Genomic DNA, 461,373 nt, shown 5'->3' with positions numbered 1-461,373 from the left:
CTTCTGCCTTTTTATTGAAGTGAGTGTAGAGTAAAGGTTTGGCCAATACTACGGTTATTTTCTCACCTGTATATCCATTATATGTTTGTACGGATACATACTCTATTTTCGGACCTACGCAAAGGGCCGTGTTAGAAGGCAACGTCCACGGAGTAGTGGTCCATGCCAAAAAGTAGGGAGTTCCCCACTCTGCCATTTCCGGTTTAGGCTGTTTAATCTTGAACTGTCCTACCACGGTGGTATCTTTTACATCACGATAGCATCCGGGTTGGTTCAACTCGTGCGAGCTAAGTCCCGTACCGGCAGCGGGCGAATAAGGCTGTATGGTATATCCTTTGTAGAGCAACCCTTTCTTATAGAGTTGTTTCAGCAGCCACCACAAAGTTTCTATGTAGCGGTTGTCATAAGTGATATAAGGGTCTTTCATATCCACCCAATATCCCATTTTGTGCGTCAGGTCTTCCCATTCTTTGGTGAATTTCATGACATCCTTGCGGCAAGCCTTGTTGTATTCGGCAACAGAGATACTTTTGCTGATATCTTCTTTTGTGATACCCAATGCTTTTTCCACACCCAGTTCCACCGGCAGGCCATGCGTATCCCATCCTGCTTTGCGTTTCACCAAGAATCCTTTCATGGTTTTGTAGCGGCAGAATATATCTTTGATGGAGCGAGCCATTACGTGATGAATTCCCGGCATACCGTTTGCCGAGGGAGGCCCTTCGTAGAAAACGAAAGAAGGGCAACCTTCACGTTCTGTCATACTTTTGGCGAAAACTCCGTTTTCGTCCCATTTTTTCAACACTTCCTTGTTTACCTCAGAGAGGTCGAATTGCGAATATTCGGCAAACTTTTTAGCCATTTTTACTTACTTGATTTTACGATTTTAAGGAGTAATCTTCCTTACATCAAAGAAACCTTTTTTATTTTGAAGGTGCAAAGTTACAAAAAACTTAGAGCCTGCTTAAATTTTCCTCAAAAAGTTTTTTTATTCAGCTTCTTTTGCGCTTCTTTTCAGCCTGTTTTTACTCTTCTGACTCGTTATAGCACGCTATCTTTTTCTTAAAACGGGAATGTCCCCAAAAAAAGAATGTTATCTGAATTCTAAGACCTCAGGTAGAATGTTCATAAGAATGCTGGTATGAACTTTACATACTCTTGAGAAGATAGAGTTTGGAGAGAAATAAAGAAAGGTGGGGTCAATCTTTATCAACCCCACCTTTCTTTATCAATTACACCGGATGAGTAATTACTGTTTCCGGCTTTTCCACAATTGGGTCATATCTTCCAGCGTTTTACCTTTTGTCTCAGGCACCAACTTCCAGACGAAGATGGCTGCCACCACACAGATGACGCCATAGAGCGCATAGGCAAACATGTGTCCGAATTTGTCGCCCATCTCTCCTAACCGCATGTTATACATAGGTACAAATGTGGATGAGACTATGAAATTGAAAATCCATTGAAATGCCACGGCAATGGCCACTGCCGCACCACGAATGGTGTTCGGGAAGATCTCTGCAATCAGCACCCAGCAAATGGGACCCCAGCTGAACATGAATGAAGCACTGTACACCATGATGCTGATGACCGGCAAAATGGACGGAAGTCCTGTGACAAGGTTGCAAAGAGCTACACCGCATGCTCCTATTGCCATACCGATGGAACCGGATATCAGCAAAGGCTTGCGTCCCCATTTTTCTACCGTGAAGACAGCCAGCAGTGTGAACAGAATATTGATGACGCCCATAATCACAGTCTGTATCATCGGGTTACCCATACCCATTGTATGGAAAATGCGCGGGGCGAAATAGAGCACGGCATTGATGCCGACGGCTTGTTGGAATACGCTGAGCATGATACCGATGAAAATAACCATCCATCCGTACGTGAAGAGCTTTTCGGTTTTTTCTTCGGCTGTTGCTTTGATTTCGAACAAGATGATTTTGGCCTGAGCAAGTCCGTTGATGCGGCTCAGTACATGCAACGCCTTCTCGTCCTTGCCGCACAGGGCAAGATAGCGGGGCGTTTCAGGTACAAACAACACCAACAAGGCAAAAAGTCCTGCGGGAACAGCCTCGCTGACAAACATCAGGCGCCATCCGGTTTCAATGGTCCATGCAGCTGCATCCGGGTTCATGATTTGGTTCACACCGTTTACTAAATCTATGACGGGATTGGCATGGCTGCCCAGAATCAAGAAATTCACGAAATAAACCACCAGCTGACCGAAGATGATGGCAAACTGGTTCCAGGAAACCAATGTTCCGCGAATATTGCTCGGAGCAATTTCCGCAATATACATGGGGCAAATAGCAGAAGCTAAACCGACACCGATACCACCTAAGACGCGATAAAGATTAAATGCAATCAGCAACGAGTAAGAAGGCACTCCCCGTTCGAAGAACAAGAACTCCGGATAATAAGAACCGAGCGCGGACAATAAGAACAGGAAACCTGCTACGAATAGGGAGCGTTTGCGACCAAGGCTGGAAGCAAGGAAACCTGAAATTGCGCTACCCAGAATGCAGCCTATCAGTGCACTGGAGGAAGTTATGCCGTGCATCGTGTCGGTATATTCAAAATCAGCTCCCATGAAGAAAGCCTGAAGTCCTTTTTCTGCACCGGAAATAACTGCCGTGTCGTATCCGAACAGTAGTCCGCCAATGACGGCAACAAGTACAATGGAAAAAAGGTAAACTTTGCTACCGTTTTCTGTATTGTTCATAATAAAAGGGATTAGGGATTAACTATAAACGACTAAACTACGAATAGCCGGATGTTCAAGGCAATGACGTAAGAGTCCGCGCAGATTATACGGGAAATCACGGATTTAGTGCCAAAAATGCGTAAACCCGTGAAGTCCGTATCCGAATATTGCATTACAACGCAAATAAGCTTTGTTTTCTTGACATCGCTTCAGCCATCATGTAATCTGCTATTCGTAATATGAATGAAGCTTAGCAATACATGTTTACGATTGCTTCATACAATTCTTGCTTGCCGCTGGTTTGTTTGGGTTCGCCGTTGGCCTTGGCATATGCCACAACTTCTTCCAGTGTCAGCTTGCCTTCCTCAAATTCTTTACCTTTGCCGGCATCGAAAGAAGCATAGCGGTCGGCCAGCATCTTCTTGTAAGGAGATTCCTCAAGTAGTTTGGCTGCACTTTCAAGAGCTCGTGCCATGGCATCCATACCTGCAATGTGTGCAATGAAGATGTCTTCCAAATCGGTAGAGTTACGACGGGTCTTGGCATCGAAATTCGTTCCACCATTGCCCAAACCGCCGTTACGGATGATTTGCATCATGGCTTGTATCAAATCGTAGTTATCGATGGGGAATTGGTCGGTATCCCAGCCGTTCTGATAGTCACCGCGGTTGGCATCGATAGAGCCCAACATGCCGTTGTCAACGGCTACGGCCAATTCGTGCTCGAAAGTGTGGCCTGCCAGTGTGGCGTGGTTCACCTCGATGTTCACTTTGAAATCCTTATCCAGATTGTGAGCCTTCAGGAAGCCGATAACAGTTTCGGTATCCACGTCATATTGATGCTTGGAGGGTTCCATCGGTTTAGGTTCAATCAGGAAAGTGCCGGTGAAGCCTTTGCTGCAGGCATAGTCGCGTGCCAGCTTCAACATCTGTGCAAGGTGTTCCTTTTCACGTTTCTGGTCGGTATTCAGCAATGACATATAGCCTTCGCGTCCGCCCCAGAATACATAGTTCGTACCGCCCAACTCGATAGTTGCATCGATGGCGTTCTTGATTTGAACGGCAGCACGTGCCACCACGTCGAAATCCGGATTGGTCGCGGCACCGTTCATGTAGCGTGCATGGCTGAATACGTTGGCAGTACCCCACAGCAGTTTGATGCCTGTTTCGGTTTGTTTCTGCTTGGCGTATGCCACAATAGCTTTCAGGTTGGCTTCGTATTCCTCGATGCTATCGGCTTCGTCGCAGAGGTCTATGTCGTGGAAACAATAATATTCGATACCCATTTTCTGCATGAATTCAAAACCGGCATCCATTTTGTTTTTGGCAGCCTGTACCTTGTCGGCCTCACCGTTCCAAGGAAACTTCTTCGTGCCACCGCCAAATTGGTCGGAACCTTCTGCGCAGAGGGTGTGCCACCATGCCATGGCAAACTTCAACCAGTCTTTCATCTTCTTTCCCATGACCATTTTCTCGGCATCGTAATAGCGGAATGCCATCGGGTTCATACTCTCTTTACCTTCGAATTTGATTTTTCCTATTCCGGGAAAATACTCTTTTGTTGTCATAATCTTAATTTGTTTTTAGGGTTTATTTTTATATTCTGTTTGTTTTATGAAAGAACGTTGAGCAAGCACTGTTTCCAGCGTCCGTATGCTTCTGCATACGCTTTACGGTCGGCCGGTTTCGGCTCAATGACCTCCAGCTTCTCTAATGTGGCAAAAGCCTCGTTATTGTCTTTGTAGATGCCGGCACCAATCCCCGCCCCTTTGGCTGCTCCTACGGAACCGTCGGTGTCGTACAACTCGATTACTGCGCCTGTTACCCCTGCCAGTGTTTCGCGGAATAGCGGGCTGAGGAACATATTAGCTTTTCCCGCATGGATTTTCTGTACGGGGATACCCATTTGTTCCATAATGTCGATGCCGTATTTAAAAGAGAAGACGATACCCTCTTGCGCCGCACGGACGATGTGTGATTTTCCATGCAGGTTGAAGTTGATTCCTTGTACAGAACAACCGGTTTCTTTGTTTTCGAGCATACGCTCCGCTCCGTTGCCAAAGGGCAGAATGCTCAAACCTGCGCTACCTATGGGAGCTTGCGCGGCCAATACATTCATGTCGTTGTACGAAATACCTTCGGGAGCGACGGTGCGCTTTACCCACGAATTGAGAATGCCTGTTCCGTTGATGCACAACAAGACGCCCAAGCGGGTTTGTTCGGCACTATGGTTGACGTGTGCAAATGTGTTGACACGCGATTTGGGGTCGTAGTTTACTTCTCCGTTCACACCATATACCACACCGGATGTACCTGCGGTAGAAGCTATTTCTCCGGGGTTGAATACATTTAGTGAAAGGGCGTTGTTGGGCTGGTCTCCGGCACGGTAAGCGATGGGGGTTCCCTCCTTTAAGCCCAATTCGCAGGCAGCGGCAGCATTGACGCGTCCTTGTTCGGAGAAAGTGGGCCTGATATCGGCTATCAGTGAAGAGTCAAAGCCATAATGCTCCATCAGGAAATCGGCAATCCGATCATTCTTGAAGTCCCAGAACATGCCTTCGGACAAGCCGGAAACGGTGGTGCAGATAGTACCAGTCAGCTTCATTGCAATGTAGTCGCCCGGAAGCATGATTTTATGAATTCGTTCGTATACGGCCGGTTCGTTTCTCTTAATCCACGCCAGCTTGGATGCGGTGAAGTTTCCCGGAGAATTCAGCAGGTGCGAAAGGCACCTCTCCTCTCCCAATGCTTCAAATGCTTTTTGGCCGTATGGAACGGCTCTTGAATCGCACCAGATGATGGCGTGACGCAGCACTTGCCCGTTCTTGTCCACACACACCAAGCCGTGCATCTGATATGAGATGCCGATAGCTTTGATGTCTCCGGCACTCACTCCGGACTCTGCCAATACGGCTTGTGTGGCCAGCTTCAGGTTTTCCCACCAAGATTCGGGATTTTGTTCTGCCCATCCCGGTTTCACGGCAATGATTTCCGCCTCTGTCTTGGGAAAGAATGCGGATGAAACGCATTTGCCGCTTTCCGCGTTTACCAAACTTGCTTTTACTGACGAGCTGCCAATGTCATAACCTAATAAATACATACTCTATTTTTATTTTTTTTGATTACTCATTCTTTATGCCTGCTAAAATCGGTTATCGTCTTGTTTTATTATATATTTTCTTATCGAACCGGTAGTAGCGTGCCGCCCGGTGGGCCACCCCCTGTTGCTTCTCTTCCAGCGGGACAACGTATTCCATCATCGCTATTTTCTTGTGGAAGTTGCGGACATCTAACTGTTTCCCATACACCAGCTCATACAAAGTGCGCAGTTGTGATGCTGTAAATTTTCGTGGCAACAGGTCGAATAAAGAAGAAGGGTTGAACTCTACATATTGGCGGATGTAGATTAAAGCTTCCTTGATGATCAGGTTGTGGTCGAAAGCCAGCGTCTTTACGTCTTGCATAGCGACCCAGTCGGCCTGATAATTGTCCAAATCCCGATTCAGCGCCCGATCTATCTTCACCAGCGACAGATATGCTATGGTGACGATGCGTTCCACCTTCAATTGCATGGCCCGTTCCAGCCAATGAACGTCTTTGGGGTCTTTCGTACGATTCTTCGAGCCGAATGCTTTGAACTGCATCAGGTTGACATTTTTCAATCCCGTAAGCTCTTTCAGCACTCGTTTAGCTGCCTCGTCCAAATCCTCGTCCATATAAATCAGGCTTCCCGGAAGTTTCATATCATGGAAAACTTCGCCTTTTTCTTCACCGACACGCTTTATCAGCAACACTTTCAGTTGCTCACCGTCGAACCCGATAACCACACAATCTACGGAGATGTGATTGTTTGCCAAGGGTATTTCATGTATCGTATTTTGCATATTTTTTATTTTGAACGCTGCAAATATAGAGAAGTTTTTATAAAAACAAATAAAAAATAATCGTTTTTATTTCATGTTATAAAGCACTATTTTTCAATAAGATACATATCATATATTTTACAATAACAAATCATATTGTTATCGTACTGCATACAATATTATGTAATTGTATCAATGACAATAAGAGGTAAATGCCTTGATTTAAAGTTTTTCCCTTGTTGGTTTCTTAGGATAGAAGGGGGATGCTTATTGTATGGAAACAATTGTTCCTTGCATCCGGATTTTTGCATAATCCCATTCGCCCCCTCAAATTAAAAAACAAGAAGTCGAGACTTGATACGGCAATTTCGAGTTTCCTTCTTCGTAAATCTCACCTCATCCATCGCTCCCGAAGAGGCTGGAAGAACAACTAATCTACTATCGGCCGACTCCAAGCCAACTCCAAACCAACTCCGAGCCGGCAAGCAATTCAAAAATGCCCAAAAACGCCCTTAATATACACTGAAACAATTAGTTAATTGTGGAACTCAGTATCGCGCGCGAGAGAAGATAAGATTAAGAATAAACCTCCCTATAAATACTCCCTCCTTCGGTGGAGGAGGCGGAGATGAAAATCAAAAGAATCGGAGAAAGTCCGATAGCGTCACATGTCGGCAATACAATGGCCGCACTTTGTCGGGGCAAAGCCCACGGCATAGCAGTTGCATTGCCACACCTTATGTCTCTTAAAGTGCGGGCATAAGGGCGGTAAAGTGCGGCATCACCCCTTCTGAAGTGCGGCAATGCGAACTTTCCGTTGCTTTCGTATGGTTTATGTGAAGAAAAAGCATACCTTTGCAGCAGTTTTTTCATTAAACACTAAAACAAGTAAAATTATGAAAGCATTTGTATTTCCGGGTCAAGGCGCTCAATTCGTGGGCATGGGAAAAGACCTGTACGAAAACTCGGCTTTGGCCAAAGAACTTTTTGAAAAAGCAAATGATATCCTCGGATATCGCATCACCGATATCATGTTCAACGGTACGGACGAAGATCTCCGCCAAACCAAGGTTACTCAACCTGCCGTATTCCTTCACTCCGTTATATCCGCCCTCTGCATGGGCGATGGCTTCAAACCCGAAATGACCGCCGGCCATTCGCTGGGCGAATTTTCGGCATTGGTTGCCGCCGGCGCTTTGAGCTTTGAAGACGGCCTGAAACTGGTTTACGCCCGCGCCATGGCCATGCAAAAAGCCTGTGAGGCACAACCTTCTACCATGGCAGCCATCATTGCCCTGCCCGATGAGAAAGTAGAGGAAATCTGCGCTCAGGTAAGCGCCGAAGGCGAAGTATGTGTGGCTGCCAACTACAACAGTCCGGGACAAATCGTTATTTCCGGCTCTATGGCGGGTATCGACAAAGCATGCGAACTGATGAAGGCCGCCGGTGCCAAGCGTGCATTGCCCCTGAAAGTGGGCGGCGCATTCCACTCTCCGCTGATGAACCCTGCCAAAGTAGAACTGGAAGCGGCCATCAACGCCACAGCCATTCATACCCCGAAATGTCCGGTATATCAGAATGTGGACGCATTGCCCCACACCGATCCGGAAGAAATCAAAAAGAATCTGGTGGCTCAGCTGACGGCTTCGGTACGCTGGACGCAAACCGTGAAAAACATGGTTGCCGATGGCGCTACGGACTTTACGGAATGTGGCCCCGGTACGGTTTTGCAAGGATTAATCAAGAAAATCGCTCCCGAAGCATCCGCTCACGGAATCGAATAATATTCAGTCTGATTTAGAGCCTGTTTAAATTTTACGCTGCATTGTCTTTGCAAGTGAAGTTTAAACAGGCTTTTATTCCTGACTTCTTTGTTATGTTCTTTTGTTCTTTTGCCTGAAATCCATACTTTTCAGGCAAAAGAATAAAAGAACTTTTTTTATCTCCCCTATTACTTGCTTTTGCCTCCTCTTTGTTGTATCTTTGCCAACGTAAAGACAAAGGGGTGCCCCTCGACGGGCTGAGATCATACCCTCGAACCTGATGCAGTTAGTACTGCCGTAGGAATTGGATATTTCTTTTCTTCTAAAAGCATCTGCCGTAACGGCGCGCTTCTTTGTGTTTACTTCCATTATTTTTTTAGAAACAGAAAAAATGAAAGTATCAGTCAACAGCAAAGAAGTGGAAACCGATGCCACCACCCTTGCGCAACTTATTGAAGAACTCTCCTTGCCGGCACAAGGCATTGCCGTTGCCGTAGACAACCGCATGGTGCCCCGTGCGGAATGGCCGGCGCATGTCCTGCATGAATCCCTGTCCGTCGTCATCATTAAAGCCGCCTGCGGAGGGTAACTGTCATGGCACAAATTCAGTTTATCACCCATCATACGGAACGGTATTCCCATCCGGATGCCGCACGCATGGCTCTTGAGGGCGGTTGCCGCTGGGTGCAACTGCGCATGAAAGACACACCGGTGGAAGAGATAGAGCCTGTGGCCCTGAAAGTACAAGCCCTTTGCCGACAATATGAAGCCACTTTCATCATTGACGACCATGTGGAGCTGGCTGGGAAACTGCATGCCGACGGTGTGCATCTTGGAAAAAACGATATGCCCATAGCCGAGGCACGCCGTATTTTGGGCGGAAATTTCATCATAGGCGGCACGGCCAATACGTTTGAGGATATACGGATGCACCATGCGGCAGGTGCCGACTACATAGGTTGCGGTCCTTTTCGCTACACCGCCACCAAGAAAAACTTGAGTCCGATATTGGGAATAGAGGGCTATATGGACATTCTCGGCCAAATGCGGAAAGCGGACATATACTTGCCGGTAGTGGCCATCGGAGGAATTACGGCGGAAGACATTCCGGCTGTCATGCAGACAGGCGTTGGCGGGATTGCCCTTTCGGGCGCGGTGCTGAGCGCCCATCAGCCGGTGGAAGAAATGAAAAAAATCATTAGGCTCGTGCAAGGAAGTCGTCAATAAACATGGAAATAGCCAACAACAAAACAACAAATACACCAATATGGAAAAATTAGTGATTGCGGGATGTGAATTCAATTCCCGCTTGTTTTTGGGAACGGGAAAGTTTTATTCCAACGATGTCATGGAACAGTCCGTTCTGGCATCCGGCGCAGAAATGGTGACGGTGGCCATGAAGCGTATCGACCTGAACGACAAAGAGGATGATATGCTGAAACACATCTGTCATCCTCACATCCGGTTGCTGCCCAATACCTCGGGAGTACGCAACGCCGAGGAGGCCGTTTTTGCCGCACAAATGGCACGTGAGGCTTTCGGTACAAATTGGCTGAAACTGGAGATACATCCCGACCCTCGTTATCTGCTGCCCGACTCCGTAGAGACCCTGAAGGCTACGGAAGAGTTGGTGAAGCTGGGATTTGTGGTGCTTCCTTACTGTCAGGCAGACCCGACTTTGTGCAAACGCCTCGAAGAAGCCGGCGCCGCCACCGTCATGCCGTTAGGTGCACCCATCGGAACGAATAAAGGACTGCAAACCCGCGACTTCTTGCGAATCATCATCGAACAGGCCAACATCCCCGTCGTGGTAGACGCCGGCATAGGTGCTCCGAGTCATGCTGCCGAAGCAATGGAGATGGGCGCTGCGGCTTGCCTCGTCAATACCGCCATCGCCGTAGCCGGCAATCCGGTAGCCATGGCAAGAGCATTCAAACAAGCCGTGGAAGCGGGCCGCATGGCTTATGAGGCAAAGCCGGGTGTGCAGGCCGATAATTTTGTGGCGGAGGCAAGTTCACCGTTGACGGCGTTCTTAGAAAACTCTTCTTCCGAGAAAAATGACATTTCTATGACTTTTTGACGTAAATTCTTTTGATTCATTCAATCCAATCATCATGAAAATAACATATCCCCGTTCCGAAAAAGTATATCTGCCGGGTAAGCTGTTTCCCGAATTGCGCGTAGCCATGCGCAAGGTAGAACAAGTGCCCGGCACTCATTTTGCAGATGGCAAGAAGGTAATCACCCCCAACCCCGATGTATATGTTTACGACACCAGCGGCCCGTTCAGCGACCCCGACATGGAAATCGACCTGAAAAAAGGACTTCCCCGGCTGCGCGAACCGTGGATATTGAGTCGAGGCGATGTGGAACAATTGCCCAGTATGACATCGGAATACGGACGCTTGCGCCGTGCCGACCGTGCGCTCGACCACCTTCGATTTGAGCATATCACACTGCCCTATCGTGCCAAAAGCGGAAAAAGCATCACCCAGATGGCTTATGCCAAACAGGGCATCATCACTCCCGAAATGGAGTATGTGGCTATCCGCGAGAACATGAATTGTGCCGAGTTGGGGATAGAGACCTACATCACTCCGGAGTTTGTGCGTCAGGAAATCGCCGCAGGACGTGCTTTGCTGCCCGCCAACATCAACCATCCGGAAGCGGAACCGATGATTATCGGCTGCAATTTCCTCGTGAAAATAAATACCAACATAGGCAATTCCGCTACGACATCGAGCATCGACGAAGAGGTGGAAAAAGCCGTTTGGAGCTGCAAATGGGGAGGAGATACGCTGATGGACCTTTCTACGGGCGAGAACATACACGAAACACGCGAATGGATTATACGCAACTGTCCCGTTCCCGTAGGTACAGTGCCCATTTATCAGGCTTTGGAGAAAGTGGGAGGAAAGGCGGAAAACCTCAGTTGGGAGATTTATCGCGACACCTTGATAGAACAGTGCGAGCAAGGGGTGGATTACTTCACCATTCACGCCGGCATCCGTCGCCACAATGTGCATTTGGCCGACAAACGCCTGTGCGGTATCGTGAGCCGTGGCGGCAGCATCATGAGCAAATGGTGCCTTGTGCACAACCGTGAGAGCTTCTTGTACGAACATTTTGACGATATCTGCAACATACTGGCGCAATACGATGTGGCAGTATCTTTGGGCGACGGACTGCGCCCCGGTTCCACATACGATGCCAACGACGAAGCCCAGTTTGCCGAGCTTGATACGATGGGCGAACTCGTGCTCCGGGCTTGGGAAAAGAATGTGCAGGCCTTTATTGAGGGGCCGGGCCATGTGCCCATGCACAAAATCAAGGAAAACATGGAACGCCAGATAGAAAAATGCCACAATGCCCCCTTCTATACCCTCGGCCCTATCGTGACGGATATAGCACCGGGATACGACCATATCACCTCCGCCATCGGTGCGGCACAGATAGGCTGGCAGGGTACGGCGATGCTGTGCTACGTCACTCCCAAAGAGCATCTGGCGCTGCCCGACAAGGAAGATGTACGCGTAGGGGTAATCACCTATAAGATAGCGGCGCATGCGGCCGATTTGGCCAAAGGGCATCCGGGAGCGCAAGTGCGCGACAATGCCCTGAGCAAAGCCCGGTATGAGTTCCGCTGGAAAGACCAGTTCGACCTCTCGCTCGACCCGGAACGTGCTTTCGGTTATTTCCATGCCGGCCGGCATACCGATGGAGAATATTGCACGATGTGCGGGCCGAACTTCTGCGCCATGCGCCTGTCCAGAGAGCTGAAAGGGCACAAAAATAAAATCGAAACAGTTTCTTAATCTTTTTTCTATCGGATAAATGTTTTCAGACGAATTAGCAAATATATCATGGGAAGAAACCACGAAGCGCATCCATGCCAAGACAGAGGCCGACGTGCGCCGTGCCCTTGCCAAGGAGCATTGTGATGTAAACGATTTCATGGCACTTGTTTCTCCTGCCGCCACTCCCTATCTGGAGACAATGGCACGCCTCAGTAAGAAGTACACCGAAGAACGTTTCGGAAAAACCATCTCCATGTTCATCCCTCTATACATCACCAATTCCTGCACCAACTCCTGCGTGTATTGCGGCTTTCATATCGGCAACCCGATGCCGCGCACCATCCTGACGGAAGAAGAGATTGTGAATGAATACAAAGCCATCAAGAGGCTGGCTCCCTTCGATAATCTGCTGTTGGTGACGGGAGAGAATCCCGCCCAAGCCGGCGTGCCCTACATAGCCCGTGCCCTCGACCTCGCAAAGCCCTATTTCAGCAACCTGAAAATAGAAGTGATGCCTCTGAAAGCCGAAGAGTATGCCGAACTGAAAGAGCATGGATTGAACGGCGTTATCTGTTTTCAGGAAACCTATAACAAGGCGCATTATCACATCTACCATCCACGCGGCATGAAATCGAAATTCGAGTGGCGGGTCAACGGATTCGATCGCATGGGACAGGCCGGCGTGCATTCCATAGGCATGGGGGTACTTATCGGGTTGGAGAAGGAATGGCGGACGGACATCACCCTGATGGCCTACCACCTGCGCTATCTTCAGAAGCACTATTGGAAGACGAAGTACAGTGTCAACTTTCCGCGCATGCGCCCTTCGGAGAATGGCGGTTTCCGCCCGAACGTCATCATGAGTGACCGAGAGCTGGCGCAAGTCACCTTTGCCATGCGCATCTTCGACCATGACGTAGATATCTCCTACTCCACCCGCGAACCTGCCGCCATACGCGACCACATGGCAACACTCGGCGTGACGACCATGAGCGCCGAGAGCAAAACCGAGCCGGGAGGATATTACAGTTATCCGCAAACGCTGGAGCAGTTTCATGTGAGCGACGAGCGCAAAGCTGTGGAAGTGGACAGGGCATTGAAGCGTTTGGGACGCGAACCGGTGTGGAAAGACTGGGATGCTTGTTTCGATTTGAACACCCCCTCCCGTAAAATCCATGCCTAAAAACAGAGGACGGACAATGAACAGATACGGCAGACAACTTGCTCTCCCCGAACTGGGAGAAACCGGACAGAAGAAACTGCGCAACGCCAAAGTGCTGATAGTGGGTGTAGGAGGATTGGGTTCGCCCATCGCCCTCTATCTGGCAGGTGCAGGGGTCGGCACACTGGGACTTGTGGATGATGATGCGGTAAACATCAGCAACCTGCAACGCCAGGTGCTCTACTCCGAAATCGAAGTGGGACAATCGAAGGTGGCCTGTGCCGCCCGAAGATTACACGCCCTGAACAGCGAAGTGGAGGTACGCCCCTTTCCTTTTCGCATCCATAGCGGAAATGCGGCAGATCTGATAGAAGGTTATGATTTAGTAGTGGATGGTTGCGACAATTTTGCCACACGCTACTTGATGAACGACACCTGCATTGCCTTGGGCAAACCTTACGTGTATGGAGCCATTCAGGGGTTTGAAGGACAAGTATCCGTATTCGGTTGCGGCAAACGTCCCAAAACCTACCGTGACCTTTATCCAGATGAGGAGAAAATGCGGCTTATGCCTCCCCCCGACAAATCGGTCATCGGTGTCACCCCCGCCGTTGTGGGCAGTGTGGAGGCGAGTGAAGCCTTGAAACTGATTTGCGGCTACGGCGAACCGTTAACCGGCAGGCTTTGGACCATTGATTTAAGAACCATGCAATCGTATATCCTTTCATTATAAGAAAACCATGAAACTGATTGTTATCACCCGCCCGCGCTTCTTTGAAGGAGAAGCCGCCATCATCACCGCTCTGTTTGAGAACGGTCTGGAAATTCTTCATCTGCGTAAGCCGGAAGCCTCTGCCGGGGAGCTGGACTGCTTTCTTCAGCAACTACCGGATGAATATATGTCGAGGATTGTGACGCATGAGCACTTTCAGATGGTATCTGTTTTCAACCTGAAGGGCATCCACCTGAACGGGCGCAACAAGCATGCACCGACGGGTTATTCGGGACATATCAGTTGCTCTTGCCATTCGTTCGACGAAGTCTCGCAACGCAAGCGTCTTTGCGATTATGTTTTTCTCAGTCCCGTTTACGACAGCATATCCAAAGAAGGATACACCTCAGCCTACCCTTATGACAGTTTGCTGAAAGCGTGTCAGGCAGGCATCATCAACGAAAAAGTCATCGCATTGGGAGGAGTCGGCATACAGCACTTGCCCGAAATCCATTCTTTAGGATTCGGAGGTGTTGCCGTGTTGGGCGATGTCTGGAAAAGAAAAGAGGAAGATATCCTTCCCCATTTCATCCGCTTACAAGCCTCCTGTGCACCTGTATAACTTCCCCATTAGTATGCTCAATTTTTAAAATATCGACTTTCTCTATGCCTTCCATCATTCTCTCTATTGCCGGTTCCGACTCCTCAGGCGGTGCAGGCATTCAAGCCGACATAAAGACGATTTCGGCTTTGGGTGGTTATGCCGCCTCTGTCATCACGGCTGTCACGGCACAGAATACGATCGGAGTACAGGCTGTGTATCCGATGCCTGCCGATGTGGTGCGAGCGCAAATCGTGTCCGTAATGGATGACCTCCGGCCGAATAGTGTCAAAATAGGTATGATACACGATGCCGAAACGGTATATTCCATTGTGAAGTGCCTTCAAAAATACCATCCCGCATTTGTGGTGTATGACCCCGTCATGGTATCAACCGGCGGACAACCCTTGATGACTGAAGGAACCATTCGAGCCATCAAGGAAGAGCTTTTCCCTTTATGCACCCTTATCACCCCGAATCTGCACGAAGCAGGCTTGCTGTGCGAACAGCCGATTTTTGATACGGACGAGATGAAACAGGCGGTCCGAGAATTATCATATAGGTTTCGTACCTCGGTACTGATCAAGGGCGGTCATCTGCAAGGTGCTGACATGTGCGATGTTCTTTACGAAAGACGCTCTTCCGACTATGCCGACACTGTTCCGCTCTCCGAATGGACAATCTACTCCCATACCAAAATAGAAAGCCGGAACCTGCACGGCACCGGCTGTACGCTTTCTTCCGCCATCGCCACAATTTTGGCCGACGGACACCGGCTCGATGAAGCCGTCTGCCGGAGCAAGGAGTACATCAGTCAAGCCATTGCCCGGGCAAAAGAGATGAAAATAGGACAAGGCAACGGACCTTTATGGCATTATTTCCCGTTATCGGAATGATTAACGGCGTATGCCCAGAATCTTCTTGGCGTCATCCCTCTTGAACAATGAATCGATGGCATCCAGAATCTCATCGTAGTTTTCAATGTCTTCAATGCCCGAAGCAAACATCTTTAGCACTTTTATCTTGTCGTCATCAAAAGGAAAGAGCGACATCAGTCTGGCGCATTGTTTACAACTAAGGTTATTATTGCGGGAAGCCACATGCAGCATCTCAGTCTGGTCGTCTTTGAAAGGACGGGATTTTACTTTTTCATACAGACGCTGGAACTCTCCGGGGTGCATTCCTTTGAAATAAAAGCCGACGGGAGGATTTATGACCATACCGTCGGGAGGTGTCGGCACTGAATAAGCATCTCTCCTGAAAGAATCCATGGCAACCACCTTACCCTCTTCAAAGCTTATCACGATCTGGGTTGTCGTGGCGATAGCGTCTTCGTTATAGAGTTTTCTTGTAAACTCCCACTCTTCGGTTTCCCTGTCGAAACGGCGAAATTCAGGAGAACCCAATATGTTGATTACCTCTTGCTTGCTCATTCCTTTTTGAATGCTGCTCAATACATTTGTACTGGAGTTGGAAGGGATAAGTGAAGCGCAACCGGAAAATGCCATGACGATTGTCGCCCCTGCAATAATTTGTCTGAAAGTTTTCATCTTGTCAAGTTTTTAGTTACCGCAAAGATAAACAGAATAACGGATATAGCTCAGGTTTTCTTCCTATTTGTGGAAAGGGATTTCCCTACGGATTTATCCGAATATCCATAAAAAACAGTAAGCTCCTGCAACATACGAACTTTTTTCGGCCGGAACCCTTTCTTCCTGCAATAAAATCACTAATTTCGTGCCGAACATTGCAATTTATTCTTTTTAGTATGGAGGCAGCAGCAAATAATTGGTTCACTCAAAAACATCCGGTAGGCTTTGCGTTAAGTGGTGGTTTCATCAAAGGTTTTGCCCATTTGGGGGTAATGCAATCTTTATTGGAACATGATATAAAGCCTGATATACTCTCCGGTGTGAGTGCAGGTGCTTTAGCTGGAGTATTTTACGCCGACGGTAATGAACCGCATAAAGTACTCGACTATTTCTCAGGACATAAATTTCAGGACTTGACAAAATTGGTGATACCTAAAGTCGGCCTGTTTGAGTTGGGAGAATTCGTTGATTTCCTAAAGAGTAACCTGAAGGCTAAAAAGCTGGAAGAACTGCAAATTCCTATGATTGTGACTGCTACCGACCTGGATCATGGGCGTTTGGTACATTTTCATAAAGGAGACATTGCCGAACGTGTGGCCGCGTCGTGCTGCATGCCGGTATTGTTTGCTCCGGTACAGATTGACGGAACTTATTATGTAGACGGTGGTGTACTGATGAATCTGCCTGTCACTACATTACGACGTATATGCGACAAGGTGGTGGCAGTAAATGTTAGTCCGCTGATGGCGACGGAATATAAGAAAAACATTGTCAGCATTGCGATGCGCTCATACAATTTCATGTTTCGTTCCAATACTTTTCCGGAGCGGGAAAAAGCAGACTTGTTGGTAGAACCTTATAATTTGGCAGGATACAGCAATACGGAGTTGGAGAAAGCTGAAGAAATATTCATGCAAGGATATAACACCGCCAACGATGTGCTGCAAGGCTTGCTTGCAGACAAAGGAAGTGTTTGGAAAGCGTGAAGTAAAAGATTATGATATGGAGTGCGAAAGATATGAAGGAAGAGAATAAATTGATTATTTACCAAGTATTTACCCGGCTATTTGGGAACAACAATAACCATTGTGTGAATAATGGTGGCATAGACGAGAACGGATGCGGCAAAATGGCAGATTTCTCAGCCAAGGCATTGGGAGAAATTAAGAAATTGGGGGCTACGCACATTTGGTACACAGGCATCATCGAGCATGCTACCCAGACAGATTACCGACGTTATAACATCCGTCCCGACCATCCGGCTATTGTGAAAGGGAAAGCGGGATCTCCGTATGCCATCAAAGACTATTATGATGTAGATCCGGATCTTGCTAAAAATGTTCCGGAACGTATGAAAGAGTTCGAGAATCTGGTGCAACGCACACATCGCAGTGGCTTGAAGGTTATCATCGACTTTGTGCCCAACCATGTAGCCCGTCAATATCATTCGGATGCTCAACCGGACGGAACCTCGCAATTGGGAACAAACGATGACGTGAATCATGCCTTTAGTCCGTACAATAATTTCTATTATATTCCGCAATCCGAATTGCGCGGCCGATTTGACATAAAAGGACCGGCATCTGAATCTTATAGGGAGTATCCGGCAAAAGCTACCGGGAATAATCGTTTTGATTCCTATCCCGATGCCACCGATTGGTATGAAACGGTAAAATTGAATTATGGAGTGGATTATCAGAACGGTGGGACTTGTCATTTTGACCCCATTCCCGACACTTGGCATAAGATGTTGGATATTCTGCTGTTCTGGGCAGGAAAAAACATTGATGGCTTTCGTTGCGATATGGCGGAAATGGTTCCCGTGGAGTTCTGGGAATGGGTCATCCCTCAAGTCAAGGCTGCCTATCCTTCCATTTTATTTATAGCCGAAGTCTACAATCCGGGAGAATACAAGAACTACTTGTTTAGAGGCAAATTTGATTATTTATATGATAAAGTGGGGCTTTATGATACCTTACGGGCTGTGACTTGTGGACAAGGCTCGGCAACGGATATCACACGCTCATGGCAGAGTCTGGGGGGAATAGAGACTCGTATGTTGAACTTTTTAGAGAACCATGACGAGCAGCGCATTGCTTCTGATTTCTTTGCAGGCAATTCGCGCAAGGCGATCCCGGCACTCATTGTATCCGCATGTATGAATACCAACCCGATGATGATTTATTTCGGACAGGAATTCGGCGAACCGGGCATGGATAGTGAGGGCTTCAGCGGAAGAGACGGGCGTACTACCATTTTTGATTATTGGAGCGTTGATACAATCCGCCGTTGGCGCAATGGAGGTAAGTTCGATGGCAAAATGCTTACAGAAAAACAGAAGTATATATATGACACTTACCAACGGATACTGACACTCTGCAACGAAGAAAAAGCCATCTCGCAAGGTGCTTTTTTCGATTTGATGTATGCTAATATCGGAGGATGGCGCTTCAACGAACATAGGCAATATACTTTTTTGCGCAAGTATGAAAGTGAGTTATTGCTGTTTGTCGTAAATTTCGATCACCTGTCAGTCGATCTTGCTATCAATATTCCCGCTCATGCTTTCAGCTTTCTGCAAATGCCACAAATCAATCAGTATGAAGCCACCGATTTGCTCAGTGGAAGAAAAGAGAGTATCAGCTTGCTTCCTTACAAGGCAACCAATGTTGCTGTTGAAGGATACGGAGGAAGAATTCTGAAGATTAGGTTATAAGGTTGGACAGATGACAAGATAAAGGTCCGGCGAAAAAAATGGAGGAAGCGTTTAAATGCTTTCCTCCATTTTTGCTTTCAAGCGAATCAAATGTGTGATGGCCGGATTGTAGAATGGGTCAGGATAGTGTGCCTCTATATCGCTTAAATTTGCTTTGACATAGCGCTTCACGTCCACAATGTTTTCGGCCTCACTCAATCTGATTTGTTGAGGAAAAGAGGCTGTTCTGGCCCATGCTATCAAATCATTGACTTCTGCTTCACTGTAATTCTTGTATTCAATCATCTTCCGTTCTTTTTTGCAAAGATAAAACAAATACCTCACAATCTCTTTGCCTGCTTTAAACAAAATATGGAGTTGCGATGTTGCCCAATGCTTTTTTTATCCTTCTTTGTGTTATGTTAGAAATATTATCTGTAAATTTGGCAGGTTAAAGGAATGAATATGATATGAATATACCCGCTATATTTCAATTTTTGAAGGAACTGTCTGCTAATAATAATCGTGAATGGTTCAATGCTCATCGGGAACTGTATGAATTGGTTCGTAACGAGTTTGAAGAATTGCTTACTGTTATCATTTCCCGTATTTCTTTGTTTGATGAAAGCATTCGTGGCATAGAGGCAAAAGATTGTACTTACCGTATTTATCGTGACATACGTTTTTCCGAAGACAAGACACCTTATAAAACTCATTTGGGAGGATACATCAACGCCAAAGGGAAGAAGTCCGACCATTGCGGCTATTATATCCATTTGGAACCTGGTAATTGTATGTTGGCAGGAGGAAGCTATTGCCCCCCTCCTCCCCTCTTGAAAGCTTTGCGACAGGCTGTTTATGATAATATCGATGAATTTCGTGGCATAGTAGAAGATCCGTCTTTCAAGCAATACTTTCCCGTTATAGGAGAAAATTTCCTGAAAACAGCTCCTAAGGGCTTCCCAAAAGATTACCCTTACCTGAAATATCTTCAATGTAAGGAATATACGGTTGCTTGCCAATTACCGGACAGTTTCTTCTTGCCCCCTGATTTTCTGGAGCGTACGGATGACATTCTTAAGCAGATGAAACGTTTTTCTGACTTTGTAAATTATACGATAGATGATTTTGAATAGTTTACCCATATAATAAACTTGCTAAAACATTAAATATTATGATTATAGACAAACTTGAAAATATAGAAAAATATGTTTCGTTGAATCCTCTGTTTGCACAAGCCTTTGACTTTTTGAAATCTCACGACTTGAATACCCTCGAAATCGGTAAGATTGAACTGAAAGGAAAAGACTTGATGGCCAATGTGACACAAACAAAATCTAAAACCAAGCAAGAGGCCAAGTTGGAAACTCACAGAGAATATATTGACATTCAAATACCGCTTTCGGGGACGGAAACAATGGGATATACCACTTCCAAAGATTGTGTTCCCGCCGATTCTGTCTACAATGCAGAGAAGGATATCACTTTCTATGAAGGATTGGCCGAAAGTTATATCGAAGTGAAACCAGGCATGTTTGCCATTTTCTTTCCTCAAGACGGACACGCTCCGGGCATCACTGCTGAAGGCGTGAAGAAAGTAATAATAAAAGTAAAAGCATAAATTTATCAAATATCCCCAAAACAATCCTTTATGGAGACACTGAATTTGATTAAAAACGACCCTTGGCTGGAGCCTTATGCCGAGGCCATCAACGGACGTCATCAGTATGCCGTCGACAAAGAAGCCGAATTGACCGACGAAGGAAAGCAGAGCTTATCTGATTTTGCAGACGGCTACATGTATTTTGGCCTGCATCGCACAGATGATGGTTGGGTGTTTCGTGAGTGGGCACCGAATGCAACCGAAATCTTTCTGGTAGGCACATTCAACGACTGGAAAGAAGATAAGAAATACAGTCTGAAGCGAAAAACGAATGGTAATTGGGAGATAAAACTTCCGGCCGATGCCATGAAACATGGTGACTTATATAAACTGATGGTACATTGGGACGGCGGTTACGGCGAACGTATTCCGGCATGGGCTACCCGTGTGGTGCAGGACGAACAGACCAAAATATTCAGTGCACAAGTCTGGACGCCGGAGAAAGCGTATAAGATGAAGAAACGTTCCTTTAAACCGACCACCGATCCTTTGCTGATATATGAATGCCATATCGGTATGGCTCAACAGGAAGAGAAGGTGGGAAGCTATCGGGAATTTCAGGAAAAAGTTCTTCCGCGCATAGCCAGGCAGGGTTATAACTGCATACAGATAATGGCCATTCAAGAGCACCCCTATTACGGTAGTTTCGGATATCATGTTTCCAGTTTCTTTGCGCCATCCTCCCGTTTCGGTACCCCGGAAGAACTGAAAGAATTGATTGATACGGCCCATAGTATGAATATTGCCGTCATCATGGATATTGTTCATTCTCATGCAGTGAAAAATGAAGTGGAGGGTTTGGGGAATTTTGCCGGTGATCCTAACCAATACTTCTATCCCGACGGGCGGCGTGAACATCCGGCTTGGGATTCTCTATGTTTTGATTATGGAAAAAATGAAGTTATACACTTCTTGTTATCCAACTGTAAGTACTGGCTGGAAGAATTTCATTTTGACGGCTTCCGTTTTGATGGTGTAACATCTATGTTGTATTACAGCCACGGTTTGGGCGAAGCGTTCTGTAACTATGAAGAGTACTTTAACGGTCATCAGGATGATAATGCCATTTGTTATCTGACCCTTGCCAACAGGCTTATCCACCAAGTAACCCCCAAAGCCATAACGATTGCCGAAGAAGTTTCGGGAATGCCCGGATTGGCAGCCAAGTACGAAGATGGCGGTTATGGATTTGACTATCGCATGGCAATGAACATTCCCGACTATTGGATTAAGACAATCAAAGAAAAAATAGATGAAGACTGGAAACCGTCAAGTATGTTTTGGGAAGTCACCAATCGTAGAAAAGATGAAAAGACAATCTCTTATACGGAGAGTCATGACCAGGCATTGGTGGGCGACAAAACCATCATTTTCCGTCTGGTGGATGCCGATATGTACTGGCACATGCAGAAGGGAGATGAGAATTATACGGTGAATCGCGGTATAGCTCTTCATAAAATGATACGTTTGTTGACAGCAACGACTATCAATGGCGGCTATCTGAACTTTATGGGCAATGAGTTCGGCCATCCTGAATGGATTGATTTTCCTCGTGAAGGTAACAGTTGGTCGTGCAAATATGCTCGCCGTCAATGGAATTTGGTGGACAATCCTCAATTGGCATATCATTACATGGGCGATTTTGATACGGCAATGCTCGAAGTGGTGAAAAGCGTGAAGAACTTCCAGGCTTCACCGGTTCAGGAAATATGGCATAATGACGGCGATCAGGTATTGGCTTATATGCGCAAGAATTTGGTTTTTGTGTTTAACTTCAACCCTAAACAGTCTTTCACAGACTATGGCTTCCTTGTTCCGGCAGGAACATACGAGGTCATTCTGAACACGGATAATCCTGCATTTGGCGGCAATGGTTTTGCAGATGATACAGTGAAACATTTCACCAATCACGATCCATTGTACAAAAAGGAAAAGAAAGAATGGCTGAAGCTCTATGTACCGGCACGTACAGCTGTCGTGTTGAGAAAAATCGAGTAATAAATATCAGACACGGAATCTCACATATTTACATGATGTTCGTATGTCTATCCGTAAATCTGGAAATTCCGTGTCTGAACCTGAAACCTTTTAATTCAATTGGGTATTAATGAAGTTTATCATTGTTTTTGCATTATCCAGCATTTTCTTTTGACCCGGATTGCCGGCAGAGAGTAATGGAATAAGCTTATCCAAATATTCTTTAGCTTCTTTAAACTCTACTTTAGCTTTTTCCTTATCTGTCTTCAAAGCAACGGCTCCCTTACTGTAATATAAAGTTCCCAGACCGTTAAGGGCATTTACATTATCTTCTTGAATCGTTATTGCTTGCTTATAGGCATCTACCGCAGCATCGGTCTTTTGGGCTTTCTGTGCCATGATTCCCTGATTTACATAATAAGTGGCATATAATCTCGTTAATGTTTGGTTATCCGGATTTGCTTCCAGTCCTTCTTTTAAAGTTGCTACATATTCGTCATTCTTCTTCAAATTTTTCAATGCCCCGGCTTTTCCTATATAAGCATTTGCCAAATTATATTTCTTTTGGATGGCGATATCGAAATATTTCAGAGCTTCGGCCGGTTTCTTTATCTTATCGGCACAAACGCCGCAGTTGTATGCGATTACAGAGTCTTGATTATTTGTTTGTGTCAAATAAGTGCTGAAATTCGTATAAGCTACCTGATAGTTTTTAGCCTCAAGAGCAGCTTTACCATCATTTACCAATTGTGCAGGATCAGCATTTTGTGCAAAGAAATTTGCGGCTACACAACATAGTGTAATAGATAAGATTAATTTTTTCATACGTTTTATATTAATTAAAAGTTGATTTTCAAAAATAGTCAGCTAAGATATAGTAGCAAAACCTTTTTAACTTTTTTGAGCTTTTTAGAAAGGCTGTAACAAGTGTTATTTTACGTGAACGCATATGAGGTTAATGCTTCCAATTCCAAATTGATTGACCCAATATAGTTTCTTTATCCATTTACAACAAACTGAGAAAAGCGTATCTATAAAAAACGGATTGGCAGACAAGCAGCACTATAACCCTAATGGTAAATCGCTGATGTACCATAGTATGAGCAAAACCGTCCAAAAGAATAAAATGGTAAGTGAATATTTCCATGTATATTTCAGAAGCGAGCCATAGGTTGCTTTTTTATCATATTGCTGCATATAAGTCAGAACGAGTGGCATGTAAAAGATAAAGGGGGTAATGGCATTGGTGGCACTGTCGCCAATGCGATAAGCACATTGGGTCATGTCCGGCGAAATGCCCATACCCGCCAATACCGGAACAAAGATGAATGACATGAAAGTCCATTTGGCGGTGGCCGATACCATAATCGTGTTGACCAAGGCAGTGAACAGAATGAACAATATCAGAATCCATATACTGCTTAAACGTACAGAAGAAAGCAAATTTGCTCCCATGATGGCTATGCATCTGTCCAGATGAGAATACTCGAAACATGCAAACATTTGTGCGGCAAAGAAAGTTATCACAAAGTACACACTTAGCAATTTCATGGGTTGCGTCAGTCCTTCTATCACATCACCGTCCGTGCGATAACGTCCCGAAGCAAAACCGTACACCATCCCTGTTAATCCTATGCCAAGAGATAACAAAAAGAGAATGCCCACGATGAAAGGAGAACGAATCAGTCCACCATTGACGCTCCGTAGTATGCCCCATGGAGAGAAAGTTGCCCATATGATAATACCGGTGTACAGCAAAGCCACCATAACGGCTCCTATCATAGCCCTTCGTTCTTTTCGGGATAATTGTTTGTATCCGCTGAAACGAATGTTGCCTCCGTACTCGCCTAAACCGGGTAACAAGCTCTTACGGGTTATATAATAAATGACAAATGTGAGCAGGAAAGTAGAAGCAAAGAAAAAATAATAATTGCACAGAGGTCCCGTTTGCCCGGAAGCAATGTTCGACATATCAGCTGCTTCTTGAGTAGAAGCGGCAAGCATCGGATCCAAAGTAGTCAAAAAGATATTAGCGCTATATCCGCAAGAGACAGAAACGTATGCTGTGATTATTCCCCCTATGGGATGCAAGCCAACGGATTGGAATAAAGTGGCTGCTATGGGGAGCAAAATGATATATCCTGCATCTCCCACCACATTGGAGAGCAAGCCTAAGATTATCACCCAAACAAGCGTACGCCAAGGAGCGAGTTTGCTCCGTACTCCTCTGCGGATACATGCATCAATGAATCCCGAATGTTGAGCCACACCGATTCCAAACATAGCTACAATCACCAAACCCAGAGGAGCAAATCCCGTAAAGTTGGTGATTACATGGCGCAATAGCCAGCGTATGCCTTCCGGACTCAGTAAGCTTTGCACGCGTATCTCCTCGCCCGTCTGCGGATGCAGCACGCTCAAACCATAGATGTCAAATATCCATGATAGGAGGATGACTGCCAGCGTCAACAGGAAGAACATCGTGGCGGGGTGTGGCATGCGCTGTCTACTCATCGTCGGCTTCCAGATTATCAATGTTCAAGATGCGGAGTTCTAATGCGCGTACTGCCAGTCGGGTGGCATTCACCCCCACTCGTTCGTCGGGAGAAAAAAGACGTCCCACCAAATCGTTCTGACGCTTCTCCAACGACTTCACTCCAAACGGCATACCTTTCAGGTTGGCTATCATCTCCTTGGTATATCCCAATGCCAGATGGCGAAGGAACCGCTCGTCGTACTCATCGATGTCGTAGCTGATAATAGCTTCCTGACGTTTAGCGTCATTCAATACCGATTTTTTAAATCGCTCTACAATCTTCTCTAAGATAGGATGATTGAAGACCATTTTTTTTCCATCCATCACGGCTTGCACATCGGTTTTGGTAAGCAGTTCTCCGGTTTTCAGAATAATACCGTCTGCTCCGGCCTCAAGTACATCTACCCATAACTTCTCGTTCAGGATTTCTCCGGTGAATATCAGGACATGCACGTCGGGGTAACGTTTGATAATGTTGCGGCAGATATCGACTCCGATGGTGGTAGAGCCTCCCAAACCTAAGTCCAGCAAGACGAGGTCAGGCACACCGTTTTCCATCAAAGTCCAAAACTCTTGTTCGGTCATAGCAGTGCCAATGACCTCTGCATTGGGTATTTCATGGCGGAAGATTTCTTCCGTGCCTTTCAGTTCGAGTTTGACATCTTCAACGATGATTACTTTGAAATTTTTGTTCATATCTTTATTTTTTCGGTAGCGTAAAATATACAGTAAAACCTCCATCTTTCTCCGGCTCGGCGTTGATTCTACATCCGCGACGTCCGGCAAACTCGTCATGATCGCGAATTATCTGTTTGCAAATCAGATATTCCGTTCCGTGGAGCTCTCCTCTTTCACTTGCTGTCATACGAGCCAGCTCCGGATAAAATAAATGATTCAACTCCTCTTGGCTTTTCTCCCTACGCATATCTGTAAACCGGAAACGTACGAAGTCGCCGTCTTCTTCAGCCGTCAGATGGATATTTCCGGTTGAAGAATGGGAAAATGCTTCATCAATCAAATTTTCAAGTAAGAAAAGCAGCAGATTCCAATCACCGATTATCCACTCTTCCAATGTCTCTATCTTGAAGTTGAGATGTGATTTACCAGCTTTGTTCTTTTTAAGGAAATACTTCTCGGCAGCATTCATTAATTTGGCTACGGCGATGGTGGAACGACGAAAAGTGACTTCTTCCAATTGCCGGGAGGCACAGGAACTGAGTATCGTGAAGATTCCTTTGTAATATTCTATCAATTCACGGATAGCAATAACGGTTTCTCTTTCCTCATCCTCTGCCATCTGTCCCGAGCGCAATTTTCCGATCAATTGTTTTATCTTATTGGGATAATAGATGGTTTCATGCTTAATTGTAGAAAGGCAGTTGTCTAAAACCATGTTCTGTACGTGCAACAGACAGTCTTCCCGCGATGCTCGTCGGGCTTCATCTTGCGCCGTCTCAATATCTCGGAATTTGACGATCAGTTTTACCACTGCATTAAAAAGTACGATGGCTATGTATTTGGCAATGAGTTCTAACAGCAGGTGATCTGTTTCTTGCTCTGTCCCTACCCTGCGTTCCAAGCACAGCACGCCAATACACAGTCCCGCACTTCCGGTATCTACCATAAGCGGCAAAGCATACGTGTTTCCTTCAGAGATGTAGGCATGTCGATCAAAACTTTGCTGCATTATATTTTTCCACAGCACTTCTTGTTCTGTTCCTATTTCTTCGGCAGGGTTGGAAGTGAACTCCAGTTGCCGGGTTGTTTCGTTATAAATGGCAAGAATCAATCTGTCAATACTTAACAACTCATTTACTGCATCGAAAGCAGAATTTACAATTTGCAGTGGTATTGCCTTCCAGATATTTTCTTCCTGCCGGAGCATCTCTTCACTCTTTGAAATAGATAATAAAGAGGAGGCAAACACTTTTTCGTTTATTTCCAACACTTGCTCCAGGTTCCAGCGGTTGACTAAACGTTTGCGGATATAAAGGACATAGTAACCCAACAACAAAGCAAATAATAAAATCAGGGTTAACAAGATGCCAACCATTCTGTTGGTAGTGGAACGTTCCAGCTGTCGGCAGTATTCTTCGAGAGACTGATCCTCACCCAATAGCTTATATAAAGCGGTGTAGGCCGCATTGTTATAATTATAATCATCCCAATGCTTCAATGCAAGAAATGAAACAGCAGCTTCGTTCCTGATATCCAAAATGACATGAAAATCGGAATTAAACATTCTGTTCCACCAATCCAATTCTGCCGGCGTACCGTTACCGGTCAAAGTCATGTAGCGGTGCGGATGCGGTGCATATCGTTTGTAATGTTCATTCAGGCAATACATGGCAGAATCTATATATAGCAGAGCCGCCTCATATTTTTCTTCCACATTGCAGTAGTAAGCCTCATTGGCATAATCCGAAGCTGCGTCGAGTAGTCTTTCGTACTCATTTCGGGCATTTAATGCCAATGAGTCGTTCCTTGTGTCTACAGATACTTCATCCCTTTCATAGCGGTGGCAGGAAGATATCCCTAAGGATAAAAACAGTAATAAAACAGATGTCGTTTTACGAGTGATTCCGGGCAGCCTAAAATAGAAACGGCTGCCTTGTCCCAAGGTGCTTTCCACATTGAATATACAGACCTTGAATAAATCATTGGTCTTGCGATATTTTTCAATAATGCCTTTGCAGTTCATCAGTCCGAAACCATTTCCTTTGTTCTTTTGTAATTCCTCCTTATCAAGGGTTTCGTTCATTCCGATGGCTTTCGAGTCGTAAACTTTTTCACCGACGATGCGTGCCACGTCTTCCGACGACAGTCCACAGCCGTTATCTTCTACTGAAATCTCCACGTAATCCGCTTCTTGCTTCGTATAAATTCTTACTGTTCCTCCCCGTGGAGTATATTTACGTGCATTTTCGGCCAATGTGTTAATCATGAACAAGGTCAATGCTTTATCGGCCTTCACCCAAGAATCCGTAGGTAGTACGTCCAACGTGAGTTGCTTCATTTCGAAAGCTCGGTTTCCTTTACGCACCAAGTCAAACAATTCATTCAATTCAAAGGTTTCCACATTCAGACTAAGTTTTCCTTGTTTCATCTTGATCCATAAAGCAAGAATATCGTTATACTCGTTGATTGTAGTCACCAGTTCATTCATGTATAGATACCTATCAGCCTTTATACTTTCATCTTCCACGGATTCTTTTCGGGTAAGCTTGTGTACTTCGTTGATGATACGGTCGATATATGGATGGATACCGTTCACAATAGCCATGCATGCCTTCTTTATCAGATTCTGCCGCTTGTTTCCTGCTATGTGTTGTTCGTGGATATAACGTTGTTTTTCCAGCCTTCGGCGCTCGTCACCCAAAGAAAGGGTGGTCATACCATTATCCAATGCCCATTGAATATAAGGAGATATCACTTTTACCATTGCCTGTTCGTCTTTTCCGATATGACATGGAAAGGTTAATTTACCATCTTTAATTCGGATATCTTTTACTCCAAAGAGTAACTCTAATTCCGGACAGACTGATTTTTGAATGGCTTCGACTATTTCTTCTTCGCTATGTGCATCGGCTGGAATGGATACTGTAATTTTTTGGCAAATATCCAACATCAGTTGCAGGCGATGAAGATGAAGGTTGCTTTTGGCTTTGGAACGTTTATTGAAAAGCCAGAAGAGGAAAAATAACAGCACGAAACCGATAAGCACCACTGAAAGTACGACATTCAATTGTTTCGATTCCTTCTCCAGTTCCTGATACCGGCTTTCCAATTCCTTGTCTTGGCGGGTATCCTCCAATATGTCCAAATAGATATTGCGGTTATAATTTAATTTCTCTTTCATTCCGAGGCCGGCATATGATACGGTCAGCTGTTCGCGAATACGTGAAATCCATTCGGGTACGGTCTTTAGTTTGTGATCTATCCATACTCTTTCCGTGCTGATTGTATCTCTGTGGTCAAACGCTTTCAGGTAATCCTCATTGTTATGGCTATCATAGAAACGACGGTGATGATTGTTTACGCATTCCAATGCTTGCTTCAGGGTGTCCAGCGCTTCGGCATATCTGCCATGTCCATTCAAGTACCTGCCAATAGATACATAGGCTCCTGCAATCTGATATAAGTCATTGTATTGGCGAAATTTAGTTAATGCCAACTGTCCAAGTTGCATAGGCAATAAAGAGTCCACAGGTATACCCAGTTGCATTAAATCATGCGATCGCCTGTTCTGAAAGAACTTATAACTATCAGGTGAAACCATTAAGTTGGCAAGGCCTTGCACACTGTTTCCTTCAAAATAGAGGTATCCCTTTCTCGAAGCTATCTGCCAGGTGGTATAAAGCTCGTCAAATTCTTGAAGCATACGTTCTTCCAGAGTTTCGCCTTCGCACAAAGCGGCAGAGCCTTTGATGTAATGATGATACAATAATTGGTTGGTGTCGGTTGCCAGTTCTTCGTTCGCAACTACCATGTTTATGGAAGTTATGGATTCGGGACGCTGTTGCAAATAATAATAGTATACGGCAGATACTATATGAAATTCCGAACGGGCGTAATTCAACCGCATACGTTCGTGTTTATCCACAAAAAGGTCATGGTCTTCCGCTATCCGCTTCATGCGGCGCAAAGCACTGTTTCTATAATCATAAAATTCCTTATTCAAAGCCGTCCGCTGATAAATCTTCATCAAACCGATGTCGGCGATCAGGAGTTCCAATTCGTTTTTAGTTATATTGTAGACATCCATGAACAGCTTCTCTGCTTGTTCAAAATCCATGCGCATAAAGGCACAGAACCCCAGGTTGTTAGAAGCCTCTGCCCGACCCTGTTTATACAGATTCACCTCTTGATAAGCTCGTAGGGCAGCATGATAGGAAGAGTCCAGGTTTTTATATCGATATAAATACGCTACTTGGTTCAAAGAGTCAATATGGCGCACTTCTTTGATGGGAGCTGCTCCCCCACACGAAACCATTACTGCGCATAAGTAAAGTAATCCGGCAAACCATATTGAAGAAAGTCGTTTCATAGAGCAAAACTACAAATAAATCCCTGAAAGAAAAATATTTTTTATACAATAACTCTTGTTTTATGTAATGGGAAATTCATACCTTTGCATACAAATTAACAAATAATGCGAATCAGTAGTTGGTCTCTGATTCTTGTTTTAAAAAATTAGATAAATGAATGCGATGGCAATTTTTCCCATCGTATGTACTAAAAGTCCGGATGTTGATCTGACTTTCATCGCTCTTTGAATATTTGTTTTCTCATTCAGCCAGTTGAAAAACGACTCTATGGGTTGTCTGACCTTTGAAACAGCAGTAGAGAACAGGTCTCTTCCGGCTTTCTCTCTTTGAGTAATAACCGGAGCCTCCCCTTTTATTGCTTTTACGGGAGTTAGCATAGTTACTCCTTGTTCTTGCTGCTTATTCCTCCAGTAAGAGAAATCCGAGTATATCTTATCAGCGAAGATTTTTCTTTTTATAAGGATGTCAGCAGCTTCTCTTTTAAGAACCGTCAGATCATTCTCTTCTGCCGATGATAAGATAATCATTTCAGGAAATGGAATAGTTCCTTCCCTACGAAAGGCTAAAGCATGGATTTTTAGACCGAAATAATAAATGTTCTTTGTAGAACAGTATCCTTTGGTTGCAATTTCAGTAGCTACCTTTCCTGTTTTATTCTTTCCTGCACAGGTAATAATGGGCATAGAGTCAATAAGTGATGTCATAGAATCGCAATCCTCCGGTTTAAAGAATGTAATGAGATGCTTTACAAGTTCACCAATTGCCTCACTCATCAGGTTTAACCGATAGTTGAATGTCTGATAAGAAGGTAGGTTGGGGAACCATGAGAGCAAATATTCTTCAGTGAATGTATGTATCTCTTTGATTTGGAAGTATCGCTGATAGGCTCCGCAAAACAGATATACGGTAAGCAGTTCCTGGTCTGTAAAGATAGGATTTGCATTATTACTGAATCTCTGGCAGTAAAACTTCAGTGAAGACTGGTAAATATCGCAGATGTACATATATATTTTTATAAGTTTTAGCTCTTTCTCCTTGGGAATCATAATTAGAACAATGAGTGGTTTTATTCTTCTAATATACTGATTTCCAAGGAGATTAAGAAACAAACAGACAAGATAATTAATTGAATAATAACATTTTAACTAACTGAATCAAGTAGGGATTTCAACTACTGATTCGCATAAATAGGTAATAGCTATTACACAAATGAGCGAAAAAAACCCCTTTATGGTATTCTCCGGAACAAATTCGAGATACCTTGCAGAAAAAATTTGCGCCAGTCTTAATTGTCCTTTGGGAAAGATGAACATTACCCACTTTGCAGACGGTGAGTTTGCCGTTTCTTATGAGGAGTCTATTCGTGGCGCGCACGTCTTTTTGGTTCAATCAACCTTTCCTAACTCTGACAATCTGATGGAACTTTTGCTGATGATCGATGCAGCTAAAAGAGCATCGGCCAAGAGTATTGTGGCAGTCATTCCCTACTTTGGCTGGGCACGGCAGGATAGAAAAGACAAGCCGCGTGTATCTATCGGTGCGAAACTTGTTGCCGACCTGCTTTCTGTTGCGGGGATTGATCGTCTGATAACGATGGACTTGCATGCCGATCAAATTCAAGGTTTTTTTGATATTCCGGTAGATCACCTGTATGCGTCAGCCGTATTCCTTCCCTACATCGAATCGTTGAAGCTGGAAAATTTAGTAATTGCCACTCCGGACGTAGGTGGTTCCAAACGTGCCAGCACGTTCTCCAAATATCTGGGTGTTCCTTTGGTATTGTGCAATAAAACACGTGAAAAAGCGAATGTAGTTGCCACTATGCAAATAATCGGCGATGTGCAAGACAAGAATGTTGTATTGGTAGATGATATTGTAGATACAGCCGGTACTATTACTAAGGCTGCCAACATCATGATAGATGCAGGAGCTAAGTCTGTTCGTGCCATTGCCAGCCATTGTGTAATGTCTGATCCTGCCTCTTTTAGAATCCAAGAATCATCTTTGACTGAGATGGTGTTTACTGACAGTATTCCCTACTCCAAGAAGTGCGCTAAAGTAAAACAATTAAGCATTGCCGATATGTTTGCCGAAACCATCAAGAGGGTAATGAACAATGAATCTATCAGTTCGCAATATATTATCTAAGAAATATTCGATTGATGAATAACGAAAAAGGGACTATCCGACTTTTTGGACAGCTCCTTTTTCATTATAATGTTTTCTCTTATTTACCTAGTTTTCAAAGGGATTGTTTCGGGAAGTCTGAAAGGTGTTTGATGAAAATACTCTGTGAGTGAAATATGGGGCAGTTCAGAAACTTGTTGACTTTCTATTGCTCGTTCAAAAGATTATTAAAAGAAAAGATAACCGGAGCAGTCAGGAAAATCAGTTGATAAGCCTCCCTTTTTAACTATAAGGATATCAGGATTTTACGCTTGTACAAGTATTGCCTCACACTTGTACAAGTGTAAACTTACATTCCATTTAGGGATAGCATCACCATTTCTACTGTCTTTTCTTTGTATTGCTATTTTTACAATTATGTAATAAAAAATCCTCATAAGCATTCGCTTACAAGGATTCTCTTTATTTTTCAATGCTTTTTAGCGGAGAGAGAGGGATTCGAACCCCGGGTGCCTTGCAGCACAACGGTTTTCAAGACCGCCGCAATCGACCACTCTGCCACCTCTCCAAAATTAAAAAAGAAGCACTTTTCTCTTAAAGCGTTGCAAAGGTACAACTCTTTTTTTATTTCGCAAATGTTATTAGGCAAAAAACAAATTTGTTATCTATGATTTTATATTAATCCAGCTACTAAAAAGGAGCTCATCAAGAGTAGACTATCATTTTACTACATTATTTCCCACTTTATTTTTTTTATGAAATAAAAAACCTTATTTTTACCACATTATTTATAGAAGTGATTTAAACTAATTGATCAAATGATAAACAGCGTACTAATAGCTAAAATTGTTATATTATGGGTGAGCAAACTCATTCATAACAACATCCTCATGTACGCTTTGTTGGACAAAGATACAATAAAAAGTGAAATATTGCCTCATTTATGTGTGGGCAAACGTGGTTTCGTAACTCAAAGTAGTCTTGTTGAAATCGTAAATGCCATTCTTTATAAACTGAAAACAGGGTGTCAGTGGAAATATTTACCTGTAGATTCCCTGTTCAGTGACAAGGTTCTGACCTATGGTGCGGTATTCCATCATTATAACAAATGGAGTAAAAAAGGTGAATGGAAGTCTCTTTGGCTTCATCTTTTGAATAAGCACCGTACAAAGTTTGATATGTCAAGTGTAGACCTTGACGGAAATCATACGGTAGCTATGCGTGGTGGAGAGGAGGTTGGTTATCAGGGTAGAAAAAAGCGCAAGACAACCAACGCTCTTTATATTACAGACCGGCAAGGCATACCGGTTATCATGTCTTCTCCTAAAAGCGGCGAACATCATGATACTCATGACATAAAAAACGTAATCCGCTCCATGATGCATGACCTTGGGATTGCAAAAGTCAGAACAGATGGTCTTTTCTTGAATGCGGATGCCGGATTTGACTGTAAAGCTCTTCGAAGTGTACTTGGCTGTCATGGAGTAGTCTCCAATATCTGCATCAATAAAAGAAACGGGACTCCCAATAATACCGTTGTGGACGAACTGTTGTATGCTGAACGTTATGCCATTGAGAGGACCAATGCATGGATGGACAGTTACAGGACTATTTTAAATCGATTTGAAACAACGGTTAGGAATTGCGAATCATGGAACTATATTGCATTTATGGTAATTCTGCTAAGGAAATATTTGAGAAAAAGAAAAGTTTAAATCACTTCATAATCATAACCTTTGTATGAAAACGAAAGATATCTTTTTTCTCTGTTTTTTAATGGTAATATTTCTACCTTTTTGGTTAAGTTCTTCTCTTTATGATTGGTATAAGTCATTCAATGCCGAACATGGCATGGTGATGAGTTTTCTCAAATTTGCAATACTATCTACCACAGGAGAAGTGCTAGGACTCCGAATTACAGTAGGCGCCTATAATAGGAAGAACTTTGGAGTGCTTCCCCGCATGGTGATCTGGGGATTTTTAGGTATGACCATCAATGCCGCAATGATTATTTTTTCAAGAGGAGTGCCTTATTTTATGGAGTACATGGGAATGGAAAACGCTTCTTTGATCATCAATGGAACATTCAGTTTGAACAAGGTTATAGTCGCTTTCTCTATCTCTGTAGCCATGAATATGATATTTGCTCCAGTCTTTATGACATTTCATAAAATTACAGACAAACACATCCTTGATTGTGGCGGCTCGATCCGCACCCTTATAACTCCTATTCCAATGACACATATTATTACTAATCTCAATTGGAAAACTCAATGGAACTTCGTTTTCAAAAAAACGATTCCTTTCTTTTGGTTTCCTGCCCATACCATCACTTTTCTTCTGCCAGGAGAAATACGGGTACTTTTTGCTGCTCTTTTAGGTGTAGTATTAGGGGTATTGTTGGCTGTAGCAGCTCGGATGAAATAGAGATGATTCCTACTGATATTGGCTATCAGCATTTTACTTTCTTATCGTACATACATCGTATATAAAGTGAAAAAAAGTTTGGTTTATATCAACAAAGTTTCTTATCTTTGCACTCGCTTAAAAAAATGAAGCACTCGGGGTGTAGCGCAGTCCGGTTAGCGCACCTGCTTTGGGAGCAGGGGGTCGTGGGTTCGAATCCCGCTACCCCGACTTCTTTTAGAATAAGTTGCTGTTTTTCCAGCAACTTTTTTGTTTATACGAGTTCCTCATTATATACCAAACTCATTACAGAACCTGAGACCGTAATCCTAACATCCAATGCTTTTCCTTTTAGATAGGTTACACTAAAATTTTACGCTTGCATAAAATACGGGATATCTTATACAAGCGCAAAACATAATTCTCATTTGAAAGAATATAATAAATCAACGAGCTTCAGCCTATCTTCCCGTCACTCTTTCTTCAGCGGGATAGAAAAGCTAAATGTAGAACCCTCTTTTTCTTTGGAAGTAAACCACAGTTTTCCACCATTCTTCATAACAAAATCCTTGCATAGCAGAAGTCCCAAACCAGACCCTTCTTCATTGTTCGTGCCAAACGTGCTGAAATGGGTATCGGTATGCAACAACTTCTTCTGCCCTTCTTCGCTGATTCCACAGCCATAGTCTTGAACGCTGACAACAGCCATGTCGTCCTCCTCTTTGATTGTCACCAAAACTTCGGAGTTCTCTTTGCTAAACTTGATGGCATTGCTCAATAAATTACGAACTACTGTCTTCAGCATATCGATGTCGGCATTCACCATTATCTTATCCGACTTCGTTTCTTTGATCGTTATCTTCTTCAGTTTAGCCACCATATTGAAGATATCAATCACGCTATCTGTCAATTCCACAAGATTCACATCCTGATAAACCACATTCAACTTACCTATCTGACTCTTAGTCCACTTCAGCAAGTTGTCCAGCAGTGAAAACACGTCTTCTGTGGTCTGATTGGCCATAATCAATAATTCGTACATCTCTTCGCCGATCTTCTCTGCCGGCAGATTCAGTATCAGCATGTTCAACACCATTTTGATGGATCCCATCGGAGATCTCAAATCGTGGGCAATGACTGAATATAGTTTATCCCGTCCGGCAATGGTACGTTGCAACTCTTCGGTCTTACTCAGGATAAGACGTTTAGCTGCCACCAACGATATCTGGTGTGTGACACGAATAATCAATTCTTCCTTATTGAAAGGTTTAGAAATAAAATCACTTCCTCCCACCTGAAATCCCTTCACAATATCTGCCGTACCATTCAATGCAGTCAGAAAGATTATTGGAATTTCAGCCGTATCGGGGTTTGCTTTCAATTGCTGGGCTACCTCGAAGCCACTTAAATCCGGCATCATCACATCCAGCAAGATTAAGTCAGGGCTTTCTTTTTTTACCTGCTCCAATGCCTGCCGCCCATTATTGGCCGTGGCAATTGTAAATTTCTCGTTTGTCAAGAGCACCCTCAACAATAACACGTTTGACATCACATCGTCAACGATTAGAATCTTGTACTCAGAAGGATTAATTTCCATATTCATCTTTCTATATAGTTTTCCCGTTATACAAATTACTGATTACCGGGTGTGATTTCTTTAAAATATTCTATCATATGCTGCAAACCTTCATCCAATTCAATGATTGGTTTCCAGTTTAACTTTTCCTTTGCTAAAGTGATATCCGGCTGACGCTGTTTAGGGTCATCGTGCGGCAAAGGTTCAAATATCAATTTTGATTTAGAACCGGACAGTTTAATGATTTTCTCCGCCAACTCCAAAATAGAAAATTCATTGGGGTTTCCCAAGTTCACCGGACCGATAAAATCATCTTCCGTATTCATCATGCGTACCATTCCCTCTATCAAATCGTCTATGTACTGAAAGCTACGAGTTTGATTACCAGAACCATATATCGTAATATCATGATTCTGCAAAGCCTGTACCACAAAGTTAGACACTACCCGACCGTCGTTTGGAAGCATTCGCGGTCCATACGTGTTGAAGATACGTATGATCTTAATCCGTATTCCATTTTGCCGATGATAATCCATAAACAGTGTTTCGGCGCATCGCTTACCTTCATCATAGCAGGAACGAATACCTATAGGATTTACATTTCCCCAATAGCTTTCCACTTGGGGATGGATTACCGGATCACCATATACTTCGCTGGTAGATGCCTGTAAAATCTTTGCTTTTGTTCTTTTGGCCAACCCCAACATATTAATGGCTCCCATCACCGAGGTCTTAATCGTCTTGATTGCATCATATTGGTAATGGATAGGAGAAGCAGGACAGGCCAAATTATATATTTCGTCTACCTCTGTTTCATACGGATTTTCCACATCATGCAACACAAATTCAAAACGAGGATTCCCCTTTAAATGGGCAATATTCTTTTCTGAACCGGTGAAAAGATTATCCAGGCATTGTACTTGATGCCCTTCATTTATCAGACGCGTACAAAGATGAGAGCCTATAAATCCGGCACCTCCACTAACAAGAATCTTCTTCATCCCACTTTATTTTATAATGCTTTGAACAAATCTTTTCTCTATTTATCTTTTGTTGATGACAAATGTAACTGATTTGGGCAAATTGTGCAAGTTTGGTATGAAATATTTCATTTACCTGTGCGAATCAACAATTAACACAATAATATATATGTGAAAAACGGCTTTTCCCGACATTCTTTTATCAAGAGGGCACCTGCTAAGTTGCCTTTGCCACAGATACTATCTTACGAGCATATGCCCATACCACACAATAAGCCACCAACGGCACAATGAATGCCATCACCATGGAGGTATGGTCAGCAACTACCCCCATTAGGAATGGCCCCACCACACCTCCCACCGGTGACATCATCAGGAAAGATGAAGCCTGCTTGGTGTGGCTGCCCAATCCTCTCAAGGAAAGGGCGAATATCGTAGGAAACATGATGGCTTCGAAAGCATAACCGAATAGAAGAGCAACAGGCGAAACTATGCCCACATCAAGCAGAACCAACGCAGTGGTAATCACGGTTCCTGTGGCACAAGCCAACAACATCTTTTCGGCACATACGCGACCCATTATCCAACTGCCGGCAAAACGTCCTAACATGAACAAACCCAATCCGCCGAAAGAGAGCACCACAGAGGCTTCACGGGCATTCATCCAGTTTTGCTCCACCACATAGTTGATAAAAAAACTGTTGACAGAAATCTCTCCGACCTCATAGGCAAACAGTGCCACCAATCCAAAAATGAAAAGTTTATACGACCACAAACTCACTTTATTACCCTCTTTATCCACTTCTACGCTATGTTCTATTTCGGGAAGTCTGACTTTGGAAAAAAGCAACGCCACCAACAACACCACAATGCCCATGCAGACATAAGGCAACGCTACGCTCCCCTCTCCGGCTTGTCCATCTTTTGAGAACAAAAGCAAGCCGGCCAATACAGGTGCACAGATACATCCCAATCCATTGAAAGACTGAGCAAAATTCAGACGACTGGCAGCTGTTTCTTTTGCTCCCAGTTCCGTGGCATAGGGATTGGCTGCTGTTTCAAGAAACGTCAACCCGCATCCTATCACAAATAGGGCAAACAAGAAAAGATTGAATGACAAATAATACTGTCCGGGGATAAACAGCAGCGAACCGACACCGTAAAGCAATAATCCGAATACCACACCCCTGCGATATCCGAAACGGCTGATGAACAATCCTGCAGGAACAGCCATGACAAAATAGCCCATATACATGGTCATCTGGATAAAGGCTGAATGGGTTTTCGTAATGTCTAATATTTCCTGAAAATGTTTATTCAGAACATTCAGAATGGCATGGGCAAATCCCCACAAGAAAAAGAGAGAAGTAATCAGGATAAAGGGAACAAGATATTGTTCTCCCACCAATGGTATCCGTTTCTGTTTCATCATATACTAATGTCAAAAAGCCATCTTAAAGTTGTTCAAATTGCAGCTGCAAAGATAAACAAAACTCTAAAGAAAAAGCCTATTGGTTATCTGATGTTTCCTCCTGCCTTGTCAGACACTTGCCTCTGACGGCTCAGACACTTGTGTCTGTCACGTCAAACACAAGTGTCTGTCGGCTTGAACACCTGCCTCTGTCACGACAAAGGATTGCAGCTGTCAAAACAGGACGAAGGCGGCCGGCCTGAAAGGCTCTCTTCTCTTCTGCCTGACCATTGTAAAACCGATGTATTCAAGAAATATCCGCCCGATAGGATGCAGCCCCTCATCTTTAGAAGAAGGAACCGCCTATCCCGAACTCTGATTAAATAATTATGAACAGCATCAATGGAACCATAAAAAAGTTTATCTTACCGAACGGCAACACTGCCCATTGAGAAACAGATTCCGGACATTACGAATATCCATCCATTATCGGATATGGCTTTGAAACAGGATTTTTTCTATCTGGATTTTGCAAGTGTCACAAAAAAAGATTAATTTTAAACTTTCAAATAAGTAAGCCTTTCGTCGCAACAAGGCACAAGCCTGATGCATAAGAAGGTTTCAACACTTATATAGACAGTCTGATGGACAGAACTTTTATTGAGGTTGATGCACATCAGAGGGAAAGGTCGATCTTGGTTACTCTTCGGCAGGGTTGTGAAAAAAAGGGAAGTACTCTCGGACTTGTCTTTTGCCAATGCACCAACCGTTTAAGGAGACTAAGCATTCATCCGGTAATTATTTGAGACATAATAGAACTAACTCTAAAATAATCATTATGAAAAACCTGTTTATCTTATTCATCCTCTCCTTCCTCGCAGGATGTGGAGCAAAAGACCAAATCACAGTTCCTCTCTACGTATGGCAGTCGTGGGAAGAAAGCACAACGGAAAATAGTCTGCGAAGCGACTTCGAACGTTGGAAAACATACGGTACGGTAGGTGTATGCTTCAACGCCCACCTTGATTCTGCCAAGATAGCTACCGCAGCGCGTATCGCCAAAGAATTGGGGTTGGAATACCACGCATGGATTCCTACCATGTTGCAAGAAGGACTCGATTCTACTTGTTATACGGTGAACCGCCTCGGTGAATCGGCCTACGACAAACAAGCCTACGTGCCTTACTACAAGACGCTTGACCCGCTTAATCCCCAAGTCCGACGCTTTCTGAAAGAACAATTCGAACGTATCGCCTCTATCAAGGAAGTGGATTATATCCAGCTGGATTATATCCGTTATGCAGATGTCATTCTGGCCCGCGGCCTGTGGGACAAGTATGGGCTGACGATGAACGAAGAGTATCCCAAGGCCGACTACTGTTATTGCGACAGTTGCGTAGCTGCTTTCCAACGAACCAGCGGCATCGACATAAGGCAAGTGACAAATCCTTCGACCAACCAAGAGTGGGCGCAATTCCGTTGTGATGCTATCACAAGCCTGGTGAACGAGTTAGTTGACGCCATTCATGCCAAAGGGAAAAAAATCAGTGCCGACGTCTTCCCCGGACCGCAGAGCTATGCCGTATGGATGGTGCGCCAAGAATGGAACAAATGGAACGTGGATGCCTACTTCCCGATGAACTACAATGACTTCTACAAGGAACCGGCCGAGTGGATAGGTAAAGTGACGGCTGAAGAAGTAAAAAGCGTAGCCGACAAGAAGACACCCGTTTACAGCGGACTTTTCATCTGCCGCGACTGGCAAAACAAAGCTAACCTGATCGACCCTGAGCACTCCGGTCTGCTGCCCTCCGAAATAGAAAAAGCCGTGGCCGGTTCAATGAAGGCCGGAGCCACCGGTGTATGCTTGTTTACGCCCAACGATATGACGCCCGAACATTGGGAAGCCTTGAGGAAAGCCATCAGAAAGACGTACTGATAACTATTGGCTGAACAAGCCATCCCAAGAGCCGCCTATCAAGCTGTTCTATAAGATCTGCCAAACACTTGTGCCCGACATGATCGGCACAAGTGTTTTTCATTTTAACACACAAGCAAGAACAAATTCGAGGAACGGAGCTATCCGAGAAGCATAGCAAACACAAGCCCACACTTTAGTGAACCTATGCCCACACTTAACGAACCGCAACCCCACACTTTAGAAGCCATATGCCCACACTTCAGAGGAGCTCTCCCCACACCTTAGGAGAGGTTAGACCACACTTTAGAGAAGACAAACTGAAAGGAAAGATAGATCATCGACTAACAATTCAGACTACGCCGGAAGCCAATTCCCCCTTCCTCATACGGTCAGAAGTGTTGAAACATCAGAACATCCGGCTGACACGTTCGATACCGGCTACCAACGCATCAATCTCCTCGCGCGTATTATATAGCCCGAACGAGGCACGCACGATACCTTCTATACCAAGGCGTTGCATCAATGGCTGGGCACAATGATGCCCGGTGCGCACGGCAATACCTAAACGGTCGAGCAGCGTCCCCATGTCAAAATGATGGATATCGCCCACCAAGAACGAAATGACACTCCCCTTCTCTTCCGCCTCCCCGAAAATGCGCATACCGGGAACTTCTTTCAGCCGTTGCATGCCGTAGAAGGTAAGTTCATGCTCGTAGGCAGCAATCTTATCCATGCCGATAAGCGAAACATAATCCAGCGCTTTGGCAAGTCCCGTCGTACCGATGTAATCGGGCGTTCCGGCTTCGAACTTGAAAGGCAGCTCGTTGAACGTGGTCTTCTCGAACGACACGCTTCGTATCATCTCGCCGCCACCCTGATAGGGAGGCAGCCTGTCCAGCCACTCCTCCTTGCCGTAGAGCACGCCTACACCGGTGGGGCCGTAGACCTTATGGCCGGAGAAGACAAAGAAGTCGACATCCAGCTCCTGCACATCTACGGGCATGTGTGGAACGGACTGCGCGCCGTCTATCAGCACGGGCACTCCCTGCTTGTGTGCAAAGGCAATCATCTCCTTTACGGGATTTATCGTGCCGAGCACATTGGATACATGCGCAAGGCTGACAATCTTCGTGCGTTCGGAAAACAGGTTCTTATACTCCTCCTGCAGCAGTTCGCCTTTGTCATTCATGGGGACTACCTTGATGGCAATTCCCTTCTTGGCTGCCAGCAGTTGCCAGGGAACGATGTTGCTATGATGCTCCATCACGGAGATAATCACCTCATCGCCCTCCTGCATAAACTCTTCGCCGAAACAAGAGACAAGCAGGTTGATACTTTCCGTCGTGCCACGCGTAAAGACAATTTCGTTCGTACTGCGCGCATTGACGAATTTACGCACCGTTTCGCGCGAAGCCTCATGCAGTTCCGTGGCCTGCTGCGAAAGGAAATGTACGCCTCGGTGCACGTTGGCGTTGACGGAGTAATACTCCTCGGAAATGGCATCTACCACCATGCGGGGCTTTTGAGTGGTGGCTCCATTGTCGAGATACACCAACGGCTTGCCATAAACCTCACGCGAGAGTATCGGGAAATCGGTTCTTATCTTCTGAATATCATACATAAACTATCTGATTTAATCAAGGCATGGATGGCACGGACTTCATGGATTCAGTCCATAAAAACCGTGTCAATCCATACAATCCGTGCCTTCTGAATTTCTTATTTGCAAATCGCGCATCCCTGACACTTGTTCAGTTCGCCTCGGAAACGCTTCTCCACCAACAGATGCAAGCGGTCTTTCAAAGCATCCAGACGGATGGTATCAATCACCTCGTTGACAAAAGCGAACATCAACAATAGGCGTGCCTCACGCATCGGAATGCCTCGCTGCCGCATATAGAACAAAGCACTCTCATCAAGCTGCCCTACCGTGGCGCCATGACTGCACTTCACATCGTCCGCATAGATTTCCAGCTGCGGCTGGGTGTACATACGTGCCTCACGAGTAGCGCAAAGGTTTCGGTTGGTCTGCTTTGAATTGGTGTGTTGCGCATCCGGACGCACCAGCACCAAACCTGCAAAAGCCCCTACGGACTGTTCATCAAGCACATACTTGTAAAGTTCGTTGCTGGTACAGTTTGGCACGGCATGGTCTATCTTGGTATGATTATCTACATGCTGGTTCTTATCGGCAATGGCCATACCGCAAAGATTCAAGTCGGCACCTTCGCCTGCAAGCGTCACCTGAGTGGTATTGCGGGTAGTTCCGTTGTGCAAGGTCATGCCGTTCAGCAAAACATTGCTGTGAGCTTTCTGTTCCACATACATGTTGCTGATGCGAACCGTACCCGTATGCGTTTCTTCCAACTCATAAAAGTCGAAAGAGGCATTTTCACCGACAAAGGCTTCCACCACTTGCGTCGTCAAGAAGTTTACATTGTCCATTGCATGGTCGCACACCAGAAAACGGGCTTGCGCACCCTCTTCCAAAACAATCAGCATACGTCGGTTCACCATGAAACTGACATCTCCACGCAGAATATTCACCAACTGAATGGGCTTCTCCACTACTACGTTCTTGGGCACATAAAGCAATACGCCGTCTTGCGCAAAAGCCGTATTGAAAGCTGTCACACCATCCTCGGCCGTATTGGCCAGCTTGCCATAATGCTTCCTCACCAGTTCGGGATGCTGTTCGGCCATCTCCTTCAGACTACCAAAGAGAACGCCTTCGGGCAGAAGAGACTTCGGCAAGTTCTTGCCGTAGAAAGAATCGTTCACCACGAAATAAAGGGCAGTGCTCATATTGGGAACGTCGCACTTAAACACCTCATAAGGGTTCACCGGAATATCCAGACGGTTCAAATTCAAGCCATAATCCGGCTCAAAGAACTTGCCGACATCGGTATATTTGTACTTCTCCTGCTTACGGGTGGGAAAGCCCAGCCGCTCAAAGTCGGCAAAAGCTGCTGCACGTGGCGCATTCATCACCTCGGCACTATGCCGGCATATCATCGCCTCCGTTTGGGAGAAAAGGTCTATATATTGTTGTTCAGGTTTCATAACTTCCTTTATTTTTTAAGCAAGAATTCAGGGATTTATCAATGATTGAAAGGCCTTTCAACTCAAGAAGTTCCACACAATCCGCGCCTAATTCTAAAAATCTCCCGCCTCTTTTTTTATCCAGTCGAAGCCGCGCAGCTCAATCTCCTTTGCCAGTTCAGGACCTCCGCTCTTCACGATACGTCCGCCAAGCAAAACGTGTACCTTATCGGGTTTGATATAGTCCAACAAGCGCTGATAGTGAGTAATCACTATTGCACTGGTTTCCGCCGTCTTCAGCTTGTTAAAGCCATCTGCCACGATGCGCAGGGCATCCACATCCAGACCGGAGTCCGTCTCGTCCAAAATGGCAAAAGCCGGCTCCAGCATGGCCATCTGAAAGATTTCATTACGCTTCTTCTCACCACCGCTGAACCCCTCGTTCACGCTACGGTTGGCAAGTTTATTATCCAACTCCACGATGGCGCGCTTCTCGCGCATCAGCTTCAGGAACTCGCCGGCCGACAAAGCCGGCAGATGCCGATACTTGCGCTGCTCGTTCACGGCAGCACGCATGAAGTTCACCATCGAGACTCCCGGAATCTCTACCGGCAACTGAAAAGAAAGGAAAATTCCCTCATGAGCACGGTCTTCGGCACTCATCTCAAGCAAATCCTTTCCGTTGAAAGTAATCGAGCCGCGCGTCACCTCATAAGCGGGATGGCCCACCAATACATTGCTCAATGTACTTTTACCGGCACCGTTCTGTCCCATCAAGGCGTGCACTTCACCGTCCCGTATGGTCAAATCGATGCCTTTTAATATCTCTTTGCCATTGATGCTGGCATGCAGGTCTTTTATCTCTAACATCTTTATCTTATTTATCTTAACTACTTTGACTTATTTACAAATTTCTGCCTTACTGTTCCAGTTGGTCATCCCACGCTTCCTTCCAGCGAGATGGCCAGCAGTTTCTGCGCCTCTACGGCAAACTCCATCGGAAGCTTGTTCAGCACCTCCTTGGCATAGCCGTTCACAATCAGGCCCACCGCATCCTCCGTAGAGATGCCGCGCTGGTTGCAATAGAAAATCTGGTCTTCGCTGATTTTGCTGGTTGTGGCTTCATGCTCCACAATGGCTGTTTCGTTGTGGATGTCCATGTAGGGGAAAGTATGCGCTCCGCATTTGTCGCCAAGCAGCAAAGAGTCGCACTGGCTATAGTTGCGGGCATTGTCCGCTTTGGCAGCGACACGCACCAGTCCGCGGTAAGAGTTCTCACTCTTTCCGGCAGAGATGCCTTTGCTGACAATGGTGCTGCGGGTGTTCTTGCCCAGATGTATCATCTTGGTTCCCGTGTCTGCCTGCTGATGGTTGTTGGTCACTGCCACGCTGTAGAACTCTGCCGTAGAATTATCGCCGGAGAGGATGCACGAGGGGTACTTCCAGGTAATGGCGGAGCCGGTCTCCACCTGTGTCCACGACAGTTTGCTGTCCGCGCCCTTGCAATGGCCGCGCTTGGTCACGAAGTTGTAAACGCCGCCCTTGCCGTCGGCATCACCCGGATACCAGTTTTGCACCGTGCTGTACTTCACCTCCGCACGGTCGTGCACCACAATCTCCACGATGGCGGCATGCAACTGGTTCTCATCGCGCATCGGGGCCGTGCAGCCTTCGAGATAGGATACATACGAATCATCGTCGGCCACAATGAGCGTCCTTTCAAACTGGCCTGTATTGCGGGCATTGATGCGGAAGTAGGTGGACAGCTCCATGGGGCAGCGCACTCCCTTGGGGATGTAGACGAAAGAGCCGTCGGAAAACACGGCCGAGTTGAGTGCGGCAAAGAAGTTGTCGCGATAAGGCACAACAGAGCCCAGATACTTCTGCACCAGGTCGGGATGTTCGCGCACGGCTTCGCTGAAAGAGCAGAATATGATGCCTTTTTCCATCAACGTCTCCTTGAAAGTGGTCTTTACGGACACCGAGTCCATCACGGCATCTACCGCCATACCGCTCAATGCCATTTGTTCTTCCAGGGGAATGCCCAATTTATTGAAGGTCTTCACCAGCTCCGGATCCACCTCGTCCATGCTTTTCGGTCCTTCCTTTTTCTTGGTAGGATCGGCATAGTAAGAGATGGATTGGTAGTCTATTTCCGGAATACGTAGATGCGCCCATGTGGGCATTTCCAACGTCAGCCAGTGCCGATACGCCTCCAGGCGGAACTTCAGCAGCCATTCCGGTTCATTTTTCTTTGCAGAGATAAGCTTCACTATCTCTTCGTTCAGGCCGCACTCGATGATGTCCGTGTGCACATCGGTGGTGAAGCCGTACTTGTATTTTTCTTCCGCAATCTTCCGGACGTACTCGTTCGAGGGTTTCTTCTCAGCATCCTTTCTCGCCTCGTCCGCAGCGGCTGTCTTATTCTTGTTGTTCAGATTCATCTGTCGCATGATTGTTCAATATATATTGTTCGGTGACATGCTTCGCCATGGGAAAAAATATCCCGCCGAAAGACTTTACCGGATAATATAACACTGATTCTTCCTTTTTTGTTTTGCTTATCAACCGGTTATCTTCATCCACAAACTCAATCACTCCAACCAGCAGGCTGACGAGCAAAAGGTATTTGAGTGCCCCCAATCCGCTTCCCAGCAAGCGGTTCAGCCATCCCAGCGATATGGCCTCCAGCGCCTTGGTAAGCAAAGAGGCTACCAAAGTAAAGCCCAATGGCACGGCTATCCAGATGATGAGAAAAGCCAGTATCTGTGCAACTGTCATGGAATCTGTCACTGCGGGACAAAGTCTCCCGGCCAGCCCCGCATACAAGGCCTTTGCCGCCAACAGGCCGACAATCAGCCCCAGGATAGAGGCCAGCTGCCTGATAAACCCTTTCATGAAGCCGATGACGGTACCCGCTCCGAAGGCTGCGATTATGAGAATATCTATCATTGTCATCTTTATTCAAGCTGAATTTTCTATATATCTATATATAATAAGGTGTAAAACGAGATACGTATGTCATCACCCATGAGATACGTATGTCATCACCTGCGAGATACGCATGTCGTCACCTGCGAGATACGCATGTCGTCACCTGCGAGATACGCATGTCGTCACCTGTGAGATACGCATGTCGTCACCTGTGAGATACGCATGTCGTCACCTGTGAGATACGCATGTCGTCACCTGTGAGATACGCATGTCGTCTCTATAGAGAGACAGGCAGCACCTCTATAGAGAGGCAAGCAACGTCTCTATAGAGAGACGACCGCCCCCTCTATAGGGGCGCTTCAAGGCATACGAAAATGTGCCAACCGGCCGCGTATAACGTTCCGCGGGGCAGTTGGCACATCGTCCTTATCGATTATTATAGGGTCTGCTTTACTTCCACTTCTTCGTAAGACTCGATGACGTCGTCCACCTTGATGTCGTTGCAGCCCGTCAGGCTGATGCCGCATTCAAAGTTTGTGCCCACTTCCTTCACGTCGTCCTTGAAACGCTTCAACGCGTTGATGGAACCGGTGAAGATGACGATGCCGTCGCGAATCAAACGGGCCTTGTCGGTGCGTTTCACCTTTCCGCTCTTCACCATGGCACCGGCCACGAGCCCCACCTTCGTGATGTTGAACACTTCGCGAACTTCGATAGTGGCAGTCACCTGCTCTTTCAGAGTCGGTGCCAACATGCCTTCCATGGCAGACTTCACTTCCTCGATGGCGTCGTAGATGACCGAGTACTTGCGGATGTCGACGCCTTCCTGCTCTGCCAGTTTTGCAGCAACACCCGAAGGACGTACCTGGAAACCGACGATGATAGCATCCGAAGCAGCAGCCAAAGAGACATCCGATTCGGAAATCTGTCCCACTCCCTTATGGATAACGTTGACTTGCACCTGATCAGTGGAAAGTTTGATCAACGAATCACTCAATGCTTCTACTGAACCGTCCACATCACCTTTGACAATCACGTTCAGTTCGTGGAAATCACCCAATGCCAGACGGCGACCGACTTCGTCGAGCGTCAACATCTTCTGTGTACGCAAGCCCTGTTCGCGCTGCAATTGTTCGCGCTTATTGGCAATTTCACGAGCTTCTTGCTCCGTTTCTATTACGTGGAATGTATCACCGGCAGCAGGCGCGCCATTCAGGCCCAGTATCAATGCAGGCTCGGAAGGACCTGCCTGCTTGATGCGCTGGTTGCGTTCGTTGAACATTGCCTTTACCTTACCGTAACTGGTACCGGCCAATACAATATCTCCCATCTTCAACGTGCCGTTAGAGACCAATACCGTAGCCACATAACCACGGCCTTTGTCCAACGAAGATTCTATGATGGAACCGGTGGCGCGACGGTCGGGATTGGCCTTCAGCTCAAGCAGTTCGGCCTCGAGCAAAACTTTTTCCATCAGTTCGGCCACGCCCAATCCTTTCTTGGCAGAGATGTCCTGCGACTGATATTTGCCGCCCCACTCTTCCACCAGGAAGTTCATGTTTGCCAGCTCTTCCTTAATCTTGTCGGGATTGGCAGTCGGCTTGTCAATCTTGTTGATTGCAAAAACGATGGGCACACCGGCAGCCGTGGCATGGTTGATGGCTTCCTTGGTCTGAGGCATCACGCTGTCGTCCGCGGCCACAATGATGATGGCGATGTCCGTCACCTTGGCTCCGCGAGCACGCATGGCGGTAAAGGCTTCGTGCCCCGGTGTGTCGAGGAACGTAATCTTACGCCCATCTTCCAACGATACGTGATAAGCACCGATGTGCTGCGTAATGCCACCGGCCTCACCGGCAATAACGTTCGCCTTACGTATGTAGTCGAGCAACGAAGTCTTGCCGTGGTCTACGTGCCCCATCACCGTTACGATCGGGGCACGAGGCCGAAGGTCTTCTTCCCTGTCTTCTTCTTCCACAATAGCCTGAGCCACCTCTGCGCTGACATATTCGGTCTTGAAGCCAAACTCCTCTGCCACCAGATTGATGGTTTCGGCATCCAAACGCTGATTGATAGACACCATTATACCGATGCTCATACAAGTGGCAATGACTTGCGTAACGGAAACATCCATCATGTTCGCCAACTCGTTGGCCGTCACAAATTCCGTAAGTTTCAGCACTTTGCTTTCTGCCATTTCCATGTCTTCCAGCTCTTGCATACGGTTGGACAACATGTCACGTTTTTCCTTGCGATATTTGGCCCCCTTGTTCTTGCCTTTGGAAGTCAGACGAGCCAAAGTTTCTTTTACCTGCTTAGCTACATCTTCTTCATTCACTTCTTGTTTTACAAGAGGCTTCTTGAAGCGGTCTTTATTGCGATTGCGGTTACCGCCGGCTTGTTGGTTTCCGCCGGGAGCGCCACCATAGGCATTTTTGGAACGATCGTTACCACCACGTTGGAAATTGGAAGCATTATTAATGTCCACCTTCTCTTTATTGATGCGGACGCGTTTCTTCTTGCCATTGACATCAACACCGGAGTCGCCCAACTTGCTATCCTCTCGTCGGATTTCCTTGATAATAGCTTCTTTGATCTGCTTTTTCTGGTCCTGACGGGTCTTTTCCTTTTCTTCCCGCTCCTTACGCTTCTCTTCCTTCGACTTCTTTTTCGGACGTGTAGATTGGTTCAGAGCGGCCAAGTCTATTTGTCCTATGACATTTATCTTCGAAACAAACTCTGGCTGGTGTATCTTAAAGATTTTATCTTCTGCCGGTTCTTCTTTTGCTTCCGGCTCTTCAGTGGCCGATACAGAAGAAGTTTCTACTCTTTTTTCCTCTTTAGACTCCAATTCCACCTGCGCAGCAATTTCCGGTTCTTTCTCTACAATCGGCGCCGCTTGTATTTCGGACGTAGCATTCGCTTCGGACTGAGATATAGGTTCCGGCTCGGGCTTTGCCTCCTCGCGCTCTTCCAAAACCGGACGGAAAGTTTCTACAGCTACCGGAGCAGTCTCTTCCACCTTCTTTTCCTCTATCACCTTTTCAGTTTCTTCCCTTTCTTTCTCCTTTTCCGGAGCAGTAACAGACCACTGACCCGGTTTGTCCAAATCTATCTTGCCAACAGGTTTAAACTTCGGGCGTACGTCTTCGGGGATAACGGTTTTTATCTCTTCAGGCTTTGCCTTCTCCTGCGCATTCTCCTCATAGCCATCAATGGCCACAGATGCCTTGTTCCGATCCTTGCTTTGACGCTCCTGACTGAAACGCTCCGATTTTATTTTAAGATCCTTATCCGTACTGAACTCCTTCTTAAGCAAATCAAACTGCTCGTCGGTAATTTTCGTGTTGGGGTTCGCCTCAACGGTAAATCCCTTCTTTTGCAGGAACTCGACAGCTGTCGTAATTCCTACATTCAAATCTCTTGTTACTTTGTTTAACCTTATCGTCATACTTAATTTTTCATGAATAATGGAGAAAGAAGAAGTTATCGCTAACCACTAATCGCTAATCGCTTACACTACTCACCCTTCTTCAAACTCCTGTTTCAAAATGCGCAATACCTCGTCCACCGTTTCTTCTTCGAGATCCGTCTTTTCAATCAACATCTCGCGGGGAGCATTCAACACAGCCTTTGCCGTATCAATACCGATAGCCTTGATGGAATCGATTACCCAACCATCTATCTCATCACGGAATTCATCCAGATAGATATCCTCATCTTCTACCGTTTCATCCAACTCGCGGAACACATCGATGGTGTACTCAGTCAACATACTGGCCAGTTTGATGTTCAAACCACCTTTACCGATAGCCAGCGACACCTCCTCCGGTTTCAAGAACACTTCTGCCTTATGTTCTTCTTCGTTCAAACGGATAGAAGAAATTTTGGCAGGGCTGAGAGCACGCTGTATAAACAACTGAATATTCGACGTATAGTTGATAACGTCAATATTCTCATTGCGAAGTTCGCGGACAATGCCATGAATACGGCTACCTTTCACACCCACACAGGCACCTACCGGGTCAATGCGATCATCGTAACTCTCAACGGCAATTTTGGCACGCTCACCGGGTATGCGGGCTATTTTCTTGATGGTAATCAGTCCGTCATTGATTTCGGGCACTTCCATCTCGAACAGACGTTGCAGGAACACAGGTGATGTACGGCTCAGAATAATCTTCGGATTATTATTCTTATTATCCACACGTGCCACTACGGCGCGCGCCGTCTCGCCCTTACGATAGAAATCGCTCGGAATCTGTTCGGTCTTGGGCAGCAACAACTCATTTCCTTCGTCGTCAAGCAGCAGCATCTCTTTCTTCCATATCTGATAAACTTCCGCATTGACAATGGTGCCCACCTTATCTATATATTTATTATAGAGGCTGTCCTTCTCCAATTCCAGAATCTTGGATGCCAATGTCTGACGCAGATTCAAGATGGCACGACGGCCAAAATTGGCAAAAATCACCTCGTCTGTCACTTCCTCGCCCACTTCATAGGAAGCATCGATTTTCTGTGCCTCGCTCAAGGATATTTGCAGGTTCGGATCTTCTACATCACCGTCTGCAACAACTTCACGATTACGCCATATCTCAAAATCCCCCTTGTCAGGGTTCACGATTACGTCGTAATTCTCATCGGTGCCAAACATCTTCGCAATCACACTGCGGAACGACTCTTCAAGCACACTCACCATTGTAGTGCGGTCAATGTTCTTCAGTTCCTTAAATTCCGAAAACGTATCTATCAAGCTGACAGTTTCTTCTTTTTTGGCCATAGTCTTATTTAAAACTGATTAAGTATTTAGTATATTTTATCTCCTCATACGTAAAATTCAGATCCTCGTCCACCATCTTAGGACGTTTAGCTCCTTCTTCTTTCACTTTCTTGCTGATGGTTACTACAAAGTGTTGTTCGTCCGCTTCCTTCAGCACACCACTGAGCTTACGGCCGTCCTTTGTCAACACTTCCACTTCGCAGCCCACATGATTGATGTATTGCTGCAATACCTTAAAAGGCTGCCCGATACCGGCCGAACCTACTTCCAGTTCATAGTCTTCCTCTTCGCGATTCAACCGAGACTCGATGTAGCGGCTCAGCTCCACACAATCCTCAATCCACACACCTTCCTTGTGGTCTATTTCCACCAGAATCTTGCCATCCGGGCCGATGGTTGCTTCCACCAGAAAATACTCTTTCCCTTCCAGCCACTCGTCTACAATCTGACAAATCGTTTTCTTTTCTATCATAAATTAACCTATAAGAACGAAAAAGAGGAGCTTGACTGCCCCTCCACCTTTCATCCGTTTCCGTTTGCAAAGATACAAATAATCTCTTCGACTACAAAATATTAGAAAAAAAAAGAATGATTTAACAAAAAAAGTGGACGAACAACCATATCACACCATAAAGAAGAGCCATCGTTCAGTATAAATATTCCGCACACACCTCATTTGTAACCGATAGAAATTCAAAGTTTTACACAGGTACAAGCATCGCCTTATATCTATAACAAGCGTAGGTTTATGCACATAAAAGCATAAATCGAGGAGATACCTAAACAACCAAACGTAACCTTAGGGCTTACCTTGACTTACCCAACCGCCTCATAATAAAGTGAATTATTCCGAATAGAACCACATTATACTACACAAAAAAATCCCGGTAACCTATTAGATTACCGAGATTTACCTTTTCTTATTTAAGAGATAATTACTTCACTTCTCATTAGTGTCCCGTTAAAATGGGACGAGTTAAACAATTAATCAAATAGCCCCGGAATCAGGGGTTCATTTAGATCTTTGACATCATTGAAATTAGTCTTGTCGAACAGGTCACGCAAGTGGGTTTTGTCAGTCAATGATATGCTGAGAATCTGCAAAACTTCATAGGTTGAGCGTTTCAACTTCATATCATGTTGGACAATAGCCACAAGACAGTATGTGATAATAGCCACACTGATTTGTATGCGAACAGCGTTCTCTGTTGTGCCCCAGAATTTCTTTATCTTGAGATGCTGCTTGAGCCATTTGAAGAACAGCTCGATCAACCATCTTTTCTTATAAAGATTGGCGACATCCAGTGCAGAAAGTTGTTTCGCATTCGTCAAAAAAGTGAACTCACGGTCATCTTCTTCATCGTGATATCGGACGAGTCTGAATGACTCAGGATATTTCTTCTCGGAGAGATATCCGGTCAGTTTCACTTCCGCATTTGTCATTATGTGCTTTGGTATTCTTCGCTTCCATTTGACTGTCTTATACTTTAAGTTCGTCTTGGCTCTGACAACAAAGAAAGAGTCTGTAAGATGTATCCTATAGAGTTCTTTAAAGGAGTCATAAGCCCTGTCGAATATATAATAAGCATTTGGCTCATAATGGATTGAAGACATTGCTGTAGAATCGTGCTTTGATGCAGTGGTTACAGTATAGAAGGCAGGAACTTGTGCTTCAATGTCGTATAAGACATGAGCTTTCACTCCTCCTTTCTTGCTTCGGAACTTTGCCCATGGGAATGTTGCAAGACATAACGGAATCGTTGTTGAATCAAACGCATATTTCTTTCCGGAAATGTCAAGGATGTTGGTCGTCCGCTTCTCGCAGGCTTCTTTCATCATATAGAATGCAAATTCTTCAAAAATTCTGTAATCACGGTTCTGGTTGGCTGTCGCAAGAGTTGTCTTGGCTATCGGTTCACGACCTAACCCAAGATGATATTGCTTGGCCCTATGCGCCTCGAAAGAAACGATTAAGTCTCGCAGGCTCTCACGGTTACTCAGTTGTCCAAACATCATCGCGAGCATCTGATTCCAGCAAGTGAAATGTTTCACATATCGGTTGCCATCATACTTGCGAACATAGTTGTTGAACTGAGTCCTGTTCAGAAAAGCGGTTAATTGAGAGAATACGTATTTGTCTTGGAACATAGCAGCCATTTGTATTAGACTGCAAAGTTGCAAAATCAAGTCCGTTTCATTTCAAAAAACGTGTAATTGACTATATTTCAATAATTTCAAAGAACTATTTATCCACTTTTACGGGACAGTAGTGATTCAGTAATTTTAATGATTGATACTGAATATGTAACGTGATTGAAAGAAAATGGAATACAAGTCAAAATATGGCACGGTTTTTGTTGATATATAAATAACGGAAGTTTCTGAACTTTTGTTTCAAATTTGGCTCATCTACTACGCCAACAAGTCCGTGAGGATATGTAGACAGGCTTTTATAGACTTCTTCCCCTGTAACCTGAAGATAAGAGATATTTTTCTTTATAGTAAACCAAAAGAGCAATTATGACATCTTTAGATTTAAGAAACATTGCTTCTGCTGGCGGAAACCTTGTTGTTAATGCGGATAAGTTCACTGCGTTGGATTTAAAAAACATTGCTTCAAGTGGAGTTGGCACTAAGTGCAAACTCACCATTAAAAAAGCAGGAAAACTTACTGGATTAGACTGTAGAAATATTGCATCTGCTAATCCGGGAAATGTGACATTTGATTTTAGTGAATAAATCCCAAACCTATTGGGAATGGGATGTATTCAAGTGTATAACGGCAACTTGAAACATGTTGCCACTAAAGACAGAAAGGAGGATATTATGGCGAAAAAAGTCACTTCAGCTAAAGTTGCCAGTCAAGCATCAAAAGCCTTGCAAGATGGACGTTCAAGTACCAGAACAAAAAGCCTTGCAGGTAGTGCTTTGTCTCAGCGTGAAAAGAAGAAATAATAATGTTTCTTTGTAGAGCAAGCCCTGACAGAGTTGCCGCTTTGTCAGGGTTAAATTTATGCCATAATGTCATTCCTTTCTGTAAAACAGCGCAAATATAATAACTTCTATTATACAAACAAAGCATATCATGGTTGGTTCGGGGATTTCCCGACTCCAGCCTTTCTAAGATTTTCCAGTGTAGATATGTATATCAGTACCTTTAAAATATATCTTTAAATTCTCCGAAGGACCCTCCGGAGGATTAAATATTATTAATATATATTATATATACCATCATGCAAATTGCCTGGCAAATTGCATGGTGTTTTTTTTGACAAATCGTCCGGTTCATCCGCCGGAGTCGTTTGGGGATTGTTCGTTTGCATCCATTTTCCGCTTGTACAAGCAGAAGGCAACACTTGTACAAGTGAAGGTCGACGCTTGTACAACTGAGAGGCAACGCTTGTACAAGTGTAAATCACTCATACTCAATAGGAGATACAATGAAACAGAAAAGCGATGAAGAGTTTGCATAAATTTAGAGGGTTAAGGCATCGTTCAACTCCGTGCCCCGTTTCCATTAGCGGGCACGAAGTCCGGCAAACCGGAGCACCATTGTCGGGCCACCGAAAAAGAGCAATCCGAATCACCGAGATATGAAAACAATTCACTATCTTTGTGGGAGTAAATGGCATCGCCTTATGAAAGGTGACAGACGTAGGATAAACGGATAACTTGCCGATAAAAACGAAGCCATGAACAGAAGAGATTATACTTATGATGAAAAAAAACGGAAATATTCTGATTGTCGACGATAACCAGGGCGTGCTTGCCGCCTTGCAACTTTTGCTGAAACCCTATTTTGAAGAGATTACCGCTCTTGCTTCGCCCGTCACCCTGCCGGGCGCGCTGCGCGAAAAGAAGTGGCAGGTCGTACTGCTTGACATGAACTTTGCTTCGGGCATCAATAGCGGCAATGAAGGTCTGTACTGGCTGCACGAGATAAAAAAACTGTACCCTTCCCTGCCGGTGGTTCTCTTCACGGCTTATGCCGACATCGATCTTGCCGTGAGAGGCATCAAGGAAGGTGCGGCCGACTTCATCGTGAAACCTTGGGATAACCGGAAGCTGATAGAGACATTGTTAAAAGCCGCTTCTGCTGCGGAACAGAAATCTTCCTCTTCATCAAACGGGAAACGCACGAAGGAAAGCAACGGATTTACATCGGCAGACGACCGTAGCATGTATTGGGGCAACAGCAGCGCCATGCAGCATCTGCGCCTTTTGGTGGAAAAAGTGGCTTCCACCGACGCCAACATCCTAATCACGGGCGAAAACGGCACGGGCAAGGAAATGCTGGCCCGCGAAATACATTCTCTTTCCGCACGCAACCGGCAAGAGATGGTAAGCGTGGATATGGGTGCAATCACCGAGAGCCTTTTTGAAAGTGAATTGTTCGGCCACGTGAAAGGTTCTTTCACCGATGCGCATGCCGACCGCCCCGGCAAGTTCGAGGCAGCCGGGCATAGTACTCTTTTCCTCGATGAGATAGGCAACCTGCCCTACCATCTGCAAGCCAAACTGCTTACTGCCATCCAGCGCCGCAGCATCGTCCGAGTGGGCAGCAACACCCCCATTCCCATAGATATCCGCCTTATATGCGCCACCAACCGCAATCTGCCCGACATGGTGGCAAAAGGAGAGTTTCGTGAAGATTTGCTATACCGCATCAATACGATACACCTCGAAATACCGTCGTTGCGCAAACGTCCCGAAGACATCATTCCGCTTGCCGAGCTCTTTATCCTCCGTTTTTGCAAGCAATATGACAAGCCACCCGTCGAACTGACGGACAGCGCTTGCGAAAAGCTGAAGCTCCACCCTTGGTACGGCAACATCCGCGAGTTGGAACACGTCATCGAGAAAGCCGTTATCATCTGCGACAATGCGTATCTTCCGGCCGAACTGTTCCAATTGACCCGATGGGTCGAGAAACCGGATGCCGCAGCGTCCACGCTCGAAGAAATGGAAATGCAGATGATACGAAAGACCCTCGACAAATGCAACGGAAACCTCTCGGCCGTGGCAACGCAACTGGGCATTACACGTCAGACGCTTTACAACAAAATGAAAAAGCACGGACTTTGAGTTAGAAATGATTTGCCACGCATGTATGAAATATAGAGATCCAAGACAATATTATTCGTTCCGCGTTGCCGTCAGCATATCAACGGCGCTCCTTGCAGGCATAATGTGGGCGTTTGTCTTCATTGACGCTCCGCCTCCGAAAGGATTGCACACCGCCTTGTTGTGGGCTGTGCTGTTCAGCGCGCTTCTTCCCGTAGCCATCTATTGGCAACGCAAGCTATATCGTCGTCATGTGCGGAAAGTGCTTTTCATGCTTGATGCCATCGAAAACAACGATAATGCCATTCATTTCTCCGAAAAAGAGGCATTGGCAGACACGCAGCTCATAAACCACGCCTTGAACCGGGTGGCACGCATGCTCTATAACGTAAAAAGCGAAACTGTTCAACAGGAAAAATACTATGAGCTGATTCTTGACTGTGTAAATACCGGTATTCTGGTTTTAAACGACAATGGCGCCGTATACCAAAAGAACAATGAAGCCCTGCGCTTGTTGGGTCTCAGCATATTTACCCATATCAGCCAACTGAACCGCATAGACCCGCGACTGTGCTCCATCCTGACGAACAGCCGTCCGGGAGAAAAATTACAGGTGGCTTTTACTAATGAACGGGGCACTGTGAACATATCCATCCGCGTCAGCGATATCACCGTGCGCAACGAACACCTGCGCATCCTTGCCCTCAACGACATCAACAACGAGCTGGACGAAAAGGAAATAGACTCATGGAGCAGACTCACCCGTGTGTTGACGCACGAAATAATGAATGCCGTCACCCCGATAACCTCATTGAGCGACACCCTGCTGGAACTGGCCGAAGAGCAAGCCTCGCACGAAGAAATCAGGAACGGCCTGCAAACCATCAGCAGTACGGGAAAAGGATTGTTGTCCTTTGTGGAGTCATACCGGAAATTCACGCGCATTCCTACTCCCGAACCCTCTTTGTTCTACCTCAAGAGCTTCATCGAGCGCATGGTTGGGCTTTCCCGCCACCAGCACCCTGACGCCCGGGTGAGTTTTCGTACGCACATTGCGCCGGACGACCTCATTCTGTATGCCGACGAAAATCTTATATCGCAAGTGGTCATCAACTTGCTGAAAAACGCCATACAAGCCATCGGGTCGGACACCGATACCGACAAAGAGGGACGCATCGATATCCGTGCCTACTGTAACGAGGCGGAGGAGATACTGATAGAAATATCCAACAATGGCCCTGCCATTCCCGAAGCCATTGCCGAACATGTTTTCATTCCGTTTTTCACGACCAAAGAGGGAGGAAACGGCATAGGCTTGAGCATTTCCCGGCAAATCATGCGGCTATCGGGAGGCAACCTGTCATTGCTGCCCGGCAAAGAGACCACTTTTGTGCTAAAGTTCAACTGAACCATTTTCAGAAGATATGTGTTTGGCACATTGCACGTTCCTTTGTTTTATGTATTGAATTTATCATAACTTTAAACCATGTAATAGCTCAATTATGTTGTTCACAGCAGGAAACATTCTACTTGTAGGCTCTATTTTACTTTTTGTCAGCATCATCGTCGGCAAAACCGGCTATCGTTTCGGCGTTCCCGCATTATTGCTTTTTCTCATTGTGGGCATGCTGTTTGGCAGTGACGGATTAGGTTTGCAATTTCACAATGCCGAAGAAGCACAATTCATAGGTATGGTTGCCCTCAGCATCATCCTGTTTTCCGGCGGCATGGATACTAAATTCTCCGATATAAAACCGATACTCACTCCCGGCATCGCCTTGTCCACCGTGGGAGTATTGCTTACGGCCTTATTCACCGGACTTTTCATCTGGTGGCTGTCGGGCATGGACTGGAGCAACATTCAATTTCCGCTTATCACCTCCCTTTTGCTTGCATCCACAATGTCATCTACCGATTCGGCTTCCGTATTTGCCATTCTGCGTTCGCAGAAGATGAATCTGAAACATAATCTGCGTCCGATGCTGGAGTTGGAAAGCGGCAGCAACGACCCGATGGCTTATATGCTTACCATTGTCCTGATTCAGCTTACCACCTCCTCCGAAATCGGTGTTTCCCAGGTTTTAGGCTCGTTTGCCATACAATTCATTGTCGGTGCTGCCACCGGCTACTTCCTCGGAAAACTGGCCATCTTAATGCTGAACCGGCTGAACATCGACAATCAGGCACTCTATCCTATCTTGTTGCTTTCTTTCGTATTCTTTATATTCTCCATTACCGACCTGTTGAAAGGAAACGGCTATTTGGCTGTTTATATAGCCGGAATGATGGTAGGTAACAACAAAATCATGTACCGGAAAGAAATCTATACGGTAATGGATGGGTTGACATGGCTTGTACAAATCATCATGTTCCTTTGCCTCGGTTTGCTTGTCAATCCCCATGAGATGTTGGAGGTTGCTGCCGTTGCATTGCTCATCGGCATATTCATGATTTTTATCGGGCGCCCGTTGAGTGTTTTCTTGTGCCTGTTGCCTTTCGGCAAGAAAATAACTTTCAAATCACGCCTGTTTGTTTCGTGGGTAGGACTGCGCGGTGCGGTTCCCATCATCTTTGCCACCTACCCCGTGGTGGCCGAAGTGCCCGGCGCAGATATCATCTTTAACATCGTATTCTTCATAACAATAGTTTCTTTGGTCATTCAAGGCACCACAGTTTCCCGCGCGGCCCGCATATTGGGACTCTCTACTCCATTGGAAAAAACCGGAAATGAGTTCGGAATAGAATTGCCAGAGGAGATAGGCTCCAGCTTGCACGACATGACGATTACACAAGAAATTCTTGACAAAGCCGACACGCTGAAAGACATGAATTTGCCTAAAGGAACATTGGTGATGATTGTAAAACGCGACAATGAGTACCTCATCCCTAACGGCACCCTGAAACTGCACCTCGGCGACAAGCTGCTGCTGATTTCGGAAAATGCGGAGAGAGAGGCTCTCATTTGATTTATCCAGCTAAAATGCCCACTAAAAAAAGCTTATAGAGCTTGCGTGGCATTACTATAAGTTCTATCTTTGCGCAGTTTTAACTAAAGTGTGCAGATTACGAATGAAACAAGAATACGGGTTCGTTGATTATATAGAACAAAGTATCATTAAAAACTGGGATAATAATGCCCTGACAGACTATAAAGGAATCACGCTGCAATACAAAGACGTAGCAAGAAAAATAGCAAAATTTCATATCGTACTGGAAAGTGCCGGCATACGGCCGGGAGACAAGATTGCCGTTTGCGGGCGTAATAGCGCACATTGGGCGGTGACTTTTCTGGCCACAGTAACCTACGGCGCCATCATTGTTCCCATCTTGCACGAATTCAAAGCCGACAACATTCATAATATCGTCAACCACTCCGAAGCCAAATTACTGTTTGTCGGCGATCAGGTATGGGAGAATCTCAATGAAGATGCAATGCCCCTGCTTATCGGCATCGCATTATTGACGGATTTCAATCTCGTGGTCTGCCGCAATAAACAGTTGCTGGATGCTTTTGAACACCGAAACGCCATATACGGCACATACTATCCCAGGAATTTCAGACCCGAACATGTGAACTACCGCAAAGAGCAATCACCCGAAGAATTGGCTGTAATCAACTACACTTCGGGCACTACGGGATATTCCAAAGGAGTGATGCTTCCTTGCCGCAGCCTTTGGTCCAATCTGGCCTATTGCCATGAGATGCTTCCGGTACGCCCCGGCGATCGCATCGTGTCCATGTTACCTTTAGGACATGTGTTCGGCATGGTGTACGACTTTCTATACGGTTTCTCGGCCGGCGCGCATCTGTTTTTTCTTACGCGCATGCCGTCACCCAAGATCATAGCCCAGTCGTTTTCGGAAATCAAACCACGTGTCATATCGTGTGTGCCGCTCATCGTAGAAAAGATTATCAAAAAGAACATTCTGCCGCGTGTGGACAACAAGATAGGCAAACTACTGTTGCGTGTGCCCATCATCAATGATAAAATAAAAGCAGCCGCCCGTAAAGAGGCTATGGAAATATTCGGAGGTAATTTTGACGAGATCATTGTAGGCGGCGCTCCATTCAATGCCGATGTAGAACGCTTCCTAAAACAAATAGGATTCCCCTACACCGTTGCATACGGCATGACGGAATGCGGTCCCATCATCAGCTCAAGCCGCTGGGACACGCTAAAGCTTGCCTCGTGCGGAAAAGCCGCCAGCCGCATGGAAGTCAGGATAGACTCCCCTGACCCTGAAAACATTGCCGGTGAAATTATTTGCAAAGGCACCAACCTGATGCTGGGTTACTACAAAAACGACGAAGCAACTTCCCAAATCATCGACAGCAACGGCTGGTTGCACACAGGCGACCTTGCAACAATGGATGCCGAAGGATACATCACCGTGCGAGGCCGCAGTAAAAACATGCTCCTCACCTCCAGCGGGCAGAATATCTACCCCGAAGAGATTGAAAGCAAGCTGAACAACATGCCCTATGTCTCCGAATCGCTCATCGTGCTTCAGAAAGAGAAACTGGTGGCGCTTATCTATCCGGACTTTGACGACGCATTTGCCCACAACATGAAACAGGAGGACATTGAAAAAGTGATGGAGGACAACCGCAAGGAACTGAACCTCCAATTACCGGCTTACAGCCAGATTGCCAAAGTCAAGATACACTTTGAGGAGTTTGAAAAGACAGCCAAGAAAAGCATCAAGCGCTTCATGTATCAGGAAGCGGCGAAACCGGTCCAACAACAGTAACAGGAATATCTTCCCTCGGTACGCATGGAGAGGGAAAGATTTTTATCTACATAGGTTTTTGCTCCTCCGCTCAATTTTCTACCTTTGTAATCTAAATCAAAATAAGGCAGTCATGAAGCATAAACCAGCGGTACGTACCACCGAAATCTCACTTGAGCAATGGAACGAGCAGGCAAGCCACGCATTAATGGGCAATCTGGGCATTCAATATACCTATGCCGATGAAACCCGCATAGAGGCCACAATGCCCGTAGACCACCGCACACGTCAGCCATTCGGGATGCTTCATGGGGGCGCTACCCTTGCGTTAGCCGAGACGATCGCCGGTCTGGGTTCCACAATCCTTTGCCAGCCTGATGAGGTTGCCGTAGGGATGCAGGTCAGTGGAAATCATATCTCATCTGCACAAGAAGGAGACACGGTACGTGCCGTAGGAACGATCATGCATAAGGGACGTTCGTCTCACGTGTGGAATGTGGACGTCTTTACCTCAACCGGCAAGTTGGTATCTTCCGTACGGGTGGTGAACAGTGTTATGAAAAAGAGATGACAGACAAAGATACAAGTAAATTGAAAACGATTGATGCACTTATTGAGCGTGAAGAGCCGTTCGCTGTTTTCCGCCTCCCGGAAGAGAAAGTTCCCCGTCTGTTGACGCTGGAGGGAGGCACGGTGCATCTGATATACGATTTGAAAGACCTGAATGGAGAGAAAGGGTTTGTCATCGCTCCGTTCCGGGTCAGTGAGACATGTCCGGTTGTGTTGATCCAACCCGGCCGGCAAGAGCCGTTACCTGACGAAAAAACGAGAGAAGACAAAGATAGGGCGCTGCAAATGCAAGAAAGGTTTCAGTCTTCGCCCACAGAAGAATATACCACCTGCTTTCAGTCCTTCATCCATGCTTTGTGCAATAGAACGTTTGACAAGTTAGTGCTTTCAAGGCGCTTCACCATCGACAGGACGCCGGAATTCTCTCCTTCATCGGCCTTTCAGGCTGCATGCAGACAATATATCCATTCGTATATCTACTTGTGCTATACTCCGCAGACCGGTATGTGGTTGGGAAGCACCCCTGAGATTATTTTATCGGGCAAGAGCGACCAATGGAGCACGGTTGCCCTGGCCGGAACGCAACCTTTGCGAAATGGCAAACTGCCACAGACATGGGACGAAAAAAACAAGAAGGAGCAGGAGTATGTCACCTCTTACATTCGTCAGCAGCTCCGTTCATTGGATATCCGGTCTACGGAAAACGGTCCTTATCCGGCCTATGCCGGCGCTTTGTCGCACCTGAAAACGGATTTCGGATTTTCTTTAAAAGACAACAAGGAGTTGGGCAACCTGCTGAAAGTGTTGCACCCCACCCCTGCCGTATGCGGATTGCCGAAAGAAGAGGCCTACCGGTTCATTTTGGAAAACGAAGGGTATGACCGGCGCTATTATTCCGGTTTCATCGGATGGCTGGATCCTGACGGCAAGACTGATCTATACGTGAATCTACGCTGCATGCATATCGAGGACAAGCAACTGACCCTGTATGCAGGCGGCGGACTGCTGGCTTCTTCGGAGTTGAACGACGAATGGCTGGAGACGGAAAAGAAGATGCAAACCATGAAACGGCTCACGGCAATGCCTCTTAATTCATAAACGACTAATCATTATCATCATGTACACAGACAAAAAGAACATACTTCAACTGGCGGCGTTGCTCAAAGCGCACGGAATAACAAAGGTTGTGCTGTGTCCGGGCAGTCGCAATGCTCCCATCGTGCATACGTTGTCCAATCATCCGCATTTCACCTGCTATGCAATGACGGATGAGCGCAGCGCGGGTTATTTTGCCATCGGCCTTGCCTTAAATGGAGGCAATCCCGTTGCTATTTGCTGTACTTCGGGAACCGCATTATTGAATCTTCATTCGGCTGTGGCTGAAGCCTTTTATCAGCATGTTCCCTTAGTGGTTATCTCCGCCGACCGCCCGGCGGCCTGGATCGGACAGATGGACGGACAGACCGTTCCGCAACCGGAGGCGTTCCGGACATTGGTCAAGAAATCGGTCAACCTTCCGGAGATTCATACGGACGAGGATGAATGGTATTGCAACCGCCTGATAAATGAGGCGTTGTTGGAGACGAATCATCATGGGAAAGGCCCCGTGCATATCAACATCCCGATATCCGAACCGCTGTTCCGGTTCACGACCGATGCCTTGCCTGAGGTACGCGTCATCACCCGTTATCACGGCTTGAACATCTACGACCGCGATTATAACGACCTGATTGACCGGATGAACAAGTATAGGAAACGGATGGTCATCGTGGGGCAAATGAACCTGATTTATCTGTTTGAAAAGAGATATACCAAGTTACTATACAAGCATTTTGTCTGGCTTACGGAGCATATCGGCAACCGGACAACGCCGGGGATTCCGGTAAAGAACTTCGACACGGCACTCCATGCCATGCCTGAAGAAAAGGCAGGCCAAATGGCGCCTGAATTGCTGATTACCTATGGCGGGCACATCGTTTCCAAACGGTTGAAACAGTTTCTCCGCCGGAATCCGCCCAAGGAGCATTGGCACATATCGCCCGACGGTGAGGTTGTCGACCTCTACGGCTCATTAACTACCGTGATTGAAATGGATCCGTTTGAATTCTTGGAAAAGATAGCCGGGCTGCTGGACAATCTGACTCCCGAGTATCCCCGTGTATGGGAGAATTATTGCAAAATGATTCCCGAACCGGTATTTGCCTATTCGGAAATGGCGGCTGTCGGTGCATTGATAAAGGCTTTGCCGGAATCTTGCTCATTGCATTTGGCAAACAGTTCGGTGATTCGTTATGCCCAACTCTATTCCATTCCTTCCACGATTGAGGTTTGTTGCAACCGTGGTACAAGCGGCATAGACGGTTCGCTTTCCACGGCTGTGGGCTATGCGGCGGCTTCGGACAAACTGAACTTCGTGGCCATCGGAGACTTGAGCTTTTTCTATGACATGAATGCATTGTGGAATGTCAATGTCCGTCCAAACCTGCGCATCCTATTGCTGAATAACGGCGGAGGGGAGATTTTCCGGACATTGCCTGGATTGGAACTGTCGGACACCTCACATGGGTATATTACGGGCGTTCATAAAACATCTGCCAAAGGTTGGGCGGAAGAGCGCGGTTTTCTTTATCTGCGTGTGGACAACGAAGCACAGCTACCGGAAGCGATGAAGACCCTTGCACAGCCGGAATCCGTGGAACAGTCCATCTTGCTGGAAGTATTTACCGACAAGGACGAAGATGTGCGAATATTGAAGGATTATTATCACCAATTAAAATAAAAACTATGTCAACAAAAAGAGAATGGACAACCATCAGAGAATATGAGGATATCCTGTTCGATTACTATAACGGGATTGCCCGCATCACAATTAACCGCGAACGGTATCGGAATGCGTTTACCCCGACCACTACCGCCGAAATGAGCGATGCCTTGCGCATTTGCCGTGAAGAAGCGGACATCGACGTGATTGTCATCACCGGAGCCGGAGATAAGGCTTTCTGTTCGGGTGGCGACCAGAATGTGAAAGGGCGTGGCGGTTATATCGGCAAAGACGGTGTGCCCCGCTTGAGCGTACTGGATGTGCAAAAGCAGATTCGCAGCATCCCGAAACCGGTGATTGCTGCCGTAAACGGTTATGCCATCGGTGGCGGACACGTGCTCCATGTGGTATGCGACTTGTCTATCGCTTCCACCAATGCCATTTTCGGTCAGACCGGACCTCGGGTAGGTAGTTTCGATGCCGGATTCGGCGCATCTTATCTGGCACGCGTGGTAGGCCAGAAGAAAGCACGCGAAATCTGGTTCCTTTGCCGCAAATACAATGCACAGGAGGCATTGGAGATGGGATTGGTGAACAAAGTAGTGGCACCGGAACAATTGGAGGATGAGTATGTGCAATGGGCGGAAGAAATGATGCAACTCAGTCCCTTGGCCCTGCGCATGATCAAGGCCGGGCTGAACGCCGAACTGGATGGGCAGGCCGGCATTCAGGAGCTGGCAGGAGACGCTACGCTGCTCTATTATCTGACAGACGAAGCGCAAGAAGGCAAGAATGCCTTTCTGGAGAAACGCAAGCCGAACTTCAAGCAGTATCCGAAGTTTCCTTAGAGGCTGTTCTGAATTTGCTTCAGCAGCTCAGAGGCTGCCGGTGTTCTGTCCGACAGTATTCAGGTGTTTCTTTTCAAGGCTGTTGTTCTGTTTCATCATTTACAAGTCATGGATTGCAGGATTAAAATAATCCCCCGGTTGCTTCATTTCAAAGAACCGGCCGGGACTTCGCGAGGTATCTATTCCACCCGGAAAGTCCGGTATCTTCATTTCACCTCTCCGGAGTTTCCGGGCCGGGTGGGAATGGGAGAATGCGCCCCACTGCCCCAACTCAGTTGCGACGATGTGCCGAACTACGAGGATGTGCTGCAAGCCGCCTGCCGCCAAGTGGAAGCACAAGGCGGCATCCTTGATGTTGATGCTTTGCGCAATTATCCATCCATTCTTTTCGGATTGGAGACGGCCATCCGCCACTATCATGCAGGCGATTGGGCTTTGTGGGACACCGCTTTCTCCCGTGGAGAAGCTGGAATACCGATTAACGGGCTTATCTGGATGGGAGATTATAATGAGATGCTCGTCCGGATAGAAGCAAAAATGAAGGCGGGCTTCCGATGTATCAAACTGAAAATAGGCGCCATAAACTTTGAAGAAGAGCTGGCTTTGCTTCGCCATATCCGCACTCATTTCTCATCCAAAGAGATGGAACTGCGTGTAGATGCCAATGGGGCTTTCTCTCCTGCCGATGCCATGGAGAAATTAAAACGCCTTTCGGAGTTGGATTTACATTCCATCGAACAGCCTATCCGGGCAGGACAATGGGAAGAGATGGCCCGCCTGACTTCCGAATCTCCTTTGCCGATAGCACTGGATGAAGAGTTGATTGGCTGCAACACCCTGGCAGAAAAACGGAAACTTCTTGCTGCCATTCAACCTCAATACATCATTCTCAAACCTTCCCTTCATGGTGGAATGAACGGTGGAAACGAATGGATTGAGGAGGCCGGAAGACAACAAATCGGTTGGTGGATTACGTCGGCTTTAGAATCTAATATCGGACTGAATGCTATTGCCCAATGGTGCGCGACTCACGATAATCCACTGCCGCAGGGATTAGGAACGGGATTACTTTTCACCGATAATGTGGAGGTGCCTCTTGAGATAAAAAAAGATAGTCTGTGGTTCTGCAAATAACCGGAAACTTTAAAACAATTCGATGATATACGACCGGAACAAACAGCATCTACTGATCGAAGGAACAGCATATACTCCTGAAGACATAAGCAAGTGTGTGGCAGAAGGGGCTGAGAAGTATCCTCCCGCTATATGGGACTTATTTCTTTTCCTGAGTGAATGGTTCAACGATTCTCCCGTCATCACCGTTCACACCTCCGGCTCTACGGGTATTCCCAAAGAATTGACCGTGCGCAAAGACCGGATGATGCAAAGCGCACGCCTGACTTGCGAATGCCTGAACCTGCAACACGGCGACACGGCATTGCTGTGCATGAACCTCCGCTACATAGGAGCCATGATGGTGGTGGTGCGCTCGTTGGCGGCCGGCTTGAATCTGATTGTGCGCCCGGCTTCCGGACACCCGTTGGCCACAGACGTAAAAGGTTCTTTGAGGTTTGCCGCCATGGTTCCCATGCAAGTCTACAATACGCTTCAGGTTGCCGAAGAAAAAGCACGATTGGAAAAGACCGATATTTTGATTATAGGAGGCGGTGCAGTCGACGAGGCGTTGGAAGCAGAACTCAAATTGCTCCCGACCGCAGTCTATTCCACTTATGGCATGACTGAAACATTATCACACATTGCCCTGCGCCGCCTGAACGGAGACACCGCTTCCGAACATTACCATCCTTTCCCATCGGTGAGACTCTCTCTCTCCACCGAAGGCACACTGGTGATTGAAGCTCCCTTGATTTGTGATGACATCTTGCAAACCAATGATATTGCCCATATCTATCCCGACGGAAGTTTCAGCATTCTGGGACGGAAAGACAATGTGATTAATAGCGGCGGAATCAAGATTCAGGCAGAGGAAATAGAAAAGAAGCTTCGCCCCATAATTTCTGCTCCATTTGCAGTTACTTCAATTCCCGACCGGCGTTTAGGACAAGCTTTGGTTTTATTGATTGCCGGCCGGCCGGACGTACAAGATATAAAGAATAAATTGCCGGCCATACTCGAACCTTATTACCGTCCTAAACATATCTTTGCAACAACCTCTATTCCGCAAACCGAAAATGGGAAAACAAACCGAACCGAATGTCGCGCTTTGGCACTACAATTGTTCAAGGTGACGGAAAATAAATAATACCTATGTGGGAATGAGACGAATTATCCGGATTACAGACATAAGAACAAAGGATTAAAGGATTGATTAAAGTGAACATGTGATGTCTAAAAATAATAAAAACTTGTCTATTATGGAAATGAACCAAGCCGCCCCCAAATTTCAGGATGCATCAATCGCCCCCATGCACACAACCGAACATATCATCAATCAAACCATGATAAGACAATTCGGTTGCGGACGTTCCGTATCGGCGCATATAGAACGAAGAAAAAGCAAACTGGATTATCACCTTGCCTCCTGCCCCACCGAAGAAGAAATAAAGAGGCTGGAAAAGGCAGTTAACGAGGTAATAGCCCGACATTTGCCTGTGACGACGGAATTTATTGCGCAAGAAGAAGCAGAAGGACGTTTCGACATGCAACGGTTGCCCGACGATGCCTCGGAAACAGTACGCGTTGTAAAGGTGGGTGATTACGACGAATGCCTTTGCATAGGTGTGCATGTGGCAAATACATCAGAAATCGGCACTTTTAAAATCATCAGCCACGATTGGGACGAAGAAGCCAAACGTTGGCGAATGCGTTTCAAATTAGTATAAACGGCATTGCGCCATCAGAAAGCAGCCTGAAGGCCTGTTGGATATTTTCATTTTCATCCCTGCGGTCGGCCTTCGTCAAGGTGTGGGATTGCCTTTCTTGAAGTGCGGGCATATCTCCTCTCAAGTGCGGGCAGAGCGAGTGTAAAGTGTGGGCTTACAGGCGGTGAAGTGCGGGCGGAGAAGAGCTTAGGTGTGGGTGTAAGCCTCCTAAAGTGTGGAGGCAGACTTGGTAAAGCCTCAACGAGATAAGAAGCACAAAGAGTATGCCCTCAAAAAGAACATTTTGTAGTCAAAAACATTCTTTTATCAACATTTTGTCTTGAAGAGAACTTCTTCCCACATTTTTAGCAAACAAATAAGGAGAAAAACCTCTTTGTGTCAACATGTTTTTATATCTTTGCAGCATAACAGACTTTTGCCACCTGCCGCATTGCTTTCGGCAGAGACATGGACGTGGAGCAACCAAGTAATCTTGCAACTTCGGCTACAATGGAATCATATAGTAAATAGAAAAAATAGTAGATAAACAAATGGAACAACTGAAGCACGAATGCGGCGTTGCCATGATACGCCTGCTGAAACCGTTGGAGTATTATGAAAAGAAGTACGGTACATGGATGTACGGACTGAACAAGCTCTATCTTCTGATGGAAAAGCAGCACAACCGAGGGCAAGAAGGCGCAGGGCTGGCCTGCGTCAAGCTGGAAGCCAATCCGGGCGAGGAATACATGTTTCGTGAGCGTGCTCTCGGTTCGAGTGCCATCACCGAAATATTCGGTACGGTGCAGAACAATTTCAAAGACTTGACAAAGGAACAGCTGCACGATGCGGAATATGCCAAGCGTATACTGCCTTTTGCCGGAGAGGTTTATATGGGGCACTTACGCTATTCCACTACCGGCAAGTCGGGCATCTCGTACGTGCATCCGTTCCTCAGAAGGAACAATTGGCGTGCCAAAAATCTGGCCTTATGCGGCAACTTCAACCTGACGAACGTCGACGAGATTTTTGCACGCATCACAGCCATCGGGCAACATCCGCGCAAGTATGCCGACACTTACATCATGCTGGAGCAAGTGGGACATCGGCTCGACCGCGAAGTGGAACGCCTTTTCAATCTTGCCGAAGCCGAAGGGCTGACGGGTATGGACGTGACCCACTATATTGAGAATCATATAGACCTTGCCAATGTGTTGCGCACTTCGAGCAAGGAATGGGACGGAGGATACGTCATGTGCGGACTGACCGGAAGCGGAGAAACATTTGCCGTGCGCGACCCTTGGGGCATCCGTCCCGCATTCTGGTATCAGGATGAGGAGATAGCCGTACTTGCCAGCGAACGCCCGGTGATACAAACCGCACTCAATGTTTCCGTCGAATCCATCAAGGAGTTGCAACCCGGACAAGCCTTGCTCATCAACAAGGCCGGCACAATCCGCACGGTGCAAATCAACAAGCCGCGCAAAATGCGCCCCTGTTCTTTCGAGCGTATCTACTTCAGCCGGGGCAGTGATGTCGATATTTATAAAGAACGCAAACTGCTGGGCGAGAAGCTCGTTCCCAACATCCTGAAAGCCGTGGACAACGACATAGACCATACGGTATTCTCCTTCATACCCAACACGGCGGAAGTAGCTTTCTATGGCATGTTGCAGGGATTGGACAAATATCTCAATGAAGAAAAAGTGCAGCAGATTGCCGCCCTCGGCCACAATCCCGGCTTGGAAGAACTGGAACACATCCTGTCTCGCCGAATCCGCAGTGAGAAAGTCGCCATCAAGGATATCAAGCTGCGCACTTTCATTGCCGAAGGCAACAGCCGCAACGACCTCGCCGCCCATGTGTACGACATCACCTATGGCAGTTTGGTTCCAAACGTCGACAACCTCGTCATCATCGACGACAGCATCGTGCGCGGCACAACCCTGAAGCAAAGCATCATCGGCATTCTCGACCGCCTCCATCCGAAAAAGATAGTGATTGTGAGCTCTTCCCCGCAGGTGCGCTATCCCGACTATTACGGCATCGATATGGCCAAAATGAGCGAATTCATCGCTTTCAAGGCAGCCATTGAACTGCTGAAAGAGCGGAACATGGAGGATGTGATTGCTTCCGCATACCACAAGTCGAAAAAACAGACGAACCTGCCCAAGGAGGAGATGGTGAACTATGTAAAAGAGATTTACGCTCCTTTCAGCGACGAAGAAATCTCTGCCAAGATGGTAGAGCTGCTCACTCCGAAAGGAACGAAAGCCGAGGTACAGATTGTCTACCAGCCCCTCGAAGGATTGCACGAGGCCTGTCCCAACCATCCGGGCGACTGGTATTTCAGTGGCGACTATCCCACGCCGGGCGGGGTGAAGCAACTGAACAAGGCTTTTGTGGAGTATATCGAGGAGAAAGAAGAAAAGAATAACTGAATCATAAGAAGAATACTATTTTATACATGAGCAACGAAAAGAATATCTCAAAAGAAGCTCCTTCCTCCCCTCTCTTTGAGCAAGTGAGCACAAGCAAGAGCGGAATGACCGGAGGCGTTTCGCTTCTTCTCGACGATGGAACATGCTTTCGCGGCAAGTCGTTCGGTTATGAAAAGCCGGTGGCGGGAGAAGTGGTCTTCAACACAGCCATGTCGGGCTATCCCGAAAGTCTGACCGACCCTTCGTATGCCGGACAACTGATGACGCTCACCTATCCGTTGGTGGGCAACTATGGCGTACCGCCGTTCACCATCGAGCCTGACGGCCTGCCCACTTTCATGGAGAGCGAACGCATCCACGCCGAAGCCATCATCGTAAGCGACTATTCCGAAAACTACAGCCACTGGAATGCCACCGAGAGCCTTGCCGACTGGCTGAAGCGCGAACAAGTGCCGGGCATTACGGGCATTGACACCCGCGAACTGACCAAAGTGCTGCGCGAACATGGCGTAATGATGGGTCGGATTATTTTCGACAACGAACCGGACAACGTGCCCGAAGCCGCCTATGCCGGTGTGAACTATGTGGACAAGGTGAGTTGCAAAGAGATAATCCGATATAATCAAGGAGCAGGCAAGAAGAGGGTTGTTCTCGTGGATTGCGGCGTAAAGGCCAATATCATCCGCTGCCTGTTGAAGCGTGACGTAGAAGTGATTCGTGTGCCGTGGAACTACGATTACAACGGACTGGAATTTGACGGCCTGTTCATATCCAACGGGCCGGGCGACCCGGACACCTGCGATGCCGCCGTACAAAACATCCGTAAGGCCATGCAGAATGAAAAGTTGCCTATCTTCGGCATCTGCATGGGCAACCAGTTGCTTTCAAAAGCCGGAGGAGCCCGGATTTACAAATTGAAGTACGGACACCGCAGCCATAACCAACCGGTGCGCATGGTGGGTACGGAACGTTGCTTCATCACTTCTCAGAATCACGGTTATGCAGTCGACAGCCATACGCTGGGCGACGATTGGGAACCGCTCTTCATCAATATGAACGACGGCTCCAACGAGGGTATCAGACACAAGCGCAACCCTTGGTTCTCGGCACAGTTTCATCCGGAAGCGGCCAGCGGCCCCACAGACACGGAATTTCTGTTCGACGAGTTCGTGAAACTGCTATAAGACCGATATCCGGCAAAGATTCATCATCGTAACCATTAACCCCAAAGACCCAATGAAAGAAAACAACATAAAGAAAGTGCTGCTGCTCGGCTCCGGCGCATTGAAAATCGGTGAAGCGGGAGAATTCGACTACTCCGGTTCGCAGGCACTGAAAGCGCTGAAGGAAGAAGGCATCCATACCGTCCTCATCAACCCCAATATTGCTACGGTGCAAACCTCCGAGGGAGTTGCCGACCAAATTTATTTCCTGCCCGTGACGCCCTATTTTGTAGAAAAGGTCATTCAGAAAGAGCGTCCTGACGGCATCATGCTTGCTTTTGGCGGACAAACGGCCTTGAACTGCGGAGTGTCTCTCTACAAAGAAGGTATTTTCGAGAAATACGGCGTAAAGGTGCTGGGTACCCCCGTACAGGCCATCATCGACACCGAAGACCGCGAAATTTTTGTGCGCAAGCTGAACGAGATCGACGTAAAGACCATCAAGAGCGAAGCTGTGGAGAATGCGGCCGATGCCCGCCGGGCCGCTGCCGAACTGGGCTATCCGGTAATCATACGTGCGGCCTATGCGCTGGGCGGTTTAGGCTCCGGCTTCTGCGACAATGAAGAAGAACTGAATGTATTGGTTGAAAAAGCTTTTGCCTTCTCTCCGCAAGTGCTGGTGGAAAAATCGTTGAGAGGCTGGAAAGAAGTGGAGTATGAAGTGGTGCGCGACCGCTTCGACAACTGCATCACGGTGTGCAACATGGAGAACTTCGACCCGTTGGGCATCCATACGGGCGAGTCGATCGTTATTGCTCCTTCGCAAACACTGAGCAACACGGATTATCATAAGCTGCGCGAACTGGCTATCCGCATCATCCGCCACATCGGCATTGTAGGAGAGTGTAACGTGCAGTATGCCTACGACCCCAATAGCGAGGATTATCGCGTAATCGAGGTAAACGCACGCTTGAGCCGTTCGTCTGCATTGGCCTCTAAAGCAACCGGTTATCCGCTTGCATTTGTGGCTGCGAAACTTGGTTTGGGTTATGGCTTGTTCGACCTGAAGAACTCCGTCACCAAAACCACCAGCGCATTCTTCGAACCGGCTCTGGATTATGTGGTGTGCAAGATTCCACGGTGGGATTTGGGCAAATTCCACGGTGTGGACAAGGAGCTTGGTTCTTCCATGAAGTCGGTAGGTGAGGTAATGGCCATCGGACGCACTTTCGAGGAAGCCATTCAGAAAGGCCTGAGAATGATAGGTCAAGGCATGCACGGGTTCGTGGAAAACAAAGAACTTGTCATCCCCGACATCGACAAGGCATTGCGCGAACCGACCGACAAGCGCATCTTCGTCATCTCGAAGGCTTTCCGTGCCGGATATACCGTAGACCAAGTGCACGAACTGACCAAAATAGATAAATGGTTTCTGGAGAAGTTAATGAATATCATGAACACTTCAAAGGAGTTGCAGCAACTTGGAAATAAGCATGCCCAAGCTTTTTCGTCCGACAAAAGCCTTCGCTCCGTCGAGAGCGACGCATCGGGACGGGAACTTCTGCGCAAAGCGAAAATACAAGGCTTCTCTGATTTCCAGATATCCCGCGCTCTTGGCTTGGAGCAGTATATGGAAAGTGAAAAAGGCAGTCTTGCCGTGCGCGCTTTCCGCAAGAATACAGGCCTTTTACCCGTTGTGAAGCAAATAGACACCCTTGCCGCCGAATATCCTGCGCAAACCAATTACTTGTATCTGACGTACAACGGCACGGCCAACGATGTCCACTATCTGGGCGACCGCAAGTCCATCGTCGTTCTCGGTTCCGGCGCTTACCGCATCGGCTCCTCGGTAGAGTTCGACTGGTGCGGCGTACAAGCGCTGAACACCATCCGCAAGGAGGGCTACCGCAGTGTGATGATTAACTATAACCCCGAAACCGTCTCCACGGACTATGACATGTGCGACCGTCTTTACTTTGACGAGCTGACCTTTGAACGGGTAATGGATATCATCGAACTGGAGAATCCGCACGGTGTGATAGTCTCTACCGGCGGACAAATACCGAATAACCTTGCCATACGCCTCGACGAACAACGAGTACCTATCCTCGGCACAAGCGCCAAAAGCATCGACAATGCCGAAGACCGCGACAAGTTCTCTGCCATGTTGGACCGCATCGGTGTGGATCAGCCCGAATGGAGTGCGCTGACCTCGATGGAGGATATCAACGCTTTCGTCGCCAAAGTGGGTTTTCCGGTGCTTGTGCGCCCCTCGTACGTGCTTAGCGGAGCAGCAATGAACGTCTGTTCCAACAAGGAAGAGCTGGAACGTTTCCTGCAACTGGCTGCCAATGTGTCGAAGAAACATCCGGTGGTGGTGAGCCAATTCATCGAACACGCCAAGGAAGTGGAAATGGATGCCGTGGCACGAAACGGCGAAATCATAGCGTATGCCATCAGTGAGCATATCGAGTTTGCCGGAGTACATTCGGGCGATGCCACTATCCAGTTCCCGCCGCAAAAGCTGTATGTGGAAACGGTGCGCCGCATCAAGCGCATCAGCCGCGAGATAGCCCGTGAACTGAATATCTCCGGGCCGTTCAACATCCAATATCTGGCACGTGAGAACGACATCAAGGTAATCGAGTGCAACCTGCGTGCATCGCGTTCGTTCCCGTTCGTCAGCAAGGTGCTGAAAATAAACTTTATCGAACTGGCCACGAAGGTAATGCTCGGCATTCCCGTAGAGAAGCCCGACAAGAATCTGTTCGATTTGGATTATGTGGGAATCAAAGCCAGCCAATTCTCCTTCAACCGCCTGCAAAAAGCAGATCCGGTGCTGGGTGTGGACATGGCTTCTACCGGCGAAGTGGGTTGCATAGGCAGCGACACTTCCTGTGCCATCCTGAAAGCCATGCTCTCCGTGGGCTATCGCATTCCGCAGAAGAACATCCTTCTCTCCACCGGTACGCCGAAACAGAAGGTGGAAATGCTTTCCGCCGCCCGCCTCTTGCAGCAGAAGGGCTACAAACTATTCGCTACGGGCGGCAGCAGCAACTTCCTTACGGAAAACGGCGTGGAGAACACACGCGTCTATTGGCCCAGCGAAGAAAACCAACAGCCGCAAGCTCTTGACATGCTCCGCAACAAGGATATAGACATGGTGGTGAACATCCCGAAAAACCTCACGGCAGGCGAGTTGAGCAATGGCTATAAGATACGTCGCGCAGCCATCGACCTCAACATTCCGCTGATAACGAATGCCCGTCTGGCAAGTGCGTTTATCAATGCCTTCTGCACGATGAGCGTAGACGACATTGCCATCAAGTCATGGGAAGAGTATAAGTAAGGCTATCGGGAAAAGATATTTATAATTCAAAGGCAATCAGCGTTTTACACTTGTACAAGTATCGCCCTGCGCTTGTACAAGTGTAAACGTTCGGTTGTACAAGCGCAGGCTTACGCACTTAGAAGTGTGAATCGGGGAAATCAGTCGATAATCTCGGCGTCCTCGATATCGGTCAGTTTCTTTACAGGACTCTCCGGTTCTTTGGGACGGCGGCGCATGAATTTGAACCAGTTCAGGAGTTCCGAGGCGGCATACACCAAACAGCCGATACCAATGATGACAAATGCCGTGGAACGCACTCCCGTGGGATTGAACAGCGCAATCAGTCCGGCAAGCAAAATCAATACGGGCACCACATAGAACCCTCCCGGCACCGGCATCCAGCGACGGGCGGCAGAAAGCGAGGCTATTTGCTGCACCCCGCCCATCACGAGGATGAATCCCAGCACAAAGGTCAGCAGATCTGCAAAGAAATCGGGCATGATGATGAGCCATGCACCAAACAACAGGCTGCCCACTCCCTCAATCGGAAAACGAAGACGCGCCTCGGCAGGCTGCACAAAATAACCTATGATACTGATTAGCGAAGGCACCAAAAAAACAACACCTATCGTAATCACAAGATAATCGCCGGCCTTATCGGGAAACATCACCAATATCAGGCCTATCACCAACGCGCATATAGAACGCAAAAAAGAATAACTTAATCCTCTCATGAGCCTCTGTTTTTTTGCGAAGATACATTTTATCCGAATAACCCGGAACGAAAACCGTGAAAATATATCGCCGTTTCTTCCGGATACCCTCTTATCATAGAACAGTGAATCAAGAAAAATGTTCTCCCGAAGAAAAAAAGTAAGTTTTATTTTGGAGGTAAAAACAAAGTGCTTATATTTGCCCCCGTAAAAACAAAAAAAAGACAATGAGAACAATATCGGTAAATACATATTGGTGGTGGCGTCCGTTACAACTCCGACAGTCGTAAGGGAGCAGCGCTCGTATGTATATATCCGATGTATATATAAGGAACAACAGAAAACAGAAAGAGTCCTGTCGCACCAAGCGACGGGGCTTTTTTCGTTTTACCGCCAAGATGATTTTAAACACAGCGAATATGAGTTTTTTAGTTGACAAAGATGGTTATTACGGAGATTTCGGCGGGGCATACATCCCCGAAATCCTCCACAAGTGTGTGGAAGAGTTGCAAAACACCTACCTCGACGTGCTTCAAAGCGAAGACTTCAAACGCGAATACGACCAGTTGCTGCGCGACTACGTAGGCCGCCCCTCCCCACTCTATCGGGCACACCGCCTATCGCGGAAGTACGGCTGCAAGATTTACCTCAAACGCGAGGACCTGAACCACACCGGCGCCCACAAAATAAACAACACCATCGGGCAGATTTTGCTGGCCCGCCGCATGGGCAAACGGCGCATCATTGCCGAAACCGGCGCCGGACAACACGGTGTGGCCACTGCCACCGTCTGCGCCCTGATGGATATGGAATGCGTCATCTATATGGGCAAGACCGATGTGGAACGCCAACACATCAACGTGGAGAAGATAAAGATGCTGGGGGCAACCGTGGTTCCCGTCACCGGAGGAAACATGACGCTGAAGGACGCCACCAACGAGGCCATCCGTGACTGGTGTTGCCATCCGTCGGACACTTTCTACATCATCGGCTCCACCGTAGGACCGCATCCATATCCCGATATGGTGTCGCGGTTGCAGTCAGTCATCAGCGAAGAGATAAAGAAACAACTTGCCGAACAGGAGGGACGCCACTGTCCCGACTACCTTATCGCCTGCGTAGGCGGAGGAAGCAACGCCGCCGGAACCATCTATCACTACATCAACGACAACCGCGTGAAGATTGTGCTGGCCGAGGCGGGCGGCAAAGGAACGGACACGGGCATGACGGCCGCCACCATCGCTTTGGGCAAACAGGGCATCATACACGGGGCACGCACCTACGTCATCCAGAACGAAGACGGACAGATTGAAGAACCCTACTCCATCTCGGCCGGGCTGGATTATCCGGGCATCGGCCCCATGCACGCCAACCTTGCCGCGCAGAAGCGGGCCATCGTCCTCTCCGTCAACGACGACGAGGCCGTCCGCGCCGCCTACGAGCTGACGCGTCTCGAAGGCATCATCCCTGCCCTTGAAAGCGCCCATGCACTCGGTGCGCTGGGAAAAATAAGCTTCAAGCCCGACGATGTGGTGGTGCTCACCGTTTCGGGGCGGGGAGACAAAGACATAGAAACGTATCTCGATTTTGAAAAATAACTTTCCGAAGAAAAACGAATGACAACAATGAAACAATATCGCTACACCACCCTCAGCCGCACACTGCTCGGCGACCTCCACACACCGGTGAGCACTTATCTGAAAGTGCGCGACATTTTTCCGCAGAGCGCGCTCATGGAGAGCTCGGACTATCACGGAAGCGAAAACAACCGCTCCTTCATCGGCCTGTGTCCGGTGGCAAGTTTCAGCATCAACCACGGCACGGCTGTGTTCCGCCTGCCCGATGCCGACCGCGAAGAGCATCCCGTAGACGACGGTTACCGCGCGGAGGATGCGCTGAAAGATTTTCTGAGCCGATTTCACGTAGAAGGCGAATATGGCAACTACTGCGGCCTGTATGGCTACACCTCGTTCAATGCCGTGCGCTATTTTGAGAACATCCCCGTGAAAGACAGCCGCGAAGCCACGAACGACGCACCCGATATGCTATACATATTATATAAGTATCTCATCGTCTTCAACGATTTCAAAAACGAGATGATGCTGCTCGAAATGCTGGCGCCCGGCGAAGAATCAAGGCTGGACGAGGTGCAGAAGGCCATCCGCAACCGCAACTATACGACGTATGATTTCCGGGCTGTGGGCGAAACCACCTCGCCGCTCACCGACGACGAGCACAAAGCCAACATCCGGCGGGGCATTGCCCACTGCATGCGCGGCGATGTGTTTCAGATTGTGCTTTCGCGCCGCTTCGAGCAACGGTTCACGGGCGACGACTTCAAACTCTACCGTGCCCTGCGCAGCATCAACCCCTCGCCCTACCTCTTCTATTTCGACTTCGGAGGTTTCCGTATCTTCGGCTCATCGCCCGAAACCCATTGCCGCATCGAGGGAAAACAGGTCTACATCGACCCCATTGCCGGAACCACGAAGCGCACCGGCAACGCCGAACAGGATGCCGCCGGTGCACGCTATCTGCGCGACGACCCGAAGGAGAACGCCGAACACGTCATGCTGGTGGACCTTGCCCGCAACGACCTCTCCCGCAACTGCCGCGACGTAAAGGTGGACTTCTACAAAGAGACGCAGTATTACAGCCACGTCATCCACCTCGTGAGCCGTGTCAGCGGAAGGCTGAACGACGACTCCGACCCCATCAAGACGTTTGTAGATACTTTTCCGGCCGGCACGCTGAGCGGCGCGCCGAAAGTACGGGCCATGCAGCTCATCAGCGAACTGGAACCGCATAATCGCGGCGCATACGGCGGTTGCATCGGTTTCATCGGGCTGAACGGCTCGCTGAATCAGGCCATCACCATACGCACCTTCGTCAGCCGCAACGGAACGCTCTGGTTTCAGGCGGGTGGCGGCATCGTGGCCCGGAGCAACGAGGAGTACGAGCTGCAAGAGGTGAACAACAAGCTCGGCGCACTGAAGAAAGCCATCGTCATGGCAGAGAAAATGTAAACAGAAAAAACGATAAACAACGAACAACATGAAAATAGCAATCATTGACAATTATGACTCTTTCACCTACAATCTGGCTCATTTGGTGAAAGAGCTCGGCGCAGAAACGGATGTGCTGCGCAACGACCGGTTCCGCCTCGAAGAATTGCAACCGTATGACAAAATCATACTCTCGCCCGGCCCCGGCATTCCCCGTGAAGCCAGACTGCTGCTTGACGTCATCCGCACATACGCCGGACAAAAACCGATACTCGGCGTCTGCTTGGGCGAGCAAGCCATCGGAGAAGCGTTCGGCGCAAAACTCATCAATCTGAGCGACGTCTTTCACGGCATACAGACCGAAATAACGGTCAGAGGAGAAGATGCCCCCGAAAAAGAAACAGCATTCGTCGCCCATCGTTCACCGCTGACTCCTCACCTCCCGCCGCTCTCTCCCGATTACCTCTTCAACGGCCTGCCCGCCACCATCTCCGTGGGACGTTACCATTCTTGGGTGGTCGACACCGAAGACTTTCCGGAAGAACTGGCCGTCACCGCCATCAGTCCCGAAGGGCAAATCATGGCGTTGAAGCACCGGAAACACGACGTCCGAGGCATCCAGTTCCATCCGGAATCCGTGCTGACCCCCGACGGGAAAAAAATCATGGAAAACTGGTTGAAAGCCTAAACGAAATGAGAGGTATAAGCACAATGTAAGTAAATAAAAGAAATATGAAAGCCATATTATCCCGCCTCTTCAATCACGAAGAGCTCAGCTCGGAGGAGACCAAACAAATCCTCCTCAACATCACCAAGGAGATGTATCCCGAAGCACAGATAGCTGCGCTGCTGACAGCCTTCCAAATGCGCGGTATCACGGTAGACGAACTTATCGGCTTCCGCGAAGCACTGATGCAGACGCGCATTCCGATAGACTTCGCACCCTATCGCCCCATCGACATCGTAGGTACGGGCGGCGACGGGAAGAATACGTTCAACATCTCCACCTGTGCCTGCTTCGTCGTTGCCGGAGCCGGCTACAAAGTGGCCAAGCACGGCAACTACGGAGCCACCTCCGTGAGCGGAGCCAGCAATGTCATCGAGCAGCACGGAGTGCGCTTCAGCAACGACCCCGACAGACTGAAACGCAGCATGGAGGAGTGCAACATCGCCTACCTGCATGCACAGCTTTTCAACCCCGCCATGAAGTCGGTAGGCCCCGTGCGCAAGGCATTGGGCATACGCACGCTGTTCAACCTGCTCGGACCGTTGGTGAATCCCTGCCGGCCGGCCTACCAGTTGCTCGGTGTTGCCGACCTTGCGCAAATGCGCCTCTACACCAACGTGTTCTATAAACTGGGCATCGACTTTGCCGTGGTCAACAGCCTCGACAGCTACGACGAGATTTCCCTGACCGACGAGTTCAAAGTGATGACCCGCAACTACGAGCGCATCTATCGTCCGCAAGCCCTCGGATTCAATGCCGCCCGTCCCGAAGAACTGTTCGGAGGCGCATGCAAGGAAGATGCCGCCCGCATCTTCGACAATATCCTCAAAGGAGAGGCCACCGCCGCCCAAACGCAATGCGTCGTCGTCAACGCCGCCTTTGCCATCCAGATTATGGAACCGCAGAAGGAGATAGAAGAGTGCATCGACATCGCGCGCCGCTCGTTGGAGAGCGGAAGTGCGTTGAGGACGCTGAAGAAGTTCATAGAAATTAATTGAAGTATGGCTTTAATTTTCAGGCGCAATAAAATCTTCTACAAACAACATTCAAAACCAATACTCCGTAACAAATAAAATGACAAACAAGAAAAAGTATGACATCCTATCGGCCATCATCGCCCACAAGAAGATGGAGATAGAGCAGCAAAAGCAGGCCATCTCGCCGGAACATCTGCGCGCGCAGGTAGAGTTTCTGATGCAAGAAGAGCCGACTCCCCGCCGCAGCATGAAGCACGCGTTGTCGGCATCGCCCACAGGCATCATCTCCGAGTTCAAACGGCGTTCTCCCTCCAAAGGTTGGATAAACGAAACTGCCCGGGCAGAGGTCGTCCCTGCGGCCTACGAAGCCGCCGGAGCCGCCGCACTCTCCATTCTGACGGATGAGAAATTCTTCGGCGGCTCCCTGCGCGACATCCGCACAGCCCGTCCGCTCGTAGACATCCCCATCCTGCGCAAGGACTTCATCATCGACGAGTACCAGCTTTTGCAAGCCCGCATCGTCGGAGCCGATGCCGTGCTGCTCATTGCAGCCTGCCTCACTCCGGAGCAAAGCAGCACACTCACCGCCCAAGCGCACACACTCGGTTTGGAGGTGCTGTTCGAGATTCACAGCCCCGCAGAAACAGCCCTCATAAACAAGGATGTGGACATGATCGGGATAAACAACCGCCACCTCGGCACTTTCGTCACCGACGTGCAAAACTCTTTCCGGATAGCAGAACAGCTCCGGCAAGCCGCAGAAGGTACGGGCACGCCCCTGCTTGTTTCCGAAAGCGGCATTTCGCATCCCGAAACCATCGCCCGCCTGCGTGCAACGGGTTTCCGGGGCTTTCTCATCGGCGAGACCTTCATGAAGACCGATGCTCCGGGCGACACACTGAAAGATATGATTGAAACCCTCTCCGCCCTATGAAGAAAATCGTGAAAGTATGCGGAATGACGGAAGCCCGCAACATCCGCAAAGTAGAACAACTGGGCGTGGACATGATGGGCTTTATCTTCTATCCCAAGTCTCCCCGTTGCTTGTGCCAGATGCCCGAATACCTGCCCGTAGCGGCCCGACGCGTGGGGATATTCGTGGATGAAAGCAAAGAGAACATCCTCATGTATGCCGACCGTTTCGGGTTGAACTACATTCAGCTGCACGGCAAGGAATCGCCCGCATACTGCCGTTCGCTGCGTCGCTGCGGACTGCACCTTATCAAGGCCTTCCCCGTTGCCCAACCTAAAGACCTGCGGGACGTTTCAGCCTACGACGGCCTGTGCGACTACTATCTGTTCGACACCAAGAGTCCGCAACACGGCGGTTCGGGCAACCTGTTCGACTGGAATCTCCTGCTGTGCTACAACGGTTCTACCGATTTCCTGCTCGGCGGGGGCATCAATCCATACAGTGCGGAGGCCATCAGGAAGTTCCGCCATCCGCGCTTTGCAGGCATCGACATCAACAGCCGTTTCGAGACCTCACCCGGCATCAAGGACACGGAGCGCATCAAGCGGTTTCTGAAGAAGCTGTTTTAGAAACCGGCTTCGCATGCTTCCGATGAAACGGCAAAGGCAAATCCCGGAACCGGAAGCCGAAAGTGAAAGGATAAATAGATCTATTGTAAAACGTCAAATATCAAGGCATTATGTTGAATCGAATCAATCAAACCTTTAAGGAGAATCCCAAGAACCTGCTCTCCATCTATTTCTGTGCCGGCTGCCCCACGCTCGACGGCACTGCCGACGTCATCCGCACCCTCGAGAAAAACAGAGTGGACATGATTGAAATCGGCATCCCTTTCAGCGACCCCATGGCCGACAGCATTGTCATTCAAGACGCAGCCGCCCGTGCCTTGCGCAACGGCATGTCTCTGCGCCTCCTCTTCGAGCAATTGCAAGGCATCCGCCGTGACGTGCGCATCCCCCTCATCCTCATGGGCTACCTCAACCCCATCATGCAATTCGGCTTCGAGGCTTTCTGCCGGAAATGCGCGGAATGCGGCATCGATGGCGTCATCATCCCCGACCTCCCTTTCCGCGATTACGAAAAAGACTACAAAGCCACCGCCCTGAAACACGGCATCCGCATCATCATGCTCATCACCCCCGAAACCGACGAAAACCGCATCAGGGAAATCGACAATCACACCGACGGCTTCATCTACATGGTGTCCGGCGCCTCCGTCACCGGCGCACAGCGAGATTTCGACGCCCGAAAGCAGGCCTATTTCAAGAAGATAGAAGACATGCATCTGCGCAATCCGCGTATGGTGGGCTTCGGCATCAGCAACAGGCAGACCTTCGACTCTGCTTGCACCAACGCTTCGGGCGCCATCATAGGCAGCCGTTTCGTCAGCCTGCTCAACGAAGCCGAAGGCGACGCGGAAAAGGCGATAACGCAACTGAAAGAAGATTTGAAAAGATGATGCGGGCCAGGCCTGCAACTCCCTCAGGCATGAGAAATCGCCAAGCAATAACCCCGGAAAGAGAGAACGCCGCAGACATATTTTACAACTTTCACATCATAGCGTGCATGCTTTTCACGCTCTACAAGGCCGAGGCACGCAAGGCTGCGCGAAAAGTCCGTGGAAAACCTATGCCCGCACTTTAAGAAGCGCATGCCCACACTTCAAGCCAGATATGCCCACACCTTACAGGGTATATGCTTGCATTTCAGGACAGATGCGCCCACACTTTAGGAAAGATATCCCCACACTTCGGAAAGAACAAAACGGCAAAGAAAACGCAAAACTCCCCGAAAGAGTTTTCTGAAAGAATCTTTCATAGAAATAGCATAAAAAACAAAATATACAACTACTAATTGAATATTTTATCCTACCTTTGCCCCGCAAAAAGTAAAATAGCTCCTAAACCGAAGAAGATTATAGATTAAAATAAACAACTTTTTAAATAAGAAGAGACATGAAAGAAATCCGGTATAATTGTCCATACCTGCAACAAACTTGATTTATCCACTCAAACAGAACGATTAAAAAAGGTTAACAAGAAAGCATTTGTGACCTATTGATAAGAATATTAACTTTATTAAATGTATTTTTGTTCGTAACAAGAAATAGCACAGCAACCCATGGAAAAGAAAAAGAAATACACATATACATTTTCAATCTTACTCGCTGTGGTAGGATTCCTTTTTCAAGGCTGTAAAGAAGATGTTTTCAATCCGGAAAAAGTAAAAGCTACTTATCAAGACCGGTTTCCGGTAAAAGACATCGACCCTGAAATGGATTGGAAAATGACACGCTCCATCCAAATCAATGTAACCGTCAATATGGATGCCGGAACAGATTACTCCCTCCGCATTTACGATGACAATCCTTTGACGGAAAACTCCAAAGCCCAACTGCTTGCCGAAGGAACAGCCAACAATAAGATGGCCTTCCTTTCAACGATGGACTGCCCCATCGACGTGACGGCGGTATATGTCTGCCTCACCGATGCTGCCAACCGCAGTGTAGTGAAATTCTGCTCCATCGAGAACGGAAGCTTGCAGGCATCATTCGGCGTATCTCCGTCCACCCGTGCCGCAACCCGCGCCACCAACAACGGCATTGCCACTTACTCCCCCGACCGCACGGAAGCCGAAATCAATACACTTCTTACAACGGCCAAAGAGCTGAAAGAAAATACCGTCATCGTAAAAAACGACGTTTATAAGATTCCTAAAGGCACCACTTATCAAGGAAAGATAACCACTTACGGAATCAACGACGGAACGGCCACCGTGATTGTCGGCGGCACTTGGAACCCCGGGAACAATATCGCCAAAATAGAATCCGGCATCGACCTGATTGTGACCGGTAGCGGCAAGATTATTCTTCCGAAGGACGGAAACCGAGATAAATCCTTATATCTTGTCGGCAGCAGCCGCTTCATCGTCTTTCCGGGAGGCTCTATCGCGGGTGAAACCGGCGGAACGGGCTACATCTACCTATCCAATGCTTCCGGCGGTCGGTTGAATTATAATGCGGGTTCCATTCAAGTCCATACCATTGAGATAAGCGGAGTCGGCCTCTTCTATAATAGTGGAAAAACAGAACTAAACACGCTGCAACTTTCCAATGCCGGCAGCAAGCTGGTGAACCAAGGTGAAGTCAATCTGGTGACGGTTTCCCACTCCAACAGCCTCATCGAGAATGGTTGCCGCCTCACCGTTTCCCAAGACTTTTACGGGAGTCTGACCATGGGCAGCAACTGCTCTGCAACCATAGGCAACTACGCCCCGAACGGGAGCTGGGGAAAAACAATCAGCATGGGCAGCAACTCCATGCTCACCATCAACGGCACGGTCAATTGGGGCGGTATCACCGCGAACGGCCCGCAAAACGGCAGCGCCCTGATAAAGATAGGCACACTGACCGACGTGAATGGTTTCGCACACAAGAGCGGGCATATTTACTATGAAGTCCAAAAAGACGAAATAACCGATGTATGGAAGCGTAACACTTTTCTGCGCTACCTTCTCAACACAAACGGCACACTGTCCAAATGGGGAGAAGCCCCCATCCATATTCCCGCCGGCGAATGCACCGGCAATGGAAACACTCCGGCTTCGGGCAGCGGGACTTCCGCAACAGACGAAGCCATCACCTACACCTATGCCTTTGAAGATAACTTCCCCATGGTGGGCGACTACGACTTCAACGACATCGTGCTCGACGTGAAGACCTCTTATAAACGCGAAAAGCAAACCAATGCGATAAAAGCCATACAAATCGACGTAACTCTGGCAGCCGCAGGCGCCAGCCATACCGTAGGTGCGGGGTTGCGTATTGTCAACATCCCCAAATCCGCCATCCGAAGCATCCGGACCGGTGGAGACGACCGCCGTTTCCAAGAAACACTGACCTCTCCACGCACGGGCAAACGTTTTTTCTCTTATAATTCCTCCACCCAAATGGAAGACGGAGACAACGACATCGTCATTCCCCTGTTCAACGACGAGCATCAAGTGTTCGGGGTAGAACAAGGCACCCATGTCAATACAGCCAGCACAGCCGGCCTGCATGCCGAAGGGAGAAAGAGCTATACTTACGAAATCATCATCGAGTTGGCCGACCAAACCAAGCAGACTCCGCTCTTCTCCAAAGACAACTTGGACTTCTTCATCTGCTATCAATACCAGTATATGCAGAAACGCGTGGAAGTGCATCTCTATGAATTCTGGAAGTACAAAGCCACCGCCGCCGGCATGACCATGGAAACCAACCTCGATTTGGCAGGGAACAACACTTGGGCTATCTGCGTACCCAATTTCCGTTATCCGAAAGAATTAGTCAATATTTCCATTACTTCCAACCCGTCGGCCGGGGCCTATCCGTTGTTCCTCGATTGGGCAAGAAACCGTAATGTCAATACAAACTGGTATCTGTCCCCCAACGAAAACAATGTATATAGATAAGAAAGAAAATGTAATCAATGTTTAACCTATCGCACGATTAAGAAAGAGTATGAAAAAGATATTGTTAGTAGACGATAAAGCCACCATCGGAAAGATACTTTCGACATATTTAGAGAAAGAGTACGACTTTACTTATGTTGAAGACCCTTTGAAAGCCATCGAGTGGCTGCACGAAGGCAACGAACCTGCTTTGATCATTTCGGACATCCGCATGCCCCACATGACCGGGGACGAATTTCTACACTACCTCAAAAGCAACGAATTGTTCAAACAGATACCTGTCATCATGCTTTCCAGTGAAGACAGCAGCAGCAACCGCATCAAACTGCTCGAAGACGGAGCGGCAGATTATATCCTGAAACCTTTCAACCCGATGGAGCTGAAAGTAAGAATCAAGAAGTTCATTTAAGATAGTCATTACATAAAGGAATGTTCTACTACATCTATATAGGTCAGAATCGCACTACCATCGATCATTTGCAACAAATGACCAATGGCATGTTCATCGTTGTATCCGAGGCTGCCAAAGCTCCAAAAATTCTCGATGGCATCCGCGAACGATACAGCACGACTATCCTTTATGAGAAAACTTCGGCAGAAGCAGACGCTCCCGCCATCACCCGTCTTCACCAACGCTTTCCAAGAGTATACATCACATTGGTTACCGACAAGATAACCCCCAAAGAACGCCCGCTTTACATCAAAGCCGGGGTGCAAAACAGTCTTCCACCTGAAACGTCCGAAGAAAGTATCCGGCAGATGTGCGACTACCTCAAGAAACGCGAGGCCAATAAACTGCAAGAATTCAAAGAGAGCCGAAGCCGGGACGACATCTTTCACCTTCCGTTATGGAAGCGACTTTTCGACCTGTTTTTTGCAGGTTTAGCCCTTATTGTGCTCTCCCCCCTGCTGATTATCACAGCCCTTGCCATCCGTCTGGAGAGTAAAGGAAACGTCATCTACAAGTCAAAGCGCGTAGGCACCAACTACAACATCTTCGACTTTCTGAAATTCCGCTCCATGTACACCGATGCCGACAAGCGCTTGAGGGAGTTGAGCAGTCTCAACCAATACCAAACCGAAGAGCCGGAACAACCGGCAACGGAAGAGACGAAAGACCTCATCGGCGACGATACCGACATATCCATTTCTGATAACTTAATCATCTCCGATGACTTCGTTCTGGCAGAACAGGACTTCCTCAAACAGAAAGAGAAGAAAAAAAAGAACGCCTTTGTCAAGATAGAAAACGATCCGCGCGTCACACGTGTAGGTCGCATCATCCGTAAATACAGCATTGACGAACTTCCACAGCTCATCAATGTGCTGAAGGGAGACATGAGCATCATAGGCAACCGCCCCCTCCCCCTCTACGAAGCCGAACTGCTGACCAGTGACGACGCCATCGACCGCTTCATGGGTCCCTCCGGGCTGACGGGACTTTGGCAGGTAGAAAAACGCGGTGATTCCGGTCGCATGTCTGCCGACGAGCGCAAACAACTGGACATCAAATATGCAAAAGAATTCTCCTTTACATTGGATATGAAGATACTTTTAAAAACTTTTACGGCATTTATTCAAAAAGAAAACGTATAATTAAGATAACAATAACTTAACATTGGATATGATAAAAACATACATTAAGTCCATCGTTTATTGCGCCATCCTGTTAGGGGCATTCGGGTTGCCCCTATCAGTCCTTGCACAACAGGAGATGTCGCGGGAAGAACGCATCAAGATATTGCAGAAATTAAACATGGAAGACCGGAAGCTGGAGGCAATAACAACCGAATTGGCTACCCAAAACATTCCTGAGAATCTTGACGAACTTCAGATTCCCCCACTTTCTGTATTCTTGGATGCCGTGGTTGAAAATGCGACCGTAAAAAAAGCCCGCTCACGAGTGGAACAATCAAAAAATGAATATCTGCTACAAAAACGTGATTGGATGAACTACTTCAGAATCAATGGGGCGTATGGTTACGGACGCTATAACATCATCGGTAATGCAAGTAACGAGTTCACTCCTATGTATCAAACATCCATGTCGAGCGCACAACATACTTTCAATATAGGTGCAAGCGTCAACATACCCATAGGAGACATCATAAACCGTCCACAAAAGTTGAAAAAATACAAGTACGACATAGAGCAGTTGCAATATGCGCAAGAAGAAGTAATGGAGGAACGCCGTCTCAGGATATTGGAAGCCTATAATGCCGTCACCGAACAGCTGGCCACCATTAAAGCCAAAGCCGAAACGGCAGCCTTATACAATGCGCAGATGAAAATATCCGAGAACAACTTCATTCAAGGAAAAATTGATATCATCACTCTCTCTTTGGAGCGTGGACGCCGTTCGGGAGCAGTTACCAATTATGAACAAAGTCGTGTAGCTTTGCATAATTCCATCATACTATTAGAGATGTTGACCAACGTAAAAATTATAAAGGATAAATAAAATACAAAAATGAATATAGCTCAGTTCATCACTCAATTTATCTATCGCATCCGATATTGGTTATTATGGGGTAGTCTGTTTGTTACGGGTTTGGTTGTCTACTTTACCCAATTCTTACCTTTCAACTACACAGTAGAAGGGAGTCTTTACGCAGGAATCACTAATGAGACGTCAATAGATGGAACTTATGTAAATAGTTTAACGATTAATAGCACATTCGATAACCTTATCAATCTTGCAAAATCGCGTGGTACTTTACAGAAAGTTTCAGTGAGACTACTTGCCAATGCCTTGACCTATGGTGAAGAGTGGAACGACAATCACTATATCCAGGCCAGACATTATCGCCAACTACTGCAATATACTCCCAAAGAGGTATTGGCTTTAGTGGACAGACAAGACGTAAACAAGACCACAGAAGCCCTCTACAACTATCGTAAAGAAGATGGTAGGAACTTTGTATACGCCATGTTTAACCGACCGGTACCATTCTACAGTGCCAAGGCTTTGGAAGAGATTATTGTGAAGCGCGCCGGTGCCAGCGACATTCTTAACCTGATTTACACCTCGGCCGACCCCGGAATAACCCAGCAAACGCTCATCATTATCATCGATGAATTGATGAAGGCTTACGAAATATTACGCTTTAAAGCGACCAAAGACGTAATAGCCTATTTTGAAGAGCAAGTGCGTTTGGCCAAAGAGCTGTTGAATGAGGAAGAAGATGATTTAATGCAATATTGTATAAAAGAACGGGTTATTAATTATGGCGAAGAAACCGAAGCATTAGCCAATACCCGCTACGGCGTTGACGACCGCAAAGAAAAAGCCTTACGTGAGTATGAGTCAGCTGTGGCACTGCGTAAAATGCTCGACAATAAAATGGATATCCGTGCGCAGATTATCCGTAACAACACAAACTTGTTGCAGGAGTTGAACAAAGTCAGCACCCTCAATCAGAACATCATGGAGCAGGAAATTTTCACATCCGATAAAGCCCAAGCCTCCCATGAGCAGTTGATAAAAGACAGAGAGGCACTTCGGAAGGCGGAAGCAAACATCAGTCACATCTCCGATAATTTAAATGAATTCAATTTCACAAAAGAAGGAGTAGGCATACAGGAAATGGTAAGCGAATGGCTTACCGCATTGGTAAATGAGGCCAAGGCAGGTGCCGAATTGAAAGTGTTGCAAGATCGCCAACAAGATATTTTCGACCAGTACAGCCAAATGTCTCCCGTGGGCACCCAAGTGACACGCAAACAACGCGCCATCGGCATTGCTGAAGACAATTACCGCAACCAGATCAGAGGGTTGGCCGAAGCAAATCTTCGCCTGAAGAACATTGAGATGAACACCAATAACCTGCAAGACGTTGCTCCTCCGGAATACCCTTTAACGGACAATGGGCGCAAACGTTCACTCTATATTCTCGTGGCATTCGTGGGAAGCCTCCTGTTTATTATCACATTCCACCTACTCATAGAGTTGCTTGACCATACATTGAGAGATCCGATACGCAGCAAGCGCCTGACGGGACTTCCTGTTATTGCGGCATTCAACGGTACGAACAACCTTAAATTCCGTGGTTTCCTCAAAGCTTGCAACCGTATAGCAGCGGCTTATAGTTGCCGACGGCTGAATAAGTATATACAGCCCGACCGACCAACCGTGATCAGCTTGTTGAGTATGGAAACGGGAGAAGGCAAAAGCTACCTCGGCAATTTCTTTGCAAGCTACTGGGAGACCGAAGGATTGAACATACGCATTGTGAAGGCAGAAGTAGATTTCGATCCCTCCTCAGCCGCTTACGTCAATGCACAGCAACTTTCTGATTTTTGGCAACCCAATCAAGCAGAACCCGTGCCTAACATTATTCTGGTAGAGTATCCGGCCATCAACACGGCTTCTATTCCTCTGCCGGTTCTGCATAAAGCGGACGTAAATGTTTTGGTGGCCAATGCTTGTCGTCTGTGGCGTAATAGTGACAATACAACATTGCAATATATAAAAACCGTGATCGACGATGCTCCGTTGTATTTATATCTGAACAATGCTGACCGTGAAGTAGTAGAGTCGTTCACCGGAGAATTGCCTCCTCAGACCCCGACGCATTCTCTCTTCAGTCGATTGGCGCAATTAGGATTGACGGCCAAACAAGCTGCCATCAAATAATTAACGATTAAAACAACGCGTGAATAATGGCATTTGCACTTAAAGACAACAATTTCAGACTGACAGCCTCCGGAATAAACTATTTGTTATTCTTTCTGGGATTGTTGGCCATGGCATATAGTCTCATCACGCAACATTGGTTCATCTTCGCGGCAGTCACGCTACTTCCATTGGTGGCAATAATCCTTATATATGCCATAGAAAAGCCTATGTTGAGCTATGTGCTATTTGCAACCGCCACATGCTATTTTTCTGCCATTTACCGTTATAGCGGAATAGAAGGATTAAGCGGGATATTGGATATCGCTTTGGCATTCTGCCTCTTCTCCATATCCATCAATATTATCAGTAACAGAGAAAGTTATTCTTGGACAAGAGGGTTCAATACGCTGACCATCACCTATCTCATCTGGTTGACTTATTGTTTCCTCATCCTTCTTACGCCGTATGCCAGAATAGCCGATTTGGTAAGTAACCGCAGTGTTTTCTTAACGCTTCCCCTCACCTACTTTATTTCAGGAGTCCTTTTATGCAGTACAAAACAATTACGTACCACTCTGTTCCTATTAGGATTGTTCATTATTACGGCAGTTTTTAAGGCCTATTGGCAAAAAAGAAGAGGGTTTGACGATACAGAAATGGAATGGTTGTTGGGAGGAGCATGGCACACTCATATCCTTCAAAGCGGTATACGCTATTTCTCCTTCTATACTGATGCAGGAAACTACGGTTCCTCCATGGGTATGTTTACCGTCACCTTTGGAATCATTGGTATAATAGCCCGTAAGAAGATGGCCCGTTATTTCTGCTTAGGCATTGCAATATTGGCATGGATTGGTATGATGATGTCCGGAACACGAGGAGCAATGGCCGTTCCCTTTGGCGGCATCGCCCTTTACTGCCTCATAAGCAAGAGCGTCAAAATGATGGTCACCAGTCTTCTTTTAGGCATATTTACATTCTCTTTTTTCTATTTCACCGACATTGGAAACGACAATGTCTTCATCAGGCGTATGCGTACCGCTTTCCGTCCCACAGAAGATGCCTCTTTCAATGTCAGAGTTGAGAATCAGAAACGTTTTGCCTATTATTTGGCCGACAAACCCTTTGGCGTGGGAGTAGGAGGAAAGATTGTAGACGTCAAAGGACTTATGGAATTAAACGAAGATTTTATCCCTACCGACTCCTATTATGTAGGGATTTGGGTAGAAGGCGGAGTGGTAGGCCTTGGGCTTTATCTCATTCTGCAAGCCATTGTCCTATTAAGGAGTTGCTACTTATTAATGTTCAGGATAAAGAACAAACAGCTCAGGCTGATACTTACTGCCCTGCTATGCAGTATCTTCGGAATATGGCTGAACGGTTATGCCGGACGAGGGATGGGATTTTTGCCCAGCAATTTTATCATTGCGATATTTTTCTCGTTCATCTTGAACGGCCCATATATGGACAAGCAACTCAAAAAAGATGAAATAATAATTTAGAAACAAAAGATACCAACAGATATGAACGATTTTTTTTCCATATTCAATCCCGAATGGTGGATGAATGAAAACAACAATGCGTTGCAAATGGCAGATGCTATTTTCTTTTTGCTGTTAGCTATCCCCGTGGCATATTTATTCGTATATGCCCTCGCTTCTTTACAGAAATACAGGAATCGCTACCCTGCTTCTAAAAAGCAGCACCGTTTTCTGGTCTTGTTCGTTGCGTTGAAGAACGGCGAGGAGGTTATTGAATCCATCAACCACTTTTTCGATACCCAGAATTATCCGCGCGACAAATACGACGTTGCCGTTGCAGCTACCCAACTACCCGAAGAAGATCTCAGTATACTGCTTCAAATGCCTGTCAACATTGTGGTGCCGGATAAAGAATACTGTACCAAGATCTATGCTATACAGCAGGTTATGGAGCGTTACTCCCACAACGAGTACGATGCCATTACGATTTTCAATTCGGACAATAAGATTGTACCCAAAGCTTTGGAGTACTTCAACAATGCCTATTATTCGGGTTGCGATGCCATCCAGGCACACCGCATGACAGAGAACCTGAATACCAACATAGCCATTTTGAGTGCCACCAGCGAAGAGATCAACAACCATCTCTTCCGTAAGGCGCATACAGCACTCGGATTTTCGTCGGCCCTCATAGGTTCGGGCATGATGTTCGATTTTGAGATGTTCCAGCGTCTTATGCCCAGATTGAAGGGCAGTGACTTTACCAAAGCCATGGAAATAGAGTTGCTGAAGGAAAACATATACACCGAGTATATGGAAGAGGTAGTTTGCTATTGCAAAAAGAAAGAAGAAACTTCCGAATACAGCAAAGAACGTCAACGTTGGCTGTCAGCAGAATATCAAAGCAAGGCTACCGCCATGATGCAATTTCCTTTGGCCTTCCTGCAAGGAAAATGGGATCTTTGCGAAAAGCTGTTTCAGTGGCTGATGCCATCCAGACTGTTGCTCATAGCCTATATTGTATTGGGTGCCGTTATCATGACATTGGCAAACTGGCCTCTCAGCATCAAGTGGTATGTATTATTAGGGATTTTGCTGTTTTCTTACCTCATGGCCTTGCCCGAAGGAGAAGTGAGCCGTCGTTTCCGTAAAGCTTTCTGGCCTTTACCTATTTTGATAGTAGCCTCGGCATTCAGTCATGTAGCACGACTTTTCAGAAAGAAAAAAGAAACAAAAAGCTAAAAGAATGAGGATAGGCATTGAAACCCAACGGATATTCCGTGCAGATAAACATGGCATGGATTTCGTCATCCTTGAAGTGTTGCACCGGTTACAGCAAGAGGATGACGGCAATGAGTACCTCGTATTCGTTGCCCCTGGGCCGGACCGCTGCCTGCAAAGTGGCAGGAACATGCAAGTGGTGGAGCTGAAATGCCCTGTATATCCGCTGTGGGAACAATGGGTTCTTCCGCGAGCCGTGCGCCGCATGCACATCGACATATTGCATTGCACATCGAACACGGCCCCACTATACAGCCCCGCTCCATTGCTGTTGACTTTGCACGACATTATTTTCCTGAATACACCCAAGAGCAAGAAGATGTCGCGCTACCAGCAATTAGGATGGTACTATCGGCGCTGGAACGTACCCCGCATCGTTGCACGTTGCCGACACATCATCACTGTGTCTGAAACAGAACAGGCCAATATCCTCGCCTATTTTCCACAATTAAAAGGGAAGCTCAGCGTAGTGCACAACGGTTACAGCGATTGCTACCGCCCCTTGACGGACGAGGAGACGAAACCCGTTACCCGTAAATACCTGGCAGACGAGAAATACCTGCTTTTCTTGGGCAACACCGATCCGAGAAAAAACACGGAAGGCGTGTTGCGTGCATATCATGCATACTTGCAACGGTCGAAACGAGCCCTGAAACTGGTTGTCACCGGTCTGAAGCGCGAATACGTGGAAGAGTTGCTGGGCAAGATGGGGATTGCATATTGCACTCCCGACATTGTCTATACGGGTTATGTGCCCGGCGAAGACCTGCCTGCGCTATACAACGGCGCCTTCGCTTTCTTGTATCCCTCTTTGCAAGAAGGGTTCGGCATACCGGTGCTGGAAAGCATGGCATGCGGCACACCCGTCATCACCAGCAATTGCTCTTCGTTGCCCGAAGTGGCCGGCGAAGGAGGGGTACTGGTAAATCCTTCTGATTTCAACGAAATAGCAAAAGCACTGCTAAGGCTGGAGAATGACACGGAATACTATCAGGCTCAATCGGCCTACGGATTGGCTCGCGTAAAACGATTCTCTTGGCAACAAACGACCGAGGATTACAGAAAAATATACAACGAAATCACTACACGCCTCTCTCGCACGGAGCAGTCAAGAATAAAAAGCTAACAAGTATGGCAGATTTCATCATTACCACTCTTCAGTCATGGGATATCGAAATAGGCAGTACTATCAAGAATACAGCCATAGAGATTTCGAGACAGAACAGAGTATTCTATATCAATACTCCTCCCGGTATTTTGCAATGGATGCGGAAAGGTGAGCGACCGAATAAGCCTGACGCTGTTTCAGTCAATGACAATCTTCACATTATTTATTGCCGCATTCCCGCATTACCCGCAGGCAACATGCCATTCAGGTGGTTGTTCAATTTGATGAATTATTGCAACAACTACACTATAGCCCGTACCATCAAGAAGACGATAAAAAAATATAAGATTCAGAACTATACCCATATCATTGATACGGATATTTTCCGAAGCCGCTACCTCAAGCAGTTGCTCCGTCCCAACATTTCTATATACTATCGCCGCGATTACGTTATCGGGGTGGATTATTGGAAAAAATACGGTGTGAGCTGCGAGCAGGCCATCGTGGCCCAATCTGATATCGTATTGACCAATTCGGACTATTTCACGGAAGAGCTGAAACCCCTGAATGGCAATATACATACAACCAACACCGGCGTTGACCTGGAACTTTACGATGCTCGCATCGAACACGAACGGCCTGCCGATATGGCAGGTATCTCCTCTCCTGTCATCGGCTATACGGGTGCCATCATCCAAAGCAGGATAGACGGAGAACTGCTGTATGCGGTGATACAACAGCTTGCCGAATACAACTTCGTTTTTGTGGGACCCGAAGACGAACATTTCAAGGGCCATGCGTTGCATCAACTCAAAAACGCTTTCTTCGTGGGGCGCAAGGATGTGGATATGCTTCCGCATTACATCCGGTATTTCGACGTCTGCATCAACCCTCAATACGTGAACCCTATTACAGAAGGAAACTATCCGTTGAAGATAGACGAGTACCTAGCCATGGGCAAACCGGTTGTTGCCACCGGCACGCACACCATGCGCGACGTGTTTGGCCGGCACACGCACTTGGCCAACGACACAGAATCGTGGATAAAAGCACTCAGGGTTGCCGTGGGCGAGACACATGACACGGCATTGTCGCAAGAGCGCATCCGTTTTGCCCACACCCACAGCTGGGAGAACAGCGTGAAAAAGATATACCAAGCCATTGAAGAATTTAAACGCAGATGAAGCCATGAAACAGATAGCAAAGCTGAAGAACAGCATCAAGCAATCGCCTGTATGGAAAAAACGCATCCATCGGCTGATGTTTTCCAATGCACGCCCGCGTTTATGGGTGAAATGGCTGGTGAATCCATTGGTGTTCCACCACGGCAAAGGGGCGGTGATCCGCCGTAATACGGTCATCAACGTTTCGCCGCTCAACCGATTCCGGTTGGGTGCGGACAGCACCATCGAAGAATATTGCGTAGTGGATAACGGGGTGGGCGATGTCATCATCGGCGACCATACGCGCATCGGACTGCGTTCCACCCTTATAGGCCCCGTGCAGATAGGGCATCATGTGATTCTGGCACAAAACACGGTGCTGTCGGGGTTGAACCACAACTACGAGAATCCCGGTTTGCCCATACACCGACAAGGCGTAAGTACCCGTGGCATCCGGATAGGCGATGGCTCGTGGATTGGCGCCAATGCCATCATCACGGCAGGCGTCGAGATAGGCGAGCACGTCATTGTAGGCGCGGGAAGCGTTGTAACCAAAGACATTCCGGCTTACAGCGTGGCTGTGGGCAATCCGGCCCGAATCATAAAAAAACTGGATGCCGCATCCGGACGGTGGGTGAAGACGGAATAACCTCCTCCTGCCCTGCACGGGTTCAGAGTTGATAGTTACGGTCGGCCAGAATCTTGCTTATCTTATCCACTCTGTCAAGCCATGACGCATTTTCCAAGGCCGTGGCATAGTTACGGTCCACCAATCCCTGGTAAGTGTGTATGTTTTTCAGCAGCTCTTCCATTTGCTCCCCGGGTTTTTCCCAATCGATATTCACCACCGGGTCATAGCCTATCAAATCAATCAGTTCCTTCGGAGCCCTGCCCACAATGAGGCACCGGCTCAACATCGCTTCCCAATAGCGTTGGGTCAACGTTTCAAGGTTTCCCGACTTTTGCGGGTCGGTGTCTGTGAGCGGGAAAGAGACAAGCACCTTTGTGTCCGACAGAACCTCCAGCAACTCCTCCGCCGTAGGGAAAGCCAGTTGCAAGAGTCTTCCATCCTCTGCATATCTGTTTCTGTAATAATGCGTTATGATGCCTGCCGCATGAAGTTTTTCCAATATGGCATGATATTCTTTTTTTTGCCGTCCAAGCTCGTACACCTCCACATGCCTTTCCGACAAGTCGTTTCCTTTGTCATAGTCGCCCAAGTCTATTCCTTCGGGAATCCAATGAGCCTCGATTCCCAGTTCTTCAGAAATTTTCCGGGCCATGTCTCTTGCCGTAACAAACACCATCTTGCATTCGAACAACTTCAGATCGCTAAACAAACTTTCCCACGTAGAAGGCCACACATCCCACAGCACCGGTATGATTTCATACCGATAGAAAAATGGAAACGCATTTCTGAAAAAAGTGGCTCCGGTGGTTGTCACGATAATGGCCTTTTTCTTTTCGGTCTTGTTGAGCCACGGATACAGCCGCATGCCTATTTTCCTCAAGGAATTTCCGCCGCTGGCCGGAACCACGGCACTGGTTGCTTTTGCAGCTCCTGCCGGCATTTTTTTCTTAAAGATGAAAGAACGCAATGAGGAAAGAGCCGACAGAACTTTTTTAAGACTGAAGGTCACGTCAAACAGCACATCTGCGCGAGGCGTAATTTTACGGGCAATAGCCGCCTCTACAAACTGATGCATATAAAACTGGAATTGTCCGGCTTTTCTTTTTCTATTCTTGATATATACTTTCATAGATTGCACATTACACGATTATTTACAGATTCATTCCTCGCCCTTTCAGATAAGAGGGAGCTCACGCATACACACCTCCTCCAGTCCCGTGTCAGCCCGACACCGAACGTTTCAGGAATCCGGCAAACGTGCCCCTCCATATGGCAGAGAGCAGGTCGAGCCGCTTTTCGACGGCGAACATCAGCATTTTCTTGGGCAGAACCACCAGCAGCAGATAGGCACAGGCCAACGGTTTGCGCCATCCACTGCAATTGCGGCGGGCGTATATCATCCGTGCGCGCGACAAGTAGTATTCCCTGAAAGGGGTGGACTTGGGAATGCTCATGCTCTCTTTGTGGTAGACCTCCGCTCCGGGTTCGTAATACAAGGTGTATCCAGCCTTGCGCATGCGGTGACTCCAATCGAACTCTTCGTAGAACAAGAAATATACCTCTGTCATCCGGCCAACGGCCTCCATCACATCACGGCGTACCATCATTGCGCCACCATGCAGCACCTCGGTCTCTTTGGGTTGCATGAAATCGGCCGCCCGCAAGGGGTCGAAAGGTTCGGTGGTATGCTTCAGCGTCAACGGTGTCATGTCGCGGTAGCCGTAATACTGCAACTCTTCGGGTTTGTAGAGGTAGTGGATGCAGGGCGACACCCCGCCTATTTTCAAGTCGGACAGCCGCGCCACCATGGGTTCCAGCATGGGATGCTTTACCACCATGTCGTTGTTCAGGAAAAACAAGTATTCGCCGCGCGCATACCTGTATCCCAGATTATTGCCTCCGGCAAAACCGAGGTTGTGCTCGCTGCGCACCACAACCGCATCGGGGTGTGCGGCACTGATACGCTCTGCGTCGTCACCTTTCGAGGCATTGTCCACCACGATCACTTCGTGAGGATAGGTCTCAAACTTTTTCAGCGAAGACAGCAGTTCGCATGTGTCTTGCCAACCATTATAATTTACAGTGATGATGGACACCATAGGCTTCTATCGTCTTAATGTTTAAAATGCACCCACCTGCTTATCCGCTTTTTCACTTGCAATGTCCTGCCTAAACCGACCATGCCGCACTTCAGTGTCATGGGCAGGGAGAAGAAAGCGCGGAGAAGCAGGTATTTGGCCGTTCGCTTTCCTCCGTGGTCGCGGGCGGGGGCGGTAAAATATACCGACAGGATCTGCCGCATCAGCTCTTTCCTCAAGGCGGCAGGCAGCAGACGTGAGTCGGCGATGCGATAGGCATGGTAGAGGCTCATCTGCATGATGTCCGCCAACAGCTTGCGATAGAATGTCTCGGCAGTGAGGGGGCGGATGTAGTTGCTCTTCAACTGCTGTATCTCAACGTATTGGCGCGCTATGTTCTCCGTATATCCTCGCGAGGCGGAGAGGCCTGAGACGGATTCGGGGTTGCAGGTGTAGTGCAGCGTACAATGGGGAATGAGGTGGCAGGAACGGGCGTTCAGGATGACTTGGTAGGTGAACCAAGGGTCTTCGTTGTAGTGTCCGGGGCGGCAGCGTATGTTATGTTTTTTCAGGAAGTCGAGCCGGTACAGCTTATTCCACGAGGCCACAAACAGCTCTTTGCCTTCGCCGTAGCGGTAGCGCGCCACGGGATAGGTGCCGCCTTCTACGAGGGTATCTTCGTAGCGGCAGCCTTTGTAGGTATTTCCGTTCATGTCCATGCGCACAAACGAGGCGGCCACGAAGTCCACGGGATGGCTCCGCATTTGGTTGTAAAGAATTTCTATGCAGTCGGGCACAATCACGTCGTCGCAGTCCATCGTGAAGAGATACTCACCTTGCGCATGGTCCAGAATGGCGTTGCGGGCCACGGCTATCCCTTGATTGCGCTGCTGGTCGATGATGCGTACGGCATGGCCGCGCGGATGCCCGTTCACCACACGGCGCACGATGTCCATGCTGTTGCCCTTGTCGTCCACAAAAAGGTATTCGATGTTCGGATAGGTTTGGTTCAGGGCAGACAGCAGGGTGCGCTCTATCAGGTCGGCGGCATTGTACACGGGTATTCCGAAGGATATCAAAGGGTGGTTGTTCTGCTCCATTTTTAGGGTGGTTACGTTTCTTGCTTATTATAATGATGGCGTTTTTTTTGAGGGAAAGAGATTATTTTTGTTGCATGAAGAGCCAATCTCTCACGGACTTCAGTTTATAGGCATAGTCGAAAGAGTACATGTGTCCGCCGCCCTTCCATGACCTTTTGTTTTCAGGCACCACTGTCTGCGGGGTGAATCGCACGAAGTTTATGGCAAAGCCTTCAGCTATGAGTTGCCGCACTTTTTCTTCCTGTTGTGCCTGCGGAAGTTGAGCCGAAAATTCCGTTTCGCCGTAAACCGCTCCGTTTTCGGAAAGCATTTGTCCCGGTTCTTTCATCCCTTTGTTCATTGTCTTGTTTTTTCCTTTATGTAATTGTTTCGACAGCATGGATTTTCACGGTTTCGTAAGAATCTTGCGTGCCGTAAAGTTACGGCATTTCATACCTGTATCCAAATTTTATGGCCGGTTTTTGTGGTAAAATCAGCGTTTCCGGCGAGGGAAAAACGCTTTTCCTCCTTTTGCACTCTTGCGCATCTGCAATCGGCTGTTTTCTTTTATACAAGAAAAGGGAATTTTGCTATCTTTGCGCCATTTTACTTAAAATTATGAATAAAAAGTAGACATCCGAATCGCATTCGACGAAAGAGAGATTTTTAATTATTCGTTCGAAACAGTTCACAGAGCGGAAACGCTCGCCGTGTTGGAAACCTTGAAGGAGACGCTGAACGCCTACATGGAGCAGCAGCCCGAAATCACCAAAGGTATGGCGGCCGCAATGGCGTCTATGAGGAAAGTGACCCGGAAGTACAAGCACACCCGCAAGCACTGAAAGAACGATGAGTGACAACAACGCACGCACGGCACATCCGCGCATCAGGCTGCCCTGCCCCCGCTTTATCCTTTCCGTTTTCTTGATAATTTATAGAGAGATTATTTTCTTTTTTCTTGACGGTTCAGGAGGGAATGGGTGTTCTTGACTTTTCAGACGCTGATTACGCAGATTTATTTTTTGAGGGAAGAGAAAATCTGTGTTATCCTGCGTCGTCAGCATCCTAAATCATAAAAAGAAAACCGGCTCCAATAAGGAGAATAAGTACGATAGATTCTATTGCAGGAAACCTCGATTTATGTGTAAAAAGCATAGCATTGTTAATCGAAATAACGTGTAAAGATCTTGCCGGCGCATCCGTCACCTCCTCCCCACCTCCGGCGAAGCGCTTCCATAACCCACTGACTAACAAGACATTTATAAAAACCATCAGAAAAAATATCAATATATCGATAATTTTATGAAAAACCGGGTTCGCGGCATTTTATCGGCCTCAGAACATGCTGTGAGGGCTATAAAATGCCGCGAACCCGGTTTTTGGTGCATTTGCATTTTGTCTTCGCAGGCCTTAACTTTGCAGCCACAACAGCATAACTCAGATACAAAACAAAAAATGGAAAGCTATAGTTGGTTTAAACATCGCTTCAACATGAGCCAAGACAGCAGGCTCTTCAAACTCATCGACGAAGAAGGAGCGCGCGGATATGGCAGCTACCTCTTCATCATCGAACAACTTTACAGCCAGAGTTCCGCCCGCCTTTTCCTCGGGCAACTGAAACTCATGCAGCAGAAAGGTTTCCCACAAGCCTATCTCGAAAAAATAGTCAGGAACTACGGCCTGTTCGTCATCGAAGGAGACATGTTTTCGTCGGCCATCGACTTCTACGAGCCGTGGCGGAAGGAGCAATCCGTGTCAAAGAAAAATACCACCGAAAAACGGAAAAGAACCGGGAGCCACGCCACGGAAACAAAAACGGAAAAGGCACAAACCATGCCCCGTGCCCGAAAAGCAACCTCCACCGCCACGGAAACAAAAACGGCAGCCAAAAAAACAACCGTCCCGGCGATGAACCGTGAAAAGTCGAAACCGACAGGCAACGGAATCCCCGAAAACAGAAACAAGGCGACAGCCGAACCGGTAAACGGAGAAGCAACAGCCATCGTTTCTTCTTCGGGCGAAGCACCCGCCAACCCCGTGCCGACCCGGAGCCAACTCCAAGCCGGCTCCGAGTCGGCAAGCAGTCGGGCGACGTCCGAAAACACAGATAAACCGCAGTGCGACAGCAACTTAACGCACAGCAAAAGCCTCGCGCGCGTAAGAGAAGAAAAGAACAGAGAAGAGAAGAATAGAGAATATCTCCCCCATATATCCCCCTCATCGGTGGTGGAGGTGGAGGTGGAGGTAGAAAACAAAGCCATCCTGCCCTGGAAGCATTACCTCGACGAAATGCAAAACGACAGTTCGTGGCTCGAAGTGGTCTTCATGAAAAGCGGCTACGGCGACCTGCTGAGCCGCCACCTGAAGGAGGCCGTAAAGGTGTTCGAGCAGCACATCATCTACCTTGGGAAAGGCGGTGAACTGCTGAAACTCAGCGACGTGAAGCGCTACTTCGCCTACTTCACCATGGCAGGACGAAACACCTCGCAGGTCTTGCGGCAAACCCTGCTCAGGCTGGAAGCCACGCCCGGCGTAGCGACCGCCATCCCTCCCGACCCCTACCGCTACGAGCAGTGCATCGACGGGAAACGCACCTATCTGGGCTGCCTCATACCGGCGAACGCTCCACCGCGCCCCTCGGCCACGGCCTATTGGGACGAGACCACGGCGACATGGAACACCTGACCGCACCTCATGTGCCCCGCAAACTGAGGGCGCAACAACCATGAAGTGCCGTCTTGCAGGCCTCAAAGTGGCGTCCTGCAAGCAGTAAGGTGCAGCCTTGCAGAGAACAAAATGCGGGCTTGCGGACAACCAAGTGCGGGCATGCAGGCCGCCAAATGCGGGCTTGCAGACGACACCCCTCCCCCGGAGTCCGCCCCGCACACCTACGAACCAAATCTTTTTTTTGTAAAAATAAAACGAAATTATTATGAGAAACTATCACAAGTATGGAATCGACACCCGCGGCCGCAACAGCGGCAAAGTGAAAACCGTCTGCCCGCAATGCAACGACACGCGCAGGCACAAAGGAGACAAATCGCTCTCCGTGAACTTAGACCTCGGACTGTGCAAATGCCACCACTGCGGCTGGAGCTTCTACGTGCCCGACGAAGCCGAAGAGCGCGCCCGCCGCGAGCACAGCCTCCGGTTGCAGCAACGCACGCAAGCCGTCCGCCCGCCGCAACACTTCCGCCGCCCCGTGTTCGACCCCTCGAAGATGCAGCTCAGCGAACGGCTGGAACGCTACTGGACCGAGACACGCTGCCTGCCCCAGAGCCTGCTGGCCGAACTGCGCATCACCGAAGAGCGCCGGCGCATGCCGGCCGACAACCGCGAGGAGAACTGCATCTGCTTCAACTACTTCGAGAACGGCACGCTGGTCAACACCAAGTACCGCAGCGCGCAGAAGCACTTCATGATGGTGAGCGGCGCCGAGCTTATCCCCTACAACATCGACGGCATACTGGGCACCCCGCAGTGCATCATCACCGAGGGCGAGTTCGACGCCGCCTCGTGCATGGCCGCCGGACGCAGGGACGTCATCTCCGTGCCATCGGGCGCCAACGCCAACCTGACGTGGCTCGACCGCTTCATCGACACCCACTTCGAGGACAAGCAGAGCATCTGCATCGCCGTGGACGAAGACGCCGCCGGAATGCTGCTGCGCCAAGAACTCATCCGCCGGCTCGGTGCCGAACGCTGCCGCACGGTGCACTTCGGCCCCGGCTGCAAGGATGCCAACGAACACCTCGTGAAGTACGGCGCCGAGAGCCTGCGCATCTGCCTCGAACAAGCCGAAGAAGTGCCTCTGGAGGGCATCTTCACCGCGCAAGAGTGCCACGACGACCTCCGCACCCTCTACGAAAACGGCCTGCAGCAAGGCGCCGACACGGGCTGGGACAACCTCGACCGCAACTGCACCTTCGAGCCGGGACGCCTCATGATCGTCACCGGACGCCCCGGCGACGGCAAGTCGGAGTTCATCGACGAACTGGCCCTGCGCCTCTGCCTGCGCCACGAGTGGAAAGTGGCCTACTTCAGCCCCGAAAACATGCCCATCGTCTACCACCAGTCCAAACTGATAGAAAAACTCACGGGCAAGCGCTTCCACATCGACGGAGGCCTCACCGAAGCCCTCTTCGACCACGCCGAACGCTGGCTGACGGACAACATCGTGCACATCCTGCCCGGCGACGAAAGCTACACCATCGACCACGTGCTGGAAAAAGCCCGTCAGGTGGTGCGCCGCAGGGGTGTGCGCATCGTCGTCATCGACCCCATGAACCGCCTCGAAACACCTCCCGCCTCCACGGGCGACTCCGAGCTGCTCAACATCCGCTCCACGCTGCGCAAGATAGGGCGGTTTGCCACGCAAAACAAATGCCTCGTCATCCTCGTGGTGCACCCCCGCAAGGTGAACCGCACCGACAACGGCCAACTGCGCCGCGTGGAGATGAACGACATCAACGGCTCGGCCGACTTCGGCAACATGGCCGACTACTGCCTGGCCGTAGACCGCAACGACGACAAGCAGATGGTCACCGTCTACGTCGACAAGGTGCGCTTCAAGCATCTGGGCAGGGCACACACCTCGGCCTCCTTCGTCTACAACCTGCTGAACGGCCGCTACTGGCCCTGCGAGGAAGACATCGTCCGCACCCCCGACGGCGACCGTCCGGGCCCCGTGAACACACGCTTCGACAACGAAAATTGGCTGAAAAATATTGCCGAAAACGGTAGGTTATTCAATGAATAATCACTACATTTGTATCAATAATAAATACAAAATAAAACAACAGACATGCAAACCGGAAAAACCGCAGAACTACTGTCCGAGTCCCCCTTCCCGATACACAGCTACGGGAAGGGCGAACTCGCCTCGCTCTACCTCCCCAACGTGTGCCAGCAGACGGCCGTCAACCGCTTCAACAAGTGGATACACACCTCTCCCGGACTGGAACAACGCCTCATGGCCACCGGCTTGCGCCCCACAAGCAGGCACTACACCCCGGCACAAGTGAAGCTCATCGTCGACGCGCTGGGCGAACCGTGAAGAGATGCAAGGAGACCCTAAAGTTTACCACAGAGCTCCCAAATGCCGATAGAAACAGCGATATTCCGAACACTAAAAGAACTTACTCTTCCTTTTCTGTTCAAATATCAGCCACCCACATGATATGTGTAGTGGTTAGATGCAACCATATCCTCCCTTATCCTCTCCGAACCTCCGCCAACCTCTCCGAACCTCCTTCCCTCCCCAAGCGGCTTCCTATCTTTGCACCAACGAAACGAAGCGGACAGATTCGCTGCAGAGACATCTCCCCCGCCCCGCCGTTTCGCACAGAGAAACCATTTATAACAAAACATTTAAGAAAACACTCAATTATCATGTCAACAGCATTAGTAGTACGCAGCATGCGTCGCAAAAAAATCGGAGATGCCCGGTCGCCCATGGTCTACACCCTGAAGCGCAAGCCCAAAGATGCTAAAATCTTCAACCTCAGCCGTCTGGCACAAGACATCGAAGCCCTCGGCGGCATGTCGGCCGAAGACGTGGAGCACGTGGGCAAAGCCATCATCCGCCAAATGCGCCAAACCCTGACCGACGGCAACAGTGTCCAGCTGGACGGCTTCGGCATCTTCCACACCACCTTCAGATGCCGTACCAGCGAAGCGGCCAAAGATTGCACGGTGAAAAACATCGAGCGCGTCAACATCCGCTTCCGCGTGGCCAACGCTTTCCGCCTGGTAAACGACAGCAATGCCACCACCAAAGGCGCACCCAACAACATCGTCTTCGAACTCGTGTCCGAAGAGCCCTCCAAACCCTCCGGCAACAACCCGTCCGCCGGCAGCGGAACCTCCGGTAATTCCGGCGAAACTTCCGGCGGCTCCGTTTCGGAAGGAGGCCAGAACGAAAACCCGTTAGGATGATGAAGAGCGATGAACGATTGGCGGTCAGTGCCCGGCAAGCCACTGACCGCCAATCACTAACCACTAACCACTAACCACAAACTAATTCTCTAAAAACCATGAAACAAAAATCTACTACTTGGGACAATGTGTTGAAACTGATCATTGCTTTGGCCTCCGCCTTGCTGGGTGCCTTCAGCACACACGCCATGACAGGCTCAAATTTGTAACGGCGATGAGACGCATTGATTTGATCGTGATACATTGCAGCGCCACGTGCGAGGACCGTCCCTTTACCGAGCAAGCTCTGGAGGCGGCACATCGTCGACGCGGATTTGACGGCACAGGCTATCACTTCTACATCCGTCGCGACGGCCGCATCCTTACCACACGCCCGGTCGAGAGGGTCGGCATCCACGCCCGTGGGCACAATGCCCACTCCATCGGCGTGTGCTATGAAGGCGGTCTGGACCACTACGGCAACCCCAAAGACACGCGAACCGAATGGCAACGCCACTCGCTACGCGTCCTCGTCAGGGTGCTGCTGTCCGACTATCCGGGTGCAAAAGTCGTAGGACACCGCGACCTCAGTCCCGACCTGAACCACAACGGCGAAATCGAACCGATGGAATGGACCAAGCAATGCCCTTGCTTCGAGGTGAAGAAAGAAAGATGGTGAAACACAAAACAAAAAAAACGCAGACCACGTCAGCTCTTTTACGCACTGGCGTCGGTCTGCGTCCTGCATTTCACAGAGTGCTGTTTCCTACCCTTTCTTTTGTTTATCTACCAAGTTATGCTCCATGTCTTCATACTTCTTGGCTGCAAAGAAAAAACCCTTGCCCTTGCTTAAGATTTGTTTTACCCGCAACCAGAAACGCTTCCACAACATTCCCTCTCCAATAGTGCCGTAACCTGTGACGGCACGTGCTTTGCTGCCATACAAAAAGGCTATCTTGCCGTATTTGCGCAGGCCGAAAGCCAGCGTCCCGTCTTCACCACGAATAATATCCACCCGGATGCCTACCTTACGGGCTTCCTCGGTCCGATAGGAGAAAACCAACCCGCGGACACTTAATTCCGGACGCTTGATAGCTTGCAAACGGAGGTATAAATTACGGAGCGCCTCATACAGCACCATGTCCAACCTCGAATAGTGCTCGCTGGGGATGTAACCCCAATTGGCACTCACCGCCACAACCTTTGGCGAGCGCTCCATCAAATCAATCACCGTATCAACATAACAGGGAGGGTAAAGCGTGTCTGCGTCTATATTTATATGATACTTGCCCTTGGCATGAGACATGCCGCACAAACGTGCATGGCCGCAACTGTGCTGAAACTCGGTATAGAAGGGAATGCCCGAAGCCTTGAATATCTCAGCCGTTCTGTCTTTCGAGTCATTGTTCACTCCTATAATTTCTATCGGATATTTGGTCTTCAGGTCGCTCAAAGCCCATAGGCATGCCAATAAGTGTTTCTCTTCATTATAAGCTATAACGGAAACCGTGACCAAAGGAGCCTCGCTCTGCAACTTCTGCAGGTTGCCTCTAACCTCGGAAACGATTCCTCTGAAAGCCTCTTCATCGTAGCTTTTTTCATAGACTTGCATGTATTTCTCATACCACCTCATAGCCGTTTTCTCCTTTCTTCCAATAATGATTCGAACAAATCAATCCACTGTTTCCCTATACTGTCTATATCATATTTTTCTGCTTTCACACGGGCGTTTTTACCCATTTCCATCCGAAGCCCCTCATCTTCTATCAACCTGCTCATCGCTTCTGCCAGCCCGTCGATATCGCCCTCGGGCACCAACAATCCGTCCACCTCCTCGGATATCACATCGCGCGGGCCGCAATGACAAGCATATGCCACCACCGGCAAGCCGCATGCCATTGCTTCCATCATCACAAGGGATACTCCCTCGAACCGGGAACTCAACACGAAAATAGAACTTTCCTGATATTTCGTAATGATATCAGATACCGGTTTTTCCAGTATGCAATGCTCGGACAACCCCAACTTCTCTATCTGATGTTGCAACTGGTTTCGCAGGCGACCGTCCCCATAAATCTTCAGCACCCAGTCAGGATGCTTGTCTATCACCTGTCGCCAAGCCGGAATAAGCCGGTCGAAACCTTTTTGCTCAACATATCGCCCTACGGCTATCACTTGCTTGTTACGGCAATCCGACACCCGGTCGGGGAAAAACGAAGCCGGATTTGGTATCACCATCACATTGTCCAGCTCCGTCCAATACGCGAGATCCTCATAGGTCAACACGACGAATTTAGAAAGTTTACGCAATTCGCGTACCAGATTGCCCATCCAACGCCGCTGTATATAAGAGTTTAGCACCGAAGGCAGCCACCGTGCATTGAAATACCTGTAATGCAAACGGTCGAAATGGATCTCACCTATTTTGATGCTGCCGTCTTTCATCCTATCAATAATATTTATGTCGCGGCGCAACAAGGAGATGGTGATGTCCGGTTGGATATGAGACAAACAAACACTCAGCCTTTCTTTCAGTTTATACATTCTCTGCCGGTAAAGCCATAAGCGGCAAAGAAGAAAATGCTTGTAAGGCTCCTCAAAATCAATGTTGAGCTGGTGCACTCTCACTGATTCGTCCAACGGGAAATATGGTTTCTTATCTCCCCCGTCGGTGATGATGATATGTATCTCATGTCCCTGACGAGCCAAATAATTAGCCTTCATGGTAAGCACCCGCTCCATCCCGCTGGGATAATAAAGCGCAGGTATACAATATGCTATCTTCATCTTCATAATCCTCTTTTTTTAGGTGGGACTATCAGTTTCTTTCATTACGATCTCCTTTCAGAAAGGATATCAGAAGCTTAAATTCTTGGAGTTTCAACAAATGAGCGGAAAGAAGATAAAAACCTAATCCGGCTCCTGCACCGACAAGCAACTTGCATGCGGCGGAATCTATAATGAATGTGACTCCATACACAAACCCTCCCATCACGAAGGACAAAATGAGCGAAGGGGCCAATATCCTGAACTGTTCCTTATAGCCCACTGAAGTCAGCCTACGCGAATAAGCTATAATAACCGACAAGTCGACGAAGGAATAAACCAGCATACCCCAACAAACAATTTCAATGCTGAATTGCAAAGTAAACAATAATATGAGTACTGCCAAGATTTTTTTTATAATTTCTGCTTGCAGATGATGATCGCTCCGCCCCTTGGCATCCAACACCGAGACATTGGCCTGCATCATCGGAAGCCACATCATCGACAGGCAGATAATCCGGAATAACGGCGCCGCAGGCAGCCACTTCTCCTTTAAGAGCAGCAGTATCATCGGTTCTGCCAAAACGGCAAAACCAACCATCAACGGGAATAACACAAATCCGGATATCCGCAAATAACTGACAAACAGCTGATTGAACTTCTCACGCTCATCCTGATAGCGGCACTGGATGGGATAAAGCACCTTATGCACAATGTTGCCAAAGTTCTGCACAGGAAACTGTCCCAACGTGTACGATCGGTTAAAATAGCCAAGCGTAGAGGCGTCGAACGCCTTACCCACTACCAACGAATACATGTGGGTATACAGCGAATGAAGCAGGCTTGAGAAAAGCAGCTTGGAGCCGAATGAAAAAAGCTCACGGAACGATGCCCATGAAAAACTCCTCTTAGGCACCCAACGGGTAAACAGCCACAAGGCCATGCCCCAAAACAGATTGCCCGATAGCAACTGAAAGACCAAGGTCCAAGCACCATAGCCATGATAGGCCATCCAAATGCCCAAAGAACCGCCAACAACAACGCCTATCAATGACGCAATAGCCAGCTTTTTAAAATCAAGCGCAATAGTGAGACGGGTCATTTGAACCACCCCCAACGAATTGGTAATCAATACAAGAGCCAAGATGCGAACAAGGTTTATCAATTCCGGCCGGTTATAAAATCCGGCAATCCACGGAGCGGAAGCAAAAAGCAAGCCGTACATTAATATCGAAACTACGATATTGAAATAGAACATTGTGCTGTAATCCGCTTCCGTCCGGTTTCTTTTCTGAATCAAGGCATTGCTGAATCCGCTATCGACAATGGTTTGTGTAATTGCCATAAAAATGCCCAGCATGGCCACAAGCCCATAATCGTCAGGCGACAATATACGGGCTATGATGATGGTAAGAATGAATTGAATGCCCTGAGATGAGAATCGTTCAATTGCATTCCAGATCAAACCTTTGGCAGCCAAGTTTTTTACGGACATCTGTTTCCTCTAAAGATTAATCTATTGACATCAATCAAATTTCACCTCTTTCTTTTCTATAAACTCTTCCCACCACGTGACAAGCGTCAGCAGATTGAAATATTGCAATGCCTTGTTTTGACGATGCCAGAACCAACTGTTTTCCTGTCCGGCCTCGCGGTCGTAGCCTGTAAGGAACTTCTCCACGGTGTCTTGACGAAGGTATTCGCAGTATATGCCGGAAGATAGGATGAACTCCTTGAAACGGGCACGCAGCGCATCGTTGCGGAAGAACAAAGGCATGGGAGCAAAACCACCTTGCTTCTTGCGCGAAGTGATGGCTTCGGGCAACAAGGGTTTGTAGTGATGCTTCAGCAGAAACTTAGACGTGCAACGCCCTCGCGCAATATCCAACACACTGTCGCCCTTACACTTCAACCCTACCGGCAACTCTTGCAAGAAACGGTAAAGTTCCAAGTCCATAAAAGGAAACGTCAGGTTATTATTGAACATACGGGCCATGCGGGAAGCCTTGAAGAGGATGATGCGGTTGATGACAATCTCCAAATCGGAGATTCTGGCATGTTGTGTGTACAGATGCTCGAAACTGCGGATATCCGACCGGGGAGGTACTGCCGGATGGAAATCTGTGGGACATTGCATAAAAGCACGCAATGCCGAATCGGAGAAGCCGAAACGCTCGCCCTCCAACACATGCAGTATCTTGTCCATGTGGAAACGAATGCGCGAAAGCTTGTCTCCCGTATCGAAAGAGTCACGGTCGAGCAAACGTCCCATTCCTTTCATCAATGGAAGCATACCTGTACGTGCGGCAAGATAGTGCAATGCCACTTCGCGACCCGAAGTGCCGAAATATTGGTCGCTGCCGTCGCCACCCAGAACGACGTCGGGCTTGTCATCGCCTATCATGCGCATGGCGCAATAGTTCACCATCAGCCCGCCTTCAACAAAAGGCTCGCCCAAGAAACGGACAATATCGGGCAAGGCAGTGATTTCCGTGCCGTCAATCTCGTACTCGTGGTGCCGGGTGCCAAAGGTTTCGGACATCAGGCGAGCCATGGGCAACTCCGTCCACGTGTCGCCTTTGAAGCCTACCGAATAGGAGTCGATCTGCCCATCATAAAAACTGCGCAGGGCGGCAAGGTTGGCCCCCGAATCGTAGCCTCCGCTTAAAAGGATGCCCACCCGGCGGCTGTCTCCGATGCGACGTTTGATGGCCTCTACATGCAATTCGCCATAGCGTCTGGAGAGGGATTCCAAATCCGGATTCCTATCCGTAACAACCCGGTAACCACCAGGAGAGACAGACTTCGCCATCAGCTTGCCGACCTTTTCTTTCGTTTCTTCATACACAGAAGGGAAGCTTTTCTTCAGCATCTCCAAAGTGGGAAGAGAAGAGTTTATGCCCTGGTCGTGTTTAGCCGGTACTATAAAAGATCTTATAACTCCGGCCTCTGTCATCATGCAGACTTTCTCGCCGGCAACCAAAGAGTATATCCCATGCCAACAACTTTCTCCATGCCCCAAAATGCCCCGCTGAAGAAAACCAATCAAAGCGGATTCATTATAGCATAAGTATTCCCCGGTTTTCATTCTCCAACGCTTTTTCAATTCCTGCCAGGAAGAGGAAAAGTCTCCATCAGCCATACAATATATAGGATAATGTGTGCCATGACGGTCGCGCACCACTCCGCATTCGTTTTCGGAGTAGTAGACGATGGTAAACGAACCGTCTAAAAGAGAAAAGCCCAATGCCGGATCGCGCAAATAAACATCGGCGGCAAGCTTGGCATTGGTGTCGTCGGGAGTTGCCTGAAGCATATCCCGATTATGCAGCGTGCCATAAAAGTAAACTTTCAGATTATAACTCTCAAAGGAAGATTCCGGCTCTTCGCCCTCTACGAGGGCTGTACGCCAATTCTCTAAAGTAATTTTTCCGTATATCATGATTCTCAATATACAAATTCGGTCTCTATTTCCCCGTCATGCCATGCTTGGTATGGATAAAATTTTTGTTGGCCCCACGTAGTTTGAAGAGATTGCCCGCCATCAACCAAAAGGTGTGGGGTAGTTTCTGAAGAGCCATGGCCAAACGACTGGTACACAGCCTGCGGGGAACGGCCAGCATCAATGCCACAAACAGCAACGTCAACAGCAGCCACCACTTCATCCCCCATTGCCAGCAGAAAAAGGTGACAAGTAGGGACAAAAGAAATGTGAAGCCCAACAACAATAAGCGGGGGATGGAAAGCTGTTGGAAGAATTTATCGCAAAAGTCCCAGTTACGGTCGATGATGGCCCTGCCCAGATGACCGGAAAATTTCCGACAATAATACCATTGGGCCGAAAGCCAACGGCGACGCTGGCGGGAAAAGTCGTCAACGTTCTGAATCTTTTCGTCGAACACAAACGTATCGGGCAAATAGTGAAAACGCTTGCCACCATAGAGCAAAGTCAGCTCCAGTTCACGGTCAAAGCCACCCACCGCCTTAATTCGGGTCATGGTGTCGCAAAATAAGTCGTAACGGAAAGCCATGCCCGACCCTATCAGAGCAGCAGAGAGCCCCAAATTGACGTGTCCGAGACGGAAGATGGAGTTATTTATCTCTTCACTGATAGCATCCAAAAAAGCCATGTCGCTATTCAAGTTCTTGGCGACACGGTGGGTCTGCACCACTTCCACACCCGGTTGGGCGAAAAAGTCGTTGATGTCGCTCAAATAGTTGTAAGGGATTACATTGTCGGCATCGAGCACAAGGGCAATGTCATATTCATTGCCAATGGCAGCCATACCGGCATTCAAGGCCTTGGACTTGGTGCTATGCTCGAAATTGACTTCAACCAAACGAATGGGCATCGAAGCGAGAGAGGCATTGGTTTCGGGCTGCATGCGGTCGGAAATAACCACGATATCGTAACTCTCAAGGGGATAGTCTTGCTCCAGACAGGAATGAACACAATCGTGTATCACAGCGTCTTCGCGATAAGCGGGAATGAGGATGGCAAAACGTTTCCGTAACGATGCTTTGGAAGATAAAGGAAGGGGGCGACGGCAAGAAGCCACGCTGTAGACTAATAAATACAATATGTTTATTCCAAAAACTATGTATAGAAGCCAATCTATTGTATGCAGAATGTGAGCCAATTTATATACTTGTTAAACTTTTTAGAGGAGATTAAGGCTCCTTGCCCATATATCAAGAAACAAATATAGGGAAAAGAACGTAAATACTACTCAAACAATAAAAAAAAACTTCATCTATATAATAAAAAAACGAGAAAATTCTCACGAACCCCTCGCCACTGTAAGAAAAGCCTTAAAGGCTTTTCTTTTTTAATTGCATCAAAAAAAATTGTTACCTAAAATCAATCTTTCTTTCTACCTAAAAAACAAACTAATCAACCTATTAAAAAAACAAAAGTCACTATCTTTTTACCTTAACTAATCAACCTATTACAAAACCGAAAATCGTTTGTCACAAACTTAAAAGCATTCCTTATGAAAGGAAAATATCTACAAATCTTTTTACCTATTACAAAAACTTATCTTATTCTAAAAAGCCTATCCATTTTTTCTTATCAGCACCCCTCTTTGGAGCATTGAATGCCGAATGAAACCTCAACAGGCTTTTTCTTCAAATCCAAATACAGTTTCTCAACTGCACTGCAAAGGTAAGATTATTTTTCGTGCGTAAAAACAACAAGTGTATTTTTCGCCCTTTTTATAACATTGTTTCACGCATGAGGAGTACAGTTTACACTTATAAACATTTTCAGCTTAAATAATACTTCCCCCCCCAAAAAAAAAGACGAACCATCGAAACGCCGAAGCACCTCGATGGTTGTCTCCTTTAAACACCTTTAAACAAAATGATTTCTCATCTAATCCCGAAGATTTCGCATCTCCGGATTATTTTCTTGCTTCCGCAATATATCCCAACGCTTCCTTGCATTTGTCTGTGACGTAGGCCCAGTCTTCGGCAGCCACCTTATCGTTCGGGAAGAGTTTAGAGCCCATACCTACACAGAACACGCCGGCCTTCACCCATGAAGTGAGGTTTTCCTGTGTGGGCTCTACACCGCCGGTCACCATCAGTTTGCTCCACGGCATCGGGGCCAGCAGACCTTTCACCAGTTTGGCGCCGAGCACATCGCCGGGAAAGACCTTGCAAAGGTCGCAGCCCGCTTCTTGAGCAAAACCCACTTCGGATACGCTGCCACATCCCGGAGTGTAGGCCACCAGACGACGGTTGCAAACCTTGGCTATCTCCGGATTGAACAACGGGCCTACAACGAAGCATGCTCCTAACTGCAAATACAAGGCTGCCGTTGCCGGATCGACAATGGATCCTACCCCCATGGCCATTTCGGGACACTCTTTTGCCGCGAACTTCACAACTTCTGCAAAGACTTCGTGAGCAAAATCGCCGCGATTGGTGAACTCGAAAGCACGAACGCCGCCATCGTAGCAAGCCTTCACCACTTTCTTTGCAACTTCCGCGTCTTTATGATAGAAAACGGGTACCATTCCGGTAGAGCCGATTTTATTCAACACTGCTATTTTATCAAATTTTGCCATCTTACTTTATTTACTATTTGACGAATTTACAACTTTCTATATTTTAAATGTTCGGGGTATGCGTTCTTCAAACTTTTTACTGTGTGCTTGATTTCCGAGTGACGATTTTCCCGGCAATCAAACAGCAAACTGTCTGACTGCCGGCATTTTATCTCTGCACGCGCCCGCTTGCATCGCCACCGGCCAACGCCTCTACCTCCTCTACGGAAACAAGGTTGAAGTCTCCGTTGATGGTATGCTTCAAGGCCGAAGCGGCCACAGCAAATTCGAGGGCCTCACCCTGATTGGACTTCGTCAGCAGCCCGTGGATGATTCCGCCGGAGAAAGAGTCGCCGCCGCCCACACGGTCGATAATGGGGTCGATATCATACCGTTTCGATTCATAAAATTCTTCGCCATTATATATCATTGCTTTCCAACCGTTGTGTGTGGCCGAGAACGACTCACGCAAGGTGGAGATGACATACTTGAAACCAAACTCCTTGGCCATCGCCTTGAAGATGCCTTTATAGCCTTCGGCGTCCGTCTTTCCACCCTCCACATCGGCATCGGGCTTGAAACCGAGGCAGAGTTCGGCATCTTCTTCATTGCCGATGCAAACGTCTACATATCGCATCAGGGGTCTCATGATGGATTGCGCCTTTTCTTTCGTCCAGAGTTTTTTGCGGAAATTGAGGTCGACAGAAACCGTGACACCGTGGCGCTTGGCGGCTTCGCAAGCCAAACGGGTCAGTTCGGCTGCTTTGTCGGAAATGGCGGGTGTGATGCCCGACCAGTGAAACCAGTCGGCGCCTTCCATGATGGCGTCGAAATCAAAATCCGTCGCCTCGGCTTCGGCAATGGCAGAGTGGGCACGGTCGTATATTACCTTGCTGGGACGCATGGAAGCTCCGGTTTCAAGATAATAGATGCCCACACGGTCGCCGCCGCGTGCAATGAAGTCCGTCTTTACGCCATACTTGCGCAACGCATTCACGGCCGACTGACCGATTTCATGTTTCGGCAACTTGGTTACAAAATAAGCGTCATGTCCGTAGTTGGCACAACTGACAGCCACGTTGGCCTCACCTCCGCCATATACCACATCAAAAGAATCGGACTGCACGAAACGGGTGTTGCCCGGAGTAGACAGTCTCAACATGATTTCACCCAATGTAACTACTTTCTTTCCCATAATCTTTTTATGTTTTTATTTTAATATGAATTTATTTCATTTCCTTTCAAATTATCATTCCAAAGCCATATAATGCCTTAAACTACTGTAAACATGAAGAATAAACCAAGAGTAAGACTTGCCGCACACGCCTTTCGTGTGCGAGCACAAAGATACAACAATTTTTGAAATACAAAAAATTATCATATATTTGTCTCCAAAATATCAAAATTATTATTGTGCGCGGACACAAATACCAAACCATCAAACAGAAAACGAGGAAACAGATGGAAAGAATCAGAATAAAAGATATAGCCAAACTGGCGGACGTATCGGTGGGAACCGTAGACCGTGTGATTCACGGGCGTAGCGGCGTTTCCGAAGCCAGCCGCAAACGGGTGGAGGAAATATTGAAGCAGCTGGATTATCAGCCCAACATGTATGCCAGCGCATTGGCCTCGAACAAGAAGTATGCCTTCGCCTGCCTGCTGCCACAGCACGAAAAAGGAGAGTACTGGACGGATGTGGAAACCGGAATATACAATGCGGTGGAGACTTATTCGGACTTCAACGTTGCCGTGCAGATATCCTACTACGACCCGTATGACTATCATTCGTTTGCGGAAGCATCGGGACGAATCATGGAACAGAAACCGGACGGTGTGATGTTTGCCCCCACCATTCCGCAATATACAAAGTCCTTCACCGAGGATTTGAACCTGCAAGGTATACCTTATATATATATAGACTCCAATATCAAGGAAGAACCAGCCCTCTCTTTCTTCGGGCAAGACTCGCACCAAAGCGGCTATTTCGCAGCCCGCATGCTGATGCTATTGGCCGGCGAAGATGCGGGGGAGGTGGTCATTTTCCGCAAGATCAACGAAGGTATCGTGGGGTCTAACCAACAGGAACGCCGCGAGATAGGATTCAGAGAGTACATGCAGAAACATCATCCCGCCTGCCGCATCCGGGAGCTGGACCTGCACGCCAAACGCGACAGCGAGGATACGCAGATGCTGGACGAGTTTTTCGTGAAGCATCCCACCGTGAAGAACGGAATCACTTTCAACTCCAAAGCCTACATCATCGGCGAATATCTGCTGAAGAAACACAAGCAGGACTTCAACCTCATGGGTTATGACTTGCTGCAACGCAATGTAGACTGCCTGAAGCAGGGAAGCATCTTCTTCCTCATTGCACAGCAGCCCACGCTGCAAGGGTTCGACGGCATCAGGGCGCTGTGCGAGCATCTCATCCTGAAAAAAGAAATTGCAAGAGAGCACTTCATGCCCATCGACCTGCTGACCAAAGAGAATATCGAATTTTACTATAACAAATAAACCGAATTTACAAACCGACAACGTACGATTCGGCCGCACGAATAAAAAACGGATGCACAGCACACAGACAAACGGCACGTTGTAAGTGGTGAAACGCAAAAAAAAGAAAATGACTGACATGTTGGAAACAAAGTACTTGAAAATCAACCCGGCCGACAATGTGGCGGTAGCCATCTCTGCCCTGTCGTCAGGCGAAGCAATCACCGTGGACGGTATGACAATCACACTGAACGAAGACATTCCTGCCGGACACAAATTTGCATTGAAAGATTTTGCAGCAGGCGAAGACATCATCAAATACGGTTATCCCATAGGACATGCGACGAAAGCGCAAAGAAAGGGCGACTGGATGAACGAGCACAACATCAAGACCAATCTCGCCGGACTGCTGGAATATACCTACCGACCCGTAAATGCGGATTTGGACATCCCGAAGAAGCACCTGACTTTCAAAGGCTACCGACGCAAGAACGGCGATGTGGGCGTGCGAAACGAGCTATGGATTATCCCCACGGTGGGTTGCGTAAACGGCATCATCAACCGACTTGCCGAAGACTTGCGCCGCGAAACGGGTGGCAAAGGAGTGGACGCAATCATGGCCTATCCGCACAACTACGGCTGTTCGCAGTTGGGCGAAGACCACGAAAACACCAAGAAAATCCTGCGCGACATGGTGTTGCACCCCAATGCGGGAGCCGTGCTCGTGGTGGGGTTAGGATGCGAGAACAACCAGCCGGACGTGTTCCGCGAGTTTTTGGGAGATTTTGACCCGGAGCGCGTAAAATTCATGGTGACCCAAAAAGTGGGCGACGAGTACGAGGAAGGCATGAAGCTGCTGCGCGAACTCTATGCCAAAGCCTGTCGGGACCAACGCGAAGACATCCCGTTGAGCGAGCTGCGGGTGGGTTTGAAGTGCGGCGGGTCGGACGGGTTCTCCGGCATCACGGCCAATCCGCTACTGGGCATGTTCTCCGATTTTCTGGTGGCTCAAGGTGGTACAAGCGTGCTGACGGAAGTACCCGAAATGTTCGGCGCGGAAACCATACTGATGAATCGCTGCCGCACCAAAGAATTATTTGAAGAGACCGTGAAGCTTATCAACGACTTCAAGGAATATTTCCTATCGCACGGCGAACCGGTAGGCGAAAACCCTTCGCCGGGCAATAAGGCGGGAGGCATCTCCACGCTGGAGGACAAAGCGCTGGGATGCACGCAGAAATGCGGAAAAAGCTACGTGGAAGGAGTGCTTCCGTACGGCGAACGCTTAAAGGTCAGAGGGTTGAACCTGCTGTCCGCTCCGGGCAACGATTTGGTGGCCGCCACCGCCCTCGCCTCGTGCGGTTGCCACATGGTGCTGTTCACCACCGGACGAGGCACACCGTTCGGAACCTACGTGCCCACCATGAAGATTTCCACCAACTCCACACTGGCAAAGAACAAGCCGGGATGGATTGATTTCAACGCCGGAGTAATCGTCGAAAACGAGCCGATGGAGAAAACCTGCGAACACTTCATCGACTACATCATCCGGGTGGCAAGCGGCGAATTCGTGAACAACGAAAAGAACGGGTACAAGGAAATAGCCATTTTCAAGACGGGTGTGACGTTGTAAAAATACTCCGGAAAACAGTCCGAAGAAAAAAAACGGAGGCATACCTTTGCAAATCAAAAGAAAAAGCGTACCTTTGCGCCGCTATTACGAGATAGTAGCATAATTCAAATCATTAACCAAAACATTATTAATTAAATGGCAACAAAAATCAGATTGCAAAGACATGGACGCAAAAGCTACGCTTTCTACTCCATCGTGATTGCAGATGTAAGAGCACCACGTGATGGTAAATTTATTGAAAAGATTGGTACTTATAATCCTAACACCAATCCTGCCACAGTAGATTTGAAATTCGACCGCGCACTCGACTGGGTGCTGAAAGGTGCACAACCCACCGACACCGTTCGCAACATCCTGTCCCGTGAAGGCGTCTACATGAAGAAACACCTCCTTGGCGGTGTGGCTAAAGGTGCATTCGGCGAAGCCGAAGCCGAAGCTAAATTCGAAGCTTGGAAGAACAACAAACAAAGCGGTCTGGCTGCCCTGAAAGCAAAAGAAGACGAAGCCAAGAAAGCTGATGCAAAAGCCCGTCTGGCAGCCGAGAAGAAAATAAACGAAGAAAAAGCCAAAGCATTGGCCGAAAAGAAAGCTGCCGAAGAAGCTGCCAAAGCCGCAGCCGAAGCACCCGCAGAAGAGGCTCCCGCAGCCGAAGAAGCCCCTGCTGAAGAAACTGCTGCTGAATAATAAGCAAAAGTTTATTCTAAAATAGGATTAAAACGATAAAATCCTCTCCGGTTCATGTCGGAGAGGATTTTTATTTATTATCTTTGTCGCTATATTATTTTTCAAAAAAAGAATAGCATGAAAAAGTTTACTTATCTACTGGCTGCTGCCGCTGTGTTTGCAGCTTGTAACGGCGAAAACAAAGGTTACACCGTAACCGGAACCGTAGATGGTGCAGCCGACGGCGACACCGTGTATCTGGGAAGTGTGGAAGGACGCCAATTCGTGAAACTGGACTCTACCACCATCAAAGGCGGAACGTTTACCTTCAAAGGTAAGCAAGACACTGCCGTAAACCGCTACATCTCTTATAAGGCAGAAGGCAAAGAAGGAGCAACCATCGACTTCTTCCTCGAAAACGGCAAAATCAACATCAAGCTGTCCGAAGGAAACAACTCGGCCACGGGTACGGTAAACAACGACACCTATCAGGAAATCAGGACGCAAGTCAACGGGCTGAGCAAACAGATGATGACCATCTACGAATCCATGTCGGACACCACCCTGACCGATGAACAGCGCGAAGCCAACAACAAGGAGATGGAAAGCTTGGAGGAGAAGATGATAGAAGCCATCAAAGCCGGAATCAACAAGAATATCGCCAACCCCGTAGGCGTGCAGATGCTCAAGCAGAACTATTACTACATGAGCGTGGAAGAGCTTGACCCGCTTATGCCGCAGATTCCCGCCGCTTTCGACAACGACGAAACCATCGTCAAAATCAAGAATAACGTAAAGAAAATGAAAGCCACGGCCGTAGGCCAGAAGTTTACGGACTTCGAAATGCAGACTCCGGAAGGCAAAACCGTGAAGCTGTCCGACTACGTGGGCAAAGGCAAAGTAGTGCTCGTTGATTTCTGGGCAAGCTGGTGCGGACCATGCCGTCGCGAAATGCCGAATCTGGTAGACGCTTATGCCAAATACAAGAAGAAGAACTTCGAAATCGTGGGTGTGTCTTTGGACCAAAGCGCCGATGCATGGAAAGACGCCATCAAGAAGCTGAACATCACTTGGCCGCAAATGTCCGACCTGAAATACTGGAACTGCGAAGGCGCTCAACTCTATGCCGTAAGCAGCATCCCCCACACCGTACTGATTGACGGTGAAGGAACCATCCTTGCACGCGGACTGCATGGCGACGAAATTCAGAAAAAACTGGCCGAGGTATTGAAATAAAAGCCCCTCCCACTCCGCTGTCCGAGAATAAGGACTGCGGAGTGGACAGATATTTTCAGGCGCGGATTGCGCGGATTTCACGGATTTTTCAATTCATAAAAACCGTGTCGATTCGCGCAATCCGCGCCTGTTGTACATCATGACGCAACGCGACGGATGAAATGTGCGGGATTGCAAGCCGTAAAGTGCGGGGTTACAGCCAACAAAGTGCGGGATTGAAGTCCGTAAAGTGTGGGATTGCGACCGACGAAGTGAGGGTTTACGACCGATGAAGTGAGGTATTGCGACCGATGAAGTGAGGAGGAAGGAGTTCACCATGCCCCACCCTCCGTCTTGCCTCCGGTTTCAAGAAAAAATACGTTCTACCATTATCATCCCAAGCCGCACGGTTTCCCACTGCTTCTCTTCATCGGCAAGCGACGGGGAAAGAAGCGCATTGGCGTCCGGCAGACACAATGTGAAACGTTTCAGGGGAATATAATTCAACACGCTTTCCGTCTTGGCCTGCAATTCGTCCAATTCGTCTTCATGCGGATAATGAGAGAGGACAAAACCGAAGACGGCCTCTTTCTCGTGTATGAACCAAAGCAGGCGGTTGCGGTCGCAGGCTCCGCAGTCGTAGTTCAAAAAATAAGCATCGGCGCCATGCAACTGCACCAGCATGTCGGTGGGTGCATGAAAAGCAACATACATTCCGGCAGGCCGTTCGCGCAACACACGGTTGTTCAGCCGGACGGTCTCCTCCATGATGACGGAATGCACGCCGTCGAACTGAATATAGCGGCAACCGGCATCATAAAGCAGGGTGAGCAGACTTTTGTAGCAAGAAGCAATGTCGTCCGTCAGCAGCCGGATGTCGGGATATACCATTTCCAATTGAGACCGCTCCACCCGTTGAAGAATCTGTGTCATGACTTCGGCCGGCGAAGGAACGTGCTGCTTCTTCATCACATCCTCTCCCGCTACGGACGCCAAAAAGGCAAATTCCTCCAGAACGGGATGCCGAAGCAGGCCGAGCCTTCCTGTAATCTCCAAAAGAGAGCCTTCGGAGAAAAGACGATTGTCCTTTGAGCGGATGCCTTCCCAACTTTCCAAAAAATCGCGGGTGCGAAAACCGCCATCAGACACCACTTTCATGCCTCCCTGCTTCAGACGCTCCACGAGACGACGCACTTCCGCGTCCTCAACCGCCTGCAAAGTTTGCCGGCCCATTTTTCCTTCGTAATACTGTTTGCGCGCATCCTTCAGCACAGAGGGCACACAGAACGCCCCGGCTATATCAATCTTGAGTGGAAGAGACACATTGGCCATATTCATCCTTTTTTTGATTATTGTAAAAAACGAACGGCGCTTTGCCCGGATTTCACAGGAAGCAAAGCCACACATCCGTGAAAGAGAACTCTCAAAAAAAACCGATTAGCCGCAAATATAACCAAAGAATTTGAAAATACACCATCTCATCAAAATATTTATCTTCATTTGACATTTCGAAATTCATCAGCCGTCAAAAAAGAGTCCAGTACACAATAATAAATATTTTAGAAAACCTTATTCCACCGAAAGTTTCCACATTTATAAACTAAAACGACTAATAATCAACTAATTAACACTTTTTAAAGTGATAAAAGTTTCCCAAAAACATAAACTTACAAATAAGAATGATAACTTTGTTTCCACAATTACTCTAAATAACCAATCCCGTTTTAAGCATAAAAAGTTATGATACAAACAGTACTAAAGCGTGATGGACGCATCGTCGGCTTCAACGAAGAAAAGATAGCCACGGCCATCCGTAAGGCCATGCTGCACACCGATAAGGGTGAAGATTTACAGCTGATACACCAGATTACAGACCACATCTCCTTCAAAGGAGACTCTCAGATGACAGTGGAAGCCATTCAGGACATGGTGGAACTGGAACTGATGAAGAGCAGCCGCAAAGACGTGGCCCAAAAGTACATAGCATACCGCAACCAGCGAAGCATCGCCCGCAAAGCAAAGACGCGCGACATGTTTCTGGAAATCATCAATATCAAATCCAACGACATCACGCGCGAGAACGCCAACATGAATGCCGACACCCCGGCCGGCATGATGATGAAGTTTGCCAGCGAAACCACCAAACCGTTTGTCGACGACTATTTGCTGAGCGAAGAAGCGCTGGAAGCCGTCAGCCACAACTACCTGCACATCCACGACAAGGATTACTACCCCACCAAGAGCCTGACCTGCGTGCAGCATCCGCTGGACCATATTCTGAAATACGGTTTCTCTGCCGGACACGGAGAATCGCGCCCGGCCAAACGCATCGAAACCGCCAGCATCCTTGGCTGCATTTCGCTGGAAACGGCCCAAAACGAGATGCACGGCGGACAAGCCATTCCTGCATTCGACTTCTATCTGGCGCCCTACGTCCGAAACAGCTACATCGAGGAAATCAAGAATCTGGAAGAGCTTAACTGCAAGGATTATTCACACCTCTACCAAAAGGAACTGACCGATTATTTGCAGCAGCCTCTGGACGGGCTGACTGACGAGAAACGCATCGTGCAGCATGCCGTCAACAACACGGTGGCACGCGTGCATCAGGCCATGGAAGCATTTATACACAACATGAACACCATCCACTCGCGCGGCGGTAATCAGGTGGTGTTCAGCTCCATCAACTACGGCACGGACACTTCGGCAGAGGGGCGCTGCATCATCCGCGAACTGCTGAAAAGCACCTATCAGGGCGTGGGAAACGGCGAAACCGCCATCTTCCCCATACAGATATGGAAGAAAAAACGGGGCGTCAGCTACCTGCCGGAAGACCGCAACCACGACCTCTACCAGTTGGCCTGCAAAGTCACGGCACGCCGTTTCTTCCCCAACTTCCTGAATTTGGACGCCACCTTCAACCAAAGCGAAGAGTGGAAAGCCAACGACCCGAAGCGCTATCAGCACGAGGTTGCCACAATGGGATGCCGCACCCGTGTCTTCGAGAACCGTTTCGGCCCGAAGACGTCCATCGGACGAGGAAACCTCTCCTTCTCCACCATCAACATTGTCCGTCTGGGCATCGAGTGCATAGAGATAGAAAATAAAGAACAACGCATCGCCCGTTTCTTTTCCCGGCTGGACTACATGCTCGAAGTCACCGCACGCCAACTGCACGAGCGCATGGAATTTCAAAAGACAGCTTTCGCCAAGCAATTCCCGTTGCTGATGTCCGCCTTGTGGATAGGCAGCGACAAACTGAAGCCCAATGACACCATTGCCCCCGTCATCAATCAGGGAACGCTGGGCATCGGCTTCATCGGATTGGCCGAGTGTCTCGTGGCTCTCCTCGGAAAGCACCACGGCGAATCGGAGGAAGCACAGGAACTCGGACTGAAAATCGTGACCTACATGCGCGACCGGGCCAATCAGTTCTCCGACCAATATCAGCACAATTACAGCATTCTGGGCACCCCGGCCGAAGGATTGTCGGGCAAGTTCACCCGCATAGACCGCAAAAAGTTCGGAGTGTTGCCGGGCATCACCGACCGCGAATATTACACCAACTCCAATCACGTGCCCGTGTATTACAAATGCAGCGCCCGCCACAAGGCCGAAGTCGAAGCCCCCTATCACGACCTCACCCGGGGCGGCCACATCTTCTATGTGGAGATCGACGGCGACGCCACCCACAATCCGGAAGTTATCATGCGCGTGGTGGACATGATGGACTGCTACAACATCGGGTACGGCTCGGTGAACCACAACCGCAACCGTTGTCTGGATTGCGGTTACGAAAACTCCGTTCCGAATCTGGAAGTATGTCCCAAATGCGGCAGCAAGCACATAGACAAGCTGCAGCGCATCACCGGCTATCTGGTAGGCACTACCGACCGGTGGAACAATGCTAAGCTGGCCGAACTGAACGATAGAACGATACACGAGTAAATACAGCCATGCTTTCCATTCTTGATATATTAGAAGATACCACAGTGGACGGTCCGGGATTCCGGACCGCCATTTATGCCGCCGGATGCCCCAACCGATGCCCCGGCTGCCACAACCCCGGTTCGTGGGACATCAACCGAGGACGCCGGATGAGCATCGACGAGATTCTGGAAAAGGTGTTTGCCGATAATTTTGCAGACGTCACCTTCAGTGGCGGCGACCCCATGTTCCAGCCCGAAGGCTTCGCCCAACTGGCATGCGCCATCAAAAAACAGAGCCGGAAAAACATCTGGTGCTATACGGGATATACTTTTGAGAAGCTGCTGAACAATCCGCGCCAAGCCAAGCTGCTGGAATACATCGACGTGTTGGTGGACGGAAAATTCAAAGAAGAGCTGCGGGATGAAGAGCTCTACTTCCGGGGAAGCCGCAACCAGCGTCTGATAGACGTGCAGGCTTCGCTGAAAAGGAACGAAACCGTGACCTACAACTACAATCCCAAGATTTAGAAGCTGTCTTGAAATTACCTTAGTTCCTGTTTAAATTCTCACAGAAAAGTTTTTTACCCGGCTTGCTTTAAGTCTATTTTCGGTCTATTTTCTGTTTTCAGGAAGGACAGAGCGGAACAATCCATACCTCTTCAACACTTGCACCTACCGACAACGCACACTTGTACAAGTGATAGCTTACACTCCTACAAGTGAAAGGCTACACTTGTACAAATAAAAAGCGATGCTTGTACAAGTGTGGCCTCTCACTTGTACAAGCGTAAGTCGCTTGTTATCAGCAATAATTATTTCCATCAGCCTGCGTCCTCCTCATTGCGCTCCGTCACCCGAAAATGTGTAAAGGGCATACAGCATCCCCATTAATAGGTAGGCCGAGAAACATCGCTACACAAAACAAGCTAACCAAAAATAGGGAGCTTCACACCGTGAAAAGCCCCACAAGTAGGTATTTCACATTCTCCGGCAAAGGCTTTACTTTGCAGCAGACAAATTAATTATTTTATTCACGATGAAGAAAACAGGTGTTTTTTATGGTTCCAGCACCGGAACCTGCGAAGAGTTGGCTACTCAGATAGCCGGGAAATTAGGCGTTTCCTCCGCCGACGTACACAGTGTGGACAAGATGACCGCCGAACTGGTTCAGGAATACGAGGTATTGGTATTGGGCACTTCGACTTGGGGCGACGGCGAATTGCAAGACGACTGGTACGACGGCATGAAAGTGCTGAAAAACTCAGACCTTTCCATGAAGTTTGTCGCTCTGTTCGGGTGTGGAGATTCAGAATCCTACTGCGACACATTCTGCGACGGTATCGGAATACTTTATGAAGACCTGAAAGACTCCGGATGCACGTTCTTGGGCAATAAAGTCAGTCCGGACGATTATTCTTTCTCTTCATCCATCGCTGTGGTGAACGGCGTTTTCGTAGGGCTTGCCCTCGACGAAGTGAACGAAAGCCACAAAACCGCCGGGCGTATCGATGCTTGGACGACCGAACTGAAGAGCAAGCTTTAAGGCTTGTTCAAAATATCCTTTTGATTTTTTCTTTGCATGTGTTTATTATATGACGATATCATCCGCCGACATTCTGCCCGCAGACCTGAAAGTTTTTCTGAACCACGTCTATGAGTTCAAGAAGGGAGTTCGCCAGATGGTGCTCTATACTGTCAACCGCAAATACGAAGAATTTGCCACAGCCCGTCTGAGAAATCAGAAGATAGAGTACCTTATCCAGCCGGTAGACAAAAATAAAATTAATCTATTCTTCGGAAGACCGGAGTGTATACACGCTATCCGTTGCATGGTGACCCGCCCGCTGAATCAACTGACACCCGAAGAAGACTTTATTCTCGGAGCCATGTTGGGTTATGATATCTGTGCCCAGTGCGAACGTTATTGTGCACGCAAAAACAAGAGTATGACAAGTGCATAATTTCCCCGAACGTTTCGGCACAAAAAATGAAGCCGCAAGGATGTCGTAAAGACATTTTTGTGGCTTTGTTTGAGGGCATCGCATCAAAACCGTGTAATCAGCACTTTTGTCATACCGTTCGAAGAGTACGTTCAGAAAAACGGTTTCTCTTTTGAATCACACAGGTGAATGATGTTTTTCGGGTTAACTTTACAGAAGCGAAAGAAGGCTGTCCCGTTTCTCTCCGAGGACAGCCTTCTTCTTTCAGCATCGCGTGCTCAAACTCAAATGAACCAGCGAACGTAGCAGAAATCCTGACGGTGAGGCAGGTCGGCATTCTTCGGGAACATACGGTAGGATACCTTGAAGCTGCCGGCATTCTCCAGCTTGTGCTTCACCCTGAACGTATATAGGTTGCCCTCCTTCTTCACCACCTCGAACGGCTCTACGGAGTAGACGTGCTGCTGACCGTCGTGAGCCATATAAGTAGTTACCAGTTCCAGACCGACAGCATCGTTCAATCCCTTCTCGTCGATGACGTAAGTAATGGTATATTCCTTACCGCTCTCGATGGAACCCTTCATCAAATCTTCCGTCATTTCGGAAGACACCACTTCGATGCTGTCCCACTTCCCGGCCACTTCTTCCTTCCAAGCTGCAATCTCTTTGGCTTTGGCATAACCATCGGCGGCCAGCGTCTTGAAACGTTCGGCCTGCTTGTTGTAGAACTTGCTGAAGTAATCGTCCAACTGGCGCTTCATGGTGTAATGAGGAGCAATCCGGGCGATGGAGTTCTTGATGGTTTTCACCCATCCTTCGGAATAACCTTTCTTGTTGCGCGCATAATACAGAGGCAGGATTTCCTGTTCGAGGATGCTGTAAATGGTGGCGGCATCCAGTTGGTCCTGATGCTCCTGATTTTGATAAGTACGCTTTTCGGTCAACGCCCAGCCTGCACCTTCGCGGTAGCCTTCCAGCCACCAGCCATCGAGTACGGAGAAGTTCAGCACACCGTTCATCAGCGCTTTCTCGCCGGAAGTTCCAGATGCTTCGAGCGGACGGGTCGGCGTGTTCAGCCAGATATCCACACCCGAAACCAGACGGCGAGCCAACTGCATATCGTAGTTCTCCAAGAAGATAATCTTGCCGAGGAATTCGGGACGACGGGAGATTTCAATGATGCGCTTAATCAATCCCTGACCTGCGCCATCGTGGGGATGAGCCTTGCCGGTGAACAGGAATTGTACCGGATAATCGGGGTTGTTCACAATCTTGGACAGACGCTCCAAGTCGGTAAACAGCAGGTGTGCACGCTTATAGGTGGCGAAACGACGGCCGAAACCTATCATCAACGCGTTCGGATTAATCTTGTCCAGCAAAGAAACGATGCGCGAAGGATCTCCCTGATTCTTCAGCCAGCTTTCACGGTATTGCTTGCGCACGTAGTCAATCAGTTTATTCTTCATCACCATGCGCGTCTTCCAGATTTCTTCGTCGGAAACATTGTAAATAGCTTCCCAAATCTTGGGATTGGACTGGTCGTACCAGAAGTTCTCATCGAAATGCGAAGCGTAGAGATGCTTCCACTCCGTTGCGCTCCATGTGGGGAAGTGAACGCCGTTGGTGACATAGCCCACGTGACTCTCTTCGGGGAAATAGCCCTTCCAGATGGAGGCGAACATCTCCTGCGAAACCTTTCCGTGCAGCCAGCTCACGCCGTTCACCTCCTGCGAAGTGTTGCATGCAAACACCGACATGCAGAAACGTTCGTTCTTGTCGCCCGGATTATTACGTCCGAGGTCCATCAAGTCGTCCCAACTGATGCCCATCTTAGAAGGATAGCCTCCCATGTACTTCCCGAACAGGCCTTCGTCAAAGTAATCGTGACCTGCAGGCACCGGTGTGTGTACCGTGTAAAGCGAAGAGGCGCGCACCAGCTCGATGGCCTGATCGTAGGTCAATCCTTCAGCCACATAGTCGCAAATACGCTGCACGTTTATCAAGGCGGCATGCCCTTCGTTGCAATGATAAATATCTTTCTTGATGCCCAGCTTCTTCAAGGTCAGCATACCTCCGATACCAAGCAGAATCTCTTGCTTCAGACGGTTCTCCCAGTCGCCGCCATAAAGCTGATGCGTGATGGGACGGTCGAACTCGCTGTTCATCTCGTTGTCCGTATCGAGCAGATAGAGGGCGATGCGTCCTACGTTCACTCTCCACACATAGGCATGCACGTAGTAGTCCATATAAGGCACATCCACCACCACTTGCTGGCCGTTTTCGTCCAACACACGGTCGATGGGTAACTGGCCGAAGTTCTGCGCTTCGTAATTGGCCACTTGCTGCCCGTCCATAGACAATGTTTGAGTGAAATAGCCGTAACGATACAGGAAACCGACCGCACACATATCGACGTTGCTGTCGGATGCTTCTTTCAGGTAGTCGCCGGCAAGCACACCCAAGCCGCCGGAGTATATTTTGAGTACATGGTTCAATCCATATTCCATACTGAAATATGCCACGGAAGGACGCTTGCTGTCGGGGGCCACATTCATATAAGTGTGGAACTTGGAATAAACATCTTCCATTCTGCGCAAAATGACTTTATCTTTGGCAAGTGCTTCGAGTTTAGCATAACTCATACGTTCCAACAGAAGTACCGGATTCTGTCCCACTTCTTTCCAAAGAGCAGGGTCAAGGTCACTGAACAGTTCGGTGGCCTCATAATTCCATGCCCACCAAATGTTGCGTGCAAGTTCCGACAGTTTCTCCAATTCGGCAGGAATGTGCGACTTGACATTCACGTCTTTCCAGTTCGGAGTGTTTACATTACTAACTTTAATCTTCATTGTATGATTACTAATTGATTAATATATCTTTCAAATTAACTGGCGCTTCATTGCATTGCGCAATGCAATGTCATACGCCTCATAATAATATTGTATGAAATGTTTCCACAAAGCCTGCTCGGCCACTCGAGCGGCACGCTTGCGTATTTCTTTGACTTCAGTTTCTGTTTTGGCAGAGAACAAGGAAATGGTGTCTTTGATGCCGTCGGCCACTTCAGAATCGTTGTAGTCCGAGCGATGCAACACCTCTACGCCATCGTCTATGCCGTGCCGGTTTTTCAGGCTGTTCACCCAAAGCCCGAAGCCGGCAAGGTCCGTAGTGATGGTAGGCACACGGAAGGCCACGCTTTCCAACGGAGTATATCCCCACGGCTCATAATAGGACGGATAGACGCTGAGGTCTTGGCCTAAAATGATGTCGTAGTAGTGTTTGTTGAATATGCCGTCCTTGCCATCGAGGTAGCAGGGCACGAAAACCACCTTCACCTTATCTTCGCGCGTGTTGCCCATGCCCAGATATTTCAGCATGTCGAGTACTTGGTCGTGCGTCATGTTGTGCAACCAATGGGTGATGAAAGGACATTCCAAGGCAGCGGAAAATTTGTCTTTACTCTTGAGGCGCTGCCGCAAATCTTCGCGGGGCTCCCCCACCCAGCCGGGCACATTGACGAAAGCCAGCACTTTCTTCTTCAGGTTTCTGTCGCGGTTCAGCCGGTTCAATGCTTCGAGGAAAAGATTGATGCCTTTGTTCTTGAACTCATATCGCCCGCTGGTGCCGACAATCAGCGTGTCGTCATCCAAATCCTCGCCCAGCAGACAGTTTGCCACCCGCAACATGGCGGAACGGGCACGCTTGCGCTTGCCTGTAAAAGTAGCGCCCTTCGGCACGAAATCGTCCTCAAATCCGTTCATCAGCACCACGTCGGCCGACTTGTCGAGCAGCTCCTTGCACTCATTGTTCGTAATTTCGCTCACGGTGGTGAAGCAATCCGCATAATGGGCGGTCTGTTTCTCGATAGAGTGCTTCGACTCCATGTTCAGTTCCTGAGCCATCTGGTCGCCGTTGTATGCAAAAAGATAGTCGTACAAAGGCTTGCCGTTACCTGCAATGGAACGGCCTATTGAGGTGGCGTGGGTAGTGAAGATGGTTGCTATTTCCGGCACTGCGGTCTGAAGATAGAGCGCGGCCATACCGGTCATCCACTCATGCGCCTGAAACACAACGCTGTCCGTCTCCAGCAGATTATAACGATAGAAGCTCTCAGTCACCCTTCCGGCGGCATAAGCAAACATGGACGCTTCGTCATAATCGCCGTAAGCATGCAGCGAATCCACTTGATAGCGGTTCCACATATCGGTATAGATTTCGTTTTTCTGCGCAAAAAACGAATTGAAATCAACCAAAATAACGATAGGCTCGCCCGGAATATTCCATCGCCCGACACGGACAGAAAGGTTTTCTTTCTCGGCAGCATGCTTCCTCCATGGTGTCCAAAGAGTATCGGACTCGATAAACAAAGGGTTTTCTTTTCCTTGCCAGACATCCGGCCCGATATAAAACAGCTTGTCGCGAAACTTTGTCTGCAAAGTACTCGCTTTGGTGGACAAAACTGTATAGATACCGCCTACTTTATTACATACTTCCCAACTTGCTTCGAAGATATAGTCGGGGGTAAGTAGTTCTTTAATCATATTTACGTTACAATCTCTTTTCTAAAAATAATATAGGGCAAAATTACGCATTATTCTTTGAAAAATAGCCTTTTAATCGATAAAACTAATGAAAGATGAATAAACAAACGTTTGCATGAACCGGAAGAAAGAGAGGAAGTATGGATACCGTTCACTCCTTTATGCCCGCCAAAGCAAGCAGCGACGGTTATCTCCCACCCCGTTTGTTTTGAATTCGATGCCACACTTTAACACTTCCAATACCACACTTCAGCACTCCCGATGCCGCACTTCAGCACTCCCAATGCCGCACTTGAAGCCTGACGAAATGAGGGAAGAAAGAGGGCGAAGTGGCTGTATAAGGAGGACGAAGTGTGGGGAAACAAGAAAGGCAGCAGATCATGAAAACAGCATCAGGCGCAGATTTCACTGACAAGCACGGTTTCGGAGAATCGAGACCCGTGAGGGTAAGCGTAATCTGCGCCTGAAAAAATGTGATAAAGGCAGCATGCGTTTCTTGACGCCCTTATGCCCTACTTAAAATCAAGGTTTATACCATCAATGCGGCAACCAATGCCAAGATGGCGTAAAACTCAGGAAGAGCAGCATAAATCATGGTGTTGGTCTGCACATCATGTCCTTGAGACATACCCACGATACCGTTTGCACAAACTTGCGCCTGACGGATGGACGAAATAAGACACACGAAGCCTACGGCAGCACCTACACCCAGCATAAGAGGACCTTCCGTAGCAAAATCCTTGCCCAACCACATGAGGAAAGCAACAAATCCGTACAATCCCTGTGTAGCGGGAAGAGCCGCCAAAATCATGTAGCCCGACGACTTAGAGGGGTCTTTCTTCAGAGCCCCTTCGGCTGCATTTCCTGCGATAGTCGTTCCGTAGCAACTTCCAATTCCGGCAAGAGCCAACATCAAGCCCAAACCGATGTAACCTAATAATTCATTCATAGTGTTCTTGTTTTTTATTTGTTATTTAATAATTGATTATTTATTGTTTACTTTTTTACAAAACCAAACGGTTTATAGGCCTCGCCGCGCCCCTCATAGCCGGAGTTCTTGAAATACTCGACGAAAGTCAGACGCAGCGGATGCACGAATGCACTCAAGCAAGACATGCCTATGTTCAAGGTATGACCGAAGACGAGAATCAACAGGCAGAAAAACCAGCCCAGAACCGGCCCGGCCGCGTCGTTCACCATAAAGGCAAGCTGGTTGAAGACGCCTCCCAGCATGCCACCTGCCAGACCAAGGGCATAGAGACGGATGTAGGAAAGAATGTCGCCCATAAGTCCCGTAGCCATGTTATACGTGTCCCACAATCCTGCACCAATGTTGACAAAAACATTGCGCCGCAAGTTGTTGAGCAAGTATATGCCCACGGCAGAAACGCCGCCGATGAGCAGGAATGCCCACGTAGACACGTGCTGTGGAATGAGCTGCAACGAAGTCAGCGCACCGGTGGCAATGAAGCCCACTACCAACAGCAGCCATGCCCATGCACTGAGCGAATCCTTGAAGCCGAAACGTACGGTTGACACGATAGCTTTCACCGTCATACCCACGATGACGTGCACCACGCCGATAATCAATGCCAGCAGCATGGTTTTGTCGTAGTTCGTGGCTCCTACCTTACCTGTAATCATGAATTGTTTCAGTTCTTCGGGCAGATTCATGTCGAATAGATTCGCGCCGAAGAATGTTCCGAACACCGCTCCGAGCAACATGGTGGCCACACCGAGGGTAATGACAAGGTTCATCATTCCCCGCATCGAGGCAGACAGTTTGCGTTTCAGGTAGAAGCCCAGCAGAATGAGGATGATGCCGTAACCCGCATCGCCCATGCAGTAAGCAAAGAACAGGGTGAAAAACGGGGCAATCATCGGCGTGGGGTCGAATTCGGCATATTCGGGCATGCCATACATGCGCGTCAGCACTTCGTACATACGGGTGAACGCATTGTTCTTCAACTTGATGGGAGCCGGATCGGCTTTCGAAGCCGACTTCAGCTCGTAGTACACACCCGAAGCATCCAACTCGTTGCGCACTTCGGCTTCGCTATCGACAGGAATCCACCCCTCAAGCAGCACGGCAGCACCTTCGAGAATGCGCTCACCGTTGAGCTTCACGGTCATCAAGTCGATGTCGTCCTGCAAAGCGTCGCAATGTGCTTCCATCGCTTCGCAATGGGTACGACAGAATGCCGACAATTCATACTTGGCTTGTGCCAGCCGGCTTTCGGCCTCGACTTTCCGAGCCTTCAACTCCGACAAGCGAACGGAAGGCAGGCGAACAGCCTCGGCAAAAAGTTCGACAGCACCCTGCGCCACTACCACGAAATAAACATAACCGCCTCGCTCTGCTACTTTGACTATGTCGTACTGTTCTTCCCATTCGGGAACATAATCCTTGTTCTGGCAAGTGTAGAACAGCATATTCCAACCGGCTTCCTGCAAACGATGCACCGCCTGCCAATCGAAATCGCCCCACACTTCCAGCTGGGCGGCATCGCGCTCGAGCGACTGCACACGCTGCGCACTCTTCTGTATGTTATCCTGCAACCGTTCGTAGCAGGAACGCAGCGTTTCCGCATCGGCTGCCGGCTGCATGGCCCCGAACATGTGTTGCACTGCCGATGAAGCTTGCACCGCTTGCTCCTTGCCGGCAGACACACCACTCTCGGGAGAGGGGTACATATCGGCAAGTTTACGCATATCGGCAAGCAGGTTGCGATAAACAGTGCGCTTTGCCAAAGAGGCATGCAACGCCTCGTCGGGTTCGCCCCGTTGCTTCTCCACGATGTGTACCACACCGAGTTCGCGCAAGCGATCCAAGAACGGTTCGTACTCCTTATGGTAAACCAAGAAAGTGAGTTTTTTCATCTTCGTAATCATAACTCTTCCTCCTTTCTGTTGTCTTGATGGGACTTCATGATTTTCTGCGACGACTTGGAGAGGTTTTCTTCGTCCTCCATGAATCGTTTGATTTTGCGCAGCGCATCCTGATAGCCCGGAATCTGTACTTTTTCAAAAAGATTCACCTTCTGGGTGGTCTTTTTACGCGCATGTTCCAGCAAGTTCAGCTTGGCAACGGTAAATTCGCGCTCGATGGCCGTATGCGCCAGCAACTTGAGCAAGTGCAACCCGTCTGCATACCATTTGGGAGCACTGAACAAGCTGTACGGGCGTACCTCGAAATCCACGTTTTCGAGCAACGGCACTCTCACGCCGGCAATCTTCTTCACGCCGAGATGAACATTGCTGACCTTTATCAATGAGGTATCGAACTCATTCCAAAGGGCGAACATGGCTTCGTAAGCTTGGATTTCCTTTTCCAACCTCGCATCCAGCGCGGCAGCATCGGTTTTGCAGCGCTTCACTTCCATGCGCAGGGCACTCTCCTTGTTCTTAATGATGGGGAGTGTACGCACGCGCACCTTCAGTTGCTTTTCCAACTGCTGGAGGGAGGTCTTGTTATATTGAAACTTGATAGCCACTTCTTTTAGTGATTAGTTGATTAGCGATTAGTTATTTGTTTCCGGCCAGAATTCGTCTACCAGTTCTTTCTTGATATTCACCTCTTCCGGACGGAAATACTTGCCGAATAAACTCCATGCCACATCGAGCATCTCTGTGGTATCGAGGTTGACGTCGATGGCCAACAGTTGGTTGGAGTAGTCTTTCGCAAAAGCAAGCGTACGTTCGTCGTAGTTCGTCAGGTCGAAACCGTTTTCAAGCTTGGTCTTGGCGTTGGCGGCATCGGCATACAGACGCACGGCGGCATTCATCACCTGCGGATGGTCTTTACGCGTCTTCTTGCCCGTAACCAACTGCTTCAGACGCGACAAGGAACGGAACGGGTCTACAATCACCTTACCGATGTCGCTGTCGCGGCGGAGGAACAACTGTCCTTCCGTGATATACCCCGTATTGTCGGGCACGGCGTGCGTGATATCGCCACCCGACAGGGTAGTCACCGCAATAATCGTTATGGAACCGCCGCTTGGGAACTGCACCGCCTTCTCGTATATCTTTGCCAAATCCGAATAGAGGGAGCCGGGCATGGAGTCCTTGGAAGGAATCTGATCCATACGGTTGGACACAATGGCCAAGGCATCGGCATAAGAGGTCATGTCCGTCAGCAGCACCAGCACCTTCTCGTTGTTGTTCACTGCGAAATATTCGGCAGCCGTCAGGGCCATGTCCGGAATCAGCAGACGTTCCACCGGAGGATTTTCGGTGGTGTTCATGAAGCTGACGATACGGTCGAGCGCACCCGCATTAGAGAACACATTCTTGAAATAGAGGTAGTCGTCATTTGTCATCCCCATGCCGCCCAGAATAATCTTGTCTGTCTCGGCACGCAGCGCCACATTGGCCATCACCTGATTGAAAGGTTGATCGGGGTCGGCAAAAAACGGAATCTTCTGTCCGGACACCAGCGTGTTGTTCAAGTCGATGCCGGCAATACCGGTTGCAATCAGCTCCGAAGGCTGTTTACGGCGCACCGGATTCACGGACGGACCGCCGATTTCCACCTCTTCGCCTTCAATGGCGGGACCGCCGTCGATGGGGTCGCCAAATGCGTTGAAGAAGCGTCCGGCAAGCTGCTCGCTCACCTTGATTGTAGGAGCCTTGCCCAAGAATACTACCTCTGCATTGGTAGGAATGCCTTCCGTACCCTCAAACACCTGCAAAGTCACTTCGTCGCCGGCAATCTTTACCACTTGGGCCAATTTGCCGTTCACGGTCGCCAACTCGTCATACCCCACTCCGGTTGCCTTGAGCGAACACGTGGCTTTCGTAATCTGAGTTATCTTGGTATATATTTTTTGAAATGCTTTTGTTGCCATCTATTTATTTTCTATTTGACAATTTACTATTTACCATTTTAAATCTCTCGTCGTTCTTCTCGCTATTTCCCCGTCCACTTCTTCTGCCGCAAAACCTGCATCGGCAAAGCCCGAACAGAAAGTCATAAACGTCAAAACAGCATTTTTTTTCAGGCTCTACGCTCTTCTATCAGTTCCGACAACTGTTTGTAAAAGCCATCGTATGCTTCAGACTTGAACTTCGAGTAGTTCATCTGCTTGCAGATGTTAATCATCCTCTTGAAGTATTCCATCACCTCATTGAAGTTATCAAACTTAAACTCAGTATGACAGATGTTTATCACCATATTCAGAATTTCTTCCTGACGATCCATCGGAGTCACGGCATCAATCTCGTCGAAAGCATCTTGCTGCAAGATAACGAAGTCTATCAGCTCTGATTTCCAGAACGTCACGTGATACTCTACGGGCACACCGTCATCACCCAGAATGTTGATTTGCTCTGCGATCTCCTTACCGCGTTGCAAACGGGTTTTGACTTCATTTACCTTTCCAATCCACTCGCCGTTGATGCGCTTGCCAATGTAGTCGGCAAATTCGGGATATTCGATGTATTTGGAATAAGAATCAATCGGATTAACGGCCGGATAGCGTTTTTTGTCGGCACGGTCTTGCTCAAGGGCATAGAAACAACGGGCCACTTTCTTCGTGTTTTCGGTTACCGGCTCTTTCAAGTTACCACCGGCGGGAGATACCGTACCGATGAATGTGATGGAGCCCGTCTCACCGTTATTCAGCTTCACATAGCCGGCACGACCATAGAAGTTGGATATGATGGATGACAAGTCCATCGGGAAGGCATCCGGTCCGGGAAGCTCTTCCATACGGTTGGACATCTCGCGCAATGCCTGTGCCCAACGCGATGTGGAGTCGGCCATCAGCAACACCTTCAAACCCATGCTGCGATAATATTCGGCAATCGTCATAGCCGTGTAGACCGACGCTTCACGCGCGGCAACCGGCATGTTCGAAGTATTGGCAATGATAATAGTACGTTCCATCAGCTTACGTCCGGTATGCGGGTCTACCAATTCGGGAAACTCCGTAAAGATTTCCACCACCTCGTTGGCACGCTCACCGCAAGCTGCAATGATTACGATATCTGCTTCCGCCTGCTTGGAAATGGCATGCTGAAGTACCGTCTTGCCTGTACCGAACGGACCGGGAATAAATCCCGTGCCCCCTTCTACAATCGGATTGACCGTATCGATGACACGTACCCCGGTTTCCAGCAATTTGAAAGGACGGGGCTTTTCCTTATAGTTCGTCATGGCACGCTTCACAGGCCATTTCTGTATCATGTTCACATGGATGTCGTTACCTTCTTCATCAGTCAGCACTGCAATGGTATCTTCAATGGTGTAGTCGCCTTCTGCTGCAATGGATTTCACGGTACATACACCTTTTTGTTCAAAAGGCACCATGATTTTCAACGGCTGGAAATTCTCATCCACTTGTCCCAGCCAAGCAGCGGCTTCTACTTTGTCGCCCACCTTCGCCAAAGGAGCAAAATGCCATTTGCTTCCCTTATCCAACGGATAGGTATATTGTCCGCGTTTCAGGAAAACGCCATCCATCTTATCGAGGTCGTTTTGCAGACCATCGTAGTTTTTTGAAAGCATACCCGGTCCCAGCGTCACTTCGAGCATGTGTCCGGTAAACTCGGCTTCGGCTCCCACCTTCAGTCCGCGGGTGCTCTCAAACACCTGTACATAGACCCGGGTGCCTACCACCTTAATCACCTCCGCCATCAACTTGTCGCCACCGGTCGAGATATAACAAATCTCGTTTTGCGCCACCGGTCCGTCAACGACGAGGGTCACCATGTTGGCTATTACGCCACTTACAGTTCCTTTTGTTGCCATATAATTATGTTATTTGTTTTATCTGAATTCTACGGGTATCTGCACCTCGTCTTTCAAGGCAGCGATCATGCTGCGAAACATCTGGCTACCCCTTTCTTTATCCAATGAAATCCATCGCTCAATCATCTCCAATTGTTGCAGGAATACAAACAGACGTTCTACCGTGAAATAGTCAAAGAACGTAGCTTCTTCCATCCAGTCCCAACGAAGTTGATCAATCTTCCTCTCCCGATCCAGCAACTCACTCGTTTCACTGATTTTCACCAGCTGCTCCAAATATTCCACCTCACTGCCCAAGCCGAAATCACGCGCATTGGAAGTTCTCAAAATCTCGCACACCTCCGTATCACCCACAATAAGCGGGGCAACCTCCATCTTGAACTTTCGCGCCGTAAGCGCTGCCAATATATTGTTCACGGTAAGATTGAAAGAAAACCATGAAGACACAAAACGATTCTTGCACTTCATTGCATAAGCATAATAAAGTGCTGTCAAACGGTTCTCATATAAGACATCATCGCCGGCAGACGTACTGAAATATTCAGAGATAAAAGCAGACAAATAAGAAGGGAATACGCTTTCAGACACCTCATCTCCCTCTTTCATCCGGGAAATATAGCCCATCAATTCCTCTGCCGAAAAATTTCCACGCAAATCAATGGAGGCATCCTTATCCTTCAACAGCTTCAAGACATTGGCATTGTCGAATTTCAGATAAAACAAATCCATCAGTTTTTTATCCTCACCCGACAAATAGGGATAGAATTCCGTCCTGAAATCTGCTACTGTATAGCTCAGCTTGCTATCTTCCAAAGAAAGTTCGGGCAAACCGGCTACCAAGTAATAGTATTTACTCATAATTCAGGGGTTAAAAGAGCATTTCCACTAACTGCGGACGCAGGAATTCCTTGAAGTAGTTCATAAATTCTTCTTCGCCGAAGTTCACTTTGTACGAACCGTCGGCAGGCGATACGGAGAACAAAGACTTGATACCGTTCACTTGTTCAATCTTCACTCCATTATCCAGCAAGGTTTTGGCTTTCGCCACAAAATACTTCGTCAAACCTTCTGCATCAGCAGTAGAGATGACAATCGCCTCATTTGCAGACCATTTAGAGGCCAATGCAACGATGAAAGAATGAAGGAATTCTTTATTCTCGGCAAATGCTTTTACATCGGCATTCACAATCTTATCCGTCACTAAAGTAGCAATTTCGGATTTCAGTGCATTAACAGCCTGACCGGCAAACAATTTTAATTCTGATTTTGTATTCTCTGCCAATTCGTCGGCAGACTTATGGGCGGTAGTCACAATAGAGTCGGCTTCCTTACGAGCATCCTCTACTATTTTTTTTGCTTCTTCCTGAGCCTTCGCGATAAGCCTCTGAGCTTCTTCGTTTCCTTTTTCTACCCCTTCACGGTAGATTTTATCGGTCAGCTCTTGAATCTTGTTTTCCATATTTATAGGAGTATTATTTGATTTATATTACAATATTAAATACGTATATTTTCCTTTTTATCAGATTGCTGCCAAAAATACGAAAATCAATTCAATATTAGATGGTAAGAAAGGAAGAAAAGTTTGTCGTTTTAAAAAAAAACAGCAAAAAGTCCAGAAACCCAAAGGCACAAAAACAGAAAGCCCCCCATCCGTTCCCGGATGGAGGGGCCACTTCAAAAAAAGACGGCGGCTACCTACTCTCCCACTGTTACGCAGTACCATCGGCGTGACCGGGCTTAACTTCTCTGTTCGGAATGGGAAGAGGTGGAACCCCGGTGCAATAGCCACCTGAATAAGGATGACATGACGGAAGAAAAAAGAAAAGAAAAAACAAACGGGGACAGGCTTCGCAACCAACCCCCTGAACTGAAGGTATATACCGCCCAAGCGCGGAAGACAAAAAAGCGGACGGGCAATTAGTAATGCTCGGCTGTGACATCCCTGCCTGTACACCTGCATCCTATCAACGTCATCGTCTGTGACGGCCCTGAAAAGAAATCTAATCTTGTGGCTGGCTTCGTACTTAGATGCTTTCAGCACTTATCCAATCCCGACTTAGATACCCGGCGATGCACCTGGCGGCACAACCGGTAAACCAGAGGTCAGTCCAACACGGTCCTCTCGTACTAGTGTCAGAGCCACGCAAATTTCATGCGCCCACGATAGATAGAGACCGAACTGTCTCACGACGTTCTGAACCCAGCTCGCGTGCCACTTTAATGGGCGAACAGCCCAACCCTTGGGACCTTCTCCAGCCCCAGGATGTGACGAGCCGACATCGAGGTGCCAAACCCCTCCGTCGATATGAGCTCTTGGGAGGGATCAGCCTGTTATCCCCGGAGTACCTTTTATCCTTTGAGCGATGTCCTTTCCATACAGAAACACCGGATCACTATGCTCTAGTTTCCTACCTGATCGACTTGTAAGTCTCCCAGTCAAGCGCCCTTATGCCATTACACTCTCCCGACGGTTACCAATCGTCGTGAGGGCACCTTTAGAAGCCTCCGTTACGCTTTTGGAGGCGACCACCCCAGTCAAACTACCCACCAAACAGTGTCCCCGAAAATCAACGGGTTAGAACTCAAATAACCAAAGGGCCGTATTTCAACAGCGGCTCCAACGGGACTGGCGTCCCGAATTCAATGCCTCCGGCCTATCCTACACATCAATTACCCAAATTCAATGTTAAGCTATAGTAAAGGTTCACGGGGTCTTTTCGTCCCATCGCGGGTAATCGGCATCTTCACCGATACTACAATTTCACTGAGCTCACGGTTGAGACAGCGTCCAGATCATTACACCATTCGTGCAGGTCGGAACTTACCCGACAAGGAATTTCGCTACCTTAGGACCGTTATAGTTACGGCCGCCGTTTACCGGGGCTTCAATTCAAGGCTTCTCTCATCGATGACCTCTCCTCTTAACCTTCCGGCACCGGGCAGGTGTCAGGCTGTATACTTCATCTTTCGATTTAGCACAGCCCTGTGTTTTTGTTAAACAGTTGCCTGGACCGATTCTCTGCGCCTCCGTCGCCGGAGGACCCTTTATCCCGAAGTTACAGGGTCAGTTTGCCTAGTTCCTTAACCGTGAATCACTCAAGCGCCTTAGTATATTCAACCCGACTACGTGTGTCCGTTTGCGGTACGGGTACCCACAGGATTAAGTTTAGCGGATTTTCTAGGGAGTATGATTACATGCGCTATTGGCTTGTCCAAAGGACGCGCCATACTGTCAGGTTCGGCTCGGGGAACGGATTTGCCTGAACCCCTCGGCACCTACACCATTCAACCGGCTATTCCGTCAGCCGGCGGCATTGTCACTGCTCCGTCACCACGTCACTCCTGAAGGTAGTACCGGAATATTAACCGGTTCTGCCATCGGCATCGCCATTCGGCTGAGCCTTAGGACCCGACTAACCCTGATCCGATTAGCGTTGATCAGGAAACCTTAGTCTTGCGGCGAGGGGGTTTCCCACCCCCTTTATCGTTACTTATACCTACATTTGCGTTTCCACACGCTCCAGGAAAGCTCGCGCTTACCCTTCGACGCAGAGTGGAATGCTCCCCTACCGATGATATGAATCATCCCAGAGCTTCGGTAGAATACTTATGCCCGATTATTATCCACGCCAAACTCCTCGACTAGTGAGCTGTTACGCACTCTTTAAATGAATGGCTGCTTCCAAGCCAACATCCTAGCTGTCTTAGCAATCTGACTTCGTTAGTTCAACTAAGTATTCATTTGGGGACCTTAGCTGCTGGTCCGGATTGTTCTCCTTTAGGACATGGACCTTAGCACCCATGCCCTCACTCCTGACATAGAACCGGCAAGCATTCGGAGTTTGTCAAGACTTGATAGGCGGCGAAGCCCTCGCATCTTATCAGTCGCTCTACCTCATGCCGGTATAAGTCAAGGCTGCACCTAAATGCATTTCGGGGAGTACGAGCTATCTCCAAGTTTGATTAGCCTTTCACCCCCACCCTCAGGTCATCCGGAAGCTTTTCAACGCTTATCGGTTCGGTCCTCCAGATGGTGTTACCCATCCTTCAACCTGCCCAAGGGTAGATCACTTGGTTTCGCGTCTACTCCTTCCGACTCGAACGCCCTATTAAGACTCGCTTTCGCTTCGGCTCCGGGGCTAAAGACCCTTAACCTCGCCGGAAAAAGTAACTCGTAGGTTCATTATGCAAAAGGCACGCCGTCACCGTGGAAACACGGCTCCGACCGCTTGTAGGCACATGGTTTCAGGAACTATTTCACTCTTCTGTTCGAAGTGCTTTTCACCTTTCCCTCACGGTACTGGTCCACTATCGGTCTCTCGGGAGTATTTAGCCTTACCGGATGGTCCCGGCAGATTCACGCAGGATTCCTCGTGCCCCGCGCTACTCAGGATACCACTAGGCTGGAAACGGCTTCGTGTACGGGGTTATCACCCTCTATGACCTGCCTTTCCAGGCAGTTCCACTCACCGTCACGCGTGCCACGACGTGGTCCTACAACCCCATGGATGCCGTAACACCCATGGTTTGGGCTATTCCCCGGTCGCTCGCCACTACTGGGGGAATCATTGTTTATTTTCTTTTCCTGCAGGTACTAAGATGTTTCAGTTCCCTGCGTTAGCCTCTGCCATAGGCAGATGCCACCCCTTCAAGGTGGCGGGTTGTCCCATTCGGAAATCCGCGGATCAAAGGTCATTTGCACCTACCCGCGGCTTATCGCAGCTTATCACGTCCTTCATCGCCTCCGAGAGCCAAGGCATCCGCCATGTGCCCTTAATTGCTTTTTTATCTTACCGACACATTTGAAAGGTCGATATATACTTTCAGCTTTAACTTTACTTTTTTCTTGTTCGCATCATGTCAAAGATCGTAATACCCGAAAACACGGGAATATGTGGAGAATAACGGATTCGAACCGTTGACCCCCTGCTTGCAAAGCAGGTGCTCTAGCCAGCTGAGCTAATCCCCCCCAAAAAAAGGGTAGTCCCAGGCAGAGTTGAACTGCCGACCTCTACATTATCAGTGTAGCGCTCTAACCAACTGAGCTATAGGACTGTCAGTCAAACCCCGGCCATGGAAAAAGGCCCGGCTTCTACTTTCTCTTTATTAGGATAAACAAAACAAGCAGCACAAAACAAAAGAACCGGACTCCTATAAATAAATTAAGGACATCACTCCAGAAAGGAGGTGTTCCAGCCGCACCTTCCGGTACGGCTACCTTGTTACGACTTAGCCCCAATCACCGGTTTTACCCTAGGGCGCTCCTGGACGGTTACGCACTTCAGGTACCCCCGGCTTTCATGGCTTGACGGGCGGTGTGTACAAGGCCCGGGAACGTATTCACCGCGCCGTGGCTGATGCGCGATTACTAGCGAATCCAGCTTCGTGGAGTCGGGTTGCAGACTCCAGTCCGAACTGAGAGGGGATTTAGGGATTGGCCGGGCGTCGCCGCCGAGCTGCCTGCTGTACCCCCCATTGTAACACGTGTGTAGCCCCGGACGTAAGGGCCGTGCTGATTTGACGTCATCCCCCCCTTCCTCGCATCTTACGACGGCAGTCTCCACAGAGTCCCCAGCATCACCTGATGGTAACTGTGGATAAGGGTTGCGCTCGTTATGGCACTTAAGCCGACACCTCACGGCACGAGCTGACGACAACCATGCAGCACCTTCACAACCGCCTTGCGGCTTACCCGTTTCCGGATAATTCGGTTGCAATTCAAGCCCGGGTAAGGTTCCTCGCGTATCATCGAATTAAACCACATGTTCCTCCGCTTGTGCGGGCCCCCGTCAATTCCTTTGAGTTTCACCGTTGCCGGCGTACTCCCCAGGTGGAATACTTAACGCTTTCGCTTGGCCGCTTGCCCTATATCGCAAACAGCGAGTATTCATCGTTTACTGTGTGGACTACCAGGGTATCTAATCCTGTTTGATACCCACACTTTCGAGCATCAGCGTCAGTTACACTCCAGCAAGCTGCCTTCGCAATAGGAGTTCTTCGTGATATCTAAGCATTTCACCGCTACACCACGAATTCCGCCTGCCTATACTGCACTCAAGGCACCCAGTATCAACTGCAATTTTAAGGTTGAGCCCCAAACTTTCACAGCTGACTTAAGCGCCCGCCTACGCTCCCTTTAAACCCAATAAATCCGGATAACGCTCGGATCCTCCGTATTACCGCGGCTGCTGGCACGGAGTTAGCCGATCCTTATTCATAAGGTACATGCAAATGGGTACGCGTACCCACAATTATTCCCTTATAAAAGAAGTTTACAACCCATAGGGCAGTCATCCTTCACGCTACTTGGCTGGTTCAGGCTTCCGCCCATTGACCAATATTCCTCACTGCTGCCTCCCGTAGGAGTTTGGACCGTGTCTCAGTTCCAATGTGGGGGACCTTCCTCTCAGAACCCCTATCCATCGTAGGTTTGGTGGGCCGTTACCCCGCCAACTGCCTAATGGAACGCATCCCCATCGGTAACCGGAATCCTTTAATGGAGAAACCATGCGGAATCACCATACTATCCGGGATTAATCTTTCTTTCGAAAGGCTATACCGGAGTTACCGGAAGGTTGGATACGTGTTACTCACCCGTGCGCCGGTCGCCATCGGGCTTAGCAAGCTAAGCCCATGCTGCCCCTCGACTTGCATGTGTTAAGCCTGTAGCTAGCGTTCATCCTGAGCCAGGATCAAACTCTTCATTGTAAAAGTATCGATTGGGATTCACATGACCCGACCCCTTGGTCAGGGGAAGGAAGGAATCCCGTTTGCTCTGTTCAGGACATCCGAAAATTTAAAGAAGTTACCAATGCGGACCCCATACGTATAAAATACATAAGGGACATTGACGGTTCTTCTGTTTTACCCAAGACCGATCCCCGCATTTTACGGGAAACAAGCCTTGCTCTTGTACTACTTGTATTGTTTATGTAAATCTATTCAAAGATCGATGGTGCCGACCCTAACGGGAAAGCGGATGCAAAGGTAAGGACTTTTATCGATATCTTCCAAATTATTGCGGAAGTTTTTTTCTTTTTTATTTCCCGCCGACGCTCTCTGTGCGAAAGGGGAGGAAAATAAAGGGAAACGAAAGCCGCTTGCGGCATCCTGCAAACCATCATGTCAAAGCACCCGTGCCCCCGTTGCCGAAAGCGGATGCAAAAGTAGAACTTAAGGGAAACATCGCAAAATATACAAGGAACTTTTTTTAAAAGAAAATACGGGGAACGGCTTAAAAGGCTGAATGACAAAGGAATCCAAGAGAAGAAAAAGAAAGGGGAGCAAAGGAAGGAAGGGGAAGGGACACATTATAATATATACGTGCGCGAGAAGGAAAGGGGGGAAGGGACGGCTTAAGGACGCTCCCCATGCAGGAGAAGGAAGGAACACGGAGAGGCGACGGGGATGATACAGGCTTAAATACGAAGGAAGAATGGAGACAATTAGAAATGGAGGATACCGGAAGGGACAGAAAAACATTTACCTCTTTAGAGAACTATCCTCCCCGCCACAGCCCACCATATAGATGCCCTCGGCTGAAAGTCTAGATACAGCACGGTGGAGATATATCCCCATCAAGGTCAGCCTGCAGGTATCCCTCGCAAGAAATATCTATAAACAAGTATCCGGCATTAATTATCAACAACAAAATGTTATGACGAAACGGAACATAGAAAAAATGAACGGTATTTTTAATTAAAGACGCCGGAAAAGAATGAAGATCAAAAACAAGAAAAAACCAAAGGTTAATAACACCAATAAATATACTAAAGCATGTTATAAATCAGACTACTATTACCTCAAAATTTGGAAATTAGAAAAAAGGACGTACCTTTGTAACGTGTTTTTCATAGTATTAGATTTAAGGTTAACAAAAGATTGGCTGTCTGTGATAGATAGCCTTTTTTTATGCCCCCCTCCCAGCCTACTCTTGAATATTTTTTTCTACATTTGCAACCTCAAAAAGAGAACCAATCATACAGAACGAATATGTTCTCTGCATATTTAAATGAAGAGTAGAACACCTATTATATCCACTATCCGCTTCCGCCGCTGGAGCAGAAAAAGTTATGCAGCGTTTGCCTGTATAAGGCGTTGTGTGACCATTGGTTGCCTGCGAAAAGATGTGGCAGACTGTTCATTGGCCAAGCAGAAAGTCACAGGAGCTGCCACTTATACAGGATGCAGCATGGAAAGCGTATGGAAAGGAGTTACTAAAAGAAAAGAAGATGATTACAGCACCTCACCGCAGATTGAGGCTTTTCTTTTCTTCGGAATGCCGGAAAATATAATACTCCTGAATATTCTTTCCGGCATACAAGGTGTCAACTTTATAAAAACGGGAAAGAAATATTCTTTTCCTCAAAGAAGCAATTCCACCGGCACGGTTTATCGGAATCTGTACGACCTATGCAGGTCATCAATCCTGATAAACCGTGCTTTTTATTAAATAGCCGGAAAAGGCACAACCAGATTAAAAAAAGATGACTGTACAAGAACTAAAAGCCCAAGTGCTGCAGGGCAATCCTATAAAAAAAGAAAAGGCCGAATGGCTGGCTGCACAACCTGATAAAGAAGCGTTGTATGATGCAGCACACGAAATAACCCAAGCTTTGGCTTCGGAAGAGTTCGACATGTGCTCCATAATCAACGCCAAGTCGGGAAAATGTCCGGAAAATTGCAAATGGTGTGCACAGTCGGCACACTATAAGACGCAAGCAGATGTATATGACTTGGTAGATAAAGAAGAATGCCTACGCCATGCCAAGTATAATGAAAGCCAAGGTGTGGCACGTTTCTCATTAGTGACCAGTGGGCGGAAGCCTTCGGGCAAACAAATGAAGAAACTGTGCGAGGCAGCTCGACACATGCGTCGTAATTCCTCGATACAACTATGCGCCTCGTTGGGATTGTTGAATGAAAACGAAATGCAAGCACTGCACGATGCAGGCGTCACGCGCTATCACTGTAATTTGGAAACAGCTCCCTCATACTTTCCGCAACTTTGCAGCACGCATACGCAAGAAGAAAAATTGCGCACCTTGCAAGCAGCCCGCAACGCCGGTATGGACATTTGTAGCGGCGGCATCATCGGCATGGGCGAAAGCATCGAACAACGCATAGAGTTTGCCTTCACGCTGAAAGAGCTGGAGGTGCAATCCATCCCCATCAATCTGCTGAGCCCTATTCCGGGAACTCCTTTGGAGCATCAGGCTTCGCTGACCGAAGAAGAGGTGTTGACTACCATCGCCTTGTTCCGTTTCATCAACCCGACGGCATTCCTGCGTTTTGCCGGAGGACGCTCCCAACTAAGTCAGGGGACCGTAAAAAAAGCACTCCACATCGGAATCAACTCGGCCATTGTGGGCGATTTGCTAACCACACTGGGCTCGAAGGTTTCGGAAGATAAGGTACTGATTGAAGATGCAGGATACCGTTTCAGCGATTCGCAATTCGACCGGGAGCATCTTTGGCATCCTTATACCTCTACCACTAGTCCCTTGCCTGTATATAAAGTTAAACGGGCAGATGGCGCTACCATTACGCTGGAAAACGGAGAAACATTGATAGAAGGCATGTCGTCGTGGTGGTGCGCTGTGCATGGATACAATCATCCGGCATTGAACCGGGCCGCCGAGGAGCAACTTAGCAAGATGTCGCACGTCATGTTCGGAGGTTTGACACACGCCCCCGCCATTGAGCTGGGACAACTATTGTTGCCGCTTGTTCCCCCATCCATGCAAAAGATTTTTTACGCCGATTCCGGTTCGGTGGCAGTAGAAGTTGCCATGAAAATGGCTGTACAATATTGGCATGGAAAATGGAAAAAGGAAAAAAGTAATTTTGTGACCATACATTCCGGTTATCACGGAGACACATGGAATGCCATGTCCGTCTGCGATCCGGTGACGGGAATGCACTCCCTGTTCGGTTCCGCGCTGCCAGTACGCTATTTCTGCCCCAAGCCTCATTCGCGCTACGATGGGGAATGGAATGCCCAAGATACCGAATATTTGCAGGAGATGGTGAAAAAGCACCACGAAGAACTGGCTGCGCTCATTCTTGAACCGATTGTTCAAGGAGCAGGCGGCATGTGGTTTTACCATCCGCAATATCTGCGCGAGGCTGCGCGAATATGCAAAGAATATAACCTTCTACTGATATTCGACGAAATAGCAACGGGATTCGGACGAACGGGCAAACTTTTTGCTTGGGAACATGCCGGCGTAGAGCCGGACATCATGTGCATAGGCAAGGCACTGACGGGCGGATATATGACGCTCTCTGCCGTATTGGCTACCAACGAAGTGGCCGATACCATCTCGAACCACTCGCCGGGAGTATTCATGCATGGGCCTACGTTCATGGGAAATCCGTTGGCTTGTGCCGTGGCATGCGCATCGGTCAAACTGCTGACCTCTCCGGAATATGACTGGCAAGGAAAAGTAAGGCGCATAGAAAACCAACTGAAAAAAGAATTGGAGCCTGCACGGAACTTACCGCTCGTACGGGATGTGCGTATATTGGGAGCCATCGGGGTCATTGAGCTGACCGTCGATGTGAATATGGCATGGATGCAGAAACGATTTGTGGAAGAGGGCATCTGGGTACGCCCGTTCGGGAAATTAGTCTATCTGATGCCGCCGTTTATCATCGAGCCCGAACAATTGACGAGACTGACAAGCGGATTGATAAAAATCATCGGAGAGATGAAATAACTTTTCATGAACCGAGTATATTAATAGTATGAACGCAACTAAATATATGCAGCAACACCTGCAAGATTTGAAAGAACAGAGCAACCTGCGTCGTCTGCCACGGATGATACACGACGGACGGCACGTTACGATAGACAACAGACGGATGCTGAACCTTTCGTCCAACGATTATTTGGGTTTGGCGACAGACCGAGGATTAAGAGAGGAGTTTCTTCGGACACTGACCGCAGAAACGTTTTTGCCCACCTCCTCTTCTTCCCGCCTGCTGACAGGAAACTTCAACATCTACGAAGAACTGGAGACAGAACTTGCCGGACTGTTCGACACGGAAGCCGCCTTGGTATTCAACAGCGGGTATCATGCCAATACCGGTATTCTGCCCGCCGTGAGCGATACGCAGACGCTTATCTTGGCCGACAAGCTGGTGCATGCCAGCATCATCGACGGCATCAGGCTGTCGACTGCACGATGCATACGCTATCGCCACAACGACACCAACCAACTGGAACGTTTGCTGAAAGAGAATCACGAAGCATACCGGCAAATCATCATCGCAACAGAAAGCATTTTCAGCATGGATGGCGATATGGCCGACCTGACGAAACTGGTAGAGTTGAAGCGTGCCTACAACAACGTAATGCTCTATGTAGACGAGGCACACGCTTTCGGAGTACGGGGTAAGTACGGCCTGGGATGCGCGGAAGAATCCGGATGCATCCGGGATATAGATTTTCTCGTAGGTACTTTCGGCAAAGCCGCCGCATCGGCAGGCGCATACATCGTTTGCAACCGTGTGACGCGCGAATACCTCGTCAACCGAATGCGTACACTGATTTTTACCACAGCCCTGCCCCCGATAAACATCGCATGGACATTGTTCATCGTACGAAAACTTCCCGCCATGCAGGAACGGCGGCAACATCTGGCCCGCATCAGCCGATTGCTGCGCGAGGCTTTGCAAACCAAAGGATACGACCATCCGAGCGTAAGCCACATTGTGCCCTTGATTATCGGTGCAAGTGCAGATGCCGTACGGTGTGCCGAAGAACTGCAACGCCATGGGTTTTATGCACTGCCTGTCCGTCCGCCCACGGTTCCCGAAGGAACATCGCGCATCCGTTTTTCGCTGACTGCGGAAATTAAGGAAGAAAAGATAAAAGAGTTGGCCCATCTCATAAGCCAATCTCATATTTGAAAGCACTAAAAGAAAATCTTATGCACCAAATCCATATCATACACGAACATCATCCCCGCCTGCTCCTGTTCTTTGCCGGTTGGGGGGCAGATGAGACTCCTTTCAAGGCGTACCGTCCTGCCGGAAGCGACTTGATGATTTGCTACGATTATCGTACGCTCGACTTTGACCAATCCGGCCTGAACGAATACCAAGAAATCAATGTAATCGGCTGGTCTATGGGAGTGTGGGTAGCTTCGCAAGTACTTCCACATCTCGCATTGCCCATAGCAAGCAGCACTGCCATCAACGGCACCCCCTACCCGATTGATGAATATCGGGGCATTCCGCCGGCTATTTTCCGCGGCACGCTGGATGGACTGACGGGAACTTCTTTGCACAAGTTCCTGCGACGGATGTGTGCTGATGGAGCGGCATTCAAAGCCTTTCTGCAAGTAACTCCCCGCCGTCCGTTGGAAGAGCTGTGTGAAGAACTTGCAAAGATAGAAGAGATGTATCAAGCGCTCCCTCCCTCCACATTTCATTGGCAGCAAGCCGTGATAGGAAGAAACGACCGAATCATTCCGCCCGCCAATCAGCTACAAGCGTGGAAAGAAACGAATACTGCCATCCGACAGACAGAAGACGCACACTACGAAGAAGAATTGTTCCGCCATTATCTGCAAGAGCTATGGACAAACAACTGATAGCCGAACGTTTTGCCCGGGCAAGAAACACCTATGCCCGCGAAGCCCGCGTGCAGCAACAGGTTGCCCTGAAGATGATGCGGATGCTTACGGAGTCTCTGCTCGCAGAAGACTGTCAACCCGACGAACTCTCTGCGCGTTTCCGCCATATCCTTGAGTTCGGCTGCGGTACAGGGAGCTATTCCCGCATTCTGCTACGGACACTGCAACCGGAAACGCTACTGCTGAACGACCTCTGCCGGGAAATGGAGGAATGTATCAAAGAACTGTGCTTGTTTCCCGGTGTCAGTTTCCTGCCCGGAGATGCCGAAGAACTGGACTTTCCAAAGAATATGGACCTGATAACCTCCTGCTCCACACTGCAATGGTTCAACGACCCGGCCGCATTCTTTACCCGTTGCCACCGTGCGCTGACAACAAACGGGGTTCTTGCCTTCAGTACCTTCGGCTCAAGAAACATGCACCAAATCCGCCAACTGACCGGACACGGGTTGAGCTATCTGCCTATTGAGGAGTTACAAGCATTGCTACGTCCGGCTTTCGACATCATTCATGCGGAGGAAGAGGTTGTATCGCTCTCTTTCGATACTCCTCTGCACGTTCTGAAGCATTTGAAAGAGACCGGAGTGACAGGTACGGAAAAGAAAATATGGACACGCAGCCGCCTGAAAAGTTTCTGTGAAGAATACACCCGACTATTCCACGAAGCAGATGACAAAGTGACCCTGACCTATCATCCGATTTACATCATAGCGAAAAAAAGAAACCAATCAAACGAATAAAGTTCAAACTGCAAAGAAGAATGGAATCAGAGATTTATTTTATCAGCGGCATCGATACGGATGCCGGAAAAAGTTACTGTACTGCCTGGTATGCTTGCCAACTGAATGGAAGCAAGCGGCGCGTCATCACTCAGAAATTCATCCAAACCGGCAATACCGGACATTCTGAAGACATCGACCTGCACCGCCGCATCATGGGCACCGGCTACCTGCCCGAAGACCATGAAGGACTCACCATGCCCGAAATATTCTCATATCCTTGCTCCCCTCATCTTGCCGCCCGCATAGACAAGCGTGCCATCGACTTCGACAAGATAGAACGCGCCACTAAAGAACTTGCCCGCCGCTACGATGTTGTCCTCGTTGAAGGTGCAGGCGGTCTCATGGTGCCACTGACAGACGATTTTCTGACCATAGATTATGTGGCGGAAAAGAAATACCCTCTGATTTTCGTCACCTCAGGCAAGCTGGGAAGTATCAACCACACCTTGCTGAGCTTGGAAGCAATAAGAAGCCGAAGCATTGCCCTGCACACCGTATTATATAATCTCTACCCTACCGTAGAAGATAAAACCATTCAGGACGATACGATGCAGTACATCCGTAATTATCTGGCCAAACACTTTCCCGAAACGAAATTCGAGATTGTTCCGGAGATCAAAGATGCATTTTAAGCGATGCTTAAATCCACTTCGCAAAGAAACAAACAGTTGTCCGGCACTATGTGGCACTCCATTGATTGTAAAGCCACACCGCATCAGGGATAAAGTGCCAGTATACGCATGGTAAAGTGCGGGCATACGGACGATAAAGTGTGGGCATACGGACGATGAAGTGCGGGCATACGGACGACGAAGTGCGGACATACGGACGACGAAGTAACACCTCTTTGTTGATAAAGCAATGCGGTGCAAACAAAAAATCAGAAAATTACACTACCTTTGTGATATGTCCGATATTATCTTGAGCGTTCTTCATGGAAGATGTTTTTCTGTTTTAGCAGAAGCATGGCAAGCTGTGCGGCAGACAACAAGAAGGGAAAACCGCTCGAAAAGATATTCACATAGAAGCTGAATAAAAAACTTTTTAAGGGAAAAATAAAAAACGGCTCTTACACTTGCAGCCCAAACAAATATGGAAATACAGAAGGTTAAACGATATATCGACCGCCATGAGCTCTTCTCTTCGAGCGACAAGATTCTTGTGGCATTGAGTGGTGGTGCCGACTCTGTGGCATTATTGCGCTTACTGCAGGCTATGGGATATACGTGCGACGCAGCGCATTGCAATTTTCATCTTCGGGACAAGGAATCTGAACGTGACGAGAATTTTGTCCGCCAACTGTGTAAAGAATTACAAGTCCAATTGCATATCACCCATTTCGAAACAGTAAAAGAAGCCAAGTCAAGGCATCTTTCCATCGAAATGGCTGCTAGGGAGTTGCGTTACAAATGGTTTGAAGAAATACGGAAAACATGCGGCGCCACGGTTATTGCCGTAGCCCACCACCAAGACGACAGCGTAGAGACACTGCTTCTTAATCTGATTCGTGGAACCGGTATCAACGGACTACGCGGTATACGCCCCCAAAACGGAAAGATAGTACGTCCTCTACTCTGCCTGAACAGAAAAGAAATCCTTGACTATTTATCAGACATCGGACAGGAATATGTGACAGACAGCACCAATCTGCAAGACGAGTACACCCGTAACAAAATACGGTTGAACCTACTTCCGCTCATGCAGGAAATAAATCCTTCGGTCAAAGAGAGCATTCTCAAAACAGCCGAACATCTGAATGATGCCGCCTCTGTATATAATATAGGTATAGAAGCTGCCAAACAGAGAATAATGACACCGGAAGGTGTACACATAAATGCCCTAAAGCAAGAACCCGCACCGGAAACCATCTTATTTGAAATACTCTATCCATTAGGATTCAATGCCGCCCAAGTAAAAGGCATATACCGCACATTGGACGGACAGCCGGGCAAGTCGTTTGCCAATGCCGACTGGCGCATTGTAAAAGATAGAGAACTTCTACTGATAGAGCCCCTGCATGGAACAAAGCGACCTGTTCTGGAAATGAAAAAGTATGCTTATACGCCTGACTTTATTATTCCAGGCGATAAGCACATCGGTTGCTTTGATGCCGACAAACTCCAACACCCTTTGTCGTTACGACTCTGGAAACATGGCGACGCATTTGTTCCTTTCGGCATGAAAGGATGGAAAAAAGTAAGCGATTATTTAACCGACCGTAAATTTTCCATTGTGCGCAAAGAGCAGCAATGGCTGCTTTGCTGCGGCGAAGATATAATTTGGCTGGTAGGAGAACGGACTGACAACCGTTTCCGAATAGATGAAAAAACCAAAAACATATTGATCATAACCTCCTCATTTCCGAAATAAATGTGTATATGACACAAAAAATAGAGGATTTATTCATAAAACCAAAAAAAAATATTACCTTTGCCCCGTTGAAACATCCGCAACTGCCTGCTGAAGCAAAAGTTGTTAATCGGATTTCCAATTCAACAACAACATCCCATACAAATAATATATACAAATAGATAGGCGAAATTGCACTGAAAGAGCAACTGCAATTGAGCAATACGCCCTTTTCGATAAGAATAAAACATTAAACCATTCACACATATACTGTATGTATAACATCATCCAACTCAACGACAAAAACTTGTCGGAATTGCAAACTATTGCCCAAGAACTGGGTATAAAAAAAACAGAATCATTAAAAAAAGAAGAGCTTGTTTACAAGATACTTGACGAACAAGCCATTGCCGGCGCTACTAAAAAGGTAGCAGCCGACAAACTGAAAGAAGAGCGCAAAGGAGATAAACGCTCTCGCGTAACTGTAAAAACAGTAAAAAAGGAAAGTGTAAACAAAGTATTTTCTGCTAATAAAAACGGAGAACTCACCAAATCAAAAAACGAAGGAACTCCGATTATCAAAGAACAAGCGAAAGTAGCCGAAGCAGCACCAACGACCAAACCAGCCAATACTGCTGCGACCGAAGCCTCCAAACCGGCCAATACCGTAGTCGCCACCTCTCCTAAGAATACGGAATCCTCGTCCAAGCGTAAACCCGGACGCCCCCGTAAAACACAGGAAGAAGCCGATGCAGCCTCCAAAGCCACAGAGAATGCAAAAGTAACCGAACCGGAACTGAACTTCGAGCCAAAGGCCACAAAAACAGAGCCGAATAAAGTGGCAAAGAATATAGTAGTAGACGAAAGTCCTATCTTGTCCGAAGCAGAAGATGATTTTATCCCTATTGAAGACCTCCCGACAGAGAAAACAGAACTTCCTTCCGAACTCATCGGCAAATTCGAAGCCACCAAAACAGAAGTTCCCGCAACTCCTGCTCCCATGCCTACAGAGCAACAACGCCCACACCTTCGCTCCAGAGACAATAACAATAATAATCGCGCCGGAGCTTACAACCAGCAGCGCCCGATGCAACAACGTCCCGCACAACAACATGGCGGCAATGAGAATAATCCGGCAGCAGCAGACAACAAACCCGCGGTAGAACGCGAAAAAGCCTACGAATTCGACGACATCCTCACCGGAACCGGTGTTTTGGAAATCATGCAGGATGGCTATGGCTTCTTGCGCTCTTCCGACTACAACTATCTCTCTTCACCGGATGACATCTACGTATCGCAATCGCAAATCAAGTTATTCGGTTTGAAAACCGGCGATGTGGTGGAAGGCGTAATTCGTCCTCCCAAAGAAGGTGAAAAATATTTCCCTCTGGTCAAAGTGTCCAAAATAAACGGACGCGACCCGGCTTTCGTGCGCGACCGCGTTCCGTTTGAACACCTCACTCCGCTTTTCCCGGACGAGAAATTCAAACTTTGCAAAGGCGGATATTCCGATTCCTTGTCTGCCCGTGTAGTCGACCTCTTTGCCCCGATAGGTAAAGGTCAGCGTGCCTTGATTGTGGCACAGCCCAAAACCGGTAAGACCATCTTGATGAAAGACATCGCCAACGCCATAGCAGCCAATCATCCTGAAGTCTATATGATAATGCTGCTCATTGACGAACGTCCGGAAGAAGTGACCGACATGGCACGTACGGTCAATGCGGAAGTGATTGCCTCTACCTTCGACGAACCGGCGGAACGCCACGTAAAGATAGCCGGAATTGTTCTTGAAAAGGCAAAACGCATGGTAGAATGCGGACACGACGTTGTCATCTTCCTCGACTCCATCACCCGTCTGGCCCGTGCATACAACACCGTGTCTCCGGCCTCCGGAAAAGTGCTGTCGGGTGGTGTAGATGCCAATGCACTGCACAAACCCAAACGTTTCTTCGGTGCGGCACGTAACATTGAAGGGGGCGGTTCGTTGACGATACTGGCCACCGCCCTGATTGATACCGGCTCCAAGATGGACGAAGTAATCTTCGAAGAATTCAAGGGTACGGGTAATATGGAATTACAACTCGACCGCAATTTGTCCAACAAACGTATTTTCCCGGCTGTCAACATTGTTGCCTCCAGCACCCGTCGCGACGACTTGCTGCAAGACAAACAAACGCTGGATCGCATGTGGATTCTTCGCAAATACCTTGCCGATATGAATCCTATGGAAGCGATGGATTTCGTGAAAGACCGTCTGGAGAAAACCAAAGACAACGACGAATTTCTGATGAGCATGAACAGCTAAAACGCGGTATCACATGCATGGATATATTTGTAATTTTAGTAATTGTAATTAAATACTATGTTCGATAATTTAAGCGAAAGACTCGAGAGATCATTTAAAATCTTGAAGGGTGAAGGCAAAATCACTGAAATCAATGTTGCAGAAACTCTGAAAGATGTACGTAAAGCTCTTTTAGATGCCGACGTAAACTATAAAGTAGCCAAGAACTTCACGGATACCGTCAAAGAAAAAGCTCTGGGACAGAATGTGCTGACAGCTGTCAAACCCAGTCAGTTGATGGTGAAGATTGTACACGATGAGCTGACCCAGCTCATGGGTGGCGAAACGGCCGAGGTTAATCTTGACTCCAAGCCTGCCATTATTCTGATGTCGGGTTTGCAGGGGTCGGGTAAAACAACCTTCTCAGGAAAGCTGGCACGTATGCTGAAGAGCAAAAAGAACAAGAAGCCCCTGCTCGTGGCTTGCGACGTATATCGCCCTGCCGCCATTGAGCAGTTACGTGTATTGGCAGAGCAGATTGGCGTTCCGATGTACTCCGAACCGGACAGCAAGAACCCCGTAGCCATCGCTCAAAATGCCATCCAGGAGGCCAAAGCCAAAGGCTACGACTTAGTAATTGTCGATACAGCCGGCCGTCTGGCAGTGGACGAGGAGATGATGAATGAAATTGCCGCCATCAAACAGGCCATCAACCCGAACGAAATCCTGTTCGTTGTGGACTCGATGACCGGTCAGGATGCTGTAAATACTGCCAAAGAGTTCAACGAACGTCTTGATTTCAACGGTGTGGTATTGACAAAGTTAGACGGTGACACGCGTGGCGGTGCAGCCCTCTCTATCCGTTCGGTAGTCAACAAGCCCATCAAGTTCGTAGGTACGGGCGAGAAGCTGGACGCCATCGACCAGTTCCACCCATCCCGTATGGCCGACCGCATACTTGGCATGGGAGATATCGTGTCATTGGTAGAGCGTGCGCAGGAACAATACGATGAGGAAGAAGCCAAACGCCTGCAAAAGAAGATTGCCAAGAATCAGTTCGATTTCAACGATTTCTTGGGACAGATTGCGCAAATCAAAAAAATGGGTAACTTGAAAGAGCTGGCATCCATGATACCGGGTGTAGGCAAGGCCATTAAAGATATCGACATCGACGACAATGCTTTCAAGAGCATAGAAGCCATTATTTACTCCATGACTCCGGAAGAGCGCAGTAATCCTGCCATTCTGAACGGTTCGCGCCGCCAACGCATAGCCAAAGGCAGCGGCACGAATATTCAGGAGGTAAACCGTCTGCTGAAACAGTTTGACCAGACCCGCAAAATGATGAAAATGGTCACCGGCAGCAAAATGGGAAAAATGATGCCCAAACTGAAAAGATAGAATAACCGCAAAGACATAAAATCCCGCTAATTTCATATCGTGAATGAAGTCAGCGGGATTATTGTTTTATTCGGTTATTTACTCTACATTTGCGAATCATGCAGAAAAATAATTATCCAAACAATAGATTGAATATGACACTGATTGATGGAAAAGCAATTTCAGAACAAGTAAAGCAGGAAATTGCAGCAGAAGTAGCCGAAATAGTGGCACGCGGAGGAAAGCGTCCCCATCTGGCGGCCATCCTCGTAGGACACGACGGAGGCAGCGAAACGTATGTAGCCGCCAAAGTAAAAGCTTGCGAAGCATGCGGATTCAAATCCACGCTGATCCGCTATGAGGCCGATGTAACGGAAGAGGAACTCCTCGCCAAAGTACGCGAGCTGAATGAGGATGCCGACGTGGATGGGTTCATCGTGCAGCTTCCATTGCCCAAACACATCTCCGAACAAAAAGTGATTGAAACCATTGATTATCGCAAAGACGTGGATGGCTTTCACCCAATCAATGTGGGGCGCATGTCCATCGGACTGCCTTGCTATATTTCCGCCACTCCTAACGGCATACTCGAATTGCTGAAACGCTATCACATAGAGACTTCGGGCAAGAAATGCGTCGTACTGGGACGTAGCAACATTGTGGGCAAGCCAATGGCGGCATTAATGATGCAAAAGGCTTATCCCGGCGACGCCACCGTAACTGTCTGCCACAGCCGGAGCAAGGATTTGGTAAAAGAGTGCCAAGAAGCTGATATCATCATCGCCGCTTTGGGGCAGCCCAACTTCGTAAAAGCAGAAATGGTAAAAGAAGGAGCTGTTGTCATTGATGTAGGTACAACCCGTGTGCCTGATGCTACCAAGAAATCGGGCTTCAAACTGACAGGAGACGTTCAATTCGACAAAGTGGCTCCCAAATGCTCATTCATCACTCCCGTACCCGGTGGTGTGGGGCCGATGACCATTGTTTCATTAATGAAGAATACGTTGCTGGCCGGTAAAAAAGCCATCCACCAATAAAAGCAAACAATGAGAGCAACCCTCTTTTGCATCACTTTATTATATAGCGTACTTCTCTCCGGACAGGAAAGGATTACGCTATTATTTGTAGGCGACCTGATGCAACACCAACCACAAATAGACGCTGCTTGTACTCCTGAAGGCAAGTATGATTATTCTCCTTGTTTCCGCCTCGTCCGAGAGCAAATTTCCCAAGCCGACCTTGCTATCGGGAATTTGGAAGCTACATTAGGCGGCAAGCCATATCGGGGATATCCGGCCTTCAGTGCCCCCGACGAATTTCTTCAAGCCATCAAAGATGCGGGATTCGATGTATTGCTGACCGCCAATAACCACTGTCTGGATCGGGGGAAAAAGGGTTTGGAACGCACACTGCTTATGCTCGATTCCTTACATATTCCTCATTTAGGAACTTACAAAGACATCAACCAGCGTAAAGAACATTATCCTCTATTTATTCGCAAGAAAGGCTTTCGCATTGCTTTGCTCAATTATACCTATGGCACCAACGGTATCAAAGTCACTCCGCCCAATATCGTAAACTACATTGACAAAGAGAGTATGGCGAAGGACATCAAGAGCGCCAAAGCACGTCAGCCTGATGCCATTATCGCCTGCATGCATTGGGGTGAGGAATACCGTTCCCTGCCCAATCGCGAACAACGTGAGCTGGCCGATTGGCTGATTCAGCAAGGTGTCACACACGTCATAGGGTCACATCCGCACGTCATCCAGCCCATGGAATTGCTCACCAAAGGAAGCAAGCAACATGTTGTGGTCTATTCTTTAGGAAATTTCATTTCTAATATGAGTGCGATAAATACCGATGGTGGGCTCATTTTTACCTTGCAATTAGAAAAATGGGATCTGCCCCAGCCCATCCGTCCCATATTTTTCAGTGAGAAGCACACAATCCAGCCAGATACGCTCGTTCCATTTCCCGATTGTCGTGTCTCTTCTTGTGGTTACAGTCTTGTATGGACTGCCCGCCCTACACTGTCGCAAGAGAAAAACTATATTCTTTATCCTATTCATTTTCCAACGAACAGTCTATCCCCCAAGATTCGTAAACGTCTGGAAATCTTCGCTAAAAACTCTCGCAGTCTTCTCCAGCAATATAATGTAGGAATCTGTGAAACAAAAAAATAGCACATCGAAAGAAAAAAAGTGTCTTATTCTTTGCAATATTAAAGATTATCCCTATCTTTGCACCGCATTTAAGAAATGCAATAACATGGTGGCTGTAGTTCAGTTGGTTAGAGCGTCAGATTGTGGTTCTGGATGTCGTGGGTTCGAGTCCCATCTGCCACCCGTAAAAAAAGAGGAAATTCAATACGAATATTCCTCTTTTTTATTATACCTGAGGGCATATACGAGGCTCTCGCGAGAATGATAGGTGCAGCAGAAAGCAGTGGGAGGCTATGCGTAAATGAAGATAATCTGAAAAGAGAGAACTTTATATCCACGGCCATTAATTAGGGAGAATTCTAAAACCCAATATGAACCGAAACCGAATAAGCATAAGGCAAGAATTTATTTACATAATTTCAAACCAAACGCCAAAAAATATTACAGATTTGGGGAATGAGAAGAGAGCGGAAAACGAGACTCGAACTCGCGACCCCAACCTTGGCAAGGTTGTGCTCTACCAACTGAGCTATTTCCGCATTTGATGACCCTCTTTTCACAAAGAGCAAGTGCCCAGAACAGGACTCGAACCTGCATGCCTCTCGACACACGCACCTGAAACGTGCGCGTCTACCAATTCCGCCACCTGGGCATTATAGTCATCCTAATAAAAAATACTATGAAAACAGAGCGGAAAACGAGACTCGAACTCGCGACCCCAACCTTGGCAAGGTTGTGCTCTACCAACTGAGCTATTTCCGCAAATATTAGGAAAGTGAAGAGAAGGAGACTCGAACTCCCACGACATGATGTCACTACCCCCTCAAAGTAGCGCGTCTACCAATTCCGCCATCTCTCCATCTTACTTCCAAAAAACAAAGAACCGCTTGTTTTACCTCTGTGCCCAGAACAGGACTCGAACCTGCATGCCTCTCGACACACGCACCTGAAACGTGCGCGTCTACCAATTCCGCCACCTGGGCATTTGGTAATCACAATCATGTTGAGCGGAAAACGAGACTCGAACTCGCGACCCCAACCTTGGCAAGGTTGTGCTCTACCAACTGAGCTATTTCCGCGTTTGCGGTTGCAAAGGTAGATATTTTCCTTAAACCTGCAAATATTCCACGTGTTTTTTCACACATAAAAATATGCTTCTCCGCCGAACATGCAAACAGTCTTTTGATAATCAACACATTCGATTGCGAAAGTCTTCATATGTGAAATGTTTGAATATTTCTGCTTTTTCCTCTTTCGTCCACATTGCAATGGCCGGATGATGAATCCCATTGAACATATTCGTCTTTACCATAGTGTAATGAATCATATCTTCAAAGATTATCCGCTCTCCTATCCGCAATTCATGATCGAAGCTCCACATACCCATATAATCGCCACTCAAACAAGAATTACCACCAAGACGATATACGTAAGGGCCACCATCTCCTTTTCTTGAGCCACGCACAGCAGGCTGATAGGGCATCTCCAAGCAATCGGGCATGTGACAGGTAAAACTCACGTTAAGAATAGCAGTGCGAATGCCACGGTTCTCTACAATATCTACAATTTCAGAAGTAAGTACACCGGTTTGCCATGTGAAAGCTGAACCAGGTTCGAGAATGACATGCAGGTGCGGATAACGCATTTTCAGCCCTTGCAACAAACGAATAAGATGCTCCACATCATAATCTTTGCGCGTCATCAAGTGTCCTCCACCTAAATTCAACCATTTGATTTGTGAGAACCAACGAGAGAATTTGGATTCTAATTGTGCCAAAGAGCGCTCCAATTCATACGAGGATGATTCACAATGGCAATGACAGTGAAATCCGTCCATACCTTCAGGAAGTATTTCCGGAAGCAAGTCTGCCACCACTCCAAAACGAGTACCAGGCGCACAAGGATTATAAAGTTCAGTCTCTACTTCGGAATATTCAGGGTTAATGCGAATGCCACAAGAAATTCCACTCTGCCCTGCCCTCACCTTCGGATAAAAGCGTTGAAACTGTTCCAATGAATTGAAAGTGATATGATTACTACAACGCATGATTTCAGGAAAATCGGCCTCGGTATATGCCGGAGAATAGGTATGTGCTTTACTACCGAACTCTTCAAATGCCAAACGGGCTTCATATACGGAACTTGCCGTAGAGTTGTATATGTATTCTCTAAAGATAGGAAAGGAACGCCACATGGCAAAAGCCTTAAAAGCAAGAATAATCTCCACTTCTGCACGTTCGGCAACACTTTTTATCAGCGTAAGGTTCTTCCTCAGAAGTTCTTCTTCCATGATGTAACACGGAGAAGGGAAACGGTCAAAATTTATCATATCATTTATAGTTTTACATCCAATCAGATTGACGCCTCTTTATCCGGATACGTCTTACGGTCACTATTCTATCCTATCACCTTGAAACGCGCAAAGTGCAACAAAAGTTGTTTATCTCCCGCATTTTTAAAGCGAATAGTGGCTTTAGCATTATCTCCCTCACCTTCCATTTTCAACACTTCTCCTATGCCGAAGCGTTCATGTTCAATCAGTTGTCCTTCCATAACTCCACTGATAGAAACACCGGATTGAGACGTTGTTCCTGCCGAATCAGAGGCAGGCATCACTCGTTTCAAATTACGAGGAACGGCCGGAGATATAACCTGTTGCTTCGGACGCATCATCCCTTCCTCTCTCTTTTTATAAGAGAAATCGTTATGCACATCTTCCCCCATTCTAAAGGAGAGATTTGTATTAGGCAAATGCAAAAATCGTACGTCTATATCTTTCAGGAAGCGACTGGGACTTCCAAATTCCATTTTACCAAACCTGAAACGAGTCTTTGCATAAGATAAAAAACAATGTTCCTCCGCACGTGTAATAGCCACATAGAACAGTCTGCGCTCTTCTTCCAATGCGCGGACAGATTCTCCAATCATTGCACTAGGGAAAAGATTCTCTTCCATTCCCACCACAAAAACATTCTTGAACTCCAGTCCCTTGGCAGAATGAACCGTCATTAAAGTTATCTTCTCATCATCGTTCTTATCCGAATCCTGATCTGTCAATAATGAAACTTCCGACAAGAAATCAGCCAAAAAGATATCCGGATTTCCTTCCTCTTGCCGCCGAGCACAAAAATCACTCATGCCATTCACCAATTCCTCTATGTTCTCCCTACGGCTCAAATTTTCCGGCGAGTTATCCTGACAGACATCATTGATGATACCCGACCGGCGAATAATATCGGAACCAATCTCGTAAGCATTCTTATCAGCCGCACATGCCATGAAGCCAGATATCAATTCGTGAAAGCCTTGCAACTTCCCTGTCGTACCTTTCGTGAAAGTCAGTCCATAGGTCAATGGTTCGCAAAGTATCGTCCATAAGCTGACATTGTGCGTCGTAGCAGCTGCAATGATTTTACCTACTGTAGTATCACCGATGCCACGTGCCGGATAATTGATAATACGCTTGAATGCCTCCTCATCATTAGGGTTTATGATCAATCGGAAATAGGAAATCACATCCTTGATTTCTTTACGCTGATAAAACGACAAGCCACCATATATACGATATGGCATTCCTCGCTTACGCATAGCTTCTTCAAAAATGCGACTCTGTGCATTAGTACGGTAAAGTATCGCAAAATCAGAATAAGCATACTGTTTTTCTCGACGCAATTCAGCAATTTTATTTACCACAATATCTCCTTCTTCCACATCACTGTAGGCTTGATAAACGCCAAGTGCCTCCCCCTTCTCTTTTTCAGAAAAGACCTCTTTGCGTATCTGCCGTTGATTCTTCTCTATCAAGCTATTGGCCGCACAAACAATGGTTTGAGTAGAACGATAATTCTGTTCTAATTTAAATACTTTGGCACTGGGATATATCTTGGTGAAAAACAAGATATTGTCGATATCGGCCCCACGAAAAGAGTAAATACTCTGCGCATCATCGCCTACTACACATACATGCTGATGGTTCTTGCCCAACTGTAGTACAATGCTATGTTGTGCGAAATTAGTGTCTTGATATTCATCTACCAAAATATAACGGAATTGTTCCTGATAACGGGCAAGTACTTCCGGATGATCTTGAAACAGTAAAAAGGTGTAGAAAAGTAAATCGTCAAAGTCCATGGCATCTGCCTGCTTGCAACGTGCCCAGTATCTTTGATATATGTCGCGAAGGGCAGGTACTTTTGCAGCACGATCTGCCTCATAGGCTTCTTTACTGTTTGCATACCCCGCAGGGGAAACCAAATGATTCTTGGCATTTGATATACGTGCTTGAACCAATCCGGGTTTGTATATCTTTTCATCCAATCCCATCTCTTTTATGATAGAACGTATCAAACTCTTACCATCTGCCGTGTCATATATGGTAAATTGCGAAGTAAAACCAAGATGAACAGCCTCAACATGCAAGATACGCAAAAATATGGAGTGAAAGGTTCCCATCCATAAATAACGCGCGCGGTCTGTGCCCACTTGACACGCTATGCGCTCTTTCATCTCACGTGCCGCTTTATTGGTAAAGGTCAATGCAAGAATATCCCAAGGCTGGTAACCATTCTCCAGCAGATAGGCTATTTTATATGTCAGTACACGCGTCTTTCCAGAACCGGCACCGGCTATCACCAATGACGGACCATCATTGTAAAGCACCGCTGCGCGCTGTCCTTCATTCAGTTCCTGTATATAATCGGGCATATTCCGTACAATCTTAAAATAGAGTAATTTTGCAGCAAAGATAAATAAAGCTTCTGAGACCTGCGAACATTTTTCATCTTATCGTGTTTAATACAATAAAGTTCCAAAATTTAATAATTGAACTTATGAATACATTATTAATGACTTTAATGCTAACAATTATGACGTATGAAATGCCAAAACTTCCTTATGCAAACAATGCATTGGAACCTGTAATCAGTCAGCAAACTATAGATTTCCACTATGGCAAGCATTTGCAAGCCTATGTCAATAACCTCAATAACCTTGTTCCAGGAACAGAATATGAAGGTAAAGATTTAGTGACCATTGTTTCCACAGCGCCGGATGGTGCCATCTTTAACAATGCAGGGCAAGTGCTGAACCACACTTTATATTTCTTGCAATTTTCTCCAAATCCGGAACAAAAAGAACCTACCGGCAAGTTGGCTGAAGCTATCCAACGCGATTTCGGCAGCTTTGAGAACTTCAAGAAAGAATTCAACGCAGCAGCTGTAGGTCTATTCGGTTCGGGATGGGCATGGCTTTCAGTGGACAAGAACGGTAAACTCCATATCACTAAAGAAGTGAATGGAAGCAATCCTGTACGTTCCGGTCTGACTCCGTTATTAGGATTCGACGTATGGGAGCATTCCTACTATCTTGATTATCAAAATCGCCGTGCAGACCATGTGAACGAGTTATGGAAGATTATCGACTGGAAAGTAGTAGGTGACAGATTGAAATAAATCATTTTAGAATTTATCAACTCTTGTTTAAAACGCATCTCTGAATATAATTTTGAGGTGCGTTTTTCTACCTAAAGCCTCTAACTAACATCTTTTAAAGAAAATCCTTAGTCCCGACGATAAGTAATCATTAATTTTGCTACACTAATTCGTTTAACAAACAAGATGAAGCTTATTGTAGTTACGGCCCCCACATTCTTTGTGGAAGAAGACAAGATTATCACTGCGCTTTTTGAAGAAGGATTGGATATCCTGCATCTAAGAAAGCCGGAAACCTCTGCCATGTATTCAGAACGTCTTCTGACACTGATACCCAAACAATACCATAAACGCATTGTCACCCATGAGCATTTTTACCTTCAGGAAGAATTTAATTTGATGGGAATTCATTTGAATGCCCGTAACCCGAAAGAACCGCACGATTTTTCCGGTCACATCAGTTGTACTTGCCATTCGCTGGACGAAGTAAAAAGCAAAAAGCATTTTTATGATTATTTATTTCTAAGTCCGATATTCGACTGTATCACCAAAGACGGGATATCTTCCGGTTTTGAAGCCGAAGAACTCAGACAGGCTGGAAAAGAAAAAATAATAGATCATAAAGTCATGGCTTTAGGAGGTATAACCCCTAACAATATATTAGAAATTAAGGATTATGGCTTTGGCGGTGCAGTTGTGGTGGGTGATTTATGGAATAAATTCAATGCTTGTACCGATTGTAACTATCTAGAGATTATCCGACATTTCAAAAAGCTTAAGGAAATGGCTGATTGAGTGAATAGCACTCAATCAGAATTTACCATATTCTTTGTACTCCATGCTGCCCGGTAAGGTAAAATAGAATGTTGATCCTTCTCCTTTTTTAGATTCTACACCAATACCCCCACCATAATGTTCTATAATAGACTTGGTGATGGAAAGCCCCAATCCGGTTCCCTTTATATTATAGTTCATTTTTACAAAACGTTCAAAAATGGCATGTCGTCCTTCGTCATCAATACCACATCCCGTATCTGCCACATAAAAATAGTAATTACCGTTACTCAGTCTTCTGCTTCCCACCGTCACGCTACCTTTCTCAGTGAATTTCAGAGCATTCTCCAATAGGTTCTCCATAACCTGAGCAAAACGTTTGCGGTCTGTCTTCAGCCTGCATTGCGACAACCTTTCCTGATATTCAACTTTTATTCCACTAGGATGCGAGCGTCTATTCTCTGCTGCACACACCTCATCAATAAGAGCATTTATATCTACCTCTTCATCATTATAGTCAAAAGTATTTGCTTCTATCTTAGAATAGTCCAACAAATCATTAACGATTCTCAGCAAAGATTCTTTATTGTCATTTATTTCTTTTAAGAAAGACATACGTGTCTCTTTATCTAATCCATCCATCTCGGCAAGCATAGTGGTGAATCCTACGATGGCATTTAAGGGAGTACGTATTTCGTGTGTCATATTAGCAATGAATGCCGTTTTCAACCGGTTAGCTTCTTCCGCGATATCATTTATTTTCTGAAGAGCCTTTACCTGCTTATTCTTACTGACATAAAACACAACCATAACTGTAAGCATCAGAAGAATAATCAAAGTAAAAGAAATCCATAAAGCTTCTTCCTTATGGATAGGCCCTATTCCCCAAGCAAAAATGGCAAGCATGTGTATCATAATTACGTCGTTCTCTCGTTATTTCTTTCAAGGAAGCAAAGATATAATTAAAACATTAAAGAATAAAAAAAGGGAAGTACAGTTTTTACACAAAATACGTTAACAGTAAGGCTTTAAAATCAATAAATCTTGCACTTTCAAAACTGCAATTTGATTGATAGCGTTCGAGAAAGATTTAGTATTCCTTTCCAGGGAACAAACATATCATGATTTTTATATACATTTGCAGATAAACTTGTTGCAAATTTACATGGAACTATTAGTATATAAAGCTTCCGCAGGATCAGGAAAGACCTTTACGCTGGCTGTGGAATACATCAAGCATCTGATAATCAATCCTCGCGCCTACCGCCAAATACTTGCCGTGACTTTCACCAACAAAGCTACGGCAGAAATGAAAGAACGAATCTTGCAACAACTCTACGGCATCTGGAAAAGTGTTCCGGAATCCGATGCTTATCTGAAACGTATCAAAGATGACATGGCAGCAACTCATTATTTGCAAGCTGCCACACCGGATAGAGAGATCGAAGAATTGCGACAACGTGCGGGGATGGCATTGCAATATATACTTCATGATTACAGCCGCTTCCGTGTAGAGACTATTGACTCTTTTTTCCAGTCTGTTATGCGCAACCTGGCCCGCGAGCTGGAACTAAGTCCTAATCTGAACATAGAACTAAGTATAAACGAAGTGCTGAGTGAAGCCGTAGACAGCCTTATCGAGAAACTTACTCCCACCTCACCTGTGCTGGCCTGGTTACTGGACTACATAGACGAACGCATCCGCAATGACAAACGCTGGAATGTATCAAACGAAATCAAAAGTTTCGGGTTCAATATATTCAATGAAAGCTATATCGAACGAGGTGAAGATGTGAGGGCATGCCTGCGCATACCTGACACGTTGAAACTCTATCGAAATGTGTTGCACGAAATGGAAACAGAAGCTTTGGAGCAGATGAAAGGTTTCTACGAACAGTTTGAAGGCAAATTGGAAGGACACGCACTCGTGCCGGAGGATTTGAAAGGAGGTTCTCGAGGTATAGGCAGTTACTTCCGAAAACTTCGCGACGGCAGACTGACAGACAAAGATGTGCTGACCGCCACGCTGCAAAACTGCCTGGCCGATGCCCGAAACTGGGCCGCAAAGACTTCTCCTCGGAGAGACGATATCATCCGGCTGGCAGAAAACAGCCTGCTACCGCTATTACAAGATGCCGAACGATTACGACCACAAAAAAACCGCACCATCAACAGTTGTCGCCTTTCATTACAACATCTCAACGAGTTACAACTGCTCAATCATATTGATGAAGAGGTGCGTACGCTGAACCACGAGCATAATCGTTTCTTACTGTCTGACACCAACGCTTTGTTGCACAAGTTGGTGCGCGAAGGAGACTCTTCTTTCGTTTTCGAGAAAATCGGCGCCAACATACGCAACGTAATGATTGACGAGTTTCAAGATACAAGCCGTATGCAATGGGACAACTTTCGCTTACTGCTACTCGAAGGCCTCTCGCAAGGAGCCGACAGCCTGATTGTTGGAGATGTGAAGCAATCCATCTATCGCTGGCGCAACGGAGACTGGAGCATTCTGAACGGTTTAGGACATACTAAATTAAACAATTTTCCCGTCCGTGTAGAGACTCTGAAGACAAACCGACGGAGCGAGACAAACATCATCCGTTTCAACAATCTGTTCTTCACCACCGCAGTGGAGTATCTCAACACCCTACATCTGAACGAACTGAATGAAGAGTGCTACCCTTTGAAACAGGCATATGCCGATGTGATGCAAGAATCCCCAAAAGCAGAAGCACACGGCTACGTAAAGGTCTCTTTTCTTGAACCGGACGAAGAACATGATTACACGGAACAGTCTCTTCTTGCTATGGGAACAGAAGTGCAAAGATTGCTTGAAGAAGGCATACAACCCAACGACATCACCATTCTTGTACGCAAAAACAAGAACATTCCTCTTATAGCCGATTATTTCGATAAGGAACTTCAGCTACCCGTTGTTTCAGACGAAGCTTTCCGACTGGATGCCTCTCTCGCCATCTGCATGCTGATAGACGCCTTGCGCTATCTGTCCAATCCGGAAGATAGAGTTTCAAGCGCTTCACTCATCGCTAATTACAAACTACAAATCCTTAAGGAAGAGAATAATCCTTCTTTCCATCTTGACACCCTATTGACAGAGCAACCCGAATTACAGCTTCCCAAGACCTTCATTTCTCGTCTAGAGACCTTGCGTCTGATGCCTCTGTACGAACTGCAGGAAGAATTATTCAGCATATTCGACATGGGACGTATCGAACAACAAGATGCTTATCTCTTCTTCTTTTTTGATGCTGTGACGGAGTATCTTCAAAGCAATTCGTCCGATTTGGACAGTTTCATCCGCTATTGGGAAGAGACGCTTTGCAGCAAGACCATCCCCGGCGGTGAGATGGACGGAATACGCATCCTTTCCATCCACAAATCAAAAGGGCTGGAGTTCCATACCGTACTCATCCCGTTCTGCGATTGGAAACTGGAGAACGAAACCAATAATCAGTTAGTATGGTGCACTCCTCCCGAAGCACCTTATAATGCCATCAGCCTTGTTCCGGTGAACTATTCAAGTACAATGGCAGAGTCCGTCTATCGGCAAGACTATCTGCACGAACGTCTGCAACTATGGGTAGACAACCTCAACCTTTTGTATGTAGCCTTTACCCGTGCGGGAAAGAATCTTATCCTTTGGAGCAAGAATGGGCAAAAAGGGACTGTATCCGAACTGCTTGCCAATACTTTGCCACATATTGCCAATAACGACGAAGGGAGTTGGGATGAAGAGACGGCTGTTTATGAAAACGGACGGATTTCTCCATCTACCCTCACAAAAGCAGATTCTCTTCATAATGTTCAGGACAGAAGTGTCATCAATAAATTCTCTCAAAAAGCCGTCAAACTCCCCATTCACATGGAAAGCATGCTTCATGACATCGAATTCAGGCAATCCAACCGCTCGGCCGACTTCATTGCAGGAATAGACGAAGCCGAATCCGACCGTCGTTTCATCAACCGCGGACGACTACTGCACACTCTGTTTTCTGCCATCGAAACAGAGAAAGATATCGACAATGCCATCAGCAGACTTGTGTTCGAAGGGATCATTGGCCAAACTGAAACAGAAAAGGAAATACGTGCATTGACCGCACGCGCTTTCTCCTTGCCTCAAATCAAGGACTGGTATTCGGGCACATGGCAACTCTTCAACGAGTGCGACATCATTTGGCAAGAGAACGGAACACTCCGAACCCGGCGTCCGGACCGCGTAATGATGCGCAATGAAGAAATTATCGTAGTGGATTTCAAATTTGGAAAGCCTAACAAAAAATACAACAAGCAGGTGAAAGATTATATGCAACTTCTTGCCCGCATGGGATATGCTTCTAACAAAATCGAAGGCTATCTGTGGTATGTGGAAGAAGAAATCATTGAGAAAGTATAACGCACTCCCCAATCAGCCAAATATTCAAAGAGCAATATAGAGAACATGAAACCATTCCTTCAATTAGTCGCCAAAGACCTCTATTCCAAAATAGGAAACGATTTGTCGCACACAGCCATCGTTTTTCCCAACAAACGTGCCGGCTTGTTTTTTAACGAATATCTGGCAGCAGAGACCGACCATCCTTTGTGGTCGCCTGCATACGTCAGCATCAGTGAACTCTTCCATCAACTATCATCCCTGAAGTTGGGCGACCCTATACGGCTGGTGTGCGAACTGTACAAAGTATTTCGGGAAGAAACACGCAGCGAAGAAACGCTTGATGATTTCTATTTTTGGGGCGAATTACTCATCAGCGACTTTGATGATGTAGACAAAAATCTTGTGGATGCAAGCAAGCTCTTCACCAATCTGCAAGAGTTGAAGAATATAATGGACGGATATGACTTCCTTGATAAAGAGCAAGAAGAAGCAATCCGGCAATTCTTTCTAAACTTTTCCATAGAAAAGCGTACAGAACTGAAAGCCAAGTTTATCTCACTTTGGGATAAATTAGGCGATATATACCGGCACTACCGTACCAACCTCTCTAAACTTGGCATTGCCTACGAAGGCATGATGTATCACAACGTCATGGAACAACTGGATACCAACCACCTGCGCTACGACCGCTATGTATTTGTTGGATTCAATGTGCTGAATAAAGTGGAAACCCAATTCTTCAAACTCCTACAAGATGCCGGGAAAGCGTTGTTCTATTGGGATTATGATGTATGCTATACCACCCTTCCCCGCTTACAAACGCCTCCCTACACCCACGAAGCCGGCGAATTCATTTTACGTAACCTGAGCAGCTTCCCCAACCAACTGCCGGAAACCGCTTTCGACGTGATGAGAAAACCTAAAAACATACGTTACATCTCTTCTCCCACAGAAAATGCACAGGCACGTTATCTGCCACAGTGGATTGAAGAAGTCACCCGCCATTACCCTACTGAAGAGAGCCAAAGCGAACAAGAAACGAAAGAAAAAGAAAATGCCGTTGTTCTCTGCAATGAAGCATTGTTGCTTCCTATTCTTCATTCCATTCCGCCCGAAGTAAAAAACGTAAACGTCACCATGGGATTTCCATTGGCGCAGACACCCGTGTACAGTTTTATCAACGCATTAACAGAACTGCAGACCACCGGTTATCAGGCAAAATCCGGACACTACACCTACAATGCCGTGCTTGCAGTCTTGAAGCATCCTTATGTTCGTCTTCTCTCTTCGTCAGCAGAGGGTTTGGAAAAGCAACTAATTAAAAACAATCGCTTCTACCCTCTGCCATCCGAACTGAAGCAGGACGTTTTTCTGGAGCAGGTTTTCACTCCGCAAAACGGCATTGCCGCTCTATGCGGTTATCTCACCGAGCTGCTTCGCGAAGTGGCCGTAGTCTATCGTCAGGAAAAAGAAACGGAAGATATCTTCAACCAACTCTATCGCGAATCTTTGTTCAAGAGTTACACCCTTGTCAATCGTCTGCTTAACCTGATTGAAACCGGCGAGTTGAGTGGCCTGAAACCGGATACATTGAAGCGCCTGCTGAATCGCCTGCTTACTTCCGCCAATATTCCTTTTCATGGCGAACCGGCCATTGGCATGCAGGTAATGGGGGTGCTGGAAACGCGTAACCTTGATTTTCGCAACCTCATCATACTCTCTCTCAACGAGAGACAGTTGCCCAAAACCGGTGGAGAATCCTCTTTTATTCCCTACAATCTGAGGAAAGCTTTCGGCATGACCACTATCGAACATAAAAATGCGGTTTATGCCTACTACTTCTACCGCCTCATCCAAAGAGCTGAAAATGTCACCTTATTATATAATTCTTCTTCCGACGGGCTGAATCGTGGAGAGATGTCCCGCTTCATGCTCCAGCTTTTGGCGGAATCACCCTATAATATTTCACAAGAATACCTTGAAGCCGGACAATCCCCTCAACAAAGCCGTCCCATCGATATTGCCAAAACTCCGGAAATGCTGCAACGGATGTACGATGCCTATGATGTCCGGCGTCATCCCAACAACTTCTTCTCTCCATCAGCTCTCAATGCCTATTTAGATTGTCGTTTGAAGTTTTATTACCGCTACGTGGCCGGCCTGAGAGTTCCCGATGAAGTGAGTGCGGAAATAGATTCCGCTCTGTTTGGAACCATCTTCCATCATGCTGCCGAATCCATCTATAAAGATTTGATTTCCCACAGTAAAGATATAAGAAAAGAGGATTTGGAATTATTGCTGAGAAATGAAGTCAAACTCCAAACATACGTGGACAATGCTTTCAAAGAAAAGTTTTTCCACGTGCCCCAAACAGAGCAACCGGAATACAACGGCACGCAACTGATCCATTCCAAGGTTATCGCCTCCTACCTGCGCCAACTTCTGCGCAACGACTTGCAATATGCCCCTTTCCGCATGGAAGGAATGGAAGAAGAAGTAAAGGAGATCGTAGAAATTGATACTCCGCAGGGAAAGCTTTCTTTGCAGATTGGAGGAACCATAGACCGGATGGACAGCAAGGAAGGAACATTACGCATCGTTGATTACAAGACAGGAGGGATGCCCAAAACTCCCGAAAACATTGAGCAACTGTTCACTCCTGCCGAGAATCGTCCCACTTATATTTTCCAGACGTTCATGTATGCAGCCATCATGTGTCGCCGACAATCCTTGAAAGTAGCCCCCTCACTACTCTATATACACCGTGCAGCCTCTGAAAGCTACTCACCGGTCATAGAGATGGGAGCACCTCGACAGCCTAAAATCCCGGTAAACAACTTTGCTTTCTTTGAAGAAGAATTCCGCGAACGCCTGCTCAACCTGCTGCAAGAGATATATGACCCGAAAGAAACTTTCAGTCAAACGAAAGACAACAAGAAATGTGAGTACTGCGATTTCCGAAGACTCTGTAAAAAATAATTAGCAACAATCTATGCTCAAAACACTGATATACATTTTTCTTGGTGGCGGCACGGGCAGCGTGCTGCGATATTCGATACAACTGGCACTGCACGAACGGATAGTGCCCTACTCTTTCCCGTGGGCTACTTTTGCAGTCAACGTCCTCGGCAGCTTCCTCATAGGTTTGTTCTACACGCTGTCGTCCCGTTTCAACCTCTCTGCCGAAACACGTATATTGCTCACAACCGGACTATGCGGAGGATTCACCACCTTTTCTACCTTCGGCCATGACGGACTTGTGCTGATAAGACAAGGATTCTACGTAATGTTTTTGCTATATACCTTATTGAGTATAACTTTGGGAATCTGTGCCGTATGGGGCGGTGGAGCTTTCGGATGTTGGCTCTGATTCAGGGAGATGCCATTCCCATTTCTCGTAAACACATCCGTAATGCCTATCTTTGTAAACGCTCTGAATACTAAATCAAGCCATTGGCGGATATCAATCATTAAGTTGTGTATTGCACTAATAGAATAAACTTCATGTATTCATAGAATAAAACCGTTTGTGACAAACAGTAAACTTGTTCGCAGCCTGAATAAATCTCTGTTCGCGCAGTGCGAACAGAAATCCGCAACCTGCGGACAGACGTTCGCAACGTGCGAACAGATATTCGCGCAGTGCGAACAAAGGTTCGAGAATAAAAGTGAAGGGAGACTCGTAAGTTGAACAGACTCTTATGGTATGCCTGGAGGCATTGAAACGCAGTCAGTGTGGACAACATAAAGTAGGACAACTACCGAATAGAAAAGTTTTAGCGGATAATAATCAGAAAGAGAGAAGTCTTAGAATTCAGGTAAGTTTTAGAATCAACTCGAATTCGGCCAACCCAAAGAAACATTATCTTGAACATTTTCGATTTTAGCTTGTTATTTAGAATGATTACATTTAAATACTTACTGAATATGAGAATAGAAAAAATTATCGGACGCGAAATCCTCGACTCAAGAGGAAACCCCACTGTGGAAGTAGACGTAACGCTGGAATCAGGCTTCATCAGCCGTGCTTCCGTTCCTTCGGGCGCATCCACAGGCGAGCATGAAGCTTTGGAGTTGCGTGACGGAGACAAAAAACGCTACTTAGGCAAAGGTGTGCTGAAGGCTGTAAACAACATCAATGAAATCATTGCTCCCAAACTGATAGGCATGTCCGCCCTCGACCAAGTGGCCATTGACCACGCCATGCTGGCACTAGATGGCACCAACACCAAATCCAATCTGGGTGCAAACGCTATTCTCGGCGTATCGCTGGCCGTGGCCAAAGCCGCTGCTGCCTATTTGGATGTACCTCTTTATCGTTATATCGGTGGAACGAACACGTATGTGATGCCCGTTCCGATGATGAACATCATCAATGGCGGTTCGCATAGCGATGCTCCCATTGCTTTTCAGGAATTCATGATCCGCCCCGTAGGCGCAAGTTCTTTCCGCGAAGGTTTGCGTATGGGTGCCGAAGTATTCCACGCCTTGAAGAAGGTATTGAAAGATCGCGGCCTCAGCACGGCTGTAGGCGATGAAGGCGGTTTTGCTCCCAACTTGGACGGTACGGAAGATGCGCTGAACTCTATCATTGCCGCCATCAAGGCTGCCGGCTACGAACCGGGCAAGGATGTGAAGATTGCCATGGACTGCGCTTCGTCGGAGTTCTACCACGACGGCATCTATGACTACACCAAGTTTGAAGGTGAAAAAGGCAAGAAACGCACCGCTGACGAACAAATTGACTATCTGGAGCAGCTGATCAATACATATCCCATCGACTCCATCGAAGATGGTATGAGCGAAAACGATTGGGAAGGCTGGAAAAAACTGACCGAACGCATCGGCAACCGTTGCCAGTTAGTGGGCGACGACTTGTTCGTGACCAATGTGGATTTCCTTGCCAAAGGCATCGAAAAAGGATGCGGCAACTCCATCCTTATCAAAGTCAACCAAATCGGCTCGCTGACCGAAACGCTGAATGCCATCGAAATGGCACATCGTCACGGATATACCACCGTCACTTCCCACCGTTCGGGCGAGACGGAAGACACTACCATTGCCGATATTGCCGTAGCCACCAACAGCGGGCAAATCAAAACCGGTTCGTTAAGCCGTTCGGACCGTATGGCCAAGTACAACCAGTTATTGCGCATTGAAGAAGAGCTGGGCGACAGAGCCGTGTACGGATACAGAAAGATTAAATGACAGATAATTAAGAGGAGTGTTTGGAAAGAGGTACTGAAAGAATTTTGAAAACCGCTTCTGAACAGTATCCGATTGTATCATAAAAAAGAGGGGACAAACCGGTATGGTCTGCCCTCTCTCTTCGATTAATCACTGAAAACAATCATCAGTCCACTACCTTAAATGCAACCTCTTCTCCACGCCGGCTGTCTGGAGCTACCCAAAGAGCAAAATCTCCCGGTTCCACCGTCTTCACCATGTCTATGTTCCAGAAAGCAAGTTCGCTTATCGGAAGTTCCAACGTCAGGTTTTTCCTCTCTCCCGGTTTCAGATTTACACGCATAAAGCGCTTCAACTCTTTCACCGGACGGGTAACAGAACCTACTTTGTCCTGCACGTAAAGCTGTACGATTTCAGTACCCTCATACTTTCCCGTATTCTCCAAATCGAAAGTAACCTTCAGCACATCATCCTTTTTCAAATTGGCAGATGCCAGCTTCACATTCTCATATTTGAAAGTGGTATAAGACAGTCCGTACCCGAAAGGATACAACGCATCAAACCCTGCATCCATATAGAAAGAAGTACAGCCCAGCGAGGTCTGTCCGGCTTCCAACGGAATATCATTCAGCAACACTTCATTCCTCGTAGCCGGACGCCCCGTATTGTTATGGGCATAGTAAAGTGGAATTTGTCCCACCATCTTCGGGAAAGTAACGGGAGTCTTTCCACTGGGCACAGCCTTTCCCCACAGCAAGTCGGCCAATGCCGGACCACCCATTGTTCCCGGATGGAACGAATAAAGCACAGCAGAAGATGCCTCCACTTCTTTGCCGATGGTCAACGGACGACCGGCCATCACTACCATGACCACCGGTTTACCGGTTTTGGCAAGGGCGGCAATCAGTTCGTTTTGTGCTCCCTGAAGATTCAGGTCGGCAAGGCAATGTGCTTCACCCGAAAGGATGGATTCCTCGCCCACAAAAGCAAGAATCACGTCTGCCCGTGCGGCAGAGGCAGCAGCTTTAGCCACACCGTCCATGTTCTTATCGCGACTATACGCCAATCCGGGTTCGTATATCACTTGCACTTTATCGCCCACCAACTCCTTGATGGCAGTCAGGGGTGTCACGGTACGCGTCTTTTCACCATCAAACACCCAAGTGCCCAATTGCTCATAAGGTGCATTAGCCATCGGACCAACCACGGCCACCGTTTTCACCGACGCTTGCAACGGCAACACTTCCTGGTCGTTCTTCAACAAGATAGCCGACTCTACCGCCGCTTGTTTGGCCGCTTCCAAATGGGCAGGAGCATACATCACCTCTTGCCTCTTTTCATCAACGTAAGGATTATCAAACAATCCCAGGCGATATTTTACTCGCAGAATGTTGCGCACAGCCTCGTCCACAACAGCCTCTTTCACCTTCCCTTCCTTTATCAGCCCTGGCAGTTCCTTAACAAATGTATAGCTGACCATCTCCATGTCCACTCCGGCATTCACCGCCTTCATGGCAGCCTCTTTTGAATCGGCAGCAAAACCATGGGCTACCATTTCAGCAGCCGAAGCCCAATCGGATATAACCAATCCGTCAAATCCCCATTCATCGCGAAGCACATCTTTCAGAATAAAAGTATTTCCAGTAGAAGGAACTCCGTCGTTGTCGTTGAACGAAGTCATGAACGTAGCGGCACCGGCTTTGGCGGCAGCCTCAAACGGAGGCAGGTAAACATTGCGCAGACGACGTTCAGGAATAAAAGTCGAGTTATAGTCACGACCACCCTCGGCAGCTCCATAGCCAACGAAATGCTTGGGGCATGCTGCAATGGATGTCGACTTATTCAATGAATCTCCCTGAAATCCCCTCACCATGGCGGCACCCATCACCGCAGTCAGGTAGGTATCCTCACCACATCCTTCGGCCATACGTCCCCAACGAGGGTCGCGCGCCACATCAATCATTGGTGCAAATGTCCAGCGGATGCCTGCGGCAGAAGCCTCTATAGCCGCTATCCGTGCACCGTCTTCCACCAACTGCGGATTGAAAGAAGCCGCCTGTCCCAATGGTATGGGAAAGATGGTTTTAAAGCCATGAATCACATCGCGTGCCACCAGCAAAGGAATGCCCAATCGGGACTCTTCCACAGCCACACGCTGCAATGCATTGACACGCACCGGATCTATCTCGTTTAAAATAGATCCCACTTCACCTTTCTTTATCAACCCGCTCATGTCTTCCATGTTACCATACGAAGAAATCTGGTTCATCTGACCAAGTTTCTCCTCCAAAATCATCCGGGACAATAAATTTTCAACTTTACGCTCCACATCGTCATCTTTCGTTTCTGTCTTGTGCATGCAGGACGCAAAGAAAAGCAACGACAACCCCATGGAGTAATAAACCCAACGTCTCATAATACTTATCTCAATTAATTATTTTTTCTGAAACACTCGTACATAGTCAATCTCGTAAGTCGCAGGAAGAGCAGCTTCGTCCACTCCTTCAGCACCTCCCCAATCGCCACCCCATGCCAGGTTAAGCTTCAAATAAAAAGGGACATTGAAAGGCCATGTCTTTTTATTTCCTGTTTTATCATTGTTGAATGTAAAATGACACTTACCATTTACAAACCCCTTTATATAATCTTCTGTCCACTCCACAGCATAAACATGGAAATCCGATTCGGCGGTAGGTATATACTGTTCACCGGTTTTCTGCGTACCAATGGAATGATAATAAGCCTTACAATGAATAGACGAAGATACCCAGTTAGGCCGATATCCCACTTCCTCCATAATATCTATCTCACCGTCATCGGGCCACGCAGAAGAATTCTTAGGCATCATCCAAAATGCTGGCCATGTGCCTTTTCCTTTAGGAAGTTTCAAACGCGCCTCAAAGTAACCATATTTCCATGCTTTCAGCGTGTTGATACGGGCAGAAACAACCTCACCTCCTTTTTTCCGAGCTATAATTTTCAATGTGCCATCCGAAATCATGGCACAAGTATCTTGGCCCAAGACTCCATCGGCAACATATCGTTGCAACTCATTATTCACCCAGCCCGGGGCTGCGACTTCATACCACCATTCCGTAGTATTAGGCAGCGCCGGTTTTCCACCGGATAATCTCGGCTCTTCAAATTCATCTTGCCAAACCAAAGAATACCCTTCGGGAACATAGTTTTCAGGTTCGCCCTTCATTTGCTTGAACCGATATTCCTTTTTAGCACCTTTGCCGGAAGTGAAAGAGAGCAATGCAGCACGTTCTATATCCAAGTTATTTCTTCCGGCAGATATCTTCACGGCAGTCTCACCCGTATATCCGGATGCAACAGACAAAGAATACCAAGTTTGTCCATCGGTTGTCACTTTCCACGGTGAGCCTGATTTTATTATCAATGTTTTCTCTTCACCGGCGGCCATAAATTCTAAATCTGCAGGAGAGACTTCTATCACGCCATCATTCGCCGATGGCACATCGACAGGTTGTTTATCATTACCACAGCCCACCAATAACATCCATGGCACTATCCATAAACCAATCATATTTTTCATCATAAAGCATAAAGAGGCAGTTACCTCTTGTAGATAACCGCCTCGTTCTTTTTATTTATTCACCAAAAGAAAAATCATCAAAGAAGAAAATACCAGGCGCAGCATGTCCTTCAGCACCAAATTGAATGACTATCTTATCATAATCTGTGCGGTCTTTCACTGCACTGAAGTCAAATTCAAGTTCCACCCACTTGTCTGTAGGAATATCTTTCTTCACAACCTCGGTCTGAGTTTCCCAGGCATTACCACCTGCCTCACTGTTCTGTAGCTTCACGGCCACCTGCTTTTGCAACTGATTAACAGGAATCCAATTCCCGGCTACGTTTGCCACCGTAGTGTAATCGTTGTATGAGGGGATATAAACCTTCATACGCACTTTATTCATAACAGACAAATCGAATTTATAATCAGTAACCGTATACGAGATATTAGAATAGAATTCCGTGCTCTTCTCGTATAAATAAACTTTTCTGGACAAATTTACCGGAACCGGTGCCGGATTCGAATAAATATAATCCAACTGTCCCATTGACTCACGAGTAAAGTTGATGGCCAATTTCTCTTTTTCAAAATCCTCATTTAACTTAACAGCCTTCAAAGGCACCACGGGTTTCACGTTCTTCTCTTTCGGCACAAAACGATACCACCAACCATTTCCACTCTCCACTCCACTGGCTGCTTCCAGATAAAGTTCATTTTCAGTCAGCGATATAATCGTGTAAGTAGACGTACCTGCATAATGCCCGAAGAACGCGCCGTCACTCAAAGTCAAGGTCTTGTTTGCCTCGTCCAATGTATAAGTATAGCTTTCTTTCGGAATATAGGTCACATCAAAATCACCGGCACCCGGTACTGTGGCAGTCCCACCCAGAGCATCCTTACCGGCCGCATTTGTATAAACATGTCCATTGTTCTTCCACACCATCTTTACACCTACTTGTATAAACGTAAATTCGTTGGTATAAAGGCTGGATTCCAATTTCCCGTTAGCCGGACAAGACCACCATTGGGGAGTTCCATTATATCCATCAGTTCCCTTTGCAGGTCCTACGCCGAAATGTCCCGTATGATATTGGTCGAATACCCACGTCTTACCGGCCAGATTGGCAGCACCACCTGTCAAAGCATTATACATAGGAGTATCGAGCAAGGACATGTCATCTTGCGCAATAGAAATAACCTTTGTAATTGTGGTAGAGCCACCGGTTGTATACAGGGTCATGGCTACCGTATAATCTCCTTTGAAAGGATACTCAGCTTTCGCGCTTTCTCCCTTTGCACGGTTTCCATTTCCCAAATCCCAAGTGACAACTCCTTTAATGGATGATTCATTCTTCAATTCTATCACATTCGCTTTCTCTGCTGTGGGATTAGCAGAAAATGCCAGTTGGCTTTCTTGAGGTTTGACACCCAAAGCGTGGTCGTCACTCTCTTGCGGATTGCAAGAAGTCATTGCAAAAACAACGATTAATGCAAACAGACCTAATTTAAATATATTATTCATATTCGATTTTTTTTTAAACGATTATACCTGATTAGTAACCGGGATTCTGTTTCAATTCAAATTCCGTACCTTTTGTCTTTTCCATTTCGCTCAGAGGAATAGGAATCAACTTCTTGTTGTCATCATATGTGCGAACTGAATTGTGCTCCACATCATTCTCCGTCAAAACAGTTACCGCATCTCCCCAACGCACCAGATCATAGAAACGCATTCCTTCGCCCAAGAACTCTTTACGACGCTCGGCCTTGATGTTCACCTCGACCGCAGCAAGCGGTTTGTCTGCACCAAAGGCACGCTTACGAATCAAGTTGAAAGATTCTTGTGCGTCTACTCCTTGTTGCTCGGCCACACCATGCATCTTCACCAGTTCCACATAGTTCAGCAAAGTCTCCGCATAACGGAAAATACGCAAGTTGTTGCAATAATTCAAATCAGTATCTCCGGGAGGAGGGTTATAGCCTATACGAGCCGCATATTTACGCTGAAACAGCCCGGTGTCTTGGAAACGCTTGCCATAGCTTGCTCCTCTCCAGTCGTTGATAGAAGCGTCACGGCGCAAGTCGCCTTCTTCATACATATCATAAGCCGCCTGGCGTACAGGTCCGAAGCCCCAACCTCCTTTGAAGACTCCATTCGGGTCATTCAACTCATTCGGAGAAATAAATGCAGGGAGATTGGTACCATACCCTTGCCAGCCACTTGACCACGTTTTACCTTCAGGCATTTGATTACTTTCAAAAATAGATTCGCTGCAAAACTCATTTTCATCGAGCCATATTGCATCAAAGCTATCCATCAAACTGAACTTGCCGCTCTTGATGATAGTGGCCATATCATTGGCAACCTCAGCATACCTGGCTTCTTCTTTCTGATACATGATGACGCGTGCCTTCAGCATCAAAGCAGCAGCACGGCAAGCACGTCCCCGATCTGCTCCCGAATTATTACTCATAGCCATAGCACCTTCTTCACAAGCCACTTCCAAATCGGCCATGATTTTGGCATATACTTCATCAGCAGAGAGTTGCTTTGTCATATAGGGGTCTTGCAAAGGTGTGTCAAAATAAGGAATGTTTCCGAAGAATTTCCACAACAGATGCACATAATACGCACGCAAGAAGTGGGCTTCAGCATTATACTGTTTTAGTTTATCAGCTTTCACCCCTTCCGCATTGGCGCAAGAGATGATCGCGTTGTTACAACGAGCCAGCCCTGTGAAATAAATACTCCACAAGCCACCCAAACTCTCGGAAGCACTCATTCTGAACTGAGATAAGGAGTACAAAGCAGCCTGGTCACCAGCGTCACCTCCTCCTTTATACAAGTCGTCCGAACGAAGGTCAGACATAAACAATATGCCATTATAGTTATTATTGGCATAACTGTCGAACAAAAGTATCTGATAGGCCGAACCAAGGTTGGAAAGGATGGTACTCTCAGTGGCAGCAGCTCCGGCCATTTGTTTCTCCGTAGAACTTGCTGTCAAAAAATCATCACCGCAGGAAGTCATCGCCATGCCCGATGTCAGAAGAGCTGCGACAGTCAATATCTTATATTTTTTCATATCGTACTATTTTTAAGAAGTTTAGAAAGTTATATTCGCACCTATAGAGATGGTTCTTGATTGTGGATAAATGCCCTTATCAACACCCAGAGTCGTATAACCGCCGGATGCAAGTTCCGGATCGAATCCATCATAACCGGTTATGGTAATCAGGTTCTCGGCAGAAACATAGACTCTCAATCTTTGAACAGAGAATTTCTTTGTCAACGAAGCAGGTAAGGTATATCCCAATTGAGCTGTCTTCAGACGCATATAAGAGCCATCTTTCACATACAGGTCAGAAGAACGCCAGTTCTTGTTAGGATTGGCAGAAGTCATGCGAGGAATAAAATCAGATGAGCCTTCGCCTACCCAACGATCAAGTATCCAAGTGGGACGGTTCATTGCAGGAATATCACCACGTTGCGCAAAGTCGAAAATATCATTGCCAAGAGTGCCTTGGAAGAACAAGTTCAGGTCAAAGCCTTTCCATTCAGCACCAAGAGTAAGACCGAATGTCCAATCAGGCATACCTTTACCGATTTTCGTTCTATCATCATCATTAACTCTACCATCTTTATTGACGTCGACAAACCGAACATCACCCGGCTGAGCGTCCGGCTGCATCTTTTCACCTTTATCATTTACATAAGCATCTACCTCTGCTTGATTTTGGAACAGCCCATTCGTGCGCATACCATAGAAGTAAGGCCAAACCTCGCCATTCTTAGCATGTACATAATCGCCTACACCCGAAGCACCGGCATTCTCATAATTGGTCTCACCGGAGGCATTTCCCAAATTGATCAGCTTATTCTTCAAATAGGAAGCATTGGCCGAAATACGATAGCTGAAATCATTGATAGTGTGTTTCCATCCAGCTTCTAATTCGATACCCCAGTTCTCCATCTTACCCAAGTTGGACATCGGTGCACTCTGACCTACATAGCTCGGGATAGGTTTGTCCATCAACATGCCATTGGTTTTCTTCTTGAAATAGTCGAAACCAAAATTCAAGCGTGCATCAAAGAAACGAGCGTCAAAACCAAAGTCTATCTGCTCGGATTCTTCCCATTTGATATTGGCATTGGCAAGCGCTGCAGGAGAAGAACCATACTGCATAACTCCTCCCTTACTTGCATCTTTTACGCTGTAGCCGCCACCAAAATAATAGTTTTGTCCACCATCCATCAAAGCAGCATAACGGAAATTACCTATGTTTTCGTTACCATTCTTACCCCAGCTGAAACGCACCTTGAAGGAATCGAACCATGACGGCTTTAAATCCCTCAAATAAGGTTCATTCCAAAGGTTCCAACCTACAGATACAGCCGGGAATGTAGCCCATTTATGATTAGGACCGAAGTGCGAAGAACCGTCACGACGCATCGTCAGCTGCAACATATAGCGTTCATCAAAGTTGTAGTCGATACGGCCGAAGTAAGATGCCAAAGCAGCAAAGTTATAACCGCCTGTCCCTCCCCAAGTACGTTCTTCGTCGCGGTCGCCAATAGCAGAATTGATATTTGCCTTAGCGGGATCCGTGTCCAGGAGCTTGTAATCGGAACCACCCAGATTGCGTACAGAATACTTCTGTGCCGATTGTCCCAAAACAACTGTCAGATTATGCTTATCAGCAAAAGTTTTATTGTAGGTCAGCACGTTCTCAACCTGCCACTTGAAACCACGATTCATCTCGCTTTGTACCCAGCTTTTTTCGTTCTTCTTCATTGACCCCATATAATATTCGAAGCCATAGCCATCTGAACCCCAGAAAGCCAAATCCGCGCCATAGCTGCTCTTGAACTTTAATCCGGGAAGAAGATCCAATTCGGCCCAGAAAGAACCCACGAACTTATCTTCATTTCCCTTGGTCACAGTAGGAGAATACAATTGAGCTACCGGATTGGCCAATTCCTGATAACCGGTAGGAGGCATAGAGAAGACATTACCGTCCTTGTCTGTCACAGCCGTAGGATACTGCTTCAAGATGGCTTCTCCTTCTTCTTTAGAAGCATACACCGGCACCAGTGGAGAGAACGAAATAGCGCTACCCAGAATAGAGCCGTATTCTGAGTTGGTCTCAATGCCGGTAGAAGTACCTCTTGAATAACCGATATTCACACCTACTTTCAATTTGTTCAAGAAATTGCGGGAAGTTTCTTCAAATACCGTATAAGTAGAGTTAGAACGCAAACTCCAACGCTCGTAGTTTGACTTACCATGATTACCACCTACGATACCTTCTTGATTGAAATAGCCCAACGAAAGGAAATATTGAATCTTATCACTACCGCCACTGATACTTACTTGATGTTGCTGGATAGGAGCGTCATAATTGAAAGTTTCATCCTGCCAATCGGTCCCTTTTCCGGCTTTCAGGATTTGTTCCTGTGAATAGCGGGGAGCATTGCCATCATTCACATCCATTTCATTCATGATGGTCATATACTCCGTGGCATCCAAAACGGATTTCTTTTTCCACGGATTCTGCCAGCCATAACTGAAATCATAGTTAATGGAAGTCTTACCGGTTTTTCCTCCTTTCGTAGTGACCAATACAACGCCATTGGCAGCACGGGCACCATAAATAGCGGCGGAAGCAGCGTCCTTCAAGATTTCCACTGACTCGATATCAACCGGATTCAAGTAGTTGATTCCTCCATCTACCGGCATCCCGTCAACGATATATAGCGGGTCGGAGTTATTAACCGTACCAATACCGCGGATACGCACTTTAGAGTCCGAACCCGGCTGGCCAGAGCTTTGAGTGATCTGAACGCCTGACACTTTACCTTTCAGCGCATCTTCTACACGCGAAGGCTTTGCAGCATTCAGTTCATCGGCACTGACTCTACTGATAGCAGCTGTCACCACGCTCTTCTTCTGAACGCCATAACCCACTACCACTACTTCGTCCAGCGCTTCTGAATCTTCTTGGAGTACGATATTGAGGCTTTTCTGTCCTTTCACCGCAACATCCTGCGATTTAAATCCTATATAAGAAATAGAAAGAACTGCATTGACGGGAACCGACAATACAAAATCACCGTCCAATCCGGTAATGGTCCCCATGGCAGTGTTTCCTTTCACCACCACATTTACTCCGGCTAATGGTTCATTATCCGAACCACTTACCACCGTACCTTTTACCTGTATATTTTGGGCATACACAGAAGCCAAGGTAAAGCTTAATAGAAATAAAACTGACAACAACTTTTTCATAAGTTTTACTAAATTAAGATTAACGATTCTCATTTGTTTGCAAGCATTTTCCACTTACAAACGATGCAAACATAAAGAAAAGCAAAATAAGTAAACTAAAAAGACTGATTCTTTAATACGTCAAACCAGATTTTAAAATACGCCATAAATACGTCATAACAAATTAAATAAATGATAATCAATAAATATATAATACTTTTATGTAATACGCCATATATAAATCATAAAGTAAACCGTATGATTTTCTTCCCCGCATTTCTATATTAAACAATATTTAAGAATCAGAAGAGTATCTGTTTTCTCTACTTCTCAGAAAAAAGATATTCCTCCCGATGCTATCCAGGAAGAACAAATATACATGCAAAGAAAGAGTTTTTTTCGGGACAAATCTTATCTGTGTAAATTCATACCCCAGCAATTTGATTATTCAAACAAGTCGTGCTGACGCTTTTCAATAAAACTCGTTCCAAAATAGCAACAGCATGACTCAGAAGTTCCACTTCGGTTTCAGTTTGAAGGTGTGTGAAACGTACAATGAGTAAAAAATCATGTATGGGTACGACAAATCGTTCGCCTTTTCGGGAGAGTTTATGCTTTTATGCGTATACTTTTTTGTTATGCAGCTATCGTGCTTAGAAACTTTGTTATCTCCGCTCGATATCTATGGTGAGGCGCAAAACAGACTTTTATTGCACACTTTTGCTCTGTAATCAGTACTGCGCTAAGCATGATTTTCTTGAGAAAAGAGTCCATTGTAAAGGATGCAATTTCAGTTCCCTCAAATGCTTTATACTTCAACTGATATAGCATGACATAAGCTGCAGCATAGAGAAACAATCGGAACGGATTCGCTTTAAATTTCCCACACGACATTCTATCCCCGTGTAAGCATTTCAAATCCTTTATCCACAACTCCATTCACCACAACCTGTATAAATGGTTTCGGGCTTGTTGTTACGATTGGAAGTCACGATAAACGTGCATGCTCTCCCAATGCATTTATCTCATTTTTTGCGATTATACGCTGTGAATGTTGCCAAGTTCCGGCTCGGTATTCGAAAGAATAGTACATTCGCACATCAGAATGATCCTTTTTATATCGATTCCTGCAACGTCTGAGATGCTTGTCGATATGTCCGTAAAGCACCGAGTTTGCGGTTATTCCTGTGACTAATTCAACAAAACAGCATTCGTCCTCAATCCAATCCATAAACTCGTGGCTACAGAAATTGCTGTCACCTCTTAATTCAATGACACACCGAGGCCAAACTTTATGTATTCTCTCTATAATGCGCTTGAGAATATCATGTACACTTAAGGGCTTGTTCCTTTGTCCCGGACGAAGGATTGGGAGTATCATCTTACCGCTTTTGCCTTCGTACACCAACAAAGGCATGTAGCTTGGAAACCTGAGAATAATGAGCTAATTTTGTCCATGAGAAGGAATGTTAGATAATTGAATTTTAGCACTTTGAAATTACTAACAATTCCGATATGGCAAAATTCCTTCTCTTTTTTTTGCTTTTATTTCAAGAGATATGAATTATACAGGATAGATAGAAAATACTGACAGACAATGAATTATTTACCAAATAGGTGTACCTGGTATTGAAGGTAATCAGGTATAAGTACACCGAAAGAATGCTTTGATATGCTTATTTTGCTATGCACCAATAACAAAAAATCCCCGTAAGGTATTAATTTACAGGGACTTTTTTATTTTGCAATTCTTTCCAGCGGAGAGACAGGGATTCGAACCCCGGGTGCCTTGCAGCACAACGGTTTTCAAGACCGCCGCAATCGACCACTCTGCCACCTCTCCAAAATTAAAAAAGAAGCACTTTTCTCTTAAAGCGATGCAAAGGTACAAATCATTTTTTAATCTGCAAATATACACTCTGTTTTTTCATGAATAAATTGTACTTTTGTGCCATGATATATCCGCAGAACTTTGAACAGAAAATAGGTTTCGACCAAATACGCCAAATACTGAAAGAAAAATGTCTCAGTACACTTGGTGAAGAACGGGTGACAGATATGACATTCTCTGACCGCTTTGGCATGGTAGAAGAGCGGCTGGATCAGGTCACTGAATTTGTACGTATCCTTAAAGAAGAAAACAATTTCCCGGCACAATATTTTTTTGATGTACGCCCTTCGTTAAAACGCATACGGGTAGAAGGTTTGTATTTGGATGAACAAGAACTTTTTGACTTGCGCCGCTCATTGGAGACTATACGTGACATTGTACATTTTCTGCAAAAGAGTAAAGATGAGAAAGAAGATACTTCATCCTACCCTTGTTTGCAACGATTGGCCGAAGATATTATGGTATTTCCACAGCTCATCAACAGAATAAATGCCATTCTTTCTCCATACGGCAAAATCAAAGATAATGCTTCTGCGGAATTGGCACGTATCCGTCGTGAATTGGCAAATACTATCGGAAATATCTCACGTTCGCTGAATGGTATTTTACGGAGTGCTCAAACCGAAGGAGTTGTAGATAAAGACGTCACACCTACTATGCGCGACGGTCGTCTGGTTATTCCTGTGGCACCGGCTCTGAAGCGAAAGATACGCGGTATTGTGCACGATGAATCGGCCAGTGGGAAAACTGTATTTATTGAACCTGCCGAAGTAGTAGAAGCTAACAACCGTATTCGGGAACTGGAGGCAGAAGAACGTAAGGAGATTATTCGTATTCTGGCTGATTTCTCCAATCAATTACGCCCCGCTATTCCGGAGGTATTGTTGTCTTACGATTTTTTAGCGGAAATAGACTTTATACGTGCCAAAGCTTTATTTGCCGAACAAATATCCGCATTGAAACCTGTATTGAAGAATAAGAGGTTATTGGATTGGAGGATGGCTGTACATCCGCTCCTTCAGCTATCTTTAGCCAAACATGGCAAGAAAGTAGTACCTCTTGACATCGAACTGAATGAGAAGCAACGTATCTTAGTCATCTCAGGCCCCAATGCCGGTGGTAAGTCGGTTTGCCTGAAGACTGTAGGATTGTTGCAGTATATGTTGCAATGTGGGTTGCTTATCCCGATGCACGAACGCAGTGAAGTGGGAATATTCAGTGATATCTTTATTGATATAGGTGATGAACAGTCCATTGAAGACGACTTGAGTACTTATTCGTCTCATCTTACAAATATGAAAATCATGATAAAGCACTGTAACGAACACAGTCTTATCTTGATTGATGAATTTGGTGGCGGAACGGAACCACAAATTGGTGGTGCCATTGCCGAAGCTGTGTTGAAACGCTTCAATCAGCGACAAACGTTTGGAATTATTACAACGCACTACCAGAACCTGAAGCACTTTGCCGAAGACCACGAAGGTGTGGTGAATGGTGCCATGCTTTACGACCGCCATTTGATGCAAGCCTTATTTCAATTACAGATAGGCAATCCCGGCAGTTCATTTGCCGTAGAAATAGCTCGAAAAATAGGCTTGCCCGAAGATGTGATAGCCGATGCTTCGGAAATTGTGGGTAGCGAATACATCAATGCTGACAAATATTTGCAGGATATCGTTCGCGATAAACGCTATTGGGAAGGTAAGCGCCAAACGATTCGTCAGCGTGAAAAGCACATGGAAGAAACTATCAGTCGTTATCAGGCCGAAATCGAAGAGTTGCAAAAATCCCGTAAAGAAATTCTACGTAAAGCCAAAGAAGAGGTGGGACAGCTGATGCAAGAAGCGAATGCACGCATTGAGAACACTATACGTTCCATCAAAGAGGCGCAAGCAGAAAAGAGTAAAACGCGTCAGGCTCGACAAGAGCTGAATGAATTTCGTGAATCGATAGAGGTACTTGCCAACAAAGAGCAAGAGGAAAAAATAGCGCGGAAAATGGAGAAGTTGAGAGAAAAACAGAAACGGAAAAAGGAGAAAAAAAACGGTCAGGGATCAACCACTTCTCTATCCGCTCAAGCCATAGCTGAACAACAGGCAAGGAAAGAAGCCGAACAGTTATCCTCCATTGTGCCCGGTTGCAATGTTAAAATTAAAGGACAGACTGTAGTGGGTCAGGTAATGGAAGTGAATGGAAAGAATGCAGTTGTTGCATTCGGAGACCTTAAAACCATTGTTAAGCTATACAGATTGGAACGTAGTAACGCGCAGCCCAAACAAGCAGACGTGACGACCAAGACAACCTATATTAGCGGTCAAACGCAGGAAAGTATGTATGAAAAGAAGTTGAACTTTAAACAAGATATTGATGTTCGAGGCATGCGTGGTGATGAAGCGATGCAAGCCGTCACTTATTTTATTGACGATGCTATTCTTGTCGGAATGTCACGTGTACGCATTCTTCATGGAACGGGCACAGGCATTTTGCGTACGCTTATTCGTCAATATTTGGAAACTGTCCCTGGAGTGTCTCGATTTGCCGATGAACATATACAGTTTGGCGGAGCAGGCATTACTGTTGTTGACCTCAATTAAATCAATGAACCAATCTAAAAGATCTATTATGAAATCAATCAAGGAGTTATATCGCATCGGTACCGGTCCTTCCAGTAGTCATACTATGGGACCTCGTAAGGCTGCTGAGATTTTTCTGAGTAAACATCCGGAAGCTGCCTCATTTAAAGTAACATTATATGGTAGTCTTGCTGCTACAGGTAAAGGACACATGACAAATGTTGCCATTACCGAAACATTTCAACCGGCAGCACCGGTTGAAATTATTTGGGAACCCAAAATCTTCCTTCCCTTCCACCCCAATGGTATGAAGTTCGTTTCTTTGGATAATGAAGGGAAAGAAACAGGTCAATGGACTGTCTTCAGTGTTGGTGGCGGTGCTTTGGCAGAGGAGAGTGATGGAGCTTCTTCCATAAATACTCCGGATGTATATGAGATGACTAAAATGACTGAGATTCTGCAGTGGTGCGGACGCACCGGAAAGAACTATTGGGAATATGTCAAGGAGTGCGAAGAAAGTGATATTTGGGATTATCTGCAAGAAGTGTGGAAAACCATGCAGGCAGCTGTGAAACGTGGATTAGAACAAGAAGGGGTCTTACCTGGCCCGTTGAACTTGCGCCGAAAAGCCTCTACCTATTATATACGTGCCAGTGGATACAAACAGTCGCTGCAGTCACGTGGACTGGTTTTCTCTTATGCACTGGCTGTGAGTGAGGAAAATGCATCAGGAGGTGTCATTGTCACTGCACCGACTTGTGGTTCATGTGGTGTAGTTCCGGCCGTACTTTATCATCTGGCAAAAAGCCGTGACTTCAGCGACATACGCATATTGCGCGCTCTTGCCACAGCCGGATTGGTTGGGAATATCGTGAAGACCAATGCTTCTATATCGGGAGCTGAAGCCGGATGCCAGGCGGAAGTGGGTGTGGCATGCTCCATGGCTTCGGCTGCTGCCAATCAATTGTTTGGAGGAAGTCCGTCACAAATAGAGTATGCAGCGGAAATGGGGTTGGAACATCATTTAGGAATGACGTGCGACCCCGTATGCGGTCTGGTACAGATTCCGTGTATCGAACGTAATGCCTACGCTGCTGCACGTGCCTTGGATGCTAACCTTTACTCTTCTTTCACCGATGGCATGCATCGTGTGTCGTTCGATAAAGTAGTGGCTGTTATGAAAGAAACCGGTAATGATCTGCCCTCACCATACAAGGAGACTAGCGAAGGAGGTTTGGCAAAGGATTATAATCCAATGTGAGAAAAGAAACATCTACTAAAATATCTTTCAAAAAAAGAGCTCATGAAATGAGGTTTGCCTCAAAATTCATGAGCTATTTTATATATCAAGAAATTCCTCCTCTTGCTTCTATCGGCTTTATTTTGGAAGATACAAGCTTATTTCAAGCTTTAATAATTCTACAACTTGCCCAATATTTTGTCCATCACCCAATTGGTAAGTGTAGCACTTTCTCCATCACTATTGCAGACTGATTTTCCAAGCAGATGATCTACTACAGCCTGAATAAGTGGCTGCTGAACATAGGTGGGATTATCTATCATAATCTCTTCACATCCCCTTTCCGTATGTAGTGCAATAGGATCATAGGTGAACATGGAGAAACAAATCCTCCCTTTATTACCAATAACCTCCACACGGTCTTCACGGGCAGAGTCATGAGCCACAAAACACCAGGAACCGCTACCAACTAATCCATTATCAAATTGAAAGCATGCACTAATGGTATCTTCAGCAAGATACAAACCGCCACGATTACTTTTATAACCACTGGCTTCAAGTATACAGCCGAACATTTCTTGCAATAAATCTATCTGGTGGGGAGCAAGGTCGTAAAAATAACCTCCTCCGGCAATATCGGGTTGTACGCGCCAAGGCAGATTCTCTTTATTATAGTCCAAATCACGAGGAGGCTGAGCAAAACGGATTTGTATATTAATAATGTTACCAATAACTCCTTCATCCATCAATGATTTTACTTTTTGAAAGTAAGGAAGATAGCGGCGATAATAGGCAACAAAACATGGTACTCCCATCTCTTTAGAAATGCGATTGATGCGACAGCATTCCTCATAAGTAACAGCCATCGGTTTCTCTATATATACAGGCTTCCCCGCCTTCATGGACATGATGGCATATGTGGCATGCGAAGAAGGAGGAGTAGCAATATATATCGCATTTATCTCTTCGTCGTTGATCAACTCTTGAGCATCATCATACCATTTAGGAATCCCCCTCTCTCTAGCATAAGCCTTAGCTTTTTCTCCATTTCGGCTCATGACGGCTACGACTTCGGAATTCTCTATTTTTTGGAATGCGGGACCGCTTTTATATTTGGTCACTTCTCCGCAACCTATAAATCCCCATTTAATAACTTTATCATTCATAAAAAAATCAACATACCATTACGACTTTATTCTCCAAAGTCAAAATCAAAGTCAAAATCATCGATAAATTCCAGCGTGGTAAACTCCTCCAAATTACGACGGTCTTTCTTAGTAGGTCGTCCGGTTCCTTTAGCTCGATTGACAAAACCACTGACCCGACTCAACTCCAGCAATTCATACTGCTCAGGGGAGGTTACGTTTTCCATAGCTTCGGCAACGAGTTTGGCTCCCACGCGCTTCTCGATAGCCTGCACCACCTTGAAAGAATAAGTGACGGGAGGCTTTCGTACTTGAATAACATCTCCCGGCTTCACCATGCGGGATGCTTTGGCTAAAGCACCATTTATGCTGATACGCCCTTTCTTACAAGCTTCGGCTGCAATGGTGCGTGTCTTGAAAATGCGCACCGCCCACATCCATTTATCAATCCTGGCTTCACTCATTTCTTATTATATTGATTCATGGTGATATTGATACCTGCCAGACAGAAACTTTTAACAATTTCTCCAGCTGTTTTCAACCTTTCGTCCATTACCTTCCAATCTTCATCTGAGAAATTTCCCAATACATAATCCACTTGTCCACCACGTGGAAAATCATTGCCGATACCAAAACGTAGACGAGCATAGTTTTCAGTTCCCAATGTTGTCGCAATATGCTTCAAACCATTATGTCCTGCATCGCTTCCTTTTCCTTTCAGACGCAATGTTCCAAAAGGCAAAGCAAGGTCATCTACTACTATTAATACATTTTCCAAAGGTATGTTTTCCTTTTGCATCCAGTAGCGCACGGCATTACCGCTGAGATTCATATAGGTAGAAGGTTTCAGCAATAGCAGTTGTCGTCCTTTAACTGACATAGAAGCCGTGAAACCATAACGTCCATCAATGAAATTAACGTTCGAGGATTTGGCTAAAGCATCTACTACCATGAATCCTATGTTGTGCCTAGTCTCGCAATACTCGGGACCGATATTACCTAATCCTGCAATTAAATATTTCATTTATTGGTTATTTATGAAGTGATTTAAACTAATTGATCAAATGATAAACAGCGTACTAATAGCTAAAATTGTTATATTATGGGTGAGCAAACTCATTCATAACAACATCCCCATGTACGCTTTGTTGGACAAAGATACAATAAAAAGTGAAATATTGCCTCATTTATGTGTGGGCAAACGTGGTTTCGTAACTCAAAGTAGTCTTGTTGAAATCGTAAATGCCATTCTTTATAAACTGAAAACAGGGTGTCAGTGGAAATATTTACCTGTAGATTCCCTGTTCAGTGACAAGGTTCTGACCTATGGTGGGGTATTCCATCATTATAACAAATGGAGTAAAAAAGGTGAATGGAAGTCTCTTTGGCTTCATCTTTTGAATAAGCACCGTACAAAGTTTGATATGTCAAGTGTAGACCTTGACGGAAGTCATACGGTAGCTATGCGTGGTGGAGAGGAGGTTGGTGATCAGGGTAGAAAAAAGCGCAAGACAACCAACGCTCTTTATATTACAGACCGGCAAGGCATACCGGTTATCATGTCTTCGCCTAAAAGCGGCGAACATCATGATACTCATGACATAAAAAACGTAATCCGCTCCATGATGCATGATCTTGGGATTGCAAAAGTCAGAACAGATGGTCTTTTCTTGAATGCGGATGCCGGATTTGACTGTAAAGCTCTTCGAAGTGTACTTGGCTGTCATGGAGTAGTCGCCAATATCTGCATCAATAAAAGAAACGGGACTCCCAATAATACCGTTGTGGACGAACTGTTGTATGCTGAACGTTATGCCATTGAGAGGACCAATGCATGGATGGACAGTTACAGGACTATTTTAAATCGATTTGAAACAACGGTTAGGAATTGCGAATCATGGAACTATATTGCATTTATGGTAATTCTGCTAAGGAAATATTTGAGAAAAAGAAAAGTTTAAATCACTTCAATGTAAAAAAAGGAACGTAGATTATCACAGTTATCCGCGGATTGTCAATGAATCTGCGTTATTACTGCGTTAATCCGCGTTCCCAATAATATTCTTCAGAAGAGGAATTAATTGCCTGCGGCAGCAGCGGCACCCCTTGCTGCACGAGTCAGCTTAACGGCACATACCACAGCTTCTTTTGCAGTCAGCAATTCCAAACCTTCGTATTTCAATTCGCCAACTTTAACTGTCTTACCCAATCCCAAATGAGAAACATTGATAATCAATTTTTCGGGAATTGCGTTATAGAGAGCTTTAACTTTCAGCTTACGCATCTGAAGTACCAATTTACCACCGGCCTTAACACCTTCTGCCAAGCCTTCCATCTGTACCGGAACCTCCATAACGATAGGTTTAGTCTCATCAATCTGATAGAAGTCAACATGCAGTATAGTATCCTTTACCGGATGGAATTGAATATCTTTCATAATGGCATTTACTTTCTTGCCATCAATAATTAAATCTACTACGTAGATATGAGGAGTATATACCAAATTACGCAGACCTTCTGCCGGTACTGTGAAGTGAACATTTTCACCGCCACCATAAAGTACGCAAGGTACACCGTTGTTTTTACGAATAGCTTTCAAAGCTCTAGCTTGGTCAGAAGAGCGTTCTGCAATAGTTCTTGCAGTTCCTTTTACTTCAATTGATCTCATTTTTTAATTTTTTTGTGTTACTCTAAATTAAGTAGTTCTTTATTTTGCTTAATTCACCATTACACGATGTGTCTTAGCACACAATGCCGCAAAAAAGCGGTGCAAAAATACAGTTTTTTTTGCGAATTATCAAAAAGTTATGGTCTAAAAATCAATATCTATTTTTATTTCCTCCTCCAAAGAAGAAGTTGTTTCCGAAGCGATGTCCGTTTTAGAACCATACTCTTCAGGACTCTCATCAGTCTCAGGCCTTGTATAACAACCTTGTTGCTCTTGAATGAAATCAATGGATTGTTGAAGTCCGTTCAAGAACTTCTCAAAGTCTTCTTTATATAAAAAGATTTTGTGTTTTTCAAAGCTTACTTGTGAATCATCCCCTTCTCCCATTACTACTTTCTTGCTCTCTGTAATGGCAAGAAACATTTCGTCTTTTCTGTTCTTCTTAACGTCTAAATAATAGATACGTTTACCTGCCTTAATGGATTGAGAGAATACAATCTCCTTTTCGTTCACGTCCGATGCGTTTTTCTTCTTAATGTCTTCCATATTTAAAAGTCTCTATTTGGATGTGTTCCTTTAATCATCGGTCTTATGAATAATGAGTAACAAGACCGTTCGGAATTTTATCTAATGTTTTTATCGGCTTCAAAATTGACGTTTTTTTTTTAATCATCAAAAGAAAAATATAGGATTATCAACTTCTGCATTAAAAAATGTGATTTGTTTGTGTAAACTCATTTAAAATTTCTACTTTTGCACTTCAATTAAAAGAATTTACTATATAATTATGATCAACAGAGTTCTTATTCGTCTTAAGATTATACAAATTGTATATGCTTATTATCAGAACGGCAGTAAAAATTTAGACTCAGCGGAGAAAGAGTTGTTTTTTAGTCTTTCAAAGGCATACGACTTATATAATTACCTGCTGATGCTGATGATAGCTCTGACGAACTACGCACAAAAACGTATTGATGCAGCTAAAGCCAAATTAGCCCCTACAACCGAAGAGTTACATCCTAACATGAAATTTGTAGAAAACAAGTTCATCGCACAATTGGAAGTAAACAAACAATTAACGGACTTTATCACTAATCAAAAACGCACTTGGAGCAACGATGAAGATTTCATCAAAGGATTGCACGAAAAAATTCTAGAATCTAATATCTATAAAGAGTACATGGCTTCTTCTGATGATTCTTATGAAAATGATCGGGAGTTGTGGAGAAAGCTTTATAAAGCATTTATCTTTAATAATAACGATTTAGATGTGCTCCTCGAAGATCAAAGCCTTTATTGGAATGATGACAAGGAAATTGTAGATACTTTCGTTTTGAAAACCATCAAGCGTTTTGATGAGAAAAACGGAGCCAATCAGGCGTTGCTTCCCGAATTCAAAGATGATGAAGATCAAGAATTTGCGCGGCGTTTGTTTCGTCGCGCTATCTTGAACTGCGATTACTATCGTCATTTAATTAGTGAAAACACGCGTAATTGGGATTTGGATCGCGTGGCTTTTATGGATGTCGTCATCATGCAATGTGCATTAGCTGAAATTCTAAGTTTTCCCAATATTCCGATAAGTGTTTCATTAAATGAATATGTAGACATAGCAAAAGTATATAGTACGGCCAAGAGCGGTAGTTTTGTTAATGGAACATTAGATGGAATAGTTAATCAATTAAAAAAAGAAGGTAAGTTGACAAAAAACTAATACCTTTGTTTTAGTAATAAAAATCAAAATTGAGTATTTATGAATATTATGACTGTATTCTTTCTGCAAGCTCCTGCTCCAGCTCCGGGTGGCGGAAGTTTAATGTGGATTATGCTGATAGCCATGTTCGTTATCATGTATTTCTTTATGATTCGTCCTCAAAACAAGAAACAAAAGGAGATAGTTAATTTCCGTAGATCGCTTCAAGTGAACCAAAAGGTAATCACCGCCGGCGGTATTCATGGAGTTATCAAAGAAATCAACGATAATGATGTGACGCTTGAAATAGCTTCTAACGTAAAGGTTCGTATAGACAAGAATTCTATTTTTGCCGCAGCTGCCGATGCAAACAGCAATCAGGCTTCTAAATAAATAGGAATGTAAACCTATGTTCGAACGCAGAAATATAGGACATATATATCTGAAGACAACGAGACAAATGAAGAATTTTCTGCTTAGTGATAGAAGCAGAGAGTTCTTCATTTTTTTATTTTTCTTTTTTGTAGCAGGTGGATTTTGGTTATTACAAACCTTGAACAATGATTATGAAACTACTTTCTCTATTCCAGTACGCTTGAAAGGAGTTCCCAATAATGTTGTAATAACCTCTGAACCGGTTTCCGAACTTCACATCAAGGTAAAGGACAAGGGAACAGTGCTTCTCAATTATATGTTAGGAAAGAGTTTTTATCCTATCACTCTTGATTATGCCGATTATAAAGGGGTAGACAATCAAGTAAGAATATCGGTCACGCAGTTTGAAAAGAAAGTGCTGAACCAACTGAGCGCATCTACCCGCCTGCTTTCACTGAAACCGGATACTTTGGAATATATTTATTCGATGGGAGCATCTAAACTGGTGCCGGTAAGATTGCATGGTACGGTAAGTGCCGGACGCGAATACTATCTCTCGGATACCATATTCTATCCCGATTCTGTATTGGTATATGCCCCTGAAGCCGTATTAGATACAATTACCACTGCATATACACAGCACCTAAAACTGGAAGATATATCAGATACCCTAAAAAGTCTGGTATCTTTGAGCGTTCAGAAAGGAGTGAAGTTTGTCCCGGCTTCTGTTGAAATGAAGCTTCCGGTTGATATTTATACGGAAAAAACAGTGGAGGTACCGCTACGTGGCGTCAATTTTCCGGCGGATAAAGTACTACGCACCTTTCCCTCGAAAGTACAAGTTACTTTTCATATTGGCTTGAGTCGTTTCAGACAAATTACAGCCGAAGATTTTCATATTTATATCTCATACGAAGAGCTATTACATTTAGGTTCTGATAAGTATACGGTGAGAATAAAGAATCTGCCAAAAGGTGTTAGCCAGATACGTTGTAATCCGGCACAAGTAGATTTTCTTATAGAGCAAGTTTCTTCCGCATATGGCAATTAAAATAGGTATCACCGGCGGCATTGGTAGTGGAAAGAGCATTGTCTCCCATTTACTACAAGTAATGGGTATTCCGGTATATATATCAGATGCGGAAGCAAAGCGGCTTATATGTTCTGATCCTTTCATTCGCAAGGGGTTACAAGCTTTGCTTGGCAAGGATATCTACAGTGGAAATACACTGAACAAACAGTTGCTTGCATCCTATTTATTTGCCAGTCCGGAGCATGCCCAAATTATCAATGGCATCATCCATCCCCGCGTAAAAGAAAATTTCAGACAGTGGGTACATCATCAGATCAACACCTGGGTAGTAGGCATTGAATCGGCCATTTTAGTCGAAGCGGGCTTTACCGATGAAGTAGACGTGGTAGTAATGATTTATGCTCCCGAAGAATTGCGTATTTCGCGTGCGATCCGACGAGATACTTCTTCGCGCGAATTAATAGAGAAACGCATTCAAAGTCAGATGAATGATGAGAAAAAACGTGAATATGCCGACTTTGTGATTATAAATGATGATAAGACCCCTTTAATTCCGCAGATTTTGAATTTAATGAAGTCGTTGCGCGGAACATAGACTGCATTTCCGGAAAATAGCTATTATCCTTAGTCATAAAAATAAGCAAGCTTATTTTGTATTCTCTTCGGCTTACACTATCTTTGCTCCCCGAAAAACGCTACTAATAATAAAAATTGAACATATTATGTTGAAGACTATTTTGTCTATATCCGGTAAACCCGGATTGTATAAGCTCATTTCTCAAGGGAAAAATATGTTGATCGTAGAATCACTTATTGATAAGAAACGTTTTCCTGCTTACGGCAACGAGAAGATAATTTCTTTAGGTGATATCGCCATGTATACAGATGCAGAAGATATTCCTTTGAAAGAAGTGCTACTTTCCATGAAGAAAAAAGAAAATGGTGCTGCTGTGGCAATGGATTTGAAAAAAGCCTCTGCTGATGAGTTGCGTAGCTATTTGGCCGAAGTATTGCCAGATTTTGATCGCGACCGGGTATATCTTTCGGATATCAAAAAATTGATTTCCTGGTATAATCTGTTGGTAGCAAGCGGAATGACAGATTTTGAAGAAACTGCCGAAGAAGTAGAATAATAATTTCTTCTACAATTCTTTGGATATTTCTATCATAGACTTTTTCCAAATTCTTTTTATGCCTGTTCCGTTCGTAATTAAAGCATGATGGGTGTTTCCCTCCATTCGCCCGCATGCAATTCCATCACAGCTTTATAACCGGCCCGCTTTAAAGATGCCAAGGCTTCGGCCCGACCGTAGTTTATCCGCTCCGGATAATGCGAATCGCTGTTCACCTGCACGCGTATTCCCAAATCATGCAGGAAGGAGAAATAACGTTCGTCGGGATAGAAAGTTCCTGAATCGCAGTAAGCCTTGGTATTGATTTCAACCTGATATCCACGATGGGCAATCTCCGTAAAATATCCCCGGACAAGTTCGTCATACCAAGCCTCATCCGGCAACCCCGGTCGATAGCAGGCGGCATTGCAGTGTATCTTGTCGGCATGCCCTACAATATCGAAACCGCCCGATTCCAACATTCGCATCGAGCGTTTGTAATAGAGCCGCACCACACGCTCCAAGTCGCCACCGAAGCGCTCATCGACAATCTGCTTGAAAGCAGCGGCAGGCACATCCACATCGACCACCTCTCCTTTGTCATCATACAGCAGATGCACGGAGCCGATACGATAGTCCAATGGCAATTCTCTGAAACGGACAATGGACGGATTACTCGCTTCATTCAGATAATCTATCTCCAGACCGACATAAAGCTCTATACGCCCGTCGTACTTGGTCTTCAAACGATGGTATTCGGACAGATAGTCGTCCATACAATCCCACTCCATGGTCCAAAACGTGTGAAAAGGCAGTGGGGCATGCGACGAAAAGCCATAAGAGGTGAATCCCTCGCTTATGGCAAAACGTACAAAATCTTCCATTCCGGCACGTCCGTCACAGAATAGGCTATGGCTATGATAATTCGTCAGGTTCTTTCTGTTCTTCATCGTTTTTTTCGTTTCCTGCTCCTCAATCCGTTTCTATTTCGCTTAATTCAAGCCAACGCAGGGTCTTTTCATCAATCAGGCCGGACAATACGGGCAGCCTTTTCGACTTCTCCGTCAGCTCCTCCACCGACAGAGCGCCACTGCACAAGGCTTCTTCAATGGCTGTTTTTTCTGTTTCCAAATCGGCAATCTCTCGTTCCAGTTGCTCGAACTCACGCCTTTCCTTAAAAGACATGCGCCGCTTCTCATTCAAACGTATTTTCGCTGTTTTCTCTCCCTGCACCTTGACCGCTTCTTTTCCTTTCTCCTTTTCCGAATGAGCCTTTGCCTCCTTCCAGTCGCGATACTGCGTATAGTTGCCGGGGAAGTCGCGGATATCGCCCTGTCCGTTGAACACCAGCAGATGGTCTACCACCTTATCCATAAAGTAGCGGTCGTGGCTCACCACGATGACGCATCCCTTGAAACTCCGCAGATACTCCTCCAACACGTTCAGCGTCATGATGTCGAAGTCGTTGGTAGGCTCGTCCAACACAAGGAAATTAGGATTACGCATCAACACCGTGCACAGATAAAGCCGGCGACGTTCACCTCCACTCAATTTATATACATAGTTGTGTTGCGTTTCGGGAGTAAAGAGGAAATGCTGCAAAAACTGCGAAGCCGTCAGCTTCTTGCCGTTGTCCAGTTCTATCACCTCGGCAATATTTCTCACTACGTCAATCACCTTCATCTGCTCGTCAAACTGTAAGCCTTCTTGCGAGTAGTAACCAAAGCGAACCGTCTCGCCGATATCCAGCGTACCACTGTCAGCCTGCGTCAACCCCATCAGTATTTTGATGAATGATGACTTTCCCGTACCGTTATTCCCAACGATACCCATTTTCTCGTAACGCGAAAATATATAGGAAAAATCATCCAGAATCTTCAAGTCACCGAAAGTCTTGAACAGATGTTCTGCCTCGAATATTTTACTTCCGATATAAGAGGCTTTGACATCCAGCTTGACGTTATCATTGCCGAAACGCTGCTTGGCCACCTTCTCCAACTCGTAAAAAGCCTCTTCTCGATAACGGGCTTTATGTCCGCGTGCCTGAGGCATCCGGCGCATCCACTCCAATTCGGTACGATATAGGTTATTGGCACGTTCTATCTCCACCGTTTTAGCCTCAATACGTTCTTCACGCTTCTCCAGATAATAACTGTAACTACCTTTATATTGATATATCTGCCGGTTGTCTATCTCCATTATTTCAGAACAGACACGGTCAAGGAAATAACGGTCGTGCGTCACCATCAGCAGTGTGAGGCTAGTGCGGCGGAGATATTCTTCCAGCCACTCCGTCATGTCAAGGTCAAGATGATTGGTAGGCTCATCCAATATCAGCAAATCGGGTTCGGTGATAAGGGCATTGGCAAGCGCCACACGCTTCAACTGTCCGCCTGATAATTGTTTCACCTGCCGGTTGAAATCACGAATCTTAAGTTGAGAGAGAATCTGCTTGGCTTTTTGTTCATATTCCCATGCTTTTTCGTGATCCATGCGCACCAAAATCTCATCCAGTCCGGGATGCCCTTCCGTCTCCATACAGCGCTCATACTCTTTGATCAGTTCAACAGTAGAGTTGCCATGATGAAAACATACTTCGAGCACAGTCAGTTCTTCAGGATATTTCGGATCCTGTTCCAAATAACCCACACGTATATCCCGACGGAAAGAGATGACACCGGAATCATATCCCTCTTTACCATAAAGAATGTTGAGCAACGTAGTCTTGCCGCTACCGTTTTTGGCTATCAGCCCCACACGCTGCCCCTCGGACAAACCAAAAAATATATTCTCGAATAATACCAAATCGCCGAACGACTTGGTCAGGTTCTCCACTTGAAGAATTGAATTTACCGCAGCCAATTTTCAATTGATATTTGATAGTTTCTTAAAACAAAGCATCGTAAGTCTCCACCAGTTCGACTTTTGCCCCCGCTTTCACTTTACTCCAGACCAATTTCATGGGGTCTATCCATCCGCCGGTGGTGGTATTCAGCAATACGGGCGCTTCCCGGTTTCCATCTATCAGGGTGTGCCATTCCATACCGTCCACTTCATTGGCCAGAATAACACATAGCACAATTCCAAAGGCCAACCACGCATCTTTCTTTTTCGGGCCGATGTCCCCCTTGTCTATTACCTGCTGCATCTTGGCGATGTCTTCCTCCATTCCTTGAAAATCTTTCTTCAGCAGCTCCTTCACGGTGGCATCCACCCATTCGTATGCTTCATTAATTTGATATATCTCCGAAAGGCGCACCGGAATAATTTCTGCCGGGTATTTCGCTCCTTCTTTACGCACTTCCAGCGACGCGATAATCTTCTCGGCCTCTGCCGTAGCATCTCCTTTCTTCACCGTAAAAGAACATTCAAGAACCATATTCCCTTCCCCCGTTATCCAAAGATGGGAGGTGTAATAGTTCCCCTCTTCCTCGAACATTTCCTTACTGTAAGCACACTCCCGGCTTCCTAATCTGACAAGAGTAGCCGACTGATTCTCTTTCAGTTCTTGCCGGACAGCATCTTTGCCGTACGTCGCATCTCCTTTATAAGCCGAAATACGGAAATTCCCCGTCCATTCCGACGGATTATAGAAAAGGAAAGAACCTTCCCCATCTTCAAACTCATTCCAGTCCGCCGGATATTCCATGGAGAACCACGCTCCCGGAGAAATAAATTTCTTGCTTTGTTCCATATATATCATGCTAATCTTCGCATTTACAAATTCCTCACACCAATAAATCAAATCCGTTTTTATTATTTCCCGCAAAAGTAACATTACCTCGGTTGATATGCAAACAAACAAAACAAAAACAGTCGATTCTCACGAACCGACTGTTACAATCATCATCTATGCATGAAGACCTTTAAAGGCTTCAATATCTTTACCTAATCAACCTTTTTTATTCCTGATCAGAATCCCACCAGACATTGATGGTGAAAGCGTCATCCTCCGTATTCCACATGGCAGATGACATGTTTGCACCCGGCACTTGACTACCAATGGCCTGCAAGTTTTTGGAGTTATAGTTGAACTCGTGAGAGCACTGCATCCAACGACGATAGTATTTACCCTCAGGAATTCGCTTCAAGCCATCGGCACTAATCTTATGATATGCCGGCACACCCCATCCAAAGAAAATCTCAGGATTAAAGTCATAGCGACGCATATCATTCCAGATTTCCACGGAGAAGTGCAAGGCAATACGCTTTTGAGTCATTATCTTACCCAAAGTCAAGTCACCGGCCGTACCAATGCCGTTAGCTAAGAAATTATCAATATCCGCCTGTTCCATTGGAGTGAAAGACGGACACGATTTCAGTGACGCATCATCCGCACACCATTTATTCAATTTCTCATTCATACAATCAATGCTTGCCTTGATGCCGTCCCTATATGCCGTAAATGCTCCACTCTTATCATTCTGTTTGAATAGCACTTCAGCTTTGATAAAGCAGGCTTCGGCATAAGTTCCTACATACGTCGGCGAAGATACGCGCGTATAGAAAGAACCCGATTCTTTTGATGCATCCGTATCTTTGAGTCTTCTATACAATAAGTCCACGTTCTCATTATAGCCTTTGCTGCTACTCGTAGCTTCTACATAGATTGTATCACCCTTACGGATATCGGCCTGGGTATTGATCCACCAACCACCTTTACTCAAATCAAAATCAGCTCTTAATGGGCCGCCTGTCAAATTCGGCGCAGCATTTGATACCATATCTACCCCCAAAGAGCGTCTCCATCCATTTTTGAATTTTATATTTGCAGGTGAAGCGGCTGATTGTTGCGACCAAGCCCATGGTATGACTTTATCTGCACGCGGATCTTCTACACCTAATCCGGCAAAGTTCGTCAGGTTATCATAAAGCATCTTTGTCACCATGTAGCCGCCATTCATTCCGCATACAGAGAAAAGAGGAGAGTAATCAACCGGTTCATCCCAACCCAGTACATCATGAGTAGGGCCATTATCATCTGTGTGATTGATAATCGTATTATCGGCATTGCTCTGCTGGGCTTTGGCCAAGCAAGCCAAAATCTCTTCCACATCATATTTGCCTTCCTTATAACTTCCTGTTGCCTTTTTAGAGAGTTTATTGCAATAACGGGCTTTCAACAAATAGGCCAACTTCAGCCATTTGTTAACATTCCCGCTATTCCAAAAGTCCCCTTCGGCCAAAGTGGGAAGCGCAACATCCTGTTGTTTCTGCAAATGTTCAATACCTTCATCCAGTTCGTTCAGACATCCTAAATAAATAGTCTTTCCATTATCGTACGCTGGAGTGGCACTTTGACCCAATGCTTCGGTATAAGGCATTTCTCCATATAAATCAGTCATCAGCATAAAGCCATAGGCTCGAATCACCTTCGCAACTCCCGCATAGTGCCAGGCACCGGCCGACACGGCTTTTTTATACATATCTTCGATGTTTGAACCCGCACCGACAAACCACCACTGATAAGGAGTGGTAGAAGGCCCATACTTGGTAGCCCAAATGGGGTTCCAACAAGACATTTGCCAATAAGTACCTCCATTGAAGTTTCTCGTCCAATCGCCCATAGACATACTGGAACGCCAAGCGGCAAACTGATTGGCACTGTTCGTATAAAATTCGATATGGGCCAAACGTGTTTGATAGTTAGTGCTCTCTGAAGACGGATGTTCGGGGTCGATATTGACATTCAACCAGTCACTACAAGAGCTCAGAGAAAACGTCAGCAAACTCACGCTACATAATAATGTCTTTATAGATTTCATATATTTTCTTCTTTTTATTGTTCTACAATCAGAATGTCAAGTTCAAGCCAAAGGACATGCCCGAAGTGGCAGGAACTCCACAATAGTCAAAACCTACTGAAGATGAGCCACCCACACCGGCACCGGCAGCAGCCACTTCGGGGTCGCCATCATAGTTGGTAAACAGCAACAAGTTTGTAGCCGACGCAGATACGGAAGCACGCTTGACAAACCCTATTTTCTGAAGCCACTTTTTAGGCATCTCATAAGAAAGAGAGACCGAACGAAGTCTCAACAAGTTAACTTTCGTAATATAATTCCTCGTTTCCTTGGTATAAAAGTTCTGGTAGTAATCTTTAATAATATTATACCCGCTTTTTTCTACTCCATTAAATACATAGGACTTATCTGCTTCCCATGTATTGCTAACAGCATTGCCGTCAGCATCTACACCGGTCACCGTTAATGGTTTATTACGAATGTCTGCCGAGAACTGGCTCACACCCGATAAATCCATCGAATATTTTGTACCATTGATAACATCACCACCTACGCGATACTCCCACAGCATATTGAAAGACAAACCTTTCCATGTAAGCGTATTGTTCAAGCCACCGGTAAACTTAGATTCACGATTGCCCACCTCGGTAAGCCCGGAAGTATAGGTCGGCATGCCGTTGGCATCCAATATCACATTACCCGCTTCGTCTCTTTGCCACTTCGTTCCGGCAATCGCCATGAAGTTACCGCCGTTGAATGAAGCAGCCTGTGCACCGGCATATTGAACATCCGTGACATACATCACATCCATGCCTTCGGGCAGTCCATCCAACGTACCGCGGTTACCGGCCATATTGAAGCCTATGTCCCATGTGAAATCTTTGGTCTGAATAGGAGTACCTGAAATAGACAACTCCATACCTTTATTATATACATTACCGGCATTGATAGAACAGAAAATATAACCGGTAGACTGAGGACCGCGGGGAGAGAGAATCTGATTATAAGAATCGTTGGTATAGTATGCATAGTCGATGTGCAAACGGTTTTTGAAGAAGCTCAGTTCAACACCTATTTCCGTAGATTTGGTCATCTCCGGTTTCAAATAAGGATTGCCACGTGTCCAACTGTTACCTACACTGACAAGATTATTCAAAAAAGTGCCTACCGGCCAAAGGGATGTCGCAGTTTCATACACACCTGTATCTTTACCTACCTTTGCCCATGATGCTCGAATCTTACCAAAGTTCAGTATATCATCCGACATCCACCCTAACTTCTGAAGCATTTCCGTGAATACGAACGAACCGCTTACCGAAGGATAAAAATAGGAACGGTGCTCAATAGGCAGTGTAGAAGTCCAGTCGTTACGTCCGGAAACCGTCAAGTAAAGCATGTTCTTCCAAGAGGCACGGAATTCACCGAACAAGCCTACTAATCTTTTTTTAGTAGGTTCATTCATGAAGCTTTTATTTGAATTAGTGGCATTGGCATACGAGAAGAAATCAGGCACAGAAAAATTATAGCCTAACTTGAAAGTGCTATGAGTCTTTACCTCGTCGATAGTAGAACCTAATAACAGATTAAAATCGAAATCACCGAAGGTCTTCGACATATTAGACATGAAATCATGCGACATATAGCGGAATTCCTTACTATTGTCACTCAACATTCCTTTTTGCCATACCTGCTTGAGCACGCCATTGGCTGCCAATCTGTTGGAAGCCGTTTGGGTATATTGGTCCAAACCTACTTTATAAGATAAAAACCACCACTTGGCAATATCCGCTTTGACACTGATTGCCCCGGTAAAACGATGCGTATTATCATAGATGTGATTTTTGTTAACAATCCAATATGGATTATCTTCCTCGTCCCAGGGGTCAAGGCGATCGCCAAACATACGATAACGTGAACCATCCTCATTCAGATAATGTCTCATATCATCAAACGAAGACCAATTGTAGACACGATATAAAGCTCCGTTACCGGACGAACCATACAGGCCTGCTCCCGTCAAAGTCCTGTCTGTATGAGCATCAGAATATGCCGCATTCGCATTGAAGGTAAAGATGCCGACGTTCTGTTCGCCATTAAAGCGGAAAGCATATTTGCGATAGCCTGTTTCAGGAACGACACCTGCCTGGTCATACAATGAACCGGACAGATAGTACTTGCTCTTTTGTGTACCACCCGACACACTGGCACTCTCATCGAAAATATTACCGGCTTGGAAGAAGTTTCCTATATTATCATACGTTTGAGCTTTTGACTTTTCACCCCAGGAACTATAAGAGAAGTCGTTAAATACTGTACCTATGTATTTCTTGTCTTTATCATACTGATCTTCCATATAGCCTCTGGCATACTCTGTCTGGTATTTAGGCAAATTTTTCACCCAAGAACTCGTAAACTTCGAGCTGACACTCACCTCTACAAGCCCCTCTTTTCCTTTCTTGGTCGTAATCAGAATCACGCCGTTGGCAGCACGCGAACCGTAAAGCGCTGCAGCTGCAGGCCCTTTCAGCACAGACATATTTTCAATATCTTCCGGGTTAATATCCATCACGCGGTTAGAGGAAGTAGAAGCAGAACGCATAGAACCATCAAAGGCAGAGTTGCCAATCACGGAAGAGGAGTTGTCATAAATCACTCCGTCAACCACAAACAAGGGTTGGTTATCCTTACCCTCCGAACCGGATGTTCCACCGCGAAGAATAATCTGCGCACCGGCACCGGCAGCACCTGAAGACTGGGTGATGTTGACACCGGCTACTTTACCAGAAAGTGAAGAAATGGGGTTCGCCGTCTTAATCTTCATCAATTCTTCAGACTTCACTTCTTGCATAGCATATCCCAATGCTTTCTTTTCTTTCTTGATACCCATAGCCGTCACCACCACCTCGTCCAACGCCTGCGAGTCATCCTGCAAAGTTACTGCATAAGAAGAAGCGCTCGTGACTTTCACCGTTGCGGCTTTGTAACCGATAAAAGAAATCTCCAATATACTACCCACCGACGCATTCACCGTGAAATTTCCGTCGATATCCGTCACGGTTCCCGTACTGGAACCTTTCACCAACACACTGGCGCCAATGATTGGTTCGCCTGACACATCTACAACTTTACCCGTGATTTTCCTTGCCTGCTGAGTAGTGTAAGAACTTGGCACACTTTCGGCAAACACATCGGCCGCAAAAGGTGTAGCCAACCCAAACAATGCAAGCATCATTAATGATAAGCAATAATCTCTTTTCATAAGCATTATTCATTTTAGATTTGTTTGTAAATATATAAATTATTTCAATAATCAGATAATCAAAAATATTAAAAAACATAAAACAAAAACTAAACATCCTCTTCTATGCCCCAATGAATCTTAAAAGTATCATTAACAGACGGCATACTTGAGTTCGGGATAAAACTTTTAATAGCGAATATTTCACTAAACTCCGGAAATTATCTTTTTTTGAAAAATATAACCAAATATTCTTCTTAAAGAGTCGAGAAAAAAAGACGAAACATATTCTGTCCTATATCGAGGGTATCTAAGTCGTATACTTAGGGGGGCTAAGTAGTATACTTAGGGTACCTCAGTCGTATACTTAGATACCCCCTCGCCAGAAGGTGTTCTGAAGGGGGTAATACCAACCTTCGGATTCTTTGCCAAGAGTAGATTTTAAAAGGTAAACCATTATTACATCTACAAATTATTTCCGATTGTTTCATGATATTTGTTTTAAGGACAGAGACAAAGCATTCTACCATTTTATTGCGAATACACCGGATTGTTTATCTCAAACCGGCGTCATCATGTTTTTAAGAGCATTCTCATTGGACAAATAAATTAATTATCCTAAAAATATAGCTAAAATTCCATTTCCTTTATTTGGCTATTTATATGAAGTATGTTCTGGGAAAAAACATAGTTTAAAGGAGTCTATCAGCCATATATGAGAGAATTCATAAAACAAATCACATATTATATATAATGCGAATCAGTAGTTGAAATCCCTACTTGATTCAGTTAGTTAAAATGTTATTATTCAATTAATTATCTTGTCTGTTTGTTTCTTAATCTCCTTGGAAATCAGTATATTAGAAGAATAAAACCACTCATTGTTCTAATTATGATTCCCAAGGAGAAAGAGCTAAAACTTATAAAAATATATATGTACATCTGCGATATTTACCAGTCTTCACTGAAGTTTTACTGCCAGAGATTCAGTAATAATGCAAATCCTATCTTTACAGACCAGGAACTGCTTACCGTATATCTGTTTTGCGGAGCCTATCAGCGATACTTCCAAATCAAAGAGATACATACATTCACTGAAGAATATTTGCTCTCATGGTTCCCCAACCTACCTTCTTATCAGACATTCAACTATCGGTTAAACCTGATGAGTGAGGCAATTGGTGAACTTGTAAAGCATCTCATTACATTCTTTAAACCGGAGGATTGCGATTCTATGACATCACTTATTGACTCTATGCCCATTATTACCTGTGCAGGAAAGAATAAAACAGGAAAGGTAGCTACTGAAATTGCAACCAAAGGATACTGTTCTACAAAGAACATTTATTATTTCGGTCTAAAAATCCATGCTTTAGCCTTTCGTAGGGAAGGAACTATTCCATTTCCTGAAATGATTATCTTATCATCGGCAGAAGAGAATGATCTGACGGTTCTTAAAAGAGAAGCTGCTGACATCCTTATAAAAAGAAAAATCTTCGCTGATAAGATATACTCGGATTTCTCTTACTGGAGGAATAAGCAGCAAGAACAAGGAGTAACTATGCTAACTCCCGTAAAAGCAATAAAAGGGGAGGCTCCGGTTATTACTCAAAGAGAGAAAGCCGGAAGAGACCTGTTCTCTACTGCTGTTTCAAAGGTCAGACAACCCATAGAGTCGTTTTTCAACTGGCTGAATGAGAAAACAAATATTCAAAGAGCGATGAAAGTCAGATCAACATCCGGACTTTTAGTACATACGATGGGAAAAATTGCCATCGCATTCATTTATCTAATTTTTTAAAACAAGAATCAGAGACCAACTACTGATTCGCATATATAATTAAAAAACAGAAGATTACCAGTATAAGCGATGAACAGATAAATCATATAACTCTTCAAAATCTATCTAAACGTGCAAATCCGATTTTAATATTTATTTTCTATTTTTCAACATATTTGATTAGCTTTTTTCTAAAATAAGTCATAATTTCGCAAATAAACCAAAATGAATAATGCTTATGAAAAGAAATTATTGCTTATCATTAATGATGCTTGCATTGTTTGGAACAACTACGCCCATTTCTGCTATCGCAGTCACAGAAGGTGTAGAGAGTTCCTATAGCACTCAGCAAGCAAAGAAAATCACAGGTAAGGTTGTGGACAATACCGGAGAACCGGTGGTCGGTGCCAATGTTGTAGTGAAAGGAACAAGTAATGGTACAATTACGGATGTAAACGGTAACTTCACTTTATCTGTTCCACCTAAAAGCTGTTTGAACATATCTTTCATAGGATATAAAACAAGAACTGTGACAGTAGGGAATCAAAGCCAACTAACCATTGTATTGGAAGAAGATGCCAATATGCTGGGAGAAGTGGAAATTACTGCCGAATTCGGAATGAAGCGTGTAGCACGCGCAGTGGGTTCGTCTGTACAGAACGTCAAAGCAGCGGATATTATCGAATCCGGGCGCGATAACTTTATTTCAGCCTTACAAGGACGTGTATCAGGCATGAATGTATCGTCCAGTGGAGGTGCGCCGGGTTCTTCCACAACAGTAATATTGCGAAGCATAACTTCTATTTCGGGTAATAACCAACCACTATATGTAGTGGACGGCATACCGATGAACAACTCCACTTTCGACCCTACGACCTTTGCTGATGCCGGAGCAAACTTTTCGAGCCGTAACTTGGATTTTGCATCAAGAGGTAATGACTTCAATCCCGAAGACATTGAATCCATGACCATACTGAAAGGCGCAGCGGCAGCAGCCCTTTATGGATCGGACGCATCAAATGGAGCCATCATTATCACTACTAAAAAAGGAAATTCAGGAAAAGGACGTGTAAGCTACAGTAACAGTTTCCGCTGGGACAAAGCTTATGGGTATCCCGAAATGCAAACCAAATATGCACAAGGGGCTTACGGAACAACCAACTATTACTATACAAGCCGTTACGGCGGACTGTATCCGGAAGGAACAACCTTATATGATAATATCGACGCTGTGATGCAAACCGGATTCACCAGCAGACACAACGTTTCCGTCGAAGCCGGAAGCGACAAAACAACTATTCGCGCCGCAGCCTCTTTCCTCAACCAGACCGGCGTCGTAAAAACAACGGACTATGGACGCACCAACCTGACTCTTTCAGGAAAAGCCGATATCACTAAATGGATGAAGTTTGAGGCGTCCATGCAATACACCTCGACCACCAATTCAAAAGCACTGCGCGGCACAGCAGGTCCGCTGTATCTCGCCATGCGCTGGCCGATGGTGGACAATATGGCAAACTATCTCGACAAGGATGGTTCACACATGCGCATGCCCGACTATTATACAGATACAGACCGGCTGAATCCACTGTTCGGGTTGTACAGAAACAAATATTATGATGAATCGGATCGCTTTCTCTCCAATGCGGCAATCACCATCAAGCCGATAAAGGAAATCTTCCTACGTGCCCAAATAGGATGGGATGTCGGCACACAGGCTTTCGAGACCTCAAACCATCCTTACTACGCGAACAACAATGCCGGATCGGGATACTACAACTTGGCAAAGTCCAACTTCTCCGACCCCACTCTGAATATTCTGGCCGGATATAACAATGAGTTTTTCAACAAGAAGCTGACATTTAACGTACAAGTGGGCTATCACCAGATAGAAAACGGTGTAACACGCCTATCTACTTATGGTGCTAAGTTCGCCGTCCCCGATTTCCAGTCAATCAATAACTGCGACCCCACCACCATTGCAAGTAAAAAACGCACCACCAAACGACGTGTGCAAGCTATTTCGGCACAAGCCGAATTCGGCTACGACAACATGGCATTCCTCACCCTGCGTGCCCGTAACGACTGGTCGTCTACATTGCCGAAAAAGAACAACTCATATTTCTATCCGGCAGCCGAATTAGCATTCATCGCCACAGAACTACCTTTCTTGTGGAAAAATAAGTATATAAGCTACCTGAAACTGCGCAGCTCCGTGGCTCAAGTAGGAAAAGACGCCGGTCCGCTGGAGATTGATCCGGAATTGGAACCCACCGGACTTTGGGGAGGAGGCTACGGTTATGGTTACACAGGTCCGAACAAGAACTTACGACCGGAAATGACCACTTCGTGGGAAGCCGGATTTGAAGGACGCTTCTTCAACGACCGTATCGTTGCAGACTTTACTTACTTCCGCACCCATTGTTCCGACCAAATCGTGAAGGGTTTCCGACTGAGCTATGCTACCGGCTTCGTTCTGAATAACATGAACGTTGGTACATTCGACACATGGGGATGGGAGATGCATATCGACGGAGATATCATCAATCAAAACGGACTGCGCTGGAATGTAGGCGTGAACTTATCACAAACCGGCTCGGAGGTAGTGTATCTGCCAGACAACGTGAGCGAATACTACAATGCTGCCACATGGAACTCCGGAAATATCCGTAACGGTATCATGAAAGGACATCCCGTCACCACCCTGACGGGACGTGCATACAGCCGCAACGAAAAAGGAGATATTTTGATCAGTCCTACTACGGGACTTCCCCTCGTCGACGAAAAATGGAGTATTATCGGAGATCGTGAACCCAAATTACGTTATGGCCTCACAACCGCTTTGACGTGGAAAGGCCTTCGTTTTTCCGCTATGTTTGCCGGTCGTCATAAGGCAACCGTCGTAAACGGTACTAAACGTACGATGATGACCACTGGTACAAGTTGGGAATCGGTGACGTTGCGTGAAAGCGGTCCGGTAATTTTTAAAGGCGTATTGAAAGACGGAAACGAGAATTCCGCTAATCCGACCCCAAATACAATCGCAGTGGATTACAAGGCATACGGCGCTTCCATTTATGGTGGAGGAGACGAAGATTGGCTTGAAAAAGGCGTCAACTACCTGCGTCTGCAAGAGTTGAGGCTATCATATACAGTTGCAAGCAAATTCTTAAAGAAAACGTTCGGCGGATTAATCAGCAACGCCAACATCTACTTATGCGGCAACGACCTTTGCACTTGGACCAACTACTCGGGTATCGACGCTGTCGGGAATACCGTATCGGCGGCAGCCGGCGGTACCGGAGGCGAAGGCTATGACGTATGGTCGCTTCCCAATCCGCGCAGTATCTCATTTGGTATCAGCTTGACCTTCAATTAGAATTGAAATAACAAAAAGACATGATTATGAAAAGAATATCAATTATAACAATCTTAGCGGCTATGTTGTCATTCAATAGTAGCTGCGACGACTATCTGGATGTAAACAACAACATCGATGCGCCCGATTATGTGGAAGGATACCTGTATCTGTCGGGAATCATCCAGAACTACCAGAACGTCTATTATGACATGCGCGCCGTAGGACCGCTCACACAAATGATGGGAACCAGTTCTTACACCAACTTTGCAACTCATTACTATAGTACAGGTTCGGATGCCGGAGGTGATGTATGGAGAATGGTGTATTGGTTGCAAGGCATGAATCTGGAAAACCTTATCAACCAATCTATTGCCAACGAAGAGTGGACAATGGCAGGTATCGGATTGGCTATCAAAGCTTTCGGATGGGACAAGCTGACCAAATATCACGGTGAGCTCCCTATGAAAGAAGCATTTGTCCCGAATTTACTGTCACACAAGTACGACAGTCAGGAAGAAATCTACGCACAGGTAAGAGAATGGGCATATAAAGCCATCGAATACTTGAACATGGAAGACGCCCATAAATATGGAAGCAAAATCAGCAGTAACGACTGGATTTATAAAGGCGACAAGGATAAATGGATAAAGTTTGCCCATTCTGTTATAGTGCGCAACCTGGCTTCGCTCTCCAATAAGAACGATTTTACCAGTAAATATGCACCCGAACTGATAGAATGTGCAGGGAAAGCTTTCCAAAGTAGCGATGATGACGCAACCGTAACCTTGGAAGGGAAAGGCGAAAGCTCGGCAGAAAAAGCTTATAATAATTATTGGGGAACTTACAGAGGTAGTCTTTCACGTTTTTACTTCCAACACGAATATGCAGTTCAGGTGCTGACCGGAAGCGTTCCTAAATATGATGAACAGACAGGAGAAAAGTATCGTGTGGAAAATAATGACTATCATCCATACGAACTGATGGAGAAGCAGATTATTTGTGATACAATAATAGATATAGCCGGGCATTATGATCCCCGTATGGCCGTGAAACTGGCTACGACAGATGACCCTACTTACCAAAACATCAACAACGCAGACAGTGTCAAGGCTCATCGATATTATGGCGGCTCCTTCACCGGATACAGTGGTCCGATAGGGACAGCACCCTCTTTCTACGGACGCAACGCCAGCTCGCAATATAAAGGAGGCATTCATGATGGAAAAGGTCGCTGGTTGTATCGCGACGATGCTCCATACATATTGATGACGTGTGCCGAAATTAAATTCTGCACTGCCGAAGCATATTACAAAATGGGTAATAAAGATGCGGCATTGCAAGCTTTTAAAGAAGGAGTTAAAGCCGATTTGGACTTCTGCGCCAAGTATATATATCCCGGAACTCCCGGACAAGCGGCAGGAGGTGACAAAATCACGAAAGAAGTATTCAATACGCTGGCCACTGAATATGCCCAAGGGCCTTATGTGGAAGGTATAACAAGCAATGATTTAACCCTATCGCACATCATGATGCAAAAATGGGTGGCACTCTATCCTTGGGGAGCGCACGAAGCATGGGTAGATATGCGTAAGTATCACTACGACATAATGTATAGTGGTGAATATCCCAAATTGGGAAATGGTTGGTCCGAAACCATGATAGACCAAAAATGGGATACAGATGAAACAAAAGTATATAAAGGATTCTATCTTGCTCCGGCACAAGTACAGAGTCGCAAAGGGCATTATAATACCCGTAATCAAGGTTCGCCTTGCTACAGAGTACGCCCGCGCTACAACTCGGAGTACATGTGGAATGCACCTTCGCTCGATGCCCTGCGTCCCATTAGTGGAAGAGCGGACAACTACCACTGTTCCATTCCTTGGTTTGCATATCCGGGCGAGATGCCGGCAAGTCTATAAATACAGCATTATTAATCATAAAACAAGAACATCAGTATGAAAAGCTTTAAATATATATTTCTATTTTTAGCCATAGCACTGGGGATGGCTTCATGTGAAAAACATGAAATAGAATACAAGAGTACCCCGATAGGAGAAGGGATGGCTGAAGTACAGTTGCACTATTTTGTCCCTGTCACCGCTGTAGCCGGCAATAACATTTATAAAGTGGAACTCGGAGGACAAGAATATGTGAATAACGGTGCAGCAGTAATCAGTGCTTACAACGCAACCCCTTCGGGAAGCGTAGGCCGCTTCTACTCCGTGAAAGCAGGAGAAACCAACATCAAATTGTACAAAGGTTCCAAGCTAGATCTTGTGTATGACAAGGCCACAACACTGGGCGTCGGCAAACAGAACGTCTTTGTTTATGACTTCGACAAAGAGCCGATTGTTTTCGACAATGGATATCCTTATGAAACTAATACGACAATGGATACAGACAGCACCTGCTGGGTGAAGTTCTATCATTTCATGTATGAGAAAGAAGGAGAATACTGCCCGTTGAAGCTGCAATACCAATATCAGTACACCATATCCAAAGAGGTTAAAAGCGAATGGATAAACATTGGCGAGCCGATAGGTTTTGGAGAAACAACGGGATGGCAACCTATCAAAATAAAGAAAAGCATTTTCAATTCTGAAGGCTATGCCCGAATTGATTACAAAATCAAAGTACAAGATGCCAACGGTAAGTACACTGAAGATTTACAATTATGGAACTCGAACAGTAAATACGTATCTTATGCCGACTATTGGAACGGCTATATAGGAAGACGTTACCATCATATCCTAAAAGGTATGCGCTCGGCGAAACCTCTTGCTTCAGTAAGTCAATTCATAGCTTTATAACATAATGAAGTTTTAAAAAAACAGCCGCTTCTCACGATCCGGCTGTTTTTTTATCATCAGAAATCCTCTCCTACTTCCCTATCGGCTGTATTTTCCTCCTCACCTCTTTTGATATCTCAAGAAACATGTAGTTCAGCTTGCCGGAATGAATTCCCTCTTTATGCTGCGCATATTTCTTGTTGGCATATTCCTTGGACTTATCGAATGTAATGCGCGACATCTGGTTTTGTGACTTGCCCAACATCGTTGAGTCCAATTGCTCGTCAGGGAAGAAATCATCCAAATCGACATCGCCAATCATGGTTGTCTCAAGAAAGTTCATATCTTTATGACCCGAATCCGTGTAGTAACCCACAAACATGTGCCCGGGAATGCGCACCAATATTGGTTCGATATTGATGGCACGAAGCAAAGAAGCGAACAAGACGCTGCCGTCCACACAATTGATTTGTGAAGACTGAAGCGCATCATCGAATGTGCGGACGCGCTGCGAGAAAACCACGTTACTGGAAAGGCTGGTATTGGACACCGAGCTATAACGGAAGCTACGCTTCTGCAACACATTCCATAAGGCATATACCTGTTTGTCCACAGCCTCGGGCTTACCGGCCTGATAGCCTAAAAAACGATTCACAATACGGGTATTCAACGCCTCACGCAACAGTTGGTCTATCATTGGGTTTTCCTCGTTGACATAAGCAGCGAAGAAGATACCGGTATCGTGAAACCTGGTACCGCCGGTGACGTAGCCCAGCAAGCACTCGTTCAGGCTACGAACGGAAAAGGTACGCACGCTCTGCCCCAAATCCTTGCCGTTTATCTCAACCGTTACAGCCACACTGATAGGTTCGGCTTGATTATTTCTTTTCAAAGCTTCGTAATTCCAGATAAGATCGGGATAAATAGTGTATTCGGTCCTCGACTTTTCCAATACAAATTCAGATACAGAACGAGAGAAGAACGGTGTCTCGGCCACTTCTATCCGGACACGGCTGTAAGCCTTGCCCGAACGCATGCGAATAGCGATGCACGACTTGGGATTACCCACATACATGGAATCGGCAGGGATAATAACTTGTGCATCAGTAGTTGCCACCGAAAGAATGCCGGAAGGGAATATGTTACCTCCCAAATCATCGACAATCTCAAAACCGGAACGGAAAGGAGATGCATTCAGCCAAATAGTTCCAGCCACGGCAAATAGTGCCACGATCAACAGCAAGTAGTGCTTTTTACAATAATCTCTACATATATGTATAAGTCTTTTCATTTCATCTTGTTTGGTGATGCAAACTTAGATAAAAATCTGCGATTTTTATGCCTGTAGAATAAAAAAGAAGACCGTCTCCCTCACTTGAGAGGAAGTTGTTTTGTTTTCTAAGAAAAAATCTTTATCTTTGCAATGCATTGGTTTGCCACTCCTATCCAAGGATGGCAATTAAAAGGGAATCAGGTGCAAATCCTGAACAGTCCCGCTGCTGTAAGTTTCATAAAATGCCGCAGACAATTTACCCTATGCCACTGGAAGTTTCTGCTTCCGGGAAGGCGTCTGAAGCAGAAACAAGTCAGAAGACCTGCCATGCACACCTTTATCATAGCTTTCGAGGAAAAAGCGTTGAGTTTAATGAGCCGGACAAATCGTCCTATCATTTCATTCACCAAACTTGATTCAAAGAAAGTAAATAAACTCTGCCAAGTTTATTTGATGGTGTCCGGTCGAAGTGATTTCGCCCGGACATTTACATTATAAAAAAGTGGAACAAATGCGAAAACACGATGAAGGAGTTCCTCCATGTTTGTAATTCAAGGCAATTCGATATTTTATGCCTACACAATCCTAAGCCCACACTTGAAGAAGCATATGCCCACACTTGAAGAAGCATATGCCCACACTTGAAGAGGTGTAAGCCCACACTTTAGCAGGCGTAAGCCCACACTTCAAGAGGCGTAAGCCCGCACTTTAGGAGAGCCAAGCCCACACCTTAGGAGAGCTAAGCCCACATCTTAAGGTAAAGTAGCTTTTGAGATATGATGAACTGTCAACGGATTTGTCGGGGAGTGAGCCGAGTTAACATTCGCACATGCACCTCGGATTAATCCCAAAAAGTCACTATTAGTTGCTCTTTACATATTTTTCCGCTATATTTGACAAGTCAAAAACCTAAATAAAGGCCCATATACTAACTTATTGTCAAACCCTAAATAAACAATCTATGGAATTACCATTTGTCGAAGCATGGAAAATTAAGATGGTGGAGCCAATACGGAAAAGTACCCGCCAAGAACGTGAACAATGGTTGAAAGAAGCCCATTACAACGTTTTTCAACTTAAATCGGAGCAAGTGTACATTGACCTCATCACCGACTCGGGCACCGGAGCTATGAGCGACCGCCAATGGGCAGGTATGATGCTGGGAGACGAAAGTTACGCCGGAGCAAGTTCGTTTTTTAATTTAAAAAATGTCATTACTCGCCTGACAGGATTCGAGTATGTCATCCCCACCCATCAAGGACGTGCAGCCGAAAACGTACTATTCTCCTATTTAGTGCATGAAGGCGATATCATTCCGGGAAACTCACATTTTGATACCACCAAAGGGCATATCGAAGGACGAAAAGCTATCGCATTGGACTGCACCGTAGACGAAGCAAAACAAACACAACTGGAAATTCCCTTTAAAGGGAATGTAGATCCCGACAAACTGGAAAAGGCATTACAAGAACATTGCGAGCGCATACCTTTCATCATTGTCACCATTACCAACAACACAGCAGGCGGGCAACCCGTATCCATGCAAAACCTACGCACAATACGAGCTATTGCCAACAAATACGGGAAAAATGTTCTTTTTGACTCCGCCCGTTTTGCCGAAAACGCATACTTCATCAAAATGAGAGAAGAGGGTTATCGTGACAAAAGCATCAAGGAAATTTCGCGAGAGATGTTTGCCCTTGCCGATGGTATGACCATGAGTGCGAAAAAGGATGGCATAGTAAATATGGGAGGATTCATAGCTACTCGCTTGAAGGATTGGTATGAAGGGGCAAAAGGATTCTGTGTGCAATTCGAAGGGTATCTTACCTACGGAGGTATGAATGGACGAGATATGAATGCACTCGCCATCGGACTGGATGAGAATACGGAATTCGACAATCTGGAGACACGCATCCGCCAAGTCATGTATTTAGCTCAAAAATTAGATGAATACGGCATTCCATACCAACGCCCGGCCGGTGGGCATGCCATCTTTATAGATGCCCCCAAAGTATTGACGCATATTCCCAAAGAAGAGTTTCCGGCACAGACATTGACCATTGAATTATATCTGGAAGCTGGCATACGCGGTTGTGAAATAGGCTATTTGCTGGCCGACAGAGATCCTATAACCCATGAAAACCGTTTCAATGGTTTGGATTTACTCCGTCTTGCCATCCCCCGGCGTGTATATACCGACAACCACATGAATGTGGTGGCAGCCGCCTTGAAGAATGTATATGACAGACGGGAAAGTATCACCCGCGGAGTGTCCATCACTTGGGAGGCCCCACTGATGCGCCATTTCACGGTACAATTAAGCAGACTATAGTCAACGAGCTACAAACTTAACGTTAACACAAAATCTGCGAATATGAAATAACGGATAGTAAAGCGGCGCTTCTCCGGCGTACGATATTCTTCGGCGGAGAATGCGCCCTCTTTATCGATAGCGAAAGGCATTATACGCATGTGATTGCGAAAATCCACCTCCGAAGCATTCAGGCACTTAAATATGGTCTCTTTTGCCGACCAATGAAGCAACAACGACCAGGTGTCGGTTCCCAGAAAAACAGCCGTTTCTTCATCTTCACGCATATACTTATGAACCACCTTCCTGACTCGCTCTGAATATTGTTCCACATCCACTCCAACCTCTTTTCCCCATGGCCCCAGAACCACCGCAACATAACCCTTGGTATGAGAAATGCTGAGAGAAGCAGAAGCATCTGCCAAATAGGGCTTCCCACCGGAGTAATAGGCTATTGTTTTATCTTCACCCAATAACGTGTACAGCAACACACGCACTGCCATCCACTCCACACGACGATGTTCCGACTTAAAGCTTTGCACAGCCTCCTGATACCTCTCTGCATGAGGTAGCATGGCCAATAGCTCTTCCGGGGTTTCATCTGTTTTCCAAACTCCCCATTGACAAGCAGAAGTTTTATCTTTCAAAAAAAGAGGCACTTGATATCAGATATTAAAAGTAAAAAACGAATGGATTGCTTATCAGGAATGCTCTGTTTGTTCTGTTGCAGGGGAGTTTATCGTAAACTTCACCTTCAAGATACGACGGTTGTTCATCTCCAATACTTCGAACTCATAGCAGTCGTAAGTGACTTTCTCATGCAGTGTCGGAAATTCACCTTTCAGTTCAAGTAAAAGTCCGGCAAGCGTATCTGCATCTCCCGCCACTTCATCGAAAGTCTCTTCGTTCAGTTTGGTTATCTTATAGAAATCAGTCAATTGCGTTTTGGCTTCAAATATCCATGTATGATCATTCAAAACAGAGAATGTATGCTCCTCGTCATCATATTCATCATGTATTTCGCCTACTATTTCTTCTATAATGTCCTCCATGGTCACAATGCCCGATGTACCGCCAAACTCATCAACAACAATGGCTATATGAATCTTATTAGCTTGAAAATCACGCAACAGATCATCGATCATCTTGGTTTCGGGAACAAAATAAGCCGGACGGATAAGCGACTGCCAACGGAAATTATCGCCTTTATTCAAATGCGGAAGCAAATCCTTGATATATAATATTCCCTTGATATTATCACGGGTATTCGCATAAATAGGAATGCGGGAGTAAGCATTTTCCACAATACACTTCAGCACTTCTTTGAAAGGGGTACGAATATCCAAATCAACTACATCCAAACGAGATGTCATAACCTCCTTGGCCGTTTCCCCCCCAAAACGGATAATGCCCTCCAAAATATTGTTCTCTTCGGACAGCTCAGCCTTATCCGTCAATTCCAAGGCATGAGAAAGCTCATCGACCGATATGTTATGATTTCTACAAACAACATGTTTATTCAAGAAAGAAGTGGAACGCACCAGCATAGATGCCAACGGATAAAAGAAAGAACGACACAACATGATTCCGGGAGCAGCAATACGACAAAAAGCCAATGTTTTCTGTGCCGAATATATTTTAGGCATGATTTCACCAAAAAGCAATAGCAGAAACGTAAGAACAACCGTCAAGATGATAAACTCTGCAATAGGAGAATGGAATAGAAACACATCCATAAAAAAGAAATTGCAAAGCATGATTATCGTTACATTCACAAAATTGTTCGTAATCAAAATCGTAGCCAACAAACGCTCACTACCCTCCAACAGATTGCTGATTTTCTCATCCGATGGATGTTTTTTCTCTGCTATAGCACTTAAATCTGATGGAGAAAGGGAGAAAAAAGCTATTTCGGAAGCTGATGCAAAACCGGAAACAAGCAAAAGCAAGCCAGCCAACACTATGGCTATAATGGCCGAAACAGAAGGAACTTGTACGGATATACCATTAAATACATCTGCCAACTGGTATAAATAAGCATCTGGGTCCAAAGATTCTGGTTTTAGTTAAACAAATTAGAAAGGCAAGTCGTCCGTCGGATCTTGCACAGGAGTGACTTGTGCCTGCACCGGTTGTTGCGGTTCGGAAGCTCCTCCACCCTGAGAAACATTAGAAGCAGAACCCGCACTTGAAGCTTTTGCGGTCAGCATTTCCATGTTATCAACAAAGATCTCTGTCACATAGCGCTTTACACCTGCCTGATCATCGTATGACCGAGTACGTATTTTACCTTCCACATAAAGTTTATCGCCTTTATGCACATATTTCTCCACAGTTTCTGCCAGTCCGCGCCAAAAAACAAGATTGTGCCACTCAGTGCGTTCGGGAACTTGTGTTCCATTAGCCAAAGTATATGCCCGATCTGAAGTGGCTAAAGGCAAAGTAGCCACAGCAATGCCACTATCAAGATATCTGACCTCCGGTTCTTTACCTACATTACCTATTAATATCACTTTATTTACCGACATAAGCTTCCCTATATTTAATTATCTGCTGCCAAAATTAACGAGAATATTCACATCATGCAAGAATAAGACAAACTTTTATATATATTTCTCCAAGAAGGCATGAATCAATCGCGACACCGCATAATCACCCAGTTCTTCTGTTTTAATCCGAAGATAACCAGAAAAAGATTGAGAACCCGCAGACAGAATCACTTCATAGAAGTTTGCATATATCACCCGATGCGACAATATATGCTTTACATTCCGCAAGATCGGACGAATCACAGGATTCTCTCCTTCTACAAAAAAAGCGTGTAATTGCGAACATGCCAGCAACTCTTCTTCCGACAAATCTTTATCCACCTCAACCAACGGTAGCTCAAATAAATTTTTCCAGATATCATTTTCCGTACGCTTACGTATCAAAGTGTATTCCCCCATGCGTACATATATATAATTAAAATAACGGTTAACGGTCTTCGTCTTATGCCGTTTCACCGGCAAACGCATCACTTGCCTTTCTGCCAATGCCCGACAACTGACAGCCAACGGACATTCCCTGCAATTTGGGGATTGCGGTATGCACTGCAACGCCCCAAAGTCCATAATAGCCTGATTGTAATCAGCCGGCCGCGTTTTATCCAGTAATTCTTCTGCCAAGGTTTTAAAAGCCTTTTTTCCTTCAGTAGAATCAATGGGCGTATCTATACCCCAATAACGAGCAAGTACCCGATATACATTCCCGTCAACCACCGCATAAGGCATTCCATAAGCAAATGAGCAGATTGCCGCTGCCGTATACTCACCCACCCCTTTCAAAGAAAGTACATTTTCGTATGTTTTTGGAAATACCCCATTCATACTTTTGGCTGCCGCATGCAAATTTCTCGCACGGGAATAGTAGCCCAGCCCCTGCCAATACTTCATCACCTCATCCTCCGAAGCCGAGGCTAACGCCACTACATCGGGAAAACGATTCACAAAACGAAGAAAATAGTCATACCCTTGCCCCACCCTTGTCTGTTGCAATATGATTTCAGAGATCCATATCACATAAGGATCTGACGTACTCCTCCATGGGAGATGCCGCTTGTTCTCCGCATACCAATTCAATAATATCTCACTAAAAAAAATCATGCAGCAAAATTACTTCATTTTCAACCTAACAAAGCTTAACCCCAAGACTTTTTTAGAAAAATGTCCGAAATATATTTTTTAGAGCCGCTAAAAAGCTATATATTTGCAGTCCAAAAAATTAGGAAAACTATAGTAATAATATTTTTTTTAAAGAAAAATGACTAAAGCTGATATTGTAAACGAAATTACAAAGAACACCGGAATTGATAAGGCCACTGTACTTACAACCGTTGAAGCATTCATGGACGCAGTAAAAGCATCCCTATCTAAAGACGAGAATGTTTATCTCCGCGGGTTTGGTAGTTTTGTAGTGAAGAAGAGAGCGCAGAAAACAGCTCGTAACATCTCTAAAAACACTACCATTATTATTCCGGAACATAATATTCCGGCATTTAAACCTGCAAAAACATTCACTTTATCAGTGAAAAAATAACAAACAATAGTATTAACCCATAAAAATTGAAGCTATGCCAAGCGGAAAGAAGAAAAAAAGACATAAAATGTCTACGCATAAGCGTAAAAAAAGACTAAGAAAGAACAGACATAAAAGCAAAAAGTAATTTTTAGTCTGAAAGACAAAATAAAGAACAAACTTGTGAAGCAAAATGTCTCGCGGGTTTGTTCTTTGTTTAAGTAGTAAATTGAATAATTATAAAAAACAACTATTGTGATAAGCGAACTCGTTGTAGACGTACAGCCCAAAGAAGTATCCATCGCTCTGCTTGAAGACAAACAGTTAGTGGAACTGCAAATCGAAGGCAGAAGCCTCTCCTTTGCTGTGGGCAACATGTATTTAGGCCGCGTCAAGAAGTTGATGCCCGGACTGAATGCTTGCTTTGTGGATGTAGGCTACGAGAAAGACGCTTTTCTTCATTACCAGGACTTAGGTCCTCAATTTAACTCCATTGCAAAGTACGTAAAGCAAACTTTAAGCAACAAAAAGAAACTAAACCCGATTGCGAAAGCATCCATACTTCCCGATCTTGAAAAGGATGGAACAGTATCCAACACCCTCAACGTAGGACAGGAAGTTGTGGTGCAAATCGTCAAAGAACCTATCTCGACCAAAGGCCCACGTCTAACTTCCGAATTGTCTTTTGCCGGAAGATATCTTGTGCTGATTCCTTTCAACGATAAGGTTTCCGTATCACAAAAAATTAAATCGAGCGAAGAACGTGCCCGCCTCAAGCAACTGCTGATGAGCATCAAACCGAAAAATTTCGGAGTCATCGTCCGCACTGTAGCTGAAGGAAAACGCGTTGCCGAACTTGATGGAGAGCTTAAAGTATTACTTAGACATTGGGAGGAAGCCATCGGCAAGGTACAAAAAGCAACCAAGTACCCTACCCTGATTTACGAAGAAACCAGCCGTGCCGTAGGACTGCTGCGCGACTTGTTTAATCCTTCATTCGAAAACATCTACATCAATGATGAAGCCGTGTTCCATGAAATAAAGGACTACGTAGTTCTCATCGCCCCTGAACGGGCCGGAATCGTAAAACAATATAAAGGGCAACTCCCTATTTACGACAATTTCGGTATCACCAAACAAATCAAGGCATCATTCGGCAAGACTGTTTCGTACAAGAGTGGCGCTTACCTGATTATTGAACATACCGAGGCACTCCATGTAGTAGATGTTAACAGCGGAAACCGCACCAAGAACGCCAACGGACAAGAAGGAAATGCATTAGAGGTAAATCTGGGTGCAGCCGACGAATTGGCCCGCCAGTTAAGGCTGAGAGATATGGGGGGAATCATTGTAGTAGATTTCATTGACATGAATGAAGCCGAAAACCGCCAGAAGCTCTATGAGCGCATGTGTGCCAATATGCAAAAAGACAGAGCACGCCATAACATCTTGCCACTAAGCAAATTCGGGCTGATGCAGATTACACGCCAGCGCGTACGTCCGGCTATGGATGTAAATACGATGGAAACATGCCCTACCTGCTTTGGAAAAGGTTCTATCAAATCATCCATCCTCTTTACAGACACTCTGGAGAATAAAATTGATTATCTGGTCAACAAACTGAAGATTAAGAAGTTCTCGTTACACATCCATCCGTACATTGCCGCCTACGTCAATCAGGGAATCGTTTCCTTGAAGCGAAAATGGCAAATGAAGTACGGATTCGGCATCAAGATTATTCCAAACCAAAAACTTGCGTTTCTGCAATATGTCTTCTATGACCCGCAAGGGGAAGAAATTGACATGAAGGAAGAAATTGAAATCAAATAAAAAAGAACGGCGGAAAGCATTAAAATCTCCGCTGTTCTTTTTTATTTGATATCAATTCAAAATATATGGAGAAACCAGCGCTCCTCCATATATCAGAGTGTTACTCTACGGAAACAGCTCCCTCACCGCTTACTTTTGGCCATCCCGGGTTTTGATAAACCACCGATGTATTCAAATCGGTTTTATCTCCACCGGCCGTTTGGCGGAATGTGCTTTGCGGCAATGGGCTAAGGTAGTGTGCGGGTGTAAAGTTATAACCATTGAATACTGAATTGTTCACCTTACTGTTTTGATACGGACGCATATAAACACCGCTTATACTCTCAGAGGAAATGTTACCTTTACCTCCTTCCACATCAACCAAAACTAAGTCTCTTCCTTCCTGATCAGTCAGTTTTCCCTGGTAAATACTTCCCCAGTAGCGCATACCCTCAATGTGGTAGTTTTTCACTTGATCGCATGCTCTCCAACGTTTCAGGTCGGCCCAGCGCATACCTTCACCGATAAACTCGTTGCGGCGTTCACGACGGATGTTATAGAGCGTGGCATCTATTAGCTGTCCGTGCGAATAAGCCCCGAAGTCACCTTTAGCTTCTTCGTTCATATCAGTGGCCGCAATAGTGGCTTGATAATCTCCACTCACCTTTGCACGACGGCGAAGAGCTTTCCAATACTTGTCGGCAGTGGCATCCACGTTCTTGTTCTTTTCATAACAAGCCTCCATGTAGTTCAACAGAGCTTCCGTACCACGGAAGATGATGCTTCCGGTAGTACCTTTGTGGTGCAATGTCTGCATGTAGTCATTGTAATGCTTGCCTTTCTTGAGGGCGAAACCTGTCACCATACGGGTCTCGTTGTTGCCTTTCACAATCCATGTGAAATCAACCTTGTTCTCTGTTCCATCGGCATTGTAGTTGTCGATGTCGCCGTCTTTCTTTGTGAAGAGGCGAATACGCGAATCACGGTTTTGCAGTGTTTTAGCTACGCCTTGCTTTTCCCATTCCACATCGTAACCCGATCCGGCTGCATATATGGGCAATCCGTTTTTCATCAGGAACGAATTGACCAGTCCGCGTGTCCATCCTGAACCACCTCCGTTGTTTTGCAACTGCATCTGAATGTTATGAGTCACCTGTTGGGATTCATTATAAGCGCGCCACATCAATACTTCGCTATACCCGTTCATATCTACGTCACAGAACATGGTATAATAAGGATTCAGACTGTTGAATTTTTCATCCATACCTTCGGGGGCATCGGTATTTTCAACCAAATTGTCTACCAGTTTGTCACCGATAATCTTGGCCGAAGTCATCGCCTCCGTTAAGAAATAACTTATTTCACTATCGATGTCGAATCCTTGCAAATCGGCACTATTGCCCGGCCAGCCTTTACCTCCCGGAACAAAAGCCGTTCCTTTGTGATGCTTCAACCATGTGCCTTCGTAGAGTGCCACACGCGAACGGAACAATTGGGCAGCAGCTTTAGTGATTCGGTTTTTACCTCCGGGACCCGTTTCAGACAGAAATTCAATTGCCTTGTCCAAATCAGACAGAATGAAACGCGCCACTTTGTGACGAGGTTGACGCGCAGACGCCTTTACCAGCGTCTCCTCCACGTCTTCCAAAGCAGTTTCTATGATCGGGCAATCGCCAATGGCCTGTAACTTATCGAAGTAAGCGTATGCACGCAACATGTACATTTCACCAATATAATGACGAATATTCGCTTCGGAACCGGATATTTTTTTGGCCTCGTATCTGGGCAGTACCTGATCGAAGAAATAGTTACAATCGCGTATCTGGAAGAAGTTCCAAGGTTGTTCCTTTTTCTTGGGGTCGGTAGTAGAAGGCACTTTCCACTCGCCCGGTACCCAGCGGGTAGAGTAATCTACGGATGCTTGGTTGTCCGTAGCATTGTCATTGCCGAAGACACTGATGCCGTAACTTCCGGGTTCGATACTCGTGAAATTATACAGATTGATGGCATAAGCCGCAAGATCAGCCTCTGCGGTGAAATAAGCATTGGGCGTGACCGAACTTTCGGGCATTTTGTCCAGAAAATCATTGCATGCGGTGAGTGAAGCACCCAGCAAAAGTATAGATAGATATTTTATTTTCATAATTTTATGATTTTGCTAATTAATAACGGGTTAATAAGTGAGTTCCTGTTTTTCCGTTTAGAAAGTGACGCTCAAACCTAACGACACGGTCTTAGCCAACGGATAAGTCTTACCGAACCCCCAGCCGGAGGCATCAATCAATTCCGGATCAGCCAGTTTCGTAAAATCGGTAATGGTCAGCAGGTTCTCACCCGATACAAACACGCGGAGATTTTCCACATAGAACTTCTTGGTAACCTCTTTAGGCAGTGTATATCCCAAAGTAACGTTCTTCAGACGTCCGTATGCGGCATTCTGCAGATACCTGGTCTGTACATGCTGGTTTTTGCTACTGCCCCATGCCACACGAGGATAATAGCTGTCGATATTCTGTCCCAACGGGTCGTTGGCATCCGGACGGAAATAATCCAAATGTTCTTTGAATCCCAAAGCCTGCCATTTGTTTACGCTTCCTCCCCAGAATACAGCATCGTTTTGTCCGATTGCGTAATCGCGCTTCAATGTGCCTTGGAAGAAAAGTTTCAAGTCAAATCCTTTGTAAGCTGCATCTATATTCAAACCGAAATTATATCGCGGATTGGAGTTACCGATGATACGATAGTCACCGGACTTATCTGCTCTATCTTCTCCTTTGTTCACTTTGCCATCTCCATCCAGGTCGGCATACATGATGTCGCCGGCTCCCCAATTACTGCCCAAAGAGCTTTGGTCTACCTTGGCCAAATGAGCATTCATCTCTTCGTCTGTTTTAGCAATACCTACAGTGGTATATCCCCAAATATCGCCTAAGTGTGCACCTTTGTAATATTTCAAGTTCAGGGCTTTCGAATCATTGGGATATTTATCTATCACTACTTCATTGTCGCTTAATGACAGAGTGACACCATAGCTCAAATCGTTAATCCGATCTCTCCAGCTTATCTGCAAGTCCCATCCTTTGGATGTCATATCCAAATTGTTCACCTTAGGGGCGTTAGCTCCAAGTACATCGGGCAATTCGGGTGCAGGACCTACCATGTCGTAAGTTTTACGCTGGAAGTAGCCGAACGAACCGGTCAGGCGGTTATTGAAAGCTCCCCAGTCCAGACCGATTTCCCATGTACGGCTCTTCTCCCATGTAAGCAGAGTAGATACAAGGGCAGGTTGCCAAGATTTATTAGGCTTAACACCGTTCACTAACCAGTTGCTATCTTTTGCCTTGTAACCGATGGTGGGATAGAACGGATACCAGTTTTCCGTATTTTGATTGCCCAATTGTCCCCACGAAGCACGTAACTTCAGCATATTTACAGTTCCTGACAGGTTTTCCCAGAATTTTTCTTGTGCAATGTTCCATCCGAGAGAGAAAGAGGGGAACCAATTCCAGCGATTGGCGCGTAGGAAACGTGACGAACCATCGTAGCGCAAATTGGCTTCAAACAAATAGCGTCCTTTGTAGTCGTAATTCAAGCGTCCGAAAAATCCGGCTGTAGCCCAGCTTTGGTATTCTCCTTTCACGCGGGCATTATCGCTGGTAGTATCCAGTGTGGGCAATCCGGAAAGGATACCGTCTTGTTGAGCCGTCACAGAGCGTTGGCGCAACCATTCGCTTTGGAAGCCGACCATGATTTTAGCATTGTGGTCGCCAAAAGAACGACTGTATTCGGTGAAGATGTTCGGGTTGAAATAATTGCTCTTATAAGTATACTCTTTCACACTCGACACGCCATTAAAGGCCACGTAAGGATTCTTATCCACATCATAAGCATTAACGGTGAGCCAGTCTGTATGCTGATTCTCGTTAATGATACGGTAATTCAGTTCGGCATTGACAATCCAACCTTTCATGGGAGTAAGTTGCAAACTGAGCTGTTGTGCCAAGACATCGTACTGCCTGTTGTATTTACCTCCGTCTTTCAGCAGCCCGACGAATGACTCGGGAACATAGTATCCATTAGGATCGGTCACCGGAACGATGGGCCAATAGCGACAGACATTATGATAAAACAAACCTCCATCGGTGCCGATGTTCGAAGGATTTTCAAAGTCCGTGCGGGTAAAGCGGATGCTGTATCCCATCTTCAGCCAATCGGCAAGGCCGGCATTGATTTTACCCGTCACGCCATAGCGTTGTTTATTTTCGTCTCCATGACGCAGGATGCCCTCTTGAGCCAGATAATTGGCAGAGAAATAGTATTGCATGTTCTCGCTGCCACCGTTGACACTCAAGGTGTGTTCTTGTGAAAAGCTGTTGCCGAAATGTTCTTTCAACCAGTCGGTATTGGCCACCGGAAGCAAATCCATCGCGTCCCACACTTCCCAACGGTTGTTTTTATTGGCATACATCTTAGGAATGCTTGGATCGCTTTGCGCTTTCTTCATGAGTGCAAGTTTATTATCCGAGAACCAGATACCGTTTCCGGAATTTACGCTCGCCGCATTCATATAATTGGCCCAAGTATAGGAATCCATCATCTCAGGCATATTCAACGGAGAGTTGAAGCGGAAACTGTTGTTGTAATTGATGGAAGTTTTACCGGCACGTCCACTCTTGGTTGTCACCAGAATTACGCCTCCCGCTGCACGCGAACCGTAGATAGACGAGGCTGAAGCGTCTTTCAAGACGGAAATGTTTTCGATATCTTGTGGATTCAACATGTTCAAGTCTCCCTCCATACCGTCAATCAAAACCAAAGGAGAAACTGAAGAACCTTCGCCGATAGTACCTGTACCACGAATATTGAATTGTTTGTCCGAGTTCAAGGCACCGCCTTGTTTCCCTACGGAAAAATTCATACCCGGAACCGCACCCTGCAAAGCGTCGACAACCGAATTGACCGGACGTGAAGCAAGCGTTTTGGAATCCACCGTAGATACGGATCCTGTAAGGTTCACCTTTTTCTGTGTACCGAAGCCCACTACCACCACTTCTTCCAGCATTTTGCTGTCATCTTTCAAGATAATGTTCAATGGTGTTCCCGTCCATCTGACTTCCTGTGTCTGATAACCGACGAATGAGATTTGAATAATACTTCCTTGAGGAACATTTCTGAGTGAAAAATCGCCGTCGATACCGGTAATCGTTCCGTTGGAAGTTCCTTTGACTAAGACAGAAGCACCAATAATGGTTTCGCCTGTGCTGTCTTTTACAATACCGGTACATGTGCCGTTTTGTTGAACGACTTCATAACCTGCCGCATTTGCAGCAAACGAGGGTTGAACTCCCCCACACCAAAGAGAGAGAATCACCCCCCCCAATTTTAGATTTCTTAACATAACTGATTGGTTTTTGATTATCTTATCAAGGTTAACTCGACTTAAAGCAATCCGCAAAGAGTCTGAAACAAGAAACATGGCCTTTACAAAACCTCAATAAAAAATAAAATTAACGACACAAAGATAGAGTTTTTTTAAGCAAGCACAAACAGCAGGGGGTATTATTAATCATTTTGTCATAAATAAAGCCATTTCCCACAATTTTCCAGGAAAATCTTCCATTACATCCGGATTGAAATAATAAGAACTTTTAATATAATTATTCATTCAAGCCCGACAATCATCCGACATTGGAAAATCCTGCCAAAACCATCGTTTAAAAAGACTTCGATAAGCCGAAAAAAAAGACAAAGTCAGGTCGCTCTCATATCGAGGATGTCTCAGTCCTATACTTAGGGAGTCTCAGTAGTATACTATCTGAATTCGGGGCAGGTAGTTCCTTTTGCTAAAAATGAGGGGCTGCATTCTGTTATCGGACGGATATTTCCTGAATGCACCGGTTTACGGCGATTAGGCAGAAGAGGGCCTTTTACGCCGACCATCCTCCCCCTGTCTGACAGCTGCAATCCTTTGTCGTGACAGAGGCAAGTGTCCAAGCCGACAGACACTTGTGTTTGACGTGACAGACACAAGTGTTTGAGCCGTCAGAGGCAAGTGTCTGATAGGTCAAGGATAAACGATTGATAATCAAAGGTAATTTACTTTAAAACACAGGCCGCCGGGTGAGGTTATCGACCTGCTTCTTATCCCGAACCCGGGTAGTATACTTAAGTACCCCCTCGTCAGAAGGTCTTCTGAAGGGGGGGGGAGGACTCTACTTCCGTCCTCTTCACCGAAGATTGCCTTGCGATAATAAATCATTATTACATTATCAGCATCCACCGCCAAGTCACGGATTCAAGTTTATAAAGGTTGCTCAAGCGAACGAGCGGAGTTATGAAAAGAAAATCTTTTGGAAATCGACACGTAAACTATCTGCCGATATAACGGGCATATCTCTCAAAGAAGCGTCTGAAAACCTCCCATCTCATCAACCCTTTTTCAAAGAGCAGAATGCCCAACATGGCACAGAGAATGCCCAGCAACACATCAATCAGGTAATGATGGCCTGAATAGACTGCCGTCCACCAGATACCGACCATGATGACGGCAAATAAAGCTATCAACCATTTTCTGCAATGATTGATAATAGAATAGACCAGAGTCACCACCATATAGGCTGCATGAAGCGAAGGCACTGCCGCAAAAACATTCGCATTCCGTCCATAGATGGAATCGAAGACAGCACACCCCAATAATTCGTCAAAGCGTCTCAAGCCGGCTACATTGCCCGGAGTGTCGAGCACAGGCTCAAAGCCATAATTCATAACATACCAAGGAGGAGCTGCCGGATGGATGTAGTACCCTGCAAAACCAATCAGATTGACCAACAGGAATGCCAATGCAAAACGCAGATACACGCTGCGGTATCCCTTTAAATACAACCATAGTCCGAAAGCTATGGGAACAGGTACCCAGCACAGATAGAATATTCCGGCAAAAAAGTCTGCCGCCGGACAATGGTTCAAAGCAAAATATTCGCAAGGAATAAGAGTAACACCGCCAAAGGATAAACCGAATAGGGATTTTTCGGCTTCATACAAACCTTTTATATCAATCGGACTGACCATATAGTTGGGATACACGCGCATCCAATCATACGAAATGCCGAATATAAAGAAAGGCAATAAGGCCACAACCAACTTACGAGAAGCCTTTCCTGCAAGGAACAGGACAAAAAACACGACTGTCATCAGGAGATGCTCCGGACGGAGTCCGATACAGAGCGCCGTCAGTATCAAGAAAAGCATTGTTACGACAACAGCCGGAACACTCTCTCTCATCAAAGAGAGGCATTTATTACCCATCACTTTCCTTGCAGCAGTTTGTAACAATGTGCCAAACGGGCAAATGCCGTAACATTTGCCAACAATGCAATCACCGCCATCGGCACAATCAATATCAGCATCGGGTCGAACGATGTACAATCGTCAAAAATGCCGCAGAAGATGGCTCCGAATGCAGTCAATACTACACGCTCAGGACGTTGCATAAAGCCGACCTTGCATTCCAGTCCCAGTCCTTCGGCACGGGCACGCACATAACTCACCATCAGCGAGCCGACCAAAGCAACAAACGTAATGATGGAGCCCCACAAATAGCCTTGCAGTACCAAATAGTAGAAGATACCGAATAGCGTCACAAGTTCGCTGTATCGGTCGAGCACCGAATCATATAATGCCCCAAAAGTAGAACTCATATTGCCTACGCGCGCCACACGCCCGTCCATCATATCAAACAACCCGGCAAAAAGCACAATGCCTCCTCCCCAGCCCACATAGGCAAGTTCACCGCCCTCATACACCCCTGCATATACAAACAAGGCCGCCGCCATGATGTTCAGCACCAATCCGGCAGTTGTAATGAAATTAGGCGTAATCCCTACCCTAATCATGCCACGCACTATCGGATTAATGATTTTGTAAATCAACTGTTGTAAATAGTCTCTATAATTCATATTCGTCTTTTTTATTCTCCAATCGATGTTTCAAGAAATCCCTAAGGCTATAATTCCGGTAAACAAAAACTCGTTGCAAATGATAATTCCAGAAGAAAGACACCAGTACTGCAACTATTATCTTTGACAAGATAAACACATTATCAACATAATAGCCAAGCAATCCGTTTACCCATGTCATGCCGGTGAGCCATTCTGTCAGAGCAAATGTTCCCCACGTATTGAGTACGATGCTACCTCCCCAAACAAAGAGGTATTTCAGGGCGACATGCGATTTCTTCACATTTCTCGCATGGAACACCCAGCTATAATTGACAGCACAATTCACAACGCCTCCTACCACCGAGCCTGTAAAAGTGGCATAAAGATAAAAAAGGCCAAATGCTTTTACTAAAAGAATGGCTATCAGAAAATCCAAGAAACTTGCAAGCTGCGCCGACAACTGAGCCTTAAAGAAAACCCAGACAACACGACGCCATACAACTCTTTTGTTTCTTTCTTTCATCCTATTACCCATCTCGCTGCAATCAGAACGATAAACCCATAAACGCCGGCCAAAATATCATCCATCATTACCCCCACTCCACCGGAAAGCTTTTCCATACGTCTGATTCCTAACGGCTTAAAAATATCGAATAAACGAAACAGTATAAACGCTCCCAATGCATACCACACATGTCCGGCAGGTGCGGCAAGCAGGGTAATCCACACGCCTACCATCTCATCGACCACCACACGCGAAGGATCTTCTCCCCAATATGCCTCCAAAGAGTCGGCAGCCCATATACCGGCAAGTGTAAACACTAAAATTAGAATTACTGTCAGCCATAACAAGCAAGCACTCGAAACCAAATATGACAAACCGAACCAGACAAGAGTAGCCAACAAAGCCCCCATAGTGCCCGGCGCTACAGGAGAAAAGCCGAAACCGAATCCCGAACCTACGATAACAGAAAGAAAGGAAGGTTTTTTCATACCATCATAATATATCAGAGCAACAAAAAATAAGATGGCAGAATGGTAAGATAAATCCGAAAGTCCTACCATTCCACCACTCTTATCATCCGTTCTTAATCCAAATAACTCGGCGCGGTTTCACCCACCATGTTTCGGAGTGTTTCTTTCACCATACGCCATTGCCGGAATAAATCATGTACAGGCTGATGTTCGAAGTCGTGCATCGGACTCTTACAGAAGAATGACAGCCAAGTCTGAATGCCGTACATACCTGCACGCATGGCCAAATCACTGAAGATAACCAAATCCAGTGCAATAGGAGCTGCCAGAATGGAATCCCGACACAGGAAGTTTACTTTGATTTCCATCGGATACCCCATCCAGCCGAAAATGTCGATATTATCCCAAGCCTCTTTGTTATCCTTGCGGGGAGGATAATAGTTGATACGCACCTTATGATATATATCGCCGTACAAATCAGGAAACTTCTCCGGTTCAAAGATGTTGTCGATAACCGACAGTTTGCTGACTTCTTTTGTCTTGAAGTTTTCCGGTTGGTCAAGTACCTCGCCGTCGCGATTACCCAATATATTGGTAGAAAACCAACCGCTCACACCCAACATACGCGTTTTGAACATCGGAGCAAGCACCGTCTTCATCAAAGTCTGCCCGCTTTTGAAGTCCTTACCGGCAATAGGCACATTCATCTTCTTGGCGAACTCCCACATAGCCGGAATATCCACACACAGGTTAGGAGCTCCCATAATGAATGGGGTACCTTCGGCAATAGCGGCATAGGCATAGCACATGCTGGGAGCAATAACTTCAACATGATTCTCTTTCATAGCTTTCTCCAAAGCCGCCAAAGAGTTATGCTCGTCTGTCATAGGAACATAAATCTCCGTACTTGCAGCCCATAACACAACTATGCGTTCACAATTATTGGCCACTTTGAAGTTGCGGATGTCTTCACGCAACTGCTCCACCATGTCCCAGCGAGTATCAGCCTTTTTAATATATGTACCGTTCAGGCGTTTCGCGAAATTATGGTCGAAAGCGGCAGGCATCGGCTTGATGTTTTGCAACTCGTCTCTCACCAAATTCAAGTCTTTCTCCTTCAGAACCTCTGCATACATGGCAGCTTTGTAAACGTTGTCAGGAAAAATATCCCAACCGCCGAAAACGATGTCATTTAAATCAGCCAAAGGCACTATGTCTTTAATCAGTTTCTCACTACCGTCTTGCATGCGCATAGTAGCCATTTGTGTAATTGCACCTATGGGCTTAGCCAATCCCTTCCGAGCAGCTAAAGTTCCGGTAATCATGGTGGTTGAAACCGCACCGCCTACCCCGACCACCAACACGCCAAGACGTCCGGTTGCCGGTTTAATGTTCTCTTTCATTGCCATTGTATTATTTAGAGTTAAAAAAACGTTCAAAAATAGAGCTTTTCACCCAATTAATATTGTTTACTTTATCCGATTTTATGTCCCATTAGTAATATTCAATCAGGATATAATACGACAATTTGAATTTTAATCCGGTTTTATCAATATTCGGTGACTTCCGACAATTCAAATACCATACATAAGTTTAACGCGCCTTCTCCCGAAAATGTTCTCAATAGGGACTTCTGTTTTTTCCTATTTAATGTGAATTCTAAAACAAGGTTTATCCGGAATATGAATCGCCGATAGTTTTTTAGGGATCAGCCATAATAATGACAACAGGGATTGACAATAAAAGGAAAAGGAACGGTAATTTTAGTCAATTGCCGTTCCTTTTTTATAGAAAGCCGCACCGATGATGTGATGAAACTCCGTATGACATGATTTGAGCGTTCGTCCTCTTTGTAATCCACCGACTCAAAGGTTACCCCGAAGGGCGTGGCCCGCCATCAAGAAACGAAACTTGTCTCGGTATTTCATAAAACTTGATGAGTTTCCCGATCCAATCAATGCGGCTATTTTTTTTCATAACAAAGGTAGGAAGTTTCTATTAAAGAAACAAGCAAAAATAAAACTTTGTTTCAAAGCCTTGTCTCTTTCGCCTTTTCAAAATCTGCCGAGAAAGAAAAAGTGCCAACTACCGGATGGTAGTCAGCACCTTGAGTTTATCAGCATAACCGGCTTATGCAGCTTTTACTTTGGCTACAATAGCCTTGAAAGCTTCCGGATGGTTCATCGCTAAATCAGCCAACACCTTGCGGTTGATTTCGATTCCTGCTTTGTGCAAAGCACCCATCAACTTAGAATAAGACATACCTTCCAAACGAGCGGCTGCGTTGATACGTTGAATCCACAAAGCGCGGAAGTTTCTTTTCTTGTTTTTACGGTCACGGAACGCATAAGTCAAACCTTTTTCCCAAGTATTCTTGGCTACGGTCCAAACGTTCTTTCTTGCACCAAAGTAACCTCTGGTTAATTTCAAAATTTTCTTTCTTCTTGCTCTAGAAGCAACATGATTTACTGATCTTGGCATAGTTTTACTTGTTTTTGAATGTCAGCGCCGTTACTTCACGTAACAGTCTTAAAGCTAAAGCATTCGGTTAATAACTTTAATTTCTTTAGTACGCTTTAGTTACTTCATCGCTAAGAGCTCTTTCACTTGATTTACATCTGTCGGACTGACAAGTGTAGAATAGCACAAGTTTCTTTTTTGCTTCTTAGTTTTCTTAGTCAGGATATGACTATGAAAAGCGTGCTTTCTTTTGATTTTACCTGTTCCGGTAAGAGTGAATCTTTTTTTAGCACCGGAGTTAGTCTTGATCTTTGGCATCTTCTTTTAAAACTTTTAAATTATTAAATTATGGCAACGCACTATACCTATGGCGTTACTCATTTCTTCATTACTCTTCTGTTTCTACCGGAGCGGCTGTATCCTCCAGCTTCGAAACCGTCTTCTTCGGTGCAGCAGCCTTTTTCGGTGAAAGCTGAATGGTCATTCGTTTTCCCTCTAAAATAGGCATCTGATCCACCTTTGCATATTCCTCCAAGTCATTAGCAAATCGCAGAAGCAATACTTCTCCTTGCTCTTTAAACAAAATAGAACGTCCTTTAAAGAATACATATGCTTTTACTTTGTCTCCGTCTTCCAGAAAACCCTTGGCATGCTTCAACTTAAAGTTATAATCATGATCATCTGTCTGAGGACCAAATCGGATTTCCTTTACATTGACCTTAACCTGCTTGGCCTTTTGCTCCTTTTGACGTTTTTTTAATTGATACAGAAATTTGGAATAATCGATAATACGACAGACAGGAGGAATTGCATTCGGAGATATTTCCACGAGGTCTGCTTCATGTTCTTCGGCAAGTTTTAAAGCTTGTGCTATCGGGTAGACCTTTGGTTCTATTTCATCGCCCACGATGCGTACTTCTTTGGCGCGGATCTGTTCGTTAATCCGATGTTGCCCTTTTAAGCTGTCATTTTTCATTAAATAACGTTTACTTCCAGTTTGTTTCTTGTTTATTATTCCCAAATTTATGTTTTGTTATTAAGCAAAAGCCACCTTTAAAACATCTATTACATGCTATGCTTTTACAATTGGCGACAAAGTTACCACTTATTTATCATATTTTGAACCTCTTCATTCACTTTTTTTGCAAAATCCTCTATTTTTAGGGTTCCTTTATCCCCTTCTCCTTGCTTACGCACTGCAACTACTCTATTTTCAGCTTCTTTTTCGCCCACAACCAGCATATAAGGAATACGCTTCATCTCATTGTCGCGAATCTTACGACCGATTTTCTCATTACGTTCGTCTACAATAGCACGAATATCATATTTTTTCAGATATTGCTTTATCTCATAAGCGTAATCATTGAATTTCTCACTGATGGGCAAGATAGCCACTTGATCAGGAGTCAACCACAGCGGAAACTTGCCTGCCGTATGTTCAATCAGAACAGCAACAAAACGCTCCATCGAACCAAACGGAGCACGATGCACCATGACGGGACGATGCTTTTGATTGTCTGCACCGGTATATTCCAACTGAAATCGTTCCGGCAAATTGTAGTCCACCTGAATAGTGCCCAATTGCCAGCGACGCCCGATAGCATCCTTCACCATGAAGTCCAGCTTAGGCCCATAGAAAGCCGCTTCACCATATTCAACTCTCGCCTTCAGCCCTTTCTCTTCGCATGCTTCGATGATGGCCTGCTCCGCTTTCTCCCAATTCTCGTCGCTACCGATATACTTTTCGCGATTCACCTTGTCGCGCAAGGAAATCTGCGCTTCAAAATTCTCAAAGTTCATTGACTGGAATACAATGGAAATGATATCCATCACACGAAGGAACTCATCCTTCACCTGATCGGGACGGCAAAAGATATGTGCATCATCCTGCGTAAAACTGCGAACACGTGTCAACCCGTGCAGCTCACCGCTCTGTTCATAACGGCAAACCGTACCAAACTCTGCCAGACGCAAAGGAAGATCCTTATAGGAACGAGGTGTATTCTTATAAATCATACAGTGGTGAGGACAGTTCATCGGCTTCAGGAAATACTCTTCTCCCTCCTCCGGCGTATGGATAGGTTGAAATGAATCCTTGCCATATTTTGCATAATGTCCGGAGGTGATATAAAGTAACTTGTTACCGATGGGTGGACACATAACTTCCTGATAATCATATCGAGCTTGGATACGCCGCAGGAAATCTTGCAAACGGATACGCAGAGCAGTACCTTTTGGCAACCACATCGGCAACCCCTTACCCACCGTATCAGAGAACATGAATAAGTCCATCTCCTTGCCGATTTTACGGTGGTCGCGTTTCTTAGCTTCCTCCAACATAACCAAATATTCATCTAGCATCTTCTTCTTCGGGAATGTGATGCCATAGATGCGAGTCATCATTTTGCGATCTTCACGACCACGCCAATAAGCACCAGCCACGGAAGTCAGTTTTATGGCTTTGATAGGCGCGGTAGTCATCAAGTGAGGGCCACGGCACAAATCGGTAAATGCACCTTGTGTATAAGTCGTGATGTGCCCGTCTTCCAGTTCCGAAATCAGCTCGCATTTATAAGTCTCTCCACGGTCACCAAACATCTTCAAGGCATCGTTCTTCGCAATACTCTTTCTGACAACCGCCTCTTTCTTCGCAACCAATTCCGCCATTTTCTTCTCAATAGCCGGAAGGTCGGCCTCCTTAATGGCTGTTTCTCCCGGATCCACATCATAATAGAAACCATTCTCAATGGCAGGGCCTATGCCGAACTGAATTCCGGGATACAATTCCTGCAAAGCTTCGGCTAACAAGTGAGCACTGGTATGCCAAAAAGCATGTTTTCCTTGCTCATCCTCCCATTTATAAAGTACAACTTCAGCGTCTTGCATGATAGGACGCCCCAAATCATAAGTTTCCCCGTTCACACCACATGCCAGTACATCCTGAGCCAACCGTGAACTGATGCTTTCTGCAATTTGCAGCCCCGTTACACCTTCGTTATATTCACAAACAGAGCCGTCTGGAAATGTTATCTTTATCATAATTCTTATGTATATTTCTTTTTTTAGAACGCAAAAATAGCTAATTCTTTTTGATATTCTGGTTTTTAGCAAAAAAATGTTATTCTCTCACATCCGTAAACCTTTTTATGATATTATAGGCCGATACAATACCTAACTCTCCGGCTTTACTCAAATCGGAAATGCCTTGTTTGTTATTGCCTAAGAAGATATGTGTCAATCCACGGTTAAAATACGCTTCGGCAAAATCCGGATTTAGTTCAATCACTTTATCATAATCCACCAAAGCTGCGCGATAATCTTTCAATAAAGAGGAAACATTACCCCTATTATAATAGGCATAAGCAAAGTCGGGAGCCAAACGGATGACATTATCTAAATCGCTCTTCACAATTTCATAATCTACTGCTGTAACTTCTGCCTTCTTCACGTCGGATGTACCGGAAGTGGCCCCTTCGCTCATTGCTGCTTCCGCTTTTCTATATTCCAGTTGCTTGCAACGCACCAAAGCACGCATGAAGTATGCAGGGAAAAAAGTATCGTCCAGCAAAATACTTTTTGTAAAGTCATCAATAGAACTTGTGAAGTCCTGAACAAGATAAAAGTCCAGACCGCGCATAAACCGTTTTTGGGCATTTGTATCATCAGCCACCACATCAGACGTATGGGTATCTATCAAAGCAAAATGATAATTCACCTGTTCTTGCGTCAACGGAGCCTCCATATTAGTGATGCGCAACGGTTTCGGGAAAAGCTTTTCATGATTCAGACCCTCTATGTATTTATGATAATGCACGATGCGTTTTACGTCACTCAGCTTCTCATAATAAGTCAGAGCATACATTGATTCAAGCTTGATTGTTACATTCCTATCTTGCACGCGCCCGCGGTAATCGCTCTTGTAGCGTTGCTCAGCTTCCGAATCATCCGCAATCACTATCTTACGATAGTTCTCCATGTTCCTGTCCGATTTCTTTCGGGTTTTCCCTTTATCCTCATCCGAATCATCAGAAGTATTGTCTGCCGTATCTTTGGCGTCATTGCCCCCCTTCTTGGAAATGATGTTGTTGCGCCTGTCTATCTGCATCTTCATAATCTTGAACTCATCCTGTTCAGCCCCTTTCATATCACCAATCTTTTTGCGGGCTTCCGCACGCTGATAGTAACCTGCCACAAAATTCGGATGTTCCTTTATCACTCTGGAATAGTCACTGACAGCTCCCCGATAATCACCGACCTGCGCACGCAGCACACCTCGGTTGAAAGTTGCCATCATATTATCCGGTTCAATCTTCAACACAAAGTCAAAGTCTTCTATTGCCCGGTTGTCATCGCCCACCTTGGCACGCAGCAAACCACGGTTATAGTGACCGAGGAAATTGTTCGGATCGATGTCCAACGCCAAATCATAATCACTCATGGCTCCCCGCAGGTTATTCTGATGAAAACGCGTCAAAGCACGATTGATGTAATTACCGGCATTTTTTGCACTCAAGCGTATTGCCTGATCCAAATCGGCCTCCGCATCTTTATACTTGGCCTGCTGAATGCGCACGATGGCCCTTGCTCCCCATCCATCCGGGTCGTAACGATCCATCTCGATGGCTCTGTCAAAATCACGTAAGGCTTGTATCGTGTCATTCTGCTTCAAAAAGGCTTCCCCTCTCATCAGATAGGCACGGGTATATTTCGGGGCAATTGTCAAAAGTTTGTCCAAATCCTCTTTAGCCGCCTCGTACTCCTTCTTCTGAATGCGGCAAAGAGAAAGGTTATGCCAAAGCACCACATTCTCCGGGTCATACTTGATAGCCGTCTTATAATCTTCGATAGCCTCATCAAACTTATTCTGCCTGATGCGCGCCAATCCCCTGATTTGGTAAGCGCCTACCACAAAGGGATTTCTCTGAATCGCAGCATCACAATCAGCTTCTGCACCCTGATAATCATCCAGATTTATTTTAGCCAGCCCTCGAAAGAAGTAGGGTTCATACAAATAAGGCTTGGCGTTGATTACCTGATTGAAATATTGAATGGAAAGCACATAATCCTCAAAATACAAAGCATTCCGAGCGATAGTCATTACCCTTTCCGTATTGATCTGCGCATACATCAATGTGGGTAGCAGCAAAATAACCGACAGTATTTTTTTTATCATCTTATTTCATAAATGCTTGTAACGAAGCAAAAATAATATTTTCCGTTTATTTGCTATATATACACCTCTATTTCTTTACAGTTTTCACCTTGTAGGTACAATGTGCCTTACCTTTCAGCATGGCATTCAGCTTTCCTTTAATCATCTGTTTGCGAAGCGGAGACAGATGATCAATAAACATTTTTCCGTCCAAATGATCAAACTCATGCTGCATGACCCGAGCCAAATATCCTTCTATCACTTCATCGTGTTCTACCAGATTCTCATCCAGATACTTCACACGTATCCGATTACCACGCTTCACTGATTCATGGATTCCCGGAAGACTCAAACAGCCCTCATCCATAGAAACCTCTTCGCCCGACACTTCCAAAATATGAGCATTGATATATGCCTTACGAAATCCCTTGTATTCAGGAAAATCATCCGACAACACATCCAAATCAATGGTAACTACCCGAATAGGAAGACCGATTTGCGGTGCTGCAAGCCCCACACCTTCGGCATTATCCATTGTTTCAAACATATTATCTATCAACTCCTTCAAATTAGGATAGTCCGGAGTTATATCTTCAGCCACCTTTCTTAAAACAGGATGGCCATACACATAAACAGGTAAAATCATTCTTTTAAATTAGTTACAATATTTTTTATTAGAAATTCTTTTTCATCATAACAGAGAGAAGCGCCTGTTCTCTAAGTAAGTCTGCAAGATAATAGTTGCACTGATCTCGTCAACCAATGCCTTGTTCTGACGATCTTTCTTTTTCAGCCCTCCTTCGAGCATCGTTCGATGTGCCAATACAGACGTAAAACGTTCGTCTACATATTCTATTGGTATATCCGGCAGCTTCTTCCTTAAGGAACGCACAAAAGGTTCAATATGTTTCATATTTTCCGAAACCTCATTATTCATTTGTTTGGGAAGGCCTACTAAAATACGCTCCACCGGTTCTTTGGCCACATAATCAAGCAAAAAGGAGAGCAACTGGTGCGTAGGCACCGTTGTCAATCCGTTGGCAATCATCTGTAGTGTATCACTCACGGCAATACCTGTACGTTTTCGACCGTAATCTATCGCTATTATTCTACTCATAATGGACTACAAAATTACGATTAAATTTGGATTATGCCTTCAATATTATATTTATATAGGCAAAATGGGAAATCTTTAGGAATTAAAAAACATGCGGATTATGCCACCCTGCATAACCCGCACGTTATTAAAAAGATAATCTTCCCGATTATTTCAAATGAATCTTATAAGCTAATCCACCGCTAAAATAGCGCATTTTCTGCATCTCCACTTGTATATGCAGATGGTTAAATAACAGATAAGAGGCTCCCAAAGCAAAATCTTTGGAATCATATTCTGCTACCAATCGCAACTGAGGATGGAAAGAGGGATTATAAGTGACTCCTAATGCCAACCCGTTCAGTTTATACTCTTTGCGTTCATTATAAAGATAGGAAAGATGCACACCAATTTCTTCTTTACCAACTACCGGAATATGTTTGGAGGCAGCAATATAGAACCTACTATAGTAGCCATTTCCTTGGGGAGAAGCTACTTCTCCTCCTCCAGAAGAAGTGAAAGGGTCTGACGTACCCAGTACTACCGAGGGCATATACTTCCAGAACTTCCCCTCCTTCAAAGCTTGCAACCGGATGGAGAAATAACGATCCTGGTTAGTAAATCCACTATATCCATAAGGTGCAAGTCCTAAAGCCTCTGCTTTGAAAAGTGTACAAGTATAAGCCACTTCCAAAAAAGGCAATATGGTTACATTCAAGAAATAATTATAAGTATGATAATACCAAGTGGGAGGAGTCAATTCTTTGTTCAAGAAATTTCCACCGAACATAAAAGTCTTATCTCGCTGCATTTCAGCAGAAGGAGCATGCAAGAGTCCGGTCACCCCATACGTCAATTGTGCAGAAGCAGAACTTACCAGAGAGCAGAAAAGGATAAAAAAGAACAGTTTAAACTTTATCATCACATAAAGATTCAGTCACTATAACAATAAATAATGCACGTGCCGGATTATTCATCAAAAAAAGGCGTCTGACTTCCAGACGCCTTCTATTTTTAGAGTCTCCTAAATCACAAGTATATTATTCCAGAATAACTACACGATTCAAGAAGTTCTTACCGAACATATTTTCAGTACCGCCGAAGCCTACGAGTTCGAGCTGATCTTTATCAACACCTTGAGCAATCAAAGCATCATAAACAGCCTGAGCACGTTTCTCGGACAACTTCTGGTTGAAAGGTGCACTACCGGTAGCCTTATCACAATAACCGGCAACTTTATACTTCTTATCAGGGTTAGCTTTCAGCGTCTTGGCAGCCAACTCAATGTTAACCTTACCATAGTCATCAATCTTAGCGCTACCGATTCTGAAGAAGATTGCACGCGGACCTGCCACTTCAATTTCCTTGGAAACTTCTCTCACTTCCGGTCTCACGTTAGCCAATGCGTTCTTGCAATTAGCCAAGTCGGCCTGTGCTTCTGCCAATTCTCTTCTATATCTGTTGATTTCAGCATTGATGGCATCCTCATCGACGTTAGAAGCAGGAACAAACTTCTTGCCACCGAAAGTATAAGCAAAGCCTAAGTTTACGCGAGCAGTTGCTTCCGCCTTGCGGCAGTCGCTTGCATCACCGAAGATAGAAGGAGTCACCCCCAAACGACCTTCAAGATTGATTGCCCACTTTTTATTGATGTTATATGCCAGTCCCAAACCTACTGTTGCACCAAAACGAGCCTTCAGTCCGTCTTCGCTATATGCATAAGTTTGTTTGCCTGTACCTTGTTGAATTGAGATTTGCGTATCTACAGCCCTGCCCAAATTCATTGTAGGACCACCAAACAAGTAGAGGTCGAACACACGGTTGGGGTTATAGCCGCCGAAGAGATTGATCAAGTTGAGCATAGCGTCCAGATTCACTTCACCGAACTTTTTCTTGTCTTTTTGGTAGCCACTATCCTGCTTGTCAAGGCTCTGCCAAATACCACCCAATTGGCCACGTACCCCCCAAACCGGAGTAATGTACTTACCAAGTGAGATATTAAAGTTCACCGTCGGAGTATTAAAGCCGTCATTGATAACGCTCATTCCTCCAACACCTACTCCTAAGAAAATATTATCCGAAGCCTTCTCGGTATAATATTTAGGTTTTTCTTGCGCACTCACCGTAGCACAAGCGCCTGCTAACAATAAAGAGGCTATTATTAATTTACTTTTCATTTTTCTCTTTAGTTTTAAGATAAATAACTACAACCAACAATTAGTCAGCGATTACAATACCACCACCTGCGTTAGGATCAGTACCATGACCGTGTCCATGGCCGGCAGGTGCATGATTGTGACCCGGAATTTGCTGGCTGGGGGTAATTGTAACTGTAGAGGTTGCATAATTTTCAACCTTTGCCGTAGCAATAACAGTCTCACCATCTGCTTTTGTCACAGTAGTGGTTTTCTTAATAATCTTATATTCCGTAGTTACAACAGTATATGTCACGCTTGTCTTTGTAAGTGAGTGTGCGTAAACCGGTACATTTTTCTGTTCAACCCATGCCTCTTTATAAGTATCTTGAAGAGCGTTAAAGAAAGTACCAACAGCAGCCACTTCATTCACATCCTTTGTATCAATCTTCTTCTCCAAAATCTTGTTACCGGATTTTTCAAGATACTTCACGGTCGTTGAATACCAATAATCTGTTGTATTGGTCAAATCCTTTCCTTTTTCAGGTTTCGATTCCACTGGTTCTCCTATAACTTGAGAGATCTCAACCTTGGTCTCAGGCGTCTTCTTCTGCAAGATAATAGTCGGAGTCAACGTAGCAAACTGACCGGCCTGCAATGCAGGAACAGCAACTTTTACTTCGGCACTTATCCCGTCATAAGAAACAGAAACAGTGGCAGTAGTAGCAGCCAGAGCCGGATTACCGGTAAAAGTAGCAGACGGAGTACAGTTTACTGTAGCAGTCGTTGTCACATCTGTAGTAACACCATCCGCAACATAAAGCACAATCGGGCTGATAGTAGCCTGTGCATTGATAGGATCAACTTTTACGTTGAATTCTTCTTTCTCACAAGAAGTAAAAGTTGTAGCCAAAGCTACTACGGCTAACGCAAACATTGCATTTATACCGTTTAAGAATTTAATCTTCTTCATCTCAACAAATAAATTAAAAATTTAACAATTCTGATTTAATAAAATATGGATTAAAACTATTCTGTTCCATTATATTGTCACTTGCCTCCGCTTTATACTGTTTATAATACAAACGTTCATTGCCCGAATTATAAACAAGCCCCATATTAGCAGAAACATTCATACGTGGTATATATCCTCTTCTTCTATACTTGTAGGGAGGTAAAGCCACCTGAAATCGAAAGCCTCCGTTTGCTCTTGCATTCCGGGCTTTCATTACATAAAAGCCAATTGAACAATAACGGAAATGTCTGATCATTTCAAATCTGACGCCTTTTTCTTTCATTAAATACTGTTCGGCTTTCAATGTAAACCGGGTATTAAACTGCTGCCAATAAAACCCACCTCCCAAAGACCATGTAGAAGTCCATGTAGAAGGGTCGTAATGCAATTTAAATCCATCCCAATAACCGATTCCCGTATAGCCTATCCTACCCAGCAAAAAAAAGCGTTCATCACTCAAAGGATGAAAGAATTCGGCATCCATTCCGTATTGATCAGCATTGAAAAAGCCTACCGCCACCTTACCAAACACATTGTACGGTAATCTGAAACTCTGTGAAACGGTGATATGCCCGGGATGAATTTTATCTTCATATTTTCCATACCCATCATTATATATAGGCAATTTTACTTGTGCAGTAAGCTTCATACCTTTCCACATCGAAACTTCAATGGCAGGGCTCAAATTGAACAAGACGTGATAAATCTGCGTAATCACCAAATTCTTGAAAGCCAACTGAGGATATACCAATACATCAATTTTAAACAAAGAACGATTTCTCAACTTCACATTCTTAGCTTCCTTCCATGTGTTACCTAATTCATAGCTGACATTCCAGTCATTACGTTCTACCCGCGACAAAGTATCACCTATAAGAGGATGATAGCTAAGAGATATTTGAGGTATATTATTATTCAGAACAACAATCCTACATTTTTTATTTTCCGGCAAGCCCATATCTTGAATAACATCCACAGCCTTACTTATGCCGACTCCCTGCAAACGATAAGTCGTATTTTGCAGGATATATACACGTTCATCATCATCTTCCGCCCATCCCACATTTTCAAAACCCATTCTAACCAAAGCATTCACAGTTTCCTGTCCCGTCTGGCCATACCCTATCATTGGAAACAAACAGAATAAAAAGAACGTTACATATTGTGCTACTACTTCCGCTTCTAAGCACTTTGCCATACCAGAGTTTATATACCTCATTACTTCAACCTTTTTACATCTGTCACGATGTAAAATACGGTACAAAAATAGGTACATTTTTAATAATACCAAAGCTTTTTATATGAAAAAACAACATTAATGTTGTTTTTTTGAAAAAAAGACAAGATGAAAGAACGGGCAATAATCCACTTTTCCAATAGAAAGACAAAAGGCGGTAGCTTCCCAGCTACCGCCTATCAGGAAAGAGCATTTTCTCTTTCTTTATAAATTACCAAAAAGAATTCCACTTAATTAGTCGAGGCGATACAGCAACCAAGATGCTTGAAAATCCTGACGGTTGGAGTATCTGGCCTTAAACGCATCACGGGCATCAGCAGCAGAAGCTCTATCCGCAAAAGTTGAAACAATGACACGATACATAGCAGCTTCAGCATTGAATACTATAATCGCATTATATCCTTCTTTATCCAAGAAAGATTTCAGGCTTTCAGCATTTGCCTTTACTCCAAAGCTACCGCACACCACGCTATAATTTTTCAAACCATTGGTTCCGGATACTACGGTGACCTTTTCCTGACGAACACCAACCGGAGCACTTTCCACTACTTTTCTGGATACAGGAGCTTCTACTACCGGAGCTACATCCTCTGCAGCAACAGCAGTCTGCGGTTCAGCCAATTCTTGTTGTTTGGCTTTTTCATATGCTTTTTTGTAAGCACTTTCGCTCGATTTACAAGAAGAGAATGCCAGAGCAATGCATGCCCCCATTCCTAATAAGGCTAATTTTTTCATCTTTTCTTATCGTTTTTTTGTTAATAATATTTTCGTCTATTCTTATCCGAATGTCAGTCAAAATTTTCAAGTAATAAAGCAAGAAGGACCTCGATTTCTATCAAGAAACAGTTTGTTTTTCCGACTATAGCTTATTTTGGGAAACAAAGGTACGCCATAACGCGCAATTATTCTTCCGCTTCGTTAGTTAAATATAATTAAACCACGCAATAAAGAGGGATTTACCTAAAGAGTTAACGTATCTTTGTCGTAAATAAACAGAGCGCGAGGCTCATTTAATCAATTACATGACATTTGAAAATTTAAATTTGATACAGCCTATACTGAAGGCTCTTCAAGAAGAGGGGTACTCCGCCCCTACTCCCATCCAGGAGAAATCAATCCCCATATTATTACAAGGAAAAGACCTATTAGGATGTGCTCAAACCGGAACAGGAAAAACTGCTGCTTTTTCTATTCCAATTCTGCAAAAGCTATATAAAACGGATAACCGTAAAAGAATCAAAGCTTTGATTCTGACGCCTACCCGCGAATTGGCCATACAAATCGGCGAAAGTTTCAGCGCATACGGCAAGTACACCGGTTTAAGACATGCCGTCATTTTTGGTGGCGTGGGACAAAAGCCACAGACTGACGAATTGAAACGCGGAGTACAAATACTGATCGCAACCCCCGGACGCCTGCAAGACCTCGTGAATCAAGGATTCATCAACCTCAAGACACTTGATTTTTTTGTTTTGGATGAGGCAGACCGCATGCTTGACATGGGATTCATACATGATATTCGGCGCATCCTGAAACTTCTACCTGCCCAACGGCAAACTCTTTTTTTCTCGGCAACGATGCCACCTGAAATTGAGGCTTTGGCAAATTCCATGCTGACACAACCGGAAAAGGTAGAAGTCACTCCTGTATCGTCTACCGCAGATAAGATATCACAATCAGTCTATTTTGTTGAGAAGAAAGAGAAAAAAGACCTATTGCTCCATTTGTTGAGAAGCACAGAGATAGAATCTGTACTCATTTTTACCAGAACCAAATATGGAGCGGACAAACTCGCACGTATCCTCAACAAATCTGGAATAAAGGCAGAAGCTATTCATGGCAACAAATCCCAGAATGCCCGTCAACGTGCCTTGACGGGTTTCAAGAGCCATAGCCTGCGTGTATTGATCGCCACTGACATCGCGTCGCGCGGAATTGACGTAGAGCAATTGTCACACGTCATCAATTACGAACTACCCAACATTCCGGAAACGTACGTACATCGCATTGGGCGAACCGGAAGAGCCGGACGTAACGGCGTTGCCGTCTCATTCTGTGAATCGGAAGAACTCCCCTATCTGAGAGACATCCAGAAACTGATCGGAAAGAAAATCCATGTAATAGAAGATCATCCTTTCATCACGACCCATGAAGTGAAAACACAAGATGTGCCAACACAAAAAGCCGAAATCAAAGAGAAGAAGGGTAAGGTACAATTAGAAAGGCACTCCAATAACATTTCCCGAAGAAGACAAAGGAAGCCGCAAAACCCGTAGCAAACCAAAGCCGTATCTGTTCCGTACCATCTCCGTATTATCTCTGTAGGTATTATATACGGACTTGATACGGAAATGGTACAGAAGAATCGATTAAACAAGTCCCTCACTCTCAAAGTAAAATAACCTGAGTCGGGATAAGAAGCTGGTCGATAACCTCACCCGGCGGCTTGTGTTTTAAAGTCAAAGTATATTGGTTATCAGACGTTTGCCCCTGACCTGTCAGACACTTGTGTCCGACGGCTCAAACACTTGTGTCTGTCACGTCAAACACAAGTGCCTGTCGGCTTGAACACTTGCCTCTGCCACGACAAAGGATTGCAGCTGTCAAACAGGGAGAGGAAAGGTCGGCGTAAAAGGCTCTCTTCTGCCTGACCGCTGTAAACCAATACATTCAAGAAATATCTGCCCGATAGGATGTAGCCCCTAATCTTTAGCAAAAGGAACCGCCTGTTCCAAACTCAGGCTAAAATAAAAAAGAGAATCAGCTCTTTTTCAAAAAATAATACTAACTTTGTAACTGAGAACCTCTTAAAAAGAAAGGATAGAATCATGAAAGGACTGAATGTTTTAGCAGCTTTCTTGGGTGGTGCCGCAGTAGGCGCGGCCCTTGGAATTTTATTTGCTCCTGAAAAAGGAGAGGACACGCGTAATAAAATAGCAGAAATTCTCCGCAAAAAAGGTATCCGGCTTAGTCGGAATGACATGGAGAATCTGGTAGATGAAATTGCAGCAGAAATCAAAGGTGAATCTGCTGAATAAAACGAACAAAACAGAGCCACTATGTTTGCCGACGATCAAAGTTTTGAGAAAATTCAGCAATTATTCGTTGAGTTCAGAAAGTATCTTGAGCTACAAAAAGAATATACCCTACTGGAAATCACGGAAAAACTATCAAAGTTGCTCTCTATGCTTTTATTGGTCATACTTGTCATTATCCTCTGCGTAGTGGTTCTGTTCTATCTGTCATTCACCTTGGTCTATGCAATAGCCCCCTTAGTTGGTGGACTTACAATAAGCTATGCTATTGTTGCCGGATTTCATATCCTGCTCATCCTCTTAGTTGTTCTCTTTCGTAGAAAACTAATTATCAACCCCACGGTAAAGTTCATCGCCGGATTGTTTTTAGAAAAATCCAATAAATAAGAGACAGCATGAACCACGATTCGAATTCCTTCCCTCATACATTGGAAAGCATAGCTCAGCGAAAAACGGCTGTATTACAGCAAATTCGTACGCAAAAAGGAGTCATGACCGATCTTACAAGAGACATATTGGCTCCTATCGCCCCTGCCACCAATAAAGCCAATGCAATCATGAGAGCTTTCAATACCGGCATGGCTGTTTTCGACGGTGTAAGATTGGGGCTTAAGGTTATGAGAAAATTCAGGAATTACTTTGGAAGGACACACTAATTATTGTAATCCTAAGAAAGATAAACACAGAAGAAGGCCGTAGCGAAAGTCATCTTTTCATCAATCCGATCTTCACATTCAGCTTGAAGTACCAGACTCCGTTTTCACGCTCAAGAAAACCATATTTGTCCTTATCCACGGAACCTTTCTCCAGGCGGGTATTCCGATAGAGGAAATTTGCAAAGACGGCACGCTCCGACTTATGATAGCATAATACTTCGCCATCGACTGTGACCAGAAGCATGCCTTCCACCGCAGAATCTGTGCCGTTATATATTTTAGCCGGACGCATTCCAAGAGCAAGTGCCAGCAAAAACTGCTTCATCTTAAACTCATAGAAGCCATGTTTATTTATCAGTTCATCTTTTATTTTCAGCGGATTCATAGCCTTGATGTGTTCTGTCAGTTCACTGACACGGACAATGCCATCCAGATGCATTGCGCGAACCATCTCTGCCAACATACGGGGAAAGTGGAGGTCAATCATCTGTAGATTGCAACGGAACACACGGTCGGCCACATCAGCGTACTTCAAGATACCTCCCAGACGTTCAATAAGCAACATCCGTTCGGCAACTTCAGTAGGAGACTCAGGTAAGGCGTTCACCTTGTTTACTGTGGGAACGGCAAACTTCACACCACTTTGTTCCAGCTTCAAGTTGGCAGTGCGCCCTCCGTCAAGCAACGGATTCATCGGGGCAAGACGGCAACGCACCGTAAACCCCGTCAATGGTGCATCGGGATGATGGAAAGCCACGTAAAAGTCTGTGCGATCGTCTGTTTTCGCCTCCAAATCGTAGATGCCGACAGCATCCAGAAAAGCTTCCAGTCCCTCGGTCACCTCTATTTCATCCCCGGAAGCCGTCTTCAGCAAATGGAGAATAAACTCTGCCGCATCCTTGAAATCTTCGCGAGGAAAGCATTGTTCTTCTTTGCCACCGGGAGTGAAAGCGCCATCCTTACCTACTGTTCCACCAACCAGCCGTACCTTTTCTTCCTCTATGTAATAACGACGCGTACCATCGTGCTCTTCTCTCTGCACCAAGGCAACAGGCCAAGACTTTGCCATATTCTTCCGCACATCCGGTGTGCCTAATGCCACGGTCCCGTCGGCCAGCAGACGAAAAAAAGCGTACAGTTCGCCCAGCTCTCTTTTGGTTGCACTAAATCCCATCTTTTCTTATTTTCTTGTTAACGTGATTATTTCGGATAAATGTTTAAAGACGTTGCTTTAAACTCCCCGACTCTTTACTCAAACCTCAGAGTCTCTACTTTTTCGAGCCGTACTCGCAGCTTCTGCATCATGGACTGACGGATACGAAGGGTCATGCGGCAGTCCATGTCATACGATTGTTCCAATATCTCCGGTTCTTCTTCTTTCACAATGCGCATCACGTCATTCATGAAAGGATATTCAAACAAGAAGGTCACTGTTTCGTCCACGGTTTTCTCTATAATGGTTGCGGCAGCAATGGCTTCGGCGGCAGCGGCTTTATATGCCACGATCAACCCGCTTGTCCCCAACTTGATACCTCCGAAATAACGAACCACAACAACAAGAATATCCGTCAGCTCATTAGAGTTGATTTGTCCTAAGATAGGCTTACCTGCCGTACCGGAAGGCTCACCGTTATCATTGGAACGAAAATCCTTGCGCTCATGTCCCAGCATATAGGCATAGCACACGTGACGGGCATCATAGTATTTTTTCTGATAAATATCCAGATACGACTTCACTTCTTCCAATGTACGCACCGGCAAGGCAATAGCGATAAATTTGCTACGCTTCTCTGTGTAAATGCCCTCGGAAGGGGCTGAAATCGTTTTATACCTATCTTCGCTCATGTTGCAAAGATACAATTCTTTTAATTTTCATCATCAACAATATTACCAACAATTAACAAAATCAGTCAAAATACACTATCTTTGGCTCAGGCAACGAGACCGATATCCTAACCTCTAACCAGTCATTATTCATCTCTATGTCAGAATTATAGATTATAGTTTTATTAATTGACAGACAAATACACAACCGCCAATGAAAATAATCATCGCCCTCGATTCATTCAAAGAATGCCTTACCTCCAAAGAAGCAGGAGAAGCCGCCGCTAAAGGAGTACGCAAGATCTTTCCATCATGCGATGTCGTTCAGTTCCCTGTTGCCGATGGAGGAGAAGGAATGCTGGATGCCCTAATCGTCGCCACCGGAGGAAAGCGCATCTTTCTGCGAGCCCACAACCCGATGATGGAAATACACGATACCTGCTACGGCATCTCGGGCGACCGACAAACGGCCTTTATCGAAATGGCTGCCATCAGCGGTTTGCCACTCATACCTAAAGAGAAGCGCAATCCAATGCTGACCACCTCTTACGGAACCGGTGAACTGATATGTCACGCTTTGGATTTGGGATGTAGGAACTTTATAATCGGATTAGGTGGCAGTGCAACGAACGATGCCGGCCTGGGAATGTTGCAGGCATTGGGCTTCCGTTTTCTCGATGAAACGGGAGCAGACATCATCCATACAATCGCTCCCAATGTTCCGAAGCGTGGTATGTGTGGGGAATTGTTGGCCGAAGTAGCCTCAATCGACTCCTCTGCTGCCCATCCGGCACTCAAAGACACACATTTTGTCGCTGCATGCGATGTTAAGAACCCTTTCATCGGTCCGAAAGGCGCATCATTCGTCTTTGCTCCGCAAAAAGGAGCTGACTGGGAAATGGCAACAAAATTAGACGCCAATATGAAGAAACTGGCCGGCGTCATCTACCAATACACCGGAAAAGACATATCCAATATCCCCGGTTCCGGTGCTGCCGGCGGCATGGGTGGCGGCTTACAGGCTTTCCTGAATGCAGAACTGAAATCCGGCATACAACTACTACTTGACTTCCTTCACTTTGCAGAAAGAATCAAAGGTGCTGATCTCATCATCACCGGAGAAGGGAAGGCCGACCGACAGACCATTATGGGGAAAGTGCCTTCGGGCATCCTGCAAGAAGCCCAAAAACAACAAATTCCCGTCATCCTGTTGGCAGGAAAGATAGAAGATAAAGAGATTTTGGACAAAGCCGGTTTCAAAGAAGTACTTTCCATCAATCCTCCTTCCATTTCGCCGAAAAAAGCCATGGAACCCGCATTTGCAAAAGCCAATATCCAACGAATAGTGGAAGAGATTTGCCGGAGGAATATATAACAATCACTTCGGAAAACCCGATTGTCCATTTGACGGTAATGATCATCCACGCTCTTTCCGATTGGTTAGCTTACACATTTCAACTTACGGGATTCGCTTCACTGTTATTCTCGAAGGTTTGTTCACCGTGCGCGGATGTTTGTTCGCACGGTGCGAACGTATATCCGCAGGTTGCGAATTTGTATTCGCAAGGCGCGAACAGAGATTTATTCAGGCTGAAGACAAGTTTACTCTTTGCTGCATACAATTTTATTCCATGATTTCTCCATGTCTTTTCAGATTGTTCCCTTTTTCAGATGCAGACGATGCAAAATGACGCAGACAATACAGTTCTTGAATAAAGAAACCTGCACTGCCTGCGTCAAAAGATTAAAAGCATGAAACTATCGGACTCTATTTTTATCCTCCGAAGAAAAGATGCTTTTTGATGTCAAATCCTGTTTCTGTTTTTTTAGTCCAGTTTATGGATGATCAAGCCCGAACGCAACTTAGGCTCAAACCAAGTTGTTTTGGGCGGCATAATGTTACCTGTATCGGCAATGTCCATCAACTGCTTCATGCTGACAGGATAAAGAGCCAATGCAACTTTCATCTCTCCGCTGTCCACCCGTTTCTTCAGTTCGCCCAAGCCACGGATGCCACCTACAAAGTCAATACGTTTGTCGGAACGCAGATCCTTAATGCCCAACACTTCATCTAATATCAGATTGGAAGAGATGGTGACATCCAACACGCCGATGGGGTCGTTGTCGTTGTAAGTACCCGGCTTGGCAGTTAGACTATACCATTTACCGGCCAGATAAAGAGAGAAGTTATGTAAACCGGAAGGTTTGTAGATTTCAGCACCTCGTTCTTCCACCGTGAAATTCTTGCCCACAGCGGCCAAGAACTCTTCCACTGTCAGACCGTTCAGGTCTTTTACCACACGGTTGTAGTCGATAATGGTCAGTTGGTTGGCAGGAAAACAAACAGCCATGAAGTAGTTATACTCCTCATCTCCACGATGATTGGGATTTTGCTTGGCTTTCTCTGCACCTACCAAAGCTGCGGCGGCACTGCGGTGATGACCGTCGGCAATATAGAGGGCAGGCATCTTGGCAAATGCACCGGTGATGGCATCTATGTCCTGCTGCTTATCGATAATCCAGAAAGTATGACCGAAACCATCATCCGGAGCAACAAAGTCATATACCGGTTTTTCAGCCGTATAGCGTGCAATGATACTATCCAGCAAGGCATTGTCGGGATAAGCAAAAAATACCGGTTCGATGTTGGCATTGTTCACGCGAACATGCTTCATGCGGTCTTCTTCTTTATCGCGGCGAGTCAACTCATGTTTCTTAATGACACCGTTCATATAATCAGGCACGTAAGCACCCACCACAAGACCGTATTGAGTCTTGCCATTCATGGTCTGAGCATACACGTAATAATTCTCCTTGTCGTCCTGCACCAACCATCCCTTGTCTTGAAACATCCGGAAATTCTCGGCTGCTTTCTGATAAACACGTTCGTCATGTTCATCGGTACCTACCGGGAAGTCTATTTCGGGCTTAATGATATGGTATAAGGATTTCTCATTCCCAGCCGCTTCTTCGCGTGCTTCGGCGGAGTTCAACACATCGTAAGGACGGGAAGCCACTTGTTCTACCAATCCTTGTGAAGGACGAATACCTTTAAAAGGTTTAATGATTGCCATAGGATATTATTTTTTTTGAATGCCATTATTTGTTTACACGGAATTTCTCGCAACCGTCTTTCAGGAAACCGACAATCTGGCAGGCGGCCGCAATGCCGGCATTGATGTTGGCCTCTGCAGTCTGTGCACCCATCTTCTTCGGTGTGGAGAAATAACGTCCTACGAATCGAGAAGCAAAGGTTTCGTTTGCAGCAGGCATAATATCGGTCACATACTTCAAATCTCCACGCTCTTCCAACAGTTGAATCAGTTCGGCTTCGTTGATCACTTCCTTACGGGCAGTGTTTACCAACAGACCACCTTTAGGCATCCGGTTCACCAAAGCATGATTAATGGAGTTTTTTGTTTCAGCGGTTGCCGGAATGTGCAGTGAAATGACATCGCAAATGGAGTACAATTCTTCGGCGGAAGCCACAGCTTTCACACCATCCTTCTCAATCACTTCTTTAGGGCAGAAGGCATCGAATGCATAGATGTCCATACCGAAACCTTTGGCTATGCGGGCCACGTTGCGCCCCACGTTGCCATAAGCATGGATACCCAACTTCTTGCCCATCAATTCGGTTCCTGAAGTTCCATTGTACATATTGCGAACAGCCATGACCATGAGACCGAATGCCAGTTCGGCTACAGCGTTGGAGTTCTGCCCCGGAGTATTCATCACGCAAACGTTATGAGAGGTAGCGGCTTCCAAATCCACGTTGTCATAACCGGCACCTGCACGCACTACGATTTTCAGTTTTTGAGCAGCATCCAGCACTTCGGCATCTATGATGTCACTACGAATGATAATGGCTTCGACATCCTTCACAGCTTCCAGCAGTTTGGCTTTCTCACCATATTTTTCCAGCAGTACGAGTTCATAACCGGCTGCTTCAATCTCTTTGCGAATACCGTCTACAGCTACTTTAGCAAACGGCTTGTCTGTTGCGACTAATACTTTCATGATTCTACTATGATTAGAAAAGAAATCGCCACAGATTGCATAGGGCACACTCTTTTTTTTCAGAAAAACGACTTGTGCAAACCCGTGCAGTCTGTGGCGAAGATATTATTAATGAAGTTTTTCAAACTCTTGCATGCAATCAATCAAAGCCTGCACGCTTTCTTTCGGCATAGCATTGTAGCAGGATGCACGGAATCCACCTACCGAGCGGTGTCCCTTGATGCCCACCATACCTCTTTCGGTAGCGAACTTCTGGAAATCGGCCTCCAATTCTTTATATTCGGGACTCATTACGAAACAGATATTCATGCGAGAACGATCTTCCTTAGCTGCCGTACCCACGAACATCTTGTTGCGGTCTATTTCAGCATACAGCATATCAGCCTTCTCAATGGCACGACGCTCCATTTCTTTTACACCGCCTTGTGCTTTGATCCAACGCAGAGTGAGCATTGCGGAATAGATAGGAAGAACAGGAGGTGTATTGAACATGGAACCTCCATCGATATGTGTCTGATAATTCAACATGGTAGGGATGTAGCGAGAAACTTTACCCAGTGCGTCGTTTTTCACAATAACAAACGTTACACCGGCAGGAGCCAGATTTTTCTGTGCACCACCGTAAATGCAGATGTATTTGGATACATCAATGGGGCGTGAGAATATATCGGAAGACATATCGGCAATCATCGGAACGTTTACATTCAAATCTTCTTTCAGTTCCGTACCGTAAATCGTATTGTTGGTCGTTATGTGGAAATAATCCGCATCGGCCGGTATGGTATAATCTTTGGGAATGTACGTATAAGTAGACTCAGCAGAAGAAGCCACTTCAACCACTTCGCCGAATCCTTTGGCCTCTTTCATGGCTTTCTTTGCCCATACACCCGTGTTCAAGTAAGCAGCTTTCTTTTCCAGGAAGTTGAAAGGAATCATACAGAATTCCAGGCTGGCACCACCTCCCAAGAACAGAACCGAATATCCTTCGGGGATATTAAGTAATTCTTTGAATAATGCCACAGCTTCGTCCACAACAGGTTGGAAGTCTTTAGCACGGTGGCTGATTTCCATCAGTGAGAGGCCTGAACCATTGAAATCAAGAACAGCTTTTGCTGTATCTTCAATCACCTCACGAGGAAGAATAGAAGGTCCTGCATTGAAATTATGCTTTTTCATTTGAAGTTTGTTTTGGTTATACAATTCGTTAATTGATGTCTTTCGACATGGCGAAATTACGGATTTATTTCTGCATTGCAAATCTTTCTTTATGAAATTCCGGTTTTTCTCCGCATTTACCTTACTTTTTATTGGTATATACAAGAATTATACGCCAATTTGTTATATAAAAATATCAATCCCTGCAGCCAACAACGAATCTGAAAGAACAATTCAACAAGAAACGTTTATTTGTTATAAAAAGTGAAATAAAAGCTATAAACTATCAAAACGTCAGAATATAGTTCCTATTTTGCTTCTTCAACGATAGTTTTCATACCTTTTATCTTTTCCCCTTTAATTAAAGTAAGCAACTGCTGCAGCTTGGAACGGCGCACGGCCACAAAAGCATAATGTTCTTTCACGTCCACTTGTCCCACATCCTCACGCGTCAGTCCACCTTTTTTATATAAAAAGCCCACAATATCTATCTTATTGAGCTTATCTTTCTTGCCTTTACCTATATAGAGCGTAGCCCAACGAGGCTTTATGGGCTTTGTTGCCTGCGATGAAAGTTCAAAAACAGGAATTTCCGTGAATATGTAATCGGGCAGCCGCTCTTCGGCATGAAGTATTAAAAAAGAAGAGCCGTTTGCCTGCCAGCGCGCGGTGCGTCCGTTGCGATGGGTAAAAGCCTCTTCGTTGACCGGCAAATGATAATGCACCACATTGTCCATGCCCGGAATATCCAGCCCACGGGCGGCCAAGTCAGTAGATATAAGGACGGGGCACGTTCCGTTTCGGAATTTATAAAGTGCCCGTTCACGGTCTTGTTGCTCCATACCACCGTGGAAGATGTCGCAAGGAAACTTCTTTGCCGATAGATAGCCTGCCACTCGCTCCACGCTCTCCCGATAGTTGACAAAAACCAGCGTAGAGGCGTCACCCAAAGTACAAAGCAACCGATAAAGCGTTTCCAGTTTGTCTTTCTCAGGCGAGACCACCTGCAACAAGTTCAGGCGTCCCGACAAAGAATCATCTTCGGAAAGGAAATTCAGTTTGATATAGGCTATCCCCTCTCTCACCCCCACAAATTGCGGAATCTCTTCGGCATCCGTGGCCGAAAGAAGGACACGTTTCTTCACCCGGGGCAGTTGCCCGATGACTTCTGCCATTTCGTCCTGAAAACCAAATTCCAAGGATTTGTCAAACTCATCGATTACCAGCGTATGAACGGTATCGACATCGAAGTTTCCTTTTCTCAAATGGTCATTCATCCGTCCTGGCGTACCAATGATAACAGCAGGACTTACCCCTTTCATGGTGCGATGTTCCTCCATTGCCGGACGACCGCCGTAGCAACTGATGGCTTTAAATGGAGTGTTCATCTGCTTAAAAACGTTTTCCGTCTGCAATGCCAACTCGCGCGAAGGAACCAGTACCACAGCCTGTACACCTTTTATTTCATTCTTTAACTTTTGCACCAACGGCAAGAGAAAAGCCAATGTCTTTCCACTCCCGGTGGGCGAAAGCAGTACCATGTCTTTGGGTTCTTCATAAGCTCGGCAGGCTGCCTGCTGCATGGGGTTGAGTTCCTCTATTTTCAGGTTACGGAGTATTTCCTCTCTATTCACCATATTATTGTTTATTAAAGAAGTGTGAGTATTCAAAAGTGATTTTAAATTTATAAGACGGACGATTCCGCCTGAACTTTCAGTAATAATATTAAACAATAAAACAACCACAAATCAGTCTGAAAATCAACGCTATCCGGTTTTACTAAAAACACACCGAATTTTTAGTAAAAATCCCGGGAAAATTTAGTAAAAATCCGGTGAACTTTTAGTAAAAATCCAGCCGACGTTTTTCTGAAAAATTTTTCTGCATAAAAAAATCATACAAAGGCGTGAGTAGAATCACCGGTGATTCCAGAAGAGCAGTTCCTCTTTTTTGTAGCTTTGTTACTTCCTTTTTTAATATATACCTTATTCCGAATTCACGTATCACTCTGCAAATATAAGAAAAAGGTTTATCCCGACAATGCACCGTCTGTTTTGAAGTTGTCCCATTTGCATAATCCACTGAAAACACCTATCTTCGTTATTCATAAGAACTTATTGACAGTTTCCCGCTTGTTAATGACAACATTCCATTTTCAATACAAATTTTACTAACATGAAAGATTTCAATTATTACGCTCCCACCGAAGTTGTGTTTGGACGAGACTCAGAAAGCAAAGTAGGAGAACTGGTACGAAAATATCAAGGAACCAAAGTGCTGGTACATTATGGAGGACAGAGTGCTGAACGTTCCGGACTTCTCGACACCGTTTTCCACTCGCTCGAAAGTAATGGTATTGACTACGTCAAGTTAGGCGGTGTGGTTCCCAACCCGCGTGTAGCAAAAGTACGCGAAGGGATAGCATTATGCCGGAAAGAACATGTGGACTTCATCCTCGCAGTAGGAGGAGGCAGTGTCATCGACTCTGCCAAAGCCATTGCCATCGGTGTGCCTTATGAAGGCGACGTATGGGATTTTTATCTTCGCAAAGCCGTGGCTACCACCTGCCTGCCCGTTGCCACCGTTCTCACCATTCCTGCGGCAGGCAGTGAGATGAGTAACGGCAGCGTTATCACCAACGACGAAGGCAAGTTGAAGAAAGATTATGGTACAGACATGTTCCGCTGCAAGTTTGCCCTCATGAATCCCGAACTGACTTTCACCCTGCCCCCTTATCAGACTGCATGTGGTGTAGTGGATATCATGATGCACACCATGGAACGCTACTTCTCGCACGAGGACGACATGGAAGTGACGGATGGTATTGCGGAAAGTATCTTGCGTACAATGAAAGAAATGGCATTCAAGGTACTGCATACACCGAATGATTATGTCAGCCGTGCACAAATCATGTGGGCAGGCAGTCTGGCACACAACGACCTGACCGGATGCGGAACTGTGGGCGATTGGTCAACTCACCGTTTGGAGCACGAGCTTAGCGGTATGTTCGATGTGGCTCATGGTGCAGGATTAGCCTCTATCTGGGGAAGTTGGGCACGTGCTGTCTACAAGATGCGCCCCACCCGCTTTGCACGTTTTGCCGTAAATGTCATGGGAGTATCGAACAACTTCAACTCTCCCGAACAAACCGCTTTGGCCGGTATCGAAGCTATGGAACGCTTTTACCACGCCATCGGCATGCCTATTTCTATTCCAGAACTGATAGGTCGTCCGGCAACGAAAGAGGAGATACTGACCATGGCACGCATTTGCAGTGAAAACGACTCGTATTCAATCGGAGCCTTTAAAGCACTCAACATGCAGAATATGGTAGAGATTTATCGGAATGCCAATAAATAATCATCGAGTAGGTATCATTGATACCGGATGGATTGCTAAAAAAATGGCTCTTACATTAGGATAAATGAAAGCCTATGATGACATGAAGCAAGGTTTGTTGGAATCACCCTACATGCCTCATTGCGAGACCCTGCGCATGATGCATATCATACCAGAATTCGGGATAGGCGGTTGCTTTTTCTAAAGATGAGGGGCTGCATCCTGTCAGGCGGATATTTCCTGAATGCACCGGTTCACGGCGGTCAGGCAGAAGAGAAGAAAGCCTTTCAGACCGGGCGCCCTTCCCCTGTTTTGACAGCTGCAATCCTTTGTCGTGACAGACGCAAGTATTCAAGCCGACAGACACAAGTGTTTGACATGTCAGACACTTGTGTTTGAGCCGTCAGATGCAAGCGTCTGACAAACCAATATTAAACATCTGATAATAAATGATTTTTGATTTTAAAACACAAACCGTCGGGTGAGGTTATCTACCTGCTTCTTATCCTGAACTCAGATATATCATGGATGAATTAAGGAGGGAATGGAATGTAGTCTATCCTAACGACTGAAAACTTACACACAGACAAGTGTACAATAATAAAAAGAGGCGCGGATTACATGGAATCAGCACGGTTTCGATATGTTAAATCCGTGAATTCCGCGTAATCCGCGTCTTTTAAAGATTATATCTTCTTTCTCTATTGGGATTAACCTCCAAAGTTATCGAACAAGATGGATTGTTCTTCTACTCCGAGGTCGGTAAGCATGGCAACCACAGCTTTCGACATCGGGCCAGGACCACACATGTAGTATTCGATGTCTTCGGGAGCCTCGTGGTCTTTCAAGTAGGTATTCAGCATCACCTGATGAACAAAACCGGCGGTGTACTTCACGCCCGCTGCATCGGCTGCAGGATCCGGACGGTCGAGTGCCAGATGGAAGTGGAAATTGGGGAACTCTTTCTCGATACCGAGGAAGTCGTCCAGATAAAACACTTCGTTCAATGCACGAGCACCATAGAAATAGTGCATCTCGCGGTCGGTAGTGTGCAGTGTCTTGGTCATGTGCATAATCTGGGCACGGAGCGGAGCCATACCGGCACCACCGCCTACCCAAATCATTTCACGCTTGGAGTCGAAGTGCGGATGGAAGTCACCGTAAGGTCCACTCATCATTACCTTGTCGCCCGGTTTCAGCGTAAAGATATAAGAAGAAGCGATGCCCGGATTGACATCCATAAAACCACTACGGTCTGCCTTGAAAGGCGGAGTGGCAATACGCACAGTCAGCATGAACACGTCTCCCTCGGCGGGATAGTTGGCCATGGAGTAAGCGCGAACTGTAGGCTCGTCATTGACACACTTCAGCGAGAAGAGGCCGTTTTTCTCCCACGCCGGCAGGTATTCTTCGCCAATCAGGCTCTTATCAATGTCCTTGCCATAATCCATGGAGAATGCAGGGATCTTGATCTGGGCATAAGAACCCGGGATAAAATCCATATGGGCACCGGCAGGCAACTGAACCTTGAACTCCTTGATAAAGGTAGCCACGTTCTTGTTGCTGATAACCGTACATTCGTATTCCTTGACGCCCATCACCGATTCGGGAACCTTGATACCCAAATCGCCTTTTACTTTACATTGGCAAGCCAGACGCCAATTGTCTTTTATCTGTTTGCGGGTGAAATGTCCCTTTTCGGAGTCAAGAATTTCACCTCCGCCTTCGGGCACTTGACATTTGCACTGTCCGCAAGAACCCTTACCACCGCAAGCCGAAGAAAGATAAATGCCTTGTTCCGACAGTGTCCCCAGCAGGGTTCCGCCCTGCGGCACCGTAAGCACATCCTTGTCATTGATGGTGATGTTCACATTTCCCGAAGGTATCAAGAATTTCTTGGCAACCAACAGGATGACTACAAGCAGCAAAATAACCACGAGGAATACTCCAATGCTTGCTAATATCATATTCATATCCATTGTCTTATTCCTTTCTTTTTAGATTTTCAAACCGGAGAAACACATAAATGCCATAGCCATCAAGCCTACGGTAATGAACGTGATGCCCAACCCCCGCAACGGTGCAGGCACGTCGGAGTAAGCCATCTTCTCGCGAATGGCAGCCAGACCGACAATGGCCAGCAACCAGCCGATGCCCGAACCCAATGCATAGGAAACGGCGTCGGCAATATCGCCGATGTACTTGGGATCGCTCTCGCCCACCGTGATGCGTTGCTGCATAAAGAGCGAAGCTCCCATGATGGCACAATTTACAGCAATCAGCGGCAAAAAGATACCCAGCGAAGCGTAGAGCGAAGGACTGAAACGTTCAACCACCATTTCCACCAACTGCACAATACCGGCAATAACGGCTATGAAAAGGATAAAACTCAGGAAACTGAGATCGACACCTTCGATAATGGCATCGGGTCCCAGCACTTTGGTCTGCAACAGATAATTGACCGGAAGCGTCACCACCAGCACAAAAGTAACGGCGACACCCAATCCCAAGGCTGTCTTCACGTTCTTCGATACGGCCAAATAGGAGCACATACCGAGGAAAAACGCGAATATCATGTTGTCCACAAAGATGGAGCGGACAAATAAACTTAATAAATGTTCCATGTTTTTTAATTAAAAATGAAAATGAAAAATTCTTTATTTTTAATTATTCATTTAATTACTGTTTTTCTTGCAATTCCTTATTACGGGCACGCTGATACCAGATGATACAAGCCACGATGATGAGCGCCATGGGAGGCATCAACATCAAACCGTTGTTCACATAACCGAGGTTTGTCAGGCAATCGTGGTTCAGGATATTGAAACCGAGCAGAGTTCCCGATCCCAGCAACTCACGGAAGAAAGCCACGATGACCAGAATCTTGGCGTAGCCCAAACCGTTTCCGATGCCGTCGAGACAAGATTCCCAGGGACCGTTCTGCATAGCAAATGCTTCCAGACGTCCCATCAGGATACAGTTGGTAATAATTAACCCCACATAAACGGAAAGCTGCACGCTCACGTCGTAAGCAAACGCTTTCAGTACCTCGCTCACGATAGTCACCAAAGCGGCAACAACCACCAGCTGCACGATGATGCGGATGCGGTTAGGGATGGTCTTGCGCAGTAACGAAATCACTACATTGGAGAAGGCCGTGATTATCGTCACCGAAAGTCCCATCACGATGGCAGGCTCCAGCTTGGCAGTAACAGCCAAAGCCGAACAGATACCCAGCACCTGCACGGTGACAGGATTATTCATTCCCAGCGGAGTAGTGAATACTTCTTTATTCTTCTTTGAAAACAATGATGCCATATTCTTATTCCTCCTCCTTATTATTACTGGTTAAAAAAATCTTGTAGTTGCTCAAGCAATTTTTCAGCATGTCATTCACACCTACCGAGGTGATAGTACCGCCCGAAATGCCGTCCACCTGATATTCAGGTTTCTCTACCTTACCGTTCTTCACAACGCCGAGAGCAATCTCACCGTTCTCCAGCGTTTTCTTGCCGGTAAACTCGCCTTGGAAGTGAGGCGTGGCAATTTCGGCACCCAGCCCCGGTGTTTCGCTGGCGTGAGAGAAATAGACACCAAACACCGTGTCCTTGTCACCATTCAATGCAACATACCCCCAAATAGCGCCCCAAAGACCTGCACCGTAAACGGGGAACACATACTTGGTCTCACCGTTCACTTCGGCCACAAACACATGCAGACGATTTTTCTCTTTCGCCTCTTTCTCGTAAGCGGTGGCGAATGCACCGGTATTCTCTGTCAGCGTACCATTGGCATTCATCAACATGTCACTCTTTATATATTTATTATATTCCGCATCGGCATCTTTCACGTCTTTCACACCCAAAGCGGCCAGAATCTGCTTCTTCGTGTCCAGCTCCACGTTCTTGTTCTGCGTCTCGCGCAAAGACGAACTTACGAATGCCAGCAAGAATGCTACGATAACAACCATTACCGAAGCATAAACGATAGTATAACTGTTACTATTGGTATTCATTTCTTTTCCGGTATTTAATTGTTAGACTTCATTGCACGTTTTTCGCGACGATTGATATTGCTTTGTACCACGAAATAGTCAATCAGCGGAGCGAAGATGTTCATCAACAGGATGGCGAGCATCATGCCTTCGGGATAACCAGGGTTCAGCACACGGATAACGATGGCCATGACACCAATCAGAAAACCGAAGATATACTTACCAGTCTCCGTACGGGCCGAAGTCACAGGGTCGGTAGCCATGAACACGGCACCGAAACAGAAACCACCCAGCACAAGGTGTTCGTACCAAGGCATCTGAGCCATCGCCGTATCAGGGCCGATTGCGTTGAATACACAAGCCATAAAAGCACCGCCCACGAATACCGAGAACATCGTCTTCCAGCTGGCAATACCTGTCCAAAGCAGCAAAGCAGCACCCAATGCAATGGCAATGACGCTCGTCTCGCCGATGGAACCCGGAATAAGGCCGTAAATCATATCCATGGAGAAGTCAGGCGCAGCACCCGTAGTGGCTGCCACCCCCAACGGAGTAGCCACCGTCAGGCCGTCTACCTGCTGTCCCAAGCCGAAGATGGAATTGCCGGATACCCAAACGGCATCACCCGACATCTTCGTAGGATAGGCAAAGAACAAGAATACACGCGTAACCAAAGCAACATTGAATACATTCATACCTGTACCTCCGAAGACTTCCTTCGCGAAAATTACGGAAAAAGCAGTGGCAACCGCCAACATCCACAACGGGCAGTCTACGGGGACAATCATCGGAATCAGGATACCGGAAACAAGAAAACCTTCATGTATTTCTTCATTCTTCCATTGAGCCACCACGAACTCAATGCCGAGCCCCACTACATAAGATACAATGATTTTAGGCAATACAGCCAGAAAACCGTAGGCAAACATTTCGATGAAGCTTCCGGAAGCACCGGTAGCGTGGAAATGCTGGTAACCAACGTTGTACATACCGAACAGCAAGGCCGGCACCAACGCAATGACCACCATCGACATGATGCGTTTGCTATCGATGGTGTCGTGAATATGCGTTCCCGATTTCGCTGTGGTGTTCGGCACGAACAAGAATGTTCCGAGTCCATCGAACACCGAACGGAATGCGTGGAGTTTGCCGCCCTCTTCAAAGTTCGGCTTTATCTTATCGAGATAATTTTTTAACGCTTTCATTAATTATTTTGATTTTTGAAATTTAAACCATAACCCTATTTACGCCATTTCAGCACGAAGCATGTCCAATCCGGCACGCACAATACGCTGAACCTCCATTTTGCTGGAATCTACAAACTCGCAAAGAGAGAAATCCTCAGGAGCAACCTCGTAGATGCCCAAAGCCTCCATACGGTCAATGTCGCCGGCAATGATTGCCTTCACCAGATATTCGGGGAAAATGTCCATAGGGAACACTTTGTCGTATTCACCGGACATAATCATATGGCGTTCCCCCCCCTTGATTCGGGCATCGAACACGTATGCTTTCTTGCCCATCAGCCAACTGAAATATGAACGATTGACACTGAACTGATTGAAGCGAGGTGCAATCCAGCCAAGCATTTCATGGGTTTCGTCTCCTTCGGGAATTACGGTCAGCTGCGTGTCGAAAGCACCCAGAAAACCGTTCGGAGAGACTTTTTTTCCGGTCAGCACATTGCCGCTGATGTAGCGAAGCGTCTTGCCTGTCGTCACATTGTCTTCGAACACATTTGTCAGCAACGCACCCACACGCAATTTGCAGTAAGCCGGCTTCAATACTTCACTGCCTGTCACGGTCACCGTACGGGTCATGTCTACACGTCCCGTATTCATCAACCGCCCGATGAAGAGAACGGTTTCGGGAGCAATGGTCCACACCGTTTCACCCTTCACTATGGGAGCTATGTGATTGATTTGCACACCCACGTTACCTGCCGGATGGGGACCGTCGAAAGCCGTAACGATAACATTCTTGGCTTGTAGCAAAGCGGCAGCTTTTTGTTTTACACTCACACTCAGATAGGTCTTTGCCATCTTTGACAAAGCGTCGAGTCCTGTCTGGAAATTCGTTTCCTCTCCTTTCAAAGCAACTTCAAAATCGGGAGCCAACGGATTGCTGTCGAAAGCGGAAATGAAGATGGCTCTCGGAGTCACCGTAGGGTCAGCGATTACGTCATACGGACGTTGGCGGATGAAAGCGAACATACCGGCTTGCAGAAGCGCTTCCTTCACCTGCTGCCCGCTCATCTCAGAGGGATCCATCTTGCCGAATTCTTCATAATCTTGTTCGGCAGCAGCTTCTACAACAATGTTCATCACCTTCCGGCGTGCACCGCGCTCCACGCTTGTCACTACACCACTGACGGGCGAAACAAATTTCAATTCGGGATGATTCTTGTCGATAAACAAGGTTCCCCCAGCCATCACATATTCCTGTTCTTTGACCACCACTTTCGGAATAACGCCCGTAAAATCATCAGGAACCAACGAATAAAATCCCGGTTCTTTGACGGACATAATCTCTGCGGAAGCCTTGCCCTTCAGGTTGATATCGAGGCCTTTACGTAACTTTATTACATTTGCCATGCGTTTATTAAAATAATGGTTTCATTAATTTGCCGCAAAAGTAGCAAAAAAGAATGTGAATAAAGCGCAAAAGAGAAAAGAATTAAGGATAAATTTCCGTAATTCATCACGTTAACAAACGAGCTATTATCAAAATCCGATAAACTGCAGTAAACAAGCACTCTTTTGCAAACCTAAACAAAAGCCCGAGAAATATAAAGGAACGCTGCAATCATTGCTTTTACCTGTTTTTATCTTTTTTTCTTGTATCAATAAAAGTTTATTTCTATTTTTGGCAAGTAAACTTCTTTCACAGAAGAAAGAAACAAAATAAACAGAGAAGACAATCTGATACAATGAAATTCTTGGAGATATTTTTTTGGATAAGTTTAGGTCTGGTATTCTATACCTATATAGGTTATGGGATAGTGCTGTATTTCCTTGTCAGAATAAAAGAACTTTTCAAACGAAAAGCCGACTACGTTGCCACCGACGATGGCACTTTACCGGAATTGACTTTATTCATTGCCGCTTATAATGAAGAAGAAGTGGTGGATGAAAAGATGCGTAACTGCCTTGAGCTGGACTACCCTACCGACAAACTACATATTCTTTGGGTAACCGACGGCAGTAACGACCGCACCAACGAACGGCTTTCGCACTGGCCGCAAGCCACCGTGCTTCATCGTCCTGAGCGTTTGGGGAAAACCTCTGCTCTGAACCGAGGTATACACTTTGTAGAAACTCCTCTTGTAATATTCACAGATGCCAATACCAATCTCAACCGCGAAGCACTACGCAAAATAGCATACGCTTTCAACAACCCCAAAGTGGGTTGTGTGGCAGGCGAAAAACGTATAACTACTCAAGACAAGAATAATGCTGCTTCCGGTGGAGAAGGCTTGTATTGGAGGTATGAATCGACTCTCAAAGCTCTTGATTCGCGACTCTATTCGGCAGTAGGTGCTGCGGGCGAGTTATTTGCCATTCGCCGCGAACTTTTCGAAGAAATGGAACCCGACACTTTACTCGATGACTTTATCCTATCTCTGCGCATCGTCATGCGAGGTCACATCATAGCCTATTGCGCCGATGCCTATGCTGTTGAAAATGGGTCAGCCGACATGAACGAAGAACAAAAACGCAAAATACGCATTGCAGCCGGTGGGTTACAATCTATCTGGCGGATGCGTCCGTTACTGAATCCTTTTCGTTACGGAGTTTTCAGCTTTCAGTATGTCTCTCACCGCGTACTGCGATGGTCGCTCACTCCTATTTTATTGTTTCTGCTGTTACCCCTCAATGCCATTTTGCTCTTTACAGACAATCAACCTGTTCTATATAGTTTCATCGGGGTGCTGCAAATATTGTTCTACCTCATGGGAGGATGGGGCTATTATCTATCGACCAAGCATATAAAAAACAAACTACTCTTCATCCCTTACTATTTTCTCTTCATGAACATCAATGTCATAAGAGGGTTCAGATATTTGCTGAAGCGCAAGAACAGAACAAACGGCACATGGGAAAAGGCACGAAGAGCATGACCTAAATACTACAAAAATGAAAGACATTCTACGAAGACCAGACAATGCCGAAAGGTTGCTGAAGATGACATCGGACACCATGCTTATCCTGGATAAAAAGGGCACTTGCGTTGACATGGCTGTATACAACATCGATCTCTGGTTTATAAAAGAGGATGTGTTGTTGGGGAAAAACTTATTCAAACTGATCCCGGCATCCACCCGTGACCAAATCTATCCGGATTTTAAGAAAGTACTGAGGTATAAGGTGTGTTCCAATAGCAATTATGCAATCACATTGAAAGGCCTTACCTACTATTTTAAGTGCATCATGTATCCGTTTGATGGCATGGTGCTCTGTCAATACCGGGATATCACCGAGCGCAGCCAACGAAAACTGGAACTTGAAAAAAGAAATCATGAACTGAATGAAATCCAAAAAGCCGCCCTCATCGGAAGCTGGCAATACGATTCGGACACCTCCTTGTTTTATTATAACGGACATACCGGTGTCATGTGCTCGGAAGAATTGCAATATATCCACCAAGAACATTATCTGGAACTGATTATACCCGAAGATCGAGAAAGCTTCAAGCATTGGCTGAGGGACAACCTGAAAGGCAAGATGGAGAATAGTGTGGACTATCGCATCCTCTTTAAAAAGAGCATCTACTATATACGCCTCAAGGCTTTTGCACGCGAACGCCATAAAGATGGGAACATCACATTAGAAGGTTATATACAAAACATTACCGACATACAGAAACGACGCAACGACATCAATCTATTGACGCATGCCATCAATAATTCTACAGAGGATATTTATTCTGCTCATGAAGATGGGACACTAATATTCTGTAACCGTTGTTTTAAAGAACGGCATCACATCGATGAAAGCCAAGATATATCGACCCTGAAAATATACGATTTACCCACATACAAAAGGGATGAAAAATCATGGAAAGCATTTGCTGCCAGCGTGAAACGTGGAGAAGTGGCACATGGATATATCGTACATAATCCGATACCTCAACATCCAGAAATACTTGCTATGGAGGGAAATGCTTATTGGGTGACCAGTGACAAGGGAGAAGGAACAGTATGGACTTTCGGAAGAGACGTGAGTACACGCATCCGTCAAGAGCAACAAATCAAGCAGTTTAACTTGATTCTGGATAAAATCATTGAGAACCTGCCGGCAGGAATCGTTGTAAAGGATATCAATAACGATTTCAAGTACATCTATCGTAACAGAGAGTCGTATAACCGCGTCATCACGGCACAAGATGCATCAGGAAAAGACGATTTTGACTTCTATCCGCAGGTAGTGGCGCAAAAAAAGAGAGAAGAAGACATCGAAATAGCTCAAACCGGTAAAGAAAAACATTGGATTACCGAGATACAAGATGCAAAAGGCTCTGCCATTTATCTGGATAAACGGAAAATAAAAGTCGAAAGCAAAGACTTCTCTCCGCTTTTGTTGGACATCGAATGGGATATCACTGAAATGGAACAGATGAAACGGGAACTGATGGTGGCTAAGGAAAAAGCCGAAACCTCCGATCAGCTTAAATCAGCTTTCCTTGCCAACATGAGCCACGAAATACGTACACCGCTCAATGCTATCATAGGTTTCTCGCGCATCATTGCCGAAAGTTCCAACGCCGAAGAGCGACACGATTATTACAAAATAGTAGAAGCGAACAATGAGCGTCTGCTCCAACTCATCAACGAAATCCTTGACTTGTCAAAGGTAGAATCGGGCTTTGTTGAGTTTACCATTGCCCCCATACACCTTCATAATCTTTGTAAGGAGTTACACGAAGCACTCACATTCCGCTGCCCACCGGAGGTACAACTCATTTTCGAGGAATCGGATGCAAGCATTGTGATAGATGGAGATAAGAATCGACTCTTCCAAGTGATATCCAACCTCATAAGCAATGCCTTTAAGTTCACGACCAATGGAAGTATTACTTACGGCTACCGCAGAGAAGGCGATGAGGTCAGATTCTACGTCACCGACACAGGCCTGGGCATTGCACCGGACAAGGTGGATCAGGTATTCGATCGTTTTGTGAAAGCAAATAATTTTGCCCAAGGCACAGGGTTGGGACTCTCTATATGCAAAACTATTATTGAGCGGTTAGGTGGACGTATTTCCGTATCTTCCGTGCTTGGCAAGGGAACAACTTTCACGTTCTTCCTCCCCATAGAATCGGCCGACAAAACAAGAACGGGAGAAGAAGCAGTTTCCGATTGCAGCATAGTTGAGCACATAATTCCTACGGAAGAGGTCACTGCACAAGCACCTCTCCCCCTTTCCCAAAAGGATATGCCCACAACAAAAGTGCAAAACAACAAATACCCCCCTTCCATTATTCTAGTGGCCGAAGATACAGAAAGCAACTACATCTTAATTAAAGCCATATTAGAGCATACCTATCAACTGGAACATGCCAAAGATGGAATGGAAGCTGTCACCATGTTCGAGAATGTACATCCCGATCTCATTCTGATGGATATCAAAATGCCCAACCTCGATGGATTGGATGCCACCCGCATCATTCGTGAAATATCACCGGATATACCCATCATTGCACTTACATCGTATGCCTACGAAAACGAACGCCAAGCCGCTTTTGATGCAGGTTGTAGCGATTTCCTCACAAAACCTTTCAAGATAGAAGCGCTAAAGGAACTTATCAAGAAATGGCTGAAGTAAGTGCCGGGAAAAGAGAGCAATATCCTCTACCGGAGTCTGGAATAGGAGTTTGAAAGCAGGCTATTCCAGAGTTCTGGCAGTCTTTTTTCTATTTTGAAAAATATCACCATTTCTATCTCTTAAAGAATCGAAAAAGAAAAGGTGGAATATTCAGTTCCGTACGGAGGGTACATCAGTCCTATACTGATCCTGCATCAGTCGTATACAGAAGGTACATCAGTCGTATACTGATCCCACCCCCTCTCAGAAGTACTTCCTGAGGGGATATATTAATCTCTGAACTTGTAGCAAAAGACGGACGGCAAAGAGTAACTTATTATTACACATACAATATTCTGGCTATCAATTTATATAAATGCTCCTTCAAAGACAGATGAGGAAAGGAGTGATTGGCCCGAATCCGTGTGTTCTTCCCTAATTCATTTTATTCAAAGCGTAAGCTACAATTCTTGAAATAAGAGTGCAGCCCCCCTGTGGTCAAGCAAGCAAGGTAATCTAAAAAAAAAGTATAACTGTTTTATTTCCTTTCGATTATGCGCATATATAAAAATTACGCTTGCACAAGCATAAATTCCTACTTGTACAAGCGTAATTATTTACTGTGGCACATGCAAACTGGCTCAAACGCAGGTTTACATTTACACAATTGCAAAAGGGGACACGTTGAATGATCCGAGAGACCGACTTCTTAAGAGTCCTATGTCCTCCAACTCATCAACACAAAAACAACACAGCATCTAATAAACTCAGACATACGTCTCAAGCATCTTCACTGTACCTTCAGGAATAATTGTTACTTCTTGCGTAGTAGCCGGAAGCAAAACCGTTTCACCGGCCTGCATGAAAAGTTCATTCTTTTCATCGTCCACAATGCGGCAAGCACCTTCCACGCATATGAATATGACAAATGAGTCTAATTCAGAATAATCACAAGTAATTTCTTCTGTCATATCATATACAGAGGTCGTGAAGTATGGGCTTGCCACTATTTCTACCGGTTCATTCTGCCCCAATTCGTATTCCGTACGAAAATCGTCTTGCACATCTGCAAAATTGATGGCATCCATAGCCTGTCCGGTGTGCAACTCCCTTAAATTACCGTCTTTATCCTTGCGATTATAATCAAAAATACGATAAGTTATATCAGACGTCTGCTGAATTTCAGCCACAAAAGCTCCCGCTCCTATTCCATGCACACGGCCAGCCGGAACATAAAAAACATCCCCGGGTTTAATAGCACAAGTCTGCAGCACCTCGGCAAATGTACCGTTATACACTCTCTCCTTATATTCTTTCGGGGTGATTTGTTCGGAGAAACCTGAAATCAATTTCGCATCCTTGTCCGCGGAAATGACATACCACATTTCATTTTTACCAAAGCTATTGTGACGTTTCTTTGCCAATTCATCACCCGGATGTACCTGAATTGACAAGTCCAGCTTAGCATCAATAAACTTTATCAATAAAGGAAATTTAGAACCAAAACGAGCATAGTTGGCTTCACCAACCAATTCTTCCTTATACTTTCTGACCATTTCAGATAGTGTCAGCCCCTTGTCGGCGCCATTAGCCACTATTGACTCACTACCTTCTACCGCCGAAACTTCCCAACTCTCACCTACATTAGCGAGGTTATCATTCAAATGTTTGAATGGAATAATCTTGTCGCCCCCCCAAAGTGTTTGCTTCAGAATAGGCTCAAATTTAAGAGGATACATTTGTTGTTATAATTAAAACATTCTGTTAATGATGTGTTTTTTAGATTACGGGGACAAATTTACAAAAAAATACCGAATTGCATTCTATTAACAAAACGCTAAACTTTCCTAAAATGCTTTCTATATTTCCTCTCAATTACTTGGGAGAACAAAAGAATTTCTTTTTATTTGCAAGAAATTTAAATCAGCCATGAATATGATGAACACTCCAACAGAAAATAATCTGTCCGGTCTGGACAGAAATAAATTTCAAAAAAACATCAATAGCAAAAAAACCGATTTGTTCATCCTGAAAAATGCGCAGGGCATGGAAGTAGCAGTAACCAATTACGGCTGTGCAATACTTTCCATTATGGTTCCCGACAAAGCAGGGAAATATGCCAACGTAGTTTTAGGACACGATAGCATCGAGCACGTAGTCAATAGTCCGGAACCTTTTTTGAACACTACCATCGGCCGCTACGGCAATCGCATAGCTAAAGGTAAGTTTACATTGTATGGTGAGGAACACCAATTGACAATCAACAACGGTCCCAACTCATTGCATGGTGGACCAACCGGTTTCCATACTCGTGTATGGGATGCCGTACAACCCGATCAGTCTACTGTTATCTTTAATTACACCTCTGTGGACGGAGAAGAAGGTTTTCCCGGCAATTTGAAAGTAGAAATGACATATTGTCTCGAAGACGAAACCAATGCTTTGGTAATAGAATACCGAGCCACCACGGACAAAGCCACCATCGTGAATCTGACCAATCATGCTTTCTTCAATCTTGCCGGCATAGCCACTCCCTCTCCTACCGTTCTGAATCATATCATCACCATCAACGCCGATTTTTATGTTCCTATCGACGAAGTATCTATTCCTACGGGAGAGATATTAAAGGTCGAAGATACGCCTATGGATTTCCGCACTCCTCATGCCATTGGAGAAAGGATTGATGGAAAATTCGGGCAATTGGTAAATGGCAGCGGCTACGACCATTGCTATGTTCTGAATAAAACAGAAAGCGGAGAATTGAGTTTGGCAGCCACTTGTACCGACCCCGATAGCGGACGAACGATGGAAGTATATACAACGGAAAACGGTGTCCAACTCTATACCGGCAACTGGCTTAATGGGTTCGAAGGCGCCCACAGAGCTACATTCCCTGCCAGAAGTGCCGTTTGCTTTGAAGCTCAATGCTTCCCCGACACACCCAACAAGGCCCATTTCCCATCAGCCATCTTGCTGCCGGGCGATGAATACCAACAGGTAACCATCTACAAATTCGGCGTACAAGAATGAAATAACTAACCTAATTTATAAACTTATAATTTTAAAGAAACCATGACACAACAAAAACAGAATGGTAAACTCATCGCAATTATCACGATGATCTTCCTTTTTGGTATGATCTCATTTGTTACCAACCTTGCCGCCCCTATGGGGATTGTACTGAAAAATCAGTTTTCAGTATCCAACGCATTAGGAATGTTGGGTAACTTCGGTAACTTCATCGCATATGCAGTGATGGGAATACCAAGCGGCATTTTATTACAACGAGTAGGATATAAGAAAACAGCATTGATAGCAGTAGCTGTCGGCTTTATCGGTGTAGGTGTTCAATATTTGTCCGGCCATGCCAGCCCTGAGGCAGCGTTCGCAGTATATCTGATCGGTGCATTCATTGCCGGTTTCTCCATGTGCTTGCTCAATACGGTGGTCAACCCAATGTTGAACAAACTCGGCGGTGAAGGCAAAAAAGGAAACCAGCTTATCCAAGTTGGTGGATCTTTCAACTCTGTAATGGCCACTATCACTCCTATGTTTGTAGGTATCCTGATCGCCGGTTCCATCGAAAAAGCCACAATCTCTCAGATATTCCCTGTAATGTATACTGCAATGGCTGTATTTGCTTTTGCATTCTTTGTTCTCTTGTTCGTACCCATACCGGAACCCAATGCTGCAACAACCACTGAACCTATCGGCAAACTAATGGCCGGAGCGTTGAAGTTCCGCCATTTCGTATTGGGCGCTATCGCAATCTTTGTATATGTAGGTGTTGAGGTAGGCGTACCGGGTACGTTGAACCTGTTCCTGACCGACCCTATTGAAAAAGGAGGAGCCGGTATTCCTTCCACTATCTCCGGTTTTGTTGTAGGAACATATTGGTTTCTTATGTTGATCGGTCGCTTGGCAGGTGTTTCATTGGGTGCAAAAGTATCCAGTAGAGCCATGCTCATTTTCACATCTGCATTAGGTCTGATTTTAGTATTTCTTGCCATCTTCTCATCAATAGGTTCGTTTGTCAATCTGCCGGTACTTCAACAAAGTGAAACCGGAGGTTTGTCTTTCGGACTTGCAGAAGTACCCATCAACGCCATGTATTTAGTATTAGTGGGTCTTTGCACTTCTATCATGTGGGGCGGAATCTTCAATCTTGCAGTAGAAGGGTTAGGTAAATATCTGGCCGCTGCTTCCGGTCTGTTCATGGTATTGGTATGTGGTGGAGGTATCTTGCCTGTCATTCAGAATTGGGTGGCCGATATAGCAGGTTTCATGCCTAGCTATTGGGTTATCATTGCCGCTCTGGCATATCTACTGTTCTACGGTTTGATAGGTTGCAAGAATGTCAATAAAGACATTCCGGTGGAATAAGTGAAAAGAAAAAATATTCACCTTATAAAATATAAATATCATGGATATAGAATACGTAAGAAGTCGTTTCATCAAGCATTTTGACGGAACAACAGGAGCTGTCTATGCATCTCCGGGTCGCATCAACCTTATCGGTGAGCACACAGATTATAACGGTGGGTTTGTATTCCCCGGAGCTATTGACAAGGGAATGATTGCAGAATTAAAGCCCAATGGCACCAATACGGTGAAGGCTTACTCCATCGACTTGAAAGATTATGTAGAGTTTGGTCTGAACGAAGAGGATATACCTCGTGCAAGTTGGGCAAGATATATTTTCGGTGTATGTCGGGAAATGATAAAGAGAGGTGTAGACGTTAAAGGTTTCAATACAGCCTTTGCCGGTGATGTACCTTTGGGTGCAGGAATGTCCTCTTCTGCTGCTTTGGAAAGCACATACGCTTTTGCATTGAACGATTTATTCGGTGAAAACAAAATCGATAAATTCGAATTGGCAAAAGTGGGACAAGCCACCGAGCACAACTACTGTGGCGTGAATTGCGGCATCATGGATCAATTTGCTTCTGTATTCGGAAAAAAAGGCAGCCTCATCCGTTTAGATTGCCGTTCATTGGAATATCAATATTTCCCATTTGACCCACAAGGCTACCGTCTGGTACTTGTCGATTCTGTGGTGAAACACGAATTGGCATCTTCTGCCTACAATAAACGTCGCCAAAGTTGCGAAGCAGCCGTTGCAGTAGTCCAAAAAAAACATCCGCACGTAGAGTTCCTGCGTGACGTAACGATGGAAATGCTCCAAGAGTCGAAAGAAGACATCAGTGCAGAAGATTACATGCGCGCAGAATATGTCATAGAAGAGATTCAACGTGTACTTGATGTATGCGATGCTTTGGAAAAAGGTGATTACGAAACCGTAGGCCAGAAGATGTATGAAACCCACCAAGGCATGAGTAAATTGTATGAAGTGAGCTGCGAAGAACTCGATTTCTTGAACAACCTTGCCTTTGACTGCGGTGTCACCGGTTCACGCGTAATGGGTGGCGGATTCGGCGGTTGCACCATCAACTTGGTGAAAAATGAATTGTACACCACATTCATCGAGAAAGCCAAAGAAGAATTCAAGAAGAAATTCGGCAGAAGTCCGAAGATCTATGATGTGGTCATCAGCGATGGTGCTCGCAGATTGGAATAAAAGATTTATTTAATCTTCGATAATAAAGGTGCGTCAAAAACGCCTTATCACTTCTTTTCAGGTGCAGATTACGCCGGATTCACGGAGCTTATTTAGAGAAAGCGTGATAATCGGTGGAATCTGCACCTGAATATTATAATCTCCTCTCCCTTTCACTTTCGACATATCCTGTTATTTTCAATATTCTATCTGCTCCGGAGGAAAGAAGTTACGAAAAACAGAACAACCTTTCCAATACTTTCTCTACCTTTGCATCATCAAACAACAAAGACAAATGATATGAAGAAACAAATCTCTTTAATAATCGTTTCTCTGCTCATGTTGGCAGGATGCGGTTCTGTCCCTGTGACCGGGCGGAAGCAGGTACTTTTGGTATCGGATCAGGAAGTGTTGACTTCCAGCCTGACCCAATATAAGGATTATATGAAAACCGCCCCGAAGTCGGCATCGGTCCAACAAGCGGCAATGGTGACACGCGTGGGAAAAAGAATTGCAGCAGCTACCGAGCAATACTTGAGACAGAACGGATTGGCTGCAGAAGTGAAAAATTTTGCATGGGAATTTAATCTGGTAAGGGACGGACAGATAAACGCTTTCTGCATGCCAGGCGGAAAGATTGTGGTATATGAGGGATTGATGAAAATAGTTTCCTCCGATGACGAACTGGCCGTGGTTATCGGCCATGAGGTGGCCCACGCCGTGGCAAAACACAGCAATGAACGCATGAGTCAACAGATATTGGCACAATATGGCTCACAAATACTTAGCCTGTCACTCTCGCAAAAGAGTGCCGCCATACAAACAATTGCCAATCAGGTGTACGGTGTAGGTGCACAATATGGAGTCATGTTGCCTTTCTCCCGTAAACACGAATTGGAAGCAGACTATATGGGACTGATTTTTATGCGAATGGCCGGCTACAATCCGGATGTTGCCGTCAAGTTTTGGCAGAAAATGTCCTCAGGCAGCACTGCCAAAGTGCCAGAACTGATGAGTACCCACCCCAGTGACGCCCGCCGAATCAGCGATATACAGAAAGCATTGCCAGAAATCAAGGCAAAATACAAATAAGCGTCTATCTTCATGGAAGAATGCGGCTTTGAAACACGTTCTTCTTAATTATAACAAAACAGGAAGAGATATCTATATGAACAAGTTTTTTATAGGAGTACTGGCATTAATCGTGATGTGTAGCGGATGCGAAACAAGCCGGACGGCAACCGGCAACCCTAATGCCGTATTGACCGGAGCTGCCATTGGAGGAAATGTAGGTGGTGCCATCGGCGGACTAATAGGTGAAAGCAGCGGAGGATGGAGGGGCAGTTATCGAGGTTCGGCCATTGGAACCATTATCGGAACCATTGCCGGAGCTGCCATTGCCAATGCCGCCACTACCCCCCAAAGACAAGAGGAATATGCATATAGGATAGAAAGGACGCAACCGGACTCTCCTCAATCTGAAATATACCGGAAACCCATAGCCGACAAGTATCTGAAGATACGAAACATACGCTTCATTGATGACAGCCGTGACCACATCATCCATTCGGGCGAGAGCAGTAAAGTGATTTTTGAAATCATGAACGAAGGTACTGAAACCGCCTACAATGTGGTTCCGCTGGTGACTGAAGTATCCGGAATGAAACGCATCTACATTTCCCCTTCCGTCATGATAGAGCAAATTACACCTCGTAACGGAGTGAAGTACACGGCGACCATCCGTGCCGGAGAGCGTATAAAGACAGGAAATATTATCCTGCACATTGCCGTGGCCAATGAATATGGAGAAGAGTATGACTGGCAGGAATTTTCATTACCCACGCAACGATAAGGGTGTGACAAAAACAAAAGTATCCTGTGTTATGATATAATATCAGACACGGTTCCTTGGATTAATGCGGTTTTCATTGACAAAACCCGCAAGAGACAGATAATTCGTGTCTAAAAGAATATCATGAAGAATGTTGACACACCCTTTGCTGTTTCAACTGTAAACTTAAAAAAATCAAGAAGTCTTATGGCAGACAATTACCTCGAAAAGCAGATGGAGCAATATCAGGCCCGAAAATCCGCATGGGAAAAGGAACGCAAATACGGAAAAAAGAAAGCACGTATCCTATCTGCCCTAAAACCACGGCAACAAGAGATTTCCTCTACTAAAAAGAAACAAGAATAGAAAAATCATTCCCTGCACAGAGGCAGTCTTTTTATATATCGTTATGCTCCATTCTTTCTCCACCCCCATCGCCAACATTCCGCTTCCGGAAAGGTTTACCTATCCTTTCTGCTACACACCGCACCCTTTATGCATACTGGCCGCGCAAGAAGTACAGAGTTATCTCAACGGACAGTCTGAATGGCAGGAAGAGTTGAGCAAAGGTAAAATGTTCGGTGTGCTTGTCGTGCAAACCAAGGAAAACGAGATCGGCTTTTTAGCAGCCTTTTCGGGCATATTGGCCGGACGGAACCAACACTCCTACTTCGTGCCGCCTATATATGATTTTCTGCAACCGCAAGGATTATTCAGAATAGAAGAAGAAAACATCTCTGCCATTAATCGAAACATCAAGTTGCTGGAAGAGGATGAAAGCTACACCCGGTTGCTGGCTGAGCTGAACCAGAACATTCAAGCCGGGCAAAAGGCATTGACTCAGGCAAAGGCAGAACTAAAAGAAGCCAAAGTAAAAAGAGAGCATCGCAGGAAATCAGGCATGACGGACGCACAGGAAGAAGCCTCACTGATACGTGAAAGTCAATTCCAAAAAGCTGAATACAAACGGTTGGAACGTGCTTGGAAAGAAAGAACAGCCATTTTGCAAACACAGGCCGAAAGTCAATTAAAACAGATACGGAATTTAAAAGCGGAACGTAAAAGGCGTTCCGCCATATTGCAGCAAGAGCTATTCGCACAATTCAAGATATTGAACCGGCGTGGAGAGTATAAGAACCTCTGCGAGATATTCGAAGAAACCGTACATAAGACTCCTCCGGCCGGTGCGGGCGAATGCGCTGCCCCCAAATTATTGCAGCAAGCCTATCTGCATGGATGGAAGCCGCTCGCTATGGCTGAATTCTGGTGGGGAGATTCCCCGAAGACAGAAATACGCCATCATGGTCAATACTACCCTGCATGCAAAGGGAAATGCGAACCCATTCTGAACCACATGTTGCAAGGATTACAGGTTGAGGAGAACCCCATGTTGAAAGAGATGCAGGCACAAGATAAAAATCCGGAGATTGTTTACGAGGACCAGTGGCTACTGGTAGTAGACAAACCGGCAGGCATGTTGTCCGTACCGGGTAAGGAAGACGTTTCCTCCATATTCAGCCTGATACGCAAACAATATCCGGATGCCGACGGTCCCTTGCTGGTTCACCGACTCGACATGGCTACCTCAGGCTTGTTGTTAATTGCCAAAACCAAACATATACATCGGGATTTGCAGGCTCAATTCAAGAACCGCCTCATCAACAAGCGTTATATCGCTTTGCTTGACGGGACAGTGCGAACAGACCGCGGAACCATTGAGCTTCCTCTTTGTTTGAACCCTTTTGACCGCCCCCGGCAAATGGTACATGCACAACACGGCAAGCCTGCCATTACAGACTTCGAGGTCTTGGAGCGCACCGACAAACAAACCCGTATTGCCTTCTATCCACGTACCGGCCGTACTCACCAACTCCGTGTACATGCCGCTCATCCGCTTGGCCTGAATTGTCCCATCATCGGAGACGAACTGTATGGGAAAAAGGCCAAACGATTGTATCTGCACGCCGAAACCTTAGAGTTTACACATCCCGCAACCGGGGAAACAATGAAAATAAGCCAAAAAGCGACATTTTAAAGAATAGACTCGTGAAGCGGACAAAAGAATTCTCGGACGAAAGCACAAAAATTCTATCAAAGAATATATCACGGAAGAAGTACAGGCCATAAGTGAGTAACCTTGCCGGCGTCTTGCTCCTTATCAAAAAATCATTGAAAATCAAACGACTGCATCTATTCTGTCAGACACTTGTGTTTGACGCGACAGACACTTGTGTCTGACAGCTTGAACACTTGTGTCTGGTACAACAAAGGATTATACCTGTCAAACGAAGGATTGGGCGGTTGGTGTGAAAGGCGGCAAAGTGGAAATTTAAATCAAGTGGAAGTGGAACAATAAACAATGTTCAGATTAATATCTACCCCTAATCTGCGAGAAAAGTATTATATTTGCCACGAGCCAAGGTATTTGGTCTCCGTCACTAAGGTAGTGGTTTCAATCTCCTTAATATTGGTGTCTTTCTTATTTTGAGCAAAGCTTATTCAAGACAAAATCATTTTTTGTATGAAACAGGATAACGAAGAAATAAACAAATGGATAGAATCTTACTCCGGCCTATTATTGAACCGCGCGTTATCAATGGTGACGGACAAGAATGATGCCATGGATTTGGTGCAAGAAGTATTTATATCCGCTTCATTATCCTATCATGCCTTTCAAAGAAAGAGTACGCCGCTAACTTGGCTACAAAATATCTTGAAAAACAAAATTGCCGACTTCTACCGGGATCGGTATCGCAAGCCCGAAACAGTCAGCATACCGGATTTTTTCGATTCATCGGGTTCATGGACGGATGACTCCGTGCTGCATGAATGGCCTCGTATTTCCAATGAACCGGAAGGAGAAAATACGATTCTGGATGTTTTGGACAAGTGTATCGAACGCCTTCCATCTCAATGGCAGATTACCGTAAAGAGATACTACATTGATCAGAAAAAAGCCGATGAAGTATGTCATGAACTGGACATTGCCGCGACCAATTTATGGAAGATTCTTCAACGCAGTCGTATGCAGCTGAGAAAATGTATCGAATTAAACTGGTTTGACAAATTATGAAAGCATTATTCAATAAATTGATTCATTTCTTTATTATGCCGTGCAGCCGGGTACCATCGCTGATCGAGCGAAAGAATGCCGGAGAACTCCCTCTCATTTTAAGGATACGTCTCCGTGCACACTTATCGATATGTAAATGGTGTGCGGCCTATGCTAAAAAGGTGGAGTGGATAGATTGGCTGCTCACAAAAAAATATGAGAAAAAAGAATCTTTCAATAACACTGAAATACAATCATTTAAAGATAACATAAAGAAAAAAATGAGCTTATAATCTCCCTCTCCTTGTCAGGATTGCATGATTTTACCGACTATAAAATCGGGAAAGCCTTTTGTAGGATTCCGAAAAATGAATAGACAAATTCAAGGTAATTAAAAAAAGAATTGACAAGATGAGTATGAGAAAACAATCTTTTCCTTATGAGGGAATATTCCAAACCGGATATTATATTACCCTCCTCGGCACTGCCGCTATCCTTCTGTGGATCGGAATATTCAAATTTACCCCAACGGAGGCAGCCGCCATCAAACCTTTGGTAGCACATCACCCTCTTTTCGGAAGAGTGTATAATCTGTTCGATCTGCAAACCGTTTCCAATGTGATAGGTTTGGTAGAGATATCGACAGCCTTTCTATTGCTTCTGTCGATTAAATTCCATTCTCTAAGACGATATGCCGGAGCAGGAATAATAGTGATATTCCTCGTCACACTCAGCTTTTTATTCTTCACTCCCGGTATGTGGAAAATCAAGGACGGTGTAGTCGTAACCGATTTTTTCATACTTAAAGACATCGCATTTCTCGGATTCGGAATGATGTTGTTCGGCTTCCGGAGAAAAGACAGAAAACAATAAACAAATATAATCAGATAAACAATGAAAACATTAAGTATTGCAATTCTCTTGCTTGGGGCTTTCTCTCTTGTTTTTGCAAGCCCCCAAACCTTACAAAAGAAAAAAGATATGACGAAAGAAGTTAAAAACGTGAAAAAGGAAATCTATCTGGCCGGAGGATGTTTCTGGGGTACGGAGCATTACCTGAAACAAATCCGCGGCGTGATTAAGACAGAAGTCGGCTATGCCAACGGCAAGGGCAGCCATCCCGACTACCAAACCGTATCGACGGGAAAAACAGGATTTGTTGAAACCGTGAAAGTGGAATATGACCCCAAGCAGCTCACCCCGGAAATGTTGCTGGAGCTGTTTTTCGAAACAATCGACCCCATCAGTGTCAATAAGCAAGGAAATGATGCGGGCACGCAGTACCGCACGGGTATTTATTATACCGATAAAGCGGACGAGCCTCTCATAAAGGCCTCGATAAACCGGCTTGCCGCGAAACATACCAAACCGATTGCTGTGGAGTACAAGCCCTTGGAAAATTATTTCCCGGCCGAAGAGTATCATCAGGATTACTTAAACAAACATCCCGACGGATATTGCCATATCCCGAAAAGATTATTCCAAGCAGCCAAAGAGGCAAACCCTGCCCCTTCCCCAAAGAAGAGATATACCCGTATGGATGACGCTTCTCTAAAGAAAAAACTCACCCCAATGCAATATAACGTGACGCGCAACAATGCTACCGAAACACCTTTCAACAACGAATATTGGAATGAGTCGAGAGACGGTATTTATGTGGATATCACCACGGGGGAACCGCTGTTTGTTTCCACCGACAAATTCGATTCAGGTTGCGGTTGGCCGAGTTTTTCCAAACCCATAGACAAATCTCTCATAACGGAAAAAGCAGATCACTCACACGGCATGATTCGTACGGAAGTACGCAGCAAAACAGGCGATACTCATTTGGGACATCTATTCAACGACGGCCCCAAAGAAAAGGGTGGAATGAGATATTGCATCAACAGCGCGGCCTTACTGTTTATTCCCAAGGAAAAAATGAAAGAAAAAGGATATGAAGAATATATTCCACTATTAAACAAGTAACTATTTATTACTAAAAAAATAAAGAGAAACTTTAGTAAAAGCAGTAAAACCGTTTAATAAACGTCTGCAGGAGATACTTAAAGTACGAGAAATCACTGCAAAGCAATATACACTTTTACTCTCCAATGCCAAAAGCGCAGAAGACGCTGTTATTCCCTTAAAAGGAACACTTGCATCTTCTGCGCTTAAAATATTCTATATACTCCCATCATTTGTTTTTAAGGCAAAAGGCAGGCCGAAAATGAGAGACTTACATCTTTCCGCTCTTACTCAAAACTCCTCAGCATCCTGATTTCTTCTGCCCAAAGCGATTCATCGGGCGTTTCCAGAACAACCGGCATATCGTTAAAACGGGTATCCGTCATGAAACGTTTGAAGAAATCAAGTCCGATCAATCCTTTGCCTATGCTGTCATGCCGGTCTACCCGGCTTCCCAAAGGCTTCTTGGAGCCGTTCAGGTGAACGGCACGAAGATAATGAAAGCCTACTGCTGTTTCAAATTCATCAAACACTTTGTCGTATTCATTCACAATGTCATAACCGGCAGTATAAGTGTGGCAGGTGTCCAGACAAACACCTACACGCGACTTGTCGTCCACACGGTCGATGATATACTTCAGATGCCAGAACTCATTCCCTATATTGCTCCCCTGACCGGCCGTGTTTTCGATGACGGCGGTCACGCCCCGTGTCTTCTCCAAAGCAATGTTGATGGACACTGCTATTCTGTCCAGACATGTTTCTACGGAAATCTTATTCAAATGACTGCCGAGGTGGAAGTTCAGCATGCGCAATCCCAGTTGCTCGCAACGCTGCATTTCGTCCAAGAAAGCAGCACGGCTCTTCTCCAGCCCCTCTGCTTCCGGATGTCCCAGATTTATCAGATAGCTGTCGTGGGGCAGAATGTGGCAGGCATCCAAGCCATACTTCACGCAATTCTCCTTAAACAGTTCGATACTCTCGTCTGTCAGGGGCTTTGCCACCCACTGACGCTGATTCTTACTAAACAGGGCAAAAGCATTTGCCCCTATCTCATGGGCATTGACGGGAGTCCATTCAACTCCGCCGCTTGCCGATACATGTGCACCTATAAATTTCATTTTTCCATTCTATTTATTCTTTCATAAATTCCCACTGCGCCTGTTTCATGTCTACACATCCATTCTTTTTAAATCTCACACCCTCGGCTTCAAGCAATTCTCTTTGTTCCATCCAGTAAGGTGCCGGTCGTCCTTGACTGTTCACCACCCGATGACAAGGCAAATGCAACTCCGAAGGAGCATTGTGCATGGCATGCCCCACCATACGGGAATATTGAGGTTTGCCTATCAGGTAAGCTATTTGCCCGTACGTCAACACACAGCCCGGAGGAATGGCGGCAACTATGTCGTAAACTTCTTGCCTGAAAATGTCTTTGTCCATAAATGACGGTTTGAGGAAACGAATATAAAACAAAATCAAGACAATTCCTCATTCTCCGCAATCAAAATAAAGTTCTATATTTGCTCTATCATTTAAATCACTACCGATAGTATCTCGTATGTTATCTCGCATCGAAGAGGAAAAAAAGACCATAGAGCAGATGGTACGGCTGTATTGCAGGCAGAAAGAGGGAAACCGTAGGCTATGTCAGCAATGCCGGAAGACATTGGAATATGCACATGCCCGTCTTTCCCGTTGCCCTTTCGAAGAAAAGAAACCGACTTGCAGGCTCTGCACCGTGCATTGCTATAAACCGGAAATGAAAGAGCGGATGCGGGCAATTATGCGATATTCCGGTCCGCGGATGCTGCTATATCATCCCATAGCAGCCATCCGCCACCTATGGAGAGAAAGTTTTAGTTGAAGTAGTATAAAAAAACGGCTATGCCTTCGAGTGCTTTTTTCTTCTCTCCCTCAATCTCAATAGCAAACTTAATTTCTGCCTTTGCCACCCCACGCAAATTGGATAAGGAGTGCAAATCAGCCACCAAACGAATGCGCTGCCCCGACAACACGGCCTGACCGAATTTCATCTTATCCATGCCATAGTTTATCATCATCTTCAGATTATTCACCTCAATAATCTGACTCCACAGGTAGGACAACATCGACAAAGTGAGATATCCATGTGCAATGGTGCTCTTGAAAGGACTCTCTACCTTGGCACGTTCTGCATCTACATGAATCCATTGATGGTCCAATGTTGCATCGGCAAAAAGATTGATGCGTTCCTGAGGAAGATCTACATAATCCGAAACACCGATTTGCCGGCCTACCAGCTTTTCAAATTCCTCATACGAGTTGATAATCACTTTCTTCATAAATACACTGTTTTTATTATATAGTTACACGTTCCATTTGCACGCTATCATCTGCCTGTCTTAGTGTAAAGAATTGAACAAATACATTCCCCCGCCCTACATGTATCTGCAAGAAACACGAATGAACGATATTCGAAACTTCGTAAAACAGATGGAAAAAACTGCACAAATATATTCTTTTATTCCTGCACGTACAAAAAAGTAGATATTAAAAGTGGTAGGATAAGAGACAAGACACTCATTTTATCCATAAGACACTTTAGGTAAACTCGGAATAGAAACGATATAGCCGTAATGCTTCGTCATAAACAAAAAAACAAGGTTGATGACGGATTTCTTTTCAAAGAGAAAAGCAGCAATGGCACTCGACATATTTATTTACCATTTCAAATCCATTCCCGACAAAAAAAGCAGAGGAAAGAATACCCACGCCAGAGCATCTTCTGAGAGGGGGGTAGAATGAGTATACGACTGATGCAGGATGAGTATACGACTGATGTAGGATCAGTATACGACTGATCATACATCAGTATAGGACTAAGACAATCATATCTTTTTTCTTTGCTTTTTAAGAGGAATATTTGATTATATTTTTCAAAAGAATTTGCTTTTAGAATGAACTATATTCTTTGGAGAAAACAAGAAATTATAGATAGAATAACTCATATAGAAGAAAACACTCTAAATGATATAAGTTCTTCACTATACAATAAGGAGGTTCAGCTTCAAAAGATATTTTTAATATCTATGAATCATACCCATAATACAGATGGGCTTGAGAAGAAAACTCTGCCGGTTCTATCGGATTACAACAGATAAATAGTGTTATAATTAGGATAGCAGATATGCATACATCAATAAAAATGAATTAGTTACTATTGCTGTTTCTCCGTCAGATACTTCCAATAACGCACGGGCATATCTTGCCTGTGTTTTTTGGGATTAAGGCGTTCTTTGATACAAATGGCCTTGAAATAGGCCTTCCAAAGAGATTGAAAAAGTTTTTCGTCCTTATCCATCAAACTCTCATCAAGCATACCGGTGACAAGATGTACCTCGCAACTGTCTTCATCGAAAGTCACTCTACGCACTTGCCTTAAATCGTAATAATAACCGTAGGCGCGCCTGATGTCGTATATCAGCCAAGGTTGGTCGGCGAACCGGTCACGGAAATGGTCGATTACAAGAGGTAAAGCATTCTTTTCCGGCTCTACGGCAGCAAAGAATGTTCCGTCCGCCGCTTTCTGAAAGCGGATAAATTGCAGCAAACGTACACGCTCCCAGTCCACACGCTTCCACATGCGCGAAAATTCCAACACATCAGGATCGGCAAAATTGGTCTCGATAGAACGAGGTGCATCTATTGCCTTGCGAATATAACGAAACAGCAGTATCGGAGTTTCCGGCTCTTCTGCCAACCAGCACTGTGCCAAACAGCCAAGAGCAGAAGCCGAAAGTTTCTTTTCCAGTCCTTTCCACACACGGGCAGCCTTCTCTGCATCGGTAATCACCGTAAATGTTTCGTCGTAAAACAAAGGCAAGGGTTCTCCTTCTCCAAGCAGTATATCAGGAAAAACGCGACGCACATAGGCATCGAAAACAGCGGTCAGCAGCCCCTCGAAAGTCCGGTCGAAGAAAAAGATGTTCATTTCAATTCTTAGTCTTTATAGAAATGTTTTTGAGTTTATTCGGATTTTCAGCAACGAGCTGTGTCAAAATAATAAAGAAAACATCCCTTACTTGAAATCCAGCAGCAATTGTCCGTCCTCCCCTTTCGTCTTTCGAGACTTGGGCAGCAACAAGCTGCGCACACCTTGAGGCGTCAATTCGTTCACTGTACGCATCGGCAGTTCGCAGCAAGTAATAAAATATTGTGCTTTTTTCATTACCACCCCCATCTTCTTTAGTTGATAAAACCCTATTCTGGAGAAGCGGCGGGAAGCTACAATCAGTTGTGCCGACTTCACTCCGATGCCCGGCACACGGAGCAACATTTCATAATCCGCTTTATTCACGTCAACAGGAAATTGTTCAGGATGCCGTAAGGCCCAAGAAAGTTTAGGGTCAATCTCCAAATCCAAATCGGGATAAGCGTCATCCACAATTTCTTCTACCTTGAATTGATAAAAACGCATCAGCCAATCGGCCTGATAGAGGCGGTTCTCACGTACCAAAGGCGGTTGCTTCAATGCCGGCAGACGCTTGTCATACGTATTCACAGAGACGTAGCCCGAATAGTAGACACGACGCATGGAAGGTTTCTTATACAATGCCGACGAAAGATGCAATATATCCTTATCCGTCTCGGCAGTAGCCCCCACTATCATCTGAGTGCTTTGTCCTGCAGGAGCAAAACGGGGAGCATGACGGTGTTTCTTACGTTCCTCCGAACTTTCTAAAACTCCCTGTTGAATGTATCGCATCGGCGCATAAACACTTTCATGATTTTTCTCGGGAGCCAGCATCTTCAGATTCTCTTCTTTCGGTATTTCTACGTTGACACTGAGACGGTCGGCATACAATCCGGCTTCATTCACCAACTCACGGCTGGCACCGGGAATACTCTTCAGATGAATATAGCCGTTAAAACGATGAACCACACGCAAGTCTTTGGCCACACGCACCAGCCGTTCCATCGTGTAGTCCGGATTGCGCACCACACCACTGCTCAAAAACAATCCTTCGATATAGTTTCGGCGATAAAACTCCATCGTAAGCTCCACAAGTTCGGTTACCGAAAGCGTGGCACGCGGCAGGTCGTTGCTACGGCGGTTGATACAGTAAGCACAATCGTAGATGCAATAATTAGTGAGCATCACTTTGAGCAATGAGATGCAACGCCCGTCTTCGGCAAAGCTATGACAGATTCCCCAACCGCCCACAGTATTACCCAGTGTGCCCGCCTTATTGGAGCGCACTGTACCGCTGGAGGAGCAAGAGACGTCATACTTTGCCGACTCAGCCAGTATCTTCAATTTTCCAAGTACACGTTCATCCATCTTTCTATCGTGCCAAATGTAGTAATAAAACCTCTCAAAACAAAAAAGACCGCCGATTATTATGGCAGTCTTTCACAGCATTTTCTTGCTTTTTCTTCGCTTACTTCGCAGCTTCCAGAGATGCTTTACGGAAAGCCTTCATTGCTTTCTCAATTTCCAAGGAGGCCTTGCGCGCACGTGTTCCGGCAGCTTTGTTACCATTTTCCAACTGTGCTTTTGCATCTTTTTCAAATGCAGCATACAATTCTGCTACTTTCTCAACTAATTCTTTCATAATACTTTTAATTACTTCGTTAATAATGTCTGGCAAAAATACATTCTTTCTCGAAATAAATACAGAAAAACGATATTTTTTTTGAAATAATCGGTAAAAACAGTGCTATAAGGGGCTTTTACACGTTTTTTCCATACTTTTGCAGACATGAAAACGCTTACCGATACTGAATATATACGTGCCCTGATAGCCGAAGGGGAGCATCAGCAACAGGACTTCAAGTTCGAAATCTCCGATGCCCGAAAGATTGCCAAAACGTTATCCGCCTTTGCCAATACGGAAGGAGGACGACTGCTTATCGGAGTGAAAGACAATGGAAAAATTGCCGGTGTACGTTCTGATGAAGAACAATATATGATAGAAGCAGCCGCAAAATTGTATTGCCACCCTGAGGTGAACTTCCACACACAGACCTATCATCCGGAAGGACGAACCATTCTGGTTGTGAAGATAGACGAAAGCGAACAAAAGCCTATATATGCCAAAAATGAAGCGGGAAAACACCTTGCTTATCTTCGCATCAAAGACGAAAACATTCTGGCCACTCCCATTCATTTGCGTGTCTGGAAGCAAAAAGGAAATTCAAAAGGAGAACTGATAGAATATACAGAACGAGAACAACTGTTGCTCGACCTTCTGAAAGAAAACGGCCGATTATCTTTAAACCGATACTGCCGACTGTCACATCTCTCCCGACATGCTGCCGAACATTTGCTGGCCCAATTTATACGGTATGACATAGTAGAGCCGGTATTCGAAGGACATAAGTTTCTTTTCAAACTGAAATAAAGGAAGACACGGCAATTCTTGCAGCTCTATTTCGAGAAAGGCCTTTCTGTTTCACAGTTCTGTTTTCACAAATAATCACCTTAAAAAAAGAGAGATAAAAAATCTCGGAGTGCTGGTGAGAATCAACTTATTTCGTACTTTTGCAATCGCAATTGCTGCGGCAATTATAAATTACAAATCATAAATCATACGTAATATGGGTATATTTACCAAACTATTCAACAAAAATGCCGGAGAGACATCTTCCAAAAACGTGGAAGACTTCGTTTCGCTGACACGCGTCTATTTCCAGTCTGTGATAGCCGCCAATTTGGGCATCACCAACATACGTTTCATTCCTGATGTGGCCAATTTCAAGCGTCTGTTCAAAATCCCGACACAAGGAGGACGTTTGGGACAAGCAGAAAAGGCAGCCTCGCGCAAAATGCTGATGCAGGACTACAGCATCAGCGAGAACTTTTTCAAAGAAATAGATGCTTCCGTGAAGAAACACTGCCGCACACAAAATGACGTACAAAGCTACCTTTTCATGTATCAAGGCTTTTCCAACGACCTGATGATGCTTATGGGCAACCTGATGCAATGGAAGTTCCGCCTGCCTTCTTTCTTCAAAGGGGCATTGCGCAGCATGACCGAAAAGACCGTGCACGACGTCTGCACCAAAAATATATGGAAAAAAGACGATGTACACAAAACAGCCATGTCTGTACGCCAATATAAAGAACGTTTGGGATATTCGGAAGAATGGATGTCTGAATATGTATATAACATAGTGATGCTTGCCAAGAAAGAACCGAAACCTAAAAATACGGAGCAGAAATAAGAAAGTCTCCTTCCTGAGGGTTCTTTGTTAGCAAAAGAAAAAGAACTCTAATTTTTTTCATAAGCATGCAGGCGAGAAGTTTCTTTCTCGCCTTTTTTAGTACTTTTAGCAAAGTATTTTATTCCCTTTCATGGAATGCAGGGGCTTCGGCTTGTATACAAGTCATCCTATCTCATCAGCCCCACATAATTATTAACTTCAAAAAACAACTGCTTATGAAACAAAAGAAAATGCTTGCACTCACTCTCTCACAACTGGAACAACTTTATCGGCATGAATTGCCCGAACTGGTCGATATCGCTGTACGAAGCGAGCATGCTACAACTTTCAAGACCAGGTTATCGGAATACATAGCCGCTCATCCGGAAGTAGAAAGTGAGGCCGGCAAGCAAATTCGACTCTTGATTGAATTTGACGGACAAGAGGTTCACGAACTATCTACCGGAACACAACTGACGATATCAACCTTGTCTCTGCTGCACGCCTTTCTTACAAGGCAGTGGGAAGAAGAGATGGAGACGGATGTGTTCATCGACTTGTTCCAACAATTCAGACGTCTTCAGCACCCCTCAATACCTCTGCCTTCCGCTCAAAAAATAAAGTCACTGACAGAACGATGGCCTACGGGATTGGACGAAGACGTACAACAGATTCGCACCAAGAACAAAGAGCGCATTCTGCATGCACTGGTACAAAAAATTGAACACCGGAAGCATCCGACCTCACGTTTTCATTTTGCAGACGGTATCAGTTATGATGAGAAGTTCCGTCTCGTCAACGAATGGTGGAATGACTTTCGTTTTCATCTTGCCATGGCAGTGAAAACTCCTACGGAATTGAACCGCTTTCTTGGTAATTCCTTGTCTGTCGAAACCATGTATCTGCTTTCTAAAGCACGCAAAAAAGGGATGCCTTTTTTTGCAACACCCTATTACCTGTCACTGCTGAATTGCACAAACGGAGGGTATGATGATGAAGCCCTGCGCAGTTATATCCTATACTCACCCCAGCTGGTAGAGACCTACGGTCATATCCGCGCTTGGGAACGCGAAGATATGGTAGAAACCGGAAAACCCAATGCTGCCGGCTGGTTGCTTCCTGATGGTCATAATATTCATCGCCGCTATCCGGAGGTAGCCATTCTCATTCCCGACACAATGGGACGTGCCTGTGGTGGATTATGCGCATCTTGCCAGCGCATGTACGACTTTCAAAGCCAGCGTCTAAACTTTGAATTTGATGCACTGCATCCAAAAGAAAGCTGGGAAAAGAAGCTACGGCGACTGATGAATTATTTCGAAGAGGACACACAACTACGCGATATTCTCATCACCGGCGGAGATGCCCTGATGAGTCAGAACAAAACACTGCACCACATTTTAGAAGCGGTATATCGTATGGCTGTCCGTAAACGGAAAGCGAATCAGCAACGCACTGAAGGAGAAAAGTATGCGGAATTACAACGCATCCGCCTCGGTTCACGCCTCCCTGCCTATCTACCTATGCGCATTAACGACGAACTGGTAGAAATTTTACGAGAATTCAAAGAGAAAGCCTCTGCCATAGGCATTCGGCAATTCATCATCCAAACCCATTTCCAGACACCATTGGAAGTGACTCCCGAAGCTGCGGAAGGAATACGGAAGTTATTGACGGCAGGATGGCTCATCGACAATCAGTTGGTATATAACGTAGCAGCTTCCCGACGAGGACATACCACCCGTTTGCGCCAAGTGCTGAACCAACTGTGAGTGGTGTCCTATTACACTTTCTCCGTAAAAGGATTTGAGGAAAACAATGCCGTATTTGCTCCGAACAGCCGTTCCGTACAGGAGCAACTGGAAGAGAAACGTTTCGGGAAACTATCCAAAGAGGATGCCTATAACTTATCGACAACGCTCGAAAACATTCATGACCCGGCTGCCTACATCCGACGCTTTCTGAAAACGCACCATTTGCCTTTCCTTGCTACCGACAGGAATGTACTTAACCTGCCCGCTATCGGGAAAAGCATGACTTTCCGGATGGTCGGCATCACCACCGAAGGTAAGCGTATTCTGTGTTTCGACCATGACAGCACACGACGCCATAGTCCGATTATAGACCGATTGGGACAAGTATATATTGTGGAGAACAAATCCATCGCTTCTTACTTGCGCCAACTACAAACCATAGGAGAAGACATAGAAGAATATGCTACCATTTGGAACTATACACAAGGCGAAACCGAATCACGATTCCATCTATATGAGTATCCCGACTTTCCTTTCCGAATCACCGACAAGATGACTAATCTGGAGATTAACGAATAGCACATTATCCGAAATAATCTGTATTTTTGCAGACGAAACAACCAAATGTGCAATGATGGAAATAGAGCAACATCCTTTTGAACCTTTCCTCCCCGGCAATGCACGCCTGCTGATGCTGGGGAGTTTTCCACCGCAAAAGAAACGGTGGTCGATGGACTTCTACTACCCCAATTGGGGAAATGACATGTGGCGCATTACCGGCCTCGTGTTTTTCAATGACAAGGATTATTTCGTGGACAAAGCTCGAAAAACCTTCTATAAAGAGCGCCTTACCGACTTCCTGCAAGAGAAAGGCATTGCCCTATTCGATACAGCAACGGCTGTGCGCCGTTTGCAAGACAATGCTTCCGATAAGTTTCTGGAAGTGGTGCAGCCCACAGATATCCCCAACTTGCTACATCGGTTGCCGGGATGCAAGGCTATCGTCACTACCGGCGAAAAAGCCACTGAAGTCCTTTGTCTTCAGTTCTCCATTGAAAAGCCTAAAGTGGGCGACTTCACAGAGTTTCTCTTTGAGAATCGTCCGATGCGTCTCTACCGGATGCCTTCTTCTTCAAGAGCCTATCCGCTTGCATTAGAAAAAAAAGCGACACCTTATCATATTATGTATCAAGACCTACAGATGTTATAAGCAACTTCCTCCAGAAAATAACCGGATAGGTTGTTTGTGTATTTGAAAGTTTCAATTACCTTTGCAGCCACAAACACGGGAGTAGCTCAGTTGGTAGAGCACCGGTCTCCAAAACCGGGTGTCGGGAGTTCGAGCCTCTCCTCCCGTGCAAAGATTAAGAAAGTGTATTCCAAAAACACTTTCTTTTTTTATGTCAAAACAACCAGTACATCCCTTGCCCCGTGCGCCCCCATCACCAATGCCTGTTCAATATCTGCGGTTTTGGATGGCCCGGAGATAAATACGCCGAATTTATACTGATCGTTCTTCAGTTGCCCGTAAGCCTCGTGCATGTTGTTGACAATCCGATTCCGGTCGAGTACAATCACCAACTTCTCTGCAATGAAATATAGGGCTTTATGCTTCACCGACTGAGAAATCCATACTGCACCGTTCTCGGCAACTCCCAGTTCACCCTTCACTACGGCTACTTCGATGCCATTCAATTCAACGGCATTCTCCAAAACATCCGGGTTCAAAGTAGCACATGTAATCTCATCCATGTTTGAAACAATGCTTTTGGCCGTGGGATATTTTTCACAAATCACATCATTAATATCCTGCCTCTCCTCCAGAAGTATAGCTTCTCCACCAACTAAATCACTTACTTCAAGGAACTTGGTTGTCTTATCCGGATAGACTGTTGTATGGATACTATACACCGGATAATCGTATCGTCTTTTCGTATTTTTACGGATATCGGCTAAAATTTCTTCTTTACTGCTCATCTCTTTTCCCCTTTCCCTGAACTTTGTTTTTCTTCCACATCTCATTGAACGACTCACTCGCAAATTTCGGGAGTTCACGCCCTTTTCCCCAGTCGTTCAAATCATTATACACCATGAAACGCGGCAAATGATTCACCGCCGGGGCCGCCCACAAAGCCGCATTGAACAAAGCAGGGCGCTCCATCAATATTTTCATACCGCTGGATATCAGCTTCTTTGTCGGATTGGCCTTGCCTATATCCGGCAACACCTGCCTCCATTTATAAATCTGCTCGCCCAAATCCACTTTGGCCGGACATACATTGGAACAGGACAGGCACAAGGAACAAGCGGAAAGATTATCGTAATATTTCTCCGGCTCGTGAGCCATGCCCAAATTGATGCCGATAGGACCGGGGATAAAGTAAGTATAGGAATATCCCCCACTGCGACGATAGACCGGGCAAGTATTCATGCAAGCACCACAGCGTATGCAGTTCAATGTCTTTATATGATCGGGATGAGCCAGAATGGAACTCCGGCCATTATCCACAATGATGATGTGGTATTCACCTCCCTCACGCGGATAACGATAGTGGGAAGTATAGGTGGTTATCGGCTGTCCCGTACCCGAACGGGCAAGCAAACGGGTAAATACACCCAATGCATCCATGTCCGGCACAATCTTCTCCAAACCGAAAGCCGCTATATTCAGTTTGGGACAAGAAGTACCCATATCGGCATTTCCTTCGTTGGTGCAAACCACAATGTCACCGGTTGATGCCACCGCAAAATTGGCTCCCGTCATGGCTGCCTCTGCATTCAGAAAGATATCACGCAGGTTCTTACGGGCAACATGTGTCAGGTACGTCGGGTCGTAATTTCCTTTTTCCGCTCCCATCTCTTTTTCAAACAATTCGCCAACTTGCTCGCGCTTGATATGGATGGCAGGCATCACAATATGGCTGGGAGGAAGATGCATCAATTGCAAAATACGCTCGCCCAAATCTGTTTCCACTACATCGATACCTTTCTCCAATAGGAAAGGATTTAGTTCGCACTCTTCAGAAAGCATGGACTTGCTTTTCACAAGATGCTTTACATTATGACTGAGGAGTATCCCATAAATAATCTCACGGTATTCGGCAGCATCTTTTGTCCAATGAACGATAGCGCCATTGGCTGTTGCATTCTTTTCAAACTCCAACAGCAGTTCTTCCAAATGACTATTGGAGTAGAGTTTCAGCCGACAAGCCTGCTCACGCAAGTCTTCCCATTCAGGGATTTCCTTACTCATTCTGTCTCTTTTGGCACGAACCATCCATAAAGTTTCGTTGTGCCACGCCGCCATTGCAGTATTCTTCTGAAAGTTCTCGGCAGCCTTTGAATGTTTGGTACTCATAACTCTGACGCTAATATTTCTACAAAATGAATAGTATTGACCGGCAATTTCTCACGTTCTATAACACCCTGCATGTGCATCAGACAGGAACTGTCGGCACCCGTTATAAACTCTGCACCGGTCTCCATGTGATGCTTTATCTTATCTTTGGCCATGCACACAGACACTACCTGCTCCTCAACAGCAAACATTCCTCCAAACCCGCAGCACTCATCCACATGCTCCGGTTCAAAAATCTCGATGTCCTGAACCATCCGGAGTAAATCGCGCAACTTATTATAATAAGGAATATTGCGCTCGCTCGGAGAAGAAAGAGAAAGTTCGCGTACACCGTGGCAACTGTTATGGATACTGACCTTATGGGGAAAATGGGCATTCAGTGTTGCAGGTTTTATAATGTCGTGCACAAACTCGCAAAGGTCGTATATTTTGCCGGCACTCTCACAGCGATGTCCTTCTTTTGCCAGAATGTCGGGATGGTTCAGCTTGACAAACGCCACACAGCTGGCCGAAGGACCGACTATGTAATCATACTCTTTAAATAAATCGTTGAAACGACGGGCAAGTCCGGAAGCTTCTTCCTCAAAACCGGCATTCGCCATAGGTTGTCCGCAGCACGTCTGGTCTAACGGGTAATCTACGTCCACCCCCAAGCTCTTCAACAACTTATACGCTGCTACCCCTACACCGGGATAGATAGCATTGATATAACAAGGAATAAATAAACCTACTTTCATAATTACGATTGAATTAGTCTACATCTTTACAATTAAATGTGCATAATCAGTTTCTACCAGATTATAAGTCAACTTTTCTTTTTTATCTGTTTTCCTATGGCTTCCTTTTTCGGCTATCGAAATATTGTTCGCTTTCTTCCCATAACTTATTCGTACACACAAAGAGAATTTGCCACCTTGCGTTCGACCTTGCCCGAAGGCGTATTCGCAATGCCTTCATCTGGCAAGGAAGCACTCCAAAGAGTGGAAGAACCTCCCCCATCCAGATTCAACGCATCTTTCCCGCCCAACACGCGAACCATGTGGGTTAGTTCGGGAATACTGACCCCCTCTGCTTTTCCCTTCCTGCGTCCGTCGACAACGATCAACAAGATCTTCTTGTTTCCGGTCAGAACCACGGCACTGCGAGGATACTTAGTCTTTACAAAGTTCGAATTGCATGCAGAAAGATCACAGTTTTTTCCATCCAGCAACATCAATGGACCGGAAGCGAGCACAGTGCCCCGCTTCAGCTTGCAAGTCTTTTCTTTTTGTTTGTTCCAAGACATCAACCGCAATTTCCCTTTTCGTATAAGCAGCGCACCATTCGACACTGTCGATAGAGCACCGGTGGCGGTTGTATCTACCACAACCCCATCATGGCGTAAATAACAAACGGAATTGCCCACCTTCATATCGAAAAAAGAACCATTGATGGCAGCTACAGCCCCCGAACGACGGGCGGCAATACTCGTCTCTTCTTTAGGATTATGGATAAGTACATCCATACGATAATGTTTCGGCGATATTTCAAAAATGGAAATTTCTTGCGGCACTCCATACAAGGAAGAAAATGCCGCTTTACGATAAAGAATTCCTTTTTGCAAAGAAACAGCCTGCCAGTCTGCCTCAACAAGTGCCAGCGAATCGGCGGCAGTCTGTGCCATTACAGCCAACAAATTGCAGTACAGAAGCAATAGCAAACAGATTTGCTTCTTCATATCAGTTCTCTCTTTCATATCACATACTCTTTTTTCAATCAATTAATTCGTAGCTGGATATCTGAATTGGCATGTCAAGATTATGCAATACCTTTTCAAGCTGGATGCCCTCGCGGTTATCGTATTCATATCCGAAAGTGGCGCGAATGCCCTGCATAATGAACTGCGTGGCACGGTCCAAAGCAATGGGCAGACTGTCGCCCTGCAACAATGCACCGGTAATGACACTGGTAAAGGTATCGCCCGTACCGGGATAATGGGCGGGCAAATAAGGGCAAGTCACTTTCCAATATCGGTTTCCGTTTCGGTTATAAGCATATACGGAAGTCTTATGCTTATCACCCAATACCGGCACACTGGTAATAATCACCACTTCAGGACCGCAACCGGAAAGTTTCCGGAGATATGACTTCAATTCTTCATCCGTATTCTGCTCCTGATAAGGAACATCCAACAAGTAGAAAAGTTCCGTCAGATTAGGAGTAATAACGTCTGCTTTCGTGATAAGATGTCTCATCTCATTCACCATAGAGGTATCAAAATTCGCGTAAAGCCGTCCATTATCTCCCAACACCGGATCTACCACCACCAAACTTTCCGACTGACGAAATTCATTGATGAAATCAGAAACAATGCGTATTTGGCGTGGAGAGCCTAAATATCCCGTGTAGAAAGCATCGAATTGCATTCCCAATTTCTTCCATTCAGAGATTATCTTCGGCATTTCGTCCGTCAAGTCGAGAAAAGAGAAATGAGAATATTGAGTATGGCTGGACAACACTGCCGTAGGCAACGGACATACCTGAAAACCCATTGTGGAAAGTATGGGGATAACCACTGTCAGGGAAACCCGCCCAACTCCCGAAAGGTCGTGAACGGCAACCACCTTCTTTACTTTATTCGCATACATATTATCTATATTATTTTTCCTACATTTGCCGCATGAAAACGGCTTATATCATTTTAGGAACGATTTCCTTAGTACTGGGGTTCATCGGCATATTCCTGCCTTTGCTGCCTACAACTCCTTTTTTGCTGCTCACCGCCGCCCTCTATTTCAGAGGATCGCCTCGTCTATACCAATGGTTGCTGAATCATAAATACCTCGGCACTTATATCCGCAATTTCCGCGAGAACAAGGCCATTCCGCTACGAGCGAAAATCTACTCCCTGCTATTGATGTGGGGAAGCGTTCTCTATTGTATCTTTTTCTTAATCCCTTTGATGGGGGTAAAAATACTGATGTTTCTTATCGCAATGGGCGTCACCCGGCATATCTTGTCATTCAGAACGCTGAAATAGAAACCCGTCACGTCTCCTCCCCACATAGGAGGGGAGGCATTAAATTCGCTTCTCTCTATTGCCAAACCAATAGAGTCCGTACCTGTCCTCCTCCCTACGGGGAAAGAGTTAGAGGAGAACGGTCCTCAAAGAACTCTCCCAGTTTTTTCCGTGCATCGGCCAATTTTTCCTCCCAATGTCTCACGGAATTTTGTCCTATGATATCCGTTACGTATTTCACCGATATAAACGGTATGTTTTTGGCACGACATACCATTGCCTGTGCATAGGCTTCCATATCCACAACATCACCTTCCACATCCGATAATTCTGTCAAGAAAGTATCTCCCGTGTTACAAACGCCCTCATTCTGCCAATGCAGGCAATAACCTTTCTGTGCCAGCAATCCGGAAGAATCGATTTCATACTCCACGCCAAAGTCCGTCAACTTCCGCATATCGCGGTCAATGAAACGGCGGCATACAAAAACCGCCCCCACCCAATGGTGAATAGTTCCTGCCGTACCTACATTTATCACCAAGTCGGGCAATCCGTGATTAATCGCTTCCGCAAGGTAAAAAGCGGACTTCACCTTCCCTATTCCGGTACGGAGGTAACCTATCTGCACTTCTTCCTTTCCTATCAGGCCGGGAAACTTCAGTTCCGTAAACTCACCTTGCACGGCATAAGTAACCAGAATTCTCATATCAGGCTGTCTTTTACTACTCTCAATATTAATCTCCTCAAACGAATCTTTCTCAAAAGACAAAGGTAGAAACCTTTCCGAAAGATTCCTACCTTTGACCCATTAAATATAAGAGTCTGTTTAAATTTTGCCCGACATCATTTTCAGGAAAATCAAAAAAAACAGACTCTAAAGTGTTTCAGGTTGAATTTCACTGTATATCCAGTTTTTTCTTATATTCTCGAATGAAATAGCAGTCCGGATTTTCCTTTTCGAGCGCCGACAAGCACTCTTTGGATTCTTCCTTCTTTCCGTTCTGAATATAATAGCGAATTAAAAGTTCGTAAGCATTTTCTTTGCCCCATGTGGGACGATAAGCGTCCTCACTTTTAGAAGCAAACGAGATTGCCTTCCTCAGATAATATTCAACTTTACTCTCTCGTGCCAAACCGGCCGGTGTATAGTAATCGTGGCTACCCAAGATATACCATCCTCTCACATTTGTAGAATCCATTTCCACCGCCTTTTCGGCATTTCTTTTGACCATCAAAGCGAGCTTTCCCGCTTCTACTCCTGAAACAAACTGAATGGAAAAGCTCTGCATAAGTGCCAGCAAAGCATAGTCTTCAGAAGTCTTGTCCGCCACACTGTCCAATGTGAGCGATGCTTCCTTGATGAGTTTTGCACTTTCAGCTCTATTACCGACTTTCATGTAAAAAACACTTTTGTAATAATTTATATACCCCTTCCAATACTGCACAATATTATTCCGAAGTCCTCCTCTATTAAGACGCTCGGACAAACTATCAAGCGGAGAGACAGAATTCAGCACGAAGCAATTGTTCATTGCCGATTCTATTTTGCCTTGAATAGCTCCGAAAACAGTATCAGATGTTCTCTTCGGCACTTCATAACAGTCTGCATCAGCCGTATACAGACTTGTCATTGCCGATGCTAACAAGATTAAAAATAGAATTACATTCTTCATAACTTTCCTTTTAGATTATTCTGGCAATCACAGTTTTCCTGCCAGATAAGATTTCAACGATTCTACATATTCTTCAAAAGCATCTACTCCCTGCGGAGTAATCTTGCAAATGGTGCAAGGCATCTTTCCCTTAAACGTCTTTATCACCTCCACATAGCCTGCCTTGCCGAGTTTGTCTATCTGCACACTGAGGTTTCCGGCCGTTGCTCCCGTCTGCTGACGGATGTAGACAAAATCTGCCTCCTCTACACTGATAAGCAACGACATCACAGCAAGCCGCAGTTCACTATGGAGCAAAGGGTTCAGTTCTTTAAACATATCATTTATTTTGATTCGATTCTCTATTTACACGATGTCCGGGGACAACCAACATGGTAACAAAACACACGGAGAACAATATATAATAAAGATTCCACCGGGCTTCGCCCACAATGCAAATAACAGATGCCGCCAATGCCAGTCCGAACGAAAAATAAGCTGCATTTACCATGAATTTGCTTTCTATCAGATAGCCTGTGACAGCTACTCCCAAAGCCATGACCAGAATGACTCCCGGCATCATCAGCCCCATATTATCCACATTCAGGCACAACCAAAAAACACCGAGCATCCCCATCGTTCCGATGGTGCGCCACACAGCCATCAGAGCCTTGTCCGTATAAGTAATCACCGGCTTGTCCTCTTTCTTTTGCATGATATACTGCATAGGCCATCCTACAAGCGGTATCAGGAACCATAACCAATTCCAAGCATAATTTTTCGTCAGCAGAACGAAAACAAATATAACCAAAGGAACAACTGCTCCCAGATAACCCCACAATAAAAAGATATTCCCACTGCCCACCTCAAGATTTCTCTTGCTGTTCTGTATCATTCGGGTAATAAGTTCCAAGCTCTCTTGCTCATTCAATTTCTTGTCTTCCATAAATCTTAAATTAATGACATTCGTTACTCAATTAACACACACGTTCAGTTGCAACTACACTGCAAAGATAAATGATTTACTTTATAAACCAAATTATTTAATAAATTATTTCATCGTGTCTAATGCAACAAGTCTTATTATTCCGTTCAACAAGAGCATTGGTAAAGGCCGACACTCACTTAGCAGCATCCCATTCTCATTGTGAAGAAACCTGTATGAAGTATGGAATAAACCACCTGAGCTCGGGATAAGAAGCAGGTCGATAACCTCATCCGGCGGCTTGTATTTTAAAATCAAATCCTATTGTTTATCAAGCGTTTATCCCCTTTCCTGTCAGATACTTGTGTCTGTCACGTCAAACACAAGTGTCTGTCAGCTTGAACACTTGCGTCTGTCGCGACAAAAGATTGCAGCTGTCAAACAGGGGGATGGCACCCGGCGTAAAAGGCTCTCTTCTCTTCTGCCTGACCACTGTAAACGGTGCATTCAGGAAATATCCGTCCGATAGGATGCACCCCCTCATTTTTTAAAAAAGGAACAGCCTATCCCGAATTCAGATAATAAACTTTATCTTAACGTCAGTTCGAGATAAGAAAAGTGTACTAAAAGTTGGTAATCTCACTTATTTATAGTTGAATACCAATAACTGTGTAAAAAAAATCCTTTATCCCTGTCATTTGTAAAGATATTCTGTAAGGATTATAATGCCATCATCTTCGTTTTACCATCTTCGTATCATCTTCGTATCAAGTTCGTATCATGTTCGTATCATGTTCGTGTGGAGTTGCTCGCTATAGACACGAAGAAAAGACGAAGATGATAAGAGTGAGTATCAACTTTTTTCAAAGGAAGGAGAGGCCTTTATCGGGTGATGTCTTTTTCCGGAAATAAAAAGAAAAAGTTTCCTCTTGTCAGGGCTGACAGCTTATAACCTGCTACCAAAGAAGCCGTCTATGAATATTGACATTATTGACAAAAGCAGATTTATTGCATAAGATTTATATCGAGTTCGCGTTATCTTAGTCTATATATCTTCTTATATGCTGCGATATATATCTTAGTGCTTAAGACATGTATCGCAGCATGCAAGATAAAGTTTAATACATGATTCATACAAGTTTCCCCAACAATGTTTCCCATTTCATCCCATACTTTTTCCGGACTTTTCCTTAATGTTTGAGGAAAAAAAAGCCATTCTTCCAAAAACAAACACCCCTTCTTAACCATACAGGCAAACAAGCATGCTTTCTACGGAAAACAAGAAAAAACGAACGATAAAAAGCAATAATCAAGGCTGAAAGGCACATTTTCCCCGAAAAGTTTTTGTAATCTATAAGTAAATCGTATTTTTGTGTAGAATTTTGGTGTAGTAATGACAGACGAAGAAAAGAAGCTATTAAGTACCTTTGAAGCCAGACTGCGACATTTAATCTATCTGCACGATGAATTAAAACGCGGAAACGCTGAGCTGAAACAACTTCTCGAAGCTAAAAAAGAAGAATACGAGAAATTACAAGCTGAATACAAGGAACTGGAACTTAACTACACGAACCTAAAAACAGCTACGACAATCAGCCTTAACGGCAGCGACGTAAAAGAGACGAAGCTGCGATTGTCCAAATTAGTGCGTGAAGTCGATAAATGCATCGCCTTGCTGAATGAATAAAGAGAAGAGGATGTATGAACGATAAGATAAAGATAAATCTGCAAATGGCAGGAGCCTCCTACCCCCTCACCATCAACCGTGAGGACGAAGAAATGGTAAGAGAAGCCGCCAAGCAGGTGGATATCCGGCTCAATGCGTATCGGGAACATTATCAAAATGTATCTCCGGAGAAGATTATAGCCATGGTGGCCTATCAATTCTCTTTGGAAAACCTTCAAATGAAAGACCGTAATGATACCGAACCGTACACTGCCAAGATAAAGGAACTGACAGAAGTGCTGGAAACCTATTTCAAGGAATCATAAACAACAACGCTCCTCCGTCGGGTTCGGCTTAATAAAAAGAAAGATTCACGCACTGTACAAAAGTTTGCTCTGAAACGTGAGTAAACTTTTATGCAGTGCTTTTTTATTTATATACTAAAACAATTCAATAAAATGACAGTAGTTACAATAGTAGTATCCATTGCCTGCTTCATTGTCGGAGGATTCGCCTCGTACTTGTTCTTCAAGCACGGGCTGAAAAAGAAATACGACGGCATCCTGAAAGAAGCGGAAGCCGAAGCGGAAGTAATTAAAAAGAATAAGTTGCTGGAAGTGAAGGAAAAATTCCTGAACAAGAAAGCCGATTTGGAAAAAGAGGTAGCCATCCGCAACCAGAAAATACAGCAGGCAGAGAACAAACTGAAGCAACGTGAACTGGTATTGAACCAGCGCCAAGAAGAGATTCAACGCAAAAAAATGGAAGCCGAGGCCGTAAAAGAGAATCTGGAGGCCCAATTAGCCATTGTAGACAAAAAGAAAGAAGAGTTGGAACACATGCAACGGCAAGAGATAGAGAAACTGGAAGCCATATCCGGACTCTCTGCCGAAGAAGCCAAAGAGCGCATGGTGGAATCGCTGAAAGAAGAAGCCAAAACGCAAGCCCAATCATACATCAACGACATTATGGATGATGCCAAACTGACGGCAAGCAAAGAGGCCAAACGCATCGTCATACAATCCATCCAACGCGTGGCAACAGAAACAGCCATCGAAAATTCCGTAACCGTATTCCACATCGAGTCAGACGAAATCAAAGGTCGCATCATCGGTCGCGAAGGCCGCAACATCCGTGCATTAGAAGCTGCTACCGGTGTAGAAATCGTTGTAGACGATACGCCAGAAGCCATCGTATTGTCTGCCTTCGACCCTGTTCGCCGTGAGATAGCTCGTTTAGCTCTTCACCAACTGGTCACAGACGGGCGCATTCATCCTGCACGTATCGAAGAAGTAGTAGCCAAAGTGCGCAAGCAAGTTGAAGAAGAAATCATAGAAACCGGCAAGCGCACCACCATCGACTTGGGCATCCACGGTCTGCACCCCGAACTCATTCGTATCATCGGTAAGATGAAATATCGTTCTTCCTACGGCCAGAACCTTTTGCAGCATGCCCGCGAAACGGCCAACCTTTGCGCCGTGATGGCATCGGAACTGGGGCTGAACCCCAAGAAGGCCAAACGTGCCGGATTGCTGCACGACATAGGCAAAGTGCCCGATGAAGAGCCGGAATTGCCGCACGCTCTCTACGGCATGAAGCTGGCCGAGAAGTTTAAGGAAAAACCGGACATCTGCAATGCCATCGGAGCCCACCACGACGAAGTGGAGATGACCAGCCTGCTTGCCCCCATCGTGCAAGTGTGCGACGCCATATCGGGGGCACGCCCGGGAGCACGCCGCGAAATCGTAGAAGCATACATCAAGCGACTGAACGACCTTGAACAACTGGCCATGTCCTATCCGGGCGTAACGAAGACATACGCCATCCAAGCCGGCCGCGAACTGCGTGTCATTGTCGGTGCCGACAAGATTGACGACAAGGCAACGGAAAATCTCTCAGGCGAAATAGCCAAGAAGATTCAGGATGAGATGACCTATCCCGGCCAGGTGAAGATTACCGTCATCCGCGAAACGCGCGCCGTGAGCTACGCTAAGTAAGGACGGAGACATTTCCTCTTGTCTTTTTACCTCCGGGCTTGTCAGAAAACAGGCGAAAGAGAGTCAAAGAGACGTTTTTCAAGACGCAGATGAAGCGGATGTGGCAGTTTTTTAATGAAAATCTGTGTCATCCGCTTCATCTGCTTCTAAAATATCCGAGAAGGCTTGAAGTACACCATTTCCAAGCGCTTCTTTTCTTTTTTACCACAGACCATACGTTTATCAAATGGAAAATTATCAGTTTGAAGTTTGTGCCAACTCCGTAGAGAGTTGCCTTGCCGCCCAAGCCGGAGGAGCCCACCGGGTGGAGCTGTGCGCCGGCATTCCCGAAGGAGGCACCACCCCATCTTATGGCGACATCCTCATAGCCCGCGAGCATCTACGAGAAACCAAACTACATGTCATCATCCGTCCACGTGGAGGCGATTTTCTATATTCCTCCATCGAGCAACGCATCATGCTGAAAGATATTGAGAATACCCGCCGTTTGGGAGCAGACGGCGTAGTCTTCGGCTGCTTGACGGCAGAAGGAGATGTAGACGTCTCTCTGATGAAGCTGCTAATGGAAGCTGCCCGGGGCATGTCCGTCACCTTCCATCGTGCATTCGACGTTTGCCGTAATCCGCACGAAGCACTTGAAGACATCATCCGACTGGGCTGCAACCGCATCCTGACTTCGGGGCAACAAGCCACGGCAGAACAAGGCATCCCCTTATTGAAAGAACTCGGACAACAGGCCGCAAACCGGATTATCCTGCTGGCAGGCTGCGGAGTGAACGAATCAAACATAGCCCGCATTGCCCAAGAAACCGGAATCCGCGAATTTCACTTCTCTGCCAGAGAGAACCGGACAAGCGACATGCTGTATCACAACCAATCCGTCTCCATGGGCGGAACAGTCCACATAGACGAATACACACGCAGTGTCACCACCTCCGAGCGGGTGAAACAGACTATTGAGGCGCTGCATTCGGGCAAGCAATAAAAGGATACGGACCAAGACGTACAAGGGAGCAAGCCCGACCAACATGCGGGAATGTTAATCGGCTCGGCCCGAAAAACCTGTCGGCAGTTCAATGATTCCTCAAAAGACACCTTGCCCTAAAGCGTGAGGCCACCTTTCCTAAGGTGTGGGAGTAGCTTCCGTAAGATGCGGGCTTATGCCTTCTAAAGTGTGGGCTTAGGACTCCTAAAGTGTGAGGTTGCACCTCTTAAAGTGTGGGGGTATGTTCATTAAAGTGTGGGCATATGCCTCCTCAAATGTGGGCATAGGATTGTACAAGCGTAAAATGCCAAATTATGTTGAATTACAAACATGGAGGAATTCACCCACAGTTTTGTCGGACTGACCCCATACAAGCCGTATCAAGCAATCGCTTCCAGATACAAAAAAACACAGATGACATGGATTCTTCTTCAAATCCATGCCATCTGCGTTTTCTAAACATTTGAGAAATGTGCCCTATATTATTTTAATGCACTCTTTCCTTATTTATAATCTTATAATGCCCGCATTCGGCCGAATATTTGTCACGAAAATCAAGGCTTCGCGTTATTTCTTTGCAGGAGAAGAGTATCTTGCATTCAAGCCTTCCAGAATCTCCTTGGTGATGTTGTACACACTGTCTGCATACAACAGGTTGTCGAATCCCGTATTGCTTATAATCATGCTGTAACCTTTTGTTTTATTATACTCTTTCAGGAAAGCATTGATGGAGTCGCGCAATTGCAGACTGTTTTTTTCGTTTTCGCTCATCAATTCCGATTGCAGCTTGTTGCTCAAAGTCTGCAAGTCTTGTTCCAGTTTAGCGATGCGGTTATATTCCTGCTGCGCCCTCTCCTGAGAAAGATAGGCGTTATTCTGATACTTCGTCTGGAATTCTTGTTTTTGTTTCTCCAATTCACCGGCTTTCTGATTCAGGGTCAGACGTACATTCTCACTCTTCTTCACCATGGCCTCGTTTAAGTCAACACAGAAATTATATTTTGCGAGAAGCGTATCTATCTCGACATAGGCAATCTTCATTTCGGATAATCCGCCGGCATGCACAGGGTCGTTTGTTGTCTGTTTATCAGCATTACCGGTACATTGAGCAAATAAAACGATCAGAGCAAAAGCTGCCAAACCGTTCACGAGGTAGTTTAATCTCTTCATAATAGATAAATATTGTTTTTAAAATTAGTTCATACTATCGTTTAAGGCTTTTTCCAATTCATCAATGGAGAAACGGGATTTACGCTGTGCTTCCCTGTCCTGCGACTGCACGCAGCCGATGCCTCTGTCGCGCATGGCCTTGTTGCCACTGACATGCCCGTTAGGGAACTTACCGCCTTTTACGAAAAAGACCTTTATTCCCAATAAAACAATGCAAATAGCAACTATTAACAGAGTTATCAATATTGTATTGAGCATTTCCTCTAATTTTGTTATATGAAAAACAGTGTTTTTACTATTTTTGTGGTGCAAATATAGGGCTTTGGTTGGACTAACCTACTTTTTTTGCTCTAAAAAAAGAGAAAGGGGAATAAAATAGGCTTCTTTTTAACCGACTTTAGCAATAAAGATTAACAGTCATGCTCCAAGCACAAGTTGCACATGCCATATATCTGCCCTATACCACCTTCGTGTCTGCTCCGCACCCATAGATACGGAGAAGGCACAGATTTGATACGGAGGCTGCATGGAAGTTGCATGGAGATTGTACAAAGAAACCATTATTAAAAACATACGATATGGAGAAAAAAGAATTGAAACCGGCAAACGTATTTCGTTATTTCGAAGAAATCTGCCAAGTGCCGCGCCCTTCCAAGAAGGAAGAGAAAATGATTGCTTATTTAAAAGCGTTCGGAGAAAAGCATAAGTTGGAAACAAAAGTAGACGAAGCCGGAAACGTCTTGATAAAGAAGCCGGCCACTCCGGGCATGGAGAACAGAAAGACGGTTGTCCTGCAATCGCATATCGACATGGTGTGTGAAAAGAACAATGACGTGAAGCACGACTTCCTCACCGACCCCATCGAAACCGAAATAGACGGTGAATGGTTGAAAGCCAAAGGAACCACCTTAGGTGCCGACAACGGCATAGGAGTGGCAACCGAACTGGCTATCCTCACCGACAACAGCATTGAACACGGTCCCATAGAATGCCTGTTCACTGTAGATGAAGAGACGGGACTGACGGGCGCTTTTGCCTTGAAAGAGGGCTTCATGAGCGGAGACATCCTGCTCAACCTTGATTCGGAAGACGAAGGCGAACTCTTCATCGGTTGTGCGGGTGGCATAGACTCGGTCGCAGAGTTTACATACAAGGAGGTGGATGTGCCGGCAGGATATTTCTTCTGCAAAGTGCAGGTAAAAGGACTGAAAGGCGGACATTCCGGAGGCGACATACACTTGGGAAGGGGCAATGCCAACAAGCTGCTGAACCGTTTTCTGAGTGCGGCATTCGGCAAATATGACTTATATCTTTGTGAAATAGACGGCGGCAACCTGCGCAACGCCATTGCCCGCGAAGCACATGCGGTGATTGCCTTGCCCGATGCCGACAAGCATGCTTTGCGTGCAGACCTGAATGTTTTTGCGGCAGAGGCACAAGCCGAATCAGCCGTCGTAGAACCCGATTTGCAGTTTATACTCGAATCGGATCATCCTCACCCCAAAGCCATCGACAAAGATACGACCAAACGACTGTTGCAAACCATCTATGCCGTGCCTCACGGAGTATTTGCCATGAGTCAGGACATTCCGGGACTGGTAGAGACCTCCACCAATCTGGCTTCCGTGAAAATGAAGCCTAACCACATCATCCGCATCGAGACGAGCCAGCGCAGTTCTACCGCATCTTCCAAACAAGACATAGCCAATATAGTGCGCACCGTATTCGAGATGGGCGGGGCCTCCGTATCGTTCGGCGACGGTTATCCCGGTTGGAAACCGAACCCGCATTCGGAAATTCTGGAGGTGGCGGCAGATTCTTACAAGCGGCTGTTCGGCGTAGACGCCAAAGTAAAAGCCATCCATGCGGGTTTGGAGTGTGGTCTGTTCCTCGACAAGTATCCGACGCTGGACATGGTTTCCTTCGGTCCTACCCTGCAAGGCGTACACTCTCCCGACGAACGGATGCTCATTCCTACCGTCGATAAATTCTGGAGGCATCTGCTGGATATCTTAAAGCATGTGCCTGTAAAAAAGTGACGAGTGGCACAGGATAGCTTGTGATGCCGATTAATAAGACGATATGGATGGCTGTCCTTTTTCTCTGCCTGCACATTGTCGTGTACGGGCAAGAGAAAAAGGACAGTCTCGTTTTCCGCGTGATGAGCTACAACGTGGAAAACCTCTTCGACCTCCGGCACGACACGCTGAAAAACGACCATGAGTTCCTGCCCGATGCCCTGCGCCGCTGGAACTATGCCAAGTATAAGAAAAAGCTGGACAACATAGCCCGCGTCATCATCGCCGTCGGCGGTTGGACGCCTCCCGCACTCGTAGCCTTGTGTGAAGTGGAAAACGACAGTGTGATGCGCGACCTCACCCGCTACTCCGCACTGCGGGAAGTCGGGTACCGATACATAATGACGCAATCGGCCGACGAACGCGGCATCGACGTCGCCTTACTCTATCGGCGCAGTCATTTCAAACCGCTTTCCTGCCAAAGCCTTTCGGTAAGCAGGTTTAGGAGAGATGCCCACCCCACACGCGATATACTCCACGTAAGCGGACTGTTGTTGAACAAAGACACGCTGGATGTATTCGTGGCCCACTTTCCATCCCGTTCGGGAGGTGCCAAAGAGTCCGAACCTTACCGCCTGCATGCCGCCCGAAGAGTGAGGACGGCCATAGACAGTCTGTTCCGCCTACGCCGGCATCCGCAAATCCTTCTTATGGGAGACTTCAACGACTATCCCCACAACAAAAGCATAAGGCGGGTGCTGAAGGCCGGAGCGCCTCCCCTCTCGCCGGATTCACTGCATGCACACGGCCTCTACCATCTGCTGGCCGGGAAAACGACCGTCAGCAAGCACTTCGGAAGCTATAAATATCAAGGAGAATGGGGCTTGCTGGACCATATCATCGTGTCGGGCAGTCTTCTTCAAAAAGATTCATCCCTCCATACAGACGAAACGAAAGCCGATGTGTTTGCTCCTCCCTTTCTTTTGGAAGAAGACAAGAAATATGGAGGAAAACAACCCTTCCGCACCTATCGCGGCATGAAATATCGGGCCGGATACAGCGACCATCTGCCTGTATGGGCGGAATTCCGACTATTGTATTAAAGTCGATACGGCGCTCCAAAAGCGTGTTTCTCGCTTTCAGCCGATAACCTTCAACGATGTCTCAGTATCGCTGAAATGACATACGTATCTCATGGGTGATGACATACGTATCTCATGGGTGATGACATACGCATCTCATGGGCAACGACATCAGCATCTCATGGGCAACGACATCAGCATCTCATGGGCAACGACATCAGCATCTCATGGGCAACGACATCAGCATCTCATGGGCAACGACATCAGCATCTCATGGGCAACGACATCAGCATCTCATGGGCAACGACATCAGCATCTCATGGGCAACGACATCAGCATCTCATGGGCAACGACATCAGCATCTCATGGGCAACGACATCAGCATCTCATGGGCAACGACATCAGCATCTCATGGGCAACGACATCAGCATCTCATGGGCAACGACATCAGCATCTCATGGGCAACGACATCAGCATCTCATGGGCAACGACATCAGCATCTCATGGGCAATAGAAATATCTGCTTCATGGTTTCCCGTCACACTCCCATAACGACAAATACATACCCTTTCTTCATCAGCGACTCAATCTTTACAGTCGGGTCGTTTTTCAAGGCCTTTCGCAGATAGGAAATCTGAACATTCAGAGCAAGGGAATTGGCATAAGAACTGTTGCCCCACACAAGTTCCAGCAGTCTGTCGCGACTGACGGAAGTGTTACGATTCAAGACAAGCAGGCGGAGGATGTCTGCCTGGCGGGAAGTGACCAGCACCTTGTTGTTTCCGGTGCGTATCTCGTTGGTGCTGTAATTAAATACGGAATTGCCGAAGGAGTAGGTCTCGTCTTCCACAACACCGGAAAGTTGCACGGCGAAGCGCTCGCGGATGCGTGCCATCAACTCTTCGGGATAGAAAGGCTTGGCCAGATAATCGTTTGCCTTCAGTTGAAAACCTTGCAGACGGTCCGCCTTGTCGCTACGGTCGGAGAGAAAGAAAATAAGGACGTGCTTATCCGTTTCCCGAATTCGTTCGGCCACTTCAAAACCGTTAAGGCCGGGCATATTGATATCGAGCAGCACCAAATCGGGCTTGACACGGACAAACTGCTCAAGGGCGATGTTGCCGTTACCGGCATAAGTCACCTCGTAACCTTCTTTTTCGAGGAAACGTTTCAGCAGCATGGAGTACTTCAAATCATCGTCGGCAAAAAGTATCTTCAGGGATTTCATATTCAGTACTTGAGATTAGCTTATTGAGGTATGGATATTTCTATCGTCGTGCCCTTGTCCACCCGACTTGTCAGAGAGACAGTGCCCCGATGGGCTTCCACCAAGAGCTTGACGTAACTCAATCCCAAACCGATGCCGGGAAGGGCCTTGTCGGGAAGGTTACTGCTGCGATAGAACTTATCGAACACACGCAGTTGCTCGGACGCGGGGATGCCGATGCCATCGTCGGTGACTTTTATCGTAAGCCTATGGTCGTGCAACGCACAGTCGACAAGAATATGAACCGAAGCTCCCGAATACTTCACGGCATTTTCTATCAGGTTACTGACGATGTTGGAGATGTGCACCGGGTCGGCAGTGACGAGCAGACGGTCCGTAAAGCCGGTTGTAAATGTCACTTGCTTGCCCTCGGGAGCATGCTGCAAGCGTATCAGCTTTTCCACAACCGGTTTCAAATCGAAAGTACTTACCGACAAGTGCGTTTGTTCATCATCGGCACGCGTCATGTCGCGAAGCTTTTGGAGATAGGCCGAAAGATTGTCCAGTTCGGACATGGAATCGCGCACCACCTCGTCCATGCCCTGCTCGTCCGTACGCATGTTCTTGTCGCTGAGAAAAGCCACACACATTTTCAAAGCCTGCACCGGGCGCTTCAGTTCGTGTATCATCGTATTTACAAAGCTTTTACGCAACTCGTCGATGCGGCGTTGTTTCAGAATCGTTTTTATCTGCAACAACAGGCAGACGGCCAGCAAGAATATAAGGAACAGACTTCCGAGTAACTGCCGGCCCATACGAAGCAAAAGGGTATGAGGCAATATCCGCACGTCTATCTGCACCAACTCGCGTTTCAACGGATTATAAGGATAGACTATGCGGAGAACCGGACGCAAACCATTGCCCAACCTTTCTACTGTTTCCGCCCATTGATAAAGGGTATCCGGCCTCATCGTCAACTTCGTCTCAAAAGTCATATCGCCCAGTTTCGCTGCCAGCACCGAATCGAAACGCTGCAAGGTGAAAGGCACATCCACTTGCAACTGATAGGCGTTTATCGCCTCAGTGAAGCTCATATCGAACAAGGCTTTATCATCTCCGTATATCACTATTTTCTCTTTATGGACAACACTATCTATCGATATGTTAAGGTTGAAGTCGGCTTCAGCGGTCTTGGCAATCTTCTTTATCGTCCGCAAAGAGTCGGCAAACGTGGAACCGATGATAAAGGTACGCGTATAGCACTCCTTCGCTTTTCCGGTCGCAGAGTCCCTGTCCGCACGCATATCCAGATTGGTATTGTAGAAAGAGACATTGGGCTTGATAAACACTTTCTTGGGCTGCATGCGGCGGACGGAATCGTTTGCCGCCACGGCATCCATTACACACCGACGAATTTCTTCCTCATACTCTCCGTTCTTGTACTGATATTGATTCCATAACCAATACCCCTGCCCTGCCACAATCAGTATCATGGACGCGAACGACAATGCCCATATAATCTTTATTCTCCGTTCCATCTTTGCGATATTCCTTTTCTCCACAGTGGCAAAGGTAATCTTTTCAGGGAATCGGATGTACGTACGAGGCTCTCTTTTTTCTTTCGGAGTAATATCTCAGTAATAACTTTCCTGCTCCGGTACAATCTTTTCGTGTAGATTTGCGACAAACAGAAACATCAATCAGTGTCCGACATCACCTCTAAAAACTATAAGACATGAAAAAGAAAGCTTCACTCATCGCAATGCTGACCATAATAGCATTGGCTGCGCATGCACAATTCAGTATCAACATAGGCATGGGCAAGACCTTCCGAAAGGATACCATAGACCAAGCCGTGTTCATCGTTCAATACGAAGTAGACGGCTGTATAGACACGTTGAAAAAAGAACGCTTCAAAGAGACCATGATGCTGGAAGTAGGAAAGAAATCTTCCAGATTTTATAGCTATACGAAGTATGTAAGCGATTCCGTGCTTGCCGCCGATATTGCCAATAACGTCTCCAAAGAAGTCATGATGGAGCATGCCAAACAATTCGGGAAAAGCAGACTTAATGAACAAACATACAAACGGTATCCGGTAGGAAAAGTCACCACGCTGAACGAAATAGCGGGAGACATCAGCAGGCTCCGTTGCGAAGAAACAGAAGAACGTCCGCAATGGACTCTTTCAGCAGACACGGCCACCATTCTCGGCTATGTATGCAACAAGGCGGAATGCTTCTTCAAGGGAAGAAGATGGACGGCTTGGTATAGCCCGGAAATCTCTTCCGGTGAAGGACCATGGAAACTGTTCGGCCTTCCGGGATTGATATTGAAAGCCGAAGACGGCGATAAGCATTACACCTTCACTTGCACAGGCATAGAGCAATGTCGTTCTTATCGCCCCCTCCTCTTCAACGGGAAAGATTACGAACCCATAAACCGTAAAGCATACGATAAAATCCACGAAAGATACCATGCAGACCCGGTAGACTTCATCACCGGCAGTATGCCCAACGTCAGTGTCACCGTACAAGACCAGCAAGGCAATAAAACGAGAAATCCGATGAATATACCCTACAATCCACTCGAACGAAGATAAACATGAAAACGACAATGAGGAAGTACTTACCGGTATATCTTGCCTTGTTTTCAGTAGCCGCACAAGCCCAAACCCTCAACGGTACAGTGACAGATGCCGAAACCGGTCAACCGTTGGAAGCTGTTGTAGTCAGCGTCATGCGCGACAACACGACGGTAGACTATGCCCTGACCGATGCCCAAGGCCGATATGCTTTGCCGTGGAGGCACAAAGATACATTGCAAGTCTGTGCTTCCTTATTGGGATATAGGAGAGAAGTCCGCCGAATAGCGGCAGCCGGAATACTGAACCTTTCCCTGCAATCCGAAGCCATTGTCCTGAAAGAAGTGCAAATACGCCCCGGACGAATCCATAGCCGTAAAGATACGGTACGCTATGACCTCTCGCAGTTTGCATCTTCCAAAGACGTGCACATTAAAGATGTATTGAAGCGGCTGCCCGGAGTGGACGTGGAAGAAAACGGGCAAGTAAAGTACAAAGGCAAAGCCATCGACCACTTTCTGGTAGAAGGCATGGATGTGACGGGCGGACGCTACAACCAAGTGAACAATAACCTGAACGCCAAAGCCGTAAAGACTGCGGAAATCATGGAGAACTACCAGTCCTTAAAAACATTAAAGGGCAAAATAAGTTCCGATGAAGTGGCTCTGAACCTGAAGCTCGACCCGAAAGCCCGCGACCAGTGGATAATGAATGGCATGTTGGGAATGGGGCTGAGCAATGCCGTCGAAAAGGAAGAGGCTTCCAATGAAAATAAAGGCATTCTTTGGAAAGGCGCCCTCAATGCTTTGCAGTTAGGCAAGGGCAGGCAAAGCCTGTACAACTATAAGACAAACAACAATGGCACAGACCTAAGCAAAGAGCAAACGCTGTTTATAAACAATAACAGTGCAAATTTCGACCAATCCTCTTTCCTCTCGCAACCCGGCATCAGTGCACCGCTCGATAAGAAACGCCTGCTCTTCAACCACACGCACACTGTCAACGGCAATCGCATGTACAAATGGAACGACGAGAAAAGTCTCCGCTTGCAAGCAGGATATACGCACGACCAAATCGAACAGGAACGGAGCAACACACTGTCCTACTACCGGCCCGGCGACACCATCCGCATAGACGAGACGTATCACCATCGCCTGCTGAGTGATAATGCTTATGCAGAACTTCATTATGAAGACAACAGCCCCAAGCACTATCTGAGCAACCGGTTCAGGGCAGAGGGAACAACAGAACGGAGCACTCTGCAAGAATTACACCAGAGAATACAGACCTCGCAACTGAAAGCCGACAACAGTTTCCACTTACTCCGCAACAAAGGAATGAATACGTGGGAGGTCAATTCCGCAGTGCAATATACTCTTCTTCCCTCATCTCTGCAAGTGGCAGACGAGAAAGAAACGTATCGCCGGCAAAGCCTCCATACAGACAACAGCATAAGCTATCTGCGCAAACATAACGACTTCACACAGCAATATCGGGCAGGGGTGCAAGGGGAATGGGGCAGTCTCTCACAAGCCTCCGGTTGCCCGACCGACATCTCCAACCTTTCCGTCTATTTCACTCCCTTTTTCCAATTGGAACGAGGCAAATGGCAAGGTAACCTCACGCTTCCTTTTCATGGAAAAAGATTCTTCAGCCAAAAGGAAAACTATCTTCTGTATGCCCCTTCCATCTATCTCCGTTGCCAGATAGACTATCATTGGAAGCTGACTTTCTTCAGCAGCCTGATTCGTTCTGTCGGGAATGGAATCGACCAGTATCGCTCCATTTACCGGACTGATTACCGGACTTGGCGCAACAACGGAACAACTCCCGTCAGCCTCAGCCAAAACTACCGGCTATACGGAGAATACAAAAATACCGCACAAGAATTTTTCATAACCGCTTCCCTCTATTATCAGCACGCGTGGAAGAATGCGCTCTACGGACAAAGCATTTCGCAAGACTCCATTATCCACACACTTCATGATTTGCCCAACAGAACGGAATACTGGTCATTTACAGGCACACTCTCCAAAGGATTTTATGACTGGCACCTGAAAACGTCGTTGAACTTCTCGCTGAACCGCAACACGGGGAAGCAACTCACCAACAAGCTGCTGCAAACATACCGGTACGACTATCTGAGAATAGAACCGAAAATAATCTGGCAACCTACCCCTAATCTGGAAGCCGAATATCATGCTACCGTCGGCTACGGCGGCAGCAAGATAGGCAATGGCACCCACCTCACTCCACTACTGAACTTCGTGCAACGCTTGTATCTCACCATGAACTTCGGCAAGTTCGAACTCCGCCTTTCGGGAGAACACTATCGGAATGACTTAAACAGCAACACACATCTCAGCACAGTGTTTGCAGACGCGTCGCTCGTCTATAAAACTGCAAAATGGAGACTGGAAGCCAACTTTAACAATCTCTTAAACAAGAAAGGATATGCCTATACACTCTATTCGGCCACGCAAAGCAGCACTTCACGTCTGAATATCCGTCCGAGGGAGGTCATGATAACGGCAAGTCATCAGTTCTGAGCGTGCTTATCAGTGCATAAATAAATATTCCCACAATGGTTATTCCTCCTATCAATACAGGAGCATAAATGTGGACAACCTGCTGGGCATGTTTGTGACCGCTGACCTTCATAAACAAACGATACATGACATAGGCACCGGCCAGACCGACCAATGTGCCTGCCAGCAAATCACCGGGATAGTGCACACCGAGATAAACCCTTGAATAACAGGTGAGCAAAGCCCATAGAGCCATGAAAAGGGTAAGCCATCGCCTACGAAACAAAAAGAAGATGAAGAAAGCCAGACCGAAAGTGTTGGCTGCATGGCACGAAGGAAAGCCATAGCGTCCCCCACGGCGATTATTCACAAGATGCACCATCTCCGAAATAGGGTTTTCAAGATTGGAAGGACGCAAACGCTCTACATAGGGGCGTATCAATGTGGCACACACTTGATCGGCCAAAACAATTGTCAAAGCCAATCCCAGCACACAACATAAAGTGACCTTCCAATGAAAGCTGCGCAACATCACATACCAGATGGCCGCATACATAGGTACCCACACCCATTTGCCGCTATAAGCACTCATAAAATAGTCGAAAAACTCACTATGCATCCGGTTGAAGAAAAAGAAAACGTTTGTGTCCGCTTCCACCGCCTGCTGAAGAATATTCATGAATAATACCATACTTATCTTTGGGCTATATCGTCATACAATTTTTGCAGATAAGCCTGCCCAAGCGACAGGTTTTTACCTTTTGACTCCCCTTCGTCTACCACCACCTTGCCAGCCTGACAATCGTATATCACCTGATTCTCCTCCGTCACCATGCCGAAAGCATCGGGCACTGTGAAGAAAGCAAAATGAGGAACAGAAGGGTTCAACATATCTTTACTGAAAATAAATTCATTATGAGGCAAGCCTAACTGAGACAACAACGTAGCGGCAATATCATGTTGCGAACCATACACGTCAACGCGTTGCGGCTCGCGAACTGCACCGCCCACCATCAACAACGGTATTCGGTAACGTTCCAAAGAAAGATTGTCAACATGTTCGGGATAAGCCCCCAAATGATCGGGCACAAAAACTATCACCGTATTTTTCCATGCCGGCAACTTACGGAAGCGATTTACAAAGTCGCCTACACAACTATCCGTATAAGCAAATGCATTCAAACGATTGTTCTCCAGCCTACGATAAGGAACGTCAAAGGGTTCGTGACTGCTGGAAGTCTGCAATACATAGAAGAACGACCTTTGTTCCTCATTCGACACGAATCGTCCTTCGCTCCTTTCCGAACGTCGGGTCAGATCCTCCAGCAGACGATTGAATACCACATGGTCGTGTGCTCCCCACTTGCTCAAGCGTTCCGCTATAGGGAAGTCTTTGTCTGAAACTATATTTTCAAAACCTGACGACATGAGATAAGAACGCATATTCGTAAAATCGGCATCACCGCCATAATAGTATTTGGTTTCATAGCCCGCTTTCTTCAAGCAGCCTGCAATGGCCGGAATAGACTGCGTCTTACGCGGATATTTCATAATACTTGTAGTGGGTTGGGCAGGATAACCGCTCAAGATGGACACCAAGCCACGGTCTGTACGGAAACTATTGGCATAGAAGTTTGTAAAAAGTACCCCCTCCTTGCTCAGGCTATCCAGATATATGGCAATATCCGGTTCACCGCCCAGCGCTGTCATCAACTTGGAGGAGAAACTCTCCAGAATAACAAAAAGTACATTCGGACGTCGAGTAGTAAACAATGTATGCAATGAATCTTCAGGCTGCCGTAAGGAAACGGTTGCTTCGGCATTGTCCTCAAGCACAGACGGGTCGAGCAGGCTCCTGAAGATAGCATCGGCTTCTTCGGCCTTCATAAAGCGGTATTGCTTGCCGAAGTCTTTCTGCTTGGCGAGCGACTCCATCAGGCCGAATGCCGGATTGATGGCAGCATGATTCAGACGTTGATTAGCACTGTAATAGACCTTCCCCACGTTCATCGTAGAGACCGTAAAACCTCCGCGAATAGGTATAAACAACAATCCGGTCATCAGCAGCAATACACAGGATGTCCTCAAACGGTAGTAGGGTAATTTTATCTGCTGCCATTGCTTCTTTTGTAACAAAACGGCATAGAATAGACCATATATACATGCCGCATAAACAGCTATAGCAACTATTCCTCCCAACACCACCCAGACACTGACACTGGCTATTGCATCCTTAGGTGAAGAGAAAAAATAGAAAAGCGGCGTGGCATCCAATCGGAATCCCCAATATTCGTATAATCCTAAATCTACAATGAAGATAATGGAAAGCAGGATGGAAATGAAAAGGAAATAGCCACATCGAAGGCGATGAAGAAAATCGGACAGTGTCCAAGCGGAAGCAACAAAAAGAAGGCTGGGAATAGCGGTCAGATAACCGGCCAAAGAAAAATCAAGCGGTAATCCATGCCAAACAACACTCCACCAATCACTCCGTGAAACCTCGGAATACAACGATTGGTAGAATAGCATGAACAAAGGTTTTTGCAGTACAAAAATAAAGACGAACAAACAGTAAGTCTTTATAAATCCTATAAGCCTTTCTTTCATCTGTGTCTTATTCCATCTCTTAAACATGAGAGACAAAAGTAAATCTTTTTATTCTAATCCACACAGATATTGGTCTTTTTTTACGATAATAGAAAAGCTTATAGGATATTTTAAGAGCCAAGCCGATTAGTTGTTCACCCGCTTGTAGTCTTCAAGAAACTTCTTCAAGCCTGCATCCGTCAGGGGATGATTGAGTAATCCCTTGATGGCCGAAAGCGGACAAGTTGCCACATCAGCACCTACTTCAAGACACTGAATGATATGTGCCGTATGACGGATAGAAGCAGCAAGCACCTGAGTGGCATAACCATAGTAGCGATATATCTCAACGATTTTGCCCACCAATGCAATGCCATCTTCACTGATATCATCGAGCCGACCCACAAATGGAGACACATACGTGGCACCGGCTTTGGCAGCCAACAGTGCCTGTCCCACAGAGAAAATCAATGTACAGTTCGTGCGAATGCCTTTTTCCGAGAAATATTTGATGGCTTTGATGCCGTCGGCAATACAAGGTACTTTCACCACAATGTGGGGGTTCAAAGCTGCCAGCTCTTCTCCCTCCCGAATGATACCTTCGTAATCGGTGGCAATCACTTCGGCGCTCACATCTCCCTGCACAATATTGCAGATATCCACATAATGCTTACGCTGATTATCTACTCCTTTGATTCCTTCTTTGGCCATAAGCGAAGGGTTGGTTGTAACGCCATCGAGCACACCTAAATCATAGGCTTCCCGAATCTGTTCCAGATTGGCCGTATCAATAAAAAATTTCATGATATAATGGTTAAGATGGTTAACGTCACAAATATAACGATTTATATCATACAATCTTCGAGTGAATCCCTATTATTTCAATACCCAACCAAACGTACCTACGCTTTTTGCACCAAACTGCCTGAATGGGGAACAAGGCGAAATATTCGTCATATCACTTCCACAAGATCATTGCCGACTGTGCGGAGATGCCTATCTCGCCACCATACAATGTGCCTAATCCCTGCCGGTCGATGAAACCATCCTTGCATACCACGGTATATTTTCCTTCGGGCAAGGAAATGAGGGCACGTTCCTTGCGGGCATTGAGCACCACGATAATTTCTTCCCATCCGTCTCCGTTAGCATGGTCTTTCAGCCGGAAAGCAATCAGATTATTACCTTCTACCGGAAGAAATTCCAAATGCCTGCGTACCATATCGGCATCGCCCATACGGAAAGCCGGATGCGACTTACGCAGTTGTATCAAACCTTTGTAGTAGGCAAATACATCGGCATGCTGTGTCTTGCGACGCCAATCTATCGCATTTACGGAGTCAGGACTTTCAAAACTGTTATGTACTCCTTTCTTATCGCGCATTACTTCCTCACCGGCATAAATAAACGGAACTCCTTGCGAAGTAAACACTGCCGTTTGTGCCAATTTATCCAACTTCACCAATTCTTCGGGAGTTATGCCGGGAACACTCGCCTTAAGCCTGTCCACCAAACACATGTCGTCATGGCAAGACACATAGCCGATCATCTGCGTTGGTTGTTCTGCCCACGGAGCTTTACTGTAGTTCACGGAATCGTAATCGACTTGCGGATGCTTCACCGCACCTGCAATGCCAAATTTAATACTTTCTTCTCCTCCCGGCAGACCGGCCAGAAAGGCGCCTTGATGATTATCATTGAACGGGCCACGCAATGCATCACGCATCTCATCGGAGAAAGCGGCAATGCCCGGCATCTTATATGTGTTGGCTTTCATGGCCAAAGAATCTGCCGCCATCTGCGGAGCCGATGCAGCCCAACCTTCACCATATATAAAAACGGTGGGGTCGACAGCCGTTGCAGCCTTACGTATCTCGTTCATGGTTTCAATATCGTGAATGCCCATCAGGTCGAAACGGAAACCGTCGATGTGATACTCGTTCATCCAATACAGTACGGATTCTATCATATATTTGCGCATCATGGGACGATTGCTGGCCGTCTCATTTCCGCAAGCCGAACCGTCGGCATACGTTCCATCGGGTCGCTGACGATAGAAATAGCCGGGTGCCGTACGCTCGAAATTACTGTCGGACGTATTGTAGGTATGATTATAAACCACATCCAATACCACCCGGATGCCGGCTCTATGCAATGCCTGCACCATCTGCTTGAACTCACGGATACGTACTTCGGGCGTATAAGGGTCCGTGGAATAAGAACCGTCGGGCACATTGTAGTTTTGCGGGTCGTATCCCCAATTGTATTTGTTCTCACTCAACTTGGTTTCATCAACCGAAGCATAATCATAGGAAGGAAGGATGTGTACATGCGTGATGCCCAGTTCCTTGAGGTGGTCGATTCCGGTCGGCAAGTTGTCAGGGTTCACTGTGCCCGTCTCGGTAAGCGCCAAGAACTTACCTTTATGCCGAATGCCGGATAAAGAGTCTATTGAGAAATCCCGGTGGTGCATCTCATAGATAATCACATCTGCCGGAGAAACCAACGCGGGACGTTTGTCGTCTGCCCAACCTTCAGGGTCGGTAGTCCTCATGTCAATGATTGCCGCACGTTTGCCGTTTACGCCTACGGCACGAGCATTGATGCCCGGAGTATCACCCAACCATTTACCGTTGATTTTCACGTTGAAAGTATAAAATTTCCCTTTCATATCTCGCTCAACATCTGCCTTCCACGTCCCTTCTTCAGAAAGCTGCATTGAGATAGTCTCATAAGCATGTCCACCGTCTCCGGTTTCAAACAACATCAGACGAACTTCGTCGGCCGTAGGTGCCCATAGAGAAAAACGAGTCACGGTCGGGCTGTATTCCATCTCTGTGAGACTACCCGAACGTACCGGATATAATTCGTAAGAAGCATATTCCTTTTTGGCAGAAGCACAACCTGCAACAGTCGCTGCAGTTACTCCTATAATGGCTAAATCTTTCAGGTTCATAATCTTATTTTCAGTTCTTCGTAATAACGATGATGTCTCATGCTATTACACATTATTATATATGCTATTTAAATATCTTTTTCCGGATTTTCTGTTTCATTTCTTCACCTTGTCCGGATTCTTGGCTATAAAGTCTTTCCATCCGTGATAGTTTTTCTCTACTGCCGGACGCCCCATCTGCAGAAAATGGCAATAAGCAGCGGCAAGTCCGTCCGTTGCATCCATAAATATCGGCATATCTTCTTTTGAGATATGCAACATTCGCTGCAACATATCTGCCACTTGCTCTTTGGATGCCTGCCCGTTTCCGGTTATCGCCATCTTTATCTTCAGAGGCGCATACTCCGTGATCGGAATATCACGGCTCAGGGCAACTGCCATTGCCACACCTTGTGCCCGGCCCAGTTTCAACATAGACTGTACATTTTTTCCGAAAAACGGTGCCTCAATGGCCAACTCATCCGGCAGGTAGCCTTCAATAATCCCCAACACACGCTCATGAATATGCCGCAGTTTCAGATAGTGGTTGCTAAACTTGCGAAGGTCGATAATCCCCATAGCCACCATTTCAGGCTTCACTCCTTTCACGCACAATACGCCATATCCCATAATAGTCGTACCGGGGTCAATGCCCAGAATAATCTTCTCTTTGACCGGTTGTATCACTCCATAACCTCCATTAAAGTAGGAAAGCCGATAACTTTATCCTTAAATGTCCTTTGCAGTTCGCCATTCAGTTCTGCTCCTTGTTCCCGATGCCAACGGTGCAAAAGAGCAGAATCCCCCACCTCGAATTGAACAGAGAAGCAAACACTGCCCTTCTCTATATGGCTCAATATACGTAATATCCGGGGAGCATGCAACATTCCTTTTTTTTCTACTTCAGGAAGATAATATTCCTGCATCCAAATCAAGAAGTTCTTCTCATCCCCTTCTTCAACATGATACGTTGTATTATATATCAGCATGATACGTTTTTTTTCAATTTATTCCGCAAACATAGCAATTATTTCAGAATAATGCATTATCTTTGCGCCATCAAAAAAGCAGAGCAACTCTGCAATCCCTAAAAAAGGGGCGTTAGCTCATCTGGCTAGAGCGTAACACTGGCAGTGTTAAGGTGATCGGTTCGAGTCCGATACGCTCCACAATCCGCTTCCAAAAGCGGATTTTTTGTATTCCCCCTTAATTGACGCAGTTGCTAACTCGCATTAGAGCAATCTTAAGCCCACACTTTAAGAACCGTAACCCCACACTTCAGAAAAGGTATGCCCACACTTTAGGAAACACCAGCCCACACTTTAGGAGAAACAAATCAAGAGAGAGGTATAGAGCACTAATATTTACTGAGTTCGGGATTAGAAGCAGGGCGATAACCTCGCACGGCGGCTTGTGTTTTAAAGCCAAACTGCATTGGTTATCAGGTGTTTTCCTCTGCCTTGTCAGACACTTGCGTCTGACGGCTCAAACACTTGTGTCTGTCACGTCAGAGACTTGTGTCTGTCGGCTTGGACACTTGCCTCTGTCACGACAAAGGATTGCAGCTGTCAAAACAGGACGAGGGCAGCCGGCCTGAAAGGCTCTCTTCTCTTCTGCCTGACTGCCGTAAACCGGTGCATTCAGGAAATATCCGCCCGACAGGATGCAGCCCCTCATCTTCAGCAAAAGGAACAGCCTATCCCGAACTCAAGTAATATTTCTTCCCGAAGTGTTCCGCAAAAATTATTTCTGTCTTAATATAATGAAAGATACACCACGCACTTCCAATCCCGAAACTTTTCAGGAAAAGAAAAACATTTACCTCTTGGACAGCTCTCCTCCTCGCCTCGGCTCGCTATATAGATGCCCTCGGCTGGAAATATAGATGCAGCACGCTCGGCATATACATGCAGCGCGGTGGAGATATATCTCCATCAAAGCCATCATACAGGTATCTCTCGCAAGGGATGCCTCTCAGCAAACACTTAGTACTAATTCTCAACAAAAAAAGCATCGTGATTGAACAGAACACTGAAAAACAAACCGGCATAAAAAAAGCATTCAAAAAAAGAAATAAAATCTTCTTTGAATGCCTAAACTTTATATCGTATTTCTGCGGAGAGACAGGCTCTTTCTCTTGAACTATCATAAACTATCAAATCTCATCAATTTATTGTAATATAGCAGTTTGCGAAAATCATTAATAAAATGAGATTTCACGGAAAATCTTTGGTAGAATCAATTTTTGGGTGTAAATTTGGGTGCAGAAATCAAAACACCCAAAAGTATGAACATCAAGCGGAATATTATTTTCACGTTGGAAAGCAGGAAAAAGGACGGAGTTCTCATAGTAGAGAATGTGCCTATTCGTATGCGTGTCAATTTTGCTTCCAAACGAATTGAATTCACAACAGGTTATCGTATTGATGCAGCGAAATGGGATACTGATAAGCAGCGAGTAAGAAACGGTTGCACAAACAAACTGAAACAATCAGCTTCTGAAATCAATGCTTCACTTTTGGGCTATTATACAGAGGTGCAGGAAATCTTCAAGAAATTTGAAGTTGAAGAAATAATGCCAACCCCTGAACAAATAAAAGAAGCATTCAATGAGCTGCACAAACCTATAGAAGATGTAAACCCAAGAAAATCAACACCTAATGCTTTCTACAAGGTATTTGATGAGTTTGTGAGAGATTGTGGAAGACAGAATGATTGGACAGATTCTACTTACGAGAAGTTTGCTGCTGTGAAAAATCATTTGATAAACTTTCGTAATGAACTTACATTTGATTTCTTTGATGAGAAAGGTCTAAATGATTATGTTACCTATCTTCGTGATGTAAAGGAAATGCGCAATTCTACTATTGGCAAGCAACTCAGTTTCTTAAAATGGTTTTTACGTTGGGCTTTTAGGAAAGGTGTACATCAAAACAATGCTTACGATAGCTATAAACCTAAACTCAAAAGTACACAGAAGAAAATCATCTTCCTCACATGGGAGGAACTGAACAAACTCCGAGAGTTCGAAATACCTGCTGCCAAGCAAGCTCTTGATCGGGTGCGTGATGTATTTCTCTTCCAATGCTTCACGGGCTTGCGCTACTCCGATGTGTTTAATCTTCGTAGAAGTGATATAAAGGGCGACCACATTGAGGTTACAACGGTTAAGACTTCTGATAGCCTGATTATCGAGTTGAACAACCATAGCAAAGCGATTCTTGACAAGTACAAGGATGTGGCGTTTGAAGATGACAAGGTGCTGCCTGTTATTACCAATCAGAAAATGAATGACTACCTCAAAGAATTGGCAGAAATGGCTGGAATTGACGAGCCTATTCGCCAAACGTATTACAAAGGTAATGAGCGTATTGACGAAGTTACACCTAAATATGCCCTGCTTGGCACACATGCAGGTCGCCGCACTTTTATCTGCAATGCGCTTGCATTGGGTATTCCTCCGCAGGTGGTGATGAAATGGACAGGACATAGCGACTATAAGGCAATGAAGCCGTATATTGACATTGCAGACGACATTAAGGCGAATGCTATGAGCAAGTTCAATCAATTATAACACTGAAACGATATGAGGCAAGATAAAATACAGAAAGCAGATAATCAAGATTTATCTCCCGTCGTACGAGCTATTGGTACTGACCTCGAGCATACACAAGTGCGTGTGATTGCTTCGGCTAATGCCGATATGCTTTTCCACTATTGGAAAGTGGGGCATTTTATCCTCTACCTCCAAAAAAAACAAGGTTGGGGAAGCAAAGTCATAGATAAGCTTTCCAAGGCGATACGTTCTAAATATCCAGATAAGAAAGGCTATTCTCGTAGAAATATCTTCTATATGTGCCAGTTTGCCAGTGCTTATCCGTTGGAAGTGCTGAAAGAAATGGATAGGATAGATAGCTTACTCACGACTCCTACAGTAGAAAATGTTTTGAGCTTGACTAATGAACTCAATCAAATTGTGCAACAACCTGTTGCACTAATTCAATCCACAGATAATCAATCAAACACAATTACGCAACAGCCTGTTGCACAATTAGAAGAAGTTACTGAAATATTGTCAACAATCTATCACTGCGACATCAGTCAGATAGAGGAAATCTTCAAGCATTCCGCCATTGTTCGCACTAACTGGGCGAGCCATGTTATTCTGCTTAATAGTAAACTCCCTTTGGGCGAGTGCTATTGGTACATTACGCAAGCAGTTGCTAATGGGTGGAGTCGCAATGTTCTGCAAATGCAGATTGAGACCAATCTTTTCGCTCGACAGATTGCGGTAAAGAAAGTGAGCAACTTTTCTGTACGATTACCCAAACCGCAAAGCGACCTTGCCAACTATCTGATGAAAGACCCTTACATCTTTGATATGATGGGACAGACAGATAAAATGGCAGAACGAGACGTTGAAAAGCAATTGGTTTCTCATATCACCAAATATCTTTTGGAAATGGGCAGTGGCTTTGCTTTTGTTGCACAACAGAAGCATTTTGAAGTGGGCGATTCTGATTTCTATGCCGACCTTATTCTCTATAACATTCAACTGCATGCATACGTTGTTGTCGAACTCAAAGCCACAGCTTTTAAGCCTGAATATATGGGACAACTCAATTTCTACATCAATGTAGTGGACGATACCCTCCGTGGCGAACACGACAACAATACCATCGGCTTGCTCCTCTGTAATGGAGGTGATAAGGTGGTAGCGCAATATGCACTCTCTGGCTACGATCAGCCAATTGGTGTGAGTGATTATCAACTGTCAAAGGCTATTCCCGATAATCTAAAATCAGCTCTGCCTACGGTGGAGGAAGTTGAGGAAGAATTAAGTAAGATTGTAGATAAAAACATATAAAAGGATATTTCAATTGTTATACTGACCTTTTAAAATGGTTTGGATTACGATGTGTAAACTCATATAACTAATACTCATATTATGAATAGTTTAACATTATCAATAACTACTATAGGTGATTTGCTACTTCGCAAAACCATAACGAATTGCGAGGAGCCTATCAAGGATGTAGAGCTATGTGTGCCTCTCTATCAGCGTCCGTACAAATGGACAGCTCGGAATGTCATACAATTGCTCGATGATATTATTGATGCCAAGAATAGTAATAAGGAAAGATACAGGGTTGGTACGCTTATCCTTCACAAAACAAAGGAAAAGGGACAATATGATATTGTTGATGGACAGCAACGTATCATTACTTTCTCTCTTCTTTTGACGGCATTAGGAGAAAATAGTATCGGGTTTTTGAAACAAAAGATATATGACAATACGTACAATGACCATAATATCGCCAACAACTATAATGCACTTTTCCGTAGGGTTGGATTAAAGTCGGAAGACAATGATTCGGCAGTTGAACATCAACGGGAGATGGAGCATCTTAAGGATTATATTGAGAACAGGTGTGAGTTGATTGTTGTGATAACCACCGATGTGTCTGAAGCTTTTCAGTTCTTTGACTCTCAAAATGCACGGGGTAAGGCTCTTTATCCTCATGATTTGTTGAAAGCATACCATCTACGCGAGATGAATAACATCAGCGAGGGTGAAACAGAAAGAATAGTAAAGGATTGGGAACAGGTTTCACAAAGAGATTTAGCTGATTTCTTTGGTAATTACCTATATCGTATCAAAGAATGGGTAGCAGGCAACAAAGCTAATATCTTGAATGAGCATAACATCCATATGTTCAAAGGTGTTACTCGTTCAGCAAGAACGCCTTATGCCCAATTCTACAAGAGTGCCTATTGCTATGCAGATATGGTCAATTCTTCTGCAATGCCTTTTGTCTCAGGTACTCGGAATGTAAATGCGTTCCAATTAGACACACCGATAATTGCCGGTAAGCCGTTCTTTGAATATACAAAGCACTATTATAATATACTAAAAGATATTCAGAATAACAATAAGTATGAGGGATTCTATATCAATGACAATATAATAGTTAAAACATTAGACCGGCACTTCAAAAAAGGAATAGGTAACGGTATAACACGTCTGATGTTTGACACCTCTGTTCTGCTTTACGTTGACAGATTCTGCCCAGAGACATATCCGACAAAAGAAGATATTGACTTGTTTGAACAATTTGTCATATATGCGTTCATTTGGGCTTATTCTTTGAGAGCACAATATACTAATCTTGGTTGGCTTTCTGCACAAAACTACATTATGGGATGGAGTGAAAAGATTAACACATTTAATATGTATAAACTGATAGCTAAGCAAGATACACCGACTTCATTACTGAGTGCTTTGGCTGACAAGCTTAACCCACTTTCAAATAATGACATTAAAGATGGTTGGGCGCAGGAATGCTATGAGTATAGTGGTGATGGTAAAGCACTGAAGGAACTAAAGGATAAGAACGATGGTGTGTATAAAAACTATCTGTTTTTTTTTCAAATAAATGGTTTTTATAAAAATTGACGACAATGAAAGATTTGAATAATATTCTTGAAGAGTGTTCTATTAATGACATCTATTTTTCAAACAGAGGGGCGTCTATATTATACAAGATACCTATTTATCAGCGTAATTATGCTTGGGGACGTGATGAAATATGTGCCTTAATAAAGGATGTATATGATTCTCTGGAGAAGCCTGTCTATTATATTGGTACTCTTGTCACATACAAGCGAGATGATAATATTTATGAAGTTATTGATGGACAACAGCGATTGACAACAATCTACATTATTTTAAAGGCTTTAGGAATAGAGAATATTTCAAATACTCTTACTTATTCTGCAAGAAGAATTTCAGCGGCAACAATAAAAAAGATGCCTATTTTCGATGATGACAACGATATGGGTATTCTTAATGGCTTCCATTACGCAAAGGAAGCACTCAAAGAGATTGTAGGTGACAAGAAGACTGATATCGAATCTTTTAAGTCTTTTTTCTTGGACAAGGTGCATATCATCCATTATCGTGTGCCGAAAGATGTAGATTTGAATCACTATTTTGAGGTTATGAACTCTCGCGGTGAGCAGTTAGAAAAGTACGAAATAGTAAAAGCTAAACTCTGCGAACAATTAATTGGCGATGATGAGGCTATGGAGAAGTTTAGTCGTATATGGGAGGCTTGTAGTGATATGAGTTTCTATATTCAGCAGAAGCTCCCTGGGATGACAAATGTCTTTGGTAAAACAATGGAAGATTTTGAAATGGAATCTTTCGACGACTTCCCAGATTCTAATGTGGAGTCTTCTTTATCATTAGGAATGAAAACTATTTCAGATTTTTTAAATACACCTATAAAAAAAATAGAAAAGAGGGAAGAAGATGATATAAACGATTGTTTCCAGCCTATAATAGACTTTCCGAATTTTCTGTTAATTGTACTGAAAATTACGAGATTGTTGAACGAGGATGATTTTAATCCTTTGAGTTTCACGCTTGATGATAAAGAACTAATTAAGGAGTTTGATAAAGTAAATCTTACTCCCAAGTTTGTTAAGGACTTCGCATACAATCTCCTTTTGGCAAAATACTTTCTTGATAACTTTGTAATACATCATACAAATGGCGAAGATAGAGCCATTGAGAATCCATGGAAGTTGCAATATTTTTACAAGAAAGGTAGTAAGGCCGCTTATCTAAAGGATTTGTATGAGGACAATAAGGCACAACAGAATGAGGTTATTCAATTATTGTCTATGTTTGAAGTCGCTTTCACACCTAAGCAAAGAAAAAACTATCTGTTCTATTGTTTATACCACTTGTTTGAGGATTGTGACCTTAATAGTTATGTGGAATTCTTAAGAAAACTGGCTGATAAGTATTTCTTTGATGTATATCTCGATGCAAGTAAACTCAACGACATAAATCAGCCGAAGCCAAATAGTTTTGATGAGACTATTTTTAATAATGGTGAATTGAATGTTGAATTAGAAGAAGTGAATCGGGACTTCAATCGTATCTACCCCATCGGTTCATGCAATATACCTTTATATGTATTTAATTATACAGATTATAAGCTTTGGAAGAAATATGTTGTTGAATTGCGAGGTAACAAAGCAAAAAAGAATTCTCGTAATCGAATAGATTTTTTCAACTCATTGGGTTGTAGTGATTTTGAGTTGGATTCTTTCAATAACTTCTATTTCTCTCGAACAAGAAAAAGTCTGGAGCATTATTATCCACAAGCTAAGGCTGGAGACAATATGCCAATTAGTACGCAAGATATAAACTGCTATGGTAATTTTGCCATGATAGGTTCCGATGCAAACAGTTCTGGCTCAAACTGGAATCCAATTGATAAAAAGAATCGCTATCTTGATACAAAGTCCAATCAGGTGAGTGTTGCTTCCTTAAAGTTCAGAATTATGTTACAGATATGCCAAGACAATTACAATAACGGTATTAAAGACAAAGAAAAAGAACGTCCATTTGGCTTAGAATGGGACGTAGAAGATATAGTTAGACACCAGAACAAGATGTTAGAGATGATTATGAATAAAACTGATTGAAAGTCAAAATAGCACCATTATACCATACCTATAACATAGCCATTAGCATATTTGCACATTGTATTGACTACCTATCGTCATGATATCAGTCAGATTGAGGAAATCTTCAAGCAGTCAGTTATAGTTAGCATCAACTGGGCGAGCCATATAATTCTGAGTTCTATACGGATTACTTCTTCTATAAACTCCGAATCCATATATATGTAATCATTGAGTCCAAAGCCACGCTATTCAAACCCGAATATACGGTACAATTAACAATATATACAAATGTTATGGATAAAACTCTCTACGATGAATACGATGGAAAAATCATTGGTTTACTTCTTTGCAATGATAGCTATAAGGTTGTGTTTCAGCATGCACTCTTTGACTATGACCAACCAATTGGTGTGAGTGATTACCAATATTCGAAGACTATTCCTGAAAATCTAAAATCAGCTCTGCCTACGGTGGAGGAAGTAGAGGAAGAACTAAGTCGAATAATGAATATATAATAAATTAAAATTATGGATTATCAGATTAAACAAATGATTGGCGATGAGGAAACCCATCGTTATGTATTAGCAAGTAGATGTACAAAGCCCTTAGTGGTAATTGGAGTCAATCCAAGTACAGCAAATGAAAAACACCCTGATCCTACAGTGAGAAAAGTTATGGGATTTGCAGAACTTAATAGTTACGATGTTGTTAGGTAATGTCTGAAAAAGTGTGTAAGATTCTCCTCGTCCTTTCCCTCATGCTTGGGTTCCCCCAAGCATGAGGGAAATTTGTGATGTTGATATTTCTTTGCCATTTTACCTGATTTTCCACTCCCCAAAATACGGCAGCCGTCTTGCATACGTCCCTTCTGTTTTCTCCTTGGCAACAGATCCCAATAGATAAACCACAGAGGCGGGAGAAGGCATCGCCCCACGCATGAGCAAGGTGCGCTTATAACTTCTATTCAGTCGTTCCACCCAGTTAGTAGAGTAAATCATTCGGCGCACACTTTCAGAGAACCTCAAATAGGTAAAATAGGCCGCGTTGCGCTCATTGCCCAAACGGGCAAGGCTCGGGTACTTTTTGCCCCAACGCTGCGCAAAGATACGCAAATTCTCATAGGCCACAAGAGGCGTCATTTCGGTATGCTCCAAGGGAAAGAGTACTTTGAGTTCCTCGCTGACCTCGGTTTTGTCTTTCGAGGAAACGGTGTTCAACACTTTCCGTTTGAAATGCACGATGCAAAGTTGGTGCAGTGCCGTGGGAAAAGCCGAACATACCGCATTTTCGATGCCGCTCAAAGCATCGGACACAATCAAGTCGATTTGTTTCACACCGCGTTCCTTGAGGGCTTGTAGCTCCATTTCCCAAGCAATCGCGCCTTCTGTGGGGTAATTTACTACCGTGAGTACCTCGCGACTGCCGTCGGGCAGTAGTCCCAACATCGTGTAGTAAGCCTCCTTCGAGACACTCCCCTCGCGACGCGTGGAACAGAACGTAGCATCGATGTAGACGGCCAAATAGTGAGGAGAAAGTCGGCGGGAAAGCCACTCTTGGATCTCCTCATAACAAGCCCCGGCCAGATGACTCACCTGCTGTTTGCTGTAAAGGTGACCGTATATGCGACGCCCCACCTCGGCGATGTCTTCACAGGAAAGTCCACGGGAATACAACTCATAAAAAAGCTGCGTGCGCTCACGCTCCTGAGAGGACAAAATACCAAGAATGATTGGTTGAAAAGCATTGGAGCGCGTGCGAGGGATGCGAAGTTGGAAACTCCAACCATGGCCCCGCCAACGACGGGGACGGAAACCATTGGCTTGTTCACCCGTATGTTCCGCGAGAAAGAGGGAGCGCTCCTGCTTGGAAAAACTATCCAAAAGCACGCGAACCAACTCATTAAAACCAGCCTCACTTGAGGCCATTTCGGAAATTAATTCCGATCTTTGTTCTCTTGTAAGCTTCATTGTTCTTTGTTTGATTTTTTAATTCACTACAAATATAAGAACTTTGGAGCTTACACACTTTTATAGGACAGTATCTATTCTGGCTCTATAACGAATCGTGTGGGTAAATATTTTTTTCTTGCCAGCGTTCCTATGTTTAAAGGCTTTATGACTGAACAGAAGAAGACGGATTAATCTACAAATATAAAGGAGTTTGAGCTAAACAAGCTTCTACACACCTCCTGTTTATTCTTAGTATTACAACGTTTTGCTCACAATTCATCCCCTGTCATTCATATATCATAGTAAATTTAACCCTCCGCACCATATGTGCTAACCCTCCGCATCACATGTGCAGAGTATCCGCACCACAGCAAATGATGGTAAACATTCACAAACATAGTATGAATTAAGACCTTAAAAACATCTTATTTCGTTGGCTAAAGAGTAAAACTAAACTGAACAAATAACTTCTTTCTATGAATACAGTAGATATTATTCTAATTGGGTCAAACAACCCACACGAAACGTTATAGAGCCTTTATTCTCCTGCCAGCCTGAACTGCAATTCGTAATTTTTGACAAAGTCCGTTTCTTTCTGGGTCAAGCCGTATAGTGGGCAAATGTAGTCATCTATCTCATCAATGATGCCCTTGGAGCGTACAATCTTGTATTCCTTGAATGAATCAACATTGTAAGTGGACTCTCCAGATGTTGTTCTGACATTTGCCTTAGACTCTATGTCCGTTAGATACCGAGAATATAGTTTGTCAAGATACTCAATGTTTTCAGTTGTAAGCTGTGGAATGGTGAAGTTCTCAATCTCGTATGTCTTCCAATCAAGGTTGTTGGAATAGATTTGGTAAAACCAAAAAGCCAAAGAACTGCTAAGAATGCAACCAATAGCATTCGATAGTCGTTTTTGAAAATATAATGGTTTTTCTTTAGTTGAACCAGTCGGATAATTGGTTACAACCTTAAAGTACCTACCGCCAGTTGTCCTATAATAGATAGGATCACCCTTGTCGTCATAAAGAGTCCTAATCGGAGTATTGTTGAAGATTTTTATAAGAATGTCTTTTTCCATTTCACAACCAATCTTCGGAATGCGACCTATCATAGTATAACCATACACATTAGAAAAATTAAGATTGTCAATAAGCTTTTGTAAATCAAGCTCATTTCCTCTTCTGTGCATCTTTGTGGAATAAAGATGTTGACAAGGTGTTTCCGTTTTTTGGAATAGCAATATAGAAGTATTCACGACGGCATTCTCAAATACAGGCTTGGGGCGAACTGAATATGATGAAATATGAATGGTGTCACAGTTATTCATCAATAAACGGTGTACTCCTGTGAGGGAATCACTTGAAGTCAAGGATATTGGAACGATATAGGCAAAGCTGCCATTCCGTCTGAGTAGGTTATAGCCCAATTCAATGAACAGTGTATATGTGTCGAGTGACCCTTTCTGCAAGCCACGAATGCTATTTGCGGTTACATAAGTATTCTTGTAATACCTCTTTGTTTGGTTATCATATTTAGCCCCATACGGTGGATTCCCAATAACAATATCGAAGCCCTCTTTTGAGGGTCACAGATTCTGTCCACTTCTATTCAGCAGAAAATCAAAAATGTTCAGGATGAGTATGCCGTCATCGTTGCGGAAAGTGGGTTGCATGCCTCCTACAATAACAACTTTCTGAAAACTATCTTTAATCTGTTTGAGAGATCGTAGTTCTTGTTCTGTTTTTTCTTCAGATGGCAAAGCGTAAGCCGACTGGATGTAAATTCTGTCCTGTCCTCTGTTGCATACGAAGTCCACTTCTAACTGCTTGCGTTCACTTATTCCATTTTCGTTTTTCGTATTTTGCGTAACCTGCCCTACATCCACAGAATAGCCACGCATCCGTAACTCATTGTATATAAGATTCTCCATCAAGTGTGTGTGTTCTGTCTGGCGGAAATTCAATCGGACATTGCGTAATCCCAAGTCTTCAAAATAGTATTTTGCCGGAGTATCAATGTATTTTCGACCCTTGATATCGTAGCGTACGGCACGGTCCATCAGGAAAGCGTCCTGCATATAGTCCAGATAAGTCTTGATGGTGTCTCTAGTGATGGTGCTCCGCTTTGCAGAACGAAAGGTATTCGCTATTTTCTGTGGGTTGGTAAGGCTTCCTATGCTGCTTGCCATAACGTCAATTAGTTCTTCCAGATCATCATCGTTTCGTATGCTATATCTTTCTTTGATGTCGATAAGGTAGGTATTGGAGAAAAGCTGTTGCAGATAGCCCTTCTTCTGTTGTTCTGTGGCCATCGTTACCGTTTGGGGCAATCCTCCCAAAAGCATATATTCATTAAGGTGTGTTTCCAAGAAAGGCGCATCTGGCTTCACCGACATATATTCGCTGAAGCTCAATGGGTGGATACGTAACTCATCGCCCCTACCACGGAAAGTCGTCACAACATCTTTTGACAGGAAGCGTGCATTACTGCCTGTGACATACACATCTAATTGTGGATTCTTCAGCAGCGTGTTCAGCACCTCCTCAAAACGGTCAAGCAATTGTATCTCGTCTATGAGTATAAAGTATTCCCTCGTATCTGTTACCCTTTGGCTAATGTAATCTAACAAGGGTAAAGGCTTTCGATAACGTTCATTATAAATGTTCTCCAAATCCAACTTAATGATTTGGGTATCATCTATCCCTTGTTCTTTAAGATACTGGCAGAAAAGTGTAAAGAGCAGATACGATTTGCCACTCCGACGCAATCCAGTAATGATTTTTATCATTCCATTGTGGCGTCGGTCAATTAACCTTTGCAGATATATGGGTCGTTCTATATTCATTCCTATTAGTTATTTATGCGTAAAAACGCAGTCTTTGCGACTACAAAGATATGGATATTTTCTCACAACATCAAGATTTTATTCGTTTTTTTTGCGTAAATACGCGTTAATCAGGAAATAGGAAAAATGCATTATATGTATAGTGTGGAAACTATCTGATTGACTTTCTGTTGCTCCGTTTCACAGTCTTGCCCGCCATGTATCTTTCCATAATGATTCTGACGAGCTGAGCTATCTCCTCTTGCTGCTTGGAAGTCGCAATAGGGATAGGAAGATTGCGTATATGTTCGGGGTAGATGTGATAATCTCCGCCTCGTTGGTCAGCTAATAACTGACCAGCCATTGAGGAATTGAGGACACCTAATAAATAAAGCAAGTCTACTTCGCTTGACAACGCTTCCATCTCTGCACGAGTGTGCTTGCAGAATTTCTTGATACTTGAAGATATGCTCTTGTTGTTAACTCCCTTCAAATCCTTCCATAGAACAGCAGAAAACATGGAGTCGCTATGCAAGAAATGTGTATCCATATCAAGATGTACTTTAAGAAAACCTAAACGATTTATTAATAGTTTTGGACGATTATACAATTCACGAAAGGTAGGGCGCCGCAACTTATCAGGGCATCGTTCTGTATTCCATTCAAGATAACGTACACGTTTTACCTGATACTTGTCTATGTCTTTAGCCTCAATGTATTTGCGACTATGAATTTCGTCGTAAGTTTCACTTATAAGGTCATCTTTCCTAAATTCTCCTTTTGCTTTCTTTTCATCTGCATTAACAACCATTCCTACACTGATATAGCAGAAGTCACCCAACACATTCATGTTGGCAAAACGATTTCCAAACCTTCTTTCTTCTGTTAAGTTCCAGACATATTTATTTTCATCCTGTTTTAATGTTTCTGGAGACTTATACAATACTTTACGGAATGTCTTGTCCGCATATATTTGAGTTATACGAAGTTCACCTTTTGGTGATGAGTTCTGAATGAACGGTATACAATTGCTCACTGTTGCATTCTCAAAAATCTTTGTACCGTTCAGATCTGCAATTTCCAATAGGCGATATTCTTCTATTATCATCTTACGGAGTTTCTTGCCATATTTCTGATTTGTCAAAGGATATGGAACAATCATAGAGAATACTCCATTGGGGCAGAGGAGTTGTAAGCCAAGTTCGATGAATGGAACAAACAAATCCCATTTCTCATAGAGTGATTTGTATTTCTTGCACTCGATAATACGTTGGCGTTGCTCATTTAGTTCTGGGGATGCAATCTGCGTTGGCGCACTAATGTATGGAGGGTTGCCAATAGTAATGTCGAAGCCACCCTCTTTTAAGGGTCGTCTCAGACATACGCAGAAATCAATGATAGATGCCATAATCTTTCCATCCTTCCTGCAGGCAATTTGTAGGTGTATGAAGCCCCGTATAGACAAGATATCGGTAGAGGGTGGTTTTTGATACTTTCAACTTTTTGGCAACAACTGTTTTCTCCGTTCCTTTATTAAGCTCCTTGATAATCCATTCATGCTTGTTGGCACATTTGGGGTTAAGCCTACAGCGAAATCCTTTGGTATGCCCAAGTTTTGCGCCTTCTGCTTTTTTTCGTGCCAATGCTTCCTTGGTTCGTTGGCTGATAAGATTACGTTCAATCTCTGCTGAAAGTCCGAAAGCGAAGGCGAGGACTTTACTCTGAATATCATCCCCAAGCCGATAGTTATCCTTGATAGTCCACACGCGACATTCTTTTGTCATGCAGATATTCAGTATCTCCATGATCATAAATAAGTTACGCCCAAGCCGGGACAATTCACTGCAAATGATAATATCATCTTTATTCACTTTTTTAAGTAATTTACCCAGTTGACGTTTACTATAGTTTTTTGTACCACTGATAGTTTCCTCTATCCAGTCGTCAATTGAAAGATTCTGAAGTTTACAAAAGTTGCTAATCTCGAAGCGTTGATTTTCCACTGTTTGCTTATCGCTGCTAACTCTGATATATCCGTAAATCATATTTGTGTGTAATAGTTATTACTTTCACGAATACAAACGAATATTGTAATAAAAAAAGTGCGATAAGTTTCTAAGACAATGAATTTTTGGGTGTAATAAAGGGTATAAATCACGTAATTCGTTGATTTACACCCTTGTTTGCGGAGAGACGGGGATTCGAACCCCGGATACCCTTTTGGGGTATACACGCTTTCCAGGCGTGCCTCTTCAACCACTCGAGCACCTCTCCTCTTCGGGGCGCAAAAGTAGAGCATTTTTTCGAACCTGCCAAATGTTTATGAAAATAAATAAAGTCCTTTAAAGACAAAAAACAAAGAACGACAAATTTAAGTACCTCTCATGGGAACGATGTCTTAAAGAAAATTGTATCTTTGCATCGTTTTCAACTTTGGATTAAAAAAGACAACGACAATATGATAGCGAAAATCAATCAGTTACTACAAGAAGTAGAAACTCTGAAGGCAACCAATGCCGAAGAACTGGAATTACTGCGCCTTAAATATCTCAGCAAGAAGGGTGCTATCAATGAGTTGATGACAGACTTCCGCAACGTAGCTGCCGAACAGAAGAAAGAGGTGGGTATGCGGCTGAATGAGCTCAAGAACAAAGCACAAGAAAAGATTGCTGCATTGAAAGAACTATTTGAAAATCAAGACACCGGCTGCGACGATCTCGATCTGACCCGTTCCGCCTATCCCGTAAAACTGGGTACGCGTCATCCACTGACAATCGTAAAGAACGAAATCATCGACATATTTGCCCGGATGGGTTTCAACATTGCCGACGGTCCGGAGATAGAAGACGACTGGCACGTATTTTCTTCCATGAATTTTGCTGAAGATCATCCCGCACGCGACATGCAGGACACGTTCTTCATTGCAAACAATACCGAAAATGTGTCAAACAATATCATCCTGCGCACACATACCTCCAGCGTGCAAAGCCGTGTAATGGACATTACCAAACCGCCCATCCGCGTACTGTGTCCGGGACGCGTTTACCGTAACGAAGCCATCAGTTATCGTGCACATGCTTTCTTTCATCAGGTAGAAGCATTGTATGTAGACAAAAACGTCTCTTTCACCGACTTGCGACAGGTGCTGTTGCTTTTTGCGCGAGAGATGTTCGGCAATGACACCAAGATTCGACTGCGCCCCTCCTACTTTCCGTTCACCGAACCCAGTGCAGAGATGGATATCAGTTGCAATATTTGCGGTGGCAAAGGCTGTCCTTTCTGCAAAGGAACAGGCTGGGTAGAGATATTGGGTTGCGGAATGGTAGACCCGAATGTATTGGAACTGAACGGCATAGACAGTAAGGTGTATAGCGGATATGCCTTAGGAATGGGTATCGAGCGCATTACTAACCTGAAGTATCGTGTCAACGACCTGCGTCTCTTCTCCGAGAACGACACCCGTTTCTTGAGAGAATTTGAATCGGCTTATTAGGCCATACAACTGTCAATATAAGGCATCCGCAGTTATAGAGCAGGTTGCCATCCACATAATTAGGCATGGATTACATGGAAAACACGGATTACTCAAAGTGCAAAACCGTGAGATTTGTGCAATCCATGCCTAAAAATTTAAGCATTATGAAAGACAGACTCGTCACATCCGACTATTGCTTCATTCTCGCTGCCAATTTCTTGCTGTTTTTCGGTTTTTGGCTGCTGATGCCGGTATTGCCTTTTTATCTGTCGGAAGTGTTTCGGGCAAACAAGACGACCATCGGCATCGTGCTTTCCTGCTATACTATCGCGGCATTATGCATCCGTCCTTTTTCGGGCTATTTGCTCGACTCTTTTGCCCGTAAGCCCCTCTATCTGTTGGCCTATTTCATCTTTACGGCCATGTTCGGAGGATACATCATTGCCGGAACACTGACGTTTTTTATTCTGTTCCGCATCGTTCACGGCGTATCATTCGGTATGGTAACGGTGGGCGGAAACACGATCGTCATCGACATCATGCCCTCATCGCGACGCGGAGAAGGATTGGGTTATTACGGACTTGCCAATAACATCGCCATGTCCATAGGCCCCATGACGGGATTGTTTCTGCACGATGCAGAAGTCTCCTACCCTGTTATCTTTTGTTGCTCTTTAGGCTCGTGCCTTGCAGGATTGCTGTGCGCCTCCGCCGTAAAGACCGCCTACAAGCCGCCCGTGAAGCGAGAAGCAATTTCTCTTGACCGCTTCATTCTGCTGAAAGGACTTCCGGCCGGATTCAACCTGCTGCTACTCTCCATCCCTTATGGCATGACCACCAACTACGTGGCTATGTACGCCAAACAAATAAACATCCAAGCCTCTACCGGCTTCTTCTTTACTTTTATGGCATTGGGCATGGCCGTCTCGCGACTTTTTTCCGGCCGGCAGGTCGATAAGGGAAAAATCACTCAGGTCATCTCTACCGGTTTATACCTTGTCGTACTCAGTTTCTTTCTGCTTTCGGCCTGCGCCCATATCATTCAATGGAACAGCATACTCTGCACAGTGACATTTTTCGTTATCGCCTTGCTGTTGGGAACAGGTTTCGGCATCATGTTTCCGGCATACAACACTCTGTTCGTCAATCTGGCCCCCAACAGCCAGCGCGGTACGGCCACCTCCACCTACCTCACGTCTTGGGACGTGGGCATCGGTATCGGCATGCTGGCCGGCGGCTATATCGCCGAAATCAGTACTTTCGACAGAGCCTATTTATTCGGTGCTTGCCTGACGGTTGTTTCTACCCTCTACTTCAACCTGAAAGTTGCACCGCATTATCATAAAAACAAATTGAGATGAGAAAGAAAGAACGTTACGAGAGAATCATTGCATGGTTCAAAGAAAATCGTCCCATAGCCGAAACCGAGCTACATTATGACAATCCGTTCGAGTTGCTGATAGCTGTCATTCTATCAGCGCAATGCACCGACAAACGAGTAAACATGGTTACTCCTGCCATCTACCTTGATTTTCCCACTCCCGAAGCACTGGCTGCCACAACTCCCGAAGTAGTGTTTGAATATATCCGCAGCGTGTCTTATCCCAACAATAAAGCCAAACACCTTGTAGGAATGGCTCGTATGTTGGTGAAAGACTTCCATGGCCAAGTGCCCGACACGCTGGAAGAGCTCATCAAGCTTCCCGGTGTGGGACGCAAGACAGCCAACGTTGTCCAATCGGTTGCCTTCAACAAAGCTGCTATGGCCGTAGACACACACGTGTTCCGCGTCAGCCATCGTCTGGGGCTGGTGTCGGATAAATGCACAACCCCGTTCAGCGTAGAAAAAGAATTAGTGAAACATATCCCCGAAGCCGACATCGCAAAGGCTCATCACTGGCTCATTCTGCACGGCAGATATGTATGTCAGGCACGTACTCCCCAATGTGACAACTGCGGCTTACAACTGATGTGTAAGTATTACTGCCGGAAATATAAAGTAAGCCATGAGGGTAGCGAAGACAAAGAATAAATAACGATTTAATAGCAAAAAAAAGAAATAAACATTATCTTTGCACTCACGAAACAAAACCCGTAACACATTTAATAAAATATAGAATATTATGACAATTGACCAATTTAACTTTGCCGGAAAAAAGGCATTTGTTCGCGTGGACTTCAATGTTCCTTTGGACGAAAACTTCAACATTACAGATGATACCCGTATGCGTGCCGCTCTTCCTACGTTGAAGAAAATTTTGGCTGATGGTGGCAGTGTAATAATCGGTTCTCACCTCGGTCGTCCGAAAGGCCCGGCCGATAAATTCTCTTTGAAGCATATCTTGAAACACCTTGAAGAATTGTTGGGCGTTGAGGTACAGTTTGCCAACGATTGCATGGGTGAAGAGGCGGCCGTTAAAGCCGCAGCTCTGCAACCGGGTGAAGTACTGCTGCTCGAGAACCTCCGCTTCTACGCAGAAGAAGAAGGCAAACCTCGCGGCTTGGCTGAAGACGCCACGGACGAAGAGAAGAAAGTGGCCAAAGCAGCCGTCAAAGAAAGTCAAAAAGAATTTACCAAAAAATTGGCATCCTATGCCGATTGCTATGTAAACGATGCTTTCGGTACAGCTCACCGTGCACATGCTTCTACGGCATTGATTGCTAAATACTTCGACAAGAACAATAAAATGTTCGGTTACCTGATGGAAAAAGAAGTAAAAGCTGTAGACAAAATTTTGAATGATATTCACCGTCCTTTTACAGCCATCATGGGTGGTTCCAAAGTTTCTTCCAAGATTGAAATCATCGAGAACCTGTTGAACAAGGTAGATAACCTGATTATTGCCGGCGGTATGACATATACCTTCACAAAAGCCTTGGGCGGCAAGATTGGAATTTCTATCTGCGAAGACGACAAGCTGGATCTTGCTCTCGACCTGATAAAGAAGGCAAAAGAGAAAGGCGTTAATCTTGTATTGGCCGTTGACGCCAAGATTGCCGACTCGTTCTCCAACGAAGCCAACACCAAGTTCTGTCCGGTGAACGAAATCCCCGATGGATGGGAAGGTCTGGACATCGGTCCGAAGACCGAAGAAATATTTGCCAACGTAATCAAAAACTCCAAGACCATCCTTTGGAATGGTCCGACAGGAGTATTTGAATTCGAAAACTTTACTCATGGCTCACGTGCAGTAGGCGAAGCCATTGTAGAAGCTACCAAAAACGGAGCTTTCTCACTTGTAGGCGGCGGTGATTCTGTTGCTTGCGTCAACAAATTCGGTTTGGCAAGCGGTGTTTCTTATGTATCTACCGGTGGCGGTGCATTGCTCGAAGCCATTGAAGGAAAAATTCTTCCGGGCATTGCCGCTATCAACGAATAAGAAATGAGTAGATAAAACGACAAAAGTATTTCTAAACACTTTTGTCGTTTCTCACAAGCACGGATGGTATGGTATTCACGGATTCAAAACCGTGTAATTTCCATAGAATCCGTGCTTAATATTATATTTATGATACCAATCCTTTGCATCCTGCAATAAATTATTTCTCTTAATCAGATGTTTACATGCATTAGACGATACCTACTATCATTCAGTATTATTTTTTCCACCCTATTTGCTACTGCACAGGAGGTCAACGTAAACAAAACGGTAAATACCCTTAAAGAACGCATTACCCTTTCGGGATATATCCAAGTGGGGTACAATTATGGCAATAAGAACGAAAGAACGGAACATTCTTTCGACCTTAAAAGAGCTATTCTGTTCGCAAACGGCAAAATAACCGATAAGTGGTCGGCTTTCTTCATGTATAGCTTCGGAAACACAGGAAAGATACTGGAAGCCTACACCGAGTATCATTTTCTACCCCAGTTCAATGTGCGCCTCGGCCAGTTCAAGACACCTTATTCCATTGAGAATCCCCTATCTCCCTGCATCGTAGAACTGATAAACTGCAATGCACAGGCCGTGGCTTATTTGGCAGGTATCAACGGTAGCGACCCGTTGTTCGGTGTCACTACCGGACGTGACATGGGGCTGCTTATCTATGGTGACCTTTTTGATAAGTTCGTCAACTACAACCTTGCCGTCATGAACGGGCAAGGCATCAACCTGAAAGATAAAAATAATCAAAAAGACATTGTCGGAAGTCTGATGCTGCATCCTTTGAACTGGCTGTCTATAGGAGGTTCGTTTATCAAAGGAAAGGGTTGTGCCGTAGCTGCTTCTCCCGATGTTCCGGACATCAAGGTCAGTGAAAGCTATATCCGTAACCGTTGGGCAATCGGTGCAGTAGTCAATGCCAAGCCGATAAGTTTACGCACCGAATACCTTGCCGGAAAAGACGGAAAAGTGAAAAGTGACGGATATTATGCAACGGCATCTATCCATATGCTCCCTCAATTTGACATCGTTGTGTCCTACGATTATTTTAACAAGAACAAGATGCTTGATAGTAAACAGACAAACTACATGACAGGCATTCAATGGTGGTTCTACCCGAAATGCCGGCTGCAAGTTCAATACACATACTGTAATCCACACAAAGGAGAAAACTATAATCTGCTGCAAACACAAGTGCAAGTAAGATTCTGAACATTCAGTATAAACAGATACTTTCTGATGATACTGAAAAAGAATAAACTAAACACAATATTTTGGTATTCTTTTTGTAGCTTTGTCAACGTATATATTTCTAAAGATATCCGTATATGAACGAGCAATCTATACAAGAACAATATCAAAACATCATAGTCCTGTTAGAACAGAAAAGATTGAAAGAAGCACAATCCCAATTGGAAGCTTTTCTATGGGATATCGACGATCGCTCCCCTCGTAACCGCTTGGAGCAAGCGCAAACATCCTACCAATATATGCTTCGATACATGCGTCAAGGAGTAAACGACCCTGAACGCTCCCAGCTATACCGCCGCTTGTTGTCCGAAACATGGGAGATTGCCGATCAAGCACGTTTATTCTTGTTGGACAAAGTATCAAACCATTATTATCATTCGCTGCGTAACAACCGAAACAGGCTTCCGAACGAATATGACATTGCCACCCTTACAAAAGTGTTGGAATCTTTTCCTGACGAGTTGGCCGTTTGCCTGTTAATGCCGGATAACCAAGGATTGGACGCCATATTGAAACGATATGAAGAAACAAATCAAACACTTTTTCTTTCCACATGGAGTAACAGCCACTGGTCGGTAGAAGAAGAACAACAAGCCCAAAGAATATTGACCTCGGAGCTACTGCCGGTCAATGCCCTATGCTTGTTTATCAGTGCTGTAACGCTTAGCTTGATGGAATGCTTCGATGCGCGAAAATTTTCATGGCTGCTGGATGTCGTGACGCATGTTGATGCGCAAGTAAGCCAACGTGCATTGGTAGGAATAGCTATCACGCTTCATTGCCACCCCACCCGTCTGTCTCTCTACCCCGAATTGACAACCCGCCTGTCTCTTCTGAACGAAGACGGCAGCTTCGGCAAACAGATGAATCGCGTTTATATCGAACTGCTCCGCAGTCAGGAAACGGAAAAGATCGACAAGAAGATGCGCGAAGAGATTATCCCGGAGATGATAAAGAATGTAAATATCATGCGTAACATGAAGTTCGGTTTTGAAGATAATCCGGATGAGAATGACTTTAATCCGGATTGGGAAAAGGCTCTTGAAAACTCCGGTTTAGAAAACAAGATCCGTGAGATGAACGAACTGCAATTAGAAGGAGCTGATGTATATATGAGTACGTTTGCACAACTCAAAAATTATCCGTTCTTCAAACAGCCGCACAATTGGTTTTATCCATTCGACATGCACCATTCCAGCATCGTGAAAGAGTTCGGCCTTAAGCCTACGGGAGACAATGCCATTCTTTCTCTTATCCTGCAATCGGGATTTTTTTGCAATAGCGACAAGTATTCCCTCTGCTTCACCATGGCGCACGTCCCTCAATCGCAACGCAATGCCATGCTCAGCCAAATGACTTCACAAGAGCTGAATGAGCTGATGGACGAAAGCAAATCCTCTACCTTGCAGCAATATGCCCGGCGTCCGGATGTAATCAGTAACCAATATATCCACGATTTATACCGTTTCTTTAAACTCAATCAACGCCGGAATGAGTTTCGGGACATCTTTAAAGAAGAAATAGCCTTGCACCGTATCCCTGTGCTGCAAGCCATCTTACACAAACCCGAATTGCTGGCTACCGTTGCCGACTTTCATTTTCTCAAAGAGCATCCTGCAAAGGCACTGGAACTTTATCAGGACTTGATAACCATGAATCGGGCGGATGCCGACATTTTCCAGAAAACAGGCTATTGTCTGCAAAAAGAGAAACGATATAAGGAAGCGATAGACGCTTACCTGAAAGCGGATATTCTGAAACCTGACCATATATGGACAATCCGGCATCTGGCAGCCTGCTACCGGCAAATGAAAGACTTTGCTACCGCACTGGAGTATTATAAAAAAGCTGAAAGCATACAACCGGAGAATCGCAACATACTCTTCTATGCCGGCAGTTGTCTTGCCGAACTGGAAAGATACGAAGAAGCACTGCAATACTTTTTCAAACTGGATTTTATTGAAAATGAAAACATCAAAACGTGGCGTGCCATCGGGTGGTGTTCATTTATATGCGATAAAAACGAGCAAGCCATAAAGTATTACGATAAAATTCTATCTTCCCGACCGGTTGCCATTGACTATCTCAATGCAGGACATGTAGCATGGAAGCAAGGCAATACGGAGAAAGCCGCAGAACTTTACAGTAAAGCAGCTTTGGAAAGTAACAGCCGGGAGTCTTTCTTTGAACTATTCAACAGAGACCGAAATATCCTCCTCAAGAAAGGTATTACTGAAGAAGATATTCCGTTGATGCTGGATATGATTTGAGCAAACAGTTCGATTGACTATTAGTTCTATCCCGTGTTCCTTTAAGTCAATAAATCATCGAAAGAAAAACCTATAGACTTTAAATCTTCAACAACTCCCTGTACAACTTTTGTACGGGGAGTCCCATTATATTATAATAGCTTCCTGAAATATACTCCACCCCGATAAAGCCAATCCACTCTTGCACACCATAGGCTCCGGCCTTATCCATCGGTTGATACTTGTCTACATAATAAGCAATCTCTTCTTCGCTCAAGTGGGAGAAACGCACTTCGGTTGCCGCAGTGAAACTACGCTGCCATTCTGTCGTTGTCAGGCATACACCGGTAAAAACTTCATGAGTACGCCCCGACATAGCCATTAGCATCTGTATAGCTTCTTCCTTGTTCCGAGGTTTTCCAAGTACTTTCTCATCCAACCATACGATGGTATCCGCTGTAATCATCAACTCATCCGGCTGCATCATGGCACGATAGGCATCTGCTTTTTCTTCGGATATGTAAAGAGGAATAGCCGCCCCTTTCAATGTTTCAGGATAAGATTCGTCCACATCGGGCAAGGTTCTTACTTCATATTCCACCCCCAAGCCCGACAGCAATTCTTTTCGCCGAGGCGAGTTGGAGGCTAAAATTATTTTATATCTCTTCAGATTATCAAACAGCATCTTATTTACTATTTAATGATTTACGACAATTTACCAGCCAAAAGCCTGCTCATCGGCCAGCCAAAGACCTTTTACTTTCAAAACCTGTTCCACAATATCGCGCCCACAGCCGTAGCCGCCTTCCGCATGCGAAATATAACGGGATACCGCCTTTACTTCGGGAGCCGCATCTTTAGGGCAACAAGGCAAGCCGCACTCACGCATCACTTCCAAATCGGGGATGTCATCGCCTACGTAAAGTATTTCTTCATCCAGTAAACCATGGCGCTTGCGAAAATCCCGATAATCATGAATTTTAACGGAAGAACCCATGTAGATATTCTCTTCTGCAAATCCCAAAGCCATGAAACGCTTACGCACAGCTTCTGTTCGGCCACCGGTTATGATGCCCAGCAATATCCCCTGCTTGGCAGCCATGTGCAGTGAATAACCGTCTTTTATGTTCACAGTACGCAACGGTTCTCCTTCTGCGCTCATCGGAATCACGTTGGCACTCAACACACCATCCACATCAAAAACAAGGGCTTTTATTTTTCTCAAATCATAATTTATGGTACTCATGCTCTTTTTTTTAGTTCTAATCACTGCAAACATTTTTAAGCGCCAGCCGGTGAATGCTCTCACTCAACAAGCTATACAACACCTGTATCTCAGGTTCATCGGCAAGCATGCGCACATGTTCGTCAATCACGTTCTTATCATATCTCACAGCCGGCCCGGTTTGCGCCACAATAGGTTCCAACTCATGCACCTTGCGGGCTGTTTCATCTATCAGAGGCAGCAAGACATCGAACGGAAGTTGATATTTCTTCAACAGTTCGGCTGCCAAGGCATACATGTGATTGGTAAAATTACAAGTAAACACTGCCGCCAGATGCAGACTTTTACGCTGCTCGGAACTGACTTCATAAACCTTCTCTGACAAGACAGAAGCAATGCCTTTCAAAAAAAGCATGTCTTCTTCCGAATTACTCTCTATACAAACAGGTATCTCTTTGAAACTCACATTGCGTTGCTTGCTGAAAGTCTGCAACGGATAAAAGACCCCGTATCGCAGGGCATGCCCTTCCCAAATGCCCATAGGAATGCTGCCGGCCGTATGCACCCATAAGGCTTTCTCCTTATTCCGCACCATTCGGGGCAATAGTTCAACGAAAGCCGCATCTTTCAACGAAACGATGTAGAGCTGCGCATCTGTTACTATGCAGGAAAGCTCGGTTGTGTAACCGGCTCCTACCGTCTGCGCCAGAAGTTTGGCCGACTCAGCCGTACGGCTATATACCTGCACGATACGAAACCGATTCCGATATAGTGCTTTTGCCAGATTGGTGGCCAGATTGCCCGCACCGATAAAAACAATGGACGTTTCCTCCATATCTCTTCCTGCCATACCCCTCTATCTTGTCGCCAACCAATACATAAGAATCCCCACTACCAACAGTGCCAATGGCAGCAGATAGGCAGACATCGTACCAAGTAAAGCTGTTATTAATCCGAAATTCAGTATCAGCCACAAACCGGTCAATACCAATCCTACCGATTTATCATGCTTGAACAATAGAAAAATCACTGCCGTATAAAGCAGGAAATTATCCCTATTCATCACCCATGGCAAGCCGATGGCAGAAAAATGTATCAGCTTGTCGACCAAATAAAGGATGCCGAATGCTATCAATGTGATGGCAGTTGCCTTGTATGTATCCCGATTGTTGTTAGCCTTTGTCGCGCTCACTGTTATTCCCCTCCATATTTATTGAGATGTATTTTTTCCCACTGCAAGTGGTCTTCATCAAAAGGTTTGCGTTCCATACCCTTATGCCCGATTGCTATAACGCTAAGCACCTGCAATTGCAAAGGAATGTCGAGCACATCATGCACGTATTCATTGGAAGGCACACCGGCTGCCGTAAACCGCTCGCGCACTTGCACCCAGCAACTGCCCAATCCCATATCTTCCGCTTGCAACTGCAAATAGATGGAGGCAATGGCCGCATCTTCTATCCAGACATCGCTTGCCAGCGGATCGGCCGTAACCACCACTGCCAATGCCGCATCGGCAATGAATTGCGAAGCCTGCTCCTTGCAGTATGACAGTTCTTTCAGCTTCTCTTTATCATCCACCACAATGAATTGCCATGGGTTGCTACGCTTTGAGGCAGGTGCCATCAAGGCTGCCTTCATCAAGGCAACCACCTGCTCCTGCGTCAGCTCTTCTTCCGTAAATTTTCGCATGCTGCGACGTGTCTTTATCAAATCACTGAAACTTTCCATGTTCTATTTTCTTATTATAATTCATTTTAAGGCTAATACGTGCAAAGATAATGCAAAATTCCGATTAAAGCCCGGTATCTTTTCGTCTCTCTGCCTAAATCACAAATAATATCGCTTTTGACACATCCTCACAAGATTATTTTTCTAAATTTGCAAGCGATGCCTTTGAAACTGACAACATATTACCGTGGAAGCAAAATACCCGAACTGCCGGGGAACAACACCTTTCATTCTACCGGATTGTTCCGAATCTACGAAGCAACTCCGGGATATACTCCTGTGCTCATCGTAGCTTCCGAAAACGACAAACCCATTGCCAAACTGCTGGCCGTGATACGAAAAAGCGTCCGTATGTTCCCTCCCGGCATCATTAAAAGATGCGAAGTGTATGGCACAGGAGAGTATTTCGACGACAATGCGGACAAAGAAGTTATCTTTAACGACATGTTGCAACGGCTCACCGACGAGGCGTTGCGCGAGGCTTTTCTCATTGAGTTCCGCAATCTGGAGAATGCATTGTTCGGATACAAATCTTTCCGTGAAAATAGCTATTTTGCCGTCAATTGGTTGCGGGTACGCAATTCGTTGCACAGCATCGAAAAGGTAGAAGAGCGATTCAGTCCGTCACGCATCCGACAGGTAAAAAAAGGATTGAAAAACGGGGCTCAAGTGCGAGAGACGCAAACCATGGAGGAAACACTCCACTTTGCCCACATGTTGCGCCACATCTATTCTTCCAAGATACGCCGACACTTTCCCAGCATCCGGTTCTTCGAACACCTCGAAAGCGGATTGGCTGAAAGACGAAGCAAAATCTTCATCGTCACCTATAAGAACAAGATTATCGGGGGCAGTGCCTGCATCTACTCCGGTGATAATGCCTACCTCTGGTTCTCTGGCGGAATGCGCAAGACCTATGCCCTGCAATATCCGGGCGTTCTGGCCGTATGGAAAGCACTGGACGATGCCAAGCAACACGAATATCGCCATCTGGAATTTATGGACGTCGGGTTGCCGTTTCGCAGACACGGATACCGCGACTTTGTTCTTCGATTCGGAGGGAAACAAAGCAGCACCCGGCGCTGGTTCCGTTTTCGTTGGAACTGGCTGAACCGGATGCTGATAAAAATTTACGAATGACAATGCACTATCTTATTGCGCTATTCTGAATACGACGGAGCTATATGCACCCATCTTGACCTGTGTGCTGTTGTCTGCCGTTTTTTGCTGTACATCACCATTTAAGCCGACCGCTTTTTCTATCTTGTCGGATAACGCAATCTCCACAGCACTCGAGCCAAAGTTATGTACAACCAACATCTTCTCACTACCTTTCGTCATATACCATGCGGCAATGTTCTTGCCGACAGTTGAGTTGTTCTCGTTGTAAACCGCATGCTTCGACATGGTGCCTTCCGCCAAAGCCGGATAAGTGTTGCGCAGCTTGGCAAAACGAACATATACATTGAGCAGGGACTTTTCGTCTTTCTGCTGTTCGGCAACCGATTGAATGTTGGAGGCCACGTTCTTGTCTATCTTGTCCGTATATGAAGTCACTGTATTGTCTCCCCACAACATCGGACCACGCACATATTCATCCCCATTCGTTTTCATACCGTAAAGTCCCAACTCCTCACCATAGTAAATGTATGGTTCGCCGGGACCAGTGAGCAGGACGGCAGCCGCAAGTTTTTCTTTGTCGACAGACCTCCCCAGCTTGGAAGCCGTGCGGTCTTCGTCGTGGTTGGAAAGTTTGGTGGCTTCAATATAGTTTGAACGATTTTTTTTATAAAGCTCCTGATAACCCATAATATCTTTGGCAAAGTAACAGCCTGTAGCATTGTTGATGGCCCATTCCAGACGATACCAAAAGTCGAACTCGAACAAGGCCGGAAGGCCCTTGTAATAAAGAGCTACCTCAGCAGCACCGGAAAGCACCTCGCCCACCATATACAGCTCGTCCGCATTGCCTTTCTGTTTATAATAGTTGTTCAGTTGGTCGTAGAATGTTTTAAGGAAATCAGGATTTTCCGTACCCTTGGCATTGTGATAGATATGTTTCACCGCATCCAATCGGAAACCTTCTACCCCACGGTCTACCCAACCCTTAGCTGCCACAACCACCTCCTTGAAAGCCGGTGAATTCTTCAAGTTGGCGACTTTTCCATAATTGAGGTCGGCAAACGAACCGGTATAGAAATGAGAATGATAATACCACAGGTTCATTGATTCCAATAAGATATCCTTAGCATCATTACCCTGCTTTAAAGCGAGGGCTTCGCCGAATTTCACCTTAGTGCTGGCAGACGATGCTCCATATTTGTGATTTCCCCACTCCGTAGTGCTGGTACGAATCAAAAATCCCCAAGCAGATGCAAAGTCTACCGTCAACTCATAGATGCCATTGCCTTTATCATAAAACTTCTTAGTCACCCTCTCGCCAAAATAAAGATATTTGGCTCCCGTTGTGCTTTGGTCGGGATTATCTTTATCGGCCGTTTCGGCTTTAGTAACCGTGACTGTCGGTTTGGAAGCATTCGACCAATCCAATCTAAACTTATAGCATGCCTTGACTGCATCCGATGAAGTGGTTGTCGAGAACCATTCGCCCGCATTATACCCTCCTGCACCCTCGCTGGCAATCATGTCGATCTTTCCTGCCTTGATATCGGCTACCGGGTCTTGCGAGAAAGTATAATAGTCGCGATAAGCATTGTCTGTGGAGGTTTTTGCCGCCTGAAACCAAGGATGTTCCACGCTGGTATGATTCAGCACATAGTCCAGATAAATTTTGATGCCACGGTTGCGCGCTTCAGCCACCAAACGGTCAAAGTCGGCTTCAGTACCAAACTTCGGATTGACTTTGGTATAATCCGTCACATCATACCCATGATAAGAAGGCGAGGGATGGATGGGAGAAAGCCAGATGGCTTTCACGCCTAAAGAGTTGATATAATCCAACTTGGAAATCACACCGTTGATGTCACCATATTTATCCCCGTTACTGTCGGCAAACGAGTAGAGCAATAGCTGATAAGATATGTCGGCACGCTTTTGATTATCCCAACTATCGGGAGAAGCCACAACAGCACTCCATCCTACAACCGGGGCATCCGTTTTCTTTTGGACGATGGGTATCTCCTTCTTTGCCGTATTTCCCGTTTCACCGGCAATTATTGTAATAACCGTATTGCGGTCGCCCGCTTCGGTATTTTCCGTAACTTGAATATTTACGTTGGCATTCCCGGCTTTTCCGCTTGTTGCCGACAACTTACACCAGTCGGCACCACTTTGAATGGTCCAGTCCCGGCTTGCATAAAAGCTCAAAGATTGTGTCCCCGCAGCAGCAGTAAAAGTATACTCACTGCCAAGCACCACACCGGAAGATGTACTGTTACCGATGACCGTCGGTATATCTTCGGTCTTGTCGTCACTGCACGACTGCAACGAGAATGACAAGCCGCAACAGAGTATCACCAACAAGAGAGACGAAAAAAAATAGTCCTTTAGAATCCTCATGACATTAGATTTACAAATTATTATTCCGTTCAAAGGTAAGAAAGCAAAAAGTAATGGAGAAATAACAGAGAATTATTTTTAGACGATGGAGGACGAAAACGTTTGCAAAAGAAAGGAATAAAAGGAGCAAAAACAAGCGTAAAGAACACCGCTAATAGTCTATTTATGTGAATTAGTCAAGACTTTATCTGACAGAAAGTTTCCCCCTCCTCCTTCCGAATGAAACCTTACTTCCCATGATGAAAACTAACGCATGTATTGAAATCGCCCTGACTCCATAGAAACAACTGATTCTCATTTCGGATTGCAGTTAATCTGAATTCGGGATAGACGGTTGCTTTCGCTAAAGATGAGGGGCTGCATCCTGTCGGGCAGATATTTCTTGCATGCACCGGTTTACAGCGATTAGGCAGAAGAGAAGAGCGCCTTTCGCGCCAACTGCCTTCCCCCTGTTTGACAACTGCAAGCCTTTGTCTTGACAGACGCAAGTGTCTGACAGACAAGAGGTAAACAATTGATAATCAATAAGGTTTAATTTTAAGAAACAAGCCGTTGGGTGAGGTTATCGACCTGTTTCTTATCCCGAACCTAGGTAGTTAAATAATACGACAAGATACTTTGTCGAAAAGGCTATTTGTAGGAGGCAACATATCGGATAAACCGATTGTTTTTCCTATTTTTGCCCTCTGTTAGAATAAAAAAGATACAGAAATGTCACAAAATTATCATCGCATGATAGCCGCCGCACTCGGCATATCAGAAAGACAAACAGAGCGAACTTTGGAGTTGCTGAATGACGGGGCAACGATTCCGTTCATCAGCCGCTACCGCAAAGAGGTGACGGGAGGTTTGGACGAAGTACAGATTGAGGCCATCCGGACACAATATGAAAAGCTGAACGAAACAGCCAAACGCAAGGAAACCATCCTCAACACCATTCAGGAACAAGGGAAACTGACTCCGGAACTCAGAGCACGCATTGAAGAGACTTGGGACAACACCGCTCTGGAAGATATCTACCTTCCCTATAAGCCCAAACGGAAGACACGTGCCGAAGCTGGCCGCCAAAGAGGACTGGAACCGCTCGCCACTTTACTGATGCTGCAACGCGAACCTCATCCTGAAAAACAGGCCGCCCGGTATGTAAAGGAAGATGTCAAGGATGTGGACGACGCATTGAAAGGGGCAAGAGATATTATAGCCGAGCATGTGAGTGAAGACGAACAGGCAAGAAACAACGTGCGCAACTCTTTCGCCCGTCATGGCATACTGACCGCCAAGGTGGTGAAAGGCAAAGAAGAGGAAGCAGCCAAATATCGGGATTACTTCGACTGCTCCGAACCCCTGAAACGATGCAGTTCGCACCGCTTGCTCGCCATACGCCGCGCCGAAGCGGAAGGCCTGCTGAAAGTAAGCATCAGTCCGGACGACGAAGAATGCCTGGAACACCTGAAACGCCGGTTCGTACGAAGCAATAATGCCTGCGGACAACAAGTGATGGAAGCCGTACAAGATGCCTACAAACGTCTGCTGAAACCTTCCATTGAAACAGAGTTTGCCACGCAAAGCAAAGAGCGTGCCGACGAAGAAGCTATTGATGTGTTTGCAGCAAACCTCCGACAACTGTTGCTGGCTTCTCCGTTGGGGCAAAAACGCGTGATGGGCATAGACCCCGGATTCCGCACCGGTTGCAAAGTAGTATGTCTGGATGCACAGGGAAACCTGCTTCACAACGAGAACATCTATCCGCACCCGCCCGTAAACAAACCGAAAGAGGCATTTGCCAAAATACAACAGATGCTGGAGTCGTATAAGATAGATGCCGTGGCCATCGGAAACGGAACCGCCAGCCGGGAAACAGAGGATTTCCTGAAAAGACAGACGTTCAATCGGGAAGTAAGGATTTTCATCGTCAGCGAACAGGGGGCATCCATCTACTCGGCTTCCAAGATTGCCCGGGAGGAGTTTCCCGAATACGACGTCACGGTGCGCGGTGCCGTGTCCATAGGAAGACGCTTGATGGACCCGTTGGCCGAACTGGTAAAGATTGACCCTAAGTCCATCGGTGTAGGACAATATCAACACGATGTAGACCAAACCAAACTGAAAAAGTCGCTGGACCAAACCGTGGAGAACTGCGTAAATCTGGTGGGTGTCAACCTGAATACGGCAAGCAGTCACCTGCTGACTTACATATCGGGATTAGGGCCGCAACTGGCGCAAAACATCGTAAACTATCGTGCAGAGCATGGTGTATTCACCTCGCGCAAAGAGTTGATGAAAGTTCCGAGAATGGGTGCCAAAGCTTTCGAACAGTGTGCCGGCTTCATGCGTATTCCGGAAGCAAAGAATCCATTGGATAACACAGCCGTACATCCCGAAAGTTATTGCATCGTAGAGCAGATGGCCAAAGACCTGGGATGCAACGTGGCCGAACTGATAGCCGACAAGGAGTTGCGCATGAAAATCAATCCGGAACGATATATCTCTCCTACCGTCGGCATGCTTACATTGAAAGACATCCTGCAAGAACTGGAAAAACCCGGACGCGACCCGCGCAAGCCGATAGAAATCTTCGAATTCGACAAGCACGTGCATACCATCAACGATTTACGGGAAGGCATGGAGCTGCCCGGCATCGTAAACAATATCACAAACTTCGGCGCATTCGTCGATATAGGCATCAAGGAAAACGGGCTGATACATCTGTCGCAGCTTGCCGAAAGATTCATATCAGACCCCAATGAAGTGGTCTCCATCCATCAGACCCTGCGTGTAAAAGTTCTTAGCATAGATATGGACCGGAAACGGATACAACTGACATTGAAAGGAGTGCAACAGCAATAAGCCCTTCACTTTCGGCTATAATATCTGAAAATAATCGCTGAACCTGCTATCAGCAGGATGGTGCAAAAGAGGGAGCCTTCAAATCCGAAGCTTCCTCCGTTTATAAGGTTCGGCCCGGAAAGGCTGAGCGTAAGAAAGCTGTCTTGAAACCGATTGCCACTGACCTCATAACCCAATACCGGTCCTTGTATCCAATTCCAAAACCAATGCAAAGCAATAGGGAAACAGAGATTGCGCGTATATATATAAGAAGCTCCCAAAAGAATTCCCGCCAACAGGATATTAAGGAACGGAAGAAACTCGAAATTAGGATTGAACAAATGCAACAACGAGAACAGCACGGAAGAGACAAACAGGGCCGTAAACTTATTCACCCCGCCATCCAGCATGCGCCCCAGCACAAAGCCGCGCATCATCAATTCTTCCGTGACACCCACCAGAAGGAAAAACAAAAGGCTTATCAATAAAGAAGGAAAATGAAATGATGCTCCGCTGACTGCCACTGCACCCAAACTAAGCGAAGCCCCGAAACCCACTATATACAATCCGATGGCAAAGAGCATGCCGGCAAGCCAATCTTTCCAACGCCCTCTCAAAGACAAGCCTAATACGGAAAGAGGCATCCTGTTATATCGCAGCACAAGCCATGATGACAGAAACACACTGCCCAGCATCAGTGTTTCTTCTGTAATAAGCAGAAGGGTGCTATTCATTGCTATCTGCGGAATCAGTCTGTTCAGAAAGGATGAAAGCAAGAAGACAACAGAGCCTATAAAAACCAATAATACAAAAAAACAGACGATATCGATTACCACCCTCCGGATACGCTTGTCCTTCGTTACAGGTATTTCAACCTTTTCTTCTATTTCCATAAAGTGCTCATAATTGATTAATATCCGACAAAAATAGTCATAAAAAGAAAAACAGCATCCATTCTTTACCCTTTCTTCTTATATTTGGAAACTCGAATCATCTGAAATCATTAAGAAATGAAACTGAAAGGAATATTGTTCATGATTGCCGGACTGACGCTTATGTCCAATGCTTCGGCACAAAAAGCCGAGAAATACTACGTTGCCAAACCGGGCATACTGGTAGAACTGATGACCGAAGCTGAAGCCAACGAAATCACCCAACTGACCTTGCAAGGCAAACTGAATGCCATTGACTTCCGACACCTGAGAGATGAATTCAAAAACCTCCGGTATTTGGACATATCCAACGCTTCCATCAGTATGTATGCAGGTAAAAACGGCACTTATCCCGACCGTTTTTATATCTATCCCGCCAATTGCATCCCGGCCTATGCCTTCTGCAAAAAAATCAACGACAGCACTTTCGTCGGCAAGGAGTCTCTGACAAGAATCATCCTCTCGGACAAAATCAAAAACATTGAAGATGCAGCTTTCAAAGGCTGCAACAACCTCAAGATATGCCAAATAAAAAGGAAAACAGCACCCAACCTGCTGCCCGAAGCGTTGGCCGACAGTGTGACCGCCGTATTTGTTCCATTGGGATGCAACGACGCCTACCGGACTAAAAAGAAATGGGAGACATTTGCCTTCATCGAAGGCGAACCGACAACGGCATATGTGCAAATAGGCCAGATGGGAAGCCTTGCAGGCGAACTGGTAAGCTCCGGCATACAACCCAAAGACGTGAACTTCCTGACTATCGAAGGCAAGCTGGATGAGGCCGACTTTATCCTGATACGCAACTATATGCCCAATCTGGTTTCCATCGACCTCACCCGAAGCAATGCCACCGTCATTCCCGACTATACATTCACCCAAAAGAAGTACCTCTTGAGCATCTTGCTTCCTCATGCACTGAAAAGTATCGGGCAGCGTGCATTCAGTGGTTGCGGGCGTCTATGCGGAACAATCGAGTTGCCCCCCACCGTGACCGCCATTGAATATGGTGCCTTTATGGGGTGCAACAACCTACGCTATGTATTGGCCACAGGAAACAAAATATCCACACTGGGCGATAACCTCTTCGGAGAAGGAAAAAGTAAATTGATTTACAAATGACTTTTCTTACTCTCCATACATCCGCCGTCTCAACTCCTTGATATGATCCGAAGTGATGTACTCGTCATATTCCATCATTTTATCTATGATGCCATTCGGCGTCAACTCAATGATACGGTTGGCCACGGTTTGAATAAATTCGTGGTCATGAGAAGAGAATAGGATATTGCCTTTATATACTTTCAGGTTGTTATTGAAGGCCTGAATGGATTCCAAGTCAAGGTGATTGGTGGGTGTATCCAAAATAAGACAATTGGCATTGCGAAGCTGCATGCGCGCAATCATACAACGCATTTTCTCACCTCCCGACAATACACTTGCCTTCTTCAGCACCTCTTCACCTGAGAAAAGCATACGGCCGAGGAAGCTCTTCATATAAACCTCATTGCCTTCACCAAATTGGCTCAACCAATCCACCAGATTCAAATCCGTATTGAAGAAAGCGGTATTGTCCAATGGCAAGTAGGCAGTGGTAATCGTAACACCCCAATTGAATGTTCCTGAATCCGGCTTCATATTACCGTTAATAATCTCGAACAAGGCAGTCATGGCACGCGGGTCGCGCGAAAGGAATACGACCTTATCCCCTTTTTCTACATTGAAGTTGACATCGCGAAACAGTATCGTACCGTCTTCCAACGATTTCGTCAGACCTGCAACTTCCAATATTTGATTACCCGGCTCGCGCTCCGGTGTAAAGATAATGCCGGGATATTTACGGGACGAAGGTTTGATTTCCTCCACATTCAGTTTCTCCAGCATCTTCTTGCGGCTGGTAGTTTGCTTACTCTTTGCCACATTCGCGCTGAAACGACGAATAAACTCTTCAAGCTCTTTCTTCTTTTCCTCGGCCTTAGCCTTCTGATTCTGCTGCTGACGAAGAGCCAACTGGCTTGATTCATACCAGAAGCTGTAGTTACCGGCAAACAGATTAATCTTTCCATAATCGATATCCACCGTGTGCGTACATACGGAGTCGAGGAAGTGCCGATCGTGACTCACTACCAAAACTGTATGCTCGAAGTTCGAAAGATATTCTTCCAACCAAGTCACGGTTTCCATATCCAAGTCATTGGTAGGCTCGTCCAGCAACAAGTTGTCCGGATTGCCGTAGAGGGCCTGTGCCAACATGACACGCACTTTTTCCTTATTGTTCAATTCGCCCATCAACAGATAATGCTTATCTTCCTTAATGCCCAATCCGCTCAATAGGGCGGCAGCATCACTTTCGGCATTCCATCCGTCTAATTCGGCAAATTTCTCTTCTAATTCAGAAACCCTCAATCCGTCTTCATCCGTAAACTCTTCTTTGGCATACAGCACCTCGCGTTGCTTCATTATATCCCACAACACGGTGTGCCCCATCATTACGGTATCCATTACCGTAAAAGCATCCCACTTAAAGTGGTCCTGACTTAAAACAGAAAGGCGTTCACCCGGAGCTAACATGATAGAACCTGTCGTCGGGTCCAATTCTCCGGAGATAGCTCTCAAGAAAGTTGACTTTCCGGCACCGTTAGCGCCAATAATACCATAACAGTTACCACTTGTAAATTTCAGGTTTACATCATTAAACAACACTCTTTTACCAAACTGCACCGAAACATTAGAAACTGTAATCATCTTTATATTTACGATTTTATGTGTATTTACAAATTACCATTTAATACCTATTAATCTGCGATTTGCGAGTGCAAAGATAGACATTTTTCAAGAATAAGAGATAGGAATACGCTGTCAATCTGGCATAAAAGTGTTACCTTTGCAACGTTTTTTGAAAAAAACTCTCCTTTGGCAAGGTTTTTGCAAAAGACACATTATTAACACTTGGTTTCATTACAACCATCAGAACTAAGTATTTAATTAGAAAAATAATAAACATAACAATATGGATCCGAAAAAAAAAGAAAACAACTTTGAAGAAGAACTGAAGACTCAAACAGCCCCGGACGAATGTACTGAAGAGGTCGCTGAAAAAGAGGAAACACAAGAAGAGGAAGTTACCCCTTTGACAGAAGAAGAAAGACTGGCACAAGAGTTAAAAAAGGCTAATGAACTGATAGAAGAGCAAAAAGACAAGTTTCTGCGCTTATCTGCCGAGTTTGACAATTATCGTAAACGCACCATGAAGGAAAAAGCGGAGCTTATCCTGAACGGAAGCGAAAAAAGCATCAGTAGCATTCTTCCGGTCGTAGATGATTTTGAACGTGCTCTCAAAAACATGGAGACTGCCACTGACCTAGCGGCTGTGAGAGAAGGGGTAGAACTCATCTACAACAAGTTCATGTCTGTATTGGAAAAGAATGGAGTAAAAGTAATCGAAACGAAAGAACAACCACTCGATACAGACTATCACGAAGCTATTGCCGTTATTCCTGCACCAGAGGAAGTCCTGAAAGGCAAAATTCTGGATTGTGTGCAAACCGGATATATATTGAATGACAAAGTAATTCGTCATGCAAAAGTAGTTGTTGGAGAATAATGTAGAATAGTATGGAAAAGAGAGATTACTACGAAATACTGGAAGTGGGAAAGACCGCTACGGCAGACGAAATAAAAAAAGCTTATCGCAAAAAAGCAATCCAATACCATCCGGACAAAAATCCGGGTGACAAGACGGCCGAAGAAAAGTTCAAAGAAGCAGCAGAGGCTTACGATGTTTTGAGCAATCCGGACAAACGTGCCCGCTATGATCAATTCGGCCATGCCGGGTTAGGTGGTGCTGCCGGTAACGGAGGACCGTTTGGAGGCTTCGGCGAAAGCATGTCCATGGATGATATCTTCTCTATGTTTGGCGATATTTTCGGTGGACATGGAGGTTTTGGTGGAGGCTTCAGCGGTTTTGGAGGTTTTGGAAATGGTGATGCACACCAAAGTCGTTATCGTGGTTCGGATTTGCGTGTCAAAGTAAAACTCAACTTAAAAGAGATTTCCACCGGTGTAGAGAAAAAGTTCAAGTTAAAGAAATATGTTCCATGTGCACATTGTCATGGTACAGGAGCAGAAGGCAATGATGGCACAGAAACTTGCCACACATGTAAAGGTAGCGGTACGGTTATCCGCAACCAAAAAACCATCCTCGGCACCATGCAAACGAGAACGACATGTCCTACATGTAATGGTGAAGGAGTGATTATCAAAAACAAATGTAAAGAATGTGCCGGTGAAGGAATCGTATATGGTGAAGAGGTAGTGACCGTGAAGATTCCCAAAGGCGTGGCCGAAGGCATGCAGCTCTCTATGAGTGGTAAAGGCAATGCCGGAAAACGCAACGGCGTAGCTGGAGACCTTCTGATTCTTGTAGAAGAAGAACAAGACCCCAACCTGATACGTGATGAGAATGATTTGATTTACAACCTGCTCCTTAGCTTCCCCACAGCTGCTTTGGGTGGTACTGTCGAAATCCCCACCATAGACAACAAAGTAAAAGTTAAGATTGAATCGGGCACACAACCCGGCAAGGTACTCCGCCTGCGCGGCAAAGGATTACCAAGTGTCAATGGGTATGGCACGGGCGATTTACTGGTGAACATCAGTGTATATGTGCCTGAAACTCTCAGCAAGGATGAAAAGAAAGCATTGGAAGAAATGGAAACCTCTGATAACTTCAACCCCAACAGTTCGATAAAAGAAAAAATATTCAAGAAATTTAAAAGCTTATTCGACTAAAGACTGTATTATGAGGATGTGTCAAAACTCAATTCTAGTCCAGATGAGCTTTTGATTTGAAAGTTGAACATCCTTAAAGGCAAAAAGAAGAGTCGCATCATTACTCAAAACAGAGCTTGATACGACTCTTTTTAGGTCTTGTAGTTACATTCTGTAACTTTTCGGAGAGGTCATTTTAGTTTTGACACACCCTCATTTTCTAATCAGAATTTTTCTTTCATGCCGGCAATAAAGTCTCGACCAAACAATATCCAACCTATGCAGCCGGCTGCGGTAAGAAATACAACTCCCAGCAACACCATCAGCTTATTGGGTTTTGCAGCTTTTATCGGAATAGTAGCCGGCTCCACCACTGTATAGACCGGTGTAATCTCCTGCACCTTAGCCTCCGCCATTTGCAACTGCTGGGCAACACTGGTATAAACCTGATAAGCAAGATTCATCTCATTTTCCAAACGAACTTGCTCGGCACGATAACTTTGAAGGATAATATTTTTATTGGTATCCGAAAACTTCGCATAGTTTTCCTGAGCTTCTTCGTATTCTTTCTTCTTGCGATTAAACAGCTGTTGCTGAAACTCAAAATCTTTACGGGCTTTCGTTGTGCGATATTCAGTAACATATTCTTGAAGACGACGAAGCACCGTATCAGTCATACAAGCAGCAATACGGGGATCTTGCATCGTGACAGAAAGTGAAGTGACTCCCGTTTTCTTATCAACAGAAACTCCAATACGGTTGCTTAACGACGTGGCTAGCTCAGCTTCATCTGTTGTCAGTTGAAAAGGATTGAGCCGGCTCTCTCCTGCTTTTTCTTTATCTTTAAATAAGGAAACAGTCCAACCTATAAACTTGAAAGGGGCGGTTGTTATCATACTCCACCAAGGAGCACGTTGATGCTCATCCAAGTAACAATAAAGCGTAGTGTCAACTTTTCCATCCAAATTTTTCACCGGAACATCGAAAAGAGCTGTGATAAAAGGAGTTGACCTTACTATATCCGGATATAAATCCGGATAAATGGCATCGGCTGTGGACGTCGCAAAGTTAATACCTGCCATTGCAGCCAGAGAAGAGAGCCCTCCTCCCGCTTTCTTATCAGACATTTCAGGGGCGATAGTAGCGGTAACCGTATATTCCTTTGGAATACTGAAAGCAATTATCAAACCTACAATGACAGCAAATCCACAACATTTCAGTACCCATTTACGTTCTGTCCAGACTTTAAGAGCCAGCTCTATCAAGTCAATCTCCTCTTCCTGAGGCTGGACAGATTTATTAAGTTGTTCTTCATCCATTGTTCCGATTCTTTATTATTTTTTTAAGGTATTAACCACAGTAGCAACCATTGCCGCAATGCTCGCAGTCATGGAACCCATACCTAGAATTTCAGCGGTCTTCAGTCCCTGACGTTCCTTCTTTGTGGGCACTACGATTTCGCATCCCGGCTGTATCAAATCCGTACTATATTTTTTAGCACGGAAAACCGTACCGTTCAGATTAATAATATATACTTTCTTTTTCTTGGCATTCTCACCATAGCCACCGGCCATATTGATATAATACTTCAGCTTTGCTCCTTTCGTCCAAGTAACCGTGTTAGGATACATCACAGAACCACTGATCTTCACGGTATTGATAAACTCCGGAATATAAACCACATCGCCTTCGCGCAGAACGACATCATAATCACTACCCGGATTAGCCAACGCCTTCTCCATATCCATACCTACCGTATAGTTCTCTGAAATCGCCAGTTTTTTTACAGCAATACTGTCTTTACCCTCAGCACTACGAGCCATACGAAGCGCATCCATCTCGCGACGACGCTCCTCATCATTCCGTTTACGAATAAGACGAGCACCCTTGACATAGGCTTCCGGAGTAATGCCACCGGCTCTTCCTACAAGTTCACTTAAGCGTTCGTTTTTCTTCAAGAGCGTATAGCTACCACCGAAAAGAACCTCTCCCACAAGGCTGACTGTACGCTGTTCCTGATAGACAGGACTCCGACGTATCTGGACAACATCGTAAGGCTCAAGATTAAAGTTCTCCGTCCCCACTACCAAACCATTTTTAATATCAAACATAAAGGTCTCGGCCAATTTAGTACTGTAAGAAGTACTTCCGGGAGATTTAATTCTTCTACTGACGCTTACCCGTGTACTGGCCGCCGCTTCTTTCAATCCTCCTGCCCGAATGATCAAATCCTCAATCGTCATATTATCTGCATGAAGAAAAGTGCCCGGATTCAGAACTTCACCATAAATAGAGACTGTCTCTTCTTCTTTCAATTCATGAATACTCGGAATATAAAGGTGGTCATTCTTACGAAGGGGAATATCCGCTTCAGTTCCATTCAGGAGTTTGTTTAAATCGATAGCGATCATCTCATGTGTATAATCTTCACGCTCACGATTCAACAAAACACGATTTAAGAAAGCATCCCCACGAAGGCCTTCCGATTTCTTAATCAACTGCTTCACAGTATTAACCTCCCCATTCAGCTGATAAATTCCCGGACGATAGACAGCACCACTCACTTCTACCTTATTTTCAAAGCGATCGAGCACGGCATCAATGGTGATCATGTCTCCGTCATCCAAACGGAATACAGAATAATCCATTTCATCAACATTAAAGACCTGATGTTCGCGACCACTCTTACGAATGATACGTACAGCTTTTTTATAGGCGTCACCGGTAAACCCTCCGGAATAATCCAACAAATTAGCAACAGTCTCGGTAGACTTCATCTCATAATACATGGGACGTTTTACTTTACCTACCACCTCAACCAAAGAATGATAGGGGCTTACGATAATCACATCACCTTCCTGAAGACGGATATCATCGTTCATCTTTCCTTTCATGATGAGCCCATATACATCAAGGGTTTCTATCGTTTTTCCGTTACGTACCAACCGAATGGCACGCAAACTACCGATATTGTTCACACCACCCGCACGATACAGTGCATGAAAAATCGTGGAAAAAGCAGAAAGAGTATAAGTACCGGGCACAGAGACTTCACCCATCACGTTAATTTGGATAGTACGTACATCACCCAAAGTCAATCGTATTTGGGAATTAGGCTCATTACCTCCTATTCCTGCATATATCTTGGAAAATTCCCGTTGCAAATATTGATTAGCTTCCTTGACTGTCATTCCATTCAGATGAACAGGTCCTAAATCTTTTACCTGAATACTTCCTTCAGGACTGATTACTTGGCGAATGGTATTTTCAGAAGCCCCCCAAACATCAATGATCACCTCATCACCCGGGCCGAGACGATAATTCAGAGGAGTAGCAAGATTGGCACTCGGTTCGAATGACAGATTCCTGCTATTGAATAAATTATGGCCAAAAATCTGACGATTGGATGTCACTTCCGGCAAAGAGCTGCTCTCCCGCTTCTCATCAATAACAACCTTTTGGTCTTTCAATTCGGCAGCCTCATAAGATTCTCCTATGGCAGGGCCACCTTTGCGTATCCTACTTAGCTGATCATTCGTACTTTTCGATATTCCGGTGGTAGATTCATACCGATTTTTTATACGCAAGACTTGTTCCTGAGTAACACCACGGCGTAACAATTCGGTTGTCATCTGTTTTTGAGATTTTCCAGATGCCTGTGCTTGCTTCACATACTCCACAACCTGTTCATCGGACATACGTTGAGCGTAAACAGTGCTACAGAAAAGAAAGAAACAGAAAAACGAGATTAAAAATGAGCGCATGAGTTTTGATATATTAAAAATACAATACATTAATGGACGCAAAGATAAAGAGGTTTTTTAAAACAGCCAAGACGTTTAATGAAAGATTTCCAATAACATGGGAAAAGAAAAAGTGTACAACATTTAGATGTATGATTTTTGAGAAATATCAATCCGGAACGATTGTATAAACAGCTTGTCTCTTTTTGCAAACTTCTGCACATATTTCTTCATTTCAGCCATCAGAACAGAAGCCTCATCCGTATAACTATGCTTTATCAAATCAGCCACACGTTTCCGCACGAGTTCATGTTCAAAAACGAATGGTGTATCTTGCATTGAAACTTCATCATTGATTTTATCTAACAAATATATTTCTCCGGACTCCCCTCTGGCCCCTACTTCTAAAATGCGCTTACAAGCTTCGGACAAAGTCATCAGGTTGCAGTCTCTCTTTGGGTAAACATCGCCAAAACGAATAATCAGCAAACAAGTATCGTTCTTCCTTTCACGCCACAGACTCCGGCTATACGACTGTATATATATTTCTGCCAGCCGCTTGCTATACTCCATGCAGTTTTCCGGATGATGTGCTCCATCCGTAGAAACCATAACCATACGATTTACATTATACTTCACCGACAAGTCAGTTATATTGACCGTACCCAACACGTTTGTTTGAATGGCCTCCGATACATAGTCATCCATCAACTGCATATGCTTATAAGCCGCAGCATGAAAGACCAATTGTGGGCGTATTTCCCTAAAGATGGCTTCCATACGAGTATAATTAGCAACATCGGCCACCAATACACGAACAGCCAGATTCTTCCAACGGTCAGCAAGTTCCAATTGCACATCATACAAAGGGGACTCTGCCTGATCTACCAGAATTAACTGGGAAGGATTCAAAACAGCCAATTGGCGAACAACTTCTCTCCCCACGATTCCGGCAGCTCCCGTTACCATGATTCTACAACCTTCCATACAAACCAGCCCCATCTTCTTATCAATGCGCCTCTGTGTCTTCTTGTGTATCTCTTCATTTTGCTTTTCCTTTATCAACCCCTCATCTACACAATCGCTCAAGGGTGGAACTGTCAGCACATGAATATGATGGGCATGGAATTTATCCAATATTCCGGAACGTTCCAATTCGGAGATTTTATTTGGAGAGACGACAATGATATGCACATTCTTATCTCTCAACCGTTTAAATAAGAATTTATCATTGAGATATACCTGATATCCCATAACACGTTTACCTATCATATCCGCTTCATCCGAGATAAACCCGCATAAGCGATAAGAATCACTACGGTTGATTCTCAAAAACTCTGCGACTCCCACTCCCGTCCCTTGAATTCCATAAATAAAGACATTTTCACACCGATGTGCATCGAAAATGACAGATTCATAAAGTATCTTTACTACAATACGCATACATACCATAAGGAAAGATGTGAAAATATATGCCATGAAAAGAAAACTATTTGGCAGAATCTGCCGACCTCCCATGACAACCCAACAAAGGTTGCACAAAATCAGAAAGCCATAGCCCAATGTAAGGCTCAAGACCACACGACGAATATCAATAAAAGAAGAGAATCGAATAACCCCTATATAAGTGTGGAAAAGTTGAAAAGAACAAACATTGCATAATATAGCAAACAGTATCAACCATATGCACAAAGGATCCTTATTCATAAATGATAAGCCATATTGCAAAACACATGCAAAAAGCATAGCAACGATCACAACACCTACATCCACCAGCAGCACTGTCCATTTAGAAGCAATACGAGAAAAGAAACATTTGCAGAATCTTTTTAATTCCATAATCAGTCAAGGTTAAAGTTTAAGTTTAAGTCTACAGTATCTCCCCTTTCATGTCTTTGCCAAGAAAAAGGAATAAATACATTTTTCGTTTTTGTATCAAAGTTTGATTACAAAGATGAGATTTTTTATTATATTTTCCAATTTTTATCAAAGAAAAATACTCTATAATTACACAAAAATATAGTCCCTCTAATATCTTTCTAAAAAAAGAGGCAAATCTTTTTGTTTATTCAAATAAAAACGTACCTTTGCGACCCGTAAGCGATAACCTATTGCCGCTATAGCTCAGTTGGTAGAGCAACGCATTCGTAACGCGTAGGTCGCCAGTTCAAGTCTGGCTAGCGGCTCTTCTGTAAGATTGATATTCGGCAAGCCGAGTATCAATCTTTTTTTTCTCCCCCTCAGCCCTTCCACCGGACATAATAAAATATCAGACACAAAGCCATTAAGTATATTCCTATTTTACTAACTTTGCCCCAATCAAAGTCGCAAGGAACATGAAAAAAAGAAAAATACTCATCAGTGTGTCCATAGCACTGCTCCTCTGCTGTATCAGTTGTGCAGGAATCATCTATTACTACTTGTTTTCCCCACAGTTCCACCCTAAAAAGACAACTTACATCTATGTAGATCGAGACGATACCATAGACTCTATATATAATAAGGTAAAAGAACAAGGAAAGCCCAAAAAACTCACGGGCTTCCATTGGATGATCCAATACCGCAAATATACTCAAAACATACACACCGGGCGTTATGCCATACGCCCCAAAGAAAGTGTATATAAAGTATTCAGCCGCCTTTACCGAAATCATCAGGAACCTATGAACCTCACCATAGGGAGTGTACGTACAATGGACAGACTGGCACGTAGCATAGGGAAACAACTCATGATTGATTCCGCCGAAATTGCAAAAGCCATTAATTCACCCGTCCTCCAACAAAAATTAGGATACAATAAAGAAACTATTCCCTGTCTGTTTATTCCTGATACTTATCAGGTATATTGGGATATAAGCGTAGAAAATTTCATTGAACGAATGCAAAAAGAACACCAAAAGTTCTGGAATCAAGAACGACTGGAAAAAGCCACCCAAATGGGAATGACACCTATAGAAGTTTGCACCCTCGCCTCCATTATAGAAGAAGAGACCAACAATAATCTGGAAAAACCGATGGTGGCCGGACTATACATCAACCGCTTGCACCTTGACATGCCTCTGCAAGCCGACCCTACCATTAAATTTGCCTTACAAGACTTTGGCTTGCGAAGGATAGCCAATATTCATCTTAACATCGACTCTCCGTACAATACCTACCGCAATACCGGTCTGCCGCCCGGACCGATACGCATACCGACACCTATCGGATTGGATGCCGTGTTGAATTATGCAAAGCATGACTATATCTACATGTGTGCCAAAGAAGATTTCTCAGGCACTCACAACTTTGCATCCAACTATGCCGACCACATGAAAAATGCAAGGAAATATTGGAATGCATTAAACGAAAGAAAGATTTTCAACTAATCTGATAATAAAATAAAAGCAAAATCCTATATTTGCGCCTATCATTTAATTTATGACTAACACTTAACCGATCAAATATGAGCAAGCAACTCTTACTTGGCGACGAAGCCATTGCACAAGCAGCATTGGATGCCGGACTTTCGGGTGTATATGCCTACCCCGGTACTCCCTCTACAGAAATCACCGAATATATTCAAACAGCTCCGATCACTGCTGAAAAGAACATCCACAACCGTTGGTGTTCCAATGAGAAAACAGCCATGGAAGCAGCTTTGGGAATGTCATTTGCCGGTAAACGTTCATTGGTCTGCATGAAACATGTGGGTATGAATGTAGCTGCCGACTGTTTCATCAACTCCGCCATCACCGGAGTGAAAGGCGGTATGATTGTCATTGCAGCCGATGACCCCAGTATGCACTCTTCGCAAAACGAACAAGACAGCCGCTTCTATGGCGACTTTTCACTTATACCGATGTATGAGCCAAGCAACCAGCAGGAAGCCTATGATATGGTCTACAACGGATTCCGTTTCTCGGAGCAAACCGGTGAGCCTCTGCTGATGCGCATCGTTACCCGTTTGGCACACTCACGTTCCGGAGTAGAGCGCAAAGAGCAACAACCTCAAAACGAACTGTCATTCAGTGAAGATCCGAGCCAATTCATTCTGTTGCCCGGAATCGCGCGCAAACGTTACAAAGCTTTACTGCAACGCCAGGATGAATTCATCAAAGCCTCTGAAAGTTCCGTATATAATCAATACACAGATGGCCCCAACAAGAAATTAGGTATCGTGGCATGCGGCATCGGCTACAACTATCTGATGGAAAACTATCCCGATGGCTGCGAATATCCGGTACTGAAAATCGGTCAATATCCGCTTCCCAAGAAACAATTGACGCAGTTGATAGAAGTATGCGATGAGATTCTGGTATTGGAAGACGGACAGCCGTTCGTTGAAAAGCAACTGAAAGGCTATTTAGGTATCGGAGTAAAAGTGAAAGGGCGTTTGGACGGCACGCTATCGCAAGACGGTGAATTAAACCCGGACAACGTTGCTCAAGCCTTGGGTAAACAGAATAAGTCCGAGTTCGGCATACCGTCACTGGTCGAGATGAGACCACCGGCTCTGTGCGAAGGATGCGGTCACCGAGACATGTACACGGTACTCACGCAAGTCTTGCGAGAAGAATATCCCAACCATAAAATCTTCAGCGACATCGGTTGCTATACTTTGGGGGCCGGCGCTCCGTTCAACGCCATCGACTCCTGTGTAGACATGGGTGCTTCCATAACGATGGCCAAAGGTGCTTCAGATGCAGGCCTGCACCCGGCAGTGGCGGTTATCGGTGACTCCACTTTCACGCACTCAGGCATGACGGGACTGCTGGACTGCGTCAACGAGAACGCCAACGTGACCATCGTTATTTCCGACAATGAAACCACTGCCATGACCGGAGGACAAGACTCTGCCGGTACAGGACGTTTGGAAGCCATCTGTACAGGTCTCGGAGTAGCTCCGGAACACATACGCATTGTGATCCCCTTGAAGAAAAACTACGAAGAGATGAAACAAGTCATCCGGGAAGAAATCGAATACCGCGGAGTATCCGTCATTATTCCCCGCAGAGAATGTATCCAAACATTAGCACGTAAAAAACGAAACAAGTAATACCATGAAAAAAGACATCATACTATCCGGCGTGGGAGGACAAGGCATTCTATCCATCGCCACCGTAATAGGCGAAGCCGTCCTTAAAGAAGGGTTATATATGAAGCAGGCAGAAGTTCACGGGATGAGCCAAAGAGGCGGCGATGTGCAATCCAATCTGCGCATCAGCGACCGTCCCATAGCCTCCGATTTAATACCCACAGGCAAATGCGACCTTATCATTTCATTGGAGCCGATGGAGGCTTTACGCTACCTCCCTTATCTTAGTCCCGACGGTTGGTTGGTCACTAACGAAGTGCCTTTTATCAATATCCCCAACTATCCGGATGAAAAAGCGATAAAGGCGGAACTTGACAAACTGCCGCACAAAATTGTACTGAATGTAAATGAAGTGGCAAAAGAACTCGGTTCCACACGAGTAGCCAATATTGTTCTGCTGGGTGCAACCATTCCTTTCCTCGGCATTGATTACGGGAAAGTGCAAGACAGCATTCGCGGAATCTTCCTGCGCAAAGGAGAAGCCATTGTCGAAATGAACCTCAAAGCATTGGCAGCCGGCAAAGAGATTGCAGAGAAATTGATATAAACCATTTATGAACCACATACTCCGACTATTCTAATAAAAAAGACCATGAATAACAAATACTGGGAAGAGGAGATTGAAACGATGTCCCGTGAAAAACTACGGGAGTTACAACTTCAACGACTTAAAAAGACTATCACCATAGCTGCCAACTCTCCTTTTTATAAAACCGTTTTTCAACAACACAACATCACTGCCGACAGCTTTCAGTCCGTAGAAGATATACGCAAAATCCCCTTTACCACTAAGGCCGATATGCGTGCCCATTATCCTTTCGGACTGGTAGCCGGCAATATGCACGAAGACGGTGTGCGCATTCACTCTTCCAGCGGTACGACAGGAACTCCTACCGTCATTGTACATTCGCAACACGACTTGGACTCTTGGGCAAACTTGGTGGCTCGTTGCCTCTACATGGTGGGACTCCGAAAAACCGATGTTTTCCAGAACAGTTCCGGTTATGGAATGTTCACCGGAGGATTAGGTTTTCAATATGGTGCCGAACGTCTGGGCGCATTGACCGTACCGGCAGCAGCCGGCAACAGCAAACGTCAGATCAAATTCATCACCGATTTCAAGACTACGGCCCTTCACGCCATCCCCAGCTATGCGATACGTTTGGCCGAAGTCTTTCAGGAAGAGGGGATAGACCCTGCCGCCACAAGTTTAAAAACTCTTCTGATCGGTGCCGAACCTCATACCGACGAACAACGGAAGAAGATAGAGCACATGCTCGGCGTTAAGGCCTACAATAGCTTTGGCATGACAGAAATGAATGGTCCGGGAGTAGCTTTCGAGTGTACCGAACAAAATGGAATGCACTTTTGGGAAGATTGCTATCTTGTTGAAATCATCAATCCCGAAACGGGAGAACCTGTGCCGGAAGGTGAAATCGGCGAGTTGGTGCTGACAACGCTGGATCGTGAAATGATGCCGCTTATACGTTATCGCACGCGCGACCTTACACGTATTCTGCCCGGTCGGTGTCCTTGCGGGCGTACCCATCTCCGCATCGATCGCATCAAAGGCCGCAGCGATGACATGTTCATCATCAAAGGGGTCAATATTTTCCCCATGCAGGTGGAAAAAGTGTTGGTGCAGTTCCCCGAATTAGGCAGTAATTACCTCATCACACTCGAAACGGTGAATAACCAGGACGAGATGATTGTGGAGGTGGAGATCAGCGATCTTTCTACCGACAATTACATTGAATTGGAAAAAGTCCGTAAAGAGATTACCCGCCAATTGAAAGATGAAGTCTTAGTCACTCCCAAACTACGGCTTGTCAAGAAAGGGTCTCTGCCTCAAAGCGAAGGAAAAGCTGTCAGAGTAAGAGACTTGCGAGACAACAGATAAACATAAAAGCCTCCGCAACTATAACAAGATTACGAAACACCAAGATAATTCCCCTTGTTCCAAGCTCCGCATACAATCTATGCAAGAAAGGGATGAGGGGACAATCGCATGTACACAACCTCAAATTCATATACTGAGAATGAGCGATTTACACTTATACAAGTGTAAGCCCTCACTTGTACAACTGTAAGGCTTCGCTTGTACAAGTATAGGGTTACGCTTGTACAACCGTAGCCTCACACTTGTACAAGCGTAAAAACACATCACGGAAATGATATACGGAAGCGGGTCAATCCGTCGCTGTAAGTATGCAGAGAAAAAGTACATCCATGTCGGCTCAAAACCTCCCGGATAAACACTAACCCGATTCCCTGCCCGTGCGGTTTAGTAGAGAAGAAGGGACTGAAGAGTTTTGCCTCCACTTCCTTGCTTATGCCGGGTCCATTGTCAATGACCTCAACGGAAACGGGAGTTGCGGTCCTCACGATTATTTCTCCCGGTTTCTGCATATTATCAGAATTGCTTTCTATACTTTCGACAGCATTCTTGATAATGTTCACCAAGACCTGTTCAAAAAGAGATACGTCAAGGCGAACCATGCCAACCTCCGGATTACACTCCAACCGCAAAGAGATATTGCGGTCATTGCACATACCCTCCATAAAGCGCTTGCACATAGATACCAGCTCATTCAGCCGGACAGGAGACAATGTAGGTTCGGGAATCTTTACCACGTCGGCAAAGCGAGTGATGAAACGGCTCATGGAGAAGCAACGGTCGGTGCAGACACGCATCACGTCGCAAATATCTTCCATCCCGCTCTCTTCGGAAAGCGCCTGCTCCACTGTATCGAGCGTAGAGGTGATGCCGGCAGTGGTATTGTTCACTTCGTGCGCAATCATTCGAATTACTTTCTCATACGCACGTTTCTCGGCACGCATCACCTCCTCCGTCATGCGCTCTATCAAGAAAAACGGGTGCTTGAACCCTCTGTCAACAAATGAAGAATGGGTACACTTGTAAATATTGGCATCATTGAGACGCACCACCGAAGTCATCTCTTTAGGGATTGCAGCCAACTCTGCCGCCAAAGGAGAATCTATTTGCCCCAACTGTTTGTTCATGGCTTCCTCTGGCCGCACTCCCAGCATTTTCACCGCCATCGGGCTCAATTGCGACACATCACCGTCGAGTGTGGTAATAATTACTCCCATCGGCGAGGCCTGAATCAACAAATCCAGAAAGTGATTCTGCTCACGCAGCCGCAAACGCTCATTTTTGAGCTGTTCCATCATACGGTTAAAGATATTCACAATGCGGTCTGCCTCATATTGCCCCACCCGGCTAAGCCGACTGCTGAAGTCTTGTTCGCGCAACAACTCCATGCCACTTCCGATTGTGTTCATCGGTTTCACTATTTTATTATAGAACACTATCAGATAGACCAGAATAAAAACAATGAGTCCCTCCAGCAAATAAAGATGCAAGGATTGTTTTCCGTCCAGTATATAAGCCAGCACTCCGCTCAGAGCCAATAAAAAAAGGACAAGGATGAAAAAGAAAAATTTAATACGCACGGTTCGTGATGATTATAAGTACAAATGACGCATGGCGTTTCATCCGTCATTCATAATTTATATTATATTTTTCCAGCCTCCGATATAGTGCAGCACGACTGATGCCCAACGCTACAGCTACTTGGCTGAGATTACCCTTATGCTGTTCCAACGCCTGCAAAATCGTCTGCCGCTCTATCTCGTCCAGTGTCATACCTGCAAACGCTGTTCTTTCAGAGGCTTTTGCCGGCTCGTCACGCCTCTGGCATTGGGAATCAAAGTCGGAGGCATCAAGCATAGTTTTTCCACAAATCAGGATGGTGCGCTCCACCAGATTCTTCAGTTCGCGTATATTGCCCGGATAAGGCAGGTGTGACAGGAAGTTCAAGGCATCCGCCGAAAAATCGGTATGCGACAAGCCGTTGATTTCCGCCTGACGATCGGCAAAGTGACGTGCCAACAAAGGTATGTCTTCGCGCCGTTCCCTTAAGGAAGGAAGTTTTACGGTAATCAGGTTTATACGATAGAAGAGGTCTTCGCGGAACGTGCGTTCGGAAACCATCTTGGACAAATCGGCATTAGTGGCCGAAACCACACGCACGTCAGCCCTACGCGGACGACTGTCGCCCAACACTTCGAACGTCTGGTCCTGCAACACACGCAGCAGCTTTACCTGACAGGATAAATCAAGATCGCCTATCTCATCCAGAAAGATGGTACCTTTATTGGCCAGTTCAAAACGCCCTATACGGTCGGTACTCGCATCGGTAAACGCCCCTTTCTTATGCCCGAACATTTCGCTTTCGAACAAGCTCTGAGAGATACCGCCAAGATTGACTTTGACAAAAGGTTGCTTCGCACGCCGACTGTTGATATGTATGGCTTCGGCAATCAACTCTTTTCCTGTCCCGCTTTCGCCCGTAATCAGCACGGAAGCATTGGTAGGGGCAATGCGTGCCACGGTATCCAGCACCTCCATCAGCCCTTTTGACTTACCGATGATATGGCTGCGGTTCAGCGACATTCCCTGCGCCCCACACCCTCCTTCGGATGGAGAAGAAAGTGCAAGAGCCGTCTCGATGCGTTGCAAAAGGGCTGCATTATTCCAAGGCTTGGTGATGAAGTCGAATGCCCCCGCCTGCATTCCCTGCACAGCCAGCTGAATGCTTCCCCACGCCGTCATCAGCATAACAGGCACATCAGGATGGAACACTTTTACCTGTTTCAACAGTGTAAGCCCCTCTTCACCCGTGGTGGAAAGAGTGAAATTCATATCCATCAAAATCAATGCAGGGGTCTCGCTCCTCACTATTTCCATAGCCTCACGAGGATTCGGAGCTGTTGTCACCTCATAACCGGCACGCTTCAGCATAAAACTGAGAGAAGAGCGCACGGCACTGTCGTCATCTATTATCAATATCATAAAGTCTACGGTTTGTTCCCTACAAAATTATGCTTTTTTTATGATTATCACCATAAAGCAGGAGTAAGTTTCACAAAAAAAGAATACAGACAAGTCTGCCTATTTTCTTATGATATCTTCAAAATCGGCTTCCAATTCCGTGTCTCGTTCAAAATCCCACAGTGTCAAGCTACGGAGTTGATACAAATAATACCAATAATCATATAGTTCGGAAATATGTTTTTGACGGGCTTCATCTTTGGAATTTTGCGCATCGTTCAAGTCGAGCGTACTGATTTTACCAATCATGAAAGTTTCCACACTTGTCCTATAACGCTTCTCGGCAATGACATCCGCTTCCTCGGCAATACTTAATTGCTCTGCCTGATTATTGAACTTGGCCACCAACAAGAAAATATCTTGATTGAAATCCATCTGTTCCTGCCGAATCCTTGATAGGACAACTTCCCGATTGCTCTTTGCCACCTGCACTTTGCCGCGTCGCTTACCCCAATCGAGAATCGGTATTTTAACCCCCACCTGTACTATTTGATTATCAAGCAAATCCCGATAGGCAGCCGACAGTCTCTGGTTCTGCCCGGTATATCCCACACTGGCGAACAAATCAACACTCCTCAGATTTCCCCGCGCTGCGGCCACCGCGTAATCGGCCTCCAACTGCCGGCGACGTATGTTCTGCGCAAACGAATTGCGTTCCAAGGCCTTATTCAGCACACGGTCGTACTCCATATTAATATCGGGAACGGAAGCCGGAAGCACAGGATTTAAATTTTCCTGTTCAGACACCCCGAGGAAAGAGCGAAGCCGGAACATCTTAGCATTCAGATTGCTTTCCGCCTCTGTCACATCGGCCTTGCCTTGCAGTGCATTCAGCCGGAGCTGGAGCAAATCATTTTCCGAAATCTGCCCCATCTTTCGCTTGGCTATGGCCACTTCGTAAAGGCGGTCGGCATTTGCTTTGTTCTGCCTTGCCGTAGCAAGTGATTCTTTGGCCAGAAGTAACTGGAAGAAGTAGGTGATGGCTTTCATTGTCACTTCCTCCGTGGCGGTAACAAAAGCGGCCTTGGCCTCTGCATAACGCACCGGCTCGATACGGCGGTTCCATTTCAAATTGTTTACCCCGAAAATGGGCTGTTTCAGTTCAAGGTTCACAGGCACAGACATAAATTGCTTGGTGCCTCCGGAGCCTAATTGCCTGATAAAATTAAGAGATGAAGTCAGCGACAACCGCCCTCCCGTAACCCAGATATTCTGATCGATAGAAAATTTTCCCGACAGGCCCAGTGTATTGTTACGCACAAAACCATAAGAACCATCAGAATTTTGATAAGTACTGTACGACTTATTATAATTAGGTAATGTTCCTATAAAATTTACTTCCGGTAGTAAATCGGCCCGAAAGGTACGATATTCCCAATAAGCCGTTTTCAGTTCATTCAACGCAACGGCGGCATCCACAGACTGCAAACGCGCCAAAGCAATGGCTTCCGTCAAAGTCATGTTGCGGTCATATCCCGCCGTATCGTTCTGTGCCATGATTGCCAACGGCATCCAGAGGCAAATTGCAAGTAAAGTCTTTCTTTTCATGTCAGGTCTTTAAAATAATCATTGACAAAAAAGGCAAAGACCATGCCAAGCAAGCCGGAGCGCACACAAACGGCATGGGTGTTCGTTTTCGGACACTCCGATTGTTCGTTTACGGACGGCCTTTGCAGCTTTTTCTCCCATTTTTCAGAAAATGAAAATCATTAATACACATCTTTTACAAGTAGGTATCCTCCGTATCAAGCCTGCGTTTTCTTCGTATAAGGACACCTTTACACGGCTTTGAAACGATGCAACTCCTTCTTCCCTATCATAATTATCTGAATTCGGGATAAGAAGCGGGTCGACAACCTCACCCGGCGGCTTGTATTTTAGAGTCAAACTCCATTGGTTATCAGACATTCACCCCTTCCTTGTCAGACACTTGTGTCTGTCGGCTTGAACACTTGCCTCTGTCACGACAAAGGATTGCAGCTGTCAGACAGGGGAAGGGCGGTCGGTCTGAAAGGCTCTCTTCTCCCCAATCACCGTAAACCGGTGCATTCAGGAAATATCCGCCCGACAGGATCCACCCCCTCATCTTTAGCAAAAGCAACCACTTATCCCGAACTCAGATATAATTCTGCAAAGAATTGAATGAGCACCATTCTTCACGAATTATTTGGCGAAAAATTTCTTTATTAAGGAAGATTTTTCTTTCTTTGTGCTGTTTTACACCTTAAGAAACACTATAAGTAACATTAAATAATACAGTTATGAAGATTTCACACATTGAACATTTGGGCATCGCCGTTAAAAGTATCGAGGAAGCCCTTCCGTATTATGAAAACGTTCTTGGTCTGAAATGCTACAACATTGAAACAGTAGAAGACCAGAAAGTTAGAACAGCCTTTCTGAAAGTAGGCGACGTAAAGATTGAGTTACTGGAACCTACTTCTCCTGAGAGCACCATTGCCAAATTCATTGAGAAGAACAACGGAAACGGCGGTATGCACCATCTGGCATTTGCTGTGGAAGACGGCGTGGCCAACGTTCTTGCAGAATCTGAGGAGAAAGGCATCCGTCTCATCGACAAGGCTCCACGCAAAGGTGCAGAAAGCATGAACATAGCATTCCTGCATCCGAAATCAACGCTCGGCGTACTGACTGAACTCTGCGAGAAAGGATAGATTTATAAAGACGTCGCCGTCATAAATCATGCATCAGTATATCATAGTTTATAAATCATAAATCATTAATAAGAATATGAGTAATCAACTTGAAAAGATTAAAGAGCTTATAGACCGCCGTGCCGCCGCACGTATGGGTGGTGGTGAAAAAGCGATTGCAAAGCAACACGAGAAGGGTAAATATACGGCCCGCGAGCGTATATCCATGCTTCTCGATGAAGGAAGTTTCGAAGAAATGGATATGTTCGTAGAACACCGATGCACCAACTTCGACATGGAGAAGAAACATTATCCCGGCGATGGTGTAGTAACCGGCTGCGGAACAATCGAAGGTCGTTTGGTTTATATCTTTGCACAAGATTTTACAGTTTCTGCCGGTTCATTGTCCGAAACCATGTCTTTGAAAATCTGCAAGATTATGGATCAGGCCATGAAGATGGGCGCACCTTGTATCGGTATCAACGATTCAGGTGGCGCACGTATCCAGGAAGGCATCAACGCATTAGCTGGTTACGCTGAAATCTTCCAACGCAACATCCTTGCTTCCGGAGTCATTCCTCAAATCTCCGGAATCTTCGGCCCTTGTGCCGGTGGTGCGGTTTACTCCCCCGCCCTTACAGACTTCACGCTAATGATGGAAGGTACCTCTTACATGTTCCTCACAGGACCGAAGGTTGTTAAGACAGTGACAGGCGAAGACGTGAGCCAGGAAAATCTGGGCGGAGCCAGCGTTCACTCTACCAAATCGGGTGTGACACACTTCACCGCCAAGACAGAAGAAGAAGCTTTGGCTTTGATCCGCAAGCTGTTAAGCTATATCCCACAGAACAACTTGGAAGAAGCCCCCTATGCAGATTGCACTGACCCGATCGATCGTCTGGAAGATTCCCTGAACGACATCATCCCCGACAATCCGAACAAGCCTTACGATATGTACGAAGTAATCGGTGCCATCGTAGATAACGGCGAGTTCCTCGAAATCCAGAAAGACTATTCCAAGAATATTATCATCGGCTTTGCACGATTCAACGGACAATCAGTAGGTATTGTAGCCAACCAGCCCAAGTATCTGGCAGGTGTGCTCGACAGCAACGCTTCTCGCAAAGGCGCCCGTTTTGTCCGCTTCTGCGATGCTTTCAATATCCCCATTGTTTCGTTGGTAGACGTGCCGGGCTTCCTTCCCGGAACAGGACAAGAATACAACGGTGTCATTTTGCACGGCGCCAAGTTGCTGTATGCTTACGGTGAAGCCACTGTGCCCAAAGTAACCATCACTCTTCGCAAATCGTACGGCGGTTCGCACATTGTGATGAGCTGTAAGCAGCTCCGCGGTGACATGAACTATGCTTGGCCTACTGCTGAAATCGCCGTAATGGGTGGCGCAGGTGCCGTAGAGGTGTTGTATGCCCGCGAAGCCAAAGATCAAGAAAATCCGGCACAGTTCCTGGCAGAGAAAGAAGCCGAGTATACCAAGCTGTTTGCCAATCCTTACAATGCAGCCAAGTACGGCTACATCGACGATGTCATCGAACCGCGCAACACGCGTTTCCGCATTATCCGCGCCTTGCAGCAGCTGCAAACAAAAAAATTGTCCAACCCGGCCAAAAAACATGGTAATATTCCTTTGTAATCAGGCTTTTTACACTAAAACAAGAACGATTATGAACAAAACAAAAATCGGAATATTTCTTTCATTGTTACTGGTGGCCTGCCTTTGCTCTTCCTGCGGAGAACAGAAATCCAACAAAAAGCTATTGCTGAACGAAGTGCTGGTTAACAACGAAAGTAACTACCAAGACGACTATGGCGTACACAGTGCATGGGTTGAAATATTCAATAAATCATATGGCAGTGCCGACTTGGCCGGCTGCTACCTGAAACATTGGAGTCCGGGTAATGATACCGTTACTTATTTCATCCCCAAAGGTGATGTCCTGACACTGGTAAAACCACGCCAACATGCACTCTTCTGGGCTGACGGAGAACCGAGACGCGGAACATTCCATACCAACTTCAAGCTGGACACGTTGAATGTCAACTGGATTGGACTATACGACTCCGGCAAGAGTTTGCTGGATCAGATTATTGTACCGGGCAACACCCTTAAAGCCAATCAATCGTACGCACGCGTCAGTGACGCTTCATCCGAATGGGAAGTAAAAGGCGAAAGTGCAGACAAGTATGTGACGCCAAGCACCAACAACAAAACCATCGACAGCAATGCCAAGATGGAGAAGTTTGAGGAACATGACAACACAGGTATCGGTATGTCCATTTCGGCCATGAGTGTGGTATTCTTTGGTTTGATATTGCTTTACATTTCATTCAAAATCGTAGGTAAGATTTCCGTGAACCTCAGCGCACGCAATGCTATGACAGCAAAAGGTATCACCGACAAACAGGAAGCCAAAGAGAAACAACTCGGACAAGCTCCGGGCGAGGTGTTTGCCGCCATTGCCATGGCTATGCACGAAATGCAAAGCGACGTACACGACGTGGAAGACACCGTGCTTACCATTACGCGTGTAAAACGCAGCTATTCGCCATGGAGTTCCAAAATCTACACATTGCGTGAAACCCCTCACAAAAAGTAAAGTCACTTCGAAAAAAAATAAAACGATGAAAGAATATAAGTATAAAATTAACGGTAATGTGTACAACGTTACCATTGAAGATATTGAAGAGAACATCGCTCACGTGGAAGTGAACGGTACTCCTTACAACGTTGAAATGGAGCAAAAAGTAAAGTCTGCTCCCATTAAGCCCATAGTTCGTCCGGCTGCAACAACTGCACCGGCAGCAGCACCGGTTGCCCCGGTAAGTAAGCCGGCCGCAGTTTCTGCCGGTAAATCAGGAGTAAAATCTCCGCTTCCGGGTGTCATCCTCGACATCAAAGTAAACGTAGGCGATACGGTGAAGAAAGGACAGCTCATCATCATCCTGGAAGCCATGAAAATGGAAAACAGCATCAACGCCGACCGCGATGGAAAGATTACCGCTATCAATGTTAGTAAAGGAGACTCTGTTCTCGAAGGAACTGATCTCGTAATCATCGAATAATATGGGAGAATTTATCACATTCATAGGAAACAACCTTGCCGACTTCTGGACATACACGGGGTTTGCCAACGCAACGGGTGGACACGTGGCAATGCTCTTGATAGGTTTGTTCTTCATATACCTGGCTGTGGCCAAGGAATTCGAACCAATGCTACTGATACCTATCGGTTTCGGTATATTGGTAGGCAATATTCCCTTCAACATGGAAGCCGGATTGAAGGTCGGCATCTATGAGGAAGGCTCGGTACTTAACATTCTGTATCAGGGAGTAACTTCCGGCTGGTATCCACCCCTCATTTTCTTGGGAATCGGTGCCATGACGGACTTTTCCGCACTGATATCGAATCCTAAATTGATGCTGGTCGGTGCTGCTGCCCAGTTCGGTATCTTCGGTGCATACATGATTGCCCTTGCAATAGGGTTCGACCCCATGCAGGCCGGTGCAATCGGCATTATCGGTGGTGCAGACGGCCCGACGGCCATCTTTCTCTCCTCCAAGCTGGCTCCGAATTTGATGGGTGCCATTGCAGTGTCGGCTTATTCGTACATGGCATTGGTGCCGGTGATACAACCGCCCATCATGCGTCTGTTGACCAACAAGCACGAACGTCTGATCCGCATGAAACCTCCTCGCGTGGTTTCTCACACAGAGAAAGTGATGTTCCCGATTATCGGTTTGTTGCTCACCACATTCCTTGTTCCATCCGGTTTGCCTTTGTTGGGTATGCTGTTCTTTGGTAACTTGCTGAAAGAAAGTGGTGTTACCCGTCGCTTGGCCAACACAGCCAGCGGACCGCTGATTGATACCATTACGATTTTGTTGGGACTTACCGTAGGTGCTTCCACACAAGCATCCGAGTTCCTGACATTCGACTCAATCAAGATTTTCGGTCTGGGTGCTTTATCGTTTGTCATCGCGACTGCTTCGGGAGTAATCTTTGTGAAAATTTTCAATCTATTCTTGAAGAAAGACAATAAGATTAATCCGTTGATTGGCAATGCCGGCGTTTCTGCCGTGCCCGACTCTGCGCGCATTTCACAAGTAGTAGGTTTAGAATATGATTCTACCAATTATCTGCTGATGCACGCCATGGGGCCGAACGTTGCCGGCGTAATCGGTTCTGCTGTGGCAGCCGGTATCTTGCTGGGCTTCTTGATGTAATAAAAGATTTCCCACTTTATATTTTATCCATAATAAGGCTATCTCGACCTAAAAAGCGAGGTAGCCTTATTCTTTTGTTAATCTATCTCAAATAAATTACGAAAATTCCGTAGCAAATCTTCCTTTTATTAACTTGCAGGCAATTACATAATACCATAAAACCAAAAGACATGCGAAAACAACTTCTCTGCTTCTGCTTCTTCGCCTGCTGTGCCCTGCTATCGGCACAAAACATCAATTCCATTCAGGAGGCAATGGCCAATTATGACTATGAAACTGCTCTGATGCTTATCAATAAAGAAGAGGCAACCGTCCCGTTGCTCTATCAAAAAGGAAAGGCCCTGAAAGGATTGGGAGATAAGGACAAGGCTTTGGTCGTCTTTAGGGAAGTAGTGCTACAAGATTCACTCAATCCGCGAGCATACATCGAAACAGCCGAGTGCTGCAAATCTCTGGCCCGCTACGGCGAAGCGCTGGGATACTATCAAAGCGCACTAAAGCTGAATCCGGAAAACAAATACGTGCACCTTCAATATATCAGTCTGTTAATGAACATAAAGAGGTACCACGAATCTTTCCAAGAGAGCAATCTGCTGGCAATGAAAGACAGCTCCGCCTTTGTTCTTCATCTCAGAGCCGAAAGCATGGAGCAAATCTGCGACAACTCCAATGTAGACCGGGTAATAGATGCTTATCAGGACATACAGAGACGATACCCAGAGGACTATCTGTCGGCTGCCAAGCTGGGGAATATCTACATTGCCGGCCGGCAATTTGAAGACGCAATAAACATTACAGAGAAATACCGTACGATAGACTCTACCAATGTGCTTGTCAACAGGGTCAATGCGCAGGCTTACTGTCTAAACAAAGACTATCCGAAAGCGATACAAAGATACGAACAACTGCTGCAAGAAAAAGACAGCAGCTTCCAGACCTGCTTTTATGCCGGAATCAGCTACTACGCCATCGACAACTTCTATCCGGCACACGACCTGCTGGAGCGGGCACTCAAAGAAGACCGCACAAACGTAAACGTGCTTTATTACTTGGGGCGTGCCTGCTCCAAAACTTCGTGGAAGAAGGAAGGTGTGGCCTATCTGGAACAAGCCATTGCACTCAGCCTCCCCAGCGATAGCACCATGATACGCCTCTACGTGGGTATGGCAGATTGTTATAAAATGGCTGCTCAATATAAGGAACAAGCCAACACCCTTATAGAGCAATACAAAAAATATGATACAAACAACCACAAGCTGCTGTACAATGCGGCCCACATCTATTATTATTGGTTGAAGGATGCAGTAAGAGCCGAGCAGTATCTGGAAGCTTATCTGAGAACCCGCCCTAAGAACAAAAAAGAGATGCCGCAAGAGGTGGACAGCAACGGAACAGTCATTATCGGAGAAGACAATCGGTATAATGCCGCCGAAAAATGGCTGAAAAACATCAGAGAAGGCCGTAAAAAAGAGGATTTCTTCAAAGGAAAGGTAGACACGGCAAGGTTTATTCCTGTCAGATAGCCATATGTAGAAAACGTTTGCGTAATATTAAAAAGTATAATGACGGAGAAGACAAATGCTTTCTCCGTCATTTATTTTAAATTAGCACGAAATTAACCGTAAAGTTACTATCATGAAAACAGTATTCTCTATCCTTGGAGCACTATTGCTCACTCTTTCTACGTATGCAGCTATGAACGTAAACAAAATCGACCCTCCGTTCTGGTATGCCGGAATGCAGAATCCGGAGCTCCAGCTGATGGTATATGGCGAAGACATCGGAAATGCGTCGGTATTCGTCGACTATCCCGGCGTTTCACTGAGCAGCACCGTGAAGTTGGAAAGCAACAATTATCTGCTGGTTTATTTGAAACTGGACAAAGACGTGAAACCGGGCAAGATGACGCTCACCTTCAAGCAAGGAAAAAAGAAAATCTTGAAAGATTATGAGCTGAAGGCTCGCAACAAGAAAGGTCGTGAGCACAAAGGCTTCGATGCTTCCGATGCCCTGTATCTGCTGATGCCCGACCGCTTTGCCAACGGAAATCCCGACAACGACCAACTGCCGGGAATGGCCGAATACAAAGTAGACCGCAACGACCCTAACGCCCGTCATGGCGGCGACCTTGCCGGCATAGAGCAGCACCTCGACTACTTCTCCGACCTTGGCGTGACGGCCTTGTGGTTTACCCCCGTATTGGAAAACAACATGACCGGAGGTTCGTACCACGGCTATGCCACCACCGACTATTACAAAGTAGACCCGCGCTTCGGCACCAACGAAGAATACAAACAGCTGATTGAGAAGTCTCATGCACGAGGCATCAAGATTGTGATGGATATGATTTTCAACCATTGCGGCGTGGAACACGCATGGATTAAGGACATGCCGTCAAAAGACTGGTTCAACAACCCCGACCACGAAAAGAACTTCGTGCAGACCTCTTTCAAACTGACTCCCCATATCGACCCCTACGCTTCCAAATTCGACACGCACCAGATGAACGACGGATGGTTTGTGCCCACCATGCCCGACCTCAACCAAAAGAACCCGCACGTCTACCGCTATCTGGTGCAGAACAGTTTCTGGTGGATTGAATATGCCGACATCGACGGCATACGCATGGATACCTACCCGTATGCCGACTATGACGCCATGAGCCATTGGATGAAGGAGTTGAACGAAGAATATCCCAACTACAACACCGTAGGAGAAACATGGGTCACCGAACCGGCCTACACGGCATGGTGGCAGAAGGATTCCAAGCTTTCCGCACCGAAGAACAGCAACCTGAAAACCGTCATGGACTTCAGTTTCTTCGACAAAATAAACATAGCCAAAACCGAACAGACGGAGACTTGGTTCAAAGGACTGGACCGTGTGTACAACAGCTTTGTCTACGACTTCCTCTACCCCAACCCTGCCTCCGTGCTCGCATTCATCGAAAACCACGACACCGACCGTTTTCTCGGTGAGGGCGACAACCTGCCGATGCTGAAACAAGCCTCCACACTGTTGCTCACCACCCGCCGCATCCCGCAACTTTATTATGGAACGGAGATTATGATGACCGGTGTGAAGCACAAAAGCGACGGCTACGTGCGTAAGGACTTCCCCGGCGGATGGGCTGATGACAAAGCAACGGCATTTACCGCCAACGGACGCAGCAAGCTGCAAAACGAGTGCTATAACTTCTACAAAACCATCCTGAACTGGCGCAAAGGCAACGAGGTGATAGCCAAAGGCAGCATGGTACAATTCATGGTGCAGAACGGCGTATATGCCTACGCCCGCCAACACGAAGGGAAAACCGTATTCGTGATGCTCAACGGTACGGACGCTGAAACAAGCGTACCATTGAAGTTCTATAAGGAAATCTTGAAAGAGAATAAACAAGGGAAAGACATCCTCAGCGGCAGAACCATCACTTTCAGTGAAGAGTTGAAGATGGCAGCCAGAGAATCATTGGTCATCGAGCTATAAGATAAAGTCATCCGCTCGGTTTAACAATCCTTTTTCTTTACAAAGGAAAGTAGCGAAAAACTCCTCTCAAAGTTCCTCACCGAGGAACAAGCTACTCGACACCGAGGAAGAGGGTGTTCCTCACCGAGGAACGATGTCTTCCTCGGTGTCGGAGAAAATCTCGGTTATCAGGGAGGCTCAGGCCGGAGGAAGATATGGTATAAATTACATACAAACAAATAAGAGGCAAACATCCACCGGACTGCAACATGCCTATAAAGCAAGAAAATAAGTATGAACTAAGAGAGTGAATCAAAACCAAGTTTTTTGATTCACTCTCTTAGCATATAAAAAAAGAGCATGCCACTGCCGGCATGCCCCTTTCATTCTCTATGACGAATAGCTAACTTACAGCTGCGCCAATTTGTTGTCCGAGCCAAGCACGTTAACGATTTTATGCTTGTAGAGCTTCTCCATATTGTCGCGAGCCGGACCCAGATACTTACGCGGGTCGAACTCTGCGGGCTTCTCGGCAAATACCTTGCGAACGGCAGCAGTCATTGCCAAACGAGAGTCTGAGTCGATGTTGATCTTGCAAACGGCAGACTTGGCAGCCTTACGCAATTCTTCTTCTGGAATACCGATGGCAGCTTCCAGCTTACCGCCAAACTTGTTGATGGTATCAACTTCTTCCTGAGGAACTGAAGAAGAACCGTGAAGAACGATGGGGAATCCCGGAAGTTTCTCCATTACGGCATCCAATACGGCAAACTCCAGAGGAGGAGGAACCAGACGACCGGTAGCAGGATCTACATGGCATTGTTCGGGTTTGAACTTGTAAGCACCGTGAGAAGTACCAATCGAGATAGCCAATGAATCGCAACCTGTGCGAGTAGCAAAGTCAATCACTTCTTCAGGGTTAGTATATGTGTGGTGTTCGGCAGAAACCTCGTCTTCAACACCGGCCAATACGCCAAGCTCGCCTTCTACCGTTACATCGAACTGGTGGGCATACTCAACCACCTTCTTGGTCAATGCCACATTCTCTTCGTAGGGCAAGTGAGAACCGTCGATCATCACTGAGGAGAAACCTGAATCGATACAAGACTTGCAAGTCTCGAACGTATCGCCGTGGTCAAGGTGAAGAACGATTTCCGGATGTGCACAACCCAATTCTTTGGCATATTCCACAGCACCCTGAGCCATGTAGCGCAACAACGTTGCGTTGGCATACTGACGGGCACCCTTGGATACCTGAAGAATCACAGGAGATTTAGTTTCAACAGCAGCCTTGATGATAGCCTGCATCTGTTCCATATTGTTGAAGTTGAATGCCGGAATAGCATATCCACCTTTGATAGCCTTAGCAAACATTTCCTTTGTGTTTACTAATCCTAAATCTTTGTAATTTACCATTTTGTTTAAAGTTTATTGTTAGTGAATAAAAATTCTATGCAAAAGTAAGCATTATCCTTTAAAGTAAACCACCCGACCGGAATAAAAGTTCGGGCTCTCGCGACCAATTACATTCTATTTCAAAGCTATTGGCTTCGTTTAACAGAATATTGCAATCTCCATGTTACAAAAAAATGGCATTTTTCTGCTTATCACCCACCTTTTACTTACACGGTTCTATCAATAAATTTATCTTCAGCGACTGCTTTTTCCGAGTTTCTTTTCAGTCCCTAAAAAAAACTCGCCACCAAGCTTCCACTGTGGCGTTTTTTCGTACCTTTGTGCATCATAAAACGTTTCATGCCCAATATGGAAGCATTTGCATTAGAGAACTCTGAAAAAATACTGCTTGCCGCAACGAGCACGTTGTTCATCATACAGACCCTTTATTACTTTTGTCTGTACAATCGTATCCACCTCCGCAACCGTGCCGTGAAACGGGGAGACACGCATTTCACGCAAGAGTTTCCGCCCGTGTCGGTCATTATTTGCGCCCACGATGAAGCAGAGAATCTGCGCAACAACCTGATATCCGTATTGGAGCAAGACTATCCCTTATACGAGGTCATCGTCATCAATGACGGAAACACCGATGAAAGCAAAGACTACCTGACTTTGCTCGAAGAGAAATATCCGCATCTGTACCATAGTTTCATTCCCGAATCTTCCCGCTATATCAGCCGTAAGAAGCTGGCTGCAACACTCGGTATCAAAGCCAGCAAGTATGATTGGGTAGTATTCACCGACGCCGACTGCCGGCCACAAAGCAACCAATGGTTGCGACTGCTGGCACGCAACTTTACATCGCGTACTCAAGTGGTTTTAGGCTACAGCGGATATGAGCGGGGCAAAGGCTGGCTACATAAGCAGGTGTCTTTCGACAACCTGTTCATCTCCATGCGCTATTTGGGATTTGCCTTGGCTGGAAGCCCATACATGGGCATAGGGCGCAACCTTGCTTATAGGAAAGAGCTGTTTTATCAGCAAAAAGGATTTTCCGCCCACCTCAACCTGCAAAGAGGAGACGACGACCTATTTATCAACCGCATAGCCACAGCCAACAATACACGAGTGGAGACGGACGCAGACGCCACCGTACGCATGCAACCCGTCTGGCGGGCCAAGGACTGGAGAGAGGAGAAGATAGGATATACTTCTACGTCCTACCTGTATCACGGAATACAACGTTGGCTGGCAGGAGGAGAGACCTTTACACGTATGGCTTTCTATGTGGTATGGATAACCCTGCTCATCACCGGCGTGCTGCATTTTAACTGGTCGGTGGCAGGAATTGCATTCACATTTTTCCTGCTACGCTTCATCGTGCAGGCCATCGTCATCAATCAAACGGCAAAAGAGTTGAACGAGAAACGCAGATACTACTTCACGCTCCCCTTGTTCGATTTGTTGCAACCAATGCAATCCATGCGTTGGAAATTATACTGCCTGTTCCGCAAAAGAAGCAACTTCCTCAGAAAGTGAAACCTCTTACTCGTAACGGATGGAGGTGGCGGGATGGATGCGCGTAATCAGGAAAGAAGGTCCCAGCAACATCAGCACGGCGGCCAATAAAGTGCCGACATTCAGCAGTAAAAACAGCCAGATATTGAAAGATACCGGAACCGTAGCCATATAGTACGTTTCCGGATTGAGTTTGAATAAACCGAACCAGCGCTGCACGAAATAAAAGACAAGTCCGATGGCATTTCCCCACAACATCCCCTTGCCGATAAGGAAGACCGAGAACCAAAGAAACACCTTACGGATAGTAAAATTATCAGCCCCAAGAGACTTCAGCACACCTATCATGGAGGTACGCTCTATAATGATAATCAGCAGACCGGACACCATCGTGAAACCAGCCACTCCAATCATAAGGATGAGGATAACCCAGATGTTCACATCCAATATGTCCAACCAAGCAAAGATCGGAAGATTGAGTTGCTCCACATTACGGACGCAATATTCGGCGCCATAACGGTCGGGATGCTCATCCGTATCGGCAGCTATCTCGTAGGTGGTTTCTTCCAGCTTGCCATAGTCGCGGATTTCCAACTCCACCCCGCTCACCTGATCGGGTTGCCAACCGTTCAGGCGGTTTACCAAACAAAGATCGGTAAGGAGAAAAAGATTATCGTATTCGGAAAAATTCGTCTGATAGATGCCCACAATCTTCAGGCGGCGGGCACGCACGTCATCCTGAATAAAATACGTATCGATCTTGTCGCCAAGCTTCAACTTCATTTTATCGGCAAGTATCTTTGAAATGACCACACGATTGGAAGATGCCGAATCACTGAACTGCGGGAACTCGCCTTCAATGATATGCCGACGGAAGAATGTCCTGTCGTACTCAGGGCCTACACCTTTCAAAACCATCCCTTGAAAAGCGTCGGAGGTCTTTATCATGCCCGGCTTTGTGGAATAACGTTGCACATGTTTCACCTCCGGATAATCGGTAAGAGCGGCAATCATACTGTCGCCCACTGCAATGGGGCGTGTTTCGTAGGAACGTGCGGCATCGAGATTACTTATCTGTATGTGCGAACCGAAGCCTACAATTTTATCGCGCACTTCGCTCTTGAAACCTATGATTACGGACACGGCAATAATCATTACCGCCAGACCTATGGCAATGCCAATCATGGCGATAAGTACGGCGGGACGGGAAACTTGCTTTCCCGGTTGTGCATTACGATAAATGCGAAGCGCTATGAAACGAGATAAATCCATACCCTGTGCCCGACAGCCATTTATTCAGTACGCCCCGGATAAGCCTCCAATGCCTTCTGCAAGACAAATAGCGCCCGTGTCAGATCTTCTTTTTTCAACACATAAGCAATACGCACCTCGTTACGCCCGGCACCCGGCGTAGTATAGAAACCTGATGCCGGAGCCATAAAGACCGTCTGCCCTTCGTACTCGAAATCGGAAAGACACCAAGCGCAGAACTTGTCGGAATCATCTACCGGCAATTTAGCCACGGTGTAGAATGCTCCCATCGGAATGGGAGAATAGACACCGGGAATGCGATTCAGCCCATCAATCAAGCATTTACGGCGTTCCACATATTCATCATACGTGTCGCGCAGATAATCCTCACTCGCATCGAGCGAAGCCTCGGCCGCAATCTGACCAATCAGGGGAGGACTGAGGCGGGCTTGGCAAAACTTCATGACTGCATCGCGTATCTCCTTATTCTTCGTTATCAAAGCCCCGATACGGATGCCGCACTCGGAGTAACGCTTGGATACGGAATCAATCAGTACCACATTGTTTTCGATACCTTCCAGATGGCAGGCCGAAATATAGGGGGAACCCGTATAAATAAATTCCCGGTACACCTCGTCCGAGAAAAGGAATAAATCGTATTTCTTCACTAAGTCGCGAATCTGGTTCATCTCGCGCCGTGTATAAAGATAGCCTGTCGGATTATTCGGGTTGCAAATCAGTATGGCGCGCGTACGTTCATTTATCAGTTCCTCGAACTTCTCTACCTTGGGCAGCGAAAAGCCCTCTTCTATGGTAGTGGCAATGGTTCGTATCTTGGCTCCGGCAGAGATGGCAAACGCCATGTAATTGGCATAGGCCGGTTCGGGCACGATGATTTCGTCGCCCGGGTTGAGGCAGGCCAGAAAAGAGAACAATACGGCTTCCGAACCGCCGGAAGTGATGATGATGTCGTCTGCCGTGAGATGGATGTTGTATTTCTCGTAGTAGCCCACCAACTTCTCGCGATAACTGCGATAGCCCGCACTGGGGCTATATTCCAGAATCTTCCGGTCGATATTTCTTATCGCCTCAATAGCAACTTGCGGTGTAGGGAGGTCGGGCTGCCCGATATTCAGATGGAATACATGTATGCCCCTTTGTTTGGCGGCATCTGCCAGAGGAGCCAGCTTTCTGATGGGAGATGCGGGCATCTCCGTTCCACGAATAGATATTGTTGGCATTGAAGTCTTTTTTATTATTGAGCTGCAAATGTAGCGAATTATTTGAAACCCAAAGGAAGCATAAACATAAAAACTTTAAAAACCTTATCTATCGTAAAAACGTTATGTCATATAGAAAGAAACCTGTACTTTTGAATCAGCAAACGAGAAAAGAGCTTTAGTCACAAAAGCAAACAGTAAAAACTTAAACAATATCATGGTCATCAACCTAATAGCTTTTGCTTCTATCCTGCATAAACAGGCTACTGTCCGTAACTCTCACGAAGTGATACTTACAGAATTGGAAAAATATTTCACCGTCAATATCATCGATTATCAGCATATCGACAAACTCTCGTCCGATGATTTCAGCATCATATTCATTGCCACCGGAGGTGTGGAGCGGTTGGTCATCCAACACTTCGAATCCCTGCCCCGTCCTGCCATCCTTTTGGCAGACGGCATGCAGAATTCACTGGCCGCAGCACTCGAAATATCGTCATGGCTACGCGGGCGAGGAATGAGAAGCGAAATCCTTCATGGAGAACTGTCGGAGATCATCAAACGCATCTTCGTCCTTCACAGCAACTTCATGGCGCAACGCACTCTTTTCGGAACACGTATCGGCGTGATAGGCACTCCGTCGAGTTGGTTGATAGCCAGCAATGTGGATTACCTGCTTGCCAAACGCCGGTGGGGTATTGAATACACCGATATCCCATTGGAGCGTGTTTACGAATATTACGAACAAACTACTGACGAAGAAGTAGGCCAAGCATGTGCCGATCTGGCAGGAAAAGCATTGGCCTGCCGTGAGGCAACGCCCGAAGACATGATAAAAGCCATGCGCCTTTACCGCGCCATCAAAAAAATAGTGACGGAAGAAGGGTTGAGTGCCATAACCCTGAGCTGCTTCCGGTTGATAGAGCAAACAGGAACTACCGGTTGTCTTGCACTTGCTTTGCTGAACGACGAAGGAATCGTGGCCGGATGCGAAGGGGATTTACAGTCGGTTTTCAGCATGCTGGCCGTCAAGGCATTGACCGGGAAGGCCTCCTTCATGGCCAATCCTTCCATGATTAACGCCCGCACCAACGAAATCATACTGGCCCATTGCACCATCGGCATCACCCAGACAGAAAAATTCATTATCCGCAATCATTTTGAAACGGAAAGCGGCATAGGCATTCAGGGACTCTTGCCCACAGTAGACGTAACCATCGTAAAATGCGGAAGCGAGAGTTTGGACGAATACTACTTAACCACCGGTACGCTCACCGAAAACACAAACTACATCAATATGTGCCGCACGCAAGTAAGGATAAAACTGAATTCTTCCGCCGACTATTTCCTCAAAACGCCGTTAGGCAACCATCACATCATGCTGCACGGCAATTATGAGAACACACTAAACGAGTTTCTGCAAGCAAACGGATGTAAACGGATCGAATAATCCGCTTACATCCGTTTCATTTTATCTTATCAGGCAACCTCACCTCGAAGCGCGTTCCTTTTCCCACTTCAGAAGAAACGAAGATTGTTCCATTGAGACGGGCTACTATGGTCTGGCAAATACTCAATCCCAAACCGGCGCCTTGAGTAAAGTTATCCCCCTTATAAAAACGATTGAAGATATGCTTGAGTTCCTTCTCCGAAATGCCCTTACCGGTGTCTTCCACAAAGAGGGTGATGTATCCCGGCTCGTCGGCTGTATATCCTAACGTAATGCTGCCCTGTAGGGTAAATTTCTTGGCGTTATTTATCAAATTATTCACAACCTGCTTCAAGCGGACGACATCCGTCTGTATAGACTGTTCTCCATCCACAGGACATTTAATGCAGAGTTTCACTCCCTGGGGCATCCCAATGCGTTGGCTGCTGTATATCTCTTGCATGATGGAAGTAAGATTGTAATCGGAGATTTTAAAATCCATCGTACCCGCCTCTATACGCGACAAATCGAGAATATCATTGAACAGAGCCAACAACAAATTACAGTTGACCCCGATCAGTTCTACGAAGTCCCGCACTTCTTCTGTAGTGAAAGAGTTCAAGTCTTTCAGCAAATCCGAAAATCCTACAATCGCATTCAGCGGAGTACGTATCTCATGACTCATATTCGCCAAGAAAGCAGACTTAAGTTTATCGGCCTGCAAAGCATGGTCTCTGGCAGCAATCAGAGCGGTCTCCGTGTCTTTGTATCGCTGGATGCTCTGCCCTACGCCCAGCACCATATAAGGAACATCAATGGCCAAGCCCTTATAGATGGTACAACGAAACTCCCACCATCCATAACCCCCTTCGGGTTTCTTCACCCGGAAACTCATACGCACATTGGCACATTTTCCATGCAAGAGATCCAAAAAGCTATTATGAGTCGATTCCCGGTCATCGGGATGTATCAAGCTTTGCATCTCTTCGGGAGTCATAAGTCCGCGGTTTGCCGAATAACCCAAATGAGACAGCAAGCCTTCGGAGATGTTGAAGCGTTGCGTGTGTGTGTCGAACTGCCACGGGTATATGGAACTCTCATCCATAGCCATACGAAAAAGACGTTTCTGTCTTTCTTCTTCAGAAATGTTACGACATATCAATACGACACCATTTATTCCGCCTCCGGCAAAAACAGGCACAACCTCGCCGGATACGGGAAAGTAAAGTCCTTTCCGATTTTCGCGCATGAAAGCATTGGAGGGAATCGGTACAATCTTCTGTTGCACAAGAGCCTGCTTCAACAAGTCATTCAAGACACTCTTTCCTTCGATATATATATGAAAAACAGATCCTGCCACCTGTCCCTCGTAAGAACAAGCCGAATGCACCTTAAACGGGAGTCCGAGCATCTGCCTCAACGAGCGGTTGATAAAATGAATGCGCAAATCGGTATCATAAGATATAATACCGTCGCGGATAGAGTAAAATATATCATCGAACTCTTTTCGCTGTTCCACCAACCGCGATTGAATCAAGAGGCGGGTCTGGGCTTGAATGCGACGGCGGGCTTCCTTTCTGTTGGTTCGTATCAATCGGATTACCAGTACGACCAGCAATGCCACAACAAACAAATAAAAGGTAATGATCCATGCCGTATAACGCTCGCTAAAAGGAATGTTCATGACTACGCCATGCTTGTTTGCAACATTGCCGTTCACATGAAAAAAAGCCAGTTGCTTGTAGTCATACAGAAACGTCCCTTCGAGATTGACAATCCCATGAGTTGAAGGAGTGGTTTTTCCCAATAATATCCGTGCTGCCAGTTTTCCGCTCACCAAAGCACTTTCCAAAGGTTCCACGTCATAAGCACAGAACACTCCGTTTGTCAGTGCCAGATTTTGCCCGGTAAAGACAGGCGCCTTGGAATTTTTACCTATGAAAGAGAGAAAAGGACTCCACTTGGGAGCAACCACAATACGATTATAAGCATTATAGCTGTAGCAAACGGAAGAGATGACTGTTATAGGGGATTGCTTCTGTACATTACTGCCGAGAAGGGTATATTCCGGATTCTCCTTCTGGAACTCGTACCATACATTTTCAAAAGCTTTCACTCCTCTACGGCTGAGCAGAGAACTGTCGGAAAGGCAAACAACCTCTTTACGATGCGGAAATATGCGCTTCATCTCATCGAGCAGCTTTCTGAAATCTATTTCGGCCGTAAAGCCTGAAACATTGGGCAAGTTTCTCATCAACTCTTCATTCGGGTATTTAACAGCCATAACGACAACCGGCAACTGATATCCCAATGAATCTCCACACTTCATCAAACCATAAAATGCTTCGTCACCTGCCGTCACTATCAAATCCGTCCGGCGTTGCCGCGCCCGTTCGCAAATGCGGCGCATAATCGCACATTCCGAAACATAACGCCAATAATCGGCATTGAGATATTCCACAGTGACATCTGCTTTGACATTTTCTTTGTTCAAACCTTTTTCCAACCCTTCGATAAGCAAATCGTGGTGAGGGGTATTATTGGTATACGACTGTATAAACAGTATATTGTATGCACGGTCTGCACCCGAGATCGTTCCGAATAGCACACCTGTCATTCCCAAGAGCAGAGATAGAAAGAGTTTTTTCATAGTATACGCTGTTTGCCCATTAAATCGGTCATTACATTCGCAAAGATAATGGTTTTGTCATTTCAACGGCTTTTTTTAATGAGAAAACATCTTATGGCTACAATGGCATTCACCTCTCTATAGAGATGCGGCCAATCTCTCTATAGAGACAACACATGCGTCTCTATAGAGAGAGCATCAACGTCTCTATAGAGAGAGTGTCAACGCCTCTATAGAGAGAGTACCCGCATCTCTATAGAGGCATCATCCGCATCTTAATGCACGAATACCGAAAAAGGATAAAAAAGTCTATTCATCGTGCAACGCCTCGGCAGGTTGTATCCGCATCGCCTTGCGGGCAGGGAAACAGATGCCGAGCATGATTATTACGGCCAACAGCAACACCGCAACAGCGAAACATAAGAAGAAACGCCCCGGAGTGACATCCATCAATGTGTGTACCGTGAGGTCGGCCGCCTGCATGTTTACACAGACAATCAAGGCCGGAAACGCCGCCAAAGCCAACAACAGCATTCCTTCCATCGCATAATAACCGAAAACGCCGGAGCGGGAACTGCCCAATGCCATGCGCAAGGCTATCTCGCTTCTCCGTTTGCGGGTACGGAACCAGAAAGTGCCCAACACTCCCAGAAAGACATTGAATGCAAAGAAAAGTATCACCGCATAAGTGGTGTTCAGATAATTCACCGTACCCTTTTCGATATCAAAGGCCTCCTTCATGTCGGCATACGAACGGATGTCGTACAGATGGTAGGGGCCGATGGCCAGACGGCCTTGCATGTCGGCCGTAAAACGTTCGGCAAAGCCGGCCGCAGAACCGGGCGACACACGGACGGCAATGACGGCCCAATGTCCCGGCAGGGAAGCGGTGGCCGGGAGGTAGATGAAAGGTTGGTAGCGCTCGTATTCATCCGTCTTATGGGCGGGAAGCACCGCCATCACTTTATAGTTCGTTTCAGGCCGGGCACTTTGCATATAATAAGGATTGAAACACGTCTCTCCCACCCCGCTACGCCCACTGAAAAGCGAATCGCTCAACGCAACGCTCATCATGACGGGCATGGGATATTCGTCCTTCAGCCAATGGTCTGCATCGAAAGTGCCGCGCAAAGGTTTCAGGCGGAACACGTCGAAATAGTCGGGACTGACGTAACGAATGTTGCAGTGCACCACATGGGTAGAGTCGATATGAGGGGCATATCCCTCGAACATAACCTGCTCGGTATAGGGAACAGTTCCCCAATAGTAGCAAGCCGACTCCACACCGGGATAGCGGCTGATGAGACCGTATATCTGCTCCAGATATTCGGCAGAACGGCTCATCATGGCAGAATCGCGCGAAAGCATGGGCTCGATGGTGAGCTGCACATGAAACACATTCTCCGTATCATAGCCTTTGGGCCGGCGGGCAGCCGCCTCGTAATTGTATATCAGGTCGATGCCGTACCACAACAGCACAAGCACCACCAACAATTCCGCACCTATCCATGCATTGGAACGGCGCCGATTCCATATCTGACAGAACAAGCTCTTTATCATTTTTCTTCTCCTTTCAAAGTGGATGCTATGTTGCGTCGAGAAGCCATATAGGCCGGCAACAGCACCGATAGCAGATTAAACAACAGGCAAACGACAAACACAAGCCCGAACAGCACGGGCCGAAGCAGCAGACCTCCGCCCACACTGATGCCCGACAATTCTACATCGCCTGTGCCGAACAACCATGTCCGCCCCAACCATACCAGCAGGCAAGAGAGTAAATAACCCAGCGCACCGCCGACAAAAACCGCAAGCAGGTTCTCCGTGAACAAGCGGTAAATGATGGAAGCGTTCGAGGCTCCGTAGGCCTTGCGCACGGCTATCTCGGTGACGCGTTCCTGCATCTGCGCATGTGTCATGCCGGAAATATTGATGGCGGGAACGATGAGCAACACCATCGCCAGCAACCCATAAACCAACGAGGCACTGACGCTTTTGTCGCGGAAGAACGTATACCCGACATGGGTATAAAGAGACGTCAACTCAAAAGCATATTCGGCCGCGGAACTGTTCAGACGGTCTTGCCGATGTTGCACTTCCGCACGGATGTCGGCAGGCCGGGCATCGGCCGAGAGTTTCAGCACACAGCGGCGAATGCCTCGCAAGCCTCCCGTGCGGTTGGAGTAACCATCTTCATTCTCCAAGGAGAAAGGAGTAAAGATATCGGCATAGGTTGTCTGGAAAATGGCATTGACATCCTTCACCACACCTACCACATGCGCCGGAAAGAAACTTATCCGGAGTTCCTCGCCCACCACATCCGTCGTACCGAAAAGCTGTAAAGCGGCATGTTCGGTAAGGACACATACCCAACGAGAGGCATCGTATTCCTCGGCGGTAAAGGGGCGTCCGGCAACAAACTCATAGCGGAAGAAATCAAACCAATTGCCTGCAACCGGACGGGCAAAATAGTTGTAGGTCGATTTGGAAGCCGGCAGCCCGCAGATGGATTTGGATACACCGCGATACCAAGTCACATCTTCCACACCGTCCAAATCATTGAAAAGTGCTTCGAATGCCATACGGCCTATTCCACCGTTATTGACATCGCTATGATTGCTGCGGCGATAGGTCGTGGCATCGCCCACATACATCAGCCGGGAACGGTCTGCTTCCGGAGCCATATCAGCCGTACGAAAATCATAAATCATCGCCACCGCCATTACGAAAGCGATGGTAACAGCCGTTCCCGTCACACTGATGACAGCATGAAAAGGATGCTGTCGCATCAGCCGGACGGCTTGAGAGACAATCTGTTTCATTCCTTTATATTTAAGTTCCAATTCATTACCTATTCGTCGTGCAGCGCCTCGGCAGGCTGTATGTTCATCGCCTTGCGGGCGGGGATGCCGATGCCGACGGCAATCATCAGTGCCATCAACAGGAAGCTGATGACGGCACACAACAGCAGACGCCCCCACTCCAGTGTGGTTCCGTTGCGCCAAGAGTTCAGTTCCAAATCGGCCAGATGATAATCGACGAGCAATGCCAACGGGGTGACCAACAACAAGAGCAGCCAGCCTTCGCACAGCAAACGCCTGAATACGCCGCCGTCCGTTGCACCATGCGCTTTATGCAAAGCAATCTCCGACTTGCGTTGCTGCGTACGAAACCAGAACGTGCCCAGCAAACCGAGAAAGATATTGAGCAGCAGGAAGCCCATGCCCACCACGTAGTTGCGCAACTGCGACATCCAGCTCCGCTGGAAGTTTTCGCGCACATCGGCAAACGAGCGCACCTCGGCAATGAAAAGATTGCCCACGCGATAGAGTTTCTCGCTATCGGCCTTCAGGCGGTCGATGAAGTCACGGTCTTGGTCGGCACGCACCCGCACGCACCATTCATTGCTGTAATACATCATGTTATCCGGCAACCTGTAGACCATCCGGTAGGAACTGCGGGCCTGCTGATAGTCGCTATATCTCACATTCTGCAAGGCTGCGCCCAGCTTAATCGCATTGACGGTGTCGCCGAACAGGAAGAAAGGCTTCCCCACCAACGAAGTCATCGTAAGGTCGTACTTTCTGTAAAGATTATCCGAGGCAAGGAACTGCCTCGGATCCTTCAGGATTTCGGCCAACTGTTCCGGTGTTTCGCCACGCGTGCCCCGGTAGCGGAACACCCGTACAAAATCGGGCGTCACAAGGCTGCGTATCGTCCATTGATGCGATTCCAAAGTATCATACCGCACCATCGTCGTACTGTTGCTTCCGTTATAAGGAAAGGAGTTCTGCGAAAGGCTTACGGCTTCCACGTCCGGACGGTGTTGCAGCCTGTTCAGCATCTCCTGCACGTCGTTATAGCGGTCTTCTGCGGTCTGATTGGGGATATAATCGGGACTTTTGTCCGTCAGCATCCCCATATTGATAAGGTAGCAATGCTCGATGTCGAAGCCTCTCGGCTCCAAGTAAGTGGCCGCACTTGTATAGATGTAGTCCACAATGTACCACATCACCACGCTGACCACCAACAGCTCCAGAGCCAGCCAGACATTGCTTTGCCACTCGTTCTTTATCTGTGTCAATAATTTCTTAGTCATTGATGTATAGTTTGAGATTTTAGAAATAGCATCTTAATGCAGACGTCCTCCCAATGCGTTCACCACTCCCACTCTCGAAGCGCGCCATGCCGGGAAACCACTGCTCAGCACATTCAGTACGAAGCAGAAAAGCAGTGTCCAACCGAAGGTGGAGGCATGTATCAGAATAGAGGCGTCGACCACCGGCACGTTTACCGTCTTTCGGAATCCTTCGGCAAAAAGCATCATGTCGGCCGCATAGGCAAACGCCACACTCAGCAGCAGCCCCAGCACGCCGGCCAGAAGCGTCACCACCATGTTCTCCGCCACAATCTGCCCCATGATTTCCATGCGCGTACTTCCGAAAGCCCGCCGCACACCTATCTCGCTGACACGCTGGCGCAAGCGGCTCTGCGTCATGCTGCTCAGGTTTATGGCAGGCACAATCAGGAGGATGGCGAAAACAATCAGCCGTTGACGCCGCGCGGCATTCACATCGGGTTCTATGTTGGCCCCTATCACAAGCGCATTCTTCTCTTGGTCGTAAGGGCGGTTGCGGTAAATCAGCGTGTAGCCTTCCTCGCCGATGACCTTGTTATACTCCTGCCTGCGTCGCTCCACCTCTTCGCGTATGGCGGGGAAGTCGCTGCGATGACGGGCCAGTATCGTACAGCTGGCCATTCCCATGTGGTCATCGGTCCAAGTGTCTTGCTCGAAGTCGGTAGAAGTGAACGGTATCCATACCTGCCCGTAGGCTGTGGAAGCAAGCGTAGAGACATCTCTCACCACCGCGCATACCCGGTAGGGGGCATGATTCAGCAGAAACTCCTTCCCGATGACGTCCGTCGTGCCGAAGAGATGGCGTACCACACTTTCCGTGACCACCGCCACCGGCCTCCCGGCATCGAACGTGGCCTTGTCGTAGGGCTTTCCGCCGATGAAAGAGAAATCGAACACCTGCCAAAACACGTCGTCCGTCTGCAGCAGGTCTATGCCCGTGGCAGGCTGCCCCGGCAGGGAGACGGGTGTGGAAACCGTCATGCAGGCATAAATGGTGACAGCCTCCGGTGTCTTCAACGACTGGAAACATTCGCGGGCTGTGCGCACGCTCATCGGCCCGTTGCTGGTGCTCCCCTCTCCCCAGTCCTTATGGTTGATGCTCATCCACTTGACGTGCAGAAAGCGGTCGCGATTGCTCTCGGGAGCGAAGGACACCACCTGCACCTGCTGAATCATCACCACCAGCATGATGAGGAAAATGGCGAGCGCCGTGCCCGCTATGCCTACGGCACTGATGACGGGCTGCTGGCGAAGCTGCGCCAATGCTTGTGTGATATATTGTTTAATCATAACTCAACGTCCTATCCTTTAAAGCGCGTGTATTCACACGGCCTATGCCACCCCGTACGTAGAGGCGACATCTGTCATACTTGTTCTTATCTTGTCTCGCTCTTTCAATCTGTGTTCTTCTTGCCGCCCGGCTTATTCCACTTGCCGTCCGTCGAAGAAGCGGACAGTTCTTGAAGTCTGCTTGGCCTGATCTTCGTTGTGCGTCACCATCACGATGGTGCGCCCGTCTTCTTTGTTGAGCCGGTGCAACAGTTCCATGACTTCGGCACCCATCTTGGAGTCCAGATTACCCGTAGGCTCGTCGGCAAGGATTATCTCCGGATTGCCGATAATGGCACGGGCAATGGCTACACGCTGGCACTGACCGCCGGACAACTGCGTAGGCATGTGACGCATGCGGTGGCTCAGCCCCACCTTCTGCAATACCTCTTCCGCCAGCCGGCGACGCTCTTTGGCCGACACCTTTCTGTATAGCAGGGGCAACTCTACATTGTCCAGTACGTTCAATGAGTTTATCAGGTGGAAAGACTGGAACACGAAGCCCAGATTCCGGTTACGGAATGCGGCCAGTTCCTTATCTTTCATGCCTTCTACTTCGGTGCCCGCAATTTCGATGGTGCCGCTGGTAGGAGCATCGAGCAAGCCCATAATGTTCAGCAAGGTAGACTTGCCGCAACCCGACGGCCCCATGACGCTGAGGAACTCGCCTTTGTTCACTTCGAGGTTTACATTCTCCAATGCTACGGTCTCAATCTCGTTCGTACGATAAATCTTGTTGATGCCTGTTAACTTAATCATAATGGTAAAGTATTAAATTGTTATTATTTGGTTTATTATATCTCATGGGCGACGTCCTATATATCTCATTGATCATGTCCTATATATCTCATTAAACATGTCCTATATATCTCATGAGTGACGACATACGTATCTCATGGGCGATGACATCAGCATCTCATGGGCGATGACATCAGCATCTCATGGGCAATGACATCAGCATCTCATGAGCAATGACATCAGCATCTCATGGGCGATGACATCAGTATCTCATGGGCGATGACATCAGTATCTCATGGGCAATGACATCAGCATCTCATGAGCAATGACATCAGTATCTCATGGGCAACGACATCAGCATCTCATGAGCAACGACATCAGCATCTCATGAGCAATGACATCAGCATCTCATAGGTAACGACATACGCATGTCATAATCAATGACATAATTAACTCATAGAACACGTTGCACAACACTCGCCCCCTACTCGTCACGCAAAGCTTCCGTGGGCGAAATGCGGCTGATGTTGCGCGCCGGAAAGAAGATGCCCGCCATCACCACTGCAAGCAGCAGGATGAAGATGATGAGCGATACTCCGATGAAATGCTGCGTGAAGTCGCTCACCCAATAAGAGTCGGCCGCCCCCTCCATCCATGACAGCCCCTTGTGAAGCCCCTCCTTCAAGGCATATTGCAGGTAAATGAAGAAACCCACAAGCGAAGCCGTCAGCGTGAGAACCGTCCCCTCGCCCATCAGCATGCGTATGATGCGACCGGGCGTCCCTCCGAACGAAAGCATCACGCCCACCTCTTCGCGGCGTGTACGCGTCTGCAACCAGAAGGTGCCGATGACGCCCAGGCAGAGATTGACGAGGAAGAAAGCCGCCATCGCCAGATTGCGGCGGTAGATAGGTCCCGCATTTGTCGCCTCGCGCTCTGCAATGATGGCATCGTAGGAGCGCACCTGCCGGGCGAAGAGGTTGCCTGCCCTGAGCTCTTTCACCATCCACGGACGGAAGTCGTGCAGAAAACGCTTCATGCTGACGCCCTCCTTGAGCCTGACCAATATCTGTGCGTTCTCCGGGATGTCGGTCACGTCCACCGACAGCACGGGGCGGAAAGCAACCATGACGGGCTTCCATTCACTATATGCCTTGAACGTCCCCAGCACACCGACCACCGGATAGTAAGTTGTATCGTTGGCGTATGCATTATAGCAACGTTTGCCGGACACGTCGCTCCGTCCGAAAAGCGCTTGGGCGGTATTCTCCGAGAGCACAACATCGTTTTGCGCATAGTCGCAGTCGGACAGCTGTTCGGGCGTTCTTCCCGCCGCCGGACGGAAGCCGTAGGTCTCGAAGAACTGCGTATGGGGCAGAAACTGCATCCGCAACATTTGATAACGCAGCGTGTCGTTTTCGGCCATCACGACGTTGCTGCTGTTTCCTTGCGAGCAGGGATAGCAAAAGCCCAATACCGGCGTTGTACGCTCCACGCCTTCGAAGTCGCGGGCGCGACGCACCAAATTCATGTAACTGCTCATCAGCGTGGCCGAGTCCAGCTTCTCCGAATCATAGTCCGGAGCGCCCGGCTGCAAAGCGGCCAGCGAAACCAAGCAAAGACGGTCGGCGTCATAGCCGAGGGGAATACTGCGGTCGTGCGTCACCACAATAACGGGGTCCAATATCACCCAGGCGAGGATGCTTACCAGCAACAACTCGGCCAGCAGCCATCCGTTACGGCGACGGCGTGCCCAAAGGTTCTTCAATATAAGTCTGAACATAACTATATCTCCATTTTATCACCTCTCATCGGGAACGAGAGGGTTAACGTTTTTCATTCAATGAGTTCACAATAGGCCGGCGCAACGAATGCCAGGCGGGAAGTAAGGCCGACAGCAGATTCAGCAGCACGCATACCACCAATGCCGCCAAGAAGACCAACGGGGCAAACAGCATCTCACCCGAAACGCGCACCTCCACTCCTTCGGGCATGATTCCCGGCCAACCGTCGAATACCGTGAACACCCACTCGCGGGTGACATAGAGAGTCAGCCATGCCAGCAGCAACCCCAACGCACCGCCCATCAGCGTCAGCAGCAGATTCTCCCACATCACCTGCGAGAGCAGCGTCCGCCTCCCGGCGCCGAACGACTTGCGCACACCCATCTCGGCCAACCGCCCGTCCATGCGGCTCGAAATCATGCCGCTCAAATTCAGCGAAGGAACCAGCAGCAATACAATCAGTATCAGCGCAAAGTAGCGCACCGTGCGCCATGCATCAAACTCTTGGCTTACATATTCTTGAAACACGCTGCGCAAATGGGTGGTGGGCTGCTCCCAGAAATTCACTATCCAGTCATCGGGGTGCATCGAGTTCTCCTTACGGACAATCTCTTCCAGTTCCGCCCGCAAAGCCTCGCCCTGCCGGCTGTCCCCTACAAGGAAAGTCACGTCGAACGCCCCCAGATAGTCGAAGCCGTACTCCGCCTTCCGATAGTCCGGCGATACGCTGTAAGGAAGATAGACCTGCGCATACGACTTGCGCATCAGGTAGCTGGCGGAACGAGCCACACCGCATACACGGTAGTCCACATAGTTCAGACTGAACGTACGTCCTTCCACTCCCTCGGCCGTGCCGAAAAGGCGGTGGGCCAGCTCGTCCGTTATCACGGCCGTATGGATGCCTCCGTCCAAATCGGCCTCCGTAAACGCCTTCCCCTCCATGAAACGGAAGGCATAGATACGGAAAAAGGCAGGGTCGGTCAGCTTGACGGATACGGAGAAATCGCCGCTTCCATCCACAGGCTGCACATAACTGTTCTCCTGCATGTCGTTACTCAAGGAAGCCGAAACGACCAACGCATTCTTCATCGGATAGAACCACTCCTGCAAAGCTTTGTAAGACACACCCCACTGATAGGTGTGCCGGCGGTCGGTGCCGGGATTCTTATCAAAGCGGGCATTGGTGAGATAGAGCGTGTTCGCCCTGTTCACCTCCGGATAGACGGGGGCCAGCTTGACGTAATAGACCACGGCGATAATCATGGTCATGGCAATGGCCAGTCCCGTGCCCACGATGTAGAGCGCACTGAAGAGCTTGTTTTGCCTCATCAATGCCCAAGCTTGTTTGAAATAGAGTTTTATCATAATATGTTGAGAGATTATATTAATCGGGATTATTCTTTCTGTTCCGGTTTACTTCTTTCAGCTTCCGTTTAATCTTTCAGCTTCTGTTTGTTCTTCCAGCTTCTGTTTACTCTTTCAGCTTCAGCCTGTTCTTGTTCTTATACTGACTCATGTCGCTCACCACCACTTCGTCGCCCGGCTGCAGGCCGCCGATGACTTCCACGAACTCGAAATTGCTGTCGCCCAGTTGCACTTTGCGTTTCACGATCTCCCGGTCGGAGTTGCGCACAAAAAGCTCGTACTCTCCGCGCCCCACGTAATAGCTTGCATTTGCCACACGCATCACGTCTTCTTTCACGGCATTCATCACATAGACATCCGTCTTCAACCCCGAACGCAGGCGGCGGTTGTTGTCTTCGTTCAGTTGCACGGTGAAAGATATCACGCCGTTCTTCGAAAGCGGTGTCACACTGCTGATGTTCCCTTCCAGCTTCTCGCTGCCAATCTTCACGATGGCCCGTCCGCCCGCCGCCACACGGTCTCCGTAGGTGTCGGCAATCTCGCCCTCTACCTTGAAGTGGCTCAAGTCAGAGATAACGGCTATCCGGCTGCCTTCGGGCACTTGCGCCCCAATCTGATTGTTGATGTATGTAAGGATGGCCTTGCGGGGCGAACGCACCTGCGCATCGTCCAGCGTGCGCTTGGTTTCGGCCAAAGTCTTCCGAAACATGCTGAACTCCAGCTCACGCACCTGATATTCGGCAGCCAGCACCTCCTTCTCGTTGGCATATTGCTGCTGCAGTTGTTCGTACTCCAATTGCGCCACGTTATAGCTGAGTTCCGCCTGACGCACCTTGTCGGTAGTGCCCGAACCAAGGCTGTCGAGGTATTGCTCGTTGCGCAGCTCCACCTTCATGCGGTCCAGCTTCATGGCGGAGACTTTGATTTTCATCTGCAAATCGGTCAGCTTGGTCTGATTGTCAAGCTTCAGTTGCTTCAGCTTGTAACTGCGCATCTGCTCTTCGTCCAGCATCTTCTTGTAGTCCGTCTCGGCACTCTGCAAGTCCAGCTTCATGATGGGAGTACCTGCATCCACACTGTCGCCCCCCTTCTTATATACTTCCAGAATGCGTGTGTTGATGGGAGAATTTATGATCTCCTCGAATGCCGGAACCACCTTTCCCGATGCACTGACACTGACCTCAATCGTGCCTTTCTCTACTTTAGAGAATACAAGGTCGCTAACCTTCACTCCCGTACGCATCAATGAAATCAGCACGCAGACCACAATAACGCCTGCCGCGCCGATGACACCGTAACGGATGATTTTCTTATTGCGCTCTTTATTACGCACCTCTTTCGGAATTTCTCTATCCATATCTTCTGTTTTTACTGTTTACGAACATAACACTGAATTAATACCAATACCATGCCAAAATCATAAATCACTGAAAGTAAGAGCAAAGGACAAAAAACAAGGTGTCCGTTTTCGGACACCTTGTACATTTTCGGATAGGAAAGAACAAAATGGGGCAGAAGCGCTACTATGACGTGCAAGGAAATATAAGACCGCACCTAAGCAATCGTAACCCCACACCTGAGCGAACGTCAGCCCACACTTTAAGGATGGTAAACCCGCACTTTAGAGGAGCTCTCCCCACAGCATAGGAAAGGTAAGCCCACAGCATACAGGTCATTATCTCAGCCTCAACCTGTCGCCCACCTCCGGAACGTAATCCGAATCCTTGCGATTCATCTTATAGAGATTCTTCAAACGGATGCCGTATTTCTGCGAAATGGAATGCATGGAATCACCATCTTTCACAATATAAACGGTATATGCTTTAGAGGCCTTTTTCTTTTTCCCTTTCAGATAAATGATGTCTCCATCCTCCAATGTATAGTCTTTATGAAGGTCGTTGTATCTCACCAACTTCTTCCAACTGATGTCAAACTCCTTACCCAGCAGGCGGAAAGAGTCTCCGTCGTGCGCCACCACGTAAGCTATGTCATTGGCAATATACACCTGATGCGGATGGGCAAGCCATGGTTTCTTCTTCAGCTCCTTCTCCCAGTTGCGGGTTTCGCCCCTGCTCATACCGCGACTGTCGTACTGATAGAGTTCATAGTCCTCAATAATCGTAATCAATCGGTTGGCATACGAAGGGTCGGTGGCATAGCCGGCTTTTTTCAACCCACGCGCCCAGCCTTTATAATCCGTTATCTTCAGGCTGAAAAGAAATGCATAGCGGGCTCCCTGCCTTAGAAAAAGAGAATGGTCTTCATAGGAATCTTTCGGGTGGGAATAGGCACGAAAGCACTCGTCGCGTGCGTCGTCATCATGATAAACCTTACTTCCGGTCCAAGTGCGATGACACTTTATCCCGAAATGGTTGTTGCTCTTGCGTGCCAACTGACTATGTCCGGCACCGCTTTCGAGCAAGCCCTGCGCCAAAGTGATACTGGCAGGTATCTTATGCTTCCGCATCTGGTCTACGGCAAGCGGAGCGTATTGCTTGATATATTCATTGAAGCGGGGATTTCTGCGCTGTGCATGTATCGAAGCGACGGAAGTGAATATGAGGGCTATGACCACGGTCAGTCTGAAAATACATTTCATGTTTCAATAGTTGAGTTCGATACAAAAGTCCGCAAAAGAATTGAAAAAACCAATCTCTTTTCTACCTTTGTAACATTAATTACAATATAAACCTCTTCTATATGAAAGAACTGAATATCCGAATCGCACTTAAAATATACGAATACGAAGAACTGAATGCCACCGACCGCGAACTGATGGACGCCGCGTGCGAGGCTACCAAACGCAGCTATGCCCCCTACTCGCACTTCTCGGTAGGCGCTGCGGCAAGGCTGGCAAACGGCATCATCATAACAGGCTCTAATCAGGAAAATGCCGCCTATCCTTCGGGCATTTGTGCCGAACGCACCACACTGTTCTACGCCAACTCTCAATGTCCCGACCAAGCTGTGGACACTTTAGCCATCGCAGCACGCAATGAACGCGGTGAGTTTCTGGAAGCTCCCATTCCACCCTGCGGAGCCTGCCGGCAAGTTATGCTCGAAACGGAAAAACGCTTCAAACATCCCATGCGTGTATTACTGTATGGAACAAAAGGAATCTATGAATTGAACAATATAGGAGAACTACTTCCCTTGTCATTCGATGCTTCGGTCATGAGATGACTCCTGTTGTGCACATTATCGCAAGATAATTCGTCTTAAACAACCGTTCATGCCACTTCCCATTATTAAAATCCGGTTATGGAAGAAATCAGTGACTAAGAACAGCAGCTTCATGCAAACGTTTTCCGGTGAATCATCCCCTTTTCAATCTGATGATATCGGGAAGTCGCTCGTTCTTATATATATTTGCACTACAAACTTTATTAAAAAATTGTAGCATGAGAAACATGAAAGCAATCTGCACAAAAATGGCTTGCTTCCTGCTCGTTTTGATGATGAGTAGTGCAGCAATGGCAGAGAGTATCACCTCTCCCAACGGACAATTCAAACTGAACTTTTCGGTAAATGCGCAAGGCGAACCGGTTTACGAGCTTTTTTATAAAGGAAAAAATGTAATTAACCCTTCAAAATTAGGATTGGAACTGAAGAACGATTCCGGACTGATGAACGGTTTTACACTGGCCAACGCAAGCACATCTACATTTGATGAAACGTGGCAACCTGTTTGGGGTGAAGTGAAGTACATCCGTAACCACTACAACGAATTGGTTGTGACGCTTAACCAGAAAGTGCAAGACAGGAATATGATTATCCGCTTCCGGTTGTTTAACGATGGTCTTGGTTTTCGCTATGAATTTCCCTTGCAGAAGAATCTGAATTATTTTATTGTAAAAGAAGAGCGTACACAGTTTGCCATGACCGGTGACCATACGGCATTTTGGATTCCGGGCGACTATGATACACAGGAATACGATTACACCGAATCCAAACTCTCCGAGATTCGTGGATTGATGGATGAAGCCATTACCGAGAACTCTTCACAAACGCAGTTTTCTCCGACCGGCGTTCAGACTTCCTTGCAGATGAAAACTGCCGAAGGCTTGTATATCAATCTCCATGAGGCAGCTTTGGTAGATTACTCTTGCATGCATCTGAATCTGGACGACAAGAACTTTGTGTTTGAATCTTGGTTGACACCTGATGCTGTAGGAAACAAAGGCTATTTACAGGCACCTTGTACTTCGCCGTGGCGCACGGTGATTGTCAGCGATGATGCCCGCGATATTCTTGCGTCTAAAATTACATTGAACCTGAACGAGCCTTGCGCTTATGAAGACGTTTCATGGATTAAACCGGTGAAGTACGTGGGCGTATGGTGGGAAATGATAGCCGGCAAAAGTTCTTGGGCATACACAGATGACTTGCCTTCTATAAAATTGGGCGAAACGGATTATACGAAAACCAAGCCCAATGGACGCCATGGAGCCAACAATGAAAATGTTAAGAAGTACATTGATTTTGCAGCCAGGCATGGCTTCGACCAAGTATTGGTAGAAGGCTGGAATGAAGGTTGGGAAGACTGGTTCGGTAAATCGAAAGACTATGTATTTGACTTTGTGACTCCCTATCCTGATTTTGACATCAAGATGCTGAATGCTTATGCCAAGAGCAAAGGCGTAAGACTGATGATGCACCACGAAACTTCCGGTTCCATACGCAACTACGAGCGACACATGGACAAAGCTTATCAATTCATGGTGGACAATGGCTACAATGCCGTGAAGAGTGGATACGTGGGAAATATGATTCCCCGTGGAGAACATCATTACGGACAGTGGCTTAACAACCACTATCTCTATGCAGTGAAGAAAGCAGCCGATTATAAAATCTGTGTCAACGCCCACGAGGCTGTGCGGCCTACCGGTTTGTGCCGTACATATCCCAACCTGATTGCTAATGAGTCAGCGCGCGGTACTGAATACGAAGCATTCGGTGGCAGTAAGCCGTTCCATACCACGCTGTTGCCGTTCAATCGTCTTATTGGTGGCCCGATGGACTACACACCGGGCATATTCGACACGAAACTTGACTTTATGGGTACTCTGCCTCACGGACAAGTTCAGACCACCCTTGCCAAACAGTTGGCTCTTTACGTCACCCTTTACAGTCCGTTGCAAATGGCTGCCGACTTGGTGGAGAACTACGAAAAGCACATGGATGCTTTTCAATTCATCAAAGACGTTGCGGTAGATTGGGATGACAGCAAGTATATAGAGGCAGAACCGGGTGACTACATCACCGTAGCCCGTAAAGCAAAAGGCACAAACAATTGGTTTGTAGGCGGCATCACGGATGAGAATGCGCGTACCGCCACTTTTACGCTTGATTTCTTGGAGCCGGGTAAGCAGTATGCGGCTACCCTCTATGCGGACGGTAAAGATGCAGACTACCAAGCAAATCCCACCTCTTATCAAATCAAAAAAGGCATTGTGACCCATAAGACCAAGATATCTGTGAAAGAAGCACGCAGCGGCGGTTTCGCCCTGAGTTTGTTTGAAGCCACTTCCACAGATAAAAAGTCACTGAAAAAATGGAAATGAATCAAAGTTTGTCCATTAATTAGGTAAAGAGAGTTTTTAGAGGTATTAATTGCGCCCTGCAAAGAGTTTTTCGTTTTGCAGGGTGTTTTTTTATCCGGTTATCTACTCAACATTCGATTTCTGACGATACATCACGAACGTCCAATCCCGAAAGCCTTTCAGGAAAAGAAAAACATTTACTTTCTGGAGTGTTATCTTTCCCGTCACGGCTCGCTATATAGATGTCTTCGGCTGGAAGTATAGATGTCCTCGGCTGGAAGTATAGATGCAGCACGATGGATATATATATCTACCAAAACCAGCTTACAGGTATCTCTTGCAAGGGATGCCTCTCGATAAACACTTAGTATCAATTCTCAACAAGACAACACTGCCTGAATTCGGGATAAGAAGCAGGTCGATAACCTCATACGGAGACTTGTATTTTAAAACTAAACCACATTGGTTATCAAGCGTTTACTCCTGCCTTGTCAGACACTTGTGTCTGTCGGCTTGAACACTTGCCTCTGTCACGACAAAGGATTGCAGCTGTCAAAACAGGGCGAGGGCGGCCGGCCTGAAAGGCTCTCTTCTCTTCTGCCCAATCACTGTAAACCGGTGCATTCAGGAAATATCCGCCCGACAGGATGCCCCCATCTTCAGCAAAAAAAGCAGCCTATACCGAGTTCAGGTAACACTGCGATTAAACAGAATACAGAAAAATCGAACACCATAAGAGAAGCCGGCCATTGAGGTAGACAGCATAAATAGCAGGCAACTGATGATATTCTTACTTTATATCGAATTCCGGTTAAATAGGCTCTAAGTTTTTTTTAGATATGTATCGACAGAAAATAACGTGAAAAAAAAACTTCTTTGTACCTTTGCCTCCGTTAATTTTAGTAACCAACAATAAAAAAGATTTATGGGAGGCTTTTTCGGCACAGTTGCCAAAGCTAATTGCGTGGCTGATGTGTTCTATGGTACAGATTATAATTCCCATTTGGGAACGAAACGTGGCGGTCTGGCCACATATAATACAGAAAAAAGAGAATTTATCCGTTCTATCCACAACCTGGAAAGCACCTATTTCCGCACGAAGTTTGAAGACGAACTGGATACGTTCAAAGGGAATTCCGGAATAGGAATCATCAGTGATACAGATCCGCAACCATTGATACTGAACTCTCACCTTGGCCGTTTTGCCATTACAACGGTTGCCAAAATCGTAAATCTACAAGAAATTGAAACAGAACTGCTGGCCCAAAACATGCACTTCGCCGAGCTCAGCATGGGCAAAACCAATCAAACAGAACTTATCGCTCTCCTTATAATACAAGGCAAAAACTTTGTGGAAGGAATTGAAAATGTGTATAAGCACATCAAAGGCTCTTGTTCCATGCTACTGCTTACGGAAGATGGAATTATTGCCGCACGCGATCATTGGGGCCGCACACCTGTGGTCATCGGCAAGAAAGAAGGTGCTTATGCGGTCACAAGCGAATCGAGCAGTTTCCCTAATCTGGGTTATGAGATAGAACGCTATCTCGGTCCCGGTGAGATTGTCCGTTTGCGAGCCGATGGCGTGGAACAGATGCGCAAGCCTAATGAGCAAATGCAAATCTGTTCGTTCCTATGGGTATATTATGGTTTTCCCACTTCTTGCTACGAAGGCAGAAACGTAGAAGAGGTACGGTTCGCTTCCGGTTTCAAAATGGGACAAAAAGATAATTCGGTAGTAGATTGTGCTTGCGGTATTCCAGACTCCGGTGTAGGCATGGCTTTGGGATATGCCGAAGGTAAAGGAGTTCCTTATCATCGTGCCATCTCCAAATACACTCCTACTTGGCCTCGTAGCTTTACACCCAGCAAACAAGAAATGCGTTCTTTAGTGGCAAAGATGAAACTGATACCCAACCGGGCAATGCTCGAAGGGAAACGTCTGTTATTCTGCGATGACTCCATTGTTCGTGGCACACAGCTACGTGACAACGTGAAAGTTCTTTATGAATACGGAGCCAAAGAAGTACATATCCGTATTGCGTGCCCCCCGTTGATTTACGGCTGTCCTTTCATTGGCTTTACGGCCTCTAAAAGCGATTTGGAACTTATCACGCGGCGTATCATCAAAGAATTGGAAGGAGATGATGCGAAAAACCTGGATAAGTATGCCACCACCGGCTCACCGGAATATGAGAAAATGGTAGAGGTGATTCGAGAGCGGTTCGGACTTTCTTCTTTGAAATTCAATACGCTGGAAACCCTGGTAGAAGCTATCGGTCTGCCTAAATGCAAAGTTTGCACGCATTGTTTTGATGGCAGCAGCCACTTCTAATTGACAAAATGCCATATGAAAAAATGAAAAAGGGAAGTGAATTGCTTGGCTATTCACTTCCCTTTTTCTACCTTTACGGCAATCAATAAACACCTTTTTCAAGCGTAAATAATTAAAGCCTTATGGATATGACATTAGTAGAACGTTTTCTGAAGTATGTAAGTTTTGATACTCAAGCGAATGAAGACAGTGGAGTTACCCCAAGTACTCCGGGGCAAATGGTGTTTGCCAAGTATCTGAAAGAAGAACTGGAAGCTTTAGGGCTGGAAGAAATAACTTTGGACGAAAATGGTTATTTATTCGCCACTCTTCCTGCCAATACGGATAAACCGTTGCCTGTCATCGGATTTATTGCCCACATGGACACAAGCCCTGATATGAGTGGTAAGGATGTCTCCCCCCGTATCGTGGAAAATTACGATGGCAAAGATATTCTACTTTGTGCAGAGCAAAATATAGTCCTCTCGCCTTCGCAATTCCCCGAATTGCTCGACCATAAGGGCGAAGACCTGATTGTGACCAACGGAAAGACCTTGCTGGGGGCTGATGATAAAGCCGGTATTGCCGAGATAGTGTCGGCAATGGTTTATCTGAAGGAACATCCAGAAATCAAGCACGGCAAAATCCGCATAGGTTTCAATCCTGATGAAGAGATCGGATTGGGTGCTCATAAGTTCGATGTAGAAAAATTCGGTTGCGATTGGGCTTACACCATGGATGGCGGTGAAGTGGGTGAACTTGAATTCGAAAATTTCAATGCAGCGGCCGCCAAGATTGTTTTCAAGGGACGCAATGTGCATCCCGGCTATGCCAAGAACAAAATGATTAATTCTATTCGTGTGGCCAACCGTTTTATAACTATGCTTCCCACTCATGAAGCTCCGGAACATACCGAAGGTTATGAGGGCTTTTATCACTTGATCGGCATCAATGGCGAAGTGGAACAGACAACGGTTTCTTATATTATTCGCGACCATAACCGCACTCGTTTTGAAGCTCGCAAGAAGGAGATGGAGCATCTTGTGAGAAAAATAAATGATGAATATGGCTTGGGTACTGCCACCCTTGAACTTCGTGATCAATATTACAATATGCGCGAGCAGATAGAACCGGTGATGCATATCATCGACATAGCCTTCGCTGCGATGAAGGCAGCAGGTGTTGAACCTCGCGTGAAAGCCATTCGCGGAGGCACGGATGGAGCACAGCTTTCTTTCAAAGGATTGCCGTGTCCCAATATCTTTGCCGGAGGCCTGAACTTCCACGGTCGTTATGAGTTTGTTCCGGTTCAGAGCATGGAAAAGGCTATGAACGTCATCGTGAAGATTGCCGCCCTTGTTGCCGACAGATAATTTATAAACAATATACCATAACTTAATCTTTGTTATCATGAAAACTACTCCGTTTACAGAGAAACACATCTCGCTGGGTGCTAAGATGCACGAGTTTGCGGGATACAATATGCCTATCGAATATTCCGGGATTATTGATGAACACCTCACCGTTTGTCAGGGAGTGGGAGTATTCGATGTTTCCCACATGGGAGAATTCTGGGTAAAAGGCCCTCATGCACTGACTTTCTTGCAGAAAGTTACTTCAAACAATGTGGCAGCTCTTACTCCGGGTAAAGTGCAATATACTTGTTTCCCCAATGATAAAGGAGGCATTGTAGACGACCTTTTGGTTTATCAATACGAGCCGGAAAAATATTTATTGGTTGTAAATGCTTCCAATATAGAGAAAGATTGGAACTGGTGTGTTTCGCATAATACGGAAGGAGCCGAATTGGAAAATGCTTCAGACCGTATGGCACAACTTGCCGTACAAGGTCCGAAAGCTATTTTGGCTTTGCAGAAACTGACGTCTATCAACCTTTCCGAACTTCCTTATTATACTTTTACGCATGGTGAATTTGCCGGAGAAAAGGATGTCATTATTTCCAATACAGGCTATACGGGTGCCGGAGGTTTTGAACTCTACTTCTATCCTGATGCTGCCATGAAGATTTGGGATGCACTATTCGAGGCCGGCGCAGAGTTTGGCATCAAACCCATTGGTTTGGGAGCACGTGACACATTGCGTCTGGAAATGGGATTCTGTCTGTATGGAAACGATTTGGATGATACGACTTCGCCTATTGAAGCCGGTTTGGGCTGGATTACAAAATTTGTGGATGGAAAAAATTTCATCAATCGTCCGATGCTTGAGAAGCAGAAAGCTGAAGGTACTGTCCGTAAATTAGTAGGATTCGAGTTGATTGATCGCGGTATTCCTCGTCATGGTTGCGAATTGTTCAGCGCGGATGGTGTTGCAATCGGTGTAGTGACCTCAGGCACTATGTCTCCTGTCCGTAAGATAGGTATAGGTATGGGCTATGTAAAACCTGAATACAGTAAAGTAAATACGGAGATTTATATTGACGTGCGTGGGCGTAAGCTGAAAGCACAAGTAGTGAAACCACCGTTCCGTAAATAGCGGACAGCGGGCAACTATTAGTGGTTAACTGTTACCTGTTAGTGGTTAGTGACCATGCGGCGTAGGATTGACTTGTTCTCTATTTACCGCTGATCGCTAACCACTAATCGCTAACCTCTAAATTCTACTTATCTTATCCAATAATTCTCCTGCCCAGTTCATCTCTTTGGCAGTCCATTCTTCTTCCTCCCCTTTTATGCCTTGGGCTTGATATTTTGCAAGCAAACTGAGATACTCTTTTAAAGAATTGGCGGCTTTAGATTGTTTATTCATGCGCATTAACAGCAGTATTCTTTGTTTGTAAATATCCAGATTGGGACTGTTTCCTGCCAGTTTCTGAGCTTTGTCGAGCAAGGAGAGGCATTCGTTGTTGATATCTTCTGTGTTGTAGAGAGCCATTTTCGCTTTGACAAGAATAACGTAGTCGTGGGTAGAGGCAAAATTGTTGTCTATGTTTTTTTGAATGAGCCGGACCGCATCCATGTAACGTTGGTTGGCCATATTCATGGCTGCATTGAAAGTCACTATGTCACTGGTTTTCTTCAGATAAGGATAGCTGGTCTGACTTTCGGCTTTACCAGCTTTCTCAATGCGTTTTAGCAGCAATTGGGTACTTTCGTAGCGGGTGATTTTTTCGGTGCGATGCCGAATGTTGTAATAGTCGATGATTTTTCCTAAGGCCGAAGATAATCCGTTGGGGTTGTATCCTTTGAGGCTGAGCAAATCGCGAGCAATGCGGTCGGATGCTATCTCCTGATTAGTCTTGTATCTCATTCCCAGTCGGTTAATGGCAGGAATGCTTAAGAGCGATGCCACTTCACCCAACGAAGCTATGGTACTTACGGTAAGTGCATTGCTGTCATTATTCCAATAAGCTATATCGAAAGCGGCTTCCGCAGTTGCGGAAAATACGTTTCCCCAAAAAACGGCGTTTTTTAAACGACGTTCGGCACGATATATGTTTTCTACCTGATGGTCAAGTACAAAGTGGGCTATTTCGGTAGCTATCATGGCAGCCAACTCATCCTCCGAATCAAGCGTACAGAGAAGCCCTGTACTGATGAGCATGGAGCCGTTAGGCAGCATGTAGGCATCCGGTTCGGTAGATTGGATGACACGTACATTCAATTGTTCGTTGCGATTCGGGTCGATGCCGGCAGGAGCAAGTTTGGCAAATACGCCTTGCACATAGGAGGTGATGTAATCGTCCTGATAGGCTATTTCATGTAGCCTGTCCAGATATTCGCTGCATTCCTCGTCTATTTCCCGGCGCAACTCATGTCTGTAACCTCGTTCGCTGAAATGCTTGTAAAGCTGGTTTTTAAAGTATGCTTGTTGCCAGAATTCCCGGTCGGTCTGTGGAGTGGAAAGAGTGATTATGTACATTTCCTCCTCAGGTATAGTTTCCTGTATTCCATTGATTTCTATGGCGTAAAGAAGAGAGAACGTTTTGGGATTCTGGATTATACGGCGAATGATGACGGGAGTACCGGCCGGAGTGTTTCGATAGTTTTTTTTCAGTTCGCCATTGATGGCAATACTTCCACTGATATCTTTAACTTTCGGTTTCGCAACCCCCGTGGCCGCAAAGAGACATGCCATGAAGAATAGAATGGTAAATCGTTTCATGGTTGTTTATGTTTTTCGTTTGGTCTTACAAAAATAGAAAAAGGTTTCTCCTATTTCCTGTTTTTTTCCCTATTTCCCGATAGGTGATTCCCTATTCGAGTTCAAGAACTGTCTGCGAAACTATGCTGTCTGTTGCGATGGAGTCGGTGTCGCGGCGCAGGATTACGGAACGGCAGCCATATTCCTTCTTAATTTTTTCTTTGGCTTGCGGGAATCGGGCCTGATACCCTTTCAGACTGTTGTCTTTCAGCACTTGCTCCATGAAGTAGGCAAATATGGGCAAAGCCGTACGGCTGCCTTGTCCAAGTTCTCCGGTGCGGAAGTGGATGCTGCGGTGTTCTCCGCCCACCCAAGCACCTCCTATCAGCTTGGGTGTGACGCCTACGAACCATGCATCCGAATGATTGGATGAAGTGCCGGTTTTTCCGCCGAGCTCAGTGTTGTAGCGGTGCAGGTCGTATCCCCATAGGGCTTGCGAAGTGCCCATCGGCTCGGTCATTCCGGCTTTCAGCATTTCGGTCATCAGGAAAGCGGTTTCGTAGGGGAGCACTTGTTTCTGTGAGGTCTCGTCTTTGTAGATTACTTTTCCGTTGGCATCTTCGATGTGGGTAATGAGTACTGCATCGTGCATTTTTCCTTCATTGATGACGGTGCTATAAGCATTGACCAACTCCAACAGAGAAACATCCGAAGCCCCCAAGCTGAGGGCGGGCGTTTCTTCCAGCGGTGTTTTGATGCCCATGGCGTATGCCGTCTCAGCTACTTTGTGTACACCCACTTCTTGTCCTACTTGTACGGCAATGGTATTTATCGAGCGGGCAAAGGCTGCTTTCAGAGAAAGCGTGTCTCCGGTGTATTCGCCATTGGCGTTGCGCGGAATCCATTGGGTAGGTTTGCCGTTTTCGATGACGTTCCATACGTCTTGCTTGTCGATGCGGTAGTCGCAGGGAGACATGCCCTCGTTGAATCCGGCGGTATAAACAAACAATTTGAAGGTGGAACCGGGTTGACGTTTGGAGAGCACTTTGTCGTATTTCCATGAGCCGAAGTCGATGTCGCCTACCCATGCCTTTACGTGTCCGGTTTGCGGTTCCATGGCAACAAAGCTGCAATGCATGAAGCGTTCCATGTATCGGATGGAGTCCATGGTGCTGATGGTGGTGTCGCGAGTGCCGGTGTCGTAATCGAACACTCTCAGCCGATGAGGAAGGTTGAGGTAGTAGTCTACGGAGTCCGGACGGTCGGGATATTTACCGGCCAGTATCTTGTAGGCTGGGGTACGTTTGGACAAGTCTTCTATAAAATGGGGTATTTCCTGATGATTGCGGTCGCGCCACGGAGCCTGATTGCCCCAATGGTTGTTGAAGTTGCGTTGCACTATGCGCATCTGGCGGTTTGCAGCAACTTCGGCGTATCGTTGCATGCGGCTGTCGAGGGTAGTATATATTTTCAAACCGTCGGTGTAGAGGTCTATTTGGTTTTCTTTGCACCAAGGAGCCAGATAATCGGCGATGGCTTCGCGGAAATAAAGGGCTTTCCCGTCATGGTTGGTCTCGATATTATAATTCAGATTGATGGGCAGCTTCTTCAGAGAGTCGCATTCGGCCCGTGTGATGCCGTGGTTTCTGCACAGGTTTTCCAGCACCACATTGCGGCGCTTCATGCTGTTTTCCGGGTTCAGGCGGGGATTATAGGTTGTGGTGGCTTTCAGCAACCCCACTAAGGTAGCCGCTTGTTCGCAGGTTATTTCACGGGGAGTGGTGTGGAAGTAGGTTTTGCAGGCTGTTTTTATGCCGTAGGCATTGCTGCCGAAATCTACCGTGTTGAGATACATTGTCAGGATTTCCTGTTTGGAGTAGAACATTTCAATTTTGACTGCCGTAATCCACTCTTTGGATTTCATGATGAGCAATTTCAGGCCGGGAATTTTTCCCAGCAATCCTGTGGAATATTGGGAGCGTACCTTGAACATATTCTTCACTAATTGCTGGGTGATGGTACTGGCTCCTCGCGCATCGCCTTTGGCCATGTCTTTGACGGCGGCAAACACCCCTTGAAAGTCGATGCCGAAATGCTGGTAGAACCGCTCGTCTTCGGTGCTGATGAGTGTTTTTATGAGTATGGGGGAAATTTCTTCGTAACTTACCGGACTGCGGTTTTCGCGGAAATATTTGCCTATCAGCTTTCCGTCTGCACTATAAAGTTCCGACGCAATGGGCTGTTCGGGGTTATGAATACTGGACAGACCGGGAGATTTGCCGAACAGCCAAAGGAAATTGATGTCTACCATGATAAGGTAGATGAGGAAAAGAACAACGAAAGAGACGGTGGACGCCAATACTCTCTTATACCAAGGCTTGTTCCGGTAGAGGCTTTTGTACCATTTGCCGGACCTCTGGCAGGATTCAACGAGAAAATGAAGAACGTTACTCATAGCCAAATATTCCTGTATAACAAAAAAGGGAATCCTTTAACGAAAAAGATTCCCTTTTTTCAGCTTTAAGTAAAACTGATTATTTCTTGCGGTTACCATAACGGCTCATAAACTTATCAACACGACCGGCTGTGTCGACCAGCTTGGACTTACCGGTGTAGAACGGGTGAGAAGTGCTGGAGATTTCGAGCTTTACCAACGGATAAGTTTCACCTTCGAATTCGATTGTCTCTTTTGTGTTGCAAGTAGAGCGAGATAAGAACATGTCGCCGTTTGACATATCTTTAAATACTACCGGACGGTAATTTTCAGGATGAATACCTTTTTTCATTTTGATATTTGTTTTATAATTATTATTCTGTTACTATTTTGGTAATGAATAGTGTAATGGTCTTCTTTTTCAGAGCGCAAAGATAGTGCAAGTCCGAGACACTGCAAAATAAAATGCGATTTATTTTGTTGCGAGAGAGGTAACTCGCCCGGTTTGAGCCGATGCGTTGGCCTTGAAACAGAAAAAAGTGGCGGGGAAAGTAGGTTTATCGCATTTTATTTCTGACTTTTGCAGAAAACAATTTTAATAATTATATGAAGAAATTACTTGTTTTACTCTTTGTTTGGCTTTATGCTGCAACATCGGGAGCGCAGAATACAGAGCAAAAGGTATATAGTGTGGCGTTTTATAATCTGGAAAATTTGTTTGATACGATTCACGATGCGGGAAAAGACGATTATGAGTTTTTGCCTGACGGCAGTTATAAATGGACTGCCGAGAAATATGCATCGAAGCTGCGGAATCTCTCCAAAGTGCTGGGCGAACTTTCGCGGGATGTAGTGCCCGAAGGCCCGGCTTTCATCGGTGTGGCGGAAGTGGAAAACAGCAGGGTACTGGACGATTTGGTTAAACAACCGGCTATATCCGGCTATCGATACGTACATTATGAAGGACCCGACCAACGCGGAGTAGACTGTGCTTTGCTGTACGACCCGAAGCAATTCAGCGTCACCGCTTCCGAATTGGTTCTTTCCACTCCTTTCAAGGGAGATACGACGCATTTGACACGCGGTTTTCTGATAGTGGACGGACAGCTGGCCGGCGAACGGGTTTGCGTCATCGTCAATCATTGGCCGTCTCGCGGAGCAGATTCGCCGGTGCGTGCGCATGCGGCGCGGCAGGTGAAAGCCCTGAAAGACTCGCTGATGCGTGAAGACAAAAGACTTAAGCTCATCATAATGGGCGACTTGAACGATGACCCTATGGACGAAAGCCTGCGGGAACTCGGCACACGCAAATATCCCAAACAGGTGAAGAAAGGCGGGCTTTATAACCCATCGTGGGAGACATTGGAAGACAAGGGGGTGGGAACGTTGCTTTATCGAGGCAAATGGAATCTGTTCGACCAGATTCTCATTTCCAAACCTCTGTTGAAAGCCCGGAAAGGGTTGAAATACGACCATAACGAAGTGTTTATCCGCGATTACATGATTCGGCAGGAAGGGAAATACAAAGGCGCTTTGCTGCGTACACATGGCGGAAGGACTTGGCTCAACGGTTACAGCGACCACTTGCCCACCATCGTTTATCTGCGGAAATGACTCAAGGGTTTAGCTGAATGCTCTTAGGGGGACAGCGCATGACATGACGTTTTCTTAATGTGGTGTGTTTTTTTACTTTTGGCAAGAAAGAAATCATAAACAAAAAAAACGCTTCTAACGTTATGCAAATCAGGTCGGTAGAAATTTACTAAAAACTCACCGGATTTTTACTAAAAATTCCCCGAAGATTTACTAAAAATCCGGTGAGTTTTTAGTAAAAATGGACAAGGATTTTAGAACGCATCCGAAAATCTTTACAAACGACCCATTTTTTGTAAAGAATAAAAAAACGTATTCCCTCCGGTAAAAGCCTGCTTGTATTCTACCCGGCATTATCTTGAAGAAAATTTAAACAGACCCTAAAGAAAACAAAACCGAGAACCTAACCGTATTCCCGGTTGTTTATTATTTAAATACATTCTAAATTGCTTGCGGTATGTGTGCATAAACACTATCTTTGCATCATTAAACAGAAAGAGGGAAGAGAGTATGCGTTTGTCCGAGTTGAAAACCGGTGAGAAAGGGGTAATCGTGAAAGTGCTGGGGCACGGCGGTTTCCGCAAACGGATTGTAGAGATGGGGTTCATAAAAGGAAAAACAGTGGAAGTGCTGCTGAACGCTCCGTTGAAAGACCCCATTAAATACAAGGTGATGGGCTATGAGATTTCCTTGCGGCGCCAAGAAGCCGCAATGATAGAAATCATCAGTGAGCAGGAAGCCAAAGCACAGGCCGTGGAGCCGGATTACCACAAAGGATTGAGCGAAGAAGTGCGCTTGGGCGAAGCCGACCTCAAACGGCTTGCGCTCGGAAAGCGCCGCACCATCAACGTTGCTTTGGTGGGAAACCCCAATTGCGGCAAGACCTCCCTTTTCAACATTGCTTCCGGAGCACACGAGCATGTGGGCAATTACAGTGGAGTCACCGTAGATGCCAAAGAAGGATATTTCGATTTTCAAGGTTATCACTTCCGTATCGTCGACCTTCCCGGCACGTACTCCCTCTCGGCCTATTCTCCCGAAGAAATCTATGTCCGCCGCCATATCATCAATGAAACGCCCGATATCATTATCAACGTAGTGGATGCTTCCAATCTGGAGCGTAACCTCTATCTCACCACGCAGTTGATTGATATGAATGTACGCATGGTCATCGCGCTAAATATGTACGATGAACTGGAAGCCAGTGGAAATACGCTGGATTACGTCACGCTCGGCAGGCTTTTCGGCGTACCGATGATACCTACGGTCAGCCGTAGCGGAAAAGGCATCGACCAACTGTTTCATGTAATTATAAATATCTACGAAGGAGCCGATTTTCTGGATCGCACAGGCAAGATGAACAGCGAAATCTTAGACGACCTTCGCAATTGGCACCAGGAATACGTGCCCGACCACGATTTCGGCAGCCACAAAGAAGAAGTGGAACATACACGCGGCTTTTGCAGGCACATCCACATCAATCATGGACCTGAGCTGGAACGAAGCATAGAAGGGGTGAAACGTGTAATCGGCCTGAACGAAAATATCCGCCATAAATATTCCACCCGCTTCTTGGCCATCAAGTTGCTGGAGAACGACAAGGATTTGGAAAAAGAAGTACAGACTTTCTCCAACGCAAAAGACATTCTTGAGGTTCGCGACCGGGAGGAGCAACGCCTTCGCAATGCGATAAACGAAGAAAGCGAACAAGCCATTACGGACGCCAAGTACGGTTTCATTGCCGGTGCCTTGCGCGAAACCTACGTGGACAACCATCAGGATACATCGCGTGTCACCCACATCGTAGATTCCATCGTCACACACCGCATTTGGGGATACCCCATCTTCTTCCTGTTTCTGTATCTGATGTTCGAAGGCACTTTCGTGTTGGGCGACTATCCGATGCAAGGCATCGAGTGGCTCGTCGAGGCATTGGGAGATTTGATACACGAGAACATGTCCGAAGGCCCGTTAAAGGATTTATTGATAGACGGCATTATCGGTGGTGTGGGAGGTGTCATCGTCTTTTTGCCCAATATCCTCATCCTCTACTTCTTTATTTCTTTGATGGAAGATTCGGGCTATATGGCACGTGCCGCCTTTATCATGGATAAGATTATGCATAAGATGGGCTTGCATGGAAAATCCTTCATTCCTTTGATTATGGGGTTTGGATGCAATGTTCCTGCCATAATGGCTTCGCGCACCATCGAGAATCGGAAAAGCCGCCTGGTCACCATGCTCATCAATCCGTTGATGTCGTGCAGCGCCCGTCTGCCTATCTACCTTTTGCTTGTCGGAACTTTCTTTCCCGACAGTGCCAGTCTGGTGTTATTGTCGATTTATGCCATCGGCATCTTGTTGGCAGTAGTCATGGCGCGGCTCTTCTGTCGTTTTCTGGTCAAAGGCGATGATACCCCGTTCGTCATGGAACTCCCTCCTTACCGTATGCCTACTTCCAAATCCATTCTACGCCATACATGGGAAAAGGGCGCACAATACTTGCGCAAGATGGGAGGAATCATCATGGTAGCCTCCATCGTGATATGGGCTTTGGGCTACTATCCCGATCACGAAGCCTACGACACGATGGCCGAACAGCAGGAAAACTCCTATATCGGCCGTATCGGCAAAGCCATGGAACCGGTTATCAAGCCATTAGGCTTCGATTGGAAACTGGGCATCGGCATCCTTTCGGGGGTAGGAGCAAAAGAGTTGGTGGTGAGCACGCTGGGAGTACTCTATGCCGACGATTCTGAAGCAGATGCGGTGAGCTTGGGCGAACGTATTCCGATTACTCCTCTGGTAGCTTTTGCCTACATGGTGTTTGTATTGATATATTTCCCCTGCATTGCCACTCTGGCTGCCATTAAAGGAGAATCGGGCAGTTGGAAATGGGCGTTGTTTGCGGCATCATATACCACGGCATTGGCATGGTTGATGTCATTTGCAATTTATCAGATAGGAGGATTGTTTGTATGAGTAATTGGCAGGAGTGGGCAGTAGCCTTTTTGTTATTGCTTTGTTGCATACGCATCGGTATGAGTTTTTACTCTTTTTTTCGTCGTTCGAAGAAGAATGAGAATCCGTGTGCCGGTTGTGCCACAGGTTGTGACTTAAAGCGGTTACTGGATGAAAAGCGGGGCGAATGCGAAGTAGAAAGGAAAAAAAAGAAGAAAAGTTGCTGCGGATAGTTGGAAGTTACGGAAAATGTACTACCTTTGCATCCGCAATCGAGAAATAAAGCATTCTTGAGTTTGTTTTGGTTCCTTGGATGAGTGGCTTAGTCAGCGGTCTGCAAAACCGTGTACGGCGGTTCGAATCCGCCAGGAACCTCTTTTAATCCTTGTAACTAACTGAATATCAGAATTAGTTACAAGGATTTTTGGTTTAAGGATTAAAAAGAGGTTTAAAACCAACGATTCTCCAGTGATTTAAGGGGTGAGGGATGCATAGTAAAAGTAGAATCCTTATAATTACTTTTACTGGCATAGAAAATGACCTCATCAAATATGCTAAGGTATGAAACCGATATTCAACGAAGAACAGCAAAAGAAGGCTTCTTTTATTTTAGAGAATCCCCTTTCCAAGTTGTCTGAACTTTATTCCAATGAAATAAAGGATTTGGCTGTCGTTTGGTGCTACTATTCGGGGAAGATAGAAGGCAATACTTACACTTACGTTGAAACTGAAGCATTACTGAAAGACGGCATTACTTCTGAAAAGAGATACGAAGATGCCAAAATGCTTAAAAACCTCTATAACACTTTCATTTCCGAACTAGAATATATCCACAAAGAAAAGAATCAAGAAATTATAGACGAGCGCACTCTTTTCAGAGTACATCAGTCTATTTCTACGGGATTAGTATCTAATGAAGAATCGGGGGCATTACGGGTACGAGCAGTGCGTATTAGCGGAACGAACTACGTTCCTCCCAAGAACTCACAAGAAATAGAAAGCAAGCTGAACGAGATTCTTTTTCAACAAGATGAATATACTAATCCTTTAGAAAAGGCGGTATATTTGCATTGTAATCTTGCTCGTTTACAACCGTTCATTGACGGGAATAAACGGACTGCAAGGATGATAGAAAGTATTGCTCTGATGAATGCAGGCCTCATTCCCGTATATTCCACAAAGGATTCTGATATTCTGAGTTACAGAAAAGGACTGATAGCTTTCTACGAAAAAGAAGATTGCAGCCTCTATGCCGACTACTTTCTGAATCGTCAGATTGAACGAATCAAAGAGATAGAATAGTTATTATTCACTTGCCCGTTTCATCTTTTCCAAAATCACCTCAATAATACTGTTTATACTGTTTATACTGTTATCTATCCCGAATAAAAGCAATCCTCTCTTCCTTATCAACATTGGATTAGATAAAAGGACTTTAATCTTCATTTTCGCTTAGCCACCAATCTATCAACTTCCGGGCAATGCTCAGCTTACGTGGTATCTCAGGTAGAGAGTCTTTGGAAAAAAATGCAGCTGCACTAAGTTCATCTTTCTGTATCTTTATATTTCCGCTTTCATAGTCGGCTATGAAGCCCACCATCAAGCCACTGGGATAAGGCCAAGGTTGACTGCCAAAATATCGGATATTCTTCACTTTCAGACCGGTTTCTTCCAATACCTCACGCTCCACGCATTCCTCTAATGTCTCTCCAGCTTCAAGAAATCCGGCCACTAACCCATAGAACGTTCCCCGAAAGTTATGAGCGCGCACCAGCAATATCTCTTTTTCTTTTCTTATCAATACAATGATAGCCGTAGAAACAGGCGGAAACATTTCGTTCCCACAGCTAGGGCATTTCTTCATGATAGGAGTTTGTTGCTCCATACCCGTACCGCACACCGGACAGAAGCGGCTGTGTTCATCCCAATAAAGAATCTGATAAGCTTTCCCGGCAGAACGATATGCATCCGTAGTGATATAATCATACGATGCCCTCAACCCCATCATCACCCATTCTTCCGTTTCCGCTATAGGCTCATTTACCGCAAATGCCCTCGCCTGCTCACCGGCGAAAGAAACCACCTCATGGACGTTGGCCCCATTATCAAGTCCCAATGGCGATTCTTCTCCAACAGGTATACTGTACATAGCCTCTCCATTGTTCGTATACCCTTTATGCAGTAGCAATTGGTCTTTGAAGAAAACAAACCATTGCGTAACGTTAGTATTGATATTCTTTTTCATAATTCATCACTGCTGGGCACTTAATCCCATCTGATTTTCAATTGTTTATAATTTAGTTCTTTGACATTTTTGTAATCGCAATCGGTAAGTATCTCTCTTACAGACGTTTTATCCAGTAGAGAAAAGCTCAAAATTTGTAGAATTTCGTAGATTGGACGGTTAACTTTCAATCTGTAAGCGACAATGGCAACCAGACAGTATGTTATGATGGCACAGTACACTTGTATCTTGACTGCATTCATCGTGGTGCCCCAAAAAGATTTTACTTTCAGGTGTTGCTTTATCCATTTGAAAAATAGTTCCACCTGCCAACGGTTCTTGTATAGCAAAGCAATTTCCTCTGCTGATAGTTCCATGTTGTTGGTGATGAACACAAATTCTCTGTCCAGTTCTTCATCGTAGTATTTAACCCGCCGGAGTTTGTCCGGATATGCTTTGAGCGATTTATACGTTTCAAGCATTCCAATCTGATCACATTTTATTCCGGTTGTTTTATCGACTTCACGGGAATACATTCTACGGAATCTCATATTATCTTTTGCACGTGTAACGAAGTAAGCACCACTGGTGTGAAGCTTATGCAAACGGGTGAAGTCAACATATCCTTTATCCATGATATAGAAACTTCCCTTTTCATAACTCAACTCATCCAGCATGTTTACGTCATGTACTTTAGCATTGGTTACCAGTACGATTGTCGGTATGGAAGTCTTTACATCATACAAGGTATGAAGTTTGATGCCTCCTTTGTGTTTCTTAAATTCCGCCCACCAAAAAACATTCAGACAAAGGTCTATGGTGGAGGAATCAAAGGCATAAACATTACCGTCAACTTTCACCTCGAAGTCATTTTTGTTGTAGCTATTACGGGCTTCCGCAATCAGGGTATAAGCAAATTCTTCGTAGATACGATAATCTCTATTCCGGTTTGCTTTCCCCAGATTGGTACGGCTAACTGTTGGACCGAATCCCAAGTGATAATACTTGTTCTTGTGTGCCTCAAGGCTGAGCATAAGGTCACGCATACTGTCTCGGGCGGTCAGTTGTCCGAAGATCATGCACAGCATCTGATTCCAACAGGTGAATGTTCTGATTTTCTTATTCCCGGAATACTTCTCTACCAAACGGTCAAAGACACGACGGGGAAGAAAATCTGTAAGTTGAGCGAAGATATATTTGCCTTGATTCATTGTTTTGAGCTTTTGGACAAAGCTAAAACAACTTTTCAATTCAAATCGTCACGCTACAAAAAGATACATAACTATGCGATTATCAAAGATTTCAAAGAACGATGTTTAATTTAAAGTGCCCACTAGTGATAATTCATATATTCCACAAAACAAAAATCCTCTGCCGTGGCAGAGGATTGCCCCCGAATAAAGGCCGAGGCACCTAATGTATTCACAACGGAATAATCCTTATTGTAAATAGGCCTCAATAAACTGTTTCCAATGGGTCAAAGATACCAATTTATAATAAGAAGTGATTTAAACTTTTCTTTTTCTCAAATATTTCCTTAGCAGAATTACCATAAATGCAATATAGTTCCATGATTCCCAATTCCTAACCGTTGTTTCAAATCGATTTAAAATAGTCCTGTAACTGTCCATCCATGCATTGGTCCTCTCAATGGCATAACGTTCAGCATACAACAGTTCGTCCACAACGGTATTATTGGGAGTCCCGTTTCTTTTATTGATGCAGATATTGGAGACTACTCCATGACAGCCAAGTACACTTCGAAGAGCTTTACAGTCAAATCCGGCATCCGCATTCAAGAAAAGACCATCTGTTCTGACTTTTGCAATCCCAAGGTCATGCATCATGGAGCGGATTACGTTTTTTATGTCATGAGTATCATGATGTTCGCCGCTTTTAGGCGAAGACATGATAACCGGTATGCCTTGCCGGTCTGTAATATAAAGAGCGTTGGTTGTCTTGCGCTTTTTTCTACCCTGATAACCAACCTCCTCTCCACCACACATAGCTACCGTATGACTTCCGTCAAGGTCTACACTTGACATATCAAACTTTGTACGGTGCTTATTCAAAAGATGAAGCCAAAGAGACTTCCATTCACCTTTTTTACTCCATTTGTTATAATGATGGAATACCCCACCATAGGTCAGAACCTTGTCACTGAACAGGGAATCTACAGGTAAATATTTCCACTGACACCCTGTTTTCAGTTTATAAAGAATAGCATTTACGATTTCAACAAGACTACTTTGAGTTACGAAACCACGTTTGCCCACACATAAATGAGGCAATATTTCACTTTTTATTGTATCTTTGTCCAACACAGCGTACATGGGGATGTTGTTATGAATGAGTTTACTCACCCATAATATAACAATTTTAGCTATTAGTACGCTGTTTATCATTTGATCAATTAGTTTAAATCACTTCTAACAGAAAAACTTTTCTCCCTTTTCTTTTTATCATTTAGAATCTTTTTATTCCATTTTTTGTTATTACTTTGTTATTTTGAATGCAGACAACACTTAAAATGGATAAATAGATGAATAATAAGACTTATACAATTGCTTTTTTTGGCACTCAGCCCTATGACGAAGTTTCTTTCAATGAGAAAAACAAAGAGTATGCTTTCGAACTCCGCTACTACAAAGGACATCTTAACAAGCACAATGCCATACTAACACAAGGAGTAGATGCTGTTTGTATCTTTGTAAACGACACGGCTGATGCCGAGGTTATCCGACTGATAGCAGACAACGGCGTAAAACTACTGGCATTGCGTTGCGCCGGATATAACAATGTAGATTTGAAAGCTGCAGCACACTACGGCATCACTGTAGTGCATGTTCCCGCCTACTCTCCCTATGCAGTGGCTGAATACACTGTGGCCTTGATGTTGTCTTTGAATCGCAAAATTCCACGTGCCACTTGGCGCACACGCGATGGAAACTTTTCACTCCACGGCCTGTTGGGATTCGACATGTATGGCAAGACAGCAGGTATCATCGGTACCGGAAAAATAGCAAAGAAGCTGATATGCATCTTGCGTGGTTTTGGTGTAAATATCCTAGCCTACGACCTTTATCCCGACCATAACTTCGCACGAGAGCATCAGGTGGTATATACCACTCTGGATGAACTTTATCGTAACTCGGATATCATTTCCCTACATTGTCCGCTGACCGAACAGACCAAATACCTCATCAATGATTACTCCATAAGTAAGATGAAAGATGGGGTGATGATCATCAACACCGGACGCGGGCAATTGATTCACACTAATGCCCTGATAGAAGGACTGAAAAATAAAAAAATAGGTTCTGCCGGCCTCGATGTGTATGAAGAAGAAAATGAATATTTTTACGAAGACCAATCTGACAAGATCATCGATGATGATACGCTGGCACGCCTACTATCGTTCAACAATGTCATCGTCACCTCGCATCAAGCATTCTTTACGCGCGAAGCGTTGGCAAACATCGCTTTGACAACCCTACAGAACATCAAAGATTTCATAAATAACAAACCGCTGGAAAATACAGTAACCATGTAGCCCCTCAAAAAAAATGAGATTATATTACATTTATCACAGCGGATTCGCAATCGAATCAGACGAAGTAACAGTCATTATCGACTATTACAAGGATGGCTTGGAAGAGCTTTCAGGCGAAAGCATCGTACGCAACCGACTCTTGAAAAAAGCAGGCATCCTCTATGTGCTTTGCTCGCACCGCCACTCCGACCATTTCAATCGCGAAGTACTTTCATGGAAGTCCTTGCGCCCGGACATTCGTTATATTTTCTCCAAAGACATTATGAGACATCGTCTCGCCAAACCCGAAGATGCAGTTTTTATCAACAAAGGAGGCATCTACGAAGACGAATATATCAGCATACGAGCATTCGGTTCTACCGATATAGGCATCTCTTTCCTGATAAAATTACAAGGGAAACAAATCTTTCATGCCGGCGATTTAAATAACTGGCATTGGAGCGAAGAGTCCACTCCGCAGGAAATACGAAAAGCCGAAGGTGATTTTCTGGCTGAAATAAGAGACCTTCAACAAATAGCACCGAAAGTAGATGTATCTATGTTTCCGGTAGACAATCGCATGGGAAAAGATTATATGCGCGGTGCCGAACAGTTCGTGGAACGAATAAAAACCACTATATTTGTACCCATGCATTTTGGCAATGATTATCAAGGCGGCAATGCCTTTAAATCTTTTGCCGAAAGCAAAGGGTGTCGTTTCCTCTCCATCTCTCATCCGGGAGAATGCTTTGAGATTGACTGTTAAATTAAAGAGATATATTTTATTATGAAAAAATTGACACATCTTCTTTTCTTATTGTTTTGCTTTTGTCTACCTACTCTGTTGCATGCACAAAACAGAGATGACAGCAAATATTTGGCCGGTGCCGTTCCCGAAATGGATGGTAAGGTGGTATTTTCCAAAGAGTTCAGTATTCCCGGTATGTCACAAGACGAAATCTATGAACGAACATCCCAATGGATGGACAAACGACTGAAGAAAAACAGGAACAACAGCCGCATCGTTTTCACAGATAAGGCCAAAGGACAGATCGTGGGTAGCGGAGAAGAATGGATCATATTCAGCTCAAGCGCTCTGTCTCTCGATCGCACCAAAGTATCCTATCAACTGACCGTGAACTGCCAACCGGAAAAAAGTATGCTCAAAATAGAGAAAATCCGATTCAGTTATCGCGAAGGGAAAGAAAAGTACACAGCAGAAGAATGGGTCACTGACAAATATGCCCTGAACAAAGCAAAGACTAAATTGATACGCGGCCTTGCCAAATGGCGCAGAAAAACCGTGGACTTTGCAGACAGCTTCGCTCAAGAAATGGCCGAGGCGCTCAGTGCTTCTACAACGCAAAACTTGACCGAAGAGAAAAAAGAAGAACAAAAAGCTGTTACCAACTCAGGCCCAATAGTGATTACTCCTAAAAAACAAGTTATAGCAGATGCTACTCAAGCAACCAGAGTTACCTCTACAGAGCAAACACAAACAACGGTTGCAGTTGCAGGATACAAACAAGTACCTCCTCAAGATCTATCTTCTGACGCCATTCAAACAGGAAACGGAAAACTGGTTATAGTGATTGGAGATGATCCATTCAACGTAACAATGATGACTGCCAACTCCGGTGGATCACTGGGTAAAGTCAACGGGAAACCGGTTGTTTTCAGTATTCTGTCGTCCGACCAGCCATATGAACAAATGGAAAAAGCAGAAAATTACATCATCCGCTTCTATCCAATAGGACATACAGAGCCTACGCTGATACTGGAATGCAAGAAACTCCCCTCACCTGCTGCTATGGAAGGCATGCCACGCACCTATGTGGGAGAAATCATAAAAGCAATGGTCAAATAACCTATCAATATTAATCCGAATGAATAATGGAAATTAAAAGCAAATTCGACCATTTTAATATCAACGTTACCAACCTAGAGCGTAGTATCGCATTCTACGAGAAAGCCTTAGGTCTAAAAGAGCATCACAGAAAGGAAGCCTCCGACGGTTCTTTCACCTTGGTCTATCTGACCGATGGTAGCACCGGATTCCTGCTTGAATTGACTTGTTTGAACGAACATCCGCAAACCTATGAGTTAGGAGAGAACGAGAGCCATCTTTGCATTCGTATAGCCGGTGATTACGAAGCCATACACCAGTATCACAAAGAGAACGGATGGGTATGTTTCGAAAACACAGCAATGGGACTCTACTTCATTAACGACCCAGACGATTATTGGATTGAGGTGCTTCCTGCCAAATAACAGATTTCGAGAAAGGTGGTGTCAAATACTAAGACAGCGCTCCAAGCATCTTTGACACTACTTTCTTCACAATAAACCCATAAAAAAACAACAAACATCGTGAGCATAGAAGAAGCAATGATGGGTGGTATTGTCTTTAAAGGCAAAAAGGAGAAACCCAAAGAAGAGAATAAAGTAAAGACCAAAGCCAAGAAGAAGACCTACATTACAGGACAACATGGTTCAGCCTCGGCCAAAATGAAAGCGGAAATTCGTCGTAAACGCGCTAACAGACACAAGAAATGATAAACAGCAATCTTTTGTGTGCCGACCAAGATCCGATGGGAGCTGCTATATCCGACTACTTCAAATATGGCAAAGCCGATTGTCTGCGAGTATTCTCTTCGTTATTCGACGAAGATGAAATTCCCGTCAAAGAGCTCTTTCGTTCGGAAAAGCAAATGTCATTGTTAGAACGCGCAGCTCTAAAAATGGCAACAGGCAAGATTCTGGATGTGGGAGCAGGCAGTGGTTGTCACAGTCTTGCCCTACAAAAAGCCGGTAAAGAGGTTTACGCCATTGACATTTCCCCACTCTCTGTGGAAACAATGCGTCAACGGGGAGTAAATAATGTGGCGCTAACCAACCTGTTTGACGAGCGGTTCATTGATTCATACGATACGATCCTGATGTTAATGAATGGCTCCGGCATTATTGGAAAGTTAGAGAATCTACCTGAGTTTTTTCGGAAAATGAAATTGCTACTTCGCCCCGAAGGCTGCATTCTAATGGATTCCAGCGACCTCAGCTACCTATTCGAAGAAGAAGACGGAAGCATCCTTATTGACCTTGCCGGTAATTATTATGGTGAAATCGACTTCCAAATGCAATATAAAAACATCAAAGGAGATTCATTCGACTGGCTATATATAGATTTTCAAACACTTAGCCTCTATTCTGCGGAAAATGGTTTCAAAGCAGAACTTATCAAAGAAGGTAATCATTATGATTATCTTGCCCGGTTGTCTCTCCAAGTATAAGACAAAGCGACTCAGCAAGTCCGTGAGCACATCCCCCTCCAATTTGACGGACATTCCGAAAATTTATTCTCCGAGCGTCCTCCATAGAAGCAATAAAAAAAGGATGAGTATTTTCAACTCATCCTTTTTCGTGACTTGTACACCCTCAGGGACTCGAACCCTGGACCCACTGATTAAGAGTCAGTTGCTCTACCAACTGAGCTAAGAGTGCATTCTTCTAAAATGTAGTGGGTACGAGAATCGAACTCGTATGCCATGCGTGAGAGGCATGTATCCTAACCGTTAGATGAACCCACCTTTTGGTGCGGAAGCTGGGGGATTCGAACCCCCGGTACGGTTACCCGTACGTCAGTTTAGCAAACTGGTGGTTTCAGCCACTCACCCAAACTTCCTTTTTGTAACCAACATTCTTGTTAAATGCGGTGCAAATGTAGAGGAAACTTTTGGACTTTGCAAATCTTTCCTACATATTTTTTCATTGTTTTCTCTCAGCAAGAAGTAACATGTTAACTCTCAAAACCATAAAACCGCAGAAAATGACACATATCAATTTTTCCTATTTTCTGTTTCCTTATCTTTGCACGTTTTTTCAGAGACATATATACAGCGATAATGATACAACAGGAAAATTTAAAGAAAAGACTTACCAAACTGACGGCTCCCATTTTTATAGAAACGCTTCTCATCATGATGCTTGGTGCTGTAGACACCTTTATGCTGAGCCGATATTCGGACAATAGTGTGGCAGCTGTAGGTGTCGTCAACCAAATCATCATGCTCACCTTCCTCGTTTTCGAGGTCATCAATCTCGGAACCTCGGTACTGTGTTCCCAATACCTCGGTGCGAAACTACAAAAAAATGTGGTACAAGTGGTAGGTATCTCCATCTTGATGAACTTTGTGATCGGCATCACCATCAGCCTGATTTTATACTTCTGTGCCCGTCCCATTCTTCATTTGATGGGGCTCACTTCTACATTGATGCAGGATGGCATGGACTATATGCGCATCGTAGGCACCTTCGCTTTCTTTCAAGCATTATCCCTCACCCTCTCCGCTTCATTGCGCAGTGCCAACAAAGCCGTTTATCCGATGATGGTAACCGTGGTTGTCAATATCTTCAACATCGTAGGCAACTATTCCCTTATCTTCGGACGCTTCGGTTTTCCTGAATTAGGTGTAGAGGGAGCAGCCATATCTACTGCCTTCAGCCGGGGAGTCTCCATGATTATTTTGTTCGTCATTCTGTTTCGCAAGCATATCCCTCGTTTCCCTATGGCCTACTTCCGTCCCTTCCCATGGACTGAACTGAAGAATCTGCTAAAGGTGGGACTTCCTTCTGCCGGAGAGCAGCTATCATACAGTTCATCGCAAGTGGTCATTACTTATTTCATCAACATATTGGGGGTAGAAGCGCTGGCTACCCGTACCTACTGTGTCAACATTATCATGTTTGCCTACCTGTTCAGTATCTCCATGGCACAAGGAGGAGCCATCTGCATCGGACACCTTATCGGCGAGAAGAAACCTCGCGCCGCCTTTCTCATGGGAAAATATGTCATGAAAAAAGCCGTTATGATTACGGTTCTCTTATCCGGTATCCTTGCCCTTTTCGGACATGCCATCTTCGGGTGGCTCACCTCTAATCCCGAAATCATTCGCATGGGAGTAGTCATCCTCTTTATAGACATCGTTCTTGAAATAGGACGGCCTATCAATATCTTTGCCACAAATGCCCTCCGCGCAGCAGGTGACGTCAACTATCCTTTCTATGTGGGCTTAGTGATGCAATGGAGTGTTGCTGTCGGCGTAGGCTATTTCTTCGGCATTTTCCTTGGCTGGGGCATCCATGGCATGTGGATAGCTTTCTTGTTGGATGAGAATATTCGAGGATTTATCTTTGTGCGTCGCTGGTATAGCATGAAATGGCTTAGCAAAAACTTTGTATAGCACCTGTTTTATCAATCTTTAGCACCTGTTTAAAACCAAAAGTCCTATCTTTGTGCCCGAACGAACAGATTCAGGGTTTATGGACGCATTATTGAAAGAAACGGTGAATGCCACTGTCAGCTCCCATTATCCGGGGATGACACCTGAAGGCAGAAAATTAATAGAAGGAATCCTTATCCGCAAGGAAGCAGAAAAAGGAGAAATCCTTCTCAAAGAAGGTCAAATCAGCCACAATATTGTCATTGTAGGGAAGGGTATGTTACGCCAATTCTACTACAAGAACGGGAAAGATCTCACCGAGCACTTTTCTTACGAAGGCTGTATCATTATTTGCATAGAGAGCACCTTGAAACAAGAGCCTACCCGCCTTATGATCGAAGCCCTGGAACCGAGTATAGTGTATTTGCTCCCATATAACAAGCTATTGATGCTCACCGAGATGTCGTGGGAGGTAAATATGTTCTATCGAAAGATTCTGGAGAAATCTCTGATTACTTCGCAAGTAAAAGCTGATTCATGGCGGTTTGAAACGGCACGCGAACGTTATAACCGTCTCATGGCCAATCAGCCGGAAGTCGTCAAGCGGGCACCCCTGTTGCATATAGCATCCTACCTGCTAATGACCCCTGAGACATTGAGCCGGGTTCGTTCGGGTGCATTATAAGCATCAGAAAGTAATCATCGTTCCTGATTCGAAGAAGATTTATCTTGCTGTAAAACGGCTGAGTTCTCTCATTGCCGGTAGTACCTTGCCGGTACGTTGGCGGAATAATTATAACGCATGCCCGATCTCTTCATGAAATTATTATCAGCCAATCTCGAGGAATGAAGCAATTGAACAAACCGGTTGCCCCCTGATTCCTGCTGATGTGTTGATAAAGGAACAGGAGAATATCTTTACAAAAAAGTCTTTGTTCTTTTCCTTTTTGAGAAAGAAAACAGCGTTGTCTTTTCTCACTCCTATACTGATGTAGCATCAGTCCTATACTGATCCATACCCTTGTCAGAAGGGGTTCTGGCGGGGGTAGGAGATTATATCCTGATGGTTGGCTAAGAAACATGACTTGGTTTGGAAATTTTGTTACAACGTCCCTCTTCTTGGGACTATTATCGTAGCCGAAGGTGTTTCATGAAATTATAAAGCATGTAATCGTACTGAAAATATTATAAGAACTATTTGTCTCATCCTTATTCTTACCTTTTTCAATCTATATAGCAAAAGCGAGTGGTCTCATGAATTGTGACCACTCGCTTTTTGTTCTTTCAAATAAAGATTATTTTATTTCTCCGACACCAGTAGAGAAGTTCAGATAAGCCTTCTTACCTATAGCTACTGGAACTCTGGTCTGATCAGAGCCTGTACCTCGATATTCAATCTTACCATTAAGGATGATAAACTCTGTTTGCCACCAATCAAAACCCTCGATGCTAACACACATGCGAAGTTCAGCGTCTTTGGCAAACGCGGGCGAGACGAACACCCCGTCAGCTGCTGTGGGTATTTCAAACTTGTGACTGTCAGCTACGCTCCATTCACCAGCGGTATCACCAATAAGATAAACATTCGGTTTATACACGTTGATCGCTCTGCTTTCACCATTGAGCACATGAATCAGATACCACCCGGCATTAGCTACCTTTACATTACCGCCTTGGTCTGCCAGTCCGGCATCGGCCTGATCATTCATAGGAGCCGAAGCGCCAAAATCCGTCCCGTTCCATTCAGCGGCAGCGGAAAACTTAAACTCATCACCGGCATTGCAATAAATAATGGTCCAATAGTTGTCCTCATGACTATGTACGGGTATCAATTGATGCCATTTTTGCCAATTGCCGAAGGCGCTACCGGTCATATAAAGTTCGGTTGGTGCCACCTTTATCTCATAAGTATAGTCCAACATATTAATGGTCATAGTGTACTTTCCGGCTTTTGCTATTTTTCCTGCACCTGCACCCTCGTTTATAAGCTGTCCGCTCAAGGCGTCATCTCCATCCACTTTTACACCTACTACACCCGGATTGGCCCAAAAACTACCGGCATCAATATTCTTTTGCGGAATAATTTTCCAATACTGGTTATCTGCTTTAGTAGTAAACGAAATAGTAAATACAGGATCATCATAAACATTCACGTCGCTATGAGAGAATTTCATCTTCAATGCCTCCTTCCATTCAATCATATCGCCAATCAGATAATAAGCTTCGGAAATATCCGGTTTCACAAGCGTCACTTTCGTTTCCACTTTATCGGAGTTTACCCGGAAAGCCTGTCCATTCAGGTTGATAACAGCCGAAACGACCAAAGCCAGTTTCCGTTCAATCGGATTCTTTCCATAATAGCTTTCCACCGTGTTTACCAATTCGCGTACAGACACATTGCCCGAAGCATCAGTTGCCAAGACTGTCTTTACCGGAGTAGCTCCATTCTCGTCCACTTTGCTCAAGATAGCTTCGTAAGCCGTAACTTTCGCCCCTTCGGGAGCATTGACGGAGGAAGTGAAGAGCTGAACGGTTTCAGCTGTAACCTCTTCCATATTAAAAGAAGCCGTAGGAGTAACAGTCAAACTAATATTCTTGGCCTCTTCAGCATCATATCCTTGAGGAGCCGCCCAATCGTCGTAATCCCCCTTACAACTGCCAAATAAGACAGTTGTAAGCGCCATGCCATATAGTAATGATTTTTTCATACCAATCAAGTTTTAATCGTTCGACATTATTTTTTATAGAAATGATAATAACCTGTAATATCATTAAAGACAACCCGGTAGTTTCCGGCTGCCACAGGAATATTGGAACCACCGCCAACACCCCAGCCAAACGGGAACTTAGTATCACCCCAATTAGGATTCCAACTACTATCCACCAAGAATTTCATCACAGAATTCTCATTGAGATTCAAATCGTACATCCAAACATGAGGACGAGCACCTGCATACGTATCCACCGGATTCATCTTCACAGCACCATCTCCCCAATTAGTGAATTCTCCGGCAATCATCATCTGCTGATATTCGGCCGGGGCTTTATCAAGAGCCGTAAAGGTCAATGCATTCTTATAAGTATCCAAATCTATTCTATAATAGCCTGCTGAAGGAACTTTAAAGTCCGCTCCTTCACCGCTATCATCTTTCATACGCGGCTGAGTAATATCATTATCTACTCCTCCCCACTGCTCTGCCCACTGCCCGGGCACACGCACAATCTTGAAGCCCGATTCGGGAGTGAAATAGCCTGTGTAAGTAAGAGGACCTTTACCTGTCACTTCATCAAACTTGGCACCTTCCACCGGAGACATCGGATAAACAGCAACACCGATTTCCGATCCCCAAGAGCCGTCGCCTATACAAGCACCTATGAGATACCACAATTCAGGATCGGCAGCAACCAATGCTTGAAAGAATGGTTTCACTTTCAGTGTGATGTGATTGGAATAAGTATTCTGTCCTGAACTCAACATCCCATTGAGGCGCACATATACATTCAATTCCTCTGGCAGTTCTCCTTCTGTTGTATATCCTCCCAGCTTCATAAGAGCCTTGTTGAAATCCTTAGCATTGACATTGAATTTAGCCTTTGTGCTATAGCTTTCCAACTGTACGAATTTCGGCAAGCCCACTACCTCACCTTTTTCATCCACCTCATTTTTCCACTCATCAGTCAACGAAAGCTGGGTATAGTAGCTCACAGCCGCCGTATATCCAAATTCCGGTTGCTTACAAGTAAGTTCGATGTTCTCGCCCCTCTCCAAATCATATACATTGCCAGCCAATGCCGGAATGTTCAACACGAAAGTATCGGGCACTACAAGCGTAGGGTTAGAGTCCCTATCATCCTCGCACGATGTAAAGCCCATCAGAGCTACACCGGCCAACAAAGATGTTATAATATATTTTTTCATGATTCTGTGTTCTCCTTTAGAGTTTAATAATTAGGATTCTGTTTCAGATTTGCGTTGTTCGAGATTTCATTCACCGGTAAAGGGAACACATTCATGTGCGCGGGGAATTGATTGCCCTCGTACACTCCTCCCATCCATTCCCACTTGTAAGCAGACTGTCCGGCGAACTTTCCGAAGCGGATAAGATCAACACGGCGACGTCCTTCAAGCCAAAACTCACGGCTCCACTCATCACAAACATCATCCAGTGTATAAGTGCCTTTTGCAGCAGCATTGGCGCGTGCACGCAATTCGTCCAATTTAGCTTTGGCAGCACTGTTGCCCACCGCTCCGTTCTTGCGAATCTCTGCTTCCGCATACGTCAGGTAAGCCTCGGCAATACGCATCACAGGCAGGTCGGTGTTTACATATTCAATAACGGCATTACTGCTTCCATCAGAATTCACATTACGGAACTTCACGCTGCTATATCCCACATTTTCATCCGTGCCTTCATCTGTTACAGATATATCTATCCCTTTGTTAAAGAACAAGGCTCTGTCATCACCAGCAGCAGTAGTCATATCCTTCAATGTAGCTGCATCAGCGGGTTTATTCGCAAAGAATTTATCAATCAATTGCTTACGCAAACGAATACATTTCCCCCAACTGTTATTAGCACCCGAAGGAGCATAGGCATCTGTTGACACCTTATTTGAATAAGAAGCTTGAATGAGGAAATTTGTACCTTCATAGCTCTTGGTAACCTCTCCATCAGTCAGACCTACCAACAGGTTCTCATACTGTGCGCCATTGCGATTGTTGTCTGCTAAGAACAACATCTGATAAGCTGTATATTCTTCACCGGTCACCGAGTTCGTTGCACCTGTCTTATTCAACTTGTAATAGCCATTATTAATGACTTTTTCAGCATAAGTCATGGCTTCATCCCAGCGAGCGATATTTGTATACACTTCCGCATTCAGATAAATACGTGCCAGAAGATTCCATGCAGCCACACGGTCGGCACGCCCATAAGTATTCTTTCCCGGTTCAGCCATCAAGTCGGCACATTCTTTCAGTTCTTTCTCTACATATTCGAAGAACTGTTCTCTTGTATATCTATCAGCCTTTTCAGCAGATACGCTTTCGGTAAAAGCGGCACTGCCATACAGGTCCATCACAAGTGCATAGTTATATGCACGGATAAAACGCACCTCGGCATTACGCAACTCTTGGTCAGCAGCATTACCGTTTTGGCTCAAATAGAAATTACAAAGCGTAATCGTGAAATAAAGACGATAGTAAAGAGCTGCCGAGAACACGCAGCTTTCTCCCCAAGAGTTATGGAGCAATTCCGGAATACCGGCATCGGTAGCCCAAACCCAGTGAGCCTCATCGGTTGTAAATTCATTTAGATACCACTGTGAACGGAACATGCCCGAGCGTCCTTCATCCACATCATCTATATCACCATTGCCGTTGGGTCCCGACTGTCCTGTCAGGCTGAAACTTGCATAAATTTTGTTGAAAACTGCATCATTGTCAAACTCCATCGTCTGTTGCGGATTGATCGGCGTAACATCCAGATCGCCCACACAAGAAGAGAAGTTCAATGCCAGCGCAAGTGCGGCAGCAGGTATCATCGATTTCAATATTCTTGTTTTCATGTTCTTCTATATTATGTTTTAGAAATTAAGACTTACCCCAAATACTCCGGTGAACGGACGAGGATAAATGTTGCCATCATACCCTCCATTGATTTCCGGGTCAATTCCTTTATACTTGGAAATGGTAAAAATATTTTGAGCAGTAAAGTAAGTACGTCCACTGATTTTCATTCCAAACAGTTTATCAAAGCTATATCCCAAAGTGATGTTATCGCACTTCAAGAACGAAGCATTCTGAATGAAATAATCCGACAAAGCACTCTCGGTAGAGATATAGTTCCAATCCTTGGCTATGGTCATATAAGTAACGTTGTGCCATGTGTTTCCATTGAACAAACGTTCTACAGAGATATTCGAGCGACCGGCTTCCACTCCGTTATAAGCATAATTACCAAGACTTGCACGGAGCGAGAAGCTGAAGTCCCAATTCTTATAAAGGACTTTGGAAGTCATACCCATCATCACATCAGCATCGGCCTTCTTGTAGAAGTAACGGTCGGCAGAGTTGATGGTTCCATCGCCATTTCTATCCACAAATTGTCCTTCAATGGGTTGTCCGTTATTGTCATACACCTGCTGATAAGTATAGAAAGCAGATACCGGTCTACCCACAGCCCAAGCCTTGATACCATCCGAACCGGAATCACCTACAGCAAGTCCGCCATGAAGGATTTTGTAATTGGAGTCATCACTGGCCAGCAACTTGTCTATTTCATTATCGTTATAAGTGATGTTGTAACCAAGTTCCCAGCGCCAGTCTTTAGTTTGGATGGGACGATATGTAAGCGAAAGTTCCACTCCTTGATTATGCAACTCTCCGATATTACTCGTCACCTTATTCTTGAAGTTCGAACCGGCAGCTACAGCCACGGTGTTGATAAGGTCGGTGGTCTTGCGATAGTAATAATCAACGCTGGCCGTAAAACGATCGTTGAGAAGGTTCAAGTCGATGCCGGCATTGTAGGTAGTGGTCTTCTCCCACGTAAGTGCAGCATTATAAGCATCGGGACGATAGGTCACACCCTTGCCCAGAATGGGATAGTATGCACCTAATCCGTTCGTGGTATATGAAGCGAAATAAGTATAGTCGCCAATACCTTCCTGTTGTCCTGTCTTACCCCAACCGAGGCGAATTTTCAAATCGGATATAGTCTCAGAGTCGCGAAGGAAAGATTCTTCTTTGATCTTCCATGCGGCTGCCACTGATGGGAAGAGCCCCCAACGACCATCTTTGTGGAAACGTGAAGAACCATCGTTACGCAATGTTACGGTCAATAAATAGCGATCCAACAAAGAATAATTCAGACGGCCGAAGAAAGACACCAGATAATTCTCTGTCTTATACAAAGTATTTTCTGACGGATCTTTGATTTCACCCGGATGTTCTTTGTTCGTACTCGGATAAGTTCCATAATAATAATAGTCTGTTTCCTTATGGAAATGTTGCCACTCATAACCACCCATTACGTCAAAGCGATGATTTTTCCCAAACTCTTTGATGTATTGGGCATACATGTTCAGCGACAGGTTATAAGTATCTTGGGTATTCCATCCCTGACTGCCATAATAATAGTTGTCATAGTTATAGCGGCTGTAGAATTTATCGCTCTTACCGCTCTTCAAGTCCATACCGGCATTCATGTGCAAATGGAGGTCTTCAAGGCCATGAATCTTATAGTCGAGTTCAAGGTTTCCGGTCAGTTCCTTTCCTTTACCTTGATCAGAAACCGTGTTCAGCAAAGACATCGGGTTTTTAGCCGCCAAAGAATGGATGGAGTATTTCCATTCATCATCGTTACGGTCTACGGGCGAACTGTATTGGAAATATCCGCCAAAATTCTTATTGAAGAACTCGCTATTGATGTACACTGGCTTGGTAGGGTCCATTTCACTGGCAGCACCGATGGCTCCGGTGTTGGCATAAGTTGTCTTAGAGTACATACCCTTGGCATTAAAGTTTACTGTCAGATGTTCTTGAAAGAAAGTTGGATTCAAGCTCACGCTGGCTGTGAAGCGTTCAAAGTCGGAAGTACGAAGAATACCCTGCTGATTGGTATAGCCCAAAGACACACGATAAGGCAGGTTTTTATAAGCGCCGGTCAATGTAAGGTTATGGTCGGTAGAAATTGCCGTACGATAGATTTCATCTTGCCAATCCGTATCAGCAAAAAGATGTTGTGCTCCGGCAGCAGGCGTGCCGTCGGCATTATATGCGCTCCAATATCCCATAGTCTTGTAATAGTCGCTGTTTTCCCAATCAGCACCATCCAATCCACTCTTTCTTTTAATAAAGTCCATGAACTCACTTGCATTCAGCACATTCAATTTATCGGTCACAACACTAACCGAAACATTTCCATTATATGCAACAGTCGGTTTCATGTTTTTGCGGCCTTTCTTGGTTGTGATAATAATCACACCATTAGAAGCACGGCTACCATAAATGGCAGTAGCAGAAGCATCTTTCAGCACAGTGAAACTTTCAATATCATTGGGATTCACAAGATTCAAAGGATTCGACATGCCTTGCATTCCGTAGTTATCCATGGCCAAACCATCAATAACAATCAAAGGGTCGTTACTGGCATTCAATGATGACCCGCCACGAATACGGATCGATGCGCCACCTCCCGGCTCACCACCATTATTCTGCACATTTACACCGGCAATTTTACCGGTAATCATATCTTGTGCGCTTACTTGCAAACCCTTGTTCATCTCATCCGGTTTAATTGCCGTCACCGAACCGGTTAAGTCATTCTTTTTGGCACGACCGTAACCGATAACCACCACCTCACTCAGCAGCTCCGCATCGTCCTGCAAAGTCACTACCAAGTTTTCGGCAGCAGCTACTTCCTGAGATTTGTATCCGATAAAAGAAACTATCAGTGTGGCACCTTTGCGCACACTCAACGTGAAATTACCATCAAGGTCGGTAATTGTACCATTTGAGGTATTACCTTTTTCCACGACATTAGCGCCTATCACACTACCCATGGCATCTTTCACATGCCCTTTCACGGTGATGTTCTGCGCATAAACGCCAATAGACAAGAATAACCCTAAGAATAGGGGAAGAATCGTTCGACAGATTCTAAGATTAACTTGCTTCATGCACTTAATAAATTAAAGTTAACAATATAAATTACCTATATATTTCTCTAAATGTAAAATCTCATTCAAGGGTATCCGCCAAGGAAGTTTTTCAAAGTATCCATAGCATGACGAGACAAAAATATCCGATATTCATTTAACAAAGAATAAGAAAAGTCTTAAATATGCAATTTCAACGGTGCAAACGATTGCGCGTAGGCAACAAGCTTTCAAGAAGCTGCTATCCACATTTTTGTCTTCTTTATCTTACACACAATAGGCAAAAAGAAGAAAATGCAAAACGACTCTTTCGTATCCGACAGACATCAGGAGCGAATGCATATAAGTCCGCCCCGAAGACAGTTCTCTTACCCGGCAAACGGTTACGATTGGACAGACAGCCTTTATCCGGACTGTTTCCATCGCTTGCGGAAGCAGTTCGGATAACGAGGCATGTTCTGTCAGACACAAACGCCGGCCTTTTAAGAGGATAAGTTTCGGATAATCGTAATAGTCTGCTTCATTCCGATGCAAGAATGCGCACTATGATCAATTGCTTTCGCCAAAGGCATCCATAATCATCGTGGGGCGGCCGTCTTCGGTAAAAGCGCCCAATCTATATTGACTCGGCTTGCACTCCGGTTCCCAATAGAATACTCCTTTGCAACGTCCGTTCGTGTTTTCCCTGCACTCTTTCAAGATACGGGCCAACTGCCGCTTGCCCTCGGCCAAAACCGCAGCACTTGCCAGTTTGCCTTGATCATCGGCACATTCCACACCGGTCTCTACCACCATGACGTCGCAATTATATTTTGTGCCCAGGCCATTGATATTCTTAATGCAGTCGGTGATGACGTCGTCGGCCTTATAGCCCGGCTTCTCCATGCGCGACCAGTAAGGATAGAGCGACATGCCTATCATATCCCACTTGCCCCCGTTCTTTTTCAGTTCGTCGAAGAACCAGTTGAATAGGCCGCTGTCCCATCCGTTGTCCAGATGGACAATGACAATGGCATCGGCAAAAACCGACTTCACGGCATCATACCCAGTCGTAATGAAAGCTCCCAGATTTGCCCAATTCACAGGATACACCACTTTAGAAGAAGCATTGGCGGGTACATCCTTCAGGTGGCGTTCTTCCACATTATAAGAAGCGCCGCTCAAAGCCTTGTCTTTATCCCACAACATGCCGGGACGGATTTCGTTGCCCACCTGCACCCACTTGGGGGTTACGCCGGCATTTTTCAATGCCCGAAGCACATTCACCGTATGCTCTCTGAGGACATCTTTCAAATCTGCCAGATTCTTGCCTACCCACGATGCAGGCTTGTTCTGCTGGGCGGGATCGGCCCACCAATCGCTGTAATGGAAATCTATCATCACATCCATGCCTAACGCTTTGGCTCTTCGAGCCTTCACCACCACATCATCGACATTACACCAATTGCCGTGCGCGCTTGGGTCTACCCACACACGGATGCGGATGGCATCGATACCAAGCTCCTTCATCAGAGCCGTGCATTCGCGTTTCTCGCCTTTGGCATTATAAAAGTTGTATCCTTTGAACTCATATTCGGTGACCCACCCAATGTCTGCTCCTTTGGTGAACCCCGAAATTACCGGTGTCTCCGGCTTCGGTTCGGGAGCGGGAACGGAATTGTCGTTATTGTTGCCGCAAGCTGTCAGCGAATAGGCGGCAAAAAGAAAAGAGAAGAAAGTTTTAATGTAATCCATGATAAACTATGTTTTTGTTTGTTGTTCGGGTGACAAAAGTAGAAAAAGGCACTCTATCCACCAAACAGATTGCGGGCATAAAAGTTTAGTCATAATGTTTGCTGCAAAGATAAATGTTATCTCGAAAAACAGCATACAATTCCATCAACGATTCCCGATGATTAACCGTTAGGACGGAAGCCAAAGCAAGAAACGCAATCGTTTGCATAAACTTACAGTCCGATATAACTTCATGTAAGTTCACCGTTCGCTCTCATTCAGTTATTTTTGCAATGGAGTTGGTAAAAGACGGACTTGTCCTGCTTGTAACCTATCCCTATTTTATTACCTTTGCTCAAAAATCATACTCATGAATAAACCGCAGATAACCATCAAGGATATTGCCCGAGCCTTGAACGTCTCTCCTTCTACAGTGTCGAGGGCACTGAAAGACAATCCGGACATCAGCCAAGAAACGCGTGACCTTATCCATGCCTATGCACGCGAGCACAACTACAAGCCGAACGTACTGGCCGTGAACTTGCGCTCCAGCCGGAGCAACACCATCGGGGTGATTGTTCCGCAATTAGTGCATCACTTTTTCTCCTGTGTGTTGAGCGGGATAGAAAAAGCGGCGACGGAAGCCGGCTATAACATCATAGTGGCACAAAGCAGCGAGTCGTACGAGCAGGAGGTGAAAATTGTCCACTCCTTCCTCGCCGCCCGCGTCTGCGGGGTCGTCGCTTCGCTTGCCAAAGGCACTTCCCGTTACGATCATTATCAGGAGTTGCTCAATAATGACATTCCCATCATCTTCTACGACCGCATCTGCACGGAACTGAAAACCGAACGAGTAGTGGTGGACGACTATGCCGGCTCGTTTGCCGCAGTGGAATACATGATACAGACCGGATGCAAACGCATCCTGTTCTACGGAGCCTCGCCCCATCTGGAAATCACCAAGAACCGGCGTAACGGCTATCTGGATGCCATGAAGAAGTACAAAATTCCGGTGAACGACAGCATGACACTGCTATGCGACACGCGCGAACGCGCCATCGCCATCACTCCCGACTTGCTGGAAAGTCCCAAACGTCCTGACGGCTTCTTTGCCATCAACGACGAAACGGCATCGGGCATACTCTATGCCTGCAAATTGGTGGGATTGAAGGTTCCCGACGAAGTCTCCATCTGCGGATTCACCGATGGAGCCATCGCGCAGAGCACCGACCCCAAGCTGACCACCGTAGAGCAGCGCGGCGAAGAAGTGGGGAAAAGCGCTTTCGGCATTCTGTATGAGAAGCTGGAGGGAAAAACGGAGAAAAACAGCAACAAGATAGTACGCACCAATTTAGTGGTGAGGGGGACAACGAAATAAAACTAATACCATAATAATAACCATGAAAGTAAAACCTGATTTAAGTTTCTGGAAGCTGTGGAACATCAGCTTCGGTTTTTTCGGCGTACAAATAGCGTATGCCTTGCAGAGTGCAAACATCAGCCGCATCTTCTCCACATTGGGGGCCGACCCTCACAACCTCAGCTATTTCTGGATATTACCGCCGTTGGCAGGCATCGTTGTGCAACCCATTGTAGGGGCGGCCAGCGACAAGACATGGACACGCTTCGGCCGTCGCATTCCATATCTGTTCATCGGCTCCCTGATAGCCGTATTGGTGATGTGTCTGCTGCCCAATGCCGGCAGTTTCGGCATGGTGGCAAGCACGGCCATGATATTCGGGCTGGTGTCGCTGATGTTTCTCGACACTTCCATCAACATGGCCATGCAACCCTTCAAGATGATGGTGGGCGACATGGTGAACGAAAAGCAGAAAGGACTGGCCTACTCCATCCAGAGTTTCCTATGCAACGCCGGCAGTCTGGTAGGTTTCCTGTTCCCGTTCATCTTCGCATGGATAGGCATCAGCAACACGGCGCCCGAAGGGGTGGTGCCCGACTCCGTGATTTACTCCTTCTACATCGGAGCAGCCATCCTGATATTCTGTGTCATCTACACCACGGTCAAGGTAAAGGAGATGCCGCCTGCCGAATATGCCGAGTATCACGGCATCAGCGAAAAGGAAGAGCATGAGAAGACGAACATGCTGAAACTCCTTGCCAAAGCTCCGAAAACCTTCTGGACGGTGGGGCTGGTTCAGTTCTTCTGCTGGTTTGCATTCATGTTCATGTGGACTTATACCAACGGAAGCGTGGCGGCCAATGCCTTTGATGCACCGACCGTATCGCATCTGGTGGACGGTGTGAGCAAAGTGATTCTCGACACCAAGAGCCTGCAATATCAGGAAGCCGCCAACTGGGTGGGCGTGCTCTTTGCCGTGCAGGCCATCGGCTCCGTGCTTTGGGCCATCTGCATCCCGATGTTCAAAGACCGCCGCTTCATCTACTCCCTCAGCCTCGTGCTGGGCGGTATAGGTTTCATATCCACCTACTTCATGCACCATCCCTATCTGCTCTTCGTCTCTTTCTTGCTCATAGGTTGCGCATGGGCCGCCATGCTGGCATTGCCGTTCACTATCCTGACCAACGCACTGAGCGGCGGACATATGGGCACTTATCTCGGACTGTTCAACGGCACCATCTGCATCCCGCAGATTGTGGCAGCCGCTCTGGGTGGAAGCATCCTCGCCTTGTTCACCCCCGAAGGGGCGCTGCCTCCCGAAATCAACATGTTGGTGATGGCAGGCATGATGCTGATCATCGGCGCCTTTTGTGTATATTTAATCAAAGAAGCGGAAACAGAGAAAGCAGGCTGACAATCGGCCTCAGAAACGCTTCCGCACGGGGATGTTGCCCGACACCGAGAAACACCCCGTTCCACACCGGGGAACGCATCGTTCGACACCGAAGAACGACGCCTTCCCCGGTGCTCTTCCGGCACCCGGCCTCCCCCGTTTCAAATTTCGTCCGCTTTTTTCTTCTTTGATTACCGCATATTGTTTATCTTTACGGCGATAACCTTAGAAAACACACAGCGATGAAGAAATATCTCAAAACCGATGAATGGAACATCATCGAAGAGGGCTTCCACCCCGACCGTCAACGGATGTCTGAAAGCATATTCAGTCTTGGCAACGGGCGGTTCGGGCAACGGGGATATTTTGAAGAGCCCTACGGCAGCGACAGTTATCGTGCTTCATTCGTGGCAGGCGTCACTTTTTTAGACAAAACTCGCGTGGAATGGTGGAAGAACGGATTCCCCCACTACTACACCCGCATTCCCAAAGCAGCCGACTGGAGCCGCATCAACCTGCGCCTCATCAACGAAGAGCTGGACGCAGCCGTATGGGATGTGGACAGCTTCACCCGCCGCCTCGACATGAAGGAGGGCATTTCCTATCGCGACATGGAGGTCACCTCCCCACAAGGGAACAAGCTCCGCATCCATGTGGAGCACATCGCCAACATGGCTCGTCCCGAACTCAGCCTCATCAAATACAGCGTTTCGTCCGTCAACTACGCCGGAAGAATCTCGCTCGTGCCCATACTCGATGCCGGCATTGTGGACGACGCCGACCACCCTGACATTAAAATATGGAACATCCTGCGGTCCGGCTTTGCCGGCGATTGTGCCTACCTCTGGACCCAGACCCGGCGGGAAGACGCGCAGGTGTGCTATGCCATGACCTACCGGCTCTTCAAGAACGGCAAGGAGGCCGTGGCCATACCCATACGCATAGAAAAGGAGAGGCAGACGGGCTTCAGTCTGGGTGCCGACGTAAAACCCGGCGACCGCGTGACGCTCATCAAATACACCGCTATCAGTTCCTCGCTCTACAACGAACGGAGCGAACTGGTAGACACCTCCGTGACCCAAGCCCGCAAAGCCGGGCAGATGGGCTGGGATGCCCTGCTCGACGAGCATAAGCAAGCTTGGCAAAGCATCTGGGACGAAACGGACGTCTCCATCGAAGGCGACCCGGAAGTGCAGCAAGGCATCCGCTACAACATCTTCCAGCTGCACCAGACCTACCGCGGAGACGACCCGCGCCTGAACATCGGCCCCAAAGGTTTCACGGGCGAGAAGTACGGCGGAAACACTTATTGGAACACCGAGTTGTGCTGCGTGCCTTTCTTCCTGCTCTCCACCCCCAAGGAGATTACGAAGAACCTGCTGATTTACCGCTACAACCACCTGTCCAAAGCCATAGACAATGCCCGCAAACTGGGCTTCAAGGATGGAGCCGCACTTTTTCCGCAAGTGACCAACAACGGCGAAGAGTGCCACAGCGAGTGGGAAATAACTTTCGAGGAGATACACCGCAACAACATCATCGTCTACACCATTGCCCAGCACGCCATGCTGACCGGCTCGATGGACTACATCGCCTGCTACGGCCTGGAAGTGATGATTGCCGTCAGCCGCTTCTGGAGCCAACGGGTGTCTTTCTCGCAACCGAAGCAGAAGTACGTCATTCTGGGTGTCACCGGGCCGGACGAATATGAGAACAACGTGAACAACAACTGGTACACCAACTACTCCTGCATACAATGCCTCAGGATGACCCTCCGCTTTCTGGAAATCATCGAGCGGGAATATCCCGAGCGGTATGCCCACATCTGCCGCACCACCCGGTTCGACCGGGCCGAAGAGAGCAAGCGCTGGAAAGAAATCATCGAACAGATGTATCTGCCGGAAGATGCGGAACGGGGCATCTTCGTCCAGAACGACGGTTATATGGACAAGGTGCTTGAGAGTGCCGACAGCATCCCTGCCGAAGAGCGTCCCATCAATCAGCACTGGTCGTGGGACCGCATCCTGCGCTCCTGCTACATCAAGCAAAGCGATGTGTTGCTCGGGCTTTATCTCTATTACTTCAATTTCGATACGCAGACCGTACGCCGCAACTTCGAGTTCTACGAACCCATGACGGTGCACGAATCCTCGCTGTCACCGCACATCCATGCTACCCTCGCCGCCCGCATCGGCGAAGTGGAAAAGGCCTACCGGCTCTTCGTACATGCCACACGGCTCGACTTGGACGACTATAACAACGAAGCCCACCAAGGCCTGCACATCACCAGTATGCCGGGCGCATGGCTCGCCATCGTACGGGGTTTTGCAGGCATGCAGGTACAGAGCGATATGTTGAGTTTCTCGCCTGTCGTGCCGCAGAAGTGGAACAGCTATTCTTTCAAAGTCAACTACCGGGGACGTACGCTGCACCTGCGCATAGGCAAGGAGATACGCATCCTGCTCACGGCAGGCGAGACGCTGAAAGTGCAGGTTTATCAGAAGGGGTACACACTGAAGAAAGGACAAGAGCTGCAACTGCCGCTCATACCATAAAGGACTTGCCCATACACAGTCTAAGGTCAATCCTATGTACTACCCCCACCTATCGGACATCATATATATAATAAATCCGACATGGATTTTACCGCAGATTCCACCAGCCTGTACCTGCGGCACACCTCGAGTATGATTTTCTGCGGAATGTCCGTCACCATCGGCCGTGTCATTCCGTCTTCGCCGGTCACGTGGCGCAACGACAGTTGAGGGTATATGGCGTGCAATATCAGAGCCGAGCGGTCGTAGGCCGTGAACGCCTCTCTCCTCATGTCGATGTTTATAAGGCAACTCTTGCGGAACTCCGCCGCTTCCTGCATTCTTTTGCTGATTCGATAAGGGGTCATGGGAGGGGTAGTGTTTAAGGGTTAGTGTTTAGCGGTTAACGATGAGTGGTGAGTGTTTAGTGGCGAGTGATGAGCGGTAAGTGATTAGCGGTCAGTGATTGGCACTGCTACAGCGCAACCACTAAACACTAACCGTTAATCGCTCACCGCTCGTTTTTATCCTAACGGGTTCTCCCCTTGCCCTCCGGGCGTACTGCCTCCGCCCGAGCTTGAGCCGCTGCTACTGCCACTGCCGCCCGGTGCAGGTGTCGGCAGTCCTTTGGCTTTGCGGTAGTCGGCCAGCGAAGCGTAGTTGATGCCGGCTTCCAGCACGCCGCCATTCTCGAAGCTGAGGCCTTGCAGAACCCCCTCTTTCAGCTCCTTGGCGGGGGTGAAGACGATGCGGGGCGACTTTATCATCTGCCCGGCGTTGAACTTGTTGATGTCTTCCACACCCTCGCTCTTGAAGGTGAGGCGGAAGGTGCCCATGCCGGGCACGTTCACCGTGTGGCCCTGCTTGAGCTGTTGCGGGATGAAGGCCGCCAGCAGCTCCATGGCCGATTCCAGTTCGATGGGCGCCGTGGTGGTGTTTGCCGTGGCGGCACGGGTCAGGGCTTTCTGCGCCAAGGGCTTTGCACTGTTGGGCGTGGCATACCATTTGGCGGGTTCATCTTTTTTCAAAGGGTTCTTCCTTTGTACGAGTTTGTAGTTCACACTCATGGCTTATTCTCCTGTTGTTTTAAAATGGTTAATAAAAAAGATATTTGTATATCGCTTATAATAAGCGGGTTATTTGGTTTTACATACAGTATTTATCGGTGTGTGCCACGCCTCTATAGAGGTGGCGGTTTTGTCTCTATAGAGACGTTGCCAATGCCTCTATAGAGACATCATCACTGCCTCTATAGAGACGATATGCGCACCTCTATAGAGAGGCGACCGCAGTCATTATAGAGGCGTTGCGCCGGCCATGCACAAGATTGCTTAAAAGCAACCGGGCGCAATTACGCTACACACGGTCGCTTCGCTCCCTTTTTATTCTTGACACGGCCTTACTCCGAGTCCATGGCCCCGATAGTTGCTGGACAACGGGAGTAGATGGTGTGGGTAGAGGTCCAAACTAAACGCGCCGTCTATGTGGCTCGGCCCTGACGACCAACAGAAACCGCTTATGCCTATGCGGTTCTGCATGCCGGAATAGCAGTACCGACAGCCTGAACCGGGGAAAAAGTCGGTTCCACCGGTATGGTTCAGTCCACAGTAAAAGTTCAAACCATTGCTCCAAGCACCGCTTACGTTGAACTCCGATTGGATGAGTGTGTTTTGTCCCGTTGTAGTAAACCCTGTAAAGACATTGCTCGGAGGCATTTGATAGCCTACGGGACAAGGGTCGTAGATTGTCTTTATAACAGTGTTGTCGTTAGCTGTGTAAACAGTGTTGTTCGCACTCCAAAGGTTGGCGTATTTCCGATCCATATAACTATTCGTACAGAACGTGTTAGGCTGGGTGATACCGGAAGTGATGCAGGCATCTCCGTATGGGAAGCTGCTTGTTGCAGGACGATCGTCGGTGTGGGTTGCCCCCGATGCATCATACCAAGTCTTATTGATGTTTCCCGCAAGTGCCCCAACGAACGGGTCTTTACGCCCATACTGATAGTACGTGTTGTTACCACTGTATATTATTTCTTTCGCTTTCTGTTTCACGGTCACCGTCTCCGTTGTCCCCACATATCCTTGGGTAGTTTGTTGTTTGAAGCGTACCTTCACCTGCCTTTCAGCATAGTTCTCCCTCTTCTCGTCGCACCAGCCTATGTTCACGGGCAGAATGGTGTAATGATGGTTCTGGAAGTTGGTAATGGTCTTCAAGCCTGTCCCCGGCACATAGTCCGTCACCCAGATGTGCCAGCTCCAGAGTATGGTGTTGGATGCGTCACGCACCGCCACCACAGCATTGCCCTGCTTGATGGTGCTTTGCGCCACCGTGAACGTCAGGAATCCCCCCGACAGCCCCACACCGGTCACAAGGTCCTGCTCGTCCTGCCACACGAGTGTGGCATTGGCAGGCGTGCAGCCCGCATTGCTGCCTATATAAGGATTGGTAATGGCATTTCCCAAGTGGTTGATGAAGGTTGTCAGCACATTGGCCCCGCTTGCCGTGGAGGTATAGGCCGAGGCATTCGTGCTTCCGTTCTTGATGGCGTTCCCGTACACCAGCGGCAGCCGGTACGTTCCCGGCGCGTTCACCACGTAGCAGTTCGCCGTGTTCTGCACGGCGTCCGCCCCCGTGGCGTTCGAGAGGTTCCAGTTCGTCTTCGGCGATGCAGCCCGCAGGTTGTCGTTGTTGGGTTCGTACATCACCTTCACCTGCGCCGCAGCCGTAGCCTGGTGCGCCGCCGGGGTGTTACCCCCGGGCCCGCTCTCGGTGAACGTCGTCAGCCACGTCGGTTTAGTATTGCTCCAGTTCAGCCCGTTGTCCGTGGAGTACTCCACCGTCCACGCCATGGGCAGCGTCTTCGTTGCGTCTCCCGGACGTGTCACCTCCAGATAGCTGGATACGGTGTAGTTCTGCGTGCCTCCCGTGTACTCGAAGTCACCCGGGGCGATGACGTTCAGCCTCGGCACCACCGAGATGCTCGACGTGCTGATGCGATAGGTCACCGTCTTGCCCATAGGCCATGTCTTCCCGGCTATGTTAGCCGTAAGCGTGCGCTGCGTGTTCGTAAGCTTGTCGGTGTAGACAACTTCCAGTTGCGCACCTGCGGGCAGCGTCTGCGGGATCATCATGAACGTGGCCGCCGGCTGCGTGATGGGTGACCCCAACACGTTGGGGTCGGGCGTGGTCACGTTCAGCACCTGCGCGAAGTTGCGTGTGTTGGAGTATGCGCTCCATGTGCTTTCCCCTATGCGGTGCGTAGCCGTGCCGTACACCCCCTTCAGCGTTATCTTCGTCACCGTACCCGGCAGCAGCGGGTTGCCCGTCTCGAACCGCACGGCCGTCAGCGCGTGCCTGAATGCCAGCGGTGCGGGCGCGTGCAGCACCCCCGCCACGTCCACCGACGAGGCCGTCAGCAGGTCGGTCTGGGCAGCCACGGCCGCAGGAACGGTGTAGCTGAAGGACGGCGCACCCGGCGTGCCGATGCCCGTGGTCAGGGTAACCCCCGCGCAGTGGTGCGGCGCGTAGGCGAAGAAAGCCACCCGCTTGTTCGTGCCCGGCCAGTAGTAGGCAGTCGTCCAGCTTTCCGTCTTCTTCACCTGCGTGTCGAAGAAGTAAGAGGGCGCGACGGTATTGTTCCACGTGTCCGTCGAGGGGTACACGGCGGCGAACACCGTGGCGTCGGCATGCATGGTGGCCGTTGTCACCGGGGCGCCCTTGGTAACAGCGCCTTCGCTGTCCTCGGCACTGCTTTCCCCGGCTTCCCGCGCCTCATCCGTGGCGATGCCCTCTTCCGTCAGGGTGTGCAGGTACAATTCCTGCCCGCCGTCCGACGTCTCCCCCCCGATGGGGGTTATCTCCAAGTGCGGAACGCTGTCGGCGGAGGCACGCGTGGTTGAGGAGGCGTCCCCCGCCCCCTGCAATGCGGTCACGGCAAACCCGATGGACGCCCCCGTACGGCGTCCGGTTTCATGTTCGTCCGAGCACGCCGCAAACAGCAGGGCGGACAGCAGCACGACGCCCGGAAGCAACCGGGAGGGTCGGGCCGGGCGGATAAATCTCATTGTTACAATAGTTCTCATAAGCAAGCGTTTATTAGTGGTTAGCGTTTATCAGTGGTTAGCGTTTATCAGTGGTTGGTGGTTGGCGTTAATTGGCGGCCAGTGGTATTACGTGGACTGCGGGGGACAGAGGGATTGCGCCCTCCCCGGCCGGATGTATGGGGCCGGTCCAACCCCCGCAGCCCTGTTGATGTGGGTCATATGCCCGTGGCGGGCATCCTCTTACAGGCTCACTTCCTCCTCGGCCAGCTCGTCCCACTCGTCAACCGTAACGGTGAACTTGATCGGGCCGCCCAATACGGGGTCGCCGCCGTTGTTCTGCGTGGGGTCCACGTTCGGGTCGCTCGGGTCGTCGGGGTTGGTCTGGTTCGGGTCTACCTCACCCGCGCCGCCGCTGCCCAGGAACTTCAGCTTGTAGGTGTACTTCTTGCCCGGAAGCCAGTTGGTGCTGACAGGAACGGCGGCGTAGGCATACTTGCCCGACACCTTGGGGAAGATCTGCGTGGTGTTGCCCCCGCTCTTGCTCGAGATCTGGCAGAGCACGGCGATATAAGCGCCATTGGCGGTGCTGCCTCCGTCCCACGCCGTAAGCTGTTGCGGGATCATCAGGAAGTTGTCCTTGGTCACCTTCTTGGCAGAGCCGTCCAGCGTAACCTCGGCATCCAGCTTCGTGCCGTAGTCGGCCGGCGTGGCGGCTGCAGACCATTGGGTCTGGGGCAGCGTGCCCGTCGCAACAGACGTCGGGAAGGTGAAGTTGGCCGTGGAGGGGATGCGGCCCAGCTTGGTGCCCAGCACCTTGATCTCATAGCTTGCCACGGCGGAGGCGTCAATCTCGGCCTTCACCTCGATCTGCGAGAGGATGTGCTTGAAGGTAAGCGCCACGCCCGATGCCTCGTTGGCGGCTTTCGTGCCGGTGTTGTAGGCCACCACGACGTCCTTCTGGTTGGCAACGGCCTGTACGGGCGAGAAGTTGTTGATGGTCTGTGCCGTCGGAGTCACCGACACCGTGGCCACGTCCACCGGCGAGTAGGCGAAGAAGCGCAGCGTGCCGGTGCCCGGCCAGTAGTAGGTCTGTGCCGTGTTCCACTGCGAGCCGGCCTTGTTCACCTGGAGGTCGGTGAAGAAGTTGGCGGGCGCGGCAGCGATGGAGGCGCTCACCTTGAACGAGGCGATGTTGCTCGTGGTGAGGATGGGGCCGCGCGTCACGCTCCCCACGTTGGGGCGGAACTTGATGGCGCCGCCGTTGTCCAGACCGGTGGTCTCGTCCTGCGAGCAGGAGGCAAACGCCAGCAGGCCCGCAGCTAAAAACAATACATTCTTTTTCATGTCGTTGATAATTTAAAATAGTTAATAAAACAATTGATAAAAGGGTTAATAAAACAGTTGATAAACAATCGGCAAGGCAGCCGGTATCCGGCGGCCCCGGCCCATATAATAGGGAACCACATCACATAAGATCACATCTCCATCTCTATCGTCTCGCCCACCCAGTCGTCCACCGTGGGTTGGAAGCCTCCGCCGCCCGGCTCCACTATGGGGTGCGGCAGCTTCAGCCCATCGATGACGATGCGCACCTCCATGGGGTTCGGGGCATCGTTCACCTGGCCGCTCACGTCGAACGGGTAGAACTGCTTGCTCCCGTCCGTGAGGATGACGTATATCACCAGCGTGCGGAGCCTGTTGCCCGAGGCCGAAAGCCCGAAGGCGTGGAAGCTTCCCGTGGCCGTGCCGGCGTCGGCATCCGTGCGCCCCTCGAAGGGGATGGTGGTGCGCAGCGCGTCGCGGGTGCCGGAGGCCACCGCCAGGCTGCCCGAGAGTCCCGACAGGGAGAAGCTCATGGCCGAGACGTAGCGCAGGTTCTCGGCGTTACGCACCTCAACCGTGTAGCGCGGGGTCTCCCGCTCGGGGAAGAAGGTCAGCTCTTGGTCGTAGGCGGAGTTGGGTGAGGCTTTCGCGGCAAGCACCTCCACCGCGTTGTCCCTGCCGGCCCAGAGGGGGTCGGCGGGCAGCGCAACGGCCTCGCCCGTGGGGTTGGCATCCGCCGGGCTGCTTTGCAAGCCAAGCGGCTCGAGCAGGTGGGCCTGCCGGGTGTAGGCCTCGAAAGTGCCGTAGCCCCCGGTGCCCCGGAAGAGCACGTTCTCCGTGTCGTTGTTCAGGAACAAGGCCTTGTAGGTGCCGGGGGGGATCTCCACCACGCCGCCAAGGGCGTTGTCGAAGTCGTAGCGCAGCGCCTCGCCACCGCCGGCGGGGTAGAGGTACAGGCTCATGCCGGTGACGGCGGCACCGGGCGCCTTGCGCCAGTCGAAGGTGACGCGAACCCTCGACACCGCCGGGTCGGGGTCGCAGAAGCCTTTATGCTCGCAGGATGAGAGCGTGGCGGCGATGAGCGCGGCTGCTAAGGCCGCGCAGAGTGCCAGCAACGTGGCGGCCGCCGTGGCGCCGAGCGCCCGCAGGGTGCGGGAAGGGAACGGGTGCTTTCCGGTTTTCATCGTATGACAGGTTTTCATCTCTTGCCTCCTTTCTTTTTGTTTACGTTATCGTGGCCCAGCAGCCACACGAGCGACACCTCGGCCTTCGTGGGGCCGAACCACCGCCGCTGCTTCGTGGCCTGCCACAGGTAGCACTCCCTTTGGTGGGTCTCGCACCAACCCTTGGGCACGTACTCGAAGTACTCGCCGCCAAGGTAGCCGACGCCTATGGTGAAGTCGAGGTTAAGACGGCGCCCTACCGGAGCGGAGTAGCCGTAGGAGATGCCGCCCCCGTAGCTCCAGCGGTCGCCAAGGTACCCCTTGCCGCCCCACTCCAGGTCGTAGGTAAGCAGCTGCCCGTACACCCCTATGTGGTGCCCCGTCAGAGGCTTGCGGCCGTAGCTCAGCCAGCGCCGCACCTCGAGGTCGCCGCCGTATATGCGGTGGTAGCGGTGCCGCCTGTCGCTCTTCAGCCACGTGTACATCCAGTTGCCGGCTACGGACCAGCCGCGGCCGAGGTAGAACTCCAGCCCGAGGTTGGGAAGCACCACGGCGTCGTAGAGCAGGTTGGTCTTCACGGCCATGTAGAAAGGCCTGCGGTCGCGGGAGGGGGAGACCGCTTCCTCCTTTTCGGGCGGGAGGATGTAGACGGTGTCCTTGGCGGCTTCCCGAACCTCCTCCGACTCGTACCACACGTGCAGGGTGGAGGCGCGAAGCTCGGGGAAGAAACGGCTCTCCATGTAGCGCCAGGCGTAGCCCCCGCCAAGCATGCCCAGCCGGCGCTTGCGGCCGTCGCCCACCTGCCCGTTGTGCGTGATCCATTCGGGGGTGTGGCGCAGGATGTCGAGCACCTCGTGGCGGTAGGGCATGTACTCGTCGGAGAGCACGAGGCGTTCAAGCCCCTGCCAGTCGATGCCTTGCGGGACGGTGGAGAGCCAGCCGAACTCGTGCGGGAAATAGCCGGAGACCATCCGCCGTATGGCCTCGGCACGACGCTCGGAGAGGCGCTGGTTGAGGGCGGTGCTCCCCTCGGGGGAGGCGCCGCCGGTGACGCGCAGGCCGCGGATGCGGCGCGAGGGGTCCCGGAGAAGGGTGCGGAAACGCTCGGTGAAGGCGCGCACGCGCGCGCCGTTCTCACGGAAATAGGGGTCGAGGCGCGATTCGCCCTGACGGAAATAGACGCGCACGGAATCCGTGCCGCGGCGGATGCCGGAATCCTGCGCCCGGGAATGCCCGGACAGGAGCAGCAGCAACAGGAGGATAAAGGGTCTTTTCATTGCCTGTGAATAAGGGTTATACATCTTTTTCATCTTGCCTGCCCTCGTGCACGGAAAGGGGGAGGAAGCCGGACGGAATCTCCCGAAAAAGCCGTGGGCAAGGGGGCTCAGGGCAGGCCGCCTCTTGCGAAGAGGTGGGGAAGGAAAGAGGGGGCATGGAAGGAGGGAGGGGGCATGGAAGGGGGGCCGGGGAGGATTAAAAACAGAAAACCATGCCGTCCGCCTCCGGGGAATGTCTTTCTTACCGGGGGCGGCGGGGAAACTTTTTACCGGCAGGTGCGGGACTTTGCCGGGAGGGATACGGCGGACGCAAACGTTTGTGTAAACGATATTTGTAAAATATCCGTCCTAAAGCTTGTTAATATGGGATAAAAGTGGTTTATTTGCAGGGACTTACGGGCAAGGGCACACCTCTTCGCAAGAGGTGGGATGTAAAACGTTGTCGGTAAGGCGAATGCCTTGGGGGGCTCATGCCCCGATCCTCTCCAGCAGCCCGCGGTTGGCCTCCGCCAGCCGTTCGTCTTTTATCCCTTCGATATATATGAGCGTGGTCTTGGTATCGGTATGACCCAGCGCCTTGGAGATGACGGGCAGGTCGACGCCCTGCTCGTAGGCGATGCTCGCCCAGGAGTGGCGCGCCACGTAGGAGGTGAGGTTCACCGCAATCCCGGCCTGCCGGGCAAGCAGCTTCAAAGAGCGGTTGTAGCGGTTCAGGGCGCAGGGATAGGAGACGGGGCATATCCGTCCGTCCTTCACCTTATATAATATAGGGAAGAGATAGTCAGTGCCCTCCGCCTTGTACTTCTCCAATATGTCGAGCATGCACTTTTCAAGTTTCACCCTCACCTGCCGCCCCGTCTTGCAGCGCCGGTAGGTAAGCACCCCGTCCTTTACCTGCCGCTTCCTCAAGTGCGCCAGGTCGGTGAAGGGCATGCCCATGGCGTAGAAGGAGAAGAGGAAGAGGTCGAGGGCGGAAGCACCCGGAGCCGGTGCGGCCCCTTTCCCGGAGCCTCCCCCGCAGGGAGGGGGAAAGGAGGTGAGGACCAGCCTGCGCACCTCCTCCGCCCCGATGCTCCGCTTGACGGTACGCTCGTTGCCCGTGAACACGCCCTTGAACGGCGTCCTGTCCTTCACGAGCCGCTTTGCCGCCGCCTTGTTGTAGATGGCGCGCAGGGAGCGCAGGTAGCACGAGGAGGTGTTGGGGCATACGCCACCTTCGCGAAGCCAACGCTCGTAGCGGCGCAGGGTCTCGGCATCGAATGCCGAAAGCGGCACGTCCCTGCCAGAGTTGAAGCGAACGAAAGAGCGCACGGCCGTGCGGTAGTTCTCGGCAGTGGAGCGGCTTAAGCCACGGGATGCCGCACCGGTGAAAACCGAAAGCGTGGGGACGGCGTTCCGCTCCTTACTTACGTTCCTTACTTTCTTTTCCTTCTCCTTTTTACTAATGGGACTTACTCTCCGGAGTCCGTCCGCCCTTCTGAAATAAGACAGAACATTGAACATCTGTATCATGGTTTTGCGTTTCTTTGATTCGAACGCAAAAATACAGCGTGAACCTTAAATGAGAAAGAAAGCCCGCCATCGAACAGTATCTTGTTCAACGACGGGCAGTTTATGATATTCCCAATATTATATCGAGGTCGTTATTTATAACCCTCCATGATGTTACGCACAAAGTGTGCCTTGAATGTTTTTATGTCAATGCCTATCCGAGGAACGAAATCAGCACGCCCGCAGCAACGGCCGAACCGATAACTCCTGAAATATTGCTCGACATACAATAGTTAAGCACATGATTCTTGGGGTCGTACTTCGTTGCAATGTCATTGCATACGCGGCTCGCCATAGGCACGGCACTCAGCCCCGTCGCACCAATCAGCGGGTTGATTTTCTTCTTGCCGAACAAGTTGAACAGCTTCACAAAGAAGATACCCCCTGTGATGGACAGCGCAAATGCCAAAAAGCCGCCGATGACAATGCCGATAGTGGTCCAGTTCAAGAATGCCTCGCTGGTCATCGTGGTGCCTACGCTCAGCCCCAAGAAGATGGTGGCCGCATTCATTATGCTGTTGGCCGCCGCATCGAACAGACGGCCGGTATCGGAACCTATCTCCTTAATCAGATTTCCGAACATCAGCATACCAATCAAGGGTACGGCCGTGGGTACGAACAACGCCACAACCGTGGTCACCGCAATCGGAAAGATAATCTTCAATACACGCAGATTCTTGATCTCGGTTTTTGAAGGATATAGCTTCTCCTGCTCCTTCATATTAATCATCAGCTCTTTCTTGGTGCAGAACAGTTTCACCACCATAGGAATGATGACGGGCACCAACGCCATGTACGAATAAGCCGCTATGGCAATGGGACCGAGCAGATGAGGAGCCAGCTTGATGGTGGTGAAGATGGCCGTAGGCCCGTCGGCACCACCGATAATGCCCAGTGCACCGGCCTCTTTCGGGGTGAAGCCCATCAGCACGGCACAAAGCAGCACGGTGAAGATGCCCAGCTGTGCAGCCGCACCGAAAATGGACAGCCGTAGGTTGCGGAGCATCGGGCCAAAGTCCGTCAACGCCCCTACCCCCATGAAGATGACGGGCGGCAGGAAACCGGTCTTAATCAGCATATAGTAGATGAAGTTCATCAATCCCAAGTCGTGCGCAATCTCGTGAAGCGGCATCTCCCAGATGTTCTTCAATACCCCGTTCACCGCAACCATTCCGTTTTCATCTGCCTGAATCACTCCCATATCACCGCCGGGAAAGTTGGCAATGAGCACACCAAAAGCGATGGGCACCAACAGCAACGGTTCATAATGTTTCCTGATTCCCAAGTAGAGCAAGATGAAAGCAATGGCATACATCACGAGGAATGACGGATCGGCAATGATATTGCTGAAAGCCGTCATGTCATAGAGTTTTGCAAATATATCTTCCATCATCCAATCTTCATTAATACGTCATCTTCAGAAACAGAATCGCCCGAATTCAGGCAAATGGCAGTCACCGTCCCGTCAAAATCGGCACGGATGGCATTGTATGTCTTCATGGCCTCGATGTAGCAGAGCAAATCGCCCTTCTTCACCTTGTCGCCCACCTTCACGGGCGTTTCCTGCGCATTCTTCGTCAGGAAGAACTTGCCCTCAAGCGGTGCGGGCACATCCTGCCCTTCGCCTATATGGGAGGTAACTTTCTCGGTAGCCGAAGCAGGCAGGTCGATGTCGCCGTAAGCCACCGTCACACGATAGGCCTGCCCGTCCACCTGCACCGTGAGTGTCTTCGGCTTGGCATCATCCAGCGGAGACCTGTCGCGCTCGGCACGGCGTTTCTCCACATCCTCCAGAAAGTCCTCCTTAGCTTTTCCGCTCATGTAGGCCTCGTATTGCGCCGGGTGCATGGCATACTCAAAGAGTTCCTCATCGTCCTCGCCAAGCTCCCACTTGTTCTCTTTCATCAGCTTGCGATACTTATCGAGCGCATCGGGATAGTTATCCTGCGGGTTGCCTGTAAAGAACTTGCGCCCTTCGCGGTCGGCCTTCTCGATAATCTCGGGAGCCAATTGCCCCGGCAACTTGCCGGCTTTGCCCAACAGCATGTCCCAAATGTCATCGGCAATCATTCCCCAACGTTCCTTGCCTTTTTCCATGGCTATGACATTCATCATGGCCAGATTCTTGACGTACTGGCTGAAAGGGGTCACCAATGGAGGATAACCCACGCGCGGCCACACATAAGCCACTTCATTGAACAGCTTGATAAGCAGTTCGTCCTGCTTCATGAACGGCAGGTTACGCTTCGCCTTGTATTTGTTGATGGATTCCAGGTTCGACTCCAAATCGGCCATCAAGCTGCCCATCATGCCGCCCGGAAGTCCGGGAGCTATCAGCAGCGAATTCATCAGGCGGTTGCGCGGGCTGATGTACAAGCCGAGAAAATCATCCATAAACTCCTGAATAAGTGCACGCACTTTCATGTATGCTTCCATATTGATTTCGGGCACTTGGAAGCCTGCATCCTTCAGCATGGCCTGCACACTGATGAGGTCGGCATGGCCCGTACCCCATGAGAGCG

357 protein-coding genes, 20 tRNA genes, 3 rRNA genes, 4 pseudogenes and 2 riboswitches (2 of these 386 cut by a window edge) are annotated in these 461,373 nt (G+C 46.2%); of the genes and pseudogenes, 187 read left to right on the top strand and 197 right to left on the bottom strand.

The genetic code is table 11. The features are described 5' to 3' along the window. The 5 genes from ileS to C3V43_RS03090 all read right to left on the bottom strand — a co-directional run. Window positions 1-862: the beginning of an isoleucine--tRNA ligase gene (gene ileS, locus C3V43_RS03110; protein ID WP_106068555.1), read on the bottom strand. The gene continues 2,624 nt to the left of window position 1, outside the view; only the first 862 of its 3,486 coding nucleotides appear in the window; it begins with the start codon at window positions 860-862; its stop codon lies off the left edge, out of view. Window positions 863-1,249: 387 nt separating this feature from the next. Further along, on the bottom strand, window positions 1,250-2,728 hold the full coding sequence (gene xylE, locus C3V43_RS03105) for a D-xylose transporter XylE (protein WP_106068554.1): 1,479 nt from the start codon (window positions 2,726-2,728) through the stop codon (window positions 1,250-1,252). Between the two features lie 232 nt (window positions 2,729-2,960). Beyond that, on the bottom strand, window positions 2,961-4,277 hold the full coding sequence (gene xylA / locus C3V43_RS03100; protein ID WP_106068553.1) for a xylose isomerase: 1,317 nt from the start codon (window positions 4,275-4,277) through the stop codon (window positions 2,961-2,963). Between the two features lie 44 nt (window positions 4,278-4,321). Next, window positions 4,322-5,809: a xylulokinase gene (locus tag C3V43_RS03095; RefSeq protein WP_106068552.1), complete on the bottom strand. Its 1,488-nt coding sequence runs from the start codon at window positions 5,807-5,809 to the stop codon at window positions 4,322-4,324. A gap of 52 nt (window positions 5,810-5,861) precedes the next feature. Then, on the bottom strand, window positions 5,862-6,593 hold the full coding sequence (locus C3V43_RS03090) for an NUDIX hydrolase (protein WP_106068551.1): 732 nt from the start codon (window positions 6,591-6,593) through the stop codon (window positions 5,862-5,864). An 875-nt stretch (window positions 6,594-7,468) separates the two neighbouring features. On the opposite strand from C3V43_RS03090, the gene fabD reads away from it, so the two are divergent. From fabD to thiD, 9 genes are all read left to right on the top strand, one after another. Further along, entirely contained in the window at window positions 7,469-8,356 is an 888-nt protein-coding gene (gene fabD / locus C3V43_RS03080; protein WP_106068549.1) for an ACP S-malonyltransferase, read from the top strand. Between the two features lie 207 nt (window positions 8,357-8,563). Next, window positions 8,564-8,656, top strand: a riboswitch (TPP riboswitch). Window positions 8,657-8,726: 70 nt separating this feature from the next. Beyond that, on the top strand, window positions 8,727-8,924 hold the full coding sequence (thiS, locus tag C3V43_RS03075; RefSeq protein WP_106070435.1) for a sulfur carrier protein ThiS: 198 nt from the start codon (window positions 8,727-8,729) through the stop codon (window positions 8,922-8,924). A 5-nt stretch (window positions 8,925-8,929) separates the two neighbouring features. Continuing rightward, the gene (locus C3V43_RS03070; RefSeq protein WP_394336147.1) at window positions 8,930-9,562 is read left to right on the top strand and encodes a thiamine phosphate synthase; all 633 of its coding nucleotides are present in this window, start codon (window positions 8,930-8,932) and stop codon (window positions 9,560-9,562) included. A 40-nt stretch (window positions 9,563-9,602) separates the two neighbouring features. Continuing rightward, on the top strand, window positions 9,603-10,415 hold the full coding sequence (locus C3V43_RS03065) for a thiazole synthase (protein WP_106068547.1): 813 nt from the start codon (window positions 9,603-9,605) through the stop codon (window positions 10,413-10,415). Between the two features lie 34 nt (window positions 10,416-10,449). Beyond that, window positions 10,450-12,150: a phosphomethylpyrimidine synthase ThiC gene (gene thiC / locus C3V43_RS03060; protein WP_235655879.1), complete on the top strand. Its 1,701-nt coding sequence runs from the start codon at window positions 10,450-10,452 to the stop codon at window positions 12,148-12,150. Between the two features lie 19 nt (window positions 12,151-12,169). Continuing rightward, window positions 12,170-13,315 (top strand): 2-iminoacetate synthase ThiH, encoded by a 1,146-nt coding sequence (gene thiH, locus C3V43_RS03055; RefSeq protein ID WP_106068545.1) that lies wholly within the window; start codon window positions 12,170-12,172, stop codon window positions 13,313-13,315. Between the two features lie 16 nt (window positions 13,316-13,331). Further along, window positions 13,332-14,027, top strand: a complete 696-nt coding sequence (locus tag C3V43_RS03050; RefSeq protein ID WP_106070434.1) for a HesA/MoeB/ThiF family protein — start codon at window positions 13,332-13,334, stop codon at window positions 14,025-14,027. A gap of 7 nt (window positions 14,028-14,034) precedes the next feature. Beyond that, window positions 14,035-14,628, top strand: coding sequence for a thiamine phosphate synthase (locus C3V43_RS03045; RefSeq protein ID WP_106068544.1), 594 nt, complete (start codon window positions 14,035-14,037; stop codon window positions 14,626-14,628). A gap of 44 nt (window positions 14,629-14,672) precedes the next feature. After that, complete coding sequence (gene thiD / locus C3V43_RS03040; protein WP_106068543.1) at window positions 14,673-15,503, top strand: bifunctional hydroxymethylpyrimidine kinase/phosphomethylpyrimidine kinase; 831 nt, start codon at window positions 14,673-14,675, stop codon at window positions 15,501-15,503. On the opposite strand, the gene C3V43_RS03035 is transcribed toward thiD, so the two are convergent. Beyond that, a complete protein-coding gene (locus tag C3V43_RS03035) occupies window positions 15,504-16,157 on the bottom strand; it encodes a DUF4476 domain-containing protein (RefSeq protein WP_106068542.1) in 654 nt (217 codons plus the stop codon). It abuts the gene before it with no gap. A gap of 218 nt (window positions 16,158-16,375) precedes the next feature. Between C3V43_RS03035 and C3V43_RS03030 the strand changes: the two genes are divergently transcribed. Beyond that, window positions 16,376-17,185: a patatin-like phospholipase family protein gene (locus C3V43_RS03030; RefSeq protein ID WP_106068541.1), complete on the top strand. Its 810-nt coding sequence runs from the start codon at window positions 16,376-16,378 to the stop codon at window positions 17,183-17,185. A 32-nt stretch (window positions 17,186-17,217) separates the two neighbouring features. Beyond that, window positions 17,218-18,915, top strand: coding sequence for an alpha-amylase family protein (locus C3V43_RS03025; RefSeq protein ID WP_106070433.1), 1,698 nt, complete (start codon window positions 17,218-17,220; stop codon window positions 18,913-18,915). 51 nt (window positions 18,916-18,966) lie between these two features. Here C3V43_RS03025 and C3V43_RS03020 read toward each other — a convergent pair whose 3' ends face one another. Then, window positions 18,967-19,200, bottom strand: a complete 234-nt coding sequence (locus tag C3V43_RS03020; RefSeq protein WP_106070432.1) for a DUF6965 family protein — start codon at window positions 19,198-19,200, stop codon at window positions 18,967-18,969. 164 nt (window positions 19,201-19,364) lie between these two features. On the opposite strand from C3V43_RS03020, the gene C3V43_RS03015 reads away from it, so the two are divergent. The 3 genes from C3V43_RS03015 to C3V43_RS03005 are packed head-to-tail and all read left to right on the top strand — an operon-like array spanning window position 19,365 to window position 22,555. Continuing rightward, window positions 19,365-20,030: a DUF2461 domain-containing protein gene (locus C3V43_RS03015; protein WP_106068540.1), complete on the top strand. Its 666-nt coding sequence runs from the start codon at window positions 19,365-19,367 to the stop codon at window positions 20,028-20,030. A 38-nt stretch (window positions 20,031-20,068) separates the two neighbouring features. Then, window positions 20,069-20,515: a NanQ anomerase/TabA/YiaL family protein gene (locus C3V43_RS03010; protein WP_106068539.1), complete on the top strand. Its 447-nt coding sequence runs from the start codon at window positions 20,069-20,071 to the stop codon at window positions 20,513-20,515. A gap of 30 nt (window positions 20,516-20,545) precedes the next feature. Beyond that, window positions 20,546-22,555 (top strand): alpha amylase C-terminal domain-containing protein, encoded by a 2,010-nt coding sequence (locus tag C3V43_RS03005; protein ID WP_106068538.1) that lies wholly within the window; start codon window positions 20,546-20,548, stop codon window positions 22,553-22,555. A 90-nt stretch (window positions 22,556-22,645) separates the two neighbouring features. Here C3V43_RS03005 and C3V43_RS03000 read toward each other — a convergent pair whose 3' ends face one another. The 5 genes from C3V43_RS03000 to C3V43_RS02980 all read right to left on the bottom strand — a co-directional run bounded on the left by C3V43_RS03000 (window position 22,646) and on the right by C3V43_RS02980 (window position 31,164). Beyond that, complete coding sequence (locus C3V43_RS03000) at window positions 22,646-23,359, bottom strand: tetratricopeptide repeat protein (protein ID WP_106068537.1); 714 nt, start codon at window positions 23,357-23,359, stop codon at window positions 22,646-22,648. Window positions 23,360-23,596: 237 nt separating this feature from the next. Further along, complete coding sequence (locus C3V43_RS02995) at window positions 23,597-25,048, bottom strand: AbgT family transporter (protein ID WP_129588725.1); 1,452 nt, start codon at window positions 25,046-25,048, stop codon at window positions 23,597-23,599. After that, complete coding sequence (locus C3V43_RS02990; protein ID WP_106068535.1) at window positions 25,041-25,766, bottom strand: DUF5932 domain-containing protein; 726 nt, start codon at window positions 25,764-25,766, stop codon at window positions 25,041-25,043. Before C3V43_RS02990 ends, C3V43_RS02995 begins: the two co-directional genes overlap by 8 nt. Window positions 25,767-25,770: 4 nt before the next feature. Beyond that, on the bottom strand, window positions 25,771-30,117 hold the full coding sequence (locus C3V43_RS02985) for a DUF5113 domain-containing protein (RefSeq protein WP_106068534.1): 4,347 nt from the start codon (window positions 30,115-30,117) through the stop codon (window positions 25,771-25,773). Window positions 30,118-30,255: 138 nt separating this feature from the next. Beyond that, the gene (locus C3V43_RS02980; protein ID WP_234878149.1) at window positions 30,256-31,164 is read right to left on the bottom strand and encodes a transposase; all 909 of its coding nucleotides are present in this window, start codon (window positions 31,162-31,164) and stop codon (window positions 30,256-30,258) included. A 163-nt stretch (window positions 31,165-31,327) separates the two neighbouring features. Here C3V43_RS02980 and C3V43_RS02975 point away from each other — a divergent pair, with 163 nt between their 5' ends. After that, window positions 31,328-32,266, top strand: coding sequence for a ribose-phosphate pyrophosphokinase (locus tag C3V43_RS02975; RefSeq protein ID WP_164996213.1), 939 nt, complete (start codon window positions 31,328-31,330; stop codon window positions 32,264-32,266). Between the two features lie 462 nt (window positions 32,267-32,728). Here the strand turns inward: C3V43_RS02975 and C3V43_RS02970 are convergent. Further along, window positions 32,729-32,813: transfer RNA gene (locus C3V43_RS02970), tRNA-Ser, on the bottom strand. A gap of 250 nt (window positions 32,814-33,063) precedes the next feature. Between C3V43_RS02970 and C3V43_RS02965 the strand changes: the two genes are divergently transcribed. The 3 genes from C3V43_RS02965 to C3V43_RS02955 all read left to right on the top strand — a co-directional run bounded on the left by C3V43_RS02965 (window position 33,064) and on the right by C3V43_RS02955 (window position 34,882). Then, on the top strand, window positions 33,064-33,960 hold the full coding sequence (locus C3V43_RS02965) for an IS5 family transposase (protein WP_106068533.1): 897 nt from the start codon (window positions 33,064-33,066) through the stop codon (window positions 33,958-33,960). Window positions 33,961-33,985: 25 nt separating this feature from the next. Further along, complete coding sequence (locus tag C3V43_RS02960; RefSeq protein WP_106068532.1) at window positions 33,986-34,672, top strand: hypothetical protein; 687 nt, start codon at window positions 33,986-33,988, stop codon at window positions 34,670-34,672. A gap of 135 nt (window positions 34,673-34,807) precedes the next feature. Beyond that, window positions 34,808-34,882, top strand: a tRNA-Pro gene (locus C3V43_RS02955). Window positions 34,883-35,123: 241 nt separating this feature from the next. Here the strand turns inward: C3V43_RS02955 and C3V43_RS02950 are convergent. The 3 genes from C3V43_RS02950 to C3V43_RS02940 all read right to left on the bottom strand — a co-directional run bounded on the left by C3V43_RS02950 (window position 35,124) and on the right by C3V43_RS02940 (window position 38,636). Continuing rightward, window positions 35,124-36,254: a hybrid sensor histidine kinase/response regulator gene (locus C3V43_RS02950; RefSeq protein WP_106068531.1), complete on the bottom strand. Its 1,131-nt coding sequence runs from the start codon at window positions 36,252-36,254 to the stop codon at window positions 35,124-35,126. Between the two features lie 29 nt (window positions 36,255-36,283). Continuing rightward, entirely contained in the window at window positions 36,284-37,228 is a 945-nt protein-coding gene (locus C3V43_RS02945; RefSeq protein WP_106068530.1) for a UDP-glucuronic acid decarboxylase family protein, read from the bottom strand. A gap of 196 nt (window positions 37,229-37,424) precedes the next feature. Next, the gene (locus C3V43_RS02940) at window positions 37,425-38,636 is read right to left on the bottom strand and encodes a sugar MFS transporter (RefSeq protein WP_106070430.1); all 1,212 of its coding nucleotides are present in this window, start codon (window positions 38,634-38,636) and stop codon (window positions 37,425-37,427) included. Between the two features lie 820 nt (window positions 38,637-39,456). Here C3V43_RS02940 and C3V43_RS02935 point away from each other — a divergent pair. Continuing rightward, entirely contained in the window at window positions 39,457-40,557 is a 1,101-nt protein-coding gene (locus C3V43_RS02935) for a glycoside hydrolase family protein (RefSeq protein ID WP_106068529.1), read from the top strand. A gap of 388 nt (window positions 40,558-40,945) precedes the next feature. Here the strand turns inward: C3V43_RS02935 and C3V43_RS02930 are convergent, their stop codons facing one another. The 9 genes from C3V43_RS02930 to C3V43_RS02890 all read right to left on the bottom strand — a co-directional run bounded on the left by C3V43_RS02930 (window position 40,946) and on the right by C3V43_RS02890 (window position 53,446). After that, a complete protein-coding gene (locus tag C3V43_RS02930; RefSeq protein ID WP_106068528.1) occupies window positions 40,946-42,160 on the bottom strand; it encodes a cysteine desulfurase in 1,215 nt (404 codons plus the stop codon). 98 nt (window positions 42,161-42,258) lie between these two features. Then, window positions 42,259-43,602, bottom strand: coding sequence for a Fe-S cluster assembly protein SufD (gene sufD / locus C3V43_RS02925; protein WP_106068527.1), 1,344 nt, complete (start codon window positions 43,600-43,602; stop codon window positions 42,259-42,261). Window positions 43,603-43,695: 93 nt separating this feature from the next. Next, window positions 43,696-44,451: a Fe-S cluster assembly ATPase SufC gene (gene sufC, locus C3V43_RS02920; RefSeq protein WP_106068526.1), complete on the bottom strand. Its 756-nt coding sequence runs from the start codon at window positions 44,449-44,451 to the stop codon at window positions 43,696-43,698. A 65-nt stretch (window positions 44,452-44,516) separates the two neighbouring features. Beyond that, window positions 44,517-46,025, bottom strand: coding sequence for a Fe-S cluster assembly protein SufB (gene sufB, locus C3V43_RS02915; RefSeq protein WP_106068525.1), 1,509 nt, complete (start codon window positions 46,023-46,025; stop codon window positions 44,517-44,519). Continuing rightward, window positions 46,003-46,539 carry a CvpA family protein gene (locus C3V43_RS02910; RefSeq protein WP_106068524.1) on the bottom strand — a complete coding sequence of 179 codons (537 nt, stop codon included), beginning with the start codon at window positions 46,537-46,539 and terminating at the stop codon, window positions 46,003-46,005. Before C3V43_RS02910 ends, sufB begins: the two co-directional genes overlap by 23 nt. Before the next feature lie 412 nt (window positions 46,540-46,951). Continuing rightward, complete coding sequence (infB, locus tag C3V43_RS02905) at window positions 46,952-49,966, bottom strand: translation initiation factor IF-2 (protein ID WP_106068523.1); 3,015 nt, start codon at window positions 49,964-49,966, stop codon at window positions 46,952-46,954. Between the two features lie 72 nt (window positions 49,967-50,038). Then, window positions 50,039-51,298, bottom strand: a complete 1,260-nt coding sequence (gene nusA, locus C3V43_RS02900; RefSeq protein WP_106068522.1) for a transcription termination factor NusA — start codon at window positions 51,296-51,298, stop codon at window positions 50,039-50,041. Window positions 51,299-51,302: 4 nt separating this feature from the next. After that, on the bottom strand, window positions 51,303-51,770 hold the full coding sequence (gene rimP, locus C3V43_RS02895) for a ribosome assembly cofactor RimP (protein WP_106068521.1): 468 nt from the start codon (window positions 51,768-51,770) through the stop codon (window positions 51,303-51,305). A gap of 512 nt (window positions 51,771-52,282) precedes the next feature. Further along, window positions 52,283-53,446: an IS4 family transposase gene (locus tag C3V43_RS02890; RefSeq protein WP_106070429.1), complete on the bottom strand. Its 1,164-nt coding sequence runs from the start codon at window positions 53,444-53,446 to the stop codon at window positions 52,283-52,285. A gap of 372 nt (window positions 53,447-53,818) precedes the next feature. Here C3V43_RS02890 and C3V43_RS02880 point away from each other — a divergent pair, with 372 nt between their 5' ends. The 16 genes and pseudogenes from C3V43_RS02880 (at window position 53,819) to carB (ending at window position 75,047) form a co-directional block, all read left to right on the top strand. Further along, window positions 53,819-54,037, top strand: a complete 219-nt coding sequence (locus C3V43_RS02880) for a hypothetical protein (protein ID WP_106068519.1) — start codon at window positions 53,819-53,821, stop codon at window positions 54,035-54,037. A gap of 18 nt (window positions 54,038-54,055) precedes the next feature. Then, complete coding sequence (locus C3V43_RS02875; RefSeq protein ID WP_106068518.1) at window positions 54,056-54,253, top strand: hypothetical protein; 198 nt, start codon at window positions 54,056-54,058, stop codon at window positions 54,251-54,253. A gap of 762 nt (window positions 54,254-55,015) precedes the next feature. Then, window positions 55,016-56,383: a sigma-54-dependent transcriptional regulator gene (locus C3V43_RS02870; protein WP_106070428.1), complete on the top strand. Its 1,368-nt coding sequence runs from the start codon at window positions 55,016-55,018 to the stop codon at window positions 56,381-56,383. Between the two features lie 25 nt (window positions 56,384-56,408). Next, window positions 56,409-57,770: an ATP-binding protein gene (locus C3V43_RS02865; protein ID WP_106068517.1), complete on the top strand. Its 1,362-nt coding sequence runs from the start codon at window positions 56,409-56,411 to the stop codon at window positions 57,768-57,770. Window positions 57,771-57,864: 94 nt separating this feature from the next. After that, window positions 57,865-59,328 (top strand): potassium/proton antiporter, encoded by a 1,464-nt coding sequence (locus tag C3V43_RS02860; protein ID WP_106068516.1) that lies wholly within the window; start codon window positions 57,865-57,867, stop codon window positions 59,326-59,328. 103 nt (window positions 59,329-59,431) lie between these two features. Beyond that, window positions 59,432-61,114, top strand: a complete 1,683-nt coding sequence (locus C3V43_RS02855; protein WP_106068515.1) for a long-chain fatty acid--CoA ligase — start codon at window positions 59,432-59,434, stop codon at window positions 61,112-61,114. 130 nt (window positions 61,115-61,244) lie between these two features. Beyond that, window positions 61,245-61,664, top strand: a pseudogene (locus tag C3V43_RS02850) (PaaI family thioesterase); the annotation flags it as partial. Further along, the gene (locus C3V43_RS02845) at window positions 61,661-62,761 is read left to right on the top strand and encodes an isochorismate synthase (RefSeq protein ID WP_106068514.1); all 1,101 of its coding nucleotides are present in this window, start codon (window positions 61,661-61,663) and stop codon (window positions 62,759-62,761) included. The pseudogene C3V43_RS02850 and the gene C3V43_RS02845, both read left to right, overlap by 4 nt. A gap of 19 nt (window positions 62,762-62,780) precedes the next feature. Beyond that, window positions 62,781-64,442 carry a 2-succinyl-5-enolpyruvyl-6-hydroxy-3-cyclohexene-1-carboxylic-acid synthase gene (gene menD, locus C3V43_RS02840; protein WP_106068513.1) on the top strand — a complete coding sequence of 554 codons (1,662 nt, stop codon included), beginning with the start codon at window positions 62,781-62,783 and terminating at the stop codon, window positions 64,440-64,442. Between the two features lie 5 nt (window positions 64,443-64,447). Further along, on the top strand, window positions 64,448-65,272 hold the full coding sequence (menB, locus tag C3V43_RS02835; RefSeq protein WP_106068512.1) for a 1,4-dihydroxy-2-naphthoyl-CoA synthase: 825 nt from the start codon (window positions 64,448-64,450) through the stop codon (window positions 65,270-65,272). A 108-nt stretch (window positions 65,273-65,380) separates the two neighbouring features. Then, window positions 65,381-66,406 (top strand): o-succinylbenzoate synthase, encoded by a 1,026-nt coding sequence (locus C3V43_RS02830; protein ID WP_106068511.1) that lies wholly within the window; start codon window positions 65,381-65,383, stop codon window positions 66,404-66,406. Window positions 66,407-66,428: 22 nt separating this feature from the next. Then, window positions 66,429-67,535, top strand: a complete 1,107-nt coding sequence (locus tag C3V43_RS02825; protein WP_106068510.1) for an AMP-binding protein — start codon at window positions 66,429-66,431, stop codon at window positions 67,533-67,535. Between the two features lie 112 nt (window positions 67,536-67,647). Further along, on the top strand, window positions 67,648-68,115 hold the full coding sequence (locus tag C3V43_RS02820; protein WP_106068509.1) for an alanyl-tRNA editing protein: 468 nt from the start codon (window positions 67,648-67,650) through the stop codon (window positions 68,113-68,115). Between the two features lie 530 nt (window positions 68,116-68,645). Next, window positions 68,646-70,535: an amidophosphoribosyltransferase gene (locus tag C3V43_RS02815; RefSeq protein ID WP_106068508.1), complete on the top strand. Its 1,890-nt coding sequence runs from the start codon at window positions 68,646-68,648 to the stop codon at window positions 70,533-70,535. Between the two features lie 104 nt (window positions 70,536-70,639). Beyond that, window positions 70,640-71,719 carry a glutamine-hydrolyzing carbamoyl-phosphate synthase small subunit gene (gene carA / locus C3V43_RS02810; protein ID WP_106070427.1) on the top strand — a complete coding sequence of 360 codons (1,080 nt, stop codon included), beginning with the start codon at window positions 70,640-70,642 and terminating at the stop codon, window positions 71,717-71,719. Between the two features lie 52 nt (window positions 71,720-71,771). Next, window positions 71,772-75,047: a carbamoyl-phosphate synthase (glutamine-hydrolyzing) large subunit gene (gene carB, locus C3V43_RS02805; protein WP_106068507.1), complete on the top strand. Its 3,276-nt coding sequence runs from the start codon at window positions 71,772-71,774 to the stop codon at window positions 75,045-75,047. A 140-nt stretch (window positions 75,048-75,187) separates the two neighbouring features. Here carB and C3V43_RS02800 read toward each other — a convergent pair whose 3' ends face one another. Beyond that, window positions 75,188-75,763: an HdeD family acid-resistance protein gene (locus tag C3V43_RS02800; RefSeq protein WP_106068506.1), complete on the bottom strand. Its 576-nt coding sequence runs from the start codon at window positions 75,761-75,763 to the stop codon at window positions 75,188-75,190. 398 nt (window positions 75,764-76,161) lie between these two features. On the opposite strand from C3V43_RS02800, the gene trpB reads away from it, so the two are divergent. The 17 genes from trpB (at window position 76,162) to C3V43_RS02705 (ending at window position 96,176) form a co-directional block, all read left to right on the top strand. Next, window positions 76,162-77,340: a tryptophan synthase subunit beta gene (trpB, locus tag C3V43_RS02790; protein ID WP_106068505.1), complete on the top strand. Its 1,179-nt coding sequence runs from the start codon at window positions 76,162-76,164 to the stop codon at window positions 77,338-77,340. A 27-nt stretch (window positions 77,341-77,367) separates the two neighbouring features. Continuing rightward, window positions 77,368-78,768, top strand: a complete 1,401-nt coding sequence (locus C3V43_RS02785; protein WP_106068504.1) for an anthranilate synthase component I family protein — start codon at window positions 77,368-77,370, stop codon at window positions 78,766-78,768. 28 nt (window positions 78,769-78,796) lie between these two features. Next, on the top strand, window positions 78,797-79,435 hold the full coding sequence (locus tag C3V43_RS02780) for an anthranilate synthase component II (RefSeq protein WP_106068503.1): 639 nt from the start codon (window positions 78,797-78,799) through the stop codon (window positions 79,433-79,435). A 44-nt stretch (window positions 79,436-79,479) separates the two neighbouring features. Then, a complete protein-coding gene (gene trpD / locus C3V43_RS02775) occupies window positions 79,480-80,472 on the top strand; it encodes an anthranilate phosphoribosyltransferase (RefSeq protein WP_106068502.1) in 993 nt (330 codons plus the stop codon). 76 nt (window positions 80,473-80,548) lie between these two features. After that, on the top strand, window positions 80,549-81,385 hold the full coding sequence (gene trpC / locus C3V43_RS02770) for an indole-3-glycerol phosphate synthase TrpC (protein ID WP_106068501.1): 837 nt from the start codon (window positions 80,549-80,551) through the stop codon (window positions 81,383-81,385). Continuing rightward, window positions 81,382-81,993, top strand: coding sequence for a phosphoribosylanthranilate isomerase (locus C3V43_RS02765; protein ID WP_106068500.1), 612 nt, complete (start codon window positions 81,382-81,384; stop codon window positions 81,991-81,993). The genes trpC and C3V43_RS02765 overlap by 4 nt, the downstream gene beginning before the upstream one ends. 113 nt (window positions 81,994-82,106) lie before the next feature. Next, entirely contained in the window at window positions 82,107-82,883 is a 777-nt protein-coding gene (gene trpA / locus C3V43_RS02760; RefSeq protein WP_174704393.1) for a tryptophan synthase subunit alpha, read from the top strand. Between the two features lie 662 nt (window positions 82,884-83,545). Beyond that, window positions 83,546-85,876 carry an LruC domain-containing protein gene (locus C3V43_RS02750; RefSeq protein ID WP_106068497.1) on the top strand — a complete coding sequence of 777 codons (2,331 nt, stop codon included), beginning with the start codon at window positions 83,546-83,548 and terminating at the stop codon, window positions 85,874-85,876. A gap of 49 nt (window positions 85,877-85,925) precedes the next feature. After that, the gene (locus C3V43_RS02745) at window positions 85,926-86,285 is read left to right on the top strand and encodes a response regulator (protein WP_106068496.1); all 360 of its coding nucleotides are present in this window, start codon (window positions 85,926-85,928) and stop codon (window positions 86,283-86,285) included. A gap of 20 nt (window positions 86,286-86,305) precedes the next feature. After that, the gene (locus C3V43_RS02740; protein WP_106068495.1) at window positions 86,306-87,472 is read left to right on the top strand and encodes a sugar transferase; all 1,167 of its coding nucleotides are present in this window, start codon (window positions 86,306-86,308) and stop codon (window positions 87,470-87,472) included. 28 nt (window positions 87,473-87,500) lie between these two features. Next, window positions 87,501-88,337, top strand: coding sequence for a TolC family protein (locus C3V43_RS02735; protein ID WP_106068494.1), 837 nt, complete (start codon window positions 87,501-87,503; stop codon window positions 88,335-88,337). A 9-nt stretch (window positions 88,338-88,346) separates the two neighbouring features. Continuing rightward, window positions 88,347-90,512: a GumC domain-containing protein gene (locus C3V43_RS02730; protein WP_106068493.1), complete on the top strand. Its 2,166-nt coding sequence runs from the start codon at window positions 88,347-88,349 to the stop codon at window positions 90,510-90,512. A 26-nt stretch (window positions 90,513-90,538) separates the two neighbouring features. After that, complete coding sequence (locus tag C3V43_RS02725) at window positions 90,539-91,996, top strand: O-antigen ligase family protein (protein WP_106068492.1); 1,458 nt, start codon at window positions 90,539-90,541, stop codon at window positions 91,994-91,996. Window positions 91,997-92,017: 21 nt separating this feature from the next. Next, window positions 92,018-93,217, top strand: coding sequence for a glycosyltransferase family 2 protein (locus C3V43_RS02720; protein ID WP_106068491.1), 1,200 nt, complete (start codon window positions 92,018-92,020; stop codon window positions 93,215-93,217). A 4-nt stretch (window positions 93,218-93,221) separates the two neighbouring features. Beyond that, the gene (locus tag C3V43_RS02715) at window positions 93,222-94,382 is read left to right on the top strand and encodes a glycosyltransferase family 4 protein (RefSeq protein WP_106068490.1); all 1,161 of its coding nucleotides are present in this window, start codon (window positions 93,222-93,224) and stop codon (window positions 94,380-94,382) included. A gap of 5 nt (window positions 94,383-94,387) precedes the next feature. Continuing rightward, window positions 94,388-95,548 (top strand): glycosyltransferase, encoded by a 1,161-nt coding sequence (locus tag C3V43_RS02710; RefSeq protein WP_106068489.1) that lies wholly within the window; start codon window positions 94,388-94,390, stop codon window positions 95,546-95,548. A 4-nt stretch (window positions 95,549-95,552) separates the two neighbouring features. Continuing rightward, the gene (locus tag C3V43_RS02705; RefSeq protein ID WP_106068488.1) at window positions 95,553-96,176 is read left to right on the top strand and encodes an acyltransferase; all 624 of its coding nucleotides are present in this window, start codon (window positions 95,553-95,555) and stop codon (window positions 96,174-96,176) included. Window positions 96,177-96,198: 22 nt separating this feature from the next. Here the strand turns inward: C3V43_RS02705 and C3V43_RS02700 are convergent, their stop codons facing one another. The 4 genes from C3V43_RS02700 to C3V43_RS02685 form a co-directional block, all read right to left on the bottom strand. Beyond that, window positions 96,199-97,287: a hypothetical protein gene (locus C3V43_RS02700; RefSeq protein ID WP_106068487.1), complete on the bottom strand. Its 1,089-nt coding sequence runs from the start codon at window positions 97,285-97,287 to the stop codon at window positions 96,199-96,201. A gap of 91 nt (window positions 97,288-97,378) precedes the next feature. Continuing rightward, window positions 97,379-98,257: a glycosyltransferase family 2 protein gene (locus C3V43_RS02695; RefSeq protein ID WP_106068486.1), complete on the bottom strand. Its 879-nt coding sequence runs from the start codon at window positions 98,255-98,257 to the stop codon at window positions 97,379-97,381. 14 nt (window positions 98,258-98,271) lie between these two features. Further along, on the bottom strand, window positions 98,272-99,336 hold the full coding sequence (locus C3V43_RS02690) for a glycosyltransferase family 2 protein (protein WP_106068485.1): 1,065 nt from the start codon (window positions 99,334-99,336) through the stop codon (window positions 98,272-98,274). Between the two features lie 61 nt (window positions 99,337-99,397). After that, the gene (locus C3V43_RS02685; RefSeq protein ID WP_129588724.1) at window positions 99,398-99,676 is read right to left on the bottom strand and encodes a hypothetical protein; all 279 of its coding nucleotides are present in this window, start codon (window positions 99,674-99,676) and stop codon (window positions 99,398-99,400) included. 352 nt (window positions 99,677-100,028) lie between these two features. On the opposite strand from C3V43_RS02685, the gene C3V43_RS15030 reads away from it, so the two are divergent. The 7 genes from C3V43_RS15030 to C3V43_RS02650 all read left to right on the top strand — a co-directional run bounded on the left by C3V43_RS15030 (window position 100,029) and on the right by C3V43_RS02650 (window position 105,910). Beyond that, the gene (locus C3V43_RS15030; RefSeq protein WP_262494715.1) at window positions 100,029-100,157 is read left to right on the top strand and encodes a hypothetical protein; all 129 of its coding nucleotides are present in this window, start codon (window positions 100,029-100,031) and stop codon (window positions 100,155-100,157) included. Between the two features lie 613 nt (window positions 100,158-100,770). Continuing rightward, window positions 100,771-102,000, top strand: a complete 1,230-nt coding sequence (locus tag C3V43_RS02675; RefSeq protein WP_164996212.1) for a DUF7833 domain-containing protein — start codon at window positions 100,771-100,773, stop codon at window positions 101,998-102,000. A 247-nt stretch (window positions 102,001-102,247) separates the two neighbouring features. After that, entirely contained in the window at window positions 102,248-104,074 is a 1,827-nt protein-coding gene (locus C3V43_RS02670) for a bifunctional DNA primase/helicase (RefSeq protein WP_106068481.1), read from the top strand. A gap of 45 nt (window positions 104,075-104,119) precedes the next feature. Next, the gene (locus C3V43_RS02665) at window positions 104,120-104,371 is read left to right on the top strand and encodes a DUF4248 domain-containing protein (RefSeq protein WP_106068480.1); all 252 of its coding nucleotides are present in this window, start codon (window positions 104,120-104,122) and stop codon (window positions 104,369-104,371) included. 335 nt (window positions 104,372-104,706) lie between these two features. After that, window positions 104,707-105,252, top strand: a complete 546-nt coding sequence (locus C3V43_RS02655) for an HU family DNA-binding protein (protein ID WP_106068478.1) — start codon at window positions 104,707-104,709, stop codon at window positions 105,250-105,252. A 98-nt stretch (window positions 105,253-105,350) separates the two neighbouring features. Further along, window positions 105,351-105,461 carry a smalltalk protein gene (locus tag C3V43_RS14740; RefSeq protein WP_164996211.1) on the top strand — a complete coding sequence of 37 codons (111 nt, stop codon included), beginning with the start codon at window positions 105,351-105,353 and terminating at the stop codon, window positions 105,459-105,461. A gap of 5 nt (window positions 105,462-105,466) precedes the next feature. After that, the gene (locus C3V43_RS02650; protein WP_106068477.1) at window positions 105,467-105,910 is read left to right on the top strand and encodes an N-acetylmuramoyl-L-alanine amidase; all 444 of its coding nucleotides are present in this window, start codon (window positions 105,467-105,469) and stop codon (window positions 105,908-105,910) included. A gap of 87 nt (window positions 105,911-105,997) precedes the next feature. Here the strand turns inward: C3V43_RS02650 and C3V43_RS02645 are convergent, their stop codons facing one another. From C3V43_RS02645 to C3V43_RS02615, 7 genes are all read right to left on the bottom strand, one after another. Next, the gene (locus C3V43_RS02645; protein ID WP_106068476.1) at window positions 105,998-106,864 is read right to left on the bottom strand and encodes a glycosyltransferase family 2 protein; all 867 of its coding nucleotides are present in this window, start codon (window positions 106,862-106,864) and stop codon (window positions 105,998-106,000) included. Further along, a complete protein-coding gene (locus C3V43_RS02640; protein WP_106070426.1) occupies window positions 106,861-108,018 on the bottom strand; it encodes a glycosyltransferase family 4 protein in 1,158 nt (385 codons plus the stop codon). The genes C3V43_RS02645 and C3V43_RS02640 overlap by 4 nt, the downstream gene beginning before the upstream one ends. A gap of 31 nt (window positions 108,019-108,049) precedes the next feature. Continuing rightward, window positions 108,050-109,492 carry a lipopolysaccharide biosynthesis protein gene (locus tag C3V43_RS02635; protein ID WP_106068475.1) on the bottom strand — a complete coding sequence of 481 codons (1,443 nt, stop codon included), beginning with the start codon at window positions 109,490-109,492 and terminating at the stop codon, window positions 108,050-108,052. Window positions 109,493-109,522: 30 nt separating this feature from the next. Next, on the bottom strand, window positions 109,523-111,439 hold the full coding sequence (locus tag C3V43_RS02630) for an asparagine synthase-related protein (RefSeq protein ID WP_106068474.1): 1,917 nt from the start codon (window positions 111,437-111,439) through the stop codon (window positions 109,523-109,525). Between the two features lie 25 nt (window positions 111,440-111,464). Further along, the gene (locus C3V43_RS02625) at window positions 111,465-112,637 is read right to left on the bottom strand and encodes a glycosyltransferase family 2 protein (protein WP_106068473.1); all 1,173 of its coding nucleotides are present in this window, start codon (window positions 112,635-112,637) and stop codon (window positions 111,465-111,467) included. Between the two features lie 765 nt (window positions 112,638-113,402). After that, the gene (locus C3V43_RS02620) at window positions 113,403-114,071 is read right to left on the bottom strand and encodes a bifunctional 4-hydroxy-2-oxoglutarate aldolase/2-dehydro-3-deoxy-phosphogluconate aldolase (RefSeq protein WP_106068472.1); all 669 of its coding nucleotides are present in this window, start codon (window positions 114,069-114,071) and stop codon (window positions 113,403-113,405) included. A gap of 148 nt (window positions 114,072-114,219) precedes the next feature. Continuing rightward, window positions 114,220-115,245, bottom strand: a complete 1,026-nt coding sequence (locus tag C3V43_RS02615) for a sugar kinase (RefSeq protein WP_106068471.1) — start codon at window positions 115,243-115,245, stop codon at window positions 114,220-114,222. A gap of 266 nt (window positions 115,246-115,511) precedes the next feature. Here C3V43_RS02615 and C3V43_RS02610 point away from each other — a divergent pair, with 266 nt between their 5' ends. The 4 genes from C3V43_RS02610 to C3V43_RS02595 all read left to right on the top strand — a co-directional run bounded on the left by C3V43_RS02610 (window position 115,512) and on the right by C3V43_RS02595 (window position 120,078). Next, entirely contained in the window at window positions 115,512-116,567 is a 1,056-nt protein-coding gene (locus C3V43_RS02610; RefSeq protein ID WP_106070425.1) for a LacI family DNA-binding transcriptional regulator, read from the top strand. Between the two features lie 121 nt (window positions 116,568-116,688). Beyond that, complete coding sequence (locus tag C3V43_RS02605; RefSeq protein ID WP_106070424.1) at window positions 116,689-118,179, top strand: UxaA family hydrolase; 1,491 nt, start codon at window positions 116,689-116,691, stop codon at window positions 118,177-118,179. 135 nt (window positions 118,180-118,314) lie between these two features. Beyond that, on the top strand, window positions 118,315-118,863 hold the full coding sequence (locus tag C3V43_RS02600) for a 30S ribosomal protein S16 (RefSeq protein WP_106068470.1): 549 nt from the start codon (window positions 118,315-118,317) through the stop codon (window positions 118,861-118,863). A 117-nt stretch (window positions 118,864-118,980) separates the two neighbouring features. Beyond that, window positions 118,981-120,078: a TlpA disulfide reductase family protein gene (locus tag C3V43_RS02595; protein WP_106068469.1), complete on the top strand. Its 1,098-nt coding sequence runs from the start codon at window positions 118,981-118,983 to the stop codon at window positions 120,076-120,078. Window positions 120,079-120,423: 345 nt separating this feature from the next. Here the strand turns inward: C3V43_RS02595 and C3V43_RS02590 are convergent, their stop codons facing one another. Beyond that, window positions 120,424-121,395: a uroporphyrinogen decarboxylase/cobalamine-independent methonine synthase family protein gene (locus tag C3V43_RS02590; RefSeq protein ID WP_106068468.1), complete on the bottom strand. Its 972-nt coding sequence runs from the start codon at window positions 121,393-121,395 to the stop codon at window positions 120,424-120,426. Between the two features lie 402 nt (window positions 121,396-121,797). On the opposite strand from C3V43_RS02590, the gene C3V43_RS02585 reads away from it, so the two are divergent. The 4 genes from C3V43_RS02585 (at window position 121,798) to C3V43_RS02570 (ending at window position 125,947) form a co-directional block, all read left to right on the top strand. Next, window positions 121,798-124,005, top strand: a complete 2,208-nt coding sequence (locus C3V43_RS02585; RefSeq protein ID WP_106068467.1) for an anaerobic ribonucleoside triphosphate reductase — start codon at window positions 121,798-121,800, stop codon at window positions 124,003-124,005. Between the two features lie 8 nt (window positions 124,006-124,013). Next, window positions 124,014-124,514: an anaerobic ribonucleoside-triphosphate reductase activating protein gene (nrdG, locus tag C3V43_RS02580; RefSeq protein WP_106068466.1), complete on the top strand. Its 501-nt coding sequence runs from the start codon at window positions 124,014-124,016 to the stop codon at window positions 124,512-124,514. 508 nt (window positions 124,515-125,022) lie between these two features. Next, entirely contained in the window at window positions 125,023-125,529 is a 507-nt protein-coding gene (fldA, locus tag C3V43_RS02575) for a flavodoxin FldA (protein ID WP_106068465.1), read from the top strand. Window positions 125,530-125,578: 49 nt separating this feature from the next. After that, complete coding sequence (locus C3V43_RS02570; RefSeq protein WP_106040447.1) at window positions 125,579-125,947, top strand: DUF2023 family protein; 369 nt, start codon at window positions 125,579-125,581, stop codon at window positions 125,945-125,947. 263 nt (window positions 125,948-126,210) lie between these two features. Here C3V43_RS02570 and C3V43_RS02565 read toward each other — a convergent pair whose 3' ends face one another. The 14 genes from C3V43_RS02565 to C3V43_RS02500 all read right to left on the bottom strand — a co-directional run bounded on the left by C3V43_RS02565 (window position 126,211) and on the right by C3V43_RS02500 (window position 143,929). Further along, on the bottom strand, window positions 126,211-128,775 hold the full coding sequence (locus C3V43_RS02565; RefSeq protein WP_106068464.1) for a glycosyltransferase family 1 protein: 2,565 nt from the start codon (window positions 128,773-128,775) through the stop codon (window positions 126,211-126,213). Window positions 128,776-128,805: 30 nt separating this feature from the next. Further along, window positions 128,806-130,467, bottom strand: coding sequence for a glycogen/starch synthase (locus C3V43_RS02560; protein ID WP_106068463.1), 1,662 nt, complete (start codon window positions 130,465-130,467; stop codon window positions 128,806-128,808). Between the two features lie 529 nt (window positions 130,468-130,996). Next, window positions 130,997-131,416, bottom strand: coding sequence for an ATPase (locus tag C3V43_RS02555; RefSeq protein ID WP_106068462.1), 420 nt, complete (start codon window positions 131,414-131,416; stop codon window positions 130,997-130,999). A 47-nt stretch (window positions 131,417-131,463) separates the two neighbouring features. Next, the gene (locus C3V43_RS02550) at window positions 131,464-133,359 is read right to left on the bottom strand and encodes a V-type ATP synthase subunit I (RefSeq protein ID WP_106068461.1); all 1,896 of its coding nucleotides are present in this window, start codon (window positions 133,357-133,359) and stop codon (window positions 131,464-131,466) included. Beyond that, the gene (locus tag C3V43_RS02545; protein ID WP_106068460.1) at window positions 133,356-133,961 is read right to left on the bottom strand and encodes a V-type ATP synthase subunit D; all 606 of its coding nucleotides are present in this window, start codon (window positions 133,959-133,961) and stop codon (window positions 133,356-133,358) included. The genes C3V43_RS02550 and C3V43_RS02545 overlap by 4 nt, the downstream gene beginning before the upstream one ends. Before the next feature lie 27 nt (window positions 133,962-133,988). After that, entirely contained in the window at window positions 133,989-135,317 is a 1,329-nt protein-coding gene (locus tag C3V43_RS02540) for a V-type ATP synthase subunit B (protein WP_106068459.1), read from the bottom strand. Between the two features lie 149 nt (window positions 135,318-135,466). Further along, the gene (locus C3V43_RS02535; protein WP_106068458.1) at window positions 135,467-137,221 is read right to left on the bottom strand and encodes a V-type ATP synthase subunit A; all 1,755 of its coding nucleotides are present in this window, start codon (window positions 137,219-137,221) and stop codon (window positions 135,467-135,469) included. 18 nt (window positions 137,222-137,239) lie between these two features. Then, window positions 137,240-138,079: a DUF2764 family protein gene (locus C3V43_RS02530; RefSeq protein WP_106068457.1), complete on the bottom strand. Its 840-nt coding sequence runs from the start codon at window positions 138,077-138,079 to the stop codon at window positions 137,240-137,242. Window positions 138,080-138,089: 10 nt separating this feature from the next. Beyond that, window positions 138,090-138,680 carry a V-type ATP synthase subunit E family protein gene (locus tag C3V43_RS02525; RefSeq protein ID WP_106068456.1) on the bottom strand — a complete coding sequence of 197 codons (591 nt, stop codon included), beginning with the start codon at window positions 138,678-138,680 and terminating at the stop codon, window positions 138,090-138,092. 223 nt (window positions 138,681-138,903) lie between these two features. Then, window positions 138,904-139,014: ribosomal RNA gene (gene rrf, locus C3V43_RS02520) — 5S ribosomal RNA — on the bottom strand. Window positions 139,015-139,118: 104 nt separating this feature from the next. Then, window positions 139,119-142,008, bottom strand: a 23S ribosomal RNA gene (locus tag C3V43_RS02515). 108 nt (window positions 142,009-142,116) lie between these two features. Beyond that, window positions 142,117-142,190: transfer RNA gene (locus C3V43_RS02510), tRNA-Ala, on the bottom strand. A 12-nt stretch (window positions 142,191-142,202) separates the two neighbouring features. Further along, window positions 142,203-142,276: transfer RNA gene (locus C3V43_RS02505), tRNA-Ile, on the bottom strand. 125 nt (window positions 142,277-142,401) lie between these two features. Next, window positions 142,402-143,929, bottom strand: a 16S ribosomal RNA gene (locus C3V43_RS02500). Together the 16S, 23S and 5S rRNA genes with 2 tRNA genes alongside form the textbook arrangement of a ribosomal RNA operon. A 1,303-nt stretch (window positions 143,930-145,232) precedes the next feature. Between C3V43_RS02500 and C3V43_RS02495 the strand changes: the two genes are divergently transcribed. From C3V43_RS02495 to C3V43_RS02440, 12 genes are all read left to right on the top strand, one after another. Beyond that, complete coding sequence (locus tag C3V43_RS02495) at window positions 145,233-145,673, top strand: nitroreductase family protein (RefSeq protein ID WP_106068455.1); 441 nt, start codon at window positions 145,233-145,235, stop codon at window positions 145,671-145,673. Between the two features lie 34 nt (window positions 145,674-145,707). Then, window positions 145,708-147,942 carry an adenosylmethionine--8-amino-7-oxononanoate transaminase gene (gene bioA / locus C3V43_RS02490; protein ID WP_106068454.1) on the top strand — a complete coding sequence of 745 codons (2,235 nt, stop codon included), beginning with the start codon at window positions 145,708-145,710 and terminating at the stop codon, window positions 147,940-147,942. A 28-nt stretch (window positions 147,943-147,970) separates the two neighbouring features. After that, window positions 147,971-149,137 (top strand): 8-amino-7-oxononanoate synthase, encoded by a 1,167-nt coding sequence (locus C3V43_RS02485; RefSeq protein WP_106068453.1) that lies wholly within the window; start codon window positions 147,971-147,973, stop codon window positions 149,135-149,137. Window positions 149,138-149,157: 20 nt separating this feature from the next. Continuing rightward, the gene (locus tag C3V43_RS02480; protein ID WP_106068452.1) at window positions 149,158-149,823 is read left to right on the top strand and encodes a DUF452 family protein; all 666 of its coding nucleotides are present in this window, start codon (window positions 149,158-149,160) and stop codon (window positions 149,821-149,823) included. Then, window positions 149,808-150,605, top strand: a complete 798-nt coding sequence (bioC, locus tag C3V43_RS02475) for a malonyl-ACP O-methyltransferase BioC (RefSeq protein WP_106068451.1) — start codon at window positions 149,808-149,810, stop codon at window positions 150,603-150,605. Before C3V43_RS02480 ends, bioC begins: the two co-directional genes overlap by 16 nt. 20 nt (window positions 150,606-150,625) lie before the next feature. Next, the gene (gene bioD / locus C3V43_RS02470; RefSeq protein ID WP_106068450.1) at window positions 150,626-151,279 is read left to right on the top strand and encodes a dethiobiotin synthase; all 654 of its coding nucleotides are present in this window, start codon (window positions 150,626-150,628) and stop codon (window positions 151,277-151,279) included. Between the two features lie 460 nt (window positions 151,280-151,739). Continuing rightward, window positions 151,740-153,017, top strand: a complete 1,278-nt coding sequence (gene tilS / locus C3V43_RS02465; RefSeq protein ID WP_106068449.1) for a tRNA lysidine(34) synthetase TilS — start codon at window positions 151,740-151,742, stop codon at window positions 153,015-153,017. Window positions 153,018-153,270: 253 nt separating this feature from the next. Continuing rightward, on the top strand, window positions 153,271-155,301 hold the full coding sequence (gene rho, locus C3V43_RS02460; RefSeq protein ID WP_106068448.1) for a transcription termination factor Rho: 2,031 nt from the start codon (window positions 153,271-153,273) through the stop codon (window positions 155,299-155,301). A gap of 57 nt (window positions 155,302-155,358) precedes the next feature. Further along, window positions 155,359-156,681, top strand: a complete 1,323-nt coding sequence (gene ffh, locus C3V43_RS02455; protein ID WP_106068447.1) for a signal recognition particle protein — start codon at window positions 155,359-155,361, stop codon at window positions 156,679-156,681. A 134-nt stretch (window positions 156,682-156,815) separates the two neighbouring features. Next, window positions 156,816-157,697, top strand: coding sequence for a bifunctional methylenetetrahydrofolate dehydrogenase/methenyltetrahydrofolate cyclohydrolase FolD (gene folD, locus C3V43_RS02450; RefSeq protein WP_106070423.1), 882 nt, complete (start codon window positions 156,816-156,818; stop codon window positions 157,695-157,697). Between the two features lie 9 nt (window positions 157,698-157,706). Next, complete coding sequence (locus C3V43_RS02445) at window positions 157,707-158,846, top strand: CapA family protein (RefSeq protein ID WP_106068446.1); 1,140 nt, start codon at window positions 157,707-157,709, stop codon at window positions 158,844-158,846. 88 nt (window positions 158,847-158,934) lie between these two features. Then, window positions 158,935-159,008 (top strand) — tRNA-His (locus tag C3V43_RS02440). Between the two features lie 283 nt (window positions 159,009-159,291). On the opposite strand, the gene C3V43_RS02435 is transcribed toward C3V43_RS02440, so the two are convergent. From C3V43_RS02435 to C3V43_RS02400, 8 genes are all read right to left on the bottom strand, one after another. Further along, a tRNA-Gly gene (locus C3V43_RS02435) sits at window positions 159,292-159,364 on the bottom strand. Between the two features lie 31 nt (window positions 159,365-159,395). Then, window positions 159,396-159,477: transfer RNA gene (locus C3V43_RS02430), tRNA-Leu, on the bottom strand. Between the two features lie 37 nt (window positions 159,478-159,514). Next, window positions 159,515-159,587: transfer RNA gene (locus tag C3V43_RS02425), tRNA-Gly, on the bottom strand. A gap of 14 nt (window positions 159,588-159,601) precedes the next feature. After that, window positions 159,602-159,684: transfer RNA gene (locus C3V43_RS02420), tRNA-Leu, on the bottom strand. Between the two features lie 42 nt (window positions 159,685-159,726). Beyond that, window positions 159,727-159,808, bottom strand: a tRNA-Leu gene (locus C3V43_RS02415). Window positions 159,809-159,831: 23 nt separating this feature from the next. Beyond that, window positions 159,832-159,904: transfer RNA gene (locus C3V43_RS02410), tRNA-Gly, on the bottom strand. A 110-nt stretch (window positions 159,905-160,014) separates the two neighbouring features. Then, window positions 160,015-161,154 carry a carboxynorspermidine decarboxylase gene (gene nspC / locus C3V43_RS02405; protein ID WP_106068445.1) on the bottom strand — a complete coding sequence of 380 codons (1,140 nt, stop codon included), beginning with the start codon at window positions 161,152-161,154 and terminating at the stop codon, window positions 160,015-160,017. A 68-nt stretch (window positions 161,155-161,222) separates the two neighbouring features. Continuing rightward, the gene (locus C3V43_RS02400) at window positions 161,223-163,529 is read right to left on the bottom strand and encodes an ATP-dependent helicase (protein WP_106068444.1); all 2,307 of its coding nucleotides are present in this window, start codon (window positions 163,527-163,529) and stop codon (window positions 161,223-161,225) included. A 125-nt stretch (window positions 163,530-163,654) separates the two neighbouring features. On the opposite strand from C3V43_RS02400, the gene C3V43_RS02395 reads away from it, so the two are divergent. Both C3V43_RS02395 and C3V43_RS02390 read left to right on the top strand, forming a co-directional pair. Beyond that, complete coding sequence (locus C3V43_RS02395; protein WP_174704380.1) at window positions 163,655-164,275, top strand: superoxide dismutase; 621 nt, start codon at window positions 163,655-163,657, stop codon at window positions 164,273-164,275. Between the two features lie 165 nt (window positions 164,276-164,440). Further along, entirely contained in the window at window positions 164,441-165,049 is a 609-nt protein-coding gene (locus C3V43_RS02390; RefSeq protein WP_106068442.1) for a thiamine phosphate synthase, read from the top strand. Between the two features lie 15 nt (window positions 165,050-165,064). Here the strand turns inward: C3V43_RS02390 and C3V43_RS02385 are convergent, their stop codons facing one another. Beyond that, window positions 165,065-165,943: a sensor histidine kinase gene (locus C3V43_RS02385; RefSeq protein WP_106068441.1), complete on the bottom strand. Its 879-nt coding sequence runs from the start codon at window positions 165,941-165,943 to the stop codon at window positions 165,065-165,067. Between the two features lie 250 nt (window positions 165,944-166,193). On the opposite strand from C3V43_RS02385, the gene C3V43_RS02380 reads away from it, so the two are divergent. The 4 genes from C3V43_RS02380 (at window position 166,194) to eno (ending at window position 174,638) form a co-directional block, all read left to right on the top strand. After that, window positions 166,194-169,448 carry a UvrD-helicase domain-containing protein gene (locus tag C3V43_RS02380; protein ID WP_106068440.1) on the top strand — a complete coding sequence of 1,085 codons (3,255 nt, stop codon included), beginning with the start codon at window positions 166,194-166,196 and terminating at the stop codon, window positions 169,446-169,448. A gap of 45 nt (window positions 169,449-169,493) precedes the next feature. Further along, a complete protein-coding gene (locus C3V43_RS02375) occupies window positions 169,494-172,409 on the top strand; it encodes a PD-(D/E)XK nuclease family protein (protein WP_106068439.1) in 2,916 nt (971 codons plus the stop codon). A gap of 13 nt (window positions 172,410-172,422) precedes the next feature. Then, on the top strand, window positions 172,423-172,800 hold the full coding sequence (gene crcB, locus C3V43_RS02370) for a fluoride efflux transporter CrcB (protein ID WP_106068438.1): 378 nt from the start codon (window positions 172,423-172,425) through the stop codon (window positions 172,798-172,800). A 557-nt stretch (window positions 172,801-173,357) separates the two neighbouring features. Next, on the top strand, window positions 173,358-174,638 hold the full coding sequence (eno, locus tag C3V43_RS02365; protein WP_106070422.1) for a phosphopyruvate hydratase: 1,281 nt from the start codon (window positions 173,358-173,360) through the stop codon (window positions 174,636-174,638). Window positions 174,639-174,783: 145 nt separating this feature from the next. Here eno and C3V43_RS02360 read toward each other — a convergent pair whose 3' ends face one another. The 8 genes from C3V43_RS02360 to C3V43_RS02325 form a co-directional block, all read right to left on the bottom strand. Further along, window positions 174,784-177,033: a glycoside hydrolase family 3 N-terminal domain-containing protein gene (locus C3V43_RS02360; RefSeq protein WP_106068437.1), complete on the bottom strand. Its 2,250-nt coding sequence runs from the start codon at window positions 177,031-177,033 to the stop codon at window positions 174,784-174,786. Window positions 177,034-177,051: 18 nt separating this feature from the next. After that, window positions 177,052-178,179 (bottom strand): family 16 glycosylhydrolase, encoded by a 1,128-nt coding sequence (locus C3V43_RS02355; RefSeq protein ID WP_106068436.1) that lies wholly within the window; start codon window positions 178,177-178,179, stop codon window positions 177,052-177,054. A 52-nt stretch (window positions 178,180-178,231) separates the two neighbouring features. Beyond that, the gene (locus C3V43_RS02350) at window positions 178,232-179,680 is read right to left on the bottom strand and encodes a hypothetical protein (protein WP_106068435.1); all 1,449 of its coding nucleotides are present in this window, start codon (window positions 179,678-179,680) and stop codon (window positions 178,232-178,234) included. A gap of 31 nt (window positions 179,681-179,711) precedes the next feature. Further along, window positions 179,712-181,244: a RagB/SusD family nutrient uptake outer membrane protein gene (locus C3V43_RS02345; protein WP_106068434.1), complete on the bottom strand. Its 1,533-nt coding sequence runs from the start codon at window positions 181,242-181,244 to the stop codon at window positions 179,712-179,714. 21 nt (window positions 181,245-181,265) lie between these two features. Next, window positions 181,266-184,448 carry a SusC/RagA family TonB-linked outer membrane protein gene (locus C3V43_RS02340; RefSeq protein WP_106070421.1) on the bottom strand — a complete coding sequence of 1,061 codons (3,183 nt, stop codon included), beginning with the start codon at window positions 184,446-184,448 and terminating at the stop codon, window positions 181,266-181,268. A 615-nt stretch (window positions 184,449-185,063) separates the two neighbouring features. Continuing rightward, window positions 185,064-185,321, bottom strand: a complete 258-nt coding sequence (locus C3V43_RS15085) for a transposase (protein WP_394336158.1) — start codon at window positions 185,319-185,321, stop codon at window positions 185,064-185,066. A gap of 94 nt (window positions 185,322-185,415) precedes the next feature. Further along, window positions 185,416-185,808 (bottom strand): transposase, encoded by a 393-nt coding sequence (locus C3V43_RS15080; RefSeq protein ID WP_394336146.1) that lies wholly within the window; start codon window positions 185,806-185,808, stop codon window positions 185,416-185,418. Between the two features lie 377 nt (window positions 185,809-186,185). Beyond that, window positions 186,186-186,270, bottom strand: a tRNA-Ser gene (locus C3V43_RS02325). Window positions 186,271-186,380: 110 nt separating this feature from the next. Between C3V43_RS02325 and C3V43_RS02320 the strand changes: the two genes are divergently transcribed. Both C3V43_RS02320 and C3V43_RS02315 read left to right on the top strand, forming a co-directional pair. Beyond that, window positions 186,381-188,915, top strand: a complete 2,535-nt coding sequence (locus C3V43_RS02320) for an endonuclease MutS2 (RefSeq protein WP_106070420.1) — start codon at window positions 186,381-186,383, stop codon at window positions 188,913-188,915. Between the two features lie 28 nt (window positions 188,916-188,943). Then, window positions 188,944-190,155: an L-serine ammonia-lyase gene (locus C3V43_RS02315; RefSeq protein ID WP_106070419.1), complete on the top strand. Its 1,212-nt coding sequence runs from the start codon at window positions 188,944-188,946 to the stop codon at window positions 190,153-190,155. A 158-nt stretch (window positions 190,156-190,313) separates the two neighbouring features. Here the strand turns inward: C3V43_RS02315 and C3V43_RS02310 are convergent, their stop codons facing one another. Genes C3V43_RS02310 through pth form a run of 3 tightly spaced genes read right to left on the bottom strand, consistent with a single transcriptional unit; the run spans window position 190,314 to window position 192,303 of the window. Then, on the bottom strand, window positions 190,314-191,300 hold the full coding sequence (locus C3V43_RS02310; RefSeq protein ID WP_106068431.1) for a Gfo/Idh/MocA family protein: 987 nt from the start codon (window positions 191,298-191,300) through the stop codon (window positions 190,314-190,316). 26 nt (window positions 191,301-191,326) lie between these two features. Continuing rightward, entirely contained in the window at window positions 191,327-191,743 is a 417-nt protein-coding gene (locus C3V43_RS02305) for an RNA-binding S4 domain-containing protein (RefSeq protein ID WP_106068430.1), read from the bottom strand. Next, window positions 191,740-192,303, bottom strand: a complete 564-nt coding sequence (pth, locus tag C3V43_RS02300; protein WP_106068429.1) for an aminoacyl-tRNA hydrolase — start codon at window positions 192,301-192,303, stop codon at window positions 191,740-191,742. The genes C3V43_RS02305 and pth overlap by 4 nt, the downstream gene beginning before the upstream one ends. 40 nt (window positions 192,304-192,343) lie before the next feature. Between pth and C3V43_RS02295 the strand changes: the two genes are divergently transcribed. Further along, a complete protein-coding gene (locus C3V43_RS02295; RefSeq protein ID WP_106068428.1) occupies window positions 192,344-193,240 on the top strand; it encodes an IS5 family transposase in 897 nt (298 codons plus the stop codon). A gap of 116 nt (window positions 193,241-193,356) precedes the next feature. On the opposite strand, the gene C3V43_RS02290 is transcribed toward C3V43_RS02295, so the two are convergent. Then, window positions 193,357-193,947, bottom strand: coding sequence for a 50S ribosomal protein L25/general stress protein Ctc (locus C3V43_RS02290; protein WP_106068427.1), 591 nt, complete (start codon window positions 193,945-193,947; stop codon window positions 193,357-193,359). A 144-nt stretch (window positions 193,948-194,091) separates the two neighbouring features. After that, a complete protein-coding gene (locus C3V43_RS02285; protein WP_106068426.1) occupies window positions 194,092-194,493 on the bottom strand; it encodes a PUR family DNA/RNA-binding protein in 402 nt (133 codons plus the stop codon). Window positions 194,494-194,734: 241 nt separating this feature from the next. Here C3V43_RS02285 and nusB point away from each other — a divergent pair, with 241 nt between their 5' ends. The 5 genes from nusB (at window position 194,735) to C3V43_RS02260 (ending at window position 198,181) form a co-directional block, all read left to right on the top strand. Then, window positions 194,735-195,661, top strand: a complete 927-nt coding sequence (nusB, locus tag C3V43_RS02280) for a transcription antitermination factor NusB (protein WP_106068425.1) — start codon at window positions 194,735-194,737, stop codon at window positions 195,659-195,661. A 39-nt stretch (window positions 195,662-195,700) separates the two neighbouring features. Then, the gene (gene yajC, locus C3V43_RS02275; RefSeq protein WP_106068424.1) at window positions 195,701-196,033 is read left to right on the top strand and encodes a preprotein translocase subunit YajC; all 333 of its coding nucleotides are present in this window, start codon (window positions 195,701-195,703) and stop codon (window positions 196,031-196,033) included. A gap of 16 nt (window positions 196,034-196,049) precedes the next feature. Next, window positions 196,050-197,066 carry a CdaR family protein gene (locus tag C3V43_RS02270; RefSeq protein WP_106068423.1) on the top strand — a complete coding sequence of 339 codons (1,017 nt, stop codon included), beginning with the start codon at window positions 196,050-196,052 and terminating at the stop codon, window positions 197,064-197,066. After that, a complete protein-coding gene (gene coaE, locus C3V43_RS02265) occupies window positions 197,056-197,643 on the top strand; it encodes a dephospho-CoA kinase (protein WP_106068422.1) in 588 nt (195 codons plus the stop codon). The genes C3V43_RS02270 and coaE overlap by 11 nt, the downstream gene beginning before the upstream one ends. 127 nt (window positions 197,644-197,770) lie before the next feature. Beyond that, window positions 197,771-198,181 (top strand): DUF5606 family protein, encoded by a 411-nt coding sequence (locus C3V43_RS02260; protein ID WP_106068421.1) that lies wholly within the window; start codon window positions 197,771-197,773, stop codon window positions 198,179-198,181. 77 nt (window positions 198,182-198,258) lie between these two features. Here the strand turns inward: C3V43_RS02260 and C3V43_RS02255 are convergent, their stop codons facing one another. The 5 genes from C3V43_RS02255 to C3V43_RS02235 form a co-directional block, all read right to left on the bottom strand. Continuing rightward, window positions 198,259-199,110: a histidinol-phosphatase gene (locus tag C3V43_RS02255; protein WP_106068420.1), complete on the bottom strand. Its 852-nt coding sequence runs from the start codon at window positions 199,108-199,110 to the stop codon at window positions 198,259-198,261. 22 nt (window positions 199,111-199,132) lie between these two features. Then, the gene (locus C3V43_RS02250; RefSeq protein WP_106068419.1) at window positions 199,133-201,022 is read right to left on the bottom strand and encodes an ABC-F family ATP-binding cassette domain-containing protein; all 1,890 of its coding nucleotides are present in this window, start codon (window positions 201,020-201,022) and stop codon (window positions 199,133-199,135) included. A 25-nt stretch (window positions 201,023-201,047) separates the two neighbouring features. Then, on the bottom strand, window positions 201,048-201,854 hold the full coding sequence (locus C3V43_RS02245; protein ID WP_106070418.1) for a DUF3805 domain-containing protein: 807 nt from the start codon (window positions 201,852-201,854) through the stop codon (window positions 201,048-201,050). Window positions 201,855-202,062: 208 nt separating this feature from the next. After that, window positions 202,063-203,925 carry a SusD/RagB family nutrient-binding outer membrane lipoprotein gene (locus C3V43_RS02240; RefSeq protein WP_106068418.1) on the bottom strand — a complete coding sequence of 621 codons (1,863 nt, stop codon included), beginning with the start codon at window positions 203,923-203,925 and terminating at the stop codon, window positions 202,063-202,065. A 28-nt stretch (window positions 203,926-203,953) separates the two neighbouring features. Next, window positions 203,954-207,163 (bottom strand): SusC/RagA family TonB-linked outer membrane protein, encoded by a 3,210-nt coding sequence (locus C3V43_RS02235; RefSeq protein ID WP_106070417.1) that lies wholly within the window; start codon window positions 207,161-207,163, stop codon window positions 203,954-203,956. 871 nt (window positions 207,164-208,034) lie between these two features. Here C3V43_RS02235 and C3V43_RS02230 point away from each other — a divergent pair. From C3V43_RS02230 to C3V43_RS02215, 4 genes are all read left to right on the top strand, one after another. Next, a complete protein-coding gene (locus tag C3V43_RS02230) occupies window positions 208,035-208,943 on the top strand; it encodes a transposase (protein WP_234878149.1) in 909 nt (302 codons plus the stop codon). 217 nt (window positions 208,944-209,160) lie between these two features. Beyond that, window positions 209,161-212,301, top strand: coding sequence for a SusC/RagA family TonB-linked outer membrane protein (locus tag C3V43_RS02225; RefSeq protein WP_235655878.1), 3,141 nt, complete (start codon window positions 209,161-209,163; stop codon window positions 212,299-212,301). A 26-nt stretch (window positions 212,302-212,327) separates the two neighbouring features. Next, window positions 212,328-214,205 (top strand): SusD/RagB family nutrient-binding outer membrane lipoprotein, encoded by a 1,878-nt coding sequence (locus tag C3V43_RS02220; RefSeq protein WP_106070414.1) that lies wholly within the window; start codon window positions 212,328-212,330, stop codon window positions 214,203-214,205. 36 nt (window positions 214,206-214,241) lie between these two features. Continuing rightward, on the top strand, window positions 214,242-215,096 hold the full coding sequence (locus tag C3V43_RS02215) for a hypothetical protein (RefSeq protein WP_106068417.1): 855 nt from the start codon (window positions 214,242-214,244) through the stop codon (window positions 215,094-215,096). A gap of 70 nt (window positions 215,097-215,166) precedes the next feature. On the opposite strand, the gene C3V43_RS02210 is transcribed toward C3V43_RS02215, so the two are convergent. Next, window positions 215,167-216,366 (bottom strand): hypothetical protein, encoded by a 1,200-nt coding sequence (locus tag C3V43_RS02210; RefSeq protein WP_106068416.1) that lies wholly within the window; start codon window positions 216,364-216,366, stop codon window positions 215,167-215,169. A 120-nt stretch (window positions 216,367-216,486) separates the two neighbouring features. Then, a riboswitch (cobalamin riboswitch) is annotated at window positions 216,487-216,692 on the top strand. A gap of 617 nt (window positions 216,693-217,309) precedes the next feature. Between C3V43_RS02210 and C3V43_RS02205 the strand changes: the two genes are divergently transcribed. Beyond that, a complete protein-coding gene (locus C3V43_RS02205; RefSeq protein WP_106068415.1) occupies window positions 217,310-218,683 on the top strand; it encodes a tryptophanase TnaA in 1,374 nt (457 codons plus the stop codon). 8 nt (window positions 218,684-218,691) lie between these two features. Here C3V43_RS02205 and C3V43_RS02200 read toward each other — a convergent pair whose 3' ends face one another. From C3V43_RS02200 to mutY, 4 genes are all read right to left on the bottom strand, one after another. After that, window positions 218,692-219,321: a 4'-phosphopantetheinyl transferase family protein gene (locus C3V43_RS02200; RefSeq protein WP_106068414.1), complete on the bottom strand. Its 630-nt coding sequence runs from the start codon at window positions 219,319-219,321 to the stop codon at window positions 218,692-218,694. 42 nt (window positions 219,322-219,363) lie between these two features. Beyond that, window positions 219,364-220,713 carry a gliding motility-associated protein GldE gene (gene gldE, locus C3V43_RS02195; RefSeq protein ID WP_106068413.1) on the bottom strand — a complete coding sequence of 450 codons (1,350 nt, stop codon included), beginning with the start codon at window positions 220,711-220,713 and terminating at the stop codon, window positions 219,364-219,366. Window positions 220,714-220,737: 24 nt separating this feature from the next. After that, window positions 220,738-221,190 (bottom strand): single-stranded DNA-binding protein, encoded by a 453-nt coding sequence (locus C3V43_RS02190; RefSeq protein WP_106068412.1) that lies wholly within the window; start codon window positions 221,188-221,190, stop codon window positions 220,738-220,740. 75 nt (window positions 221,191-221,265) lie between these two features. Continuing rightward, complete coding sequence (gene mutY / locus C3V43_RS02185; RefSeq protein WP_106068411.1) at window positions 221,266-222,306, bottom strand: A/G-specific adenine glycosylase; 1,041 nt, start codon at window positions 222,304-222,306, stop codon at window positions 221,266-221,268. 157 nt (window positions 222,307-222,463) lie between these two features. Here mutY and C3V43_RS02180 point away from each other — a divergent pair, with 157 nt between their 5' ends. Next, complete coding sequence (locus C3V43_RS02180) at window positions 222,464-222,739, top strand: HU family DNA-binding protein (protein WP_106040605.1); 276 nt, start codon at window positions 222,464-222,466, stop codon at window positions 222,737-222,739. Window positions 222,740-222,973: 234 nt separating this feature from the next. Continuing rightward, the gene (locus tag C3V43_RS02175) at window positions 222,974-224,548 is read left to right on the top strand and encodes an Rne/Rng family ribonuclease (protein WP_106068410.1); all 1,575 of its coding nucleotides are present in this window, start codon (window positions 222,974-222,976) and stop codon (window positions 224,546-224,548) included. Between the two features lie 100 nt (window positions 224,549-224,648). Here the strand turns inward: C3V43_RS02175 and C3V43_RS02170 are convergent, their stop codons facing one another. From C3V43_RS02170 to C3V43_RS02080, 19 genes are all read right to left on the bottom strand, one after another. Beyond that, complete coding sequence (locus tag C3V43_RS02170) at window positions 224,649-226,670, bottom strand: RagB/SusD family nutrient uptake outer membrane protein (RefSeq protein WP_106068409.1); 2,022 nt, start codon at window positions 226,668-226,670, stop codon at window positions 224,649-224,651. Window positions 226,671-226,727: 57 nt separating this feature from the next. Then, window positions 226,728-229,925, bottom strand: coding sequence for a SusC/RagA family TonB-linked outer membrane protein (locus tag C3V43_RS02165; RefSeq protein WP_106068408.1), 3,198 nt, complete (start codon window positions 229,923-229,925; stop codon window positions 226,728-226,730). Between the two features lie 971 nt (window positions 229,926-230,896). Next, window positions 230,897-231,808, bottom strand: coding sequence for a phosphoinositol dihydroceramide synthase (locus tag C3V43_RS02160; protein WP_234878281.1), 912 nt, complete (start codon window positions 231,806-231,808; stop codon window positions 230,897-230,899). 23 nt (window positions 231,809-231,831) lie between these two features. Beyond that, the gene (locus C3V43_RS02155; protein WP_106068406.1) at window positions 231,832-232,482 is read right to left on the bottom strand and encodes a CDP-alcohol phosphatidyltransferase family protein; all 651 of its coding nucleotides are present in this window, start codon (window positions 232,480-232,482) and stop codon (window positions 231,832-231,834) included. Then, window positions 232,472-232,999 carry a GtrA family protein gene (locus tag C3V43_RS02150; protein ID WP_106068405.1) on the bottom strand — a complete coding sequence of 176 codons (528 nt, stop codon included), beginning with the start codon at window positions 232,997-232,999 and terminating at the stop codon, window positions 232,472-232,474. The genes C3V43_RS02155 and C3V43_RS02150 overlap by 11 nt, the downstream gene beginning before the upstream one ends. Beyond that, entirely contained in the window at window positions 232,984-233,457 is a 474-nt protein-coding gene (locus C3V43_RS02145) for a phosphatidylglycerophosphatase A family protein (protein WP_106070413.1), read from the bottom strand. Before C3V43_RS02145 ends, C3V43_RS02150 begins: the two co-directional genes overlap by 16 nt. Window positions 233,458-233,552: 95 nt before the next feature. Further along, complete coding sequence (locus C3V43_RS02140) at window positions 233,553-234,842, bottom strand: inositol-3-phosphate synthase (protein WP_106070412.1); 1,290 nt, start codon at window positions 234,840-234,842, stop codon at window positions 233,553-233,555. A 727-nt stretch (window positions 234,843-235,569) separates the two neighbouring features. Next, window positions 235,570-235,920, bottom strand: coding sequence for a 50S ribosomal protein L20 (rplT, locus tag C3V43_RS02135; protein WP_087340825.1), 351 nt, complete (start codon window positions 235,918-235,920; stop codon window positions 235,570-235,572). A gap of 99 nt (window positions 235,921-236,019) precedes the next feature. Then, complete coding sequence (gene rpmI / locus C3V43_RS02130; RefSeq protein ID WP_106068404.1) at window positions 236,020-236,217, bottom strand: 50S ribosomal protein L35; 198 nt, start codon at window positions 236,215-236,217, stop codon at window positions 236,020-236,022. Window positions 236,218-236,287: 70 nt separating this feature from the next. Further along, window positions 236,288-236,875, bottom strand: coding sequence for a translation initiation factor IF-3 (infC, locus tag C3V43_RS02125; protein WP_106070411.1), 588 nt, complete (start codon window positions 236,873-236,875; stop codon window positions 236,288-236,290). 122 nt (window positions 236,876-236,997) lie between these two features. Beyond that, window positions 236,998-238,938 carry a threonine--tRNA ligase gene (gene thrS / locus C3V43_RS02120; RefSeq protein WP_106068403.1) on the bottom strand — a complete coding sequence of 647 codons (1,941 nt, stop codon included), beginning with the start codon at window positions 238,936-238,938 and terminating at the stop codon, window positions 236,998-237,000. Window positions 238,939-239,017: 79 nt separating this feature from the next. After that, complete coding sequence (locus tag C3V43_RS02115; RefSeq protein ID WP_106068402.1) at window positions 239,018-241,072, bottom strand: tetratricopeptide repeat protein; 2,055 nt, start codon at window positions 241,070-241,072, stop codon at window positions 239,018-239,020. A gap of 67 nt (window positions 241,073-241,139) precedes the next feature. After that, entirely contained in the window at window positions 241,140-241,697 is a 558-nt protein-coding gene (def, locus tag C3V43_RS02110) for a peptide deformylase (RefSeq protein ID WP_106068401.1), read from the bottom strand. 45 nt (window positions 241,698-241,742) lie between these two features. Further along, window positions 241,743-242,168, bottom strand: a complete 426-nt coding sequence (ruvX, locus tag C3V43_RS02105) for a Holliday junction resolvase RuvX (protein WP_106068400.1) — start codon at window positions 242,166-242,168, stop codon at window positions 241,743-241,745. Window positions 242,169-242,316: 148 nt separating this feature from the next. Continuing rightward, window positions 242,317-243,069, bottom strand: a complete 753-nt coding sequence (locus C3V43_RS02100; RefSeq protein WP_106068399.1) for a YjbH domain-containing protein — start codon at window positions 243,067-243,069, stop codon at window positions 242,317-242,319. Between the two features lie 118 nt (window positions 243,070-243,187). Further along, on the bottom strand, window positions 243,188-244,324 hold the full coding sequence (locus C3V43_RS02095) for an OmpA family protein (RefSeq protein ID WP_106068398.1): 1,137 nt from the start codon (window positions 244,322-244,324) through the stop codon (window positions 243,188-243,190). Window positions 244,325-244,364: 40 nt separating this feature from the next. Next, window positions 244,365-245,255 carry a DUF3869 domain-containing protein gene (locus C3V43_RS02090; protein ID WP_106068397.1) on the bottom strand — a complete coding sequence of 297 codons (891 nt, stop codon included), beginning with the start codon at window positions 245,253-245,255 and terminating at the stop codon, window positions 244,365-244,367. Window positions 245,256-245,268: 13 nt separating this feature from the next. Next, window positions 245,269-246,516, bottom strand: a complete 1,248-nt coding sequence (locus C3V43_RS02085; RefSeq protein WP_106070410.1) for a hypothetical protein — start codon at window positions 246,514-246,516, stop codon at window positions 245,269-245,271. Between the two features lie 252 nt (window positions 246,517-246,768). After that, complete coding sequence (locus C3V43_RS02080) at window positions 246,769-247,269, bottom strand: SPOR domain-containing protein (protein WP_106068396.1); 501 nt, start codon at window positions 247,267-247,269, stop codon at window positions 246,769-246,771. A 287-nt stretch (window positions 247,270-247,556) separates the two neighbouring features. On the opposite strand from C3V43_RS02080, the gene C3V43_RS02075 reads away from it, so the two are divergent. The 4 genes from C3V43_RS02075 (at window position 247,557) to C3V43_RS02060 (ending at window position 250,225) form a co-directional block, all read left to right on the top strand. Then, window positions 247,557-248,810, top strand: coding sequence for a DEAD/DEAH box helicase (locus C3V43_RS02075; RefSeq protein WP_106068395.1), 1,254 nt, complete (start codon window positions 247,557-247,559; stop codon window positions 248,808-248,810). Between the two features lie 552 nt (window positions 248,811-249,362). Continuing rightward, window positions 249,363-249,572 carry a YtxH domain-containing protein gene (locus C3V43_RS02070; protein WP_106068394.1) on the top strand — a complete coding sequence of 70 codons (210 nt, stop codon included), beginning with the start codon at window positions 249,363-249,365 and terminating at the stop codon, window positions 249,570-249,572. 21 nt (window positions 249,573-249,593) lie between these two features. Continuing rightward, complete coding sequence (locus tag C3V43_RS02065) at window positions 249,594-249,956, top strand: phage holin family protein (RefSeq protein WP_106068393.1); 363 nt, start codon at window positions 249,594-249,596, stop codon at window positions 249,954-249,956. An 8-nt stretch (window positions 249,957-249,964) separates the two neighbouring features. Beyond that, window positions 249,965-250,225 carry a hypothetical protein gene (locus C3V43_RS02060; protein WP_106068392.1) on the top strand — a complete coding sequence of 87 codons (261 nt, stop codon included), beginning with the start codon at window positions 249,965-249,967 and terminating at the stop codon, window positions 250,223-250,225. 49 nt (window positions 250,226-250,274) lie between these two features. Here C3V43_RS02060 and C3V43_RS02055 read toward each other — a convergent pair whose 3' ends face one another. Next, window positions 250,275-251,399, bottom strand: coding sequence for an HpaII family restriction endonuclease (locus C3V43_RS02055; protein ID WP_106068391.1), 1,125 nt, complete (start codon window positions 251,397-251,399; stop codon window positions 250,275-250,277). Window positions 251,400-251,473: 74 nt separating this feature from the next. Then, window positions 251,474-252,070, bottom strand: a complete 597-nt coding sequence (locus C3V43_RS02050) for an IMPACT family protein (protein WP_106068390.1) — start codon at window positions 252,068-252,070, stop codon at window positions 251,474-251,476. Between the two features lie 193 nt (window positions 252,071-252,263). On the opposite strand from C3V43_RS02050, the gene C3V43_RS02045 reads away from it, so the two are divergent. Continuing rightward, window positions 252,264-253,424: a glycerate kinase family protein gene (locus tag C3V43_RS02045; RefSeq protein WP_106068389.1), complete on the top strand. Its 1,161-nt coding sequence runs from the start codon at window positions 252,264-252,266 to the stop codon at window positions 253,422-253,424. Between the two features lie 451 nt (window positions 253,425-253,875). Here C3V43_RS02045 and C3V43_RS02040 read toward each other — a convergent pair whose 3' ends face one another. The 4 genes from C3V43_RS02040 to C3V43_RS02025 all read right to left on the bottom strand — a co-directional run bounded on the left by C3V43_RS02040 (window position 253,876) and on the right by C3V43_RS02025 (window position 258,861). Further along, the gene (locus C3V43_RS02040; RefSeq protein ID WP_106068388.1) at window positions 253,876-255,123 is read right to left on the bottom strand and encodes a DUF1015 domain-containing protein; all 1,248 of its coding nucleotides are present in this window, start codon (window positions 255,121-255,123) and stop codon (window positions 253,876-253,878) included. A gap of 25 nt (window positions 255,124-255,148) precedes the next feature. Then, entirely contained in the window at window positions 255,149-256,069 is a 921-nt protein-coding gene (locus C3V43_RS02035; RefSeq protein WP_106068387.1) for an NAD(P)-dependent oxidoreductase, read from the bottom strand. Window positions 256,070-256,177: 108 nt separating this feature from the next. Beyond that, window positions 256,178-257,245 (bottom strand): 3-phosphoserine/phosphohydroxythreonine transaminase, encoded by a 1,068-nt coding sequence (gene serC / locus C3V43_RS02030; RefSeq protein ID WP_106068386.1) that lies wholly within the window; start codon window positions 257,243-257,245, stop codon window positions 256,178-256,180. 287 nt (window positions 257,246-257,532) lie between these two features. Then, window positions 257,533-258,861 carry a DEAD/DEAH box helicase gene (locus C3V43_RS02025; protein ID WP_394336145.1) on the bottom strand — a complete coding sequence of 443 codons (1,329 nt, stop codon included), beginning with the start codon at window positions 258,859-258,861 and terminating at the stop codon, window positions 257,533-257,535. Window positions 258,862-259,399: 538 nt separating this feature from the next. On the opposite strand from C3V43_RS02025, the gene C3V43_RS02020 reads away from it, so the two are divergent. Further along, the gene (locus C3V43_RS02020; protein ID WP_106068385.1) at window positions 259,400-260,584 is read left to right on the top strand and encodes an iron-containing alcohol dehydrogenase; all 1,185 of its coding nucleotides are present in this window, start codon (window positions 259,400-259,402) and stop codon (window positions 260,582-260,584) included. A gap of 689 nt (window positions 260,585-261,273) precedes the next feature. On the opposite strand, the gene nqrF is transcribed toward C3V43_RS02020, so the two are convergent. The 6 genes from nqrF to C3V43_RS01990 are packed head-to-tail and all read right to left on the bottom strand — an operon-like array spanning window position 261,274 to window position 267,151. Continuing rightward, complete coding sequence (nqrF, locus tag C3V43_RS02015; RefSeq protein WP_106068384.1) at window positions 261,274-262,542, bottom strand: NADH:ubiquinone reductase (Na(+)-transporting) subunit F; 1,269 nt, start codon at window positions 262,540-262,542, stop codon at window positions 261,274-261,276. A gap of 18 nt (window positions 262,543-262,560) precedes the next feature. Next, window positions 262,561-263,187, bottom strand: a complete 627-nt coding sequence (gene nqrE, locus C3V43_RS02010) for an NADH:ubiquinone reductase (Na(+)-transporting) subunit E (RefSeq protein ID WP_106068383.1) — start codon at window positions 263,185-263,187, stop codon at window positions 262,561-262,563. 55 nt (window positions 263,188-263,242) lie between these two features. Then, window positions 263,243-263,881: an NADH:ubiquinone reductase (Na(+)-transporting) subunit D gene (locus C3V43_RS02005; protein WP_106068382.1), complete on the bottom strand. Its 639-nt coding sequence runs from the start codon at window positions 263,879-263,881 to the stop codon at window positions 263,243-263,245. A 4-nt stretch (window positions 263,882-263,885) separates the two neighbouring features. Continuing rightward, window positions 263,886-264,578: a Na(+)-translocating NADH-quinone reductase subunit C gene (locus C3V43_RS02000; protein ID WP_106068381.1), complete on the bottom strand. Its 693-nt coding sequence runs from the start codon at window positions 264,576-264,578 to the stop codon at window positions 263,886-263,888. A 14-nt stretch (window positions 264,579-264,592) separates the two neighbouring features. Then, window positions 264,593-265,762, bottom strand: a complete 1,170-nt coding sequence (locus C3V43_RS01995; protein ID WP_106068380.1) for an NADH:ubiquinone reductase (Na(+)-transporting) subunit B — start codon at window positions 265,760-265,762, stop codon at window positions 264,593-264,595. Window positions 265,763-265,801: 39 nt separating this feature from the next. Next, on the bottom strand, window positions 265,802-267,151 hold the full coding sequence (locus C3V43_RS01990) for a Na(+)-translocating NADH-quinone reductase subunit A (RefSeq protein WP_106068379.1): 1,350 nt from the start codon (window positions 267,149-267,151) through the stop codon (window positions 265,802-265,804). Between the two features lie 335 nt (window positions 267,152-267,486). Here C3V43_RS01990 and C3V43_RS01985 point away from each other — a divergent pair, with 335 nt between their 5' ends. Next, window positions 267,487-268,677: a glycosyltransferase family 2 protein gene (locus C3V43_RS01985; protein ID WP_106068378.1), complete on the top strand. Its 1,191-nt coding sequence runs from the start codon at window positions 267,487-267,489 to the stop codon at window positions 268,675-268,677. A gap of 16 nt (window positions 268,678-268,693) precedes the next feature. Continuing rightward, complete coding sequence (locus C3V43_RS01980; RefSeq protein ID WP_106068377.1) at window positions 268,694-271,381, top strand: ATP-binding protein; 2,688 nt, start codon at window positions 268,694-268,696, stop codon at window positions 271,379-271,381. A 746-nt stretch (window positions 271,382-272,127) separates the two neighbouring features. Here C3V43_RS01980 and C3V43_RS01975 read toward each other — a convergent pair. After that, window positions 272,128-273,099, bottom strand: coding sequence for a type I phosphomannose isomerase catalytic subunit (locus C3V43_RS01975; protein WP_106068376.1), 972 nt, complete (start codon window positions 273,097-273,099; stop codon window positions 272,128-272,130). Between the two features lie 196 nt (window positions 273,100-273,295). On the opposite strand from C3V43_RS01975, the gene C3V43_RS01970 reads away from it, so the two are divergent. From C3V43_RS01970 to msrB, 10 genes are all read left to right on the top strand, one after another. Continuing rightward, a complete protein-coding gene (locus tag C3V43_RS01970; RefSeq protein WP_106070408.1) occupies window positions 273,296-274,390 on the top strand; it encodes an aldose epimerase family protein in 1,095 nt (364 codons plus the stop codon). Between the two features lie 42 nt (window positions 274,391-274,432). Continuing rightward, entirely contained in the window at window positions 274,433-275,743 is a 1,311-nt protein-coding gene (locus C3V43_RS01965; RefSeq protein WP_106040096.1) for an MFS transporter, read from the top strand. Window positions 275,744-275,783: 40 nt separating this feature from the next. Continuing rightward, window positions 275,784-276,938: a galactokinase gene (gene galK / locus C3V43_RS01960; RefSeq protein ID WP_106068375.1), complete on the top strand. Its 1,155-nt coding sequence runs from the start codon at window positions 275,784-275,786 to the stop codon at window positions 276,936-276,938. A gap of 279 nt (window positions 276,939-277,217) precedes the next feature. Next, window positions 277,218-278,009 carry a M48 family metallopeptidase gene (locus C3V43_RS01955; RefSeq protein WP_106068374.1) on the top strand — a complete coding sequence of 264 codons (792 nt, stop codon included), beginning with the start codon at window positions 277,218-277,220 and terminating at the stop codon, window positions 278,007-278,009. Window positions 278,010-278,085: 76 nt separating this feature from the next. Continuing rightward, window positions 278,086-278,769 (top strand): YMGG-like glycine zipper-containing protein, encoded by a 684-nt coding sequence (locus tag C3V43_RS01950; RefSeq protein WP_174704379.1) that lies wholly within the window; start codon window positions 278,086-278,088, stop codon window positions 278,767-278,769. Window positions 278,770-278,892: 123 nt separating this feature from the next. Further along, window positions 278,893-279,114, top strand: coding sequence for a hypothetical protein (locus C3V43_RS01945; protein WP_106068373.1), 222 nt, complete (start codon window positions 278,893-278,895; stop codon window positions 279,112-279,114). A 43-nt stretch (window positions 279,115-279,157) separates the two neighbouring features. Further along, a complete protein-coding gene (locus tag C3V43_RS01940) occupies window positions 279,158-280,783 on the top strand; it encodes an RluA family pseudouridine synthase (protein WP_106068372.1) in 1,626 nt (541 codons plus the stop codon). A 486-nt stretch (window positions 280,784-281,269) separates the two neighbouring features. Next, complete coding sequence (locus C3V43_RS01935) at window positions 281,270-281,821, top strand: sigma-70 family RNA polymerase sigma factor (RefSeq protein ID WP_106068371.1); 552 nt, start codon at window positions 281,270-281,272, stop codon at window positions 281,819-281,821. 390 nt (window positions 281,822-282,211) lie between these two features. Continuing rightward, the gene (locus tag C3V43_RS01925) at window positions 282,212-282,673 is read left to right on the top strand and encodes a DUF417 family protein (RefSeq protein WP_106068369.1); all 462 of its coding nucleotides are present in this window, start codon (window positions 282,212-282,214) and stop codon (window positions 282,671-282,673) included. Between the two features lie 21 nt (window positions 282,674-282,694). After that, complete coding sequence (gene msrB / locus C3V43_RS01920) at window positions 282,695-283,768, top strand: peptide-methionine (R)-S-oxide reductase MsrB (RefSeq protein ID WP_106068368.1); 1,074 nt, start codon at window positions 282,695-282,697, stop codon at window positions 283,766-283,768. A 266-nt stretch (window positions 283,769-284,034) separates the two neighbouring features. Here msrB and nfo read toward each other — a convergent pair whose 3' ends face one another. Together nfo and C3V43_RS01910 are read right to left on the bottom strand one after the other, a co-directional pair. Continuing rightward, window positions 284,035-284,868, bottom strand: coding sequence for a deoxyribonuclease IV (gene nfo / locus C3V43_RS01915; protein ID WP_106068367.1), 834 nt, complete (start codon window positions 284,866-284,868; stop codon window positions 284,035-284,037). 13 nt (window positions 284,869-284,881) lie between these two features. After that, window positions 284,882-285,190 (bottom strand): MGMT family protein, encoded by a 309-nt coding sequence (locus C3V43_RS01910; protein ID WP_106068366.1) that lies wholly within the window; start codon window positions 285,188-285,190, stop codon window positions 284,882-284,884. 118 nt (window positions 285,191-285,308) lie between these two features. Here C3V43_RS01910 and C3V43_RS01905 point away from each other — a divergent pair, with 118 nt between their 5' ends. After that, on the top strand, window positions 285,309-285,614 hold the full coding sequence (locus C3V43_RS01905) for a nitrous oxide-stimulated promoter family protein (RefSeq protein WP_106068365.1): 306 nt from the start codon (window positions 285,309-285,311) through the stop codon (window positions 285,612-285,614). On the opposite strand, the gene C3V43_RS01900 is transcribed toward C3V43_RS01905, so the two are convergent. From C3V43_RS01900 to C3V43_RS01880, 4 genes are all read right to left on the bottom strand, one after another. Continuing rightward, window positions 285,607-286,071 (bottom strand): MaoC family dehydratase, encoded by a 465-nt coding sequence (locus C3V43_RS01900; protein ID WP_106068364.1) that lies wholly within the window; start codon window positions 286,069-286,071, stop codon window positions 285,607-285,609. The genes C3V43_RS01905 and C3V43_RS01900 overlap by 8 nt on opposite strands. Before the next feature lie 875 nt (window positions 286,072-286,946). Then, window positions 286,947-287,720: a TIGR03915 family putative DNA repair protein gene (locus tag C3V43_RS01890; RefSeq protein WP_106068362.1), complete on the bottom strand. Its 774-nt coding sequence runs from the start codon at window positions 287,718-287,720 to the stop codon at window positions 286,947-286,949. An 87-nt stretch (window positions 287,721-287,807) separates the two neighbouring features. Continuing rightward, window positions 287,808-289,070 (bottom strand): putative DNA modification/repair radical SAM protein, encoded by a 1,263-nt coding sequence (locus C3V43_RS01885; RefSeq protein ID WP_106068361.1) that lies wholly within the window; start codon window positions 289,068-289,070, stop codon window positions 287,808-287,810. A 100-nt stretch (window positions 289,071-289,170) separates the two neighbouring features. Continuing rightward, window positions 289,171-289,344, bottom strand: a complete 174-nt coding sequence (locus C3V43_RS01880) for an Hc1-related histone H1-like protein (protein ID WP_106068360.1) — start codon at window positions 289,342-289,344, stop codon at window positions 289,171-289,173. Window positions 289,345-289,491: 147 nt separating this feature from the next. Here C3V43_RS01880 and C3V43_RS01875 point away from each other — a divergent pair, with 147 nt between their 5' ends. From C3V43_RS01875 to C3V43_RS01855, 5 genes and pseudogenes are all read left to right on the top strand, one after another. Continuing rightward, window positions 289,492-290,133, top strand: a complete 642-nt coding sequence (locus tag C3V43_RS01875; protein WP_106068359.1) for an AlbA family DNA-binding domain-containing protein — start codon at window positions 289,492-289,494, stop codon at window positions 290,131-290,133. Between the two features lie 196 nt (window positions 290,134-290,329). Then, window positions 290,330-290,956, top strand: coding sequence for a DUF8491 family protein (locus C3V43_RS01870; RefSeq protein ID WP_106068358.1), 627 nt, complete (start codon window positions 290,330-290,332; stop codon window positions 290,954-290,956). Window positions 290,957-291,171: 215 nt separating this feature from the next. Beyond that, window positions 291,172-293,268: pseudogene (locus tag C3V43_RS01865) on the top strand (KamA family radical SAM protein). A 55-nt stretch (window positions 293,269-293,323) separates the two neighbouring features. Continuing rightward, window positions 293,324-293,899 carry a uracil-DNA glycosylase family protein gene (locus C3V43_RS01860; RefSeq protein ID WP_106070406.1) on the top strand — a complete coding sequence of 192 codons (576 nt, stop codon included), beginning with the start codon at window positions 293,324-293,326 and terminating at the stop codon, window positions 293,897-293,899. 75 nt (window positions 293,900-293,974) lie between these two features. Continuing rightward, a tRNA-Trp gene (locus tag C3V43_RS01855) sits at window positions 293,975-294,047 on the top strand. A gap of 40 nt (window positions 294,048-294,087) precedes the next feature. On the opposite strand, the gene C3V43_RS01850 is transcribed toward C3V43_RS01855, so the two are convergent. From C3V43_RS01850 to C3V43_RS01830, 5 genes are all read right to left on the bottom strand, one after another. Further along, window positions 294,088-294,666, bottom strand: a complete 579-nt coding sequence (locus C3V43_RS01850) for a LutC/YkgG family protein (RefSeq protein ID WP_106068357.1) — start codon at window positions 294,664-294,666, stop codon at window positions 294,088-294,090. Continuing rightward, window positions 294,656-296,047, bottom strand: coding sequence for a lactate utilization protein B (locus C3V43_RS01845; RefSeq protein ID WP_106068356.1), 1,392 nt, complete (start codon window positions 296,045-296,047; stop codon window positions 294,656-294,658). Before C3V43_RS01845 ends, C3V43_RS01850 begins: the two co-directional genes overlap by 11 nt. After that, window positions 296,044-296,784: a (Fe-S)-binding protein gene (locus C3V43_RS01840; protein ID WP_106068355.1), complete on the bottom strand. Its 741-nt coding sequence runs from the start codon at window positions 296,782-296,784 to the stop codon at window positions 296,044-296,046. The genes C3V43_RS01845 and C3V43_RS01840 overlap by 4 nt, the downstream gene beginning before the upstream one ends. 146 nt (window positions 296,785-296,930) lie before the next feature. Beyond that, complete coding sequence (locus C3V43_RS01835) at window positions 296,931-297,764, bottom strand: phosphodiester glycosidase family protein (protein WP_106070405.1); 834 nt, start codon at window positions 297,762-297,764, stop codon at window positions 296,931-296,933. A 34-nt stretch (window positions 297,765-297,798) separates the two neighbouring features. Beyond that, window positions 297,799-298,674, bottom strand: coding sequence for a pyridoxamine kinase (locus C3V43_RS01830; protein WP_106068354.1), 876 nt, complete (start codon window positions 298,672-298,674; stop codon window positions 297,799-297,801). 32 nt (window positions 298,675-298,706) lie between these two features. Between C3V43_RS01830 and C3V43_RS01825 the strand changes: the two genes are divergently transcribed. Next, the gene (locus C3V43_RS01825; protein ID WP_106068353.1) at window positions 298,707-299,066 is read left to right on the top strand and encodes a YbaN family protein; all 360 of its coding nucleotides are present in this window, start codon (window positions 298,707-298,709) and stop codon (window positions 299,064-299,066) included. Between the two features lie 94 nt (window positions 299,067-299,160). Here the strand turns inward: C3V43_RS01825 and C3V43_RS01820 are convergent, their stop codons facing one another. The 4 genes from C3V43_RS01820 to C3V43_RS01805 all read right to left on the bottom strand — a co-directional run bounded on the left by C3V43_RS01820 (window position 299,161) and on the right by C3V43_RS01805 (window position 301,643). Beyond that, a complete protein-coding gene (locus tag C3V43_RS01820; RefSeq protein WP_106068352.1) occupies window positions 299,161-299,751 on the bottom strand; it encodes a phosphorylase family protein in 591 nt (196 codons plus the stop codon). A 190-nt stretch (window positions 299,752-299,941) separates the two neighbouring features. Further along, window positions 299,942-300,442, bottom strand: a complete 501-nt coding sequence (locus C3V43_RS14890; protein ID WP_234878309.1) for a hypothetical protein — start codon at window positions 300,440-300,442, stop codon at window positions 299,942-299,944. A gap of 303 nt (window positions 300,443-300,745) precedes the next feature. Next, window positions 300,746-301,036 carry a winged helix-turn-helix domain-containing protein gene (locus C3V43_RS01810; protein ID WP_106068350.1) on the bottom strand — a complete coding sequence of 97 codons (291 nt, stop codon included), beginning with the start codon at window positions 301,034-301,036 and terminating at the stop codon, window positions 300,746-300,748. A 1-nt stretch (window position 301,037) separates the two neighbouring features. Beyond that, window positions 301,038-301,643, bottom strand: coding sequence for a hypothetical protein (locus C3V43_RS01805; RefSeq protein WP_106068349.1), 606 nt, complete (start codon window positions 301,641-301,643; stop codon window positions 301,038-301,040). A gap of 899 nt (window positions 301,644-302,542) precedes the next feature. Here C3V43_RS01805 and C3V43_RS15130 point away from each other — a divergent pair. From C3V43_RS15130 to C3V43_RS01780, 5 genes and pseudogenes are all read left to right on the top strand, one after another. After that, window positions 302,543-302,638 (top strand): annotated as a pseudogene (locus tag C3V43_RS15130) (IS982 family transposase); the annotation flags it as partial. 377 nt (window positions 302,639-303,015) lie between these two features. Next, window positions 303,016-303,309: a coiled-coil domain-containing protein gene (locus C3V43_RS01795; RefSeq protein WP_106040057.1), complete on the top strand. Its 294-nt coding sequence runs from the start codon at window positions 303,016-303,018 to the stop codon at window positions 303,307-303,309. 14 nt (window positions 303,310-303,323) lie between these two features. Then, a complete protein-coding gene (locus tag C3V43_RS01790) occupies window positions 303,324-303,614 on the top strand; it encodes a cell division protein ZapA (RefSeq protein WP_106040056.1) in 291 nt (96 codons plus the stop codon). Window positions 303,615-303,746: 132 nt separating this feature from the next. Beyond that, on the top strand, window positions 303,747-305,285 hold the full coding sequence (gene rny / locus C3V43_RS01785) for a ribonuclease Y (RefSeq protein WP_106040055.1): 1,539 nt from the start codon (window positions 303,747-303,749) through the stop codon (window positions 305,283-305,285). A gap of 226 nt (window positions 305,286-305,511) precedes the next feature. Beyond that, window positions 305,512-306,270, top strand: coding sequence for a copper homeostasis protein CutC (locus C3V43_RS01780; RefSeq protein ID WP_106068347.1), 759 nt, complete (start codon window positions 305,512-305,514; stop codon window positions 306,268-306,270). 567 nt (window positions 306,271-306,837) lie between these two features. Here C3V43_RS01780 and C3V43_RS01775 read toward each other — a convergent pair. Continuing rightward, a complete protein-coding gene (locus tag C3V43_RS01775) occupies window positions 306,838-307,440 on the bottom strand; it encodes an OmpH/Skp family outer membrane protein (protein WP_106040053.1) in 603 nt (200 codons plus the stop codon). A 24-nt stretch (window positions 307,441-307,464) separates the two neighbouring features. Further along, a complete protein-coding gene (locus C3V43_RS01770) occupies window positions 307,465-307,698 on the bottom strand; it encodes a hypothetical protein (protein ID WP_106068346.1) in 234 nt (77 codons plus the stop codon). A 320-nt stretch (window positions 307,699-308,018) separates the two neighbouring features. Between C3V43_RS01770 and C3V43_RS01765 the strand changes: the two genes are divergently transcribed. Together C3V43_RS01765 and C3V43_RS01760 are read left to right on the top strand one after the other, a co-directional pair. Continuing rightward, window positions 308,019-309,479, top strand: a complete 1,461-nt coding sequence (locus C3V43_RS01765) for an aminoacyl-histidine dipeptidase (protein WP_106068345.1) — start codon at window positions 308,019-308,021, stop codon at window positions 309,477-309,479. Window positions 309,480-309,526: 47 nt separating this feature from the next. Continuing rightward, window positions 309,527-310,561, top strand: a complete 1,035-nt coding sequence (locus C3V43_RS01760; protein ID WP_235655877.1) for an endonuclease/exonuclease/phosphatase family protein — start codon at window positions 309,527-309,529, stop codon at window positions 310,559-310,561. A 517-nt stretch (window positions 310,562-311,078) separates the two neighbouring features. Here C3V43_RS01760 and C3V43_RS01755 read toward each other — a convergent pair. Then, window positions 311,079-311,768 carry a response regulator transcription factor gene (locus tag C3V43_RS01755; protein ID WP_106040050.1) on the bottom strand — a complete coding sequence of 230 codons (690 nt, stop codon included), beginning with the start codon at window positions 311,766-311,768 and terminating at the stop codon, window positions 311,079-311,081. A 20-nt stretch (window positions 311,769-311,788) separates the two neighbouring features. Then, window positions 311,789-313,285 carry a sensor histidine kinase gene (locus C3V43_RS01750; RefSeq protein ID WP_106068343.1) on the bottom strand — a complete coding sequence of 499 codons (1,497 nt, stop codon included), beginning with the start codon at window positions 313,283-313,285 and terminating at the stop codon, window positions 311,789-311,791. Between the two features lie 197 nt (window positions 313,286-313,482). On the opposite strand from C3V43_RS01750, the gene C3V43_RS01745 reads away from it, so the two are divergent. Further along, window positions 313,483-314,349 carry a GLPGLI family protein gene (locus C3V43_RS01745; RefSeq protein ID WP_106068342.1) on the top strand — a complete coding sequence of 289 codons (867 nt, stop codon included), beginning with the start codon at window positions 313,483-313,485 and terminating at the stop codon, window positions 314,347-314,349. A 14-nt stretch (window positions 314,350-314,363) separates the two neighbouring features. Continuing rightward, window positions 314,364-316,880 carry a carboxypeptidase regulatory-like domain-containing protein gene (locus C3V43_RS01740; RefSeq protein ID WP_235655876.1) on the top strand — a complete coding sequence of 839 codons (2,517 nt, stop codon included), beginning with the start codon at window positions 314,364-314,366 and terminating at the stop codon, window positions 316,878-316,880. Here the strand turns inward: C3V43_RS01740 and C3V43_RS01735 are convergent. The 6 genes from C3V43_RS01735 to C3V43_RS01710 form a co-directional block, all read right to left on the bottom strand. Next, entirely contained in the window at window positions 316,852-317,550 is a 699-nt protein-coding gene (locus tag C3V43_RS01735; protein ID WP_106068340.1) for a phosphatase PAP2 family protein, read from the bottom strand. The genes C3V43_RS01740 and C3V43_RS01735 overlap by 29 nt on opposite strands. 2 nt (window positions 317,551-317,552) lie before the next feature. Next, complete coding sequence (locus C3V43_RS01730) at window positions 317,553-319,466, bottom strand: LTA synthase family protein (protein ID WP_106068339.1); 1,914 nt, start codon at window positions 319,464-319,466, stop codon at window positions 317,553-317,555. A gap of 126 nt (window positions 319,467-319,592) precedes the next feature. Next, complete coding sequence (gene fsa / locus C3V43_RS01725; RefSeq protein ID WP_106040045.1) at window positions 319,593-320,249, bottom strand: fructose-6-phosphate aldolase; 657 nt, start codon at window positions 320,247-320,249, stop codon at window positions 319,593-319,595. Between the two features lie 154 nt (window positions 320,250-320,403). Then, window positions 320,404-322,401, bottom strand: a complete 1,998-nt coding sequence (pulA, locus tag C3V43_RS01720; protein WP_106068338.1) for a type I pullulanase — start codon at window positions 322,399-322,401, stop codon at window positions 320,404-320,406. A gap of 96 nt (window positions 322,402-322,497) precedes the next feature. Further along, complete coding sequence (gene ruvC, locus C3V43_RS01715; protein ID WP_106040043.1) at window positions 322,498-323,067, bottom strand: crossover junction endodeoxyribonuclease RuvC; 570 nt, start codon at window positions 323,065-323,067, stop codon at window positions 322,498-322,500. Beyond that, a complete protein-coding gene (locus C3V43_RS01710) occupies window positions 323,064-323,369 on the bottom strand; it encodes a DUF4286 family protein (protein ID WP_106068337.1) in 306 nt (101 codons plus the stop codon). The genes ruvC and C3V43_RS01710 overlap by 4 nt, the downstream gene beginning before the upstream one ends. Window positions 323,370-323,475: 106 nt before the next feature. Between C3V43_RS01710 and C3V43_RS01705 the strand changes: the two genes are divergently transcribed. The 7 genes and pseudogenes from C3V43_RS01705 to C3V43_RS01675 all read left to right on the top strand — a co-directional run bounded on the left by C3V43_RS01705 (window position 323,476) and on the right by C3V43_RS01675 (window position 331,580). Beyond that, window positions 323,476-323,549, top strand: a tRNA-Ala gene (locus C3V43_RS01705). Window positions 323,550-324,667: 1,118 nt separating this feature from the next. Beyond that, entirely contained in the window at window positions 324,668-325,954 is a 1,287-nt protein-coding gene (locus tag C3V43_RS01700) for a site-specific integrase (protein WP_106070404.1), read from the top strand. 12 nt (window positions 325,955-325,966) lie between these two features. Further along, window positions 325,967-327,247, top strand: coding sequence for a PDDEXK nuclease domain-containing protein (locus C3V43_RS01695; protein ID WP_106068336.1), 1,281 nt, complete (start codon window positions 325,967-325,969; stop codon window positions 327,245-327,247). Window positions 327,248-327,328: 81 nt separating this feature from the next. Further along, window positions 327,329-328,837 (top strand): DUF262 domain-containing protein, encoded by a 1,509-nt coding sequence (locus C3V43_RS01690; RefSeq protein WP_106068335.1) that lies wholly within the window; start codon window positions 327,329-327,331, stop codon window positions 328,835-328,837. 5 nt (window positions 328,838-328,842) lie between these two features. Next, a complete protein-coding gene (locus C3V43_RS01685) occupies window positions 328,843-330,882 on the top strand; it encodes a DUF262 domain-containing protein (protein ID WP_106068334.1) in 2,040 nt (679 codons plus the stop codon). A gap of 149 nt (window positions 330,883-331,031) precedes the next feature. Next, window positions 331,032-331,379, top strand: a pseudogene (locus C3V43_RS01680) (PDDEXK nuclease domain-containing protein); the annotation flags it as partial. A gap of 12 nt (window positions 331,380-331,391) precedes the next feature. Continuing rightward, window positions 331,392-331,580: a DUF1643 domain-containing protein gene (locus tag C3V43_RS01675; protein WP_235655875.1), complete on the top strand. Its 189-nt coding sequence runs from the start codon at window positions 331,392-331,394 to the stop codon at window positions 331,578-331,580. Between the two features lie 99 nt (window positions 331,581-331,679). On the opposite strand, the gene C3V43_RS01670 is transcribed toward C3V43_RS01675, so the two are convergent. From C3V43_RS01670 to C3V43_RS01645, 6 genes are all read right to left on the bottom strand, one after another. Further along, the gene (locus tag C3V43_RS01670) at window positions 331,680-332,831 is read right to left on the bottom strand and encodes an IS256 family transposase (protein ID WP_106068332.1); all 1,152 of its coding nucleotides are present in this window, start codon (window positions 332,829-332,831) and stop codon (window positions 331,680-331,682) included. 520 nt (window positions 332,832-333,351) lie between these two features. Beyond that, the gene (locus C3V43_RS01665) at window positions 333,352-334,377 is read right to left on the bottom strand and encodes an Eco57I restriction-modification methylase domain-containing protein (RefSeq protein ID WP_106068331.1); all 1,026 of its coding nucleotides are present in this window, start codon (window positions 334,375-334,377) and stop codon (window positions 333,352-333,354) included. 27 nt (window positions 334,378-334,404) lie between these two features. Then, complete coding sequence (locus C3V43_RS01660; protein WP_106068330.1) at window positions 334,405-335,664, bottom strand: ATP-binding protein; 1,260 nt, start codon at window positions 335,662-335,664, stop codon at window positions 334,405-334,407. 151 nt (window positions 335,665-335,815) lie between these two features. Beyond that, entirely contained in the window at window positions 335,816-337,051 is a 1,236-nt protein-coding gene (locus C3V43_RS01655) for an Eco57I restriction-modification methylase domain-containing protein (RefSeq protein WP_106068329.1), read from the bottom strand. Then, entirely contained in the window at window positions 337,035-337,688 is a 654-nt protein-coding gene (locus C3V43_RS01650) for a master DNA invertase Mpi family serine-type recombinase (protein WP_106068328.1), read from the bottom strand. The genes C3V43_RS01655 and C3V43_RS01650 overlap by 17 nt, the downstream gene beginning before the upstream one ends. 141 nt (window positions 337,689-337,829) lie before the next feature. Beyond that, window positions 337,830-337,917 (bottom strand) — tRNA-Ser (locus tag C3V43_RS01645). Between the two features lie 184 nt (window positions 337,918-338,101). On the opposite strand from C3V43_RS01645, the gene pheS reads away from it, so the two are divergent. The 6 genes from pheS to C3V43_RS01615 all read left to right on the top strand — a co-directional run bounded on the left by pheS (window position 338,102) and on the right by C3V43_RS01615 (window position 346,022). After that, window positions 338,102-339,136, top strand: coding sequence for a phenylalanine--tRNA ligase subunit alpha (gene pheS / locus C3V43_RS01640; protein ID WP_106070403.1), 1,035 nt, complete (start codon window positions 338,102-338,104; stop codon window positions 339,134-339,136). A 146-nt stretch (window positions 339,137-339,282) separates the two neighbouring features. Next, complete coding sequence (locus C3V43_RS01635) at window positions 339,283-340,479, top strand: MFS transporter (RefSeq protein ID WP_106068327.1); 1,197 nt, start codon at window positions 339,283-339,285, stop codon at window positions 340,477-340,479. Continuing rightward, the gene (gene nth / locus C3V43_RS01630; protein ID WP_106068326.1) at window positions 340,476-341,150 is read left to right on the top strand and encodes an endonuclease III; all 675 of its coding nucleotides are present in this window, start codon (window positions 340,476-340,478) and stop codon (window positions 341,148-341,150) included. Before C3V43_RS01635 ends, nth begins: the two co-directional genes overlap by 4 nt. A gap of 88 nt (window positions 341,151-341,238) precedes the next feature. Continuing rightward, window positions 341,239-342,498 (top strand): phosphoglycerate kinase, encoded by a 1,260-nt coding sequence (locus C3V43_RS01625; RefSeq protein ID WP_106068325.1) that lies wholly within the window; start codon window positions 341,239-341,241, stop codon window positions 342,496-342,498. A gap of 189 nt (window positions 342,499-342,687) precedes the next feature. Next, entirely contained in the window at window positions 342,688-343,713 is a 1,026-nt protein-coding gene (locus tag C3V43_RS01620) for a porin (RefSeq protein ID WP_106070402.1), read from the top strand. Window positions 343,714-343,829: 116 nt separating this feature from the next. Continuing rightward, entirely contained in the window at window positions 343,830-346,022 is a 2,193-nt protein-coding gene (locus C3V43_RS01615) for a tetratricopeptide repeat protein (RefSeq protein WP_106068324.1), read from the top strand. A gap of 79 nt (window positions 346,023-346,101) precedes the next feature. Here C3V43_RS01615 and C3V43_RS01610 read toward each other — a convergent pair whose 3' ends face one another. From C3V43_RS01610 to C3V43_RS01590, 5 genes are read right to left on the bottom strand one after another with little or no spacing between them, the layout of a single operon-like run. Further along, window positions 346,102-346,683: a Maf-like protein gene (locus tag C3V43_RS01610; RefSeq protein WP_106070401.1), complete on the bottom strand. Its 582-nt coding sequence runs from the start codon at window positions 346,681-346,683 to the stop codon at window positions 346,102-346,104. A gap of 33 nt (window positions 346,684-346,716) precedes the next feature. Beyond that, window positions 346,717-347,247, bottom strand: coding sequence for a KdsC family phosphatase (locus C3V43_RS01605; protein ID WP_106068323.1), 531 nt, complete (start codon window positions 347,245-347,247; stop codon window positions 346,717-346,719). A 16-nt stretch (window positions 347,248-347,263) separates the two neighbouring features. Beyond that, window positions 347,264-348,076 carry a Rossmann-like and DUF2520 domain-containing protein gene (locus C3V43_RS01600; protein ID WP_106068322.1) on the bottom strand — a complete coding sequence of 271 codons (813 nt, stop codon included), beginning with the start codon at window positions 348,074-348,076 and terminating at the stop codon, window positions 347,264-347,266. A gap of 6 nt (window positions 348,077-348,082) precedes the next feature. Next, window positions 348,083-348,418 (bottom strand): hypothetical protein, encoded by a 336-nt coding sequence (locus C3V43_RS01595; RefSeq protein WP_106068321.1) that lies wholly within the window; start codon window positions 348,416-348,418, stop codon window positions 348,083-348,085. Window positions 348,419-348,420: 2 nt separating this feature from the next. Continuing rightward, the gene (locus C3V43_RS01590) at window positions 348,421-348,957 is read right to left on the bottom strand and encodes a nitroreductase family protein (protein WP_106068320.1); all 537 of its coding nucleotides are present in this window, start codon (window positions 348,955-348,957) and stop codon (window positions 348,421-348,423) included. Between the two features lie 159 nt (window positions 348,958-349,116). Between C3V43_RS01590 and C3V43_RS01585 the strand changes: the two genes are divergently transcribed. After that, the gene (locus tag C3V43_RS01585) at window positions 349,117-350,097 is read left to right on the top strand and encodes a GNAT family N-acetyltransferase (RefSeq protein ID WP_106068319.1); all 981 of its coding nucleotides are present in this window, start codon (window positions 349,117-349,119) and stop codon (window positions 350,095-350,097) included. Window positions 350,098-350,109: 12 nt separating this feature from the next. Here C3V43_RS01585 and C3V43_RS01580 read toward each other — a convergent pair whose 3' ends face one another. Continuing rightward, window positions 350,110-352,476 carry an alpha-amylase family glycosyl hydrolase gene (locus C3V43_RS01580; protein WP_106068318.1) on the bottom strand — a complete coding sequence of 789 codons (2,367 nt, stop codon included), beginning with the start codon at window positions 352,474-352,476 and terminating at the stop codon, window positions 350,110-350,112. A 711-nt stretch (window positions 352,477-353,187) separates the two neighbouring features. On the opposite strand from C3V43_RS01580, the gene C3V43_RS01575 reads away from it, so the two are divergent. After that, window positions 353,188-355,323, top strand: a complete 2,136-nt coding sequence (locus tag C3V43_RS01575; protein WP_106068317.1) for a Tex family protein — start codon at window positions 353,188-353,190, stop codon at window positions 355,321-355,323. A 5-nt stretch (window positions 355,324-355,328) separates the two neighbouring features. Here C3V43_RS01575 and C3V43_RS01570 read toward each other — a convergent pair whose 3' ends face one another. Continuing rightward, window positions 355,329-356,195 (bottom strand): CPBP family intramembrane glutamic endopeptidase, encoded by an 867-nt coding sequence (locus C3V43_RS01570; protein WP_106068316.1) that lies wholly within the window; start codon window positions 356,193-356,195, stop codon window positions 355,329-355,331. A 117-nt stretch (window positions 356,196-356,312) separates the two neighbouring features. Between C3V43_RS01570 and C3V43_RS01565 the strand changes: the two genes are divergently transcribed. Next, window positions 356,313-357,356 carry a leucine-rich repeat protein gene (locus C3V43_RS01565; RefSeq protein ID WP_106068315.1) on the top strand — a complete coding sequence of 348 codons (1,044 nt, stop codon included), beginning with the start codon at window positions 356,313-356,315 and terminating at the stop codon, window positions 357,354-357,356. Between the two features lie 6 nt (window positions 357,357-357,362). On the opposite strand, the gene C3V43_RS01560 is transcribed toward C3V43_RS01565, so the two are convergent. After that, window positions 357,363-358,979 carry an ABC-F family ATP-binding cassette domain-containing protein gene (locus C3V43_RS01560; RefSeq protein ID WP_106068314.1) on the bottom strand — a complete coding sequence of 539 codons (1,617 nt, stop codon included), beginning with the start codon at window positions 358,977-358,979 and terminating at the stop codon, window positions 357,363-357,365. Between the two features lie 265 nt (window positions 358,980-359,244). Here C3V43_RS01560 and C3V43_RS01555 point away from each other — a divergent pair, with 265 nt between their 5' ends. Together C3V43_RS01555 and dnaJ are read left to right on the top strand one after the other, a co-directional pair. Further along, window positions 359,245-359,838 carry a nucleotide exchange factor GrpE gene (locus C3V43_RS01555; RefSeq protein WP_106068313.1) on the top strand — a complete coding sequence of 198 codons (594 nt, stop codon included), beginning with the start codon at window positions 359,245-359,247 and terminating at the stop codon, window positions 359,836-359,838. Between the two features lie 11 nt (window positions 359,839-359,849). Next, window positions 359,850-361,025, top strand: coding sequence for a molecular chaperone DnaJ (gene dnaJ / locus C3V43_RS01550; RefSeq protein WP_106068312.1), 1,176 nt, complete (start codon window positions 359,850-359,852; stop codon window positions 361,023-361,025). A gap of 203 nt (window positions 361,026-361,228) precedes the next feature. Here dnaJ and C3V43_RS01545 read toward each other — a convergent pair whose 3' ends face one another. From C3V43_RS01545 to C3V43_RS01535, 3 genes are all read right to left on the bottom strand, one after another. Next, complete coding sequence (locus C3V43_RS01545; protein ID WP_106068311.1) at window positions 361,229-362,323, bottom strand: Wzz/FepE/Etk N-terminal domain-containing protein; 1,095 nt, start codon at window positions 362,321-362,323, stop codon at window positions 361,229-361,231. Window positions 362,324-362,338: 15 nt separating this feature from the next. Then, complete coding sequence (locus C3V43_RS01540; protein ID WP_106068310.1) at window positions 362,339-364,768, bottom strand: SLBB domain-containing protein; 2,430 nt, start codon at window positions 364,766-364,768, stop codon at window positions 362,339-362,341. A gap of 123 nt (window positions 364,769-364,891) precedes the next feature. Next, window positions 364,892-366,226: a polysaccharide biosynthesis protein gene (locus C3V43_RS01535; RefSeq protein WP_317046009.1), complete on the bottom strand. Its 1,335-nt coding sequence runs from the start codon at window positions 366,224-366,226 to the stop codon at window positions 364,892-364,894. 634 nt (window positions 366,227-366,860) lie between these two features. Between C3V43_RS01535 and C3V43_RS01530 the strand changes: the two genes are divergently transcribed. From C3V43_RS01530 to C3V43_RS01510, 5 genes are all read left to right on the top strand, one after another. After that, window positions 366,861-366,933 (top strand) — tRNA-Thr (locus C3V43_RS01530). A 150-nt stretch (window positions 366,934-367,083) separates the two neighbouring features. Then, entirely contained in the window at window positions 367,084-368,115 is a 1,032-nt protein-coding gene (gene mltG, locus C3V43_RS01525; protein ID WP_106068308.1) for an endolytic transglycosylase MltG, read from the top strand. A gap of 77 nt (window positions 368,116-368,192) precedes the next feature. Beyond that, window positions 368,193-369,785 (top strand): thiamine pyrophosphate-dependent enzyme, encoded by a 1,593-nt coding sequence (locus C3V43_RS01520; protein ID WP_106068307.1) that lies wholly within the window; start codon window positions 368,193-368,195, stop codon window positions 369,783-369,785. 4 nt (window positions 369,786-369,789) lie between these two features. After that, on the top strand, window positions 369,790-370,371 hold the full coding sequence (locus tag C3V43_RS01515; protein ID WP_106068306.1) for an indolepyruvate oxidoreductase subunit beta: 582 nt from the start codon (window positions 369,790-369,792) through the stop codon (window positions 370,369-370,371). Between the two features lie 45 nt (window positions 370,372-370,416). Then, a complete protein-coding gene (locus tag C3V43_RS01510; RefSeq protein ID WP_106068305.1) occupies window positions 370,417-371,724 on the top strand; it encodes a phenylacetate--CoA ligase family protein in 1,308 nt (435 codons plus the stop codon). 263 nt (window positions 371,725-371,987) lie between these two features. Here C3V43_RS01510 and C3V43_RS01505 read toward each other — a convergent pair whose 3' ends face one another. The 3 genes from C3V43_RS01505 to C3V43_RS01495 all read right to left on the bottom strand — a co-directional run bounded on the left by C3V43_RS01505 (window position 371,988) and on the right by C3V43_RS01495 (window position 376,290). Further along, entirely contained in the window at window positions 371,988-373,301 is a 1,314-nt protein-coding gene (locus tag C3V43_RS01505) for a sensor histidine kinase (RefSeq protein WP_106068304.1), read from the bottom strand. 46 nt (window positions 373,302-373,347) lie between these two features. Next, a complete protein-coding gene (locus C3V43_RS01500; protein ID WP_106068303.1) occupies window positions 373,348-374,703 on the bottom strand; it encodes a sigma-54-dependent transcriptional regulator in 1,356 nt (451 codons plus the stop codon). A 99-nt stretch (window positions 374,704-374,802) separates the two neighbouring features. After that, window positions 374,803-376,290, bottom strand: coding sequence for a TolC family protein (locus C3V43_RS01495; RefSeq protein WP_106068302.1), 1,488 nt, complete (start codon window positions 376,288-376,290; stop codon window positions 374,803-374,805). A gap of 713 nt (window positions 376,291-377,003) precedes the next feature. Here C3V43_RS01495 and mce point away from each other — a divergent pair. The 7 genes from mce (at window position 377,004) to C3V43_RS01460 (ending at window position 385,125) form a co-directional block, all read left to right on the top strand. Then, entirely contained in the window at window positions 377,004-377,417 is a 414-nt protein-coding gene (gene mce / locus C3V43_RS01490) for a methylmalonyl-CoA epimerase (RefSeq protein ID WP_106068301.1), read from the top strand. Window positions 377,418-377,493: 76 nt separating this feature from the next. After that, window positions 377,494-379,047 (top strand): acyl-CoA carboxylase subunit beta, encoded by a 1,554-nt coding sequence (locus C3V43_RS01485; protein WP_106068300.1) that lies wholly within the window; start codon window positions 377,494-377,496, stop codon window positions 379,045-379,047. A 31-nt stretch (window positions 379,048-379,078) separates the two neighbouring features. After that, window positions 379,079-380,011: an OadG family transporter subunit gene (locus C3V43_RS01480; protein ID WP_106068299.1), complete on the top strand. Its 933-nt coding sequence runs from the start codon at window positions 379,079-379,081 to the stop codon at window positions 380,009-380,011. Between the two features lie 25 nt (window positions 380,012-380,036). Then, window positions 380,037-380,477, top strand: coding sequence for a biotin/lipoyl-containing protein (locus C3V43_RS01475; protein ID WP_106070400.1), 441 nt, complete (start codon window positions 380,037-380,039; stop codon window positions 380,475-380,477). A gap of 1 nt (window position 380,478) precedes the next feature. Further along, window positions 380,479-381,639, top strand: a complete 1,161-nt coding sequence (locus C3V43_RS01470) for a sodium ion-translocating decarboxylase subunit beta (protein ID WP_106068298.1) — start codon at window positions 380,479-380,481, stop codon at window positions 381,637-381,639. A 170-nt stretch (window positions 381,640-381,809) separates the two neighbouring features. After that, the gene (locus C3V43_RS01465) at window positions 381,810-383,162 is read left to right on the top strand and encodes a tetratricopeptide repeat protein (protein ID WP_106068297.1); all 1,353 of its coding nucleotides are present in this window, start codon (window positions 381,810-381,812) and stop codon (window positions 383,160-383,162) included. Window positions 383,163-383,274: 112 nt separating this feature from the next. After that, on the top strand, window positions 383,275-385,125 hold the full coding sequence (locus C3V43_RS01460) for a glycoside hydrolase family 13 protein (protein ID WP_106068296.1): 1,851 nt from the start codon (window positions 383,275-383,277) through the stop codon (window positions 385,123-385,125). A 387-nt stretch (window positions 385,126-385,512) separates the two neighbouring features. Here the strand turns inward: C3V43_RS01460 and C3V43_RS01455 are convergent, their stop codons facing one another. Then, window positions 385,513-386,520, bottom strand: a complete 1,008-nt coding sequence (locus C3V43_RS01455; RefSeq protein ID WP_106068295.1) for a class II fructose-bisphosphate aldolase — start codon at window positions 386,518-386,520, stop codon at window positions 385,513-385,515. Between the two features lie 348 nt (window positions 386,521-386,868). Between C3V43_RS01455 and C3V43_RS01450 the strand changes: the two genes are divergently transcribed. After that, complete coding sequence (locus tag C3V43_RS01450; RefSeq protein WP_106070399.1) at window positions 386,869-388,041, top strand: glycosyltransferase; 1,173 nt, start codon at window positions 386,869-386,871, stop codon at window positions 388,039-388,041. 6 nt (window positions 388,042-388,047) lie between these two features. Here the strand turns inward: C3V43_RS01450 and C3V43_RS01445 are convergent, their stop codons facing one another. Together C3V43_RS01445 and C3V43_RS01440 are read right to left on the bottom strand one after the other, a co-directional pair. After that, a complete protein-coding gene (locus C3V43_RS01445; protein WP_106068294.1) occupies window positions 388,048-389,292 on the bottom strand; it encodes an ABC transporter permease in 1,245 nt (414 codons plus the stop codon). Window positions 389,293-389,312: 20 nt separating this feature from the next. Beyond that, window positions 389,313-390,512 carry a pyridoxal phosphate-dependent aminotransferase gene (locus C3V43_RS01440; protein ID WP_106040650.1) on the bottom strand — a complete coding sequence of 400 codons (1,200 nt, stop codon included), beginning with the start codon at window positions 390,510-390,512 and terminating at the stop codon, window positions 389,313-389,315. A gap of 196 nt (window positions 390,513-390,708) precedes the next feature. Between C3V43_RS01440 and C3V43_RS01435 the strand changes: the two genes are divergently transcribed. Next, complete coding sequence (locus C3V43_RS01435; protein ID WP_106068293.1) at window positions 390,709-391,944, top strand: fucose isomerase; 1,236 nt, start codon at window positions 390,709-390,711, stop codon at window positions 391,942-391,944. A 16-nt stretch (window positions 391,945-391,960) separates the two neighbouring features. Here C3V43_RS01435 and C3V43_RS01430 read toward each other — a convergent pair whose 3' ends face one another. The 10 genes from C3V43_RS01430 to C3V43_RS01385 all read right to left on the bottom strand — a co-directional run bounded on the left by C3V43_RS01430 (window position 391,961) and on the right by C3V43_RS01385 (window position 406,505). Then, entirely contained in the window at window positions 391,961-394,573 is a 2,613-nt protein-coding gene (locus C3V43_RS01430; RefSeq protein ID WP_106068292.1) for a sensor histidine kinase, read from the bottom strand. Between the two features lie 288 nt (window positions 394,574-394,861). After that, on the bottom strand, window positions 394,862-396,112 hold the full coding sequence (locus C3V43_RS01425; RefSeq protein ID WP_106068291.1) for an FtsX-like permease family protein: 1,251 nt from the start codon (window positions 396,110-396,112) through the stop codon (window positions 394,862-394,864). After that, a complete protein-coding gene (locus C3V43_RS01420; RefSeq protein ID WP_106068290.1) occupies window positions 396,109-397,374 on the bottom strand; it encodes an ABC transporter permease in 1,266 nt (421 codons plus the stop codon). Before C3V43_RS01420 ends, C3V43_RS01425 begins: the two co-directional genes overlap by 4 nt. A 29-nt stretch (window positions 397,375-397,403) precedes the next feature. Next, window positions 397,404-398,651 (bottom strand): FtsX-like permease family protein, encoded by a 1,248-nt coding sequence (locus C3V43_RS01415; RefSeq protein ID WP_106068289.1) that lies wholly within the window; start codon window positions 398,649-398,651, stop codon window positions 397,404-397,406. Window positions 398,652-398,684: 33 nt separating this feature from the next. Beyond that, entirely contained in the window at window positions 398,685-399,980 is a 1,296-nt protein-coding gene (locus tag C3V43_RS01410; RefSeq protein ID WP_106068288.1) for an ABC transporter permease, read from the bottom strand. Between the two features lie 132 nt (window positions 399,981-400,112). Then, on the bottom strand, window positions 400,113-400,778 hold the full coding sequence (locus C3V43_RS01405; protein ID WP_106040656.1) for an ABC transporter ATP-binding protein: 666 nt from the start codon (window positions 400,776-400,778) through the stop codon (window positions 400,113-400,115). Window positions 400,779-401,241: 463 nt separating this feature from the next. After that, complete coding sequence (locus C3V43_RS01400) at window positions 401,242-402,540, bottom strand: ABC transporter permease (RefSeq protein ID WP_106040657.1); 1,299 nt, start codon at window positions 402,538-402,540, stop codon at window positions 401,242-401,244. Between the two features lie 43 nt (window positions 402,541-402,583). Further along, complete coding sequence (locus C3V43_RS01395; protein ID WP_106040658.1) at window positions 402,584-403,906, bottom strand: ABC transporter permease; 1,323 nt, start codon at window positions 403,904-403,906, stop codon at window positions 402,584-402,586. Window positions 403,907-404,012: 106 nt separating this feature from the next. Then, entirely contained in the window at window positions 404,013-405,263 is a 1,251-nt protein-coding gene (locus tag C3V43_RS01390) for an efflux RND transporter periplasmic adaptor subunit (protein ID WP_106068287.1), read from the bottom strand. Between the two features lie 318 nt (window positions 405,264-405,581). Next, window positions 405,582-406,505: a glucosaminidase domain-containing protein gene (locus tag C3V43_RS01385; RefSeq protein ID WP_106068286.1), complete on the bottom strand. Its 924-nt coding sequence runs from the start codon at window positions 406,503-406,505 to the stop codon at window positions 405,582-405,584. A gap of 101 nt (window positions 406,506-406,606) precedes the next feature. On the opposite strand from C3V43_RS01385, the gene cdd reads away from it, so the two are divergent. The 5 genes from cdd (at window position 406,607) to gcvT (ending at window position 414,259) form a co-directional block, all read left to right on the top strand. Beyond that, window positions 406,607-407,089 carry a cytidine deaminase gene (gene cdd, locus C3V43_RS01380; RefSeq protein ID WP_106068285.1) on the top strand — a complete coding sequence of 161 codons (483 nt, stop codon included), beginning with the start codon at window positions 406,607-406,609 and terminating at the stop codon, window positions 407,087-407,089. Window positions 407,090-407,307: 218 nt separating this feature from the next. Next, window positions 407,308-409,470, top strand: a complete 2,163-nt coding sequence (locus tag C3V43_RS01375; RefSeq protein ID WP_106068284.1) for a glycoside hydrolase family 97 protein — start codon at window positions 407,308-407,310, stop codon at window positions 409,468-409,470. A gap of 904 nt (window positions 409,471-410,374) precedes the next feature. Further along, window positions 410,375-411,784 (top strand): amidophosphoribosyltransferase, encoded by a 1,410-nt coding sequence (locus C3V43_RS01370; RefSeq protein WP_106068283.1) that lies wholly within the window; start codon window positions 410,375-410,377, stop codon window positions 411,782-411,784. 128 nt (window positions 411,785-411,912) lie between these two features. Beyond that, on the top strand, window positions 411,913-413,136 hold the full coding sequence (gene pepT / locus C3V43_RS01365; RefSeq protein WP_106070398.1) for a peptidase T: 1,224 nt from the start codon (window positions 411,913-411,915) through the stop codon (window positions 413,134-413,136). A 37-nt stretch (window positions 413,137-413,173) separates the two neighbouring features. After that, window positions 413,174-414,259: a glycine cleavage system aminomethyltransferase GcvT gene (gene gcvT, locus C3V43_RS01360; protein WP_106068282.1), complete on the top strand. Its 1,086-nt coding sequence runs from the start codon at window positions 413,174-413,176 to the stop codon at window positions 414,257-414,259. A 117-nt stretch (window positions 414,260-414,376) separates the two neighbouring features. Here gcvT and C3V43_RS01355 read toward each other — a convergent pair whose 3' ends face one another. The 3 genes from C3V43_RS01355 to C3V43_RS01345 form a co-directional block, all read right to left on the bottom strand. Then, complete coding sequence (locus C3V43_RS01355) at window positions 414,377-415,888, bottom strand: M48 family metallopeptidase (protein WP_106068281.1); 1,512 nt, start codon at window positions 415,886-415,888, stop codon at window positions 414,377-414,379. A gap of 91 nt (window positions 415,889-415,979) precedes the next feature. Further along, window positions 415,980-418,322, bottom strand: coding sequence for a transglycosylase domain-containing protein (locus C3V43_RS01350; protein ID WP_106068280.1), 2,343 nt, complete (start codon window positions 418,320-418,322; stop codon window positions 415,980-415,982). A gap of 79 nt (window positions 418,323-418,401) precedes the next feature. Continuing rightward, entirely contained in the window at window positions 418,402-418,653 is a 252-nt protein-coding gene (locus C3V43_RS01345; RefSeq protein WP_106068279.1) for a type B 50S ribosomal protein L31, read from the bottom strand. A 254-nt stretch (window positions 418,654-418,907) separates the two neighbouring features. On the opposite strand from C3V43_RS01345, the gene C3V43_RS01340 reads away from it, so the two are divergent. The 5 genes from C3V43_RS01340 to C3V43_RS01320 all read left to right on the top strand — a co-directional run bounded on the left by C3V43_RS01340 (window position 418,908) and on the right by C3V43_RS01320 (window position 424,157). Next, window positions 418,908-419,915: an endonuclease/exonuclease/phosphatase family protein gene (locus tag C3V43_RS01340; RefSeq protein ID WP_106068278.1), complete on the top strand. Its 1,008-nt coding sequence runs from the start codon at window positions 418,908-418,910 to the stop codon at window positions 419,913-419,915. A gap of 489 nt (window positions 419,916-420,404) precedes the next feature. After that, window positions 420,405-422,876 (top strand): ferrous iron transport protein B, encoded by a 2,472-nt coding sequence (gene feoB / locus C3V43_RS01335; RefSeq protein WP_106068277.1) that lies wholly within the window; start codon window positions 420,405-420,407, stop codon window positions 422,874-422,876. Continuing rightward, window positions 422,873-423,088, top strand: a complete 216-nt coding sequence (locus C3V43_RS14885; RefSeq protein WP_106068276.1) for a hypothetical protein — start codon at window positions 422,873-422,875, stop codon at window positions 423,086-423,088. The genes feoB and C3V43_RS14885 overlap by 4 nt, the downstream gene beginning before the upstream one ends. Window positions 423,089-423,158: 70 nt before the next feature. Then, window positions 423,159-423,230, top strand: a tRNA-Cys gene (locus C3V43_RS01325). A gap of 186 nt (window positions 423,231-423,416) precedes the next feature. After that, window positions 423,417-424,157, top strand: a complete 741-nt coding sequence (locus C3V43_RS01320) for a Fic family protein (RefSeq protein WP_106068275.1) — start codon at window positions 423,417-423,419, stop codon at window positions 424,155-424,157. 133 nt (window positions 424,158-424,290) lie between these two features. Here C3V43_RS01320 and nudC read toward each other — a convergent pair whose 3' ends face one another. From nudC to C3V43_RS01305, 3 genes are all read right to left on the bottom strand, one after another. Then, entirely contained in the window at window positions 424,291-425,100 is an 810-nt protein-coding gene (gene nudC, locus C3V43_RS01315; protein ID WP_106068274.1) for an NAD(+) diphosphatase, read from the bottom strand. A gap of 20 nt (window positions 425,101-425,120) precedes the next feature. Beyond that, entirely contained in the window at window positions 425,121-426,290 is a 1,170-nt protein-coding gene (locus tag C3V43_RS01310; RefSeq protein ID WP_106068085.1) for an IS4 family transposase, read from the bottom strand. 297 nt (window positions 426,291-426,587) lie between these two features. Beyond that, window positions 426,588-427,484: an IS5 family transposase gene (locus C3V43_RS01305; RefSeq protein ID WP_106068273.1), complete on the bottom strand. Its 897-nt coding sequence runs from the start codon at window positions 427,482-427,484 to the stop codon at window positions 426,588-426,590. 137 nt (window positions 427,485-427,621) lie between these two features. Here C3V43_RS01305 and C3V43_RS01300 point away from each other — a divergent pair, with 137 nt between their 5' ends. From C3V43_RS01300 to C3V43_RS01275, 6 genes are all read left to right on the top strand, one after another. Then, the gene (locus tag C3V43_RS01300) at window positions 427,622-428,632 is read left to right on the top strand and encodes a 2-hydroxyacid dehydrogenase (protein ID WP_106068272.1); all 1,011 of its coding nucleotides are present in this window, start codon (window positions 427,622-427,624) and stop codon (window positions 428,630-428,632) included. A gap of 13 nt (window positions 428,633-428,645) precedes the next feature. Then, complete coding sequence (locus C3V43_RS01295; protein WP_106068271.1) at window positions 428,646-429,377, top strand: MBL fold metallo-hydrolase; 732 nt, start codon at window positions 428,646-428,648, stop codon at window positions 429,375-429,377. A gap of 21 nt (window positions 429,378-429,398) precedes the next feature. Then, window positions 429,399-430,478 carry a DUF4468 domain-containing protein gene (locus C3V43_RS01290; protein WP_106068270.1) on the top strand — a complete coding sequence of 360 codons (1,080 nt, stop codon included), beginning with the start codon at window positions 429,399-429,401 and terminating at the stop codon, window positions 430,476-430,478. A gap of 26 nt (window positions 430,479-430,504) precedes the next feature. Then, window positions 430,505-430,882, top strand: a complete 378-nt coding sequence (locus C3V43_RS01285) for a VOC family protein (protein WP_106068269.1) — start codon at window positions 430,505-430,507, stop codon at window positions 430,880-430,882. A gap of 99 nt (window positions 430,883-430,981) precedes the next feature. Then, window positions 430,982-431,167: a hypothetical protein gene (locus C3V43_RS01280; protein ID WP_106068268.1), complete on the top strand. Its 186-nt coding sequence runs from the start codon at window positions 430,982-430,984 to the stop codon at window positions 431,165-431,167. After that, entirely contained in the window at window positions 431,164-431,901 is a 738-nt protein-coding gene (locus tag C3V43_RS01275) for a class I SAM-dependent methyltransferase (protein WP_106068267.1), read from the top strand. Before C3V43_RS01280 ends, C3V43_RS01275 begins: the two co-directional genes overlap by 4 nt. Before the next feature lie 138 nt (window positions 431,902-432,039). On the opposite strand, the gene C3V43_RS01270 is transcribed toward C3V43_RS01275, so the two are convergent. The 3 genes from C3V43_RS01270 to C3V43_RS01260 all read right to left on the bottom strand — a co-directional run bounded on the left by C3V43_RS01270 (window position 432,040) and on the right by C3V43_RS01260 (window position 432,293). Beyond that, a tRNA-Lys gene (locus C3V43_RS01270) sits at window positions 432,040-432,112 on the bottom strand. 14 nt (window positions 432,113-432,126) lie between these two features. Beyond that, window positions 432,127-432,198 (bottom strand) — tRNA-Glu (locus C3V43_RS01265). Window positions 432,199-432,206: 8 nt separating this feature from the next. Further along, window positions 432,207-432,293: transfer RNA gene (locus C3V43_RS01260), tRNA-Ser, on the bottom strand. Window positions 432,294-432,513: 220 nt separating this feature from the next. Between C3V43_RS01260 and C3V43_RS01255 the strand changes: the two genes are divergently transcribed. Both C3V43_RS01255 and C3V43_RS01250 read left to right on the top strand, forming a co-directional pair. Beyond that, a complete protein-coding gene (locus tag C3V43_RS01255; protein WP_106068266.1) occupies window positions 432,514-433,851 on the top strand; it encodes an MATE family efflux transporter in 1,338 nt (445 codons plus the stop codon). 79 nt (window positions 433,852-433,930) lie between these two features. Then, complete coding sequence (locus C3V43_RS01250; RefSeq protein ID WP_106068265.1) at window positions 433,931-434,515, top strand: Crp/Fnr family transcriptional regulator; 585 nt, start codon at window positions 433,931-433,933, stop codon at window positions 434,513-434,515. A gap of 610 nt (window positions 434,516-435,125) precedes the next feature. Here C3V43_RS01250 and C3V43_RS01245 read toward each other — a convergent pair. The 5 genes from C3V43_RS01245 to C3V43_RS01225 all read right to left on the bottom strand — a co-directional run bounded on the left by C3V43_RS01245 (window position 435,126) and on the right by C3V43_RS01225 (window position 444,225). Then, a complete protein-coding gene (locus C3V43_RS01245) occupies window positions 435,126-436,538 on the bottom strand; it encodes an Outer membrane protein SusF domain-containing protein (protein WP_129588722.1) in 1,413 nt (470 codons plus the stop codon). A gap of 26 nt (window positions 436,539-436,564) precedes the next feature. Beyond that, entirely contained in the window at window positions 436,565-437,749 is a 1,185-nt protein-coding gene (locus C3V43_RS01240; RefSeq protein ID WP_106068263.1) for a SusE domain-containing protein, read from the bottom strand. A 23-nt stretch (window positions 437,750-437,772) separates the two neighbouring features. After that, complete coding sequence (locus C3V43_RS01235) at window positions 437,773-439,398, bottom strand: RagB/SusD family nutrient uptake outer membrane protein (protein ID WP_106068262.1); 1,626 nt, start codon at window positions 439,396-439,398, stop codon at window positions 437,773-437,775. Between the two features lie 18 nt (window positions 439,399-439,416). Continuing rightward, complete coding sequence (locus C3V43_RS01230) at window positions 439,417-442,512, bottom strand: SusC/RagA family TonB-linked outer membrane protein (protein WP_106068261.1); 3,096 nt, start codon at window positions 442,510-442,512, stop codon at window positions 439,417-439,419. Window positions 442,513-443,040: 528 nt separating this feature from the next. Further along, complete coding sequence (locus C3V43_RS01225) at window positions 443,041-444,225, bottom strand: glycoside hydrolase family 53 protein (protein WP_106068260.1); 1,185 nt, start codon at window positions 444,223-444,225, stop codon at window positions 443,041-443,043. Between the two features lie 349 nt (window positions 444,226-444,574). Here C3V43_RS01225 and C3V43_RS01220 point away from each other — a divergent pair, with 349 nt between their 5' ends. The 3 genes from C3V43_RS01220 (at window position 444,575) to C3V43_RS01210 (ending at window position 449,512) form a co-directional block, all read left to right on the top strand. Continuing rightward, a complete protein-coding gene (locus C3V43_RS01220; protein ID WP_106068259.1) occupies window positions 444,575-445,582 on the top strand; it encodes a LacI family DNA-binding transcriptional regulator in 1,008 nt (335 codons plus the stop codon). A gap of 22 nt (window positions 445,583-445,604) precedes the next feature. Continuing rightward, a complete protein-coding gene (locus C3V43_RS01215; RefSeq protein ID WP_106068258.1) occupies window positions 445,605-446,978 on the top strand; it encodes an MFS transporter in 1,374 nt (457 codons plus the stop codon). 221 nt (window positions 446,979-447,199) lie between these two features. Next, on the top strand, window positions 447,200-449,512 hold the full coding sequence (locus C3V43_RS01210) for a family 65 glycosyl hydrolase domain-containing protein (RefSeq protein ID WP_106068257.1): 2,313 nt from the start codon (window positions 447,200-447,202) through the stop codon (window positions 449,510-449,512). Between the two features lie 59 nt (window positions 449,513-449,571). Here C3V43_RS01210 and C3V43_RS01205 read toward each other — a convergent pair whose 3' ends face one another. The 9 genes from C3V43_RS01205 to C3V43_RS01160 all read right to left on the bottom strand — a co-directional run. Continuing rightward, the gene (locus C3V43_RS01205) at window positions 449,572-449,859 is read right to left on the bottom strand and encodes a hypothetical protein (protein ID WP_129588721.1); all 288 of its coding nucleotides are present in this window, start codon (window positions 449,857-449,859) and stop codon (window positions 449,572-449,574) included. A 156-nt stretch (window positions 449,860-450,015) separates the two neighbouring features. After that, complete coding sequence (locus tag C3V43_RS01200) at window positions 450,016-450,558, bottom strand: HU family DNA-binding protein (protein ID WP_106068255.1); 543 nt, start codon at window positions 450,556-450,558, stop codon at window positions 450,016-450,018. Window positions 450,559-450,873: 315 nt separating this feature from the next. Beyond that, window positions 450,874-453,576 carry a fimbrillin family protein gene (locus tag C3V43_RS01195; protein ID WP_129588720.1) on the bottom strand — a complete coding sequence of 901 codons (2,703 nt, stop codon included), beginning with the start codon at window positions 453,574-453,576 and terminating at the stop codon, window positions 450,874-450,876. A 201-nt stretch (window positions 453,577-453,777) separates the two neighbouring features. Beyond that, window positions 453,778-454,881 carry a fimbrillin family protein gene (locus C3V43_RS01190; protein ID WP_106068253.1) on the bottom strand — a complete coding sequence of 368 codons (1,104 nt, stop codon included), beginning with the start codon at window positions 454,879-454,881 and terminating at the stop codon, window positions 453,778-453,780. Window positions 454,882-455,012: 131 nt separating this feature from the next. Continuing rightward, window positions 455,013-456,044, bottom strand: a complete 1,032-nt coding sequence (locus tag C3V43_RS01185) for a DUF5119 domain-containing protein (protein WP_164996207.1) — start codon at window positions 456,042-456,044, stop codon at window positions 455,013-455,015. 14 nt (window positions 456,045-456,058) lie between these two features. Beyond that, on the bottom strand, window positions 456,059-457,333 hold the full coding sequence (locus C3V43_RS01180; protein WP_235655874.1) for a DUF3575 domain-containing protein: 1,275 nt from the start codon (window positions 457,331-457,333) through the stop codon (window positions 456,059-456,061). 435 nt (window positions 457,334-457,768) lie between these two features. Next, the gene (locus tag C3V43_RS01170) at window positions 457,769-458,803 is read right to left on the bottom strand and encodes a tyrosine-type recombinase/integrase (protein ID WP_164996206.1); all 1,035 of its coding nucleotides are present in this window, start codon (window positions 458,801-458,803) and stop codon (window positions 457,769-457,771) included. Between the two features lie 202 nt (window positions 458,804-459,005). Next, the gene (locus tag C3V43_RS01165; protein WP_106070396.1) at window positions 459,006-460,241 is read right to left on the bottom strand and encodes a sodium ion-translocating decarboxylase subunit beta; all 1,236 of its coding nucleotides are present in this window, start codon (window positions 460,239-460,241) and stop codon (window positions 459,006-459,008) included. Beyond that, window positions 460,241-461,373 carry the 3' portion of a biotin/lipoyl-containing protein gene (locus tag C3V43_RS01160; RefSeq protein ID WP_106068249.1) on the bottom strand. The gene runs 700 nt beyond the window's last position, so only the last 1,133 of its 1,833 coding nucleotides appear in the window; its start codon lies off the right edge, out of view — the gene reads right to left on this strand; it ends in the stop codon at window positions 460,241-460,243. Before C3V43_RS01160 ends, C3V43_RS01165 begins: the two co-directional genes overlap by 1 nt.

It is taken from the genome of Prevotella heparinolytica (genome assembly GCF_002998535.1).
Classification (GTDB): Bacteria; Bacteroidota; Bacteroidia; order Bacteroidales; family Bacteroidaceae; genus Bacteroides; species Bacteroides heparinolyticus.
This window is presented reverse-complemented; position numbering and strand designations above follow the sequence as displayed.

Bases quoted from the DNA above. Each gene is read 5' to 3' on its own strand.
- xylE (WP_106068554.1), bottom strand. From the start codon at position 2,728: ATGAACAATACAGAAAACGGTAGCAAAGTTTACCTTTTTTCCATTGTA.
- xylA (WP_106068553.1), bottom strand. From the start codon at position 4,277: ATGACAACAAAAGAGTATTTTCCCGGAATAGGAAAAATCAAATTCGAA.
- C3V43_RS03095 (WP_106068552.1), bottom strand. From the start codon at position 5,809: ATGTATTTATTAGGTTATGACATTGGCAGCTCGTCAGTAAAAGCAAGT.
- C3V43_RS03090 (WP_106068551.1), bottom strand. From the start codon at position 6,593: ATGCAAAATACGATACATGAAATACCCTTGGCAAACAATCACATCTCC.
- fabD (WP_106068549.1), top strand. From the start codon at position 7,469: ATGAAAGCATTTGTATTTCCGGGTCAAGGCGCTCAATTCGTGGGCATG.
- thiS (WP_106070435.1), top strand. From the start codon at position 8,727: ATGAAAGTATCAGTCAACAGCAAAGAAGTGGAAACCGATGCCACCACC.
- C3V43_RS03070 (WP_394336147.1), top strand. From the start codon at position 8,930: ATGGCACAAATTCAGTTTATCACCCATCATACGGAACGGTATTCCCAT.
- C3V43_RS03065 (WP_106068547.1), top strand. From the start codon at position 9,603: ATGGAAAAATTAGTGATTGCGGGATGTGAATTCAATTCCCGCTTGTTT.
- thiC (WP_235655879.1), top strand. From the start codon at position 10,450: ATGAAAATAACATATCCCCGTTCCGAAAAAGTATATCTGCCGGGTAAG.
- thiH (WP_106068545.1), top strand. From the start codon at position 12,170: ATGTTTTCAGACGAATTAGCAAATATATCATGGGAAGAAACCACGAAG.
- C3V43_RS03050 (WP_106070434.1), top strand. From the start codon at position 13,332: ATGAACAGATACGGCAGACAACTTGCTCTCCCCGAACTGGGAGAAACC.
- C3V43_RS03045 (WP_106068544.1), top strand. From the start codon at position 14,035: ATGAAACTGATTGTTATCACCCGCCCGCGCTTCTTTGAAGGAGAAGCC.
- thiD (WP_106068543.1), top strand. From the start codon at position 14,673: ATGCCTTCCATCATTCTCTCTATTGCCGGTTCCGACTCCTCAGGCGGT.
- C3V43_RS03035 (WP_106068542.1), bottom strand. From the start codon at position 16,157: ATGAAAACTTTCAGACAAATTATTGCAGGGGCGACAATCGTCATGGCA.
- C3V43_RS03030 (WP_106068541.1), top strand. From the start codon at position 16,376: ATGGAGGCAGCAGCAAATAATTGGTTCACTCAAAAACATCCGGTAGGC.
- C3V43_RS03025 (WP_106070433.1), top strand. From the start codon at position 17,218: ATGAAGGAAGAGAATAAATTGATTATTTACCAAGTATTTACCCGGCTA.
- C3V43_RS03020 (WP_106070432.1), bottom strand. From the start codon at position 19,200: ATGATTGAATACAAGAATTACAGTGAAGCAGAAGTCAATGATTTGATA.
- C3V43_RS03015 (WP_106068540.1), top strand. From the start codon at position 19,365: ATGAATATACCCGCTATATTTCAATTTTTGAAGGAACTGTCTGCTAAT.
- C3V43_RS03010 (WP_106068539.1), top strand. From the start codon at position 20,069: ATGATTATAGACAAACTTGAAAATATAGAAAAATATGTTTCGTTGAAT.
- C3V43_RS03005 (WP_106068538.1), top strand. From the start codon at position 20,546: ATGGAGACACTGAATTTGATTAAAAACGACCCTTGGCTGGAGCCTTAT.
- C3V43_RS03000 (WP_106068537.1), bottom strand. From the start codon at position 23,359: ATGAAAAAATTAATCTTATCTATTACACTATGTTGTGTAGCCGCAAAT.
- C3V43_RS02995 (WP_129588725.1), bottom strand. From the start codon at position 25,048: ATGAGTAGACAGCGCATGCCACACCCCGCCACGATGTTCTTCCTGTTG.
- C3V43_RS02990 (WP_106068535.1), bottom strand. From the start codon at position 25,766: ATGAACAAAAATTTCAAAGTAATCATCGTTGAAGATGTCAAACTCGAA.
- C3V43_RS02985 (WP_106068534.1), bottom strand. From the start codon at position 30,117: ATGAAACGACTTTCTTCAATATGGTTTGCCGGATTACTTTACTTATGC.
- C3V43_RS02980 (WP_234878149.1), bottom strand. From the start codon at position 31,164: ATGATTCCCAAGGAGAAAGAGCTAAAACTTATAAAAATATATATGTAC.
- C3V43_RS02975 (WP_164996213.1), top strand. From the start codon at position 31,328: ATGAGCGAAAAAAACCCCTTTATGGTATTCTCCGGAACAAATTCGAGA.
- C3V43_RS02965 (WP_106068533.1), top strand. From the start codon at position 33,064: ATGATAAACAGCGTACTAATAGCTAAAATTGTTATATTATGGGTGAGC.
- C3V43_RS02960 (WP_106068532.1), top strand. From the start codon at position 33,986: ATGAAAACGAAAGATATCTTTTTTCTCTGTTTTTTAATGGTAATATTT.
- C3V43_RS02950 (WP_106068531.1), bottom strand. From the start codon at position 36,254: ATGAATATGGAAATTAATCCTTCTGAGTACAAGATTCTAATCGTTGAC.
- C3V43_RS02945 (WP_106068530.1), bottom strand. From the start codon at position 37,228: ATGAAGAAGATTCTTGTTAGTGGAGGTGCCGGATTTATAGGCTCTCAT.
- C3V43_RS02940 (WP_106070430.1), bottom strand. From the start codon at position 38,636: ATGAAACAGAAACGGATACCATTGGTGGGAGAACAATATCTTGTTCCC.
- C3V43_RS02935 (WP_106068529.1), top strand. From the start codon at position 39,457: ATGAAAAACCTGTTTATCTTATTCATCCTCTCCTTCCTCGCAGGATGT.
- C3V43_RS02930 (WP_106068528.1), bottom strand. From the start codon at position 42,160: ATGTATGATATTCAGAAGATAAGAACCGATTTCCCGATACTCTCGCGT.
- sufD (WP_106068527.1), bottom strand. From the start codon at position 43,602: ATGAAACCTGAACAACAATATATAGACCTTTTCTCCCAAACGGAGGCG.
- sufC (WP_106068526.1), bottom strand. From the start codon at position 44,451: ATGTTAGAGATAAAAGACCTGCATGCCAGCATCAATGGCAAAGAGATA.
- sufB (WP_106068525.1), bottom strand. From the start codon at position 46,025: ATGAATCTGAACAACAAGAATAAGACAGCCGCTGCGGACGAGGCGAGA.
- C3V43_RS02910 (WP_106068524.1), bottom strand. From the start codon at position 46,539: ATGACAATGATAGATATTCTCATAATCGCAGCCTTCGGAGCGGGTACC.
- infB (WP_106068523.1), bottom strand. From the start codon at position 49,966: ATGACGATAAGGTTAAACAAAGTAACAAGAGATTTGAATGTAGGAATT.
- nusA (WP_106068522.1), bottom strand. From the start codon at position 51,298: ATGGCCAAAAAAGAAGAAACTGTCAGCTTGATAGATACGTTTTCGGAA.
- rimP (WP_106068521.1), bottom strand. From the start codon at position 51,770: ATGATAGAAAAGAAAACGATTTGTCAGATTGTAGACGAGTGGCTGGAA.
- C3V43_RS02890 (WP_106070429.1), bottom strand. From the start codon at position 53,446: ATGTTCCAAGACAAATACGTATTCTCTCAATTAACCGCTTTTCTGAAC.
- C3V43_RS02880 (WP_106068519.1), top strand. From the start codon at position 53,819: ATGACATCTTTAGATTTAAGAAACATTGCTTCTGCTGGCGGAAACCTT.
- C3V43_RS02875 (WP_106068518.1), top strand. From the start codon at position 54,056: ATGGGATGTATTCAAGTGTATAACGGCAACTTGAAACATGTTGCCACT.
- C3V43_RS02870 (WP_106070428.1), top strand. From the start codon at position 55,016: ATGAAAAAAAACGGAAATATTCTGATTGTCGACGATAACCAGGGCGTG.
- C3V43_RS02865 (WP_106068517.1), top strand. From the start codon at position 56,409: ATGAAATATAGAGATCCAAGACAATATTATTCGTTCCGCGTTGCCGTC.
- C3V43_RS02860 (WP_106068516.1), top strand. From the start codon at position 57,865: ATGTTGTTCACAGCAGGAAACATTCTACTTGTAGGCTCTATTTTACTT.
- C3V43_RS02855 (WP_106068515.1), top strand. From the start codon at position 59,432: ATGAAACAAGAATACGGGTTCGTTGATTATATAGAACAAAGTATCATT.
- C3V43_RS02845 (WP_106068514.1), top strand. From the start codon at position 61,661: ATGACAGACAAAGATACAAGTAAATTGAAAACGATTGATGCACTTATT.
- menD (WP_106068513.1), top strand. From the start codon at position 62,781: ATGTACACAGACAAAAAGAACATACTTCAACTGGCGGCGTTGCTCAAA.
- menB (WP_106068512.1), top strand. From the start codon at position 64,448: ATGTCAACAAAAAGAGAATGGACAACCATCAGAGAATATGAGGATATC.
- C3V43_RS02830 (WP_106068511.1), top strand. From the start codon at position 65,381: ATGGATTGCAGGATTAAAATAATCCCCCGGTTGCTTCATTTCAAAGAA.
- C3V43_RS02825 (WP_106068510.1), top strand. From the start codon at position 66,429: ATGATATACGACCGGAACAAACAGCATCTACTGATCGAAGGAACAGCA.
- C3V43_RS02820 (WP_106068509.1), top strand. From the start codon at position 67,648: ATGGAAATGAACCAAGCCGCCCCCAAATTTCAGGATGCATCAATCGCC.
- C3V43_RS02815 (WP_106068508.1), top strand. From the start codon at position 68,646: ATGGAACAACTGAAGCACGAATGCGGCGTTGCCATGATACGCCTGCTG.
- carA (WP_106070427.1), top strand. From the start codon at position 70,640: ATGACCGGAGGCGTTTCGCTTCTTCTCGACGATGGAACATGCTTTCGC.
- carB (WP_106068507.1), top strand. From the start codon at position 71,772: ATGAAAGAAAACAACATAAAGAAAGTGCTGCTGCTCGGCTCCGGCGCA.
- C3V43_RS02800 (WP_106068506.1), bottom strand. From the start codon at position 75,763: ATGAGAGGATTAAGTTATTCTTTTTTGCGTTCTATATGCGCGTTGGTG.
- trpB (WP_106068505.1), top strand. From the start codon at position 76,162: ATGAGTTTTTTAGTTGACAAAGATGGTTATTACGGAGATTTCGGCGGG.
- C3V43_RS02785 (WP_106068504.1), top strand. From the start codon at position 77,368: ATGAAACAATATCGCTACACCACCCTCAGCCGCACACTGCTCGGCGAC.
- C3V43_RS02780 (WP_106068503.1), top strand. From the start codon at position 78,797: ATGAAAATAGCAATCATTGACAATTATGACTCTTTCACCTACAATCTG.
- trpD (WP_106068502.1), top strand. From the start codon at position 79,480: ATGAAAGCCATATTATCCCGCCTCTTCAATCACGAAGAGCTCAGCTCG.
- trpC (WP_106068501.1), top strand. From the start codon at position 80,549: ATGACAAACAAGAAAAAGTATGACATCCTATCGGCCATCATCGCCCAC.
- C3V43_RS02765 (WP_106068500.1), top strand. From the start codon at position 81,382: ATGAAGAAAATCGTGAAAGTATGCGGAATGACGGAAGCCCGCAACATC.
- C3V43_RS02750 (WP_106068497.1), top strand. From the start codon at position 83,546: ATGGAAAAGAAAAAGAAATACACATATACATTTTCAATCTTACTCGCT.
- C3V43_RS02745 (WP_106068496.1), top strand. From the start codon at position 85,926: ATGAAAAAGATATTGTTAGTAGACGATAAAGCCACCATCGGAAAGATA.
- C3V43_RS02740 (WP_106068495.1), top strand. From the start codon at position 86,306: ATGTTCTACTACATCTATATAGGTCAGAATCGCACTACCATCGATCAT.
- C3V43_RS02735 (WP_106068494.1), top strand. From the start codon at position 87,501: ATGATAAAAACATACATTAAGTCCATCGTTTATTGCGCCATCCTGTTA.
- C3V43_RS02730 (WP_106068493.1), top strand. From the start codon at position 88,347: ATGAATATAGCTCAGTTCATCACTCAATTTATCTATCGCATCCGATAT.
- C3V43_RS02725 (WP_106068492.1), top strand. From the start codon at position 90,539: ATGGCATTTGCACTTAAAGACAACAATTTCAGACTGACAGCCTCCGGA.
- C3V43_RS02720 (WP_106068491.1), top strand. From the start codon at position 92,018: ATGAACGATTTTTTTTCCATATTCAATCCCGAATGGTGGATGAATGAA.
- C3V43_RS02715 (WP_106068490.1), top strand. From the start codon at position 93,222: ATGAGGATAGGCATTGAAACCCAACGGATATTCCGTGCAGATAAACAT.
- C3V43_RS02710 (WP_106068489.1), top strand. From the start codon at position 94,388: ATGGCAGATTTCATCATTACCACTCTTCAGTCATGGGATATCGAAATA.
- C3V43_RS02705 (WP_106068488.1), top strand. From the start codon at position 95,553: ATGAAACAGATAGCAAAGCTGAAGAACAGCATCAAGCAATCGCCTGTA.
- C3V43_RS02700 (WP_106068487.1), bottom strand. From the start codon at position 97,287: ATGAAAGTATATATCAAGAATAGAAAAAGAAAAGCCGGACAATTCCAG.
- C3V43_RS02695 (WP_106068486.1), bottom strand. From the start codon at position 98,257: ATGGTGTCCATCATCACTGTAAATTATAATGGTTGGCAAGACACATGC.
- C3V43_RS02690 (WP_106068485.1), bottom strand. From the start codon at position 99,336: ATGGAGCAGAACAACCACCCTTTGATATCCTTCGGAATACCCGTGTAC.
- C3V43_RS02685 (WP_129588724.1), bottom strand. From the start codon at position 99,676: ATGAACAAAGGGATGAAAGAACCGGGACAAATGCTTTCCGAAAACGGA.
- C3V43_RS02675 (WP_164996212.1), top strand. From the start codon at position 100,771: ATGGAAAGCTATAGTTGGTTTAAACATCGCTTCAACATGAGCCAAGAC.
- C3V43_RS02670 (WP_106068481.1), top strand. From the start codon at position 102,248: ATGAGAAACTATCACAAGTATGGAATCGACACCCGCGGCCGCAACAGC.
- C3V43_RS02665 (WP_106068480.1), top strand. From the start codon at position 104,120: ATGCAAACCGGAAAAACCGCAGAACTACTGTCCGAGTCCCCCTTCCCG.
- C3V43_RS02655 (WP_106068478.1), top strand. From the start codon at position 104,707: ATGTCAACAGCATTAGTAGTACGCAGCATGCGTCGCAAAAAAATCGGA.
- C3V43_RS14740 (WP_164996211.1), top strand. From the start codon at position 105,351: ATGAAACAAAAATCTACTACTTGGGACAATGTGTTGAAACTGATCATT.
- C3V43_RS02650 (WP_106068477.1), top strand. From the start codon at position 105,467: ATGAGACGCATTGATTTGATCGTGATACATTGCAGCGCCACGTGCGAG.
- C3V43_RS02645 (WP_106068476.1), bottom strand. From the start codon at position 106,864: ATGAGGTGGTATGAGAAATACATGCAAGTCTATGAAAAAAGCTACGAT.
- C3V43_RS02640 (WP_106070426.1), bottom strand. From the start codon at position 108,018: ATGAAGATAGCATATTGTATACCTGCGCTTTATTATCCCAGCGGGATG.
- C3V43_RS02635 (WP_106068475.1), bottom strand. From the start codon at position 109,492: ATGTCCGTAAAAAACTTGGCTGCCAAAGGTTTGATCTGGAATGCAATT.
- C3V43_RS02630 (WP_106068474.1), bottom strand. From the start codon at position 111,439: ATGATATACGGAAAAATTACTTTAGAGAATTGGCGTACAGCCCTCGTA.
- C3V43_RS02620 (WP_106068472.1), bottom strand. From the start codon at position 114,071: ATGGCAAAATTTGATAAAATAGCAGTGTTGAATAAAATCGGCTCTACC.
- C3V43_RS02615 (WP_106068471.1), bottom strand. From the start codon at position 115,245: ATGGGAAAGAAAGTAGTTACATTGGGTGAAATCATGTTGAGACTGTCT.
- C3V43_RS02610 (WP_106070425.1), top strand. From the start codon at position 115,512: ATGGAAAGAATCAGAATAAAAGATATAGCCAAACTGGCGGACGTATCG.
- C3V43_RS02600 (WP_106068470.1), top strand. From the start codon at position 118,315: ATGGCAACAAAAATCAGATTGCAAAGACATGGACGCAAAAGCTACGCT.
- C3V43_RS02595 (WP_106068469.1), top strand. From the start codon at position 118,981: ATGAAAAAGTTTACTTATCTACTGGCTGCTGCCGCTGTGTTTGCAGCT.
- C3V43_RS02590 (WP_106068468.1), bottom strand. From the start codon at position 121,395: ATGAATATGGCCAATGTGTCTCTTCCACTCAAGATTGATATAGCCGGG.
- C3V43_RS02585 (WP_106068467.1), top strand. From the start codon at position 121,798: ATGATACAAACAGTACTAAAGCGTGATGGACGCATCGTCGGCTTCAAC.
- nrdG (WP_106068466.1), top strand. From the start codon at position 124,014: ATGCTTTCCATTCTTGATATATTAGAAGATACCACAGTGGACGGTCCG.
- fldA (WP_106068465.1), top strand. From the start codon at position 125,023: ATGAAGAAAACAGGTGTTTTTTATGGTTCCAGCACCGGAACCTGCGAA.
- C3V43_RS02570 (WP_106040447.1), top strand. From the start codon at position 125,579: ATGACGATATCATCCGCCGACATTCTGCCCGCAGACCTGAAAGTTTTT.
- C3V43_RS02565 (WP_106068464.1), bottom strand. From the start codon at position 128,775: ATGAAGATTAAAGTTAGTAATGTAAACACTCCGAACTGGAAAGACGTG.
- C3V43_RS02560 (WP_106068463.1), bottom strand. From the start codon at position 130,467: ATGATTAAAGAACTACTTACCCCCGACTATATCTTCGAAGCAAGTTGG.
- C3V43_RS02555 (WP_106068462.1), bottom strand. From the start codon at position 131,416: ATGAATGAATTATTAGGTTACATCGGTTTGGGCTTGATGTTGGCTCTT.
- C3V43_RS02550 (WP_106068461.1), bottom strand. From the start codon at position 133,359: ATGATTACGAAGATGAAAAAACTCACTTTCTTGGTTTACCATAAGGAG.
- C3V43_RS02540 (WP_106068459.1), bottom strand. From the start codon at position 135,317: ATGGCAACAAAAGCATTTCAAAAAATATATACCAAGATAACTCAGATT.
- C3V43_RS02535 (WP_106068458.1), bottom strand. From the start codon at position 137,221: ATGGCAACAAAAGGAACTGTAAGTGGCGTAATAGCCAACATGGTGACC.
- C3V43_RS02530 (WP_106068457.1), bottom strand. From the start codon at position 138,079: ATGAGTAAATACTATTACTTGGTAGCCGGTTTGCCCGAACTTTCTTTG.
- C3V43_RS02525 (WP_106068456.1), bottom strand. From the start codon at position 138,680: ATGGAAAACAAGATTCAAGAGCTGACCGATAAAATCTACCGTGAAGGG.
- C3V43_RS02495 (WP_106068455.1), top strand. From the start codon at position 145,233: ATGAAGAGTAGAACACCTATTATATCCACTATCCGCTTCCGCCGCTGG.
- bioA (WP_106068454.1), top strand. From the start codon at position 145,708: ATGACTGTACAAGAACTAAAAGCCCAAGTGCTGCAGGGCAATCCTATA.
- C3V43_RS02485 (WP_106068453.1), top strand. From the start codon at position 147,971: ATGAACGCAACTAAATATATGCAGCAACACCTGCAAGATTTGAAAGAA.
- C3V43_RS02480 (WP_106068452.1), top strand. From the start codon at position 149,158: ATGCACCAAATCCATATCATACACGAACATCATCCCCGCCTGCTCCTG.
- bioC (WP_106068451.1), top strand. From the start codon at position 149,808: ATGGACAAACAACTGATAGCCGAACGTTTTGCCCGGGCAAGAAACACC.
- bioD (WP_106068450.1), top strand. From the start codon at position 150,626: ATGGAATCAGAGATTTATTTTATCAGCGGCATCGATACGGATGCCGGA.
- tilS (WP_106068449.1), top strand. From the start codon at position 151,740: ATGGAAATACAGAAGGTTAAACGATATATCGACCGCCATGAGCTCTTC.
- rho (WP_106068448.1), top strand. From the start codon at position 153,271: ATGTATAACATCATCCAACTCAACGACAAAAACTTGTCGGAATTGCAA.
- ffh (WP_106068447.1), top strand. From the start codon at position 155,359: ATGTTCGATAATTTAAGCGAAAGACTCGAGAGATCATTTAAAATCTTG.
- folD (WP_106070423.1), top strand. From the start codon at position 156,816: ATGACACTGATTGATGGAAAAGCAATTTCAGAACAAGTAAAGCAGGAA.
- C3V43_RS02445 (WP_106068446.1), top strand. From the start codon at position 157,707: ATGAGAGCAACCCTCTTTTGCATCACTTTATTATATAGCGTACTTCTC.
- nspC (WP_106068445.1), bottom strand. From the start codon at position 161,154: ATGATAAATTTTGACCGTTTCCCTTCTCCGTGTTACATCATGGAAGAA.
- C3V43_RS02400 (WP_106068444.1), bottom strand. From the start codon at position 163,529: ATGCCCGATTATATACAGGAACTGAATGAAGGACAGCGCGCAGCGGTG.
- C3V43_RS02395 (WP_174704380.1), top strand. From the start codon at position 163,655: ATGAATACATTATTAATGACTTTAATGCTAACAATTATGACGTATGAA.
- C3V43_RS02390 (WP_106068442.1), top strand. From the start codon at position 164,441: ATGAAGCTTATTGTAGTTACGGCCCCCACATTCTTTGTGGAAGAAGAC.
- C3V43_RS02385 (WP_106068441.1), bottom strand. From the start codon at position 165,943: ATGATACACATGCTTGCCATTTTTGCTTGGGGAATAGGGCCTATCCAT.
- C3V43_RS02380 (WP_106068440.1), top strand. From the start codon at position 166,194: ATGGAACTATTAGTATATAAAGCTTCCGCAGGATCAGGAAAGACCTTT.
- C3V43_RS02375 (WP_106068439.1), top strand. From the start codon at position 169,494: ATGAAACCATTCCTTCAATTAGTCGCCAAAGACCTCTATTCCAAAATA.
- crcB (WP_106068438.1), top strand. From the start codon at position 172,423: ATGCTCAAAACACTGATATACATTTTTCTTGGTGGCGGCACGGGCAGC.
- eno (WP_106070422.1), top strand. From the start codon at position 173,358: ATGAGAATAGAAAAAATTATCGGACGCGAAATCCTCGACTCAAGAGGA.
- C3V43_RS02360 (WP_106068437.1), bottom strand. From the start codon at position 177,033: ATGAGACGTTGGGTTTATTACTCCATGGGGTTGTCGTTGCTTTTCTTT.
- C3V43_RS02355 (WP_106068436.1), bottom strand. From the start codon at position 178,179: ATGATGAAAAATATGATTGGTTTATGGATAGTGCCATGGATGTTATTG.
- C3V43_RS02350 (WP_106068435.1), bottom strand. From the start codon at position 179,680: ATGAATAATATATTTAAATTAGGTCTGTTTGCATTAATCGTTGTTTTT.
- C3V43_RS02345 (WP_106068434.1), bottom strand. From the start codon at position 181,244: ATGAAAAAATATAAGATATTGACTGTCGCAGCTCTTCTGACATCGGGC.
- C3V43_RS02340 (WP_106070421.1), bottom strand. From the start codon at position 184,448: ATGAAAAAGTTGTTGTCAGTTTTATTTCTATTAAGCTTTACCTTGGCT.
- C3V43_RS15085 (WP_394336158.1), bottom strand. From the start codon at position 185,321: ATGTCGTGTGGGAAATTTAAAGCGAATCCGTTCCGATTGTTTCTCTAT.
- C3V43_RS15080 (WP_394336146.1), bottom strand. From the start codon at position 185,808: ATGATACTCCCAATCCTTCGTCCGGGACAAAGGAACAAGCCCTTAAGT.
- C3V43_RS02320 (WP_106070420.1), top strand. From the start codon at position 186,381: ATGATATATCCGCAGAACTTTGAACAGAAAATAGGTTTCGACCAAATA.
- C3V43_RS02315 (WP_106070419.1), top strand. From the start codon at position 188,944: ATGAAATCAATCAAGGAGTTATATCGCATCGGTACCGGTCCTTCCAGT.
- C3V43_RS02310 (WP_106068431.1), bottom strand. From the start codon at position 191,300: ATGAATGATAAAGTTATTAAATGGGGATTTATAGGTTGCGGAGAAGTG.
- C3V43_RS02305 (WP_106068430.1), bottom strand. From the start codon at position 191,743: ATGAGTGAAGCCAGGATTGATAAATGGATGTGGGCGGTGCGCATTTTC.
- pth (WP_106068429.1), bottom strand. From the start codon at position 192,303: ATGAAATATTTAATTGCAGGATTAGGTAATATCGGTCCCGAGTATTGC.
- C3V43_RS02295 (WP_106068428.1), top strand. From the start codon at position 192,344: ATGATAAACAGCGTACTAATAGCTAAAATTGTTATATTATGGGTGAGC.
- C3V43_RS02290 (WP_106068427.1), bottom strand. From the start codon at position 193,947: ATGAGATCAATTGAAGTAAAAGGAACTGCAAGAACTATTGCAGAACGC.
- C3V43_RS02285 (WP_106068426.1), bottom strand. From the start codon at position 194,493: ATGGAAGACATTAAGAAGAAAAACGCATCGGACGTGAACGAAAAGGAG.
- nusB (WP_106068425.1), top strand. From the start codon at position 194,735: ATGATCAACAGAGTTCTTATTCGTCTTAAGATTATACAAATTGTATAT.
- yajC (WP_106068424.1), top strand. From the start codon at position 195,701: ATGAATATTATGACTGTATTCTTTCTGCAAGCTCCTGCTCCAGCTCCG.
- C3V43_RS02270 (WP_106068423.1), top strand. From the start codon at position 196,050: ATGTTCGAACGCAGAAATATAGGACATATATATCTGAAGACAACGAGA.
- coaE (WP_106068422.1), top strand. From the start codon at position 197,056: ATGGCAATTAAAATAGGTATCACCGGCGGCATTGGTAGTGGAAAGAGC.
- C3V43_RS02260 (WP_106068421.1), top strand. From the start codon at position 197,771: ATGTTGAAGACTATTTTGTCTATATCCGGTAAACCCGGATTGTATAAG.
- C3V43_RS02255 (WP_106068420.1), bottom strand. From the start codon at position 199,110: ATGAAGAACAGAAAGAACCTGACGAATTATCATAGCCATAGCCTATTC.
- C3V43_RS02245 (WP_106070418.1), bottom strand. From the start codon at position 201,854: ATGGAACAAAGCAAGAAATTTATTTCTCCGGGAGCGTGGTTCTCCATG.
- C3V43_RS02240 (WP_106068418.1), bottom strand. From the start codon at position 203,925: ATGAAATCTATAAAGACATTATTATGTAGCGTGAGTTTGCTGACGTTT.
- C3V43_RS02235 (WP_106070417.1), bottom strand. From the start codon at position 207,163: ATGAAAAGAGATTATTGCTTATCATTAATGATGCTTGCATTGTTTGGG.
- C3V43_RS02230 (WP_234878149.1), top strand. From the start codon at position 208,035: ATGATTCCCAAGGAGAAAGAGCTAAAACTTATAAAAATATATATGTAC.
- C3V43_RS02225 (WP_235655878.1), top strand. From the start codon at position 209,161: ATGAAAAGAAATTATTGCTTATCATTAATGATGCTTGCATTGTTTGGA.
- C3V43_RS02220 (WP_106070414.1), top strand. From the start codon at position 212,328: ATGAAAAGAATATCAATTATAACAATCTTAGCGGCTATGTTGTCATTC.
- C3V43_RS02215 (WP_106068417.1), top strand. From the start codon at position 214,242: ATGAAAAGCTTTAAATATATATTTCTATTTTTAGCCATAGCACTGGGG.
- C3V43_RS02210 (WP_106068416.1), bottom strand. From the start codon at position 216,366: ATGAAAAGACTTATACATATATGTAGAGATTATTGTAAAAAGCACTAC.
- C3V43_RS02205 (WP_106068415.1), top strand. From the start codon at position 217,310: ATGGAATTACCATTTGTCGAAGCATGGAAAATTAAGATGGTGGAGCCA.
- C3V43_RS02190 (WP_106068412.1), bottom strand. From the start codon at position 221,190: ATGTCGGTAAATAAAGTGATATTAATAGGTAATGTAGGTAAAGAACCG.
- mutY (WP_106068411.1), bottom strand. From the start codon at position 222,306: ATGATTTTTTTTAGTGAGATATTATTGAATTGGTATGCGGAGAACAAG.
- C3V43_RS02180 (WP_106040605.1), top strand. From the start codon at position 222,464: ATGACTAAAGCTGATATTGTAAACGAAATTACAAAGAACACCGGAATT.
- C3V43_RS02170 (WP_106068409.1), bottom strand. From the start codon at position 226,670: ATGAAAATAAAATATCTATCTATACTTTTGCTGGGTGCTTCACTCACC.
- C3V43_RS02165 (WP_106068408.1), bottom strand. From the start codon at position 229,925: ATGTTAAGAAATCTAAAATTGGGGGGGGTGATTCTCTCTCTTTGGTGT.
- C3V43_RS02160 (WP_234878281.1), bottom strand. From the start codon at position 231,808: ATGAGAGAGAGTGTTCCGGCTGTTGTCGTAACAATGCTTTTCTTGATA.
- C3V43_RS02155 (WP_106068406.1), bottom strand. From the start codon at position 232,482: ATGAATTATAGAGACTATTTACAACAGTTGATTTACAAAATCATTAAT.
- C3V43_RS02150 (WP_106068405.1), bottom strand. From the start codon at position 232,999: ATGGGTAATAGGATGAAAGAAAGAAACAAAAGAGTTGTATGGCGTCGT.
- C3V43_RS02145 (WP_106070413.1), bottom strand. From the start codon at position 233,457: ATGAAAAAACCTTCCTTTCTTTCTGTTATCGTAGGTTCGGGATTCGGT.
- C3V43_RS02140 (WP_106070412.1), bottom strand. From the start codon at position 234,842: ATGAAAGAGAACATTAAACCGGCAACCGGACGTCTTGGCGTGTTGGTG.
- rplT (WP_087340825.1), bottom strand. From the start codon at position 235,920: ATGCCAAGATCAGTAAATCATGTTGCTTCTAGAGCAAGAAGAAAGAAA.
- rpmI (WP_106068404.1), bottom strand. From the start codon at position 236,217: ATGCCAAAGATCAAGACTAACTCCGGTGCTAAAAAAAGATTCACTCTT.
- infC (WP_106070411.1), bottom strand. From the start codon at position 236,875: ATGAAAAATGACAGCTTAAAAGGGCAACATCGGATTAACGAACAGATC.
- thrS (WP_106068403.1), bottom strand. From the start codon at position 238,938: ATGATAAAGATAACATTTCCAGACGGCTCTGTTTGTGAATATAACGAA.
- C3V43_RS02115 (WP_106068402.1), bottom strand. From the start codon at position 241,072: ATGATAAAAAAAATACTGTCGGTTATTTTGCTGCTACCCACATTGATG.
- def (WP_106068401.1), bottom strand. From the start codon at position 241,697: ATGATTTTACCTGTTTATGTGTATGGCCATCCTGTTTTAAGAAAGGTG.
- ruvX (WP_106068400.1), bottom strand. From the start codon at position 242,168: ATGAGTAGAATAATAGCGATAGATTACGGTCGAAAACGTACAGGTATT.
- C3V43_RS02100 (WP_106068399.1), bottom strand. From the start codon at position 243,069: ATGATAAAGTTTAAACTGTTCTTTTTTATCCTTTTCTGCTCTCTGGTA.
- C3V43_RS02095 (WP_106068398.1), bottom strand. From the start codon at position 244,324: ATGAAAAGTAAATTAATAATAGCCTCTTTATTGTTAGCAGGCGCTTGT.
- C3V43_RS02090 (WP_106068397.1), bottom strand. From the start codon at position 245,255: ATGAAGAAGATTAAATTCTTAAACGGTATAAATGCAATGTTTGCGTTA.
- C3V43_RS02085 (WP_106070410.1), bottom strand. From the start codon at position 246,516: ATGAGGTATATAAACTCTGGTATGGCAAAGTGCTTAGAAGCGGAAGTA.
- C3V43_RS02080 (WP_106068396.1), bottom strand. From the start codon at position 247,269: ATGAAAAAATTAGCCTTATTAGGAATGGGGGCATGCATTGCTCTGGCA.
- C3V43_RS02075 (WP_106068395.1), top strand. From the start codon at position 247,557: ATGACATTTGAAAATTTAAATTTGATACAGCCTATACTGAAGGCTCTT.
- C3V43_RS02070 (WP_106068394.1), top strand. From the start codon at position 249,363: ATGAAAGGACTGAATGTTTTAGCAGCTTTCTTGGGTGGTGCCGCAGTA.
- C3V43_RS02065 (WP_106068393.1), top strand. From the start codon at position 249,594: ATGTTTGCCGACGATCAAAGTTTTGAGAAAATTCAGCAATTATTCGTT.
- C3V43_RS02060 (WP_106068392.1), top strand. From the start codon at position 249,965: ATGAACCACGATTCGAATTCCTTCCCTCATACATTGGAAAGCATAGCT.
- C3V43_RS02055 (WP_106068391.1), bottom strand. From the start codon at position 251,399: ATGGGATTTAGTGCAACCAAAAGAGAGCTGGGCGAACTGTACGCTTTT.
- C3V43_RS02050 (WP_106068390.1), bottom strand. From the start codon at position 252,070: ATGAGCGAAGATAGGTATAAAACGATTTCAGCCCCTTCCGAGGGCATT.
- C3V43_RS02045 (WP_106068389.1), top strand. From the start codon at position 252,264: ATGAAAATAATCATCGCCCTCGATTCATTCAAAGAATGCCTTACCTCC.
- C3V43_RS02040 (WP_106068388.1), bottom strand. From the start codon at position 255,123: ATGGCAATCATTAAACCTTTTAAAGGTATTCGTCCTTCACAAGGATTG.
- C3V43_RS02035 (WP_106068387.1), bottom strand. From the start codon at position 256,069: ATGAAAGTATTAGTCGCAACAGACAAGCCGTTTGCTAAAGTAGCTGTA.
- serC (WP_106068386.1), bottom strand. From the start codon at position 257,245: ATGAAAAAGCATAATTTCAATGCAGGACCTTCTATTCTTCCTCGTGAG.
- C3V43_RS02025 (WP_394336145.1), bottom strand. From the start codon at position 258,861: ATGGTGAATAGAGAGGAAATACTCCGTAACCTGAAAATAGAGGAACTC.
- C3V43_RS02020 (WP_106068385.1), top strand. From the start codon at position 259,400: ATGAAAGATTTCAATTATTACGCTCCCACCGAAGTTGTGTTTGGACGA.
- nqrF (WP_106068384.1), bottom strand. From the start codon at position 262,542: ATGGATATGAATATGATATTAGCAAGCATTGGAGTATTCCTCGTGGTT.
- nqrE (WP_106068383.1), bottom strand. From the start codon at position 263,187: ATGGAACATTTATTAAGTTTATTTGTCCGCTCCATCTTTGTGGACAAC.
- C3V43_RS02005 (WP_106068382.1), bottom strand. From the start codon at position 263,881: ATGGCATCATTGTTTTCAAAGAAGAATAAAGAAGTATTCACTACTCCG.
- C3V43_RS02000 (WP_106068381.1), bottom strand. From the start codon at position 264,578: ATGAATACCAATAGTAACAGTTATACTATCGTTTATGCTTCGGTAATG.
- C3V43_RS01995 (WP_106068380.1), bottom strand. From the start codon at position 265,762: ATGAAAGCGTTAAAAAATTATCTCGATAAGATAAAGCCGAACTTTGAA.
- C3V43_RS01990 (WP_106068379.1), bottom strand. From the start codon at position 267,151: ATGGCAAATGTAATAAAGTTACGTAAAGGCCTCGATATCAACCTGAAG.
- C3V43_RS01985 (WP_106068378.1), top strand. From the start codon at position 267,487: ATGAAATTCTTGGAGATATTTTTTTGGATAAGTTTAGGTCTGGTATTC.
- C3V43_RS01980 (WP_106068377.1), top strand. From the start codon at position 268,694: ATGAAAGACATTCTACGAAGACCAGACAATGCCGAAAGGTTGCTGAAG.
- C3V43_RS01975 (WP_106068376.1), bottom strand. From the start codon at position 273,099: ATGTATCCTCTTAAATTTGAGCCTATTCTGAAGCAAACACTTTGGGGG.
- C3V43_RS01970 (WP_106070408.1), top strand. From the start codon at position 273,296: ATGATGAACACTCCAACAGAAAATAATCTGTCCGGTCTGGACAGAAAT.
- C3V43_RS01965 (WP_106040096.1), top strand. From the start codon at position 274,433: ATGACACAACAAAAACAGAATGGTAAACTCATCGCAATTATCACGATG.
- galK (WP_106068375.1), top strand. From the start codon at position 275,784: ATGGATATAGAATACGTAAGAAGTCGTTTCATCAAGCATTTTGACGGA.
- C3V43_RS01955 (WP_106068374.1), top strand. From the start codon at position 277,218: ATGAAGAAACAAATCTCTTTAATAATCGTTTCTCTGCTCATGTTGGCA.
- C3V43_RS01950 (WP_174704379.1), top strand. From the start codon at position 278,086: ATGAACAAGTTTTTTATAGGAGTACTGGCATTAATCGTGATGTGTAGC.
- C3V43_RS01945 (WP_106068373.1), top strand. From the start codon at position 278,893: ATGAAGAATGTTGACACACCCTTTGCTGTTTCAACTGTAAACTTAAAA.
- C3V43_RS01940 (WP_106068372.1), top strand. From the start codon at position 279,158: ATGCTCCATTCTTTCTCCACCCCCATCGCCAACATTCCGCTTCCGGAA.
- C3V43_RS01935 (WP_106068371.1), top strand. From the start codon at position 281,270: ATGAAACAGGATAACGAAGAAATAAACAAATGGATAGAATCTTACTCC.
- C3V43_RS01925 (WP_106068369.1), top strand. From the start codon at position 282,212: ATGAGTATGAGAAAACAATCTTTTCCTTATGAGGGAATATTCCAAACC.
- msrB (WP_106068368.1), top strand. From the start codon at position 282,695: ATGAAAACATTAAGTATTGCAATTCTCTTGCTTGGGGCTTTCTCTCTT.
- nfo (WP_106068367.1), bottom strand. From the start codon at position 284,868: ATGAAATTTATAGGTGCACATGTATCGGCAAGCGGCGGAGTTGAATGG.
- C3V43_RS01910 (WP_106068366.1), bottom strand. From the start codon at position 285,190: ATGGACAAAGACATTTTCAGGCAAGAAGTTTACGACATAGTTGCCGCC.
- C3V43_RS01905 (WP_106068365.1), top strand. From the start codon at position 285,309: ATGTTATCTCGCATCGAAGAGGAAAAAAAGACCATAGAGCAGATGGTA.
- C3V43_RS01900 (WP_106068364.1), bottom strand. From the start codon at position 286,071: ATGAAGAAAGTGATTATCAACTCGTATGAGGAATTTGAAAAGCTGGTA.
- C3V43_RS01890 (WP_106068362.1), bottom strand. From the start codon at position 287,720: ATGAACATCTTTTTCTTCGACCGGACTTTCGAGGGGCTGCTGACCGCT.
- C3V43_RS01885 (WP_106068361.1), bottom strand. From the start codon at position 289,070: ATGGATGAACGTGTACTTGGAAAATTGAAGATACTGGCTGAGTCGGCA.
- C3V43_RS01880 (WP_106068360.1), bottom strand. From the start codon at position 289,344: ATGAAAGAATTAGTTGAGAAAGTAGCAGAATTGTATGCTGCATTTGAA.
- C3V43_RS01875 (WP_106068359.1), top strand. From the start codon at position 289,492: ATGAAAACGCTTACCGATACTGAATATATACGTGCCCTGATAGCCGAA.
- C3V43_RS01870 (WP_106068358.1), top strand. From the start codon at position 290,330: ATGGGTATATTTACCAAACTATTCAACAAAAATGCCGGAGAGACATCT.
- C3V43_RS01860 (WP_106070406.1), top strand. From the start codon at position 293,324: ATGGAAATAGAGCAACATCCTTTTGAACCTTTCCTCCCCGGCAATGCA.
- C3V43_RS01850 (WP_106068357.1), bottom strand. From the start codon at position 294,666: ATGAGCAGTAAAGAAGAAATTTTAGCCGATATCCGTAAAAATACGAAA.
- C3V43_RS01845 (WP_106068356.1), bottom strand. From the start codon at position 296,047: ATGAGTACCAAACATTCAAAGGCTGCCGAGAACTTTCAGAAGAATACT.
- C3V43_RS01840 (WP_106068355.1), bottom strand. From the start codon at position 296,784: ATGAAAGTAGGTTTATTTATTCCTTGTTATATCAATGCTATCTATCCC.
- C3V43_RS01835 (WP_106070405.1), bottom strand. From the start codon at position 297,764: ATGAAGAAGCAAATCTGTTTGCTATTGCTTCTGTACTGCAATTTGTTG.
- C3V43_RS01830 (WP_106068354.1), bottom strand. From the start codon at position 298,674: ATGTATGCGAATAAAGTAAAGAAGGTGGTTGCCGTTCACGACCTTTCG.
- C3V43_RS01825 (WP_106068353.1), top strand. From the start codon at position 298,707: ATGAAAACGGCTTATATCATTTTAGGAACGATTTCCTTAGTACTGGGG.
- C3V43_RS01820 (WP_106068352.1), bottom strand. From the start codon at position 299,751: ATGAGAATTCTGGTTACTTATGCCGTGCAAGGTGAGTTTACGGAACTG.
- C3V43_RS14890 (WP_234878309.1), bottom strand. From the start codon at position 300,442: ATGAAAGTCGGTAATAGAGCTGAAAGTGCAAAACTCATCAAGGAAGCA.
- C3V43_RS01810 (WP_106068350.1), bottom strand. From the start codon at position 301,036: ATGTTTAAAGAACTGAACCCTTTGCTCCATAGTGAACTGCGGCTTGCT.
- C3V43_RS01805 (WP_106068349.1), bottom strand. From the start codon at position 301,643: ATGGAAGACAAGAAATTGAATGAGCAAGAGAGCTTGGAACTTATTACC.
- C3V43_RS01795 (WP_106040057.1), top strand. From the start codon at position 303,016: ATGACAGACGAAGAAAAGAAGCTATTAAGTACCTTTGAAGCCAGACTG.
- C3V43_RS01790 (WP_106040056.1), top strand. From the start codon at position 303,324: ATGAACGATAAGATAAAGATAAATCTGCAAATGGCAGGAGCCTCCTAC.
- rny (WP_106040055.1), top strand. From the start codon at position 303,747: ATGACAGTAGTTACAATAGTAGTATCCATTGCCTGCTTCATTGTCGGA.
- C3V43_RS01780 (WP_106068347.1), top strand. From the start codon at position 305,512: ATGGAAAATTATCAGTTTGAAGTTTGTGCCAACTCCGTAGAGAGTTGC.
- C3V43_RS01775 (WP_106040053.1), bottom strand. From the start codon at position 307,440: ATGAAGAGATTAAACTACCTCGTGAACGGTTTGGCAGCTTTTGCTCTG.
- C3V43_RS01770 (WP_106068346.1), bottom strand. From the start codon at position 307,698: ATGCTCAATACAATATTGATAACTCTGTTAATAGTTGCTATTTGCATT.
- C3V43_RS01765 (WP_106068345.1), top strand. From the start codon at position 308,019: ATGGAGAAAAAAGAATTGAAACCGGCAAACGTATTTCGTTATTTCGAA.
- C3V43_RS01760 (WP_235655877.1), top strand. From the start codon at position 309,527: ATGGCTGTCCTTTTTCTCTGCCTGCACATTGTCGTGTACGGGCAAGAG.
- C3V43_RS01755 (WP_106040050.1), bottom strand. From the start codon at position 311,768: ATGAAATCCCTGAAGATACTTTTTGCCGACGATGATTTGAAGTACTCC.
- C3V43_RS01750 (WP_106068343.1), bottom strand. From the start codon at position 313,285: ATGGAACGGAGAATAAAGATTATATGGGCATTGTCGTTCGCGTCCATG.
- C3V43_RS01745 (WP_106068342.1), top strand. From the start codon at position 313,483: ATGAAAAAGAAAGCTTCACTCATCGCAATGCTGACCATAATAGCATTG.
- C3V43_RS01740 (WP_235655876.1), top strand. From the start codon at position 314,364: ATGAGGAAGTACTTACCGGTATATCTTGCCTTGTTTTCAGTAGCCGCA.
- C3V43_RS01735 (WP_106068340.1), bottom strand. From the start codon at position 317,550: ATGGTATTATTCATGAATATTCTTCAGCAGGCGGTGGAAGCGGACACA.
- C3V43_RS01730 (WP_106068339.1), bottom strand. From the start codon at position 319,466: ATGAAAGAAAGGCTTATAGGATTTATAAAGACTTACTGTTTGTTCGTC.
- fsa (WP_106040045.1), bottom strand. From the start codon at position 320,249: ATGAAATTTTTTATTGATACGGCCAATCTGGAACAGATTCGGGAAGCC.
- pulA (WP_106068338.1), bottom strand. From the start codon at position 322,401: ATGAACCTGAAAGATTTAGCCATTATAGGAGTAACTGCAGCGACTGTT.
- C3V43_RS01710 (WP_106068337.1), bottom strand. From the start codon at position 323,369: ATGCTGATATATAATACAACGTATCATGTTGAAGAAGGGGATGAGAAG.
- C3V43_RS01700 (WP_106070404.1), top strand. From the start codon at position 324,668: ATGAACATCAAGCGGAATATTATTTTCACGTTGGAAAGCAGGAAAAAG.
- C3V43_RS01695 (WP_106068336.1), top strand. From the start codon at position 325,967: ATGAGGCAAGATAAAATACAGAAAGCAGATAATCAAGATTTATCTCCC.
- C3V43_RS01690 (WP_106068335.1), top strand. From the start codon at position 327,329: ATGAATAGTTTAACATTATCAATAACTACTATAGGTGATTTGCTACTT.
- C3V43_RS01685 (WP_106068334.1), top strand. From the start codon at position 328,843: ATGAAAGATTTGAATAATATTCTTGAAGAGTGTTCTATTAATGACATC.
- C3V43_RS01675 (WP_235655875.1), top strand. From the start codon at position 331,392: ATGGATTATCAGATTAAACAAATGATTGGCGATGAGGAAACCCATCGT.
- C3V43_RS01670 (WP_106068332.1), bottom strand. From the start codon at position 332,831: ATGAAGCTTACAAGAGAACAAAGATCGGAATTAATTTCCGAAATGGCC.
- C3V43_RS01660 (WP_106068330.1), bottom strand. From the start codon at position 335,664: ATGAATATAGAACGACCCATATATCTGCAAAGGTTAATTGACCGACGC.
- C3V43_RS01655 (WP_106068329.1), bottom strand. From the start codon at position 337,051: ATGGCATCTATCATTGATTTCTGCGTATGTCTGAGACGACCCTTAAAA.
- C3V43_RS01650 (WP_106068328.1), bottom strand. From the start codon at position 337,688: ATGATTTACGGATATATCAGAGTTAGCAGCGATAAGCAAACAGTGGAA.
- pheS (WP_106070403.1), top strand. From the start codon at position 338,102: ATGATAGCGAAAATCAATCAGTTACTACAAGAAGTAGAAACTCTGAAG.
- C3V43_RS01635 (WP_106068327.1), top strand. From the start codon at position 339,283: ATGAAAGACAGACTCGTCACATCCGACTATTGCTTCATTCTCGCTGCC.
- nth (WP_106068326.1), top strand. From the start codon at position 340,476: ATGAGAAAGAAAGAACGTTACGAGAGAATCATTGCATGGTTCAAAGAA.
- C3V43_RS01615 (WP_106068324.1), top strand. From the start codon at position 343,830: ATGAACGAGCAATCTATACAAGAACAATATCAAAACATCATAGTCCTG.
- C3V43_RS01605 (WP_106068323.1), bottom strand. From the start codon at position 347,247: ATGAGTACCATAAATTATGATTTGAGAAAAATAAAAGCCCTTGTTTTT.
- C3V43_RS01600 (WP_106068322.1), bottom strand. From the start codon at position 348,076: ATGGCAGGAAGAGATATGGAGGAAACGTCCATTGTTTTTATCGGTGCG.
- C3V43_RS01590 (WP_106068320.1), bottom strand. From the start codon at position 348,957: ATGGAAAGTTTCAGTGATTTGATAAAGACACGTCGCAGCATGCGAAAA.
- C3V43_RS01585 (WP_106068319.1), top strand. From the start codon at position 349,117: ATGCCTTTGAAACTGACAACATATTACCGTGGAAGCAAAATACCCGAA.
- C3V43_RS01580 (WP_106068318.1), bottom strand. From the start codon at position 352,476: ATGAGGATTCTAAAGGACTATTTTTTTTCGTCTCTCTTGTTGGTGATA.
- C3V43_RS01575 (WP_106068317.1), top strand. From the start codon at position 353,188: ATGTCACAAAATTATCATCGCATGATAGCCGCCGCACTCGGCATATCA.
- C3V43_RS01570 (WP_106068316.1), bottom strand. From the start codon at position 356,195: ATGGAAATAGAAGAAAAGGTTGAAATACCTGTAACGAAGGACAAGCGT.
- C3V43_RS01565 (WP_106068315.1), top strand. From the start codon at position 356,313: ATGAAACTGAAAGGAATATTGTTCATGATTGCCGGACTGACGCTTATG.
- C3V43_RS01560 (WP_106068314.1), bottom strand. From the start codon at position 358,979: ATGATTACAGTTTCTAATGTTTCGGTGCAGTTTGGTAAAAGAGTGTTG.
- C3V43_RS01555 (WP_106068313.1), top strand. From the start codon at position 359,245: ATGGATCCGAAAAAAAAAGAAAACAACTTTGAAGAAGAACTGAAGACT.
- dnaJ (WP_106068312.1), top strand. From the start codon at position 359,850: ATGGAAAAGAGAGATTACTACGAAATACTGGAAGTGGGAAAGACCGCT.
- C3V43_RS01545 (WP_106068311.1), bottom strand. From the start codon at position 362,323: ATGGATGAAGAACAACTTAATAAATCTGTCCAGCCTCAGGAAGAGGAG.
- C3V43_RS01540 (WP_106068310.1), bottom strand. From the start codon at position 364,768: ATGCGCTCATTTTTAATCTCGTTTTTCTGTTTCTTTCTTTTCTGTAGC.
- C3V43_RS01535 (WP_317046009.1), bottom strand. From the start codon at position 366,226: ATGGCATATATTTTCACATCTTTCCTTATGGTATGTATGCGTATTGTA.
- mltG (WP_106068308.1), top strand. From the start codon at position 367,084: ATGAAAAAAAGAAAAATACTCATCAGTGTGTCCATAGCACTGCTCCTC.
- C3V43_RS01520 (WP_106068307.1), top strand. From the start codon at position 368,193: ATGAGCAAGCAACTCTTACTTGGCGACGAAGCCATTGCACAAGCAGCA.
- C3V43_RS01515 (WP_106068306.1), top strand. From the start codon at position 369,790: ATGAAAAAAGACATCATACTATCCGGCGTGGGAGGACAAGGCATTCTA.
- C3V43_RS01510 (WP_106068305.1), top strand. From the start codon at position 370,417: ATGAATAACAAATACTGGGAAGAGGAGATTGAAACGATGTCCCGTGAA.
- C3V43_RS01500 (WP_106068303.1), bottom strand. From the start codon at position 374,703: ATGATATTGATAATAGATGACGACAGTGCCGTGCGCTCTTCTCTCAGT.
- C3V43_RS01495 (WP_106068302.1), bottom strand. From the start codon at position 376,290: ATGAAAAGAAAGACTTTACTTGCAATTTGCCTCTGGATGCCGTTGGCA.
- mce (WP_106068301.1), top strand. From the start codon at position 377,004: ATGAAGATTTCACACATTGAACATTTGGGCATCGCCGTTAAAAGTATC.
- C3V43_RS01485 (WP_106068300.1), top strand. From the start codon at position 377,494: ATGAGTAATCAACTTGAAAAGATTAAAGAGCTTATAGACCGCCGTGCC.
- C3V43_RS01480 (WP_106068299.1), top strand. From the start codon at position 379,079: ATGAACAAAACAAAAATCGGAATATTTCTTTCATTGTTACTGGTGGCC.
- C3V43_RS01475 (WP_106070400.1), top strand. From the start codon at position 380,037: ATGAAAGAATATAAGTATAAAATTAACGGTAATGTGTACAACGTTACC.
- C3V43_RS01470 (WP_106068298.1), top strand. From the start codon at position 380,479: ATGGGAGAATTTATCACATTCATAGGAAACAACCTTGCCGACTTCTGG.
- C3V43_RS01465 (WP_106068297.1), top strand. From the start codon at position 381,810: ATGCGAAAACAACTTCTCTGCTTCTGCTTCTTCGCCTGCTGTGCCCTG.
- C3V43_RS01460 (WP_106068296.1), top strand. From the start codon at position 383,275: ATGAAAACAGTATTCTCTATCCTTGGAGCACTATTGCTCACTCTTTCT.
- C3V43_RS01455 (WP_106068295.1), bottom strand. From the start codon at position 386,520: ATGGTAAATTACAAAGATTTAGGATTAGTAAACACAAAGGAAATGTTT.
- C3V43_RS01450 (WP_106070399.1), top strand. From the start codon at position 386,869: ATGGAAGCATTTGCATTAGAGAACTCTGAAAAAATACTGCTTGCCGCA.
- C3V43_RS01445 (WP_106068294.1), bottom strand. From the start codon at position 389,292: ATGGATTTATCTCGTTTCATAGCGCTTCGCATTTATCGTAATGCACAA.
- C3V43_RS01440 (WP_106040650.1), bottom strand. From the start codon at position 390,512: ATGCCAACAATATCTATTCGTGGAACGGAGATGCCCGCATCTCCCATC.
- C3V43_RS01435 (WP_106068293.1), top strand. From the start codon at position 390,709: ATGGTCATCAACCTAATAGCTTTTGCTTCTATCCTGCATAAACAGGCT.
- C3V43_RS01430 (WP_106068292.1), bottom strand. From the start codon at position 394,573: ATGAAAAAACTCTTTCTATCTCTGCTCTTGGGAATGACAGGTGTGCTA.
- C3V43_RS01425 (WP_106068291.1), bottom strand. From the start codon at position 396,112: ATGATAAAGAGCTTGTTCTGTCAGATATGGAATCGGCGCCGTTCCAAT.
- C3V43_RS01420 (WP_106068290.1), bottom strand. From the start codon at position 397,374: ATGAAACAGATTGTCTCTCAAGCCGTCCGGCTGATGCGACAGCATCCT.
- C3V43_RS01415 (WP_106068289.1), bottom strand. From the start codon at position 398,651: ATGACTAAGAAATTATTGACACAGATAAAGAACGAGTGGCAAAGCAAT.
- C3V43_RS01410 (WP_106068288.1), bottom strand. From the start codon at position 399,980: ATGATTAAACAATATATCACACAAGCATTGGCGCAGCTTCGCCAGCAG.
- C3V43_RS01405 (WP_106040656.1), bottom strand. From the start codon at position 400,778: ATGATTAAGTTAACAGGCATCAACAAGATTTATCGTACGAACGAGATT.
- C3V43_RS01400 (WP_106040657.1), bottom strand. From the start codon at position 402,540: ATGTTCAGACTTATATTGAAGAACCTTTGGGCACGCCGTCGCCGTAAC.
- C3V43_RS01395 (WP_106040658.1), bottom strand. From the start codon at position 403,906: ATGATAAAACTCTATTTCAAACAAGCTTGGGCATTGATGAGGCAAAAC.
- C3V43_RS01390 (WP_106068287.1), bottom strand. From the start codon at position 405,263: ATGGATAGAGAAATTCCGAAAGAGGTGCGTAATAAAGAGCGCAATAAG.
- C3V43_RS01385 (WP_106068286.1), bottom strand. From the start codon at position 406,505: ATGAAATGTATTTTCAGACTGACCGTGGTCATAGCCCTCATATTCACT.
- cdd (WP_106068285.1), top strand. From the start codon at position 406,607: ATGAAAGAACTGAATATCCGAATCGCACTTAAAATATACGAATACGAA.
- C3V43_RS01375 (WP_106068284.1), top strand. From the start codon at position 407,308: ATGAGAAACATGAAAGCAATCTGCACAAAAATGGCTTGCTTCCTGCTC.
- C3V43_RS01370 (WP_106068283.1), top strand. From the start codon at position 410,375: ATGGGAGGCTTTTTCGGCACAGTTGCCAAAGCTAATTGCGTGGCTGAT.
- pepT (WP_106070398.1), top strand. From the start codon at position 411,913: ATGACATTAGTAGAACGTTTTCTGAAGTATGTAAGTTTTGATACTCAA.
- gcvT (WP_106068282.1), top strand. From the start codon at position 413,174: ATGAAAACTACTCCGTTTACAGAGAAACACATCTCGCTGGGTGCTAAG.
- C3V43_RS01355 (WP_106068281.1), bottom strand. From the start codon at position 415,888: ATGAAACGATTTACCATTCTATTCTTCATGGCATGTCTCTTTGCGGCC.
- C3V43_RS01350 (WP_106068280.1), bottom strand. From the start codon at position 418,322: ATGAGTAACGTTCTTCATTTTCTCGTTGAATCCTGCCAGAGGTCCGGC.
- C3V43_RS01345 (WP_106068279.1), bottom strand. From the start codon at position 418,653: ATGAAAAAAGGTATTCATCCTGAAAATTACCGTCCGGTAGTATTTAAA.
- C3V43_RS01340 (WP_106068278.1), top strand. From the start codon at position 418,908: ATGAAGAAATTACTTGTTTTACTCTTTGTTTGGCTTTATGCTGCAACA.
- feoB (WP_106068277.1), top strand. From the start codon at position 420,405: ATGCGTTTGTCCGAGTTGAAAACCGGTGAGAAAGGGGTAATCGTGAAA.
- C3V43_RS14885 (WP_106068276.1), top strand. From the start codon at position 422,873: ATGAGTAATTGGCAGGAGTGGGCAGTAGCCTTTTTGTTATTGCTTTGT.
- C3V43_RS01320 (WP_106068275.1), top strand. From the start codon at position 423,417: ATGAAACCGATATTCAACGAAGAACAGCAAAAGAAGGCTTCTTTTATT.
- nudC (WP_106068274.1), bottom strand. From the start codon at position 425,100: ATGAAAAAGAATATCAATACTAACGTTACGCAATGGTTTGTTTTCTTC.
- C3V43_RS01310 (WP_106068085.1), bottom strand. From the start codon at position 426,290: ATGAATCAAGGCAAATATATCTTCGCTCAACTTACAGATTTTCTTCCC.
- C3V43_RS01305 (WP_106068273.1), bottom strand. From the start codon at position 427,484: ATGATAAACAGCGTACTAATAGCTAAAATTGTTATATTATGGGTGAGT.
- C3V43_RS01300 (WP_106068272.1), top strand. From the start codon at position 427,622: ATGAATAATAAGACTTATACAATTGCTTTTTTTGGCACTCAGCCCTAT.
- C3V43_RS01295 (WP_106068271.1), top strand. From the start codon at position 428,646: ATGAGATTATATTACATTTATCACAGCGGATTCGCAATCGAATCAGAC.
- C3V43_RS01290 (WP_106068270.1), top strand. From the start codon at position 429,399: ATGAAAAAATTGACACATCTTCTTTTCTTATTGTTTTGCTTTTGTCTA.
- C3V43_RS01285 (WP_106068269.1), top strand. From the start codon at position 430,505: ATGGAAATTAAAAGCAAATTCGACCATTTTAATATCAACGTTACCAAC.
- C3V43_RS01275 (WP_106068267.1), top strand. From the start codon at position 431,164: ATGATAAACAGCAATCTTTTGTGTGCCGACCAAGATCCGATGGGAGCT.
- C3V43_RS01255 (WP_106068266.1), top strand. From the start codon at position 432,514: ATGATACAACAGGAAAATTTAAAGAAAAGACTTACCAAACTGACGGCT.
- C3V43_RS01250 (WP_106068265.1), top strand. From the start codon at position 433,931: ATGGACGCATTATTGAAAGAAACGGTGAATGCCACTGTCAGCTCCCAT.
- C3V43_RS01245 (WP_129588722.1), bottom strand. From the start codon at position 436,538: ATGAAAAAATCATTACTATATGGCATGGCGCTTACAACTGTCTTATTT.
- C3V43_RS01240 (WP_106068263.1), bottom strand. From the start codon at position 437,749: ATGAAAAAATATATTATAACATCTTTGTTGGCCGGTGTAGCTCTGATG.
- C3V43_RS01235 (WP_106068262.1), bottom strand. From the start codon at position 439,398: ATGAAAACAAGAATATTGAAATCGATGATACCTGCTGCCGCACTTGCG.
- C3V43_RS01230 (WP_106068261.1), bottom strand. From the start codon at position 442,512: ATGAAGCAAGTTAATCTTAGAATCTGTCGAACGATTCTTCCCCTATTC.
- C3V43_RS01225 (WP_106068260.1), bottom strand. From the start codon at position 444,225: ATGGATTACATTAAAACTTTCTTCTCTTTTCTTTTTGCCGCCTATTCG.
- C3V43_RS01220 (WP_106068259.1), top strand. From the start codon at position 444,575: ATGAATAAACCGCAGATAACCATCAAGGATATTGCCCGAGCCTTGAAC.
- C3V43_RS01215 (WP_106068258.1), top strand. From the start codon at position 445,605: ATGAAAGTAAAACCTGATTTAAGTTTCTGGAAGCTGTGGAACATCAGC.
- C3V43_RS01210 (WP_106068257.1), top strand. From the start codon at position 447,200: ATGAAGAAATATCTCAAAACCGATGAATGGAACATCATCGAAGAGGGC.
- C3V43_RS01205 (WP_129588721.1), bottom strand. From the start codon at position 449,859: ATGACCCCTTATCGAATCAGCAAAAGAATGCAGGAAGCGGCGGAGTTC.
- C3V43_RS01200 (WP_106068255.1), bottom strand. From the start codon at position 450,558: ATGAGTGTGAACTACAAACTCGTACAAAGGAAGAACCCTTTGAAAAAA.
- C3V43_RS01195 (WP_129588720.1), bottom strand. From the start codon at position 453,576: ATGAGAACTATTGTAACAATGAGATTTATCCGCCCGGCCCGACCCTCC.
- C3V43_RS01190 (WP_106068253.1), bottom strand. From the start codon at position 454,881: ATGAAAAAGAATGTATTGTTTTTAGCTGCGGGCCTGCTGGCGTTTGCC.
- C3V43_RS01185 (WP_164996207.1), bottom strand. From the start codon at position 456,044: ATGAAAACCGGAAAGCACCCGTTCCCTTCCCGCACCCTGCGGGCGCTC.
- C3V43_RS01180 (WP_235655874.1), bottom strand. From the start codon at position 457,333: ATGAAAAAGATGTATAACCCTTATTCACAGGCAATGAAAAGACCCTTT.
- C3V43_RS01170 (WP_164996206.1), bottom strand. From the start codon at position 458,803: ATGTTCAATGTTCTGTCTTATTTCAGAAGGGCGGACGGACTCCGGAGA.
- C3V43_RS01165 (WP_106070396.1), bottom strand. From the start codon at position 460,241: ATGGAAGATATATTTGCAAAACTCTATGACATGACGGCTTTCAGCAAT.